This window comes from Escherichia albertii (assembly GCF_028622335.1).
GTDB lineage: Bacteria > Pseudomonadota > Gammaproteobacteria > Enterobacterales > Enterobacteriaceae > Escherichia > Escherichia albertii.
Genome location: NZ_CP117568.1, coordinates 749,730 through 1,211,102 on the forward strand (window position 1 = coordinate 749,730; position 461,373 = coordinate 1,211,102).

The window sequence follows — 461,373 nt, forward strand, 5'->3', positions numbered from 1 at the left end:
TGTAGTTGATCGTTCAAACCGGCAATGACAGTAATTGAGTCAGAAAGCCTGGCGTTTGGCGGTGGTGCCTTATGATGGCTACACCCTGCCAGAAACAGTGCTGTGATTAAAATAAGGCAGAAACGCATTCCGTACGATTCCTCTGTTTGTTTTTTTATTCTTGCACTAATTTAGCGTCGAAATTACCTGATTTTCAAGATGCTATTGATGTCAGGTCGTCGGAATCAGCATTCTATGACCTTCAATGTCCAGACGACGGAAGTTCATCCCATAAGCCAGGGCCAGATTCGATGGCGTCAGTACCTCATCCCGACGCCCGCTGACTAGCAGTTTTCCTTGTTTAAGTAGCCAGGCCCGGTGCGCATGGCGCAGCGTATGATTCAGGTCGTGGCTGCTCATCACAATAGCGAGTCCTTGCTGACAAAGCGCGCTCAATATCTTATCTAATGCGTTTTGTTGGGCAACATCAAGGCTATTCATCGGCTCATCCAGCAACAGCAATTGTCCCGAGGGATTTGCTTGCGGCATGATTTGTAACACCACCGCCGCAAGGCGTACCCGTTGCCACTCGCCACCGGAGAGTTGATTAGTACTACGTCCCAGCTTGTCGCCGAGGGCCAACGCCTCCGCTACATCATTTAACAAATCGGTACGCGCTTTATCATGCTGATGCAATGACAGATAGTGCCATACCGGCATAGCAAACGGAGGAATTTGCTGTTGTGAAAGATAAGCGCGATGCAGCGCAAGTTTCGTTGCGGGCCAGGTATCCAGAGGCTGACCAGCAAATTGAATACGCCCCTTACCACTGGTCATTCCGGCCATTCGCGCCAGTAACGTGCTTTTGCCCGCGCCGTTCGGCCCCACAAGATGTAGGATCTCCCCTGCCCGAACCTCGCCAGAAAGCGGCCCCAGACGGGTTGATTCCGCCACATCCTGTAACTGCATCACAATAGACATTATTTCGCCAACGCCAGTTTAATGCTTTCTATTACGATGGGATCTTCTGGTGTCATATCCGGGGAAAAACGCTGAATGACCTTCCCGTCTCTCCCCACCAGAAATTTTTCAAAATTCCACAAAATATCACCAGGATACAACGGCGCACGGCCTTTGCTAACCATTCGTGCGTAGAACCCGCTCTCTTTCGGCGCAACGGCCGTCGGCGCAGCGGCAATCAGTTTTTGGTACAGCGGATGCCGCCTTTCACCATTGACTTCAATCTTACTGAACATCGGGAATGTCACTCCCCAGGTTGCGGTGCAGTAAGTTTTTATCTCTTCATCACTGCCAGGTTCTTGTTCAAGAAACTGGTTGCATGGAAATCCCAACACGACAAACCCGCGATCACTCCAGGTTTTCTGGATATTCTCTAACTGTTCATATTGCGGCGTCAGACCACACTTCGAAGCAACATTGACGATCAGCAACACATTACCAGCATACTTCTCCAGCGTGGTTGCTTCGCCGTTAATTGTCTTCACTACGGTTGTCAGAATTGAATCTTGCATCATGTCTCCTGGATGAGAACAATAAAAATCTTAGTTTTTAATCATAGCCCGTCTTTTGGCGGCTAACGTCCCGCTTTTAGCAACAACCAGATAAACACTGGCGCTCCCAACGTTGCGGTAACTACGCCAATAGGTAGCTCTGCAGAAGCCAGCACCAGACGAGCGGCAATATCAGCCAGCAGCAACGCTGTAGCCCCAGCCAGCGCACAACCAGGAAGTAATACGCGATGATCGGTTAACCCGCATAAGCGCAGAATATGGGGGATAACCAAACCAATAAATCCAATAGCGCCCGCCAGCGCCACGCTAACACCCACCATCCAGCCCGTTGCAGCCACCAACACATTGCGCCAGAACCACAGAGGCAAGCCGAGTTGTCGTGCTGAAATCTCGCCAAGCGATAACATATTCATTGGTCTGGATTGACAACAGATCCACAATAGTACAGGAACAAGCCCTACCATCAACCAACTTTGCCGCCAGTCAACGCCGCCAAAGCCGCCCATCATCCAGTACATCAACTGACGTAAGTCAACAGACGTGGAAAAGTAGATAGCCCAGGTCATTAATGCGCTACAGATAATCCCTAACGCAACGCCTGCCAGCAGTAACCGACTGGTCGAAAGATGCCTGCGGGCGAAACGCAGAAGAATCAGGGTAATGAGGAGTGCGCCGGCAATAGCGCAAAGTCCCAGTGCCCAGTTAGGTAATTGTCCTTGTCCCAGCAATACGGCGGCAATAAGTCCAACACCTGCGCCATTAGAGACGCCGAGCAGCCCCGGCTCAGCCAGAGGGTTTTCAAACAGCGCCTGCATAACTGCGCCAGACAACGCCAGGGCTGCGCCGACCAGGAGTACCGCCAGCGTGCGGGGTAAACGAATTTGCCAGACGAAGAGCTCGCCGTGCGGAGTAAACCAGTCAGTGGGGGAAATCCATTGTTCACCTGCACAAAGGCTCAGGAGAAGTGTCAGCAGCATCAGAACTGACAGGCTAAATAACCAGCGTACGTTTTGTCGCTGTTGTTGGCGGGCGAGAGTCAGCATAGTATCCGTTCAGCTGCAAAGTCATTATGTTGATTTTACGGTGACTATCCTGGAGTGAAAAGAAAAAAGGCCGCGAAGCGGCCTTTTTAATTAGATCAGATTACTCGTCTTTAGGCGAGGCGTTTTCGACCCGGCTTTTTAATTTCTGCCCTGGTCTGAAAGTCACCACGCGTCGTGCTGTAATGGGAATATCTTCGCCCGTTTTCGGGTTACGTCCCGGGCGTTGATTCTTATCACGCAGATCGAAGTTACCAAAACCAGAGAGTTTTACCTGCTCGCCGTTTTCCAGAGCGCGACGGATCTCTTCGAAAAACAGTTCAACCAGTTCTTTGGCATCCCGCTTGCTAAGCCCAAGCTTATCAAACAGATATTCTGACATTTCAGCTTTTGTAAGCGCCATAGGTTCAATCCCTCAATGATGCCTGGAATCGCTCTTTTAATGCCTCTACACATTTGGCGACGGTAGCGGCAATCTCCTCTTCTTCGAGTGTACGGCTGGTATCTTGCAGGATCAGGCTTATGGCGAGGCTCTTATACCCCTCCGCAACACCCTTACCACGGTACACGTCAAATAAGTTTACGCCAACTACCTGATTTACGCCAACTTTCTTACATTCGGATAAAATATCCGCTGCGGGAACGTTTTCTGCGACCACCACCGCGATGTCACGACGGTTCGCCGGGAAGCGTGAAATCTCGCGCGCCTGAGGCACCACGCGGTCTGCGAGCTTGTTCCACTCCAGTTCAAAGACCAGAGTGCGACCGTTAAGATCCAGTTTACGTTCCAGTTCAGGGTGAACAACCCCAATAAAACCAATACGTTCACCTTTCAGATAAATCGCCGCAGATTGTCCCGGATGCAGTGCCGGGTTTGCTTCTACACGGAACTCAACATCGGCCAGTTTACCGGTCAGGTCGAGAACGGATTCAAGATCGCCTTTCAAATCATAGAAATCAACGGTCTCTTTTGCCAGGTTCCAGTGTTCCTCGTAACGGTTACCGCAAATCACACCGGCTAACATCAGATCCTGACGAATGCCCAACGGTGCCTGAGTGTCTGGAACGAAGCGCAGACCGCTTTCGAAAATGCGTACACGGTTTTGTTGGCGATTCTGGTTATACACCACAGTTGCCAGCAAACCAGTCCACAAAGAAAGACGCATTGCCGACATTTCAACCGAGATCGGACTTGGCAGCAACAACGCTTCTACGCCCGGATGAATCATCTGCTGAACTTTCGGATCAACAAAACTATAGGTGATCACTTCCTGATAGCCTTTGTCGTTGAGCAGCGTTTTCACGCGCTTGAGCGACAGGTCAGCTTCGCGATGAGTGCCCATAATCAGGCTTGCCTGTACCGGCTCATCCGGGATGTTGTTGTAGCCGTAGACTCGCGCCACTTCTTCGACCAGATCTTCTTCAATCTCCATATCGAAACGCCAGCTCGGCGCAACAGCCTGCCACTCATCCTTGCCTTCAGTCACTTCACAGCCGAGACGACGCAGAATGCCAGTCACCTGTTCATCGGCAATATGATGGCCGATCAGACGATCCAGTTTGCTACGACGCAGAGTAATGGTCGCACGCTTCGGCAACATGGCTTCATTGGTGATATCGATAACCGGGCCCGCTTCACCGCCGCAGATGTCAATCAGCAGACGAGTCGCACGCTCCATTGCTTTGTGCTGCAACGCCGGATCAACACCACGCTCGTAACGATGAGACGCATCGGTATGCAGGCCATGACGACGAGCACGACCGGTGATAGACAGCGGACTGAAGAAAGCACATTCCAGCAGAACGTTTTGCGTTTCGTCATTTACGCCAGAGTGTTCGCCACCGAAGATACCGCCCATCGCCAGCGCCTTGTTGTGGTCGGCAATGACCAGAGTGTCAGCATTCAGCTTCGCTTCAGTACCGTCAAGCAGCACCAGCGTTTCACCCTCTTTCGCCATTCGCACCACAATGCCGCCTTCAATGCGATCTTTGTCGAACGCGTGCATCGGCTGGCCCAGTTCGAGCAGCACATAGTTGGTTACGTCAACCACTGCATCGACAGAACGAATACCGCAGCGACGCAGTTTTTCTTTCATCCACAGCGGAGTTGGCGCTTTAACGTTAATGCCTTTTACCACACGACCGAGATAGCGTGGGCAGGCTTCCTGCGCTTCTACCGTAATTGGCAGCGTATCGTCGATGGTTGCGCCAACCGGAACAATTTCCGGTTCAACCAACGGCAACTGGTTCAGCACAGCAACGTCACGCGCAACACCAATGATGCCTAAGCAGTCAGCACGGTTTGGCGTTACGCTGATTTCGATGGTGTTGTCATCAAGTTTCAGGTATTCACGGATGTCAGTGCCGATCGGCGCATCCGCAGGCAATTCAATAATGCCGTTGTGATCATCAGAAATGCCCAGCTCGGAGAAAGAGCACAGCATCCCTTCAGATGGCTCACCACGCAATTTTGCCGCTTTAATTTTAAAATCGCCCGGCAGCACCGCACCAATGGTCGCTACCGCCACACGCAGGCCCTGACGGCAGTTTGGCGCGCCGCAGACGATATCGAGCAGACGCTCGCCGCCAACGTTAACTTTCGTCACACGCAGTTTGTCAGCGTTCGGATGTTGCGCACACTCAACTACCTCACCAACAACCACACCGTGGAAGCTACCGGCAACCGGTTCTACACCGTCAACTTCCAGACCCGCCATAGTGATTTGATTTGCCAGCGCGTCGCTATCAATCGCCGGGTTCACCCATTCGCGTAACCACAGTTCACTGAATTTCATAATCTATTCCTGCCTTATTTAAACTGTTTGAGGAAACGCAGATCGTTTTCGAAGAATGAACGCAGGTCGGTGACGCCGTAACGCAACATGGTCAGACGCTCCATCCCCATCCCGAAGGCGAAACCAGAGTACACTTCTGGATCGATACCAACGTTACGCAACACGTTCGGATGCACCATCCCGCAGCCCAGCACTTCCAGCCATTTACCGTTTTTACCCATGACGTCCACTTCTGCAGACGGTTCAGTGAATGGGAAGTAAGACGGACGGAAGCGAATCTGCAAGTCTTCTTCAAAGAAGTTACGCAGGAAGTCGTGCAGCGTGCCTTTCAGGTTGGTAAAGCTGATGTTGGTATCAACAATCAGACCTTCCATCTGATGGAACATCGGCGTGTGAGTCTGGTCGTAGTCGTTACGATAAACGCGGCCAGGCGCAATAATACGAATCGGTGGCTGCTGGGCTTTCATGGTGCGGATCTGTACGCCAGAGGTCTGGGTACGCAGCAGACGGGTAGCATCAAACCAGAAAGTGTCGTGGTCAGCACGCGCCGGATGGTGACCAGGAATATTCAGCGCATCGAAGTTATGATAATCATCTTCGATTTCCGGCCCGGTCGCCACTGTAAAGCCAAGCTCACCGAAGAAACTTTCGATACGGTCGATGGTACGGGTCACTGGATGCAGGCCACCGTTCTCAATACGACGTCCCGGCAAGGAAACATCAATGGTTTCCGCCGCCAGACGCGCATTTAGCGCTGCGCTTTCCAGTTCGGCCTTACGCGCATTCAGCGCTTGCTGAACTTGTTCTTTCGCTTCGTTGATAACCGCACCAGCTGCCGGACGCTCTTCTGGCGGCAACTCACGCAGAGTCGTCATCTGAATGGTTAAGTGCCCTTTTTTACCCAAATATTCGACGCGCACATTGTCTAACGCGGCAACATCTGACGCCTGGCTAATGGCCGCCTTCGCACTGGCAACCAGTTCTGCGAGATGTGACATGGTTTTCCTCATTGTGTCGGTGGTGACACTGGTTCGTTGGACTTAGAGCCCATCCCATCAGGCTATTTTACTTGCCATTTTGGTCCCGGGCAGTGCTTGAAAACCTCACGTACTTAAATACGCTCCAGTTTCTCCACGCTGGCCGTGTCCAGTCTGGTTACGACAATTACGCCAGATGAGACAGGCTTTTTATTTTTCAAAACACGCATACAAAAAAAGCCTCCACTGGGAGGCTTTCAGGCGCTGTTTTCCGTTTCTCTTCTCACGCGCTAGCCTCCTGAAGTCAGGTGCTAAAGTAAAAAAAGAAGCGGAAAATAGCAGCATTCATTGCTTGCGTTACCTTTTGGTACTCTTCAAAAGACCTTTATTGAAAAGGCTATGGCGATAAAAGTCAATGTTCTGATGGTGTTGAAACGAAAAGAGGGAGACGGGCTCCCTCTTTCAACTGGCTTATGCCAGAGCTGCTTTCGCTTTTTCAACCAGAGCGGTGAACGCTACTTTGTCAAATACAGCGATATCAGCCAGGATCTTACGGTCGATTTCAACAGAGGCTTTTTTCAGGCCATTGATGAATTTGCTGTAAGAAATGCCGTTCTGACGTGCTGCTGCGTTAATACGCGCAATCCACAGTTGACGGAACTGACGCTTACGTTGACGACGGTCACGATAAGCGTACTGACCAGCCTTGATAACAGCCTGGAAGGCAACACGATATACGCGAGAACGCGCACCGTAGTAACCTTTGGCTTGTTTCATGATTTTCTTGTGACGTGCGCGTGCAATTACACCACGTTTTACGCGAGCCATATGTGCTCTCCTGTATCTATATTCTAATTAAAAAGTTAAAAACGTTAACGGCTTATGCGTACGGCAGGCACGCGATTACCAGACCCAGATCGCCTTTGGAAACCATGGCTTTCGGACGCAGGTGACGTTTACGTTTAGTCGCTTTTTTGGTCAGAATGTGACGCAGGTTAGCGTGCTTGTGCTTAAAACCACCTTTACCGGTTTTTTTGAAGCGCTTAGCAGCACCGCGTACGGTCTTAATTTTTGGCATTTTAATAACTTCCACTTCGCATTGTTAATAAACGAAACAAAGGCGAACAAAATCTGTGAAGCCCAAAGGCTCCACAGACAGTGCTACTTGAAGGCCTTACTGTTTCTTCTTAGGAGCGAGCACCATAATCATCTGACGGCCTTCGATCTTCGTTGGGAAGGATTCGACCACTGCCAGTTCTTGCAAATCGTCTTTCACGCGGTTAAGCACTTCCATACCGATTTGCTGGTGGGCCATCTCACGACCACGGAAACGCAGTGTGATTTTGGCCTTATCGCCATCTTCCAGAAAACGAATCAGGCTGCGGAGTTTTACCTGATAGTCGCCTTCATCTGTACCAGGACGGAATTTAATTTCCTTAACCTGGATAACTTTTTGCTTTTTCTTCTGTTCCTTAGAAGACTTGCTTTTTTCATAGAGGAATTTGCCGTAATCCATGATACGGCAAACCGGCGGCTCGGCGTTAGGGCTGATCTCGACTAAGTCTACTCCGGCTTCTTCAGCTTTCTCCAGAGCTTCTCTCAGACTCACAATACCAAGCTGCTCGCCTTCCAGACCTGTTAAGCGAACTTCCTGGGCGCGAATTTCGCCATTAATACGGTTAGGGCGCGCCGTTTGAACTCGTTTTCCGCCTTTAATACCTTATTCCTCCAATTGTTTAAGACTGCGGCTGCGAATCTCTTGTTGCAGCTTCTCGATCACTTCATTGACGTCCATGCTTCCCAGGTCCTTACCACGGCGGGTGCGAACGGCAACTTTGCCTGATTCCACCTCTTTATCACCACAGACCAGCATATATGGGACACGACGCAAAGTGTGCTCGCGGATTTTAAAGCCAATCTTCTCATTTCTCAAGTCTGCTTTAACACGAATACCTGCATTTGATAGTTTTTGCGTCAATTCGTTAACGTATTCAGACTGAGAATCAGTAATGTTCATGATAACCACCTGAACCGGCGCAAGCCAGGTCGGGAAGAAACCAGCGAACTCTTCGGTCAGGATGCCGATGAAACGTTCCATCGACCCAAGAATTGCGCGGTGAATCATTACTGGCACCTTACGCTCGTTGTCTTCGCCTACATAGGAAGCGCTCAGACGAGACGGCAAGGAGAAGTCCAGCTGTACCGTACCGCACTGCCATGCACGATCGAGGCAGTCATACAGTGTAAATTCAATTTTCGGACCATAGAAAGCGCCTTCACCCAATTGATACTCAAACGGGATGTTGTTTTCTTCCAGCGCAACTGCCAGGTCCGCCTCAGCACGATCCCACATTTCGTCGCTGCCAATTCGTTTTTCAGGACGAGTGGAAAGTTTGACCACGATCTTCTCGAAGCCAAAAGTGCTGTACATATCATAGACTAAACGGATGCATCCGTTAACTTCATCGCGAATTTGTTCTTCAGTACAGAAGATATGCGCGTCATCCTGGGTGAAACCACGTACGCGCATCAGGCCATGCAGAGAGCCTGACGGCTCATTACGATGGCAGCTACCAAACTCAGCCATACGCAGCGGCAGATCGCGATAAGACTTCAGCCCCTGGTTGAAAATTTGTACGTGCCCCGGGCAGTTCATCGGCTTAATGCAGTATTCACGGTTCTCTGAAGAGGTGGTGAACATCGCATCTTTATAGTTGTCCCAGTGACCGGTTTTTTCCCACAGGACGCGGTCCATCATGAAGGGACCTTTAACTTCCTGATACTGGTACTCTTTCAGTTTAGAACGAACGAACACTTCCAGTTCACGGAAGATTGTCCAGCCGTCGTTGTGCCAGAACACCATACCCGGCGCTTCTTCCTGCATATGGTACAGATCAAGCTGTTTACCGATTTTACGGTGGTCGCGCTTAGCGGCTTCTTCCAGGCGTTGCAGGTAAGCGTTGAGAGCTTTTTTATCCGCCCACGCAGTCCCGTAAATACGCTGCAACATTTTATTGTTGCTGTCGCCGCGCCAATAGGCCCCTGCCGTTTTCATCAGTTTGAAATGGTGGCAGAAACGCATGTTCGGTACATGCGGACCGCGGCACATATCGACATATTCTTCGTGGAAATAGAGGCCTGGCTGGTCATCATGGGCGATGTTTTCGTCCAGGATAGAAACTTTATAGCTCTCGCCGCGTTTAACAAAAGTTTCACGCGCTTCGTGCCAGCTGACTTTCTTCTTAATGACGTCGTAGTTTTTCTCAGCAAGCTCATGCATCCGCTTCTCGAGTGCTTCGACATCTTCCTGGGTTAACGTGCGGTCAAGATCAACGTCGTAGTAGAAACCGTTGTCAATAACCGGGCCGATTGCCATTTTGGTATGCGGCCAAAGTTGTTTAATCGCGTGCCCTAACAAGTGCGCGCAGGAGTGACGAATGATCTCCAGACCTTCTTCGTCTTTTGCGGTAATGATCGACAGTTGTGCATCGTTTTCAATCAGATCGCAAGCATCAACCAGTTCGCCATTTACACGCCCTGCAATACAGGCTTTTGCCAGACCTGGACCAATGTCCAGCGCAACATCCATGGGGCTTACAGCGTGGTCGTAATGGCGTTGACTGCCATCAGGAAGAGTTATAACGGGCATTTTATATCCTTATTTGCAGTGGTGACCCACACGAAAGATCACATACAAAGAAAAAATTTGTTTATTTACAATTCATTGCGAAACCATCTAGCCAACAAATGCTAAATTGGTGCGCAATCAGGTACACAAATGAAAGACATTAACCTCTCACCTTCCACCCGGGCAACTGATGTTAACACTAAAAAAAGGGGGATTACACCATTCAGTTTCACATTGATACATTCGTAATTCGTTTGCCGCGGGAACCTTATCAAAATATTTAACGAATACCTGACAACAACACAACAGCGCATCCGGGATTTTACTGCTTCGATGTCAATTTATTGTGCGCATTTCAACTTATTTAAAGAACATACTGGACTACATCGAGAAAGAACAAATTGATACTGAAGCATATATCCCCAAAAAACATCATCAAAAAAACAGAAAAACACAGTCTCTCCATTAAAGAGAAACGGCAAAATCAAACTAACGAAACACTACTCAACAATTGAGGCTATACAGCAACACGTATCCTTTCATCGAGATACGGAGTTCAGGGAGTTACTTCAATATCCACCGAAAGGAAGTTGTATTATCTTACTTAGCAAAAGTTGTTCCTCTTGCTAAAGGCTATTCTTTTAGTCAGCACCAATTATTCACACCACTGGCTGCGAAGAATTACGACGGTATACCAAGTATACATATTGCCATTCACCATAGTCACCATCATATTTTATGTCTACGCAAATACAATTTATCAAATAAGTTAAGCATACCCCAGATGAATTCCAGCATATCTGCAATTAATTACTATTAATTTTTTGTGGCAGTTATCATTTACACCGCCATCTTTATTAATTTCATTAAATAGCGCTGTAAGTCAGAAGCCCCACTCTTCAACGTTTGCCATCTAAACAAAAATCCCTTTATGTCAACGCCTTTTGTTACACTTCGTTATCAAGTGTAAACGAAAAACGGAACAACGATATGCCGACAAAACGCTTTGACAAAAAACACTGGAAAATGGTGGTAGTCCTGCTGGTTATTTGCGGCGCAATGCTGTTACTGCGTTGGGCGGCAATGATCTGGGGTTGAATGGTGGCGAGTGAATGCAGCCAGACCGCATTACACGGCCCGGCAGATACTATTACATGCTGTAGCCCAACGATAGCGTCGTCCGACGATCGGTATGCTCCGGCGCGGATTCCGGCGGTTCAGAATTCCATGTGACGTTGTACGCGACTTTCAGACCAAAATGCTCATTAATGGCGACATTCAACGCACTTTCCGAGTTCAGCGTTGTGTCTTCCGCACCAAAGACGGAAACCCCCTGGGTAAATTTAGTGTTGTCCGTTAATTGCCATGCATAGGCCCCGGAAGCATAACCCAGTGGCTGAGTCTCACTGGCATTGTCAGTATATTTGTCGTAACGCACGCCCGGGCCGAATTCAAAGCGAAAGCTGTGTACCGGACCATTCAAAAACTGACGACCGTAACCAGCAGTCAACACATCGCGCTCGCGATAACCGTTATAGCGGTCTGTCAACCAGCTCGCCTGGCCAAAAAGATAGTCGTAGTCAGTTAAATTAAAACGGCTACGTCCACCCGCCGCATATTTTTCTGAAGAACGTTCATCGTTAGATGAGGTATTGCTGGCATTTCCCCATAGCGACCAGGCAGTAGAATGTCCATACCAGGTCATGGTGGTGTCAGCCGTTAATGAAGAACTTTTCGTGTTGCCTGATTGTGCAAGATATCCTGCATTCAGATTACCTTCGAACGGTTTTTTGGCACTGGCAGGATCGTCCATGACAGTAAAAACGGAATCATCGGCAGTTGCATTCAATGACGCAAACATGCCCCCCGCCAACATAACGATAGCAGGAACTGTCTTCAAAAGCTTCATTTATCAAGGGTCCGTACAACAAAAAAAGAGACCATCGAGGTCCCGGAATCTTTCTTAAGGATCAAAGAGTAGCGTCCCTGGAAAGGTAACAAATTATAAAAAGGCGCGAATAACTTAGCAATGAATTCTTATTTCATTTTTTGAATAAGCACGTTGTGAAAACAGATATTTATTTATATATCTTTTCATCATTGATTTTAAATAAACATCTAATAAATCATATTGTTAATTTCTTCACTTTCTACAGATTCGGTGCCAGACTGAAATCAGCTTACAGGAGGAAATGATGGTACGTATCTATACGTTGACACTTGCGCCTTCTCTCGATAGCGCAACAATTACCCCGCAAATTTATCCCGAAGGAAAATTGCGCTGTACTGCGCCAGTGTTTGAACCTGGCGGTGGTGGCATTAACGTCGCCCGCGCTATTGCTCATCTCGGCGCAAGCGCTACAGCAATCTTCCCGGCTGGCGGCGCAACCGGAGAACATCTGGTCTCGCTGCTGACCGACGAACACGTCCCTGTTGCCACTGTGGCAGCCAAAGACTGGACTCGCCAGAATCTACATGTACATGTGGAGTCAACAGGCGAGCAGTACCGGTTTGTCATGCCCGGCGCGACATTAAGTGAAGATGAATTTCGCCAACTCGAAGAACAAGTTCTGGAAATTGAATCGGGAGCCATTCTGGTTATTAGTGGAAGTTTACCCCCCGGCGTGAAACTGGAAAAATTAACCCAGTTGCTCTCCGCTGCACAAAAACAAGGGATTCGTTGCATTGTTGACAGCTCCGGCGAAGCGCTAAGCGCGGCACTGTCGATTGGTAATATTGAATTAGTTAAACCTAACCAGAAAGAGCTCAGTGCGCTGGTTAATCGCGAACTCACCCAACCGGATGATGTACGCAAAGCTGCGCAAGAAATTGTTAATGATGGCAAAGCCAAACGGGTCGTCGTTTCCCTTGGTCCTCAGGGGGCGCTGGGGGTTGATAGTGAAAGCTGCATTCAGGTCGTACCGCCACCGGTGAAAAGCCAAAGTACCGTTGGTGCCGGTGACAGCATGGTAGGAGCCATGACGCTGAAGTTAGCAGAAAATGCCTCTCTGGAAGAAATGGTCCGCTTTGGGGTAGCTGCAGGCAGCGCCGCCACGCTCAATCAGGGAACACGCCTGTGCTCTCATGACGATACACAAAAAATTTACGCTTATCTTTGCCACTAATAGAGACATTCCCCCACGGTGGGGGAATCGCCACAAACCTGTCGGCAACGTCTTTCTCCGACTATGCTCAAAAGTTATGGGATAACAAAGGGGTGAATTATGTCCAGTGGAGATCTTGTCCGTTATGTCATCACCGTTATGCTGCATGAGGAGACATTGATTGACATTAACGAATTAAATAATTATCTGACCCGCAATGGTTTTCTGCTCACCATGACAGATGATGAAGGCAAGATTCATGAGCTGGGAACGAATACCTTTGGGCTTGTCAGTCCCCAAAGTGAAGAGCAAATAAGAGAACTGGTTTCGGGGCTCAGCCAAAGTGCAACAGGCAAAACACCTGAAATCACGATCGCCACCTGGGAGGCGTGGAATAGCGACAGAAAATAAATGGTTTTTGAGCAATAATCAGTCTGTGGTGTGCGTTAGCTCGTGTTTTTACACCGCGTTTTTGCGCTAACCTTATGATCTGGCAGACAACATGGGAGAGACATCATGTGGCAGGCAATCAGTCGTCTTTTGAGCGAGCAGTTAGGTGAAGGCGAAATCGAACTGCGTAATGAACTGCCTGGCGGAGAAGTCCATGCCGCATGGCATTTGCGTTATGCGGGGCGTGATTTTTTCGTCAAATGTGATGAAAGGGAACTGCTTCCCGGCTTCACCGCTGAAGCCGATCAACTGGAATTACTGTCTCGCAGTAAAACCGTCACGGTGCCAAAAGTCTGGGCTGTTGGCGCTGACCGCGACTACAGTTTTCTGGTGATGGACTATCTCCCACCTCGCCCGCTGGATGCACATAACGCATTTATTTTAGGGCAGCAAATTGCACATCTACATCAATGGAGCGACCAACCACAATTCGGCCTCGACTTCGATAATGCCCTTTCTACAACGCCACAGCCCAACACCTGGCAACGTCGCTGGTCAACATTTTTTGCTGAACAGCGAATTGGCTGGCAGCTAGAGCTGGCGGCAGAAAAAGGGATCGCCTTTGGCAATATCGACGCCATTGTCGAACATATTCAGCAGCGCCTGGCCTCGCATCAACCACAGCCTTCCTTGCTACACGGCGATTTGTGGTCCGGGAACTGCGCGCTGGGTCCAGATGGTCCGTACATTTTCGACCCCGCCTGCTACTGGGGTGACAGAGAGTGTGATTTAGCGATGCTGCCGCTGCATACCGAACAGCCGCCACAAATTTACGACGGCTATCAGTCAGTTTCACCGCTACCGTCAGATTTCCTCGAACGTCAACCGATTTATCAACTCTACACTTTGCTAAATCGGGCAAGATTGTTCGGCGGGCAACATTTGGTTATTGCTCAGCAATCGTTAGATCGCTTGTTAGCGGCATGAGAGGGTGACTCACACAGAAGAGTACCGTTTTTTCGGTACTCTTCCCGACGGACATCTAAATATCGCCTTTATTGCAACGTATCCTGGTCAGGTAAATGAATTCCACTTTGTGCCAGTAAGCCCATTTGGCAGTACATTGCACAGGCAGCATCAATAATTGACATCGCCAGTGCAGCGCCGCTACCTTCGCCAAGACGCATATCGAGATGAAGAAAAGGCCGCAACTCAAGATAATCCAGTGCCAGCCTCGCCCCCTTCTCTGCTGAGAAATGAGAAGGAATACAGTAATTTTTGACCTCTGGCGCTATCTGGCAAGCAGCTATTGCCGCAGCATATGAAAGAAAGCCATCTAACACCACCGGCAATCCACATGCGCCAGCCCCCAGGATAACACCTGTCATGCCAACCAGATCATAACCACCCACTTTAGCCAGAACATCGATAGCATCCCGTGCATCGGGTTTGTTGATATGTATCGCCTGGCGAACTATCGACTCTTTATGGCCAACGCGATTCTGTGGCAAATTAGCACCAATCCCAACAACATCATGTGGATCGCTACCTGTCAAAACAGCAATAACCGCCGAGGCTGATGTCGTATTCGCTATTCCCAGTTCCCCTACGCCAAAAACCGAAATGCCTTCCTTCGCGCGTTTTTTTACAAGTCTGGCACTAGTCAGTAGAAGATGTTCAGCGTCCTGACGCGACATCGCCGGCCCCGTGGCTATATTGCCGCTGCCCTTTGCAAGTTTGATATTAAGCATGTTATCAATGGGCTCACAATCAATGCCGATATCGACTGGCAGCACCGATGTCTGGTTAGTTCGCGCCAGTACGCAAACACCGGTAATTCCTTTTAACATGTTGAGCGCCTGAAGCCTGGTCACTTCTTTCGGCGATACCGCAACACCTTCATCAAATACGCCATGGTCAGCACACATAACAATAATTTCTTTTTGTAAATTATTGAGTTGCTTAATCCCCCACATCCCCGATATTTGTATAGCCAGGCTCTCAAGACGTCCAAGGCTGTTTGTCGGCTTGACTAACCCATCAATATGTTGGGCTGCTACCTGCATTTTTTGTTTATTCAGCGGTCTGATCAATGCAATCAGATCCTTTACTGTTTCCATCCTTGTCATCCTTATTTGTCGGTTTGCAACATGCTTATACGTCAACTGCCTTTGATCTTGACGCCAATGCCAGAGACCACCAGCCACACCTCCTGTGCCGCTTGTGCAAGTTTTTGATTTGCCCTGCCGGAAATATCGACAAAATGACGGGCCAGCCGATTTTCTGGCGTAATACTCATCCCCAGTTCATTGGTCACAACAAATATCGGAGCCGATGACTGCTGGCATGCCGTAATAAGCTCGTCCACCTGCTGTTGTAGTACAGCCTCCAGAGCGGTGAAATCCAGAGTGTCAGGTGAAGCGCCACCACTCGCCTCATAAAGCAAATTGGCCAGCATTGTCGTGATGCACTCCAGCACAACACCTTCGCCAGGCTGTACATGGTGGCGAATCACGTCGCCGATATCGCGATACCCCTCCCAGGTGCGCCAGTGTGCAGGACGCTGTGCCCGATGTTTTTTAACGCGTTGCGCCATTTCATCGTCTGTGATCACGGACGTGGCAATGTAAAGAACGCGTTCGCACTGTGACAGGGCCAACTGTTCAACGTGGGCGCTTTTACCGCTACGCGCCCCTCCTGTGACCAGGATCATGTTGGGATCTCCAGGTGCTTATGATAAATATCATTAATATCGACACGCTCTCTCATAACGCTCGCTAATACATTAAAATCAGTAGAAGATACAACATGATAAGAGAGCGCTGCTTCGACATTTTCCCGCTATGGCTCGCTCATTTTTATCGTCCATTCAGGAGAAATGCAGAATAACATCGTTCTGTCTGAAAGAGTTCTGCGAAATGGAATCGTCAAAGAAAACAATGAACGCTGGTGTAATCACCAGCGTCCTGACAGCCCGGCGCTACGTTAAATAAAACCAAGCAGAGAAAAGAATACATATCCCGCAACAATGCAAATTACTGGCAGGATATAGAGTGAGAAAAACTGCAGGAAGATAGTATGATGCGGCACTACAATGCGCGATTCAATTTGTTCACGCGTTAATCCCTCATCCCCTTTGGCTTTCTCCAGAATGAGCTGGTCCTCCACCCCTTCACGCAAAAAACGCGCCTGGCGGCTCATTCGGGCGCCGGAGTCTTGTAACGCCAGTCCGATAAAAATCAGAATAAAAATCACCCAGAACATAACGTTCACGCCACCATTAAAATTAGGCGTTGGCGAGTTGAACCAGAACAGATTCAGAAAAGGCGTATTCGCCTGCATCATATCGATCATGACATGGGCAAAATCGAGCATTACCGCATTAATGCCTTCCTGGGTTTCTTGCCGACTATTCATAAACTTCAGCAAAGAAATCAATGTAGAGATCAGTGCGGGTATAAAAATCACCCAACCGAAAATCCTTTTCAAAATAGCAATGCGTCCAGCTTGTTGATACGTCATGAGTTCTCCTTGATTAAGACGCGTCGTTTCACTTAGTTTACCTGTAGATATCTATTTTCGCCCATTCTTTAAAGGCGATATGATAGGCGCTTAATCATAAGCACTGCTTAATACCTTACACATAATGCTCTAAAGGAGAGGTTGTAATGTCAACCCCGCGTCAGATTCTTGCTGCAATTTTTGATATGGATGGATTACTTATCGACTCCGAACCTTTATGGGATCGGGCCGAACTGGATGTGATGGCAAGCCTGGGGGTGGATATCTCCCGTCGCAATGAGCTGCCGGACACGTTAGGCCTGCGCATCGATATGGTGGTAGATCTCTGGTATGCCCAGCAACCGTGGAATGGGCCGAGCCGCCAGGAAGTTGTAGAGCGGGTTATTTCACGAGCTATTTCACTGGTTGAAGAGACCCGTCCATTGCTACCCGGCGTGCGTGAAGCGGTTGCTTTATGCAAAAAGCAAGGTTTATTAGTCGGTCTGGCTTCAGCATCACCGCTACATATGCTGGAAAAAGTGCTGACGATGTTTGACTTACGTGACAGCTTCGATGCCCTCGCCTCTGCCGAAAAATTGCCTTACAGCAAACCGCATCCGCAAGTGTATCTCGACTGCGCAGAAAAACTGGGCGTGGACCCACTTTCCTGCGTAGCGCTGGAGGATTCTGTAAACGGAATGATCGCTTCTAAAGCGGCACGAATGCGTTCCATCGTTGTTCCGGCGCCGGAAGCGCAAAATGATCCGCGTTTCGTACTGGCGAACGTTAAACTTTCATCACTCACTGAGCTGACCGCTGCAGATCTGCTGGGCTGATATCTTTGGGCGGTGGTAACACCGCCCCTCGATTTTTACCTGATTTCGCGTTCAACAGGCGGATTTATCGCCATTTTGTGATAAAGAGTTACACCGTCACCACTTCCGCACACTGTATAAAAATCCTATACTGTACGTATCGACAGTTTAGCGAGTTTTATCATGACGGCGGAAGGCCACCTTCTCTTTTCTATTGCTTGTGCGGTATTTGCCAAAAATGCCGAGCTTACGCCTGTGCTGGCGCAGGGTGACTGGTGGCATATTGTCCCTTCCGCAATATTAACGTGTCTGTTGCCAGACATCGATCATCCGAAGTCGTTTCTTGGGCAGCGATTAAAGTGGATATCAAAACCCATCGCCCGCGCTTTTGGGCACCGTGGTTTTACACACAGTTTACTGGCTGTGTTTGCCCTGCTGACGACTTTCTACCTGAAGGTTCCAGAAAGCTGGTTTATTCCTGCTGATGCTTTGCAAGGTATGGTGCTGGGTTATTTGAGCCACATTCTTGCCGATATGCTGACCCCCGCAGGCGTTCCTCTACTCTGGCCATGCCGCTGGCGTTTCCGCCTGCCGATTCTGGTACCGCAAAAGGGCAATCAACTGGAACGTTTTCTGTGCATGGCGCTCTTTGTCTGGTCGGTATGGATGCCCCATTCACTGCCCGAAAATGGTGCGATTCGTTGGTCATCGCAAATGATTAATACATTGCAGATCCAGTTTCATCGCCTTATTAAGCATCAGGTTGAATACTAAAAAGACAAAATTTATCTTTCTGGAATAAGCAATTCCATTTGAATATAAGAGGCCGCTCACAGTTCTGTTAATCTTGCGCCAACACTATGACTGCTGCGCAGTGATAGAAATAATAAGATTAGGAGAACGGGGATGAACTTTCCATTAATTGCGAACATCGTGGTGTTCGTTGTGCTGCTGTTTGCATTGGCCCAAACCCGCCACAAACAGTGGAGTCTGGCGAAAAAAGTACTGGTAGGTCTGGTGATGGGCGTGGTTTTTGGCCTCGCCCTGCATACCCTTTATGGCTCTGACAGTCAGGTGCTTAAAGATTCCGTACAGTGGTTTAACATCGTCGGTAACGGCTATGTTCAGTTATTGCAAATGATCGTTATGCCACTGGTCTTTGCCTCCATTCTGAGTGCAGTTGCTCGTCTGCATAACGCCTCTCAGTTAGGTAAAATCAGTTTTCTGACTATTGGTACATTACTGTTTACCACACTGATTGCAGCTCTGGTCGGTGTACTGGTAACCAATCTGTTCGGTCTGAGCGCAGAAGGTCTGGTTCAGGGCGGCGCAGAAACGGCACGTCTGAATGCTATCGAAAGTAACTATGTCGGTAAAGTCGCTGACTTAAGCGTGCCACAACTTATTCTGTCCTTTATTCCGAAAAACCCGTTTGCCGATCTGACCGGAGCAAATCCGACGTCAATTATCAGCGTGGTAATTTTCGCTGCATTCCTTGGTGTCGCTGCGCTAAAACTACTGAAAGATGACGCGCCGAAAGGCGAACGCGTCTTAATGGCTATCGACACGCTGCAAAGCTGGGTAATGAAACTGGTTCGCCTGGTCATGCAACTAACCCCTTACGGCGTTCTGGCGCTGATGACCAAGGTGGTTGCGGGGTCTAACCTACAGGACATTATCAAACTGGGGAGTTTCGTTGTCGCGTCCTACCTCGGTCTGATCATCATGTTTGCGGTCCATGGCCTTCTGTTGGGCATTAACGGAATTAGTCCGCTGAAATACTTCCGCAAGGTATGGCCTGTACTGACTTTCGCTTTTACCAGCCGTTCCAGCGCAGCATCCATTCCGTTGAATGTCGAAGCGCAAACGCGCCGCCTGGGCGTACCCGAATCCATCGCCAGTTTCGCCGCTTCTTTTGGTGCGACCATTGGTCAAAATGGCTGTGCCGGGTTATATCCGGCAATGCTGGCAGTGATGGTTGCGCCAACAGTTGGCATTAACCCACTGGATCCAATGTGGATTGCGACACTGGTCGGTATTGTCACCGTAAGTTCTGCTGGCGTTGCGGGTGTTGGCGGTGGTGCGACTTTCGCTGCACTGATTGTTCTCCCAGCAATGGGATTGCCGGTAACTCTGGTTGCGCTGTTAATATCCGTTGAGCCGCTTATCGATATGGGGCGTACTGCGCTGAACGTTAGCGGTTCTATGACAGCCGGTACGCTGACCAGCCAGTGGCTGAAGCAGACCGACAAATCGATTCTGAATAGTGAAGACGATGCGGAACTGGCTCATCGTTGATTTAATATAAACGCGACGGCTCGTTTCCCCGGGCCGTTGCCCTGCTTCTTATTTTATCCAATTGAGAGTCTATGAGCTTCCGACTATCGTCAAAGACCTTATCACTAAGCAGTGTCGTTAATCTGTCAATACATCCCTGAGAGTGTCTTTCAAATTCTACAAAAAATTTTAAACACTCAAATCCAGGACACTTTTTTATATGTGGGTCAACGATTTCGCTAATATCACTAAAATCAAAGCAATTAAAGAAAAAATTAACATTAAATAATAAAGGTGGAGAAGGAAAAATTAACACAGGGTTGCCCGCCTTCATTTTATGCAACGGTGTTCCAACCGGATACATGCGATGGCTATCATATTTCATTTGCTTTAAATTTAAAATAACCAACTTATTTCTCACACTCATTAAGCTAACCATTTTTTCAACACAAAAAGTTGTTTCGAAATCAATTGCATTCATCTTCTCATTAAATACACTGATACGGAACTCACCGCCACACAAAGCAGAAATTGACACTTTAATTTTATTATCATTTTCAAGACTGGCATGAAAACTAAATTTAGGGCCATCATAATCATAGGAAATATGATGTATAGAAGCAATCATATAATTAAAACACGAAGTGCTCAAACCATCCTCTGGATATAGCCCAGTTGATATAAATTCACTGAGTGACGACATAGAGCTTTGCAAATTCATTTTATATTGTTCTGACAACTCATATGATGACCTCATGGTAATCGCTCTATGTTGCAATGAAATATTGGGTATCATATATATCCTTAATAATTATATTCTTCAGCACTGTGGCGCATTACATTAATATTAAGTGTATAAACATAAGTGCAGAGTAAACTATCAAAAATAGCTCATCCTGTATTATATGAAGAGAAAAGATTCGTTGAACCCCTCTGTAGAAAGAGGGATTCATGATAATTATTCAGCGACTTCCCCTTCCTGCCGTATCTGGTTCGCCCAGCGCTGGGCGGACTCCGGCACGCTAAATGCCGGTGAGCGCAAGAATGACTCCCCCATCAGGACAAACGCCACATATTTCCCACGTAGTATCCATACATCACGAAACGTATCCATTTTCATCGCATGTTCCGGCGGCGCAGGTTCCGTGCGTGGAACATAGCTAATAATCGGGCGGTTTTGCTGACGTAGTGGTTTCTTCATTACTGGCTTCACTAAACGCATACTAAAAATTAGAAAAACGGTAGTTTAGCCGATTTAGCCCCCCGACGTCCTGCTTCGCGTGCGCTATCACTGATGAGCGTCGCCTGTAAAGATAAAGTGACCACCAGAAGAAGGGGAAGAGGTGAAGGGAATATTAAAGGCGGCGCAAATTCAATATATTGCAGGAAAAAACAGGCCTGATAAGCGTAGCGTATCAGGCGATACTGTGTATCATCAGTCTCAGGCGGCGCAACTGCGCCGCCTTTTATCTCTGGACGTCAAGGTAACTGCCTAACCGATAACCACGCTCGGCAATTGCATATTTTAACGACGCTGACGTCAGCACCTCCAACTCAATGAGCCGTGGAAAGCAATACGCACTCTGGCGAATCGTATTATCAATAAACGCCGGATGGCACATGACCTCCAGCGAAGTCTCATCTCGCTGACTGGAATCATCAAGTACTTGCAGGAACAGTGACTCACTGATCTCTTCGCCATAAAAAGCACTACTGAATCCCTGTGAACTGCGCAAATTAGCAGGTAAATCGCTCTCGTTAAAAGCCGATTGACGGTCAATGCGTAGCGCAATGCCCTGCTCCGCCGCAAACTTCGCCACAAGAGGGAAAATCTGCGGGAACATATGCACATGATGATGGCTATCAATGTGCGTAGGTTTGCGGCCAAACAGTTCAACGAAACGCTGATACTGACTTACCAGCTCCTGAGCAATTTCTTCCAGCGGTAAGGCATCTTCTTCTGCCAACTGCCAGATCCATTTCCCCAACACGCCTTCCCGAGTCAGCCCCGGCATCGCGGTCAACGGTTTGCCCATGGTAAGGACAAAATGCATCCCCACCGCCAGAGTCGGTTCATCACGACTTAACTGCGCCGCATGATAAATGGCTTCACCATTCACCAGCGCCGTCGTGGAAGTGACAACACCGTTACGACAAGCCTCGATAATGCCGTAGTTCTGACCTTTACTTAAGCCAAAATCATCGGCATTAACAATCAGTAAGCGTTCCATATTTAGCCCCGGTTAATGTGCTTTTTTGAGATCAGCAATGCAATCAGCGAAGTTCGGCAACCACTTTTCATGCGCCAGAATCATCTCACGGGCCAACACCTCTGCATCACGATCTGAATGCACCAGAGGGCTAAGATTCAGCGCCAGCAATACATCGTTAAACTCACCGCTAAGTGCGGCATTACTGGCGGCAATCTCAAAGCCTTTGATGGTGTGAATCAGGCCCATCACTTTATCATCAAAATGCGTAATACGCGGATGTGGCGTCGCACCATTGCGCCCCAGCGTACAGGTCATTTCAACTGCCCAGTCAGCCGGAATATTATCAATATGGCCATGATGAGGAATATTAATGTAGTGTTCCGTTTGCTTGTCGTTGTAGATAGCATTAATCACTTCGCACGCCGCGTCGGAGTAATAAGCCCCGCCGCGCTGCTCCAGCTCTTTAGGCTTAACTTTCAGATCTGGATTTTTATACAGCTCAAAAAGTTGCTTCTCAACTTTTTGAACCACCTGTGCACGCGCACCGCCCTTGTAGTATTCGCCCATTTCAATCGCCAGCATCTCTTTTTGCTTGAAGTAGTACAGCAGATAAGAACACGGCAACAGATTCAGCGATCGAATTAAGCCTTCGCTAAACGGCAGATCGAAAATATTTTTTACGGAAGAGGCTTTTAACTGCCCTGACGCCACGCCATCGAGCAATTCGGCAAAACGTGATTCGCCGTTTACTAACACATCTTTAATAAACACCAGGTGGTTCAGGCCGAACAGATCGATAGACAGATCATCATCTTCTTTCAGCGCCAGCACATCGTTGATAAACATTTTCATGCCCACCGGAATATTACAAACGCCGATAAAACGTTTAAATCCAGTATGACGATATACTGCTTCAGTAACCATTCCTGCGGGGTTCGTGAAGTTAATAACCCACGCATTCGGACACAATTCTTCAACATCTTTCACGATATCGAAAATAACAGGAATAGTGCGCAAACCTTTAAACAGGCCGCCAGCACCGTTAGTTTCCTGCCCAAGATAACCATGACTTAATGGAATACGTTCATCCAGTTCACGGGCGGGCAACTGACCTACACGCAGTTGAGTGGTGACAAAATCCGCCCCTTTCAGCGCTTCGCGACGATCCAGTGTTTTATAAAGCTTCATCGGTACGCCAGCGTTATCTATCATCCGCTGACAGAGATCAAAAATAATATCCAGCTTCGTTTTACCACCTTCAACATCCACCAGCCATAATTCACTAACCGGCAGTTCATGATAACGCTTAATAAAGCCTTCCAGTAATTCTGGGGTATAGCTACTCCCGCCACCGATCGTGACAACTTTTAATTTCTGGCTCATAATTTCTCCCTTCATCAGGAAATACGGATATTTGACATACCTGCCTCACGAGTCAGAAATAACCCAAAACACCAAAGGCAGGTATATATATCTGATAAATATTTTACTGATTAAACTCAGTTAATTTCTTACGATAGCTATTAGGCGTAAATGACGTTAACTTCTTAAACGTTTTAATAAACAGACTTGGGCTGCTATAACCAGCCTCAAACGCAATATCTGTTACAGAGTAGTTAGTCATCTCCAGTTGTTTTTTAGCAAAGTTAATGCGGATCTCGTTAATAATCTGCATCGGTGTTTTGCCATAATAACGCTGGGTTGCACGCGTCAGATATTCCTGCGATTTAGCCGATAACGCCACCATATTTTCCAGTGCGTTCTCACTAAACTGCTCTTTGTCATGCATCTTTTCTACCGTATTTTTTAACCACTGTGGTACATCATCAATAACCTGTTCTTCGCGGTAATGGCGCAACCGGTTGATGACATAAAAAGTGACTATCTCTACAAACTCTTCTAACCCGGTTTCCCGGAAATTTAATGAAGAAATAACCGTTTCTACATAGGTAAGAAAAGCATTATTGGTCCGGTATACCTGTGACGCAACGAAGCAATAGGGCAATAATGGCAAATAGTGCTGCTCAAAAAAGCGTTTACTGATCCCTACATTCAAAATACGCGTGGCGCCAAACTCATAAAAACTTTGATGGTGCGATCCCAACGGGATAAAAACAAAATCGCCCCGCTCCAGCAACACGCGCTTGCCGTTTATTTCCTGGAAATAACGTCCGGTTAAAACCAGGGTGAATTCATAATAGTCATGCTGATGCAGTCCGCTGATACTTTCAGTTTTATTGTAGATAAACACATGGAAATTCTTGCCATTAAACAGTTGCTGTTCACGAGCAATAGCAATTTCCGGCGCGTTAATCACTGGCTGCATCATCGACTCCTTATGCCTTCAATTTTTCGTGAAGCTCAATTAATTCTGTAATCAGTTCACGCGCGAGCATTGAGGTCATTAAATGATCCTGTGCGTGAACCAGTACCAGGCTGACTTTCATCTTTCCTTCGCCTGCGTCGCCTTCAATCAGTTTAGTCTGCACTAAATGTGCTTCATTCAAAGCCATTCGCGATTGATCCATCATCGTCCTCGCGGCGGCAAAATCTCCCTGTTTGGCCTGTTTTAACGCGGCATACGCCAGGCTGCGGGCTTGTCCTGAGTTGATAATAAGCCCCATCACCACTTCTTCCAGTTCTTCGGCTTCGGTTTGGGTGTCCGGGATATTGTCGAGATCCATCATAATCAATTCCTCACTTTCTTTACCCGGCACAGATTTCCCTGTGCCGATATCAATTAAAATTTCAGAGCACTCGCAATATCTTCTTCGCTCTCTTCCTTATCAATCACGTTTTGTGCTTTGTTAGCCACCACCACAAACGGTAGATAAATCAACGTCGCGATCCCAAGGTTAAAGAGAGCAACCAACAACGCTGCAACGCTACCGTTGGTGTTAAAGAAAGCTCCGAGCCCCGTAGGCATCGTCCACGGTGCAATGTTAGTTACCGGAGGGATAATGCCCATGTAATACGCCGCCAGAGTGATTGCAGCCAGAATCGGTTGCACCAGAACGAACGGGATAAACATTACCGGGTTCATGATAATCGGCAGACCAAACAGAATCGGTTCGTTAATCTGGAAAATACCGGATGGCAACGCCAGTTTCGCCACCTGGCGATAATCAGCACGGCGAGAAGCAATAAAGATTGCCAGAATCAAGCCTAAGGTCGCGCCACTGCCGCCAAGGAAAATAAAGGAATCCAGCATCGGCTTAGCCCAGATATGGAAGGTCTTGCCTGCTGCCAGCGCCGCTTCAACGGAACCATATTGCTGATAGGTCGCGATATTTTCCAGCGCCCACGGCGTCATGATGCCGTTGTCCAGCGCAGTCAGCGCCAGCGCGCCATGAATACCGAAGAACCAGAGCAAAGGGACAAAAATCACATAAGCCCAGCCGACGACGCTACCCAACGATGCCAGCGGCGTCGAAATGGTATCCATAATGATCTGATGGAAGTTTGTTCCCCAGGTGGTCAGCGCCCAGGAGATAATCCCCATCACCGAAAGAATAATAAAACCAGGAATTAATGCCGAGAAGGAGCGCGAAACCGATGTCGGTACACTGTCGGGTAATTTAATCACCCAGTTACGATGAACAATAAAGGTAAACATTTCTGCCACCACCAGGCCGATAATAATCCCGGAGATGATATTTGCACCGCCTAACCAGTTTGCGCCGACTGCATAAGCCTCACCAACACTATATGGCGTAACGGTCATGAATGCTGCGACGGATAATAACCCCGCTGCCAGCGCATCGACCTTTCGTTCTTCTGCCAGCGCCATGCCGATAAAGAACGGAGCCATTAAAGACATAATCCCTAATGTTCCGTTATAAACGTTTCCGCCAATCCCTTTCAGACTATTGAGCGTTTCAATGGTCGAAGCATCAAGGCGAATACCTAAGGAATAAAAAAACGACCCCTCCCCAAAACTAAGAAAAACATTATTAATTAATACAAACATAGCCCCTGCGAGGGTTAACGGCATTAAGCGAATAAAACCGTTTTTGATTGCATTAACGTGTGGTTGCTTTCCTATTTTAACTGCAAAAGGGAGGAGTACCTTTTCAAGCGATGCAATAACATTACTCATAGAAAAATACCCTTAAAAACCGCAACTTAAATATTGCGGTATAGATTTATGAAATAACTCTTTGACGGAAAATTTAAAAAATTAATTTGCTGCGGCTTTTTTAATTGCTGCTACCGCAGCCTTAAGCACGCCTAAACCATCGACTTTGCCATATAACAGCGAGTCAATGACTTCAACAGGTTTGTTAGGTAACAAACGCTGAATTTCAGGCAACATATAAGCGATCTGCGGCCCTAATAACACAACATCGGCATTCTGACCTTTCTCACCGGCCAGTGTTTCTGGAAATGCTTCAATAATAACCGGCACTTCATATTTTTCAGCCTGCGCACGCATCTTTGATACCAGTAAGGAAGTTGACATGCCCGCAGAACAAAACAGATAAATGTGTTTCTTTTCCATAAAACGCCCCTCATCGACGATTATCTGTCAGCCAGACACTCCGCAAGCCTTCACCTGCTTCCATGCACTGGGTAACTTGCGAAACCAACATGACTTTTTTTTGTGGCTGAAAGGAGTATACGGTATTGACCTGAGTAATAGTATTTCTTTGACCATACAAATTGTCTCTCATTGACCTGAGGTTATGACCCTCTTCACATTTCAGGCAAATAATTCGCAGCAATAAATAAGAAAACAACCACAAAAAAACCGGCACGATGGCCGGTTTCCTTTGTTACTCAAGCTTTCAGACGAAGCGATTACTTCGTTGCCTGCGGATCGGTGTCATATTCGGCACAGGTCTGATAACCGGTGTTGATCACATGTCCTGTATCATCTAACGCGACAAAATAGGTTTCTGCTTTACCATCACGTTGACCCAGGATGTAAGTCTGGCACGTACCACGAGCGTGGATCATGCTCACTTCAGACGAGGGTTTCCCCGCAATTTGTGCAACCTGCGCCCGGCTCATGCCTTTTTTGACGTCTTTCACCACAGGCTGTACAAACTGGTCTTTGGCACGATCATACGCAGTACATCCCGCCAGCATCGTTAATACCGCCGCTGCCCCCAGAATTCCTGCCATATTCTTGTTCATATTCCATCCTCTTGTTTATCAGCGTATTAGATAAGCTTGGAATATATCGGGCGCTTTTTCAAGCCTGTGAACAAAACGGCCTCCTTTCAGAGGATTCCTCTATGGCGTTTTAACCGCCATTCAACCCGCTGTTGCTTGTCGTTTCTGTAGCAACGGGTTAGCTTTAAGGAAGTTTTATTTTCATTCTGGAGGGGTTCAATGACATTACAGCAACAAATAATAAAGGCGCTGGGCGCAAAACCACAGATTAATGCTGAAGAAGAAATTCGCCGCAGCGTCGATTTTCTAAAAAGCTATCTGCAAACTTACCCGTTCATTAAATCACTGGTTCTTGGTATTAGCGGCGGTCAGGACTCCACCCTTGCTGGAAAACTGTGCCAGATGGCGATTAATGAACTGCGTCAGGAGAGCGGCAACGAATCACTGCAATTTATTGCCGTACGCCTCCCTTACGGTGTTCAGGCCGATGAGCAAGATTGCCAGGATGCGATTGCCTTTATTCAACCAGATCGTGTGTTAACCGTTAATATCAAAGGTGCGGTATTGGCCAGCGAACAGGCGCTACGCGAAGCTGGCATTGAATTAAGTGATTTTGTTCGCGGCAACGAAAAAGCGCGCGAGCGGATGAAAGCACAATACAGCATTGCAGGCATGACCAATGGCGTCGTGGTCGGCACCGATCATGCAGCAGAAGCCATTACCGGATTCTTCACTAAATATGGCGATGGCGGTACGGACATTAATCCGCTGTATCGTCTGAACAAACGTCAGGGTAAACAACTGCTGGCAGCATTAGGTTGCCCGGAACATCTCTATAAGAAAGCACCGACGGCAGATCTCGAAGATGACCGCCCGTCACTGCCGGATGAAGTCGCGCTTGGCGTGACCTATGAAAATATCGATGACTACCTGGAAGGGAAAAGCGTACCGGAACAGGTCGCCAGAACGATTGAAAACTGGTATCTGAAAACCGAACACAAACGCCGCCCGCCGATTACGGTTTTTGATAATTTCTGGAAGAAATAACGCCCCATAGCTGTGTCTGATAATGCCAATATTATCGGACACAGCATCCCCTTTTATCTTTTAGGAAAAAATTACTGAACGGACTCCGGCGAATGACCAGGACGCCAGCTAATTTCACTGAACAGCAATTGACCTTGCGATTGCAAAAGCCGCAGGGTGTGCTTGCCATCGTACCAGCACGCACCCTGGTCGGAGGTCAACAGTTTATCACCCAGTTGCCACGCCCCGCTGATCACAAACACCACTCCGCCGCGCGAGCCAAACGTGGTAAACGTGCGATCGGCAATTCTGACTTTCGCCTTACAGATATCAAGGCGTGTCATGACGTTGAAATCCATCGACATCAGCCCTTCCGTCAGTTTTGCCTTCACGACTTGATCTGCCGAAAAAGCAAAAGGTTGTAGTGGCTTTAAGGTGTGGCTAAAACGGTCTGTGCTTTCAAGACATATCTCACCGCCTTCCAGCAGCGTCACGCTCCTTTCCATTCCCGGAAACAGCGAAAACTCACCATTGGTCGCGATAGAAGCGATACTGGCACGCCAGTAAAAATCACGTTTTGCCGGAGGAAAACGACAGATTTCGCGAGTTTCACCAGCCGCGTTTCGCCACAGATCTACCGACATTTTACGCATATCAAAGTATTCCATACTCGCTCCCGGCATGCTCTTTTCATTGTTATCGTTCAGGCAACCGTGGATTGTTATCGGCAACTCGGGTGATTTCCCTTAGCGCTATTCAGGAATTTTTGGCAAAAATGACCGGTACAGGCACAAAAAAGAAAACCGCCGATCCTGTCCACCGCATTACTGCAAGGTAGTGGACAAGACCGGCGGTCTTAAGCCTTTACGCTGAGAGATTATTCAGCGGTTTCAGGCATTTTACCTTTTGCTGCCGGGCGTTCTGTCAGACGCTTCTCAAAATTCGCATTAAATTGCTTTTTCTGTTCCGGTGTCAAAATGTTGTAAATCTTGTTTTGGGTTTCCAGGTGCGCCAGCATGTTCGCTTTGCGCTGTTCTTCCATTTTCGCGATCTGTGCTTCCGCTTTTGCCTTATCGAAGGTATCGCTGGCAATAATGTCATGCATTGCGCGGCGTTCTTCCAGCGGCGGACGTTTCATCTGGTCGCGCTGACCTTTCATGATTTCGCGAATTTGCTGTTTCTGCGCGTCGGTCAGGTTCAGGTCTTTAAACATCATATCCTGATGCGGACCAAACTTACCTTTATGATGCATCATCGGCTTCGCATCAGCCGGTGCTGCGGTAGTCGTATCTGCGGCGTGAGCCAGATTAGCCGCGCCAAGAGCCAGGGTAGAGGCAACAAACAGAGCAGTTAATTTACGCATATTCGATATCCTTCATTTCAGTTATTTTGTACGGCTTTCTTAAGTAACGTGCCGTGTTGACGAGATAAACTTTACTAAGTTTAGCGTCAATTAATCAGAGCAACGGTAAAACAATGAAAGTGTAAAAAACATTTTTCCGCCAATTATGGAGAAAAAAAGAAAATTTGATGGAGAGCAATGAAGGAATATTTCAACCAACTGATTTTGCAGAGATTATGAAGAACTATATCTGATAACTGGTGACAAATAAAGCAAATAACCAGGATTAATCTGTATTATTTCATAAGAAAATAATTAGACACCCGCAGAATGATTTCTGCGGGCAAATATTAGGTTAATTTTTCCAGCATTAATCCCGCACGCAATCCTATTGCAACCAATGGATTAGGAAACAGAACATATTCAACATCATGGGTCACCGTAAAACATTCCTCTCCATCCTGAGCCAGCAATATTCCCTTTTTAAACGGCGTAAAGTTCAGCGTTTCACCTGCCATATGTAATTCGAAAGACGGTGAATGGCGGGTAATTTGTGAAACGACCCGATAGCGTAGCGGTGATTGCCTCTCAATACTGACATTTTCACCCGATAGCAGCGCCGCAATCGCACTGGCGGTTGGCGCAAACTGATGGCGATCGTTTTGCCCAAACGGCAACGCTTTTCCAAGTTCCAGCGTACAGGCCAGGGCACCAAAATGTTCAGCGCTGAAGTGAGTAAACGTCCCGCCCGGCGCCTGATGAAACACCAGCGCCTCCAGTCCCGCCGCCCCCAACCATGTCAGGAAATTTTCATCCCAGGGAATATCCCGTTGCGGTAAAACACCAAACTGCGGATGGTACGAACCGCGAATAGCCGTATGTAAATCGAGGTGCCAGCGAACGGGCTCTTTGCTCTGATCATAAAAATCCTCCAGACACTGCTCCAGTTCGCGAGCGCGGCAGGTTTCACCGCTTTCAGCAAATAACTGCCAGCGCCCGCCAAACATTCGATTCATATCGCTATGGCAATAACGCTTCCCTTGTTTTAACGCCGGAGGATTGCCGAGGATCGCCAACAACCGCCAGCGCAGTGGCATTTCTCCGTGATATATCGCGCTAAGCAACGCGTCCAGCATTTCCACTGGCGCCGTTTCATTGCCGTGGATCCCTGCCGAAAGCACCATCGCGCCTTGCGGTGGTGTTAACGGCGTCAGTTCGAGTAATCCATCGCCCAGCCAGCGCCAGCGAATACCGTTGCTTTCCCTCTCGGTGATGGCGGGCTTTTTCCCTGTCAGAGTCAGGGAGAGAAAATTATCCATTTCCCCCTCCCTCGCGCTGGAACGGATAAACCGAACCGAGATCCAGCAAACGAGTTAGCATATCCAGCGCTTCTCGCCCTTCACGCAGCAACTGCGGGTCGGCCAGATCGGCGGTAGTAAGACGATCGCGATAGTAATGGTCTATCCAGTTATTGAGCGCATTAAACAGCGTATCGTTCATCATCACCGCCGGATTGACTGCCCGACATTCTTCTACCGTCAATACTACGCGCAAACGCAGGCACGCCGGGCCGCCGCCGTTCGCCATACTCTCACGTAAATCAAAAACTTTCAGTTCACTGATCGGATTATCGGCGGCAAGCAACCCATTGAGATAACGCCACACTCCGGCGTGCTCCCGGCACTCCTGCGGCAGCACTAACATCATTGAACTATCATCACGGCTTACTAACTGGCTGTTAAACAGATAGGTAGAAACCGCATCCGCTACGGACACCTGCGCCGCAGGAACTTCAATTGCCATAAAACCATTAACCCGCGAACGCAGGCTTGCCAGTAATTGCGCCTGGTGAGCAAATGCCTGTTGATGGCAAAACAACACCTGGCGATTGCTCACAGCAATTACATCATTATGAAAAACGCCCTGGTCAATAACGTCCGGGTTTTGCTGGGCGAAAATCACCTGCTGTGGATTAACCTGATTTAGCCTGGCGACTGCCTCACTGGCTTCGCGGGTCTGCCGCGCCGGATAGCGGGAAGGCCGCGAACCGTTACCCTCTTCTCGCCCGTAAACAAAAATCTGCATACCGGGTTCGCCGTAATGACCGCCGAGTCGATTGTGGTTTGCCGCCCCCTCGTCACCGAGCAAGGCCACCTGTGGCAACGCTGAGTGAACGACGAATTTCTCGTCATCGTTAAAAATCGCTTTTAACAATGATTCGGTGATTGGCGCTTCCAGCGAACGGTGAAATTTATTGTTCAGGTTGGCGACCGTGAAATGCACTTTACCATCCAGCGTATCGGCAGACGGCGCGACCGTGGCAGCATTCGCCACCCACATTGGCGACGCGGAACTAACGCTGGAAAGCCAGTGTGGAGCCTGACGGGCAACGTTCTCCAGCACCTGTTCATCGCTGCCTCTGAACCCTAACTGGCGCAAAACCGGAATACACGGGCGCTCATGTGGCGGGATCACCGCCTGGGGAAATCCCGCATCGGCAAGGGCTTTCATTTTCAGTAAGCCCTGTTTTGCCGCCAGTCGCGGGTTAGAGACCTGAAAACGGTGGCAAGTGGAGGCTTCATTACCAAACGACAGACCAGCGTAATGATGTGTCAGCCCCACCAGCCCATCGAAATTGACTTCGCAAGCATTCATCGCGCCACCTCATCAGAAAAATCCAGCCCTGGGTTAAGTACGGCGGGCAACGTTAATGAAGATGACTCCAGAGTTGCCATTGGCCAGGCGCAATAATCCGCCGCATACCAGGCGCTGGGGCGATGGTTGCCGGAAGCGCCAACACCGCCGAATGGCGCGGTGCTGGCGGCGCCGGTAAGCGGTTTGTTCCAGTTAACAATCCCCGCCCGCGCTTCCAGCAACAGTTGATCGAATGTTTCCCGCTCGGGAGAAATCAGACCACAAGAGAGGCCAAAACGCGTGTTATTCGCCATTTTTATCGCTTCATCGAAGGTATCGTAACGCCAGACGCGCAATAGCGGTCCAAATACCTCTTCATCCGGCACGCCAGTAACGCCTGTCATTTCAACGATCCCCGGCGTTAGCAGCGATGTTCCCGCTTGTAACAAACGTGGCGCAAGCAACGTTTGCCCACCCAATGCTTCCAGTTCCTGCCAGGCAGTAACAACCTGCTGTGCGGCCTGTTCAGAAATCAGCCCACCAATAAACGGCTGCGGTTCATCGTCCCAGTTGCCCGGCGTTAAACGCTGGCTGACGGCAACCAGGCGGGCAAGAAATGCATCGCCCTGCGCCCCATTTTTCAGCAATAAACGGCGGGCGCAGGTACAGCGTTGCCCGGCAGTGACAAATGCCGACTGAATGGTCAGATGGACTGCGGCATCGATATCCGCCACCTTATCGATAATCAGCGGATTATTGCCGCCCATTTCGAGGGCGAGAATCTTTTCCGGCTGACCGGAAAGCTGGCGGTGCAACTGGTAGCCGGTATTAGCGCTACCGGTAAACAGCAAACCGTCAAGATCTTCCAGAGCGCTGAGTACCTGACCGGTTTCGCGCCCGCCCTGGACCAGGTTCAGCACCCCCGGCGGCAATCCAGCCTGCTGCCACAAACGCATAACCACTTCTCCGCTCCACGGTGTCAGCTCGCTGGGCTTGAAGATGATTGTGTTGCCTGCCAGCAGCGCCGGAACAATATGTCCATTAGGCAGATGACAGGGGAAATTGTACGGACCAAACACTGCCAGTACACCGTGCGGACGATGGCGCAAGCTCGCCGCGCCGTCCGGCATTTCGCTGCGCTGCTCGCCGGTACGAACATGATATGCCTTAATTGATATCGCGATTTTATTGATCATCGCTGTCACTTCGGTTGCCGCTTCCCAGCGCGGCTTACCCGTTTCTCTGGCAATAATCGCGGTTAATTCGGCTTTATTGCTTTCCAGCAGTCCGGCAAAACGTTCAACTCTTACCTGGCGATCGCTAAAGGAGAATCGCGCCCAACGCGGAAACGCCGCACGGGCGGCCCGACAAGCCTGCTCGACCTGAGTGGCATTGGCATCATTGCCCTGCCATAACACCTCGCCCGATACAGGATTTCGCTTCACGCGCAGCGCCCCCTGGCCCGTTACCCAGTCACCGTTGATCCATAAAGTCATGCTGTTTTCTCCTCTGCGCACAAACGCACCAGACGAACACAATCCCCGGCGTGACACTTCAGTGCATCAAGTTGCGTGGCGGTTAAAATCAAACGCTCGGTAGCCGGATCGGCACGCACCAGCACCACACGAAAATGGTGATAATTTTCATTGGCGACCAGGCAGGCCGGGAAATCGCTTTGCGCTGGCTGCCCTTCAGCCACCTCCACCAGCCGGCTTTTGCGGATGGCGCGAACACGGTCGATATCGCACTCCAGCGTCGGCCCACCGTCGAAGATGTCGATATAGTGACGATAGCGGAAACCTTCTTTTTCCAGCACCGCGCGGGCAGGTGCGGTTTGTGGATGCACTTGTCCGATGACGTCCTGCGCCTCCTGGGATAAAAAGTGAGTATAGATTGGGTGTTTTGGCATCAGTTCAGCGATAAACGCTTTTTGACCGGTACCGCAGAGAAAATCGGCGCGGCTAAAATCCATCGAAAAGAAACGCTTGCCGAGGCTTTGCCAGAACGGCGAATAGCCGTGTTCATCGATCACCCCGCGCATTTCAGCGACCACTTTGTCGTTAAACTTGTCGCGAAAAGCCGCCATAAACATAAAGCGCGATTTCGATAACAAATAGCCGTTGCCCTCTTTGCGCCAGTCCGGGTCGAGAAACAGCGTACACAGTTCGCTGCTGCCGGTGTGATCATTACTGAGAAACAGCGTCGGTAACGCATTGTAAACATTCAGCTCTTTTGACGCGTGAACCAGCGTGCCGACGCGATAGTTATACCAGGGATCGTTCAGCCCAACCGCCACCTCAATAGCGCAAATACCCGCTACAGTGCCTGTCTCGCTCTCTTCCAGCACAAACACATAACCTTGTTCACTTTTGGGCAGTTCGCCCTGCCAGGTTTTTATGGCCCTTTCGATACGCGCCGAAAGTGTAGCTTCATTGGCGGGTAACGACGTCAGGCCGCCCCCCGTTTTACTGGCAAGCTGCATCAACGCCGCAACATCCGTGCGTTCAACAGGACGGATGACCATCATGATGAACCTCCGCTCACAAAACGTTCGCAGGCTGCTGCAAAGCGATCCAGACCCGTCGTCACTTCTTCTTCGCTGACATTCAGCGCCGGAGCAAAACGCACCACGTTACCTCCGGCAATCAGCACCAACACGCCAGCTTTTGCCGCTTCTTGCGAAATTTGTTTCGCTTGCCCGGCGTAATCGGCATTCAAAACACAACCAATTAGCAGACCTAATCCGCGGATTTCACTGAACAAACCACAACGGTGATTAATGGTATTAAGACGCTCAACAAACCCGTCGTGGCGCTGTTTAACCCCGTTAAGCATTTTCGGCGTGTTAATAAGATCAAGCACTTTACCTGCCACCGCCGAGGCCAGCGGATTGCCGCCATAGGTCGTGCCGTGGCTACCAACGGTCATCACGCGGCCGCATTTTTCGGTTGCCAGCAGCGCGCCAACCGGGAAACCGCCACCCAAAGCTTTGGCGGTAGTTAACAAATCGGGCGTTACGCCATAGTGCATATAGGCATACAGTTCCCCTGTGCGCCCGACGCCCGTTTGTACCTCATCAAAAATCAGCAAAGCATTGTGGCGGTCACACCGTTCACGCAGACCTTGTAAAAATGCGTTGCTGGCAGGCACCACGCCGCCTTCGCCCTGGATGGGCTCGACAATCACCGCACAGGTAGAGTCGTCGATCAGCGCGCTGGCAGAGTTAATATCGTTATACGCAGCATGACGAATATCCGGCGGCAGTGGCGCAAAATCTTGTGAATAGGCAGGCTGTCCGCCCGTGCTGACGGTAAACAGCGTGCGCCCGTGAAAGGCATTTTTAAACGCCACAATACCGCTCTTATGGCTGCCGTAGCGGTCGTGAGCGAATTTACGCGCCAGTTTCAGCGCCGCTTCGTTGGCCTCCGCGCCGGAGTTACAAAAGAACACGCGATCGGCAAAAGTCGCGTCGATAAGTTTTTTCGCCAGCCGTAATGCCGGTTCGTTGGTATAGCCATTACCGGTATGCCAGAACTTACCTGCCTGTTCGTTCAGCGCCTCGCGCAGTTCGGGATGCGCATGGCCCAGCGCGTTTACCGCAATGCCCCCCGCGAAGTCGATATACTCTTTCCCCTGCTGATCCCACAAGCGTGAACCTTCGCCACGTAGCGGAATGAACGGTGCCGGTGCGTAAACAGGTATCATCCATTCATCAAAGTTTTCACGCGTAATTGGCTGAGACATAGCGACCTCTACAGTAAATAAATAGTTGCTTATATGTTAATAATTGGTGTGTTTGCGCTGTAAATGTAGATTGCAGGGTTTGTGCCAGCCAGTGACAAAAGTGCATAAACGAGAGCAGCCATCTGGAAATCAACAAGTTATAACCTGATGATATGCATTTAACGTGCATATAAAGTGAATACGTTCGGGATACAGTTGAATAAAAAGGATAAAAAACGAAATGTTATGCAGAAGTGAAATATAATTCTAAAATTGTGATCGTTAACGAAATTTACTGGAAATTAGTGCGCCATTTCGACGCTGCCTGCACCAAAAGCGAGCATTTTTTGATCCATCGTTGTCAGCATTAACAACCATCGATCAAATCACTTAACAACAAGCGGTAAGCCAGACGAATTTCTGCTAACATCCCCCCACTCTTTATTTGCAAAAATGGCAGCGACTATGAAATTTGTCTCTTTTAATATCAACGGCCTGCGCGCCAGACCTCACCAGCTTGAAGCCATCGTCGAGAAGCATCAACCGGATGTCATTGGCCTGCAGGAGACAAAAGTTCATGACGATATGTTTCCACTCGAAGAAGTGGCAAAACTCGGCTACAACGTGTTTTATCACGGACAGAAAGGCCATTATGGCGTGGCGCTGCTGACCAAAGAGACGCCGATTACCGTACGTCGCGGCTTCCCGGGCGATGGAGAAGACGCTCAGCGGCGGATTATTATGGCGGAAATTCCCTCGCCGCTGGGCAATGTCACCGTGATCAACGGTTACTTCCCGCAGGGTGAAAGCCGTGACCATCCCACTAAATTCCCGGCGAAAGCACAGTTTTACCAGAACCTGCAAAACTATCTGGAAACCGAACTCAAACGCGAGAATCCGGTGCTGATTATGGGTGATATGAATATCAGCCCCACCGATCTGGATATCGGCATTGGCGAAGAGAACCGCAAACGCTGGCTGCGTACCGGAAAATGTTCCTTCCTGCCGGAAGAACGCGAGTGGATGGAGCGTCTGCTCAGTTGGGGGTTGGTAGATACCTTCCGCCACGCTAATCCAGAAACGGCGGACCGTTTCTCGTGGTTTGATTACCGCTCAAAAGGTTTTGATGATAACCGTGGCCTGCGTATCGATCTGCTGCTTGCCAGCCAGCCGCTGGCGGAATGCTGCGTAGAAACCGGCATTGATTATGAAATCCGCAGTATGGAAAAACCGTCAGATCACGCTCCTGTGTGGGCAACTTTCCGCCGCTAATATCTTCATTCTCCTGACTCATTGTAAGTCAGGAGAATGAACCTTGAGAAAAATCAACAAACTGTCAGTAATGATTTGTTCCCCGCCCACCTTTGTTATACCGTCACTGCGTTTTTAGTTGTCTGACCACTTCTCTATTATCAAGTTTTGATATAGGAAACCCCACGATGAAAGCAGAGCATAAATTACTTCTTATCTGTCTTATTTTTGTGCCGTCTATTTATGCTATCCACGCTTTCAATTTATTCGATCTGGTCACTGATTTACCTCACCTGCAAACACTCATTCGCCAGAGTGGATTTCTCGGCTATAGCCTCTATATTCTGTTATTTATCGTCGCCACCCTCTTTCTATTACCGGGAAGCGTACTGGTAATCGCAGGCGGAATTGCCTTTGGCCCGCTATTGGGTACTCTGCTTTCGTTGATTGCCGCTACGCTGGCATCAGCGTGTTCATTCTTACTGGCGCGCTGGCTGGGACGTGATTTGCTACTGAAATACGTCGGCCATACTCATACTTTTCAAGCCATTGAAAAAGGAATTTCACGTAGCGGCATTGATTTTCTTATTCTGACCCGCTTAATCCCGCTATTTCCTTACAATATTCAAAATTACGCTTACGGATTAACCGCGATAGGCTTTTGGCCTTATACCCTTATTTCAGCATTAACCACTCTACCGGGGATCGTTATTTATACCGTGATGGCCAGCGACCTCGCCAGTGAAGGCGTTACGCTGCTCTTTACATTAAAACTCTGTCTGGCTGGCCTGATGCTGTTTATTCTCATTCAGCTCGCCAGACTCTATGCCCGACACAAACAGGTGGATCTGCCTGCTTCTCGCCGCAGCCCACTTACTCACCCTAAAAACGAAGGATAGAACGATGTTGCAACATTATTCAGTGTCATGGAAAAAAGGACTGGCTGCGCTGTGTTTACTGGCAGCCGCGGGGCTTGGTGGCTGCGATCAAAAAGAGAATACGACGGCAAAAGTAGAGTACGACGGGCTTTCGACCAGCCAGCCGCTACGCGTCGATGCCAGTAACCATACGGTCACCATGCTGGTGCAAATTAATGGGCGTTTCCTCACCGACGATACTCGCCACGGCATTGTATTTAAAGAGGGCTCCAACGGGCATAAATCGCTGTTTATGGGGTATGCCACACCAAAAGCATTTTATGAAGCCCTGAAACAGGCAGGCGCTACGCCGGGCGAAAACATGACAATGGATAATAAAGAAGCCACACATGTCGCTGGCAGCAAACTGGATATTTCAGTGAACTGGCAAGGCGCGACAAAAACTTATTCCTTTGATGAGGTAATTGTCGATAGTAATAGCAAAAAACTGGATATGCGCTTTGGTGGTAATTTAGCAGCGGCGGAAGAGAAAAAAACAGGCTGTCTGGTATGTCTTGATAGCTGCCCGGTCGGTATTGTCAGCAATGCGACGTACACTTATGGTGCGGTAGAAAAACGCGGCGAAGTGAAATTCAAAGGCAATGCGTCAGTATTACCGCCAGATAACACGCTGGCAACGGTTACTTTTAAAGTTGTCGAATAAACCCCAGGATAAAGGATGATGAAGATACAACCGCGTAAAATCTGGTATTACCGTGCCGCCATCATCATCCTGTTGTTCGCCACGCTGCTCGCATGGGCGCTGCTTCCCGGTGTCCATGATTTTATCAATCACAGCGTTGCGGCATTTGCCGCCGTGGACCAACAGGGTATTGAGCACTTTATTCAGTCTTATGGCGCGCAAGCGGCAGTGGTCTCATTCTTTTTGATGATTTTACAGGCCATCGCCGCGCCGCTACCGGCATTCTTAATTACCTTTGCCAATGCCTCGCTGTTCGGCGCATTCTGGGGTGGCCTTCTGTCGTGGACCAGTTCGATGGCTGGCGCGGCACTGTGCTTTTTTATTGCCAGAGTGATGGGCCGCGAAGTGGTAGAAAAGTTAACGGGTAAAACCGTGCTCGACAGCATGGACGGTTTTTTTACCCGCTACGGCAAACATACTATCCTGGTATGCCGGTTATTGCCTTTTGTCCCTTTCGATCCAATCAGCTATGCTGCCGGTTTGACTTCAATACGTTTTCGCTCGTTTTTTATCGCCACCGGGCTCGGTCAGTTACCGGCGACCATTGTTTATTCCTGGGCGGGCAGCATGTTAACAGGCGGCACATTCTGGTTTGTCACCGGACTGTTTATTCTGTTTGCTCTGACCGTGGTGATTTTTATGGCGAAAAAAATATGGCTTGAACGCCAAAAGAGGAATGCCTGATGGGGTTACCGCCGCTGAGCAAAATTCCTTTCATTTTACGTCCGCAGGCGTGGCTACATCGTCGTCATTATGGCGAGGTGCTAAGTCCTGTTCGCTGGTGGGGGCGGATCCCGTTTATTTTTTATCTGGTGTCGATGTTTGTCGGCTGGCTGGAACGCAAACGCTCACCGCTGGATCCGGTGGTGCGATCGCTTGTCAGCGCGCGCATTGCGCAAATGTGTCTGTGTGAGTTTTGCGTGGATATCACCAGTATGAAAGTCGCTGAGCGCACCGGCAGCACTGACAAACTGCTGGCGGTGTCTGACTGGCGACAAAGCCCATTGTTCAGCGACGAGGAGCGACTGGCGCTGGAGTACGCAGAAGCCGCCAGCGTCACGCCGCCTACGGTGGACGATGCCCTGCGCGCCCGACTAACTGCCCATTTTGATGCGCAGGCACTCACCGAGTTAACAGCATTAATCGGCCTGCAAAATCTGTCGGCTCGTTTTAATTCTGCTATGGACATTCCCGCCCAGGGACTCTGCCGACTTCCTGAAAAACGTTCTTAAGGAGAGATGATGCGCCATTGTGTATGGTTGCTGGGATTGTTATCGCTGTTTTCTTTGGCAACCCATGCCAGTGACTGGCAGGAAATTAAAAATGAGGCCAAAGGGCAAACCGTCTGGTTTAACGCCTGGGGCGGCGACACCGCGATTAACCGCTATCTCGACTGGGTTAGCGGCGAGATGAAAACCCATTACGCTATAAACCTGAAGATTGTTCGTCTGGCGGATGCCGCAGACGCGGTGAAGCGCATTCAGACCGAAGCTGCTGCCGGACGTAAAACGGGCGGCTCGGTGGATCTGCTCTGGGTGAACGGCGAAAACTTCCGCACCTTAAAAGAGGCCAATTTACTGCAAACCGACTGGGCAGAAACGCTTCCCAACTGGCGTTACGTCGATACACAACTGCCGGTACGGGAAGATTTTTCTGTGCCAACCGAAGGGGCTGAATCGCCCTGGGGCGGCGCACAACTGACCTTTATTGCCAGACGCGACCTCACGCCACAACCACCACAAACGCCGCAAGCGTTGCTGGAATTTGCCAAAGCCAATCCTGGTACGGTCACTTATCCGCGCCCACCGGACTTTACCGGCACCGCGTTTCTTGAACAGTTGCTGATCATGCTGACGCCAGAGCCCGGCGCATTAAAAGAAGCGCCGAACGATGCAACTTTTGCCCGCGTTACTGCGCCGCTATGGCAATATCTCAATGCGCTGCATCCGTATTTGTGGCGTGAGAGCAAGGATTTCCCGCCCTCTCCCGCACGAATGGATACCCTGTTGAAAGCGGGCTCGTTGCGCCTGTCGTTGACCTTTAACCCTGCTCACGCGCAACAAAAAATAGCCAGTGGCGATTTGCCTGCCAGCAGTTACAGCTTTGGCTTTCGCGAGGGAATGATTGGCAACGTACATTTCGTCACTATCCCCGCCAACGCTAATGCCAGCGCGGCGGCAAAAGTCGTCGCTAATTTCCTGCTCTCTCCTGATGCACAACTGCGTAAGGCAGACTCGGCTGTCTGGGGTGATCCATCCGTTCTCGATCCGCAGAAACTGCCTGACGGACAACGCAAAACATTACAAGCACGAATGCCGCAAGGTCTGCCGCCGGTACTGGCAGAACCGCACGCAGGTTGGGTAAATGCGCTGGAACAAGAATGGCTACGCCGTTACGGTACGCATTAATCTTTCTGCTATGGGGTGTGATGGCGGCGATCTACGCGCCGCTGATCCTGGCTGTTTTCACACTGGCAACGCCGGCTATGTCACTGACAAACTGGCAGGTATTATTTGCCGATCCACAGTTACCACAGGCGCTACTTGCGACGCTGGTTTCAACGTCTATTGCGGCAGTGGGCGCCTTGCTTATTGCCCTGCTGGTAATTGTGGCGCTATGGCCTGGCGCAAAATGGCTGCGCTTGTGCGCTCGTCTGCCGTGGCTACTTGCCATCCCACACGTCGCATTTGCCGCCAGCGTCCTGCTACTGTTTGCAGAAGGCGGTCTGGTGTATGACTATTTCCCTTTTCTCACCCCGTTGATGGACCGCTACGGCATCGGTCTTGGTATTGCCCTGGCGGTAAAAGAAAGCGCCTTTCTGTTGTGGATCTTGTCTGCGGTACTCAGCGAAAAACGTCTGTTGCAACAAGTGATTGTACTGGATTCTCTGGGCTACAACCGCTGGCAATGTCTGAACTGGCTGTTGCTGCCCTCCGTCGCTCCCGCACTGGCTATGGCGATGCTGGCGGTTGTGGCATGGTCGCTGTCGGTTGTGGATGTGGCGATTATCCTCGGCCCGGGCAATCCACCGACGCTGGCGGTAATAAGCTGGCAGTGGTTAACCCAGGGCGATACCGACCAACAGACGAAAGGCGCGCTTGCCTGCCTGCTGCTCATGCTGTTACTCGCCGCCTGCGTTTTGCCTGGCTATTTACTGTGGCGCGCCTGGCGGCGCACTATTCCCCGGGAAGATGGCATTCGCCAGCGTACTACTCCCTTACTTCCCGGCAAAGCTCTGGCACAGTTCTTACCGCTTACTGGCGTACTCTGTTTATTGTTACTGGCGATCCTCGCGGATCGGTCGACGATCAACAACGAAGCCTTGTTTAATAGTCTGGAGATGGGGCTGGTCGCGACATTCATCGCTGTAATCATATTGTTGCTGTGGCTGGAATGGGGGCCGCAACGTCGGCAGTTCTGGATCTGGCTGCCTATATTATTACCGGCGCTGCCGCTGGTCGCAGGTCAGTACACATTGACGCTGTGGCTGTATCTGGATGGTAGCGAGTCGGCCATAGTCTGGGGGCACCTGCTGTGGGTGATGCCATGGATGCTGTTTATTCTACAACCTGCCTGGCAGCGCATCGACTCGCGGTTAATTCTGATTGCGCAAACGCTGGGCTGGTCACGTGGTAAAATATTCTTTTATGTAAAATGCCCGTTAATGCTACGCCCTGCGCTTATCGCATTCGCTGTCGGTTTTTCAGTGAGTATTGCGCAATATATGCCGACGTTATGGTTGGGCGCGGGACGCTTCCCGACGTTGACTACCGAAGCCGTAGCGTTAAGCAGCGGCGGCAGCAACAGTATTCTTGCCACCCAGGCGCTATGGCAACTGCTGTTGCCGCTATTGGTTTTTGCCCTCACCGCTTTAATGTCAAAATGGGCCGGTTACGCCAGACAAGGACTCCGCTAATGCTTCGCGTAAAAAATGTTTCACTGCGTTTGTCTGAAACCCCTTTGCTGGCAAACGTCAACTTTACGGTAGATAACGGTGACATTGTCACGTTAATGGGCCCATCAGGCTGCGGCAAATCAACCCTGTTTTCGTGGATGATCGGTGCGCTTGCCGGGGAGTTTTCCTGTAGAGGCGAGTTATGGCTTAATGAGCAACGCATCGACGCTCTGCCCACTGCCCAACGCCAGATTGGCATTCTTTTCCAGGATGCGCTGTTATTTGACCAGTTCAGCGTCGGGCAAAATTTGTTGCTGGCGCTACCGTCGACGCTCAAGGGGACAGCGCGGCGCAATGCCGTGAATGATGCGCTTGAGCGTGCGGGGCTAAGTGGAACTTTCCATCAGGATCCCGCAACTCTGTCTGGCGGGCAACGCGCACGCGTTGCCTTGCTACGCGCCCTTCTCGCCCAACCCAAAGCATTACTACTTGATGAACCGTTCAGCCGTCTTGACGTAACTCTGCGTGATAATTTTCGTCAGTGGGTATTTAATGAAGTTCGCAAACTGGCGATCCCCGTCGTTCAGGTAACCCACGATCTTCAGGATGTTCCCGCCGATAGTCCCGTTCTGGATATGACGCAATGGTCAGAAAATTACAACAAGCTGCGATAACGCAAAGTTTTTCCTGATACGTCAGTTCAGAATGACGCACTCAAAACTACAATGTCGGGATTTTCGATGAAACGTGTTTCTCAAATGACCGCGCTGGCAATGGCTTTAGGGCTGGCTTGCGCTTCTTCGTGGGCCGCTGAACTGGCGAAGCCTCTTACACTTGACCAGCTTCAACAACAAAATGGCAAAGCGATAGATACTCGCCCCAGCGCGTTTTATAACGGCTGGCCCCAAACCTTAAATGGCCCTTCCGGTCATGAACCTGCCGCCTTAAATCTTTCTGCGAGCTGGCTCGACAAAATGAGCGCCGGACAACTCAATGAATGGATCAAGCAACATAACCTGAAAACCGATGCGCCGGTAGCGTTGTACGGAAATGACAAAGATGTCAAAGCCGTCAAATCACGCCTTCAGAAAGCAGGCTTCACAAAAATCTCCACCTTAAGCGACGCCCTTAGCAATCCTTCCCGATTGCAAAAACTACCGCACTTTGAGCAGCTGGTTTACCCGCAATGGCTGCACAATTTGCAACAAGGGAAAGAAGTTACGGCGAAACCTGCTGGCGACTGGAAAGTCATTGAAGCGGCCTGGGGCGCACCGAAACTTTATCTCATCAGCCATATTCCCGGCGCCGATTACATCGATACCAATGAAGTGGAAAGTGAACCGCTGTGGAATAAAGTCTCTGATGAGCAACTGAAAGCGATGCTGGCAAAACACGGCATTCGTCATGACACCACTGTTATTCTTTATGGTCGCGACGTTTATGCAGCAGCGCGCGTGGCGCAGATTATGCTCTACGCAGGAGTGAAAGATGTACGCCTGCTGGACGGCGGCTGGCAAACCTGGTCCGACGCGGGTCTGCCCGTTGAGCGCGGTACGCCACCAAAAGTGAACGCGGAACCGGATTTCGGCGTGAAGATCCCGGCACAACCGCAACTGATGCTGGATATGGAGCAAGCGCGTGGCCTGCTGCATCGCCAGGATGCATCGCTGGTCAGCATTCGCTCCTGGCCGGAATTTATCGGCACTACCAGTGGCTACAGCTATATCAAACCAAAAGGTGAAATTCCGGGCGCACGCTGGGGACACGCAGGCAGCGACTCAACCCATATGGAAGATTTCCATAATCCAGACGGTACGATGCGCAGCGCCGATGATATTACCGCTATGTGGCAAGCATGGAATATCAAACCGGATCAGCAAGTCTCGTTCTACTGCGGCACCGGCTGGCGTGCGTCAGAAACCTTTATGTACGCACGGGCAATGGGCTGGAATAACGTCTCCGTGTATGACGGCGGCTGGTACGAATGGAGCAGCGATCCGAAAAACCCGGTAGCAACGGGCGATCGTAAACCGGAATAGCGAAAGTGCCTCTGTCGGGTAACGGCGTTACCCGACATGACCTGGAGAGTTCTCCCGATTGTGCAGGCTATTTTTCACTGCCACCGGAGTATCCCGGCAACTCATGGATTAAGGATAATCAATACATGATAAGTGAACAACGGCTTAATGACATCGCAACTCTCGCACTGGTATTGCTGGTGATCCTGCCAATCATCGCTGGTATCAGCGTGGCACTAAATAGTTGGCAGAAACATAATGCCGGGCCGGACTATGTAGGTAAGCACTGGCGCGTTTGGCGTGATGCGATTCTGGCGATTGTTATCAGTGCCGGCGTTGGCTTTCTGCTTTTCATCGCATGGCTGACAAGTTAACCCCTTCTAAATTTAGCTGTTTATCTTTTTTCCTGTTAGCTGGAATAAAGGGCCCGACATGTATGTTTCAATTCCCTTCTTTCACGCCTTTATTGGCTATGTCGTGATATTTCCTCTACTGGCAAGCCTCATCGTCGCTATTTTGGTATGGCGAAGAATCAAAGCCGCTGAGGAGAGTTCCAGCAAAACGCGCTGGATTATCTGGACCATTTTGCTCATCTCAGGGCTCACGCTCGTGGTCTGTGTTTTTCTGGGTTTAGCTTTTTTGATCATAACGACCCGATAATCGCATTTATTGCCCTCTATCGCTTTTTTGTCGTTCCTCATATCCTCTCAGCGTCAGATAACCACTCCACACTCGCGTAAATGTCGTCATCCAGCAGAGCGCGCCAAAAATCCACGCAAACCACGGAAAATGTGTCGGAAAGAGACAGCTCAGCACAAACAGCAAAATCGTCTCGCTGCCTTCTGTTAGTCCGCCCAGATAGTAAAACGATTTATGTGCATAGCCCGGATTATCAATCGGGTGCTTCGCCGCCAGCGCCGCAAAGGCAAGAAAACTGCTGCCTGTGCCAATAAATGCGAACAGCAGCCAGCCGCCCGCCAGCGCGTTTTGTTCCGGTGCAGCGAGAATAAACCCGAACGGCACCAGCGCATAAAAGAGAAAATCCAGCGAGATATCCAGAAAACCTCCCGCGTCGGTTAACCCTCTGCGCCGGGCCAGCGCACCATCCAGACCATCAAGAAATCGGTTCAGCAAAATGGCCATCAGCGCTGGCAGATACCAGCCAAGTGCCAGAAACGGTAACGCCAGCACGCCGATGGCAAACCCCGTCAACGTTAAACCATCAGGGGTAATTGCAGGTTTATCCAGTAGTCGTACACATTGGTGCAACAACGGTTTTATTCGCGGATGAAGATGGCGGTCTAGCACAGGTACTCCTTACATATAAAGCCCTTCTGATTGGGCAACTCTGCGGATATTATGGCATTTTTCACTTATCTGCCCGTGTGTAATTTATGAAAATGATTGATGTTGTTGCCGCCATCATCGAACGTGATGGCAAAATTTTACTCGCGCAACGCTCCTCCCAAAGCGATCAGGCGGGATTATGGGAATTTGCCGGAGGGAAAGTGGAAGCAGGAGAAAGCCAACCACAAGCGTTGATACGCGAGTTACGCGAAGAGCTGGGTATCGACGCGACCATTGGTGAATATATTGCCAGCCATCAGCGGGAAGTTTCGGGTCGGATGATTCATCTCCATGCCTGGCACGTACCGGCGTTTTTCGGTACGTTACGGGCGCACGAACATCAGGCACTGATCTGGTGTCTGCCAGAAGAGGCATTGCAACATCCACTAGCCCCTGCTGATATTCCGCTACTTCAGGCGTTTATGGCTTTACGCGCCGCCAGACCAATGGATTCGTACTAAGGGTTTTGTCATCCCGCTGGCATTGCAACAAAACGCCTTCCGCCTTAATTACTGCTCCTTCAGAATAATTTTGATCCTGATAAACGCAGCACTGATTACAGGGCTGCGCAGACTGTCCAACTGAACTAAACACCTCCGCCGGCACATTAACTTCTACGTCCGAACGATTATACGGGTTAGCCAGCGCCAGGAGCGGAAATGCCAACACGACAGCGAACAATGCTCGACTCACAGGAAACTCCTTAGTTTTTGTTATCTCTGCTACTGATAACGGTAGCCTGGCGGCAAAACTTTAGCGTCTGAGTCATTGCATTTGGTGATGAGATTCATCTCGTTATTAATTTGCTTTCCGGTGTCATTTTTTTCTTGCTTAACGTCACATTCTTGATGATATAGTCGAAAACTGCAAAAGCGCTTTACGCACACAACACAAACACAATCGTATTAATATATAAGGGTTTTATATCTATGGATCAGACAAATTCTCTGGAGTCATTCCTCAACCATGTCCAAAAGCGCGACCCGAATCAAACCGAGTTCGCGCAAGCCGTTCGTGAAGTAATGACCACTCTCTGGCCTTTTCTTGAACAAAATCCCAAATATCGCCAGATGTCGTTACTGGAGCGTCTGGTTGAACCAGAGCGCGTGATCCAGTTTCGCGTGGTATGGGTTGACGACCGTAATCAAGTACAGGTCAACCGCGCATGGCGTGTCCAGTTCAGCTCCGCCATCGGCCCGTACAAAGGCGGTATGCGCTTCCACCCATCAGTAAATCTCTCCATTCTCAAATTCCTCGGTTTCGAACAAACCTTCAAAAATGCTCTGACTACCCTGCCGATGGGCGGAGGTAAAGGCGGTAGCGATTTCGATCCAAAAGGAAAAAGTGAAGGCGAAGTGATGCGTTTCTGTCAGGCGTTAATGACCGAGCTGTATCGTCACCTGGGTGCAGATACCGACGTTCCGGCGGGCGATATCGGCGTTGGTGGCCGTGAAGTCGGCTTTATGGCAGGGATGATGAAAAAGCTCTCCAACAACACCGCCTGCGTCTTTACCGGTAAGGGGCTTTCTTTTGGCGGCAGCTTGATTCGCCCGGAAGCCACCGGTTACGGTCTGGTTTATTTCACAGAAGCGATGCTGAAACGCCACGGTATGGGTTTTGAAGGGATGCGCGTTTCCGTTTCAGGTTCCGGCAACGTCGCTCAGTACGCTATCGAAAAAGCGATGGAATTTGGCGCACGCGTAATTACCGCATCAGACTCCAGCGGCACCGTGGTTGATGAAAGCGGATTTACCAAAGAGAAACTGGCACGTCTTATTGAAATCAAGGCCAGCCGTGACGGTCGCGTAGCAGATTACGCCAAAGAATTTGGTCTGGTCTATCTTGAAGGCAAACAGCCGTGGTCCGTGCCGGTTGATATCGCCTTGCCATGTGCGACCCAGAACGAGCTGGACGTTGACGCCGCACATCAGCTTATCGCCAATGGCGTTAAGGCGGTCGCCGAAGGGGCAAACATGCCTACCACCATCGAAGCGACCGAGCTATTCCAGCAGGCAGGCGTACTATTTGCACCAGGTAAAGCGGCTAACGCTGGCGGCGTAGCAACATCGGGGCTGGAAATGGCGCAAAACGCTGCGCGTCTGGGCTGGAAAGCCGAGAAAGTTGATGCGCGTTTGCATCACATCATGCTAGATATCCACCATGCTTGTGTTGAACACGGCGGCGAAGGAAAGCAAACCAACTACGTACAAGGCGCGAACATTGCCGGCTTTGTGAAGGTTGCCGATGCTATGCTGGCGCAAGGGGTGATTTAAGTCATCAGACAACTTTGCCGGATGAGGCGTGAAAGCCTTGTCTGGCCTACGAAAATCTTCTGAATCTGAGAACAGATATCTGTAGGCCTGATAAGACGCGCAAGCGTCGCATCAGGCATTTGTGCCGGATGCGGCGTGAATACCTTATCCGGCCTACGAAAACCTTCTGCATTAACGCATTATATTATCGCTCCATTACCGGCCTCTTCCGATGGCGGGCTTTTTTTCGACGTTCGCTTGCGCGGTGAAGCCTTTTTCTTCTCTTCACCACTGCCCGGGGCCACTATGCCACGAAACTGCCGTACCGGTGTACGTTTTGCCTGATCAATCAACTGATACAACGTTCCCACCAGCGGCTGCATAAAGTCCTGGTAGCGACACTGTTTTTCGCTGATTTGTGTCAGTACCGATTCCCAGTGCGCGGTCATATCCGGTCGCGTGGCCATTTCAGGCAACGAATGGAATAACGCTTTTCCGGCGTCAGTGGAGTGGATATAGCGCCCTTTTTTGGTCAGGAAGCCACGCTTGAACAGCAGTTCAATAATCCCGGCGCGAGTCGCTTCTGTCCCCAGCCCATCGGTGGCACGAAGGATCTTTTTCAGATCTTTGTCCTGCACAAAGCGCGCGATCCCGGTCATTGCCGAAAGCAGCGTCGCGTCTGTGAAATGACGTGGCGGCTGGGTTTGCCGCTCCACCACTTCACCTTTCTCGCACAGCAGCTCATCGCCCTTCGCTACTACAGGCAGCGGCGTACCGTCGTTTTCTTCATCGCGCTCTTTGCTACCTAACAGCGTACGCCAACCTGCTTCAGCAAGAAAACGGGCTTTCGCAACAAATTTGCCTTTGGCGATTTCCAGTTCGATAACACATTTACGGAACACGGCATCCGGGCAGAATTGCATCAGATACTGACGGGCAATCAGGCTATAGATCTTCGACTCGTTCTCCGTCAGGTTGATGGCAGAACTGCGAGCGGTCGGGATGATAGCGTGGTGCGCATCCACCTTTTTGTCATCCCAGCAGCGATTACGTATATCCGGGTCAACTACTGGCTGTGGCAGAAGATCCGGCGCATGAACGCCGATGGCATTCATCACCGCATGACGTCCGGCGAAATGTTCTTCCGGCAAATAACGACAATCGGAACGCGGATAAGTAATCAGCTTGTGGGTTTCGTACAATTTCTGACAGATATCAAGCACGTTCTGCGCACTCAGCCCAAAACGCTTTGCCGCTTCAATCTGTAATGTCGAAAGCGAAAACGGCAGCGGTGCTGATTCTGATTCCCGTTTATCGTTATAGCTGGTGACAATCGCTGGCTGACCACTGATGCGGTTAACCACATGCTCCGCCAATGGACGATGCAACAAGCGCCCTTCTTCATCCTGGTACGGCTCACACGCTTCGCTCGGCTGCCAGATAGCGGTAAACCGCTCATCGGCAGGCGTCACAATATGCGCTTTGACTTCAAAGAAATCTTTCGCCACAAAGTGTTCAATTTCTTCGTCGCGGCGCACCACCAGCCCAAGCACTGGCGTCTGTACGCGCCCAACGGAAAGCACGCCCTGATAACCCGCATTACGTCCCAGAATGGTGTACGCACGAGTCATATTGATGCCGTACAACCAGTCGGCACGCGCCCGCGCCAGCGCAGACACGCACAACGGTACAAACTCGCTGTTGGAACGAAGACGCTCAATCGCCCGTTCAACGGCCTGCGGGTTCAGGTCGTTAATTAAACAACGCTGAACTTGCTGGCGCTTTTCCGGCGCCAGTTGCAGATAATCCAGCACTTCATCTACCAGCAATTGCCCTTCACGATCCGGGTCTCCGGCATGAATGACTTCGCTGGCTTCGTGCAAAAGGCGTTTGATGACGTTAAGTTGTTTAGTCACGGAAGGCCGCGGCTGCAACTGCCACTTTTCCGGGACAATCGGCAGATCCGCCAGATTCCAGCGCGCATAGCGGCTGTCGTAGACATCTGGCTGCGCCTGCTCAAGCAGGTGACCAATACACCAGGTCACCACTTGACCATTGCCGCATTCGATAAAGCCATCGCCTTTACGGTGCGGTTTCGGCAAGACATCGGCAATAGCGCGCGCCAGACTCGGTTTTTCGGCAATAAACAACCGCATTGAATTAACGGATCTCAACCATGGCACGACCACCACGCGCAGGCACCAGCTCGCCAATCGCCGTCAGTTCAATACCAAATTCGGCTGCGGTAGCTTTAACCTCGTTTTCTGCTTCTGGCATAACAGCCAGCAACAAACCGCCGGAAGTTTGCGGATCGCACAGCAGATCACGCACTTCACGCGGCATTTCGCCCATCAGATGACCGTAGCTGGCGAAGTTGCGTTCGGTGCCGCCAGGCACTGCGCCCAGCTTAATGTACTCTTCTACGCCCGGCAGTTTCGGAATTGCTTCGTAGTTCACGCGCGCCTGGACGCCTGCACCCTGACACATTTCACTCAAATGCCCCAGCAGACCAAATCCCGTGACGTCGGTCATCGCTTTTACGCCTTCAATGTTGGCAAAGGAGGCGCCTGCGATGTTCATTCGGCACATGACTTCCGTCGCCAGGCCCTGATGTTCCGGCTTCAGCAGTGATTTCTTCTCGGCAGTGGTGAGAACGCCAATTCCCAGCGGTTTAGTGAGGAACAATTTGCATCCGGCCTGTGCGGTACTGTTTTTCTTCACTCGTTCAGTTGGGACGATCCCCGTCACTGCCAGACCGAAAATCGGTTCCGGGGCATCAATGGAGTGACCGCCTGCCAGCGCAATCCCCGCCTGACGGCATGCATAACGACCACCTTCGGTCACTTCACGAGCAATTTCCGGGGAAAGTTTACTAATCGGCCAGCCGAGGATCGCAATCGCCATAATCGGTTTACCCCCCATCGCGAAGATATCGCTGATGGCGTTAGTCGCAGCAATACGACCAAAATCGAAAGGATTATCAACGATCGGCATAAAGAAGTCGGTGGTGCTGATAACGCTGGTGCCATTGCCCAGATCGTACACCGCCGCATCGTCGCGGGTTTCATTACCCACAAGCAAATTCGGATCAACAAACTTCGCCTGCTCGCTGTGCAGGATGGTTTCCAGCACTTTTGGGGAAATTTTACAGCCACAGCCAGCGCCGTGGCTGTATTGGGTCAAACGAATCGAGTTCTCGCTCATGGACATCTCCTGTCAATGCAATCCGGGTATGGTAACCCTCATTCCGTGACGTGATAAGTGAGAGTGTCTGAATTCCTGCGCCTTTGCTCACAATCCAGACAGTTTCGCGGTTATTATCAGAAATAAGTCACAAACGGCGTTGGGTCCGGGACGTTTATCGACGAGGACGCTTTCAGTTGCGGCGTACCGAGGTAGAGGAATCCAACAATTTTATCCTGCTTCCGACAACCGAATGCTTCGCGCACTACCGGGCTTTCAGTTAACGCACCACTGCGCCAGATGCCGCCAAACCCCTGGGCGATCGCCGCCATTTGCATTGCCATCACCGCGCATCCGGCAGACATTTCCTGTTCCCAGCGCGGGACTTTATGATTTTCTTCACATTTCGCCACCACCGTTATGATGAGCGGTGCACGGAACGGCGCATTACGGGCTTTGTCGATAGCTTTGCCATCGCTACCGGCAGCAATCGCTCCCTGCTCCAGAACAGCGCTGAAACGCTCGCGCCCTTCCCCTTCAATCACAAAAAAATGCCACGGTTGCATGGACTTATGATCTGGTGCTCGCATCCCGGCGCGCAGGATGTTTTGCAGTTGCTCACCCGTCGGAGCGGGTTCTGCCAGGCGGGAAGCGCTACGGCGATTGATCAATAGTTCGAGTGCATCCATTTGATTAACTCCTGTCGTGATGTTTATTCACAAAATTAACACGAGAGCGGATTTTGTTACAGCACAGTCCGCGATTCCTGCTGACAAGTGCCGATTGGGTCATTACGATAACCACATCTAGCGCGCCTGCGACAGGTGTAATGTTTAGTCTGGGAGAATACATGCGAACCCTTTGGCGATTTATTGCCGGATTTTTTAAATGGACATGGCGTCTGCTGAACTTTGTCCGTGAGATGGTACTCAATCTGTTCTTTATTTTTCTCGTGCTGGTTGGCGTGGGGATCTGGATGCAGGTGAGTAATAGTGATACTAAAGAAACTGCTGGCCGCGGCGCATTGCTGCTTGATATTTCCGGCGTTATCGTCGATAAGCCTGACAGTTCACAACGCTTTAGCAGATTAAGCCGCCAGTTGCTTGGCGCCAGTTCCGATCGTCGACAGGAAAACTCGCTGTTTGACATCGTTAACACCATTCGCCAGGCAAAAGATGACCGTAACATCACCGGCATCGTAATGGATCTGAAAAACTTTGCGGGTGGCGATCAACCTTCAATGCAATACATTGGCAAAGCCCTGAAAGAGTTTCGTGACAGCGGTAAACCGGTTTATGCCATTGGCGAGAATTACAGTCAGGGTCAATATTATCTCGCCAGTTTCGCCAACAAAATTTGGCTGTCTCCGCAAGGTGTGGTCGATCTGCACGGCTTTGCCACCAACGGTTTGTACTACAAGTCGTTGCTGGATAAGTTAAAAGTTTCCACCCATGTGTTCCGCGTCGGTACGTATAAATCTGCCGTAGAACCGTTTATTCGTGATGATATGTCCCCTGCGGCCCGTGAAGCTGATAGTCGCTGGATTGGTGAACTGTGGCAAAACTATCTCAACACCGTTGCCGCTAACCGCCAGATCCCTGCTCAGCAGGTATTCCCTGGCGCGCAAGGTTTGCTTGATGGTTTAACCAAAACCGGCGGCGATACTGCGAAGTACGCGCTGGATAACAAACTGGTCGATGCGCTGGCATCAAGTGCCGAAATCGAAAAAGCGCTGACCAAAGAGTTCGGCTGGAGTAAGGCAGATAAAAATTATCGCGCCATCAGTTATTACGATTATGCACTGAAAACGCCGGCTGATACCGGCGACAGCATTGGAGTGGTATTTGCCAATGGCGCAATTATGGATGGCGAAGAAACTCAGGGGAATGTTGGCGGCGATACCACTGCGGCGCAAATCCGCGACGCTCGTCTGGACCCGAAAGTAAAAGCGATTGTTCTGCGCGTAAATAGTCCTGGCGGCAGCGTTACAGCTTCTGAGGTGATTCGCTCTGAACTGGCGGCAGCCAGAGCCGCAGGCAAACCAGTGGTTGTGTCAATGGGCGGCATGGCGGCTTCCGGTGGTTACTGGATCTCGACGCCTGCCAATTACATCGTGGCAAACCCAAGCACCCTGACAGGTTCCATCGGTATCTTCGGCGTAATCACCACCGTAGAAAACAGTCTGAATTCGATTGGTGTGCATACTGATGGCGTCTCTACGTCCCCACTCGCGGATGTTTCCATTACCAAAGCTCTGCCGCCGGAGGCGCAGCAGATGATGCAGTTGAGCATCGAGAACGGTTATAAGCGCTTTATCACGCTGGTTGCCGATGCGCGTAAGTCAACGCCGGAGCAGATTGATAAAATAGCCCAGGGCCACGTCTGGACTGGTCAGGATGCGAAGGCCAACGGTCTGGTTGATAGCCTCGGTGATTTTGATGATGCGGTTGCCAAAGCGGCGGAGCTGGCCAAACTGAAGCAGTGGCATCTGGAATATTACGTTGATGAACCCACCTTCTTTGACAAAGTGATGGACAACATGTCAGGTTCAGTTCGGGCGATGTTGCCAGAAACGTTCCAGGCCATGCTGCCTGCACCGCTGGCCTCAGTGGCTTCGACCGTGAAAAGCGAAAGCGACAAACTGGCGGCCTTTAACGATCCACAAAACCGTTACGCATTTTGTCTCACCTGCGCCAACGTGCGTTAGGTCCTGCAATTACGTGGCCGATATGCTGTCGGCCACGCTCCTGATTCGGACTATTTTTCAATAACAGCCTCAACTACATTCATTGCCTCATTCATTTTGCATCTGATAAGGAATCATCAGTGAATAAGGCACCTTCATTAATTGCCGCTATTGTCCTTGGACTGGGGATCAGCGCCTGTGGTTATTTCGTCGGCGATGGTGTTAAACATTTAAAAACCAATAACCGTTATGTCAACGTACGGGGGCTTTCGGAAAAAGAAGTATTAGCCGATACCGCAGAATTAAACATTGCCATTACACAAAAAGGCAATGTTCCGACAGAGCTTTTTCCTAAACTGGAAGACGCGCAGAATAAAATTGTTGCAGAGTTCAAAGCGCTGGGCATTAGTGACAAAGAGTTAAGTCTGGGTCAATGGACCATCAAACGGACGGATTCCTTTTATCTCAAAGATGATCCAACGTTGCCTCGCTATAATGCTGACGGCTCGATCGCAATAAAAACCCATAACATTGCAGCGATGAAAAAAGTGGTCGCTACACTTAACGAATTACAGATCTCGACGGATGGCGCTATTGCTGATAGTAAAATTGCCTATCGTTTTAATGGTATCGGCGCACTTCGTGCAGAGATGATTGCCGCCGCAACAAAAGACGCGCGAAATGCAGCGCTACAATTTGCGACAGATTCAGGTAGTCAGGTTGGTTCAATTAGCGACGCATCACAAGGTGTCTTTCAGATCCTCGCCAGCGGCAGTGACGAGGACGATCCCGCCGCAATGAATAAAACGGTCCGGGTAGTGACAACTGTGACCTATGAGCTGGTGGATTAATCAGAACCGCTTCAACGGAACGTCATTCCAGGCGTTCCGTCGCGCTTTCCTTCTCTCTGCATAGTATCCAGGTGCGCTTACCGTCCCTCGCGTATATACTTTCGCTCTTTCGATATCATTCATATCAATATCATGCAAAAGAAATCAATTTATGTTGCCTACACGGGCGGAACCATCGGAATGCAACGTTCCGAGCAGGGATATATTCCGGTGTCGGGCCATCTGCAACGCCAGTTGGCGCTGATGCCAGAATTCCATCGCCCGGAGATGCCAGATTTCACCATTCATGAATATACGCCGCTGATGGACTCTTCTGATATGACGCCAGAAGACTGGCAACATATCGCTGAAGATATTAAAGCGCATTATGACAACTACGATGGTTTTGTCATTTTGCACGGCACCGATACTATGGCGTACACCGCGTCTGCGCTCTCGTTCATGCTGGAAAATCTTGGTAAGCCCGTCATAGTGACCGGGTCACAGATCCCGCTGGCAGAACTGCGCTCCGATGGACAAATTAATTTGCTGAATGCGTTATATATTGCCGCTAACTATCCGATTAATGAAGTAACGCTTTTTTTCAATAATCGTCTGTATCGCGGCAACCGCACCACCAAAGCTCATGCTGATGGTTTTGATGCTTTCGCCTCACCAAATCTCCCTCCGTTACTGGAAGCGGGTATCCATATTCGTCGTTTGAATACACCACCTGCCCCGCACAGCGAGGGGCCATTGATCGTTCATCCGATTACCCCACAACCAATCGGCGTGGTAACAATTTATCCAGGGATTTCTGCTGACGTCGTGCGTAATTTCCTCCGTCAACCAGTGAAAGCGTTGATACTGCGCTCTTACGGCGTGGGCAATGCGCCGCAAAACAAAGCTTTCCTGCAAGAATTACAAGAAGCCAGCGATCGTGGGATTGTAGTGGTTAACCTGACACAATGTATGTCCGGTAAAGTCAATATGGGAGGGTACGCCACCGGCAACGCGCTTGCCCATGCTGGAGTTATTGGCGGCGCGGATATGACAGTAGAAGCCACGCTAACCAAACTACACTATCTGCTTAGCCAGGAACTGGATACCGAAACTATTCGCAAGGCCATGAGCCAAAACCTGCGCGGCGAACTGACGCCAGATGATTAAGGAGACTGTAATGACCCATCGCGCCCTGTTACTGGTCGATATACAAAATGATTTCTGTGCTGGTGGCGCGCTTGCTGTTCCAGAAGGCGACAGCACTGTAGATGTCGCCAATCGCCTGATGGACTGGTGTCAGTCACGCGGAGAACCGGTTATCGCCAGTCTGGACTGGCACCCGGCTAATCACGGCAGCTTTGCCAGCCAGCACGGTGTAGAGAGTTATACTCAGGGCCAACTTGACGGCTTGCCGCAAACTTTCTGGCCAGATCACTGTGTGCAAAACAGTGAAGGCGCGCAATTGCATCCGTTACTGAAGCAAACAGCGATCGCAGCAGTGTTCCATAAAGGTGAAAACCCTTTAGTCGACAGTTACAGCGCCTTTTTTGACAATGGTCGTCGGCAGAAAACCGCACTCGATGACTGGTTACATAACCATGAAATCAATGAATTGATCGTTATGGGTCTGGCTACTGATTACTGCGTAAAGTTCACTGTACTGGACGCGTTGCAACTAGGTTATAGCGTAAATGTCATCACCGATGGTTGTCGCGGCGTGAATATCCAGCCACAGGACAGTGCGAACGCGTTTATGGAGATGTCAGTTGCAGGTGCAACGTTGTATACGCTGGCGGACTGGGAAGAGACGCAGTGATAATTTTTTAGGATAAATAAGATCTCCTGGATTGAATGCAGACTTAATTTAGCACCGGATATAAATTAAGTCTGTTTTTTTAGAACACAATGCCTACTATTATCTGAAAATAATAAAAAACACCCCGAGCCACAATAATTAAGGCAAGAATTTTCCATAATATCAAGCCGTTATATTTTATAGCACTACAAAACACTGCACAAAGAGAAAGCGGGGTATAAATGATATATAAAAGCATTACCAATAAAGATAAATATCCAGCGATATCTATATCAATGGTGGCGTGTAACATTTGATAATTAAGGGTATAAAAAAATAACCCCATCATCATCGATGGCAAAATTGCCGTTATCCAGTAAGTAAAACTAAGAGGATAATCCCCCTTCAACCAACGAATGAATACTTTTAGACAATGCATCTAAGTTACTCCAGATTCACCACTTATAGCCCATATCATTATTTTCAAGTACAGCGATACTTTCTTTAAATCTGATTATTTCTCCTGCATCTGACTTATAATACAGGGCAAGATTACGAAAGCCCGCTCCCCGCAAGGACTGATGCGAGGTAGTTTCTGTCCATGGCTGCTTTTCGCATCTTACATCTTAACCCAGCCTTGAATACCTTATCTTTCGTCAAAATATTAATTACAATATGTCTTATCTCTGAAAATAATTCTGCTGCGTTTCCTCTTCTTATTTTGCAGTCGTCTTCATTCATTAGCACGTCCAGACGCCAGTGCAGCTTATTCTCCACGTGCCAATGATTTTGGATCGCTGTGGCGAACTTCTCTGCGGTTAAATCAGCAGAACTGATATAATATCTGACCATCATTTCTGGCTCTTTCTTTTGTTCTGCTATTATTGACCGAAAAGAGACTGCCACGCATAATTTCTTCAGTCCTTTCCATTCAAACGTGAAATCAATAAGTTCATCAAGGACATCGCAAACAATATGAAGACGGGTTTCTTCTCTGCCGTGACTTTTTCACTCATTGCGTAACTGTCATGATCTGGATTATTTAATTCTTTCAGCGGGAATCTTTCCTCAAAGGCTTTATTAAGTCGACCTTGATTTCCTTTTACAGCGAATAAATAATCACCTCCCTGTTTTTGTCTCTTCTCTGCAATATCTTTCTGGCAACCCATCGCATCAGTTGTGATAATTTTTCCTTTAATATCCAGCATGTTAAGAAGTTCAGGGATAGCTGTAATCTCACTGGATTTCTCATCCGTCTTGATCTGTCCGATGAGCAGACTGTGTATTGTTGAGAACGCACTAATGACATGAATCGCTCCCCTGCGACGACTCTTGTCATAAGAGTGTCGAAGTGTTTTTTCATCAATTGCAATGATGTCTTTATCATCTGAAGAATGACATTCACGTATCCAGTTAATAAAGCACTCGTGAAATTTTGCAGGACTGATACAGGATACAACTCTGGCAATGGTATCGTGAACAGGAATACCATTTTCAAAATCACCATATTGCTTCAAAAAATCAAGATGTGTTTCCCCGAAATCCTCTATATCTTCCCAACCTTCTGCACCAGAAATAACGGCGCAAATAGTCAATAGTAGAATATCTGACAATTTATATTCCACTTTCCAGACTCGTCTGGAATCGGGAATAATAGAAATATGTTCCATCAATTTTTTAAGTTCCATTTTGTTTTCCTTAATTATGCAAGGAGTATTTGATCATGTATAAGCAATAAAAAACAGCTTTAGGTAATGAGGAACATCTCAATTTTTAAACATTTAATGCGAATTATTTAGTACAAAAAAAGCAGCGTTACGTGATCTTTCCCTGAGGAACTACTATAATTCATTAGAAGTGGCGTTATATCATAATCTTTTAAAGGGATTGTTATGATCTAGCCCCAACATTATATATATGATTTTTATTCTTTTATATAGCGGTCAAAACCTTTACAAACAAAAGAACCATCAGGACGTAATATCTCCATTCCTAAAATAGAACTAAATTTAATTTCACCATTTATTTTTATAAAACCGAAAAAATATCCCGCAGCGCCATCATCATCACACATTTTTCTTATCTTCTCAGGTGTTAAAAAAGTGACTTTCCAAACGCAACCATTGTTAGGGAAATTATTTATATTGGGATAATTATCTATAAACTGTTTAGATGACTCATAATCACCAGGATTTCCCCGATTGAAAATAATCTGCGTGGCGTGTTTCATAATATTATTTATCTGATTATTTTCTTCATAATATGGAAGTTTATCTTTTAGCTTTTCCGTAGCCATTTTTTTTACATAACCAAAGTTATCTGAAGAAGAAAAAAAACCAGTAACAAGCGAATCAATCTCCCCACGTTTGAAACAATTAGTTTCATCGGCAAATGCACATGATGAACATAAGAAAATAAAAAATAAAATAGCTTTCATACATCTCCAAAATCATTAGCGTGTATTAGCATTACCAGATGTTAATTCAGGGATAGCAGTAATCTCACTGGATTTCTCATCAGTCCTGATCTGTCCGATGACCAGACTGTGCATTGTTGAGAACGCACTAATGACATGAATTGCTCCCCAGCGACGACTCTTGTCATAAGAGTGCCGGAGTGTTTTTCCATCAATTGCAATGACGTCTTTATCATTTGATGAGTGGCAGTCACGCATCCAGTTAATAAAGCACTCGTGAAATTTTGCAGGACTGATACAGGATACAACTCTGGCAATGGTATCGTGAACAGGAATACCATTTCCAAAATCACCATAGTGCTTCAAAAAATCGAGATGCGTCTCACCGAAATCCTCTATATCTTCCCAACCTTCTGCACCAGAAATGACGGCACAAATAGTCAGAAACATAATATCTGACAATTTATGTTCCACTTTCCAGGCTTGTCTGGAATCGGGAATAATAGAAATATGTTCCATCAATTTTTTAAGTTCCATTTTGTTTTCCTTAATTATGCAAGGAGTATTTGATCATGTATAAGCAATAAAAAACAGCTTTAGGTAATGAGGAACATCTCAATTTTTAAACATTTAATGCGAATTATTTAGTACAAAAAGCGTACTTCTGATGATCTTTCCCTGGCCTACGGCACACGGTGATCTTTCCCTGGTAAAAGACCACCTCCTGAGGAGGTGGCTTTTCAGAATGCCCCCTATAAGGGGGGCGAATGTCATATTCCGTTTTCTACTCTGGCAACTCCATCTGCTGTTCATGTGTTTGTTCCTTCTTTTCCTGATGCCTCACATATCGTCTGATAATTTCTTCGTTCACGCCTACTGTATCGACAAAGTAACCCCGCGACCAAAAATGGTTTCCCCATAACTTCTTCCTGATATGCGGGAATCGATTGTAGAGCCTGATTGCACTGCGACCTTTCAGGTGCCCCATCAGAGTAGATATTGAGATTTTTGGCGGCACTATTACGACAAGATGCACATGATCTGGCTGTACATTTAACTCCAGAACCTCGCAATCTTTTATTCCGCAAAGAATATAGATGGTTCTGTACAGCTCCTTGCCCAATTTATCCCTCAGGATCCTAAAGCGGTACTTTGGCGTCCAGACTATGTGATATTTGCAACGCCAATATACATGTGATGAACTTCTGTAAAGCCCCATGTCAGTTTGTTTCCTTTTACTTGTGGTGAGTAAGCAGAGATATTCCGACATGGGCATTCTTCAGGCTATAGCCTTACAGGATCAATCACCACCTCCCCAGGAGGTGGTTTAGGGATAACAATAAAATGCGGTTCAGATAATTATCGGGCATTTAATGGATAGATATCATAACCCGCAATATCAGGAAGCGAATCCGTAGCCCAGGGGGCATTCCTTCGACTATCGTAGAGAATGTATTTCCCCTGCCACTCTCCTATTCTCTCGACGTTCCTGATGACCAGTAATGTATTATTTTTGCCAAACCAGACTGCCTCCGGTGCATTCTTTTCCGCAAAGCAAAAACCTTGTGGCACCTTTTTTTGTTCGTCAGTTTCTTTTACTCCAGTCACCAGACAACCGCTGATATACGGTGGGCCATAACTAAGAGCAAAAATAAGCGCATAATTGACACATTTCGCCAGCACCAATTCTCCTGATTTAATACTACCATCCAGAAATGCAGGAGTAATAATGTTATCGAAAGCCAGGTAAGGCGTATCGCCATCAATAGTTTTTAGTGACAACAAGGTTACTTCTTTTTCTTCGGTAATGGCGCAGTTCTGGAGATTATTGATTGTTGCTGACAGACAACGTGTGGAGATAAAAATTGATAAAAATAATACTTTTGAAATATATGTTTTTTTCATTTTGACTCACCACTTGTAATCCGCATATGGTTTGCATATAAAGGTGAATACATTTCTGGCGAAAAATCATTAACAAATAACAATATATCTGCCAGTACTCTGTATGGTAAGTTGTACTCTCTTTAGCATAGAATAGACTCACAGTCAGTAAATAGCTACTGATAAAATATTTTCAGTCTTCAATATGAATTGTGAACGTTTTATCAATTTTTATACCCGGGGATGATGTTCCATACGTACTTCCCTCAAGTCTAACGGTAATATTTTGCTTGCTATTAATCTTTCCTTTTATTTCGATTGTTTCACACATATGACTCCAGTCATCCGTCTCTCCGGCACACTTTACGCTTATACCGTCGTTTTTAACGGTGAATGTATCCTCTTTCCGCGGATAAGGTAATAATATGTATTTCTCAGTGTCATATATTCCTGCCGATGAAGGTTGTATTGTATAAGCCAGTATAAAAATCAATCCTCCTGATATATTAACTTTTTCGTCATACATAGTACCAAATTTAGCTGACGGCAGTTCATTGGGAATATAATGCATACTTCCTGAACAAGAAACCATCAATGGTAAAGCCGCAATCAACAAATAATCTAACTGTAATTTCATCATATTGTTAGTGTTTCTATTAACACCACTCCCTGAGCCCACCTCTGTGTGTGCTATACCTATACTCTCCAGCCACACTACCGTCATACCCTGAAGTGTGATTAACGCGTTCTGCACCGTTGCATTCTAACGAGTCGTTCTATCCTGTTACACGCTATCAATGGCGACAACTGTACAATTCGGAATTCATAAAGATAACGTCCTGTTGCAGGATACGTTTTACCGCTCCTCTCATCCTCTGGTATCACCGAGTACTAAAAAACCTTTACCCGCAAAAACGCTTTTATGATTACCTCCTGAAATAGAGCCCTTCAATAAGGATATGCGAAAAAGAAAAATTCAGGAGTAATCCATGCTTAACGAAAAATGAGTTTCAGAGGACTTAAAGGCTATCGGAAATATTTAAGAAGACAAACAAAATCAGCGATCAGTCGGGTAATAAGTATCAGGCGATCCCCTTTATCAATTATCGATACAGGGGACAATTCACTCACTTAAACATGGCAATCGGCTTCGCCGAGATACCAAAATCCTCTTTCAATTGCTGTTTGCTTTTCATGACCATCTGACCGTTTGTGTCGATTGTCATATGCTGTGCTTCGGTATTATTGCGGGCTTGCCACAGCATCACCAGTTGTAGACAGTTCTCTTTTTGTTCTTCGGTCAGCGCAACACCATCGGGCCATTTTCCCAGTTCAACGGCGGTCGATAAACGCAGATAAATCTCTGGCGTCATGCTGTTGATAATATCATCAAGATTCATAATTTTCCCGCTCCTGTGGAATAAGTTGCTGAATCGTTTTTTCAACCGTTAATTTCTTCGCCGTTTTCGCCATCGGTAAAGCGCAACGATGCCGAGTTAACACAATACCGTTCACCTGTTGGCTGTGGCCCATCGGGGAAGACGTGGCCCAAATGAGCATCACAGTTACCGCAACGAATCTCAATACGCTGCATACCGTGTGACAAGTCTTTGATATAACGAATAGATTTCTCACTCACTGGCTCGTAGAAACTCGGCCAGCCGCAGCCAGAATCATATTTAGACTGGGAGTGAAACAGAGGAGCATCGCAGACCAAACAGTGGTAAACGCCGTCACGCTTGTTATGCAATAAACGACCAGTAAATGGCGGCTCCGTCCCGTGATTCTGCGTCACGTAAAACTGCATCTCGGACAAATTTTTTTTCAGTTCTTCTGCAGAAGGTTTGTTAGCCATTTGCTCACATCTCTCTTTAGTCACGCTCACATTACGTGACCAATACTAACAAAACATTAACACTATCTGGCAAAATTTTGTTCTAAACTTGATCTCAGCGAAATGGCTGTGCCTGAATTGTGATAAAAATCACATTTTTATCACAACTGCCCTTTAAAATTCGGGGCGCCGCCCCCATGTGGTCTCAAGCCCAAAGGAAGAGTGAGGCGAGTCAGTCGCATAATGCTTAGGCACAGGATTGATTTGTCGCAATGATTGACACGATTCCGCTTGACGCTGCGTAAGGTTTTTGTAATTTTACAGGCAACCTTTTATTCACTAACAAATAGCTGGTGGAATATATGACTATCAAAGTAGGTATCAACGGTTTTGGCCGTATCGGTCGCATTGTTTTCCGTGCTGCTCAGAAACGTTCTGACATCGAGATCGTTGCAATCAACGACCTGTTAGACGCTGATTACATGGCATACATGCTGAAATATGACTCCACTCACGGTCGTTTCGACGGTACCGTTGAAGTGAAAGACGGTCATCTGATCGTTAACGGTAAAAAAATCCGTGTTACCGCTGAACGTGATCCGGCTAACCTGAAATGGGACGAAGTTGGTGTTGACGTTGTCGCTGAAGCAACTGGTCTGTTCCTGACCGACGAAACCGCACGTAAGCACATCACTGCTGGTGCGAAAAAAGTGGTTATGACTGGTCCGTCTAAAGACAACACTCCGATGTTCGTTAAAGGCGCTAACTTCGACAAATATGCTGGCCAGGACATCGTTTCCAACGCTTCCTGCACCACCAACTGCCTGGCTCCGCTGGCTAAAGTTATCAACGATAACTTCGGCATCATCGAAGGTCTGATGACCACCGTTCACGCGACTACCGCTACTCAGAAAACCGTTGACGGCCCGTCTCACAAAGACTGGCGCGGCGGCCGTGGCGCTTCCCAGAACATCATTCCGTCCTCTACCGGTGCGGCTAAAGCTGTAGGTAAAGTACTGCCGGAACTGAACGGCAAACTGACTGGTATGGCGTTCCGCGTTCCGACTCCGAACGTATCCGTTGTTGACCTGACCGTTCGTCTGGAAAAAGCGGCAACTTACGAGCAGATCAAAGCTGCCGTTAAAGCCGCTGCTGAAGGCGAAATGAAAGGCGTTCTGGGCTACACCGAAGATGACGTAGTATCTACCGATTTCAACGGCGAAGTTTGCACTTCCGTGTTCGATGCTAAAGCGGGTATTGCTCTGAACGACAACTTCGTGAAACTGGTATCCTGGTACGACAACGAAACCGGTTACTCCAACAAAGTTCTGGACCTGATTGCTCACATCTCCAAATAAGTTGAGATGACACTGTGATCTAAAAAGAGCGACTTCGGTCGCTCTTTTTTTTAGCTGATGAAATGAAGTTAAAGGACTGCGTCATGATTAAGAAAATTTTTGCCCTTCCGGTCATCGAACAAATCTCCCCTGTCCTCTCCCGTCGTAAACTGGATGAACTGGACCTTATTGTGGTCGATCATCCCCAGGTAAAAGCCTCTTTTGCATTACAGGGCGCACATCTTCTCTCGTGGAAACCTGCGGGTGAGGAAGACGTTCTGTGGTTGAGCAACAATACCCCGTTTAAAAATGGTGTCGCCATTCGCGGCGGCGTGCCGGTTTGCTGGCCGTGGTTTGGCCCGGCGGCACAGCAAGGCCTGCCTGCACACGGTTTTGCCCGTAACCTGCCGTGGACGCTGAAATCGCATAATGAAGATACCAATGGTGTGGCACTGACTTTTGAACTGACACAAAGTGAAGAGACGAAAAAATATTGGCCGCACGACTTTACGCTGTTAGCACATTTCCGCGTGGGTAAAGTCTGTGAAATCGATCTTGAAGCACATGGCGAATTTGAAACTACCTCAGCCCTGCATACCTATTTTAACGTGGGTGATATTGCTAAGGTCAGCGTCAGCGGCCTGGGCGATCGTTTCATTGATAAAGTAAATAATGCGGAGGAAGGCTCGCTGGCTGATGGTATTCAGACATTCCCGGATCGTACCGACCGCGTATATCTGAATCCGCAAGATTGCAGTGTGATTAATGACGAAGCGTTGAATCGTATTATTGCCGTAGGCCATCAGCATCATCTGAACGTCGTTGGCTGGAACCCTGGCCCGGCGCTTTCTGTCAGCATGAGCGATATGCCGGATGATGGCTACAAAACTTTCGTCTGCGTAGAAACGGCTTATGCCTCAGAAACTCAAAAAGTCACCAAAGAGAGACCTTCCCACCTGGCCCAATCGATTCGCGTTGCCAAACGTTAAGTTACGCATCACCGTAATGCAAAACAGGGCGTGACGCCCTGTTTTTGTGCATAAAATGCCCTGAAAAGAGGCACTATCAGAATTTGTAGGTGATCCCGGTAGAAATCAGACCCGTCCAGGATTTATCCACCATCGGGCTGTCGGTAATTTCATCAGACAGACGGGTGTAACGCGCGGTGCCGTAAACACTCCAGTTGTTGAGGAAATTGTAGCTGGCGCTCAGCTCCAGATATGGGTTCCAGCTATCATTCGGGTTATAGCCACGCAGCCCACTGCGCGCGGACTCTTTGCGTGATACACCGTAATAGTATTCGTTCTGGTTTTCGCTGTTCCACTGCACACCGATACCCGGTGTCACGGTCAGACCGCCATTGGTGTAACGGTACAACCAGGCCATATCCCAGATCATACCGTTGCTGTTATCCAGCGTATCGCCAGCCAGAGTGGTACGCAGGTAGCCGTACTGGGTAAAGTGAGCGTAAGACAGACCCGCCATCATAGTGCTCTTGCGATCATCCAGATGACGTAGCTGGTAATTGTCGCTGTCTTTCGCTTTGAAGTAGAGCGGCGACCAATAAGCGGTAATTGATAGTTTATCCGTTGCATCATTCCACAGGTAGTATCCCCCACCCAGGCCACGGAACCAGAAGTTATCGCCTTCATAGTTGATTACTGGTACCGGATAAACATCGGTGTCGTAATCCTTATAAGGGTGTTCAACGACACCGACACCTGCGCCCAGAGAGAAATTACTTTCCGCATGTACTGCGCCTGCAGACGTCGCGATAAGTACTCCAAGTGCCAGAAGTTTGAGCTTGCTCACAATTAATCATTCCTTAAACAAATGTTTAGCGGGCGACAAAGTTTACCCGTCAATACATCGAAACCCAACCCTTTTGCGTATTAATTTCACAATGTAACTGTTTAATTTTCCTGACGCCGATGACATCGGGCTTACACCTGAATAAATATTGCATTACCGACGACAATATTCTTTACATTAGTTATGCAATTTTTATGGATGAGTTGTTGATATGCCATTGAAAACCAGAAAGCCGCGCAGGCAAGTTTCGTAATTGCCATCTACGCTTAATTTTGAAGGTGTATCACCGGGCACGTTGTTCTCACGATGGCATGAGAGTTGCTGTGTTTTAGCAAGAGACGTCGTTCAGTTTACCTCTTCCGGGAGCCTCTACTATTCATATGAACGGCTCTTAACCAGTGCTAAAAAACGAAAGGACGGCATACCATGAATATATTCGATCACTATCGCCAGCGATATGAAGCTGCCAAGGACGAAGAGTTCACACTGCAGGAGTTTCTTACCACTTGTCGGCAAGATCGCAGTGCTTATGCCAATGCGGCTGAGCGGCTATTGATGGCTATTGGTGAGCCTGTCATGGTCGATACGGCCCAGGAACCCAGACTTTCTCGGCTCTTCTCTAATCGGGTTATTGCTCGCTATCCGGCGTTTGAAGAGTTTTACGGCATGGAAGACGCGATTGAACAGATTGTCTCATATCTGAAACACGCGGCTCAGGGGCTGGAAGAGAAGAAACAAATCCTGTACTTGCTGGGGCCTGTGGGTGGGGGTAAATCATCGCTTGCTGAGCGACTGAAATCATTAATGCAGCTCGTGCCTATTTACGTATTAAGCGCCAACGGTGAGCGCAGTCCGGTCAACGATCATCCGTTCTGTCTGTTCAATCCGCAGGAAGATGCCCAGATTCTGGAAAAAGAGTACGGTATCCCTCGGCGCTATCTCGGCACGATCATGTCACCGTGGGCCGCGAAACGCCTGCATGAATTTGGCGGCGATATTACTAAATTCCGTGTAGTGAAAGTCTGGCCGTCTATTCTGCAGCAAATAGCTATCGCCAAAACCGAACCGGGCGATGAGAACAACCAGGATATCTCAGCACTGGTAGGGAAAGTCGATATTCGTAAACTCGAACACTACGCCCAGAACGATCCAGACGCCTACGGCTATTCCGGTGCTCTGTGCCGCGCCAACCAGGGGATCATGGAGTTCGTCGAGATGTTTAAAGCACCAATTAAAGTGCTGCATCCGCTACTGACCGCGACCCAGGAAGGCAACTACAACGGGACGGAAGGTATTTCCGCCCTGCCGTTTAACGGAATTATTCTCGCCCACTCGAACGAATCTGAATGGGTGACTTTCCGTAATAATAAAAACAACGAAGCCTTTCTCGACCGTGTTTATATCGTGAAGGTTCCATATTGCTTACGCATTTCCGAAGAGATCAAAATCTACGAGAAATTGCTTAATCACAGTGAACTGACCCACGCGCCATGCGCGCCGGGCACGCTGGAAACACTGGCGCGTTTCTCGATTCTTTCCCGTCTGAAAGAGCCGGAAAACTCGAGCATTTATTCAAAGATGCGCGTTTATGATGGTGAAAGCCTGAAAGACACCGACCCGAAAGCCAAATCGTATCAGGAATATCGTGATTACGCCGGCGTCGATGAAGGGATGAACGGCCTGTCCACGCGTTTCGCATTTAAGATCCTCTCTCGCGTGTTCAACTTCGATCACGTGGAAGTAGCGGCTAACCCGGTCCATCTGTTCTACGTTCTTGAGCAACAAATTGAGCGCGAGCAATTCCCGCAAGAGCAGGCAGAACGTTATCTGGAGTTTCTGAAAGGTTACTTGATCCCGAAATATGCCGAGTTTATCGGCAAAGAGATCCAGACGGCTTATCTTGAATCCTATTCCGAGTATGGACAGAACATTTTCGACCGTTATGTTACCTATGCGGATTTCTGGATTCAGGATCAGGAGTATCGCGACCCGGATACCGGTCAGTTATTTGACCGCGAGTCGCTGAATGCTGAACTGGAAAAAATCGAAAAACCCGCGGGGATCAGTAATCCGAAGGATTTTCGTAATGAGATCGTCAACTTTGTGCTGCGCGCCAGAGCGAATAATAGCGGGCGCAATCCGAACTGGACCAGCTACGAAAAACTACGCACGGTTATTGAGAAGAAAATGTTCTCCAATACCGAAGAGTTGCTACCGGTCATTTCATTTAATGCCAAAACATCGACTGATGAGCAGAAGAAACACGACGATTTTGTCGATCGTATGATGGAAAAAGGCTACACCCGTAAACAGGTGCGTTTACTGTGCGAATGGTATTTGCGCGTACGTAAATCGTCTTAATGACAATGGCCCGGTGGCGTTGCTGCCGGGCCGACAACGACAGCGAACCGTGGGCCATATGAGCGGCGACACAGGCGTAGCATACAGTTGGCAAATGCAGTACGGGGGGCATATGACCTGGTTTATTGACCGGCGTCTGAACGGTAAAAATAAAAGCATGGTGAATCGCCAGCGTTTTTTACGCCGTTATAAAGCGCAAATTAAACAGTCGATCTCCGAAGCCATTAATAAGCGCTCGGTGACTGACGTCGACAGCGGTGAATCCGTATCCATTCCAACGGAAGATATTAGTGAACCGATGTTTCATCAGGGACGCGGCGGCCTGCGCCATCGCGTTCATCCGGGTAACGATCATTTTGTTCAGAATGACCGAATTGAGCGCCCCCAGGGGGGCGGCGGCGGTTCTGGCAGCGGTCAGGGACAAGCCAGCCAGGATGGTGAAGGTCAGGATGAGTTTGTTTTCCAAATCTCCAAAGATGAATATCTCGACCTGCTGTTTGAAGATTTAGCCTTACCGAATCTAAAACAGAACCAACAACGCCAATTGACAGAATATAAAACGCATCGCGCGGGTTATACTGCGAACGGCGTTCCCGCTAATATTAGCGTGGTGCGTTCATTGCAAAATTCACTGGCGCGACGCACGGCGATGACGGCGGGTAAGCGCCGGGAACTCCATGCACTGGAAGAAAATTTAGCCATAATCAGTCACAGTGAACCTGTGCAATTGCTGGAGGAAGAACGACTGCGCAAAGAAATTGCCGAATTGCGTGCAAAGATTGAACGGGTCCCCTTTATCGACACCTTCGATTTACGCTACAAGAATTACGAAAAACGCCCCGATCCCTCCAGCCAGGCAGTAATGTTTTGTCTGATGGACGTTTCCGGCTCGATGGATCAATCCACCAAAGATATGGCTAAACGTTTTTATATTCTGTTGTATCTGTTCCTGAGCAGAACATACAAAAATGTGGAAGTGGTTTATATTCGCCACCATACTCAGGCGAAAGAAGTCGATGAACATGAATTTTTCTACTCGCAGGAAACCGGCGGCACTATCGTTTCCAGCGCCCTGAAATTGATGGATGAAGTGGTAAAAGAGCGTTATAACCCGGCGCAGTGGAATATCTATGCCGCACAAGCATCAGATGGCGACAACTGGGCCGATGACTCTCCGCTTTGTCATGAAATCCTGGCGAAAAAATTACTCCCCGTTGTTCGTTATTACAGCTATATCGAAATCACCCGCCGTGCTCATCAAACATTGTGGCGGGAATATGAACACCTACAATCCACCTTCGAAAACTTTGCTATGCAACATATTCGCGATCAGGACGATATTTATCCAGTGTTCCGCGAGCTGTTCCATAAACAAAATACCACCAGTAAAGAATAAAAAAATCAGTCAGGGGATTATCTCCTGACTGATTTTTAGTTCACTGTAAATATATCGCATTATAATATACGATAATTTACGTTTACCTCGAACATTACGCCTTTGGTTTACAAAAAATAATTTCACACAAAACTATTTGCAAATGTTATTTTATGAGTTCTGTATTTTCTCTTGATACATTGTTTAATAGTTCTTTACTGATGGTTATATTTGATCCTGGTCAAAATTATTTTTCTTCACATCAATAGAATTCTTTTCTCATACTGCTCTCCTTCATAGTGGTTTCTATGGGTACACAACAATTAAAAGCGAAAAGCTTTTTTATTTTCAGCTTACTATTGACGTTGATTTTATTTTGTATCACCACGTTATATAACGAAAACACCAATGTAAAACTCATTCCGCAGATGAATTATCTGATGGTTGTTGTGGCTTTATTTTTCCTCAACTCCGTCATATTCCTCTTCATGTTAATGAGATATTACATTAATAAAAATATTTTACCAACACTGATCCTAAGCCTTGCATTTTTAAGTGGTCTCTTTTATTTAATTGAGACCATTGTCATTATTCATAAACCTATTAATGATAGTACGCTGATCCAGACCAAATCAAATGACATTTCTATCTTCTATCTGTTCCGCCAACTGAGTTTTATCTTCTTAACTGCACTGGCACTCTGCTGCTATAGCAGTAACAGCATTTTGACGAATAATAAGAAAAAAATATGTATTCTGTTGCTGGCACTGATACCTTTTATGTTTTTCCCTTTTCTGGCACATAATTTAAGCAGTTATAATCCCAACTATTCATTATATATTGCTGATTACTCCCCGGAGGATAATACAGCAGCCTGGGGAATTAATTACACCAAACTTCTGGTTTATCTATGGGCATTTTTGCTGTTTTTTATTATTATGCGAACACGTTTAACAAGCGAACTTTGGCCATCAATTGCGTTGTTATGCCTGGCCTCACTCTGCTGCAATTTGTTACTACTGGCTCTGGATGAATATAATTACAGCATCTGGTATATTAGCCGAGGAATTGAAGTTTCCAGTAAGTTGTTTGTTGTTTCATTCCTGATTTATAGCATTTTTCAGGAAATTCAACTCTCCAGCAAACTGGCGAACCATGATGTGCTAACCAATATTTATAATCGTCGCTACTTTTTCAACAGTGTTGAATCATTATTATCTCGCCCTGTCGTTAAAGATTTTTGTATCATGCTGGTAGATATTAACCAGTTCAGGCGCATCAATGCTCAATGGGGGCATCATGTGGGCGATAAAGTTCTGGTTTCAATTGTCGATATTATCCAGCAAAGTATCCGACCTGACGACATCTTCGCGCGTCTGGAAGGTAACGTCTTTGGCTTGCTATTTACCGAACTCAATACTGCCCAGGCCAAAATCATTGCCGAGCGCGTACGTAAAAATGTCGAACTCCTGACCAGTTTTAGTAACAGATATGATGTTCCTGAACAAATGAGCATCAGCATTGGCAGTGTTTTTTCCACTGGCGACAAACGTAATATCTCACTGCTTATGACTGAAGCAGACAAGGCGTTGCGTGAGGCAAAGCATAACAGTGGCAACAAGGTGATTATTCATCAAATTTGAGTGCAATTTTATTCAGGCCATGCATTTTGCATGGCTTTGATATACAATTTATTACCAATACCACTAAATTTCCCCTCCCCAGCGGCGTAGAGATGAGTATAATTAGCGGCCCAGCGCCAGGCCGCAATCGAACTTTATCTGGTTTTCTCATTTCACTAACCGAAGGAGTGCCATTTATCATGAAATTGCACCATAGAATGCTCCGGCATTTTATCGCCGCAAGTGTCATTGTGCTGACATCTTCCTTCCTTATTTTTGAACTTGTCGCCAGCGACAGAGCGATGAGCTCCTATCTGCGCTATATCGTCCAGAAAGCGGACTCTTCCTTTCTCTATGACAAGTATCAAAATCAAAGTATTGCCGCACACATGATGCGTGCGCTCGCTGCCGGACAGTCGGAGATGTCGCCGGAACAGCGACGCGCCATCTGCGAGGCTTTTGAATCAGCCAATAATACCCACGGACTAAACCTGACCGCTCATAGCTATCAGGCATTGCACGGAACATTACAAACTGCCGCATCAGACTGTGAAGCCATAGTAGAAGCTGCAACGCTATTACCCGCATTTGATCAAGCGGTGGAAGGTAATCGTCATCAGGATGATTACGGTATCGGCTTAGGGATGGCAGAGGAAAAGTTTCATTATTACCTCGATCTGAATGACCGCTATGTCTATTTCTATGAGCCGGTCAATGTTGAATATTTTGCCATGAATAACTGGTCGTTTTTGCAATCAGGAAGTATTGGCATTGACCGTAAAGACATTGAAAAGGTATTTACTGGGCGCACCGTGCTGTCGAGTATTTATCAGGATCAGCGCACCAAACAGAACGTAATGAGTTTGCTCACCCCGGTTTATGTATCAGGGGATCTAAAAGGCATTGTTCTGCTGGATATAAGTAAGAACAATCTGCGGAATATTTTTTACACTCACGATCGCCCGCTTCTCTGGCGTTTTCTCAATGTTACTCTGACAGATCTGGACTCGGGCCGGGATATTATCATCAATCAAAGTGAAGATAATCTGTTCCAGTACGTAGATTATGTCCATGATTTGCCGGGCGGTATTCGCGTCACGTTATCCATTGACATTCTTTATTTTGTTACATCATCGTGGAAAAGCGTCGCATTCTGGCTGTTAACAGCATTGATATTACTCAATATGGTACGCATGCACTTCCGGCTGTACCAAAACGTAAAACGTGAAAATATCAGTGACGCAATGACCGGGCTGTATAACCGTAAGATATTGACGCCAGAACTGGAGCAGCGCTTACAGCGTCTGGTGCAGGCGGGCTCTGCAGTAATGTTTATTGCCATTGACATGGACAAGTTAAAGCAAATTAATGACACCCTTGGCCATCAGGAAGGGGATTTAGCGATTACTTTGTTAGCACAGGCAATCAAACAGTCTATTCGTAAAAGTGATTATGCCATCCGCCTGGGCGGTGATGAATTTTGCATCATTCTGGTCGATTCAACGCCGCACACAGCAGCACAATTGCCTGAACGTATCGAAAAACGGTTGCAGCACATTGCCCCACAGAAAGAGATCGGTTTCTCTTCGGGTATTTACGCGATGAAAGAAAACGATACGTTACATGATGCATATAAAGCTTCTGATGAACGTTTGTATGTCAATAAGCAAAACAAAAACAGTCGTTCATGATAATCTTCCGGGGTTGTTTGGTAATAATCTCAGGAGCGTGAAATGACTGAAATGGCTAAAGGAAGCGCGACGCATCAGCGATTAATCGCTTTATTATCACAAGAAGGCGCTAACTTCCGCGTTATTACTCACGAAGCGGTGGGCAAATGTGAAGCGGTGTCCGAGATTCGTGGTACCGCTCTGGGCCAGGGCGCCAAAGCCCTGGTATGTAAAGTAAAAGGTAATGGCGTGAATCAACATGTTCTGGCGATTCTCGCTGCCGATCAGCAAGCCGACCTTAGCCAGCTCGCCAGCCATATTGGCGGGTTACGCGCTTCGCTGGCCAGTCCAGCGGAGGTCGATGAACTGACAGGCTGCGTCTTCGGTGCTATTCCACCTTTTAGTTTCCATCCAAAACTCAAACTTGTGGCTGACCCACTGCTCTTCGAGCGATTCGATGAAATCGCCTTCAATGCCGGCATGCTGAATAAATCCATCATACTGAACACTGCGGATTATTTACGCATTGCGCAACCAGAACTGGTCAACTTCCGTCGTACTGCATAATTAACGGGTCCGTTCAAGAAGCAGAACGGACATCACCAGCACGACTGCAATAGTCAGAAACGATGACGTGATAATCAGTGTCTCAACGAACATTTGATCGTTCATGGTATTACCCCCGGAGATAACTGTTTTCACGTTATTGTTAACTTGCGCAAATGGCAATTTAATGACAATTCGCCTGATTTTTATGCAAAATACGTAAATATTTTCTACTACCTTTCTACAGCAAGCGTAAAGTAAGCAGGCTTATTATTTTTTGGCAAGGAAACCACGATGTTTGATGTCACTTTGCTGATCCTGCTCGGATTAGCTGCGCTAGGCTTTATCAGCCATAACACGACTGTCGCCGTTTCAATTCTGGTATTAATCATTGTCCGCGTCACACCATTGAGTACCTTTTTCCCGTGGATTGAAAAACAAGGGTTGAGCATCGGGATAATTATTCTGACCATCGGCGTTATGGCCCCAATAGCCAGCGGAACGCTGCCCCCGTCCACGCTTATTCACTCGTTTCTGAACTGGAAATCAGTTGTCGCTATTGCCGTGGGGGTAATGGTTTCCTGGCTTGGCGGGCGCGGCGTGACCTTAATGGGTAACCAACCGCAACTGGTCGCCGGATTGTTGGTGGGCACGGTTTTAGGCGTGGCGCTTTTTCGCGGTGTGCCAGTCGGTCCGCTTATTGCCGCCGGTCTGGTATCTCTGATTGTCGGGAAACAGTAGACTGTTTTCGGACTCAGTACCCAGAGCAACGAAAACGCGGCTAACACAAAGTGCTATAGTATCTGGCACATCATGCGTGAAAGGGAGAACAAACACGATGAGTATTCAGTGTAAACGCGTCTATGATCCGGCTGAACCGAGCGATGGCTATCGCGTACTGGTCGATCGTCTCTGGCCACGCGGTATTAAGAAAACAGATCTGGCACTTGATGAGTGGAACAAAACCATCACTCCATCAACTGAACTGCGCAAAGCTTTTCATGGCGAAGTGATCGATTTTAATGCCTTTCGCGAACAGTATATTGCAGAACTGGCGCAACACGAGCAAGAAGGGAAACGGCTGGCGGCCATCGCCAACAAACAGCCGCTGACCCTACTCTACTCGGCAAAAAACACCACGCAGAACCATGCGCTGGTGCTGGCCGACTGGCTACGTAACTTGTGATTTTAGTCCGGCATCCGGCGGTTATTTTTCACCAGCCGGATGATCCCGCCGCCACAATGCCCATTCATCAATCGTTTCACCGTCCGGTAATTTACAATTGTTGCTGACTCCTTGCGGTGTCTGCACGGGAATAAGCGTACCGCCCTTTTGCTGGCAATAAACTGAAGCAGGATTTGCCATGCCGACATACGGCGGTTTTGGCGCATCAGGCTGAGAAGACGTTGAACAACCCGACAGGATTAGCAAGCACGGAAAAGCAAAACTGATAATTTTCATAGTTGATCTCATACGTTTATCTGCACCTAAGAGTATCCCGGTATCGTTTTGTTTTGCAGAACTATTTCTCTTGCATTCAGTTAAAATATATTTTGTTTGGTTTCATCTTTTATGGTGATGATTTATCATACCTGTAAAGATTAAATTTTCAGCACAATACCTGCCATTCTGGAGTTCTTTCGTGTCAGATCAGATCATTGCCCGCGTCTCGCAGTCACTCGCTAAAGAACAGTCTCTGGAAAGTCTGGTTCGGCAACTTCTGGAAATGCTGGAAATGGTCACGGATATGGAGTCGACGTATCTCACCAAAGTGGACATCGAAGCACGTCTGCAACACATTATGTTTGCCCGTAACAGCCAGAAAATGCACATCCCGGAGAATTTTTCCGTCTGCTGGGATTATTCTTTGTGCAAACGCGCTATCGACGAAAATTGCTTTTTTAGTGATGACGTTCCCGACCGTTGGGGAGATTGCATCGCCGCGCGCAATCTGGGGATCACCACTTTTCTAAGCACGCCGGTTCATTTACCTGACGGCTCATTTTATGGCACGCTTTGTGCGGCCAGCAGTGAAAAACGCCCGTGGAGCGAACGGGCAGAGCAAGTTTTGCAGCTATTCGCCGGACTGATTGCGCAATACATTCAAAAAGAGGCGCTGGTTGAGCAGTTGCGTGAAGCCAATGCCGCTCTGATTGCACAATCTTATACCGACGCTTTGACGGGCCTACCGAATCGACGGGCGATTTTTGATAATCTGACGACGCTGTTTTCTCTCGCCCGCCACCTGAAATGTAAGGCGATTGTTGCTTTTATTGATCTGGATAACTTTAAATTAATCAATGATCGTTTCGGTCATAATGCTGGCGATCTGTTTCTTATTCAGGTTGGCGAACGTCTTAATACGCTGCATCAGAATGGCGAAATTATCGGTCGTCTCGGCGGGGATGAATTTCTGGTCGTTTCTCTGGCTGATGAAAATGCCAATATCCCGTCATTGCGGGGACGTATTGAACAGCAAATACGTGGCGAGTACCGCTTAGGCGATATTAACCTGTTTTACCCTGGCGCCAGTCTTGGCATAGTTGAAGTGGATCCTGAAACAACCGATGCCGACAGCGCCTTACATGCAGCCGATGTTGCGATGTATCAGGAGAAAAAACACAAAGAGAAAACACCTTTTGTCGCGCATTCAGCTTTGCATTCCTGAAGCGTATTCACATCCTTTTCTTTGGTGATAACATGCGAATCGGTATTATTTTTCCTGTCGTGATCTTTATTACGGCAGTCACATTTTTAGCGTGGTTTTTTATTGGCGGCTATGCTGCCCCTGGAGCATAAAGATGAAAAAAACAACAATTATAATGATGGGTGTGGCAATTATTGTCGTCCTCGGTACTGAACTGGGATGGTGGTAATACCGCATCTGTAAAAGCAAAGGCTGCCCGCAAGCAGCCTTTGTTCAATAATTACCAACCACAAACATCATGTTCGTTTTCCGTGTCATAAGAGCGCACGGTATTCACCAGATCTTTTATCACTTCAGCCGCCACTTCTGGCACCAGCAATGTCATCGGCGTCTCAGTTTCATAATCGACAGAGACGCCATTACTGTTATTGGTGACGGTTACGGTATATGTTGCTTTACTCATACAATTCATTTCCCGCTACGAATGACTTTCCGTTGTTTTGCGCCTTCCATCAGGACTTCGGGAGCAACGAAGAAGTCAATGTTGAAATAAGTATCGTCAGTCATGGCTTCAATGTTGTGCCACTTTTCTGGCGGAAACACCGCAAACTGCCCTGCTTCAATGAGAATCACCTGATCGGGCTCTGCGCTGTGCTCATCGGCATAACCGAGATATTTGACCGCCCCATGCATAACGGATAGCCGCGGATAAACTCCTGGACGCGTTCCTTTATCAAGATGACGTTCGAATATTCCGGCTGGCGCCGTTTGTTTATTCCAGAAAGGTGTCGAGCGCGTATGAATATAATTTTGTGGGATTTGCAGCATTCTTTTCCCTCCTTAGGTAAATGCGCTGAAAACGGTTCATTCCAGCCATTTCAGGGTACGCCTGATAATTTGCATTTTAAATACCATTTATTGGTTATTTTTTAGCACCATATCAACAATAAATTGAGGTGGATTTCAGACGGGAAGCCCGCGAAATCGCGGGCGGGGAGAATTAAGATTGTAGTGTTGCCAGCCGTGCAGCAAAACCGACAAACATCAGACCGATCAGCGAGTTGCCTACTTTTGCCAGTTTCTTTTTAGTACGAATGTATTGCGTGACGAATGCGCCGGAAATAATCAGGAAACTCAAATAACAGAAGCTTACCAGCTCCAGTGTCGTCGCCAGGATAAAGAATGAAATCCCGGTATGCGGCGCATTAACGTCGATAAACTGCACGAAAAACGACACATAAAACAAAATGGCTTTCGGATTGGTCAGGCTCAAAATTAACGCACGCTTGAAGATGGCCCCGTATTGTGGCTCATCGGATTTAGCCTCGCTATTTTTCCCCTTCAGGGTCGCGTAGAGAATTTTGCTCCCCAGATAGAGCAAATAAAATGCACCGAGATAACGTACAATATTAAATAATATCGGTGTGGTCTTAATTAATGTTGCAACGCCTGCCCATGCGAGAAACATCAATACCGCATCGCCAATAAATACGCCACAGGCAGCAAGATAACCGCCTTTTATCCCACTGCTGACGCTATTTTTCAGCACAAACAGCGTATTTGGCCCAGGCACCAACACGATAAAAATGGCTCCCGCCAGATAGGTCCAGTAATTCAGCACCCCGTATTCAGCGAACACATCAACCTCTTTTATTATCTGTGAATCACGCGCGAGTAAAGACGAATATGCTAACCAATCCGCAACGGGTAAGAAAGGAGAAAATCAGGTTTAAACCTGACAATAACCAGACAATTGAATTATTAATCACCCCTGACCCAGTGAAAAATTCGGATGGTGGCGGGCAAAATACTGGCGCAAAAATTCAACCGTAATCCGCACCTTCGCTGACGTAGCCAGTCGCGAAACATATACCGCCCAGACATTTGCGGGTTGGTAATACTCTGGCAATACCTGCAACAAATGGCCGCTGGCGATATTTTCGCTAACATCCCACCAGGATCGCAGAGCAATCCCCTGACCATCGAGACACCACTGATGCACAATTTCACCATGATTGGACGACAGCGGGCCGGTGACTTTAATCGCATGATGACCGTCTTTATTATGCAATTGCCAGACGCCAAACGGATGATCGCGCTCTTTAATGACCAGACACGGTAATGCAGAAAGATCCGTTAAATGCTTCGGCAAGCCATGTTGCGCAATAAACTCCGGTGACGCGCAGAGAATACGGTAATTTGTCGCCAGTTTACGGGCGATTAAATTGGGGGCGATATCATCGCCAATACGAATATCCAGATCGACGCCTTCATTGACCAAATCGACCAGGCGGTCTTCGACATCAAAACGTAACTCCAGTTGAGGATATGCTTTCGCCAGCGCCGACAGCGCCGGGGCGACGACCTGCCGTCCAAAGCCAAAGCTACTGATAATCCGCAACATTCCCTGTGGTACCTGGCGAACATCAGAAAGCTCATCCATCATCTGCCCGACATCCTGCAATATGCGCTGTGCCCATTCATAAATCCGCTCACCTTCTTCAGTGATAGTGACGCGTCGGGTAGTACGATGTAATAGCACCACATTCAACGTTTGTTCCAGCAAGGCGATGCGCTTGCTGACGAAAGCAGGAGAAACGCCCAGCTCTTCAGCAACGGCGGCAAAACCAGCCCGACGAGCGACCAGCATAAAGACGCGCAAATCGTTCAGCAGCGGTAAATTATTCATGATTCGTGTTTTATGTTTCACCAGTTGCGGGGATTAATTCCTGAACAGTCAATTATAGGATGGTGACATTGTCAATTTTGATGGTCAGGAAGTGAGAACCCAATGATGAAAACATTTCGTATCGCTGCAATCCCCGGAGATGGGATCGGTAAAGAAGTCCTTCCTGAAGGGATTCGTGTTTTACAGGCTGCCGCTAAACGCTGGGGCTTCGCCTTAAGCTTTGAGCAAATGGAATGGGCAAGCTGCGAGTATTACCGCCATCACGGCAAAATGATGCCGGACGACTGGCATGAGCAACTCAGCGAGTTCGACGCTATCTACTTCGGCGCCGTCGGCTGGCCGGATACGGTTCCTGACCATATTTCGTTGTGGGGATCGCTGCTAAAATTTCGTCGTGAGTTTGACCAGTACGTCAACCTGCGCCCGGTTCGCCTTTTTCCTGGCGTCCCCTGCCCACTGGCCGGTAAACAGCCTGGCGACATCGATTTTTACGTTGTACGCGAGAACACGGAAGGTGAGTACTCATCGCTGGGAGGCCGCCTGAACGAAGGCACAGAGCATGAAGTTGTTATTCAGGAATCCGTATTTACCCGCCGTGGCGTCGACCGTATTTTGCGTTATGCCTTCGAATTAGCGCAAAGCCGCCCGCGCAAGACTCTCACTTCCGCCACGAAATCCAACGGTTTGGCCATCAGCATGCCTTACTGGGATGAGCGTGTTGCAGCAATGGCAGAAAATTACCCGGAGATCCGCTGGGATAAACAGCATATCGATATTCTTTGTGCACGTTTTGTGATGCAACCGGAACGCTTTGATGTCGTGGTAGCGTCTAATTTATTTGGCGACATTCTTTCCGACCTTGGTCCGGCCTGTACCGGCACAATCGGCATTGCCCCTTCCGCCAACCTGAATCCAGAACGAAACTTCCCGTCGCTTTTCGAGCCGGTTCACGGTTCTGCGCCCGATATTTACGGTAAAAATATTGCCAACCCTATCGCGACTATTTGGGCCGGTGCAATGATGCTGGATTTCCTCGGTAATGGCGATGAACGATTCCAGCAAGCACATAATGGTATTCTGGCGGCAATTGAAGAAGTCATTGCTCACGGGCCGAAAACACCGGACATGAAAGGTAATGCCACCACACCACAAGTTGCTGACGCAATTTGCGAAGTTATTTTCCGTTAAGATCAGGTCAAACCAGTTTATTTGAACCGCGTCACTGACGCGGTTTTTTTATTCACTCTTTACAGTAAATAACCTGCGCGATTTCACCTTTTATTGTTTCCGTTTCGTGTTTTATGGCTTTCCATATTCTTAATTGTTTAATTTATGTAACATACAAATAATCAATTTGTTAAACACAACAGACGATTCATTACCCTGCACATAATTACAACTGGCAAAAGCCAGCGACGGGCTTTTATGCCTAGGAGATGACTCATAATGAGCAACGTTAAGAAAAAAGATTTGCCGCTGATTGCCATCAGCCTGGTGGCTATTCTTTTCATCGCAGCGACATTAAGCCTTTTCCCACAACAGTCCGCAGATGCGGCAAACACAATATTTAGTTTTGTCACCCGTATGTTAGGTTCTGCCGTTCAGGTATTAGTTTTACTGGCTATGGGGTTAGTGATTTATTTAGCCACCAGCAAATACGGCAATATTCGTCTTGGCGAGGGTAAGCCGGAATACAGCACGCTCTCCTGGCTGTTTATGTTTATTTGCGCCGGATTGGGCTCCTCCACTCTTTATTGGGGGGGCGCGGAGTGGGCCTATTATTACCAAACACCGGGTTTGAACATTACACCGCGTTCGCAACAGGCGCTCGAATTTAGCGTTCCCTACTCCTTCTTCCACTGGGGTATCAGCGCCTGGGCTACCTATACGCTGGCCTCTTTAATCATGGCCTATCACTTTCATGTACGGAAAAATAAAGGCCTGAGCCTTTCAGGCATTATTGCTGCTATTACGGGCGTTAGTCCGCAAGGGCCGTGGGGAAGACTGGTTGATTTGATGTTCCTGATCGCCACTGTCGGCGCGTTGACTATTTCTCTGGTGGTGACGGCGGCAACCTTTACTCGCGGACTTTCCGCGCTAACCGGTCTACCAGATAACTTCACCGTACAGGCCTTTGTGATCCTGCTTTCCGGCGGCATTTTTTGCCTTAGCTCGTGGATTGGTATCAACAACGGTTTGCAGCGTCTGAGCAAAATGGTGGGCTGGGGTGCGTTCCTGCTGCCATTGTTGGTTCTGATTATTGGCCCAACAGAATTTATTACCAACAGCATCATCAATGCCATCGGTCTGACCACACAAAACTTCCTGCAAATGAGTTTGTTTACCGATCCGCTCGGCGATGGTTCGTTCACCCGCAACTGGACCGTTTTTTACTGGCTCTGGTGGATCTCTTACACGCCCGGCGTAGCAATGTTCGTCACCCGTGTTTCGCGCGGTCGTAAGATTAAAGAAGTTATCTGGGGACTTATCCTTGGGAGCACCGTCGGTTGCTGGTTCTTCTTCGGCGTGATGGAAAGCTATGCCATTCACCAGTTCGTTAAAGGCGTGATCAACGTCCCGCAAGTGCTGGAAACGCTGGGCGGTGAAACTGCTGTGCAACAAGTTCTGATGTCATTACTCGCCGGTAAATTGTTCCTCGCCGCCTATCTGGGCGTGATGATTATTTTCCTCGCCTCCCATATGGACGCGGTGGCCTATACCATGGCAGCCACCAGCACGCGCAATCTTCAGGAAGGCGACGATCCCGATCGTGGACTGCGTCTTTTCTGGTGCGTAGTGATTACCCTGATCCCACTTTCGATCTTATTTACTGGCGCCTCACTGGAAACGATGAAAACCACCGTGGTGCTCACCGCCCTTCCCTTCCTCGCTATTTTATTGGTGAAAGTAGGCGGATTAATTCGCTGGTTAAAACAGGATTATGCCGATATTCCTGCCCATCAAATTGAAAATTATCTCCCGCAAACACCGGTCATCACGTCAGAAAAGACACCGGCTATCCCGGCAGAAACCGTATTCAAAGGCGACAACTGAGCGCCATCATCCTAACGATAAAGGTATCCCTATGAGCAATCTGAGCCCTGACTTAGTTCTACCAGAAAATTTTTGCGCCAATCCTCAGGATGCGTGGACCATTCCGGCCCGTTTCTATACTGACCAGAACGCCTTTGAGCACGAAAAAGAAAACGTCTTCGCAAAAAGCTGGATTTGCGTCGCCCACAGTAGCGAACTGGCGAATGCCAATGATTATGTAACACGCGAAATCATTGGAGAAAGTATCGTACTGGTGCGCGGACGCGATAAAGTTCTGCGCGCGTTCTACAACGTTTGCCCACACCGTGGCCACCAGTTATTGAGCGGTGAAGGGAAAGCGAAAAATGTGATTACTTGTCCATATCACGCCTGGGCATTCAAACTTGATGGTAACCTGGCTCATGCGCGTAACTGTGAAAACGTCGCTAATTTCGATAGTGAAAAAGCACAACTGGTCCCGGTGCGCCTGGAAGAGTATGCCGGATTCGTCTTCATCAACATGAACCCCAATGCGACCAGCGTAGAAGATCAACTACCGGGACTGGCGGCAAAAGTCATTGAAGCCTGCCCGGAAGTGCACGACCTGAAACTGGCAGCCCGCTTCACCACTCGCACCCCCGCCAACTGGAAGAACATTGTCGATAACTATCTCGAGTGCTATCACTGTGGTCCGGCGCACCCTGGATTCTCCGACTCCGTTCAGGTTGACCGCTACTGGCACACGATGCACGGCAACTGGACGCTGCAATACGGCTTCGCCAAACCGTCCGAACAGTCTTTTAAATTTGAAGAAGGTACGGACGCGGCATTCCATGGTTTCTGGCTGTGGCCGTGCACCATGTTAAACGTCACGCCGATCAAAGGAATGATGACTGTGATTTATGAATTTCCTGTTGATTCGGAAACCACCCTGCAAAATTACGATATTTACTTCACCAATGAAGAGCTCACTGATGAACAAAAATCGCTGATTGAATGGTATCGCGATGTTTTCCGTCCAGAAGATTTGCGACTGGTGGAAAGCGTGCAGAAGGGGCTGAAGTCTCGCGGATATCGCGGGCAAGGTCGCATCATGGCCGACAGCAGCGGTAGCGGGATTTCTGAACATGGCATCGCTCATTTTCACAACCTACTGGCACAGGTGTTTAAAGACTAATGACATCGGCGGCGGTTATTCTCGCCGCCGGGCTGATTTTTGATGGAGTACAGCAATGTCAGAATATCGAATGTTTGAAGTTCAGGTGAGCAAGATTGAGCAACTTACCAACGAGGTTAAACGTTTCACCCTGGTTTCTCCCGATGGCAAACTGCTGCCTGCGTTCAGCGGTGGAAGTCATATCATTGTGCAGATGGGGGATGAAGATAACCAGTACAGCAATGCGTATTCATTGTTAAGTTCGCCGCACGACACTTCTTGTTATCAGATTGCCGTTCGACTGGAAGAAAATTCACGCGGCGGTTCGCGCTTCTTGCATCATCAGGTTAAATCAGGCGATCGGTTGACTATTTCGACGCCGAATAATCTGTTTGCACTGGCCCCTTCGGCACATAAACATCTGTTTATCGCCGGCGGCATTGGCATCACCCCTTTCCTGTCGCATCTTGGCGAGTTACAACAAAGCAACATCGACTGGCGGTTACATTACTGTTCGCGGAGCCCGGAGAGTTGTGCATTCCGTGATGAATTAAACCGACATCCACAGGCAGATAAAATTCATTTGCATCACTCATCAGACGGTACACGCCTGGAGTTAGCACGTTTGTTAGCGGATATTGCGCCGGGCACGCATATCTACACCTGTGGTCCAACAGCGTTAAATGATGCCGTGAAAAATGAAGCTGCTCGTCTGGGGATCGCCGCTGATACGCTGCATTTTGAGCAGTTTGCAATTGAAGACAAAACTGGCGATGCATTTACACTGGTACTTGCCCGCTCTGGAAAAGAGTTTGTGGTGCCGAAAGAGATGACCATTTTGCAGGTCATAGAGAGTAATAAAGCGGCAAAAGTAGAATGTTTATGTCGTGAAGGAGTATGTGGTACTTGTGAAACGGCAATTCTGGAAGGCGAGGCTGACCACCGGGACCAGTATTTCAGTAATGAGGAGCGCGCCAGCCAGCAGAGTATGTTGATCTGCTGCTCGCGCGCTAAGAGTAAACGACTGGTGCTGGATTTGTAATTATTTACCCGAAGCCGGATGCGAAGCTAGTTGCGCCCAGTCCGGCTTACAAATATTTTACTGCGGATATTCCTGCAATAAGTTGTGTAATGCTTCCGCCATCAGTTCACCACGCCAGCCGGAAATCAGCTCCGGCAAATTATTCTGCGGTTTTAACTTCCAGTGCCAGTTCAGCAACTGATTTATCTGTCGGCGCGATGCCAGCAATTCAGCGCTAATCTTGTGCGTTTCGCTCACATCAGTAATCAACGATTTAATCGCCTTAAACACCTTACGATAACCAGGCATATCCATCAGATTAAGCATCGGCTGCGGTAATGCGTCTTCAGGCAATGCCTGTGCTTTCTCCACCAGCGCCAGCAGCGTTTTACCGTGGAAACGGATTTCGCTACCGGATAAGCCCAGACTATCCAGTTCGCCCAAACTGCCCGGCATATAGCGCGCTACCGACCACAGATGTTCTTCGCGAACGACAAAATTTACCGCCAGATCGCGCTCCCGCGCCTTGCGCAGACGCCAGTCCGCTAACAATTGCAGACACGCCAGTTGGCGCGTACGCAACTGCCAGGCATTCGTGATATCACGCCATGCCTCTTCCGGCGCCAGCACTTCCTGACGACGGATTTGCATCAGGCGGCATTCATCCAGCGCGGCAGGGAGCCAGCCAGAGGCTTCGGTTTCAGCCATCAGCTTTGTGGTGATCGGTAATAAATACCGGACGTCCGCCGCCGCATATTCACACTGACGTTCCGTCAATGGTCTGGCCAGCCAGTCGGTGCGCGATTCGCTCTTATCCAGCGTAACGCCGGAATACTCTTCCACCATGGAAGCAAAGCCCCATGACATCGGACGACCGCAGAAAGCCGCGAGGATTTGGGTATCAATAAGAGGTTGAGGTAACTCACCAAAAACGTTAAGGAAGACCTCCAGATCCTCACTGCCCGCATGGAGGAATTTGGTGATGGACGGATCACGCAGTATCGCCTTCAGCGGCGACCAGTCAGTGATCCCAAGCGGATCGATCAGCGCGAGATGTTCGCCATCAAAAAGTTGAATCAAACCCAATTGAGGGTAATAAGTGCGCGTACGAACAAATTCAGTATCCAGGGCTATCGCCGGAAAGGCACGGACAGCTTCACACAAAGAAGCCAGCGCATCGTCCGTGGTAATCATTTGGTAATTCAAATTGTATTCTCTTTAGTGGGCGCCAAAAAAAACGCCGGATTAACCGGCGTCTGACGACTGACTTAACGCTCAGGCTTTATTGTCCACTTTGCCGCGTGCTTCGTCACGTAATTCTCGTCGCAAAATTTTTCCGACGTTTGATTTCGGTAACTCATCACGAAATTCAACCAGCTTTGGCACCTTATAACCCGTAAGCTGGCGACGGCAAAAGGTCACCAGCGACTCGTCAGTGAGCGATGGATCTTTCTTCACCACAAAGATTTTCACGGCTTCGCCGCTGGAACCGGAAGGCACGCCAACGGCAGCCACCTCCTGTACGCCAGGATGCTGCATAACAACATCTTCAATCTCATTGGGATAGACGTTAAAACCGGAAACCAGAATCATGTCTTTTTTACGATCGACAATGCGCAGGAAACCCTCTTCGTCCATCACCGCGATATCGCCAGTATGAAGCCAACCATTTTTGATGATTTCATCGGTGGCATCCGGGCGCTGCCAGTAACCCAGCATCACCTGTGGACCTTTGACACAAAGTTCCCCCGGCTGCCCCGGCGGTACTTCATTGTCGTCATCATCCACCAGTCGGGCTTCCGTCGATGGCACAGGTAAGCCGATGCTGCCGCTGTGATAATCAATGTCGTACGGATTAACGCTTACCAGCGGCGCACATTCGGTTAAACCATAACCTTCCAGCAGATACTGTCCGGTCAGTTTCACCCAACGTTCAGCCACCACCTGTTGAACGGGCATACCGCCGCCAGCAGAAAGATGCAGACTGGAGAAATCCAGTTGTTGAAACTCTTTATTGTTCAGCAAGGCGTTAAACAATGTGTTGACGCCGGTAATAGCGGTAAACGGGTATTTCGCTAACTCTTTGACCAGCCCCGGAATATCACGCGGGTTAGTGATAAGCAGGTTCTGCCCGCCCAGTTCAATAAACAGCAGACAGTTAATGGTTAAAGCGAAAATGTGATACAGCGGTAATGCGGTCACCACCAGCTCTTTACCCGGATGCAACAACGGCCCATAAGTTGCGTGTACCTGCTCCAGATTCGCCAGCATATTGCGGTGAGTCAGCATCGCTCCTTTCGCCACCCCCGTGGTGCCGCCAGTATATTGCAGGAAGGCTAAATCTTCCGGCACCAGTTCGGGTTTGACATATTGCATCCGATAACCGTTATACAGGGCGCTGCGAAACGAAATAGCATCTGGCAGATGATATTTGGGGACCAGACGCTTGATGTATTTAACCACGAAGTTAACCAGCGTGCCTTTTGCGGTGGAGAGCTGATCACCCATGCGCGTCAAAATAACGTGCTGGACGGCTGTTTTATCAACCACTTTCTCCAGTGTGTGAGCAAAGTTAGACACGATAACAATCGCCGATGCGCCGCTGTCGTTAAGCTGATGCTCAAGTTCGCGCGGGGTGTATAACGGGTTAACGTTTACAACGATCATTCCGGCACGGAGAATACCGAACAGAGCCACCGGATACTGCAATAAGTTAGGCATCATTAACGCAACGCGATCGCCCTTTTTAAGCCCCAGCCCTTGTTGCAAATAGGCGGCAAACGCACGGCTGCGTTCTTCCAGCTTGCGGAAGGTCATCACCTCCCCCATATTCACAAACGCAGGTTGATCGGCGTAGCGTGCGACCGATTGCTCAAACATATCTACCAGAGATTGATAACGGTCAGGGTTGATCTCCGTCGGAACATCCGCTGGATAACGGTTAAGCCAAACCTTCTTCAATTCTTCACCTCTAAAATGCGTGTTCGTCGTCATCGCACCCCCAAGCGGCATACATATTGTTAACATAATATTAACTCATCATACCAGCTTGATAATTCCCCAACGAAAAGGTTGCGAAGCGCGTCACTATTTATTTTTATCTTTACCGTAATAATGCAGAAACAGCGGACCAGCCGCTGTTTCTTTTTCTTTAAAAACAAGAAATTACTCAGTTACAACAGTTTCTACTCTCGCGGGCCCAGGATTATACCAGCCCCATCCACCATAGCCATAGGACCAGCCGCGTCCGCCATAAAACCACGGATCAATCGGCTGCGGCGGCATAATCACCTGCTGGGTCAAATGCCAACGTTTATAACCCGTTGCCTGCATAACCATAAATTTGTACGGCGTATTGCCAATTTTGCCGTCTACTGTACCGGTGATTGGCCCGACAACCGTCACCAGTTGCCCACGGAAATCGACCGGGTCAAGAAAACCATTCACATCGGCATAAATGCGCCCGCGCGACGGTTCTCCAGGTGTTGGTCTGGCGCCACTATCAAGCGGTACGGTGGCAATTTCCAGACGGGTTTTCCCTTGTTGGTTTTGCACCGCGACCACTTTGCCGCCAAAGCGCGCCTCCTGACCAACGTACAGTTGCGGCGCGCTCATCACCCGAACTAAATCTTGTTGCGGCGTTGGACTACTGCCTTTAATAGCATCCGGCACGGTGACACAGCCGCTCAGCATTAGCGCAAACGTACTCGCCAGTATGCCTTTGATTACATTTTTTTGAACCGCCATGATGCGACTCCTTTTTCTCAGGGCATACTCTTAAGATTCATTCTTTGCCCGGAAGTTTCTTCCACGCGACGTTGTTACGTAAATAAACCGGTTCGGCGTGTTCCACTGCCACCGTTTTACCCTCAGCCAACATCTGACAGGCAATCGGCAGCATATCTTCTGCGGCGGGCAGTAACACTTCACCATCGCGCAAAACCAGCCCGCTCTCTTTGCCGAGATCCGGCCAGGCTTGCCAGCCTGTCCCCACGGTCACCCATTCGCCGGAAAGCTGTTGCATCCGCTCATGGACTAATTCAGGTTTCAGCACTGCTTCTGTTTCTTCACCGTGCCAGACGCCATTTTCATCGCGCTGATACTCGGCCCAGTAAACTTCGCCCATTCGCGCGTCAATAGCAGCCAGCACGCGGGTCGCACCGTTTTTACGCCATGCTCCTTGCGCCATCGTCATTAGCGTGGAAACGCCAATCATCGGCAATTCAGCGCCAAGCGCCAGCCCTTGCGCAATGCCAATGCCTATACGTACGCCGGTAAAACTACCGGGACCACGCCCGTAGGCTAATGCATTTATGTCAGTCAGGGAGGTTCCGCTGGTGGTCAGGATATCCTGCACCATAGGTAAGATTCGTTGAGTATGTTCGCGTGGACAAAGCTCGAAATGAGCGTTGACAGTACCGTCATTCCACAATGCGACAGAGCAGGCCTCTGTCGCGGTATCGATAGCCAGAATTCGCATGGGTCTTCGTGCTTAGATCAATAAAAAGGCGCGCATCATACCATACTCCGTAACAAATTACCTGGAGGATGGTATTGCGAGAAAACGAACTGCACGGGCAATATCTCTGGTACGCGGTGCGGGTGGCAGACTGGCGAGAAAAGTCGCGCCATAGGGACGCATCACCAGCCGATTGTCACAAATCACCAACACACCGCGATCGTCGGCGTCACGAATCAAACGCCCTACGCCCTGCTTGAGAGTGATCACCGCATCCGGCAGTTGTACTTCATCGAACGGGTCGCCGCCACGCAGGCGGCAGTCTTCCATTCGCGCTTTTAGTAAGGGATCGTCCGGCGAGGTAAACGGCAACTTATCGATAATCACCAGCGACAGCGTATCGCCGCGTACATCAACCCCTTCCCAGAAACTACTGGTCGCGACCAGTAGTGCGTTACCCGCACTGACGAATTGCTGCAACAGTTGCCCCTTACTGGTTTCTCCTTGTAACAGTACGGGAAGCGTCATGGTGGCGCGGAACTGCTCAGCCAGATCGCGCATCATGGCGTGTGAGGTACACAGCATAAAGCAGCGACCATTGTTAGCTTCGATGATCGGACGCAACATTGCCGCTAACTGACGAGCAGAACCCGGTTGATTGGTTTGCGGCAGATTACGCGGTACACACAGCAACGCCTGACGGCTGTAATCAAACGGGCTTGGCAACAGCAACGACTCGGCATGTTCAATACCAAGCCGCGAGGTGAAATGATGCAAATCGTCATTCACCGACAACGTGGCCGAAGTAAAGATCCAGCTACCAGGCTTTTGTTCCATTAATTCTTTGAATTTATCCGCCACGCTTAGCGGTGTCAGCGCCAGAGTGAAGTGACGTGATGTACATTCGTACCAATAGCTGTAACCCGGCTGATTGATCTCTTTTAATCGCTTCAACCGTGTGCGATACAGCGTGGCACGCTCAAATGCCGCATCCAGCAAGGCGGAACGCCCCAACGACAATTTCGCGACGTCGTAACAAAGCTCAAGAGTGTCATCAAGCAATAAAAATGCCCGCTGAATTTGCGGATTCGCTAACAGTTCACGCAGATTACCGCGATACCCCGGTTCGCCGAGTTGCAGACGAAAATCCTGCGCGCTCTGGGCAAGACGATCGGCACATTTTTGCAACTGCTGGGTGTCTTTTAATTCAGTGCGATAGGCGATGGTGATGTCTTTTGCCAGGTCAAGCAACTGTCGGCTGGAGAGCGACTGACCAAAGTACTGGCTGGCAATATCCGGCAATTGGTGGGCTTCGTCGAAGATCATGACGTCAGCTTCTGGGATCAACTCGCCAAATCCGCTCTCTTTAACCACCATATCCGCCAGAAACAGATGATGGTTCACCACCACCACATCGGCATCCATCGCTTTTTTGCGCGCTTTAACCACAAAGCAATCTTTATACATCGGGCAGTCGCTGCCAAGGCAGTTATCGTTTGTACTGGTTACCAGCGGCCACGCCTGTGAATCTTCCGTCACGCTGACGCAGGTGCTGATATCACCATCCACTGTTTGATTAGACCAGGAGCGCAGGAGGATCACATCGCTTAACGTTTGTACCGGCAGATCGCCGCCCGCCAGCGCCTGCTGCTCGAGACGTTCGAGGCAGAGATAGTTTGATCGCCCTTTCAGTAACGCCACATTGCCCGTGTATTTCAGCGCCTTTGCCACCGTCGGCAAATCACGGCTGTAGAGCTGATCCTGTAACGCTTTTGAGCCCGTCGAGATAATGACTTTCTTTTTCGCCCGCAACGCAGGGGCGAGGTAAGCGTAGGTTTTGCCCGTACCGGTTCCCGCTTCAACGACCAGCGGTTGACCTTTTTCTATCGCCTGGGTGACGGCAACCGCCATCTGCCGTTGTGGCTCACGCGGTTTAAAGCCTGGTATCGCTTTCGCCAGTTGACCGTCTGGTGCAAAATCGTCCGTCACACTACCCCCTGTTGATTTGAACAGGGATTATGTCAGGCCAGACTGATTTTCGCCAGTTGAAGTGGTGACGACGACCTCACGTTGTGGCAGTCTTTGCAGCACATAAATGGGATGATAATGAGGATAAAATGATGACAATCGTTCGTATTGACGCCGAAGCCCGCTGGTCTGATGTGGTGATCCACAACAATACGCTCTACTACACTGGCGTACCGGAAAACCTTGACGCCGATGCGTTTGAGCAAACCGCGAATACGCTGGCGCAAATTGATGCGGTGCTGGAAAAACAAGGCAGTAATAAGTCGCGCATTCTGGATGTCACGATTTTCCTGGCCGATAAAAATGATTTTGCAGCAATGAATAAAGCGTGGGATGCCTGGGTTGTCGCGGGTCATGCGCCGGTGCGCTGCACAGTGCAAGCGGGTCTGATGAATCCGCAGTATAAGGTTGAAATTAAGATTATCGCGGCGGTTTAATTACCTAAAATTTTATACCCAGACAAAATCACACAATAATTTATCGAAAATACTGGTCGATTTTGAACAATCGACCAGTACCTCTATAATTTACTTTTGATAAAATATGAAATCTTTCAGGAGTCTTATTTTCGACAAATAATTAATTGTACACTTCGATGATTTTCACTCTATTTATACAAAAAAATATTAATCACAGTAAATTACTACAACAACTTAATATCTCAGTTAATGTGTTCTGATTTACTTTACGATACATCCGCGCTCCGAAAGGGATCTGCCAGAAGCCCGGAGAAGCGCACTTAATTTGCCGCACATCTGCACGTAACTCGTCATGTTCTGCTACCTTTAAAATGCCTGAATGTCAACAGGATAACTCATGATATATGGTTATAATCCCTTTGATATTGGATGCAATTTAAGGTCATATATAGCCTTATCGATCACATGGTTAATTTAAGGACAAGAATATGCCTGCAGTAATTGATAAAGCACTGGATTTCATTAGTGCCATGGATATATCAGCATCAATACCCAGCTCCATGAATGAAAGCACAGCGAAGGGAATATTTAAGTATTTGAAAGAACTGGGCGTCCCCGCAACCACCAGCGATATTACTACGCGAGCGAGTCAGGAAGACTGGAATCCAGGATTCACGGAAAAAATGGTTGGCTGGGCAAAAAAGATGGAGTCTGGCGAACGCGTTGTGATTAAAAATCCTGAATATTTTTCGACATATATGCAGGAAGAACTCAAGGCGCTTGTGTGAGTTAAAACGCGATCACGAAAAATCGACCAGGACGCTTTCATTGACCTCAAAAAGCGTCCATTTTTACCATTATGTATAACCCGTATCCCTCTTTTACTGATGACGTATGAAGAGGCGTTACTCGTCCTCATCCTCAAAACGCGCCACAATTCGTTCGCCAGAATGATTGGCGCGCAGTTCTTCCGCTACCAGCGCAATCGCCTGGCCACTGCTCATCCCCTGCGCCATGAGTTCCTGTATACGCTCAACGGCTTTTTGCTGCTGTTCATGGGTGAGTGAAGGTAAACCTGCAAACATTGTTAACTCCTGCTAAATTGTTGGCGCTAATTATTTCATGCTACCCGGCACATAGCCAGTAGAGTCAGGACTGATGAAGACGTTATCTCCCGCTGTGATTACTTTACCCTGGCGTCAGGACGCCGCTGAATACTATTTTGCCCGCTTAAGCCACCTGCCGTGGGCGATGCTGTTGCACTCCGGCTATGCCAGTCATGCGCATAATCGCTTTGATATTGTGGTGGCAGACCCCGTTTGTACCTTAACCACTCATGGTGATGAAACCGTCGTTTGGCAAGGTGAAAACCGAACAACGACCACTGACGATCCGCTAAGGATACTTCAGCAAGCGCTGGACCGTGCACATATCCAGCCCACGTATAATAACGATTTGCCATTTCAGGGCGGTGCGCTGGGTTTATTTGGCTACGATCTGGGTCGTCGTTTTGAAATTCTGCCCAAAATTGCCCAGCAGGACATCGACTTGCCGGATATGGCTGTGGGTATTTATGACTGGGCGCTAATTGTTGACCATCAAAAACAGATGGTTTCTCTGCTTAGCCACCGTGACGTAAATGCGCGTCTGGTATGGCTGGAAAACCAGCAAATCGCGCCACCGCAAGAGTTCCAGCTGACGTCTGCCTGGCAATCCAATATGACCCGCGAGCAGTATGGCGAGAAGTTTCGCCAGGTTCAGGAATACCTGCACAGTGGCGACTGTTATCAGGTCAATCTCGCCCAGCGTTTTCAGGCTACCTATTCTGGCGATGAATGGCAGGCGTTCGTAAAACTCAATCAGGCTAACCGTGCGCCATTTAGTGCTTTCCTGCGTCTTGAACAGGGGGCGATTTTAAGTCTTTCGCCAGAACGGTTTATTCTTTGTGATGGTGGCGAGATCCAGACCCGCCCGATTAAAGGCACGCTCCCACGTCTCCCCTCCCCTCAGGAAGATAGTAAACAAGCAGAAAAACTGGCGAACTCACCAAAAGATCGCGCTGAAAACCTGATGATTGTCGATTTAATGCGTAATGATATTGGCCGTGTTGCCGTGCCAGGTTCGGTGAAAGTACCAGAACTGTTCGTAGTGGAACCTTTCCCTGCCGTACATCATCTGGTCAGTACTATTACAGCACGGTTACCAGAGCAATTACATGCCAGCGATCTGCTGCGCGCGGCTTTCCCGGGGGGCTCAATCACCGGAGCGCCGAAAGTGCGGGCAATGGAAATTATTGATGAGCTGGAACCCCAGCGACGCAACGCCTGGTGCGGTAGCATTGGCTATTTGAGCTTTTGCGGCAATATGGATACCAGCATTACCATCCGCACTCTGACCGCAGTTAACGGAAAAATTTACTGTTCCGCGGGCGGCGGTATAGTCGCTGATAGCCTGGAAGAAGCGGAATATCAGGAAACTTTTGATAAAGTTAATAAGATATTACGCCAACTGGAGAACTAACACGTGGAATACCGTAGCCTGACGCTTGATGATTTTTTATCGCGTTTTCAACTTTTGCGCCCACAAATCAACCGTGAAACCTTAAATCATCGTCAGGCTGCCGTGTTAATTCCCATCGTCCGCCGACCACAGCCTGGGCTGTTGCTCACTCAGCGTTCCGTTCATTTGCGTAAACATGCCGGACAAGTGGCATTTCCCGGTGGCGCGGTTGATGCCACTGATGCTTCAATCATTGCTGCTGCACTGCGTGAAGCTGAAGAAGAGGTCGCCATTCCGCCTTCCGTTGTTGACGTGATTGGCGTGCTACCGCCTGTCGATAGCGTAACGGGTTATCAGGTAACACCAGTGGTTGGCATCATCCCCCCAAATTTACCGTACCGCGCCAGCGAAGATGAAGTCTCTGCAGTGTTTGAAATGCCACTCTCCCAGGCACTACATTTGGGACGCTACCACCCACTGGATATCTATCGTCGAGGCGATTCTCATCGGGTGTGGCTTTCCTGGTACGAACAGTATTTTGTATGGGGAATGACCGCAGGCATAATTCGTGAACTGGCGCTGCAAATCGGTGTGAACCCCTGACTATACTTATCTTTACATCGACAAAACACTACTTGAGACAATCATCGCAATATTAGTTAAATCGCGGTTTTTGATTAGTTTAATTCATGTGAATAGTTAAGCCGATCGCCGCATTCCCTCTTACACTATGCGCTGTTATTCGTTTGTTACTGGAAGTCCAGTCACCTTGTCAGGAGTATTATTGTGATTAGTCTATTCGACATGTTTAAGGTGGGGATTGGCCCCTCATCTTCCCATACTGTAGGGCCTATGAAGGCAGGTAAACAGTTCGTCGATGATCTGGTCGAAAAAGGCTTACTGGATAGCGTTACCCGCGTCGCCGTGGATGTTTATGGCTCACTGTCGCTGACGGGTAAAGGCCACCATACCGATATTGCCATTATTATGGGTCTTGCAGGTAACGAACCTGCCACCGTAGATATTGACAGCATCCCTGGTTTTATTCGCGATGTTGAAGAACGCGAACGTCTGCTGTTAGCTGAGGGCCGACACGAAGTTGATTTTCCCCGTGACAACGGGATGCGTTTTCACAATGGCAACCTGCCGCTGCATGAAAACGGCATGCAGATCCACGCGTATAACGGCGATGAAGTCATCTACAGCAAAACCTATTATTCCATCGGCGGCGGTTTTATCGTCGATGAAGAACATTTCGGTCAGGATGGCGCAAACGAAGTTAGCGTGCCATATCCGTTTAAATCAGCCACCGAACTGCTGGCTTACTGCAACGAAACCGGCTATTCCCTTTCTGGCCTGGCGATGCAGAACGAACTGGCACTGCACAGCAAAAAAGAGATTGATGAGTATTTCGCCCATGTCTGGCAGACCATGCAAGCATGTATCGATCGCGGGATGAATACTGAAGGCGTGCTGCCTGGTCCGTTGCGTGTGCCGCGTCGTGCGTCCGCGCTTCGCCGGATGTTGGTTTCCAGTGATAAACTCTCTAACGATCCGATGAATATTATCGACTGGGTAAACATGTTTGCGCTGGCGGTTAACGAAGAAAACGCGGCTGGCGGACGCGTAGTTACTGCACCAACAAACGGTGCCTGTGGCATCGTTCCGGCTGTGCTGGCGTATTACGACCACTTTATTGAATCGGTAAGCCCCGATATCTATACCCGCTACTTTATGGCGGCCGGGGCGATTGGCGCGTTGTACAAAATGAACGCCTCAATTTCCGGGGCGGAAGTCGGTTGTCAGGGTGAAGTCGGTGTGGCTTGTTCAATGGCGGCGGCTGGTCTTGCAGAACTACTGGGCGGTAGTCCAGAACAAGTTTGTGTGGCAGCGGAAATTGGTATGGAGCACAATCTCGGCCTGACCTGTGACCCCGTTGCCGGTCAGGTTCAGGTACCGTGCATTGAGCGTAACGCGATTGCTTCGGTGAAAGCGATTAATGCCGCACGTATGGCTTTACGCCGCACCAGCGCGCCACGCGTCTCACTGGATAAAGTCATTGAGACAATGTACGAAACCGGTAAGGACATGAATGCCAAGTACCGTGAAACCTCTCGTGGCGGTCTGGCAATTAAAGTCCAGTGTGACTAATACTTTTCTTACGCCCATCTGCAACGGATGGGCGAATTTCTCCCGCTTTCTCGTCTACTGTAATTTTCCCCACTACACTTCCACTGTTGCGTCAGGCGTTTGTCGCCATACGCTTACAGGGTGGCCCGCATGCAAAAAGCACAACGGATCATTAAAACCTATCGCCGTAATCGAATGATTGTTTGTACGATTTGCGCACTTTTTACGCTTATCTCGACACTAAGCGTGCGATTTATTTCACAGCGTAACTTAAATCAGCAACAGGTGGTGCTCTTTGCCAACCATGCCGTTGAAGAATTAGATAAGGAACTGCTGCCTCTACAGGCAGGTAGCAAGGTTTTACTCCCGTTGATTGGACTGCCGTGTTCAGTCGCTCATCTGCCATTACGCAAGCAAGCGGCGAAGCTACAAACGGTGCGCTCAATTGGTCTGGTGCAAAACGGCACGCTTTATTGCTCCAGTATTTTCGGTTATCGCAATGTACCTGTTGTGGATATTCAGGCTGATTTACCCGCATCACAGCCACTTTTACGTCTGGCGACCGATAGTGTATTGATTAAAGGCAGCCCGGTTTTAATCCAGTGGACGCCCGCGCCGGACAGTGACAGCGATGGGGTCATGGAGATGATTAACATCGACCTGTTGACGGAGATGCTTCTGGAGCCTCAGTTACCGCAAATTAGTAGCGCCAGCCTGACCGTGGCCGATCGCCATCTGCTCTATGCCGACGGTCTGGTTGATACTCTTCCACCACGTAATAACGATGAAAACTATCAGCTTTCTTCACGGCACTTTCCTTTTACTATCAACGTTAACGGGCCGGGCGCTACCGCGCTGGCGTGGCACTATCTGCCAACACAATTACCGCTGGCGGTCCTGCTAAGTTTGCTGGTGGGCTATATCGCCTGGCTGGCGACCGCTTACCGCATGAGTTTCTCCCGCGAAATAAACATGGGGCTGGCGCAACATGAGTTCGAGCTATTCTGTCAGCCTTTACTCAATGCGCGTAGCCAGCAATGTATTGGCGTAGAGATTTTGCTGCGTTGGAATAACCCACGTCAGGGCTGGATCTCGCCGGATGTTTTTATCCCTATTGCGGAAGAGCATCATCTGATTGTGCCGTTGACGCGTTATGTGATGGCAGAGACGATTCGTCAGCGCCATGTTTTCCCCATGAATAGCCAGTTTCACATTGGCATTAACGTCGCACCCAGCCATTTTCGCCGTGGCGTGCTGCTAAAAGATCTCAATCAATACTGGTTTAGTGCTCATCCGATTCAGCAATTAATCCTCGAAATCACCGAGCGTGATGCGCTTCTGGATGTCGATTATCGGATTGCCCGTGAGTTACATCGCCAAAAAGTCAAATTAGCGATAGATGATTTTGGCACTGGCAATAGCTCGTTTTCCTGGCTGGAAACACTACGCCCGGATGTGCTGAAAATTGACAAATCATTCACCGCAGCAATTGGTTCAGACGCCGTTAACTCGACCGTAACCGATATCATCATTGCGCTGGGACAGAGACTGAATATTGAGCTGGTGGCTGAAGGCGTGGAAACCCAGGAACAGGCGAAATATTTGCGCCGCCATGGGGTGCATATTTTGCAAGGGTATTTATATGCGCAACCAATGCCGCTGCGCGATTTTCCAAAATGGCTGGCGGGCAGCCAACCGCCGCCCGCCCGGCATAATGGACATATCACGCCCATTATGCCGTTACGTTAACGCTTACTCGTCGTCATCATGCGACGGTTGTTCTTTAATAATACGAACCAAATCAACACGATAGTCGTTAGCTTCTACTATGGTGATATGTAATGGACCGACATCAATGACATCGCCAGCACGAGGAATATGACCATTCGCGGAAATCACCAGGCCAGCAACCGTTGCAATATCATCGTCATCTGTCAAATGCTCAACATCAAGCGCCTGCTGCAAAGCATGTAAATCCGTACCACCTTTTACCAGCCAGCCGTCGCCGTCAGCAATGATTTCCGGCGTTTCATCAGCATCCGGGAACTCCCCGGCAATGGCTTCCAGTACGTCCAGCGGCGTGACCAGACCTTGCACTACGCCAAACTCGTTGGTGACAATAACGAAACTCCCGCGAGCACGACGCAACACCCCTAACAAATTGATCGGGTCAAGAGTTTCCGGCACGATAATCGCGGGAGAAGCCGAGGCAATCGCCGCGACATCAACACCATCTTCCAGCGCCACCAGCAGTTCTTTGGCACGCACGATACCGATGATTTCATCCAGTTCGCCACGACATACCGGGAACAGGCTATGTGGCGAAGAAAGCAACTGTTCACGAATTTCATCGACACCGAGATTAGCGTCTACCCAACTGATTTCACCGCGCGGCGTCATAATCCCGCGCAGAGAACGCGATGCCAGGGTCAGCACACCGTTAATCATATAACGTTCTTCCTCCGCAAACGCCCCTTCTGGCACAGGGATCGGTATCGGGTTATCGGCATCGTGTTGAACATTCGGCTGATGTTTTCCCCCCATCAAACGCAGAATGGCGTCGGCAGTACGGGCACGCAGAGGCAGCATCGACTGGTGACGAATAAAGTTGCGGCGCGCAATCTGGTTAAACACTTCGATGATGATCGAGAAGCCAATTGCGGCATACAGGTAACCTTTTGGAATGTGGAAACCGAAACCTTCGGCCACCAGACTCAGACCAATCATTAGCAGGAAGCTCAGACAGAGCACCACCACCGTTGGATGTTGGTTAACGAATCGCGTCAACGGTTTAGACGCCAGCAACATGACGGCCATCGCAATCACTACCGCAGCCATCATTACCGGCAGATGGTTGACCATTCCGACCGCGGTAATCACCGCATCCAGCGAGAAGACGGCATCAAGGATGACAATTTGTGTTACTACCACCCAGAAACTGGCATAGCCTTTGCCGTGACCAGAATCATGATTGCGGTTTTCCAGCCTTTCATGAAGCTCAGTCGTCGCTTTGAACAGTAAGAACACTCCCCCCAGCAGCATTATCAGGTCGCGCCCCGAGAAGGTGAAATCCATCACGCCGAACAATGGTTTGGTCAATGTAACCATCCACGAAATCAGCGATAACAGCCCCAGACGCATAACCAGCGCCAGTGACAATCCCAACAGGCGCGCTTTATCACGTTGTTTTGGCGGCAGTTTGTCGGCAAGAATAGCGATGAAGACCAGGTTATCGATACCCAGCACAATTTCAAGAACAACAAGCGTGAGTAGCCCCGCCCAAATCGAGGGGTCCATTAAGAATTCCATGACAGGCTCCTGCTTAAGGAATAGCTATTCGGCGCCAGAAATAATGCAGGCGTAACGACTAAATGCAAACAAAAGGTACGGCATAAAATGCCAGAAAGGCAGGCGTCAGAAGGCCTGTAACTGAAATGACGTCGGTGACGATCCATACTGCGGGCTGTTGCCCTATACTCCATAGTTGTTAAACGGGGGTTAAACATAACAGAGAGACGCCTGATTTTGCAAAGATTTACCTTCCTTTGCAAACGAATGTGACGAGGATATTTTACCTTTCGAAATTTCTGCTAAGCGAAAGTTAAATTACGGATCTTCATCACATAAAATATTTTTTTCGATATCTAAAATAAATCGCGAAATACAGGGGGTTTTTGGTTGTAGCCCTTATCTGAATCGATTCGATTGTGGACGACGATTCAAAAATACATCTGGCACGTTGAGGTGTTAACGATAATAAAGGAGGTAGCAAGTGACCATTGCTATTGTTATAGGCACACATGGTTGGGCTGCAGAACAGTTGCTTAAAACAGCAGAGATGCTGTTAGGCGAGCAGGAAAATGTCGGCTGGATCGATTTCGTTCCAGGTGAAAATGCCGAAACGTTGATCGAAAAATACAACGCTCAGTTGGCAAAACTCGACACCACTAAAGGCGTGCTGTTTCTCGTTGATACATGGGGAGGCAGTCCGTTCAATGCTGCCAGCCGCATCGTCGTCGACAAAGAGCATTATGAAGTGATCGCAGGCGTTAACATTCCAATGTTAGTGGAAACGCTAATGGCCCGTGACGATGATCCAGGCTTTGATGAACTGGTGGCTCTGGCAGTCGAAACAGGCCGTGAAGGCGTGAAAGCCCTGAAAGCCAAACCGGTTGAAAAAGCGGCGCCAGCACCCGCTGCCGCGGCATCAAAAGCGGCGCCAACGCCGACAAAACCCATGGGACCAAACGACTACATGGTTATTGGCCTTGCGCGTATCGACGACCGTCTGATTCACGGCCAGGTGGCCACCCGCTGGACCAAAGAAACCAATGTCTCCCGTATCATCGTTGTTAGTGACGAAGTGGCTGCGGATACTGTTCGTAAGACACTGCTCACCCAGGTTGCACCTCCGGGCGTAACAGCACACGTGGTTGATGTTGCCAAAATGATTCGCGTCTACAACAACCCGAAATATGCTGGCGAACGCGTAATGCTGTTATTTACCAACCCGACTGATGTTGAGCGTCTCGTTGAAGGCGGCGTGAAAATCACCTCTGTTAACGTCGGTGGTATGGCATTCCGTCAGGGCAAAACCCAGGTGAATAACGCGGTTTCGGTTGATGAAAAAGATATCGAAGCGTTCAAGAAACTTAATGAGCGTGGTATTGAGCTGGAAGTCCGTAAAGTTTCCACCGATCCGAAACTGAAAATGATGGATCTGATCAGCAAAATCGATAAGTAACGTATTGTGTTGATTATCAGTCAATTTTCACACTTAAGTCTTACGTAAACAGGAGAAGTACAATGGAGATTACCGCTCTTCAAATTGTGCTGGTATTTATCGTAGCCTGTATCGCAGGTATGGGATCAATCCTCGATGAATTTCAGTTTCACCGTCCGCTCGTGGCGTGTACCCTGGTGGGTATCGTTCTTGGGGATATGAAAACCGGTATTATTATCGGTGGTACCCTGGAAATGATTGCTCTGGGCTGGATGAACATTGGCGCCGCAGTTGCGCCTGACGCCGCCCTGGCCTCCATCATTTCTACCATTCTGGTTATCGCAGGCCATCAGAGCATCGGCGCTGGTATCGCGCTGGCGATTCCGCTGGCTGCGGCAGGTCAGGTGTTGACCATTATCGTTCGTACTATCACCGTTGCTTTCCAGCACGCTGCGGATAAGGCGGCTGACAACGGCAACCTGACGGCAATCTCGTGGATCCACGTTTCTTCTCTGTTCTTGCAGGCAATGCGTGTGGCTATCCCGGCCGTTATCGTCGCACTGTCTGTCGGCACCAGCGAAGTGCAGAACATGCTGAGCGCAATTCCAGAAGTGGTGACCAATGGTCTGAACATCGCCGGTGGCATGATCGTAGTCGTTGGTTATGCAATGGTTATCAACATGATGCGTGCTGGCTATCTGATGCCGTTCTTCTACCTCGGCTTCGTGACTGCAGCATTCACCAACTTTAACCTGGTTGCCCTGGGTGTGATTGGTACTGTAATGGCAGTGCTCTACATTCAACTTAGCCCGAAATATAACCGCGTAGCCGGTGCGCCTGCTCAGGCTGCTGGTAACAACGATCTCGATAACGAACTGGACTAACAGGTGAGCGAAATGGTTGATACAACTCAAACTACCACCGAGAAAAAACTCACTCAAAGTGATATTCGTGGCGTCTTCCTGCGTTCTAACCTCTTTCAGGGTTCATGGAACTTCGAACGTATGCAGGCGCTGGGTTTTTGCTTCTCTATGGTTCCGGCGATTCGCCGTCTCTACCCGGAGAATAATGAAGCCCGTAAACAAGCAATCCGTCGTCACCTGGAGTTCTTTAACACTCAGCCGTTTGTGGCTGCACCAATTCTGGGCGTAACCCTGGCGCTGGAAGAACAGCGTGCTAATGGTGCGGAGATCGATGATGGCGCCATCAACGGTATCAAAGTCGGTCTGATGGGACCGCTGGCTGGCGTGGGCGACCCGATCTTCTGGGGAACCGTACGTCCGGTATTTGCCGCACTGGGTGCCGGTATTGCAATGAGCGGCAGCCTGTTAGGACCGTTGCTGTTCTTCATCCTGTTTAACCTGGTGCGTTTGGCAACCCGTTATTACGGCGTAGCATATGGTTACTCTAAAGGTATTGATATCGTTAAAGATATGGGTGGCGGCTTCCTGCAAAAACTGACGGAAGGGGCGTCTATTCTCGGCCTGTTTGTCATGGGGGCATTGGTTAATAAGTGGACGCATGTCAACATTCCGTTGGTGGTTTCAACCATCACAGGTCAGGATGGGCAGACGCGTGTCACCACTGTACAAACCATTCTGGACCAGTTGATGCCTGGTCTGGTACCACTGCTGCTGACCTTTGCCTGTATGTGGCTGTTGCGCAAAAAAGTTAACCCGCTGTGGATCATCGTTGGCTTCTTCGTCATCGGTATCGCTGGTTACGCTTGCGGCCTGTTGGGACTGTAAGACTGTTGTACACTACCGGGGCCTTTTGGCCCCGTTTTTTTATCTGGAGGATTAATGACAATCACGGAACTGGTACTGATTCTTTTTATCGCCGCGCTACTTGCTTTCGCGATTTACGATCAGTTCATCATGCCCCGCCGTAACGGCCCTACTCTGCTGGCCATTCCTTTACTACGGCGTGGTCGTATCGACAGCGTTATCTTTGTCGGGCTGATTGTCATTCTTATTTATAACAATGTGACTAATCATGGTGCGCAAATAACCACCTGGTTATTAAGTGCACTGGCGCTAATGGGATTCTATATTTTCTGGATCCGTGTTCCAAAAATCATCTTCAAACAAAAAGGGTTTTTCTTCGCCAATGTCTGGATTGAATATAACCGGATTAAAGCGATGAACCTATCGGAAGATGGCGTGCTGGTCATGCAATTAGAACAGCGCCGTTTATTAATCCGCGTACGAAATATCGACGATCTGGAAAAAATTTATAAGCTTCTCGTTTCTACTCAATAAGTTATGAATTTAGCCAAAGCTATGTTTAGTGTATTTTAAATAACCAGACATAGCTCAGGCTATATTATTCCTTCCCTTATTTGTTATTTATTTTAACGTTTCATTGATACATAAATCTAAATGAAAATCGTTATCAACAAATAAACAGGTAATATATATCCCTACAGTTGTTTTATATTCTCAAAATATGTTAAGGTTGCGCCCTCATTTGGGGAGTAGCCAATTTCCAGACTCAGGAAATGTACGTGTCAACATACTCGTTGCAAAACGTGGCGCGTACGGACTGAATACTTTCAGTCAGGCGAGACCATATGCACATCAATCGCTATGCTTGCGCGAACACTTTTGTCGTTCGTGTATGCATGTTTGCTGGGGGCGATGGTGTGTTTTATGGATACCCCGGTCAGGACCTTATCATGAATATCACTGCTACTGTTCTTCTTGCTTTTGGTATGTCGATGGATGCCTTTGCCGCATCAATCGGTAAAGGTGCCACTCTCCATAAACCGAAATTTACTGAAGCCCTGCGAACCGGTCTTATTTTTGGCGCAGTCGAAACGCTGACGCCGTTAGTCGGCTGGGGGATGGGCATGTTAGCCAGTCGCTTTGTCCTCGAGTGGAACCACTGGATTGCGTTTGTCTTGCTGATATTTCTCGGCGGCCGAATGATTATTGAAGGGTTTCGTGGCGGAGATGATGAAGATGAAAAGCCACGTAGTCGTCATGGTTTTTGGTTGCTGGTCACCACAGCCATCGCAACCAGTCTTGATGCCATGGCAGTTGGCGTAGGTCTGGCCTTCCTGCAAGTCAACATTATTGCTACTGCACTGGCCATTGGCTGCGCAACACTGGTTATGTCAACGTTAGGGATGATGATCGGTCGTTTTATCGGCCCGATGCTCGGAAAAAAAGCAGAAATTCTCGGCGGGCTGGTGCTTATCGGTATTGGCGCCCAGATCCTCTGGACGCACTACCACGGTTAATCTACGCGCTGCCAGAGGTGAATATTAAAATCCGTCTGGCAGTCAAACACCTCTTTCGCCGCCAACATTTGCCAGACTTCTGCTCTTGCACGCCAGGCAAACGGCGTCATCTGTAACAACGCGATGGCTTCATCTCCGCGAAGCCGCATCGGGTAACATAGCTCATCACTTTGTTGTAACGTAAACCCCGCCAATTGTTCAGCATGAGGCGCATGAAGATGCACTTCATCGTAGATTAGCCCCTTCAGTTCCATCAAATGTCGCGGTCCCGGTGTGGCGGTAATAACCCATCCCCCCGGTTTTACCACACGCGTGAGTTCTTCCGCTTTACACGGCGCGTAGATACGAATAATGGCGTCCATACTTACATCAGCAAATGGCAAACGATGACTGGAAGCGACACAAAAGGTGACCTGCTGATAGCGTTTCGCTGCGGCTTTGATCGCGACCTTAGAAACATCCAGACCAAAGGTCGTTACTTCGGGCAAGGCATCGGCAAACGCGTGCGTGTAATACCCTTCTCCACAACCGATATCCAATATCGCTCTTGCTTTTTCATCAAGTCGTTCCCGCAGCTGGGCGATGATTGCATCGCGCAGAGGCTTATAATGTCCGGCATCTAAAAATGCACGTCGCGCTTGCATCATTTCTGCGCTGTCGCCCGGATCGCGGGAGCGTTTATGCTGAACAGGCAGCAAATTAACATATCCTTCTTTCGCCATATCAAACTGATGCCGTTGAGGACAGATATAGCTGTTTTTTTCACGCGAAAGAAGCTGATGGCAAAGTGGACAGGAAAACGACATGGCAACTCCGGCAGGATACTAAAGGCCGCAAGTGTAACGCGAATCACGCAGTGGGCAAATATCTGAACACCGGGAACTGAGATAAAACAAAATAAAAAGCCTCACATTCGGCGAGGCTTGATAGCGAGATTGAAGCGCATTCACGCTTCAGATCAGTGGATTCGATCAGATAGCTGTTACGTTAACAGCAGCCGGACCTTTCTGGCCGTCCTGAATTTCGAACTCAACGTTCTGGCCTTCGGCCAGAGTTTTGAAGCCATTACCCTGGATAGCGGAGAAGTGTACAAACACATCTTTGCTGCCATCAGCCGGAGTAATGAAACCAAAACCTTTAGACTCGTTGAACCACTTAACCTGACCTTTAATCTTTGCCATTTGAAAAATTCCTTAGATTGTTTTCTTCGCCCGCAGGCATAACGTAGATAAAACTGAGACATTACTGCATGAGGCACTAATATAAGGCTCGGCAGAGAAGCGGTATTCAACGACAACGTGTTTACTCAGGACTTCTTTACTGAAAATGCCACACATAAACAGAACTGTACCTCGTTTAACCCGAAAACTGTTATCACATACAACGTTAATTATGGCAAGCCATTTTTAAACATGTCTCGATCAGCCGCACAAATCTCGATACGTCTTCCACTTTTTTTGCACATTTATGCAACGGAATGCATATCAATATATCGCTGTACTTAAGTCTATCTGTACAAGCAGATACTTGAGCTAATGCATTTTCAAACATAGTTCAATAAGTTCAGTTCTTCCAGAGTCAGCAAAAGAACTTATTACGAAATGAGCGTGATATCACTTTTGATGCTATGTAATGAATAAATATTATATCATTTTTTCTCATAAAACAGTCAGTTAACAGGCGGTGGCGGCATACTACAGATACCAAACTTAGAGTGTATTATTAATTAAAAATAAGAAATATTGCCGAATGACTAAAAAACAAAGAGAGAAACGTTTCGCTAAAAATAATACCGCGGTTGATCACAATTCCGATGTAAACATCCTAATAGCGTAGTGCAATAAATATCTTTTTCTGATGTCAGTATGATGACATAAATAAAATGATAAATACCAGAAGTCAGACCAGAGGATTAATTTGAATCAATTGCACCACTATAGTGCAAATAAAGACAGAAAGCTGAGTTCCCCTTACATTACAGAGTTACTCAGCTTTAAGGAAAGATTACCGTTCGGCGACCAGCCGAATGATATCTTCATCTTCAACCGATTTTCGATTCTCCGCGATCTTTTCATCCGCTTTTTCGGGCTCGTTAGCCTCGCACAAACGACGTAACAATGCATTCTGACGTTTTTGCTGATCCAGCAATGCCTCGAGCAGTTCAATCTGTTCGTTAGTCCGTGAGCTTGCACGGTTGATGAAAAACCACAAGATAAGACCGATAAGGAGAACCACCACCGATACAACCAAAGACGCAATGTTCATCACGCCTGAATTTACAACTTCGTTCATTTCACCACCTCTAAGTAGAGGTGCCATTCTACCACTGCTGGAGAGGAAGGAAATCTACTGATAAAAAAATGATATCACCACGGGATAAGCTGGTTGATGGCACAAATTCCGCTGAAAAATGGCACATCCTGATCGCACATCATGCTGAATACCTGCATCCAGAGCAGCAAGCAAGCCAACACAGCAACAGCCAGGACGACCCATCGAAACTTTTTCACTCCAATCTCCGTTAAACCTACCTTATGCGAATAAATTAACATGCGTTAGTTAAACAGCGCCTAACTATGTCGATATTCGTGCTTTTTCAGAATATGGCGCTTGCTTCAGCACATATTGCCGCTACGATTAAGCGAACAAAAAAAGAGAAGAGGTCATAATGCGATTCATTATTCGCACAGTTATGTTGATAGCACTAGTATGGACAGGATTATTACTCAGCGGATATGGCGTTCTTATTGGAAGCAAGGAGAATGCAGCAGGGTTAGGTTTGCAATGCACATATCTGACCGCCAGAGGCACCAGCACGGTGCAGTATCTGCACACAAAAAGTGGATTTTTCGGGATAACAGATTGCCCGCTGTTACGTAAAAGCAGTGTTGTGGTTGATAACGGTTAATTCTTGATAGATAAAGATATAAATATCACGTTTAACATTGAATGAATAAAAAACATACTTATCTTCGACGCGAGTTAAATAGTGTTAGGGGTGACTTTATTTAACCCGCGCTAATGGCAGAACCTGTCTGGTAAATAGACAGGTTCCGACTTTCTTATTTAGAATGGATAATCGTGATAACCCATTTGTGAAGAGATTTTACGCGCCGCAATATGTAACATAGCAACATACTCCTGCAAACGCTGTTCAGAGAAACGGAGTGTCGGGAAAGAGATACTCAGACCAGCAATAACGACGCCAAAGCGGTCAAATACCGGAACCGCGATGCAACGCAATCCTTCTTCCTGTTCTTCGTTATCTTCGCCATAGCCCTGCTCGCGTACCTCGTCCAACACCGGCAATAACTCTTCAGTGCTGGTAATGGTACGAGCGGTACTGCGTTTATACTCCACGTTTTCAAGGATTTGCTTCACTTCATCGCGATCACGCCACGCCAGTAATACTTTACCGATGGCCGTGCTGTAGAGCGGATTACGACGTCCAATCCGTGAATACATACGCAAATTGTACATTGAGTCAATTTTGTGAATGTAAACAATACTGTCTTCGTCTAATGCGCCAAGATGGATAGTTTCTTTAGTGAGGCGCGAGATTTCACGCATCTGGATATCTGCACTACGGATGAGATCAACGTTTTGTAACGCACGAGCCCCCAGTTCAAATAATTTCAGGGTCAGCGAATATTTTTCTGACTCCCCTTCCTGCGCCACATAGCCCAGAGTTTTCATCGTCTGTAAAAAGCGATAAACGGTGCTTTTTGACATCATAACGCGCTGTGATAACTCGGTTATTCCTATTTCACGCTCTTCACCCAGCGCCTGTAAAATGCCAAAAACCTTCAGTACAGAAGAGACAGAATCAGGCTGTTTATCCAGATCTGCGTTAGCCATTTATCACCTCATAGCGAGTGTTTTATAAAAATCAGAACTATTTTTTATTATAATTTCGCCCCTGGGGGGCCGCAATCCATCTTTTGCAGGTTAGTTACAATTCTGCGACATTCGCTGTGAATATCAGTGCTAGAATCATAACCCTGTTGATTATTCTCAATAAGATATAAAATTCCTATGCCAAAAGTTCAGGCCGATGGCCTGCCGTTGCCTCAGCGATACGGTGCGATTTTAACCATTGTTATTGGTATCTCGATGGCCGTCCTTGATGGCGCCATCGCCAACGTCGCCTTGCCAACAATCGCCACCGATCTTCGCGCCACACCTGCCAGTTCCATTTGGGTGGTCAATGCCTACCAAATTGCCATTGTCGTTTCCCTACTGTCGTTCTCTTTTTTAGGCGATATGTTTGGCTACCGACGTATCTATAAATGTGGTCTGGTCGTTTTTTTGCTCTCTTCGCTGTTCTGCGCCCTTTCTGATTCGCTGCAAATGCTCACCCTGGCGCGAGTAATCCAGGGATTCGGTGGCGCAGCGTTGATGAGCGTCAATACCGCACTCATTCGTCTTATCTACCCACAACGTTTTCTGGGACGGGGAATGGGGATAAACTCATTTATTGTTGCTGTATCCTCTGCAGCCGGACCGACGATCGCCGCTGCTATCCTTTCTATCGCGTCCTGGAAGTGGTTATTTTTAATTAACGTACCGTTAGGCATTATCGCCCTTCTGCTGGCGATACGTTTTCTGCCGCCAAATGGCTCTCGCTCCAGTAAACCACGTTTTGACCTGCCCAGCGCCGTGATGAATGCGCTAACATTCGGCTTGCTTATTACCGCGTTGAGTGGTTTTGCCCAAGGGCAATCTCTGATGTTGATCGGTGCGGAGCTGGCAGTCATGGTTGCCGTTGGGATTTTCTTTATTCGCCGCCAGCTTTCGCTTTCTGTACCGCTGTTGCCCGTAGATTTGCTACGTATTCCGCTGTTTTCTCTCTCTATTTGCACATCTATTTGCTCTTTCTGCGCACAAATGCTGGCAATGGTTTCTCTGCCGTTTTATCTGCAAACAGTGCTTGGGCGTAGTGAAGTTGAAACCGGTTTGCTCCTGACACCGTGGCCGTTGGCAACAATGGTAATGGCTCCGCTGGCAGGTTATTTGATAGAGCGCGTCCATGCAGGATTGCTGGGTGCTTTAGGGCTGTTCATCATGGCGGCGGGGCTTTTTTCACTGGTTTTGTTGCCAGCTTCACCTGCCGATATCAATATCATCTGGCCGATGATCTTATGCGGCGCTGGCTTTGGCTTATTCCAGTCACCCAATAACCATACCATTATTACCTCTGCACCTCGTGAGCGTAGCGGTGGCGCCAGTGGCATGTTAGGCACTGCTCGTCTGCTTGGTCAAAGCAGCGGCGCCGCATTAGTGGCGCTGATGCTGAACCAGTTTGGCGATAACGGTACGCACGTCTCGCTAATGACTGCGGCTATTCTGGCCGTGATCGCCGCCTGTATCAGTGGATTACGAATTACTCAGCCACGAAACCAGGCATAAAAAAGCGCGTCAACCAGGACGCGCTTTTTAGCATTTACTTCATCTTACTTCAGATATTCACCCGTACGCAGAGCTTCAATACGTTTGTCCAGCGGCGGGTGAGTCATGAACAACTCACTGAGCGATTTCGACTTACCGTTGATGCAAAATGCCATCATGCTGGTTGCTTCTTGCGGCTCATAGCTGGTTTTCAGGCGCTGTAGTGCAGCAATCATTTTCTCGCGACCAACCAGTTTTGCCGAACCGGCATCGGCGTGGAATTCACGGTGACGCGAGAACCACATGGTGATAATACTCGCCAGAATACCAAACACCAGCTCAAGCACCGTCGCAACAGCAAAGTAGATCAGCGGGTTGCCGTTGCTCTCTTCGCCTTCATCGCGATTGCCGCCCATGAAACCAGCAGCCAACTGCGCCAGAATGCGCGAGATAAAGATAACAAAGGTGTTCACCACGCCCTGAATCAACGTCATGGTGACCATGTCACCGTTAGCAATATGGCTGATTTCATGAGCAATTACCGCCTCGGCTTCGTCCGGGCTCATGTTTTGCAGCAACCCCGTACTGACAGCGACCAGAGAGGCATCACGACGTGCACCGGTTGCGAAAGCGTTGATATCCGGCGCATGGTAGATTGCCACTTGCGGCATAGCAATCCCCGCCTGACGTGCCTGGGTTGCGACAGTATTGACCAGCCAGCGTTCCCTTTCGTTACGCGGTTGTTCGATCACTTCCCCGCCAACAGATCGTAATGCCATCCATTTGGACATCAGAAGCGAAACGAAGGAACCACCAAAACCGAACAGCAAGGCCATAATCATCAGCCCCTGAACGCTGCTCGACTGTATCCCTGTCAGGCTCAGTACCAGCCCGAAAACGACCATCACGGCCAGGTTCGTTAGCAGGAAGAGCGCGATTCGCATCATAATTTTCTTTTTACCTCAGTTTAACAAAACGCATTATGCGATACCCACATCGTATGGGTTACACGACTATTTTCAAGTCTGGATAGTGCGTAAGTCACCAGAAAGACACAACTTTACATTTTGTAGCATCTGATTTACGGCGTCTTGCCGCTGTTAAAAAATCAGGCACAATTTCTTGTGCCTGATTGACGTTACTTGATGGGTGCGGGCTGTTCCGCGGGTCTGGCTTTTTCCAGTCGCGCCAGATCGAGCGCGATATTTACCGTTTCATCCAGGTACGGATCCGGCTCCTGATAATCTTTCGGTAGATCATCCAGTTTCTTCAGTTCCGGTTTACCCTCGCGTTTAAAACGATCGTTCAAACGCGCCAGACGTGTCGCATCGTCTTCGTTATTCTCTTTTTCACGCACGGCGTAGTTCAGAGAGACGATATTGCGCTTGTCCTTCATGGCGTTGAAACGTGCGATATCCTTCATGATGTTCTGGAATTCAGGATCTTTCGCGATACGCGCATTATGTTCTTTCAGTAACTCCGGCTCAAACACCGTTAAGTCTCCTGATTTCACATAGGTTGCCGCGTTAATGCTATCCCACGGCAGCGCATTATCTTCAAATTTCTCACCCGTTTCCGTCTCTTCATTACCCGTCGGCATGATGATATCTGGCGTTACGCCTTTGCGTTGCGTACTGCCGCCGTTAACGCGATAGAACTTCTGGATCGTGTACTGTACAGAACCCAGCGCTGGCCATTCCGGGCGTAACATCTGATCGTAGATACGATTCAGAGAACGATACTGCTGTACGGTCCCCTTACCGAATGTCGGCTCACCCACAATCAGTGCACGACCATAATCCTGCATTGCTGCAGCAAAGATTTCCGAAGCCGAGGCACTGAAACGGTCAACCAGCACCACCAGTGGGCCTTTATAGAAGACCTGACCATCGGTATCGCTATCTTCACGGACTTTGCCGTTATTATCGCGAACCTGCACAATCGGGCCAGATGGGATAAACAGGCCAGAAAGCGACACTGCTTCCGTCAGCGCTCCGCCACCATTGCTCCGCAGATCGATAATGATGCTGCTGACATTCTGTTTTTCCAGTTTCTGTAACTGAACTTTGACATCATCTGTCAAGCCAACGTAGAAACCAGGAATATCCAGCACGCCGACTTTTTCTTTACCGACGGTTTTCACAGACATTTTAACCGCGCGGTCTTCAAGACGAATACGTTCCCGCGTCAACGTCACCGTGCGGGTCTTAGTGCCTTTACCAGCGGGCAGAATTTCTAAACGAACTTTACTGCCTTTCGGCCCTTTGATTAAGGCAACGACATCATCAAGACGCCAGCCAATCACATCAACCATCGGCTTGCCCGTTTGACCAACGCCGACAATTCTGTCGCCCACGCTGATAGCTTTACTCTTCGCTGCCGGACCACCTGCCACCATCGAATTGATCACGGTGTAGTCATCATCCATTTGCAGCACTGCGCCAATCCCTTCCAGCGACAGACTCATTTCAGTATTGAACTGTTCGGTATTGCGCGGGGAAAGGTAATTGGTATGCGGATCGATTTCGCGAGCAAACGCCGTCATTGCCAGCGAGAAAACATCTTCGCTGTTGGTCTGCGCCAGGCGACGAATGGCGAATTTATAACGACGCGTCAGGGTCTCGCGGATTTCTTTATCCGTTTTTCCCGCCAGCTTCAGGCTTAACTCGTCGAATTTAACCTTACTGTCCCACAGCGCATTCAACTCAGCTTCGCTTTTCGGCCAGGGGGCTTTACTGCGATCCAGGTTATAGGTGTCGTTGCCGGTGAAATCCATCGGCTTTTCCAGTACTGACAACGCGTACTGGTAACGTTCAAAACGGCGCTTTTGCGCCAGGTTATAAAGATCGTAGAAAACGTCAAGTTTGCCGGAACGCAGTTCGTCACCCAGCTCAGTTTTCTTTTTGGCAAACTGTTCAACATCGCTCGCCAGCAGCACATTGTGGCTGTAATCAAGCAGATTCAGGTAACGGTCAAAGATTTTGGCCGAAAATGCCTGATCGAGATCGAACTGACGATAATGGGAACGGGTAAAGCGCGACGTTACGCGCTCACTCACCGTCGCATGCTGCGTCTCTTCCTTTAATACAGGAATTTGATCAGCTCGCGTAATATCTTCTACTGCGAAGGTCTGGCCTGCTATTGCAAACAGGCCAGCTAACGCGGTAAGCCTAAAAAACATGTTCATGCCTGGCCCGGCCTCCGTTTCAGAACACCAGGTGTTCTGCGCGCACAATCAAAGACATACCCGAATTCAGTTGGACGCGGACGCCGTCTTTGGTGATTTCTAATACGGTTGCATCCATCGCGTTTTGACCCGCTTTCACCTTCAGAGCCTGTCCAACAGTCAGAGCTGAAATGTCAGAAACTGGGGTGTGCTGTTCTTCGCGAGGTGCTTTTACTGTTTTTGGCGCTTTCTCTGCCGGCTTTTGCGCACGTGGTTTACGCTCAGCGCCTTCTTTGCGGCGTGGCGTAGTCGGACGTGGCTTGCGTTCGCGGCGTGGTGCGTCTTCTTTCTCTCCAGCAGCTATGGCAGCTTCGCGTTTTTTCGCTTGCTGTTCAGCACGTTGAGCCTGAACGCGCGCTTTCGCTTCTTCAAGCTGCTTGCGAGCATGTTCTACGTGTTGCTCGTCCAGCTCACCGCATGGGTTGCCGTCAAGATCGACACGCGTCGCGCCTGGTTTTACGCCATACAGGTAGCGCCAGCTCGAAGTATAGAGACGTAAAGCGGATCGCAGTTGCGTTTTGCTCAGGTTCATTTCCCCGGCAACGCGATCGACCAAATCCTGAAAAATACCGATTTTCAGCGGACGCGCTTCACCTTCCGCACTGAAACAGTGGGGAAAACGTTCGGCCAGAAACGCGATTACTTCTTTACTGCTATTCAACTTAGGTTGATTTTCCATGAAATTTCCTGATTACAACGGACGTAGCCAACAAGCGCAGGCATGAACAGGCGTCATTATAATGACGTCATCAGTAAATGCTACGTTATCCGTTGATTATCCTGCGACGCTCGCAAAGAATTTTTTGTAATCCGTCGTTGCAAGCACCTTTTCAAGCTGTGCCACAAGCTGACGTAAGCCTTGCTCGTCCTCGTCTGTAAAGCGACTGAAGACCGTACTGTCGATATCGAGAACACCAATAATCTGATTTTTCACCGCCAATGGCAGGACAATTTCAGAATTACTCGCCGCATCGCAGGCAATATGCCCGTCGAAGGCGTGAACATCCTCGATTCGCTGTACTTCATTACAGGCAACTGCAGTGCCGCATACACCACGCCCGACAGGGATCCGCACGCAGGCAATTTTGCCCTGAAACGGTCCAAGTACCAACGTATCATCTTCAAGCAGGTAAAATCCCGCCCAGTTTACGTCGGCAAGACGCTCGTATAGTAACGCGCTGGTATTCGCCAGTGTTGCCAGAAAGCTGGTTTCTCCTGTCATCAACGCATTAAAGTCACGGTTTAAATCCGCGTAGAATTCTGTTTTGTTCATTATACAATCACTTGGTTGTCTTACCTGGAACTGCCAGCCTATTAAAATAAGCATTAAATGCGTTAATGCTCAAGATCATTCCCATCATGGGTTAAGATTAATGCTAATTCTTATTGCAACTGGCTCTTCATGGCACTTAACACCCCACAAATTACGCCAACAAAAAAGATAACAGTGAGGTCAATCGGCGAGGAACTGGCGCGTGGTGATTATCAACGGTGTCCGCAATGTGACATGTTGTTCAACCTCCCCACGATAAATTCATACCAAAGTGCCTATTGCCCGCGCTGTCAGGCGAAAATTCGTGATGGTCGCGACTGGTCGCTAACCCGACTGGCGGCAATGGCTTTTACTATGATATTGCTGATGCCGTTTGCCTGGGGCGAACCGCTATTGCATATCTGGCTATTAGGTATTCGTATCGACGCCAATGTAATGCAAGGTATCTGGCAAATGACCAGACAGGGCGATGCGATAACGGGCGCAATGGTATTTTTTTGTGTGATCGGTGCGCCGTTAGTCCTGGTTTCCTCCATCGCTTATTTATGGTTCGGCAACCGGTTGGGCATGAATCTGCGCCCGGTACTACTGATGTTGGAACGCCTGAAAGAGTGGGTAATGCTGGATATCTATCTGGTTGGCATTGCCGTCGCGTCTATAAAGGTACAGGATTATGCCCATATTCAGACAGGTACCGGTCTGTTCTCTTTTATCGCATTAGTAATTTTAACGACCGTGACATTGTCACATCTTAATGTTGAGCAGCTTTGGGAGCGCTTTTACCCACAACAATCAGCCTCTCACTGTGACAAAAAATTACGCGTTTGCCTTGGTTGTCACTTTACGGGTTATCCTGATCCACGTGGTCGCTGCCCACGTTGCCACATCCCGTTACGCTTACGTCGCCATCACAGTGTGCAAAAATGCTGGGCCGCACTGCTGGCCTCCGTCATTTTGTTATTACCGGCCAATCTACTGCCTATCTCCATTATTTATCTTAACGGCGGACGACAGGAGGACACGATTCTTTCAGGGATTATGTCGCTGGCGAACAGCAATATTGCGGTAGCCGGGATTGTGTTTATTGCCAGCATCCTGGTGCCGTTTACCAAAGTGATTGTTATGTTCACTTTATTGTTAAGCCTTCATTTCAAGTGTCAGCAAGGACTGCGTACAAGAATGTTATTACTCCGACTGGTGACCTGGATTGGCCGCTGGTCAATGCTCGATCTATTTGTTATTTCATTAACCATGTCGCTGATTAATCGCGATCAGATCCTCGCTTTTACTATGGGACCGGCTGCGTTTTATTTCGGCGCAGCGGTTATTTTGACTATTCTTGCAGTGGAATGGCTGGACAGCCGCTTATTTTGGGATGCACATGAGTCAGGAAACGCCCGCTTCGACGACTGAAGCGCAGATTAAAACTAAACGCCGTATCTCACCTTTCTGGCTGCTGCCATTCATCGCGCTAATGATTGCCGGTTGGCTGATTTGGAGCAGTTATCAGGACCGGGGTAATACCGTCACCATCGACTTTATGTCAGCGGACGGTATTGTCCCAGGCCGCACGCCTGTTCGTTATCAGGGGGTTGAGGTTGGAACAGTGCAGGATGTCCGCCTCAGCGGCGATCTACGTAAGATTGAAGTAAAAGTTAGCATCAAGTCCGATATGAAAGATGCGCTACGCGAAGAGACACAATTCTGGCTGGTGACGCCGAAGGCCTCGCTGGCAGGTGTTTCCGGGCTGGACGCGCTGGTCGGCGGTAACTACATAGGCATGATGCCAGGTAGAGGTAAAGAGCAGGATCACTTTGTCGCACTCGATACCCAACCGAAATATCGGTTGGATAATGGCGACCTGATGATCCATCTGCAAGCCCCCGATCTTGGTTCGCTGAATAGCGGTTCGTTAGTCTATTTCCGTAAAATCCCGGTCGGACGCGTGTATGACTACACCATCAATCCCAATAAACAAGGGGTGGTAATCGATGTCCTGATTGAACGACGATTCACCGATCTGGTGAAAAAAGGCAGCCGTTTCTGGAACGTTTCCGGCGTTGATGCCAATGTCAGTCTGAGTGGCGCTAAAGTGAAACTGGAAAGCCTGGCAGCACTGGTTAACGGCGCGATCGCTTTCGATTCACCAGATGACTCAAAACCTGCGGCGCCAGATGATACTTTTGGTTTGTATAAAGATTTAGCCCACAGTCAACGTGGCGTAATTATTAAACTGGATCTGCCAGGCGGCACAGGATTGAGCGTCGATACCACGCCGTTAATGTATCAGGGACTGGAAATCGGGAAACTCACCAAACTGGATTTAAATCCCGGCGGCAAAGTAACGGGTGAAATGACCGTTGATCCCGGCGTCGTGGCGCTATTACGTGAAAATACCCGCATAGAATTACGTAATCCGAAATTATCCCTCAGCGATGCCAATATTAGCGCCCTTCTGACCGGAAAAACGTTCGAACTGGTGCCCGGTGATGGTGAACCACGTAAAGAGTTTGTCGTTATTCCTGGCGAAAAAGCATTGTTGCATGAACAGAATGCTCTGACGCTTACCCTGACGGCCTCCGAAAGTTATGGCATTGACGCGGGCCAACCATTGATTCTACATGGCGTGCAGGTAGGCCAGGTTATTGATCGTAAACTCACCGACAAAGGCGTCACCTTTATCGTTGCCATTGAACCACAGCATCGCGAACTGGTAAAAGGCGATAGCAAATTTGTCGTCAACAGCCGTGTCGACGTAAAAGTGGGACTGGATGGCGTGGAGTTTCTCGGTGCCAGCGCTTCGGAATGGATCAATGGCGGTATCCGCATTTTGCCGGGCAAAAAAGGTGAGATGAAAGCCATCTACCCGCTGTATGCCAATCTGGAAAAAGCCCTGGAAAACAGCCTTAGCGATTTACCCACCACGACGGTCAGTTTAAGCGCAGAAACTCTACCAGACGTACAGGCGGGATCTGTCGTGCTGTACCGTAAGTTTGAAGTCGGAGAAGTGATCGCCGTACGTCCACGGGCCAATGCGTTTGATATCGATCTGCATATCAAACCTGAATACCGAAATCTCCTGACCAACAATAGTGTGTTCTGGGCTGAAGGCGGGGCGAAAATTCAGCTTAACGGCAGTGGCCTGACCGTTCAGGCGTCTCCTCTCTCCAGAGCATTAAAGGGCGCAATCAGCTTCGATAACCTTAGCGGCGCGAGTGCCAGTCAACGCAAAGGCGATAAGCGTGTTCTGTACGCTTCGGAAACCGCCGCTCGCGCAGTCGGCGGACAGATCACTCTCCATGCTTTTGATGCCGGGAAACTGGCGGTCGGCATGCCAATTCGCTATCTCGGTATTGATATCGGGCAAATCCAGACGCTGGATCTGATCACCGAACGCAATGAAGTACAGGCGAAAGCGGTACTTTACCCGGAATATGTCCAGACCTTCGCCCGTGGTGGTACACACTTTTCGGTAGTCACACCGCAAATTTCGGCGGCAGGCGTTGAGCATCTCGATACCCTCCTCCAGCCGTATATCAATGTCGAACCAGGGCGTGGTAATCCTCGTCGTGATTTTGAATTACAAGAGACCACCATTACCGATTCTCGTTACCTCGATGGCTTAAGTATTATTGTCGAAGCGCCGGAGGCCGGTTCGTTAGGCATTGGGACGCCCGTATTGTTCCGTGGTCTGGAAGTGGGCACAGTCACCGGAATGACACTGGGGACACTGTCAGACCGTGTAATGATCGCGATGCGCATCAGTAAACGCTACCAACACCTGGTGCGTAACAATTCCGTCTTCTGGTTGGCATCGGGTTACAGTCTGGACTTTGGTCTGACGGGCGGCGTGGTGAAAACAGGCACCTTTAACCAGTTTATCCGTGGCGGCATTGCTTTCGCGACTCCGCCCGGCACGCCGCTGGCGCCGAAAGCCCAGGAAGGCAAACACTTCCTGTTACTGGAAAGCGAACCGAAAGAGTGGCGTGAGTGGGGAACGGCACTACCACGATAATGCGTACAGCTCCGGCGTGCCTGCGCCGGAGTGTTTATGCTAAACTGCGCGCCTGTTTTTTTGCCGGTGGTATATGCTTGTGGCCCAACACGCCGTTTATTTCCCAGACGCCTTTCTGACGCAAATGCGCGAAGTGCTGCCTTCGACGCTCTCTTTTGATGATTTTCTTGCTGCCTGTCAGCGCCCGTTGCGTCGTAGCATTCGCGTTAATACGCTGAAAATTTCCGTGGCTGATTTCCTGCAATTAACAGCGCCTTATGGCTGGACGTTAACGCCGATTCCGTGGTGTGAAGAAGGTTTCTGGATTGAACGTAGCGATGACGATGCATTGCCGCTGGGTAGCACCGCTGAACATTTAAGCGGCCTGTTTTATATTCAGGAAGCCAGTTCAATGTTGCCTGTTGCTGCGCTGTTTGCCGACGATAATTCTCCGCAACGGGTGATGGATGTCGCTGCCGCGCCCGGTTCAAAAACCACGCAAATTGCCGCCCGGATGAATAACGAAGGGGCGATCCTTGCCAATGAGTTTTCTGCCAGTCGGGTAAAAGTGTTGCACGCCAATATCAGTCGTTGTGGCATTAGTAACGTTGCGTTAACGCATTTTGATGGCCGCGTGTTTGGTGCGGCACTGCCAGAAATGTTCGATGCTATTTTGCTGGACGCCCCCTGTTCCGGTGAAGGCGTGGTACGTAAAGATCCCGATGCGCTGAAAAACTGGTCGCCGGAAAGCAACCTGGAAATCGCCGCGACCCAGCGGGAACTGATCGATAGTGCATTTCATGCGCTACGCCCTGGCGGTACGCTGGTTTACTCAACCTGCACATTAAACCGGGAAGAAAACGAAGCCGTTTGTCTGTGGCTGAAAGAGACTTACCCCGATGCAGTAGAATTTTTACCGCTTGGCGATCTTTTCTCTGGTGCGGACAAGGCGCTGACCGAAGAAGGCTTTTTGCACGTTTTTCCACAAATTTACGACTGCGAAGGCTTTTTCGTTGCCCGGCTGCGTAAAACCCAGGCGATTCCGGCTTTACCCACGCCGAAATATAAAGTCGGAAATTTTCCATTTAGCCCATTAAAGACACGCGAAGCTTCTCAAATCAGCCAGGCAGCAGAGAGCGTTGGCTTACAGTGGGGTAACAATCTGCGCCTTTGGCAACGAGATAAAGAAGTCTGGTTATTCCCGGTTGGCATCGAAGTGTTAATCGGTAAAGTTCGGTTTTCCCGTCCGGGAATAAAACTTGCCGAGGTGCATAACAAAGGGTATCGCTGGCAGCATGAAGCGGTCATTGCGCTGGCATCGCCCGACAACGCTAACGCGTTCGAGCTGACAGCACAGGAAGCGGAAGAATGGTATCGCGGACGAGATGTTTACCCGCAAGCCGCACCAACATCAGATGATGTGTTAGTCACTTTTCAACATCAACCGCTCGGCTTAGCTAAACGCATTGGCTCGCGCTTGAAGAACAGTTACCCGCGTGAACTGGTGCGTGACGGAAAACTGTTTACCGGCACCCCCTGACAACGCACAAAAAAAGCGCACGTTTTGACTGGCGAATCTGACTGCCTTGACTACGCTGAAAAATGGTGCGACCGAACTGGTCGTACCACAATCGGCACTTAAATGGAGAGCACGAAGATGAAAACCAGTGTGCGCATAGGCGCTTATGAAATCGACGACGGTGAGTTGCACGGCGAATCGCCAGGCACTCGAACGTTAACTATTCCCTGTAAATCTGACCCCGACTTATGTATGCAACTGGATGCCTGGGATGCCGAAACCAGCATCCCGGCTCTGCTAAACGGCGAACACTCTGTCCTGTACCGTACCCACTACGATCAAAAATCTGATGCCTGGATTATGCGTCTTGCCTGATCCAAAAAGAACCCGTCGGCATGACGGGTTATTTATCCTGATTATTTTCCCGTAGTAAAATCCTCTCCTAAACTTAACGGTACGGCACCACACTTCGGGGATGAAATGTTCGCGCTGGTACTTTTTGTTTGTTATCTGGACGCTGGTTGTGAAGACATTGTTGTGGATGTCTACAACACTGAGCAGCAGTGCCTTTACTCAATGGACGATCAACGAATCCGCCACGGCGGTTGTTTTCCCATTGAAGATTTTATTGATGGATTCTGGCGACCGGCCCAAAAGCACAGTGATTTTTAATTACTGGAGCTGTTCCAGCGTGAGCGTCCCACCGAAGACAGCGCCAGTATCGATATAATGCAAGTTACCGATATCTACACGATGGCGTAATGGCGTATGACCGAACCAGAAATGATCAGCGCCCGTAATCCCCTGCCCCTTTTGACCTTCAATCAACCGTAAACGGCTCCACAACACTTGATGTAGATCGACTTCCTTTTGCCATTCATAAATATCGCTGGGGTAATCAGCATGAGCAATCACGTGTTTGCCCGTGCTACTGTTCAGTTCAATAATCCACGGCAGACGCTGGCAGTTTACCAGCATCATTTTCACTTGTTCCCGTTGCTTATCAGTCAGTCCGATAAACCAGTTGCCGCCATTCATGAACCATAATGACATCTGTTGTGATGCCAGCGCATCCATCGCCATCTGCTCATGATTACCTCTTACCGCTCTAACCCAACGTTGCTCCAGTAGTTGCAGGCAACGCAAACTCTCCAGGCCACGGTCAATGACATCACCTACCGAGATCAGTAAGTCTTGCCATGGATCAAAACGGTAGTTCCATAATTTCGTACGCAGTTGCGTCAGACAGCCATGAATATCCCCCACCAGCCAAATATGTCGCCACTGACTGCCATCAATTCTCTGATAGACTCGCTCTCTCTGTTTCATCAACTTTTCACTCCCGTGCAGAAAGTTATTTCATTTCAATGAAAATGCTAAAAAATTGAAATTAGACAGTGAGTGCGTGTTAAAGATTATAGACTATCCAAATTGCATTGAACCTTTGTTGTAAGTAAGGTCGGGCACCTGAACAGGCTCACCAGGAGCATAATCGTCGCTTCGTCCTTCAACCAGACATTTGAGTGCTTTTAGATCACCAGCGAATTCTGTCGTGTGATGAGGATTCAACAGGTCATCCACTTTACATGGCGCCAATCCTTTTTCTGCCCTCACATCATCCATTCCTGTTTTCAATGTATACAGGAATAACAACCCCTGGACGTAATCATCTCGATCCTCAGGCGTCTTTCCCTCACAAAGAGCACCTTTAACGTTATCGGTACCTTCATTTTGTACTTCAAATACCTCCGCTCTTTTCGTCATTAAAGCATCAACCAAATCTTTTATGGGAGGATAAAGATCTTCACGCTCACGAGTACTTGTTGCACAGGAACAATGAGCGGTAAGACAGCCCATGAGTAAACCTTAAAAGAGGACCACACAAACCTAATTTCACTATTTATAGGCATAATTAAAGATCACATATTACAGTTTAATAAACCATAGTCTCCCCATATAAATACTCGACCGATAATTATAAATATGCTAAAAATAGGGTATACTTATCATAGCTGAACGCTATCTTAGGAATTTTATTAATATGGAAAGTGGAGTTTTACTATGCCGGGTATCAGAAATTGTTTATCATCAATTGCCAATACATTAAATATCAGAAACGCATCATATTCCCTGATAAAAATAGAACAAAACGGAAAACTATCAAACAGAAAAATTTCTCTAATCGATAGTCCAGCAAAATTATTATCATACAGAAACGCTGTTCTAATTAAGGAAACTTATGTTACAGAAAAAGTATTATCGAAATTCAAGATAAAAAGTGATTTCATTGCTGTAAGAATACAAAGCAATCAATTTACCGATCTAAAAAATAAAACAATTCAAGGACATAAAGAAACAGTTGCACAGGTTATGGATTGGTATAATCTAACTATTAATCCTTATTCTCATTTACCTATAGGTACATTAAAAAGATCCTCAGACATAGCAAAGGAAGAATCCAGAAATGCCCTTAATTTCATGATAATGGAAAAAAAACACATTTAATGAAAACGTACTAAATGACAACACTAACTTGCAAAGAAAATACTGCGACACTAAAAACAGTAGCTGGGTCGTGACCTCTGTTGCTGAGCTTCTAGATAAAGGAGCAAAAGTGTATCCAGATATATCATGTTCTTTAAGGTTAGGAGAACCATTTATCGTTACCATTCCAGAAACAACCAAGTTGAATGTCGAGATATACCCATTAAAAAAATAAATTTAATCTTATAAGAAAAGATTTTCATCTCACATTTTACTAAAAAAATAACACTTACACTCAACCAAAACAAAAAAATTTATTATTGTTTTTTTGATTCACAATATTTTAGCAATCAATAATTATACTGATATTACATTAAAAATAATTAGACAATAGTTATAAATGCAATTCTGCTTGCGTGGATGATTTTCATACTTTAGTTTATGTTGTTATAGCCATAGATAATATATCTACCGTTATGTATTTAGGAGTTAGTAGTGCTGGTTGTTTCTGTTCTTCGTTGTAGCAGGGATTTCACTCCCAGACATGCCCAGTGGCTACACCGTCAAATCAGGGGTATTCGTTCAGTATGTTTAACAGATGCAGATCACATTGAAGGAGTAGAAACTGCTCCACTTCTCTATAATTGGCCGGGATGGTGGGCAAAAATGGAATTATTTAATCCGAATCATCCTGTTATTGGTAAAGAAGATCTATTTTATATAGATATAGATACTGTTATTACTGGTGATCTGCATGAATTCACAAATACGCAGAATATGACAATGCTTACCGACTTCTCGTGTACAGGTAAAGAAAATGCCCCTGCGGCTTCAGGTATTATGTTTATTCCAGCAAAGGAAAAATATCGTGCGTGGGATGCCTTTAAAGATAACGCTGAACAAATAATGTCCAGAAAAAGATTACCTCCTTATCACGGTGACCAGGGATTCATCAATGAAATATACCCTGACGCAGAACGCTGGCAGGACGTTCTACCTGGTTTTATTGTAAGCTACAAAGCAAATATAGCCACCTCTAAAATGATTGGTTTCAATCCAGAACTACATGATGGCGTAGCTAATGGAGCCGTACCTGAAAACACCAGGATAGTATGCTTTCATGGTTCGCCTCGCCCCTGGCAAACAGCTTTAGAATGGGTGCCAACGTACTCTCTGAAAAACACCCTAAAAGCAAAAATTAAGCAATTCAAACTATCCATACGTAATTAAGTGACGCAGGCGAGCAGCCTGCTTTTTTCTGCACTGAATTCCTTAGTCGCCGGATATCTGGCACCATTAATATATCAATTCGGTTCAGGAATACCCAATATCTCATCCATCGTTGCCACATCTATATCGATGGTGGCCACCATTTAGAGAACAGCACCATAATATGGTGTTGACAGTTTTAATAGCTATCTGTCAGAACAATCGCCGAAAATATATGACTATTCTGTCGGCACTACCCTGCTCCTGGCAGAACACTATATATCTTTCAGAACACATTATTTTTAATATTTTTAAGAAACATAAAATAATTTATTAAGGAGATAACAATTGATTCCTGATTCTATATCAAACAAGGGTTACGTATGTGTTGACATTTCATGTTCTCCTGACGACGAACATACAACAATACTTGCGACTAACCGACGCATTAAAGTAGTAGAACCTGAAAATAAAAATTTGATCGCAAGAAACCACTCTGTGCTAACCCTGAATGACTTTCTTGACAAAAGTTCTGATATTTCATCTCCTGTTCATGTCAGAGACTTTGGATCTCAACTGACGTTAAATGACTTCCTTGACAGCACAAAAACAAATGATGTCAGCGGCAGATGTAATTCTGACGTTGTAATTGATATTGAACCTTTTCAGTCCCCAACAATAAGTGCTCAAGAAAGAGGCTTATTACTCTCCAGAGAAAGTAATTCTGTATGTATTGAAATTGATGAGAGAATCACAAAAATTCTCGAATGCGAACATAAATATCAACTGGATAGTATCATTGGCGATATTATTCCTAAAGAACATGAAAGCATAGAAACTGTTCGTCATCTTATAGGGGTTTTGAACGAACAATACCATAACGTATATAATAAGTCAGGATGTTTTTATAAAGCCTACATGGCATTACATAATCAAATAGAAAAAATACTTCCCTATGCATTCAGAGCAGGAGGCGGCATTAGTATTCATCTGTTAATACAAGCATTGTTTTTTAATGGAAAATATAATAAACCACATCTACAACATCAAGACCTCAGCTTATACACATCGATACCTCCCACAATAAAAACAGAAGCATTTTTAAATAATGTGTTATCTCTGGATATATCTCAGGTAAGAATGATTGGAGATTTACTGGCAGCCACACTATTCCATACGCCAACAATATTTTATCAATATCCTAAACTGATAGATGAAATCAAACAATGTCTGGAAAAAAGGACAATAACAGGTTCTGTTATAGCTAGATTTACTCTATGCTTAACAAGTTCGTTAATGACTATATCACCACTGATAATGCTGGGAGGAGCCTATTAAAGTGGGCAATATCGTCAGAACCATAGGTAGAGGCGTGAGCTATTGTGATATTCCTTTAGCTTTAGCCATATTAGGCGATTCATGGTATAAAGCGTATAAATATGGTTCTTCAGACAACCCCAATTCTGCACAACGATTTATATCACAGGAGTCGGCATTTAAAACTACTCAGCGAGTTTTCTCTCAAGGATTGAGTTTAATGTCCTCTTTATCCGGGGCCATACTACGTCACCTTGAGAAAGGAACGCCACCACAAATGATGTCTTTATTTATTGTTAACATATTAAATCTATTCTTTCATCAAAATCCATATGAAGACACATCTGCAAGCGTTTAGGCCCTAAAAAGGCAAACTTATTCTCATAACCCTGACACACTAAATATTCAAACTATTGCTCTTTGCGTTGACCTCCAAAGTATAAATAAAATTACCGCACCACTTTTTAATACAAAGGATAGATTAACTTACGCATTTAATGGACCAAGAACAAATATGGAAGGTCAAAAACATATATTAAAAGAGATTATAACTGCCTGTTCTCATGGGGAAAGAGCTATTTTGAGTAAATCTCAAGCAGCAATATGTCGACATGAAATTGATAATATTTACGACAAAAAATTCTCTGAAAGCGACCTCAGTTCACTACCAAAAGAAATGGCATGTTTTTTGAAATATTTAAACGAAGTTCATGAAAAAGATACGTCCTGCCTAAGTCTTGGTAATGGAGTTAATGAACAAATAATCGCTGTTATAGTAAAAGTATTAGCATTCAGAGAAGCAGTTTTGTGCTAAGTAGTTAATATCCTATCAATATAATTATTAAGTGAATGTACAAAACCGTATGCGGCCACATTGCCAATACGCCGCATACGTACAGAAAAGCCAAATATCAAATGTATCAATCACAACCTGATCTGGCCCAGCAACATTACCTTCAGATTCATCCAGAATAAATAAAATATCTTTGTCAATTTCCGTAATCAGATGAATTTTTTTGTATTCTTCGATCCACCTTTACGCAGCTTGCACAATTCTTTGTATTATTGCAGCGCTTCACTGGAGAGCTGCAATAATACAGAAAAGCAATACATAATTATTGGCACGCGCTATATCAAGAGCGCCAGAAAAAGCCAGAAAACAATATAATGACAGGGTAAATTTCAAGACGTCCTAAAATCATGGCAATACACATTAAGTATTTTGCAATATCATTAAGGACTCCAAATGATGATGCTGTAGCCCCGAAACCTAACCCCATATTATTAATACATGCCGCTACTGTCGCAAAAGATGTCAGGAAATCATATCCCATACCATTTAATATAAGTATAAAAAACACCGTAAATAAAGTATAAAGAAAGAAGAAACTCCATACGGAACGCATTACACGCTCTGTGACGATTTTCCCTCCCACACTGACACTCAACAATGCTCTGGGATGAGAGAGTTGATTTAATTCGTGTTTACTTTGTTTAAACAGTATTAGAAATCTCAGTGACTTAATCCCACCACACGTTGACCCAATACATCCGCCAAAAAAACTAGATAAAAGCAGAAGTACTATCGTATGTGCCGGCCAGCTTGAGTAATCTTGCGTGGCCAATCCATTATCCGTTAGCATAGAGCTAGCCAGAAAAAATGAATGGATCACACTTTCAGATAAATCATACTTACCTATATGCCAGACCTGGAATGCTGTAATGGCAATTATTCCTGTCGCAACTAATAAAAAGAAATGGAGTTCAACATCCCTGATTAAGGGCCTTAGCGTTTTCCGGCTTATAACAACATACCATAGAGTAAAGTTAAAAGCTGATAACAGAGAGAAAGAGCCAGCCACCAGTTCAATCAGATGATTATTAAAATAACCAATACTCTCGCTGTGTGTTGAAAAGCCGCCCAGAGAGACCGTTGATAGCCCATGACAGACAGCATCAAACAAAGGCATTCCTGCCAGCCGATAAGAGATAATACAAACAACACCTAATAACGAATATGTTATCCAAAGTGTGCGCGATGTATCAGCCAGACGAGGTGTCAATTTGTCATCTTTGAATGGTCCCGGCATTTCTGACTGATAAAGCTTTGCACCACCAATACCTAATAATGGCAAAACTGCAACCGCCAGAACAATAACTCCCAGACCACCTATAAAATTTAACTGCGCGCGATAGTATAGATATGCTCGTGGCAAAGAACTAACATCATCAATAACAGTTGCACCAGTTGTAGTTATCCCGGAAACACCTTCAAACAAGGCATCAACAAACGTTAAATTTAGTTCAGAATCAATCCACAATGGGAATGCACTAATAATAGAGAATAAAATCCAGAACATTACAATTACAATAAACCCATCACGGGTACGTAATTGAATGCCCGATTTTTTAGTTGTATACCACGCACCACCACCAATACAAAAAAATATAACGAATGTTATAAAAAAAACGAACAGGCTTTTTTCTTTATAAAACAATGCTACAAGCATCGGTGGCAGCATCGAAAGGCTATAGAGCCAGACCAAAAAACCACACATATGAGTTACAACTCTTACATGAGATGTATTCATATCTAAACGCTCTTCCAATTATAACCCACCTTGCTGCAATGCTATGATTATACTGTATAAATTTTGACTGTTCTAAGATCTTACTTCACCAGCCCTTATGAAACAATCCGCAAAATGAACCATACGATAGCTAACCTTTTTTGCTTCAACCACTACTTGATTATGTATCACTAACACCATCACCTCACACAACGCATCCACAGATACACTGTCGTAGTCGGTTTTTGCTGCAATCAAGGAGACAGTACACCGCCCGTAGCATCGTGACCACAAATAAAGCTTCGGCAAATGTACCACACACTATCCTGAAATCCGTTCTGATGAACAGCCCGAATGCTGTCGCTCCACCTGACGCTACAGCCGAACCAGAACCGGATAAGAATCTGGACATGCTGTTCTCCTGTAAATGGTAAAAAAACCGTCAGCGCCTGTGCTATCAAAGGTCCCTGTAGATGCCTTTGGAATAGCGTTGTTCGATTTGATATACACGGAATTCGGCTCGGAGAAATAAGACTTACCCAAAATTCAGATTAATTTTTTTATTCAAAAAAGAAAAACAAATTTATATACTTCCTGCACTTCCCGAGCGGGGGAGGAAAGGAAATTCGTGATATTTCACGGACTTTGTCCCGCGGCTTAAATCTTACAGCCGCGCTCTTTTTTTATCTCGTCTTTATTGCCAATGCTCAGAAGCGTGTCCCACAGACATGCTTAATGCCCGTATGACTTTACTAAATCTCAGAAAAAAACCGCCGGTCAAGGCGGTGGTCAAAAAGGCGCTAAAGCCCGGATTATTTTATTGGAATGTATTAGAGGTGTCGGGTGCCTCCCGAAGTATCAGACAAGACATCAGATACTGTGGTCTCCCGCTAAACAATTATTTAAACCACCCTCGCACTGAGGAACACCTCTGTAGTGTTGCTTACAACACCAGAATGGTGCATCACCGGTTCCTGCCAGGAAATACGAAATTCCCACCGATAATGCACCATTCTACTGTTGTAAAAAATGACACTGGAACCATAACCAATACCACTGATTACATAGCAGAATGCATTGCAAGTTAGTGACTCTACCAACCGAACTAAGCCGGCGTTAGTTCCCTGAGGGGACAGTATTATTGGTGATAAGCTTCCCCAGAATCATTGTTTATCATACAGTTAAATGACTTAATCGCAATAAATTGCAATGTCATAGTTTGTAAATGTATATATATTTTCTTATTTTACACCAATGTACGCATCAGCATATAAATAAATTTATTTTGTCCGTGATTATAAAGAGGATAAGCTTTTAATCATGATGCAAAAACAACAAAAGTTGCTCAGTACAGAAGGTATCAGTACAAGCATGTGTTATGACCACTTATTATTAAAAGTGATTAGATAAATTAAATTTTAATGTTATGAAAGTTTGTCGCTTTGCTATAGCATTTTGTTAGAAAAATTCCGACAGGAATAACGACACTAATAGCCATTAATTATTTTAAGGTAGTAAAATATGGAAAATAATAAATCTGCACACTATGCACCTTTTTTATCGATAATTCTTTTTGTTTGTTGTTTTATTTGGGCATTATTTTTATAAAAATAAATTTCAAAAAACAATCCACTGAAAAAACTCCAGTAATGAGTGGATGAAAAACAGGCATAGTGTTTTGTGATCGACTACTTTGTATAACCAATTTAATCGGCACATCTCTATGCCTGCGCGCCGGGTATATCAAAATATCTCTCGTAATGTGTTAAATCACTTCGCAAATACCACCAAAATACTTTACTAAATGCCAGCATTGCGCTCATTAATGATACGTCGCTGATACTAATATGTATCGGAAGTTAACAAAAATGCAGTTCAGCGGTAATCCTTCAACTTTTCGCGAAATCCGAAGCCTTGTCGGGCGACTGTATAGAAATACTTATGGCGAGGAATTTGCTCAGCAACTCTCTGAGGGTACATAGAAGAAGACGACGAGAATGTATCCTGATGAGAGAAAAACGTACGTGCAGATCTGATTTTTACGTAAATGGATTGTTAAATATATTTTGGTTGTGATATAACCAAAAAAGACCGAATACAGAAATTCGAGTAAATTTCGGGGAGATGCCCGTAACACATTGATTTTTAATATTAATAAAAAGAGACCGAAAACGATTCCTGTTTTCGGTCCAGGGAAATGGCTCTTGGGAGAGAGCCGTGCGCTAAAAGTTGGCATTAATGCAGGCTTAGTTGCCTTGCTCTTTAAGAATAGATGACGACGCCAGGTTTTCCAGTTTGCGTACAAAATGGTCAGTAAAAAGCGCGTCGGCCATCGTCTTAAATGTTAAAAACCGCCCGTTCTGGTGAAAGAACTGTGGCGGTTTTTTATTGGAAATCAAAAGACTATTTTAGGCAATTAACAGAGTTTTTTAGCTCGTTCAATAAATGGTTCCAGGTTCATTTTTTCGCCTGGTTTGTTGGGATCTTCTATCTGTATCACCGAGATGGGCTGGGCGTTAGTTTTGCCACTGTCCACCTCCTTTTGTGCGGCATCATTCAAAGGATACTGTACCAGAGTGCTGGGGTTAATGACGTACAGAGCATTGCCCGGTCGGCATGTCAGCATCACCTCTTCGCGATTAAACGCCCATTTGTCCTTGCCGATTTCAAAACGACTGACGGTAATCACCTGAGGTGCCGCCAACGCCGCGCTGGAGCTTGTAAGCAACAAAAACGCCAGAATACTTTTTTTCATCATTTTCGTAATCCATCAAAAAGGTTCGAGAGTTGCGAGCAGACTGATAATTACCAACACCACTGCACCTATCGCCCATTCGAGTTTAGTCATCCACACAAACCAGATAGCCGCACGGTATTCGTCTTGCCCCATGCGCGGCACCAGAACATAACGATTTGCCAGCGCGATGCCCACCATAATTATCACCAGTACGACTTTAAGCAGTAAAAGTTGCCCCCAGTAAGTCGCAAGCGTTGGCGAAAATCCAGTGATGAACAGGGCATTTAACACGCCACTCACCAACACGCCAATCACAGCAAAATGCCCGCACCAGGAAAAACGCATCAGAGCGTGAATGGCCTGATGTCGCCAACGCCCTTTAACTATTCGCATACACCAGATTACAGGCAACAATCCCCCAAACCATGCCGCCGCGCAGATCAAATGTACAGCATGATTAGTCTGATGAACTTTCGCAATTAGTCCTTCATTTAACGTCGCATGCCCTACTCCCGCCATCAGGACAAATTGCGCGGTAGTCAGCATAAACAACAAACGCGACATATTCCCCGGTTGCATGAACGCAACGGTTAGCGTAACGAGGGCAAGAACAATCTGCCAAAGCCAGACTCCGCCAAACTGCGTTTGCAACAAGGCCTGCCAGATGTCTGGCGAAATAACATCCGCCCATCCAGTTCCCATCATTCCGCCCTGAACAGCGAATATTGCAGTGGTACTGCTCAAACTCCAGACTGCAGCATATTGTTGTAAGCAGAGAAAACGTTTCGTCAGCAATCGACGAATCGTCACCGGCGCCAGCCATGCGCCATACATTGCGAAACCAAAGACCAGCATCAGAGAGATGAAATGGATAAATCGCAGCGCAATCCAGGTAAACGCCAACATGTGTTATTTCACGCTAAAGGTGTATTGCCCTTTGGTCTTATGCCCGTCTACCGAAACGACATGCCAGTTAACGGTATATGTGCCGGGTTTTAGAGGGTCAGCAAGCGGAATAATTAGTTGGTTTTTATCCTGCTCATTCCGTTTCGCAGGTCGTGTATTGATGCTTTCATTCTGAGAACCGGTGATTTTGGCGCCGCTGAATCCAGATTCAATGCCTTCAGAAAAGTTTAAGCTGATTGCCTGCGGGGCGGCAGTAACTTCCGCATTCGCCGCAGGGTATTGATGTGTCAAATGCGCATGCGCCCAGGCGGAAGGAGTAATGGTCAGCGAAGCGACAAGAAATGCCAACGAGTAGCCCAGAGAATGTGCAGTTGCAGCCATATTATCTATTCCTTTTTGTAATAACTTTTTTACAGAGCATAACCTTGTCTAATGTCTGAGTCGAGGATCATCAATTCTGACTTGCCATCCTGGCTGACTGTTAGTAACTTTTGCCCGCAATTGATGAGGAGACATAGAATGTTGAAGAATCTGGCTAAACTGGATCAAACTGAAATGGATAAAGTTAATGTCGATCTGGCTGCTGCCGGGGTGGCATTTAAAGAGCGTTACAATATGCCGGTGATAGCCGAAGCGGTTGAACGCGAGCAACCTGAACACTTGCGCGGCTGGTTTCGCGAACGGCTCATTGCGCATCGTCTCGCCTCTGTGAATCTGTCACGTTTACCTTACGAACCCAAACTTAAATAAACCTTATTTTGAGTTACACTTTTTTTACATAATAGCTGCTAGATTATAAGCATTTTCTAAACCGCCCCCATAATTTGCTGGCACCATGAAAAGGAAGTCATCATGTCGTACTGGAAGGTTGCAGCCGCACAATATGAGCCTTGTAAAGCCTCATTGGCTGAACATTTAGGCGAACCCGATCTTCTGGCTTCCACCCGTCGCTTAGAATTTTTCTCACATCAATTCTCCATCGCTGTTCTGATGGCTAATGCCCGCGGTAACAGCGCATTATGGGACGAACATGGCCGACTCATCGTCCGCGCCGATCGTGGTTCGCTATTGTTAGTGGGTCAGCGCACACAGCAGGGTTGGCAAGGCGATATCATTCCATTACGCTAAGCGTTTCGGCCCGGAGTTTTGCCATGTTGCGTATTATCGATACAGAAACCTGCGGTTTACAGGGGGGGATCGTGGAGATTGCCTCCGTTGATGTTGTTGACGGGAAAATCGTTAATCCGATGAGTCACCTGGTTCGCCCTGACCGCCCTATTACTCCGCAAGCGATGGCAATTCATCGTATTACTGAATCCATGGTCGCCGACAAACCGTGGATTGAGGACGTGATCCCACACTATTACGGTAGTGAATGGTATGTCGCGCACAACGCCAGCTTTGACCGCCGTGTACTACCTGAAATGCCTGGCGAATGGATCTGCACCATGAAACTGGCCCGTCGTTTGTGGCCAGGAATTAAATACAGCAACATGGCGCTGTATAAAACGCGCAAGCTGAATGTGCAGACGCCGCCGGGGCTGCATCACCACCGCGCGCTGTATGACTGTTACATCACAGCAGCCTTGCTTATCGATATTATGAACACATCCGGCTGGACGGCAGAACAAATGGCTGATATCACCGGGCGTCCGTCTCTGTTAACAACGTTCACATTTGGCAAGTATCGCGGTAAGGCGGTTTCTGAAGTTGCAGAGCGCGATCCGGGCTATCTGCGATGGTTGTTTAACAACCTTGATAGCATGAGCCCGGAACTGCGTTTAACATTAAAACATTATCTGGAGAATGCTTAGGCAGGTTTGCCCGGCAATGTCCCCTGCGCCAGGGCTATCAGGAAAGCATATTCCATCGCCACGCCTTCGTAAGATTTAAAGCGTCCTGATTTACCGCCATGCCCTGAATCCATGTCGGTACATAACAACAACAGATGGTCGTCCGTTTTTAGCTCGCGCAACTTAGCCACCCATTTGGCGGGTTCCCAATATTGCACCTGTGAATCATGTAAACCGGTAGTCACCAGCAAGTGCGGATAAGCCTGCGCCGTGACATTGTCATACGGACTATAGCTTTTCATATACTCATAATACTGAGGATCCTGCGGATTTCCCCACTCTTCAAACTCACCAGTCGTAAGAGGGATCGACTCATCAAGCATCGTTGTCACAACATCAACAAATGGCACCTGAGCGATCACACCGTGGAATAGCTCAGGACGTTCATTAATCGCAACGCCCATCAACATCCCGCCTGCACTACCGCCCATCGCATAACAGAGTGAAGGAGAGCCATATCCCAGCTTTAACAATGCGTCGCAGGCATCAAGATAATCATTGAAGGTATTTTTCTTTTTCAGAAATTTACCGTCTTCATACCACTGTTGCCCCAGCTCACCGCCACCACGAACATGCACAATGGCGTAGACAAAACCACGATCCAATAAACTTAAGCGGCTGTAACTAAAATCAGCATCAATGCTTGCACCGTAAGATCCATAACCGTACACCAACAGTGGATTATGTCCTTTCTGGAAATGCTTGCGATGATAAACCAGCGAAACCGGAACTTCGACGCCATCACGAGAAGTGATCCACAGATGTTCACTACGGTAATTCGCCGCTTCGAAACCGGGGACTTCCATTTGTTTCAGCACCCGGCGTTCCCCCGTATCCATATCCAGTTCAAACAAAGTATCTGGCGTGGTCATTGACGAATAACCGTAACGCAATCGCGAGGTCTCTGGTTCCGGGTTATATGCTATCCAGGTCACATAGGCCGGATCGTCAAAAGCAATGCCGATAACTTCCCGCGTTTTGCGATTGATCTGTCGCAGACTGGTCAAGCCACGCTGGCGTTCTTCAACAACCAGCCAGTCCGTAAACAGCGTAAAGCCCTCCAGCATGATGTTATCGCGCGGTGGAATTAACTCTTCCCACTCCAGCTCATCACGCATTCGAGTACGGTATAAACCAAAATTTTTACCATTGCGGTTGGAACGCAAATAAAACCGATGTTGATAGTGATCGAGACTGTACTCATGGCCTTTGCGCCGCGGTAAAAAGACAAATGGCTCGGCATCAGCCAGTTCTGCATCTAACAGACGAACTTCGCTGGTGGTGGCGCTGGCGAGATGAATGACCACATAGTGCTTCGAAGTCGTTTTATGCAGGCTGACATAAAAGGTCTCGTCTTTTTCTTCGTAAATCAATTTATCTTGAGATGTTGGTGTGCCTATGGAATGGCGCCAGACCTGATAAGGCAGCAGCGTCACCGGATGTTTGCGCACATAGTAAAAAGTCCAGGAATCATTCGCCCAGACAAAGCTGGGTTCAACATTATCAAGAAGTTCGGGATACCAATTACCTGTTTCAAGATTGCGAAAACGGATGCCGTACTGGCGTCGGGAGAGGAAATCTTCCGCCAGCGCCATAATGGTGTTATCGGGCGTAACCGACATTCCCCCCATGGAATAAAATTCGCTGTGCGCCGCCCGCTTGTTTGCATCAAGCAAAGTCTCCCATTCGTCCCATTCTTCACTAAACGCCGACTGACGCTGATAGATGGCATATTCACAGCCTGGTTCATAAATATGCCGATAGCGATAGCCATTTTTAATGTAAGGCGCAGAAATTTCTTTTTGCGGTATACGATCGATGATCTCTTTTAATATTCTATCCTGCAAAGCCTGCTGTGAAGCCATCACCTGGTGACCATAGCTATTTTCTTGTTGCAGATAATCCAACACTTCCGGCTGCGAGCGCGTGTCATCCCGCAGCCAATAGTAATTGTCGATGCGTGTGTCGCCATGAAGTGTCATGACGTGAGGAATTTGGGTCGCTTTTGGTGGCATGTGATTGTTCTTTCAGATTGAAACATCTTATAAGGGTGGCAAAACTCACCAGGGATGCAAGCGAAACAGGATAGTCATTGCATCGATATTGACACGTTATGGCATGAAAATAGAAATAGTGCAGGTTGACATCATCCGCCTGCTCAGGTGTTTACGTTGGTTTGTTTAATACAATAACGTTAGTGGCAGCATAACTCAGAAAATAGATTTCCAGCGCCTCTTCTTTATTACGGACACTTTTCACCAGCGTTGCGATTCGAACAGTTGTCCGTTCAATAAGTATTGCGACCCTGCTCACCAGGGTCGACGGTGATTAACGGTGCTGATATTCCGCCATTCCCGCTTTACAGTCCACATTCACCAGATAATGAATATCGGCACTTTTACCGCGCACGGTCAACGGCACTGACCATTTGCCCTCTTTGCCCTGAATATCCTGCAAACTGACCCAAGCCACTGGGTCGACCTGGCCAACGATTTTTTGATCGTCTACCCAGCGCGCCACGCGGTTTTGTTGGTAGTCACGTTTCACACTCGCCGCAATTCCGGCAGCATCCAGACCTTCACATTTGGGAAAAGTAACCGACTTGCTGGTTTCGTTATTGGCAGCGAAAACTGATGCACAGGCGGAAGCCAACAACAGCCCCAACAACGCTCCTCTTTTTTTCATGTTTTTCTCCATAGCACAATGATTCAGGAGAAAGCATGGTACAAATTGTCAGGAGCGCAAGTTACTTCAAGCTGCGTGAGTTTCATCTTCCACATCGGGGCCCGTATCGACCACCTGCGGAGACGGCAATTTGCCAGTTTTCAGGATTGTGCTCAACACATCTTTCTGTTCAGCCAACCATAGTGCAAGGGCTTCTCGTTGCTCGTCTTCCATTTTCACCGGGGAATTTGTCAGCCAGGTGTCGAGAAGATCTGCTGTATCGAGCATTTTGTCATAAGCATCGGCTTCCTTTTTGCTGGTAAACGACATCTTCTCTTCGCCCTCACGAATGACCACGTATTTAACTTCAACCGCCATTTGCAGCCTCTCACAATAACTGTAATTTTATACAGCATATTTCTTTTTGACCGGAAAATCAACATTAGCAATAAAGACATGCGCAAACGTTTTCGTTTATACTGCGCGCGGAATTAATCAGGGGATATTCGTTATGACGTTATTAGGCACTGCGCTGCGTCCGGCAGCAACTCGCGTGATGTTATTAGGCTCCGGTGAATTGGGTAAAGAAGTGGCAATCGAGTGTCAGCGTCTTGGCATAGAGGTAATTGCTGTCGATCGCTATGCTGACGCACCAGCCATGCATGTCGCACATCGTTCCCATGTCATTAATATGTTGGATGGTGATGCATTGCGCCGCGTGGTTGAACTGGAAAAGCCGCATTATATCGTGCCGGAGATCGAAGCTATTGCCACCGATATGCTGCTCCAGCTTGAAGAGGAAGGACTGAATATTGTCCCCTGCGCTCGCGCAACGAAATTAACGATGAATCGCGAGGGGATCCGTCGCCTGGCGGCAGAAGAGCTGCAATTGCCCACTTCAACTTATCGTTTTGCCGATAGCGAAAGTCTTTTCCGCGAGGCGGTTGCCGACATCGGCTATCCCTGCATTGTTAAACCGGTGATGAGTTCCTCTGGCAAGGGGCAGACATTTATTCGCTCTGCCGAACAGCTTAGCCAGGCATGGGAATACGCCCAGCAAGGCGGTCGCGCCGGAGCAGGTCGCGTGATTGTTGAAGGCGTGGTTAAGTTTGACTTCGAAATTACATTACTGACCGTCAGTGCCGCGGATGGAGTCCATTTCTGTGCCCCCGTAGGCCATCGCCAGGAAGATGGCGACTACCGGGAATCATGGCAACCACAGCAAATGAGTCCGCTGGCCCTGGAACGCGCGCAGGAAATTGCCCGCAAAGTGGTACTGGCGCTGGGCGGTTATGGTCTGTTTGGCGTCGAGTTGTTTGTTTGTGGTGATGAGGTGATTTTCAGCGAAGTCTCCCCTCGCCCGCATGATACCGGGATGGTGACGTTAATTTCCCAGGATCTTTCGGAGTTTGCCCTGCACGTACGCGCTTTTCTCGGTCTTCCGGTTGGCGCTATTCGCCAGTATGGTCCGGCCGCTTCAGCCGTTATCCTGCCGCAACTGACCAGCCAGAACATCACGTTTGATAATGTGCAGAATGCCGTTGGCGCAGGTTTGCAGATTCGTTTATTTGGTAAGCCGGAAATTGATGGCAGCCGTCGTCTGGGGGTAGCGCTGGCGACCGCTGAGAGTGTTGATGAGGCCATTGAACGTGCGAAGCTCGCCGCCGGACAGGTGAAAGTACAAGGTTAAACCCGGCAAAAAACGCGACAAAAATGCCCGATTAACAATCGGGCATTTTGATTCTTACAGCTTCGCGCCTTCTACAGCTTCGCGCGCCAGCTTAGTAATACGGTCGTAATCGCCCGCTTCCAGCGCATCTGCCGGAACCAGCCAGGAACCACCGATGCACAGTACGCTTTTCAGCGCCAGGTAATCACGGTAGTTAGCCGGGGAAATACCACCCGTCGGGCAGAAACGAACCTGGGAGAACGGACCTGCAATCGCCTGCAGGGCTTTCACGCCGCCGTTAGCTTCAGCCGGGAAGAATTTAAACTCTTTCAGGCCGTAGTCCATACCCAGCATCAATTCAGACACCGTGCTGATGCCCGGAATCAGAGGAATAGTGCCTTCGGTCGCCGCTTTCAGCAGTGGCTCGGTCAGACCCGGGCTAATGGCGAACTGCGCACCCGCTTCGGTCACTTCCGCCAGTTGCTGCGGATTCAGCACCGTACCGGCACCAACAATCGCTTCCGGCACTTCTTTGGCGATAGCACGGATAGCGTCAACGGCACACTCGGTACGCAGGGTCACTTCCAGAACGCGCACCCCACCAGCAACCAACGCTTTTGCCATTGGCACCGCGTGTTCCAGTTTTTTTACCACGATAACCGGTACAACCGGGCCGGTGGTCAGGATTGATTCTGCACTTGTTTTCCAGTTTTTCATCAGAGTTTTTCTCTCGCCTGATTACAAATTTTGTCGTCTTAAAAAGTGATACAGGTTGCGCCCTGTTCGGCACCGGACAGTTTTTCGCGCAAGGCACTGAATAACTCACGTCCTGTTCCCACGCGTGACGCGCTCAGGTCAGGGATGTGCGGTTCACGAGCGGCCAGTTCCGCTTCGTCTACCAACAGCGTCAGTTCGCCTGTCTGTCCATTCACACGAATGATGTCCCCATCGCGTACTTTCGCCAGCAGCCCGCCATCGTAGGCTTCTGGTGTTACATGGATAGCTGACGGTACTTTACCTGATGCCCCGGAGAGGCGTCCATCGGTAACTAACGCAATTTTGAAACACCGGTCCAATAATACACCAAGTGGCGGCATGAGTTTATGTAATTCTGGCATTCCGTTCGCTTTTGGTCCCTGATGACGGACAACAACGACACAATCACGGTCCAGCATCCCCGCTTCAAAAGCAGGCATAACATCATGCTGGCTTTCAAAAACGACAGCAGGCGCCTCAATAATCTGATTTTCTAACGGCACGGCAGAGGTTTTCATAACAGCACGCCCCAGATTGCCGCTTAAAACTTTTGTCCCGCCATGATGCGAAAACGGCTGTTCGAAAGAGGCAATCACATTGCTATCAAGCGATTTTTCTGCGCCTTCGCGCCAGTCCAGTTTGCCATTATTCAGCCACGGTTCGAGGGTGTAACGCGAGAGACCAAAGCCCGCAACCGTGTTGACATCTTCATGCAACAGACCCGCCTTAAGCAGTTCACGCACCAGCACCGGCACACCACCCGCAGCCTGGAAGTGGTTTATATCGGCTGGACCGTTTGGATACAGACGCGCCATCAGCGGAACGACATCAGAAAGATCGGAGAAATCATCCCAGTTAATCTGGATACCCGCAGCACGCGCCATCGCCACCAGATGCATCGTGTGGTTAGTGGAGCCACCTGTTGCCAGCAGCGCAACAATACCGTTCACCACCACTTTCTCATCGATCATCTTACCGATTGGCATCCATTCGTTGCCATTACCGGTCATACGCGTTACCTGGCGCGCGGCGGCGGCAGTTAATGCATCACGCAATGGAGAGTCAGGATGAACAAATGAAGAGCCAGGCAACTGCATCCCCATAAATTCAACCACCATTTGGTTGGTATTGGCGGTGCCGTAGAAAGTACAGGTTCCCGGAGCATGGTAAGACGCCGCTTCTGACTCCAGCAGCGCCATACGATCCACTTTCCCTTCTGCATAAAGCTGACGAATACGAACTTTTTCTTTATTTGGCAGACCGCTTGCCATTGGCCCTGATGGCACAAATACCGCAGGTAAATGACCGAACGACAGTGCCGCCATCGTCAACCCGGGAACTATCTTATCGCATACGCCGAGGAACAGCGCGCCATCAAACATATTATGAGACAGCCCCACAGCCGCAGACATCGCAATCACTTCGCGGCTTAACAGGGATAGTTCCATTCCGTCCTGCCCCTGAGTTACACCATCGCACATCGCTGGTACGCCACCAGCGACCTGACCGACTGCGTTAGCTTCATGCAGTGCTTTACGAATAATCTCAGGATAATGTTCATAAGGCTGATGAGCAGAGAGCATGTCGTTATAGGAGGTGATGATGGCGATATTGTTACGCAACATGCTTTTCAGGGAGGCTTTGTCTTCTGGCTGGCAAGCGGCGAAACCGTGGGCCAGGTTACCGCATGCCAACTGCGAACGATGAACGGTCGAGGTTTTCGCTTGTTCTATCCGGGCGAGGTAAGCAGAGCGAGTCTCGCGCGAACGTTCAATAATTCGATTTGTTACGCGTAACAATTGTGGATTCATAAAGGCTCCTGAAATTGAGTTGTCAGAGCAGGATGATTCACAACGCGTTTCAGTCAGTGAATTTATGAAAGAAACGCCTGTAACCGGAGCTCATAGGGCAGAAACGTTTCAGTCAGTGTAATAAAAAAAGCCTCGCGGGTGAATCCACACGAGGCTTAAAAGTGTAAAAATTGCTCTACAATCTGTGCAAGATCATGTTACCGGTAAAATAACCATTAAGGATGAGTCGAGATATTACTCAAACTCATTCCAGGAACGGCCATCACGGGTAATCATCGCCACCGAAGCAACCGGTCCCCAGGTCCCGGCCTGGTATGGTTTCGGCGCATCGTTGTCCATCGCCCACGCTTCAGTAATAGAGTCCACCCATTTCCACGCTTCTTCCACTTCGTCGCGACGTACAAACAGCGCCTGAATGCCGCGCATCGTTTCCAGCAGCAACCGTTCATAAGCATCGGCGAGATGTGTCTGATTGAAGGTCTCCGAATAGCTCAGATCCAGCTTGGTCGTTTGTAGATTGTGCTTATGGTCGAGGCCAGGAACCTTATTCAGTACCTGGATATCCACACCTTCATCAGGTTGCAGGCGGATAGTCAGTTTATTCTGCGGCAGATCCTGCCAGGACTCTTTAAACAGATTCAGCTCAGGTGATTTGAAATAGACCACCACCTCGGAGCATTTGGTCGGCAGACGTTTACCGGTACGCAGGTAGAATGGTACGCCAGCCCAACGCCAGTTATCGATGTCAACGCGGATTGCCACGAAAGTTTCGGTGCAACTGCTTTTGTTCGCGCCCTCTTCTTCCAGATAACCCGGAACTTTCTTGCCCTGAGCGAAACCTGCGGTGTATTGTCCGCGAACCGTTTTTTCGCGCACATTGGAGCGGTCAATTCGGCGCAGCGACTTCAGCACTTTCACTTTTTCATCGCGGATATTATCGGCGCTCAGATCAGACGGCGGAGACATTGCAATCATGCAGAGAATTTGCAGCAGATGGTTCTGGACCATATCGCGCATTTGACCCGCTTTATCAAAATAGCCCCAGCGCCCTTCAATCCCGACTTCTTCTGCCACCGTGATCTCAACATGATCAATGGTGCGATTGTCCCAGTTGTTCACAAACAGGGAGTTAGCAAAACGCAGTGCCAACAGGTTGAGTACCGTCTCTTTCCCCAGATAGTGGTCGATACGGTAAACCTGACACTCTTCGAAGTATTCACCCACCTGATCGTTGATTTCACGGGAAGTTGCCAGCGATGTCCCCAGCGGTTTTTCCATCACCACACGCGCCGGTTTGGCGTTAAGTTTTGCCTCGCCCAATCCTTTGCAGATCGCGCCAAAAGTACTCGGCGGCATGGCAAAATAGTTAATCGTAATACGATTTTTTTGATCCAGCAGCGCGCCAAGGCGGCTGAATGCGGCAGTATCATTGACATCAAGATTACAAAAATCCAGACGCGCACTCAGGGTATCCCATAAACCTTCATCAATGGTTTCTTTCATGAAAGTTTCGAGCGCCTCGCGGACAACTTTTGTGTATGCCGCTTTGTCCCAGTCAGCACGACCTACGCCGATAATCCGGGTTTCCGGATTGAGCTGACCGGCTTTTTCCAGTTGATACAGGGAAGGCAGCAATTTACGACGCGCAAGGTCGCCTTTCGCGCCGAAAATGACCAGGTCACAGGCCTGGGCTGTTTGCGTTACCGCCATGTCATTCTCCTTAAATTAACTAACCCGGTACTTAAGCCTGGGTATACTTGTAATTTTCTTACAATGCACTGTACTGCTTTTACGAGCTTGCGAAAACTGTAAACGCTTATCCACCCGTGCGATTACCGTAAAAGCCCCTGAAGCGCGATAAAACTGATAAAAAAATCATCGTTTTTGTCATTTTCTCATTCAATAAAAATCTGACATCGATCATGTAATGAAAAAAAATAACAACTTTTTTATCCGCTTTTGCCATTAAAGCAACACACAGGCGTAATATCAGACAAAATTGCATTTCGATTTCTTTCAGTGCGGAAATCATCATTACCCGTGAGTCTCTTTACATCATGAATATGCTGGAAAAAATCCAGTCTCAACTGGAACATTTGAGCAAATCAGAACGCAAAGTCGCTGAGGTCATTCTTGCTTCGCCAGACAATGCGATCCATTCGAGTATTGCTGCTCTGGCGCTGGAAGCCAACGTCAGCGAACCGACGGTGAACCGATTCTGTCGCAGCATGGACACCCGCGGTTTTCCTGATTTTAAATTGCATCTGGCACAAAGTCTGGCTAATGGCACTCCCTATGTTAATCGCAACGTCAATGAAGATGACAGCGTTGAATCATACACGGGGAAAATATTTGAGTCGGCAATGGCGACACTCGATCACGTTCGCCACTCGCTGGACAAATCCGCCGTCAACCGTGCTGTCGATCTCCTCACTCAGGCAAAGAAAATAGCCTTTTTCGGGTTGGGTTCTTCTGCCGCCGTCGCCCACGATGCGATGAATAAGTTTTTTCGCTTCAATGTTCCAGTAATCTACTCTGACGATATCGTGCTGCAACGAATGAGTTGTATGAATTGTAGCGACGGAGACGTCGTTGTGCTGATTTCTCACACCGGAAGAACTAAAAATCTTGTTGAACTGGCGCAGCTGGCGCGAGAAAACGATGCTATGGTAATCGCCCTCACCTCCACGGGAACACCTCTCGCCCAGGAAGCGACACTGGCAATTACACTCGACGTACCGGAAGATACTGACATTTATATGCCCATGGTCTCTCGACTTGCGCAGTTGACCGTGATAGATGTGCTGGCAACAGGATTTACTTTGCGACGCGGTGCAAAATTCAGAGATAACTTGAAGCGGGTCAAGGAAGCTCTTAAAGAATCGCGTTTTGATAAGCAGTTACTTAATCTCGGTGACGATCGCTAAATCGATTATCACTGCTCTATTCTTATACGACATTCGCATGTGTCTAATTCACAACCATTATGGTTTTAATTTATGCGAATTTCATGTTCAAGCAACACCTGGGTGTTTCAGTCAACGGAGTATTACATGTCCAGAAGGCTTCGCAGAACCAAAATCGTTACCACGTTAGGCCCGGCTACCGATCGCGATAACAACCTTGAGAAGGTTATCGCCGCGGGTGCAAACGTCGTACGAATGAATTTTTCTCATGGCTCGCCTGAAGACCACAAAATGCGCGCGGATAAAGTTCGTGAAATTGCCGCAAAACTGGGGCGTCATGTGGCTATTCTCGGTGACCTTCAGGGGCCCAAGATTCGTGTATCAACCTTTAAAGAAGGTAAAGTTTTCCTCAATATTGGGGATAAATTCCTGCTGGACGCCAACCTGGGTAAAGGTGAAGGCGATAAAGAAAAAGTCGGTATCGACTATAAAGGTCTCCCTGCTGACGTTGTACCTGGCGATATTCTGCTGCTGGACGATGGTCGCGTGCAGTTGAAAGTGCTGGAAGTTAAGGGCATGCAAGTGTTCACTGAAGTTACTGTCGGCGGCCCGCTCTCCAACAATAAAGGAATCAACAAACTTGGCGGCGGCCTGTCGGCTGAAGCCCTGACCGAAAAAGACAAAGCAGACATTAAGACTGCCGCTCTGATTGGCGTAGATTATCTGGCCGTCTCCTTCCCGCGCTGCGGCGAAGATCTGAACTATGCCCGCCGTCTGGCTCGCGAGGCGGGTTGCGACGCGAAAATTGTCGCCAAAGTTGAACGTGCGGAAGCCGTTTGCAGTCAGGATGCGATGGACGATATTATCCTCGCCTCTGACGTGGTGATGGTAGCGCGTGGCGACCTCGGTGTTGAAATTGGCGACCCGGAACTGGTGGGCATTCAGAAAGCGTTGATCCGTCGCGCTCGTCAGCTGAACCGTGCGGTAATTACGGCAACTCAGATGATGGAGTCGATGATCACCAACCCGATGCCGACCCGTGCAGAAGTCATGGACGTGGCAAACGCCGTACTGGATGGTACCGATGCTGTGATGTTGTCTGCAGAAACCGCCGCCGGTCAGTATCCGTCAGAAACGGTTGCCGCAATGGCGCGTGTTTGCCTGGGGGCCGAAAAGATCCCGAGCATCAACGTTTCAAAACACCGTCTGGACGTTCAGTTCGACAATGTGGAAGAAGCTATCGCGATGTCGGCAATGTACGCGGCTAACCATCTGAAAGGCGTTACCGCAATCATTACCATGACCGAATCCGGCCGTACCGCGCTGATGACCTCTCGTATCAGCTCTGGCCTACCTATTTTCGCAATGTCTCGTCATGAGCGCACCCTGAACCTGACCGCGCTGTATCGTGGCGTTACCCCGGTTTACTTTGATAGCGCCAATGAAGGCGTCGCGGCTGCCAACGAGGCAGTTAATGTGCTGCGCGATAAAGGTTACCTGATGTCGGGTGACCTGGTCATTGTCACCCAGGGCGACGTAATGAGCACGGTGGGCTCTACCAACACTACGCGTATTTTAACGGTAGAGTAAGTATGTTGCCGAATGTGGCATGAACGCCTTGTCCGGCCTACAATATTGTGATAATTCAAAAAATTACAATTAATTTGTAGGCCAGATAAGCATGCGCATCGGGCCCGTCATCAGACTAAAGCCTCTCCTCGTGAGAGGCTTTCTATTTTTTGATGGGATAGAGATCTTTGCGTTTATATGGCTGGATTTCGCCCGGCTTGCGAGTCTTGAGCAATTTTAAAATCCAGGTGTATTGCTCTGGATGCGGTCCCACAAAAATCTCGACTTCTTCATTCATTCGCCGCGCAATTGTATGATCATCCGCGTCTAACAGATCATCCATCGGTGGGCGAACCTGAATCGTCAGGCGATGCGTTTTCCCATCATAGATTGGAAATAAGGGGACAACACGCGCACGACACACTTTCATCAAACGACCAATCGCAGGCAGCGTTGCTTTGTAAGTAGCGAAGAAATCAACAAACTCACTATGTTCCGGGCCATGATCCTGATCCGGTAAATAATAGCCCCAGTATCCCTGACGAACCGACTGGATGAACGGTTTAATACCATCATTTCGCGCGTGCAAACGACCACCAAAACGACGTCGTACCGTGTTCCAGACATAATCAAAAACCGGGTTACCCTGGTTGTGGAACATCGCCGCCATTTTCTGCCCTTGCGAAGCCATCAGCATGGCGGGGATATCAACTGCCCAACCGTGCGGAACAAGAAAGATCACTTTCTCGTCGTTGCGTCGCATCTCTTCAATGATCTCCAGCCCCTGCCAGTCTACCCGTGGCTGAATTTTCCCTGGCCCGCGTAGCGCCAACTCCGCCATCATCACCATTGCCTGCGGCGCGGTGGCAAACATCTCATCAACAATAGCTTCGCGTTCAGCTTCGCTACGTTCTGGAAAACAAAGCGACAAATTAATCAACGCACGACGGCGCGAGCTTTTACCTAATCGTCCAGCAAAACGGCCCAGTCGCGCCAGAATGGGATCGCGGAATTTCGGCGGTGTTAAGGCAATACCAGCCATCGCCGCCACGCCCAGCCAGGCGCCCCAGTAACGCGGATGGCGAAAGGATTTATCAAACTCAGGAATGTATTCGCTATTATTTTTTTTCGTTTCCATGCTTTTCCAGTTTCGGATAAGGCAAAATCAATCTGCTGATAGTGTAGCGGCGCAGCTTGCCCCGCACCAAATAAAAAAGCCGGTACTGACTGCGTACCGGCTGCGAATGGATGTTAATTAATCAAACCGTAGCTGTGGCACAATCTCTTTGGCCTGTGCAAGGAATTCGCGGCGATCGGAGCCGGTCAGGCCTTCAGTACGCGGCAGTTTCGCCGTCAGTGGGTTCACAGCCTGCTGGTTAATCCATACTTCATAATGTAAATGCGGCCCGGTTGAACGCCCGGTATTGCCCGAAAGCGCAATACGATCGCCACGTTTCACCTTCTGCCCCTGTTTCACCAGAATTTTACGCAGGTGCATATAACGCGTGGTATAGCTGCGACCATGACGAATTGCAACATAATAACCTGCAGCTCCACTGCGCTTAGCGACAACGACTTCACCGTCACCAACCGACAGCACTGGCGTCCCTTGCGGCATGGCAAAATCGACACCTCTGTGCGGCGCGACGCGCCCCGTTACCGGGTTCTGGCGGCGAGGGTTAAAATTAGACGAGATGCGGAACTGTTTCGCCGTCGGGAATCGCAAGAATCCCTTCGCCAGACCAGTACCGTTACGATCATAGAATTTGCCATCTTCGGCGCGAATAGCGTAGTAATCTTTACCTTCGGAGCGCAAACGCACGCCCAGCAACTGACTTTGTTCGCGTTTGCCATCCAGCATTTCGCGTGACATTAATACCGCAAATTCATCGCCTTTTTTAAGTTTGCGGAAGTCCATCTGCCACTGCATCGCTTTAATCACCGCGCTCACTTCAGCGCTGGTTAGCCCGGCGTTTTTGGCGCTGGCGACAAAACTCGCCCCAACGGTGCCTTTCAGTAGATTGTTAACCCACTCCCCTTGCTGCATTTCGCTGGTCATCTTAAAACCGTTAGCGGCAGTACGCTCATAGGTGCGAGTTTCGCGGCGAGAGACTTCCCACGTCAGACGTTGTAAATCGCCCTCAGCGGTTAATGTCCAGGAAAGTTGTTGACCAATTTTCAAGTTACGCAAATCTTTATCAGCAGCAGCTAACTGGGTGATATCCCCCATATCAATACCATATTGATTGAGAATGCTGCTTAGTGTATCGCCTGTGGAAACGACATATTCATGAACACCCGCTTCACCGGCGATTTTATCGTCCAGTTCATCCTGAGGAATGGCTTCATCTTCTTGTGCGGCCTGATCAATCGGCTCACTGGCCTCAGGTAAAAGTGAACGGATTTCGTTCTGTTCCAGCTCAATCGTTTTGACAATTGGTGAGACATCGCGGTGATAAACGTAAGGCCGCCAGACAGCGACGGCCAAAGTAAGAACGGTAAGCGACCCCAACATCACGCGGTGTGGTCGCGGTAAATTATTAAACGCCAGGGCGACAGAGCGGGCTATCTGTTGCACGTAATCACTTCCTCATTAATCTCCTTTCAGGCAGCTCGCATACTGGTTGGCTAATTGGTTCAGGAATTCTGAATAGCTCGTTTTTCCCAGTTTGATATTCGTCCCAAGGGGATCCAACGTTCCCATACGAACGGATGTCCCTCGTGCGACGCTTTCAACGACAGCGGGCCTGAACTGTGGCTCAGCAAAAACGCAGGTTGCTTTTTGCTCAACCAACTGTGTTCTTATTTCATGTAAACGCTGCGCGCCCGGTTGAATCTCAGGGTTAACGGTAAAATGACCAAGTGGTGTCAGTCCGAACTGTTTTTCGAAGTAGCCGTAAGCATCGTGAAAAACGAAATACCCCTTTCCCTTAAGCGGCGCGAGCTCGTTACCAACCTGTTTTTCGGTTGAGGTTAATTGTGCCTCAAAATCCTTCAGGTTGGCGTCAAGTTTGGCTCGACTTTGCGGCATAAGTTCTACTAATTTTCCATGGATTGCAACCGCTGTAGCCCGCGCTATCTCTGGGGAAAGCCAGAGATGCATATTGAAATCGCCGTGATGGTGATCTTCGTCACTTTTTTCTCCATGATCGTGATCATCATCATCGTCGTGAATACTTTTCATCAGTAGCGGTTTTACATTCTCCAGCTGCGCAATCGTTACCTGTTTCGCCTCGGGTAATTTACTCACTGGTTTTTGCATGAACGCCTCCATCTCTGGGCCAACCCAGACTACTAAGTCCGCGTTCTGTAAGCGTTTTACATCTGATGGACGTAGTGAATAGTCATGTTCGGAAGCGCCATCGGGGAGCAATACTTCGGTTTCTGTAACCCCATTGGCAATAGCAGAAGCGATGAAACCAATGGGCTTAAGCGAAGCGACAACGGCGGCATCTGCGGCCTGTGTTGTGCCGCCCCAGAGAGCGGCGGATAATGCAGCGAAAAGAAGCGTTTTTTTATGTAACATAATGCGACCAATCATCGTAATGAATATGAGAAATGTGATATTATAACATTTCATGACTACTGCAAGACTAAAATTAACATGACAAGTCTGGTTTCCCTGGAAAACGTCTCGGTCTCATTTGGCCAACGCCGCGTCCTCTCTGATGTGTCGCTGGAATTAAAACCTGGAAAAATTTTGACCTTACTTGGGCCGAACGGCGCAGGTAAGTCTACGCTGGTGCGGGTCGTACTCGGACTGGTGACACCTGATGAAGGTGTTATCAAGCGCTACGGAAAACTACGCATCGGCTATGTGCCGCAAAAACTGTATCTCGACACCACGTTGCCACTGACTGTAAACCGTTTTTTACGCTTACGCCCTGATACGCATAAAGAAGATATCCTTCCTGCACTGAAACGGGTACAGGCCGGGCATCTGATTGATGCGCCAATGCAAAAACTCTCAGGCGGTGAAACACAGCGCGTACTGCTGGCTCGCGCATTGTTAAATAAACCGCAGTTATTGGTGCTGGATGAACCCACGCAGGGCGTGGACGTAAACGGTCAGGTCGCGTTATATGATCTTATAGACCAGTTGCGCCGTGAGCTGAATTGTGGCGTTTTAATGGTTTCCCACGATCTGCATCTGGTGATGGCAAAAACCGATGAAGTACTTTGCCTGAATCATCACATCTGCTGTTCTGGCACCCCGGAAGTGGTTTCTCTGCATCCAGAATTTATTTCAATGTTTGGCCCTCGCGGTGCGGAGCAACTGGGAATTTACCGCCATCATCATAATCACCGCCACGATTTACAGGGTCGGATTATTCTACGTCGGGGAAATGATCGCTCATGATTGAATTATTATTTCCCGGTTGGTTAGCCGGGATCATGCTGGCCTGTGCCGCAGGTCCACTGGGTTCATTTGTTGTCTGGCGTCGTATGTCATATTTTGGCGATACGCTGGCTCACGCGTCGTTACTTGGCGTCGCGTTTGGTTTATTGCTGAATGTTAATCCATTCTATGCGGTGATTGCTGTTACGCTACTGCTGGCGGGCGGCCTGGTGTGGCTGGAAAAGCGTCCACAACTCGCGATTGATACCCTACTGGGCATTATGGCGCACAGCGCATTGTCGCTGGGTCTGGTGGTCGTCAGTCTGATGTCTAACATCCGCGTTGATTTGATGGCATATCTGTTCGGTGATTTGTTAGCTGTAACACCGGAAGATCTTATATCCATCGCAATTGGCGTTGTTATTGTCGTGGCAATTCTGTTCTGGCAATGGCGTAATTTACTGTCGATGACCATTAGTCCTGACCTGGCGTTTGTCGATGGCGTGAAATTACAGCGTGTTAAGTTATTGTTGATGCTGGTAACGGCGTTGACAATTGGTGTAGCGATGAAGTTTGTCGGCGCGTTGATTATTACTTCACTGCTGATTATTCCAGCCGCCACAGCACGTCGCTTCGCCCGCACGCCAGAACAGATGGCTGGCACCGCCGTTATAGTGGGAATGGTAGCCGTAACAGGCGGTTTAACTTTTTCCGCGTTTTATGATACGCCAGCAGGTCCGTCAGTGGTGCTGTGCGCCGCGCTGCTGTTTATCATCAGCATGATGAAAAAACAGGCCAGTTAATTTGTACCTGAATACAATTGTCGGATGCGGCGTAAACGCCTTATCCGACCTACGGGTTTGCTACTTCTGGCAAGCCTGACAGGACGCGAACAGCGTCGCATCAGGCTCATTGCCAATGTCGGATGCGGCGCAAGCGCCTTATCCGACCTACGGCATTTCTGGCGGCGTGATGCCGAAATGGTTCCACGCTCGCGCTGTTGCCATACGCCCACGCGGCGTACGTTGCAAAAAGCCCTGCTGAATTAAATAAGGTTCCAGCACATCCTCAATGGTTTCGCGCTCTTCGCCAATGGCTGCCGCCAGGTTATCCAGTCCTACCGGACCGCCGAAAAACTTATCGATCACCGCCAGCAATAATTTACGATCCATATAATCGAAACCTTCGGCATCGACATTCAGCATGTCCAGCGCCTGGGCAGCGATGTCTGCTGAAATGGTGCCATCGTGTTTCACTTCGGCAAAATCGCGCACGCGACGCAACAGGCGGTTGGCGATACGTGGCGTACCACGCGCCCGACGCGCCACTTCCAGCGCGCCATCGTCACTCATCTCAAGCCCCATAAAACGCGCGCTACGACTAACGATATATTGCAAATCGGGAACCTGGTAAAACTCAAGACGCTGCACAATACCGAAACGATCGCGCAATGGCGACGTCAACGAACCAGCACGAGTGGTCGCGCCAATAAGGGTAAACGGTGGAAGATCGATTTTAATCGAACGCGCCGCGGGCCCTTCACCGATCATGATATCCAGTTGGTAGTCTTCCATTGCCGGATACAACACCTCTTCCACGACCGGCGAAAGACGGTGAATTTCATCGATAAACAGCACATCGTGCGGTTCAAGATTAGTGAGCATTGCCGCCAGATCGCCCGCTTTTTCTAAAACCGGGCCAGACGTTGTGCGCAAATTAACACCCATTTCATTAGCGACAATGTTGGCAAGCGTGGTTTTCCCCAACCCTGGCGGACCAAATATCAACAGATGATCGAGGGCATCCCCGCGCAGTTTAGCCGCTTTGATGAAAATCTCCATCTGCGAGCGGACCTGCGGCTGACCAACATACTCTTCAAGTAATTTGGGGCGAATGGCGCGATCTGCCACATCTTCCGGCAAAGTCGTACCGGCAGAAATCAGACGGTCTGCTTCAATCATCCTTTACCTCATAACGCGGCGCGCAGGGCTTCGCGAATTAATGTTTCACTGCTGGCATCAGGCCGAGCGATTTTGCTCACCATGCGGCTGGCTTCTTGTGGTTTATAGCCCAGCGCCACCAGCGCAGCAACCGCTTCCTGTTCGGCATCTTCAGTTGCCGGACTTGCCGGGGATGTCAGTACCAGATCTGTCGCAGGTGTAAACAGATCGCCATGCAAGCCTTTAAAGCGATCTTTCATTTCAACAATCAGGCGTTCGGCGGTTTTCTTACCTATACCAGGCAACTTCACCAGCGCCGCAGGTTCTTCACGCTCAACGGCATTTACAAATTGCTGTGCTGACATGCCAGACAGAATCGCCAGAGCAAGTTTTGGGCCAACGCCGTTAGTTTTGATCAACTCTTTAAACAGCGTGCGCTCTTGTTTATTGTTAAAACCGTACAGCAGTTGCGCGTCTTCACGTACCACAAAGTGAGTGAAAACAATCGCTTCTTGCCCCGCTTCCGGGAGTTCGTAAAAACAGGTCATCGGCATATGAACTTCATAGCCTACGCCGCCCACTTCAAGTAACACCAGCGGGGGTTGTTTTTCCAGAATAATGCCTCTGAGTCTGCCTATCACATGACGCTCCAGGATAACGAATTAAAGATAGTGTTGTATGATAAAAAAATGCTGGATAGATATCCAGCGAGATATTGATGATAAACCCAAATTATTCACCGCGATTCGCATATTATTTCACCAGTCCGGCCAACGGGAAGTAACGTGTTTCCACATAGCATGTACTGGGCTGATTTATCATTCTGTCCTGCAACATTCACCAGAGGAGTACCATTGACATAGTCAAACCAGACATTGACATATTCTTCGCCAGTAAATAAATCATTGCTGTATTCGCTGGTATCACAACGCCTTTGCTCAATATCACGAAAACAATGGTTACTGGCGCCACACCCTCCAGCTTTATTAACAATACAAATATTGACCTGATAAAACTGCCTTTCGAGCCAGACTTGCCGTAGTACACCTGCTATACAGAGCGCAGCCAGCAGCAAAGATGACAGCACCAGCCTCTTTTTATATCTTTCACTGGCATAAGCCATACATCCGATGAATAAGGCTAATTGCGCGACAAGAACCAGTTCTTTATTACCATCTACCAGATGCCAGTAATTAAACGTAACGGTAAGTGCCACTGATGCAATCGCTGCACATATCCGATATAGCCCACGTAGATTTTCAAATGGCAACAAAAAAAAGAGTAATGAAATGGTTCCAGGAGCCAGTAACAAGGCGGCGGTATTCGCCTCTGTGAGATCGATAAAACAGGAGGAGAAACCAGCGATAATAAACTGGATAAAAAGAAAAAACAGAATAATATAAATTTGCCAAAGCCATTTCATCGCCGTATCGTCCGTAATATCATTCAGTAATACCAGACAGCTTTAAGATAATACTCATTATCTTGTTGATAAATCGCCGACAGCCAACCATAAGAATCCCTTCAGCACATTTCACAATTCTATTTTCATTCTGTTCTCACTTAACATTATGGTCAACAGAATTGGCCATTTCATTCACATGAAAAATAAAAATATAAAATATATTAATTCAGCAAATATAAAATACGCCTTGTTAATCTTTATCCCTGATGTTACTTTCCCCCGGGATAAATCCCCCCTAAACCACCCATTAATAATGGATTGACACAGTGAATATCAATTATCCTGCTGAATATGAAATTGGCGATATTGTCTTTACATGTATAGGTGCTGCATTATTTGGCCAAATTTCTGCTGCATCAAATTGCTGGAGCAATCACGTTGGTATCATTATCGGTCATAATGGAGAAGATTTTCTCGTTGCCGAAAGTCGCGTACCGCTCTCCACTATTACCACTCTGTCCCGTTTTATTAAACGTTCCTCTAATCAACGTTATGCTGTAAAGCGATTAGGCGTTGGGCTAACAGAACAGCAAAAACAACGTCTTGTTGAACAGGTCCCCTCCCGGCTGCGAAAACTGTACCATACTGGATTTAAGTACGAATCATCACGCCAGTTCTGCTCTAAATTTGTGTTTGATATTTATAAAGAAGCGTTGTGTATTCCGGTGGGCGAAATAGAGACGTTTGGAGAACTGTTAAACAGCAATCCGAATGCAAAACTCACCTTCTGGAAGTTCTGGTTTTTAGGCTCAATTCCGTGGGAACGTAAAACGGTTACGCCCGCGAGCTTGTGGCATCATCCCGCTCTGACGTTGATTTATATGGAAGGGGTAGAAACGCCTCGGCCAAAGCTGACCGAGGCGGTATAATTTAACGCAGTCGCCCTCTGGCCAGATTCAGCCGCGATTCGCTCATCTGCATCGCATTCTGGCTGACATGGCAGTGGGTGATAGCAATCGCCAGCGCATCGGCGGCGTCCGCCTGCGGGTTAGCAGGAAGTTTCAGCAAGGTGCGCACCATATGTTGCACCTGACTTTTTTCAGCACTACCAATACCCACCACCGTTTGCTTCACCTGGCGAGCAGCATATTCAAATACCGGCAATTCCTGATTCACCGCCGCAACAATCGCCACGCCGCGCGCCTGTCCTAATTTCAGGGCAGAGTCAGCGTTCTTCGCCATAAAGACCTGTTCGATTGCGAAATAATCGGGCTGAAACTGAGTGATGATTTCCGTCACGCCCGCATAAATAAGTTTCAGACGAGACGGTAAATCATCCACTTTGGTGCGTATGCATCCGCTACCCAGGTAGGACAGTTGCCTGCCTACCTGGCGGATCACGCCATAGCCGGTAACGCGCGAACCCGGATCAATGCCGAGAATTATAGCCATCACGCGTCTCCGTTGTGCTGTTTAGCTGGCCTCATTAGAGGGTCGCTGCAACCTCATCAGAGATTTCACCGTTATGGTAAACTTCCTGAACATCGTCGCAATCTTCCAGCATGTCGATCAGACGCATCAGTTTCGGTGCGGTTTCTGCATCCATATCCGCTTTGGTCGACGGGATCATGGAAACTTCTGCACTGTCTGCTTTCAGGCCTGCAGCTTCCAGAGCATCGCGGACTTTACCCATCTCTTCCCATGCAGTGTAGACGTCGATTGCGCCGTCATCATAGGTCACAACGTCTTCCGCCCCAGCTTCCAGCGCTGCTTCCATGATGGTGTCTTCATCGCCTTTCTCGAAGGAGATCACACCTTTTTTGCTGAACAGATAGGCTACGGAACCGTCAGTACCGAGGTTACCGCCACATTTGCTGAATGCGTGACGCACTTCAGCAACAGTACGATTACGGTTATCAGACAGACATTCAACCATGATTGCCGTGCCGCCAGGACCGTAACCTTCGTAGATGATGGTTTCCATGTCCGCACCATCATCACCACCTACACCACGTGCGATAGCGCGGTTCAGGGTGTCACGGGTCATGTTGTTAGACAACGCTTTATCAATTGCTGCACGCAGACGCGGGTTAGCATCTGGATCGCCACCGCCCAGCTTAGCGGCCGTCACCAGCTCACGAATGATTTTAGTGAAGATTTTACCGCGCTTAGCATCCTGCGCAGCTTTACGATGTCTGGTGTTGGCCCATTTACTATGACCTGCCATAAAAATATCTCCAAAATAGCTCTGCCTGTTCAGGCAGCGTTAATTACAAACTGTTCAATCGCCTGCCGGTTGCTCCAGGACTTGGTGAGTGCCGCCGCAGAGGGAGCATCAAGCCATTGGTATGCCAGATGCTCGGTAAATACGACCTGACGCTCGTGCGGTAGCGCAATACAGAACCATGATTCCGTATTACGCGTCACGCCCGGCGCATAGCGATGACGTAAATGTGAAAAGATCTCAAACTCTACCGTACGCTGGCAGTCAATTAAGGTCAGTTGTTCAGCGACAACATCAATGGTGACCTCTTCCTTTACTTCGCGCATGGCAGCCTGCGGCGCGGTCTCTCCCTCTTCCACACTGCCGGTTACCGACTGCCAGAAGCTGGGGTCATCACGCCGCTGTAGCATCAGCACTCGTTTCGTATCCTGGGCATAGATAACCACTAAGACCGAAACGGGGCGCTTATACACTTTATCCTCCACGTCGCCTCTTCGCTGGCAATCTTCGCTCATCCCATTCACATAGTTGTCTATGCTCATAGGAATTCACTCAGTTGCCGCCTTGATACAACGCGAATGATTTCGTGTACTTTAGCCATATCAGTTATTCTCAGCCTTCTTCACAACCTGAATGCCCAGTTCAGCCAGTGCAGTCGGGTTAGCAAAGCTCGGTGCTTCAGTCATCAGACACGCTGCAGCCGTAGTTTTCGGGAAGGCGATAACATCACGGATGTTGTCGGTGCCGGTCAGCAGCATAGTCAGACGGTCAAGACCGAATGCCAGACCCGCGTGTGGCGGCGTACCGTATTTCAGGGCGTCCAGCAGGAAGCCGAATTTCTCACGCTGTTCTTGCTCGTTGATACCCAGAATGCCAAATACCGTCTGCTGCATGTCGCCATTATGGATACGTACAGAACCACCGCCCACTTCGTAACCATTGATGACCATATCGTAAGCATTCGCCACCGCATTTTCTGGTGCAGCTTTCAGCTCTGCCGCCGTCATGTCTTTCGGTGAAGTGAACGGATGGTGCATTGCCGTCAGACCGCCTTCGCCGTCGTCTTCAAACATTGGGAAGTCGATAACCCACAGCGGCGCCCACTTGCTTTCGTCAGTCAGACCAAGGTCTTTACCCACTTTCAGACGCAGCGCGCCCATTGCATCGGCAACAATTTTCTTGTTGTCTGCGCCGAAGAAAATCATATCGCCATCTTGTGCGGCGGTGCGATCCAGAATGGCGTCGATGATTTCAGCATTAAGGAATTTAGCCACCGGACTGTTGATACCTTCCAGACCTTTCGCGCGTTCGTTGACTTTGATGTAAGCCAAACCTTTCGCGCCATAGATCTTAACGAAGTTACCGTATTCGTCGATCTGCTTACGGGTCAGCGACGCGCCGCCCGGAACACGCAGAGCGGCAACACGGCCTTTCGGATCGTTCGCCGGACCTGCAAATACTGCAAACTCAACAGATTTCAGCAGATCGGCAACGTCAGTCAGTTCCATCGGGTTGCGCAGGTCCGGTTTATCGGAGCCGTAGCGACGTTCAGCTTCCGCAAAGGTCATTACCGGGAAATCACCCAGATCCACGCCCTTCACTTCCAGCCACAGATGACGCACCAGTGCCTCCATCACTTCACGCACTTGCGGCGCGGTCATGAAAGAGGTTTCCACATCGATCTGAGTAAATTCAGGCTGACGGTCGGCACGCAGGTCTTCGTCGCGGAAGCATTTAACGATCTGATAGTAACGGTCAAAACCAGACATCATCAGCAGCTGTTTGAACAGCTGCGGGGATTGCGGCAGCGCGTAGAATTTACCTTTGTGCACACGAGAAGGCACCAGGTAGTCACGCGCGCCTTCCGGCGTAGCTTTGGTCAGCATCGGAGTTTCGATGTCGAGGAAGCCGTGGTCGTCCATAAAACGGCGCACCAGGCTGGTGATTTTAGCGCGGGTTTTCAGACGCTGAGCCATTTCCGGGCGACGCAGGTCGAGATAGCGGTATTTCAGACGCGCTTCTTCGGTGTTGACGTGGTTAGAGTCAAGCGGCAGAACGTCTGCGCGGTTGATGATGGTCAACGAGGAGGCCAGCACTTCGATTTCGCCGGTCGCCATATCGCGGTTGATATTTTTTTCGTCACGCGCACGTACGGTGCCCGTCACCTGGATGCAGAACTCATTACGCAGTTCAGAGGCCAGCTTTAACGCGTCCGCACGATCCGGATCGAAAAATACCTGCACGATACCTTCGCGGTCGCGCATGTCGATGAAGATCAGGCTACCAAGATCACGACGACGGTTGACCCAACCACACAGAGTCACCTGCTGCCCCACGTGGGACAAACGAAGCTGTCCACAATATTCTGTACGCATGAGATATCCCTTAACTTAGCTGCCGGCGGATGTCCCCTGCTGCGCAGGTGACCTAAGTCGCAGCGTTAGCTGTATGTCACAACTGAATGAAAAAAGGCGGCTATTATACTGGAAATTCTGCCGCACCGTAAGAGTCTGGCCCTCTCTGGAACGACTCGTTACCACTTTATATCAGGGTCGGAATCAGACTCTACCCCTGTTTGCTATAAAGGTGTTGCCCGAACTCATAAAAATTAACAAAATTTGTCACTCAGCCATCGGCTAATCGCATTAAGGTGAGAGGCTCGATTTTGTTTTATCTGGAGACATCATGCTGGAACTTAATGCCAAAACCACCGCATTAGTGGTAATCGATTTACAGGAAGGCATCCTTCCTTTTGCTGGTGGTCCACATACTGCCGAGGAAGTGGTGAGTCGAGCTGGAAAACTGGCGGCTAAATTTCGGGCTAACGGGCAACCCGTGTTTCTGGTGCGCGTCGGCTGGTCTGGCGATTACGCCGAAGCATTAAAACAGCCCGTCGATGCGCCCTCGCCTGCCAGAGCGTTGCCGGAAAACTGGTGGCGGCATCCCGCGGCATTGGGCGCGACTGACAGCGATATCGAAATAATAAAACGCCAATGGGGAGCGTTTTACGGTACGGATCTGGAGTTGCAATTACGCCGCCGCGGTATTGACACCCTCGTCTTATGCGGCATATCCACCAATATCGGCGTCGAGTCCACTGCCCGCAACGCCTGGGAGTTAGGTTTTAATCTGGTGATAGCCGAAGATGCCTGTAGCGCAGCCAGCGCCGAACAGCACAATAACAGCATCAAGCATATCTATCCGCGCATTGCCCGTGTGCGTAGTGTGGAAGAGATCCTCAACGCGTTATGATTTACATCGGTCTGCCGCAATGGTCGCATCCTAAATGGGGACGTCTGGGGATCACCAGTCTGGAAGAGTACGCCCGCCACTTTAACTGCGTAGAGGGCAACACTACTCTGTATGCACTGCCGAAAGCGGAAGTTGTGCTGCGCTGGCGTGAGCAAACCAGCGACGATTTCCGTTTTTGTTTTAAGTTCCCCGCAACTATTTCGCATCAGGCTGCATTACGTCATTGCGACGATTTAGTGACAGAGTTTTTCACCCGTATGTCGCCGCTGGCACCACGCATTGGGCAATTTTGGCTGCAATTACCCGCTACCTTCGGTCCACGGGATCTGCCTGCGCTTTGGCATTTTCTCGATACTCTGCCTGGCGAGTTTACCTACGGTGTGGAAGTTCGCCATCCGCTATTTTTTGCCAAAGGGGAAGAAGAACAAACGCTTAATCGCGGCTTGCATCAACGTGGCATTAATAGGGTAATACTGGACAGCCGCCCGGTTCATGCCGCACGCCCACATAATGAAGCCATTCGCGACGCCCAACGTAAAAAACCAAAGGTTCCGGTGCATGCGGTCCTGACGGCAACAAACCCGCTGATCCGTTTTATTGGCAGCGATGATATGACACAAAGCCGGGAGTTATTTCAGGTCTGGTTACAGAAATTAGCCCAGTGGCATCAGAGCACAACACCGTATCTTTTTCTGCATACGCCGGATATCGCCCAGGCGCCAGAGCTGGTACATACCCTGTGGGAAGACTTGCGCGCCATACTTCCAGTGATCGGAGCAGTCCCGGCAATCCCACAGCAATCTTCTCTTTTCTGAATTTGCCACCTATCATAGACAGGTGCCATTGGCCGTTTTAAAGGGAGTTTGTATGGTAAGCGCGCTGTATGCCGTTTTAGGTGCGTTGTTATTAATGAAGTTCTCTTTTGATGTTGTTCGCCTGCGAATGCAATATCGCGTTGCCTATGGCGACGGCGGTTTTAGCGAACTGCAAAGCGCCATTCGCATTCACGGCAACGCGGTAGAATATATTCCTATCGCGATTGTGTTGATGCTGTTTATGGAAATGAATGGCGCCGAAACCTGGATGGTGCATATTTGCGGCATTATTTTGCTTGCTGGTCGTCTGATGCACTATTACGGTTTTCATCATCGTCTGTTTCGCTGGCGGCGTTCCGGCATGAGCGCCACCTGGTGTGCGCTGTTGCTGATGGTGCTGGCAAATCTTTGGTACATGCCCTGGGAGTTGGTTTTCTCCCTGCGTTAGCGCACAATACGCCACTTTCTTTTTCCCGGATTTTTACGTTATGTCTCACCGCGACACGCTATTTTCTGTCCCTATCGCCAGCCTGGGCGACTGGACCTTTGATGAACGGGTAGCCGAAGTCTTCCCGGATATGATTCAGCGCTCCGTCCCCGGCTACTCCAATATTATTTCAATGATTGGCATGCTGGCTGAACGTTTCGTTCAACCTGGTACGCAGGTTTACGATTTAGGGTGTTCTTTGGGCGCGGCGACGCTCTCGGTGCGTCGCAACATTCACCATGATAATTGCAAGATTATCGCCATCGACAATTCCCCGGCGATGATTGAACGTTGCCGTCGTCATATTGACGCTTACAAAGCGCCAACGCCAGTTGACGTGATTGAAGGTGATATTCGCGATATCGCCATTGAAAACGCGTCGATGGTGGTACTGAATTTTACCCTGCAATTCCTGGCACCTTCCGAGCGCCAGGCATTACTGGATAAAATTTATCAAGGGCTGAATCCTGGCGGAGCCCTGGTGCTTTCAGAAAAATTCAGTTTTGAAGATGTCAAAGTCGGTGAATTATTGTTCAACATGCATCATGACTTTAAACGTGCCAATGGTTATAGCGAACTGGAAATCAGCCAGAAACGCAGTATGTTAGAAAACGTGATGCTGACCGATTCCGTTGAAACGCATAAAGCGCGTTTGCATAAAGCCGGATTTGAACATAGCGAGCTATGGTTCCAGTGCTTTAACTTTGGTTCACTGGTGGCATTAAAAGCAGAGGACGCTGCATGATCGACTTTGGTAACTTTTATTCTCTGATTGCCAAAAATCATCTTTCACACTGGCTGGAAACCCTGCCCGCGCAGATTGCCAGCTGGCAGCGTGAACAGCAGCACGGCCTGTTTAAACAGTGGTCCAATGCGGTGGAATTTCTGCCTGAAATCAAACCGTATCGTCTCGATTTACTGCATAGCGTGACGGCTGAAAGCGAAGAGCCGCTGAGCGCCGGGCAGATTAAGCGCATTGAAACCCTGATGCGTAATCTGATGCCGTGGCGTAAAGGGCCGTTCTCGCTGTATGGCGTCAACATTGACACCGAATGGCGTTCTGACTGGAAATGGGATCGTGTTCTGCCGCACCTTTCTGATTTAACCGGGCGCACCATTCTGGATGTTGGCTGCGGCAGCGGTTACCACATGTGGCGTATGATTGGCGCCGGAGCGCATCTGGCGGTAGGTATTGATCCTACGCAACTGTTCCTCTGCCAGTTCGAAGCGGTACGCAAACTGCTGGGTAATGATCAACGCGCGCATTTATTACCGTTGGGGATTGAGCAGCTTCCAGCGCTGAAAGCCTTTGATACCGTATTTTCGATGGGCGTGCTTTATCATCGTCGTTCACCGCTGGAACACCTTTGGCAGTTGAAAGATCAACTGGTGAATGAAGGTGAACTGGTACTGGAAACGCTGGTTATTGATGGTGATGAGAACACCGTACTGGTGCCAGGCGATCGTTATGCACAGATGCGTAATGTCTATTTTATTCCGTCAGCGCTGGCGCTAAAGAACTGGCTGAAGAAGTGCGGTTTTGTTGATATCCGCATTGCGGATGTGAGCGTTACCACTACGGAAGAGCAGCGACGCACCGAATGGATGGTAACAGAATCACTGGCCGATTTTCTCGATCCGCATGATCCGGGCAAAACGGTGGAAGGTTATCCTGCGCCTAAACGCGCGGTGTTAATTGCGCGTAAGCCGTAAAGGTCAGGTATTACTGCCAAATGCGACATGAATGCCTTATCCGGCCTACGAATTCCCGCAAATTCAATATATTGCAGAAGTTATGTAGGCCTGATAAGCATAACGCATCTGGCAGTTTTGCGTTTGCATAACCTCAGCGCCCTTTCCGGGCGCTATTCACTTCTTATGCCTGGATGGCAGGCTGATCAAATGCCGTTAACTTCGGCACACTGCCCGTATATTTTTCGATATACACCAGCGAGGTATTGCCGGCACACGCGTTCGCCAGTTGTGAGCTGGGAATATCCGCCGTTAATACGTTCGCACAACCATTTTTGCACAAACCATTTTCCAGATCAGGCCATGCGCCTTCATGTACGCACACCACGCCTTTTTTGATACCGTCTGTCACCACGGCCCCTGCCAAAATCTGCCCGCGTTTGTTCCAGACACGCACCAGATCGCCACTTGCAATACCGAATCGCGCGGCATCTTCAGTGTGAATAGTGACGGGTTCACGATCGGCAACGGCATATTTTTTACGCAACTCAGCATAGTTAAGCTGGCTGTGTAAACGGTGAGCCGGATGAGCAGTCAGAAGCTGCAATTGCTTCTCGTCAGCGGTGCCTTTCCATTCATCTGGAGCCAGCCAGGTTGGATGTGCCGGGCAATCCTTATAGCCAAATTTTTCCAACGTTTTTGAATAGATTTCAATTTTGCCGCTTGGCGTACCCAGCGCATTTTTCACTGGATCGGCACGGAAATCACCGTAGCGAACATATTGCTCGTTCTTCTCGCTGCGGCGCATTTCAAGCAGTTTATTTTGCTGCCAGAAGGTCCCAAACACCGGCATACTGACACGCTGCGCACGGGCGCCTTTCTGGGCAGCATCATAAAAGAATTTCAGCCACGCCATTTCATCTTTACCTTCGGTATAAATCTCTTTACCACCGGGTTTCAGCAATTCCGCAAGGTCGGCAAACACATCAAAATCATTGCGAGCTTCAAATTGTGGAGGCACTGCCTGCTTCATCGGCACAATATGCTGGTTACTGTAATCGCCGGTCATCGTCAGGTCATTGCGCTCAAACGATGTGGTGATCGGTAATACGATATCTGCATGTTTGGCGGCTGCCGTCCAGTAACACTCAGAAACGACGATCATTTCCGGTTTCTGCCAGGCTTTAATCAGGCGATTAGTATCCTGGTGATGGGTGAAATTACCGCCGCCGGCCCACCAGATCATTTTAATATCCGGGTAGGTTTGCTCTTTACCGTTGTGTTGGTATTTGCCACCTGGATTTTCCAGTGCAGCGACAATGCGGGCAACAGGAATTGCCATCATGCCGCCATCATCAGCTTCTTCACTCGCCTGTCCGGCAATTGCCGCAGACATTTCCGGCAGCACGCCGCCAACACGCGTCGGGTTACCACCGTTGGAATAATGGTATGAGAAACCAAAACCGCCGCCCGGCGTACCAATCTGCCCAAGCATTGCCGCCAGCGTCACCAGCATCCAGTGTTTCTGTTCTCCGTATTGCTGGCGTTGGATCCCCCAGCCTGCCATCAGCATCGTGCGATTCGCCGCCATCAGTTCAGCCAGTTTGACAATCTGCGCTTCCGGGACACCCGTAATTTCTGCCGCCCAGGCCGCACTCTTCGGCGTATTATCATTCTTGCCTGTCAGATATTCTTCAAATTGCGGGTAGCCGGTGGTGTATTTTTCAAGGAAGGCTTTATCGTGCTTGCTTTGTGTCACCAGGGTATGCGCGATGCCTAACATCAGCGCTACGTCGGTCCCCATATTCGGCGCGATCCAGGTCGCGTTATCGCCGAAGAACTCTATTGTTTCGGAACGGATAGGGTCGATGGCAATCACCGGTTTGCCCGATTTCTTCAGCTGATGGAAGTATTCCAGCCCTTGTTCATCGGTACTGCTCCAGGCAATTTTTAAGGTATTAAGCGGGTTCATTCCCCACAACACCACCACCTGGCTATTTTCCAGAATTAATGGCCAGGACGTTTGCTGTTCGTAAACCTCCACGGAACCCACCACGTGCGGCATGATGACCTGAGCGGCCCCGGTAGAGTAATCACCACTATGCCCGGAATAACCACCTGCCAGATTCATATAACGCTGCATCAGCGTTTGTGCTTTATGCAGTACACCTGAAGAACGCCAGCCGTAGGAACCGGCAAAAATAGCCGATGGACCGTTGGCTTTGCGAATACGATCGTGCTGCTCATGAATCAGCTTTAACGCTTGTTCCCAGGTCACCTGAACATAGCTATCTTCGCCACGCCCTTTGGCCGGTTTCAGCGGGTTTTCAAGGTAGCTTTTTCTGACCATCGGATGCTGGATACGCGCCGTGGTGTGCACCTGATCCGCCGCAGTAGACTGCAAAGAGTTCGGTATGGTTTTTGCCAGCGCACCGGTGGAAGACACAATTTTTCCGTCCTTCACCTCTACGTTCATCGCCCCCCAGCGCCCCGCTGTCAGAATTTTACCGCCGTTTTCATCTGCCCATGCGGGTAGCGGCGTAGCAGAGGTCACTACCAGCGCCCCCGCAGCAATACCGCTATGCTTAATAAATTCGCGTCGTGTTAATGTCATAAATTCCTCCCTGATCAACCAGGATCACTTTTTCTCAGTTATATCTTTGGCGTTGTACTGGAAGTACCTCGTCAAAATGTCCAGTTCGTTGTCGCTCATGCTGGTACGAGCCCCCATTCCTTTGGCGATGGAGGGCCAGGCATTAACGGTGTAATGATCTGCGGCAATAGGTGCATGGCACCCGGCGCAGTAGGTATCATCAAGTTTTCCTGCGTATTGCCACAACGGTTTACGGTCCGCTAACGCGGGATCAAGAAGCTCACCCTGCAATGACGCCGCACGCCATTGATTACCGTATTCATCAGCCTGCCATTCGCTGATGACAGTAAGAGCCTTGATACCTGCATCACTTAACGTAGCTATTGCCAGCCGCTGACCACGTGCAACATAGAGCGTGTTTTCGCTGCCCTGCATTTGATAACCCTGCAACTGGACAATTGGCTGTTTGCCGCTGGCATCAACAACCGTGAGATCCGTACCTGGATTCGCGGTAGCCAGCTCGCCTATACGAGAGGGTTTGAAAGGATAAATATGTGCGCCATTGGTGACAGATGTAGCAGCCTGAACTTCCAGTTCATGCACCGCGTTGTCATCCATTTTTATTTCCGGCGGAAAGTGGGCAATTCCTTTATGGCAATCAATACATGTTTCGCCATCTTTTTGTGCTTTGGTATGCATTTTCTGGGCCGATTCACTTTGTGATGCAATATCCATAGCATTGAACGTATGACAACTGCGGCAGGTCGCTGAATCTGTTTCTCTTAATTGTTTCCAGACCGTTTCCGCCATTTCCTGGCGATGGGCTTCGAATTTATCGTCGCTGTCTATTTTTCCACTAACAAATTCATGATAAATATCTTTAGATGCTTTTAATTTAGCAAATAAATAATCCACGCCTGACTTTGGAATATGGCAATCGGCGCACTCGGCGCGAATCCCTTTCTGATTAGAAAAGTGGACAGTTCCCTGATACTCCTCAAACGGTTTACTCATCGAGTGGCACGACAGGCAAAAAGCAGTTTCTGATGTTTTATGCAAAACGTGTTGTGACAACAACAAACCACCGACACCAACGAGCACACCAACTACCAGCATAATTAAACCAATGCGTTTTTTCCTTCGCATATATCCCTCGAATTAAAGTCCAACATCCACTTGCTGTATAAATAAATATATAACGTATTTTTGATTAAATAAGAGCAATACAACACTGCCTGAAATAAAAGGTAAAGAATATGATTTATTGCAATTTAACTATCAATAACCAGGAAAGATTCTGTACATTATTTTTAATATATATTTGGCAGTTTTAATAAATTAAACCACATAATTAAAATGAATGTATGTAACCTTTTTAATGCTATTTTTTGTACAACGCAGATTTACAATCCCGTCGATGCAATACAGGTTTTGTTTGTTTTTCATACAGATCAGGGACAAAAAAAGACCCCTGTTGAATGGGCAGGGGCCTGGTACGAGCAAGCATCATATTGGGCGACATGATGCAACGGTAAAAATCATTTGGCCTGATGGCGCATGATGACTCCTTTCATTTCAGCAACCGCCGCCCCGTCTACAACATAACGCGAATACTCGTCCGCGTGTGTATCTGATGACATGGACAATCCTTGATTACGATAACGCATCGGTGAGGCTTGCCACGCTCCTGCAGAGCTATGGACTTCCAGCACTCCGGCATCGAGGAAGTGGTGCAGATTTTCTGCACGGACTCCTGCTCCGGCCATGATGATTGGAGCGTCACTATGAGCAATAAGTTCCATAATTTTTGATAAACCTTGCAGTGCGTCAGATTTTTGCCCGGAAGTCAGCACCCTGGCAACGCCCAGTTCAGCAAGATTATTGAGTGCATTTAGCGGGTTAGCGCACATATCGAAGGCGCGATGAAAAGTCACTACCAGCGGCCCGGCGGCAGCCATTATTTTTTCCATTCGCCGCATATCGACATTGCCATCAACATCCAGAACGCCCGTCACCAGCCCCGGAAAACCTAATTCGCGAACTGTGCGGATATCGTCAAGAATGGCGGCAAACTCAGCGTCGCTATAGCAAAAATCGCCACCGCGCGGGCGGATAATAGGATGCACAGGAATCGTAATCTGCTGACGCACAGATTTCAGCACGCCCAGCGACGGCGTCAACCCTCCTTCTTTTGGGGCTGCGCATAATTCAATTCTGTCTGCGCCGTTTTGTTGCGCGGTCAGCGCGCACTCCATGCTGTAACAGCAAATTTCCAGTAATGCCATTTTGACTCCTTAATTACGCCGACTGTTCGCTGGCAACAATCTCTTCAATGGACCACGGATGAAACTTAATGGTTGTTCTGCCATCAGTGACCGCCAGCGTCGGATTCGGTAATCGCTCGTGTTCGCCTTTTGGAGAACGGGTCTTCACCGAAATCCCCGGCTGGCTAAGTCCTTCATCAGAAAGCAGCGCCAGCGCGCGCGCATTCAGCGTTTCTGGCTCGCCCGGCAGAACAATTTCGATATGTTCCCAACCTTCGTGCGGGTAACGTTTTTCTCCCGGCCACGGTAACTCAACAATGGAAAATTGCCAGTGAGCAACCTGTACCGGTTCGTGCAATTTAAACAGACAAATGGGTCTGCCATTGATCATATTTTCTGACAGGAGTTCGCCGCACTGTTCAAACCCGCGACGCCAGCGTTCAGCGGTGGCGTTTTGATGGCAACGCAAGGATATGTGATCGGCAGCCAGCGGGGTGATATCCAGCCCCAGACGACGGGAAAGTTCGTCTAATGCATGGATAAATCGCGGTAAATCTGTTGCAATATCCTGCAACTCGTCGATAGATTGCCAGTTCGCCATAATCACTCTTCGTCTTTCAGTAAAAGCGCTAATTTACCCTGTTGCCCTTCCCCAACCAACCGCTGATTTCATGCAGTACCCGATGCAATAGTAAAAACGGCAGTGCGCCGCGCGCACGTTGCTGACGAAAACAGCCATTTGCAGTATACTCCCGCCCTAATTTCTTTAACTGGCGCGAGCAATTTTCGCTCGCTTCATCAATGTAAGGTATTCCGGTGAATATTCAGGCTCTTCTCTCAGAAAAAGTCCGTCAGGCCATGATTGCGGCAGGCGCGCCTGCAGATTGCGAACCGCAGGTTCGTCAGTCAGCAAAAGTTCAGTTCGGCGACTATCAGGCTAACGGCATGATGGCAGTTGCTAAAAAACTGGGTATGGCACCGCGACAATTAGCAGAGCAGGTGCTGACTCATCTGGATCTTAACGGTATCGCCAGCAAAGTTGAGATCGCGGGTCCGGGCTTTATCAACATTTTCCTCGATCCTGCATTCCTGGCTGAACATGTTCAGCAGGCGCTGGCGTCCGACCGTCTCGGTATTGCTACACCAGAAAAACAGACTATTGTCGTTGACTATTCCGCGCCGAACGTGGCGAAAGAGATGCACGTCGGTCATCTGCGTTCCACTATTATTGGCGACGCAGCAGTACGTACCCTTGAGTTCCTCGGCCACAACGTAATTCGCGCGAACCACGTCGGCGACTGGGGAACCCAGTTCGGTATGCTGATTGCGTGGCTGGAAAAACAGCAGCAGGAAAATGCCGGTGACATGGAACTGGCGGATCTTGAAGGTTTCTACCGCGACGCGAAAAAACACTACGACGAAGATGAAGAGTTCGCCGAGCGTGCACGTAACTACGTGGTAAAACTGCAAAGCGGTGACGAATATTTCCGCGAGATGTGGCGCAAACTGGTCGACATCACCATGACGCAGAACCAGATCACCTACGATCGTCTGAACGTGACGCTGACTCGCGATGACGTCATGGGTGAAAGCCTGTACAACCCGATGCTGCCGGGCATCGTGGCAGATCTCAAAGCCAAAGGTCTGGCAGTAGAAAGCGAAGGCGCGACCGTCGTATTCCTTGATGAGTTCAAAAATAAGGAAGGCGAACCGATGGGCGTCATCATTCAGAAGAAAGATGGCGGCTATCTCTACACCACCACGGATATCGCCTGTGCGAAATACCGTTATGAAACACTGCATGCCGATCGCGTGTTGTATTACATCGACTCCCGTCAGCATCAGCACCTGATGCAAGCGTGGGCAATCGTCCGTAAAGCGGGCTACGTGCCGGAATCCGTGCCGCTGGAACACCACATGTTCGGCATGATGTTGGGTAAAGACGGCAAACCGTTCAAAACCCGCGCAGGTGGCACGGTGAAACTTGCAGACCTGCTGGATGAGGCGCTGGAACGTGCACGTCGTCTGGTAGCAGAGAAGAACCCGGATATGCCAGCCGACGAGCTGGAAAAACTGACCAACGCGGTGGGTATTGGTGCGGTGAAATACGCGGATCTCTCCAAAAACCGGACTACCGACTACATCTTCGACTGGGACAACATGCTGGCATTTGAGGGTAACACCGCGCCGTACATGCAGTATGCATACACCCGTGTATTGTCCGTGTTCCGTAAAGCGGAAATTAGCGAAGAGCAACTGGCTGCAGCACCAGTGATCATCCGTGAGGATCGTGAAGCGCAACTGGCTGCTCGCCTGTTGCAGTTTGAAGAAACCCTCACCGTGGTCGCCCGTGAAGGCACGCCGCACGTGATGTGTGCTTATCTGTACGATCTGGCCGGTCTGTTCTCAGGCTTCTACGAGCACTGCCCGATCCTCAGCGCAGAAAACGAAGAAGTACGTAACAGCCGTCTGAAACTGGCACAACTGACCGCGAAAACGCTGAAACTGGGTCTGGATACGCTGGGTATTGAGACTGTAGAGCGTATGTAATCACGTTATGCTGCAAAAGCCGATGTCGCTGTTACGGACATCGGCTTTTTTATCACTGCCGATAATTCACAATCACTTCATTACGTTGCACCTTCAGCGGCGGAATTAACCGTCCTCCGCCAGGCACTTCCCATATATATCGCAAAGTTTCTGTCGCCGGTACGCCGGAAAAGGCCACAGTGGTTCCACTCTGCCCCTCTAATTCGACGCAACGAGATTGCGAACACAAGCGCACGCGCAGTCCCACTGGCGTCGGGCCGATAAGCTGATAACGCCATGCCACCTGTGTTATTAATCCTGGAGCAGGTTGTCGTGGGGAAAGAGGCGCTGACGACATCAACTCACCGCGATGATTTAGCGTAATTCCTACGCTGCTTGCCTGCCACATCCCCTCCCCGGCAGCTTGCACCAGCATCGGAAACAATAACGTTGCTAATAAGATTCTCATCATTTACCGCCAATCGTCGCCGTCATACGAATATGCCGGTTATCAGAAAGCTCCAGATTCGACAACACCACTAACTGCGGCAGACTGCGGCGCAGAAAGCGAGACAATAACGGTCGCAGTGCGTGGTTCACCAACAGCACTGGCGGCGCGCCCAACATCTCCTGACGAGATAATGCTTCCTGAGTTTGCGCCAGCAAGCGGTCCGCCAGCCCCGGTTCAAGGCCACCACCGCCCTGTAACGCCTGTAACAACAAACGTTCAAGCGGTGTGTCCAGCCCAATAACGTGGACCTCATCTTTGCCAGGAAACCACTGCTGAGTAATCGCCCGCCCCAGTGCCACACGTACGACGGCGGTTAATTCATGTGGATCGATCTGGACAGGCGCATGTTCCGCCAACGTTTCGAGAATGGTGCGCATATCACGAATTGGTACTTTTTCATCAAGAAGGTTTTGCAGCACCTTATGCAGCGTGGTGAGCGTGACGACGCCAGGAACAAGATCTTCCGTCAGTTTTGGCATCTCCTGGCCGACGCGCTCCAGTAGCTGTTGCGCCTCCTGACGACCAAACAACTCTGCGGCATGTTGGCTAATAAGATGGTTAAGGTGCGTTGCCACCACCGTACTGGCTTCAACCACCGTATACCCCTGAATCTGCGCCTGTTCTTTTAGCGCGCTTTCGATCCAGATGGCACTCAAACCAAATGCCGGATCGACAGTCGCTTCGCCAGGTAATGTTCCGGCGGCAGTCCCTGGATTGATCGCCAACCAGCGCCCCGGATAAGCATCACCACTGCCTATCTCGACGCCTTTCATCAAAATGCGATAGCGGGCAGGTTGTAGATCCATATTGTCGCGAATGTGCACCACCGGCGGCAGAAAGCCCATCTCCTGGGCAAATTTCTTGCGAATACTGCGAATACGCCCCAGCAATTCGCCATCCTGTTGAAAATCAACCATCGGGATCAGTCGATAACCCACTTCCATACCCAATGAATCTTCCAGTTGCACATCGTTCCAGGTCGCTTCGACAACAGCATTGTTCTCAGCCATTTTTACTGGCTTCGGTTCTGCTGGCATTTTTTGTTCGCGTCCGCGGATCCACCAGGCCAGCCCCAGCAATCCGGCAGTGAACAGCAAAAATACCAGGTTCGGCATTCCCGGTACCAAACCGAGTAACCCTAAAACGGCAGCACTTAACAGCATCACGCTGGGGTTACTAAAAAGCTGATTCACCATCTGCTCGCCGACATCCTGATCGGTGCTGACACGCGTAACAATAACCCCCGCGGCGGTAGAAATAACCAACGCCGGAATTTGCGCCACCAGCCCATCACCGATAGTCAGCAGCGTATAACTTTCCGCCGCGTGCCCCATGCTCATGCCATGTTGCAGCACACCGACCAGCAATCCGCCAACAACGTTAATGACCATGATGAGGATCCCGGCGATGGCATCGCCGCGAACAAACTTACTTGCCCCGTCCATTGAGCCGTAAAAATCAGCCTCCTGAGTCACTTCACTGCGGCGTTTTTTCGCCTCATCCTCACCTATCAATCCGGCGTTAAGGTCGGCATCAATCGCCATCTGTTTACCCGGCATACCATCCAGAACAAAGCGCGCGCCCACTTCCGCAATACGTCCGGCACCTTTGGTAATCACCATAAAGTTGATGATCACAAGGATAACGAACACCACAATACCGATAGCGAAATTGCCACCCACAAGGAAGTGACCAAACGCTTCGACCACCTTCCCTGCCGCCGCCGCACCGGTATGCCCTTCCATCAAAATGATACGAGTTGAAGCCACGTTAAGAGCCAGACGCAGCAGCGTGGTAAACAGCAGAATGGTCGGAAACGCGGCAAACTCGAGCGTACGCTGGGTAAACATCGCCACCAGCAACACCATAATCGACAGAGCAATATTGAACGTGAACAACAAGTCGAGAATGAATGCGGGCAGTGGCAACACCATCATCGACAAAATAAGCAGGATCAAAATCGGTCCGGCAAGGATCTGCCATTGTGTCGATTTCAGGTTTGTGGGCAGGCGCAGCATCGCGGCCAGATTACTCATGGGTCGGTTTCTCGTTGATAAAATCCAGAGCTTCCGGCACCGGAAGATGAGTAGGTTGTTCAGGGCGTTGTCCACCTGCCAGACGCCAGCGTTTCAGTTGCCAGACCCAGGCCAGCACTTCCGCCACGGCGGCATAGAGTTGGCCGGGTATTTGTTGACCGATTTCGGCATGTCGATACAGCGCACGTGCCAGCGGCGGCGCTTCGAGGGTCGGGACGTTATTTTCAGCAGCTATTTCACGAATGCGTAATGCCACCAACCCCGCCCCCCTGGCGACGACTTTTGGCGCACTCATTTTGTTTTCGTCGTACTGCAATGCCACGGAGTAGTGAGTTGGGTTATTAACGATAACGTCCGCTTTCGGCACATCGGCCATCATCCGACGCCGCGCGGCAGCTCGCTGCATCTGACGAATTCGCCCTTTGACATGGGGATCGCCTTCGCTTTGTTTGAACTCATCACGAATATCCTGCCGTGACATGCGCAGCTTTTTAAGGTGGCTGAAAATTTGGAAAAAGACGTCAAATCCCACCATTGGAATAACGCCAGGCACGATCAGCAGCGCGCATAATCCCACAAAATCCATCGCATTAGTCATGGCAGAAATGGGGGACTCCGCCATTAAGCGCATCATCTGCGGCCAGTGGTACCAGAGATAAAAACCGGTGACACTCCCCACCAGAATAGATTTCAGGATTGCCTTTAACAGTTCAGCCCCAGTTTGGGCCGAGAAGATGCGTTTAATACCCGGCAATGGGTTAAGTCTGGAAAACTTCGGCTGCAATGATTTACCGCTGAATACCAGACCTCCCAGCATGACCGGCGAAATGAGCGCCACCAGCACAACGCCGCTAATCAGCGGCAGCAGTGCCAGCATAGCTTCTCTGATCAGCAAAATAATCTGCCCGAGGATCATGTTTGGATCATTGATGATACGGTGATCGAAATTCAGCCCAACGGAGAGCATCCCTGACAATCGACGGGCCAGCGACGCACCACCAAACCAGATAACACTAATCCCCACCAGCAAAATCAGCAGTGAGGTCAGTTCACGGGAACGCGGGATCTGCCCCTCCTCCCGCGCTTTTTCAAGTCGATGAGGTGTAGGGTCTTCTGTTTTGTCGTCGCTCTCGTCAGACACGTCGCCAATCCTGGAAATAAAAATAAGCGTGAATAATGCCAGAGCAACAAGAGTTCAATGGTTTGAGTAAGGGGCAAAGTTGGCGGGATTTAGGGCTTTTGCCGCAGCACACCGGGATTGAATTTCTTAATCAAATCTCGCGCAACCAACGGATCGGGAGCGGTCGCCACCATTTCCATATCACTATGACTGTTAATGATTTCCGTCATTATCTGGCGCATCAGCGCAGAATCATCAACAGACAACACACTGATCTTGCTCATGGTTGCTCCTTACTTAACGCATACACCGTCTGTCTGCGCAACGTGAAGTTACGCTCAAGGTGGCTGAAGTTTTCAGAGTAACCCACAAACAACAATCCATCGGGTTTCAGCAACGGGGTAAAAGTTCCCGCCCCACCTTTAATTGAGTGGGTTGCACGAAAGATGGTATTCAAATTACCCGGCATCCGGCGTTTCTGGCTGTAAATTCAGCAGACGTTGCTCCATATCGGCCAACAATTCGTCCGCTTCACCAAAAAATGTCTGATAAAAATCGCTTATATCCGTGATCACGCTGTCACCTCGGTTCGGCTGATGACATTGTGGAAACACTGACCTGTGGTACTCCCCCGGTTTTTTCCAGGACGCTTACAGGCACATTCTGGCTTTCAGCGTTTTCATGCAAAATGGTCTGTTCGGCTTGTTTATTCAGAACCAACAGGCTGATTCGGCGGTTAATGGCGTCGTCAGGTCCACGATCGCTAAGTCGCATGGTGGCCGCCATACCAACCACCCGTAGCACTTTGCCGTCATCCAGCCCGCCAGCCGCCAACTCGCGGCGCGACGCATTGGCGCGTTCAGTGGAAAGCTCCCAGTTGCTATAACCTTTCTCGCCATTCGCATAGGGGAAGTCATCGGTATGTCCTGAGAGGCTGATACGGTTGGGGATCCCATTCAGCACTGGTGCAATAGCCCGCAGAATATCGCGCATATAGGGCTCAACATCGGCACTGCCGATTTTAAACATCGGGCGATTCTGGCTATCGATTATCTGAATACGTAAACCTTCCTGCAGCAGATCGATTTTGAGATGCGGACGCAACGCCCGGAGTTTCGGATCTGACTCAATGAGCTGATCAAGATCGCCGCGCAATTTACGCAACCGGCTTTGTTCCATGCGTTTTTTCAGCTCTTCAATGTTCGGTTGTTTATTCACTTCTCCCCGTCGTTGAGTGTAATCGTCGCCGCCGCCCGGTATCGGACTTTCACTGTTGGAGATACGATTACCGCCGGTTACGGCTGTCGCCAGCGGCGTACGAAAATATTCCGCGATCTGAATAAGTTCCTTTGGGCTGGAGATGGAGATCAGCCACATGACCAAAAAGAAAGCCATCATAGCGGTCATAAAGTCAGCATACGCAATCTTCCACGATCCATGTGCTGCACCGTGGCTTTTCGCTTTACGTCGTTTGACGACAATGATCGGATGCGTTTGATTCTTCATGCTTCCTCAGTCGCCGTCTGCTGTTGCGGATTCTTCACCGCCCGGACATGCTCTTCCAGTTCAATAAACGATGGGCGTTCGCTGGAGTAGAGCGTTTTGCGGCCAAATTCAACGGCAATCGGCGGAGCATAGCCGTTAAGATTCGAAAGCAGTGTGACTTTTACGCACTGCATCATTTTGCTGGTTTCTGCGCTTTTCTGGCGTAATACGGTAGCCAACGGTGAAATAAATCCATACGCCAGTAAGATCCCGAGGAAAGTGCCCACCATAGCGTGAGCAATCAGCATGCCCAGTTCGGCGGCTGGACGGTCAGCCGATCCCAGCGCGTGGACCACGCCCATCACCGCCGCGACAATACCAAATGCCGGAAGTGAATCTCCCACCAGCGCCAGGCTATTCGCCGGAACTTCCGCTTCGCTTTCGTGAGTCTCAATCTCTTCATCCATCAACGCTTCGATTTCGAAGGTGTTCATATGACCACTGATAATCAGGCGCAGATAATCGACGATAAAATCAAGCATGACGCTATCTGCGAGGATGCGCGGGTAGCTGGCGAAGATCTCGCTCTCACGGGGATTTTCAATATCGCGCTCCAGCGAAAACATCCCCATCTGCCGCGATTTCGTCATCAGCCGATACAACAGCGCCAGGAGATCCATATACATCGCTTTGGTGTATTTGGAGCGACGAAACAGCAACGGCAACGCCTTCAGCGTGCCCTTGATCGCTTTTCCGTTATTGCCAACGATAAATGACCCAATGCCTGCACCGGCAATAATCACCAGTTCTGCGGGTTGATAGAGTGCTCCAAGACTTCCGCCAGTCATCAAATAACCGCCGAAAACAGTACCGAGTACGACCAGGTAACCTAATAAGATAAGCACGACATCATCCTTCCACTGTTGACCATGACAGGATGTTCAGTTGCCAGTTGTTAACCCACGGTCAGGGCAAAAAAAGCAGCGATAATGGCTTACCGCTGCTGGAATATTTAGCCACACCATTTCCGTTAAACAGCCTGTACTCTCTGTTCATCCAGCAGTTGTGGGATAATATCGGCAGGATTCTGGGAAAGTTTACGTCTTTTTACCGCACGGGATGGCGGTTGGCATAAGCTGCAGGCAAAACTGCCGGCAGGTTGGTGAGCATGGGTAATAAAATTACCGCCGCAGCAGTTGCAACCGGACAATTGCAACAAATCGCTTTCGACAAACCGCACCAATGTCCAGGCGCGGGTTAACGCCAGCAACGGTCCTTCTTCTGCTTGCGGGCATTGCTCAAGATATAATCGATAAGCTTTAATTACCGCATCCACCCCGCTGCATAAACCAGTTTTCAAGAGAAACTGCCACGCATTACAAAACATCGACGCATGGACATTTTGTTCCCAGGTCATAAACCAGTCCGTGGAGAACGGCAGCATACCTTTTGGCGGGGGACTGCCGCGCAGCTCTTTATATAGCTTGATCAGGCGGCCACGACTTAACTGTGTTTCGCTTTCCAGCATCTGCAAACGAGCGCCGAGGGTAATCAACTCCATTGCCAACTGGATATCACGCGCTTCCTGAACAATGCTTTTCTCGCTCATCATCAAGCCCTTTTTTTACGTAGCGCTTCTTCGGCCTGATTCACATCGCTTAACAAGCGCGTTGAGAGCATGATCCCGGTATGAATTTGCTGGAGATCATCAACACGAGAATCCTGCGTCAGACGGGTAATAGTCTGGTGGCTGTCAAAGCGGAAGTGGCAAACCAGTTGATTGGTTTCTGCCAATTTAACCATTTGCGGAAGAGTCAGAGCCGATAATGTCGAGGCCATATCTTCATTAATACCGAGACGAAACATAGCGGACGCTTTGTCCTGAACGATCAGACGTTGTGCAAGAAGTAAATATGACAAGTTGATGTCATAAATGTGTTTCAGCAACTCGGAGGTATGCATTATTCCCATCCAGAATAACTAACTTTATTTTATGCGGTACGCCCGCACCCTGTGATGTCGCCGGGAAATCCCGGTAAAAATAAAAACAATGGAATAGTTATGATCAACGGAAAAAAGCATGACAGCATACGCGAGGACGGAACGAGCCCTTACAAAGTGTGATGTTTTTTTACACTTATCTAAGATTTTTCCTAATTCGACGCAACTCTACTCGCCACTACTTATACATACAACGGAGGGGAGCTGCGATTTCAACGTTGTGTGATATAGATCACACAAAACACCCAATTACTTAACATTAATGTATAAGTCACACTTTTGTTTTGGACATATTTCAATCCATTACATTTTTTTTCACTAAGCCTGTTGTCAAAAATAAAACCAGAATAAGAAAAAGGGGATATTGCGCACAGTTAAAATAACTCACCGTAAATAACCATATATTTTGTAGAAAAGAAGCCAGGCTACCCCTCATAACACTTTTTTAAACATAGAGTTAGCCCACTTTAAGTGCTTCAAGTGAAAATAAAATTGATAAAAACGTCATGTGTTGCACAAATGCTTCATATATATTAACCATTTGTTTTGCACGGAGAACCGCTATATCCACTTCATATAGCCACATAGTAAAATCATATGATCACCATTCGTTATTGATTAATGGTTTTTACTAATAAACAGACTAATATTTACGTCTTTGACGGAGTTGTTATTGCACCATTACCCCGTTCGGAGTAAAGCTGTCATATCACCTGAAGTTCGCAGAATAAGGAGCAGGTTATGAGCTATACACATATTCTTGTTGCGGTTGCTATCACACCGGAAAGCCAGCAATTGTTAGCAAAAGCGGTATCTATCGCCCAGCCGGTAAAAGGACGTATAAGTTTGGTCACCCTCGCTGCCGATCCTGAAATGTACAATCATTTAGCCGCCCCAATGCTGGAAGATTTACGTAACGTCATGCAGGAAGAAACACAAAACTTTCTTGATAAATTAATCCAGGATGTGGGATATCCCGTGGAGAAGACATTTATTGCGTATGGCGAATTAAGCGAACATATTCTGGAAATTTGCCAACAGCATAAATTTGATTTGGTGATTTGCGGTAATCATAACCACAGCTTCTTTTCGCGAGCCTCCTGCTCGGCGAAAAAAGTGATTGCCTCCAGCAAGGTCGATGTATTGCTGGTTCCTCTTGCGGGAGATTAGCCGCACTACGCCAGTTTTGAAAAGGCAGCGACGTTATCGCGCAGTTGGCTTTCCGCACTGCGCGGCGTTATCTGCTTTAGGTCGTGAATAAAACTCGCCTGCCAGTGGTTTATATCGTTTTTCACAATAATGTCCCGCATTTCTGTATGGCGAGAAATTCGTTCCGCCAGCGACATGGTCAGTGCCCGATGAAGCGCCGCCGCCACTTCATCACGATCGTAAGGGTTGACGATTAACGCCGACGTTAGCTCATGAGCGGCCCCGGCAAATTGCGAGAGCACCAGTACGCCCGGATTGGCAGGGTCCTGCGCGGCGACAAATTCTTTCGCCACCAGATTCATTCCATCACGCAATGGCGTCACTAATCCTACATCAGAATAACGGAAGATTTTCATCAGCAATTTACGTTCAAAATGCTGGTTCAGATAATAAAGCGGCGTCCAGCCTAATTGGCCATATTTACCATTAATTCTTCCTGCTTCATTTTCCAGTTGATGGCGAATATCCTGATACGCTTGAACATCGCCACGCGAGGTTGGTGCTATCTGGGTATAACGAATTTTACCATGATGTTGAGGATATTTTTCCAGCAACGCTTCATAAGCGAGAAAACGTTCTGGCAAGCCTTTTGAGTAATCCAGGCGCTCCACAGAAAAGATATTCTGTACGCTTTTCAGCTCCGCTTTTAATTGTGCCAGTTTCGGTGGCAGCGGTCCGGCAGCCTGTTTAGCAATATCATCCGGTTCGATGCCAATCGGATAAACTTCAGTGCGGAACCCATTGCCCCAGGCCGTATGATGGTGCGGACTATGCGTCGTCACGCGCGTCAGATTAGAAAGGCAGTCCAGAAATGCCAGCCGATCGTTTTCTGTCTGGAACCCCAGCAAGTCATAATCACAAAGTTGTTCAAGCAAAGTGTCATACGTCGGCAGCGCGTTGAAGATTTCCGGCGTCGGAAAAGGAATGTGCAGGAAAAAGCCAATGCGATGATTTACACCGCATTTACGTAATTCATGCGCGAATGGTAACAGGTGGTAATCGTGTACCCAGATAATGTCATCATCTTCCAGCAACGGCAGTAATTTATCTGCCAGCAGTGCATTCACACGTAAATAACCTTCCCAGGCTGAACGCTGAAATTGCACCAGATCGAGTCGATAATGAAATGCGGGCCAGAGCACGGCATTGGAGAATTGGCTGTAGTATTCGTCGAGATCCTTTTCGCTGAGGTTAAAAGAGGCCCAGGTAATATTTCCTTTTTTCACCTTTTTTAGCGGTTGATCCTCATCTCCTGTTTCACCGCTCCAGCCAAACCACAATCCGCCTGCGGTTTTCAGCGCCCCCAATATACCGACAGCAAGGCCGCCAGCACTGGCGGCGTGCTCATCAGGCGGAGCGATCCGGTTAGATACTACGACTAAACGGTTCATCGTTATCACTCCTGTCATTTGCTCTTTTTTGTAATGCATGGGTTATCATTTCAAGCCAGCGCCAGACGTCCGGCACCCCTGCCATCCGCCATGATGCCTGCGTTGCGCCGGTACCAATTTTCACTGATATTCCGCCCAGCCGGTTAACGACCGCGAAACCGGACTCATCGGTTAAATCATCGCCCAAAAACACAGGTTTTCGACCAATGAAGGGAGTTTCCTGCATAAACGCGACAATAGCCCCCCCTTTACTGGTGCCTCCTGGCTTAATCTCGACGACACACTTTCCCTGCTGTAAGACCATTTGCGGCCAGGTCTGTGTAATGTGTCGCGCTAACGTCAGTAAGGCATCTTCATACTGCGGTACCTGACGGTAATGTAGTGCGAACGCCATGCCTTTCTCTTCCAGCTCTGCACCGGGAAATTGGGCGATAGCCATATGCAGCTGCACACAAATATCACGGGCCATCGCCTTCGGCAGATGAACGATATGCGTTTTACCATTGATGTCACGGCGCTCCGCCCCATGCACACCCGCTAACGGGAAGCGATAAGGATTCACCAGCGCATCAAGCTCGACCATTGAGCGCCCTGATATCAATGCCAATGCACCATGACTTATGGTTGCCAGTCGCTGAAGTCCTTGCAAAATTTTGTCAGGTACGGCGACCTGATCGGGATGCGGTTTGATTTCCGCCAGCGTGCCATCGAGATCAAAAAACCAGGCATATTTTGCGGAGAGTTCAGGGAGGGCGGTTAACGGCTCTGTCACCCGGGATTCCTCCTTCTCTTTCTTTTTGTGTTGCGCAGAACGCGCTTTACAGATATGTAAGTATAGACAGTGGAACGGGGCTCGCCATTTGCAAAAGAACAGCCAACCGTTGCCGCGGTTGGCTGTAGAGGAATATCACACTACGTTATTGCAGGTAAAATCATCAGACCGTGCGTTTCGCTTTTTGTTTATAACGGTCGAAGATCACCGCTGCCAGCAGGATTAAACCACGAACCACGTACTGAGCAAACGGAGAAATGTTAAGCAGGTTCATGGCGTTTTCCACCGTTCCCAAAATTAAAATCCCCGCCACTACATATGAGATTTTTCCGATGCCGCCTTTCAGAGAAACGCCACCTAACACGCAGGCCGAGATAACAATCAGCTCATAGCCAATCGAAGTCATTGGCTGTCCGCTGGTCATACGTGAAGCCAGTACAATCCCGGCGATTGCCGATACCAGACCAGAAAGAACAAAGATAATGATTTTAGTGCGGACAACCGGAACCCCGGCCAGACGTGCAGCCTCTTCGTTACCGCCAATCGCCAGCGTATTTCGACCAAAAGTAGTTTTGTTCAACAGCAGACCAAAGATTATCAGACAAGCTACGGTAAGCCAGATTGGCGCAGGTAAGCCGAACCAGTTGGCATAACCGAGCGCAAAGAAACTCTCATCCTCGATGCCAACCGCTTTACCATCAGAGATGATATACGCCAGGCCGCGCACAATCTGCATCGTCGCCAGAGTTGTGATCAAGGCGTTAATTTTTAGTTTGGCAATAACAAACCCATTCACCAGACCGCAGAGTACGCCCAGTAATAAACCTGCCGCCACGCCAATCCACAAGCTTTCAGTCAGGTTGATAACCACCGCCGTCGTTACGCCCGCGCAGGCAATAACTGAAGCGACCGAAAGGTCAAAGTCACCAGAAGCGAGGCAGAACAACATGCCGCACGCCACCATCCCCGACATAGAAATTGCCAGGCCCAGCCCTTTCATATTAATGAAGGTGGCAAAGTTAGGCACAAAAATGGAACAGGCAATAAACAGTACCGCAAAGACCACCAGCATGCCGTATTGATCCCAGATACGCCCCATACTGAATGACGACTTAGGTGCGCCAGATCCCGATGTAGAAACAGAAGACATCATACTCTCCTTACTCAGGCAACGGCCTGGCTGACTTTAGGCATTGCAAGGCTTAAGGCCTGGCGCTCATCTGCCTGCTCATGTAGCAATTCACCGGCAATCTCCCCTTCTCGCATAACCACAATCCGGTCGGCTACGCCGAGGACTTCGGGCAAGTCGCTGGAGGCAAACAACACCGCCACGCCCTGCGCCGCCAGTGCATAAATCACGTTGTAAATTTCATGTTTGGCGCCAACATCAATACCGCGCGTAGGTTCATCGAGCAAAATGACTTTCATCTCTTCCGATAACCAGCGCCCCAGAATGGCTTTTTGCTGATTTCCCCCGGAGAGATTCATGATCAACTGCTCAGCGCCCGGCGTTTTGATGTTCAGAGAGCGAATGTGCTGATCAGCGTTGCTCTCTTCCCAGCCGTTATTGATAAGGCAACCGCCGAGTACATGTTTGCGCCGGGCGCTGATGTTGATGTTGTCGCGAACGGAGTGCACAGGAATAATGCCTTCTGCTTTGCGATCTTCCGGGCAGAGCATCATGCCAGCGGCAATGGCATGGCCCGGTTTATGGATATTAATGGCTTTTCGATCGATATAAACCTGCCCCGCAGTAATTTGCGTGCCGCCAAACATCCCCTTCATTAATTCACTACGCCCTGCCCCTACCAGACCAAACAGGCCGACAATTTCTCCACTGCGAACCGTCAGACTAACTGGCGTACGCACGCCGGGCGCTTTTACTGCATCCAGTCGCAGACGCTCTTCACCATAAGCTCGTGGTTGCCAGCCATAGATATCGCCGATATCGCGACCAACCATCGCCTGTACCAGCGCGTCGTGGTTAACCTGCTGCATATCGCTAAAGGTTTTGACATAACGCCCGTCTTTAAAGACGGTGATGGCATCGCTGAGGGCAAAAATTTCTTCCATACGGTGAGAAACATACAGGATGATTCTCCCCTCTTTTCGCAGTCCTCGAATGACACGAAAAAGGTTGTCGATTTCACGCGCCGACAGGGAACTGGTTGGCTCATCAAAGGCGATAATTTTGGCGTTACGCGCCAGGGCTTTAGCAATTTCAACCATCTGCCACTGACCGATGGAGAGATATTTCAGCGGCGTATCCGGGTCAATATCCATTCCCAGATGTTTAAGTTGTAATCCAGCTTCGTAGTTCAGCAGCGAGCGATTCACAATACCGCCTTTATGGGGAAGCTGGCCGAGATAGATATTTTCCGCGACGGTCATTTCCGGCACGAGATGCAGTTCCTGATAAATAATCGCCACACCCGCGTTAAGTGCCGCAGTGGTGTCGGAAAAGGACATCTCCTGCCCATTAATCACCACAGAACCCGTGGTTGGCGCATAATTACCGCTCAGAATTTTTAAGAGCGTTGATTTCCCGGCGCCATTTTCACCCATCAACGCATGAACCTGACCGGCATAGCAGTCAAAACTGATATCCGTCAGCGCCTTAACGCCCGGAAAGGTTTTACCGATGCCGCGAAATGAGAGATACGGGGTAGACTGTTGCATAACGTCTCCGTGAATCACTGGTCGTTCATACCCCCTCTGCACACGGCAGAGGGGAGTTTTTACCGACGATTACTTACCGCCTAACCCTTTTTTCTCCAGTTCTTCTTTGAAGTTGTCACGCGTGATCAGCACAACGTCAGTAACTTCAGTGAATTTAGGCGGTTCAACATCTTTCGCTACCCAGTTGTAAAGCATTTCGCTGGATTTATAACCGTGGACATCCGGGCTTGGCAGTAGTGAACCATAGAAGCCGGTTGCCTGTGCTTTTGACAGCTCACTCACCGCATCCACGCCATTGATACCGATACCAATGATATCCGCCGCTTTAAAGCCCTGGCCTTCTGTCGCGCGTACACCGCCCAGTACGGTACTGTCGTTCATACCAACAATCAGCCAGTGTTTAACTTCAGGATGCTGAACCAGCATGGAGTTGGCTGCGTCAAACGCCCCGGGGATATCGTTAGATTTAGTAGGGACCTGATAAATTTGTTTTTCCGGGAATCCAGCCGCTTTCAGCGCATCCATAGAACCGGTAGTACGACGGCGAGCGGTATCCAGTTCGTTGGCGGTAATAGCCATCACAGCACTTTCTTTCACGTCCCAACCGCGTTTTTGCATCTCTTTATACAATTCCTGGCCCTGGCGTTCGCCAATCTTAGTCGCCGCCATCATCACCAGCGGAACAGTATCCATTGGCTTGCCTTTGGCGTTGACGAACTGGTCATCGACAGCAATAACTTTCATATCGTAGCCACGGGCTTTAGCCACGATTGCAGCCCCCAGTTTCGGGTCCGGCGTACAAATGACGAAACCTTTCGCGCCGCTGGCAGCAAGGCTATCAATGGCATTCAGTGTTTTTTCTCCGTCAGGTACGGCAATTTTAATCACGTCAAAACCTAAATCTTTCCCGGCTTTATCGGCAAACTTCCATTCGGTCTGGAACCACGGTTCTTCCGGTTGCTTCACCAGGAAACCGAGCTTCAGATTTTCCGCCATAGCGGATTGTGACATAACGGCAGCCAGACCGATGGCGGCAAGAGCTTTAGTAAATTTGTGCATGGTTATCTCCAGCTTTAGCGTCATTTTGTGTAGGGCAAAAACGAACAACTTTCGTTAATTTAATCGGAAAACAAAGCATTACCTTTTAGCAAAAGATAAGTGACCGTGTTGGCATAGTTTTAGCGGGAAATTAATTCTCCATAGGAGAGCAACATCACATCGCAGAATTACAGTCAGAACGTGCATAAATTCAGCGAGAAAAGACATACAACGCGCGGTAATTGTCGGACAATAAAAAGATGCTTAGCAGATTAATCCATAAGATTAGCCTGGAAATCCTTGTAGCCTGCTGTGTTCGATATTGATGGGCTGTTTTTTACGAAAAGCGTCCAGCATTAATTTTTTGCTATGAAGGTGATTAACTGTTCTATTACTCATGTTAGCCAGACATATCTCCTCGTAACGTAAATCATTTTTACTGTTTATTATCACCGTGCTAACCAAAATAATAACCTGTATATAATGAGAACTATGTCACACTGCAATAAATTTATCGTCAAATATCAAAACATCATCATGATGTTTAACAATGCTGAATTATCAATGAGTTAAAGAAACCACAACATTAAAAATCATTGCTATTCAATTGATTTAACCAATGAAATGTAAAAAAATATAAACCCGATGATTTAGGGATTTTCTTATTGGCATTCAGACGTTATGCTTATTTCAGATCATCGTCAGAATTGACTCCACGATCACATTTCGGACCCGCAGAAAGGAATTATTCTGCAAACAGTAATTATGGTGTTTTGATTTATCTTGCACCTCTCCACTTCTGGATATAAGGATATTAGGTATGGCAACCGCTGGAATGCTTCTCAAACTCAACACGCAAATGAACCTCGAGTTTTATGCATCCAATCTCTACCTCCACCTGAGCAACTGGTGTTCTGAGCAAAGTCTGAATGGCACCGCGACTTTCCTTCGCGCCCAGGCACAAAGTAATGTGACTCAGATGATGCGCATGTTTAATTTTATAAAAAGTGTTGGAGCAACCCCCATCGTGAAGGCCATTGACGTTCCTGGCGAGAAATTAAACTCTTTGGAAGAGTTATTCCAAAAAACGATGGAAGAGTATGAACAGCGTTCAAGCACACTGTCACAATTAGCCGTTGAAGCAAAAGCCTTGAATGATGAGTCTACCGTTGATTTCCTGCGCGATCTGGAAAAAGAACAGCAGTACGACGGTCTGTTGTTGCAAACTATTCTTGATGAAGTCCGTAGCGCTAAACTGGCGGGTATGTGCCCTGTACAGACCGACCAGCATGTACTGAATGTTGTGTCGCATCAACTGCATTGATAATGACCGGCGCTCATGTATTGCGCCGGAACAAAATAAATTTCTGAAGGCCGCTGCTTCATATCACTGAAGCAGCGGTTTTTTAATGGGATTCGCCTTGTGGAGTAAATTTCAGATCAATCAGCGCGATGGCTTTTTGAATAGCCCGCATGGTGACAGGATCAGCAGCGGCAGGATGGTTGGTAAAGTCGATATTCTTTAACTGGCTGGACATTTTTTCGCGAATCTCTACGGGCGCGATAACATCGAGTACGTCGAGAATTTGTTTGATAACCAACTGGCAAGCGACAACATCAGAGACCAGTTCCTGATCGGCATTTAGCGGCTGGGGCATCGTAAACTCCTGATAGCATTTTCAAAACCGTTATAGTAACGGCTTCGCTTCCGCAGTGATAGCCACATCCCACGCTATCAGGATACAAAAAAACCTGCCGGAGCAGGTTTCTTGTTTATCTGAACATATTGCCTGGCGGTACGTCTTTGAACGTCTTGCAATAGTTATCAAACATGCTTTTCAGGATCTTGCTCAGTTTCATTGCGACACTCCGACCATTTGTTATATATCTGTTATTGTCTTCGTGCTTATAATATGACATCCATCACAAAAATCAACCTTAATGTGATGCGAATCACATAAATACCCCTTTTATGTTATAAAAATGATAACCATAAAAACGCAGCAAAAGGTCTGATGATGACAAGAAATAGCACCTGCCTGCCGTCTTTTCCGTCCATTGCAGCTGCGCAGCAACGCGTAAAATGCGTCTTTCTTTTACTCTTCTGGCTGCACCATGAAATCTCTGATTCTGACTCTTTCAGTAATAACACTGACGGGATGTACCATTACTCGTCAGGCTCATGTGGGCAATGTTGATGCGGCAGCGGGCATTGTCCGGCTGGTTTATGATCAGGCATTTTTACAACATGCCCGCTCTGATCGTTATCTGAACCACGGAATCGCCGATCGCGCGTGTCAGCAAGAGGGATATACTCACGCCATCCCCTTTGGTCAGCCAGTGGGAAACTGTAGCGTCTTTGCCGGTTCTTTATGTCTGAATACTGAATTCACTTTGTCATATCGGTGCCAGCATTCCGCCTTCTCTGTCTTTCAATAAAACACTTAATCAGCGAGAGATATTTCGCTGATTAATTCACACATAAATAGTGTTAATGCGTTTTATTCCCATTCGTATTTTTAATAATTGACGCTTATATTTTACCTTTTGCAAATAATAAAATAACAAATTATAGTGGCGGCACAGCAACAAAAATAATCTTTATGGAGCACGACTATCATGCTGAAACCAGAAATGATTGAAAAACTTAATGAGCAGATGAACCTGGAACTGTATTCTTCACTGCTTTATCAGCAAATGAGCGCCTGGTGCAGCTATCACACCTTCGAAGGCGCTGCTGCGTTCCTGCGCCGCCATGCTCAGGAAGAAATGACGCATATGCAGCGCCTGTTTGACTATCTGACCGATACCGGAAACTTACCGCGTATAAATACTGTTGAATCCCCGTTTGCGGAATATTCTTCACTTGATGAATTATTCCAGGAAACCTACAAACACGAGCAGTTAATTACCCAGAAAATTAACGAACTGGCTCATGCAGCCATGACCAATCAGGATTATCCGACATTCAATTTCCTGCAGTGGTATGTCTCTGAACAGCATGAAGAAGAGAAATTGTTCAAGTCTATTATTGATAAATTAAGCCTGGCAGGTAAGAGCGGCGAAGGTCTTTATTTTATCGATAAAGAACTCTCTACCCTCGACACACAAAACTAATCCTCTCCGGCGGCAGAATCTCTGCCGCCGTTTCATATCAGTGACGACAAATCTTACCTGGATCAGTTGAGAATCCATCTCCACTGGGAATAAATTTACCTTTTGCCGCCAGAAACGCCACCAGCTCTCCCGCCGTCATCCCTTCTGCCGAACAGGTATGAAAACGCGCTTGTTCACCAAAACGCGCTTTAATCGCCGCTTCCAGGCTGGCGTGAGTATATTGCTCGCCAGATTCAATCATCATATTTAACACTTCATGACCGTGAATGGATTCCATCGTTCCTCCTCAAAAAAGACATAGCGTAACGGCAGGCGCTCATCAAAGCTTTGCGCCAACGCAGTTCTGAATGCATTTTACTGTACACATTAATTTACACAATATGTAACGCTGATTTGACGAAATATACAGAATGCCTTAACCTGCGCCACAGATATCACTCATAAAGATCGTCAGGACAGAAGAAAGCGTGAAAAACAGAACTCTGGGAAGTGTTTTTATCGTGGCAGGAACCACAATTGGCGCAGGTATGCTGGCAATGCCGTTGGCAGCGGCTGGCGTCGGCTTTAGCGTCACGTTGACATTGTTAATTGGGCTGTGGGCCCTGATGTGTTACACCGCGCTATTACTGCTGGAAGTATATCAACATGTCCCCGCAGACACGGGGTTAGGCACGCTGGCAAAACGCTATCTGGGGCGTTACGGGCAGTGGCTGACTGGCTTCAGTATGATGTTTCTAATGTATGCCCTGACGGCAGCGTACATCAGCGGCGCTGGTGAATTGTTGGCCTCCAGCATCAGCGACTGGACAGGCATTTCCATGACTGCAAGCACTGGCGTGCTGTTGTTCACTTTTGTTGCCGGTGGTGTGGTTTGTGTGGGGACATCGCTGGTCGATTTATTTAATCGTTTTCTGTTCAGCGCCAAAATTATTTTTCTGGTGGTGATGCTGGTATTACTGTTACCGCATATTCATAAAGTGAATTTGTTAACCCTACCGCTGCAACAGGGGCTGGCGCTATCCGCGATCCCGGTCATTTTTACGTCGTTTGGTTTTCACGGCAGCGTGCCAAGCATCGTCAGCTATATGGACGGCAATATCCGTAAACTGCGCTGGGTATTTATTACCGGTAGTGCGATCCCTCTGATAGCGTACATTTTCTGGCAACTGGCGACGCTGGGCAGCATTGATTCGACAACCTTTATGGGGTTACTGGCTAATCATGCTGGTTTAAACGGTCTGTTGCAGGCATTACGCGAAGTTGTTGTTTCTCCGCACGTGGAGTTAGCGGTGCATTTATTTGCTGACTTAGCCCTCGCAACGTCTTTCCTTGGTGTGGCGTTAGGTTTGTTTGATTATCTGGCGGATCTGTTTCAGCGCTCAAACAGCATTGGCGGACGTCTGCAAACGGGGGCGATTACCTTTCTGCCACCGCTGGCGTTTGCACTGTTTTACCCACGTGGCTTCGTGATGGCGCTGGGATATGCAGGCGTAGCGCTGGCTGTTCTGGCGTTGATTATCCCTTCCCTGCTGACCTGGCAAAGCAGAAAGCATAATCCGCAGGCAGGTTATCGCGTGAAAGGTGGTCGTCCGGCGCTGGTGTTGGTGTTTCTCTGTGGTATTGGTGTGATTACTGTGCAATTTTTGATTGCAGCTGGATTATTACCCCAGGTGGGATGATTACTCTACCTGATGTGTCTGTGGACGCAGGACTAATCTTCTGTCCACAGACTTATCAGGTCAATAGCATGCCGGGGCCAGAATTAACTCCTGTCCCCAACATTTCCTCTTAGTGCAGGCAGCACTGCTTAAATTTCTTACCACTCCCGCATGGGCAAGGATCGTTACGACCAGGTTTCTCTTCTACCTTAATTGGTTGCTGGACAGGCTTTTCCTGCGGATGCGCCATCCAGTAGGCATGTAAATCAAGCGCCGCCAGTCGAATAGCATCCACGCTCTCATCAAATGCTTCCGGCGACAGCTTCTCCACCCGCTCGAAGTTTTCTTCTGTACCGTGCAGCGCAATGGCTTCCAGTGCCGGTTTTAACGAATCTGGCAATGCAGACCAATCAGAGAGTGCCACGCCACGCATATAACCAAAGCACCACTCCTCAACAATCGTCAGTTCACTACCGTCAACTTCTCGCAGGCCAAATAGCGGCTCAAACTGTTCGGGGAATTCGTTCAGGCGCTCTGCGGTATCAGCCATATGCTGAAAAGCCAGGTTCATAAAGCGCATCATCTCTTTCTCTGACGCCCAGCGCGGTACATAGTCCGCCCCACCCCACACGGCAACCAGCCATTGTTCCGGTTCAATCTCCTGCGGAGAACTCAACACCGCCGTCAATAAACCGTCCAGTTCCGCCACATCAAGAATGGCGTGGTCAGTGTTGTATTTAGTCAGAATATCATCCAGCCATTCCAACTCACTTTCGTTTAACGGTCCCGTTTTCATACGCTTTTCCTTGTGGATCTCAACTCGCCAACGCCTATCTTACATGTCGGCCTGGACCAGAGATACTTTTTGAATGGATAACTCAGTGATAAAAATTTGGTGAGAGTGTAATGACAAATCACAGATACAAAAAAACCACCCGAAGGTGGTTTCACGACACTGCTTATTGCTTTGATTTTATTCTTATCTTTCCCATGGTACCCGGAGCGGGACTTGAACCCGCACAGCGCGAACGCCGAGGGATTTTAAATCCCTTGTGTCTACCGATTCCACCATCCGGGCTCGGGAAAAATTGGAGGCGCGTTCCGGAGTCGAACCGGACTAGACGGATTTGCAATCCGCTACATAACCGCTTTGTTAACGCGCCAAATTCTTCAGGCTTTTCAGCCAGACACCCGCCTGAGCCGATGTCTTTTAAACTGGAGCGGGAAACGAGACTCGAACTCGCGACCCCGACCTTGGCAAGGTCGTGCTCTACCAACTGAGCTATTCCCGCATTCATCAAGCAATCAGTTAATCACTTGATTTTATTATCGTCTGGCAATCAGTACCGCCGTTCGATGCGTTGCATTCTACTTACCTGGCGCGATGAGTCAACGATATTTTTCACCACTTTTGATCGTTTGCTGAAATTTGCGTCGAAACGATCACTGATCAAGCAAATCCGCTCGTGCAGCGCTCAAATATTGCAACATTGACCATAGGGTCAGTACTGCAGCCACGAAGAAAAGTGCAATCCCCGCGTACTCAACCCAAATGTTTGGACGCCACAACAGCCAGGCCAACGCCACCATTTGCGCCGTGGTTTTCACTTTACCAATCCAGGAGACAGCCACGCTACTGCGTTTACCCAGCTCCGCCATCCACTCGCGCAGTGCAGAAATGATAATTTCACGGGCAATCATCGTTGCCGCCGGTAAAGTCACCCACCAGCTATGGTAATGCTCAGTTACCAACACCATCGCAATGGCGACCAGCACTTTATCCGCTACCGGATCAAGGAAAGCGCCAAAACGGGTACTCTGGTTCCAGCGCCGGGCCAGAAAACCATCAAACCAGTCAGTCACCGCCGCGACGCAAAAAATGAGTGCGGCGGCAAACGGCGACCAGGTGACAGGCAGATAAAAGACCAATACAAAGAATGGGATAAGGATGACACGGAACAGTGTGAGCAACGTAGGGATATTAAATTGCATAATGACGGGTAACTATCTGTTGTCAGTAAGATTACCCCTATGTTGCTACAGAGACATCAATGTTTCAACGACCAGAAGATCTTTTCTGCCAGAGCTTGCGAAATACCCGGCACTTTTGCAATTTCTTCGACGCTGGCGTTACGTAAACCTTGCAAACCGCCCATATATTTCAACAACATTTGCCGACGTTTTGGACCGACGCCTTCAATGGTTTCCAGAGTGCTGGTATTTTTGACCTTCGCTCGTTTTTTGCGGTGTCCGCCAATTGCATGATCGTGCGATTCATCGCGTATATGCTGAATAACATGCAGCGCCGGCGAATCTGGCGGCAGACTAAATCCCTCACCTTCCGGTTCGAAGAACAGCGTTTCCAGCCCGGCCTTACGATCGGCCCCTTTGGCAACACCAAGTAACAGAGGATGTTTTTTATCCCATGATACATCCAGTTCGGCAAAAACGTTTTTCGCCTGCGCCAACTGACCTTTACCGCCGTCGATAAGGATCACGTCCGGGATCTTACTGTCGTCAATAGCTTTACCATAACGCCGACGTAGCACCTGATTCATCGCCGCATAATCATCGCCCGGCGTAATGCCGGTAATGTTATAACGCCGATACTCAGCACGCAGTGGGCCATTGGCATCGAACACCACACACGACGCGACGGTTTGTTCGCCCATAGTATGGCTAATGTCAAAACACTCCATCCGCTTCACGGCGGGCAATTTCAACACGCTGGCAAGTGCGGTTAGTCGCTGGTGAACGGTAGATTGCTGCGAAAGTTTGCTGGTCAATGCGGTCGCCGCATTGGTACGCGCCAACTTAAGGTAACGCGCCCGATCGCCGCGCGGTTTAGTCTGGACGTTAATTCTGCGTCCTGCCAGTTCTGAAAGGGAATCGGCGAGCAACGTTTTATCGCTGAGATGAAAATCAAGCAGGATCTCTCCTGGCAAGGTGCGCATCTGACTGCCCTGTAAATAGAACTGGCCGACAAAAGTTTCCACCACTTCCCCCAGTTCCGTCCCGCCGGGTACTTTCGGAAAATAGCTACGGCTACCGAGCACTTTGCCCTGACGAATAAACAGTACATGAACACATGCCATTCCTGCCTCAAACGCCACGCCAATCACGTCAAGATCATCGCCAGTATTAGAGACGAACTGTTTCTCGGTAACGCGACGTACTGCCTGAATCTGGTCACGAATGCGTGCGGCCTCTTCAAACTCCAGATTCTGACTGGCCTTTTCCATGCGAGAAATCAATTGGGTAATGACCTGATCGTCCTTACCCGATAAAAACAGGCGCACATATTCAACTTGTTGAGCGTACTCATCTTCACCTACCAGCCCTTCGACGCACGGCCCCAGGCAGCGCCCGATCTGATATTGCAGGCACGGGCGCGAGCGGTTGCGATAGACGCTATTTTCGCACTGGCGAATAGGAAAAATCTTTTGTAGCAGCGCCAGCGTTTCACGTACGGCATAACCATTCGGAAACGGGCCGAAATATTCACCTTTAGCATGCTTCGCACCGCGATGCATAGCCAGGCGCGGATGAGTATCGCCACTCAGAAAGATAAAGGGATAAGACTTATCATCGCGCAACAGAACGTTGTAACGCGGTTGATAAAGTTTAATGTAGTTATGTTCCAGCAATAACGCTTCTGTTTCGGTGTGGGTAACCGTTACGTCAATTTGCTGGATCTGCGCCACCAACGCTTCGGTTTTGCGCGAAGCGAGATTGCTTCGGAAATAGCTGGAAAGCCGTTTTTTCAGGTCTTTCGCTTTGCCGACATAGATAACCGTACCACCAGCATCATACATGCGATAAACGCCCGGCTGGCTGGTTACGGTTTTTAAAAACGCTTTTGCGTCAAACTGAACACTCACTGACTTGTTAATGTCTCCGCATTACACAGACCATGGCGAATTGCCAGGTGAGTCAGCTCGACATCGCCATGAATGTTTAATTTACTGAACATACGGTAGCGATAGCTGTTCACCGTTTTCGGGCTGAGATTTAGTTGTTCTGAGATCTCATTGACCTTCTGACCTTTAGTAATCATCAGCATAATCTGCAATTCACGTTCAGACAAACTGGCAAATGGGCTTTCCGTCTTCTCTGGTTCGATCTGGCTTAACGCCATTTGTTGGGCGATATCGGAAGCAATATACCGTTGCCCTGAATAAACAGAGCGAATCGCGCTTACGACTTCCTGCGGTGCCGCGCCTTTGCTGAGGTAGCCTGCGGCGCCGGCCTGCATAACTTTCGCAGGTAAAGGGTTTTCAGTATGGACCGTAAGCATGATGATTTTGACATCCGCGGTCGAGCGCGCGATTTTACGCGTCGCCTCAAGTCCACCAATGCCTGGCATACTCATGTCCATTAGCACCACGTCAACGGTGTTTGCCCGGCACCACTTAACGGCGTCTTCACCGCAGGATGCCTCACCGACGACTTTAATACCCTTTATATCTTCCAGAATGCGTCGTATCCCTGCGCGCACCAGTTCGTGGTCATCAACAAGTAGAACGTTGATCAAAGGAATATCTCCAGAAATAGGGATAACGCTACTGATAGTTAGTCATTCGTATATTAGCGGGTTTTATTGCAACTTTGAAACGTTAAAAATGGTGGGTATTCGATTTTTCTCTCGTTTTCGTAAATTCGATTGTCCACAGTTATGATCACGCCCGTCACCAAAGATTTGTTGGTTCATTCTATGGTAAAACCAACGACGAAATGTGACAAAAATTGACTTTATTCAGCAAAAATGAGAATCAGCAGCATGAATGTGTAACATTAATTAACTCAAACAATACGGACCAAAAACATTCATGATAGAAATATTAATTGGCCACTATATTAGCCAGTTTAATATCATTGACGACAAGGCGCACAAAAAACAACCACTGCTATTTTTAACGGAGCTTATGGTATACTCCGCCGCCTTAACATTTTTCACTGCAAATTTTCATTGCAATATGACGAGGAAAATAAATGAGTACGCCTGATTTTTCTACTGCCGAGAATAATCAAGAACTGGCAAACGAAGTCTCCTGCCTGAAAGCGATGCTGACGCTGATGCTGCAGGCGATGGGACAAGCTGACGCGGGCCGCGTGATGTTAAAGATGGAAAAACAGCTTGCGCTGATCGAAGACGAAACCCAGGCTGCGGTATTTTCCAAAACGGTTAAGCAAATTAAACAAGCTTACCGTCAGTAATATAAAACCGGCTGAAGGCACGCCTTTCAGCCGGTTTTACATCTGGTACACAAAATGTAAAAGAGGTCATATTAAGCCAGTTGCGGCAGCATAACAGGCAACCTGCGTTTTATTTGGCGCATTGATTTTTTTCTGCATATTTTTCTGATGAAAATTGACTGTATTCTCGGAGATTGACAGGATCATCGCAATCTCTGCCGATGTCTTTCCTTCGGCAGTCCATTTCAAAATTTCCTTTTCCCGCTTGCTGAAATGCATTTCCGGCGTCATCACCATTTCATCATTTAAACGCATCAACGCCATCAGACTTTCACGCACCAGCAACTGCATTTTTAATTGCAGTTCATCACCAGGAACAGGAATTTCACGCGTACTGCTACGGGAGAAAGACAAAAAACCCAACGCCCGATTCGGCAACATAAAATAGTGCGTGACGCCGCGACGTAAACCATGCGCACGGGCAGCTTCCCACAACGGTTGTGCTTCGCGGTATAAGTCGTCATTCCACAGTAAATGCCCCTGACGGAAGTTTTCAGGGTTAAGAGCCGGATCGATAGCGAGAAAGTTTTTCTCCTGATAATAACGAACCCACGCCTCGGGATAATTAGTGTAGAAAGCCACTTTCGGTCGCGTAAATGGCACCGGATGACGCACACATAATGAATAGAAATCATACTCGAGTTGGTGAGCCTGATGCTCTATTTCATGGTAAACCTCTTCCGCAACCTCCATCCTCTGAAAACGCAATAGCATCGTGCGACGCCAGCTGAAAAAATCCGTATCCTGCATAGTAAACCGCAATGCCCCTGAAAGTGAGTACCATTTATATTGATATCTCAAACTATCACATAAATAAGATTTATATATAATCAATATTATTCAGACAATGAATTACTTTTGCAAGACATAACATTCTCTTATGTTATTAATGAGTTATGCTGTTTTGTTAACCAATTTATGGCGATACGGAATCACATTCCCCCCCGACAAAACATCTGCCGGGGCTGAGTTTTTCTTATTATTTCAGCAGAAATTTCTCGAGAAACTGGCGAGTACGGGGCTGCTGTGGATTAGCAAATAATGCTTTTGCTGATCCTTGCTCCACTATTCTCCCTTGATCCATAAAGATTGCGCGATCGGCAACGTCTCGGGCAAAGCTCATTTCGTGCGTCACAATCACCATAGTACGTCTCTCCTGCGCCAGTTGCCGAATGGTATTCAGAACCTCCCCTACCAGCTCCGGGTCCAGCGCCGACGTTGGCTCATCAAATAAAATAACTTCAGGACGCATTGCCAGCGCACGCGCAATCGCCACGCGTTGCTGTTGGCCACCGGACAAACGACGTGGATAGCGGGTTTCTTTGCCCGCCAGTCCGACTTTCGCCAGCAGTTCACGTGCGCGTGTCGTGGCTTCTTCTTTTAGTTCGCCTTTGACGATCACCGGCCCTTCAATAATATTTTCCAGCACCGTGCGATGCGGAAACAAATTAAAGTTCTGGAAGACAAAACCGACATGCTGACGCAACTGTCGAATCAGCAATTTTTGCTGACCTAATGAACGCGCAGTATCAATCATGATATCGCCCACTTTAATCGTCCCAGCCTCCGGTTGTTCCAGCAGATTTATGCTGCGTAACAACGTGGTTTTACCGGAGCCGCTCGGGCCGATAATCGCCACGACTTCGCCAGTTTTGACCTCCAGATCGATACCATGCAATACCGTCTGACCGTGGAATTTCTTCACCAGATTTTTAACTTCAATGGCGCTCATTTTGGCTCTCTCTCCTGGCGATTAAGTTGATTCTCAAAATGGTTCTGCAGCGTCGATAACACTGTCGCCATAATCCAGTAAATGAGCGAAGCCGCGAGATACATTGTGAAAACTTCCAGCGTGCGCGAAGTAATCAACTGCGCCTGACGGAACAGCTCCGGCACCTGAATCGTCGCCGCCAGCGAAGTATCTTTCACCAGGCTGATAAAGCTGTTCGACAGCGGCGGCAGCGCCACCCGCGCCGCCTGCGGTAAAATCGCCCGCCGCATGGTTTGCCACGGCGTCATCCCGATACTGGCGGCTGCTTCCCATTGACCTTTATCAATAGAAGAAATAGCCGCACGCAGCGTTTCAGCAGCATAAGCAGCGGTATTCAGTGACAGGCCAATCATCGCTGACGGGATCGGGTCCAGCTCAATACCAAACTGCGGCAGACCGTAATAGATCATAAACAGCTGCGCGATGAGCGGCGTACCGCGAAAGATAGAGATATAAAAACGCGCCAGCCAGCGCACAGGCCAGACAGGCGACAGACGCATCAGCGCGAGAATAAATCCCAACAGTAAGCCAAAAAACATGCCGCCGATACTGAGTTGCAGCGTATACCCTGCCCCTTTCAGCAGGAACGGCAAGGAATCAATAACCAGTTGTATACTTTCTTGCATAAGCATTTCCGGGACTAGACGTGGGGATGATAGGCAAACAGCGCAGGCGCGCCGCCGGTATGAATAAACAGAATCGGACCTTCATCTTTGAAGCGTTTCTGACTAATACCATCAATCAGCCCCGCCATCGCTTTTCCGGTATACACAGGATCAAGCAGAATACCTTCCAGGCGCGCCAGCAGTTTCACCGCTTCCATGCCCTCATCATTTGGCACACCATAGCCAGGCGCAAAATAATCATCCCAGAGTAAAATGTCCGCTGCAGCAGTCAGCTCCAGCTCTTTGGCAATAGCCTGTTGTAGATTAACCACTTTCGGCAACTGTTCAGCAACAGAACGCGACACGGTCACGCCAATCAGTTCAGTATCTGGCAGCAATTGTTCCAGTCCAACCGCCAGCCCGGCGTGTGTTCCGGCACTGCCCGATGCTACCACCACAGACGAAATATTAACCGCCCCTTCACACTGTTGCGCAATTTCCAGCGCACTCTCCACATACCCCAGCGCGCCTAAAGCATTAGAACCGCCAACCGGAATGACATACGGGCGGAAACCTTGTGCTTCGACTCGCGTCGCCAGCTCTTCCAGTTGGGCGTTGGGATCGCTCAATGCATCGCACATTTCAATCTGGGTATTGAACAGATCCAGCAACAAACGGTTGCCATTGCTTAAATAGTTCTCTGCGGTAGTACCAATAGGGTTTTCCAGCAGCGCTACGCAGTGCAGACCCAGTTTTGCAGCTACGGCAGCTGTCTGGCGCACGTGGTTAGACTGAATCGCCCCCGCGGTAAGCAGAGTGTCGGCACCTTCGCGCAGAGCATCAGCCGCGAGAAATTCCAGTTTACGTAATTTATTGCCGCCCATTGCCATAGGAGTAACGTCATCCCGTTTAATAAAAATTTCTCGTCCGAGATAATCAGAAAAACGCGGCAGATATTCGAGTGGTGTTGGCGCGCCGATAAATTCCAGCCGTGGGAAACGCGTTAAATTATGTAGTGGCATAAAAACCTCCGATGTGTGTTGTTGTGATATTGTTATTATGCACGCTGAAAACGCTTAAATAAAAAAGGCGCTAATGAAAGCGCCCTTTTTGTCATCACGCTGATTATTTGGTCACATCAGCACCAAACCATTTTTCGGAAAGGGCTTGTAAGGTGCCGTCTTTTTGCATTTCCGCAATGGCACCGTTAACCGCTTTCAGCAGATCTTCGTTTCCTTTACGCAGTGCCACGCCAGACTCCTGACGAGAGAACGCTTCACCGGTTACTGCCAACGTATCGTTGGTTTTTTTCACCAGATCCAGCGCCGCCAGACGGTCAACCAGAATCGCATCAATACGTCCCACGCGAAGATCCTGATATTTGGTTGGGTCATCATCATAGGTACGCACATCGACGCCCTGAACATTCTGACGCAACCACTCTTCATAGTTGGTTCCCAGACCGACACCGACTTTTTTACCTTTCAGGTCGTCAGCCGTTTTAATGGTGCCTTCATGACCTTTCTTCACCAGCGCCTGAATGCCGGAAATGGTGTATGGGGTAGAGAAATCGTATTTTTTCTTGCGCTCGTCAGAGATGGTGACCTGATTAATCACCACATCAATACGTTTAGAATCCAGCGACGCTAACATGCCGTCCCATTTGGTCGGTTTTAATGCAGCTTCTACGCCAAGATGTTTTGCCAGTTGTTGAGCAAACTCCACTTCAAAGCCGGTTAATTTACCGTCATCTCCCTGAAAGCTGAATGGCGGATAAGTGCCTTCCAGGCCCACCAGCAGCGTGCCGCGCTCTTTCACTTTATTGAGCAAGCCCTCATCGGCAAAACTCTTGACGCTCATGCCCGCGACCAGCGCCACGGCCATGACACCCATCAACGCCTGACGTCCAAGATGTGCTAATTTCATATTCACCCCGAATGTTGTTATGTCTGTTTGCAGTGTAGGGCCATTGTTTGTAAACACAAAAACAACTCCGTTACATCTTATTCTTATTTAATATATATCAGATACCGACAGACTGGCGGATTTCTGCGCAAGGCCAGCGCTCGTTTGACGCTGGTAATGCTGATACTTACGTAACGCAATGCGGTAATTGTTGGTGCTGGTGGCAGGCAGCCACGGGGCAAAGGTTTCATCAAGAAAGCCTTCCTGCAGCAGATCGTGGGAAATATTTTGTTGACGTAAATGATGTCCCAGACGGCGCAGACGGACGACATATTCACGCACGGTACCGGGGCTCATTTCGGTATGTTCAAGGAGAAACTGCTTAAAGCCGATAATATCGAAAAAATCACTTTGCGATTTGCAATGTAAATCGCCGCAAAAACGGCACAATGCCACCCATGATTTTTGTTCCACCTGCCAGCTATTTTCATCTAATAATATGTCGAGGCGTGAGATCTCGATTTTATTCACTAATTTACCGTCGCGAACCAGGGTAATGCGATCGAGTAATTTACGGCAATGCGCGCAATGAGTCTGGCTGTGTTTAAAATCTTTAAGATAGCGGCTTAATGGCCGTCTTTTCAGGTGCTGCACCATTATTAAGAACTCCTGCTATTCAAAATTAAAGTGCGGCATTTACATGCGTTATAACTTACCCAGTTTAGTGCGTAACCGTTTAATCGCCTGGCTATGTAACTGACTGACTCGCGATTCACCGACTTCCAGCACTGCGCCAATCTCTTTGAGATTCAGCTCTTCCTGGTAATAGAGGGTTAATACCCGTTGTTCGCGTTCCGGCAACATTTCAATGGCAGCCATCACCCGCTGACGCAGATTATTGTCCAGTAACTGTTGTAGCGGATTTTCCCGCTGATGATCGTCAGTCACCAGTTCAATGCTGTCGCCGTGCTCTTCGCGCCACTCGTCATAGGAGAAGAGCTGGCTGTTATTAGTGTCGAGCAACATTTGGCGATAGCCGGCGATGTCGATCCCTAAACGTTCCGCTACCTCAGTTTCTATGGCATTGCGACCAAGTTCCTGCTCCAGTTGCCCTATCGCCTGTGCCACTTCACGCGCGTTGCGCCGCACGCTGCGCGGCACCCAGTCACGACTGCGAAGTTCATCCAGCATAGCGCCACGGATACGCTGCACTGCGTAAGTTGTAAATGCCGTTCCTTGTAGGGCGTCATAGCGTTCAACGGCATTAAGTAACCCAATGCCGCCTGCCTGTAGCAGATCGTCAAGTTCCACGCTCGCGGGCAATCGAACCTGCAGGCGCAATGCTTCGTGACGCACCAGCGGGACATAACGCTGCCACAGCGAGTGTTTATCCATTACACCTTCAGCGGTATAGAGTGAATTCACGATAAACAGCCCTGCGTTATATGAGTTATCGGCATGATTATCCGTTTCTGCAGGATTTTTAATCGGACGATTAGTGAGTGAAATAAGGGGTTATTTGGAGGTTACCGGTAAATCCCCGCTGCAACGGGGATCAGGTTGCTGACAAGTTACACCGCATGTTGCCGGATGCGGCGTAAACGCCTTATCCGGCCTACAAAATTTGCAAATTCAATAAATTGCAATTCACATTGTAGGCCTGATAAGCGTAGCGCATCAGGCAATTTGGCGTCTGTCGTCAATCTCAGTGAGTCAGATTAAGGCGATTAGCCCTGTAGCAGAGACAGAACCTGCTGCGGCACCTGGTTAGCTTTGGACAGCACAGAGTTCCCCGCCTGCTGGATGATCTGCGCTTTCGACATGTTGGACACTTCGGTCGCATAGTCGGCGTCCTGAATACGGGACTGCGCTTCAGACAAGTTGGTGGTAGTGTTGTTCAGGTTGGTTACCGCAGAATCCAGACGGTTCTGGACAGCACCCAGGGAAGAACGGAATTTATCGACGGATGCGATAGCTTTGTCCAGCAGAGCCAGCGGATCATTAGTTGCTGTGCCAGTAAACTCTTTGGTTGCAGTCGTTGGCAGAGTAGCAGCCGCATCATCGCTCAGTTGCAAAGTGGTAGCTACAGACGTCGTAGCATTAGTCCCACCGTTAACAATCGCATCTGTACCGGTACCATTTGTACCAGCAAGATAGTTTTTACCTTGAACGGTGACATAGCCTACCGCAGCACCAGAACTATTAGTTGTAACTTTAATGGCCTGAGCTGATTGCGTCGCAGGGCTGCCGGTCACAATGCCGTTAACTGGATCGGTATATTTTACATCAGTCGTGTTAAGCGTTACGACACCAGTCGCTTTATCTACAGAAGCAGAGTAGTAATCGTTACCAGATTGGACAACGTAAGTTCCAGTTGCGGTACCATCAGCTTTCTGTACGTTGTGCAATGAAAGACCAGAGGTATCACTTACGCCCAATGTTTTAGCGATTGTCGCCGCCGCAGCATCATCGACACCAAATTTAACGGCAATCGGAGCATCACCTGCCGCAGCACCTGGAACACTCGTAATAGCATCACTAACTTTCAGCGCATTACCCGATACAGAGAACCCTTTCAGTCCCAAAGCAGAAGAGTCAATCTTTTGTAGATCAATGGAAACAGTCTGCCCATCATTCGCGCCAACCTGAATTTTCATCGAACCATCTTTAGCCAGCACGTTCACGCCGTTGAACTGAGTCTGACCAGAGACACGGTCAATTTCATCCAGACGAGATTTGATTTCGTCCTGAATAGAAGACAGGTCAGAATCAGAGTTAGTCCCCGTCGTCGCCTGAACAGTCAACTCACGCACACGCTGCAAGTTGTTGTTGATTTCAGACAGTGCGCCTTCAGTGGTCTGCGCCAGAGAGATACCGTCGTTGGCGTTACGCGCGGCCTGAGTCAGACCTTTAATGTTAGAAGTAAAACGGTTAGCAATCGCCTGACCTGCGGCGTCATCCTTCGCACTGTTAATACGCAAACCAGAAGACAGACGCTCGATAGAACTCGACAGCGCAGACTGGTTCTTGTTGATATTATTTTGAGTGATCAGCGAGAGGCTGTTGGTATTAATGACTTGTGCCATGATTCGTTATCCTATATTGCAAGTCGTTGATTACGTATTGGGCTTCCACCCGTCGGCTCAATCGCCGTCAACTCTGTTATCGTCTGTCGTAAAACAACCTTTAGAATTTTTTTACAAACAACCACTTTTTGTTAGCCGCCGAAATACTCTTTTCTCACCTCCTTATTCCCGTCATTAAAAAAAGCAATTAAACATAAACTTTGCCCGATTCAGGCCGATAACTCCGGTATTCGTTTTACGTGTCGAAAGATAAAAGGAAATCGCATGGCAAGTATTTCATCGCTGGGCGTCGGGTCAGGCCTGGATTTAAGTTCCATTCTCGATAGCCTCACTGCTGCGCAAAAAGCGACGCTAACCCCTATTTCAAATCAGCAATCGTCGTTTACCGCTAAACTTAGCGCTTATGGCACGCTGAAAAGCGCGTTGACGACTTTCCAGACCGCCAATACGGCATTGTCTAAAGCCGATCTGTTTTCCTCCACCAGCACGACCAGCAGTACCACCGCCTTTAGCGCAACCACCGCGGGCAACGCCATCGCCGGGAAATACACTATCAGCGTCACTCATCTGGCACAGGCGCAAACCCTGACCACAAGCACCACCAGAGACGATACGAAAACGGCTATCGCTGCCAGCGACAGCAAACTCACCATTCAACAAGGCGGCAATAAAGATCCGATAACCATTGATATCAGCGCGGCTAACTCGTCTTTAAGCGCGATTCGTGATGCCATCAACAACGCAAAAGCGGGCGTAAGCGCGAGCATCATTAACGTGGGTAACAGTGAATATCGCCTGTCAGTCACATCAAATGACACCGGCCTCGACAATGCGATGACGCTCTCGGTCAGCGGTGATGATGCACTGCAAAGCTTTATGAGCTATGGCGCCAGTGGCAACGGTATGGAGGTCTCGGTCGTCGCCCAGAATGCGCAGTTGACGGTCAACAACGTCGCCATTGAAAACAGCAGCAACACCATCAGCGACGCGCTGGAAAACATCACGCTGAACCTGAACGATGTCACCACGGGCAACCAGACGTTGACCATTACCCAGGACACCGCCAAAGCGCAAAGTGCGATTAAAGACTGGGTGAATGCCTATAACTCGCTGATCGACAACTTCAGCAGTCTGACCAAATACACTGCCGTAGATGCGGGTTCTGATAGCCAGAGTTCAGACAACGGCGCACTGCCTGGCGACTCCACGCTGCGGACTATCCAGACGCAGTTGAAATCGATGCTGAGCAATACCGTCAGTTCCTCCAACTATAAAACGCTGGCGCAGATGGGTATCACGACCGATCCCAGCAACGGCAAACTGGAACTGGATGCCGACAAACTCACCGCCGCATTGAAAAAAGATGCCAGCGGCGTAGGCGCTCTGATTGTCGGCGACGGAAAAAAAACCGGCATCACCACCACCATTGGCGTTAACCTGACCAGTTGGCTTTCGACGACGGGCATCATTAAAGCCGCTACCGATGGCGTCAGCAAAACCCTGAACAAGCTGACCAAAGACTACAACGCCGCCAGCGATCGCATTGATGCGCAGGTCGCGCGCTACAAAGAACAATTTACCCAACTGGACGTTTTAATGACCTCGTTAAACAGCACCAGCAGCTACTTAACACAGCAGTTCGAAAATAACAGCAGTTCCAGGTAATTATTATTAATCGGGAGAAACATCATGTACGCGGCAAAAGGCACGCAGGCCTATGCGCAAATTGGCGTCGAAAGCGCGGTGATGAGCGCCAGCCAACAACAACTGGTCACCATGTTATTTGACGGCGTTTTAAGTGCGCTGGTAAGAGCACGCCTGTTTATGCAAGACAACAACCCGCAAGGCAAAGGCGCCTCTTTGTCAAAAGCGATCAATATTATTGAGAACGGACTGCGAGTGAGTCTTGATGAAGAAAGCCAGGACGAATTAACCCAAAACTTGATTGCGCTTTATAGCTATATGGTCAGGCGTTTGCTGCAAGCCAATTTACGCAACGATGTCTCCGCCGTCGAAGAAGTGGAATCATTAATGCGCAATATTGCCGACGCCTGGAAAGAGTCTTTACTCTCCCCTTCTTTGATTCAGGAGCCACTCTGATGAACCATGCACCGCACTTGTATTTTGCCTGGCAACAGCTCGTCGAAAAAGGCCGGCTTATGCTACATCTGGCGAGCGAAGAATTATGGGATGAACTCATCGCCAGCGAAATGGAATATGTGAATGCGGTGCAACAAATCGCACATTTAACGGAAGAAATAGCCCCCACTGTCATGATGCAAGAACAACTCAAACCAATGCTACGCCTCGTTCTTGTAAACGAAAGCAAAATCAAACAGTTATTACAAATTCGGATGGACGAGCTGGCGAAACGGGTCGGTCAGTCATCAATGCAAAAATCCGTATTAAGCGCCTATGGTGATCAAGGCGGCTATGTCCTGGCGCCGCAGGAACATCATCTGAAATCAGGCAAAGCATAAAAGGATACTCCCTTTCGAATAATCCGATTACGACTACGCTTTTTATGTTCCCCTTCAGTGGAGTCGAAGAATGCGCAATCCCACGCTGTTACAATGTTTTCACTGGTATTACCCGGAAGGCGGCAAACTCTGGCCTGAACTGGCCGAGCGCGCCGACGGTTTAAACGATATTGGCATCAATATGGTCTGGCTACCGCCCGCTTATAAAGGCGCATCTGGCGGATATTCCGTCGGTTACGATTCCTACGATTTATTTGATTTAGGCGAGTTTGAGCAAAAAGGCAGCGTCCCTACAAAATATGGCGATAAAGCACAGTTGCTGGCGGCCATCGACGCCCTCAAACGCAACGATATTGCCGTTCTGCTGGACGTGGTGGTCAATCACAAAATGGGCGCAGATGAAAAAGAAGCCATTCGCGTACAGCGTGTTAACGCTGACGATCGCACGCAAATCGATGATGAAATTATTGAGTGTGAAGGCTGGACCCGCTACACCTTCCCTGCCCGCGCGGGGAAATACTCGCAGTTCATCTGGGATTTCAAATGCTTCAGCGGTATCGACCATATCGAAAACCCAAATGAAGACGGCATCTTTAAAATCGTCAACGACTACACCGGTGAAGGCTGGAACGACCAGGTTGATGACGAACTCGGTAATTTTGACTATCTGATGGGCGAAAATATCGACTTTCGCAATCATGCTGTGACGGAAGAGCTCAAATACTGGGCGCGCTGGGTAATAGAGCAAACGCAGTGCGGCGGTTTTCGTCTCGACGCGGTCAAACATATTCCGGCCTGGTTTTATAAAGAGTGGATCGAACACGTACAAGAAGTCGCTCCCAAACCGCTGTTCATCGTGGCGGAATACTGGTCGCACGAAGTCGATAAACTGCAAACATATATTGATCAGGTGGAAGGCCAAACCATGCTGTTTGACGCGCCGTTGCAGATGAAATTCCACGAAGCGTCGCGCATGGGCCGCGAGTACGATATGAGTCAGATTTTCAGCGGTACGCTGGTCGAAGCCGATCCCTTCCATGCCGTCACGCTGGTCGCCAACCACGACACTCAACCGTTACAGGCACTGGAAGCCCCGGTAGAACCGTGGTTTAAACCGCTGGCTTATGCCCTTATTTTACTGCGAGAAAACGGTGTACCTTCGGTATTTTACCCCGATCTGTACGGCGCTCATTACGAAGATATCGGCGGTGACGGACAAACTTATGCTATCGATATGCCAGTCATAGAACAGCTTGATGAGTTAATTCTTGCCCGTCAGCGTTTCGCTCACGGTATACAAACGCTTTTTTTCGATCATCCAAACTGTATTGCCTTTAGCCGCAGTGGAACCGCCGAATATCCTGGCTGTGTAGTCGTTATGTCAAACGGTGACGATGGCGAAAAAATTATTCGTCTGGGGGAAAATTACGCGAATAAGAACTGGCGCGATTTTCTGGGAAATCGGCAGGAGAGCGTGGTGAGCGATGAAAACGGCGAGGCGACGTTCTTTTGCAATGGCGGCAGCGTCAGCGTGTGGGTGATTGAGGACGTGATTTAAAACCGATTGCTGATAAGGCGCCCATCATTATTACTGACCGCAGCGTGAACACTCAGGCCATTGCCGTTGTAGGCCCGATAAGCTTGCGCATCGGGCGCTTTTTTGTCTGACATAAGAGCCCCCGACTGCGGGGGATTTCATCACGGCAGCGGCGTCGGTAACGGCGTTTTTTTCAGCACTGCGGCACACTCCGGCGTTGGGCGATCCACTCGTTCCATCGTCATGCCATCATATTCAATGGTGTTACCGTCACGTTCAATCTCGTACAGTTCACGTTTTACTGTAACGTTAGTGAGATCATCGGACATCAACGTCAGTTTACCCGGCAGAGCAATCACCCGTTGCCACTGGCGGCAATCCAGAGTGTCGCCGTCTTTAGTGACAATCAGACTACCAATCGCTTCCGGGCTGACCAGACTGCTTTGCGGTCCTTTGGTCTGCCAGTACCCTGCCAGCCAGTCTGGCGCGGGAGTTTTCACGACATTGTTATAGTTTTGAACTTCGGCACAGCCAGCCAGCAACATGAGTGCGCCTGCAATTGCAAGTTTTTTCATCATTCGTCCTGCATGAGAAGAAAAGAGAATTGTGGCATTAAAGCCCTGCTGCTGTCAGCCTTTCCAGGCACAGGCAAAAATTTGATCTGACCATTAATTCCGTGAATTATTGCCGCACAAATAAATTTGTCTGGTGTATGATTCGCAACTCTTGTTTCAAACCTTCTGAGTTCAGAGGCTATATACATGTCATGGCAGCAATTCAAACAAGCCTGGTTGATTAAATTCTGGGCGCCCATCCCTGCGGTCATCGCGGCGGGAATTCTCTCCACTTACTATTTTGGTATCACCGGCACCTTTTGGGCCGTTACCGGCGAATTTACCCGCTGGGGCGGTCAGCTCCTGCAACTGTTTGGCGTCCATGCTGAAGAGTGGGGTTACTTTAAAATTATCCATCTGGAAGGTTCGCCATTAACCCGCATCGACGGGATGATGATCCTCGGAATGTTCGGCGGTTGCTTTGCTGCCGCATTATGGGCAAACAACGTCAAACTACGAATGCCGCGCAGCCGTATCCGCATTATACAGGCCATTATTGGCGGCATTATCGCCGGTTTCGGCGCGCGTCTGGCGATGGGCTGTAACCTGGCCGCATTCTTTACTGGCATTCCCCAGTTCTCGCTACATGCCTGGTTCTTTGCTATCGCAACCGCCATCGGTTCGTGGTTTGGCGCGCGCTTTACTCTGCTGCCTGTTTTCCGTATCCCCGTGAAAATGCAGAAAGTGTCTACTGCATCGCCACTGACACAAAAACCGGATCAGGCGCGACGTCGTTTCCGTCTCGGGATGCTGGTCTTTTTCGGCATGTTGGGTTGGGCGCTGCTGACTGCAATGAACCAACCGAAGCTGGGGCTGGCAATGTTGTTTGGCGTAGGCTTTGGCCTGCTGATTGAACGCGCACAAATCTGCTTTACCTCGGCATTTCGCGACATGTGGATCACCGGTCGAACCCATATGGCGAAAGCGATCATCATCGGTATGGCGGTAAGCGCCATCGGTATTTTCAGTTATGTGCAGTTAGGTGTGGAGCCGAAAATCATGTGGGCAGGCCCGAATGCCGTGATCGGCGGGTTGCTGTTTGGTTTTGGCATCGTTCTGGCGGGAGGTTGTGAAACTGGCTGGATGTACCGCGCAGTGGAAGGCCAGGTGCACTACTGGTGGGTCGGTCTGGGCAACGTTATCGGCTCGACGATTCTGGCTTACTACTGGGATGATTTCGCCCCGGCACTGGCTACCGACTGGGATAAAATCAACCTGCTGAAAACCTTTGGCCCAATGGGCGGCTTGCTGGTGACTTATCTGATGCTCTTTGCCGCGCTGATGTTGATTATCGGCTGGGAAAAACGCTTCTTCCGCCGTGCCGGGCTACAAACAGCTAAGGAGAACGCATGAAAAATATCGTTCCTGATTACCGTCTTGATATGGTTGGCGAACCCTGCCCTTATCCGGCAGTCGCTACCCTTGAGGCTATGCCTCAGCTAAAAAAAGGCGAGATCCTCGAAGTAGTGAGCGACTGCCCACAATCAATTAACAATATTCCACTGGATGCGCATAACCACGGTTATACCGTGCTGGATATCCAGCAAGACGGGCCAACCATTCGTTATTTGATTCAGAAGTAATTTTTAATTCCCGCTGTTATCAGCAGCGGGAATATCACAACAGTCTTGTTCCTTTACCTTTATCATTATTGCAACGATAGTGAATGTTCTGGTTGATAATTGTTGCCAGCGATTCATAACCGAAAATAGTGTAAAAACAAACAAGCTGGTACGCAAATGAGCGATTTTTGCAAACTTATACTCTCCCCGTCGTTTATCATTAGTCTGGTTATTGAACAATAAAATAAAAGAAAATTCACATGCCCGGCTTGAAAGTTCTTTCAGACTTAATAAACATGTTGTTACCCAATAATGAAACAAGTCCACACAGAAAGGGACTATAAAATATATTGATAAAGTAGATTTTGTCAAAGAGTTAGCGCTAACATCTATTACATTGGGTTCCGAAAACTATCTCGGTGTAGAGTCTCAATCTATTTTCCATCTCAGAATGTTCGGGGCGGCATTACTTGATTATACTCTAAAAATAAATGAGGCAGACATGACAGAATACCGTAAAATACATAGCAGGATTAGCAACAAGTTAGACCTAAAAACATAAAAAGCGACGACCAACGTCGCTTTTGGTTACAACGGTGAAAATAACGTGCTCAATTAATTTTAGTGTTTTTTGGCAGGATGTATTTTATCCCCCTTGCCCTTTATAACGTCGGAACACCCGTCGCTCTTCAAAACCCATCCCCAATTCAGAATGCAACTTGTTTACCGCTTGTTTTATTTCTGTCAGATTCACCGGCGAAACTGGAGTTCGGCGCGCCTTACGCAAACACTCTGCTCGTTTTTGCGCCGCTATTTTCCTTTTCTGGTCATCACTTAGCTGTACCATCACTTTTGCCCATCGTTCAGCCGCTCTCCGATACAATCCTTTCTTCTCCAGACATTCTGCCTGGTGATCATGTATCATAAATGACCTCCAATTATCTACTGACATCAATTGACAAACTTAACTTCCCTTAACAAGATAATAATTAAAAAAAATGACACAAAACTGTGACATAGTTCAATTAATATAAGCACGTTAAGAAATAATAACTAACGTAGTGAAATTGTTTTTTTAGTAAATTAAAATATCTTTATCAGCCCCCAATAATAAAAAGGTTCGTCGTCCTCCAGACGTTCCTGTTTTGCACGCAATTGAGTTTTTTTCGCTCTTCTCCAGCGTTTGAGATAGCGACCTGACATGCTGACTACTTTATGTACTACAGTATTACAACATTGCGTTCTGCTGCGTAACTTTCGTTGTACTTACGAAATTCTGCTGACATCCAGCTAAAGGCATTGATACGGGCTTCTTTAACCCCTCAAGCTTTTGCTCTGTTAAATCCTATACCCCGCATAATGAAGCCGCTAAAATCCATACGGTAGTAAATATGCCTCTTATAAAATGCTCATAATATGTTGACAACATCTATTGCTGTCTGTCAAAAATGCGTGGCTACCTATAAGTATCATGTGAAGTATATCTACCCTTTTAGCCAGACCCTCATCTGTGATCCCCGGAGCTGGCTATTTTTTTATCCTTAATAAAGGATATCTGTGGCTGAAAAAAATCCCTCGTAAATAATATATTGACAGATATCATTGCTATCTGTGAAAAATTGTCCGCCACAAGCATATTAAGGCCTTTAGCCAGCGTCTTTCAGATCGGGCGCTGGCTCTTTTTATATATAAAAAAAAGCTGCGCCATGCGCAGCCAAAAAATTACAGGAATAAACGATAAGATAGAAGAACGTTAGTGATGTACACATGGCGTCTCCCGGTGAGTTCTGTAATGATCAAACTGAACCCGCTACATGTTCTGAAAACTCGATCATTTAGTCACTCCGCACTGGGGGGATTCACCATGCGGAGGTATTTTTAATAAACATCCCACAAAAAAATCAAGCCTTAGTCGGCGGATTTTCTTTTCATCGCCGATCAAAGTAAATCACAATCCCGAATACCAGCACATCATCCGCTTCACGCGTGTCGCGTTTCACATATTCAGGCATCCATTTTAAACTCAGAAATTGAGTGGTTTTGCCCCATCCATGCCCCGGCTGTGGGATAGGATGTCATTAAACAAGCATAGTCAACACGTTACACAACCTACACTTGCATAGACATCACTTCCTGATACGCCGCCACCAGCTTATTACGTACCTGAATCCCCATTTGCATAGAAACAGAGGCTTTTTGCATATCGGTCATCACATCATTTAGCGCCACACCCGGCTCACCGAGAGTAAATTTTTCAGCCTGCACGCGGGCGGCGTTTTGCGTATCGCTGATGCGATCGAGCGCAGCATGAAGCTGCCCGGCAAAACTGATAGTCGGTTGCGACAGTGACGCCTGCACACGGGCGCTCATCGCCGTCGCCTGTAACTGGCTGATAACGCTTTGAATACCCTGTATGGCTGCCATATTCATCTCCCGGATAATTTCTGTTAGCAAAGCCTACCAGCAAGTCAATAAGACAAAGGCGCTAATTAACGATAAAAAATCGGGTTTATTGGCGGATAGAAAAAAAAGAAAGTCCAAATAATGAGACCGTCAATTTTCGAGTTTGCTGACCCGGGAGTGAGTCTTGTTCCACTTTGCCAATAACGCCGTCCATCATTTACCGCGAGGTGCGCAATGAATGCGACTGCAGCCCAGACGAAATCTCTTGAGTGGCTTAATCGCCTGCGTGCGAACCCGAAAATTCCATTGATTGTAGCCGGTTCCGCAGCAGTGGCGGTCATGGTCGCGTTGGTTTTATGGGCAAAAGCCCCTGATTACCGCACGTTATTCAGCAACCTTTCCGATCAGGATGGCGGCGCAATCGTCAGCCAACTGACGCAGATGAATATACCTTACCGTGTCAGTGAAACCAGCGGCGCCATTGAAGTTCCGGCAGATAAAGTTCATGAATTGCGCTTGCGTCTGGCACAGCAAGGTTTGCCGAAAGGCGGCGCGGTTGGTTTTGAGCTTCTCGATCAGGAAAAATTTGGCATCAGCCAGTTTAGCGAACAGGTGAATTACCAACGGGCGCTGGAAGGCGAACTTTCTCGTACCATCGAAACGATCGGTCCGGTAAAAGGGGCGCGCGTGCATCTGGCATTGCCGAAACCTTCTTTATTTGTCCGCGAGCAAAAATCGCCTTCTGCATCGGTGACGGTAAATCTGTTACCAGGCCGCGCTCTCGATGAAGGGCAAATTAGCGCCATTGTGCATCTGGTTTCCAGCGCGGTTGCTGGATTGCCGACTGGCAATGTCACACTGGTGGATCAGGGGGGGCATCTGTTAACCCAGTCAAACAGCAGTGGACGCGACCTCAATGATATCCAGTTAAAATATGCCAGCGATGTTGAAAGCCGTATCCAGCAACGTATTGAGGCGATCCTCACGCCGATTGTCGGCAATGGCAATATTCACGCTCAGGTGACGGCACAACTGGATTTCGCCAGTAAAGAGCAAACGGAAGAGCAGTATCGCCCCAATGGCAATGAATCCCAGACCGCGCTCCGTTCCCGCCAGTTGAATGAGAGCGAACAAAGCGGTTCCGGTTATCCCGGCGGCGTGCCGGGGGCGTTGTCGAATCAACCCGCGCCTGCGAATAACGCGCCAATCAGTACGCCTCCGACAACTCAAAATAATCGCCAGCAACAGACCAGCGCCACCAGCAATAGTGGGCCACGTAGCACACAGCGTAATGAAACCAGCAACTACGAAGTCGATCGCACTATTCGCCATACCAAAATGAACGTGGGCGATGTGCAGCGTCTGTCTGTTGCGGTGGTGGTGAATGACAAAACGCTACCCGATGGCAAACCATTGCCATTAAGCACCGAACAGATGAAACAGATTGAAGATCTGACCCGCGAGGCGATGGGCTTTTCTGGAAAACGCGGTGACTCACTCAATGTCGTCAACTCACCGTTCAATAGCAGTAACGAAAGCAGTGGAGAACTGCCGTTCTGGCAACAACAGGCGTTTATCGATCAGTTACTGAGCGCCGGACGCTGGTTGCTGGTACTGCTGGTGGCGTGGCTACTGTGGCGAAAAGCGGTACGTCCGCAGTTAACACGTCACGCCGAGGCGGTAAAAACCGTACAGCAACAGGCACAAGCCCGCCAGGAAGTGGAAGATGCGGTGGAAGTGCGCCTGAGCAAAGATGAACAACTTCAGCAGCGTCGCGCTAACCAGCGGATGAGCGCAGAGGTGATGAGCCAACGTATCCGTGAAATGTCTGATAACGATCCGCGCGTGGTGGCGCTGGTCATTCGCCAGTGGATAAATAACGATCATGAGTAACCTGACAGGCACCGAAAAGAGCGTCATCCTGCTGATGACCATCGGCGAAGACCGGGCGGCAGAGGTGTTCAGGCACCTCTCCCCGCGCGAGATACAAACCCTGAGCGCAGCAATGGCTAACGTCGCGCAGATCTCCAACAAGCAACTCACCGAAGTTCTGGTAGAGTTTGAGCAAGAGGCTGAACAATTTGCCGCACTGAATATCAACGCCAACGATTATCTGCGCACGGTATTGGTGAAAGCGCTTGGCGAAGAGCGAGCCGCCAGCCTGCTGGAAGATATTCTCGAAATCCGCAATACCGCCAGCGGTATTGAAACGCTCAACTTTATGGAACCGCAGAGCGCCGCAGATCTGATTCGTGATGAGCATCCGCAGATTATCGCTACCATCCTGGTGCATCTGAAACGCGCTCAGGCCGCTGATATTCTGGCATTGTTCGATGAGCGTCTGCGCCACGATGTGATGCTACGAATCGCCACCTTTGGCGGCGTGCAGCCTGCCGCACTGGCGGAGCTGACTGAAGTGCTCAATGGCCTGCTCGACGGACAAAACCTCAAACGCAGCAAAATGGGTGGCGTGAGAACGGCGGCTGAAATTATCAACCTGATGAAAACTCAGCAGGAAGAAGCGGTTATTACCGCGGTACGCGAATTCGACGGCGAACTGGCGCAAAAAATTATCGACGAAATGTTCCTGTTCGAAAATCTGGTGGATGTCGACGATCGCAGTATCCAGCGTCTGTTGCAGGAAGTGGATTCTGAACCACTGCTGATCGCCCTGAAAGGCGCCGGGCAGCCACTACGTGAGAAATTCCTGCGCAATATGTCGCAACGTGCCGCCGATATTCTGCGCGATGACCTCGCCAACCGTGGTCCGGTGCGTCTGTCGCAAGTCGAAAACGAGCAGAAAGCGATTCTGCTGATTGTGCGCCGCCTTGCCGAAACCGGCGAGATGGTGATTGGCAGCGGCGAGGATACTTATGTCTGATAATCTGCTGTGGAAAACCTGGATGCCGGACGATCTCGCGCCGCCACAGACAGAATTTGTACCGCTAATGGCGCCGGAAGAAACCGTCACTGAAGAGGTCGGCCCCAGCCTTGAGCAGCAACTGGCGCAACTGCAAATGCAGGCCCATGAGCAAGGTTATCAGGCAGGAATTGCCGAAGGTCGCCAGCAAGGTCACGAACAAGGCTATCAGGACGGTCTGGCCCAGGGGCTGGAACAGGGTCTGGCAGAGGCGAAATCTCAACAAGCACCGATTCATGCCCGGATGCAGCAACTGGTCAGTGAGTTTCAGACCACTCTCGATGCGCTTGATAGCGTGATTACCTCGCGCCTGATGCAAATGGCGCTGGAGGCGGCACGTCAGGTGATCGGTCAGACGCCAACGGTGGACAACCCGGCACTGATCAAACAGATCCAACAGTTATTACAGCAAGAACCGTTATTCAGCGGAAAACCTCAACTGCGTGTGCACCCGGATGATCTGCAATGCGTCGAGGAGATACTTGGGGCAACCTTAGGTTTGCATGGCTGGCGCCTGCGTGGCGATCCGACACTCCATCCCGGCGGCTGTAAAGTTTCCGCCGATGAAGGCGATCTCGACGCCAGCGTTGCCACCCGCTGGCAAGAACTCTGCCGTCTGGCAGCACCAGGGGTGGTGTAATGACCACGCGCCTGACACGTTGGCTAACCTCGCTGGATAATTTTGAAGCAAAAATGGCGCAACTGCCTGCGGTGCGCCGCTACGGACGATTAATCCGCGCCACCGGGCTGGTGCTGGAAGCGACAGGATTACAACTGCCGCTCGGCGCAACCTGCGTCATTGAGCGCCAGAACGGCACTGAAACGCGCGAAGTAGAAAGCGAAGTAGTTGGTTTTAACGGTCAACGGCTGTTTTTGATGCCGCTGGAGGAAGTGGACGGCGTACTGCCCGGCGCGCGTGTTTACGCCAAAAATATTTCGGCTGAAGGACTGCAAAGCGGCAAACAGTTACCGCTCGGTCCGGCACTGTTAGGTCGCGTTCTGGACGGTAGCGGTAAACCGCTTGATGGTCTGCCCTCCCCCGATACGGCTGAAACCGGCGCGCTGATCACCCCACCGTTCAACCCGTTACAACGAACGCCGATTGAGCATGTGCTGGACACGGGCGTGCGCCCAATTAATGCCCTGCTTACCGTCGGGCGCGGGCAGCGTATGGGGCTGTTTGCCGGTTCAGGCGTCGGTAAAAGTGTGCTGCTGGGAATGATGGCGCGTTACACCCGTGCCGATGTCATTGTTGTGGGGTTGATTGGTGAACGTGGTCGCGAAGTAAAGGATTTTATTGAGAATATCCTCGGTGCCGAAGGGCGAGCACGCTCAGTAGTAATTGCCGCTCCGGCGGATGTTTCTCCACTCCTGCGAATGCAAGGCGCCGCCTATGCCACGCGCATTGCCGAAGATTTCCGCGATCGTGGCCAGCATGTATTGCTGATTATGGATTCCCTCACCCGCTATGCGATGGCCCAGCGTGAGATTGCGCTGGCGATTGGCGAACCACCTGCCACCAAAGGTTATCCACCATCGGTGTTCGCCAAATTACCGGCGCTGGTCGAGCGTGCCGGAAACGGCATCAGCGGCGGCGGTTCGATTACCGCGTTTTATACCGTGCTCACCGAAGGCGATGACCAGCAGGATCCGATTGCCGACTCTGCGCGGGCGATCCTCGACGGTCACATTGTGCTTTCCCGTCGTCTGGCGGAAGCCGGACACTATCCGGCGATTGATATTGAAGCGTCGATCAGCCGGGCGATGACGGCGCTGATTAGTGAGCAACATTATGCGCGGGTTCGCACATTCAAGCAGTTGCTGTCGAGTTTTCAGCGTAACCGCGATCTGGTCAACGTCGGTGCTTATGCCAAAGGCAGTGATCCGATGCTCGATAAGGCCATTGTCTTATGGCCGCAGCTTGAGGGTTATTTGCAACAAGGCATTTTTGAACGTGCGGACTGGGAAGCGTCTCTCCAGGGGCTGGAGCGTATTTTCCCGACAGTGTCATAACCCAGGAGATAACGGCAGATGGCGGAACATGGTGCGCTGGCGACCCTGAAAGATCTGGCAGAAAAAGAGGTAGAGGATGCCGCTCGCCTGCTGGGTGAAATGCGTCGCGGATGTCAGCAGGCGGAAGAACAACTCAAAATGTTGATCGATTATCAGAACGAATATCGCAACAACCTCAACAGCGACATGAGTGCCGGAATAACCAGTCATCGCTGGATCAACTATCAACAGTTCATTCAGACGCTGGAAAAAGCCATTACTCAGCATCGCCAGCAGCTTCATCAGTGGACGCAGAAAGTGGATATTGCTCTGAACGGTTGGCGAGAAAAGAAACAACGTTTGCAAGTCTGGCAGACACTGCAGAAACGGCAATCCACGGCGGCGCTGCTTGCAGAAAACCGCCTCGATCAGAAAAAGATGGATGAGTTCGCCCAGCGCGCCGCCATGAGGAAACCAGAATGATTCGCTTAGCGCCATTAATAACCGCTGACGTTGACGCCACCATGCTGCCCGGCGGTAAAACCACCAACACAGCGCAGGATTTTCTCGCTTTGCTGGGCGGAGCATTATCAGGCGATACCGCGGCTGACAAAACTGCTCTCCAGCTTCCGGTAACGACAGATAACGCTCCGATAAAAGGCGAATCGCTGGTCAGCGATATACTCGCCGAAGACAAACAACCGGATTTACTGCCCCCTGTGGATGAAATACACCCCGTCATCAACAACGAACAATCTATAACACCATTAACCACCGCTCAGGCGATTACGCCAACTGCGGCGCCAGACAAAAACACGGCAAAAAAAACGGATGACCTTAATGAAGACGTCGCCGCGAGTCTGAACGCTCTTTTTGCGATGCTGCCGGGTTTTGACAATACACCAAAGGTAACAGCGACACCGCCGAGGGCATTACCGGAGATGAAGCAAAGTCTCACCACGCAAATCCACTTCGCACAATCTGATGATGCCAACGACAGCGCTCTTTCCACGTCAGCGAAATCTTTAACATCGCTGGTTGCAAAAGCCCGAACAAACGCGGAGGTTATCAGTACGCCTTCGCCTGCTGTCACTATCGTCAGTCCGCTAATTTCATCGCATCAGACACAACCGCACCTTACCGCTTCTGCCCCCGTTTTAAGCGCGCCGCTGGGCTCTCACGAATGGCAACAGACATTAAGCCAGCATATTTCGCTGTTTACCCGCCAGGGGCAACAACATGCTGAGTTGCGTTTGCATCCGCAAACGTTGGGCGAGGTGCAAATATCCCTAAAAGTGGATGATAACCAGGCGCAAATTCAGATGGTTTCACCGCATCAGCACGTACGCGCCGCACTGGAAGCGGCCCTGCCAGTACTGCGCACGCAACTGGCAGAAAGCGGCATTCAGTTGGGGCAAAGCGATATCAGCGGCGAGAGTTTTAGCAACCAGCAACAGGCGACCTCCCAACAACAGCAAAGTCCACACACAGCAAGCCATGAGCGCCAGGCTGGCGAAGATGACGATGTGCTGTCGATTCCGGCTTCTTTACAGGGGCGTGTATCAGGAAACAGCGGCGTTGATATTTTCGCCTAACGCCAGAGGTAGCACCTTAATCCGCGTCTTTTCCACGCTTTGTTACGCTCATGACACAGGATAATCAGCCGATAAGCCGTAGCGACACAGGAAGGGCGCAACACATGACTGATTACGCGATAAGTAAGAAGAGCAAGCATTCGCTTTGGCTCCCGATTCTGGTATTCATTACTCTCGCGGCCTGCGCCAGCGCAGGTTACAGCTACTGGCATTCGCATCAGGCTGTCGCTGACGACAAGGCACAGCAACGTGCCGCCCCCTCACCGGTCTTCTATGCACTGGACACCTTCACAGTGAACCTCGGCGATGCGGATCGCGTTTTGTACATCGGTATTACCCTGCGTCTGAAGGATGAAGCCACTCGTTCACGCCTGAGTGAATATTTACCGGAAGTTCGTAGTCGCTTGTTGTTGCTGTTTTCGCGTCAGGATGCCGCCGTACTGGCAACTGAACCAGGCAAACAGCAACTGATTGCCACAATTAAAACCACGCTTTCCACCCCGCTTGTTGCCGGGCAACCAAAACAGGATGTCACCGACGTGCTGTATACCGCTTTTATTCTGCGATAACGACATGGGCGATAGCATTCTTTCTCAAGCAGAAATTGACGCACTGCTGAATAACGACAATGAGGTCAAAGACGAACCAACTGTCGCTTTTTCCACCGAAAGTGATATTCGTCCGTACGATCCCAATACGCAACAGCGGGTTGTACGCGAGCGTTTGCAAGCGCTGGAGATTATCAATGAGCGTTTTGCCCGTCATTTCCGCATGGGGTTGTTTAACCTGTTACGTCGTAGCCCGGATATTACTGTCGGGGCGATCCGTATTCAGCCATATCATGAGTTTGCCCGTAGCCTGCCGGTGCCGACCAACCTGAACCTTATCCACCTGAAGCCGCTGCGCGGCACAGGCCTGGTGGTGTTCTCGCCGAGTCTGGTATTTATCGCCGTAGATAACTTGTTTGGCGGTGACGGTCGCTTCCCGACCAAAGTAGAAGGCCGCGAGTTTACCGATACCGAACAACGCGTCATCAACCGTATGTTGAAGCTGGCGCTCGAAGGCTACAGCGATGCGTGGAAGGCGATTAATCCACTGGATGTGGAGTACGTACGTTCGGAAATGCAGGTGAAATTTACCAATATCACCACCTCTCCGAACGATATCGTGGTTAACACGCCTTTCCATGTCGAAATTGGCAATCTGACCGGCGAATTTAATATTTGCCTGCCATTCAGCATGATCGAACCATTACGGGAATTGTTGGTGAATCCGCCGCAGGAAAACTCACGTAATGAAGATCAAAACTGGCGCGATAACCTGGTGCGTCAGGTGCAGCATTCACAACTGGAGCTGGTCGCCAACTTTGCCGATATCTCACTGCGTCTGTCACAGATTTTAAAACTGAAACCCGGCGACGTCCTGCCGATAGAAAAACCCGACCGCATCATCGCCCACGTCGATGGCGTTCCGGTGCTGACCAGCCAGTACGGCACCCTCAACGGCCAATATGCGTTACGGATAGAACATTTGATTAACCCAATCTTGAATTCTCTGAACGAGGAACAGCCCAAATGAGTGACTTGAATAATCCGGCCGATGACAACAACGGCGCAATGGACGATCTGTGGGCTGAGGCGTTGAGTGAACAAAAATCAACAAACAATAAAAGCGCGGCTGAGGCGATGTTCCAGCAGTTTGGTGGCGGCGACGTCAGCGGGACGTTGCAGGATATCGACCTGATTATGGATATTCCGGTTAAGCTGACCGTCGAACTGGGCCGCACACGGATGACCATCAAAGAGTTGTTGCGCCTGACGCAAGGTTCAGTAGTGGCACTGGAGGATCTGGCAGGCGAACCGCTGGATATTCTGATCAACGGTTATTTAATCGCTCAGGGCGAAGTGGTGGTCGTTGCCGATAAATATGGCGTGCGAATTACCGATATTATTACGCCTTCCGAGCGGATGCGCCGCCTGAGCCGTTAGTGATGAATAACCACGCTACTGTGCAACCTTCTGCCCCGGTTTCCGCCACGCCGCTCCTACAGGTAAGCGGCGCGCTTATTGCCATTATTGTCCTGATTCTGACCGCCGCCTGGCTGGTAAAACGGCTGGGCTTCACCCCCAAACACGCCAGCGTCAACGGGCTGAAGGTCAGCGCCAGCGTCTCACTGGGCGCACGCGAACGAGTGGTCGTGGTTAATGTGGAGGATGCACGTCTGGTGCTCGGCGTTACCGCAGGGCAAATCAATCTGTTGCACAAACTTCCCCCAGCAACGCCGACGGAAGAGGTATCACAGTCCGATTTTCAGTCGGTAGTGAAAAATTTACTCAAACGTAGCGGGAGCGCCTGATGCGTCGTCTGTTGTGGGTCACTCCTGTCCTTTTCTGGCTGGTCACTCCCCTCACCTTTGCACAACTACCTGGCATCACCAGTCAACCGCTGCCTGGTGGCGGACAAAGCTGGTCGCTCCCGGTACAGACTCTGGTGTTCATCACCTCGCTGACTTTCATTCCGGCGATTTTACTGATGATGACCAGCTTCACCCGCATCATCATCGTTTTTGGCTTATTACGTAATGCGCTGGGAACGCCCTCCGCACCGCCTAACCAGGTATTGCTGGGACTGGCGCTGTTTTTGACCTTTTTTATTATGTCGCCAGTTATCGACAAAATTTATGTCGATGCCTACCAACCGTTCAGCGAAGAGAAAATCTCGATGCAGGAAGCGCTGGAAAAAGGGGCGCAACCATTGCGTGAATTTATGTTGCGCCAGACCCGCGAAGCTGATTTGGCCTTGTTTGCCCGACTGGCGAACTCCGGGCCATTGCAGGGACCGGAAGCCGTGCCGATGCGTATTTTGCTACCCGCCTATGTCACCAGCGAGCTGAAAACCGCGTTCCAGATTGGTTTCACGATTTTTATTCCTTTCCTGATTATCGACCTGGTAATCGCCAGTGTGTTGATGGCGCTGGGGATGATGATGGTGCCGCCCGCCACCATCGCGCTGCCGTTTAAACTGATGCTGTTTGTGCTGGTGGATGGCTGGCAATTGCTGGTCGGTTCACTGGCGCAAAGCTTCTACAGTTAGGGGGAAAAATGACGCCGGAATCGGTCATGATGATGGGAACAGAAGCGATGAACGTCGCGCTGGCGCTGGCTGCGCCATTGCTGCTGGTAGCGCTGGTGACCGGTCTTATCATCAGTATTTTGCAGGCTGCCACGCAGATTAACGAAATGACGTTGTCGTTTATTCCGAAAATCATCGCCGTCTTTATCGCCATTATTATTGCCGGACCGTGGATGCTCAACCTGTTGCTGGATTACGTTCGCACTTTGTTCACTAACCTGCCGTATATCATCGGGTAATCGATACAATGTTGCAGGTCACAAGCGAGCAATGGCTTTCCTGGCTAAATCTGTATTTCTGGCCGTTATTGCGCGTGCTGGCGCTCATTTCCACCGCGCCCATTTTGAGCGAACGCAGCGTGCCGAAACGGGTAAAACTGGGCCTCGCAATAATGATCACCTTCGCTATTACTCCAGCAATACCCGCCAACGATGTTCCCATTTTTTCGTTCTATGCTTTGTGGTTAGCAGTACAGCAAATCCTGATTGGCATAGCACTTGGCTTTACCATGCAATTTGCCTTTGCCGCTGTGCGAACCGCCGGCGAAATTATCGGTCTGCAAATGGGACTGTCATTTGCGATGTTTGTCGATCCGGGCAGCCATCTCAATATGCCCGTTTTAGCGCGTATTATGGATATGCTGGCGCTACTGTTGTTCCTGACATTTAATGGCCATTTATGGCTGATTTCGCTGCTGGTCGATACTTTTCACACATTACCCATTAGCGGTGAACCGCTGAACAGCAATGCATTTCTGGCTATCACCAAAACGGGAGGCCTGATCTTCCTTAACGGTTTGATGCTGGCGCTACCGCTCATTACCCTCCTGTTAACGCTGAATCTGGCATTAAGTTTACTGAATCGTATGGCCCCGCAATTATCCATTTTCGTTATTGGTTTTCCATTAACCCTGACCGTCGGCATTTCATTAATGGCAGCATTAATGCCGTTAATCGCGCCTTTTTGCGAACATTTATTCAGCGAAATATTTAACCTTCTGCGTGATATTATTAGTGAATTACCTGTCAGGGAATTTTGACTGGCGGCACTCCACCAGCCAGGCTGACTGAAACTACTCGGCTTTCTCCACAAAGATACCGTCCTGATGCCCTGCTTCATTAAAGAACCAGATGCCGAGCGGGTAGTCTTCCAGCGAAACCAGGTACATTGTGCCTTCACTAAATTCCTCAACTGCCAGTACCACGCCAGGACGACGTGGACCGCCATCCGTTTTGACTGTTACCCGATCATTCACCTTCATCGTTTTCCTCCTGTGGCTTTGGAGCCAGTGTAGAACAATTTCGTTTTTCTGGCAGCGCCGGGCACACCCGAGTGCTGATTTTCTCGACGGTCTATACTTAAGAAATGCCTGGCCGACATAACGGCTGGCGACAACACATGAGTAACGATTGCGAGGAAAGATGATGAAAACCGCAAAACGTGAGGTCAACGTCGATGTCGATGCCCTGCTGGCGGCAATCAATGAAATTAGCGAAAGCGAAGTTCATCGCAGTCAGCGCGATTCGGAACACGTCAGCGTTGATGGTCGTGAATACCATACATGGCGTGAATTAGCCGATGCCTTTGAACTGGATGTTCATGACTTTAGCGTCTCTGAAGTCAATCGCTAAACGCGGTATAAAAAAAATCCCGACCCTTGTACGGGTCGGGATGAAACTTGCTTAAGCAAGAAGCACTTAAAAAATTCGTTACACCAGGAAATCTGATGTGTTCATCACCTTATCCGCAATTTTTTTCGCTGACAAGGAAATATTCTTTATATGAATGATTAACGTCATTAATGAATGGAATTGTGACTTTCGTCACCCCTTACGGGCCCTGCTGCGAGCGGGATCGCTCCCGAAAAATGCTCAGATACAAATCGTGCTGTTTTAGGAAACATCCTGGTAGAGGGCGCTGCGCAACCATGCTTTCAATTCATCAACCGCTACTGATTTTCACTGACCTCGATGGCACCCTGTTGGACATTCACAGTTACGACTGGCAGCCAGCCGCCCCGTGGTTGAATCGATTACGGGAAGCTGGCGTTCCCGTGATTCTCTGTAGCAGTAAAACATCGGCTGAAATGCGATACCTGCAAAAAACGTTGGGGTTGCATGGGTTGCCGCTGATTGCCGAAAATGGCGCGGTGATCCAGCTTGCTGAACAATGGCAAAATCTGGATGATTTTCCGCACATCATTTCTGGCATTACCCATGGTGAAATCAACCTGGTGTTAAATTCACTGCGCGAGAAAGAGCATTTCAAATTCACGACCTTTGATGATGTCGATGACGCGACTATTGCCGAATGGACAGGATTAAGCCGCAGCCAGGCTGCGCTGACGCAGCGACATGAAGCGTCGGAAACACTCATCTGGCGCGACAGTGATGAGCGAATGACGCAATTTACCGCACGCCTGAACGAGCAGGAGTTGCAGTTTGTTCAGGGCGCCCGTTTCTGGCATGTGCTTGACGCTTCTGTCGGGAAAGCTCAGGCGGCAAACTGGATTATCGCGACATATCAACAACTCAGCGGCAAACGCCCGACAACGCTCGGATTAGGTGACGGGCCTAATGATGCGCCGTTACTGGAAGTGATGGATTACGCTGTAGTTGTAAAAGGGCTGAACCGTGAAGGCGTACATCTGCAAAACGAAGACCCGCTCCGTGTCTGGCGTACACAGCGAGAAGGCCCCGAAGGCTGGCACGAAGGGTTAGATCATTTTTTCTCTGAGCGTTAAGGGTTATCGCTCGCACAGACCCGATTGCGCCCGGCTTGTTTTGCAAGATACAGCCGACGGTCGGCCAGCGACTGTAATTGTTCAAAATCATAATCACCGGTTTCCTCGCTGCTACTGACTCCCAGCGAGGCACTGATACGTATTGTCGTGCTCTTGGCAATCAACATCTCTTTCTCATTCAGCTTCAGGCGAATACGTTCGGCGACGTCTTTTGCCTGCGCCAGATTAGTCCCTGGCAGAACTACGCAAAATTCTTCGCCGCCAACTCGTCCGGCGACATCCTGGGCACGCAATGAATGACTGATTAACCCGGCGGCATGTGACAACACGCGATCGCCAGCCTGATGACCAAAGCGGTCGTTAATCGCTTTAAAATGGTCAAGGTCGACCTGAATAATAGAAAAGGGATGTTTGTGTGTCTGACACAGTTTGGCAAGCGGGCGTGCTTTTTCAAACAGTGCGCCACGGTTATACAACCGGGTTAAGGTATCGTGCCAGGCCTGCCATTGCAGTGAACTTTGCAGAACAAACATATTGCTCACCATCCGCCGAATAACATACCAGGAGATAAGTAACATGGTGGTGAAGAGCGCCCACAGCAGAGTTAAGGCAATGCTGATACTGCCAAAATCTCCGCGTACGCCTTCGCTAAGCGTGTGAATTCGCACCAAAACACCATCGAAATGATCCAGCCGTTCCCAGCTGACATAGCGACTGTCCATCCGAATGCCGCCACGCGTATCGTGTTCCATCGCCTGCGCCAGCGATGCCAGTTCTCGAGGCTCAAAGAGATCTGCAGCCGATTGCTCCGGGTTAGATGAGGTCAGCAATTTCAGTTTACTGTCATAGAGTTGATATTCGCCATCGAGGTTTTTATCAATGGCGTTTTTTAAAAATTGCTGCATTGAACGCACGGGAATACTCATCCCCAATACACCATACCAGTAGTTATCGCTGTCGACCGGAACACTAACGGTAACCTGTGGCTCAGTGTGGCTGGATAGCACTGGCTGTGAGGTAAACCAACGTACTGCGCGCTGGCGATTTTCCCGCTGCGAGTGCCCGATAAACCAGGGTTGGGTGACAAACTCGTAGTAACGCGTAGGCACATCACGCATAAACAGTGTCGGCTGCGTCGAAACGTAAAATCCAGCACGTGAAACATACATCGCCTGTTCGACCATCGACGAGGAGTTGTGCGCCAGACGCAGTAAGTAGCCAACTTCCAGCGCAGCGGTAATTTCGTTATCAAGAGAGTTATTCTCGCGGGAGAGCAGACTTCCCTGACTAACCAGAGCATCCGAGATGCCGTTAACCGGCAAAGTGCGTCGTCTGTTGAGTTCGATCTGCCAGGCATGTTCGTCGCGCCGTTGTTCGAACTCGGTAACAGCATTGCGCAAAGAGGTAAAATCGAGCGGCGCAACGAGGGCTTCGCGCATCCCGTTACGCAGAAACATCAGTTTATCAACGTTATATTGCAGTTGTTTATCCAACGCGCTGGCGACGTTCTCCAGATGATTACGCTGGCTGGAAATATAAGCATCTTCAAGCACCACAACTTCACGCCAGGTGAGCAAGGTGGAAAAGAGTAACACGACGATAAAACAGAGATTAACGACATGACCTGGTCCCAGACGGCGTGCGAGCTTCTTCAACCAGCTCTGTTTTTCTGTTTTTATCTCGTGCAACACCCTGACGACTCCCAACCTGCTTTTCTATGATTCTGGCATAACATGGCGATAGCGTCGCCAAACGACGATATTTTCACAACGCAGGCATAATAAGACGCGCCAGCGCCGCATCAGGCATTCAATGCAAACGCCAGCACAATAGCCGGATACGGCGCGAACGCCCCATCCGGCTATTTTTGATTAATTATACGCTTTTAAACTTCGTCCGGTGAACGGTATTCCTCTCCCGGAACAAGTTCGGTTTCATGAAAAGCTTCCCGTTTGACGCCGTAACCGTCATACCAGCGACACTCAACCATGCCGCTGGAATACCCGGTAACAATCATCCGCGGGCCGCCCTCTTTTACCGTCACTTCCTCGCTAACCATAAAACTCATACTCGCCTCCTTTTTTCGAGTGAAACTTGTTCACCTTAGTCGAGGATGACGAATTTTGCATAATAGTCAGAAGCGATTATTAATGAGCCTGACCGCGTAGTTTTGCTACAGCTTTCACTCCCAGCACCACGATACCACCGATAATAAAACCAAGAATCAGATTTAAAACAGTCGGTAATATCATCGCCATCAGGGCGCTCTGCTGCCCGGCGAACTGCTCTATAGCATGATGTAACGGCGCGATGCCATGCACCACAATGCCGCCGCCCACCAGAAACATTGCCAGCGTCCCGACAATGGATAATGCTTTCATCAACCAGGGAGCGATAATGAGTAACCCTTTCCCCATCGCCTGCATTAGCGTACTGGACTTTTCTGCCAGCCAGTACCCCAAATCATCTATCTTAACGATAATGCCTACCAGCCCGTACACGCCTATCGTTACCACCAGTGCAATCCCTGAAAGCACCAGTACCTGATTGAGCAACGGCGCTTCTGCCACAATCCCCAGCGTGATAGCGACGATTTCCGCAGACAAAATAAAATCAGTGCGAATCGCCCCTTTTATTTTGTCTTTTTCAAACTTCATCGGGTCTTGTGCAGCCAGTTTCTCCAGGCGCTGCTGACTCTGTGCCGGATCGCCTTTATGCTTACGCGCCTCCAGCATATGCAGCACTTTCTCTGCGCCTTCAAAGCAGAGAAACGCGCCGCCAACCATCAACAATGGCGTAATCGCCCACGGGATAAAAGCGCTGATGATCAGCGCCAGCGGCACCAGAATCACTTTATTGATCAGCGATCCTTTCGCCACGCCCCAGACCACGGGTAATTCCCGGTTGGCGCGTACGCCTGAAACTTGTTGCGCATTGAGCGACAAGTCATCCCCTAATACACCAGCGGTTTTCTTCGCCGCCAGCTTGCCCATCACGGAAATATCGTCCAGCAAAGTGGCGATATCATCGAGTAACGTCAGTAAACTACTCCCGGCCAAAAGCATTCCCTCTCATTTTTATCATTGACGCGCTAAGTATGAAGCAAAATCGGCTTGCCTGATACTGGCTTCGCGGGGTCAACATTTTTTTAACAATCAAACGTAATTATATCTCTCGCCTGTAGAATGATTTTAACGTTTACTATGAACCACCTTTTTATTTCTACCGTGAGGGATTATGCGTTTCCGCCAGTTGTTACCGCTTTTGGGCTCGCTGTTTGCGTTGTATATCATTTGGGGCTCGACTTATTTTGTCATTCGGATTGGGGTGGAAAGCTGGCCGCCGTTAATGATGGCGGGCGTGCGATTTCTGGCTGCGGGCATTTTATTGATGGCCTTTTTATTATTGCGTGGACATAAATTGCCGCCACTGCGCCCACTGCTCAACGCCGCGCTGATTGGCTTATTGTTGCTGGCTGTCGGCAACGGTATGGTAACGGTGGCTGAACATCAAAATGTTCCTTCAGGTATTGCTGCGGTGGTCGTCGCCACCGTTCCGCTCTTTACCCTCTGCTTCAGCCGTTTATTTGGCATTAAAACGCGTAAACTGGAATGGCTCGGCATCGCCATTGGGCTTGCCGGGATCGTCATGCTTAACAGCGGTGGTAACTTAAGCGGTAACCCATGGGGCGCTATTCTGATTTTAATCGGTTCTGTAAGTTGGGCGTTCGGTTCAGTTTATGGCTCGCGCATTACCCTGCCAGTGGGGATGATGGCGGGCGCAATTGAAATGCTGGCGGCAGGCGTGGCGCTCATGCTCGCCTCAATGATTGCAGGTGAGAAACTGACGGTGGTTCCTTCTGTTTCTGGTTTCCTGGCTGTCGGTTATCTGGCGCTGTTTGGCTCAATCATCGCGATCAACGCTTATATGTATTTAATCCGTAATGTCAGTCCTGCACTGGCTACCAGCTATGCTTACGTTAACCCCATTGTCGCGGTATTACTGGGAACGGGACTGGGTGGCGAAACGCTGTCGAAGATTGAATGGCTGGCGCTGGGCGTGATTGTCTTCGCGGTGGTGCTGGTCACATTGGGGAAATATCTCTTCCCTGCGAAACCTGTCGTCGCGCCAGTTATACAAGACGCATCACGCGAGTAAATGAATTCCCAAAGAGTCGATCTGCGCGCTGGCTCCCTCGCCGCAGATCCACTCTTCCAGACGCTCGGTAAGCGCCGCATCCGTCAACTTCTCGCGCCCACGTAATGCACACTCCCAGATAATCAATACACGCCAGCCGAGTTCCTGCAATCGGCTGATATCACGACGATCGCGCTCAACGTTTTTACCGATCTTCTCCAGCCAGAATTCGGTTCGTGTGGCAGGAACTTTAAACAGATAGCAGTGATGATGATGCCAGAAGCAACCGTGGGTAAATATCACACAGCGATATTCATCAAGGACAAAATCTGGTCGTCCGGGCAGAGCGGCATCCTGAACGCGAAACGCCAGCCCTTGCTCAGTTAACAGGCTGGCAAGACGCTTCTCAATAGCCGTATCGCGCGTGGCGATCGCGCGCATATTTTTACTACGTGTGGCCTTATCGTGAACGTCGGCCATGTTGTGCCTCTTGTTGACGCAACGCTACCGCCTGTTTGATTTTTGGCTCAAGCAGTTTTGCCACCGCGGCAAACACCGGGACAACCACCGAGTTACCGAACTGGCGATAAGCCTGGGTATCAGAAACCGGAATGCGGAATTTCGCTTCATGCGGCGCTTCAAAACCCATCAAACGTGCGCATTCGCGAGGGGTTAGCCGACGTGGACGATGTTGCTGATTCTGCGGATCGTCAAAATCTCTCTCGCCCGTTGCCATATCCCAGCCGCGATCGATTAAAATTTCCGCGCCATCTTTGTAATACCGTGCAGAAAGCGTACGAGTAACGCTTTGCGGGTTATTCGGATAAACCATTCCGTAACCAAAGCCATTACCACGCGCCTGATGTTTTTTCGCATAGCGATAAAGATACTTCCACAGCACCGGCGTCAGGATATATTTCGCTTCGACCACCGGGTCCAGCAACTGTGCTAATGTCACTCGCTGCGTTGAAAAACACTGGTTGATATCACGCAGAGTAAAACCGGCTTTCAAATTAAGATCGCGACGGAAGCCTACCAGCACAATGCGTTCACGGTGCTGTGGCAAAAAATGTTTACCGTCGATGATTTTCGGATCGTCCGGGCCGTTATCTTCTGCATCGGCGACGTCATAGCCCAGTTCGTCCAGCGTCTGCATGATGATGCGAAATGTTTTGCCCTGGTCATGACTTTTCAGGTTTTTGACGTTTTCGAGCACAAAAATCGCCGGACGACGAGCATCAATGATGCGCGCCACATCAAAGAACAATGTCCCCTGGGTATCGCAGGCAAAACCGTGCGCACGACCAAGTGAGTTCTTTTTCGATACGCCAGCCAGAGAAAATGGCTGGCAAGGAAAACCGGCCAGTAAAACATCGTGTTCAGGTATGTGCTGGCGGATATGCTCCGCCGCGGCAGCATCACTCACGCCCTCTTTATGGCTCAGGGTGATGTCGCGGATGTCTTCATTAAAGTGATGTGTCGCCGGATCGCAATAATAGTTAGCTTTATAGGTGCGCACCGCATGTTTGTTCCATTCGCTGGTAAATACGCACTGACCCCCTATCGACTCAAACCCGCGCCGAATGCCGCCAATTCCGGCAAACAGATCGATAAAGCGAAACGCATAGTGTGGATGATGCGCTGGCGGTTTAGGTAACAGCGTTTGCAGATGAGTAAACTCTCTTTCACTTAAACGGTGCCATGCCGAATCATTCGCCAGAGCTCGTTTTAAAATCGCTGCGCTCCAGTGGTTCTCACCTACACTATTAAGTTGCGCCACCAGCGTTTTAACATCATAAATTTGCAGCAGCTTCTCCAGCATTGCCTGTACGGCATTCCCGGTGCTGTATGAATCGGTTACTGAAATATTTTCCTGCATAGATTTAACCGGCCATATGAGATGGCCGACAGGTTAACATATTTACATCGGTTTAGGGGCCACGGGTCAGTCTGCCGGAGAAAACGCACGAATCACGTCGTGGTCTATCTTCTCATATTCACCTGACAACTCCGCGCTTAACCTGGCCATAAACTCAACCAGAAAACGGGCGTTATGCTGCGCCAGCATTTTGCCTTTTGCCGTTTGCATCGTCAGCGGTAATTTCAACAGCTTGGTCTGGAAATGATCCAGCGCATAGCGTTTATCGTCGAGCGAACGATGCTGCGCAAATGGATCTTCGCCATCAAACAGTTCCACGCCCAACGAACCAGAAACCGCAAACACCCGCGCCAGACCTATTGCGCCTAAGGCTTCCAGCCTGTCCGCATCCTGGACAATTTTGGCTTCCGCCGTTAAAGGTGCGATTTGTGCGCTGAAACTGTGCGCAGCAATAGCATGGCAAACGGCATCTATTTTCTCTGGCGGAAAATCGGCAAACTCATCACGCAGGATGCGACGCGTCTCCTCTGACGCCAGTATTGAGGAACGTTGCCGCTGCGGATGATTTTTCGCCAGACTGACGATGTCATGAAAATAACACGCCGTTAAAATCACCAGCATATCTACAACTTCATCAGACGCCAGTTTCTGTGCCGTTGCCCAGACGCGGCGAAAATGATACAGATCGTGGGCGGCATCCTGGTGTTGATGATGGCGTTTCAACCAGGTTTCAAATTGTGTCTGCCAGTGATGTAAGTCCATATGCGCCCCGTTACAAATGAATCGCAACCTTAGCAGTTTTTATTCATAGCGTCTGCTACGTACAGGCCGCGGGCGGGTATACCAGGCAATGCCGCCTAATAACGCCCCAACCAGGGCCATAAATAAAAAGCCCACTAACGCACCTAACAACTTCCCCGCAGTAGAGCCTAAATCACTTTCAAACCCCGAAACGGGTGCATCCGGGATTCGGCTCATCACCCAAACGTAACGTGCCATTGCCCAGACGAAATAGCCGCACCATGTATAGAAAGCCCATAAAGCCAGTTTGCCCCCAGGGCTACGAGAGAGTCTCTCTTCCATCGTTGTCGAAACGCGCTCCATTTGAGATACCCAAAATCACTCTTAGCTATTTTATGTGACAAATGTCACATTTTTCCATATCGGATGAGTCAGTCAAGTCTTACTCATTTTTTGAACAAATATATTATTCTTACCCGGGAGCAATAATTGCTGAAAAAACAAATGCGAGAGCATTTTCTTCATGGCTGAGATAAATTAATTTATTCTTCTATTGAATATATTCGCATTGAATACGATTATCTCTTTTTTGTTTTCTGTGTCATGATACTTACGTTATTAGCCTTTTATCGTCTTATTTCATTTTTTGGCCGGCATGATGCCGGCTTTTTTTATGCTTTTATTAATGTGCGCCAGATCACATCAGGTCTTCATTGCAAATAACATTGACATGGCCTATCAATTCAAGAAAACAATAACACACTGATATAATTATATAATTACGCTGAATAATTGTATCTATAACCTATATGCGTGAATTATATTAAATAAAATAGAAACATTTTGAAATCTTTTAAATACATTTGTTACATGTAATCTTTAAAATAAAATGAACTTCATAGAATAGTATCCAAATGTGCTTTTTATTGGATAACGGCACTTATTGATATATTCATGAAGATTATAATCACAAGGGAATACATAATGAAAAGAAAAGTTCTGGCAATGCTGGTCCCGGCGTTATTAGTTGCTGGCGCAGCAAATGCGGCTGAAGTCTATAATAAAGATGGTAATAAACTGGATTTGTACGGAAAAGTAGATGGTCTGCACTACTTCTCTGATGATTCTAGTAGCGATGGCGACATGTCATATGCTCGTATTGGTTTCAAAGGCGAAACCCAAATCGCTGACCAGTTCACGGGTTACGGTCAGTGGGAATTCAACATTGGTGCAAACGGCCCTGAAAGTGATAAGGGCAATACTGCTACTCGTCTCGCATTTGCGGGTTTAGGTTTTGGTCAGAACGGTACCTTCGACTATGGTCGTAACTACGGTGTCGTTTATGACGTTGAAGCCTGGACCGATATGCTGCCAGAATTTGGTGGTGATACCTACGCTGGCGCCGACAATTTCATGAATGGTCGTGCTAACAACGTTGCTACCTATCGTAACAATGGTTTCTTTGGTCAGGTTGATGGTCTGAACTTCGCTCTGCAATATCAGGGTAACAATGAAAGCAGTGGTCCATTCGGCCAGGAAGGTTCTGGTAATGGTAAAGGACGTGGCATTACCAAAGAAAATGGCGACGGCTTCGGTATGTCCACTTCCTACGACTTTGACTTCGGTTTAAGTCTGGGTGCAGCTTATTCTAACTCAGACCGTACCGATAGGCAGGTCCATAAAGGTACCCATAATACTCGTGATGGCGACCGCTTCGATGCAACTGCTGGCGGTGAAACGGCTGAAGCATGGACCGTTGGTGCTAAATACGACGCTAATAACGTTTACTTAGCAACCATGTATGCTGAAACTCGTAACATGACTGGTTACGGTGATGCTGATGCTATTGCTAACAAAACTCAGAACTTTGAAGTTGTTGCACAGTACCAGTTCGACTTTGGTCTGCGCCCGTCCATCGCTTACCTGCAATCTAAAGGTAAGGATTTAGGCGGTGTAAGTAGTGATAACTACGATAGCAAGGGTAATCATCATTACGCCAACAAAAGTCTGGTTAAATACGTTGATATTGGCGCTACCTACTACTTCAACAAAAATATGTCCACCTATGTTGATTACAAAATCAACCTGCTGGACAACGACGATAATTTCTACAAAGAAAACGGCATCGCTACCGATGATATCGTAGCTGTAGGTTTAGTTTACCAGTTCTAATCAGCTAACGCGTTGCTAAACACGTTAATGAAAATTGTAATATGGCCTGGGTTCGTTTCTCATCGAACTCAGGCTTTTTATCATCTCCAAATACCCAGCAATAGCAGCATTATTTTCTTAACGTACAATATCCACCACAACCGGAGAAATTATGAACTTAACGGGTTTCATACCCAAAGAAAACGTGTGCCATGATTCTCCCCATTTTTCCCCTTCTACTGCACCTCAATGCATCACATATCACAATTGAAGATTGCGCCACCGAAGGGTCAATCTCATCTTTTCTGAAAAATGAACTAAAATAAGCTGATGCTACCTGAGATTATTTAACTCGATAAGGAAAAATCAGTGTGTTCAATATTCATCATCAGTGCAACATCATCATTACATATTCACTGCCCTTACCTACCGCTTTCGATATATTGACTCCATTTTCCTTTCTGGTTAAAGATAGCGACCAGCTCAGTCGCGAATATAGTGACGAACTTACCAAAGTAACAATAAGGAATACACTATGACTGTTCAAACAAGTAAAAATCCACAGGTTGACATTGCCGAAGATAATGCATTCTTTCCTTCAGAATATTCGCTCAGCCAATATACCAGCCCAGTTTCTGATCTCGATGGCGTTGACTATCCAAAACCGTATAGCGGTAAGCACAAAATTCTGGTGATCGCCGCTGATGAACGCTATTTGCCGACTGATAACGGCAAACTCTTCTCAACGGGCAATCATCCGATTGAAACGTTGCTGCCATTATATCATCTACATGCGGCGGGTTTCGAATTCGAAGTTGCGACCATTTCCGGCCTGATGACGAAGTTTGAATATTGGGCTATGCCGCACAAAGATGAAAAAGTGATGCCATTTTTTGAGCAACACAAATCTTTGTTCCGCAATCCGAAGAAATTAGCGGATGTTGTCGCCAGCCTGAACGCAGACAGCGAATATGCAGCGATCTTTGTTCCCGGTGGTCATGGTGCACTCATCGGTTTGCCAGAAAGTGAAGACGTAGCCGCCGCTCTGCAGTGGGCTATCGAAAATGATCGTTTTGTTATCTCCCTTTGCCATGGTCCGGCAGCTTTTCTGGCGCTTCGCCAGGGCGATAACCCACTGAACGGTTATTCCATTTGTGCATTCCCGGACGCTGCAGACAAACAAACGCCAGAAATTGGCTATATGCCAGGCCATCTGACCTGGTACTTCGGTGAAGAACTGAAGAAAATGGGAATGAACATCGTCAATGATGATATCACCGGACGGGTTCATAAAGACCGTAAACTTCTGACTGGCGACAGTCCTTTCGCAGCGAATGCGTTAGGTAAACTGGCTGCCCAGGAAATGTTGGCGGTTTACGCGGACTAATGCCCGTTACGTGTTAATTTAAGCGAATAATTAACCGCAGCACGTTAACGTTCAGAGCGTGACTGCGGTTTCATTTTAACTTCATATTTAGATATGAATAATGCTTGCCATAAGTTAGTTTCTTTGCGGTAAAATAATTCGGAACACATTGTTGTTATTTATATAATGGTACGTAGCACTTCCACCATGCAATTCAGCAATCGCTTTGACTAAAGATAGCCCAAGTCCATGACCTACGGAATGGCGCGAATTATCACCTCGCCAGAATCTGCGGAAGAGTTTTTCTGGTTCATTAATTCTGGCTCCATGGCTGGCGATATCAATATTGAGATAGCTATTTTCATCAAGAAAGCTTGCTATATAAATAAGTGATTTTTCTGGTGAATATCGAATAGCATTAACAATAAGATTCGATAACATTCGTTGTAGCAAAATTTTATCAGCATATATTTGCCGATCACAGTCAATCTTAAAATGAATATCTTTCTCGTCAGAAAGATACTCAAGATAATCGATTAGATTTTCAACTTCTCTTTTAAGAGAAAGTAATTCAAAATTAATCAAGACATTACTTTTCTGTGCCCTTGCCAGAAATAATATATTCTCTGTTAATCTGGAGATGTTTTCTAATTCCTCAATATTTCCGGCAATTGTTTTTTGGTATTCAGAAAGACTTCTCGTTTGACTGAGCGTTACCTGATTCTGACCAAGTAATGCATTAATTGGCGTTCTAAGTTCATGAGCAAGATCGTCAGCAAATTGGCTAAGTCGTTCAAAATCTTTTACTAACGCCTGATGCATCTTATTCAGCGCTTGCCCAAGAGGCTTAAGTTCACCAGGTAATGAACTGGTCTCAACAGGTTCACTGATATCGTTATAATTCATGTTTTCAGTTACACCGCACAACTTTTTTATGTCCCGCAATCCCGTTTTAATTAAAATCGGACTCAACACCGAACACAAGATAATGGTGACAACACAAATTATAATGCTGTTAATTTTATATTGTTCAAGCATGTTATGTCGTGCTGAGGCCAATTTAGCCACAGTAACCGTTAATGATGGCGTAACCTCATCAATATTAATTCGTAATGCATCTATCTCTGTATCGTTGATAATACTTCGATAAATACCAGCAATACTTATCGTCTCAGAAGCAGGTATGTTATTTAACATATCATTGTTAACATTTGTACGGTTAACTATTTTATTGATACCAGTACCATGGATGATCAATATATCCTGGCTAACATCCATCATCCGGTTAAAGTACACGGGCAATGTATCAGGATTTACGCCATCAATTAACAATTGCTTGATCTGCGCTGTCCGGTTAATCAATGTAGTATCGTCTCTCCATTTCAACTCACTCGCCAGACCGCTATAGAGGGTCCATACGATCCCAGAGCCAGCAACAGATAGCAATAATATAAAAAGCAAAGTTAAGCGGACTGTTATAGATAATCTTTTCATTATTTTTTTACCGCAACTAATGAATATCCCATCCCTCTGATCGTTGCAATTAACTTTTCATTAAAAGGATCATCAACCTTCGCGCGAAGCCTGCGAATGGCAACATCTACCGTATTGGTATCACTATCGAAATTAATCCCCCAGACTTCACTCGCAATAACTGTTCTGGGTATAATTTCGCCTGCTCTGGATGCCAATAGCCAAAGCAACTGAAACTCCTTACGCGTCAGAGTGATATTTACATTATCCCTGCTCACATTTTGACTTACTGAGTCCATTTTCAATCCACTGATTTCTAATGTTGAATTCAGAGCGTGATGTTGTCTCAATTGCGCCCTGACTCTTGCCAGTAACTCAGAAAATGAAAAAGGTTTCACCAGATAATCATTTGCCCCACTATCCAGTCCTCTGACTCTGTCATCAACAGAATCTCTTGCCGTCAGGCAAATAACAGGGGTTTTCTTTGCCGTTCGTAAAGTTTGTAAGATCTGCCAGCCGTCCATTCCCGGGAGCATAATATCAAGAATGATCAGCGCATAATCATCCTTCAGCGCAAGATATAACCCGTCCCGACCATCGGAAACAGCGTCAATGACATATCCCGCTTCCGATAGCCCTTGTGTTACCCATTCCTGGGTTCTTTGATTATCTTCAATAAGTAGAATTTTCATGAAAATAATATGCCATAAGTCATATGTTATAGAAACCACCTACATCATTACAAAATTGTAATGTTTCTGTAAGGTAACTCCAGAACTTTTTCGTTATCTTCAAAGCTCTTTCACATGACAAGGATATAAAAATGCTAAAACGTTATTTTCTACTATCAGTGGCAACTGCTGCATTTTCATTACCTTCTTTAACCTATGCCGCACAACAGAACATCCTTAGCGTGCATATTTTGAACCAGCAGACAGGAAAACCTGCTGCTGATGTGACTGTCACTCTTGAAAAGAAATCTGAAAATGGCTGGTTACAACTCAATTCAGCCAAAACGGATAACGATGGGCGAATTAAAGCGCTGTGGCCTGAACAGACTGCGGCGACGGGAGATTACCGTGTTGTATTTAAAACAGGAGAATATTTCAAGAAACAAAATCTTGAAAGTTTCTTCCCCGAAATCCCCGTTGAATTTCATATTAATAAAGTTAACGAACATTATCACGTGCCTTTGTTACTCAGCCAATATGGATATTCAACCTATCGTGGAAGTTAATACATAAATATAGAGATGCGGATTTCTGCTACTGTTAGGGAGAGCTCTCCCTGACAGATTAACAGAGAAGAGATCCTGCTGGTAAACGACAAAACATTGTGATGGCTTATGAAAAATAATAAATTTCTAAAAGAATCTGATGTTACAGCCGAGTCGGTTTTCTTTATGCAACGTCGGCAAGTATTAAAAGCACTGGGCATCAGCGCAGCAGCTCTTTCTTTGCCTGCGACAACTCACGCCGATCTGCTTAGCTGGTTTAAAGGGAATGATCGCCCGCCCGCTCCCGCCGGAAAGCCACTGAAGTTCAGTAAACCCGCCACCTGGCAAGTCAGTTTGCCACTAACACCGGAAGATAAAGTTTCCGGCTATAACAACTTCTATGAATTCGGGCTGGATAAAGCCGATCCCGCGGCCAATGCCGGCAGCCTGAAAACCGATCCGTGGACGCTGAAAATTAGCGGCGAAGTAGCCAAACCGTTAACCCTCGACCACGATGATTTAACCCGTCGTTTCCCGCTGGAAGAGCGAATTTACCGTATGCGCTGCGTGGAAGCATGGTCGATGGTAGTGCCGTGGATTGGTTTTCCACTGCACAAATTGCTGGAACTGGCAGAACCCACCAGCAATGCGAAGTATGTCGCCTTCGAAACGATTTATGCGCCGGAACAGATGCCAGGCCAGCAGGACCGATTTATTGGCGGCGGTTTGAAATATCCTTATATAGAAGGATTGCGTCTCGACGAAGCGATGCATCCGCTCACACTGATGACCGTAGGTGTCTATGGCAAGGCGCTGCCGCCACAAAATGGAGCGCCAGTGCGATTGATCGTACCGTGGAAATACGGCTTTAAAGGAATTAAATCAATCGTCAGTATCAAACTCACTCGTGAACGTCCGCCAACCACCTGGAATCTGGCTGCACCTAATGAATACGGTTTTTATGCCAACGTTAATCCACATGTCGACCATCCTCGCTGGTCACAGGCTACCGAACGGTTTATTGGTTCCGGCGGCATCCTCGATGTACAGCGCCAGCCTACACTACTATTTAATGGTTACGCTGATCAGGTGGCATCACTATATCGTGGTCTGAATTTGCGGGAGAATTTCTAAATGCGTCTGACTGCCAAACAGATTACATGGTTAAAAATTTGCCTACATGCCGCCGGATTTTTGCCGATTGTCTGGCTGATATGGGCAGTCAATCATGGTGGATTAAGTGCCGATCCAGTAAAAGATATTCAGCATTTTACCGGTCTGACTGCACTGAAATTCTTACTTGCGACTTTATTGATCACACCATTGGCGCGCTACGCAAAGCAGCCGTTATTGATACGCACCCGCCGCCTGTTAGGCTTATGGTGCTTTGCCTGGGCGACACTGCACTTAACCAGTTACGCATTACTGGAGCTGGGCGTGGATAATCTGGCATTGTTCGGTCAGGAATTAATCACTCGCCCTTATTTAATGTTGGGGATTGTCTGTTGGCTGATTTTGCTCGCTTTAGCGCTCACTTCGCCCCAGGTGATGCAGCGAAAACTGGGCAAACACTGGCAACAGTTGCATAACTTCGTCTATCTTGTCGCGATCCTGGCTCCCATACATTATCTGTGGTCAGTAAAGATTATTTCACCGCAACCGCTCATCTACGCCGGGCTGGCTTTTCTACTTTTAGCCTTACGTTATAGGAGATTATTTTCTCTATTCAACAAGTTACGGAAGATGTTTTACAACAAAGCTGCTATATAATTTATTTTATATCAATAAGATAAATTATATGCCTGAGTAATCTAACCACCGTTTTCTTAAGAGTTGTTGCATTTTGTTTTATGTTACAATATAACATAACAAACCCAACAACTCAGGAGAAAACTGTTTTGGCGACTCGTCTTCATAAACTTGCTATTGCTTTAGGCGTATTTATTGTCAGCAGCCCTGTCTTTTCGCATGACCATCATTCACACGGAACCCCTTTAACAGAGGTCGAGCAAAAAGCGGCTGAAGGTGTTTTTGATGACGCCAATGTGAAAAACAGAACGCTCAGTGACTGGGATGGTGTCTGGCAATCTGTTTATCCTTTATTGCAAAGTGGCAAACTTGACCCCGTCTTTCAGAAGAAAGCTGATGCAGATAAAAGCAAAACGGTTGCTGAAATAAAAGATTACTATCATAAAGGCTATGCGACAGACATCGAGATGATTGGTATTGAGGACGGTATTATTGAATTTCATAAAAATAATAAAACGACTTCCTGTAAATATGATTACAATGGATACAAAATACTCACCTATAAATCAGGCAAGAAAGGCGTTCGCTACTTATTTGAATGTAAAGATCCTGAAAGCAAGGCTCCTAAGTACGTTCAATTTAGTGATCATATAATTGCACCGCGCAAATCATCTCATTTTCATATTTTCATGGGTAACGATTCACAACAATTTTTATTGAATGAAATGGAAAACTGGCCAACGTATTACCCATATCAGCTGAGTACTGATGAAGTGGTCCATGAAATGATATCTCATTGATTCATATTAACGCTGAGCCCAGATATTAAACAGATCTGGCTCAAAGTATTTTCACGATAATTTCCTCTCAAAATAAAACAGAAGCAAGTGCAGGCACATTCATATTTGTGACGTGCCTGCGTTTTATTATGCAAACAACGTCAAGCCAAGAAATAAGATGGATATCAGGTACATAAAATCTGCGATGGCGGCGGAACAGCGCAAAAGCTGTCAGGAACAAGTAATCTGGTATGGTCAGATTTATCAAAAGTACAGGCTAATTTAGAGTATTTAAACCTTTTGTTTAATTCATAGCCTGCTTCCCACAGTATCACAAGCCTCCCACCAGAGGCCTTCCCTACCGGAATCACAGAAGCAATATTTAAAGCAATAACTGGCAGAGAAAACGGCTACGCAACTGCAAGGTTATGCTCGCCCCTTCTGCACAATCCACCAGCTAATCAAGTGCTGGATATCACAGTATCGAACAGAAAACCGTGACGCTCTAAGCCTACAAGAATATTCTACGAGTGTTCTATTAAGGACAAACAAGACAGGAAGCAATGAGGTAAATCGTTGATAAATTGGCGGAGAGAGAGGGATTTGAACCCTCGGTAGAGTTGCCCCTACTCCGGTTTTCGAGACCGGTCCGTTCAGCCGCTCCGGCATCTCTCCGTCCAGATGGTTGCCATGATGCCAGGAAATTTGGCATTTTAACAGCCCCTGTCCGTGCAATTTTGTTCAAGTGACGAGTTTGCGAGCAAAACGATGATTAAGTGGCCCTGGAAAGTACAAGAAACAGCACATCAAGACGCACGTATCTGGGATGAAGCCCTGGCTATTCCCCTTTTGACGTCTCTGTCTGAGCAGGAGCAAAGCAAATTAGTCCTCCTTGCTGAACGTTTTTTGCAACAAAAACGACTGGTACCTTTACAAGGATTCGAACTTGATACCTTAAAAAGCCATCGGATCGCGCTGCTTTTCTGTCTGCCTATTCTGGAACTGGGTTTTGAGTGGCTTGATGGATTTCACGAAGTTTTAATTTATCCCGCGCCATTTGTAGTCGATGATGAGTGGGAAGATGATATAGGGCTTGTACATAGTCAGCGTATCGTTCAGTCGGGGCAAAGCTGGCAGCAAGGTCCAATTGTTCTGAACTGGCTTGATATACAAGACTCTTTCGATGCATCCGGGTTTAACCTGATTATTCATGAAGTTGCTCATAAGCTAGATATTCGAAATGGTGACCGTGCCAGCGGCGTACCATTTATCCCTTTACGTGAAGTGGCTGGTTGGGAACATGATCTTCATGCTGCGATGGATAATATCCAGGAAGAAATTGATTTAGTTGGAGAAAACGCCTCCAGTATTGACGCCTATGCCGCCAGCGATCCGGCTGAGTGTTTTGCGGTGCTTTCCGAGTACTTCTTTAGCGCCCCGGAATTATTTGCCCCGCGCTTCCCGTTGTTGTGGCAGCGTTTTTGCCAATTTTATCATCAGAATCCTTTGCAAAGGCTGCGCGATGCGAAAGAACGCGACCAACATTCAACATCAAATGTTCATTAATTATCACTTTTGCAGGTTATTTAACCACTTGAAATGGCATACGAAATTTAGTGTTGACAGTCACTGTGACACTAAGTAATATGCGCCTCGTTCACACGATTCCTCTGTAGTTCAGTCGGTAGAACGGCGGACTGTTAATCCGTATGTCACTGGTTCGAGTCCAGTCAGAGGAGCCAAATTCTAAAAAACCTGCTTTTATAGCAGGTTTTTTTGCTTTATATCTGGTAATCAAATTCTATTTCATTACTTTCCATAACCTGTCGCTTAATATCCTCTATTGAAAGTCCAGTGTTACACAGCTCCAGAAAGCACCAGACATAGTTGCGTTGAAGTTGTCCTCGTTTCAGGCCCAGCCAGACTGTGTTGGCATCAAAAAGATGCCGGGTATCAAGTCTGATAAGTGTTCGTTCTTCATGTTCACCGCTGGATTGTTCAGCCACCAGGCCGATCCCTAATCCCAGCGCAACGTAAGTTTTGATAATATCTGAATCTTGTGCACTCAAAACAATATCGGGCAGTAAACCTTTCCTCATAAATGCTTCATCAATACGAGAACGCCCCGTAACTCCCTGCCGATATGTGATTAGCGGCCACTTCGCTATCTCCACCAGTGTTAACGGCACGACATAAGCTAAAGGGTGCTGTGGAGGTACAAGCAAATTATGGTGCCAACAAAACCAGGGAAATGCGGCCAGTTGTGGATCATTGCTCAAACGTTCACTGGCTATTCCAATATCAGCACCGCCATTTTGTAATAATGCTACAATTTCTTGTGGTGTCCCCTGAATCAATTCCAACCGCACTTCGGGGAATAATTCACGAAAAGCTTTAATAACATCCGGCAAACTATAGCGTGCCAAGGTATGTGTGGTAGCAATCGTCAGTACGCCAGCCGTATCATCGGTAAAAAGATCGGCAAGTCGACGGATATTAGTGGCTTCGCTTAATATTCGTTCTGCAATAACTAATAATGCCTTCCCCGGCGCAGTCATACCGAGAAATCGTTTCCCCCGACGAATGAATATTTCAATGCCCAGCTCATCTTCCAGTTCCCGAATATGTCGACTTACCCCTGACTGTGAAGTGTAGAGTATATTGGCAACTTCTGTCAGATTGTAATCCTGACGGGCAGCCTCGCAAATGATTTTTAATTGCTGGAAATTCACAGTTTACTCCGGGCATGTAAGACATTCTGCTATTGTTAAAGTCTGTACCCCGGTAAAACAAATAATAAAAACCAGCATCTTATTCCTTACAGATATAACGTGTAGCCGATAAGTTGCTACAGCCATATCAAGCTGGCCATCAAGGAGTTTCTCATTGAGCACTACGCGACTATTTTCATGTAAATAACGACATCTGGAAACTCAGCGCGTACGGACTGGTAATAAAGATATACTGATTAGTGAAGCCGCTGTTCCTGGAGCAAGGTCAATCGATACCTAACCGCTTAACGTCTGACCAGCATTATTTACCGCCAACCGTGCCAGTTCACACTGCCGTAAAATTGTCCGGGCGTGAGTGTAGAGAATTTTCCCCGCTTCAGTTGGCGTTACGCCGCGTTTGGTGCGAATAAACAGTTGTTGATCCAGTTCACCTTCCAGCGTCGCAATCTGCTGACTAAGTGCAGGCTGCGCAATATGCAATACTTCGGCGGCCTGGGTGAGGCTACCAATATCCACGATTCTCACAAAGTATTTCAAGCGTCTGAAGTTCATCTTGCCTCCGGTTTCTACTATCGACTCCTGTGTCGACCTTATGTAAAACCAGTCTGCAAGATACTTGCCAGTTTAAACCCTATGCTGATAGAAGCCGTAATCATATGTTAAATAAGAGATTATGATTGTTTATACGTTTAGGCTTCTTATTAAGCAAAATGCCTGATGCCCCAACAAGGGACGCCCTGCACCAGAATGAAACATCTGGAAGAATGATCAAAACCCCATCAGCTTGATGAATTTGCCAGCAAACGAACAAACAAATGCATTTCCCCCTTTGACAACGCCGATTAGCGCCGTTAATATGCGCCCCGTTCACACGATTCCTCTGTAGTTCAGTCGGTAGAACGGCGGACTGTTAATCCGTATGTCACTGGTTCGAGTCCAGTCAGAGGAGCCAAATTCAAGTTTTCATGCTTCTTTATATGTCTCTTTCTGATTAAGATTCAGTAAGTTAGCGTGAAAAACCATCCCGGTGTGTATCTGGTTTTCTCTCCGCATCGGGATAATTTGGTGGTCAGATCTGGGGTCAGTTTGGTTCGATTATGGAGTGCCCCCCCAAATATATTTAAACAATTCTAAAATCCGCAAATTAAAACCTTCTTCCCGTCCGGTAAAACTCCCCGACTCTCACGGTCTGTATCTGCTCGTCAATCCGGACGGTTCGCATATCTGGTATCTCAAATATCGCTTTAACGGCAAAGAATCCCGTGCCAGCCTCAGCACTTATCCTGCGGCGCCTGATTTTGCAGGCGCGGCGCAACAATACAATGATCGGTAATTTGCAGCGAGAGATTTTAAGGAAAGCAAAAACACAGGGAAACATAATCATCAAACGGATATTTAGAATGAATATATTTATATTAAAGATATATTGAACAATGTGTAGTCAGTTATTTAATAAATATCCTGCCAGTTAATTCATTCCGTTGATATCAGTCAAAAAAATAATACAAAAAGAGAGTATTTCGTTTCATGCAGTAACGTTATTTATCATTTCATCCGGTAGCGTCAGCATCAGGACAGATGGGCCATAAAAAAGGATATCAGCGATGAGCGGAAAACCAGCGGCACGCCAGGGAGACATGACCCAGTACGGCGGTCCGATAGTCCAGGGGTCGGCAGGTGTGAGAATTGGCGCGCCGACTGGCGTGGCCAGCTCGGTGTGCCCCGGCGGAGTCACTTCCGGCAACCCGGTGAATCCGCTGCTCGGTGCAAAGGTGCTGCCCGGAGAAACCGATTTCGCACTGCCCGGCCCGTTACCGTTCATCCTCTCCCGCACCTACAGTAGCTACCGGACGAAGACGCCTTCCCCCGTTGGTATTTTCGGCCCCGGCTGGAAAATGCCCGCCGATTTACGCCTCCAGATACGCGACAACGAACTGATACTCAATGATAACGGCGGCAGAAGCATTCATTTTGAGCACCTGTTTCCCGGTGAGGATGGCTTCAGCCGCAGCGAATTATTCTGGCTGGTGCGCGGCGGCGTGGCAAAACTGAATGAAAGTCACCGTCTTGCCCCCCTCTGGCAGGCACTGCCGGAAGAACTCCGCTTAAGCCCGCATATTTATCTGGCAACGAACAGTCCGCAGGGACCGTGGTGGATACTCGGCTGGAGTGAGCGGGTACCGGGTATGGATGAGGTGCTGCCTGCCCCATTGCCGCCGAACCGGGTGCTGACCGGCCTGGTGGACCGCTTCGGGCGCACGCTGACCTTCCGGCGTGAGGCCGCAGGCGAATTTACCGGGGAAATCACCGGCGTGACCGATGGCGCAGGCCGTCAGTTCCACCTGGTGCTGACCACGCAGGCACAACGGGCAGAAAATGCCCGGCAGCAGGCCATAGCCGCAGGAACGAAAGGACCGGATATCCCGGATTCACTGCCGGACTATACGGAGTATGGCCGGGATAACGGTATCCGCCTGTCAGCGGTGTGGCTGACGCACGACCCGGAATACCCGGAGAATCTGCCCGGTGCGCCGCTGGCGAGTTACACCTGGACGCCACGCGGTGAGCTGGCGTCGGTATATGACCGCAGCGGCACGCAGATGCGCAGTTTTACTTACGATGATAAACACCGGGGCCGGATGGTGGCGCACCGTTACGCGGGAAGGCCGGAGATGCGTTACCGTTACGACGGCATCGGGCGCGTGACGGAACAACTTAATCCGGCAGGCTTAAGCTACACCTATCAGTATGAGAAAAACCGCATCACCATCACTGACAGTCTGAACCGGCGCGAAGTGCTGCATACAGAGGGCGAAGCCGGGCTGAAACGGGTGGTGAAAAAAGAGCACGCTGACAGCAGCGTCACGCAGAGTCAGTTTGATTATATGGGCCGGCTTCAGTCACAGACGGATGCGGCAGGCCGGACCACAGAATACCATCCGAATGTAGTGACGGGTCTCGTCACGCGCATCACCACGCCGGATGGCAGGGAATCGGAGTTTTACTATAACGACCGGAACCAGTTAACCTCAGCCTCCGGGCCTGACGGGCTGGAAATGCGCCGGAAATATGATGAGTACGGGCGTCTGATGCAGGAAACCGCACGCAACGGCGATGTCACCCGTTACAGTTATGATAATCCACACAGCGAATTACCCTCTGTAACTGAAGATGCGACGGGTAGCCGCAAGCAGATGACGTGGAGCCGCTACGGGCAGTTGTTGACCTTCACCGACTGCTCCGGCTATGAAACGCATTACGAATACGACCGCTTTGGTCAGGTGACGGCGGTCCACCATGAGGAAGGAGCCAGTCTTTACCGCAACTACGACAACCGTGGTCAGTTAATCTCGGTGAAAGATACGCAGGGCCGTGAAACGCGTTATGAATACAACGCCGCAGGCGACCTGACCGCCGTCATTGCCCCGGATGGCAACCGGAGTGAGACACAGTACGATGCGTGGGGAAAAGCGGTCAGCACCACCCAGGGCGGGCTGACACGCAGCATGGAATACGACGCGGCAGGGCGTGTCATCACGCTGACCAATGAAAACAGGAGCCACAGTGACTTTAGTTACGATACGCTGGACCGCCTGGTACAGCAGCGCGGCTTTGACGGGCGGACGCAGCGTTACCGTTATGACCTGACCGGGAAACTCACGCAGAGCGAGGATGAGGGGCTTATCACCCTCTGGCACTACGACGAATCGGACCGTATCACACACCGCACGGTGAACAGCGAACCGGCTGAGCAGTGGCAGTATAACGACCACGGCTGGCTGAAAGAAATCAGCCATATCAGCGAAGGCCACCGGGTGGCGGTGCATTACGGTTACGACCGTAAGGGTCGTCTCACTGGCGAGCGCCAGACGGTGCATAACCCGGAGACGGGGGAACTGCTCTGGCAGCATGAAACAAAACACGCATACAACAAACAGGGGCAGGCAAACCGTTTTCAGGCAGACAGCCTGCCGCCGGTGGAGTGGCTGACCTACGGCAGCGGTTACCTGGCGGGCATGAAGCTGGGCGACACGCCCCTGGTGGAGTACACGCGGGACAAACTGCACCGGGAAACGGTGCGCAGCTTCGGCAATAACGCATATGAACTGACCAGCACATACACTCCCGCAGGCCAGCCACAGAGCCAGCATCTGAACAGCCTGGTGTATGACCGCGACTACGACTGGAATGACAACGGCGAACTGGTACGCATCAGCGGCCCGCGACAGACGCGGGAGTACGGCTACAGCGCCACGGGAAGGCTGGAGAGTGTGCGCACCACCGCCGCGAACCTGGATATCCGTATCCCGTATGCCACCGACCCGGCAGGAAACCGGCTGCCGGACCCGGAACTGCACCCGGACAGCACACTCACGGCGTGGCCGGACAACCGCATCACCGAAGACGCGCATTACCTGTACCGCTATGACAGGTACGGCAGGCTGACGGAGAAGACGGACCGCATCCCAGCGGGTGTGATACGGACGGACGACGAGCGCACGCACTACTACCACTACGACAGCCAGCACCGACTGGTGTTCTACACGCGGATACAGCATGAGGAGGCACTGGTCGAGAGCCGCTACTTTTACGACCCTCTGGGCCGCCGGACGGGAAAACAGGTATGGCGGCGAGAGCGTGACCTGACGGGGGGGATGTCTCTGTCGCGTAAACCGGAGGTGACATGGTACGGGTGGGACGGCGACAGGCTGACGACGATACAGACCCAACAGAGCCGAATCCAGACGGTATACCAGCCGGGGAGCTTCATACCGCTCATCCGCATCGAAACAGAGAATGGTGTGTTGGACAAAACGCCGCGCCGCAGCCTGGCAGAGAAGTTACAGCTGGAAGGGAGTGAGGACGGCCACGGTGTGGTGTTCCCTGCTGAACTGGTGCGGCGGCTGGACAGGCTGGAGGGAGAAATCCGGGCAGACCGTGTGAGTGATGAAAGCCGGACGTGGCTTGCACAGTGCGGGTTGGCGGTGGAGCAACTGGCAAAACAAGTAGAGCCGGAATACACGCCGGAGCGCAGGCTGCATCTGTACCACTGTGACCATCGCGGACTGCCGCTGGCGCTCATCAGCAACGAAGGAGCAACGGAATGGCGCGGGGAATATGATGAATGGGGCAACCAGTTAAATGAGGAGAACCTGCAGCAGTTGTACCAGCCGTACCGTCTGCCGGGACAGCAGTACGATGATGAATCGGGATTGTGCTATAACCGTCACCGATACTATGATCCGTTACAGGGACGGTATATCACCCAGGACCCGATAGGGCTGGATGGTGGATTAAATCCATACCCGTATTCCCTAAACCCTATTGAATATATTGATCCTCTTGGGCTAGAGCAATTACTTTTGCCCTCTCCTGGACAAAAAGCAGCAGGGCAATCATGTGTGATTGATCCCTTAACTAAACAGCCAATAGGAAGTTTTGCTGTTGATTCCAAAGGAAATGCGATGGCGGTCCCTATTGGTGGGAAGGTTATTGGATATCCGCCTAATAAGATTAATCCCCCTGGTATACATACAACTTACGCTAACGGTTCAAATATGTATCGTTTAGATCCTTTGGGACATCCTCCTGTCAATACAAAGCCTCACGCGCATGCTCATTTGCCAGGAACTGGACCACATAATACCGGTCAAGGGGCATCCCTTGATATTAACGGAGAAATTGTTCCTGCAAATAGTAAGGCTGCCCATTTTTACAACGTAAAAATGATGGGGATGTTCTCATTTATTAGTTCTATAGTTCATATGTATACATTTGGAAGCTGTAAAAATGGAACTACTGGTCAGTGCTTTTGTGCTATGACTAAAGAGATGGAATACAATGTAAGTCAGGAAGATGCCGATGCCATGTGTGGCTATATTGATCCAATTTAAGATGAGGTAAATATGAACCGTGAAGTATACTTGGGTGATCGGGGAATATTGGGGATTGAAATAAACAGTTGGACATCAGAGGTAAGAGTAAAAATAGATGTTATTTCATTCTTGTTCTCGGAGGGTGATACAAACGGTGATTGGGATGAATCTGAAAATATTGAAGAGGGGTATCTTGTTTTTGCTGATATCCAATATTTTGAATTATCCCCAATAGGTATGATGCCTGGAGATTATATAATAGAATATGATTTTAAAGAAGAGGGTGAAATGATTGTTTTTACTATCCATTCAATAGGTAGACCATATTGTGACAAACTAAGTACAATGAAAATAAAGAGTAAAAATAGCTGGGTTGAAGATAAGTTTAAGCAAAAAGTTATCTGACATGAGTAGTAACTTGTGCAAGTGTTTTGTCCGCCGACAGACGCGTATGATCTGCGCAGCAAAAATAGATCAGTTCAAACGTCGGTTGAATACACCTTAGAACACAACAAATGGCGTATCCCTTAGGCTATATATACAATAAATCTGAACCCAGTGTCGTTCAAACAAAAGGTGGTCAGTTCGATGGTCTCGACAAACTCAATTTTTAGGTTTAGCTTACCAATCAGCCTGTTAATGGCTACGGCGATCCCAGTCAGAGGAGCCAAATTTAAAAAAGACCGTTTTTATAGCACAATGTCGATCAGTTAAGGATCGGTTGACCGATCCGGCTTCCACAACAGAGAGCCGCTTTCTTATGCCACTTCTCAACGATCTGCTCGATTTCAGGCAACTCGTCCCCAGAATAACCTTCGTTTGGTGAAGTAAATTCACAGGTAGTATTTTTCATCTTGTCCACGTCAAAGGCACAAAAACATTTTCATAAACTCTCTGTCGCTGTAGTCTCATAAAGGTCATTTATAGATCGGCTGCAATGTGAGTGACCTTTTTCCAATACTAATAACAAAAAAGACAGTACAAACAGGATAACTATGGATTCCACACTCATCTCCACGCGTCCTGATGAAGCGACTGCTTCATTAAGCCGCGCTCGACGCTCAGCATTGGGCAGTTTTGCTGGCGCCGTCGTCGACTGGTACGACTTTTTACTCTATGGCATCACCGCTGCGCTGGTGTTTAACCGCGAATTTTTCCCACAGGTTAGTCCCGCGATGGGAACACTCGCGGCATTTGCGACATTCGGCGTTGGTTTCCTCTTCCGTCCACTCGGCGGTGTTATATTCGGTCACTTTGGTGATCTTTTAGGGCGAAAACGTATGCTGATGCTCACCGTCTGGATGATGGGAATTGCCACAGCACTCATTGGCGTTCTCCCTTCATTCTCAACTATTGGTTGGTGGGCACCGATGTTGCTGGTCATTTTGCGTGCTATTCAAGGTTTCGCGGTCGGCGGTGAATGGGGGGGAGCGGCATTATTATCGGTAGAAAACGCGCCAAAAAGGAAGAAAGCTTTTTACAGTAGCGGTGTACAAGTCGGATATGGTGTCGGGTTGCTGCTTTCCACCGGGTTGGTTTCACTAATCAGCATACTAACCACCGACGAACAATTCCTGAGTTGGGGCTGGCGTATTCCTTTCTTGTTCAGCATCGTATTGGTACTTGGCGCATTGTGGATCCGCAATGGGATGGAAGAGTCTGCAGAATTCGAGCAACAGCAACAAACGCCGCAGGTTAAACAACGCCTGCCGGTAATGGAAGCCTTGCTGCGTCATCCCAGCGCTTTCCTGAAGATTATCGCTTTACGTCTGTGCGAATTACTGACCATGTATATCGTCACCGCCTTCGCACTTAACTACTCGACGCAAAATCTCGGACTGCCCCGTGAACTCTTTCTCAACATTGGCCTGTTGGTCGGCGGCGTGAGCTGCCTGACTATTCCCTTCTTCGCCTGGCTCGCCGATCGCTTTGGCCGACGCCGCGTCTACATTACTGGCGCATTAACCGGCACGATTAGCGCCTTCCCGTTCTTTATGGCGCTGGAAGCGCAATCCCTTTTCTGGATAGTGTTCTTCGCCATCATGCTGGCTAACGTCGCACATGACATGGTGGTCTGCGTACAGCAACCCATGTTTACGGAAATGTTTGGCGCAACCTATCGTTACAGCGGAGCCGGCGTGGGCTATCAAGTGGCCAGTGTGGTTGGCGGTGGATTCACACCATTTATCGCTGCAGCGCTGGTCACCTTCTCGAACGGTAACTGGCACACTGTGGCTATTTATTTGCTGGCAGGTTGTTTGATATCCGCCGCCACTGCTCTGCTAATGAAAGAGGGTCAACACTCCTGACTCTTCGGCGAAGATCAACCGATCTTCGCCTTCCACTTTTGTTTCACATTTCTGTGACATACTATCGAACAAGCGGTGATTGTATGGAACAGGAGATACGTATGAATAATAAGGGCCCCAGCCTGACCCCCGCTCAGGCACTGGAAAGACTTGATGCGTTGTATGAACAATCGGTGACAGCTTTACGCAGCGCCATTGGCAAGTATATTGAAAGTGGTGAACTGCCAGATGAAAACGCCCGAAAACAAGGCCTTTTTGTTTATCCATCATTAACTGTCACCTGGAATGGTTGCGCGACAAACCCACCCAAAACACGTGCTTATGGTCGTTTTACTCACCCAGGCAACTACACAACTACCATCACCCGCCCTTCTCTCTTTCGCCCTTATCTTGATGAGCAGCTCACTCTACTGTATCAGGATTATGGCGCGAGCATCTCCGTCCAACTGTCACAACATGAAATTCCATACCCTTATGTGATTGATGGATCAGAGCTTACGCTTGATCGTTCAATGAGTGCCGGTTTAACGCGTTATTTTCCGACGACAGAACTGGCCCAAATAGGCGATGAAACAGCAGACGGTATTTATCATCCTGCCGAGTTTTCACCTTTATCGCATTTTGACGCACGACGTGTAGATTTTTCGCTGGCACGCCTACGTCACTATACCGGTACGCCAGTTGAACACTTCCAGCCTTTCGTTTTGTTCACCAACTACACGCGATACGTCGATGAATTTGTTCGCTGGGGATGCAGCCAGATCCTTAATCCCGATAGCCCTTATGTCGCACTCTCCTGCGCCGGTGGGATCTGGATCACCGCTGAAACAGAAGCACCGGAAGAAGCGATTTCCGATCTGGCATGGAAAAAACATCAGATGCCAGCATGGCATTTAATTACTGCAGACGGACAAGGAATTACGCTGGTAAATATTGGTGTTGGTCCGTCAAATGCCAAAACCATCTGCGATCATCTGGCAGTTCTGCGCCCGGATGTCTGGCTAATGATTGGACACTGCGGCGGGTTACGTGAGAGTCAGTCCATTGGAGATTATGTCCTGGCACATGCCTATTTGCGTGATGATCATGTTCTTGACGCCGTCCTTCCACCGGATATTCCCATCCCCAGTATTGCCGAAGTACAACGTGCGCTCTATGACGCAACTAAGCTGGTGAGTGGCAGACCTGGTGAGGAAGTGAAGCAACGATTACGTACGGGTACCGTGGTAACCACCGATGACAGGAACTGGGAGTTGCGCTACTCAGCTTCTGCATTACGTTTCAATTTAAGTCGTGCAGTGGCAATTGATATGGAAAGCGCGACAATCGCAGCACAAGGTTATCGCTTCCGTGTACCCTACGGAACATTACTGTGTGTATCTGATAAGCCCTTACATGGCGAGATAAAACTACCCGGTCAAGCTAACCGCTTTTATGAAGGCGCCATCTCCGAGCATCTGCAAATTGGCATCCGGGCGATAGATTTATTACGAGCTGAGGGGGATCGGTTACACTCTCGTAAACTGCGAACATTCAATGAACCCCCGTTCCGGTGAGTTTTCAAGTCATTGGACTGATCGCTACATAGCAAAAAGCCCGCTATAAAAGCGGGCTTTTCAAAATTTGGCTCCTCTGACTGGACTCGAACCAGTGACATACGGATTAACAGTCCGCCGTTCTACCGACTGAACTACAGAGGAATCGTGTGAACGGGGCGCATAGTAACGATGCTAATCGGCAATGTCAAAGCTTGTTTTTTCATTCTGAAATCGTTTGCTGAAATATTCCTCATTTTGTCGCTTATTCCGACACGGTCGGTTCTTTTTCATACTTTTCGTGCTCTGGACGAGGATATTTCCACAGCCAGCGGCCTGTGATCATTCGCCAGTAAAAAAGCATTGCGCGAACGGCCCAGTCGGCAAACATCCCCATCCAGACACCGACGACTCCCCAGCCAAGCACAATGCCCAGAATATAACCGACCACTACTCGGCATCCCCACATACTCAACATCGATACCCACATGGCATAGCGGGCATCACGAGCACCTTTAAAACCAGCCGGTAGAACCCATGAGGCAGACCAGATAGGCATAAATAATGCGTTTAGCCAAATAAGAATCACAACAACATCTTTAACTTGCTGATCATGGGTATAAAACGATGCCATAACCCCGGCAAAGGGGGCCGTCAACCAGGCGATCGCTGTTAAGCCTAGCGTAGAAAGCCAGAAGACATGGCGTAACTGAATTTCGGCTTGTGCTACTTGCCCTAATCCCAGTCTTCGCCCCGTAATGATTGTAGAGGCAGAACCAAGCGCATTCCCCGGTAGATTGATAAGAGCTGCTATCGAAAAAGCGATAAAATTCCCAGCAATAACACTGGTTCCCATCCCGGCGACGAACATTTGTGTTAACAATCTGCCGCTGGTAAACAAAACCGACTCCACACTTGCTGGAATGCCAATTCCCATAACTTCCCAGATAATGGCGAAATTAAGCGGTTTAAAATAGCTCTTCAAGGAAATTCGCAACGCCGGATTAACACCACTCTTCAAAACCCAAAGGATCGCAATAGCGCCAATATAACGAGAGAGGGTTAATCCCAATCCAGCCCCCATAAAACCTAAACCTGTCCAGGAAAAGACACCGTAAATCAGGCTGGCGCTTATAACGATATTCAGGATATTCATGCCGCCGTTAATCAGGAGCGGGATTTTCGTATTTCCTGCTCCACGTAACGCCCCACTACCAATCAGGGCGATAGCTGCAGCTGGATAACTAATGACACTTAGTTCGAGGTAAGTTAGCGCCAGAGCTTTCACTTCTGGCGTTGCATCTCCTGCAACAAAATTAATAATCTGCTCACCGAAATGATGGATAAGAGCAGCGAGCAATACGGCAAAAAGTGTCATGATGACCAGTGATTGCCTCGTTGCTACTCTGGCTCTGCGGCGGTCACGCTTGCCAAGGCTAAATGCTACTACCACGGTGGTTCCAAGATCGATAGCGGCAAAAAAAGCCATGACAACTATATTAAAACTGTCTGCCAGACCCACGCCGGCCATCGCATCTTTGCCTAACCAACTAACCAGAAAAGTACTTAACACGCCCATAAGCAGGACGCAGGCATTTTCCATGAAAATAGGGACAGCAAGTGGGGTGATCTCTCGCCAGAACAGTACCTTATAACTCTTGCGTTTGGCATGCCAATGTGAGCGATGGACTGCATGGCGTAAAGCAGCAGAGATATTCAAAGCAAACCTTTTGCAGAAAGTTGAAATCACATTTCAAATAATGAGGGAGTTTTTGCACTGCTGCAAAGGTTTTCCCCATTAAATTGTCTGCAAATGCAACAAACTGATCAGAGAAGCGGCAAACGAACGAGGAATTAAAAATTCGGATTTGACAAAAGTTTTTTCGCCGCTAAGATGTGCCTCAACAGCGATTCCTCTGTAGTTCAGTCGGTAGAACGGCGGACTGTTAATCCGTATGTCACTGGTTCGAGTCCAGTCAGAGGAGCCAATTTAAAGAAAGCAGACGTTCACTGACGTCTGCTTTCTGCATTTATATCAACTGGTTATCCCCTTCTTCAGGTTCACCCCCGTTCGTTAAAAACCGCTCGAATCCACACTACTTTGCTGGTAAAAATGCTGGTAAAGCTGGTTCGATTTGCGTTTTACCAGCACGCGGAGGGAACCGTCATGTCACTTACTGATACTAAAGTAAAAAATGCCAGACCAGCGGAAAAGGCCGTCAAGCTCACTGATGGATTTGGTCTCTACCTTCTTGTGCATCCCAATGGTTCAAAATACTGGCAGTTAGGCTATCGCTTCGATGGTAAACAGAAAGTGTTTTCCATTGGGGTTTACCCTGCGGTTTCTCTTGCTGATGCCAGACAACGACGTGATGAAGCAAAAAAGCTGCTTGCTCAGGGAATCGATCCTAACGCTAAAAAACAGGCTGATGAAAAAGCGCTGCAGGAAAAGCGGGATAAAACCCGTTCGTTCCGGGTCGTTGCCAGAAGCTGGTTTGCCACCAAAACAAAATGGTCAGAAGATTACGCCGATACGGTATGGAAGCGCCTTGAGACCTATGTATTCCCGGACATTGGTGACAGCAACGTTTCAGATCTGGATACGGGTGATCTGCTTGTTCCTGTTAAAAAAGCAGAAACGCTCGGCTATCTTGAAATTGCCATGCGGATCAAGCAATACGTCACCGCCATCCTGCGTCACGCCGTCCAGCAAAAACTTATGCGCCATAATCCTGCTTATGATATGGAAGGTGCTGTGCAGAAACCAGAGACTGAACACCGGCCTGCACTGGAGCTGGAAGAGATCCCCCTGCTACTTGAACGTATTGATGCCTACAAAGGCCGTGGACTTACCACACTGGCGATTAAACTCAATTTGTTGATTTTCATTCGTTCCAGTGAACTCCGCTATGCACGATGGTCAGAAATCGACTTCAACAGTAAGTTATGGGTGATACCAGAAAAGCGAGAAGCGATTGAGCGCGTCAAATATTCCACGCGTGGCGCAAAAATGAAACGCCAGCACTTTGTTCCCCTCTGCAGGCAGGCTCTTAAGATACTGAAAGAGATCCGCCAGCTTACCTATGAAGAAGGTAACGAAGCCGGATTAATTTTCACTGGCTGTTATGACTCATTCAAACCCATGAGTGAAAACACCATCAATAAAGCGCTGCGTAAGATGGGCTATGACACCACGCAGGACATCTGCGGTCATGGTTTCCGCACGCTGGCCTGTAGTGCCTTAATTGAGTCAGGTTTGTGGTCTGAAGATGCGGTAGAACTCCAGATGAGCCACAAGGAAAGCAACAGCGTTCGTGCTGCTTATACCCACAAGGCCAAGCATCTTGAGCAGCGAAGGTTGATGCTACAGTGGTGGGCAGATTATCTTGATGCAAACCGGGATGGGATGGTCAGGCCGTTTGAGTTTGCTCAATCAAAGCTTCATTAACTCAAGACACAAGGATGTGTCTTGATGGTATCCTACGAGGCTGTAAGTTATTATATAACTTCTTGTTGAGGGATCTATGAGCATTAGTATTTTTTTAAGTCATAATCACAATGATAAGCCATTTGTCAGAAAGTTAGCGAGAGACCTTGAAAATCACGGTGTCCGTTATTGGCTTGATGAAGCAGAAATGAAAATTGGCGACTCTCTGATTCAAAAAATCAGGGAAGGAATTGATAGTGTTGATTACTTTGCTGTTGTTCTATCGCCTGACTCAATAAATGCACCTTGGGTAGTCAATGAACTTGATGTGGCAATGAATCATCAGATAAATGGTAAAAAAATAAAAGTATTACCTATTATGCTAAAAGAATGTGATCCTCCGGGATTTCTGGTAGGTAAACTGTATGCAGATTTTAGAGATGAAGATAACTATGTTGAAGCGTTTAAAAGATTAATTCAAAGCGTAGGGGTAGTCTTTAATAAAAATGTTCTGAGAGATGAAAAAACATTTAATAACCTTGGTACGGCATTAGACAAAGCATCTTATGCAAATATACCTATAATGTGTAAACCGTTTCACAGACCATTTCAGTATATGGGAATGCAAGTTTCGCAGGCAGAAAAAATCTTTGAGTGTAAAGGTAATGAAGTTGGAAGCATTATTATTGAAGACGAAGATTGTCGGATGTATCTTGAAGCAGAAGGTAATTTCATTAGTTATATAGAAGTTGATTTCAAGAAAACCGCACCACATTATCAAAATCAAGAGTTTGATTCTGAACTTTTTCTTGGTGCATTGAGCATAGGTTTATCAGAACTGGATCTGGTTGGCAAGAAAACGCATAGCCACGTATATTATGATCATCGACGAAAACTAAAAATAACTGTAAGTTGCTTATATGATGAAGCGCCAATAACCGTATCGTTTAGCTCTAAGTATTACGGGATGTAATATTTTACATGTAGGCATTCAATTTTGTAATTGGATGCCATTATATTTATACACAAGCTTTCAATTTCTTATGCCTTGTGACCTATACTGCATACAATGTATTATTAAATATAATTTATTCAACACATTAACGATGAGGTATATTAAATGAGTATTACGGTTAGAGGTGAAGACGCGACATGTTTATTAGATATATTATCTGAACATACTACCATTTGTATAGAAGGACATACTTGCTCTGGAAAGACAGCAGCAGGTAAAAAAATAGCGGAGACGTTTGGAGCTAAATTTTTCGATACAGATGATTATATAATAAAAGTTCAAAATCCAACTATTGAAGAATATGAAGGCTTGATAAATATTAATAAACTATCAAAAGAACTAAATGAGGAAAAAGGCAAAAAGGTCATAGTTGGAATATGTCTTCGCAATATATTAAGATTGGCTGGGTTAGATGAAGAATCAATATTTATTTATATTAAATGCATATCAAGAACAACATTTCAATGGATAGAGAAAAATACATTAGATGATCTGAGGGAGGGAAACATTGATATAAATAGCATCCCAGAACCTCATGCAAGCGATTATCGATATATTTTAGAAAGGAGTCCTCAAAATAAGGCAGATATTATTTTCGAACGATTGGAAGAAAATATCTAACCGCATATAATACATACTCATGCGTGAGTGATATGGGGAATATATATTCCCCTACTCACTATTATTAAAAGATTGATTTAATAGTGTATCCACATGCACGAAGTTCTTTTGAAACACTCATTTTCCAAGCACCATGAGGATCTAATGGAACATAAACAACCCCACTAATATCATTAGGTGTTTCAATGTTATCCTTAACTAAAGCACAAACATTTTCTCTACCTAACTTAGCCATTAAATATCCATGTTCAAAAACTACATTTTGCCGAGCACGGTTATGAGGAGGGTTAGGTTCATCAATAGAACGACCTAAATCACAAGCAGTATACAAAACCAATGCGAAGTCAGCATCATTTGAATATCGTTCTATTTTTTCTATTATTGTCATACCTGAACTTGCTTGTTCATGCAGAATAATTGGTTCAAGTCCCAAGTCTGTAATAAAGCGACTAACCTCTTGCTTAATCTCATTATTTCTACCATGAACAATAAAAACTTTCCTTTTATTTCTCATTACTGTGTTAGCCGTTCCATTAGTAATTGTATCACTCTGTTTTGACGTAGTGCCTTGTTGAGATGGTTCACCAAATTCTAGGTAGTCCAAAAGAGGTGTGAATTGCTCTGAAATAAAGGATCTTCGTTCTGCATATGTGCCAAATTTAGGTTGAATAAATGACCAAAAAGAATCTAAGCTTCTATTTTGTCGAACAAAAGATGGAATATATTGTAATATTGTTGGATTTTGTAAGAGTTGACTTCGTAAAATAGTATACTCATTATTATCTGGCGAACCACCAGTAGCTCTGGTCGTTAACAAGTTGACCAGATAGTTCACGCGGTCGAAATCATTTATTAAATAGTCAAGATTAGACATCCTATCTATTTCCTTGTAATTTTGATATAATTCTTTTATGATTATACATCATGCCTAATCAATACGACAAGAAAATTTGCATCACTACGCTGCGTGATAATTTTGTCACTGATATATTTCATGACAAATATACTCATACTTAAAATTTATTAAATACTTAACACTACAAAAACATAATTATCGACATGCATATAACCTTCTTAAATTACTATAACAGTGATCATTCTTACCACCACTACAACGCTCATCATTATATTCTGCAATAAGGGTTCCAGATATATAACCAAACTGAGGAGTATACGTTGACCCCGGACAGGCACATGTCCCTGTATCACTATTCGGTATGACACACTTATATCCAGATACTTGATCGGTTATTGTTATAAAAATACCTTTCAGGCCATCACCGCTTGCTGTCTGCCATTTACCATTAACACACGATAACACTCTACCTGTACTGTCTCGCCCAACCAAACCATTAGGCGTACATTTCGCATTTAATGTTGCCTGACCATTCAGGTGGAGATATTCACCTGCTTTGATTCTTCCAACTGATTCAATGGTGCCATTGGATTTTATCGTTCCGGCGGTAAGATTACCTGACGCATAAATATTACCCGCATTGTTCATGTAAGCTTTAACTGTTTTACCGGTTCCAACACCAACAGTCCCTGATGCATACAAATCATAGGTGCGAACACCGCCAGCCCAGCCAGCAGGCAGATCGTTTGGATTAAGTCCATTCGTCGCAATACGGCTACCAAACTTCGCCAGACCTGTTGTTGAAAGCGTGTTCAGATAGGTATCGGATTTTACCTTCAGGTTGTTGTTGATATTTACAGGACCATTAAGGGTAGATGTTCCCCCCACACTCAGATCTGATGCAACAGACGCATTACCCGTGGTTTTCAGTGCTCCGGTTGTTGTTGTCCCTGATGCCGTCATATCTTTGATGTTTTTGATGCTCTTACCACCAAGATTCAGATCACCCGTCATCGGCAACGTTCCATCACGACGCAAATAAACAGAATACATAGAAGAGTTATAGCCCACGCGGTAAGCCAGCAATCCACCACCCGTGATATTGCTGTAGTTGTTAGAGTTCTCACTCCACTGACCACCATAGCCGGAAGCTATCTTGGTGTTTCTGCTCATCCCACCATCAACACCTGCCGCCTGAACCGCTTTACCTAACAGGTCATAACGAATACGACCACCTTCTTCCCAAGGGCTGGCAGTTGTTACAAGACCATTGATGACGTAATCCGGTGCTGTTCCTGAACGCTTTAACACAATCTTATAGGATGCTTTTTGCGCGTTAGTTCCTGTATAGCCTACAGGCAACAGACCTTCATTAATTAATGTCTGGTAAGTGATTTCACATCCAGCAGCCGAACAGGTTCTTGGCCCCGGATCGCTGCTTTGATTATTGGAAGATGACAGTGTGGATATCTTGTCATAGCGAATACTGATATAGCGGTTAACCGCTTCTCCAAGCTGTTTAATCTGTGTTCCGACATTATCAGCCAATACTGCTTCCTGATCGTTTCTCATATCCTGAAACTTCATAAAAGCGATAAGCGTTCCAATACCTAAAACAATAGTCACTTCCAGTAAGGTAAATCCTTTTTTCTTTATCATAATTATCTCCCTGTTTTAGCAATAAGAAAGAAAAGGGCCTGCACCCTCTTCATTAAATAGACGTGAAAACTAATGTATTACTTGTGGCATTCGTACATGCTGCTGCCGTAGCTGCCACATCGAGTGTTCCATCCGAAGCCTTCACAACTTTTGAACCCACTTTAGCGGTATAAAAGTTGCCTGCCGCCGCAGTGGTTATTTTCACACATTCCGCTGCTGGCACATTATCGTATGTAATAGTGAAAGAAGAGCCCGCCGCTGATGACGGCCCAGTTGCTGCCGCAGCCAGCGTCACATTACCTTTAAAGGCATTGATGGGTTTAGCAGCCGTTCCTGACCCACTTAACATATTGTCAGGGAAGATTTTTGCCTGAACAGCCACAGTATTTGTCAGGCCAGTAAAGCTTGAAGCCGATGTATATAACGCTTTAACACCTGCCTGTATGGTGGCAATGTTATTGGATTCTGCCTGCGCTCTTTGTGAAGCCTGAACCTTGGGATAAACGATAAAAGCCGCTACCACTAATGCAGCAATGATGCCTAAAACAAGTAATAATTCGAGTAGTGAGAAACCTTTCTTGCTTTTTCTTTTGTTATTTAATAAAACCATTATTATCTCCTTTTTTGTTTTAATGATAACTCCTGTTATAACGCTTCTCTGATATCTGGCAATAGAAAGAGCAAGATATATTTAACTCTGTCTGACAGACGGATGAATTAAAAAAGGCAAAGATTTCTCTTTGCCTTCCGGGAGATTTAAAAACAACATTTGTTATCACTACTACTGTCATTACTACTTCCTCATGGGATATTTATCATATCTGATAAAAAAGTAATAATGACGTTCACTACATAAAGATAAAAATTAACAGATTACTGGTCGAACAGAACGCTTGATTGAAAAGGAAAAAATATTAATAAAGGATGATCCTGCGTTCTGTTCTTTTATATAGATAACAGATAATAATTAGATATCAATACCTGAATCAAAATAAATTTAAAGATTTTTATTTTTGTCTTCTATCCATTTGCGCCAGAAACTTCCTGCCTGCTTTTATATACGTTATTTTTTCAATATCATTCAGGTCAGGAACTGAAAGCAAAATCCCCATAACGAGTTCTTTATCCACCTGTTCGATATCGCAATGCATAGCCTTAGCTACTTCCGCACCAAGAATAATCTTTAGCCTTGTTTCAACTTTCTTACGTTCTGATTTCTCCAGAGACTTAAGACGATTAAGTTCTAGTTGAGCAAAAGCAACCTTTTGCTTTAATGTTTTTTCTGTTCTTGTTTTTTTACTTTCATTATCCATAGTTATCACCTCTTGCTGTTTATACGTATTTAATTATCACAAAGAGAAATAACGTCAAATTTACACCATTTTGTAAGAGAGAATGATTCTGATACATTTCTTTATAAATATGTGCAACGCATATGATAGTAATTACTAACTTAAAATACCCCGCACTCTCCGCGTTACTTATTTTTGCGCATTCGTGCTTTTATTTTTACCTGTCATTTTCAAACTCTATTTCCCAATCTCAACCTGTGAATTGTGCAACACATAACACTGTCTGTTTTATTCGTTTTTTTCATCAAATTTAGCGCCCCCGCCTTACGGCGGGAATAATTAATACTTCTTTTGCCCTTACGGGCCTTTCTTTACTCTGTTTGTCCTTCAGACGTGAAACCTACACCTTTAATCCAGTTTGCGCCGCTTAACCCGGCGTATTATTTTACAACCATACATATATTTCGTATTAATTAATAAGAGGGGCATTTTACATTGGCTTATTTTATTAAAGACAATGCCCACCTATACACTGCTACGCAGTGTGTGGGGTCTACCGACGGTTGCCTGCCGCAGGCTAAAAGCAAAACCAAGGTCAACGTCAACACCAAAGTTTTTCTTACGAAAAACTAACAGCATTACTTTTATTTGAGGTTATATTTTTAATGGCGATTTTTCATCTGGATTTTAAAATTGTGAAACGAAGCGAAGGCATGACTTCCGTTGCGAAAGCTGCCTACCATGCCCGTACACGTATTACAGATGATCGCATTGGCGAAACATTTGATTTCAGCCACAGAACAGATCTTCATGGTCATATTATATTAGCGCCCGTTTCCGCACCTGCTCATATTGTTGAATGCTCCTCAGCACTCTGGAATGAAGTTGAAAGAGTGGAACGCCAGAACAACGGTCAAACAGCCCGTTATTTTGATGTCGCTATCCCCGTAGAACTCAGTAATGATGACAAGAAAAAATTGGTTGCTGAATACTGCCAGAAGAACTTTGTTGATAAAGGAATGATTGCTGATGTCGCATTCCACGATTTAGATGGTAAGAATCCCCATGCTCACGTCATGTTAACCCTGAAAACTATCGGTCCCGAAGGCTTCGGTAAAAAAGACAGAAGCTGGAATGATAAGAAGATGGTTGTTCAGTGGCGTGAGTCATGGGCCACGATGTCAAACAGCTACCTTGAGGCTGCAGGCAGTGAAGAACGTATCGATCACCGTTCTCTCAGGACGCAATGTGCTGATGCCCTTGCTCAGGCAGAAGAAGCATTCAGCGCTGAAGAGAAAGCATTCTGGCTTGCCAAAGCGACAGAAACTAACCGCCCGGCAATGCAGCGCGTTCATCGTGCCAAGTGGAATGACACCGAGTCACAGGAACAACGAGCCACTGAACAAGCTCAACGCGCTCATCAAATTGAGGAAGCAAAGAAGGTCTACACCACATTCAGTGAGCTACCACTGGAGATCGTGGTTGATGTCAGAAGCTTTACGATTACACATCTTCCTGAACCCGAAGAAATCGTTATCCCTGACTACCCGGCAACAGAAGAGCAGCAACCTGTTCTTACAACATCTGAACCACACAGAAGACCAGCCGTAAAATCTTACCGTGACCCCAGTAAGGTCAGTAAAGTAAATGTATCAGGGAAGAAAACCCCTGTTCTGGTTGTTCCTGAACCAAATGCATCCACTAAACTGAAAACCCCATCTCTTCAAAACACCAGAGCGATGAACCGTGCTCCTGTGAGGAGTAGGAAACAGACCAAGCCCCGCCAGAGCGGTTTGTTTAAACGTTTCACACTACTGATAGTAGGATATATAAGAGAGAAATTTATCTGGGCCAAAAGGAAAGCAGATACCACTGATGCTGACCATGATAAGCGTATCGCAGAGAACTATGTCTATGATGAAGTGCTGGATGTCAATGTTCCACGTTCGGAGTTTGAAAGACGCGCTAAGTTTAACAATAACCAAACATCGCAAGAAGCAGGAGTCTATGGTAACAAATCAGATATTAACAAGACTGTTCGTTTCCCAAATCGTTTTGAGCAAGAACAAACGGAGGTCAACAAACACATGGAATTTATACTGTCTATTAGAGGAAAACCTTCTATGTCAAAGTTAAAACCAACTAACAGAAAATCTAACATCAAATAGCAATGTTCTCCCCACTATTAATTTTTAATCAAATGCATGTTACATAGGCTCAAAATGTGATAACATATGAAAACATAGAATTTTTATATACTTGGTGAATGTTTTGGACAACAATATATATAATATCCTTTTCTTCATCTTTCTTTCAATAGCAATTCCATTCCTTTTATTCCTCGCATGGAAACAGCACTTAAAAACCAAAGAGATTCGTTCATATCTATTGAAAGAGGGATATAATATTATTTTCAACGGAGAAGGTAACTCATATCTCGCGTTTAATATTAGTAATGCGACATTTCGTGCAGGTGATTTAACTTCCAATGATTATTTTCAAGCATCAATTTCTTATATCCACGATTATAGATGGGAGTGGAAAGAGGTTGAGGCAAAGAAAATAAATAATATATTTATTATTTACATTTCGAATATTGATTTCCCTTCCCAAAAACTATTTTATCGCAATAATAAATCTTTAGCAGAAATAGACTGGGCAAAATTACAAGCAATTTTTCATCAACCATATGAAATACAGAATGACGTCATGCAAGATAACAATAATACGCACTATGATTTTTTCATATCCCATGCAAAAGAGGATAAAGATACTTTTGTCAGACCACTGGTAGACGAGTTAAATAGACTTGGTGTAATTATTTGGTATGATGAACAGACACTTGAAGTCGGCGATAGCTTAAGGAGAAATATTGATTTAGGCCTAAGAAAAGCAAATTATGGCATAGTCATACTTTCTCATAACTTTCTAAACAAGAAATGGACACAATACGAATTAGATAGTTTAATTAATCGTGCAGTGTATGATGATAATAAGATTATATTGCCAATCTGGCATAATATCAATGCTCAAGAGGTATCTAAATACAGCCATTATTTGGCGGATAAAATGGCCCTGCAAACTTCTTTATATAGCGTTAAGGAAATAGCAAGAGAGTTGGCTGAGATAGCATACAGGAGAAGATAAAACAATAAATCATAAGTGTTTAATATCTTCGATGCATAAAATTAATTGTATTAACACATCTAAATAGTATGTTTGTTATGGAATGAGTGTTTCGTGCTCATTCCACATATTGTTTAGTATACGTTGAAATATTACAGACCTAACTTAGTATAAACAGATGTAGGGTATAGATAACTACCACTATTTGAACTTGAGTAATAGTTAACACAGTAATTATCTAATGCGTATTTAATAATTTTAGGTTGGAAGGATACAGATACTGTATAATGCTCTGAATCTAAAAGTGGTTTAGGAATGAAGTTCTTATCGACTGTTCTATCTCCGTCTAAATTAGCTATTACAACAGGAAGATTAAATTCTACGATAAGATCTATTTCATGGGCAAGAAACGATACTCCATCGCTACCTTTTCTCTTAGTATTAGCACTTCCCAACAGTACTACTTGTTTAGCATTTTTCATCCTTTCGCGGAGGTTTCGCTTTATGGTTTCGGGCTTACTTGTATCTCTTGAAATAAAGAGATCATGAGCATCAAAAAAGTTAAAGTCTATGTTTTCATTTGCTTTCCATGCCTCCATTAGACGATAAAACTTTATATCTTCGCTTGCAAAAGCCACATATGTCTTATTACGATAACTCATATAGTCCCCATGAAGCAGTCAACATTAGTATCAACATGTTGAAAATACCTTATATATCAGATAGTGTAAACATCATTTATAATAAACTACTTTCAACACACTTGAATTACATATAATTAACAAGGTTGATACAAAAATGGCGAAAGTTAACTTTTTCGATAAGCGTATACTTAAAAAATTTTCAGACTACACATCAACTATAAGTACCATATTTTCACTTTTTTTGATTTTTATAGACATTCCAACAGAAAACAAACTAACACTTGGTATTATATTTTTAATTATTTTATTCTTACTATATTTCGGCATATGGTTTAAATCAAATAATCTTTCGGAAGTTAATTTAGATGTTGAGGGCAGCATTGTTACTGTAAAAGCAGGTGATTTATTCAGACAAGATGGATTCAAGGTCATTGCTTTTAATGAATATTTTGACACGCAAGTTGATGATGTTATCATTTCTCATAATTCCCTTAATGGATTATATATTGATAACTATTTAGTGGGATCCGTATCTGATTTGGACCATCGTATTTCAAATCATCAGTTTGAAGAAGATGAACTGCTTGATGTCAACCATAAAAGAAAAGTGGGTAAAACACAAAAATATTCGCTAGGAACTATCTTCGTTAATAATGATTATCTATTAACTGCGTTTTCAAAATTTGACGATAAAAATAGAGCTTTTCTTACAATGCCAGATTATCTAGCATTTTTAATAAATTTTTGGGACAAAGTCAATCGTATATATGCTCAAAAAAGTGTCTCTGTTCCTATCTTTGGATCTGGAATCACTAGAATAAAGGAACATAAAAATATTAGCGATGAGGATTTACTTAAAATAATGTTGTGGACTTTTAGAATAAGTGAAATGAGGTTTAAATTTCCGGCAAAGCTTACTATCGTTATCCACAAAGATAAGATAGATAAAATAAACTTATTGGATATAAAATCAGCGAGAAATGGTCTTTAGTTATATTTATATATGGGCGAACCATGAAACGTCGCCCATATATAATTGTTTTCGCTTTTTATATCTTTCGCCTAAACACTACATTATCAGCAAAAATAATTTTGCCAGCAACAAACCCAATAGCTGCAATGATTGGTAGGCTGATAGTAGCCCCCGCCATGCCTGTTGGCATACCGATCAACGCCGATAAACCAAAAGCCAACAACAAAACAACAGCAGCATACCACTTCGGGTAGGCACCATATAACACCGTCGCTAAACAGCCTGTACAGACGTGAACCCCACGCTGGCTCTCTTTGAAACAGAACGGGCATTTGATGATATTGTTTTCCATAGTGGTTTCCTTAATTGGCTCTCCAGCCATTACTGGTTTTAACGAGATTCATTGCACCATCAGCAGGTTCATTCATCCCTTTAACGCTGGCGAAGGCTTTTTTGTCAATCCAGCCCGGAACGTCAACCAGCTTCCATGTATAAGTCACGCGAACTACTTTCTGATTACCGTTTCCCGGCTCCGTCCATTCCTTAATCTCGTCAACAGCACGACGACCAACACAGGCACCGTCTGTTGTGCTCCAGACTTTGGCTTTTTTGCCTTCCTCTGTTATCCCTAATACATTCGAGTCATAGCCCTGTTCAAAAACCATCAGGCCCTGCTCAATAAAACCGTCGAGGATCACTGAATTGGTCCCTGTGCCAGTCGAATCAAGTCGTGGCTTGGCAAGACGGATGGGGAAGCTGGTGTTATTGTTATCCAGCGAGAAGCAGTATTTGTCCTGCCCAATCTTGGTATTAATCGCTTTCTCAAAATCACCTTTCTCACCACATCCCGCCAGTGCCAGAGCTGCGCCAGCAACGAGTAAAATCTTCTTCATCTGCTTATCCATCCTGATAATCAAAGTGCCTAAATTTTTGACCTAATCCGGTCAGGGCTAGAGTTGTTGCGGGATCCGGCTGATATCACATGGCAAAACCACCGCTTAACCAATTGATAGGATTCAATTCTTTTAACGTCTCGTCATATCGTTTAAAACGATCAAAAACGGCCACATGATAGTTTTCAACTATCATAAATAGATATTCGATCGGTATTAACAATTAATCACCGAACGATATCGTGCTTTCAATCGCTATAATCTATCGATAACTCATTATCGATCTTTTATATCGATTATAATTTCAAGTTCTGATAGCCTTGCAACGCCGAGACCGACGCCATGAGTTTGGTGCTGTAGGACGTATAAAACGAAGCAAAGCTCTGTGAGCGGGTTCAGTCTATTTAACTCATTTACATGGAGGAAGTAAGAGTGGAAGCAACAGGTATCGTATTTTTAGTGGTGCTCTTCGTCATTATCATGACCGTAGCAGATATACAGAAGAAAAAGCACTACAACAGCTTTACGGAAGTTCTGGACGGCGACATTCTTTCGTATGAATGCCAACAGACAGGTATTGTTATTGATACACAAAAACATACTGTCCGTATTTTCAATAAAGATAAAGACAGCACATATACTTTTGATGAAATCCGGGAAATAAATTATACGCTTTCAGACGGTGGTAAGTTTTACGGCAATGGAACATTACGAGGTATGAATAATGCGGCTATTGCTAACTGGAGAGAACAACTTTCAGCTAATAAACGGTCTGGCCTAAATATTTTAACCGATGATATTAAAAACCCCATGTGGAAAGTTAATGTTCCCCTGAAAAATAAAAGCACCTCAAATCACGAACTTTGCGAGCGGTGGATGCTGGTATTTAAAAAGTATGTTTTCTGAGTCTCACCTTTCATCTATTTATGGAACAAAAATGAAAAAATTATTATTTGCTATTTTTAGCATACTTCCGCTTGGTGGCTGTACCGTTCATGGTAATAAATCCCTAACTGATGAAAATCATCAGACGGTTAAATTAAAAATCGTCAAGGGTAAAACTACCCAACGAGAAATTCTTGCTGCCTTTGGAGAGCCTCAGACACGCGCTACGAATGATGGACAGGAGATGTGGAACTACTCAAGAAAGCCAACTATCTAACTACATACCGGGCCTTGCTCTGTTGACCAATAGCAGCACGGCACACATTAAATCACTGGATATCTGGTTTAAGGGTGATGTTGTGGAACGTTATGATTTTCGTCAGACTGCAAGTAAGACTTCTCGCGGTTTGATGGATTAAAAGTACTATTACCATCATAACGTATTATGCGTTAATTATATATTCAGGAGTTAGACACTAACTCCTGCATTAAGTAATCCTATTTTAATTTCCTGTTATTATTTTACTTAGAATTTCGTCAATATATTCGGTTGTAACTATAAACGCATTTTTACCAATCTCACTTCGAAATATTTGGCATTCATCACTATGAAATTTACTAATGAAAAAATCAAATGAACACTGTGCTATAGCCTTATTAATACCATCCACGTTTGGTTTATCTTCTGGATTTGGCGTTGCATAAAGTAGCGAATATGAATCTAATGGAATATATATACATTTTAAATCATCATTACTTTCATAGAATGGCTTAAACTTTCGTTCCCCAGACACTTCAAAGATTACAATACTATCTCCTAAAATCAAAGATTGATTTGTTTTCAATACTTTGTAATGCATATTCTTATAAATATTACTTTTCTTATCCTCAGATGAAACCAAAACATCTAACTGAACCTTTTTTACTATTTCAGGTATTTTTGATATTATTTCTTGCTCAAACTTCGGAACTAATGTTGATAGCATCTTTTCTGCAGCATTTGGTAGCCATAATTGAACGTTATCAAAAAACATGGAGTTATATTGCTCATGTAGACTTGCTGGTATTGGTAGTTTATTTAACTCATTTTGAAGTAATTCTTTGATTGTTTTTGGATTTCTTTGGAAATAATCAATAAGAGTTTCCTTGTCTAGCAATCTGTTTTTTAATTGCTCACCAAAATATGCCCATGAATCTATCATGTTTTCTCTTAAGTTTTTTGTTCTAATCTCCATATGATAAATAAACTCGGCTAAATCTTTCCTGTTGTCTAGGTTGTAAGTCCCATCGACTAAACTATTAAGTATGCGTGAATAACTGTATGTTTCGTTTTCTGTTATTTTTTTATCAACGCTTGAATCGCCATAGTGAGAATAAAACTTGTTTTCCAAACCAATATTCTCTACTATCATGTTTTCCTTGAAACAATCTTTTCTATACCAGTTAGTAAAATACTTCCCATTTTTTTCGTTAGAAAAACCTCTTTGTAAAAAACGTGGGATAAAATGTTGCCTATTCCCTGCCATTATCTTCTCCTCATAGCAAATAAATATGGACAATATATTACCAACATTCTAACTATCATCAATGATTAAAACAGAGGAACAAAAGGATTCTCTCTCAGCGAATGGGAACAATGGAACAGCAGCGGTTTCTTCGTAATTGGACTGAAACCGTAGTATTGCATCGGAACAAAAAATTAACTTACCTTCCATCGCTCATCCTCCTCCTGTAGTTATCAGACTAAATATTTTACCAGAACATAGGTTGTTATCGCATTTTGATTTTTACTGATTCATATTCGTTGATGTGATCCTTAAAAGTGCTTATTGCTTTTAGCAATGACCTGTTAAGTAAACCATTAATCTCCTGTGATGTTTTCCCGTTTCTGACGACCACTATATATCCAAGAGTCAGATCTTGTCTTATCATTGGATTCAATGGCTCTATACCTATGCTAATCCCCGTGTTTTTGTATTTAGCAACCGGATACCCAACTGAACTATGGATAACAATATTGCCGCTATCTGCAAGCCTTGATAACATTCTGTCGCTGTATATCGCTTTTCTTAAATCCTGTAAAACAGGGATATAGTGTTTATCCATATTTTCTGTCAAAGCTGTAGGCAAGTAGATTTTTGTTTTTATTTTTCGCATGATATTTTTCCTGTTATTGTTTTTATTTAATACCATGCAACTAATAATAATATCAAAAATATTTATTATATTTTATAGGTGTTTTATAACATCTGTGATTTTATAGTTTCTTCACTCATCTGTGTAAGTTCTGAGACCAAGCGAATATAAATATTTTTCAACCTGTCTTTATCGCAACGACTTGCAGACTCTGATAACAGATAATGGTCATAGTTATTGACACAAATGCTGTTGCCGTTTTCAAGAGTTAATTTCAATCCAAGTTCTGTATCTTCTACTTTGTTTACAATACAGATCATAAATGGTGTTTTGTCATGTGGATGGAAGAGTGTGATCATTTTGATATTGTTCATTGTATTTTCCTTTTATTATTTTATTACTGTTTAATACTCCATCGTAAGCGTAAAAATCAAATATATCTGTGTTTTCTTCATGCTTTTACTTATTATTTTTAAACTACTTTTTGAAAAAATATTTATCTCTGTGCTGACGCACGGCTACGCCCTAACATTGACATTTTGTATTTGATTATACTACTATGAGGTAATAAACAAGTGTATTCGGTCATAGCCAGATCTATTTTCCTTTTAACTTTTAATTCGGATCCTATGTTTAAACATAGCATTCCCCATCTGACATATAGCATTTGCTCTTAAACGTATAGGAAAACTATATCTTGAGTAGCAGCACTTCGTGATTGTTGCCAACAATCACTCTGCTGTGAGGAGCTTGTCTCCGATAATGATGGATTTATCCAAAAAAAGATCGCGTCGTAGACGCTAATAAAACAAAAGAAATCTTAATTAAGCTCTCACAATAAAAGCAGCGGTTCGTGATTGTTCGAAACAATCACTTCGCTGATAGCAGTTATTAAGGAATACAATAGCCCCTGTAAAACCACTAAAACATAACGCAAAAGTAAAACTGGACTCTCTTAACTTCTTACTAATTATTTAATTATAAGCATAGTCCCGGACCAGTAAAATCGCGGCTTCACAACTTTTTTTCCTATGTTTAAACATAGCTTTTTTAACATATAACATTGTCATAATAATATACTTCCTATTTTATTTATAGTTCTACTATTGACTTTCACTTTTTTGCATAGTATTAAAATACATATAACAAAAATAATAAGAGAGAATAATATGAATACAAACGATGCTGACCTATTACACTTATTTGAATCATTAACTACAGAACAAAAGATTGATATCGCAAGACGCTTGCTACAAAACAAAGAAATAAAATCAACGACAGTTATTTCTTCTGAGGAAGATAAAGCTATTTCGTTTTCACAACCTTATGTGTTTGCTTTTACTTCCAACTTTCGAGTCTTCTCTGATCTTGACATATCCAAGAATGAATTCCGTGTATTAACCTATATCTTGGAGTATATGGAGTTTGGAAATCTGATCAATCTTTCGCAATCATCGCTGTGTAAAGCACTGAACATCGCTTCCGGTAATATGTCTAACATTTTTAAAAAACTCAGACAGAAAGGAATACTTGTAGAGCATCATGGTCATCTCTATATCAACTCTAACATTTTCGCAAAAGGGATGAGTCATCAACTGGATCAGAAACGAAAAGAACAGTTGAGCAACGCTCGCAATCTTTGCGCAGAGATAGAGCAGTATCCAGAAAACTATACGAAACATTCACAGGGAGAAAGAAGAAAACTGACCTTAGAAACAGAGGTTAAAGAAATTTATACTGACGCGTTTATTTTCAGTAAGAAGAAAAAGAATAACGCTGTTCCTAATCCCAATAACAGCATACATATTGATAAACCACGAAACGTATATAAAAGAACAAAGGAAAACGAGGAAGCAAGGAGGAACTCTGTTGACATAGAGTCTCATATGCAGAAAGTATCCAGATAAAATAACAACAACAAGGAAATAATAATGAAAAAACTACCCGGTTCGCTTGAGATTAAGCTCCACGAAAAGCTATCCAAGAGTGATATACTAAATATATTGGCTGAGCAGATGACCATGCTTGAGGAAACATTTGGCATTCAGGAGTTTAAGATTTTCTCTTACCTTGAATGCTACATAGGAGAAAAGAAACAAGCATTATATTATAGAAGTCGCAACAGTGCCGTAGCCACATTCAAATTAAAGGGTCTGGAATCCCCGGTAAACACGGCTAAGCTCATATCAAAAGAAAACGGACAACGCATTGTTTCCTTTGATAAAGAACTGGATATAGACAGAATATCTGCTACAGTCCGAAATATACAAAACAATAATCCTTATCAGGGGTGGTCTGAAGGTATCAGTGTTGTTCCTGCCTCAATCATTAGTAAAATAATCCAAGAGGATATAATACGAGCGCAGGAAGAACAAGGCAGACTTTACCGTATTGAAGAACAGCACAAGAAAGAAGAACAAATACGCAAAGCGAAAGAAAGAGAGGAATATGAACGACCTTTAAAAGCTTTTATTTCTTCAAAAATAAAAGAAAGCGGTTTATATGAGAAGGATTTCAGAAAACAGGTTTGTTCAAGCTGCGACTATCTGAAAGATCGCGCCACAAAATCAAGATACTTTAGTGAACGACCTGACTTGTTAGAAAAATATCATAATGAAAGATTAATTCGTTTCTCGATAAAAGGCACTGATGGTAAAGTAGGTAAAATAGAAATTTATACAGAGACAGGTGAACTTATTTTTGAACAGTATAAATCAAAGTAATATTTTTATACCTACGCCAATTTGACACTTACACCATATCTCGTAATATAAATATATCTATTATTTTATCTACGAGGTATTTCTTATGAGAAAAGTAAAAACAGACAACAGTGATTTAATCGAATACGTAAATACAGTCAAAGAACTAAAAAATCACATTCCAATAGAAGAATACAGAAATGAATATCGTAAACTACGTTCCGATGATATTCCATTGGTTAAAGCTCAGAAATTTAAGTCTGCCCATACCGAACTTCGCAGGCTGGAAAAAAAGAGAGAATCTCTTATTGAATACTTTATAGACGAGTTAAATCCCATCAGCAGTTCAAAAGCTAACACATCAGCCAAATCATCAGGTAATCTCGATTTATTTAACGAACGCGTGTTATACCGTAAGGCCATTTCAGATAAGAGTGATGAAGAAATAATAGCCTTGGTCATAAAACAACGCACAGAAGCCGCTGTTGAGTTCCAACGTTCAATTGAACATAGTCTTGAGCAACTATCTCGTATCTCGTCAGAGTTCGAACCATCAAACCAAAAGCGCAGGAAAATGTCTCTTTAAAACGACTCTATGCTATTCGTGTGAAATGTGATGTATTAGATTGCTTATGCAATAATGTTTACTATATTATTTACTGACTGTTTTTTTTGATTTTTCCAACAGCACCGTAAGCATTATTTTTATTAATCGCCTATTTTAAAACACCGGATGACATACTATGAGTGAAGCTCTTAAGGCACTGAACAATATTCGTACACTTCGCGCACAGGCTCGTGAAACAGATCTGGCAACTCTGGAAGAGATGCTGGAAAAACTCACCACAATCGTTGAAGATCGCCGTGAGGAAGAAAATTCAGCCCGTAAAGAACAAGAAGAACGTCAGGCTAAACTTGAAGCCTTCCGCCAGAAACTGTTAGAAGACGGTATCGATCCTACAGAACTACTCGCTTCCGTTGGTTCATCCCAGCCTAAAACCAAATCAACTCGTGCTCCTCGTCCTGCTAAATACAAATATACAGATGAGAACGGTAATGAGCAGACTTGGACGGGTCAGGGCCGTACTCCTAAAGCAATCGCCGCTGCTATCGAAGCTGGTAAAACGCTGGAAGACTTTGCGATCTAATCACAATAAAACCGTCAATCTAATTTGGCGGTTTTACTTTCGCTCCATCAGTAATTAACCTGCAACAATAGAGGCGACTACGAACAGGACGTTGAAATTAATCCATCTCCCCAAATGACTACAAAATAATGATGATTCATTCCCGAATATTAGAATTATCTCATCTCCTGTTGCTAGCCAATTATTGTTTGCTTACTGCATCCACACACGCGAACTATTTTTCAAGTATTTATTAAAGTATTCATGTCCATCTTTATTACTGGCAACATGCAACCTTTCACCATTTGTAATATCACGATAGTCAAATCCGATTAAAAAGAAACCTTCTCGGATTTTATAGGGATTAATGTTTATGCGTATAGAATTTTTTTCGGTCCAGTCAATCCACGTATTATCATTACCTTGATGCCAAATCTGAATGCTATGATTATAGAAAGTATTATTAAACGTGGAAAAGTAATGTCGAAATAACTCTTTTTTATCCTTAAATAGGCATTCAATTGCTTTGCGATCTGATTTGATATCAATTAAACTAATATTTTTACCATAATCAACCAAGCCATCTCGAATTACTTTATTTTTAATTATTGATTCCTTTATTTCATGTGATATATGATATGAGAAATCAATAATCTCGTTGCTAAATTTGTTAAACTCGTTATCAGAATAATGACCTGTTGCAATACTAATTGCAGCAGCAATATCCATAGTGGAAAAATGATAGTCACCGGGTTGGAAAAGCGAATTAATCATCCCTCTGAATTCTCTGGCATTCATCAAATCACATGGACTATACCATCCGCGCAGTTTATTTTCATTAACTCTACCGAGAATTTCAATAATATTTTTCTGATATAAATAATGTGAAAGTTTTCTCTTGAATATATAGTGAAATGGGGATGTGATTGTTTCAGATATTTTAAAAATGTCATTTATAATCATTTTAGTTCCCTAGCATCATTCTTAATTATTAGTGCATCAGATAGAATCTGGCTAAACAACACTTAAAAAAGATTTTTTTACTTTTGAAATTAACCTTCCCCATAAGGATGTTTTTTTATCCGTCGGTGATGAATTCGCCCATGAAGGATTCATAAGGTCACTTGGTAGCGAATATTTATGGTCATCCTCATCAACGACTACAGCATGTAGCTTCTCAGCTATCTGCAACATTTTACAGTAAAGGGCTTCGTCAGGATGTTTTGTTGAAATCCTTCCATCATTCCAATCAAGCCAAGGTTCATCGAGTTCACAATGCCCACTCCATGTAGCAAAAAAATCACCGTTCTTGTTATCTATAGATAGTTCTTTATCATCATTAACAAGCTGGAGCCATTCTTCACTACTGATTGGAGCACTTGCGCTATCGAACCAATGTTCCGTTCTTACAATGTGAAGCTCCCAGCCCATAACCACCTCCATGTTTTTAATATAGATACGTTATTATACAGAACACTTATCAGTCAATGAGATCTTCTGGCGAGACTCGGTCACACGCCATCTTCTCAAGCATTCTTTGTAATCTTTTCATTTTCAACTTACGCGCTTTTTTCTCACCAATCTCCTGATAGTATTCTTCACGACGTTCGTTAACCACGCTCCTGAACTTTTTCAAAAGCTGTTCAAGTGTTTTGATGTCAGTGGTTGCGGCTTCCGCTTGGATTTTTTTATACATATACATCACATGAAATTCATCAATCATTTTTTGCTCCTTGGATAGACAAATAAGATTTTTTATCAGCCCCATGAAGGGGCCGATATACGTCAGAACATATCAACATATTGATTCCGCCAGAACCGTATAATGCATTTTGGCTAATGCCTGCTTAACCCCTTTAAAATCCACCTCAGACAGTTTTTCAGCAGCGTTCTTTTTCCATGCTTTTTTCAGAAGATGTTTCTCAGCATTTCTCATCGCCAGATCGATTAGCCTACAGACAAACTCATGATCCATTACATGCGTTATAATCATATTGCTAGTCGTTTTATCCTTTGAGTTAAAAAGCTCCGCGTAGATATGCAAGGACACAATATAAAAGATTTCAGTGTTTTTATTTTTAAATGTATTCATTGGATTTTCCTTTTGGTTAATATTAAAAATGAAATGCTGTAGTATTAGCGGTATACACACTTATAGATAATCCAAAGCTGACGAAGGTGTTTCTTTACCTTACTGTGGCTTACTTCTCCATAAATCCGATTCCTTTTACCTTCTTCGGTGTCATCATAAAAATGATATCTCGTTTTTTAATGATACTTTCCATAATGTCATTCATATTATATTTATTGTTGATAAAATAATAAAAATCATCTGGTGCATTCCTATGCAATCCGTCCATATAGTTCCTGAAATAATATTCGGCTTGTTCAATAAAATGTTTTGTCGTAATAAGTTCTATCTTCATATTCTTCTCCATTATTGTTTAGGATAATAAGATGCCCTGTGCGAACAGTTATCTGTTCGACACGAGATCTTGTTTCTGTTTTTATGCAGCGTTCTGGCGTGAGTTTCGAATAGTCGCGTCAATCCATTCATCAATCTCACTTTCAATGAATGCCACCGCTCTTATCCCTGTTTTCACCTGCGATGGAAACCGTCCGGCCTTAATCAGTTCGTAAATCCACGTTTTACCAAATCCGGTGCGTTTTATTACTTCTGGTAAACGGATAAACGTTGTCTTTGCTTTTATTTCTCTTTTAACCATATTTATCTCCTGTGTTATTTGATGGAGATAATTGTAGGGAGATCGCTTGTGGAAAACTAGGTTGGTTCACCAGCCCTGAACCAGAGGGATGTTCAGGACCAGTGAATTCAGGGGATGTTTATAAGAAATGAATACAGGGGAAGTTCAGTGTTAGTGGATGTCCCTTGTTTTCTTTTTTGTTTCTGGTTTGTCATTCATTGCGATGACATCAAGAATAGGTGAGTTTTTCACCAGATTGTTTTTTATGAAAAAATCATTCAGTGACTTGAAATAATTGTCATTGCTTAAAAAACCGTGGGCAAGCGGATAATCAGTGTCTTTGATTTGCTCGCTACCTCTGGCATAACGCATATCGGGGTGTAGGATACCAGCCAATACAGGGTATTTGATTTTCTGGTTGTTGAGCTGTTCCCAAGCGATGAGGTCCATCAGTGGGATAATCTTGTAATCAAGTATCTTCTGGAATGTTTTATGACCAAACCGGAAATCTTTTTCCGGTGGTTTAGGCACTTTCAGGTGCTTTTGCCACTGACTGATAAGCACTTTCAGGTGTTCAGCCAGATCGTCACTGCTGGCTTCTTCCAAGTCAATTTCAATCAGCATCTTGTTCGCAGGATTCAGCCCTCCCTGTTTCAGGTATTCAGAGATGTAATCCGAACTCACTGAAACATTTTCTTCTTGAGGCGTATTCTCCAGCCGATACATTGCCCGTCCATAGTTAAACAGTGAGTTCCTTGTCATTGGCCTGACAGCATAGCTATGAGACAGCATGTGGCTTTCAGAGATCCATTTATCCTCCAGCAAGACCCTACCAGAGTGGATCATCGCATCATGGTGAATAACGGCATTACGATGCTTATCGTCCAGTGTTTCCCATTGCTGTCTGGCTTTATAGACAAACATGCGCCTTTCCAGCTCTGCATAAATTTGTTCCAGAGTGAGGTCTTTCAACGCATCATAGCGGCTAACATCAAACCATTTGCTTAATGCTTCCACTATCTCCGCGACAGGTATTCTTTTTGTCATTCTTTTCCCTAAAAATGTTGATGTTCATTACATTGACGTTAACGCATCCAGCAGCATAGAGAAAGGGAATAATGATAGCTGGCGCTCTCAGCATTGGTCATATAGTGTTCTTCTGTCTTTCGTTATCTTTCCGGGGGTAAACATATCGGGTAATAGCAGTAATCTGTTGAATCAGTGATTGAAGATTTGTAGCAGAAGAGGGAGATCGTTCAGTGAGGTTCAGTGAAGCGTATTGTCATAACTAATTGATAGTAATTGACTTTATGGTGATATGGCATTAAAAATGCTGGTAAATATGATGGTAAAAACAAACGCCATTTTTTGAAAGCCACTAACAGCAGGAGATACAGATGAAGTTCGAGTCCAGTCAGAGGAGCCAAATTTAAAAAAGCCTGCTTTCAAGCAGGCTTTTTGCTTTTTACTCGACTGTCATTTTAAAGCATCTTCCCTGATTCGGAATTAATTTGTACTGGCATACCTGAGCGACGTTGTAACGTGGCATTTGCGCGATTCGCATCAACGCCTTGTTCGTTGATAAACGTCCGCAAAGAAGGCGTTATCGGCAAAGGAACTTTTCTGTCTGACTCATACTCCGCACGATTGCGCGACAACGGTTCATGAACCTCCAGCCATTTCGAACCGTCTGGCTCCGTCGTATATTTTATCGGTTGATCAATAATCTGTACGCGTGTACCTACAGGCACGTTATCGAACAGGTATTTGATATCATCATTACGCAGGCGTATACACCCCTGACTTACCCGCAGTCCGATACCAAAATTTGCGTTGGTTCCGTGGATTGCATAAAGCCTACCGATGTAAATAGCATATAGCCCCATGGGATTATCGGGGCCAGCAGGAACAAACGCAGGCAAACTCTCGCCACGTTTAGCATATTCGCGGCGGGTATTGGGTGTCGGCGTCCAGGTTGGCGCTTCTTGTTTACGCTCCACGGTTGTCACCCAGTTACGCGGCGTTTCACGCCCTGCCTCGCCAATGCCTACAGGAAACACTTCCACAGTATTGCTGTCTGGCGGGTAATAATAAAGACGCATCTCAGCGACGTTAACGACAATCCCCTTCCGGGCAGTAGCAGGCAAAATAAGCTGCTGCGGTATGATCAATTGTGAACCCGACTTTGGTAAGAAAACGTCTACTCCCGGATTTGCTTCCAGCATATTACTCAGACCTTGCCCGTGTTGTGCGGCAAAGGTTTCCAAAGGCCGGGTATTATGCTCAGGAACAGTTATCGTAATGGGCTGCCCCACCAAACGACTGCCCTCAGGAGGTAATGGATAAGTTACCGCCAGGCTATTATGACTGACAAAAAGTAGAACCAATGAACAAAAAATATTTACACGACGCATCATTTCCCTTTCCTAAGTCGCGAAAGCAATTCAATTATTATAGCTTTTCCCAGACTTTTCGTTTCTAACAGTGAATTTCAAACGGTTTTTATGCCAGGTGTCCCCCCCCCCGTTACTTTATTCGTACCCCTTATAATGGGGTGTTAGCCAGCCAGACCCGGCATGATTACTGCCCCCAGTCGTCCATGATCCGGGGGGTGATGTCACCGGGTCTGGTGGGGCGCTGGTAACCGCTAATAGGGGTCAGGTCAGGCACTTTTGCCGGGACCGTCTGTAACGTGGATGCCGGTACCTGCTCCCCGTGGTTATCTGGTTAACCCATATACAAGGGAGACAGAATGACCGAATCCAGCGATTACGAATCCGTCCAGGTCTTTATCGGCGTTGATGTCGGTAAAGATACGCATCACGCTGTAGCCATTAATCGTTCAGGTAAACGCCTGTTCGATAAAGCATTACCCAACGACGAAAACAAACTCAGGTCGCTAATATCTGACCTGAAACAACATGGTCAGATACTGCTGGTTGTTGATCAGCCAGCTACCATCGGTGCGTTACCTGTCGCCGTTGCCCGCTCAGAAGGAGTCCTTGTCGGATACCTCCCTGGACTGGCCATGCGCCGCATAGCCGACTTACACGCCGGTGAAGCTAAAACTGATGCTCGTGACGCTGCCATCATTGCCGAAGCTGCCCGTACCCTGCCTCACGCGCTACGCACGCTGAAACTGGCTGACGAGCAAATCGCCGAACTCTCCATGCTCTGCGGCTTCGATGATGATCTTGCCGCACAGACAACGCAGGCCAGCAACCGTATCCGCGGCCTTCTGACCCAGATACATCCGGCACTGGAGCGCGTTCTCGGTCCGAGACTTGATCACCCGGCGGTACTCGATCTTCTCCAGCGATATCCCTCACCAGAAAAACTCGCTTCGCTGGGTGAGAAGAAGCTGGCAGCCCAGCTCTGCAAACTTGCGCCTCGTCTGGGTAAACGCCTTGCAGCAGACATAGCTCAGGCACTGGCCGAACAAACCGTCGTCGTTCCCGGCACGAATGCCACTGCCGTAGTACTGCCACGTCTGGCACTCCAGCTCATCACGCTGCGTAAGCAAAGAGACGAGGTGGCGCTTGAGGTAGAACAGCGAGTTCTTGCTCACCCTCTTTACCCGGTCCTGACCAGTATGCCCGGAGTCGGTGTCAGGACCGCAGCCAGACTCCTCACCGAGGTCGCCTGCCGCGCCTTCGCCTCTGCCGCACATCTCGCTGCTTATGCTGGCCTTGCGCCGGTAACTCGGCGATCCGGCTCGTCAATACGCGGTGAGCATCCCTCGCGACGGGGTAATAAAGCTCTCAAACGGGCGTTGTTCCTGTCGGCCTTCGCCGCGCTCAGGGATCCGCTCTCCAGGGCTTACTACACCCGCAAAATGAGTCAGGGAAAACGACACAATCAGGCGCTTATCGCCCTGGCGAGACGACGCTGCGACGTTCTGTTCGCCATGATGCGCGACGGGACTTTTTATACCCCGCAGGCGTCATAACATGCTTGACAACTTAATAGGGGCACCCCCCTTGATTCAATGTTGAGACAGAACTCAATCTCTGCCGGGATAACATGGCTTCCCTTAAGCTATCGGCCTTACAATAGCGCCAGCAAGAAAACCAGTTCCCCCAGTTCAATAGCCGCCCCCAACGTATCGCCAGTTTGCCCTCCCAGAGTACGTTTAAGTAGCTGACCAAGTATGAAAATCGCCGCCATCGTAACCACCATAGCAGCCACACCCTGTATACCTGGCAATAATATTGCGGAAAAAATAACCGCCAACCCAATGGTGACACAGGTTTGCTGTCCCTCTATCTTACCGATGAAAACATTACCAAGCCCCTCCTCCCGAGCATAACGATGACGATACATCAGCAATACGGCGCTACCACGACTTACAGCACAAGCCGCCGCCAACGATGCAAGCATCGGCTCACCGCGCAAGGCCAGCTCACTCAACACCAAAATTTTTGCCAGCAGGACAAAAATCAGCGCCAGACCACCATGGGTTCCTAAACGGCTATCGCGCATAATTTCCAGCATGCGATCGCGACTACGTGCCGAAAAAACACCATCGCAAGTATCCGCAAGACCGTCCAGATGAAACCCGCCCGTCATCAAAGCCAAAGCCAGTACACTAAACAGCGCAGCCAATGGGATACCACACCATGCCTGTAACGCGATAAATACCAGACCACTAATTGCGCCCAGTAATAATCCAATTAAAGGAAAGGTAATAATACCGCGAGAATAATGTTCAAAATCCAACTCCTGGGACCAGCGTCGAGGAACAGGCAGACGTGTAATAAAAGAGAGCATCGCCCAAAATAATTTACTCATTTAAATTTTACTCCAATACCTGGATCGACCAACCATACTTCATCTTCCACAACAGCTAACCATTGATTTCCTCATCTGGCAATATCACGAAGATATCGCGCCAGACGATTTTCCAACACAATGTTCATCACCACCTCATTGGTCACTAATACGACCGTTGCAGGACAAGGTTGACACGTGTAATCAACGACGGAATCTCGCCATCGTATCGCGGCTATATTCAAACAACAGATTAGTCACCATTGTCATAATACATTCCAGCAACACAGCATTCTGCGAATTAATGTCTACGTCAATTAACCCATTACGTTGTTGCCAGCATTCCACGTGCGCCGGGCGACTTTGCCGATGATGCTCTATCCGTGCCGACTCTTCTCGTCACAAAAATCATCAGACTGACTCCTGGTTCAATTATGTGATGATATTTTTTAATCAGAACAATGGATACTCCATCGTTGCTGACCGTAATAACATTACCGCGACGAATACTGCGCGCAATAAAAACTTATTTTTATCAACATATTATGAATTAAAACCGCATTGTGGAATAGCTCGATTTTCTCTTGTTAACGCCCGACAAAGTGCGTCACTGACGGCGGTTCTCCGACGTTGACACGCCTCATCCAGATAATGGATTAATGCTGTTGCACCACCAGCCGGACCAGCCAGCAAGCGGGCATTGTGCTCTGCTATTAAGATGACCGTCACTCCATCAGAGTGAGGGAGATTTTCTGGTATGAATGCCCCGCTTTCAGCAATCAATAACAACACTGAATAATCACGAAACGCATCTGATAACGATTGTAATAGCCCACCGTTGCAAGACCGGAAGCCTTGCTGCCAATCCTCACCGACAAAACAGGTTATTGGCAACATGCCAGCCAGATATTTCGCCAGTTCAACATCGCCAGATGAGAGACAAAAAAGACCTATTGATTCTGGCTTTATCGTTTTCATACCTCCCGTCTCCCACTTGATTTACGGCCATGACGGTCAGAACGATATGCCATGAAAAAAGATTGCTGCGCTTTAACTGCACTCCTGATGCCTGTCGGTTTTACGATGAATGAACTTAATAATGTCGCCATACCCTGATCCTTTCAGGGTGGTAGGGGTATAAAGACGCGCCAGTACCCAACAGGGCTCTTCTGGACAACCCACTTCCCACCGAAGTTGTTGGTATTAACTGACAGGCAGGTCTTCTGGCTTAGCATCATCCTCACCCGACCTTCCCGATCTCACGATCAGTGGCATTTTCGGGGTTGTCAGCATTACAGCAGCGGGGGCTGCGAGGGATTTCCACCCTCTTCCCAGGCACAAATGTGCCAAACCTGTCAGCGTATGTTATGAGCTGATTTCACTTTTCCCATAACACGTCAATGAATTATTACTGCCAGAGTCTATTTAATTATCCCTCATTTTTTACATTGAATTTATGCCGTTTCCGCAGCCGTATTTTCGCTAATTTGTTGACGATATACCTGCGGCGTTACCTGATAAGTCTGTCTAAAAACTTTGCAAAAATAACTGGTTTGTGAGAAGCCTAAATTACGCGCAATGCTGGCGATGCTCCAGTCACTATGACACAGCAACTCACGGGCGCTGGCCATCCGTTGTTGGTTTACCCACGCATTAAAACCAATTCCGTGATATTTCTTAAACAACTTACTGAAATAATAAGGGCTTAGATAAACATGCGAGGCAACATCTTCCAAACGCAAATCGTCTGATAAATGCGCATCTATATAACGTAATGCTTTTTTCATTTTATTATCGTGGGGATTAGGCGTACGAGTCTGGCGCACCGAATCCGAATGAGATTTATTCTCTTTAATAACGACAAAATTGAGTTGCTTCTTGAGACAATTTTCCACAATCAACTTCAACAAATCGGCAGAGGCCATAACTCTCGAGTAATCCATCTCCGGTACTTTGCGAAATTCATTAAGTAGTTCGGGGTCTGCCTGCCAACAATCATCAACATTCAGAATATCAACCAAATCGACATCATCATTACGCAGGCGAACTTGTCCACACAACACAAAGCCAACTAAATGCCCGGAGATCACCAGAGGAATTGAGAAATCGGTTAATCCTGCGTGACAGCGATAAATACACGGTTGATCGGATTTAGAAGATTCCAGGCCCCCACAACGATCGCTCATACGGCAGCGAGTACTAAGCTGAGGATGCTGCCGCATCATCTGACAAAATGGAGTGAAGTTAAACAGTTCTGAGATTTCATCACCGTGGATATTGACCACGACAACCGCAAGGCTGGTCGCCTGCGCAAAATCCTGCGCGATTTTATTAATGAGTTCTGAATTAAGTGTCGCCGCAGAAATCATGATAAAACCTCCCAGTTAATTTGTTGTTATAGTAAAAACAATTGCTTTACATTTAAACTTCACATCATCCCTGATGTTTAACTGACGCGAAGTATACTGGACAATAACAAAAGCCTCCGTAGCGTGGGAGACTTTTTAATAAGTTCGGAAAGCAGATCACAAACAGTAAAAAAATAAACGATTATAACCGCCAGATTATTTCACTATTCGCTGATACCTTTAGGCGTAACACTATTGACAGGTAAATTCTGCGCAATGAGAAAGCGATAAATTGCCGCACCAATACATGCACCAATAACCGGAGCAATAATGGGTACAACGAAATAAGGAATATTGCGTCCGCCAGTCATCGCAATTTCCCCCCACCCCGCAAGCCAGGTGAAAATTTTTGGCCCAAAATCACGCGCTGGATTCATGGCAAAACCGGTTAATGGTCCGGTAGAAGCACCAATAACAGCGACCAGAATACCAATCAGTAAAGGCGCAAGAGGGCCTTTTGGCACGCCATTACCATCATCGGTCAATGCCATAATCACCCCCATTAACATAGACGTGATGACTACTTCAACCAACGCCGCCTGCCATATATTTAACGCCGCTGCAGGATAAGTACTAAAGATACTGGCAAGTTGTAAACTTTCTGCACTACCACGAACCATATTGTGGGCAGATTCAAAATCGATGAACAAATTGCTGTATAAAAAATACGCCAGAACCGCACCACCAAAGGCTCCCGCTAATTGCGCCACACAAAATGGCAGCACTTTACGACCAGGAAAAGCGGCAAACAACCATAGAGCAATCGTAACCGCGGGATTGAGATGAGCGCCGGAAATTCCTGCCGTAAGGTAAACAGCAAGCGAAATACCTAATCCCCAAATGATACAAATTTCCCACAGACCCAGACTTGCCCCGGCAAGTTTGAGCGCACACAAACAACCAATGCCAAAAAAGAGGAACAGTCCGGTGCCTAAAAACTCGGCAACGCATTGCGCCTTGAGTGAATCATTCATAGTGACACCTTCTTTGCGGAATTTATTTCTTCATCAGCCAATAGTGCGCTGATTGTTGTGTATATCGAGCGCAACTATAAAAATTGCTCTGGGGAAAATATTGCCAACATGCATGATTGACTCGTGGAAAAGTCGTGTTGATATAGCAAATTATTGTTATCGCTAAAACCTCAACACAGCAATAATCACGGTTTAAGCAGCAAACACCACCAAATTTCCACAATAAAAAATTGTCATCCTTACATAATAAAACTTAAACAAGTATCACAATTCACGCCAACGCACTAAACTCAACAGAGCACTATTTAAAATAAAATCCTCGGTAGCAATGCCATTAATTCACATCAAACACCGCAGAAAATAATCAACAAATTAATGACCTATGACCAATGAAAGCAATTTTATAATATTTATTCTCTATTAATTTTCCTCATAGACCGATTAAGTCAGCCATTCTTTTTCTTCGCTTTTTTTTATAGTCATATCGTCAAAAAAACCAGGCGAGGTCTTTATGCAACAAGAAGCGTTAGGAATGGTAGAAACCAAAGGCTTAACTGCCGCCATAGAGGCCGCAGACGCCATGGTGAAGTCGGCAAATGTATTACTGGTCGGCTACGAAAAAATAGGCTCCGGGCTGGTGACCGTCATCGTTCGTGGTGATGTCGGGGCTGTAAAAGCGGCAACAGACGCAGGTGCCGCCGCCGCGCGTAACGTCGGTGAAGTAAAAGCAGTACACGTTATTCCCCGCCCACATACCGATGTCGAAAAAATCTTACCAAAGGGAATTAACCCATGAGCAGCAATGAACTGGTCGAACAAATCATGGCACAGGTCATCGCCCGCGTAGCGACGCCAACGCATGAGGTTCTCCCAAAAACCACTCATCAAACACGAGAGACGGCTATGGCAGAAAAAAGCTGCACGTTAACGGAATTTGTTGGCACCGCTATTGGCGACACTGTAGGTCTGGTCATTGCGAACGTTGATAGCGCCCTGTTGGACGCGATGAAACTCGAAAAACGCTATCGCTCCATTGGCATTCTGGGTGCGCGTATTGGCGCAGGTCCACACATTATGGCCGCTGATGAAGCGGTAAAAGCCACAAACACTGAAGTTATTAGCATTGAACTTCCGCGCGATACCAAAGGCGGTGCCGGACACGGCTCGTTAATCCTCTTAGGCGGCAACGATGTTTCCGACGTGAAACGCGGTATTGAAGTTGCCCTGAAAGAACTCGACCGGACCTTTGGTGATGTCTATGCCAACGAAGCCGGGCATCTTGAACTGCAATACACCGCCCGCGCCAGCTATGCACTGGAAAAAGCGTTTGGCGCACCTCTGGGTCGCGCTTGCGGCGTTATTGTCGGCGCTCCAGCCGCTGTTGGTGTTCTGATGGCCGATACCGCGCTGAAGTCCGCCAATGTGGATGTAGTGGCATACAGCTCACCAGCTCAAGGCACCAGCTACAGCAATGAAGTCATTCTGATTATCTCGGGTGACTCCGGCGCAGTCCGTCAGGCGGTCATCTCCGCACGCGAAATCGGTAAAACCGTACTTTCGACTCTCGGCGATACACCGAAAAACGATCGCCCTTCCTACATCTGAATTCCCTGAGGCAGATTCATGAGATCGAAAAGATTTGAAGCACTGGCCAAACGTCCGGTCAACCAGGACGGTTTCGTTAAAGAGTGGATTGAAGAAGGCTTCATTGCGATGGAAAGCCCGAACGATCCAAAACCGTCAATAAAAATTGTTAACGGCGCCATCACCGAACTGGATGGAAAACCTGCCAGCCAGTTTGACCTGATCGACCACTTTATCGCCCGCTACGGCATCAATCTCGCGCGTGCCGAAGAAGTCATCGCGATGGACTCGGTCAAACTTGCCAATATGTTGTGCGATCCCAATGTCAAACGTAGCGATATCGTTCCCCTTACCACTGCAATGACGCCCGCTAAAATCGTCGAAGTAGTTTCGCAAATGAATGTGGTAGAGATGATGATGGCGATGCAAAAAATGCGCGCCCGTCGGACACCATCACAACAGGCTCACGTCACAAACGTTAAAGATAATCCAGTACAAATTGCTGCCGACGCGGCTGAAGGTGCATGGCGAGGGTTTGACGAACAGGAAACCACCGTCGCCGTTGCTCGCTATGCGCCGTTCAACGCCATCGCTCTGCTGGTGGGTTCGCAGGTTGGGCGCCCGGGCGTTTTGACCCAATGTTCACTGGAAGAAGCCACCGAACTGAAACTCGGTATGCTAGGCCATACCTGTTATGCCGAAACGATTTCTGTCTACGGCACAGAACCCGTTTTCACCGATGGCGATGATACCCCGTGGTCAAAAGGATTTCTCGCGTCGTCTTATGCTTCTCGCGGCTTGAAAATGCGCTTTACTTCCGGCTCCGGCTCTGAAGTGCAGATGGGCTACGCGGAAGGGAAATCAATGCTTTATCTCGAAGCTCGCTGCATTTATATCACCAAAGCTGCAGGTGTTCAGGGGTTGCAAAATGGTTCGGTAAGTTGCATTGGCGTTCCATCGGCGGTGCCGTCAGGCATCCGTGCAGTGCTGGCGGAAAATTTAATTTGTTCATCGCTTGATCTGGAATGCGCCTCCAGTAACGACCAGACCTTTACCCACTCAGATATGCGCCGTACCGCGCGTTTCCTGATGCAGTTTCTGCCGGGCACTGACTTTATCTCTTCCGGTTTTTCCGCTGTGCCGAACTACGACAACATGTTTGCCGGTTCAAACGAAGACGCCGAAGACTTCGATGACTACAACGTCATTCAGCGTGACCTGAAGGTTGATGGCGGTCTGCGACCGGTGCGCGAAGAAGATGTTGTCGCCATCCGCAATAAGGCTGCACGCGCTTTACAGGCTGTCTTTGCCGGTATGGGATTACCCCTGATTACCGATGAAGAGGTCGAAGCAGCGACCTATGCCCACGGCTCGAAAGATATGCCGGAACGCAACATCGTAGAAGACATTAAGTTCGCCCAGGAAATTATCAATAAAAACCGTAACAGCCTGGAAGTAGTGAAAGCCCTGGCGCAAGGTGGTTTTACCGATGTCGCCCAGGACATGCTCAACATGCAAAAAGCGAAACTGACCGGCGATTATCTTCATACCTCAGCCATTATCGTCGATGACGGACAAGTGCTCTCTGCGGTCAATGACGTCAATGATTACGCCGGACCGGCTACGGGTTATCGCCTGCAAGGAGAACGCTGGGAAGAAATCAAAAATATCCCCGGCGCACTTGATCCCAACGAAATTGACTAAGGGTGAGAAATGGAAATTAACGAAAAATTACTACGTCAGGTAATCGAAGACGTGTTGGCAGAAATGCAAACCAGCGACAAGTCCGTGTCATTTCGCACACCTGTCGCCGCTACTGCCACTTCCACACCGGATGCCGGGAGTTTTTTGACCGAAACTGGCGAAGCCCAACAAGGTACTCAACAGGATGAAGTCATTATTGCTGTAGGCCCGGCATTTGGCCTGGCGCAGACCGTCAATATTATCGGCATTCCGCATAAAAACATCTTGCGCGAAGTGATTGCCGGCATCGAAGAAGAAGGCATTAAAGCCCGTGTGATTCGCTGCTTTAAATCGTCTGATGTCGCATTCGTGGCGGTCGAAGGCGATCGCCTTAGTGGTTCCGGCATTGCTATTGGTATTCAGTCAAAAGGCACCACGGTTATCCACCAGCAGGGGCTTCCCCCTTTGTCTAACCTGGAACTTTTCCCGCAAGCGCCTTTGTTGACGCTGGAAACTTACCGCCAGATTGGCAAAAACGCTGCGCGTTATGCGAAGCGTGAATCTCCACAACCAGTTCCGACCCTCAACGATCAAATGGCGCGGCCTAAATACCAGGCCAAATCAGCCATTTTGCATATCAAAGAGACGAAGTACGTGGTAACTGGCAAAAAACCGCAAGAACTGCGCGTGACGTTTTAACAAAGGAAACCTTCATGAATACCGATGCAATTGAGTCGATGGTCAGGGACGTGTTGAACCGCATGAACAGTCTACAGGGTGCAACCCCTGTTTCTGCGACCCCCAACTCGTCAATACAGAGCGCCAAAGTGACTGATTACCCGCTGGCAAATAAACATCCAGAATGGGTCAAAACGGCGACCAATAAAACGCTCGACGATTTCACGCTGGAAAATGTACTCAGCGATAAAGTCACCGCTCAGGATATGCGCATAACCTCTGAAACATTGCGTATTCAGGCCGCGATTGCCAGAGATGCTGGTCGTGATCGCCTGGCGATGAATTTTGAACGTGCCGCCGAGCTTACATCCGTGCCAGACGATCGCATCCTTGAAATCTACAATGCGTTACGCCCTTATCGTTCAACTAAACAAGAACTCATTGCCATTGCTGACGATCTTGAACGTCATTATCAGGCCAAAATTTGCGCTGCATTTGTCCGCGAAGCCGCAGAACTGTATGCCGCGCGTAAAAAACTGAAAGGCGACGATTAAGGACGAACTATGCGATATATAGCAGGCATTGATATTGGCAATTCATCCACAGAAGTTGCCCTGGCGACGCTCAGTACGTCTGGAGAATTGTTATTCGTGAGCAGCGCCCTTGCGGAAACCACCGGAATCAAAGGTACGTTGCGTAACGTGCAGGGTATTCAGGAGGCTCTCGTACAGGCAACGAAAAAAGTCGGCATCAATGTCAGCGATATTTCACTTATTCGTATCAACGAAGCAACTCCTGTCATTGGCGATGTGGCGATGGAAACCATTACGGAAACCATCATCACCGAATCAACCATGATTGGCCACAACCCGAAAACTCCGGGCGGAGTGGGACTGGGCGTGGGGCTCACTATCACTCCACAAGAGTTGTTAACACGCCCGGCGAATGCCCCGTACATTCTGGTCGTGTCATCGGCATTTGATTTTGCCGATATCGCGACCATGATAAACGCCTCCATGCGTGCCGGGTATCAACTGACTGGCGTTATTCTGCAACGCGATGATGGCGTGCTGGTCAGTAACCGACTGGAAATTCCTTTACCCATTGTTGATGAAGTCCTCTATATCGATCGTATTCCGCTCGGTATGTTGGCCGCTATTGAAGTCGCCGTTCCCGGGAAGGTTATCGAAACCCTGTCTAACCCGTATGGGATTGCTACTGTTTTCACCCTCAATGCCGAAGAGACTAAAAATATCGTTCCTGTTGCACGAGCGCTAATAGGCAACCGTTCTGCAGTCGTGGTGAAAACACCGTCTGGAGACGTTAAAACCCGTTCGATACCCGCTGGAAACATCGAGCTGCTTTCTGCCGGGCGTACAATACGAGTTGATGTTGCAGCAGGTGCCGACGCCATTATGAAAGCAGTCGGCGAGTGCTCAAAACTGGAAAACGTAACAGGCGAATCCGGTACCAATATCGGCGGTATGCTGGAGCATGTTCGCCAGACTATGGCGGAGCTGACCAATAAACCCAGCCACGAAATTTTTATTCAGGATTTACTGGCGATAGATACCTCTGTTCCCGTCAGCGTAACCGGTGGTCTGGCGGGTGAATTTTCACTGGAACAGGCTGTAGGTATCGCTTCAATGGTGAAATCCGACCGTCTGCAAATGGCGATGATCGCCAGTGAAATTAAGCGAAAACTGCATGTTGATGTGCAGGTCGGAGGCGCAGAAGCAGAAGCCGCAATTCAGGGAGCCTTAACTACCCCTGGAACCACACGCCCTCTGGCAATTCTGGACTTAGGCGCAGGCTCTACCGATGCCTCCATCATCAATCAAAAAGGGGAAATGATAGCCACTCACCTTGCGGGAGCGGGCGACATGGTGACGATGATTATTGCCCGGGAACTGGGCTTAAATGATCGTTATCTGGCAGAAGAAATCAAAAAGTACCCGTTGGCAAAAGTAGAAAGCCTGTTCCATTTACGCCATGAAGACGGCAGCGTTCAGTTCTTCCCTACTCCATTATCCCCTCATGTATTTGCCCGCGTTTGTGTGGTGAAACCCGACGAACTGGTGCCCATTCCCGGCGATTTAACGCTGGAAAAAGTACGCGCTGTTCGTCGCAGTGCAAAAGAGCGCGTCTTCGTAACCAATGCCCTGCGCGCGCTACGTCAGGTAAGTCCTGGCGGAAATATTCGCGATATTCCATTCGTCGTTCTGGTAGGCGGTTCTTCGCTGGATTTCGAGATACCGCAGTTAGTTACCGATGCGTTGGCGCATTATCGCCTGGTCGCCGGGCGCGGGAATATCCGTGGAAGCGAAGGTCCGCGCAATGCAGTAGCTACCGGGCTACTCATTTCCTGGCACAAGGAGTCGGCTTATGGAAAGTAAAGATCATGCGCCAGTCATTGTCGTCACGGAAATCGGTAACTGTATCGATACATGGAATGAGGTGCTTCTTGGCATTGAAGAGGAAGGTATTCCCTTTCACATTCAACAGATCCCGTCAGGTGAAGTTATCGATAGCGCCTGGCAGGCTGCTCGTCAGTCCCCCCTGCTGGTTGGCATAGCCTGCGACCGGGAAAAACTGATTGTGCATTACAAAAACTTACCGACATCAGCGCCACTGTTTACGCTGATGTATCAACAAGATAACCATGCCCGGCGCAGCATCGGCAATAACGCTGCCCGCCTGGTAAAAGGCATTCCTTTCCGGGAAGGCCACTCATAATCCACAGGAGAAACGCCGTATGAACAACGCACTAGGACTGGTTGAAACAAAAGGGTTAGTTGGCGCAATTGAAGCTGCAGATGCCATGGTTAAATCTGCCAACGTACAGCTGGTTGGCTATGAAAAAATTGGTTCGGGTCTGATTACGGTGATGGTCCGCGGTGATGTTGGCGCAGTAAAAGCCGCCGTTGATGCCGGGAGCGCTGCGGCAAGCGCCGTTGGCGAGGTGAAATCCTGCCATGTCATCCCGCGCCCACACAGTGATGTTGAGGCTATTTTGCCTAAATCTGCATAACCCCATTTGCTAAGGAGCACAGCGTGAAACAATCACTGGGATTACTTGAAATCAGTGGCCTGGCCCTCGCCATCAGTTGTGCAGACGCGATGGCAAAAGCCGCGTCCATCACGCTGGTTGGCCTTGAGAAGACCAATGGTTCAGGCTGGACGCTCATCAAAATCATCGGTGATGTCGCCTCGGTTAATGCGGCAATCGCGACGGGTGCCAGTTTCGCCGGACAGCGAAATGGCCTTGTCGCGCACAAAGTGATTGCCCGCCCGGGAGAGGGCATTCTGCCCCACATACCAGAAGCCTTGAATGTGGCGGTTGAAACAAGTGAAACTCCAGCACCAACAGTCGCCTCAGAGGTTATCAGTTGTAATTTGTGTCTTGATCCGGCGTGTCAACGGCAAAAAGGTGAGCCCCGCTCTCTTTGCCTGCACTCCGCTAAGTGAGGGGAGTAACAATGGATAAACAAACCTTGCAGGAGACTGTTAACCTGGTCCTGAATGAGATGCGCAAGCGCCCTATCCCTCTGGGTGTTTCCAGTCGTCATATTCATCTTTCAACGGCGGATTATGTGCACCTTTTTCCTGAACAACCGATCAGCGAGAAAAAGTTGTTATTGCAACCAGGTCAATTCGCTGCTGAACAGGTTGTTACGCTGGTGGGACCAAAAGGGAAATTACACAACGTTCGCTTGTTGGGACCGCTACGTAACTCAAGTCAGGTGGAAATTTCCCGGACCGACGCCAGAACGTTAGGGATCACCGCCCCGCTACGCATGTCAGGCGATCTCAGCGGTACTCCTGGGATTCGTTTGATAAGCCCATTTGCGGAGCTGGAAATCGCCTCTGGCGTTATTGTCGCGCAACGGCATATCCATATGTCTCCGCTTGATACCCTGATTTATGGCGTTACGCATGGCGATAAAGTGGCGGTTGCCATTGAAGGTAATGAGCGACGACTGATATTTGATAACGTTGCTGTTCGCGTCTCACCGGATATGCGCCTTGAAATGCATATTGATACCGACGAGGCCAACGCCGCAGGCGCTGATAACCCTGACGTTTTTGCCACACTGGTGTCGCTGCCATGAATAACATGCTGATGCAACGTATTGTTGACGAAGTGATTCTTCGCCTGAAGCAACGTGCGAAAAAGACACTCACGCTGACTGTTTCGCAACTGCGAGAAGCCAGCGTTCACGAGATAGTTCATCAGTATGCATCGTTACAAATTCGATACGTCGATCTGCTGTTGTTGCGACAACTAACGGACAACGAAACGTCAGATCACGCGGCGCTCCACATTCACGAGGCGTTAGGCTGGGGAATGCACATTCAATTGTCGTTACAGAGTCATTTCCTGAACGCCATCAAATTACAGGCTCTTACCCGTCTACCGCTAACCTGGTGCGATGAACAAGGGCAACCGATCTACCTTCATCATAACCGACTTTTAAGTTATGCCGACATAGCGCAGCGATGCGCGGGAATAGTGGTGCTGCAACGAAAATGTTGTGTGACCGCACTTGCGCGTGAAGCAGCAATTACCCGAAACATTCAGTTAATCAGGCAGGAATAACCTATGCATCTGGCTCGAGTCACTGGCGCGGTGGTATCCACGCAAAAATCACCTTCTCTGGTCGGGAAAAAACTGCTGCTGGTTCGCCGGGTCAGTGCTGATGGCGAACTGCCTCTCACGCCATTAACCGGCGACGAAGTTGCCGTTGATTCAGTCGGCGCTGGCGTCGGTGAGCTGGTACTCCTCAGCAGCGGCTCCAGCGCCAGACATGTTTTTAGCGGCCCCAACGAAGCCATCGACCTGGCCGTGGTCGGCATTGTAGATACGCTTTCGCGCTAAGGAGTTAAAAGATGGCGATTTATACCCGCACTGGTGATTCAGGAAGTACGTCTCTATTTACCGGACAACGCGTCAGTAAAGCTCATCTACGCGTCGAAACCTACGGCACGCTGGATGAACTGAACGCGGCACTCAGTCTGTGTTATTGCGCCACCGCCATCGAAAACCATCGCATATTACTGGAAGCCATTCAGCAACAGATATTTTGGTTTAGCGCCGAACTCGCCAGTGAAAGCGAACAGCCATCAGCGCAGCAGCGGTATATCAGTACAGAAGAAATCGCCGCGCTGGAAAAAGCGATCGATAACGCAATGAACGCTGTTCCTCCGGTTCACAGCTTCATTCTGCCAGGACGTTGTGAAGCTGCGAGCCGCATGCATTTCGCCCGTACGGTGGCCCGACGGGCTGAAAGGCGCCTGGTTGAACTAACAGCGGAAGCCAGCGTCCGCCATGTTTTACTGCACTATATCAACCGACTTTCCGATTGCCTGTATGCCCTCGCCCGCGTGGAAGACAACGTTGCTCATCAGAACCTGATGATTCAGGAAATTACAAAACGTTATCACGAGGCCAACCACACTTCAGCATTGAAGGAACGCACGATGTCGCTCACTTTTCAGGATCTTCACCAGCTCATTCGTAGCGCGGCAATGCGTGCGAATGAACTGCATATTCCCGTTGTTATCAGCATTGTCGATACCAACGGAACAGAAAGTGTTACCTGGCGGATGCCTGATGCACTGCTGGTTAGCAGTGAACTGGCGCCGAAAAAAGCCTGGACCGCCGTGGCAATAAAAACGGCAACACACAAGCTTGCTGATACCGTGCAACCGGGTGCGCCGCTTTACGGGCTCGAAAGTCATATGCAAGGCAAAGTTGTTACTTTTGGTGGCGGCTTCCCCCTCTGGCGCGACGGAATATTGCTTGGCGGGCTTGGCATTAGTGGTGGCAGTGTTGAGCAAGACATGGATATTGCCCAAAGCGCAATGAAGGCAATTAATGTGGGAGCAAATCAATGAATAACGTTGAATTAGAAACACTGATCCGCAATATTCTGCGCGAGCAGCTTGTCCCCACGACATCGCAAACGCCAAAAAACAGTATTTTCCAGACTGTCGATGAAGCGGTCTGCGCTGCATACCAGGCCTTTTTACGTTTTCAACAGTGTCCGCTTAAAACCCGCAGCGCCATTATCAGCGCTATTCGCGAAGAATTAACTCCCCGCCTTACAGAACTGGCGGAAGAGAGCGCTAACGAAACGGGAATGGGAAATAAAGAAGATAAGTACTTAAAAAACAAAGCGGCACTCGATAACACGCCAGGCCTTGAAGATTTAACCACCACGGCACTGACCGGTGATGGTGGCATGGTTTTATTTGAATATTCCCCGTTTGGGGTTATTGGCTCGGTCACGCCAAGTACCAACCCCACGGAAACCATCATTAACAACAGTATCAGCATGCTGGCAGCAGGCAATAGCGTCTACTTCAGTCCACATCCGGGAGCCAAAAACGTATCGCTGAAATTGATCGCCATAATTGAAGACATCGCGTTTCGCTGTAGTGGCATTCATAACCTGATCGTTACGGTATCTGAACCGACCTTTGCTGCCACCGAACAGATGATGGCGCACCCTAAAATCGGCGCTCTGGCAATTACCGGCGGTCCGGGTATCGTTGCAATGGGAATGAAAAGCGGCAAGAAAGTGATTGGTGCCGGTGCGGGTAACCCGCCGTGTATCGTCGATGAAACGGCGGATATTGTGAAAGCCGCCGAGGACATCATCAACGGCGCCTCATTTGATTACAACCTGCCGTGTATCGCTGAAAAAAGCCTGATCGTCGTGGCGCCAGTGGCAGATTATTTAATTCAACAGATGCAAAGTTTTGGCGCCCTTCTTCTTAACCATGAACAAACTGAAAAATTGCGTGCTGTTTGCCTGCCAGACGGTGTCGCCAACAAAAAACTGGTTGGTAAAAGCCCATCAACCTTGCTGGAAGCCGCTGGACTCCCTTTGCCAGTAAAAGCGCCTCGCTTACTGATTGCCGTTGTTGACGCCGATGATAGTTGGGTTACCTGTGAACAACTGATGCCAATGCTGCCCATTGTGAAGGTCAACGATTTTGACAGCGCTCTCACCCTGGCGCTGAAAGTGGAAGACGGCTTGCACCACACGGCAATTATGCACTCGCAGAACGTCTCACGGCTCAACCTTGCCGCGCGCGTTATGCAAACCTCAATCTTTGTCAAAAATGGCCCTTCCTGGGCTGGTATTGGCGTCGGCAGCGAAGGCTTTACGACCTTCACCATTGCGACACCAACCGGAGAAGGGACAACGTCAGCACGGACTTTTGCCCGCTCACGACGCTGTGTATTAACCAGCGGCTTTTCCATTCGCTAGAGAAACGGAAATGAATACTTTTTCATTGCAGACGTGTTTATACAGCGGACCAGGAAGTCTCAAAGTACTTAGCCGTTTCACGAATAAACACATCTGGATTATTTGCGACGCTTTTCTGGCACGATCGCCATTGATTGATACGTTGCGCCTGGCGCTGCCTGACAGCAATCGCCTCAATATTTTTAGCGAAATAACGCCCGACCCAACCATCCAGACCGTAGTAAAAGGCATCACTCAGATGCAAACTTTACGCCCGGATGTGGTTATCGGTTTTGGCGGAGGCTCCGCGCTGGACGCCGCAAAAGCGATTGTCTGGTTTAGTCGCCAGTGTGCTATAGAGATTGAAACCTGCGTCGCCATTCCCACCACCAGCGGCACCGGCTCAGAAGTGACCAGCGCTTGTGTCATTAGCGATCCTGAAAAAGGGATTAAATATCCCCTTTTCGATAATACGCTTTACCCGGATATCGCAATTCTCGATCCCTCGCTGGTCATCAGCGTGCCGCCCGCGATAACTGCCAATACCGGAATAGATGTTTTAACCCATGCGCTTGAAGCTTATGTATCTCCTCATGCCAGTGACTTCACGGACGAGCTGGTCGAAAAAGCAGCTCAAATTGTCTTTCAATACTTGCCCACAGCAGTGAAGAAAGGCGATTGCCTCATCACCCGCAGCAAAATGCATAATGCCTCGACGCTTGCCGGAATGGCCTTTAGCCAGGCTGGTCTGGGGGTAAACCATGCTATTGCCCATCAACTCGGCGGGCAATTTCATCTGCCACATGGCCTTGCGAATGCACTACTACTCACGGCAGTTATCCGCTTTAATGCTGGCGATCCTCGCGCCGCCAAACGCTACGTCCGGCTGGCAAAAACGTGTCGTTTATGCCCTGACGACGCCAATGACTCCGCAAGCCTGAATGCACTTATTCAACATATTGAACAGCTCAAAAAAGCGTGTTCAATACCAACTCTCGCCAATGCTCTGAAAGAAAAAAAAGCAGAATGGTCATCGCACATTCCAGAGATGGTTCAGGCGGCGCTGGCGGATGCTACATTGCGTACCAACCCACGTGCGGCTGATGCCAATGCAATTACAGAACTGCTTGAGGAGTTGCTATGAACGTCGAGTTAACGTCCTGCAACGGTCAGACAATCCGCGAGCGAGTTCAGACAGCAGGGGTCGTGGGTGCTGGCGGCGCAGGATTTCCAACACATATCAAGCTGCAGGCGTGTGTTGATACTTTTCTGGTGAATGCGGCGGAATGCGAACCCATGTTGAAAGTGGACCAGCAGTTAATGGCACAGCAAGCCAGCCGCCTGCTCCGCGGTGTTCACTATGCAATGAAAGCCACCGGGGCCAGTAACGGAATTATCGCGCTGAAAGAGAAGTATCAACCCGCAATAAGCACACTCACCCCATTGCTTCCGCCAAATATCCGCCTGCATATTTTGCCCGACGTTTATCCCGCAGGAGACGAAGTGCTGACCATCTGGATGGCAACAGGTCGCCGCGTCCCACCTGGCGCATTACCCGTTAGCGTCGGCGTAGTTGTCAATAACGTCCAGACCGTGCTGAATATTGCCAGAGCCGTCGAGCAAGAGTATCCCGTGACGCGCCGCACACTCACCGTTAATGGTGCGGTTGCTAAACCAATAACGGTTAGCGTCCCCATTGGGATGTCTTTACGCGAAGTACTGGCGCTGGCGGGCGGTGTAACGGTGGATAAACCCGGTTTTATCAATGGTGGGCCGATGATGGGAAGTTTGCTCACATCGCTCGACACGCCAGTCAGCAAAATCACCAGTGGCTTGCTGGTATTACCCTACACGCATTCACTGATCCAACGTCGAATGCAGGATGATCGCAGTGTACTTACCGTCGCGAAAACCGTTTGTGAACAATGCCGCTTGTGTACCGATCTCTGCCCACGTCATTTAATCGGTCACGAACTATCACCACATTTGTTAGTTCGTGAGGTTAACTACCCACAGCTCGCTACTCCGCAACTGTTGCTGACGGCGCTCACCTGTTCGGAGTGCAACGTCTGCGCCAGCGTCGCCTGCCCGGTAGGTATTTCACCGATGCGCATAAACCGCCTGCTTAAGCAGGAATTACGCGCCAAAAATCTCCGCTATGAAGGTGCCTTAAACCCTGCGGATGTCATGACAAATTATCGCCTGATTCCAGTAAAACGGCTGGTGGCCAGGCTGGGCTTAACCCCGTGGTATCAGGATGCGCCATTGTCTGAACACGAGCCTCAGCCCGAAAGAGTGACATTATTACTACGCCAGCACATCGGCACCAGCGCAATTGCGTGTGTACAAAAAGGCGATCGTGTTGTTCGTGGGCAATGCGTTGGTCGCATTCCACACGGCACATTAGGAGCCCCCATTCATGCAAGTATTGATGGCACGATCAGTGATGTGACAGAAAACGCTATTACAGTTGTGAGAGGTTAACCATGTCGAAAGCGGTAGGTATTTTAGAACTTAGCAGTATCGCGAAAGGGATGGAAACCGGCGATGCCATGCTGAAAAGCGCCAGTGTTGAATTACTGGTCAGCAAAACGCTATGCCCCGGTAAATTTCTGTTGATGCTTGGTGGCGATGTGGGTGCTGTGCAACAGGCCATCAATAGCGGCATTTCCCTTGCAGCTGAAATGCGGGTCGACAGTCTGGTCCTGCCGAATATTCATCCCAGTATCCTGCCCGCAATCAGCGGCCTGAACCATGTTGAACAGCGCCGGGCTGTAGGAGTTGTCGAAACCTGGAGCGTAGCAGCCTGTATTGACGCGGCCGATCGTGCTGTTAAAGCGGCAAATGTGGTCCTCGTTCGCGTGCATATGGCCTTCGGCATTGGTGGTAAATGCTACATGGTGGTTGCAGGCGATATTTCTGATGTTAATAACGCAGTCTCTGTCGCCAGCGAGTGTGCGGGAGAAAAAGGTTTGTTGATCTATCACTCGGTGGTTGCCCGTCCGCATGAAGCCATGTGGCGTCAGATGGTGGAGGGATAATGACAACTCAGCACACCACTGAACGGATGATTCAGGAATATGTCCCCGGTAAACAGGTCACACTGGCACATGTCATTGCTAATCCGGGAAAGGATCTGTTTAAGAAATTGGGTTTACCAGACACCGTTTCCGCTATTGGTATTCTGACAATCACACCGAGCGAGGCATCTATCATCGCATGCGATATCGCCACAAAGTCGGGCGCTGTAGAGATCGGCTTTCTTGATCGTTTTACGGGTGCGGTAGTACTGACGGGCGATGTTTCTGCTATCGAATATGCACTTAGCCAGGTTACCCGCACGCTGGGTGAAATGATGCACTTTACCGCCTGCCCCATTACACGGACCTGATATTATGCAACGCATGATGCTCATCGGCCCCAGCCAGTGCGGAAAGACGTCACTCACACAATGCCTGTGCGGAGAGAATATTCATTATCAGAAAACGCAGGCTATCGTCTGGTCCCCGGCGGCTATTGATACACCTGGGGAATACTTAGAAAACCGTAGCCTTTACAACGCGTTGCAGGTCAGCGCCTGCGAAGCGGATATTATCGCACTGGTGCTTAATGCGGACGCGCCGTGGTCACCTTTTTCGCCAGGTTTTACGACGCCAATGAATCGCCCGGTTATTGGAGTAGTAACCAAAGCAGATTTAGCCAGCGTGGAACAAATATCGTTGGTGAAATACTGGCTATGGGAAGCGGGAGCACGCGATGTGTTAGTGACCAGTGCAGTAAGTAACATCGGAGTTGCAGAGCTTCTTGCCTTGTTGCATAGCGAATAAGGCTGTCGTTAATTTCGACATTTCAGTATGTTAGCAGACGGGAATAATGATTTGTAACGCAGAGAGAAGAGTTAATGATCAGTGAGGATTGTCTGGCAACCCCCACTGAATAAAACAGGAATTACTTCGCTTCGCCGTTTTTCATTTCGCCCAGCGCTTTCAGCTTTTTGGAGATATCACGGCGTTCTTTGGAGAGTTCAGCATTTTTGATGATGTAATCGTCAACGCGATCTTCATAGTCGCCTTTCATGCTGGCAATAATGCCCTGGATTGCTTCGACGCTCATACCAGGTTTGATGTAATCGCTCAGGTTTTCCAGCAGCAGAACACGCTTCTGGTTGTCACGGATCTTTTTCTCAACGTCCTGGATTTCACGTTGCAGTTTGTTCTTACGGCGGAACAGACGAACAAATTCCAGTACATCCTGGAATGAAGGCTTGGTAGTTTCCATTTGTATACCCCTGATAATGTGAGAGTCGGATTCGTTTAAGCAACCGCTATTCGTTAGGGCCAACATTACTCATAGCTGCCGCAGATGACAATGCTTTTATCCCTTTTCACTATCATACCCTTTATCCTTGCTGAATCGAAGCAGCAGAAAAATGGTTCTGAAGGCCGGGATTTATCTGCGCAAGGCCCGACAAATCAGATTTGACAGCAACTCTAACTGGTGTGCTGTTTCCATGTTCAGCCAGACATAGCCATATATGGGCGTCTCAGCAATCTTCAGCTCATGGTGGTTATCGAGCAACTGGCGCAGCTCTTCCACAGCATCGTTCAATTTTTCCGTATTGGCAAAAACCGGTTGCGGATTGCCTTCATACAGCGCATGAACAAGCGACAACAATATTTGCTGCATCATTTGCTGCGTATCACGCAGTTTTTGCGCGTTCAGTAACACGAAATGGCTGGGGCGTGTGGCCCAGTAAGCATTGATTTGCAACTCCAGCATACAAATCAGATTGCGATTAATGGTCTGGATAGCTTCATAAATCGATTTTGGAATACGGGTTTCTTTGCTGGCAGGTGCAATCAGCCCACGCATTTTCACGGCGTCTGTCAAAAGCTTCTGCAGATGCGTTTCCAGATGTGGCCGTTCAAGTAAATTCGGTGAAAATGCTGACTGATAGATTCGATTATATTCAGTCAGGCTTTTCGCCAGTTGAATGCGCCAGTGGATGAAAGCTCGTTGCGGCCAGATGCCAGTAAACAACATAGCCAACAGGGAACCGAGAATAACATCGCCACTTCGCCATAATGCGGTGTCTATTTCGCCGGTTGGCGAACCAACAACAATCGCCAGCGTCACGCCAATCAATAGCCCCTGATAAGGCTTTTTACCCAGCGCCAGCCAACCGCAAAGGAACATGGCTGCCGCGCACCAGACCAACATCAGAGGTAACGAGATTAACTCCAGTTGCAGAGCGATAAGCCCTAAAATCGAGCCGAATACCGTACCACCAATACGTTCAAATGCACGAGGAACGACGTTCCCCCAAAACGAGATTGGCCCCATGATCACCACCATAGTCACCAGCGGCCAGGTACTTTCCGGGATGGTAAACAGGCGAATGATGAGAAAGGTAAGCAGAAACGCCAGCGCGACTCGCGTACCATGCACAATACGGTAATGGCGGTACACTCGAATTTCAAACGGGCTTAGGGATTTATCAGCACGCACGCAGGAACTCCGTCAATGAAGAATAAAAGCAGTCATAACGCATCTGGTGGTCGGAGGTCGCTAGCGTAACTCATCCGGCCGACAAACCGGGAACAGTGCGATTCCCGGCTGAATTGTCAGACAATTAAAAATACATCTTACTCTTTTCCCCAATGAAAACAGAGTGGTTATCGCGTTAACAGGCAGCCCCACAGCCATACGCTAGCGATGTTTTGGCTGCACTGCTACATACATTTCGATATCCCAATACCCCTCTTCTGCGCCATTGTTCAGATAAACTTCAAAACACGGTTTCGATGCTATTTCGTAAGCGCCGTCCTGCAAGAGACTATTAAAAAACTGATACCAGGGTTTGGCAAAATCATCACCGGTTACGCGAGCTACCGCCACAGCATACTGACCCGCTGAAATTTCCGTCACAATGACGCCTTCACTGTTTTCGGGAAGCGTGAAGTTATCCGCTACCGACACGACTGTATCACAGCGTAACTTTTCGGCAGGCGTCTCATCTGGATTATCGTAATAAACGGCGAGCCACTCTCTGGCTATAATATTTTTGTTTTGCACCCACATCATCAACTGCTCAAAACCTTGCTTTACCGTTTGTTCCCACGGGCCAACGAGATGAAAACCTGCAACGGTACGTTTATCTTCCTGCTTAATCTCGTAGTTCATGATGCCTCCATTGATACTGGTTTTTTATACAGCATAATGTGCGATATAAAAACCACAAGGAATGAGTGTTGATTATGCGAGCAGACTCGCACTCCTGCCAATCTGCTGCAAAAGAAAGGTCAGGCTTTATGATGGAAATAGTCACTCAAACGGGAAAACATACCGCCTTCACCGACCGATTCCAGCGTGACCAGCGGCCAGTGCGCCACCTGTTTATCGCGGTCATAAAGTTCGATTTCCCCTACTCGCTGGTGAGCGGCGATTGGCGCAGTCAGTTCTTTACCATCAAGAGTATATTTGGCTTTAATGTTGGGGATCTCAGTTTTAGGCAGCACCATCCAGAAGCCCTGTTCCGTCCCAAGGGCAATGTTTTCTTTATCGCCATACCAGATACGTTCCGTGCCAACCTTTTTCCCACGGTGCAAAATTTGCACCGTAGTAAAGTTTTGCTGCCCCCAGCGCAAAAGTTTCCTTGCCTCTTCTTCACGACCTTTTGCGCTGTCCGCGCCCATGACCACTGCAATAAGTCGGCGCTGACCATCCACAGCCGAAGCAATTAAATTAAACCCGGCGCCGGAAGTATGGCCCGTTTTCAGGCCGTCAACATTCATGGTTTTGTCCCACAATAAACCGTTACGGTTTTGTTGGGTAATGCCGTTCCAGGTGAGGCTTTTCTCGCTATACATATGATAAAAATCAGGTTCGCCATGAATGATAGCGCGAGAAAGCACAGCCAAATCATATGCTGAGCTATGCTGCCCCGGCGCATCCAGACCATGCACCGTTTCAAAATGGGTATCCTGTAAATGCAGTTTCTCGGCGTAATTGTTCATCATGTCGACGAACTGGCGCTGACCACCGGCAATATAATCTGCCAACGCAACGCAGGCGTCATTCCCGGAATCAACAATTAGCCCACGGCTTAAATCGCGTACAGATACACGATCGCCTTCTTTCAGAAACATCAGGGAGGAACCAACAAACACCGGGTTATCTTTCGCCCATGCATCACGTCCCACTGTCACAATATCGTCAGGCGTAATACGATGGCTATCGATAGCACGATCGACAACATAGCCTGTCATCAGCTTGGTCAGACTGGCGGGATTACGTTGTTGATGTTCATTCCCCGCCGTAAGAATTTGCCCTGTTGTATAATCCATCAACACCCATGCCCCTGCATGAATCGCTGGAGGTTGGGGAGAAAAAGGGATATTTTCCGCTGCCTGGCTGGAAGATAAGTTAAAAACGAACAAAGAAGCGGCAATAAAAAGACGGCGTTTCAACAGCATGTCCTCAGGAATTTCAATTAGCGGTTCTTTTTACGGAAATCCTGATGAAGGTTCTGGAATAAATTGCAAGTAAATGTGACGGTCATCTCATTTTCATCCTACCATTATCTGTTCTAACGCCCCCCCAAATTGTCGCTCTGAAGCTGAATAGCATTGTGATATTTGATACTCTGGCGTACAGCAGAAATAACGGATTTAACCTAATGATGAATAACGGCAAACATCAACCTACTTTTTTGTTCCACGATTACGAAACTTTTGGCACGCATCCGGCGCTGGATCGCCCTGCGCAGTTTGCCGCTATTCGCACCGATAGTGAATTTAACGTAATAGGCGAACCGGAAATTTTTTACTGCAAACCGGCAGATGACTACTTACCCCAGCCAGGCGCGGTATTGATTACAGGAATTACACCACAAGAAGCGCGGGCGAAAGGTGAAAATGAAGCCGCCTTTGCTACGCGGATCCACTCACTTTTTACCGTGCCGAATACCTGTATCCTGGGTTACAACAATGTGCGTTTCGACGACGAAGTCACACGTAACATCTTTTACCGTAATTTCTATGATCCTTATGCCTGGAGCTGGCAGCATGATAACTCTCGCTGGGATCTGCTGGATGTCATGCGCGCCTGTTATGCTCTGCGCCCGGAGGGAATAAACTGGCCAGAAAATGAAGAGGGTTTGCCGAGTTTCCGCCTTGAACATTTAACCAAAGCCAACGGCATTGAACATAGTAATGCCCACGATGCGATGGCTGACGTGTACGCCACTATTGCCATGGCGAAGCTGGTAAAAACACGTCAGCCACGTCTGTTTGATTATCTCTACACCCATCGTAATAAGCACAAACTGATGGCGCTGATTGATGTTCCGCAGATGAAACCTCTGGTGCACGTTTCTGGTATGTTTGGCGCATGGCGCGGTAATACCAGTTGGGTGGCGCCGCTGGCGTGGCACCCGGAAAATCGTAATGCGGTGATTATGGTTGATCTGGCAGGCGATATTTCGCCGTTACTGGAGCTGGACAGCGACACCTTGCGCGAACGCCTGTATACCGCCAAAGCCGATCTGGGCGATAACGCCGCCGTTCCGGTGAAACTGGTGCATATCAATAAATGTCCGGTACTGGCGCAAGCGAATACACTACGCCCGGAAGATGCCGATCGACTGGGAATTAATCGCCAGCATTGCCTCGATAACCTGAAAATTTTGCGTGAAAATCCGCAAGTGCGCGAAAAAGTAGTGGCGATATTCGCTGAAGCAGAACCGTTTACACCTTCAGAGAATGTTGATGCCCAGCTTTATAATGGCTTTTTCAGCGATGCCGATCGCGCGGCGATGAAAATTGTGCTGGAAACTGAGCCACGTAATTTACCGGCGCTGGATATCACCTTTGTCGACAAACGAATTGAAAAGCTGCTGTTTAACTATCGGGCGCGCAACTTCCCGGGGACGCTGGATTACGCCGAACAGCAACGCTGGCTGGAACATCGTCGCCAGGTATTCACTCCCGAGTTTTTGCAAAGTTATGCTGATGAACTGCAGATGCTGGCGCAGCAATACGCCGACGATAAAGAAAAAGTAGCGCTGTTAAAGGCGCTTTGGCAGTACGCGGAAGAGATTGTCTGATACGAAAAAGCCGGAGCAGTCCAATACGCTCCGGCTTTTAATGATTCACCGGATGATTATCTCATCCGGCTTTATAAGATTATGCTACGTCTTCGTACTGCGGAACCGGGTTGCGGAAGCTTTTAGTCACACAAGCCAGGTAAATCAGACCGATAGCCGCCCAGATCAGACCCAGAACCATCGAGCTTTCTTCCAGGTTAACCCACAGCGCACCAACGGTCAGCGCACCACACATCGGCAGGAACAGATACTGGAAGTGATCTTTCAGCGTCTTGTTACGCTTCTCACGGATCCAGAACTGCGAGATAACCGACAGGTTAACGAAGGTGAACGCCACCAGCGCACCAAAGTTAATCAGCGCCGTTGCCATTACCAGGTCAAAGTTGATTGCCAGCAGGGCAATCGCACCAACCAGGATGATGTTCATCGCCGGAGTACGCCATTTCGGGTGTACATAACCGAAGAAACTTTTCGGGAACACGCCGTCACGACCCATTACGTACATCAGACGCGCTACGCCTGCGTGCGCCGCCATACCGGACGCCAGTACGGTGATGGTGGAGAAAACCAGCGCGCCAACCTGGAACGCTTTACCCGCAACGTACAGCATGATTTCAGGCTGTGATGCTTCTGGATCTTTAAAGCGAGAGATATCCGGGAAGTACAGCTGCAGGAAGTAAGTCGCAAAGATGAAGATCATACCGCCGATCAGCGCGGTCAGGAAAATCGCACGCGGGATCACGCGCTCTGCGTCTTTAGTCTCTTCCGACAGGTTGCTGATGCCGTCAAAGCCGGTAAAGGAGAAACACAGGATTGTCGCACCGGTAATCATCGGGATGACATGTGCATCGCCAGACCAGAACGGACGAGTGCTCGCCAGCGTACCTGCGCCTTCACCTTCAAATACGCCATAAACCACCATGCCCAGAATTATCGCGATCAGCACAACCTGCAGCACCACGATTACGGTGTTGAAGTTCGCTACGGATTTCAGGCTACGCAGGTTAAAGGCGGTCATAAAAGCCACCAGCGCCACCACAAACATCCACGATGGGATAGAAGGCACCAGAGCTTCAAAATAGATTTTCGCCAGCAGAATGTTGATCATCGGCGCGAACAGATAGTCGAGCAGAGAAGACCAACCCACCATAAAGCCAACCGTCGGGCTAATGGATTTCTGGGCGTAAGTGTATGCAGAGCCAGCAGAAGGATAGCGGCGAACCAGCTTCCCGTAGCTCAGCGCCGTAAACAGGATTGCAATCAATGCGAATGCATAGGCTGTCGGCACATGACCATCCGTGAGGCCCGAAACGATACCAAATGTATCAAACAGCGTCATCGGCTGCATATAGGCAAGACCCATCATTACAACCGGAACTAACGTAAGCGTTTTACGCAATTCCACGCGAGAGGTGTTTGGAGTAACGTTATGCGACATGGTCATTCTCCTTTACGGTGATAACCGTCGCGTAAGCAAAAAATTGCCCCATTTTTTTTGATTCCTCAGCGACAACAACTGTCGATTTTTAGTAAATATCTATCCGGTACGAAGCCCGGCCTCTTGGATGAATGATTGGTTTGAAGCAAAAAATAACCGACGCTGATGAAACGTCGGTTTTTAGTCATTTTTTGACAGCGGCGCATTGTGCCTAAATGGGGGGTAAATGACAAGAGAATGAGAGGCTTGTCATAAAAATATTTCCTTAACTGGCTGATTTTCCGTCATCATATTTTGCATAAACACCGGCGATCGCACTATTTGCTAAAATCTCATCTCGCCACCATGCACTGGCGAGCCCTGCGGTCTGTTCATTCCAGCCAATCCACACCGATTCGAAGAGGATTTGTGCGACCACTTTTTTCTCGATAAGCGCGCCACTGTCCAGAAAACGTTGCGCCAGATAGCGAGGCAAATAGCCGCAACCAAGGCCGCTGATTTGCAGCTCCAGCTTGGTTTTAAAGTCGAATACGGTAATGGCTTCTTGTTCGTCAAGCAATTGTGGAACCGCAGTCGCGCCAGTGTAGGTTGTATCGCCCACCACAATCGCCCGGTAGCGTTTAATCACGCGTCGGTTAAGCGGTTCTTCTTCCTGCGCCAGCGGATGATGGGGGGCGACAGCGAAGACTTGTTCCAGCTCCCCCAGACGAGAAAAACCAAATTCGCTGGAAGATGGCGGCTCGCGCATCGCGCCAACAATGATGTCCGCTCTCCCCTGAGTCAGGGCCTCCCAAGATCCACCAAGCACGCCATTGATAAATTTCAATCGCGTCACGCTGTGATGTTGATAAAAAGCTTCAATGAGTGGCGCAAGCAGTGAAAAAGGAAAGGTATCATCGACGCCTATCACCAGCTCATTCTCCCAACCCTCATGAAGTTTGATTGCCTGCTTTTCCAGCTCGTGTACAGAATGGAGAATCTCTCGCCCTTTCTCTAACAACATTCTACCGGTACGGGTAAATTTGGCGCGATGACCACTACGATCAAGCAATTGAATATTAAGGTCGCTTTCCAGCTTGTGAACGGTATAACTGAGGGCAGATGGCGTCTTATACAGTTTGGCTGACGCCGCGGCAAAACTGCCCTCTTTTTCTAAGGCATCAAGGATCATCAACACATCCAGCAGTGGTTTCATACACGCCCCCTTGCGGCGTATGCGGCATCCTGCTGGCGTGATGCTTTACTCCAGCGGCATTACCAGTGGATCGGGATACTGGTATTCAAATCCCAATTCATTACAGATCCGGCTGCCATCAATAATTTTACCTTTGCCGCTGTCCAGACTGTTTCTGAACTGCGGAGGTTCCAGCCCCAATAGACGGGCCATTTGCGGGTAGAAAACATTGCGCGCAGGATGAGCTGGCGCACATATATTATAGATGTGTCCGCCTTTAGGTGCCTGTAGTAACAAGGTGATTGCGCCAATAACATCTTCCAGATGAACCAAATTAACGCCATGTTCGCCATCTGGCGCTGTTTTGCCCGCAAAGAAGCGACCGGGATGACGCTCCGGCCCGACCAGACCCGCAAGACGTAAAATATCGACCGAAGTGCCAGGTAAGTTGTGCAGCCAGTCTTCGAGTTCTTTTAATACTCGTCCACTATTGGTTACCGGATTACGCGGGGTGGTTTCTTTTACCGTGCCTTGCGCATCGCCATAAACAGACGTTGAGCTGGTAAAAATAATGCGGGGAATATGGTGAGCCAGTGCGCTATCCACTAACTCTTGTACCGCTTGTAAATAGAACTCATCGCCGGGACCGCTACGACGTGCCGGAAGCGTGATGACCAGCGCATCAGCATCCATCAGGGCATCCAGATCGTCAGAATCGCAAACTAACTCAGGTTCCATACGAAGCAAATAGCTATCAATCCCGCTCATTCTGGCCGCTTCGACGCCATCTTGTGTGGTTTTACTCCCGGTGACCTGCCAGCCCCGCGCTGAAAGTGACATCGCCAGCGGCATGCCTAACCACCCTAACCCGACAATTGCGACCTTTTTCATCCGTTTTCTCCTGATACACCTTAGATCTATAAGGCTACGCTAGCGCATCAAAACTGACAATTCATTCTATGAATGAATCGAAACTGTTAGCAGATATACAATTATACAATTGCCTGATGCGCTTCGCTTATCAGGTCGACAAAAACATCAATATATTGAATTTAGGCAACATCTGTAGGCTGGATAAGGCGTTCACGCCGCACCCGGCATGAACAAAGCGCGTTTTAGTTGCAAAACACAATGTTCTTAAGGGTTTTAAAGACGTATTTTCACGATGACTTTTTTAACGTACTCACTCTTAGCGCTCTCCATTCCCCGCTCATTCATTAAACAAATCCATCGCCATAAAATATATAAAAAAGCCCTTGCTTTCTCACGTGAAAGTGGTTTAGGTTAAATGACATCAGTTGAATAAACATTCACAGAGAATTTTATGACACGCGTTCAATTTAAACACCACCATCATCACCATCATCCTGACTAGTCTTTCAGGCGATGTGTGCTGGAAGACATTCAGATCTTCCAGTGGTGCATGAACGCATGAGAAAGCCCCCGGAAGATCACCTTCCGGGGGCTTTTTTATTGCGCGGTTGATAACGGTTCAGACAGGTTTAAAGAGGAAGAAGAAAATGACAGACAACACTCGTTTACGCATAGCTATGCAGAAATCCGGCCGTTTAAGTGATGATTCACGCGAATTACTGGCGCGCTGTGGCATTAAAATTAATCTTCACACTCAGCGCCTGATCGCAATGGCTGAAAACATGCCGATTGATATTCTGCGCGTGCGTGACGACGACATTCCCGGTCTGGTAATGGACGGCGTGGTTGACCTTGGGATTATCGGCGAAAACGTGCTGGAAGAAGAGTTGCTTAACCGCCGTGCCCAGGGTGAAGATCCGCGTTACTTTACCCTGCGTCGTCTGGATTTCGGCGGTTGTCGCCTGTCGCTGGCAACACCGGTTGATGAAGCCTGGGACGGCCCGCTGTCCTTAAACGGCAAACGTATCGCCACCTCTTATCCTCACCTGCTCAAGCGTTATCTCGACCAGAAAGGTATCTCTTTTAAATCCTGCTTACTGAACGGTTCTGTTGAAGTGGCCCCGCGCGCCGGGCTGGCGGATGCGATTTGCGATCTGGTTTCCACCGGCGCCACGCTGGAAGCTAACGGTCTGCGCGAAGTCGAAGTTATTTATCGCTCGAAAGCCTGTCTGATCCAACGCGACGGCGAAATGGAAGAATCCAAACAGCAACTGATCGACAAACTACTGACCCGAATTCAGGGCGTGATCCAGGCGCGCGAATCAAAATACATCATGATGCACGCACCGACCGAACGTCTGGATGACGTCATCGCCCTGCTGCCAGGTGCCGAACGCCCAACCATTCTGCCACTGGCGGGTGACCAACAACGCGTAGCGATGCACATGGTCAGCAGCGAAACCCTGTTCTGGGAAACGATGGAAAAACTGAAAGCGCTGGGTGCCAGTTCAATCCTGGTGCTGCCGATTGAGAAGATGATGGAGTGATCGCCATGAGCTTTAACACAATCATTGACTGGAATAGCTGTACTGCGGAGCAACAACGCCAGCTGTTAATGCGCCCGGCGATCTCCGCTTCTGAAAGCATTACCCGCACTGTTAACGATATTCTCGATAACGTAAAAATCCGCGGTGATGATGCCCTGCGGGAATACAGCACGAAGTTTGATAAAACCACCGTTACTACGCTTAAAGTATCTGCTGAAGAAATTACCGCCGCCAGCGAACGTCTGAGCGACGACCTGAAACAGGCAATGGCGGTTGCGGTAAAAAATATTGAAGCCTTCCACACTGCGCAAAAACTATCGCCGGTAGATGTCGAAACCCAGCCAGGCGTACGTTGCCAGCAAGTCACTCGCCCGGTGGCTTCGGTGGGTTTGTATATTCCTGGCGGCTCCGCCCCGCTCTTCTCAACGGTATTAATGCTGGCGACTCCGGCGCGTATTGCCGGCTGTAATAAAGTGGTGCTGTGCTCACCGCCGCCGATTGCCGATGAAATTCTTTACGCAGCGCAACTGTGTGGCGTGCAGGACGTGTTTAACGTCGGTGGCGCACAGGCCATTGCCGCGCTGGCGTTTGGTACAGAATCCGTGCCGAAAGTGGACAAAATCTTCGGACCAGGTAACGCCTTTGTCACCGAGGCAAAACGTCAGGTAAGTCAGCGTCTGGACGGTGCGGCGATCGATATGCCCGCAGGCCCATCAGAAGTATTGGTGATTGCCGACAACGGCGCTACGCCGGATTTCGTGGCTTCTGATTTGCTCTCCCAGGCTGAACACGGCCCGGATTCGCAGGTAATTTTACTGACGCCCGATGCTGAGATGGCGCGTCGCGTTGCCGAAGCTGTCGAACGCCAGCTGGCAGAACTGCCGCGTGCTGAAACCGCCCGCCAGGCACTGAGCGCCAGCCGCCTGATTGTGACTAAAGATTTAGCGCAATGCGTAGAGATCTCCAACCTCTACGGCCCGGAGCACCTGATCATTCAGACCCGCAACGCTCGCGAACTGGTCGATGGCATCACCAGCGCCGGTTCGGTATTTCTTGGTGACTGGTCACCGGAATCGGCGGGCGACTATGCCTCCGGCACCAACCACGTGCTGCCGACTTACGGTTACACCGCCACCTGTTCCAGCCTCGGGCTGGCAGATTTTCAGAAGCGCATGACCGTACAGGAACTGTCGAAAGAAGGGTTCTCCACGCTGGCGTCGACTATTGAAACACTGGCCGCTGCCGAGCGCCTGACCGCCCACAAAAATGCCGTTACTTTGCGTGTTAACGCCCTTAAGGAGCAAGCATGAGCACCGTGACTATTACCGATTTAGCGCGTGAAAATGTCCGCAACCTGACGCCGTATCAGTCGGCGCGTCGTCTGGGCGGTAACGGCGACGTCTGGCTGAATGCCAACGAATACCCCACAGCCGTGGAGTTTCAGCTTACTCAGCAAACGCTCAACCGCTACCCGGAATGCCAGCCGAAAGCGGTGATTGAAAATTACGCGCAGTATGCAGGCGTAAAACCGGAGCAGGTGCTGGTCAGCCGTGGCGCGGACGAAGGTATTGAACTGCTGATTCGTGCTTTTTGCGAACCGGGTAAAGACGCCATTCTCTATTGCCCGCCAACGTACGGTATGTACAGCGTCAGTGCGGAAACCATTGGTGTCGAATGCCGTACGGTGCCGACGCTGGAAAACTGGCAACTGGACTTGCAGGGCATTTCCGACAAGCTGGATGACGTGAAAGTGGTCTATGTTTGCAGCCCCAACAACCCGACCGGGCAACTGATCAACCCGCAGGATTTTCGCACATTGCTGGAGTTAACCCGCGGCAAGGCAATTGTGGTCGCCGATGAAGCCTATATTGAGTTTTGCCCACAGGCCTCGCTGGCTGGCTGGCTGGCGGAATATCCGCATCTGGCTATTTTGCGTACCCTTTCGAAAGCTTTTGCTCTGGCAGGGCTTCGTTGCGGATTTACGCTGGCAAACGAAGAAGTCATCAACCTGCTGATGAAAGTGATCGCCCCCTACCCGCTCTCGACGCCGGTTGCCGACATTGCGACCCAGGCGTTAAGCCCGCAGGGAATCGTCGCCATGCGCGAACGAGTAGCGACAATCATTGCAGAACGCGAATACCTGATTGCCGCACTGAAAGAGATCCCCTGCGTGGAGCAGGTTTTCGACTCGGAAACCAACTACATTCTGGCGCGCTTTAAAGCCTCCAGCGCAGTGTTTAAATCTTTGTGGGATCAGGGCATTATCTTACGTGATCAGAATAAACACCCCTCTTTAAGCGGCTGCCTGCGAATTACCGTCGGAACCCGTGAAGAAAGCCAGCGCGTCATTGACGCCTTACGTGCGGAGCAAGTTTGATGAGTCAGAAGTATCTTTTTATCGATCGCGATGGAACCCTGATTAGCGAACCGCCGAGTGATTTTCAGGTGGACCGTTTTGACAAACTCGCCTTTGAACCAGGCGTGATCCCGGAACTGCTAAAGCTGCAAAAAGCGGGCTACAAGCTGGTGATGATCACCAATCAGGATGGTCTGGGAACACAAAGTTTCCCGCAGGCGGATTTCGATGGTCCGCACAATCTGATGATGCAGATCTTCACCTCGCAAGGCGTACAGTTTGATGAAGTGCTGATTTGCCCACACCTGCCCGCCGATGAATGCGACTGCCGTAAGCCGAAAGTAAAGCTGGTAGAGCGTTATCTCGCTGAACAAGCGATGGACCGTGCCAACAGTTATGTGATTGGCGATCGCGCGACCGACATTCAACTGGCTGAAAACATGGGTATTACTGGTTTACGCTACGACCGAGAAACCCTGAACTGGCCGATGATTGGCGAGCAACTCACCAGACGTGATCGTTACGCCCACGTAGTGCGCAACACCAAAGAGACGCAGATTGACGTTCAGGTGTGGCTGGATCGCGAAGGCGACAGCAAAATTAACACTGGCGTTGGCTTCTTTGATCATATGCTGGATCAGATCGCGACCCACGGCGGTTTCCGTATGGTAATCAACGTTAAAGGCGATCTCTATATCGACGATCACCACACCGTCGAAGATACCGGACTGGCGCTGGGCGAAGCGTTAAAAATTGCTCTTGGCGACAAACGTGGTATTTGCCGCTTTGGTTTTGTGCTGCCGATGGACGAATGCCTTGCCCGTTGCGCACTGGATATCTCTGGTCGCCCGCACCTGGAATATAAAGCGGAATTTACCTACCAGCGCGTGGGCGATCTCAGCACCGAAATGATCGAGCATTTCTTCCGTTCGCTCTCTTACACCATGGGCGTGACGCTGCACCTGAAAACCAAAGGTAAAAACGATCACCACCGTGTAGAGAGCCTGTTCAAAGCCTTTGGTCGGACCCTGCGCCAGGCCATCCGCGTGGAAGGCGACACCCTGCCCTCGTCGAAAGGAGTGCTGTAATGAACGTGGTGATCCTTGATACCGGTTGCGCCAATCTGAATTCGGTGAAGTCTGCCATTATGCGTCACGGTTATGAACCCAAAGTCAGCCGTGACCCGGACGTGGTGTTGCTGGCCGATAAACTGTTTTTACCCGGCGTCGGCACCGCACAAGCGGCAATGGACCAGGTGCGTGAGCGTGAGCTGTTTGATCTCATCAAAGCCTGTACCCAACCGGTGCTGGGCATCTGCCTGGGGATGCAACTGCTTGGACGGCGTAGCGAAGAGAGCAACGGCGTCGATTTGCTGGGCATCATCGACGAAGATGTGTCGAAAATGACCGACTTTGGTCTGCCGCTGCCGCATATGGGCTGGAACCGCGTTTATCCGCAGGCAGGCAACCGCCTGTTTCAGGGGATTGAAGATGGCGCGTATTTTTACTTTGTTCACAGCTATGCCATGTCGGTCAATCCGTGGACCATCGCCCAGTGCAACTACGGTGAACCGTTCAGCGCGGCGGTGCAAAAAGATAACTTCTACGGCGTGCAGTTCCACCCGGAGCGTTCTGGTGCCGCTGGCGCTAAGTTGCTGAAAAACTTCCTGGAGATGTGATGATTATTCCTGCATTAGATTTAATCGACGGCACCGTGGTGCGTCTCCATCAGGGCGATTACGGCAAACAGCGTGATTACGGTAACGACCCGCTGCCGCGCTTACAGGATTACGCCGCGCAGGGTGCCGAAGTGTTGCATCTGGTGGATCTGACCGGGGCAAAAGATCCGGCTAAACGTCAAATCCCGCTGATTAAAACCCTGGTGGCGGGCGTTAACGTTCCGGTGCAGGTTGGCGGCGGTGTGCGTAGCGAAGAAGACGTAGCGGCGTTACTGGAAGCAGGCGTTGCACGCGTGGTGGTTGGCTCCACCGCGGTGAAATCCCCAGAAATGGTGAAAGGTTGGTTTGAACGCTTCGGTGCCGATGCCTTAGTGCTGGCGCTGGATGTCCGTATTGACGAGCAAGGCAATAAACAGGTGGCAGTGAGCGGCTGGCAAGAGAACTCGGGCGTTTCGCTGGAACAACTGGTGGAAATCTATCTGCCCGTCGGCCTGAAACATGTGCTGTGTACCGATATCTCGCGCGACGGCACGCTGGCAGGTTCTAACGTCTCTTTATATGAAGAGGTGTGCGCCAGATATCCGCAGGTGGCATTTCAGTCCTCCGGCGGCATTGGCGACATTGATGATGTCGCTGCCCTGCGTGGTACTGGCGTGCGCGGCGTAATAGTTGGTCGCGCATTACTGGAAGGTAAATTCACCGTGAAGGAGGCCATCGCATGCTGGCAAAACGCATAATTCCGTGTCTCGACGTTCGTGATGGTCAGGTGGTGAAAGGCGTACAGTTTCGCAACCATGAAATCATTGGCGATATCGTGCCGCTGGCAAAACGCTACGCCGAAGAAGGTGCAGACGAACTGGTGTTCTACGATATCACCGCTTCCAGCGATGGACGTGTGGTAGATAAAAGCTGGGTATCTCGCGTGGCGGAGGTTATCGACATTCCGTTCTGCGTGGCGGGTGGGATTAAGTCGCTGGATGACGCCGCCAAAATTCTTTCTTTTGGCGCGGATAAAATTTCCATCAACTCTCCTGCGCTGGCAGACCCGACGTTAATTACCCGTCTGGCGGATCGCTTTGGTGTGCAATGTATTGTGGTCGGCATTGATACCTGGTACGACGCTGAAACCGATAAATATCATGTGAATCAATATACCGGCGATGAAAGTCGCACCCGCGTCACGCAATGGGAAACACTCGACTGGGTACAGGAAGTGCAAAAACGCGGTGCCGGAGAAATCGTCCTCAATATGATGAATCAGGACGGCGTGCGTAACGGTTACGATCTCGAGCAGCTGAAAAAAGTGCGTGAAGTTTGCCACGTCCCGCTGATCGCCTCCGGTGGCGCGGGCACCATGGAACACTTCCTCGAAGCCTTCCGCGATGCAGACGTTGACGGCGCGCTGGCAGCTTCCGTATTCCACAAACAAATAATCAATATTGGTGAATTAAAAGCGTACCTGGCAACACAGGGCGTGGAGATCAGGATATGTTAACAGAGCAACAACGCCGCGAACTGGACTGGGAAAAAACCGACGGACTGATGCCGGTGATTGTGCAACATGCGGTATCCGGCGAAGTGTTAATGCTGGGCTACATGAACCCGGAAGCCTTAGATAAAACCATCGAAAGCGGCAAAGTCACCTTCTTCTCGCGTACTAAACAGCGCTTGTGGACCAAAGGCGAAATCTCGGGCAATTTCCTCAACGTGGTGAGCATTGCGCCGGACTGCGACAACGACACCCTGCTGGTGCTGGCGAATCCTATCGGCCCAACCTGCCACAAAGGCACCAGCAGCTGCTTCGGCGACACCGCTCACCAGTGGCTGTTCCTGTATCAACTGGAGCAGTTGCTCGCCGAACGCAAATCTGCCGACCCGGAAACCTCCTACACAGCCAAACTGTATGCCAGCGGTACCAAGCGCATCGCGCAGAAAGTGGGCGAAGAAGGCGTGGAAACTGCACTGGCCGCGACGGTACATGACCGCTTTGAGCTGACCAACGAGGCGTCTGACCTGATGTATCACCTGCTGGTATTGTTGCAGGATCAGGATCTGGACTTAACGACGGTGATTGAGAACCTGCGCAAACGGCATCAGTGAGTTGCGGGGTAAGCGGATGCGATATGTTGTTGTCGCACCCGGAGCCATTGCCCGATGCGCAAGCTTATCGTGCCTACACATTATCTCAACACACGTAGGCCGGATAAGATGCGCCAGCATCGCATCCGGCAAAAAAACGGGCAAGGTGTCACCACCCTGCCCGTTTCCCTTAATGCACAATAATATTATTTCGCGTTGTAATTACGCAGTGCGTTACGCCCCAGCACAATCCCCGCGCCAGCCATACCGCCCAGCAGCACAGCCAGAATCAAGGTAATTGCCTTTTTCGGGCTATCGCGACGAATGGGTAACGTCGGTTTCATCACGTAACGGTAAGCGTGAATATCGAGATCATCAACGTTCAGATTTTCGATATCCAGCAAATTTTGACGAGTCTGATAATAGTTTGGAGAAAACACCAGCGGACGGGTCGCTTCATGCTTGATCATCGACTCCAGCGCTTCGCTACCCAACAGGAACAACGTGTCCTGAGTAATGTCATCCCCGGTCTGCTGAATCTGCGGCTTGATAACCTGCGCCTGATTCGCGTACTGCAACGCTTCCTGAATCTGGCGGATACGCAAATCTTTCTGCTCCTGCGCTACCACTTCCTGCGTTTTCAGAGAATCCTGTAAGGATTTCATACGCAATGCAATGTTGTCCTGTAAATCCTTGTGCAATTCCACGTTCACTTTATCGTCAACTTGCTGAATATAAGCAGCAAGTTGCTTCTGAGCATCTTCCGCAGTCGGCCCGACATAAGAGACAACTAACGGCAATGGCTGATTTTTAACAGAAGGCTCGATAGTCAGCTTTTCAGGTTCTTCCTGATTATCCAGCGCTTCGGCTAAAGCAGAAAACGCAGTGCTGTAACGACCAATCAACGTGGTCTGAAGCTCAGATACTTTCGGTGCGGCCTGACCGTAGATAGCATTCATGGCATCGGTATAGCCAGCGATTTGCCCCACATCGGGTTGAGTGATGATAGCAGTGGAAGTCCATTTTTCTTTGGCAACAGCCAGATAGCCTATTGCGAGGGCTATCGCCACAATGACAGAGATGATGATTGTCATCTTGCCACGCCACAACTGCATTAATAAGTCAATTAAATCAATTTGTTCCGGATCATAGTTTTGCCCGGATACATTATTATTTTCTACTCTCATCATTACCCTAACAGGCGAAAATTTCAGGTCGCCATAGTTTAGCGATAATCCGCATGAATGCTATAGGATAAATAATAAAATTAATGAATAATCATACAATCGGTGAGCCACAATCAGGGCGATAATCGCCCTGATTACAGTAGGTTAATCACTACCAAAGAGATCGCGGGTGTAGACCTTATCAGCGACATCTTTAAGCTCTTCTGCCATACGGTTGGAGATAATGATATCGGCTTGTTGTTTGAAGGTGGCGAGATCGCGCTCCAGACGCGAGTTGAAGAATGAGTCTTCTTTCATTACTGGTTCATAGATGATTACTTCTACGCCTTTCGCCTTGATACGCTTCATAATTCCCTGAATAGAAGACGCCCGGAAGTTATCTGAACCACTCTTCATAATAAGGCGATAGATCCCCACCACTTGCGGCTTACGTGACAAAATGGCATCCGCAATAAAGTCTTTACGCGTACGGTTAGCATCGACAATTGCCGAGATCAGGTTATTCGGCACAGACTGATAATTCGCCAGTAGTTGCTTAGTATCTTTCGGCAAGCAGTAGCCACCATAGCCAAACGACGGATTGTTGTAATGGTTGCCAATACGCGGGTCAAGGCAAACACCTTCGATAATCTGACGCGTATTGAGACCTAAACTTTCTGCATAGCTATCCAGTTCGTTAAAGTACGCTACGCGCATTGCCAGATAGGTGTTGGCAAACAGTTTAATCGCTTCTGCTTCAGTGGAGTCGGTAAACAGGGTCGGGATATTTTGCTTAATGGCCCCTTCCTGTAATAACGCAGCAAAACGCTCTGCACGTTCAGAACGCTCACCAATAACAATGCGGGATGGATGAAGGTTATCGTAAAGGGCTTTGCCTTCGCGGAGGAATTCTGGGGAAAAGATAATGTTCTCAATATGATATTTCGTCTGCATTGCCGCGGTAAAACCAACCGGGACAGTAGACTTGATAACCATAACCGCAAATGGGTTTATTTCAATAACATCCTGAATGACAGATTCCACACTAGACGTATTGAAATAATTTGTTTTTGGATCGTAGTCTGTAGGCGTTGCGATGATTACGTAATCTGCATTCCGATAGGCTTCTTTTTTATCTAACGTGGCGTTAAATCGAATTTCATCTGACTGCAAAAAATTTTGAATCTCTTTGTCAACGACAGGAGATATCCGATCATTCAGCATTGCAACACGTGAAGGCAAAATATCTAATGCAACAACCTCATGGTTTTGTGCGATTAGAAGCCCATTCGACAGGCCCACATAGCCGGTACCGGAAATGGTAATTTTCATTTCATGCTCTCAGAATTAACTTAACTGTGAATCATGATGTTTTAGCATCCTGATAGAAGTTAAAATTTTTAGCGCTACGCTGATCCCAGCATCAGCGTAGCAATAAAATCAGACTTTACTTATAAGAGTAGCTGATATTTATTAAGTTAATATTAAGCAATGAAATTTAATCTATAGGATTATAGGCAAAAAAAAACCCGGCAATATATGCCGGGCCTCAATTTATTGCTGATTAAATCAGATTAAACCAACCATTCGGTATGGAACACACCTTCTTTATCAATGCGTTTATAAGTATGCGCACCGAAATAGTCGCGTTGTGCCTGGATCAGGTTCGCAGGCAGCACCGCGGCACGGTAGCTATCGTAATAGGCAACCGCAGCGGCGAAGGTTGGAACCGGAATACCGTTTTGCACTGCATAAGCGACGACATCACGCAGTGCCTGTTGGTAGTCATCGGCGATTTTCTTGAAATACGGAGCCAACAGCAGGTTAGCGATTTTTGGATTTTCGGCATACGCATCGGTGATTTTCTGCAAGAACTGCGCGCGAATAATGCAGCCAGCACGGAAAATCTTCGCGATTTCACCGTAGTTCAGATCCCAGTTGTACTCTTCAGACGCGGCACGCAGTTGAGAGAAGCCCTGAGCATAAGAAACGATTTTGCCAAGATACAGCGCACGGCGAACTTTCTCGATAAACTCCACTTTGTCGCCTGCTGGCTGTGTCTGAGGACCAGACAGAACTTTAGACGCGGCAACACGCTGCTCTTTCAGAGAAGAGATATAACGAGCAAACACAGACTCGGTAATCAACGACAGCGGCTCGCCGAGATCCAGCGCACTCTGACTGGTCCATTTACCGGTGCCTTTGTTAGCCGCTTCATCCAGGATCACATCAACCAGGTAGTTACCATCTTCATCTTTTTTAGTGAAGATATCTTTGGTGATGTCGATCAGGTAGCTACTCAGTTCACCGTTATTCCACTCTGTGAAAGTCTGTGCCAGCTCTTCGTTGGAGAGATTCAGACCACCTTTCAGCAGTGAATAAGCTTCGGCAATCAACTGCATATCACCGTATTCAATACCGTTGTGAACCATCTTCACATAGTGACCTGCGCCGTCTGCGCCAATATAGGTAACGCACGGTTCGCCATCTTCAGCTACGGCGGCGATTTTGGTCAGGATCGGCGCAACCAGTTCATAGGCTTCTTTCTGACCGCCAGGCATGATGGAAGGACCTTTCAGCGCGCCTTCTTCACCACCGGAAACTCCGGTACCGATGAAGTTAAAGCCTTCTGCAGAAAGCTCACGGTTACGACGAATGGTGTCCTGGAAGAAGGTGTTACCACCATCAATGATGATGTCACCTTTGTCGAGGTATGGCTTGAGGGAATCAATAGCAGCATCCGTGCCTGCACCTGCTTTCACCATTAACAGGATGCGACGAGGCGTTTCCAGAGATTCAACAAATTCTTTCACCGTATAGTAAGGAACCAGTTTCTTGCCTGGATTTTCAGCAATCACTTCTTCCGTCTTCTCACGGGAACGGTTGAAAATAGAGACGGTATAACCACGGCTTTCGATGTTGAGCGCAAGGTTGCGCCCCATCACTGCCATACCGACGACGCCGATCTGTTGCTTTGACATTATTTACTCCTGTCAGGGGGAATCACCGCGGGATGTACGCTGCTTAGATGATTGAATATGCTAACTCAGAAAATTTTTATTCAACAGTCTCCATCGACCAAAGTACAACAAACTCGATCCGGTGACAGTGAGCTGCGGAAAAAATTCTGCCCAACATAAAATCATCTAGCAAACACTTATTAACACGAAGAGAACAACTCGTAGAATAACTTACCATTCTTATCTTTTTCAGATAGTTTTGGGTTTTCAATTCGCCAGTTGATACCTAAAGAAGGATCGTTCCAGAGTAAGCATACTTCTGAATTAGGATCGTAGTAATTGGTGCATTTGTATTCAAAATCCGCAATAACAGATAGCACAACAAAACCATGAGCCAGCCCTGGTGGAATCCAAAACTGGCGCTTATTTTCTTCACTAAGAATTACTCCTTCCCACTGTCCGAAAGTTGGAGAATCTTTGCGAATATCAACAGCAACATCAAACACCTCGCCTCTCACAACGCGAACAAGTTTCCCTTGGGGGTTTTTAGTTTGGAAATGCAAACCACGTAAAACTCCCTGAGATGAACGCGAATGATTATCCTGCACAAAATCAAGATCAATATTTAGCATTTCCTTATAACGATCCTTCTGGAAAGTTTCGAGGAAGAAACCACGCTCATCACCAAATACTTTTGGTTCAATTATTTTTACATCGTGGATTTTTGTATCAATAATATTCATTTTTATTCACCAATTAATAGGCACCATCACGTCTAAGAACAACGCTAATAGTTTTAAATAAGATGGCAATATCGTTCCATAATGACCAGTTTTTCACATACCATGCATCGAAGTAGACACGAGTTTCGTAATTAATATCATTACGACCACTTACTTGCCATAAACCAGTCATACCCGGTTTGGCCATTAGATAATAGTCTACATCATCACTATACTTTATTAACTCATCATGAACTATCGGTCTCGGACCAACCAAACTCATCTCACCTTTAAGTACGTTAAATAACTGAGGCAACTCATCCAAACTTGATTTACGGATGAAATGGCCAATTTTTGTTATACGTGGATCATTTTTGAGCTTGAAATCCTTTTCCCACTCCTGCCTAGCACTTTCATTATTCGCAAGTAACTCTGCTAAAACTTCCTGAGAATTAAGGATCATTGATCTGAATTTCAGGCATTTAAAGCGTTTACCATTCCTGCCGATGCGCTCATGTCCATAAAAAGCTGGCCCTCCATCTTTTTTTACCTGAAAATAGAGATATGCCAGTAGTGGTGAGGAAACTAAAATGATTATTAAGGCACCCAAGAGATCAAACACTCTCTTCGCAAATCTTGATGTCCATTTAGCAAGATTGTTATTTACTCTTAAAATCATCACCTCATGACTAAATATAAATGCCATATCCGTACCATACAGTGGCAATCCGCGGATTGTAGGAATAACTGAGACATGTCGAAATTTATATTTCGATAATTCTTTTATCCAATTATTTCTTTCTTCAATTTGCTCAGACTCAACTGCGATAATAATTTGAGTGGATTTATTCGTGATTCTCTTAATCACATTAATATCCGCATCAATAACAGGTCGTCCATATATTTTATCTTCATGTTCCAACTTGCCGATAAAGCAGCTAACTTTAAACCCTAAATTCTTTTCACTATTTATAGCTAGATAGGCATCTCGAGCATTTTTACCACATCCTATGATAATCGTATCACGCTGCCACAGGCCAATTTTATCCAAAACTCGGCGAACGAATGAACGACCTAAAGGTAGAAATATAAATGTAAGGACCCAAGTGAACCCCCACAAGTAACGGGAAAAATGCCACTTTGAAAAAGCGTTAATTGCAAGTTCAATAACAGCGAATATTACTAAGGTACGAAGTATTTCCTTTAGTTCGAACCAGAAAGGCTTACGGTAAGAATAATGTCTTAATCGTATCCAAAACCAACCAACACAGATTATACTAAGAACAATGTGAGCAATTATTTTATCATCAAATTCATTCTGTGGAATAAATGCAGGGAGATTATTAAATAGATATTCAACTAAATAAATTGACACCCAAAAGGAAATTAGTAAAATTATAAAATCGCTTATCGCACTCGTTATTTTTTCGATAATTAACATCAAATTACCATTCATATAAACCTCGCCACAGCATTTATTCCCAGAAATTTTTATGCATACTACACTTCTTGGTTATAGTGGAAGATAGCAGTTTATATCTTTTTCCTAATTGATATCCAAGAAACTTGGCGGCATTATTTAAGAGTGCGGAAAAGAAAAAAACAGGAGCTGCTTTCATAATATATTGAAATTCAGATATAAGAAACTTTTTCCCTTCCCCTCCTGCCCCACCAAACTCCTTACGGATCCAACTTTGCTCTGAATGAAATACACCAATATCGAAATATCTGGCAAATTCCTCTTTACATGTATAGTTATGAGAATGCTTTACGGTAGCATTAGCCGCATAACCCACATGATAATTATGCAATAAGGCAGTCGCTGCATAAAGCATATCTTCGCATAAGATGGTATTCATAGCGAAGCCACCCAATTCAAGAAAGGCTGATACTCTATATGCAGAAAAAGAGTTTGACATGAATACAGCTTTCAGGCCTAGTTCTTTAGCGCTATCCTTCGAGACTACATAGCTGTTATCTGAATAATTAAATTTGCGTGCATGCTGGGCAATAACGTTTGCATTATCGTGTGGAAGTTGCTTTCCATATATTGCAGCCAATTTTTCATTTGCAATAAACATGTCAACTATATTATTAATAGAATGCTCACTTGTTAATATAGCATCTTGCGTCATAAAAAACACGAGGTCGCTGCTTGATGATAAGTGATTCACCCCAAGATTTCTTGTACCACCATGATTGAAATCGCTTGAATTTATTTCAATCAATTCAAACCCATGATCTTTAGCAATCCCGACAGATAAGTCTTTAGAACCAGAATCAATAACTAAAACTTTCCCATTAAAATATTTACTTATACTTTCCGCTGAACGTTCCCAAAGAGCACCTCCATTATAGGTTGGCACAACCATTGAAATGCGTAGATTACTCATATTTGCGTTTAACCTGCTTCACTTGCTCCAAAAATGAAGTACCATTTTGTAGATCAGGTTCTAAATGGCATCCTTCAGCCCATTCATTCCAAGCATTAATAAAAACTATTGTTTCTGTAAGACCATTATTCGCGGCAAATTCACTTGCCTCATCGAGCCAATAACCGAAAATGTCCGCCTCATTATTTTGTATTATAGTTGGAGTTACCCTCCTGGCAGAATTATCCCAGCTAGGAAATATTGCAGGTATAACTTTGCTAGGTTTGGTTGCATAACTATGAACAATATTCTCTACCATATGTTTATAAGAAATTTTGTTTACAGCGGAAATATTTCGTTTAAGATACTGAAAAAATGTATTCGGCAATAATTTCCTGGCAATATCAACGAAAAATTGCTCTTTAGTCTTAATAGTTGGGAAATCAGTTCTGTTAGGCTGAAAATCCACAACAGCATCGAAGTAGTGAGAAAAAATTTCATCATAAGATGCTGTGACAAATCCATTTCTCACGCATATAAAATAAAGACCATTTAAACCGTTATCAATCGCCATTTTATTCCAAGTTTGGATAAAGTTATCAATATCTGGAATATTGTCATATCGATAAAGTAAGAAAACGGGTCTATTGTCAATCTTAATATATCTATTATCCTTTAAGAAGGGTAATAAATAATTAAAATGTTCAAGAGAATCTTCTTCGGTGTAATCCTGCTTTATCAGAACCTCTCGTTCCATACCGTCCCAAGCGCGAGTCCAGTTTTCATTAGCCCAACAAATACAAAACGGAAATTCTGGCTTCTTATCATGAAGTACAGCTTCTAAAGGCTTCTCCAGTAATAAATGTCCATTAAACCAATAGTGGTAATAACAGAATCCATCGATACCATATTCCAGAGCGAGTTGAGCTTGTTTTTCTCTCGTCTCAGGCACTCTTAAATCATAGAATCCCATTGTTGTAGGAATGTGAGGTTGATAATGGCCCTTGAATCGCGGTTTCGATTTGGCTACATTAAACCATTCAGTAAACCCTTCGCCCCACCACTCATTATTTTCTTTTATTGGATGATATTGAGGCAAATAAAATGCGATATATTTCATCTGTACGTCCATTAATAATAAATTATCATGATATTTATAAACAAGTAAATTTCAAATGCGTTTTGTTAGAAAGGAATATAAAAGCGATATGTTATCCATGATTGATTGTCTATATATTTTCCTTGATATTAAAAGTCTAACAAAACATAAAAGATCTCTATTCAATAAGACCTGATGAAGCTGTTCTAGAATATCCTTATTATCTTTAGTTAATTTATCTACATATAGTCGATAATATTCATCCAACTGAACAGAAAGTGACGGGTATTTATTTTTTTCTGTAGATATAAATTTGTTAATAATCTTGGAAAAACTCTTTTTCATACCTTCGATATTATTGCCATGTTGTCGGTATTTTATAAAAGATCTATCATCGAAAAATATAGTCCCTTCATTAATTAAAACAAGATAGAACCACCAATCATGCATTACAATCCTCTTGCTTTCGGGAATTCGCTCAACAATTCTTTGAAAAGCAAGACGATTCAGGACACATGTACATCCTGTGATTATATTTTCAACCAAAGCATTTGAAAAACTCAATCCCTTCTGTGGGAAGGGTGAGAGAAATTTAAAATTTAGAAATTCGTCAACAACTTTCAACCTCGAACAATATAATACGGGCCCACTAGTGTTTTTTATACAACTAATTGCTCGACTAACTTTATCGTGTTCCCAGAAATCATCCTGATCACAGAAGGCAAAATAATCATATTTATAAAAATCAACGGCCTTCATCAATTCAAAAAAACTAGCAACAACACCAACGTTGCTCCCCTTAAGCAGCATTATATTATCAAACTTTGATTGATAATATTTAATTATATTTATCGTTTCGTCACTAGAACCATCATCTCGAATAAAAATATCTGATTTATCATCCAAGGACATTAAACTATCAAGCTGTTCCCTGAGATACTTCTCACCATTATATGTTGACATCAATATTACAACTTTCATTTTTCTCTCACCCAATTTTACCATTCTTTTTAAATTTGCACCAACTAAACACCAAAGGGTATAAGAGTATTAATGATAGTGATGCATAAACCAACATATTGGTAAAGCAGCACAATACTAATAAGATTGTACATACAGAAAACTGCACGTAGTATATGGAATCTTTAGGACATAATGCTAAGAATAGTAATGGAGTCATACACATGAAGAACAATAGTATCAGTGGTCCCAGCCAACCGATAAACACAAATGAGTCGGAGAAAATAGTGCCTACCGTTAAAAAATCAATTATACGATTTAATGGTGAATATTCTTCATCAAGCCCGAATAATATAGCGATTCTTTTACCTATAACATCAGGTAAGACCTCATAAACAACGAATTTTTCAATACCATTATTATCACTGTATCTAGCATAATAATTAATAGTACTCTGAAAATTTGCCATCGGTGAACTTGCGTATAAATAAGCCCAATAAAGAGGTGACAACACTTGCTGTTTGGCAAATATTGTGTCCGCATCCGTCGCGCGTATGATGTTGCTGACAGTAAAACTTTGGTCTCCTATTTGGGCTTGAGTTCTTAAATCCCCGGCCAGTCCAAAAAAATACATGATAGCCAAAGCAATACCTGTTAATTTAAATATTTTTTTTATGCTTATTCTTTTATACAAAATAAACATAAAAATAAAATTAAGAACACAAAAAACGATATAACTTCTATACATCAAGAGTATAAAAATCCATATACATACAAGAGATGACAGCAGTGATTTTTTAGAACCAAAACATAAGTAATCAAAAAATGATTTAATACAATAAAATGTAGTCAGCGAAGTAAAAAAGACATGTATCCCAGGGAATGTAAAATCACGATAATCATATTGATGACCAAGAAGCATCTCAATTAATGGTATTTTTCTATTATATGCAACTTCAACGCAGAAAAATACAACAACACTAACTAATGGTTTTATACTATATTTAAAAGTCTTATATTCATTCAGTATGTTACTATTTGAAGAGTTAAACCATCCGCGAATAACTGGATTTAAAACTGCCCCGATAAAGAACAAAAATAAGCAACTACCGATAATGAATATACTTAATGACTCAGAAACCTCTGGGTAAATACCCGACCATTTTATTGCAAACAGAACAAAGCTTAATAAAAAAGAAACACTTACTGTAAAATAGCAGTTACATAATATTCTCATAAAGACTCTCTATTATATAACTCAATAAAATCAATGGGCTTTAAGGCCATGCGTTTTAAAAACTCATTATCTATGTGAGATAAACTTATATTTAAACTATTATCTAAAAGAGCGATAAACTTTTTATTATCATAGTTTAACAAATCAATATTCTGTGAAAGAAGATTTGAATACCTGCAGCACTCTTTCATTTTATTTTCATAAGCCAGACTGATAACTTTAGTTTTATTTTTTACTGCGAGGACAACACCATGGTAACGCATACTAACGACTAACTCAGAATTAGCAACTTTTTCGTCATATTTAAAGAAGGTATTAACATCACTATCAATATGAGCATCACCTCCATACAGCTGAATACTATCTTTGATCATTTCCAAGAACCCAGACTCAGCCTCCGAAGCATATAAGTGAGGCAATATTCTTATGATATAATTATTTTTTGCCGCAAACTCAGATAGAGAAGGTAGTATCTCCTCTTTTAAGATATTTCCCTCGTTTTTACCTCTAAAATCAACATGCCAGTTGCTAAGCTGAGTTGGTATAAATGTTATTATCTTTTTGCCGCTATCAGGTGCCTTTTCATGAGGAGGAAGCAAAAATGCAGTATCGACACCCAATGATACGTTTATTTTTTTTGACCTCAAAAAATCAAACGATCTTTTTTCTCTGACAAACAAAATGCATTTCTTCAATACATTTAAAGATATAAAATTGAAAAGTCTGCTATTACTTTCTCCTATTGTATTCAGATGAAATATAACATTTTTATTTGCCATACGTGCAACTATTACATTAGCTAAATATGCCCAATCCTTGTAAATACCAATATTGGCTCCTCCCGGTGAGACTAAAACAGAGTCGTATTCTTGAGCTAATTTTTTTAGTTTCTTTAAGTAGCCATCTTTCCCTAATATAAATAGCACCGCTTCCTTCATCAACGTGTTTCTTGAGATGCTCAATTTATCAAAGTGGATAACATTCTCATGTTCAAACGGTATTTTAGTACCAGCCTTATTCCAAATATATGAAATTGCGACCTTGTGTCCCCGACTCACCAGCTCTGATACAAGTGCATACCCTGCAGCATCATCACCAAAATTATTCGTATGTTGATTAATAATCAAAATTTTCATCACAATGTCTCACCCAATTTTTTATTGTTAAAATATGATATCGAAATTAACATAGTTGGAATACGCAAAAACCAGACTAAAAAGCCGAGCTCAATAAACTCAACCTTAATTAATAAAAAAGACGCTAATGAAAATAAAGGAAGTGTGGCCATTTGTATTGTTAATATTTTTTTATGATTGCCCACAGCTTGCCCAATCGTCATGATAATCATGGTTAAACAGTTTAATACTGTAAAAAATGAAACTATATAAAAAATCCTCTTTAAATGAGTGTCAATTTCGACATGAAAAAGAATTGAAAATATTTTTTCATTAAAGCAATACAGTGTAAAGACAAATAAAGTTGACACCAAAATGCTACAAGAAACATAATTCTTTACATTAAGATATTTCATCAAATCGGTGCGCCTACTATTATGTGCCCCAGAACTAAAGAACTGAAATAGCACACCGGCTAAGATGCTTGGTATTGCATAACTCTTAATAATAATTTCTGAATATACCACATATTGGATCAGAATACTACCAGAGAAGCAGTTGAGTGCAAGAAAACGATCCCAATATAAAAAAGCGATACCTAACAGGCTTGCCATACCAACCGAGAGACAAAAGCTATAGAACTCCCTCGCATCTAAAGTTATAGATCGTTCTTGTTTTTCAAGATATTTAGTAAGCCTATTTTTTTTAATTGTATAATATAATAACTGAGCCAGAAGCATAAACCTCGACAATAAAACAGAAAAACATAAAACATATTCAATACGAATATGATATGATGCTAATATTACTGGCATACCATATGTAATCATATTGCATATATTTTTAGCAATTGAACTTTCTTTAAACCCCCCAACGCCTTCTATATAACCAGATAATGGAAAAGTGATAAATGATATAAAAATGATGACCAACCCAAGAAATTGTATATCGACTGGAATAATCCCCAGATACTGATTATTATAGCTGATGTTAAGTAAAAAATAAAAGAGTATCAATAATATAAGCACAACTGCCAAGTAAGAGTACCCATATAATAATATTGACTTAATATTATAGTTATTACTTGTAAATTTGCTCACACCGCGGCTGACACCACAATCAGAAAGATTTACAATACCAACAATAGTCCATAAAAATAAAAAGTACGACATTTCTGTCGCTGAGTAATTTTTTAATATCAATGGCACTGAAACGATTGAAATGGCAATACCACTTAATGTCCCGAATCCCACCCATGATACATTCTTCAAAAAAATCATCTGATATCGCTCAGAAAGTATTTATTAGTTAGGAATAAAAAAATAAAAGTTATGCTGACGATCTTTAGCCAAGAAAAACATCAGCATAAACTCCTAGTCGAACTATCAGAGTTACAAACGAGTACCTAGATCAAATAAGTCCCAATAAATATTGACCATACTGGTTTTTTGATAATGGCTGAGCTAACTTTTTAAGTCGCTCAGCATCAATAAATCCTTTACGGTAAGCAATCTCTTCCGGGCAGGAAACTTTCAGCCCCTGACGCTCTTCGATCGTTGCGATGAAGTTACTTGCTTCAATAAGACTTTGGTGTGTACCTGTGTCTAACCATGCATAACCACGTCCCATCATAGCAACAGACAATCTGCCCTGTTCCATATAGATACGGTTAATATCGGTAATCTCCAGTTCACCACGAGCAGAAGGCTTAAGGTTTTTCGCTATTTCTACAACGTCGTTGTCATAGAAATAAAGTCCTGTTACAGCAAAGTTGCTTTTTGGTTGTAATGGTTTTTCTTCCAGGCTAATTGCCGTTCCGTTTTTATCAAACTCCACGACACCATAGCGCTCAGGATCATTAACGTGATAAGCAAATACCGTTGCGCCGCTTTCTTTATTAACAGCTGCGTCCATTAACTTCGGCAGGTCATGACCGTAGAAAATGTTATCACCCAAAACCAAAGCACAATCATCACAGCCAATAAACTCTTCACCGATGATAAATGCCTGCGCAAGGCCATCTGGGCTCGGTTGCACTTTGTACTGAAGATTCAGGCCCCACTGACTTCCATCACCCAGCAGTTGTTGAAAACGAGGAGTATCCTGTGGCGTACTGATAATCAGAATATCGCGAATACCCGCCAACATCAGAGTAGAAAGCGGGTAATAAATCATCGGTTTATCATAAATCGGTAACAACTGCTTACTGACAGCCATAGTCACAGGATAAAGACGAGTTCCAGAACCACCCGCTAAAATAATACCTTTACGCGTTTTCATTTCATCATTCCTTTTAATTCATCTTGCTCCACCATCATGAGCAAAATGCAAAAATTATTAAATTACTGTTGTTGTAAATAGTTCATTGAGCATTCGTTTCGCCCCCACCTGCCAATCTGGCAAGACCAGTTCAAAGTTCTGCTGAAACTTTTCTGTGTTAAGGCGAGAATTGAGAGGACGGCGAGCTGGTGTGGGATAGGCTGTTGTTGACACAGCATTGAGTTTGTTAAGAGCAAGGTTAATCCCGGCTTTACGCGCCTCTTCAAAAACCAATGCGGCATAGTCGTACCAGGTTGTGGTGCCGCTGGCAACCAGATGGTACAAACCAGCAACCTCGGGCTTGTTCTGCGCCACGCGAATGGTGTGTGCAGTGCAGTCAGCCAGCAACTCAGCACCAGTTGGTGCGCCAAACTGATCGTTAATAACCGCTAATTCTTCACGCTCTTTTGCCAGACGCAACATCGTTTTGGCGAAGTTATTTCCTTTACCTGCATAAACCCAACTGGTACGGAAAATAAGGTGCTTCGCGCAATGTTCCTGTAATGCCTTTTCTCCGGCTAACTTGGTTTCACCGTAAACATTCAGAGGCGCTGTTGCATCCGTTTCCAGCCATGGCGTATCGCCATTTCCAGGGAAGACGTAATCAGTGGAGTAATGAATAACCCAGGCTCCAACTTTATTTGCCGCTTTTGCAATCGCTTCGACACTTGTCGCGTTAAGCAATTGTGCAAACTCTGGTTCTGACTCAGCTTTATCTACTGCGGTATGGGCTGCTGCATTAACAATAACATCAGGCCGAATTTTTCTGACGGTTTCGGCCACACCTTCGGGATTGCTGAAATCACCGCAATACTCTGTGGAGTGAATATCAAGAGCAATCAAGTTCCCCAGAGGGGCCAGGGAGCGCTGTAGCTCCCAGCCTACCTGCCCTGTTTTACCAAAAAGAAGGATATTCATTACTGGCGGCCCTCATAATTCTGTTTAATCCATGACTGATAGGCACCACTTTTCACATTTTCCACCCATTTTGTATTGGTCAGGTACCATTCCACCGTTTTACGAATCCCGCTTTCAAATGTTTCCTGCGGTTTCCAGCCTAATTCGCGGCTAATTTTATCAGCATCAATAGCATAACGACGGTCATGCCCCGGACGATCGGCAACATAGGTAATTTGCTCACGATAAGATTTCTCTTTCGGCATAATTTCATCCAGCAAATCACAAATAGTGAGAACTACATCGATGTTTTTCTTTTCGTTATGACCACCGATGTTATAGGTTTCACCGATTTTACCTTCGGTGACGACGGTGTATAGCGCACGTGCATGGTCTTCCACATACAGCCAGTCACGAATTTGATCTCCTTTGCCATAAATGGGTAATGCTTTACCCTCCAGAGCATTGAGAATGACCAGCGGAATTAATTTTTCCGGGAAATGGTAAGGACCATAGTTATTCGAGCAATTGGTAATAATAGTCGGAAGACCATAAGTACGTTTCCACGCACGAACTAAATGATCGCTGGATGCTTTTGATGCGGAATAAGGACTGCTTGGCGCATAGGCTGTCGTCTCAGTAAATAGCGGTAATTCTTCATCACTATTTACTTCATCTGGATGAGGTAAGTCGCCATACACTTCGTCAGTAGAAATATGGTGAAAGCGGAAGCGGCTTTTCTTTTCATCATCCAATACAGACCAGTAATTACGAGCGGCTTCTAAAAGAATATAGGTACCCACAATATTGGTTTCAATAAATGCAGCCGGGCCAGTTATTGAACGATCAACGTGGCTCTCAGCCGCGAGGTGCATCACTGCATCTGGCTGATGCTGAACAAAAATACGAGTCATTGCGGCAGCATCGCAAATATCCGCATGTTCAAAAGTATAACGTTCAGAATCAGAAACATCAGCGAGTGATTCCAGGTTTCCGGCGTATGTTAATTTATCGACATTAACAACACTATCCTGCGTATTATTTATAATGTGACGAACCACAGCAGAACCAATAAATCCTGCACCACCAGTAACAAGTATCTTCACTTTTTTATTCCAAATTACGTTCAGAGCTCACTGTGGAATAAGCAGCTCTTCGTTTGATTAACAGAAGTATTAACGCACGCTACCGCCCCTGGCTTAACAGCTACCAGAGCACTGCATGCATACCGACGATGTGGCGAGCGTTACCCACTCGCGTTAACCTAAAAAATTCAAACGCTAATTGTCTTACCAATCCGCTCTGGAAACAAGGAAAATCCTGGAAAACTTTGACTAAAATCTTATTGCTAACTCATTGTTATTATAGTGTTTTATAAAGAAACAACGGCAGGAACATTCGTTGCAATTTACTTTCGCCACGAATCTTCACTGCCGTTATGATTTTCTTATTGACCGTTACACCCGGTAAGATTTTTTTATTCGCTTAACAGCTGCTCAATCCCTTTGCGGAACTTCGCTCCTTCTTTCAGGTTGCGTAAGCCATACTTCACAAATGCCTGCATGTAGCCCATTTTCTTACCGCAATCGTAGCTATCACCCGTCATTAACATTGCATCAACGGACTGTTTTTTCGCCAGTTCAGCAATTGCGTCAGTTAGCTGAATACGCCCCCATGCTCCGGGTTGAGTCCGCTCCAGTTCAGGCCAAATGTCCGCAGAAAGCACATAGCGACCAACCGCCATAATGTCTGAGTCCAGCGTCTGTGGCTGATCGGGTTTTTCGATAAATTCAACAATGCGACTGACTTTGCCTTCACGATCCAGCGGCTCTTTAGTCTGGATGACGGAGTATTCAGAAAGGTCACCCGGCATACGTTTTGCCAGAACCTGGCTACGACCCGTTTCGTTGAATCGCGCAATCATGGCGGCAAGGTTGTAACGCAGCGGATCGGCGCTGGCGTCATCAATAACGACATCAGGCAGTACCACGACAAACGGATTGTCGCCAATGGCGGGTCTGGCGCACAAAATGGAGTGGCCCAAACCTAAAGGTTCGCCCTGACGCACGTTCATAATGGTAACGCCCGGTGGGCAGATGGACTGAACCTCTGCCAGCAACTGGCGTTTTACGCGCAGTTCAAGGAGAGATTCTAGTTCATAAGAAGTGTCGAAGTGGTTTTCGACTGCGTTCTTGGACGCATGAGTCACCAGGAGGATTTCTTTGATCCCTGCAGCCACAATTTCGTCAACAATGTACTGAATCATGGGTTTGTCGACGATCGGTAGCATCTCTTTGGGTATCGCCTTAGTGGCAGGCAACATATGCATCCCAAGTCCCGCTACAGGAATAACTGCTTTTAAATTCGTCATTATTTCATCCACCTGTAAAATGGTTGCTGAATTATAGCTCGTTCGATTTTTTTCGCCAGCATCAATTATCCTGAACTGAATACTGATTTACTGCCGATGCTACGCCGTTTCGTTCAGAATTGCAGTTGCGATCTTTTTAAGTATGGTTCCATTTTTCCAGGAATGGTCGCAAATCTCCTCCCCTCTTCTGGCTGTCGAAAGTTAATCTTTTCCACATTAATAATACGGTGATTACCTCTGTCGATATCGACGGAGCTTTGTTCTTTTCATTCACAGCATGAACATTTTCCAGCAACGAGCGTGTTTCGGCCTTTGCCATAAACCAGTCACAGACGTCTTCGCGCAGGGCTAATCTCATGGTCAATACTGACGAGCGACGAATACAAATATATTATTGATATTTAATAAAAAACAAGTCAAAACCTGTCGTATTGTTCCAACAAAGCACACTTCATTTCAATGCGGGTCAGCACGATCAAAGAGGGATTTCCTGCGAAGATTTAGATTCTGCGTAATTCCCAGACACGGTTAGCATTATCAAGATGAATATTACCTGCTCCAAAGTTTTGCAGTATGGAGAGGTATTTGCTTTTAATCGCTCTGTAGCCGATTAACATCTCCACATTTTTCATCACATCAATATTATCAACCACGAAATTATCACCATTGCAAATACAAGCCTTTGTATTATCAATCCCCATTTTCCTACTGGGATCTGGCGTGATATTGCAAATGGTGGAATGCCAGTCATCCTCAACATGGAGTAGCGGTCAGCAGCCAGATTTGTGATATTCGTCACAACAACGTTTTATCCTGCCAGAATGTATCCCGTTATCCATTCCGCAAGAAACGCTGGGTGGTGATTAAGGTATTTGAATATTTACTCTCCCAGTAATGCAGGAGGCAGTGTTACAACTAATGGATTATCAGGTAAAATGATTAGCGATTTTCAGGAATTATATGAAGCGTATTTCACGACGCTTTTTAGTACATTCTTTAGGCTGCCGACTTTTAATACAACATCTCCCCACACGACATTTGTTAACCAGATTTATAATTTTCTCACGTACAACAAATGATGGATATTGTGCCGATAAGCTCCAGGATAATGTCGGATAAATGGTGCTGTAACATTGCATTTTGGCCCTGATTTATCCATGATCGAAGGGTGACATTTATCATTACTCATCATAATTCAAGTTGCAGGTGCTGCGGTTGTGTTCGTTTTCCCCGGTCACTGACTTCAATAAGCCTCAGGGAATTCACTCTCTTACCGCCTTCCTGCCACTCGAATTATTTAGAGTAACCAACGAATAGGTATTGTAATTACTATGGAATGGATTGCCGATCCGTCTATCTGGGCTGGGTTAATCACGCTGATTGTGCTCGAACTGGTCCTCGGCATTGATAACCTGGTTTTTATTGCCATCCTCGCAGAAAAACTCCCGCCGAAACAGCGCGACCGCGCACGAGTAACCGGGTTACTGCTGGCGATGTTAATGCGCCTGTTATTGCTGGCGTCAATTTCCTGGCTGGTCACCCTGACCCAGCCACTGTTTAGTTTCCGCTCGTTTACCTTTAGCGCCCGCGACTTGATTATGCTGTTCGGTGGTTTCTTCCTGCTGTTCAAAGCCACTATGGAACTAAACGAACGGCTGGAGGGAAAAGACAGCAATAACCCCACTCAGCGACGCGGTGCGAAATTCTGGGGGGTGGTAACGCAGATAGTGGTGCTGGACGCCATTTTCTCACTCGATTCGGTGATTACCGCTGTCGGAATGGTCGATCATTTATTGGTAATGATGGCTGCCGTTGTTATCGCCATCAGCCTGATGCTGATGGCAAGCAAACCGTTAACGCAATTTGTTAACAGCCATCCGACCATCGTTATTCTCTGCCTGAGCTTCCTGTTGATGATCGGCTTTAGCCTGGTGGCGGAAGGTTTCGGTTTCGTCATTCCAAAAGGTTATCTGTATGCCGCAATTGGTTTCTCGGTGATGATCGAAGCACTCAACCAGTTAGCTATCTTTAACCGACGCCGTTTTCTCTCTGCTAACCAGACCCTGCGCCAGCGAACCACTGAAGCGGTGATGCGTCTGTTAAGCGGGCAAAAAGAGGATGCGGAACTGGATGCCGAAACCGCCTCAATGCTGGTAGATCATGACAACCAGCAAATTTTTAATCCGCAGGAACGGCGGATGATCGAGCGCGTGCTCAATCTGAATCAGCGTACCGTCAGCAGCATTATGACGTCGCGCCACGATATTGAGCATATTGACCTCAAAGCGCCGGAAAAAGAGATCCGCGAGTTGCTGGAGCGGAACCAGCACACACGCCTGGTGGTTACAGACGGTGACGACGCGGAAGATCTGCTGGGTGTTGTTCACGTTATCGACCTGCTGCAACAGTCGCTGCGCGGCGAACCGCTCAACCTGCGGGTACTGATTCGCCAGCCGCTGGTGTTCCCGGAAACATTACCGTTATTGCCTGCCCTGGAGCAGTTCCGTAATGCCCGTACCCACTTTGCTTTTGTGGTGGATGAGTTTGGTTCGGTGGAGGGGATTGTGACACTCAGTGACGTCACCGAGACCATCGCCGGGAACTTACCGAACGAAGCAGAAGAAATTGACGCGCGGCATGATATTCAGAAAAACGCGGACGGTTCCTGGACCGTGAATGGTCATATGCCGCTGGAAGATCTGGTGCAATATGTACCGCTGCCGTTGGATGAAAAACGGGAATATCACACTATTGCCGGGCTATTGATGGAGTATTTACAGCGTATTCCGCAACCAGGCGAAGAAGTTCAGGTGGGGGATTATTTGCTCAAAACATTGCAGGTTGAAAGTCATCGCGTGCAGAAGGTGCAGATTATTCCGCTGCGCAAGGATGGCGAGATGGAGTACGAGGTGTGATGGTATCGGTCATATTACCCGATGCTGCGTAACGCCTTATAACTTCAGCAATGAAGCACTGTCTGTGGTAAACGGACATCACAGCGGGGTGTTGGTCCGGCTGTAAATCGCCGAATCGTTTCCTGTAGGTCGGGGCAGCCCACATGGATGTGGCTGAGGGCGCGTTTTACAGGGACGTTACCTCGCGCCCGTACCCAATAGCCGAAAGGAATAAGATGAGGGGACCGCGCCAGCGGCGATTTACCGCCGGGAGCCCGGGTTGCCAGGGTGGTGGCGATTGAGCCCCCCTGGCACGTTCACCGGCTTGAGCGTTCCATAGTAGCGAGGAACATAAAGTGAACGGAACAGCCTTCGATCTTACATATTCAAAATATAATGGTGCCGCCACGAACGCCTGATGCAACGCTTTTCGCGTCTTATCAGGCCTACAGGACAGGCCACCTGGAAACTTACAGCTTTTCCAGCAACTTCTTCACATCTTTGCCATTGCGCGAATCTTTATTCCGTTCAGCCCAATCATTCAGGCGGCGTTTGGCCTCATCCTGTAAGTGTTTGCGCAACAGCTGATCCACTTGCAGACTGTAGTTAAGTTGCTGCCATTTGCCGTATACCCGCAGTGGAACCGGCGTGGCTTTCAGGAAATCAATCAGCTTACTTTCGCCATTCCAGCCGCCAATGACGCGAATATCAAACTGGGTATCGCAAGTCTGCTCTGTCAGATTCAACGTTCCCGCCCCTGTCAGCGCCAGCATTGGCGATTGGCCCTGCATGTCGTTTAACGTCACAATGCCGTTATTAAGCGTCAGATCGGTAGTAAAACGCTCAAGGCGTGTCACGTTATCGAAGTTTTCAGCCGCTTTCACATCACCGCCGTTGCGTTCTACCGCCTGCTGGATCATCTGCTGGAAGTTCATCCCTTCCATGCGTGTATCGGCCATTTCAATATGCGCCTGCCCTTGCCACTTATGGCGGAACGCTTCGGCATCAATGTCTGCGCCAGAGAAATCACCCGCCAGCGACATTTTTCCGGTCAGCGGAATAGGATAGTTGAACGCCTTCAGGATAGTGCCAATCTCAACGTTTTCCAGTCGCGGCTGAAAGGTTATTTGCGGATTCGCAGACGTCGCATCCAGTGTTCCCGGCAACGAAACGAATCCACCGTTGAGTTTGCCTTGTAGTTGGGTAATTTCCAGCAAGCCCGATTTGTTGGTCATTTGCGTGGCGACATTGGCAAAATTCATCCCACGCCAACGCACGTTATCGGCCTGCAACAAAATATCTGCGCTAAACCCTTTTAACCCCTGATAAGGCGGTTCATGAATGCGCGAAGAAATGACCGGACGCGGCAACATTGACTGATTTTGCCCTTGCTGAACAGCGCCATTGTTATTGTTCGCAGTATCATTAAGCGCAATGAGGTTATCAAGATTCAACTGCGGAAATTGCAGTTTTAGCTGCCATTCCGGTTGCTCTGTCAGAGTCACCTGTGCTTGCCCACCAAACGTACTGTCGTTGGCGGTCAAATTAATCTGATTAAACGACAGGCGCTTAGAGGCTTCCAGCCATTGCGCCTGGAAACTTCCCTGCCCCTGAATGCCCTGTTTCGGTAAGTCCGCACCCTGCACTTGCCAGGTGATTTGCTCCACTACCGCCGTTAAATCATGCGGATAATCAGAAGCATCCACCGTACCTTTAAGCGACAGGCTAAGATCGCGCTGATCGCGATTAACGCGCCCGGAGAACTCAAACGAACCACGATGTTGTGGATCCTGCTCCATTTGCAGATGGATATTACGAATCGTAACCTGTTCGTCATCCTCATGCTGGAACACCAGTACGCTGTCGGCAACCTTCAGGCTGGAAATATCAAACGACCAACCGCGATCTTCAGACAGATCCGGCAAAGTATTGTCCCGCGGCGCAATGGGCGCGTTTTCATCGCGCACCTCTTTCGTCTGCGGCGTCAGTTGGATCACCGCCCCTTTCAGCATGACCTGCTGAACGTTCAGTTGATGACTCAGCAGCGGCATAAGCGCCACATCAAGGCGCATATTATCAGCACGAACCAGCGGCTGGCTGGCGCCAGGGGCAGTGAGGGACATTCGCCCAGAGAGGATACTCAGTTGCGGCCAGACGTGCCAACGCAGCGGCCCGTCCAACTGCAATTGATAACCGCTACGTGCAGCGACCTGCTTCACCATATAGTCGCGGAAATCATTCGGATTCACCAGCAACACCAGCGCAGATAACCCGGCAACCAGTACGACCAGGAGTATCATCAGCGTCGTCAGAAATCGTCTCATGGTATCCTCAGTGGACCTGAATTAGTCTTTGTCGATTCGGCTGGCGACCGCGCCCTGCTGGTTGCGATATTTCGCATCTTCACGGCGGTTGTAAGGACGCGCAGCCGGGCCGGAAAGCGGCTCAAAGCTCAGCGCGCCAATTAACATGCCAGGGCGTAGCGCCAGCGGCAATTTACCGGAGTTATAAAACTCCAGCACAATGCAGCCAGACCAGCCGGGATCGATACGGTGCGCTGTCACGTGAACCATTAGTCCCAGACGCGCCAGTGAAGAACGCCCGTCCAGCCAGCCAACCAGATCGGCTGGCAATGTTACCGACTCCAGCGTAACCGCCAATGCCAGTTCACCTGGATGCAGGAAAAATGCCTCATCCTCATTAAGCACGATTTCATCGCTCATCACGCGATCAAGCGCAGCGCTCACTTCGTCCTTTGGACCGCTCAGATCAATAAATGCCGCCGTATGGCCACGGAAGGTACGAAATTTATTGCCCAACCGGACATCCACCGTTGCGCCATTAATACGCTCCACAGGTGGACGTGGGTTGATCGACAAACGGCCTTCATCAAGCCAGGCTTCAATATCTCGGTCACACAGACGCATGGCATTTTCTCCTTTCGCGCATCACGCCCTCAACGCCAGTTACGTCAAGGGCGTACCAGGTTATCACTGAACGGTACATAATTCACAAAACTTATTCAAAGAACTGACTAATTTTCGCTTTCAATATATCGATGGCGATACGGTTTTTACCACCGCGCGGTACGATAATGTCCGCATATTGTTTGGAAGGTTCAATGAATTGCAGGAACATCGGACGCACGGTTTTTTGATATTGCGCCATTACGGAATCCATCGAACGACCGCGCTCGTTAACATCACGTTTAATACGACGCATCAGGCAGATATCCAGCGGCGTATCAACAAAAATTGAGAAGTTCAGTTCGTCACGCAAACGCGCATCCGTCAGCAACAAAATGCCTTCGAGAATAATGACTTTCTTCGGTTCAACCGTCACCGTTTCTTTCATACGCGTATGTTCAACGTAGCTGTAAACCGGCAAGTCAATAGCCGAGCCGCGTTTCAGCGCCTGCAAATGCTCAAGCAGCAGGCTGTGATCCATCGCGCTGGGATGGTCGTAGTTAGTCTTAACACGTTCTTCCATCGACAGATGGCTTTGATCTTTGTAATAACAGTCTTCGGGAATTACGCCGATGTGTTCATCGCCCACTTGTTCACGTAATTCACGATAAAGGGTACTGGCAATAAGACTCTTGCCGGAAGCCGATGCGCCAGCGATACCGATAATGACGCACTGATGAGACTGATCAGTCATATATTTAGCGACCTGATTAACCTGGATGTTAGGAAGGGGGCGCCTAAGCGCCAAACGCGGCAATTATAGGGATTTCATCCGCGTGATACCAGTCGAATAGCGCTGACGCCATTTTCCCCCAATTGCTGGCAATCCATTCCCTGACGCAAATTTAATTGTTTGTCTTTAACGCAAAGTAAAAAATGTTATGCAGTATTGCGCAAATTATCCGTCACACACTCACTTTATGAACAATTAACATATTAAATGTAAAACTTTTGTACTAGCATAAACTCAGAGAACAATACTGATGACCTGGCCATGCGGATAGAGCAGTAATGAGCAAACAATCACAGCATGTATTAATTGCCCTGCCCCATCCTCTGCTTCACCTCGTCAGTTTAGGTTTAGTCTCGTTTATTTTTACTCTCTTCTCGCTCGAACTGTCGCAGTTTGGTACGCAACTTGCGCCATTGTGGTTTCCCACGTCCATTATGATGGTGGCGTTTTATCGTCATGCCGGACGCATGTGGCCGGGGATCGCGCTGAGCTGCTCGCTGGGGAACATCGCCGCCTCCGTACTGCTTTTTTCCACCAGCTCACTGAACATGACCTGGACGGTAATCAACATTGTTGAAGCCGTGGTTGGCGCAATGCTGCTGCGGAAATTGTTACCGTGGCATAACCCATTGCAAAATCTGGCTGACTGGCTGCGTCTCGCATTGGGTAGCGCCGTTGTGCCGCCTGTATTAGGCGGTGTGCTGGTCGTTTTACTGACGCCTGGCGATGATCCGCTTAAAGCGTTTTTAATCTGGGTACTTTCAGAATCCATCGGCGCACTGGCGTTAGTGCCGCTGGGACTGCTGTTTAAACCACATTACCTGTTACGCCATCGCAATCCCCGGCTGTTGTTTGAAACGCTATTGACGCTAGCCATCACGCTGACATTAAGCGGGCTTTCGATGCTGTACCTGCCGTGGCCTTTTACTTTCATCATCGTCTTGCTGATGTGGAGCGCTGTGCGTTTGCCGCGGATGGAAGCTTTTTTGATATTCCTCACCACGGTGATGATGGTATCGCTGATGCTGGCTGCAGACCCTTTACTGCTCACCACGCCGCGCAACAACGTAATGAACAATATGCCATGGTTGCCATTTTTGCTGATCCTCTTACCCGCCAACATCATGACTATGGTGATGTACGCCTTTCGCGCTGAACGCAAACATATTTCAGAAAGCGAAACGCGTTTTCGCAACGCCATGGAATATTCCGCCATTGGCATGGCGTTAGTTGGCACCGAGGGTCAATGGCTGCAAGCTAATAAAGCGTTATGCCAGTTTCTCGGTTACAGCCAGGAAGAGCTACGCGCCCTCACTTTTCAGCAACTGACCTGGCCGGAAGATCTGAATAAAGATCTACAACATGTTGAAAAGTTGGTTAATGGTGAAATTAACACCTACTCGATGGAGAAACGCTATTACACCCGAAATGGCGACGTTGTCTGGGCGCTGCTTGCGGTCTCATTAGTGCGCCACGCCGATGGCACGCCACTCTACTTTATCGCCCAGATTGAAGATATTAACGATCTCAAACGCACCGAGCAGGTCAATAAACAACTCATGGAGCGCATCACGCTGGCTAACGAGGCGGGCGGAATTGGGATTTGGGAGTGGGAACTCAAGCCCAATATATTTAGTTGGGATAAACGGATGTTCGAACTGTATGAAATTCCGCCGCATATCAAACCAAACTGGCAGGTGTGGTACGACTGCGTGTTGCCGGAAGATCGCGAACACGCCGAAAAAGTGATTCGCGATTCATTGCAGGCGCGCTTGCCCTTTAAGCTGGAATTTCGCATCGCCGTGAAAGACGGTATTCGTCATATCCGCTCCCTCGCTAATCGGGTACTGAATAAAGAAGGCGAAGTTGAACGTCTGCTCGGCATTAATATGGATATGACCGAAGTTAAACAACTGAATGAAGCACTGTTCCAGGAAAAAGAGCGCCTACACATTACGCTGGATTCCATCGGTGAAGCAGTTGTCTGTATTGATCTGGCAATGAAGATCACCTTTATGAATCCGATCGCCGAGAAGATGAGTGGATGGGCGCAAGAAGAGGCGCTGGGGGTTTCGTTGCTGACAGTGTTACATATTACCTTTGGCGACAATGGTCCACTGATGGAGAATATCTACAGTGCAGATACCTCGCGTTCAGCAATTGAACAAGATGTCGTGCTTCACTGCCGTAATGGCGGCAGCTATGACGTGCATTACAGCATTACGCCGTTAAGCACTCTTGATGGCAGCAATATTGGTTCGGTACTGGTGATTCAGGATGTGACCGAATCACGCAAAATGCTGCGCCAGCTGAGTTATAGCGCCTCCCATGATGCTCTGACTCACCTGGCTAACCGCACCAGTTTCGAGAAACAACTGCGAACGTTGCTGCAAACGGTAAACAGTACTCATCAGCGGCACGCACTGGTGTTTATCGACCTTGATCACTTTAAAGCGGTGAATGACAGCGCCGGGCACGCGGCAGGCGATGCCCTGCTGCGCGAACTGGCATCGCTAATGTTAAGCATGCTGCGCTCCAGTGACTTACTGGCACGACTCGGCGGCGATGAATTTGGCTTACTGTTGCCAGACAGCAACATCGAAAGCGCCCGTTTTATCTCCACACGCATTATTGGTGCGGTAAATGACTACCACTTTATATGGGAAGGGCATGTACACCGGGTCGGCGCCAGTGCCGGAATTACGCTGATTGATGGCTGTAATCATCAGGCCGCAGAAGTGATGTCGCAGGCAGATATCGCCTGTTACGCCTCAAAAAATGGCGGCCGGGGTCGGGTAACCGTTTACGAGCCACAGCAAGCCACGGCACATAGCGAGCGGACAGTCATGCCGCCTGATGAACAATGGCTGATGATTAAAGAAAATCAGCTCATGATGTTCGCTCACGGCGTTGCTTCGCCACGGATCCCGGAAACATGTAGTTTGTGGCTGATTTCACTTAAGCTCCAGAACGACGAAGGCAATGTTATTGATGAACACGTTTTTCGTCACGGCTTCAGCGATCCGGCGCTCAGTCACGCCCTTGACCGCAGGATATTGCATGAATTTTTCCAGCAAACGGCAAAATCGGCTGCCGATAAAGGATTAAGCATCGCCCTCCCCTTTTCCGTTGCCGGCTTAAGCAGCGTTACATTGGTAGACGAATTGCTTGAGCAACTGGAAAAAAGCCCGCTACCGCCGCGGTTGTTGCATTTGATTATTCCTGCAGAAGCCATCATCGATCACGCACAGGCCATTCAAAAACTACGACTGGCGGACTGCCGTATTGTGCTCAGTCAGGTGGGACGTGATCTACAAATTTTCAATACGCTGAAAGCAAACATGGCGGATTATCTGTTACTCGACAGCGAGTTGTCCGCCAGCGTACAGGGGAATTTAATGGATGAAATGTTGATTTCGATTATTCAGGGCCACGCCCAGCGGTTGGGCGTAAAAACCATCGCTGGGCCTGTGGCGTTGCCGCTGGTGATGGATACACTTTCCGCTATTGGTGTCGATCTGATTTACGGCGATGTGATTGCCAACGTTCAACCGTTGGATTTACTGGTGGATAGCCGTTATTTTGCAATTAACTGAATATTGCCAATACTCATTGCCGGATGCGACGCTGCGCGTCTTATCCGGCCTACAAATTGCTCATTCCCCAGAACGGATAAGGCGCTCGCGCCGCATCCGGCGACCAGCGTCATGCTTCGTCTGGTTGCCAGCCCTCCGTATACCAGATATGCAATAGCGCATAAGAACGCCAGGGTCTCCAGCGTTCGGCATAACGGCGGATTTGTGCAGACGTCATTCCCGGAAATCGCTGTTTAATCAAATAATCATCTGGCAAAAAAACGTCTTTCGCCTGCCAGCCGCGTAAGGCGAAATAATTTGCCGTCCAGCGTCCGATACCTGGAAAAGTTTGTAACCTTTTCATCGCTTGCTCAATATCGTCAGGCGTCGTTATCGATAAGGCCCCCTCCAGCGCCGCACTGGCTAAATGAATCAGAGCTTCTGCCCGTTTCAACGGCATCCCTAGCGCTTTCAGCGCCAGCGGATCGGCTGCCGCCAGCCGTTGTGGTGTCGGAAAGCAGACATAATCAGGAAAATCATCCAGCCGTTCGCCATATAACTGCGCCACTTTGGCGGTCAGTTTTGCCGCCATCGCCACACTCACCAGTTGGCCTAAAATGGCGCGCACGCCCTGTTCAAAAGCATCAACGCTTCCGGGTAAACGCAAACCAGGTCGCGCCGCACCTAACGCGCCCAACGCGCCGTTAACCATCTGCGGATTACATTGCAAGTCAAACAAACGGCTGATTCTCGCCAGACACTCGGTTGCAACCGATTCTAATCCCGTACTCAAGTTCAATCGTAGTGAATGGCTGTCGATATCTGGCACAACCGTCACCACGCCTCGATGTTCTCCCACCGCCAAGCTGCGGGCATAATAATTGTCAGCAACCGTTTCCACACCACTCACTGCACGAGCAGCGAGAAATCCCAACATCCACGACCAGTCATAAGGCGGTTGCCAGTTCAGGGTATACATCGCATCTCCTTGTTCATCCGCTTTCAGCATAAACGTTATCCAGACGCTACGCTTTGCTTTCATATTCCGGTTGTCGCGGCAGCAACATTTCGCTAAAGTCACGCCCCTTCTTCACCGGCATGGGGATTATTTCGTGTTTATTGGTTTTGATTACGGTACAGCAAACTGTTCAGTGGCGGTAATGCGCGATGGCAAACCACAGTTGCTGAAAATGGAAAACGACAGCACGCTGCTGCCTTCAATGCTTTGTGCGCCAACACGTGAAGCGGTCAGCGAGTGGTTGTACCGCCATCATGAGGTTCCGGCAAACGACGATGAAACGCAGGCGCTCTTGCGTCGGGCGATTCGTTATAATCGCGAAGAAGATATCGATGTCACGGCGAAAAGCGTGCAGTTTGGTCTCGCTTCACTGGCGCAATATATTGATGATCCAGAAGAAGTATGGTTTGTAAAATCACCGAAATCATTCCTCGGAGCCAGCGGATTAAAACCACAGCAAGTGGCGCTATTTGAAGATTTAGTCTGCGCAATGATGTTGCATATTCGCCAGCAGGCGCAGTCGCAACTACCGGAAGCGATTACCCAGGCAGTAATTGGTCGTCCGATCAACTTCCAGGGACTGGGCGGCGATGAAGCAAACGCCCAGGCGCAGGGGATTCTGGAGCGTGCAGCAAAACGCGCCGGATTCCGCGACGTTGTTTTCCAGTATGAACCGGTGGCGGCTGGACTGGATTACGAAGCAACGTTGCAGGAAGAAAAACGCGTGCTGGTGGTGGATATCGGCGGTGGTACAACTGACTGTTCATTGCTGCTGATGGGGCCGCAGTGGCGTTCGCGTCTCGATCGTGAAGCCAGTCTGCTTGGGCACAGCGGTTGCCGTATTGGCGGTAACGATCTGGATATCGCGCTGGCATTTAAAAACCTGATGCCGCTGCTCGGCATGGGCGGCGAAACCGAGAAAGGCATCGCTCTGCCGATTCTGCCGTGGTGGAATGCGGTGGCGATTAACGATGTGCCCGCCCAGAGTGATTTCTACAGTAGTGCTAATGGTCGTCTACTTAACGATCTGGTGCGCGATGCCCGCGAGCCGGAAAAAGTCGCTCTGTTGCAAAAAGTCTGGCGCCAGCGGTTAAGTTATCGACTGGTGCGCAGCGCGGAAGAGTGCAAAATCGCCCTTTCCAGCGAAACAAAAACCTGTGCATCACTGCCATTTATCAGCGACGAACTGACAACACATATTAGCCAACAAGATCTGGATAACGCGCTCAACCAACCGCTGGCGCGCATTCTGGAACAGGTGCAACTGGCGCTGGATAACGCCCAGGAAAAACCGGATGTTATCTATCTGACCGGCGGTAGCGCCCGTTCGCCGCTGATAAAAAAAGCACTGGCAGAACAACTGCCGGGCATTCCGGTTGAAGGCGGCGACGATTTTGGCTCCGTTACTGCCGGTCTGGCGCGTTGGGCGGATGTGGTCTTTCGCTAAAGGAGACGTGGCTCAACAGCAGCTTAAATCTGACTGCACCTGGGCCGTTTTCTCGACCGACTGTCGTAACAGCGCCATCAACCATATCAATACAAAGACAGCGAGGCTCCGGGTTACTGGCAAAATCTCTGGTGGCAAACGAAGAAACTTTCAGAATTACCCCCCGCAGCATAGATAATTTTTCTATTCGCCTCGCAAGAACGAGGAATTGCAGATTGACAGTAAGGGGAGAGTGACATAATTTCAGGAGTGAGGGTTGAGCGGGGTTTCCCCCGCCCTGGTAGTCTTAGTAAGCCGGTAAGCTAATCACTAAGAGCACCACGATGATGAGTAGCTTCATCATGACCCTTTCCTTCTTCTGGCCCCTGCTCCGGTAGGGGCTTTCCCGTTTCAGCGTCCCGCTGAAATCGTCGGCTTACCTCCTGTCGCCATGTATGCAGTCTATCGCTGACTTGCGGATAAAATAGTTTCACCTGTGATTATTGCGTAACGACTCGCAAAGAATATTTGCTGGCAGGATCGCAGAGTGCAAAGCCTGCGGATTGACAACCTGTACGTGAAAGCATATTTTCAGGAGTGAGGGTAGAGCGGGGTTTCCCCCGCCCTGGTAGTCTTAGTAAGCTGGGTAGCTAACGACTAAGAGCACCACGATGATGAGTAGCTTCATCATGACCCTTTCCTTATTAAAGGATGACAAAATCATATAAATTATTTAAGAATCATATTGTTATACGTATTTGCGGTTAAATAACAGACTACAAAATGCGACAAAACACAACATACCCAGTCACTATGAATCAACTATTTAGATAGTATTAGTGACCTGAGACAGAGCATTAGCGCAAGGTGATTTTTTGTCCTCTTGCGCTAATTTTTTGTCATCAAACATACAGCCAATCAGAAGAGCATAAAGCTGCCAAGCATTATATGTCTTAGTTTTATGCTCATTTTCATTAAAAATATATATAATAAGACTAATATCAGTATAAAATATTTATAACACTTAGAGTAAAAATGTAATCAGCTTATACAATCAACAATAATTTAAACTATAAAAAAACAATAACAGAAACATTTATGATTTATTTTAAGTGTTCAAGCGATAAACTGGTAAATTTAACAACTTAATTTTGAGATCTAAGTCACATCAATCAAGCATTCAAACAGTTATATATTAAAGCTGTCCACATCGGATATGTGACACTAATAGTATCAATGGATTGATATTATTAATGGATATAAACATGTAATAAGGATTTATTATGAACATTCAACCAACCATACAATCTGGAATCACCTCACAAAACAATCAACATCATCAAACAGAACAAATACCCCCTACACAAATACCGCAATCCGAATTACCTCTAGGATGCCAAGCTGGATTTGTTGTTAATATTCCAGATGATATACAGCAACATGCACCGGAATGCGGTGAAACAACAGCTCTACTGAGCTTGATAAAAGATAAAGGTCTGCTCTCAGGGCTAGACGAATATATAGCTCCTCACCTTGAAGAAGGATCCATAGGAAAAAAACATTGGATATGTTTGGTTTATTCAATGTTACCCAAATGGCATTAGAGATACCTAGTTCCGTTTCAGGCATCTCTGGTAAATATGGTGTCCAGCTAAACATTGTAAAACCAGATATTCATCCTACATCAGGTAATTATTTTTTACAGATATTCCCTCTGCATGATGAAATAGGTTTTAATTTTAAAGACCTTCCTGGCCCGTTAAAAAATGCATTAAGCAACAGTAATATATCAACCACTGCAGTGTCGACTATTGCATCTGCTGCAACATCCGCTGCAACCACTGCAGTGTCGACTATTGCATCTGCTGCAACATCCGCTGCAACCACTGCAGTGTCGACTATTGCATCTGCTGCAACATCCACTGCAGTGTCGACTATTGCATCGACTGGAACATCAGCCACTACTTCGACGGTAACCACCGAGCCAAAAGACCCAATACCATGGTTTGGATTAACAGCTCAAGTGGTTCGTAATCATGGTGTAGAACTTCCTATAGTCAAAACTGAAAATGGATGGAAGCTTGTTGGAGAAACACCACTTACTCCTGATGGGCCGAAAGCAAATTACACGGAGGAGTGGGTTATCAGACCGGGAGAAGCAGATTTTAAATATGGTGCATCTCCATTACAGGCAACTCTAGGGCTGGAGTTTGGCGCACATTTCAAGTGGGATTTAGATAACCCTAATACTAAATATGCCGTTCTTACCAATGCTGCCGCAAATGCGCTTGGTGCTGTAGGGGGATTTGCAGTATCCAGATTTGCTGGTACAGATCCAATGTTAAGTCCTCATATCGGTGCAATGGTTGGGCAAGCAGCAGGACATGCCATACAGTATAATACCCCAGGATTAAAGCCAGACACTATTTTATGGTGGGCTGGTGCGACACTGGGGGCTGCCGATTTAAATAAAGCAGAGTATGATAAAGCACGGTTCACTGACTACCCTCGAATCTGGTGGCATGCAAGAGAAGGCGCAATTTTCCCCAATAAAGCAGATATTGAACATGCGACAGGGGCCGATATACGCGCAATGGAAGAAGGTGTACCCGTTGGGCACCGACATCCAAAACCGGAAGATGTGGCCATCAATGTCGAGGGCATTAATTCACAACATCATAATCCATTAAATCATGTTGATATCGTTGATATCATCCAAGAAACAAGAATCTAATTTTTAGTTTTTCTCATTGAAAAATAATAGCTGAAATGGATGACAGCTATTATTCATAAATATTATTACATTTTCATCATCTTCCTCCCTAAAATAGATACACTAAAAGCAAAGGTTATAGATAAGTTGAGATAACTGCTCATTAATCAAACACATAAATTTGATAATACCAGAAAACAACTCAATATTTATCCTACAAGGAACACACCAGATGGCCACAGTTATACTCTTACACATGGTATAACTGTGATTTGTTGACAGAATACCGATAGGCTAATTTTGTTTTGAGATTAACATTTTATGCTATTAACTTTCTTTTAAAATAAAGCTCTCTCTGTCTGGCACAAAATAACACTCATCTTTTCCTATAATCATGGATGCTGTTATAGTCTCTCTACTCAGAGGATGGGGAGCTTTCATATCAATAAGATTAATTAATGCTGTTTTATCATACAATGTGCATACATCTGAGCTCATAGAGTTTCTCATGAAAACCCCTTTTTCTGGTTCACATAATGTAATGGGACATGTTCGTGATATCACTGATCCTTCCAGCTTTTCATTTTCCACATTAAATGAGCATAACTCAATTTTACCCAACAGATTGTCTGACTGATGATTAGATAATAACGTCATATTTTCGAGCACCTCTATTTCTCGCAATACTTCAACCTCACGGCTTGACAAACCACCAACATTAAGAGTCCGTTCAATATTATCTATATACTGATGTCCAAGCCGAGTATCTCCCTCAGACAAAGCACTGTTATTAATACGCCCAATAAAATATCCATCTATTTGCATGGGACGTATTGATACCATCAAATTCCCCAACCTGATCAGAGACTCCCCACTAACACTCTGACTACGTATCTCAGACCAAGTTTCCTGAGGAATATTAGACATCAAATTACCCTGAGGCAAAATATAATGTGTTAAATCTACAGGCATTCCTCTCCATCCATTTTAATAATTTAATTTTGCTTTAGTAAAAAATAAAAAACACATAAACTATATTTATAGCATTAATTATCACTTACAACAAAAAGCTTCTCTTTTTGCATCAAAGTGACATTCGTCTTTTCTCATAATCATTGATTCTGTTATACGTTCTCGACTCAGAGGATGAGTTCCACCTGCTTTAATAAGTTGCAGCAACGCATCCTTATCATACAAACTACATATAGCAGAACTTCGGGAGTTTCTCATGAACACGCCAGTCTCAGGTGTGTCCAGCGTTATCGGACATGTCAAAAATGACTCCGGGCAAGAAAAGTGATTAGAGTCTGGATGAAATGAACAAGAATCTACTTTGCCTTGTAATACTGTATTACCTGTTTTCTCTTCCCTGTGCTCTGCTCTCACGCTCTGAAAATATCTATTAACGCTACTTAAAAAATCGATCCCTCTATTTAATTGCCTTTCCAGAGCCACTGCCCTTCCTTCCATTCGATACTCACGCCTCAATAACCTATTCAACAATCCTCCTCTCACAGGCTCAACCGAAAACCCATCCAGCATCTGAACATGGGAAATAGAATATTGCCCACGACCAGTGGATACTCTTATTTCGCCTTCGCTCCTGGCTGCATCCTGCAAAGCCTGTATTCCAGCAGGAGATAATTGAGATACACTGGGTATATTTAACGTGGTAACTGGCATAAAAACCTCATTCAGCAATTTATTTCATTCTGTCAATGATGCTTCATCATATGAAATATAAAAATAACAGCTAGATAAGTTAATTTTATTTTGAGATAAACATTCCATGCCATTAACTTTCTTTTAAAATGAAACTCTCCCTGCCTGGAGAAAAATAACACTCATCTTTTCCTATAATCATGGATGCTGTTATGCTCTCTCTACTCAGAGGATGGGGCGCATCCATGTCAATAAGATGAATTAATGCAGATTTATCATACAATGTGCAAACATCTGAACTATGTGAATTTTTCATAAAAACACCGGTCTCTGGTTCGCATAATGTAACTGGACATGTTCGTGAGTTTTCCGGGGCATTCAACTCTGCACTCTCCACATTAAATGCACATGCCTCAATCTTATCCAGCACGCTCCCTGACTGATTTTTAGAAAATAAAGAGATGTTATTATGTATTTCAATTCCACGAAATATTTCAACTTCACGGCTTGAAAACCCACCTCGATTTAACTCGCGCTCAAGATACTCTATATGATTGAAAGCAATCTGAAGAGAATTTTCATCCAAACCACTCTGGTTAATACTCCCAATAAAAAAACCATCTATAGACATAGGGCGTATTGACACCATCAGATCTCCCAGCCGAATTTGAGCTTCTCCAGAAGCACTCTGATTACGTATCTCTGACAAAGTTTCTTGAGGAATGCTGCGTAATACATTAAATTGTGGTAAAATATAAGGTGTTAAATCTACAGGCATAAAAACATTATCTCCGTTTAAACTTAAGGTGCATTCCATAATGCAATCAAAACATAAAAGTCAAATTACAGCAAAGGCATTTCTTTTTGAGTCAAAGTAACATTCATCTTTTCTCATAATCATTGATTCTGTTATCGATTCCCGACTGAGAGGGTGAACGCTCCCTTCACGAACCAGACGAGAAAAAGCAAACGAATCAAATAAAGTACAAATAGATGAATGCTTAGAATTCTTAACAAAAACACCGTTTACTGGTTGATCCAGTGTAATTGGACACTGAAGCATCTCAGCAGAACACTGAAACGACTCACAATCAACAATAAAGGAACATTCTGATATTCTTGCCTGCAATAATGGCAAGGAAGAGTTTTCTTGTTGTTGTGTTTCTCCGATTTCGGAAAGCACGCTTAACATTCTGCTTCTGAGTGCATCTACGCCATTATTAAGACCAAGATTCAATAATTCCGCATAAATCCTTCCCCTCCCGTCCCCCTCGGCCAAAAAACGGCCAGGTTCTGATTCATAGGAAACTCGAACTATGTGTTCGCCTATACGGATTTCTCCAATCTGCCCAGCCATTACCTGGTGGCGTAGTTCTGTTAACTCATTAGAGAATGAAGCCGATGATATATATGACACTAATCCAGGCATTACTATATTCCCTAGTATGGTTAAATATTTCCTCAATTCTTCTATAACAAACATCCTCCAGACATTGCAACACAAAAACCGGAGCCGGACTCCGGTTTTGTGAAGCTGTCGGGTTACTTCATCCCGCCAATATTTTCCCACTTCCCGTCAGCACGCAGAATTTGCAGCGGTCTTACCACGCACTGTATCTGCTTTTTATCCGCATCCAGTATCACCACCTGCGTGATTACCCTGGCCTGCTCCGGGATAATACCATTCTCATCTGACTCCAGGATGTCTGCCGGCCCCAGTCGCAGTTGTGCTGTAAGTGACTGCCCGTGTTCACGGCCATCATGCTTTCCGCAACCGCACAGACGCTGCATAAGTTTTTTTAGTATGTTCATGTCATTCTCCTGTTCTGCCTGTATCACTGCCCACTTCATCCAGCCCCTTAACATCCTGCCACGGCCCGTCACCAAATCTGACCTGCAAATGCTGAAACATCCCCTGAACCTGTGTGGCATCTTTGGGGTCAAGAAAGGTCAGTCCGGTGATGAGCGCACCATCTGTATCCGGGAACCAGCCATAGCTGTTTGTCTCAATAATGCTCATCGGCCCCAGACGAAAACGGATTTGTGTCTCGCCCGGGTCTCCCTTCGGCCCCTGAGGTCCGGTAGCCCCTACCGGACCTGCCGCTCCTGTTTCTCCTTTCGGTCCCTGTGGGCCTGCCGGGCCTGCTGCACCGATATCTCCCTTTGGCCCCTGTGGACCTGTACTTCCCGTCAGACCGGTCTCTCCCCGTTCTCCCCTGTCGCCTTTCGGCCCCTGCGGGCCTGCCGGACCTGTATCTCCTCTCGGTCCCCGTTCGCCGGTTGCCCCGACAGGGCCGGTGTCACCACGCTCTCCCTTATCACCCTTCGGCCCCTGAGGGCCAGCGGGCCCCTGTTCCCCCTTTGGCCCGGGAGGTCCCACCACGGTGGGGATTCGGTTTACGGCCTCTTCCGCCGCTATCCTGCTTTGTTCCGCTGACTGTGCGCTTTCTGCTGACTCCCGGGCTTTTTCTGCTGCGGTCGTTGCATCCCTGGATGCATTACCGGCTGCACTTTCTGCCGTCTTTCTTGACAATTCAGCTTCTGCTGCACTTTGTGATGACTCACTGGCTTTTTGAGCGGCCGCAGAAGCCGAGGACGAGGACGCATCCTCTGACTGCTTTGCTGAGGCTGCACTTTCCGTCGCCTGCCGGGCTGACTCCGATGCATCCCCTGCAGAAGTCTCAGCATTTACTGCACTCTTTTCCGCCTGGCCGGCTGATATACCCGCATTCCTCGCTGACGTCTCCGCCTCTCCGGCATTCTTCTTCGCCTCCTCAGCGTGACGCGCTGCCTCTTCCACCATCTGTTCAAAACGACGCAGTGCCTCCGGCCGGACATCATCCTCCGTCATGGCACCGAGAAAATCATTCAGCGTACCCGGCTGAGAATCTTCATACACTGTGATGGTCCCGGCATGTGACGGCGGAAATCCCTCCACCAACAGAATGACGCTGTACTGACCGTACTCAACGTCCATTGTGTAACTCCCGGCTTCATCCGGGTTTTCTGAGGCCACTGTGTTCACCACCACCGTGGTGCTGTTGCGCCTGGCCTTTAGCTGAATGGTGCAGTTTTGTATCGGCTTACCTGCACCATCTTTCAGTACACCTGAAATCCGTACTGCCATATTCCCCCCACAAAAAAGCCCGCCTGAACCGGCGGGCTGTCATAAAGCTGTGTTACTAATCAGAATTTATAACCGACACCCACGATGAAACCGTCAGTGCGCCAGTCTCCGCTGCCGGAGCCTTCATAAGCGACATCAACGGCCACGGATTCGGTCGGGTTAAACTGCACGCCAACTCCCCACGCCAGAGAGGTATTGCTGTGGCGAGCGTCATCACTTCCGGTCAGCACGTCGTGCGTTTTCCTCTTGTTGTCAGTTACGCGGAGATAATCCCCGGAGAAAGTCGACACACGGCTGTAAGCCACACCCGCCATCGCATACGTGCTGAACCATTCATTCACGCGCACAGATGGCCCCGCCATTACGCTGAACCAGCGGTTACGCACGGAATCTTCATGCCAGCGGGTATCGCTGTAACGGGTAAGCTGGCGATTCTTGTCTCCTGCATAGCTGAATGACGTCACCAGCCCCAGCGTGTCCGTAAACTCATAACGGTATTTCACGTTAATGCCCTTCAGGTCATCACTGCCTGGCATATCAGTATGGGTCTGAAGATACCCGGCGCTTAGTGTGGACTGATGCTCTGCTGCGCTCGCTGGCGTACCAGCGGCAACCAGCCAGACTACTGCGGACAGAATAACAGCACATAATTTACGCATAATTACCTCTCGCTTTTCTGCAATAAAAAAGGCGCCATTTCTGGCGCCCGTTATTAGGGTTATAAATATTTCAACGGATACTGATGCCGGAAGCCGCTTTTTTGGTCACAATCACCGTACAGTCGGTGATATTGCCTGCCCCCTGATTCCCTTTCTGGAAAATCTTAAACTCCAGAGTGACGCTTCCCCTGCCACTCGGCATATCAATAACCGCACTGTAACTACCGGGAATGGCCCCTTTAGTTTCTCTGGATGCGATTAATACGCCGTTTTTGCGAACTTCAAAACCATAACCCGTGTATCGCGTGCCTCCGGGGTTATTTCCGCTCCCCGGATCGGTATACGCTATACCGTTAAAAATAATGGGCGGAATAATGATTTGACGGTCAAAGTTATGATCATCGCTGATGGTGACTGTAACCGTACCGCCTGGTGTTTCCGTGTTACCCCACGTACCGACTTTTTTCGGGAAGGCTTTTGATACAGCTTTAACGAAATCCCCTCTGACCTGGGTCGCCTCCAGCATGCCCTTAATCGTACAGTTCTCACTTATCGTGACATTGTTGAGCGTTCCTGAGTTCGCATTCACGTTACCGCTGATATCAGCGTTTTTCGCCGTCAGCCGCCCGTCCGGTGTCAGAGAAAATGCCGGAGGATTGCCGCCGCTGGTGATGGTCGGGGCCGTCAGACGCTTCAGGAACACGTCGTTCATGAATATCTGATCGCCCTGACCAACAAACATTGGTCGTGTGTTGCCATTAGACGGATCAATAAACGCAATACGGTTAGCGGCGACCAGAAACTGGCTCAGCTTGCCTTCTTCCGTGTCCTCCATGCTGAGGCCAATACCCGCGACATAATGTTTGCCGTCTTTGGTCTGCTCAATTTTGACGCCCCACATGGCATTCCACTTATCGTTGGCGTCCTGCCACTCTTTCGAAAACTCCTCCAGTCTGCTGGCGTTATCCTCCGTCAGCTCGACTTTTTCCAGCAGCTCCTTGCCGAGATGGGATTCGGTTATCTGGCCTTTGAAAAAATCCAGGTAACCTTCCGCATCATCGCTCGCCTGACCGACATCCTCCACGAATACCGATTTGCCAACGGTGTTCACACTACGGATATAAAAGTAATAATCATGGCCCGGTTTGATATTGATACTAGCGGCTATCCAGTACATCCCCGTGCCAAGATAGCGCGCGCTGGTTTCAACCTGCCGGATATCGGCAATCCGCTTTTCCGAAAACCAGAACTCAAACTGTACCGTCGGGTCATAAACTGCAAGATGCGGAGTGGCGGTTATCTGAAAATAGCCCGGCGTCAGCTCAATCTGTGACGGCGCTGCCGGTGCGGCAATCCTGAACGATACCGACGCCGGGTCGCCCTGCTGTCCCCACGCATTTACCGCCCGGACTGTCAGCCTGTAGTTCCCCAGCGCCAGTTGCCTGAAACGATATTCGGTTTCCGTCGTCCGGGCCGTGCTGACCAGCCGCTCACTGCCGTCATCCGCTGCCACGGTCAGGCGAAGCATAAAGCTCACCCCCTTCACCACCTTCGGCGTGTCCCAGCGCGCCAGCACCTGATATTCCCCGCTGTCTGCCGAGACTTCGGCGGTCAGGTGCTGCACCGCTGGCGGCGTGACACCATTCACCGTGCCGCTCTGGTCGCCGTCAAAGTGCGCCCCGTTATCCACGATGGCTTCTTTTTCAGGCACATGCTGCACGGCAGTGATGGCATACGTGCCGTCGTCGTTCTCACGGATACTCACACAGCGGAACAGGCGCTGGCGCAGCGTCGGCAGCTTCAGCCCACACACACTGTATCCGGCAACGCCGTCAGGAACCCGGCTCACTTTCACCTGCACGCCGTCGGTGACGGACTGGACCTCCACGCTGACCGGACTCCCCGTCCCATCGACCAGGCTTATCAGTGTGGTGCCGGAGGCTGGCAGCGTGATTTCACGGTCGAGCGTCAGCGTCCGGGTCTGGCTGTTCACCGCCAGCACGCGACCACCGATGCTGATACCCGCATAGTCATCATCGCAGATTTCAATGACGTCTCCCGGCACATGGCGAAGCCCTTCTGCACCCACGCTGAAGTCCACGGTCTGCGTTTCCAGCAGTTCCGTTTTAATCAGCCACAGCCCGGCGCGGTGCGCCTGCCCCCGGCTGGTACAGCCAAAGGCATCCATCTTCGTGACGTTACGACCGTAACGGGCAATGGCCTGCGTGTCCTCCACAAGCTCTGTCGCCGTCTCCCAGCCGTTGTCCGGGTCAATCCAGTTCACCTCAACGGCGTTATGGCGGTCCTTCAGGGCGCTGAAGCTGTAGCGGAACGGCGCGCCATCATCCGGCATCACCACATTACTGCGGTTATAGGTCCACACCTTATCCGACGGTCGGTCCTGCACGAACGTCAGCGTCTGCCCGTTCCATACCGGCATACAGCGCATCGCCGAGCAGAAATCACTGAGCACATCCCACGCCCGGCGCTGCGTGGCCAGGTACGCATTACAGGTGATGCGCGGCTCCGTGCCGCCAGAGCCATTCGGTACCGACTGGTCGCAGTACCGACCGATGGCATACAACGCCCATTTGTCCACATCAGCTGCACCAAGACGTTTCCCCATGCCGTAGCGCGGGTGGGTCAGCATGTCCCACAGACACCAGGCCATGTTGTCGCTGTATGCCGGTTTAAACGTTCCGTCCCAGATACCGCTGTATTGCCGCGTCTGCGGGTTATAGTTCGACGGCACCTGCAGAATGCGCCCGCGCAGATGATAATTACGGCTCACCTGCTGGCTGCCAAACTGTTCCGAGTCCACCTGCACGCCGACCAGTGCCGTGTTCGGGTAGCACTGTTTCACATCGATAATTTCGGTGTATGACGACCAGAGCGTTTTGTTCTGCAGCTGGTCTGTGGTGCTGTCCGGCGTCATCCTGCGCAGCCGGATATTGAACGGGCGCGGCGGCAGGTTATCCACCACTACCGAGGCCAGATACTGCGAGGTGGTTTTGCCCTTAATGGTGATGTCTTTTTCCGTCACCCAGCCACCATTACGTTGTATCTGAACCAGCAGGCGAACTTCCGACGGATTCCGGTCCCCCTTTGAAGTGGTTTCCACCAGTGCCTGCACACCGAAGGTAAAGCGCAGACGGTCGATGTTTGCCGACGTGATGGTCCGGGTAATCGGCGTGTCGTACTTCACCTCCGTACCCAGCACCGTCTCGGAGCCGGAGGATTCAAATCCCTCCGGCGGTGTCTGCTCCTGCTCACCTGCCCGGAACACCACCGTGACACCGGAGATATTGGTATTCCCCTCACTGTCCAGCACTGGCGTACTGTTCAGCAGCACACTTTTTAATCCATCCACCGGACCTTCAATCGGCCCTTCACTGATGGCATCGATCACACTCAGCAACTGCGTGGATTTCAGGTTGTCCTTCGCTTCGCGCGGGGTATGCCCCTTACTGCCACCTTTACCCATAGATAATTCCCGAAACAGTAATCAATTTTATGCGAACCATATAACGACCGCTTGCAACAAAAATGCATCTGTTGTATTTCATTTGTTAAAACTTAAATCACCTTGATTAACAACACGAAATGACGGGGTATTTATGATAAAAAAAATACTTGCTGTAACTGCGCTACTTAGTGGAGCCGTAATGGCTGATACAATGACGATCCCTGTAAATCTCGTTTCCTCAGAAGGAGTAGGGAAAAATATAGGGGAAATAACTATTTCAGAAACCAGCTACGGATTGCTGTTCACTCCTCATCTGAAAGAACTGCCACCAGGGTTACATGGCTTTCATATCCATGAAAATGCCAGTTGTAATCCCGGTCTGATTAATGGAAAAAAAGTGCCAGCTCTTGCTGCCGGTGGGCATTATGATCCTGAACAAACAAATAAACATCTTGGGCCGTACAATCCGGAGGGCCATCTGGGTGATCTACCAGCACTCTATGTCAACTCAGAAGGAAATGCAGAAAACCCGGTTCTGAGTCCAAAAATAAAAAAAATAAGCCAGATAAAAGAACGGGCGATCATGATTCATGCCGGAGGGGATAATCATTCCGATTCACCTGCTCCTCTGGGGGGTGGGGGCGCAAGACTGGCATGCGGAATAATTAAATAACAAACAGCCTAAAGCAATCACCGTCATAGCTGGCGGTGATTATCAGCGACCAATAACCACAACCTGACCACCATCCCCCTCGTCTGCCGTGCTGATCTCCTGAGAGACCACACGTGACCCCACGCGCATTTCACCGTACAGAACAGGCAGAACATTGCCCTGGGCAACCATGTTGTCCAGTGACGAGAAATACGTGTTCTGCTTACCGTTATTCGTTGTCTGTGTTCGGGGAGTTTTGGGTCTGGGGGCCAGCATCTGTGCAACACCGCCAAGCGTCATACTGGCACCGAGAGAAAACAGCAGATTACTTGCCATAATTCCCACCCCAGGCATCCATATAGCAACCGCCATAACAGCTGCGCCCAGCACGGCCTGAAACACGCCGCCACTTTTGGCTCCCGCCAGGCGCGGCACAATATGGATCACGGCACCATTTGCCAGCGGTTCATTAAGACGGGCTGATAATTCAGTTTCACCTGTATCACGCCCGGCAATGCGTACCTGATACCAGCCGTCGCTCAGTTTCTGACGAAACGCCGGGAGCTGTGTGGCCAGCGCCCGGATGGCTTCGGCCCCCGTTTTCACACGAAGGTCGATGCGGCGGCCAAATCGTTGTAAATCCCCGTAAAGGCAGATTCGCGCCAGGCCCGGTGACGCCAGAGGGAGTGTGTGCGTCGCTGCCATTTGTCGGTATACCTCTCTCGTTTGCTCAGTTGTTCAGGAATATGGTGCAGCAGCTCGCCGTCACCACAGTAAATGGCGGCATGATTCGGCACCGATGAACCAAAACAGCACAGCAGCACATCGCCCGGCTGCGCCGCTGACAACGGCACCTGATACAGCCCCGTTGCCTCCAGATTATCCAGATAGAGATTCTGACCGTGACGCCACCAGTCATCCTCACGATGAAAATCCGGCATCTCAATCCCCGCCAGATGATAAGCATCCCGGAACAGCGTGTAACAGTCCGTCACCCCGTGCTCAAAGCGCCGCCCGGTGAGATGCGGCACACAGCGGAATTTATGAATCTCACCCCGGCAGACCAGCCACCACGGCAAATCACTCTGCACCTGCAGCCGCCGGTCGGCCTCACTCAGCCAGGGCAGACCACCGGGGTGGCTGTGGACCAGCGCCACAATCTCACCCTGCATCTCTGCCCGCAGCCAGTCCTCCGGCGACATCCGGAAATACTCCTCCGGCTCACCGGAGATATTCACGCAGGGGAAATATCTTTCCCCCTCCGGCGTTCTCACCACGAAGCCGCACGACTCCGCTGGCGCACATCGCCGGGCGTGCGCCAGAATCGCTGATTCTGTCTGTGTCATGAGATTTACTGCGAAAGTTTGTTGATGGACAGAAAACCGCCAAAGTTGGCGACGTTATTACGGAGCTTACAGCCGCTCAGGCATTTGCTGCATTTATCCTTCGTGATATCGGACGTCGGCTGGTCATATTCATCCGCGACCGCCGGACCGTGATAAACGCACTCGTCGCCGCGATAGGTCCAGGTGCAGGTGTTGGCCAGCATGATACGCCCCGGAAAAACAGCGCCATCCGTTTCCGTCGGCGTGGACAGTACAAAAGAGGCGCTCACCGCGCTCAGTTCGCTGCACTGCTCGATGCGCCATCGGCTGATCACCTCCTGCTCCGGATCGGCTTCGCTGTTTCCGTTGACGAAGTTCACCGCATCCAGAAAACGGGCGTAAACCTTACGCCGGACCACCGTTCCGCCGACCAGACTCTGCATATCTTCCACCATGCCGGTGACCATACCGTACAGGTTAGAAACCGTCAGCGTGGGGCGCGTACTGGTGCCTTTGCCATTCAGTTCAAAACCACTCCCCTGAATGGGATACGGCTGATACTGTCGCCCCTGCCAGGTGACCGGCTCACCTTTTTCGTTCTGCTCATTGCAGAAAAAATAACGTTCTCCACCGACCTCTGTCAGGTCGATTTCCCAGAGCACCACGCTGGCCGACTGCTCCGCACGGGTGCATTCATTCAGTGTTTCCTGCCGGATATCCTGCATCAGTTCACCACCTGTTCAAACTCTGCGCTGAACTCAACACGCAGCATACTGACCCGCGACGACCATTTTGCGCAGGTCACCTTTATCTGCCGCCACTCATAAGGCGGCGTCCACAGAAAGGCTTTCCAGCCCCCATGCTCAGCCAGAAACGACTCCAGCGCCGTGGCCTCCCAACGGGGAACAGAAAACGTCACGCTGTACGTTTTCAGGTTGGAATTCAGCCCGGCAGGCGCTCGCTGGGAATAGCCATCACCAAAGCGCACCTTTCTTACGGAAGGGGCCGAAGCCACATCCATACCGGGTTTCACTTTCCAGCGGAAGGTTTTCATCGTCCACCTCCGGAGAACAGGCCACCATCACGCATCTGTGTCTGAATTTCATCACGGGCACCCTTGCGGGCCATGTCATACACCGCCTTCAGAGCAGCCGGACCTATCTGCCCGTTCGTGCCGTCGTTGTTAATCACCACATGGTTATTCTGCTCAAACTTCCCGGACGCCTGCGACCGGCTGTCCGCCAGACTGCCCGGTGTACCGACATAACCACCGGTGGCATAGCCGCGCATCAGCCGGTAGAGATTTCCCACGCCAATCCGGCTGGTTGCCTCCTTCGTGAAGACAAATTCACCACGGTGAACAATCCCCGCTGGCTCATATTTGCCGCCGGTCCCCGTAAAACCTCCGGTCGCAAAATGGAATTTCGCCGCAGCAGCCTGAATGGCTGTACCGCCTGACGCTGATGCACCGCCACCAACAGCTCCGCCAATGGCGCTGCCGATACTCCCGACAATCCCCACCATTGCCTGCTTAAGCAGAATTTCTGTCAGCATGGACAGCACGGAACGGGTGAAGCTGCGCCAGTTCTGCTCACTGCCGGTCAGCATCGCCGCCATATTCTGCGCAATACCATCAAAGGTCTGCGTGGCAACACTTTTAACCTGCGACATACTGTCCGTGGCACTCTCTTTCCACTCGCTCCAGCCGGACTTCAGGCCAGCCATCCAGCTCCCGTTAAGCTGGTCTTCAGCCGCCCAGGTCTTTTTCTGCTCTGACAGGACGTTATTCAGCGCCAGCGTATTATCACCATACTGTTCCTTCAGGCGCTGTTCAGTGGCTTCCCGCGCTGCCTGCCGGTCTGTCATCCCGCGGTTTTTCGCATCAATGGCAGCCCGTTTTGCCCGTTGTTGCTGTGCGAATTTATCCGCCTGCTGCGCCAGTGTATTCAGGCGTTTCTGATGTTCGACCTTATCGCCTAGCTCCGCCAGTTGTCGTTTGTACTCCAGCGTCTCCTCTTTATGTACCAGCAGGGATTTCTCCTGTGCGGACAGCTGGCGACGTTGTGCCGCTTCCTCCAGTACAGCGAACTGACTCTCCGCCTTCCACAAATCCCGGCGCTGCTGGCTGATTTTCTCATTCGCTCCGGCATGCTTCTCCAGCGTCCGGAGCTCTGCCTGAAGCGTCAGCAGGGCAGCATGAGCACTGTCTTCCTGGCGATAGCCTGCAGACACTTTCACGCCGGACTGCTTTGGCTTTTTCAGCGTCGCTTCATAATCCTTTTTCGCTGCCGCCATCAGCGTGTTGTAATCTGCCTGCAGGATTTTTCCGTCTTTCAGTGCCTTGTTCAGTTCTTCCTGACGGGCGGTATATTTCTCCAGCGGAGTCTGCAGACGTTCGTAAGCCTTCTGCGCCTCTTCGGTATATTTCAGCCGTGATGCCTCAGACTCAGCACGATCTTTTGCTGCCATCTCACTGGCCTTTTCAAGATCTGCCTGCAATGTGGCGGCTGAAAGACCAAGTTGCGCATTCGCCCTGTCCTCCCATGCGCCACGGAGATTGGCAAGAAATGCTGAGGTTTTACCACGCCGGCGGCTCCGGCTCTGATACCACTGCCATTTCTTGTCCGCTTCATCAAAAGCCTTTTCTGCTTTCTCCAGCATTTCCCGGGCAGTGTCCGGGCGACCAATATCCAGCACCGAATCCCACATGGATTTAAATGCCCGTGCTGTCTTGTCTGCCCAGGTCTCCAGCGTGCCCATGTTATCTTTCAGGCGGCGGGTCTGGTCATCAAACCCTTTCGTTGCGGCCTCGTTCGCCGCCTGCAATGCCCCGGCTTCATCGCCGGAACGCTGCAACTGAGCAACATACGCAATCTGCTCCGCCGTCACGTTATGGAACTGGCGCGCCATCGCTGTCAGCCCCGACGTCGGGTCTGTGGTCAGCTTCCCGAAGGCTTCAGCGACCTTGTCCACCTCCACGCCGGATACGGAGGAAAAACGCGCCACACTCTGGCTGATCGCCTCAAACTGCTCACCACCACGCACACCGGCATTCACCAGCGCCGTCAGTGACTCGCTGGTCTGGTTAAACGTCAGCCCTGCCGCCTGCCCGGCTCTGGACAGGGCCAGCATACGATCTGCCGTCAGTCCTGCCTGATTACCGGAAAGGACCAGCGTTTTATTGAAACTGGACAGGGTTGAATCCCCCTGATACCAGGCATACGCCAGCGCTCCGGTGGCAACTGCCAGCGAAGTGAGCCCCACCATCGGCAGGGTGACTGCACCGGCAAGCCCCCTGAACATGGGGATCAACCCACCGAAGGAATCTTTTACCTGGCCGCCCTGTTGCAGCAGGATGAGAAACGGGTTCTGCCCCCCTGCAAGCTGCGTGGCCACGTCGGTGAACTGTGCAGGAAGCATACGCATGGCAGCTTTATACTGCCCTACAGAGATACCCGCTTTCTGTGCAGCCAGCGCCTGTCGGTTCATCGACTGCTCAACAACTGCCGCTGTTTTTTTCGCATCACTTTCCGTACCGGAAAAATGACGCCTGACTCTGGCCATCTGCTCGTCAAATCTGGCTGCATCCAGACTTAAATCAACGACCAGATCGCCTACCGGTTCAGCCATACCGGACTCCTCCTGCGATCCCTTCTGATACTGTCATCAGCATTGCGTCATCCTCCGTCATGTCCGGGGAAGCGGGGATAACTTCATTCCCGTCCGGACCAAAACGAACACCTCCGGCAAGCCCTGCCGCTTTCTGCATCAGCACATCATCTTCAGGCTCTTCGTCAGCCTCGCGCCGGTTCAGCAGACTGAAATCCAGCGGATGCATATCCGGATCGCTGAAAAACAGGCTGAGCACGGTGTACGTCAGCCCGGAAAAGTGCAGATCCAGCAGAACATCATGAAAATAATGGGTACTGTAAAAGCGGTGCCAGTCGGCATACTCCGTGGATGACATCCCGGCAAGCATGGCACGCCAGTCGGGTCGCCCCATCTCACGCGCCAGTTTCAGGGCAAAACTCAGCTCACCGTCGAACACTTTCCCGCAGAAACAGGCTCTGCAGGCCCGGCGTCCTCCGCCTGTTCAGGGGCATCATTCACCACAAACTCATACATACCGGACAGCCGGTACACCACGTTTTCAGCATGAGAAATCGCCTCTGTGGGCCAGGTGGTGAGCACTTCCTGCTCAATCTGTTTAACGGCTTCATTCATGGACGGCATCTGCGTCTTCTTCGGATGGTTATGCCACAGGGACATCGCCACCACAAAAGCGCCGGTTCTGATGACGTCTTCCACAGTAAACTTCCGGTTACTGTCTGACTCCGCCTGTTCTGCCTGCCGTTTCATCAGGGCGAGATGCTCAATGCGCTGCAGGGCTGACAGTTCAGAAAGCGTGACGGTCACGCCGTTATGTTCAAATGATTCGGTTTTCAGGAACATCGCTGACTCTCCGGATTAACTGGCGGTGACGTTGATTTCTGCAACCGCAGCAAACTCACCATTACCGGATACAACCGGAATGTTGACCTTACCTGCAGCAACGCCCTTCACGGTGATGGTCATACCACTGACCGACACGGTGGCTTTTGTTTTATCCGCAGACACCGCCCGGAAGCTCTTGTCGGTTGCACCTTCCGGCTGAAATGCCACGGTCAGCGTGGTGCTCTGCCCTTTCACTACGGAAGCACTGGCGGGTGTCACCGTCATGCCGGTTGCCGCCGTCACCGAGCTGCGATCTTCTGCCATTGACGGACGGCCCACATTGGTGACCTTCACCGTACGGGTGATCGCTTCCTTCGCCGTCACCGCCTTACCGATACTGCTGACCCAGCCACGGAACACATCGACCGTGCCGTTCGGGAAGCGGATTTTATAGGCCCGGACATCCCCTTCATTAAACCACGCCAGCAGCGCCTGCTGCCCCTGCTCTCCGGGCATCCACGCCAGCGTAAAGCTGGTATCTCCGGCTGACTTCTGCCCCTGTCCGGTCGCGGTCCAGTCAGCATCTTCATCATCGAGATAACTGTCGTCATAGGACTCAGCGGTCAGTTCGCCGGGCGTCAGGTCTTTAACTTTAGCCAGACGCGACCAGTCAACGTCTGAAAGCGGGTTCGCATAAGGGTCACCGTTCCCCTTATAAACCCACAGTGTGGTCCCGGCACCTTTCACCGGCATTACAGGATTTGGTACAGGCATATCGTCCTCACATTTCATAGGTAATGACATAAGTCAGATCGGCTGAACTCCACAGGCCCGCATCATCGTCACGCCGGTAGTCGTAGCCACTGGCCACCATACTGGTGATCAAATCTGACAGTGCCGGGATATCGCTCATCACCGGATAAATCCGGGACTCCATCCACGAATCAAGCTCTGAATCCGGCACCTGAGCAGGCAGGAAAACTTCGATATGCAGCTCTGCCTGCCAGGTATCGCTGTCCAGCTCTTCGCCCGTGTATTCAGCGCCGGTGAGATAAACGGCAACTGCCGGAAAATCCGCCTCATCAAAAACAGCGGGGCGACCATCAAAAAACGTCGCCCCGGAGTTATGCTTCTCCAGTGCATCCAGTACGGCTGCACGGATATCAGTATGTTTCATCGCTTTATCGCAATCCTCAGTTGTTGTTTCAGGGCGTATTCCAGTTCTTTCGGCAAACGTTCACGCCGTATCTGTTCAATATTCTGTTTAAACGCCGTGGTCAGCGGTGCCGCCATCGGGATTTTCACCACATCAATGGGGTAACGGTTTTTCCCGGCTACTCGCTGCATGACATGCCAGCGACCATTTTTTAATCGCTGGATAAATGCCCGCTGATAACGATGCCGACCGGCCCGTAGCGTACTGTTGGGACGACTTCCGGTGATCCGTATCCCCAGTTTGATGACAGGTAAATCACCGCGATTAACAATGATTTTTACGTGCGGATTTTTGACCGTGGCCTTTTTCAGTCTGGCCCTTTCCTTTACCAGTTTTCGCCGCACCTTTGTCTCACGGGCAACCTGTGACGCCGACTGATTCATTGCCGTTGTGGCCACGCGGTTAATGGCCATTGCGGAGGCACCGGGCACCGCCGTTTTGCTGATACGGCTGAGGTTTTCAACGGCCTGCTCAAGACCTTTTATAGCCATACATCCCCCTTTCAGCGGCGACGGTTAACGGCAGGCGGCACGCCACGCCCGAGCCAGAGATGACAGCTTCCGCCATCATCCGGCGAAATCCGGTCTATCCAGAAGTTTTCCTCACCGATGGTCAGCGTGTCGCCGCGTCGCAGCTGCCGCACATCATCAGTCCGGACAAACAGGGACGGGCTGGAGCCTTCAACGCGCACGCCCTGTCCGGCATAGCTGATATTTTCAGGGTCATCAAAAACACCACGTATCACAGCACCGGACTGCTCACCGGATGTAATGGTGGCTGACGTTCCCATGTACCCGCGTATCGTTTCATCGGCGCGGGCAATGGCAGCATCGAACAGGTTATCGAAATCAGCCACAGCGCCTCCCGTTATTGCATTCTGGCCAGGCCGCGCTCTGTCATTTCAGCTGCCACACCGGCAGAGACACGGAACGCCGTTCCCGGCAGCACAAATGCCACAGGCTCATCCCGCGTGGCGTGAAGTGCATCAGTATGCAGCGTCACCTGTGCCACGACCGTGACCAGAGCAGCCGTATCAGTCACGGTACCCGGCTGCGCTGATACCACCTCATTTTCATGCCCGGTCAGCACATTTTCCGGGCTGAGAGGGGTGTCCTGACCGGCAGTGTCATCCGTGTCATCAAGCTCTTCTTCCAGCTCTGCCACACGGAGCGCCAGTTCTTCTTTCGTCCCCGTCAGGCTGACATCACGATTCAGTTGCTCACCCAGCACCTGAAGACGGGCAATCAGTTCATCTTTCGTCATGGACTCCTCCACAGAGAGAAAAATGGCCCCGAAGGGCCATGATTACGCCAGTTGTACGGACACGAACGCATCAGGATCAGCCAGCAGCATCAGCGGTGCTGACTGAATCATGGTGAACTCACGCGCCGGATCGCCGGATGTCTTCCAGTTTTTCGGATAACGGGGAGACGCATTAATACCCTCACTCAATGCATCCGCATCCTGAATACAGCCATAGGTGCGCAGACCGCGTGCCTGAGTGTTCCCCAGCACCATCGTGTTGTCCGGCAGGAAGTTCTTTTTGACGTCGTTTTCCACGTACTGTCCGGAATACACGACGATCGCCGTATCGCCATACATCCCCTTATAGGACACTGCTTCGCCCAGGTCTTTTACCGCTGTCTCCAGCTCTGAATTAGAGCCGCGACGGGTATCCAGCTTCTCCCTGACGGCTTTGAAGGAACGGAACAGCGCCCAGCCTTTCGGATCAAACACGATGATATTCACCACACCGCTGGCGTTCAGCGCGTAGGCTTCGATATCGTCGGTCGGGTCATACGTGGACTTGTCACGCTTGCTCCACTCCGTGCCGCCTGACTGCGTGATGTTGTTCGCCGCACTGCGGCCCATATCCACCTCAACCGGATCGAAGGCTTCACCGGTCATGGTGTATTTGCCCCTGAGCACGGCAGAAACGGCCTGCATCTCTTCGACCTGAACAATGGCCAGCTCCTCGTCTCGCATGTTCTGCATGATGATGCGACGGCGGCGGTAAGCCGGATCCGCCAGATTCTGTGGATCTTCATCCGGCAGGCGACGCAGGGTCATCTGCGGATTCACCTCATGCTTCGGCTTGACATATCCCGGCGTAAATTCAGAGGTGGAGCCGCCACGGGAGCGGATAACCTTACCGGAAACAATCGGCGAAACGTACAGCGCCATGTTTACCAGCCCCGGAATTTGTGAGAGATAGACTTTCTCCGTGGTGAAGGAATAGCTCTCACGGAAAAAGAGACGCAGAAACAGCGGATCAAACTTAAATTTCTTCTCATTTGCCGCCAGCAGCTGGGCGGTTGTGTACATCGACATAAAAAAATCCCGTAAAAAAAGCCGCACAGGCGGCCTTTAGTGATGAAGGGTAGGGTTAAACGATGCTGATTGCCGTTCCGGCAAACGCGGTCCGTTTTTTCGTCTCGTCGCTGGCAGCCTCCGGCCAGAGCACATCCTCATAACGGAACGTGCCGGACTTGTAGAACGTCAGCGTGGTGCTGGTCTGGTCAGCAGCAACCGCCAGAATGCCAACGGCAGCGCCGTCGGTGGTGCCATCCCACGCAACCAGCTTACGGGTGGAGGTGTCCAGCATCAGCGGGGTCATTGCAGGCGCTTTCGCACTCAATCCGCCGGGCGCGGTTGCGGTATGAGCCGGGTCACTGTTGCCCAGCGGCTGGTAATGGGTAAAAGTTTCTTTGCTCGTCATAAACATCCCTTACACTGGTGTGTTCAGCAAATCGTTAACGGCATCAGATGCCGGGTTACCTGCAGCCAGCGGTGCCGGTGCACCCTGCATCAGACGATCCAGCGCAGTGTCACTGCGCGCCTGTGCACTCTGTGGTGCTGCGGCCAGAATGCGGCGGGCCGTTTCCACGGTCATACCGGGGGTTTCTGCCAGCACGCGTGCCTGTTCTTCACGTCCGTGAGCCTCCTCACAATTGAGGATCCCCATAATGCGGCTGTTTTCTGCCGCAACCGCTGCGGTGATCTGCGCGTTCACGTCCGGCTGCGCCGCGCTGGCGTTTTCGCCATCCGTCGCTGTCACCACACCAGTAACATCAGCCTGCGAAGCAGTGGCTGAAACAGTTGTTGATTGAGTCTCTTTGGTCATTCGCCCTCCTGAGAGACGGGGTTTACGTGCATCCAGTGCATCACGCATGACGGTGATCGCATCGGTGCTGTTAACAAGTTCATCAGCCAGTCCGGCATCAATGGCCTCATGACCGCTGTACACTGCAGCCTCGGTATCCAGCACGGCCTGCACGGACAGGCCGGTATATGCCGACACCTTCTGTGCAAACATCCGGCGGGTTGCATCCATCCGGGACTGCAGTGTTTCCCGGACGTCATCCGGAAGATGGCTGTAGGGGTTGCCATCCACCTTATGGCTGCCGCTGTAAATCAGAGTGATTTCCACGCCCTGTTTCTCCAGCGCAGCACCGTAATTACTGTGAGCCATCATGACGCCGATGGAGCCTGTCCGGGCAGTCTGCGTGACCAGACGCCGGGAGGCGGCACTGGCAAGCAGCTGACCTGCACTGCAGTTCATGTCGTTGGCCAGCGCCCATACCGGTTTTATGTCACGCACACGGGCGATGATGTCAGCGCAGTCAAATGCCCCCGCCACCATTCCGCCTGGCGTATCCATATCCAGCAGAATGCCGTCCACCATCGGATCGCTGGCAGCCTGTTGCAGACGGGCGATAATGCCGTTGTAACCGGTCATCCCCGAATACGGCTGCAGCGCCCGCGTCCGGCTGACCAGCGTGCCGGACACCGGCAGCACGGCGATGCCGTTCATGACCTGATAACTGCGGGCCTGTCGTGGTCCGTCATCATCAACGGATAACGCCAGTGTCGCGGGTGCCTCTCCGGCAGTCAGGCTGTCGCCGGACACCGCATCCGTCAGGCGGCTGATCCCAAGCTGGCCGGCAAGCGCACAAAAGAAAACCCGCGCATAGGCGGGTTCAAGCATCAGCGGCTCATTAAAGGCCATGCTGGCAATATGCGGGAGATTACGCAGCTCTGCTGTCACTCTTCTCCTCCTCTGTTGATTGTCGCAGCCCGGATTCAAATGCCGCAGCCGCCCAGGCGGGTGGTTTAAGACCGGCTGCACGGCGCTCCATCGTTTCACGGACCTGCTGGGCAAAAATTTCCTGATAGTCATCGCCGCGTTTTGCGCACTCTTTCTCGTAGGTGCTCAGCCCGGCTTCTATCAGCATCACCGCTTCCTGAACTTCTTTCAGACCATCGATGGCCATACGACCGGAGCCTATCCAGTCGCAGTTCCCCCAGGCACTGCGGGCTTCCTGAAAACTGAAGCGCGCTTTTGAAGGTAACGTAACCACGCGGCGGGCGATGGCCTCTTCCAGCCAGCACAGAAACATCTGGCTCGCCTGACGGGATGCGACGAATTTTCGCCGCCCCATAAAGTGCGCCCACGACTCGTTCGCGCTGGCCCGTGCCGTGGAGTAGCTCATCTGGGCATAATTCCGGGAAAGCTGCTCATACGAGACGCCCAGCCCGGCAGCGATATACCGCAACAGTGACTGCTCAAAAACGGAGTAACCGTTATCCGTGTCCTGAGCCGTCTGCAGGTTCAGTGAGTCACCCGGCATCAGGTGCGGCACTTTTGCGCCTCCCAGCCGGACCGGCGCGGCGGAGTAATACGCGGCAATTTCACCAATCCAGCCCGTCAGCCTTTCCCGCTGCTCCTGACTGTTCGCGCCCAGAATAAAATCCATAGCTGACTGCGTATCCAGCTCACTCTCAATAGTGGCGGCATACATCGCCTTCACAATGGCGCTCTGCAACTGCGTGTTCTGCAACGTGTCGAGCATCTTCATCTGCTCCATCACGCTGTAAAACACATTTGCACCGCGGGTCTGCCCGTCCTCCACGGGTTCAAAAACATGAATGAACGAGGCGCGCCCGCCGGGTAACTCACGGGGTATCCATGTCCATTTCTGCGGCATCCAGCCAGGATACCCGTCCTCGCTGACGTAATATCCCAGTGCCGCACCGCTGTCATTAATCTGCACACCTGCACGGCAGTTCCGGCTGTCGCCGGTATTGTTCGGGTTGCTGATGCGCTTCGGGCTGACCATCCGGAACTGTGTCCGGAAAAGCCGCGACGGACTGGTATCCCAGGTGGCCTGAACGAACAGTTCACCGTTAAAGGCGTGCATGGCCACACCTTCCCGAATCATCATGGTAAACGTGCGTTTTCGCTCAACGTCAATGCAGCAGCAGTCATCCTCGGCAAACTCTTTCCATGCCGCTTCAACCTCGCGGGAAAAGGCACGGGCTTCTTCCTCCCCGATGCCCAGATAGCGCCAGCTTGGGCGATGGCTGAGCCGGAAAAAAGACCCGACAATATGATCCTGATGCAGCTGGATGGCGTTGGCAGCATAGCCGTTATTGCGTACCAGATCGTCCGCGCGGGCATTGCCACGGGTAAAGTTGGGCAGCAGGGCGGCATCCACACTTTCACTCGGTGGATTCCACGCCCGCAACTGCCCACCAAATCCGCTGCCACCGCCGTGATAACCGGCATATTCACGCAGTGATGTCATGCCGTCCGGCCCCAGAAGGGTGGGAATGGTGGACGTTTTCATACATAAAATCCTGCAGGTCCCCTGCGTCGCTGTGTCATGCCGGCCTGCACTTCCAGCTCAGCAATGTATTTTTTCAGGTCAGACACGGAAGTGGTCGTAAACTCCACTCGCCGTCCGTCTTTCTGTACTGTTGCCACCCGTTTACCTGTCATCAGGTCATGCAGTGCCGCACGGGCAGCGGCAAGTTCTTCCTGTCGCGTCATTCATCCTCTCCGGATAAGGCTCTGGCGTAATCTGCCAGTGTTTTCTTGTTGGTTGCTGCACTATCCTCTTCCTGCAGGCTCGCCAGCAATGCACTGAGATCCAGTTGCCAGCGGGAAATACTGATGCGCAGCGCCGCCAGCGCATAAACGAAGCAGTCGAGTGCCTCATTGCGTCGCTTTTTGCTGTCCCACAGTATTTTTTTCCTGCCATCCACCCATTTTTCGACCTGCTCTTCAGCAGTCAGCTGCTGCGCTTCGGTCAGATCAAAAATATCCGGGTTATTCGGGAAGTGAACAGCACCGGGAAGCGGTTCATCCCCTTCCGGCATCAGTGTAAAGCGGTTATAAATCTGCTCTTTCGCGGTATCCGTACCAATTTCGGTAAGATAAACCCCGTTTTTGTTTCGCTTACGTGGCATGCTGGCCACCGGCTTTCCGTAGACGGATGCCCCTTTAATGGGGATCACCCGGAACAGCCCATGCTTTTTCGAGCGTTCATACACAATTGTCGGGTCAATACCACCAATATCCCAGCAGATACGGGATACCGACATTTCTGCACCATTCCGGCGGGTATAGGTTTTATTGATGGCCTCATCCACACGCAGCAGCGTCTGTTCATCATCGTGGCGACCCATAATAATCTGCCGGTCAATCAGCCAGCTTTCCTCACCCGGCCCCCATCCCCATACACGCATTTCGTAGCGGTCCAGCTGGGAGTCGATACCGGCGGTCAGGTAAGCCACACGGTCAGGAACGGGCGCTGAATAATGCTCTTTCCGCTCTGCCATCACTTCAGCATCCGGACGTTCGCCAATTTTCGCCTCCCACGTCTCACCGAGCGTGGTGTTTACGAAGGTTTTACGTTTTCCCGTATCCCCTTTCGTTTTCATCCAGTCTTTGACAATCTGCACCCAAGTGGTGAACGGGCTGTACGCTGTCCAGATGTGAAAGGTCACACTGTCAGGTGGCTCAATCTCTTCACCGGATGACGAAAACCAGAGAATGCCATCACGGGTCCAGATCCCGGTCTTTTCGCAGATATAACGGGCATCAGTAAAGTCCAGCTCCTGCTGGCGGATGACGCAGGCATTATGCTCGCAGAGATAAAACACGCTGGAGGGGTCATCCGGCGTCCATTTGAGGCCAAACGGCGTCTCTTTGTCGCCAAATTTAAGATACTGCTCCTCCCCGCAGTGCGGGCAGGCAACATGAAAACGCATAAAATGCGGGGATTCACTGGCTGCACGCTCAATCTGGCAGGTGCCTCTCACTTTGGGCGTGGAGCCACGGATGGACTTTGGCCAGACAGAGCCTTCAATACGCTTATCGCCCAGGAATGTCGGAGAGCCTTCCTGTTCAATATCCTCATCAAAGGCAGCAAGTTCATCATAACCCGCCACATCCACCGATTTTTCACGGTAGTTTTTTGCCGCTTTACCACCCAGGCACCAGAAGCCACGCCCATTGGTGAAACGCTTCATGGTGAGCGTGTTATCCCGATGCTTTTTGCCATACCACGGAGCCAGCGCCAGCAGCGACGGAATATCGCGGATGGTCGGCTCAACGTGGGTTTTCATAAAGTTCTCGGCATCACCATCCGTCGGCAACCAGATAAGGGTGTTGCGCTGCTTATGCTCTATGAAGTAGGCATAAACACCCAGCAGCATTTTGGAATAACCAACACGGGCAGACTTCACCACATTCACCTCACGGATGTAGTCGCTGCCCATCGCATTCATGATGGCCCGCTGAAAGGGCAGTGTTTCCCAGCGCCCTTCCTGGTATGCGGACTCTTTCGGAAGATAGTAATTGGCATCCGCCCATTCAACGGCGGTCTGTGGCTCCGGCCTGAACAGGGCACGAAGCCCGGCGCGGACAAAATGCCGCAGCCTGTCAACCTGACTGTTCGATATATTCACTCAGCAACCCCGGTATCAGTTCATCCAGCGCGGCTGCTTTGTTCATGGCTTTGATGATATCCCGTTTCAGGAAATCAATATGCCGGTTATCCAGCTCAGGAAAACGTCGCTGCACCGACAGAGGAATACCGTCGAGAATACTGGATATTTCCCTTGCTATACGCGACAGCACGAAAGTACAGAATGCGGTTTCCACCACTTCAGCCGATTCTTTGGCATTTTTCAGTTCCTGCGCCGTCGCCTGAGCACGAGTCAGGCGATGGCGCTCAAATTCAAGTGTTCCGGGGTGAAGATCTGCCTCGCTGGCCAGCCGCAGTTCTTCAACCTCCCGGCGCAGCTTTTCGTTCTCAATTTCAGCATCCCTTTCGGCATACCATTTTATGACGGCGGCAGAATCATAAAGCACCTCATTACCCTTGCCACCGCCTCGCAGAACGGGCATTCCCTGCTCCTGCCAGTTCTGAATGGTACGGATACTCGCACCGAAAATATCAGCCAGCTGCTTTTTGTTGACTTCCATTGTTCATTCCACGGACAAAAACAGAGAAAGGAAACGACAGAGGCCAAAAAGCCCGTTTTAAGCACCTGTCGTTTCCTTTCTTTTCAGGGGGTGTTTTAAATAAAAACATTAGGTTACGGCGAAGAAGAACGGAAACGCCTTAAACCGGAAAATTTTCATAAATAGCGAAAACCCGCGAGGTCGCCGCCCCGTAGCCTGCCGGATCGCTGGAAAGGACCCAGCTACTAGCGAATGCCAGTAGCCAAGGTGGGCTGCGGGCTTAATTTAAAGCGGTGTGATTTGCAACCATTCAGACGCACTAATCTCAAAGCGACGTCCGTTAGACAACTCGATAATCACGGGTAATTCACCTAGCTCCAGCCAGGCGTTTTTTTCCGTTGGAAAACTAACAGTAGAGATCTGGTAATCCAATACGCTTTCAGCCAGTCGGCAACTTTTAAACACATCACCAAGGGCGGACGCGAAGAATACATTTAGCTCATATTCAATCTGCTCTTTAGCAGCTGTCATGTTTCTGTCTCATCAACTTGAATAGGGTAATCAGGAATGGATGCGAACTACAGGTCGTCTGCACCATCTTTCAGATTAAAGCAGCGCCACATTTCGTCAGGGTCAGTATTAGCCGACATCTCGTGCACCTGATTAATGTTTGGCGATATTACAACAGGCGTTCAATGAATGCATATTGTAAGCCTCTCGCTCAGGAGAACAGAATCGTTCCATTATTGAATTAAATTTCTGCGACTCTTTCATCACAACCTCCTGACAAATATACCGTGCGACCGTGGTCGCACGCTCCTGAATACATGCCCTGTTTCTTCCACCCTCGCACAGGACTGGCGAGCATGAGGGACAAACCCGCGAATCATTAGCGCGGTAAAAACCCGGTGTGCATCGTTTTTGATTATTTCCGCACACTCGCGCAGAGGAGTTCCCCATCGGGCTACGGTCATGGTTAATGCGGGAATACAGCGACGATACAGCGCATGATGTGTCAGGCTTGAACACCTTTATCCGTTAAAAGGGATATCAGTTAAGTTATCCCGTGTAGGGTATAAGCCATTATCAAGCCCACCAGTAGATGGGCTTTGTAATGGAGAGCCGTTGTGAAAGTGGCTCTCAGACTGTCATTTTTTCCCTTTCTGTTTACCTGCCCACTGTTTTGCAATGTACAGGCAGTCATCGAAAATTCGGCCTTTTCTGCTGGCTTGTGAACAACGGCGGTAATGTTCCACCGCCATGTCAGCGCCAGTCATAGCCGCGTTTTGGTCGTATCCAAACTTTATTAACTCGGTTGTTACATTTTTATGTATGAAATCAATCGGAGTCATGCTGGTTTACCATCAGGGAAATCCCCCATGTCACATAGCTTGAACTGAATCAGATCCTTCACAAGCTGCTCAGCCTTTTTAATGGCCTTCTTCTCTTTCTTCCGACGAGTCATGAGAGCGCTACCTGCTTGACCGTGCATTTCAAATGAGAACTTCTCAGCAGCCGCGACACGGTTTTGCATTTCGCTGATTGCCATATCGGTCAGGCCAGAGAAATCGAGAAGGTTAATGTCCTTCCCCCTCTCAAGCTCAGTCATGTGGTCATACACCTGCGCCTGAAGCTCATAGCTGTAGCTCATTGCCATGAGGCAAGCTTCACGCTTGGGAAAATTGTAAATATCCCTCTCCACAACACCACCTGTTCCGTTGATATAGGTATCAGTTGCAAAAAATTTTGCAGCTGCATCCCCGAGGACCTTGGGTACTTTCTTCATGAAACTGCGGTGTTCGAGTTTGCGATATTTCTTACAGGGGAACGCAAGCCCCTCCGCCTCCGCTTTGGATTTCCGATCAGCATTAATGTAATCCACCATCTCAAGACTGCTCATGGTCGGGTATTCGCCAGAAGGAAGAACGGTTAATGATTTGTTCATGTCGGTATTTCCTTTAGAAAGTTGAGCCTGTTCGCACAGAAAAGCCGTCCCCGAGAGGTCCTCACCTATACGGCAGTTCTCAGGCTCAGCTTTCTGAAAGACTCGGGATTGTTACGCGCTGCGATACGCTGTGAAATTCAGATGTAAAAAAAGCCCCGCATCGCGAGGCTCATTAAATTGACTTTGTGATTTGCAAAAAAAATTATTTCAGGCATTGCGTCCTGATGTATTCCTGCAGGTAGTTAACCTGCGCGGTTATCCTGTCGATTCCACTTCGGAGACGGTAATAATTGAGTTCAGCATCTGCTGTAAGTCTTGGGCTTTCTCCATCGCCCATGCTGCTGGCTTCGGTCGTTGACTTTGCACAGGTGGCGGCGACTTGCAGGCGCTTACGACCAGCAGAAACATCAGCACGGAGACTTTCGATAGTCGCGTTAGCATCAGCAAGCTCCTTTGTGTATCTGGCGTCGAGTTCTGCTACATCACGTTGACGCCTCTGCATGTCAGCGATAATGGATGCGGCTTTATCGCGCTGCTCTTTGTAGGTCATGGCGTTATCACGGTAATGATTAACAGCCCATGACAGGCAGACGATGATGCAGATAACCAGAGCATAAATAATCGCGGCGACTCTGCTCACTGATCTATCCCCCAACAGGCTAATGCGCTTTCCTGGTCACGACGAATAACCTGTCCATAGCAGTTATTTGAACGTATGCGGCAATCGCGCCCACCATCTTTTATCCACCAGCGAATCGCCTCGCATGCACCTTTACGATCACCGGCATTCAGCCGCTTATAAAACGTCGACGGGAAACACTTACCGGGGCCAATGTTATAGGGACAAAATGACGCTATACCCGCTTTCTGTGGTTCGGTCAGTGGCACTTTAATATTGCGCTCCACCCATGCCAGCGCCTTATCCCGTTCAATGGCGTTAACCTGGTCGCATTTTTCCTTCGACAGTTTCATACCGGGAAAAACGGGTTTTCCATCCACCACCGTGGCACCCCGACAGATGGTCCAGATGCCGGAACCATCGCGGTATGCCGTTGTGTGGTTACCTTCTTTTTCATCCAGAAACTGGTCGAGAATATCAGGCGCAGGCGCACCGACGGCAATCAGTGCCAGAACGGCAGCCGACAGGCCGTATCTGATTTTTGCGTTCATGGATATTTATCAGGATTTATCGGTTTCTGAACCCTGGATATGTTTATCTGTCCCGGCCTGTTGAATCAGGCAAGGAATAGTTAAATACAATAGAGAGGATTGTTTATGGACAATAGCACCATTTCTCTACAGGAGTTGCTCGACTGCATTTCCAAGCTTCGGGATGATGTAAATGCCCTTACTGTCGCATTTTCATATCTGGCATTCTCAATTCCCAAGGAACAAATGCAACCAACACTGGCATCGCTCCAGCTTGAATCACTCAACCCCAAATGGTCCCAGCAACAACAAAATTCTTTCAAGTGGCTGGCGGTATTACTGGAAGAAAAATATGCTGGTGAAATTACCATTTCGGCGGAGTCTTCAGAGAACCAGTAATTCTTCCCGGTAGCTTTCCTTTGTAGGTTATCCACACATTCTGCGCCTCTAAAATTATGGGGCGCTTTTCCGGCGACAGCTCATCCCCTTCACATAACCCGGCAGCAACATCCAGGAAGACCTGTCTGATGCTCCTTCTGGCTGCTGCCTCATAAAACTCCAGCGCGGCACCTTCAACACGGTCCAGCGAGATGTCCAGGTCAAAAATTTCACCGTCAAAGCGTTTTTTGTCCCGTAACGCTAAAGTTACCGTAACTTTATTCTCAAAATTGCGGATCCCTTTCACAATCAGTTCATAGTTTTGAGTCATTGAATTACTCTCCCCGTGCAGCCTTACGCTTGTCTTCTTTAATCTTGTGCGTATTCCGCTCTATTCGATCACGGATTGGCATCGAAGTTCGATCAGCGATTCGCATCCATTCGATCAACCGGGAACTTAACTTTTTCTACCGCTTTTTAACTCGTTTTTTCGCTGCTTTCCACTGTCGGGGGATTTTTCCTCAGGGACTCTCCCTGAAGGACCACTCTGTGTGAGTTATGTACCAGTCTGTCCAGGATGGCATCTGCTGTTGTTGGGTTCTCCATCAGACCATGCCATTTATCTACCGGGAACTGGCTTACCACTATCGTGCTGCTTTGTCCGTAACGATCCTCTGTGATCTCCAGAAGGTCATTACACTGGGCGTTACTTAACTGTTCCAGCCCCAGATCGTCCAGGATTAGAACCTGTATTTTTTGCAACTGTTTCAGATATTTCAGCCAACTGCCATCAACACGTCCCTGAGCCAACTGTTCCAGTAATCGCCCGGTTCTACAGTACCGGACGCTGTATTTCTGTCGACATGCCTGTTCGCCCAGCGCATTGGCTATCCAGCTCTTACCGCATCCTGTCGGACCGGTTATCAGTAGGTTTTTCCTGTGGATTATGTAGTGGCCGTTCAGCAGTTCCCTCATCTGTTCAGCCCGCAGACCTCTTGAGGCCGGATAACGCAGCCCTTCCGGTGTTGCCTGATATTTCAGGCAGGCATTTTTTCTCAACCGTGCCACACGACTGTTTTCTCTGCTCAGAAGCTCGTCATCAACCAGCAGTGTCAGCCTTTCCTCGAACGACAGTTCGTCGTAAGTCTGAGGCGTTTCCCGTTGCCGTATCAGGCTCCCGGCCATCGCCGGGAGTTTCAGTTGGGTCAGTTTGTTTAACAGATTATCACTCATACGGTTGTTCCTTCTGTCAGTGGTAGTAGCCAGGACCACGCAGGTTTTCATGCTCTGAAGCATATGCCGGATGTTGTTCGCCCTGGCGGGATAACGGAAGCTCAACGTTATCCCGATGATGACGCAGCAGATTGTCGATAAAGCGTCTGTCCGGGGCGTTATAGTGCAGGGCAACGTAACAGGCCTTTTCCAGCCGTTCCGGGCCGTATTTTTTCTGAAGTGCCAGCAGACCCAGGACTGCACGGTAAGCCAGCTCCGGATGGGGTTTGGCTTTCAGCATGGATTCAACCACCCGGCCTGTGGACGGACCTGTACGGTTTCCCTGCTCGATAAGGCGTTCCGGTGTCCATGTCCCATGCCGCCGGTGGCGTTCTGGCATGTGAAGCGGATTGGTTGTGTGTTTATATTCATGTGTGCTGCGCGGATGTTGCGCCACACACTGCCCCTTGTGCCAGAGCTGTACCACCGACTGCCCCACCTTCAGTGACAGACGCTGACCGACCAGTTCGTGTGGAACGGAGTACCAGTGACGGGCATATTCAACGTGGTAGTCAGGGCCAACCTTCACGGCTTTGTATTCCGTGTATTCATAAGGCTCCAGAGGCAGCGGAGAGAGTGCTGGTGCATCCAGCATGCGGAAGCGTTCTGCGCGGGTTTGATTACCGTATCCCTTCATTGGTCGGTTATTCATGTCCGTCAGCAACTCCCGAAGGCGTGCATTCAGCGCCCTGAGCGTGTGGAAGGTTTCATTACGGATGCGGGCAAGAAGCCATCGCTCGACGATGAGGACGCCGTTTTCTGCTTTTGGTTTATCTTTAGGTTTGCGCGGGCGGGCCGGGATAATAACCGTGCCATAGTGCTCAGCCAGCGCCTGATAACTGTCGTTGATGACAGGCTCATAGCGATCGGCTTTTTTCACTGCGCTTCTGAGGTTATCGGGGATGAGCAGCTTCGGTACGCCGCCCAGGAAGGTCAGGCAACGGCTGTGGGCATTTAACCATGACATCATGTCCTGACCTTCGCACGCTTCAACATAGGTATAGTTGGACGCCCCCATTACAGCCACGAAGATTGCCACGCGGCGTATCTCTCTGGTGTCCGGATTAATAACAGGGACCGTAGGACCACAGAAGTCGATAAAGAGCTTTTCGCCAGCACGATGCTCCTGTCGCATGGAGAGGCGTCGCGTTTTTTTCCACTTCCGGTAGCAACGGCAGAAGTGTGAGTATCCCATCGCTTTGTCACCCGCCTGTGCCTTGTATTCCATCCACAACAGTTGGCGCGTCACGCCAGGTTTTCTCATTTCCGTATCGAAGTACAGCATGTCAGGCATAACAAGCTCTGACGCAGAGGTGTCTTTGGGCGGGAAAATGAGTTTCTCCAGCGTGTCATGGGATATATCCGCAGGTAATGGCCATGACAGAGAAGAGGCTTTGAAGCGGGCAAGAACCTCAAAAACGGTTGAGGCGCTGATGTGTAACGTCAGTCCGATACAACGGTTAGTCAGCTTCTTATCGAACTTGAGCTGAAGGATCTTAAAACAAGTTTCCATAGTGCTCCTGGATTTTCTCTTTTTGGACATTGACGTCTCCACTGGTTTAAACACGGCAATGGAGACTGTGGTGAAAAGAGTTAATTCCCGGAGTGACTGGCGAATTCCAATCAATGATCGGAAGTATGCCAAATCGTGATCGATTGTGATGCCAAACTGTGATCGGAGATGGATGCCAAATCATGATCGATTCGAATGCCAAACTGCGATCGATTCAGATGCCATTTTGCAATCTTGAAATAAAGATTTGTCAGGTACGTCAGCAGGCCAAAAACCAAGCTCCCTAGCACACCTATCGCCACCCACTGGGATGGAGAGACTTTGTCCAGCAGCTGCAGTAACCAGTATCCCGTCCCCACCGCTGACGTGGTGTATGACACACCTGTTGTGATTTTTTCCATCTGGTACATACCCCGTCTCCCGTTATCCGGAAGCTGACAACAATAAAAAAGCCACCAGTTAATTACTGATGGCTCTGATGCATAAACGTCATAATACCTGACCATTATGATTGACAATAATTATAATGTTTATATAGAAATATCCCCGATATGTGTTACATATCATTTCTCCACGGGGTATATCCCTACGCCAGCGTAATCTTCTCTTCTACTACGCTGGCGTTTTTTTATTATGATGCCGGTGCATTTATCTCCAGCATCAGACTTTCTATCTCAACGCCATACGCTGCATTTTTTGTAACATCCGTCAGCGTCAGCGCATTCAGTCCCAGAGTCAGACTGTCTTTTATAACCTGGAATGCCGGGCCAGCCACTCCATTCAGTTTCGGAGTAACCGTGGCACTGCCGGCGGTGAACACCAGCTCCAGCGTCTGCCAGTCGTTACTGTAGCCCCCAAATTCCCCCAGCTTCGTGTTTCCTGCTTTCCTGTGATGCATCAGATTCAGTCTACCGTCAGTGGTCTGAGTGAAGTACGACATCAGGAACGGATTACCGGTACCCGTCATCGCCACACCATCAGGAACGGGAGCGTCCGTATACAGATAAATCCCCAGCCCGAACTGATTATTAGTCAGAGCTCCAGACAGGCGGAACTTACAAGTCAGCCTGCCGCCCTGTGTCAGCAGGGTAATTGCGTCATCCACCGGATGCGCCAGGGACCAGGTTTTATTGCTCTGCTTGGTGATCTTAAATACACCATCTGCCAGCTGAATTCCGCCATCTTTAATAGTCCAGCCCTGCGTAGCAGCCTCTCCGTCTGCCGGCAGCAGGGAGACTGTGCGGACGGATGTTTCGCTATCAGACGGCCCCGATGGCGTATCGCCGCCGGGCGAGGGGTTGATTTCCGGTGCCTTACCACTGATGAAGGCTGAGGTGCGCCCGGCTGCGTTCAGAATAGCGGTTGCCAGGCGATCCGAAATAATGCTCCTGCGCGCCCATGAACTAAAATGTGTCGGGCGGTTTGATGATACCCAGTTTCCATTCGTTCTCGATGCCGCACCGTAATATCCTGATGCCGGAATATCTGGATCTTCTGCCGGCGCATTAGTGGCGGTATTGACGCCGTTACCGTCTGTCATGAACGGCACAAAATAAACGCCCTCACTCTCCCTGTTTTTGTACGCCCCGTAAATGGTGTTGTACTGCGTGCCGTAGGTGTTTTTCCAGTAATACGTCGTGTCACCACAAATCCACGGCACATTTACAGCACTGCCACCATGACACTGCGCGTTAAACACAGTGAGGTCAGCACGAAACTGCTTCAGCATGGCTGTAAACAGAGCAGGTTGCTGTGCGTAGGTGGCGGCGCTCATGTCAAACTCTCCCTGCATCCAGCACACCGCCAGCAACACATTTTTCTGGTTCTTCTGTAATGCAGCTTTGGTGCGCACAATCAGGTCCTGATATAACGGTTTACCCACACCCCAGCGCGCCGAATCCTGGCTGGCCCCCGTGTCCGCACTGAATGTCCCCTCCGCGCCCAGGGTAAATGCCGAACCACCACGACAGCATGGTACCAGCAGGATCCCCGCATTATTCGGGATATACGGGAGCAGTTTTTTGGCAATATGAAGTCCCTGCCCCACACAGCCATACTGACCTTTGCTTAGGTCAGCCCTCGGATGATTCAGCGTACTCATATCCTGCACATCATGCAGACAGTGGTCAGCCGGGATGATGTCGTTATACGTACAACTCTCTCCACCCGGAGTTACCGTGCTGCGGCGCGCCAGCTGTTTAATGCGCGGATCCGGAGCATCGTAAGAATCCGGCAACGGAAGCCCTTCACCGTAGGCCATGCCGTTGGACTGTCCGGCAAGCACAACCACGTAGAACCAGTCCGGCTCAGATGAAGGGCCGACCTGTGGATCTCCTTCAATAGCCACCGCCTGCATCAGTGTGTACGGCGTAATGGCAACCGGTCCGCCGTATGGCTGCCAGCCCTCTTTCAGCTTTTGTGTCAGTTTTTCCGCCAGATCTGACGGCGAGGCAGCCCTGACCAAATCATAACGTTTAATCGACATCAAATTTCTCTCATGCACAGGAATAAAGTAGGGAAAGGCCGGAGCAGGAACAGAAGAAAATCACAGGATGAACATCTGCCAATAGCAGGCCGTAAAAAAAGGCCGCGCCATGCGCAGCCAAAACTCACAAGGAAAATGATAACTGGAATAACAATTGTGATATACGCATGGTACCGGGAGCTTCCCGGTGAGTTCAGCCTGGTGCAACCGAACCCGCGTCAGCCGCCAATCGACAATTAATCGAAGTATTCGACATTCACCAGTCGCCCCCCATACAGGGGAATTCACCATGCAGAAATGTTTTTAATAAACAGCAAACAAAAAAATCAAGCATTATTCAGTCTGTTTTTTCATCATAGGCCACAGCAATACCATAATGCTGCAGACCAGAACGCCATCCGCCAGCACCGACATAATTCTGCTGGTGAAATCCATTATCACCATCACTAAAAGCAGGATCACAACAGCAAGCAGACACGGTTTACAAAACAATGTTCAGAAAACGCATTCTGCATGTCTAAGGTTCTATTCCTACGAATAGCCAACTTGCAACTTAAAATATTATTTATGCAGCCAATTAAATTCTGGTCCTTACAATATCAACCTGAAGATTCTTATCTTGTGCTGATTGATAAATGACAAACCTTTTACTACCTGCATTGAAAGAAGTAGACAAAACCAGACAATTATCATAACGAGCAAGAACATAATACCAACCATCATTATAATTAATCATTTCATATTCTTTCTTAAACTGTGGTTTGTAATATCCTGTCAGAAATGAAAAAAGCCAGAAATATGCCACAAAAGCAATCATCACAATCTCAAAAAAATGTTTTTTTATAAATGGCTTATCATAGAAGCATGATACCGATAAAAATCGCCCATAAGATCTTATCGAAATTGTAACCGCCAGCGCAATCGCTGCTGACAGTAGCAAAAGAGGTACCTGAATCTTCTGTCTCAATATAGAAAACTCAATAATTGCCGGCACAAACAATAATTCCACAGCAAAATAAAGGCGAAATACATTTAGCTCTTGCATAGAATGTTTTCTTTTCACTGCGAAAAAGAATACAACACCAATACCCCAACCGATAAGAAATATAGCAATGACGATAACTGCAAAAAATAAACTTCTGGCAACATCATCAACACCTGCACCTACAATCCACCATGGGAAGCCGTAGTAAAAAGAAGTACCCCATCCATAGAAATAAGCACTCCCCCATCCAAGGCATCCCATATAGGCAATAAAAAGTGAAGAACTCCTGAGCAGCGCACCATCCTTCATAACCACCCCAATACAAGATGATAACATTGGCTTACAACTCATAACAAAAGCAATTCAATGCCGTCAAGAGGTTACAGGCTAAAAAAACTCTATTACATTGCAGTCAGCATGTTTACTACACAAATACAATTCAGGGCATAAAAACTACTCGGTGGCAGGTTATTGAGATTCATCAATGGCAGGCAAAAAACACCCATTGTTGGCGTCAAATTTACCCAAAGTTATTCAAAAAGTCAATATTATGCCATTAATACGTTGCCATCCGTGGCAATCATGCTGCTAACGTGTGACCGTATTCAAAATGTTGTCTGCAATTGACTCTTCCTTGTGGCATTGCACCACCAGAGCGTCATACAGCGGCTTAACAGTGCGCGACCAGGTGGGTTGGGTAAGGTTTGGGATTAGCATCGTCACAGCGCGATATGCGGCGCTTGCTGGCATCCTTGAATAGCCGATGCCTTTGCATCTTCCGCACTCTTTCTCGACAACTCTCCCCCACTGCTCTGTTTTGGCTATATCAACCGCACGGCCTGTACCGTGGCAATCTCTGCATCTTGCGCCCGGCGTCGCGGCACTACGGCAATAATCCGCATAAGCGAATGTTGCGAGCACTTGCAGCACCTTTGCCTTAGTATTTCCTTCAAGCTTTGCCACACCACGGTATTTCCCCGATACCTTGTGTGCAAATTGCATCAGATAGTTGATGGCCTTTTGTTTGTCTTTCTGGCTGAGTTCGTGCTTACCGCAGAATGCAGCCATTCCGAATCCGGCTTGTGATTGCGCCATCCCCATAGCAGCCATCACATCAGTACCGGAAAGAGAGTCAGAAGCCGTAGCCCGTGGTGAGTCGCTCATCATCGGGCTTTTTGGCGAATGAAATTTAGCTACGCTTTCGAGTCTCATGCGCCTTCTCCCTGTACCTGAATCAATGTGAGGTTTCCGCAGAACACTGCGCCAGTATCGATATACATCTGGTTGGCAAACTTGAGTGGTTTCACTGCTGGCGTATGACCAAAGATGAACGTGTCCGCGCCTTTAATTTCTTTCACGATCCCGTCTTGTGAGTTGCTGATTCGTTCGCGGTTCCAGATTACCTGCTGATGATCAACTGGCTTTCCAAATTCGTATTCGTCACAAGGATAATCGGCGTGGCAGATGACATATTTTTTACCTTTGCTCACCAGTTCGATGATTAACGGAAGTTCTTCTGCTTTATGGGCAAGAGCTTTAGCCAGAATTTCTTTGTCGTAATCGAGATTAAAGAACCAGCCACCGCCATTAAGCAGCCAGTGATTGACGTTTCCACGCTCTGATAAGCCATCAATCATCATTTGCTCATGGTTTCCACGTACAACTCTGAACCAGGGGAATGTGATTAATTCCAGACATTCAACGTTCTCTGTACCGCGATCAACCAAATCGCCCACCGAGATAAGCAGGTCTTTTTTGTTATCGAATCCAATCGTATCCAGTTTGTTCATCAGGTTCGTGTAGCATCCGTGCAGGTCGCCAGCTACCCAAATATTTCGGTATTTGCTGCCATCAATTCTTTCGTAATAGCACATCTCTTTCACTCCATCCGCGATGAACCATGAGAACGTCGTTGACGATGGCGTGCATTTTCCCGTCTTTATCATCAACGTATTTTCTGACCGTACCGCGACTACATTTCAGTCTGCGTGCTACTTCTGTCTGGTTTCCGTATGCTTCAACGAGCATGTCTGGAATGGTTTTTACTGAGAACGTCATGCGGCCTCACTTCTGCTATTTCGCAGGTCTTTGAGTTTCTGTTGGTACTCTGCCTTGATCGCCTTGCACTCTTCGACAGTCCAGCGATGGCGGCTATGGTTTGATTCGATTTCGTCTACTGCTTCCTGCCCGATGCGGTTAATCAGTTCGACTCGATACGGAACGAGATTTCCGCTTTTGTGCTGGTTGCACACCACGCATTGCTTGTGAATATTGCGTTCATCAAATCGGAGTTGAGGTGCCGCAGCAGTTGTCCGGTAATGTCCGGCATCCCACTGAGCAGACGTGAGCGTTCCGCACGAGATACATGGTAAGTCGCGGTCTCTTTCTCTGATGAAGGCGTTTACGGCTTGTTGGGCTTGTTTAATCCAGTAACTGCGGGGCTTTAAGGCGAGTTTTCGAATCTTAAGTTTATCTTTCTGTTTCTGTTCATCTCGTCGTCGTTTCTTCTCTGCTGCTTTTTCCGCTTTTTCGCGTTCTTTACTTCGTCGTTCGAGTGCTAATTGAGTTCCGTGTTCCGGGCAGCACCACCACTGATTTGAGAATGCCGGGTGAAACCATTCCTTGCATATTTTGCATTTCCTTCGCGCTGGTTTAGCCATCGTCTTCTTCCTCGTGCATCGAGCTATTCGGAGCGCTCATCAGTTCTGCGCAGCAGTGCTCACACACGTGAACTTCCAGCACATGCAGCTTCTGACCGCAGTTAGCGCACGTTAAAGCTCGCTCGACGCTTTCTTGTTCGTAACTTCGATTTTGGTCAATCACCTTGTTTTCCTCGCACGATGTCTTAGCCACCGGATATCCCACAGGTGAGCCGTGTAGTTGAAGGTTTTTACGTCAGATTCTTTTGGGATTGGCTTGCGTTTATTTCTGGAGCGTTTCGTTGGAAGGTATTTGCAGTTTTCGCAGATTATGTCGGTGATACTTCGTCGCTGTCGCCTCATGCCGCCCTCCTGACGCCATGCCCGATTGCCATCAATGCCGCTTTGGATACGGTAGTAAACATCCGTCGAGGACTGATGAACGGTCGCCAAATCAGCAGCATGGAGCCTTTGCTGTTTCCCTTCTTCTCCAGCCCTGTCGATGGTTCGATAAAATTAATCCGTCCATCAGTGATAATGCGAACTTCGTCAACGCTCTCCAGAGCCTTGCTGAACCAGCCGACAGACATATCTTCTGGCACAAGCATCACTACCGCCTGTCGCTGTTGTATGCACTGCTCAGCGGCTTTTTCCACCCACGGTCTGATATTACTGTACGGTGGGTTATTCCAGATTGCACCGTGGCTTACCCACTCAGAATTGAGCGCGTCGTCAGCCTCAGTTAGCCAGTGAGCACACAGAGCATTTTTGTCGCTCGCTGCCGAATCCAGCCAGAATCCAAACTCAATATCCAGTGCATCAAAAAGCCAAAGCGGCGTTTGCCAGCAGTCCTTGTCGTGTGCTGGCGTATTTGATTTGATAGTCATGCAGCCCGATCTCCCCATCGCGCTTTCCATTCGAGAGCCAGTCGCGCTTCGTCTGACCACTTAACGCCACGCTCTGTACCGAATGCCTGTATAAGCTCTAATAGCTCCGCAAATTCGCTTACACGCATCCTGCTGGTTGACTGGCCTATTACCACAAAGCCATTCCCGGCAAGGTTAGGAACAACGTCCTGCTGCTTTAATGCTGCTGTAAAAACGCACTTCCAGCTTTCTGCATCCAGCCAGCGACCATGCCATTCAACCTGACGAGAGACGTCACCAAGGCAAGCCCAAAGCTTTCGATTCTGGTCTAAGCTGCGGTTGCGTTCCTGAATGGTTACTACGATTGGTTTGGTTGGGTCTGGAAGGATTTGCTGTACTGCGTGAATAGCGTTTTGCTGATGTGCCGGAGATCGAATTTCAAAGGTTAGTTTTTTCATGACTTCCCTCTCCCCCAAATAAAAAGGCCTGCGATTACCAGCAGGCCTGTTATTAGCTCAGTGATGTAGATGGTCATCTTTTAACTCCATATACCGCCAATACCCGTTTCATCGCTGCACTCTGGCGACACTCCTTAAAAATCAGGTTCGTGCTCATCTTTCCTTCCCGTTCTTCCCTGGTAGCAAACCGGTAATACACCGTTCGCCAGACCTTACCTTCGATAACCAGAAGACCTGCCCGTGCCATTTTAGCCGCGGCCTGATTTATGCTGGTTACTGTTGCGCCTGTTAACGCGGCAACGTCCGGCGCACAGAAGCTATTATGCGTCCCCAGGTAATGAATAATTGCCTCTTTGCCCGTCATACACTTGCTCCTTTCAGTCCGAACTTAGCTTTAATTTCTGCGATCTTCGCCAGCGCCTGAACACGATTTAGAGGTCTACCGCCCATGACAGGAAGTTGTTTTACTGGTTCAGGGATCGCCTCACCACGGTTAATTCTCGCAGTCATATGGACAAGCTCATCTGCGGCCTTACGGCGTAATTCCGCATCAGTAAGCGCATTGGCCCGCATGTTCTGATACAGGTTGGTAACCAGCCAGTAGTGCGCGTTTGATTTCCACGGATAAGACTCCGCATCCGGATACAGGCCTCGCTTCCGGCAATACTCGTAAACCATATCAACCAGCTCGCTGACGTTTGGCAGTCCGGCGATAACGGATGCTTCTTCCCGGCACCATGCAACAAACTGCCCGGGTGATGGCAGAAATGGTCGATTCTGCCGACGGGCTACGCGCATTCCTGCGTTAACCTGTTCCATTGTGGTGATCCCGTTTTCCCGGAAAGCCAGAACCCACTGGCGGCGGATTTCGTTCAGTTCGTTCTGGTCACGGTTAGCCAGGCTCGCCGGGAAAGTTGCCAGTAACTGGCTGAACACACCGTTGATGATCTGCGCTACCTGCTGTACCTGCGGCTTTTCGTCGTACTGTTCCGGCATGTTGTTGGCGATCCGACGCATCTGCTCACGGTCAAAATTAACCATCTGTGCGGCGATGTTTTTCATAGATCCACCCCGTAAATCCAGTCTGTGTTTGTCAGGTCGAGTTTTGGTTTGCTGGCTGTCACGACTGCCTGTTGCTTGTTACGGTTGATTTCGAGCTGGGTCCACTTGTCGCGGAGTTTGGCCGGGCTAAGCACGTTACCGGACCAGAAGTTGTCCTGGCATGCCCAGCGGAACAGCACGCACATGTCGCGGTGGTTACGTCCGTCACGTTCACGCATCAGGCGGATATCGTTAGCCCACCCTGCAAAATTCGGTTTTCTGGCTGATGGGGCGATGGTCTTCACCATATCAAACATCCACTCTGCGGCGGTCAGGTCTTCTGCTGTCCCCCACTTGCTGCCGCTCTGAATTGCAGCATCCGGTTTCACCACAGAAAGGTCGTTTTCTGGCTGGTCAGAGGATTCGCCAGAATTCTCTGACGAATAATCTTTTCTTTTTTCTTTTGTAATAGTGTCTTTTGTGTCCCCCTGTTTTGAGGGATAGCAATCCCCCAATTTGAGGGATGTTTTATCCCTCGTTTTAGGGGATTTTCCCTCGTTTTGAGGGATACACCATTCTGAGATGTTTTTATTTGGTCCAAACATGCCGCCTTGCTGCTTGATAATATTCATTCTGACGAGTTCTAACTTGGCTTCATTGCACCGTTTGACAGGTAACTTTGTAATCTCGCTAAGTTGAGAATCGGTGATTCTGTCCATTGGTTTATTCCACCCATAGGTTTTACGCAGAATGGCAAGCAGCACTTTAAACTGTCGCTTGGTCAGATCTGCGCCTGAATAGGCCTCAAGCAGCATATTTGATAGTCTGGCGTAACCATCATCGAGATCTGCCACATTACGCTCCTGTTCGGCAAAGTTACCTCTGCCGAAGTTGAGTATTTTTGCTGTATTTGTCATAATGACTCCTGTGGATTGATCCAGTAATTCCCTCAGAATTCCATCTGGATTTGTTCAGAACGCTCGGTCTTGCACACCGGGCGTTTTTTATTGGTGAGTCCATCAAGCGCATACTTAAAAGCTCTGCTAATCGGACTGATGTCTGATGCCATTCCGAAAGCACACAAGACCGAAGCAATAAATCTCCAGTCCGTTCTGCTTATCTTCGATTCATGACAGCCAATCATCTTTGCCAGACCGCGCTGGGTAAGCGTTGACAGGTTGATAAGTAAATCTGTTTCTGCGCGATCAACATCACGCTGTGATAGTTTGCTGTAACTTGTTTGTTCCATTTCTTAAGATTTCCAATAGTGAATAGCTAGTTGAAAGGTATGCGTGGAAACGCATATGGCCTTAGTTGGTCAGATATCTTGGAACTCGCTTTTCAGCGACGTAGGACGAATGTCCGTTGTTACAAAGAGCGGGGTTACTTATGCTGCTGATGCTCTACGCGATACGAACACCAGATTTTCCTTTTTCACAGGTTTATAACCCGTGAAATTACGAGTGGCTTCTTCGATTGCATTCGCTTTATCTGGGGAAGCTCTTCGAAACCCATATGCAATCTGATCAAGATAGCCAACTGAAGTATTCGCTAATGCGGCGAGTCGCTTCCATTCCTCACTAGAAGCCTCTTTTCGCCAGCGTAGTAGTTCATTACTCATTAGTGCCTCCGTTTATCACACAGAGCGACTTTACCATTTTGATAAATAAAACACAATGAAGATTTATCAAAATGCATATTTATCCATTTGCTAAATAGAGGGAGAATCGTGGGATGGAAAACAAAGATATTCGCAAATCGAATCTGGCGTTTTTGCTAGATGAGCATAAAAAAATCGCGGGTAACACTAATGCAAGCTTTGCCGATAAGCTTGGAGTTAGCCCTTCTCAACTCACGCAAGTCTCCGGTGAAAAAAGCACTCGAAACATAGGGGATAAACTAGCAAGAAAATTCGAAGCCGCACTTGGGTTACCTAATGGGTGGCTTGATTTGGTACATGATGTAACACCAATTGCATCATGCTCAGATTCTTTAACTTTTGTCGGTCAGGTAAGAAAAGGGTTAGTGCGCGTGGTTGGTGAGGCAATTCTTGGTGTTGATGGTGCCATCGAGATGACCGAAGAGCGCGATGGGTGGCTCAATATTTATAGCGATGATCCAGATGCCTTTGGTCTTCGTGTGAAAGGAGACAGCATGTGGCCCAGAATAAAATCAGGAGAATATGTACTCATTGAGCCTAACACCAAAGTATTCCCGGGGGATGAGGTGTTTGTCAGAACTGTTGAAGGACACAACATGATCAAAGTTCTTGGCTATGACAGAGATGGAGAATACCAATTTACAAGCATCAACCAGGACCACAGGCCAATAACGTTGCCTTATCATCAAGTAGCAAAGGTGGAGTATGTGGCTGGTATTCTGAAGCAATCTCGCCATCTGGATGACATCGAGGCAAGGGAGTGGCTGAAAAGTTCGTGACTTCATCGTCACATAGCTGGTAACCAGTGGCCTGAAGAGACGTTTGGGTGATGTGATAGAGATCATTATTCAATTCGATTGAGAAAAATCATCATAAGGTTTATATCCATTTATTAGATTTTATGTGTATAAATAGTTAAAAATGCACGATGTAGAGATATTTGTGCTTAACATCAATTAATCATTGCTAAATCGTGCTTATTGTTCAGAAATCGCCCAAGTCATATTGAAAATCTGTTGGCGAACACCTATATAAGGAGTATAGTTAGTGACCCAAAACGTATTGCCAATCAACAAGAGCTTGCATGACCGAGCTGTTGATGAATTTAATCGTCTGCATGGAACAATGATTGGCGAGATTAGTGCAATGCTGAAAACAGCTAAAGTAGCGCCATTGGTGGATCTTCGTAAGAAAGATCCTACCTTTTCGAACGTTGTCGCAGAATTACGGACATTCAGAGACGTATGTAATGCTCTGCTCCCATACTTTCGTGTAGATAAGACCAGCGAAATCGCTGTCATCGATAAGTTACTTATACTGGCTAATGACCTGGCTCAAGCCATCGATGCTGACGATCCTGACGCATTGTGCGCAGCAATAGCAGCCCTTGATGTTGAGCCTTACATTTAAACGAGGGGAAAAAAAATGACTAAAGCGTTTGACTATACTGCCGTTAGTAAGCTTTTGGCTGAAATGCGCGGATGTGTAGAGCGCGTTCAAAATCTACGCCGCGACTTTGAAGCTCACATCAATCATTCACAAAAAGCGGCTTGATACTTAAGTTAGATGACAGAACCCGGCCTCAGCGCCGGGTTTTCTTTGCCTCACGATCCCCACACCTAATAACACCTTAACCAATTGTATTTATTGAAAAATTGATAGATACAACTTTCTAAACCACGAAATTCTGATCCCCCTCAAGTCTCTTCATTCCTTCTGATAAATTCCCGCAATCAAATAAAAAACCATAATAATCAACATGATATTTGAAAACCCAAACAATTTATCATTTTGCTATTGTCATTAGTTTATCATTTCGATAAAGTCAACTCATCAGCAGGACGCTGTAAGCCAAACGGAGCAGACTGGCAGGCTCTTTAAACAACGTCGAACACTCGACTACGTGGCTGAAAAGCCAGATCACCCAACCACATAAGCTGTGGGATGCAATGCCGAAGTAACCGTCTCAGGAGGAGCTTCGAGATTGCATCGCCAAAGTTTATTCGGGAGGAATCTATGTCCAGAAAAACAGAATTTAAAGGCACCGCAGCTTCTCGCCGTAGAGCTCGTCGCGCAAACCTGCAAAGTCAGGAGGCGATTAGCTCCGACAAGCTACACAGGCCAACCCCTTCACGAGTGGTCTTGCAATGCAAGCGCAAACCAGCAATGAGAGCAGAAGTTATAACTCTGACAACGTTGACCAGAAAATATGAAGGTTCAACTTGTCTTCCGAACGTAGCTCTTTACGCGGCAGGCTACCGGAAATCAAAACAACTGACAGCGAGGTAACCTGCACTGTTCGCCAGAAAATGAAATTAGGCAGCAAACCACTTATTTGAGGTGATATATGGAAGAACAGGCAAATAAGATTCTCATAGAACTATTGCAAAAAGCCAGTAATGGAATAGACGCGGCTGTCTCATTTAGCCAGGCACAGATTCCTGATGTTGTTCATCAGTTACTGCTATGGAATATGGTTGACAGTCTGATTAAAACATTAATAGCCATTTTAACAATCCCGCTGGTTTTCTGGTTTATGAAGAAACAGTGCCAAAAAGTTGAAATTGGTAAGTTCGATGATGAAGGATGGTCATGGGATAAGGGGAAGACTAAATACAAACCGACTATGATTTGGGAAAGTAACGGTGAGATTAGTTTTCTAATCTTACCATTAGCTGCAGTTTTTGTTCTGTGGGTAAGTTTTATTATTGCTGTAGTAACCAATATGACTTGGTTAAAAATTTGGCTGGCCCCAAAGCTTTACCTTATCGAATATGCAGCATCATTGGTTAAGTAATTTTAGGCCGCATAGTCGGCCTTTATTTTTGGCATAAACAACAGAATAAACACTGCACTGTGCATTCATTCCAACGAGTGAATACACGGAGAAATGTCGCTCATAATTAAACAGGAGCCGACTTGTTCTGATTATTGGAAATCTTCTTTGCCCTCCGATGTGAGGGCAATTTTTTATCTATGAGGATATGAATAGATGTCAAACATCAAAAAATACATCATTGATTACGACTGGAAAGCATCAATAGAAATTGAAATCGACCATGACGTAATGACAGAGGAAAAACTTCACCAGATTAATAATTTCTGGTCAGACTCTGAATACCGACTCAATAAACACGGCTCTGTATTAAATGCTGTATTAATCATGCTGGCGCAACATGCTCTGCTTATAGCAATTTCAAGCGACTTAAATGCATATGGTGTTGTGTGTGAGTTCGACTGGAATGATGGAAATGGTCAGGAAGGATGGCCTCCAATGGATGGTAGCGAAGGAATAAGAATTACCGATATCGATACATCAGGAATATTTGATTCAGATGATATGACTATCAAAGCCGCCTGAGCGCTGCGTTACCGCATACCAATAACGCTTCACTCGAGGCGTTTTTCGTTATGTATAAATAAGGAGCACACCATGCAATATGCCATTGCAGGGTGGCCTGTTGCTGGCTGCCCTTCCGAATCTTTACTTGAACGAATCACCCGTAAATTACGTGACGGATGGAAACGCCTTATCGACATACTTAATCAGCCAGGAGTCCCAAAAAATGGATCAAACACTTATGGCTATCCAGACTAAATTCACTATCGCCACTTTTATTGGCGATGAAAAGATGTTTCGTGAGGCCGTCGACGCTTATAAAAAATGGATATTAATACTGAAACTGAGATCAAGCAAAAGCATTCACTAACCCCCTTCCCTGTTTTCCTAATCAGCCCGGCATTTCGCGGGCGATATTTTCACAGCTATTTCAGGAGTTCAGCCATGAACGCTTATTACATTCAGGATCGTCTTGAGGCTCAGAGCTGGACGCGTCACTACCAGCAGATCGCCCGTGAAGAGAAAGAGGCAGAACTGGCAGACGACATGGAAAAAGGCCTGCCCCAGCACCTGTTTGAATCGCTATGCATCGATCATTTGCAACGCCACGGGGCCAGCAAAAAAGCCATTACCCGTGCGTTTGATGACGATGTTGAGTTTCAGGAGCGCATGGCAGAACACATCCGGTACATGGTTGAAACCATTGCTCACCATCAGGTTGATATTGATTCAGAGGTATAAAACGGATGAGTACAGCACTCGCAACGCTGGCAGGGAAGCTGGCTGAACGTGTCGGCATGGATTCTGTCGACCCACAGGAACTGATCACCACTCTTCGCCAGACGGCATTTAAAGGTGATGCCAGCGATGCGCAGTTCATCGCATTGCTGATCGTCGCCAACCAGTACGGCCTTAATCCGTGGACGAAAGAAATTTACGCCTTCCCTGACAAGCAGAACGGCATCGTTCCGGTGGTGGGCGTTGATGGCTGGTCCCGCATCATCAATGAAAACCAGCAGTTTGATGGCATGGACTTTGAGCAGGACAATGAATCCTGTACATGCCGGATTTACCGCAAAGACCGTAATCATCCGATCTGCGTTACCGAATGGATGGATGAATGCCGCCGCGAACCATTCAAAACCCGCGAAGGCAGAGAAATCACCGGACCGTGGCAGTCGCATCCCAAACGGATGTTACGGCATAAAGCCATGATTCAGTGTGCCCGTCTGGCCTTCGGATTTGCTGGTATCTATGACAAGGATGAAGCCGAGCGCATTGTCGAAAATACCGCATACACTGCAGAACGTCAGCCGGAACGCGACATCACTCCGGTTAACGATGAAACCATGCAGGAGATTAACACTCTGCTGATTGCCCTGGACAAAACATGGGATGACGACTTATTGCCGCTCTGTTCCCAGATATTTCGCCGCGACATTCGCGCATCGTCAGAACTGACACAGGCCGAAGCAGTGAAAGCTCTTGGATTCCTGAAACAGAAAGCCTCTGAACAGAAGGTGGCTGCATGACACCGGACATTATCCTGCAGCGTACCGGGATCGACGTGAGAGCTGTCGAACAGGGGGATGATGCGTGGCACAAATTACGGCTCGGCGTCATTACAGCTTCAGAAGTTCACAACGTGATAGCAAAACCCCGATCCGGAAAGAAATGGCCTGACATGAAAATGTCCTACTTCCACACCCTGCTTGCTGAGGTTTGCACCGGTGTGGCTCCGGAAGTTAATGCTAAGGCGCTGGCCTGGGGAAAACAGTACGAGAACGACGCCAGAACCCTGTTTGAATTCACTTCCGGCGTGAATGTTACTGAATCCCCGATCATCTATCGCGACGAAAGTATGCGCACCGCCTGCTCTCCCGATGGTTTATGCAGTGACGGCAATGGCCTTGAGCTGAAATGCCCGTTTACCTCCCGGGATTTCATGAAGTTCCGGCTCGGTGGTTTCGAGGCCATAAAGTCGGCTTACATGGCCCAGGTGCAGTACAGCATGTGGGTGACGCGAAAAGATGCCTGGTACTTTGCCAACTATGACCCGCGAATGAAGCGTGAAGGCCTGCATTATGTCGTGGTTGAGCGGGATGAAAAGTACATAGCGAGTTTTGACGAGATGGTGCCGGAGTTCATCGAAAAAATGGACGAGGCACTGGCTGAAATTGGTTTTGTATTTGGGGAGCAATGGCGATGAAGCATCCTCACGATAATATCCGGGTAGGCGCGATAACTTTCGTCTACTCCGTTACAAAGCGAGGCTGGGTATTTCCCGGCCTTTCTGTTATCCGAAATCCACTGAAAGCACAGCGGCTGGCTGAAGAGATAAATAATAAACGAGGGACTGTATGCACAAAGCATCTCCTGTTGAATTAAGAACGAGTATCGGGATGGCACATAGCCTCGCTCAAATTGGAGTCAGGTTTGTGCCAATACCAGTAGAAACAGACGAAGAATTTCATACGTTAGCCACATCCCTTTCACAAAAGCTGGAAATGATGGCGGCGAAAGCAGAAGCAAACGAGAGAGACCCGGCATGACAACAACAGAATGCATTTTTCTGGCAGCAGGCTTCATATTCTGTGTGCTTATGCTTGCCGACATGGGACTTGTTCAATGACACCTCAGCAGGAAAACGCCCTTCGCAGCATTGCCCGTCAGGCTAATTCTGAAATCAAAAAAGCCAGACAGCAGTTTCCAGATAAAAACGTCGATGACATTTGCCGTAGCGTACTGAAGAAGCACCGCGAAACGGTAACGCTGATGGGATTCACACCGACTCATTTAAGTCTGGCGATCGGCATGTTAAACGGCGTCTTTAAGGAGCGATGAACATGAAAAGCAAAATCATCAGGGAGCTACAGGCTCCTTTTTTATTGTTCGCATTCACCCTCAAGCGTATTAACCAACAATTCAGGGATTAATGGAAGATGGCAGACATCATTGATTCAGCATCAGAAATTGAAGAATTACAGCGCAACACAGCAATAAAAATGCACCGCCTGAACCACCAGGCTATATCTGCCACTCATTGTTGTGAGTGTGGCGATCCGATAGATGAACTAAGACGTCTGGCCGTTCAGGGTTGTCGGACTTGTGCAAGTTGCCAGGAGGATCTGGAGCTTATCAGTAAACAGAGAGGTTCGAAGTGAGCGAAATTAACTCTCAGGCACTGCGTGAAGCGGCAGAGCAGGCAATGCATGACGACTGGGGATTTGATGCGGACCTTTTCCATGAGCTGGTAACACCATCGATTGTGCTGGCACTGCTGGATGAACGGGAAAGAAACCAGCAATACATCAAACGCCGCGACCAGGAGAACGAGGAAATTGCGCTAACGGTAGGGAAGCTGCGTGTTGAGCTTGAGGAAGCAAAATCAAAACTCAACGAGCAGCGTGAGTATTACGAAGGTGTTATCTCGGATGGGAGTAAACGTATTGCTGAACTGGAGAAAAGCGAAGAGCAACTCATTAACGAGCGTGACCATGCTGAGTCTGCTTTAGCTGATATGTACTTCGCAACAACCGGGGATAGGCCTGAGTGGAGTAACTGTTTCAGTTTTTCAGATGCTGTCGATGCCGTAGTTGACAGAATTGCTGATTTAGAAGCCAAACAGCCATCGCCAGTAGTACCGGAAGAAAAACCAATGCCTAACCCTCTTAGCATGTACACAGTTGATGCTGTTGCAGCTATTGCAGAGGTGAGAGGCTGGAACGCCTGCCGTGCAGCCATGCTTAAGGGAGATAAATCATGATTAATCGAACCAAACTGGAGCACATCCTCGAGTATGCCAGGCAGCAGAGGCGCTTTGGCCAGCTTTGTAAAATTCTGCCAGGAGATATGGTTGAAATCGTGGAGATTGCCATGCGTAAGACTGGCAACTCTCCGGTAAGTCCGGGTGGTTGGATAAGCTGTAGTGAGCGAATGCCCGCTCAAGATGATTGGATTTTAATTTATTCAAAGCACGGTGAGTATATGGCAGGACAGGTACAAGAGGAATACGTGGAGTTGAGCGACGGCACTTTATCGTGGTTAGGGAACGCCTTGTACTGGATGCTGCTACCAGAACCGCCGCAGGGAGTGAATGATGAATTGGCCTGAAGCATTCACCGCTGTAGGAGTTGCAATCGCGGTGGCATTTATTCTGTATTCGCTTTTCCGCTGGGGATAAAGGAATGTTCGCTCTGATTCAACGTGGTCAGATATACACCGATAGCGCCGGCTACCCGATAAAAATTCTTCGCTGCATAAACAACACTGTGTTGTACAGAAGAATGGATGGGCGAACACAGTCGGTAAAAATAAACGATTTTAATGAACTGTTTGAACGGATCGATCACCAGGAATACCGACAAATTCTGGCTGAAACAGAGCAGGAGAACCATCTGAAAAAATTACGCGCCATGCAAAGGAGATAAACCGGTAAAGGTGTTCGCGATAAAGGTGAATATCGGCAATGAATAACAATCCTCGCACTCGCGGGGATTTCTTTTATCTGAACTCGCTACGGCGGGTTTTGTTTTATGGAGACAAGAAATGTCAGATTTGGCTATGAAGGTTTTGAAATGGCAATCGACTGGCGATGTTGGCATCAGTAGCGCAACTCTTGCCTCAATCGCATGTGGACTGAAAAAGAATATCTATGGTCATCACTTCGGCGCTCCACATGACGCAGCAGACTTCCGGCGATGCGTTGCACTTGTTGAGCAGATTCCAGAAATCAGAGATTCATTCGACAAGGTTGCAAAGCGCGTTCCGGCATTCAAAGGCATCCTCAACGAATGGGATTCCCTCGTCGCTCTGTTGAAGTCTGAAATGAAGATACACGGAAACAAAGCACCAGAGACTTACAGAAGAATTAGCGAGCTACGCAAGGACTAACCACAGCCTCACACTCAATGAGGCCTGTTCATTTCTCAAGATATCCAGACCTACCATTGCCGCATCAATGCGGCTTTTCTTGCGTGTAATTGCGGAGACTTTGCGATGTACTTGACACTTCAGGAGTGGAACGCACGCCAGCGACGCCCAAGAAGCCTTGAAACAGTTCGTCGATGGGTACGCGAGTGCAGGATATTCCCTCCTCCGGTTAAGGATGGAAGAGAGTATCTGTTCCACGAATCAGCGGTAAAGGTTGACTTAAATCGACCAGTAACAGGTAGCCTTTTGAAGAGGATCAGAAATGGGAAGAAGGCGAAGTCATGAGCGCCGGGATTTACCCCCTAATCTTTATATAAGAAACAATGGATATTACTGCTACAGGGACCCAAGGACGGGTAAAGAGTTCGGATTAGGCCGAGACAGACGTATAGCAATCACTGAAGCTATACAGGCCAATATTGAGTTGCTATCCGGGAACAGGCGTGAGTCACTGATAGACAGAATTAAAGGCGCTGACGCAATCACTCTTCATGCGTGGCTTGACCGATATGAAACAATCCTCAGCGAGAGGGGTATCAGGCCGAAAACTCTACTCGACTACGCCAGCAAAATCAGGGCAATCCGAAGAAAATTGCCGGACAAACCGCTCGCAGACATATCAACGAAAGAGGTGGCAGCAATGCTAAACACCTACGTAGCAGAAGGTAAAGCGGCTTCCGCAAAATTAATCAGGTCAACCCTTGTTGACGTTTTTCGTGAGGCAATAGCCGAGGGGCATGTGGCTACGAATCCGGTAACAGCAACCCGCACAGCAAAGTCAGAAGTAAGGCGCTCAAGGCTGACAGCTAATGAGTATGTCGCAATTCACCATGCAGCCGAACCTCTCCCAATCTGGCTGAGGCTTGCGATGGATTTGGCCGTCGTTACAGGTCAGAGAGTCGGCGATTTGTGCAAAATGAAATGGTCAGACATAAACGACAACCATCTTCACATTGAACAGGGTAAAACAGGGGCTAAGCTCGCCATTCCGCTGACGCTAACGATTGACGCGCTCAATATTTCATTGGCTGATACACTACAGAAATGCAGGGAGGCCAGCGGCAGTGAAACAATAATTGCATCAACGCATCACGAACCGCTTTCCCCGAAAACAGTATCTAAGTATTTTACAAAGGCGAGAAATGCATCTGGACTCTCATTTGATGGAGACCCGCCAACATTCCATGAACTGCGTAGCCTGTCGGCGAGGCTATACCGGAATCAGATTGGCGATAAGTTTGCTCAACGTCTTCTCGGGCATAAATCAGATTCAATGGCGGCGCGGTATAGGGACAGCCGAGGGAGAGAATGGGACAAAATTGAAATCAACAAATGATTTTATTTTGATCAATAATGACCTGTACACTGTAATTTATTGATAATTAAAGAGATTTTAAATATGCAACTTACCTTATTTAAGGCCCCTTCCTCGGGAGGGGCTTTCCCGTTTCAGCGTCCCGCTGAAATCATCGGCTTACCTCCTGTCACCATGTATGCAGTCTACCGCTGACTTGCGGATAAAATAATTTCCTGTGTCATTTCTGGATACGTGCTCGCAAAGTGTGCCGCCATTCAGACGATTCCCGACAGTGTTTCATAATTCCTCCATTTTTCTCCCTTATTAGCTGGCTACACTAGTAACATTGCGCGAAACGTTCAGGAAGAGAAACTCTTAACGATGAAAGGCAGTTATAAATCCCGTTGGGTAATCGTAATCGTGGTGGTTATCGCCGCCATCGCCGCATTCTGGTTCTGGCAAGGCCGCAATGAACCCCAGAGTGCAGCGCCAGGTGCGGCAAAACAAGCACAGCAGCCACCCGCAGGTGGTCGTCGTGGGATGCGTTCCGGCCCATTAGCCCCGGTTCAGGCTGCAACTGCCGTTGAACAGGCAGTGCCGCGTTATCTCACCGGGCTTGGCACTATTACCGCCGCTAATACTGTTACGGTGCGCAGCCGCGTGGACGGTCAACTGATGGCGTTGCATTTCCAGGAAGGTCAGCAGGTCAAAGCAGGTGATTTACTGGCAGAAATTGACCCCAGCCAGTTCAAAGTTGCATTAGCTCAAGCCCAGGGCCAACTGGCAAAAGATAAAGCCACGCTTGCCAACGCCCGCCGTGACCTGGCGCGTTATCAACAACTGGTAAAAACCAATCTCGTATCTCGTCAGGAACTGGATGCCCAACAAGCGCTGGTCAGTGAAACCGAAGGCACCATTAAGGCTGATGAAGCAAGCGTCGCCAGCGCACAGCTGCAACTCGACTGGAGCCGCATCACCGCACCAGTCGATGGTCGCGTTGGTCTCAAGCAGGTTGATGTTGGTAACCAAATCTCCAGTGGTGATACCACCGGGATTGTGGTGATCACCCAGACGCATCCTATCGATTTAGTCTTTACCCTGCCGGAAAGCGATATCGCTACCGTTGTGCAGGCGCAAAAAACCGGAAAACCGCTGGTGGTAGAAGCCTGGGATCGCACCAACTCGAAGAAATTAAGTGAAGGCACGCTGTTAAGTCTCGATAACCAAATCGATGCCACTACCGGTACGATTAAAGTGAAAGCACGCTTTAATAATCAGGATGATGCGCTGTTTCCCAATCAGTTTGTTAACGCGCGTATGTTAGTCGACACCGAACAAAACGCCGTGGTGATCCCCACCGCCGCCCTGCAAATGGGCAATGAAGGCCATTTTGTCTGGGTGCTGAATAGCGAAAACAAGGTCAGCAAACATCTGGTGACGCCGGGCATTCAGGACAGTCAGAAAGTGGTGATCCGCGCAGGTATTTCTGCGGGCGATCGCGTAGTGACGGACGGCATTGATCGCCTGACTGAAGGAGCGAAAGTGGAAGTGGTGGAAGCTCAGAGCGCCACTGCACCGGAAGAGAAAGCCACCAGCCGCGAATACGCGAAAAAAGGAGCGCGTTCCTGATGCAGGTGTTACCCCCGAGCAGCACAGGTGGTCCGTCGCGCCTGTTTATTATGCGTCCTGTTGCCACCACGCTGCTGATGGTGGCGATCTTACTCGCCGGGATTATCGGATATCGCGCCCTTCCCGTTTCGGCGCTGCCGGAAGTGGACTATCCGACCATTCAGGTGGTCACGCTCTACCCTGGCGCCAGCCCGGATGTCATGACCTCCGCCGTTACTGCGCCGCTCGAACGCCAATTTGGGCAGATGTCTGGCCTGAAACAGATGTCATCGCAAAGTTCCGGCGGCGCGTCAGTTATCACCTTGCAATTCCAGCTAACATTACCGCTGGATGTCGCTGAGCAGGAAGTGCAGGCCGCGATTAACGCTGCGACCAACTTGTTGCCGAGCGATCTGCCTAACCCGCCGGTTTACAGCAAGGTAAACCCGGCAGATCCGCCGATCATGACGCTCGCTGTCACCTCAACCGCCATGCCGATGACTCAGGTGGAAGATATGGTGGAAACCCGCGTCGCGCAGAAAATCTCGCAGATTTCCGGCGTCGGGCTGGTGACACTTTCCGGCGGTCAGCGTCCGGCTGTTCGCGTCAAACTTAACGCCCAGGCGATTGCCGCCCTCGGGCTAACCAGCGAAACCGTGCGCACCGCCATTACCGGCGCGAACGTTAACTCAGCGAAAGGTAGCCTCGACGGCCCTTCCCGCGCGGTCACGCTTTCCGCTAACGACCAGATGCAATCCGCCGAAGAGTACCGCCAGCTAATCATCGCCTACCAGAACGGCGCGCCGATTCGTCTGGGCGATGTCGCCACTGTAGAGCAAGGGGCAGAAAATAGCTGGCTCGGCGCATGGGCTAACAAAGAACAGGCCATCGTGATGAATGTTCAGCGCCAACCAGGGGCTAACATTATCTCCACCGCCGACAGTATTCGCCAGATGCTGCCACAGCTTACCGAGAGTCTGCCGAAATCGGTGAAGGTGACGGTACTTTCTGACCGAACCACCAATATCCGCGCTTCAGTTGACGATACCCAGTTTGAACTGATGCTGGCTATCGCGCTGGTGGTAATGATTATCTACCTGTTTTTACGCAATATTCCGGCCACCATCATTCCTGGCGTTGCAGTGCCTTTGTCGTTAATCGGCACCTTCGCGGTCATGGTGTTTCTCGATTTTTCAATCAATAACCTGACGCTGATGGCACTAACCATCGCCACCGGATTTGTGGTCGATGACGCCATCGTGGTGATCGAGAATATTTCCCGCTATATCGAAAAAGGCGAAAAACCGCTGGCAGCGGCACTCAAGGGGGCAGGTGAAATCGGCTTTACCATTATCTCACTGACCTTCTCGCTGATTGCGGTACTGATCCCGCTGCTGTTTATGGGCGATATCGTCGGGCGACTGTTCCGCGAATTTGCCATTACTCTGGCGGTAGCGATTTTGATCTCAGCCGTAGTGTCACTCACCCTGACACCGATGATGTGTGCACGGATGCTCAGCCAGGAGTCATTGCGTAAACAAAACCGCTTCTCCCGCGCCTCGGAAAAAATGTTCGACAGGATTATCGCCGCCTATGGTCGCGGACTGGCAAAGGTGCTGAATCATCCGTGGCTGACCTTAAGCGTGGCGCTCAGCACGCTGCTGCTTAGCGTACTGTTATGGCTGTTCATTCCGAAGGGCTTCTTCCCGGTACAGGACAACGGCATTATTCAGGGTACGTTGCAGGCGCCGCAATCCAGTTCCTTTGCCAATATGGCCCAGCGTCAACGTCAGGTCGCGGACATAATATTGCAGGATCCAGCGGTACAAAGCCTGACCTCATTTGTGGGTGTTGATGGCACGAACCCATCGCTGAACAGTGCACGTTTGCAGATCAACCTCAAACCACTGGATGAACGTGATGATCGGGTACAAAAAGTGATTGCCCGGCTACAAACAGCGGTTGATAAAGTACCGGGCGTCGATCTCTTCTTGCAGCCGACGCAGGATCTGACTATTGATACTCAGGTCAGCCGCACGCAGTACCAGTTTACCTTGCAGGCTACGTCACTGGATGCGCTCAGCACCTGGGTGCCGCAACTCATGGAAAAACTCCAGCAACTGCCGCAACTCTCTGATGTTTCCAGCGACTGGCAGGACAAAGGTCTGGTGGCGTATGTCAATGTTGACAGAGACAGCGCCAGCCGTCTGGGGATCAGCATGGCGGACGTCGATAACGCTCTGTACAACGCATTTGGTCAGCGGCTGATTTCCACGATTTATACTCAGGCCAACCAGTATCGCGTGGTGCTGGAGCACAACACGGAAAATACGCCAGGGCTGGCGGCGCTGGATACCATTCGCCTGACCAGCAGCGACGGCGGCGTGGTGCCGCTAAGCTCAATAGCCAAAATTGAGCAGCGTTTTGCGCCGCTCTCCATCAACCATCTGGATCAGTTTCCGGTAACGACCATCTCCTTTAACGTGCCGGATAACTATTCACTGGGCGATGCTGTACAGGCAATTATTGACACTGAGAAAACGCTGAATCTACCGGTAGATATCACCACGCAGTTCCAGGGCAGTACCCTCGCCTTCCAGTCGGCGCTGGGCAGCACGGTCTGGCTGATTGTCGCAGCGGTGGTGGCGATGTATATCGTGCTGGGTATTCTGTACGAAAGCTTTATTCACCCGATCACCATTCTCTCAACGCTACCCACGGCAGGTGTCGGCGCACTGCTGGCGTTACTGATTGCCGGTAGCGAACTGGATGTGATCGCCATTATCGGCATTATTTTGCTGATCGGTATCGTGAAGAAAAACGCCATCATGATGATCGACTTCGCGCTGGCTGCCGAGCGTGAGCAAGGCATGTCGCCGCGTGATGCTATCTACCAGGCTTGTCTGCTCCGTTTTCGTCCAATCCTGATGACCACTCTGGCGGCACTGCTTGGCGCGTTGCCGCTGATGTTAAGTACCGGGGTCGGCGCAGAACTGCGTCGTCCGTTAGGCATTGGCATGGTCGGTGGTCTGGTTGTCAGCCAGGTGTTGACGCTGTTTACCACGCCGGTGATTTATCTGTTGTTCGACCGTCTGGCATTGTGGACCAAAAGCCGCTTTGCCCGTCATGAAGAGGAGGCGTAAGTGAAGTTTTTTGCCCTCTTCATTTACCGCCCGGTGGCGACGATTTTATTGTCGGTCGCCATTACCCTGTGCGGCATACTGGGTTTCCGTATGCTGCCTGTCGCCCCGCTGCCGCAGGTCGATTTTCCGGTGATTATGGTCAGCGCCTCGCTGCCCGGTGCATCGCCGGAGACAATGGCATCTTCCGTCGCCACACCGCTGGAACGCTCGCTGGGGCGCATTGCCGGGGTCAGTGAAATGACCTCCAGCAGTTCACTTGGCAGCACGCGTATTATTTTGCAGTTTGATTTTGACCGGGATATCAACGGTGCGGCGCGTGATGTGCAGGCGGCAATCAACGCCGCACAAAGTCTGTTGCCCAGCGGGATGCCCAGCCGTCCGACCTATCGCAAAGCAAACCCGTCGGATGCGCCGATTATGATCCTGACGCTGACGTCCGATACTTATTCACAGGGGGAGTTGTACGATTTCGCCTCAACACAACTGGCCCCGACGATTTCGCAAATCGACGGTGTCGGTGATGTCGATGTCGGCGGTAGCTCACTTCCTGCGGTGCGCGTCGGGCTGAACCCGCAGGCACTGTTTAATCAGGGCGTGTCGCTGGACGACGTACGCACTGCCATCAGTAATGCCAACGTGCGTAAGCCGCAGGGGGCGCTGGAAGATGGCACTCACCGCTGGCAAATCCAGACCAATGACGAACTGAAAACCGCCGCCGAATATCAGCCGCTGATTATTCACTACAACAACGGCGGCGCGGTTCGTCTTGGCGATGTGGCAACGGTGATCGACTCAGTGCAGGATGTGCGTAACGCCGGGATGACCAACGCCAAACCGGCCATTTTGCTGATGATCCGCAAACTGCCGGAAGCCAATATTATCCAGACGGTAGACAGCATCCGCGCCCGTCTGCCGGAATTACAGTCCACCATCCCGGCCGCAATTGATCTGCAAATTGCCCAGGATCGCTCCCCTACTATCCGCGCGTCGCTGGAAGAGGTTGAGCAAACGCTGATTATCTCGGTGGCGCTGGTGATTCTGGTGGTGTTTTTGTTCCTGCGTTCGGGTCGCGCCACCATTATTCCCGCCGTTGCAGTGCCCGTTTCGCTGATTGGTACATTTGCGGCGATGTACCTGTGCGGTTTCAGTCTCAATAACCTGTCGTTAATGGCGCTCACCATTGCCACCGGCTTTGTGGTGGATGATGCCATCGTGGTGCTGGAAAATATTGCCCGTCATCTGGAGGCGGGGATGAAACCGCTACAAGCCGCGCTACAGGGCACTCGTGAAGTCGGCTTTACAGTGCTGTCAATGAGCCTGTCGCTGGTTGCCGTGTTCCTGCCGTTACTGTTAATGGGCGGATTGCCGGGGCGCCTGTTACGCGAGTTTGCCGTGACACTTTCTGTCGCCATTGGTATTTCGTTGCTGGTTTCCCTGACGCTGACGCCGATGATGTGCGGCTGGATGCTGAAAGCCAGTAAACCGCGCGAACAAACGCGACTGCGTGGTTTTGGTCGGATGCTGGTTGCCCTGCAACAAGGCTACGGTAAGTCGCTGAAATGGGTGCTCAATCATACCCGTCTGGTGGGCGTGGTGCTGCTTGGCACCATTGCGCTGAATATCTGGCTGTATATCTCGATCCCGAAAACCTTTTTCCCGGAACAAGACACAGGGGTGCTGATGGGCGGGATACAGGCGGATCAGAGTATTTCGTTTCAGGCGATGCGCGGCAAGTTGCAGGACTTCATGAAAATTATCCGTGACGATCCGGCGGTGGATAATGTCACTGGCTTTACCGGCGGTTCGCGGGTGAACAGCGGGATGATGTTTATCACTCTTAAACCACGCGGCGAGCGGAGCGAAACGGCCCAACAGATTATCGACCGCTTGCGTAAAAAACTGGCGAAAGAACCAGGAGCGAATCTGTTCCTGATGGCAGTACAAGATATTCGCGTTGGCGGACGTCAGGCTAACGCCAGCTACCAGTACACATTATTGTCCGACGATCTGGCGGCGCTACGTGAATGGGAGCCGAAAATCCGCAAAAAACTGGCAACATTGCCAGAACTGGCTGATGTTAACTCCGATCAGGAAGATAATGGCGCGGAGATGAACCTTATTTACGATCGCGACACCATGGCGCGGCTAGGAATTGACGTGCAGGCCGCCAACAGCCTGTTAAATAACGCCTTCGGTCAGCGACAAATCTCGACCATTTACCAGCCGATGAACCAATATCAGGTGGTAATGGAAGTCGATCCACGCTATACCCAGGACATCAGTGCTCTGGAAAAGATGTTCGTTATCAATAAAGAAGGCAAAGCAATCCCCTTGTCGTATTTCGCTAAATGGCAACCGGCGAACGCCCCACTGTCGGTGAATCATCAGGGATTGTCGGCGGCCTCAACCATCTCGTTCAACTTGCCAACCGGAAAATCGCTTTCTGAGGCCAGCACAGCAATCGACCGTGCAATGACGCAACTTGGCGTACCTTCCAGCGTGCGCGGCAGTTTTGCCGGAACGGCGCAGGTGTTTCAGGAGACGATGAACTCACAGGTGATCCTGATTATCGCCGCCATCGCCACGGTATATATCGTACTGGGTATACTTTACGAGAGTTACGTGCATCCACTGACCATTCTCTCCACCCTGCCCTCGGCGGGCGTCGGGGCGTTGCTGGCGCTGGAACTGTTCAATGCCCCGTTCAGCCTAATCGCCCTGATAGGGATCATGCTATTAATCGGCATCGTGAAGAAAAATGCCATTATGATGGTCGATTTTGCGCTTGAAGCTCAACGACACGGGAATCTGACACCACAGGAAGCTATTTTCCAGGCCTGTCTGTTGCGTTTTCGCCCGATCATGATGACCACGCTGGCAGCACTGTTTGGCGCATTACCGCTGGTCTTGTCAGGTGGCGACGGCTCAGAACTGCGCCAACCGTTGGGGATCACCATTGTCGGCGGTCTGGTGATGAGCCAGCTCCTGACGCTGTATACCACGCCGGTGGTGTATCTCTTTTTCGACCGTCTGCGACTGCGTTTTTCGCGTAAACCTAAAGAAACGGTAACCGAGTAAATGACAGAACTTCCCGACAGCACCCGCTGGCAACTGTGGATTGTGGCTTTCGGCTTCTTTATGCAGTCGCTGGATACCACTATCGTTAACACCGCGCTTCCCTCAATGGCGCAAAGCCTGGGGGAAAGTCCGCTACATATGCACATGGTCATTGTCTCTTATGTGCTGACCGTGGCGGTGATGCTGCCTGCCAGCGGCTGGCTGGCAGACAAAGTTGGCGTGCGTAATATTTTCTTCACAGCCATTGTTCTGTTTACTCTCGGTTCGCTGTTTTGCGCGCTTTCCGGCACGCTGAACGAACTGTTGCTGGCGCGCGCGTTACAGGGCGTCGGCGGCGCGATGATGGTGCCGGTCGGCAGGTTAACGGTGATGAAAATTGTTCCGCGCGAACAATATATGGCGGCGATGACTTTTGTCACGCTGCCCGGTCAGATTGGTCCGCTGCTCGGCCCGGCACTCGGCGGCCTGCTGGTAGAATACGCATCGTGGCACTGGATCTTTTTGATCAACATTCCGGTAGGGATTATCGGCGCGATCGCTACACTGATGTTGATGCCGAACTACACCATGCAGACACGGCGCTTCGATCTCTCCGGCTTTCTGTTGCTGGCGGTCGGCATGGCGGTACTAACGCTGGCGCTGGATGGCAGTAAAGGCACCGGGCTGTCGCCGCTAGCCATCACCGTGCTGGTGGCTGTGGGCGTGCTAGCCATTGTGCTTTATCTGCTACATGCCAGAAACAATCACCGCGCGCTATTCAGTCTGAAACTGTTCCACACTCGTACCTTTTCGCTGGGCCTGGCGGGGAGCTTCGCCGGACGTGTCGGCAGCGGCATGCTACCTTTTATGACCCCCGTTTTCCTACAGATTGGCCTCGGCTTTTCGCCGTTTCACGCCGGATTGATGATGATCCCGATGGTGCTCGGCAGCATGGGGATGAAGCGAATTGTAGTACAGGTAGTGAATCGGTTTGGTTACCGTCGAGTGCTGGTGGCAACCACGCTGGGCCTGTCGCTGGTCACCCTACTGTTTATGACTACCGCTCTGCTCGGCTGGTACTACATTTTGCCGTTCGTCCTGTTTTTACAAGGGATGGTCAACTCGACCCGTTTCTCATCCATGAATACCCTGACGCTGAAGGATCTGCCGGACAGGCTGGCGAGCAGCGGCAACAGCCTGCTGTCGATGATTATGCAATTGTCGATGAGTATCGGCGTCACCATTGCCGGGCTTTTACTGGGATTTTTTGGTTCGCAGCATGCCAGCGGCGCCACACAAACCGTCTTTATGTACACCTGGCTTAGCATGGCGTTTATCATCGCCCTTCCGGCACTCGTCTTTGCCAGAGTTCCGAATGATACGCATCAAAATGTGGCTATTTCACGGCGAAAAAGGAGCGCGCAATGAAGTTCTGGCGGCCCGGTATTACCGGCAAACTGTTTCTGGCAATCTTCGCCACCTGCATTGTCTTGCTAATCACGATGCATTGGGCGGTGCGCATCAGTTTTGAGCGTGGTTTTATTGATTACATCAAGCATGGTAACGAACAACGGCTGCAAATGCTCGGCGACGCGCTGGGTGAGCAGTACGCTCAGCATGGTAACTGGCGTTTCCTGCGTAATAATGATCGCTTTGTGTTTCAGATCCTACGTTCGCTGGAGCACGATAACAACGAAGATAAACCCGGCCCCGGCATGCCGCCGCACGGTTGGCGCACGCAGTTCTGGGTGGTTGATCAAAACAATAAAGTGCTGGTTGGTCCGCGAGCGCCTGTTCCACCGGACGGCACGCGGCGACCGATTATGGTCAATGGTGTAGACGTTGGCGCGGTGATCGCCTCCCCTGTTGAACGACTGACCCGCAATACCGATATCAATTTCGATAGACAACAGCGGCAAACCAGTTGGCTGATTGTGGCTTTATCTACCTTACTGGCGGCGCTGGCGACATTCCCACTGGCGCGCGGTTTGCTGGCCCCGGTGAAACGACTGGTGGATGGTACGCACAAACTGGCGGCAGGCGATTTTACTACTCGCGTAACACCCACCAGCGAAGATGAACTGGGCAGGCTGGCGCAGGACTTCAACCAGCTCGCCAGCACACTGGAGAAAAACCAGCAAATGCGCCGCGATTTTATGGCCGATATTTCTCACGAACTGCGCACACCTTTAGCGGTACTGCGCGGTGAACTGGAAGCTATCCAGGATGGCGTGCGTAAATTCACGCCGGAGACGGTGGCGTCTTTACAGGCGGAGGTCGGTACACTGACCAAACTGGTTGACGATCTCCATCAGTTGTCGATGTCTGATGAAGGCGCTCTCGCCTATCAAAAAGCACCGGTAGATTTGATCCCTCTGCTGGAAGTCGTGGGCGGCGCGTTTCGCGAACGCTTCGCCAGTCGTGGCCTGAAACTGCAATTTTCGCTGCCAGACAGCATTACCGTATTTGGCGATCGCGACCGTTTAATGCAGTTATTCAATAACTTACTGGAAAACAGCCTGCGCTACACCGACAGCGGCGGCAGCCTGCAAATCTCCGCAGAACAGCACGATAAAACGGTGCGCCTGACCTTTGCCGACAGCGCGCCGGGCGTCAGTGACGATCAACTGCAAAAATTGTTTGAACGTTTTTATCGCACAGAAGGTTCCCGCAACCGTGCCAGCGGCGGTTCCGGGCTGGGGCTGGCAATTTGCCTGAATATTGTTGAAGCGCATAATGGCCGCATTGTTGCCGCCCATTCGCCTTTTGGCGGGGTAAGCATTACAGTAGAGCTACCGCTGGAACGAGATTTACAGGGAGAAGCATGACCGAGTTACCCATCGACGAAAACACGCCACGCATTTTAATCGTGGAAGATGAACCCAAGCTGGGGCAGTTGCTCATTGATTATCTGCGTGCCGCGAGCTACGCGCCAACACTTATCAGCCACGGCGATCAGGTATTGCCGTACATGCGCCAGACGCCGCCGGATCTGATCCTGTTGGATCTGATGCTGCCAGGCACCGATGGACTGACGCTATGCCGGGAAATTCGTCGTTTTTCCGATGTCCCAATCATAATGGTAACGGCAAAAATCGAAGAGATAGACCGCTTGCTGGGGCTGGAAATTGGTGCTGATGATTACATCTGTAAACCGTACAGTCCGCGGGAAGTGGTGGCGCGCGTTAAAACCATTTTGCGTCGCTGCAAACCGCAGCGCGAGTTGCAGCAACAAGATGCCGAAAGCCCGTTGATTATCGACGAAGGTCGGTTTCAGGCTTCATGGCGCGGCAAAATGCTTGACCTGACGCCTGCAGAATTTCGTCTGCTGAAAACGCTCTCTCATGAACCAGGAAAAGTGTTCTCCCGCGAGCAGTTGCTGAACCATCTTTATGACGACTACCGCGTGGTAACCGACCGTACCATCGACAGCCACATTAAAAACCTGCGCCGCAAGCTGGAATCTCTCGACGTCGAACAGTCATTTATTCGCGCCGTTTATGGCGTCGGCTACCGTTGGGAAGCCGACGCCTGCCGCATCGTTTAGTTTTTGCGTCATTAGCCTGTAAGCCGGAGAAGGTGTTCACGCCGCCTCCGGCATTAGTATTCGCACATTGCCAGCAACCTGACATTTTCTCCTTACTGGCAACCACCTGAAAATCACTCATACTTTAATCGGTAAACAGTACCTTTAGATGCTATTTTCGATACGCAATTTCAATCAAGGAGTCATTATGGCTGGTTGGTTTGAACTCAGTAAAAGCAGTGATAATCAGTTTCGGTTTGTACTAAAAGCAGGCAATGGCGAGATTATTCTCACCAGTGAGCTGTATACCTCAAAAGCCTCTGCGGAAAAGGGGATCGCTTCAGTACGCAGCAATAGCTCGCAGGACGAACGCTATGAGAAAAAAACGGCGAGCAACGGCAAGTTTTATTTCAATCTGAAAGCCGCCAATCATCAGATTATCGGCACCAGCCAGATGTACGCCACCGCGCAATCTCGTGAAACCGGAATTGCCTCTGTTAAAGCCAATGGCGCCAGCCAGACAGTGAAAGACAATACCTAATTGTTATGCCGGGCGTGGGTTGTTGGCGTCCGGCGCTTTACCAGATCCCCCCTACAGCGCTACAATGCCCGCCCTTAAAGTGGGGGCACTCCCCTAACCGCTTCATCAGGTGAAGCGGATCTGACCTGTCATCAGAACGAGAGAATTATGTTTAAACCGGAACTCCTTTCCCCGGCGGGAACGCTGAAAAATATGCGTTACGCTTTCGCTTATGGCGCAGATGCTGTTTATGCGGGCCAGCCGCGTTACTCCCTGCGCGTGCGCAATAATGAATTCAACCATGAAAATCTCCAGCTCGGCATCAATGAAGCACACGCTCTGGGGAAAAAGTTTTATGTCGTGGTCAATATTGCACCGCACAACGCCAAGCTGAAAACTTTTATCCGTGACCTGAAACCGGTGGTGGAAATGGGGCCGGATGCGCTGATTATGTCCGATCCGGGGCTGATTATGCTGGTGCGTGAGCACTTCCCTGAAATGCCGATCCACCTCTCAGTACAGGCTAACGCCGTGAACTGGGCAACGGTGAAATTCTGGCAGCAAATGGGCCTGACCCGCGTGATCCTCTCTCGCGAGCTGTCGCTGGAAGAGATTGAAGAGATCCGTAATCAGGTGCCGGATATGGAGCTTGAGATCTTCGTTCACGGCGCATTGTGCATGGCCTACTCCGGTCGCTGCCTGCTCTCTGGCTATATCAACAAACGCGACCCGAACCAGGGCACCTGCACTAACGCCTGCCGCTGGGAGTACAACGTACAGGAAGGCAAAGAAGATGAAGTCGGCAACATCGTACACAAGTACGAACCGATTCCGGTGCAAAACGTTGAACCGACGCTGGGGATCGGCGCGCCAACTGATAAAGTGTTTATGATCGAAGAAGCCCAGCGTCCGGGCGAATATATGACCGCGTTCGAAGATGAACACGGCACTTACATCATGAACTCGAAAGACCTGCGCGCCATCGCCCACGTTGAGCGCCTGACTAAAATGGGCGTACATTCGCTGAAAATCGAAGGTCGTACCAAATCTTTCTACTATTGTGCCCGTACCGCGCAGGTTTATCGTAAAGCGATTGATGATGCGGCGGCGGGCAAACCGTTCGATACCAGCCTGCTGGAAACACTGGAAGGTCTGGCGCATCGTGGTTACACCGAAGGATTCCTGCGTCGGCATACTCACGACGATTATCAGAACTATGAATACGGTTATTCGGTTTCTGATCGCCAACAGTTTGTTGGTGAGTTTACCGGTGAACGCAAAGGCAACTTTGCTGCTGTAGCAGTGAAAAATAAATTCTCCGTTGGCGACAGCCTTGAGCTGATGACGCCACAAGGCAACATTAACTTTACCCTTGAGCACATGGAAAACGCCAAAGGTGAAGCAATGCCGGTCGCACCTGGCGATGGTTATACTGTGTGGCTCCCAGTACCGCAGGATCTTGAGCTGAATTACGCGCTGTTGATGCGTAATTTCTCCGGGGAAACCACGCGTAATCCGCACGGTAAGTAATTAATTTCGATTATTTTTCCCGGATGGAAAATTCTTAGAAACCGATCACATACAGCTGCATTTATTATGGTTATCATCCGTTTCGCTGAAAAACATAACCCATAAAATGCTAGCTGTACCAGGAACCACCTCCTTAGCCTGTGTAATCTCCCTTACACGGGCTTATTTTTTACGCGTAATTCATGCAGCCAGACAATCATAGCAATAAATTCCGGGGTACTTAACACATAAAACACACAATAACAACAACACCATTAACAAATTACAACAAAGATCACATAAATAAAAATTGACAATTGACCTGTAGTTCATCATTTGTAAATTCATGATTTATATCAATCACGCTTTGAGTTCGCAGTAAGCTTATAAATTACAAAAACGATTAAATAAAAAACCACACAATAATATTAAATAAAAATACGGTATTGACTGCTTTTGTTTCAAAAGGAATTGCTATTAAAACTATATACTTTCATTTAGTTTTATCAATTAATGCATAACTTCAAATGTAACATCAAAAACAATACACCTCGAAACAATCACACAAAGCAACAAGGACACCCAAACAACTAAGGCACTAATAAAAAGGAGAGTCCCAATGTAATTCTTTTATTCTTCCATTAATTTCTACTATCTTTATCATAAATAGGACCATAATAATGGCTAACAAACGTACACCTATTTTTATAGCTGGAATCTTGATCCCCATTTTATTAAATGGTTGCTCATCAGGAAAAAATAAAGCTTATCTTGACCCCAAAGTTTTCCCTCCTCAAGTGGAAGGAGGACCAACCGTTCCTTCCCCCGATGAGCCCGGACTTCCATTGCCCGGGCCAGGACCGGCGCTGCCCACAAATGCGCCAATCCCTATCCCTGAACCAGGTACCGCACCCGCAGTATCTTTAATGAATATGGATGGCTCAGTTCTAACAATGTGGAGCCGCGGAGCTGGTTCATCGTTATGGGCGTATTATATCGGCGACTCCAATTCATTTGGGGAACTACGTAATTGGCAGATTATGCCCGGAACCAGGCCAAATACGATACAGTTTCGCAATGTAGACGTTGGTACCTGTATGACAAGTTTCCCAGGATTTAAAGGGGGAGTACAACTTTCTACAGCACCTTGCAAGTTTGGACCGGAACGTTTCGATTTCCAGCCAATGGCAACACGCAATGGTAATTACCAGTTAAAATCTTTATCTACAGGTTTATGCATCAGAGCGAATTTTTTAGGAAGAACACCATCATCTCCGTACGCAACGACATTAACAATGGAGCGTTGCCCATCAAGTGGAGAGAAAAACTTTGAATTCATGTGGTCCATAAGCGAACCATTAAGGCCGGCTCTGGCCACTATTGCCAAGCCAGAAATACGCCCATTTCCACCACAGCCAATAGAACCGGATGAGCATTCAACTGGAGGAGAACAATGAAAAAATATATTATATCTCTGATAGTGTTTTTATCATTTTACGCTCAAGCAGATTTAACTGATTTTCGCGTTGCGACCTGGAATCTTCAAGGTGCATCCGCTACAACTGAAAGTAAATGGAATATAAATGTCCGGCAATTAATTTCTGGTGAAAATGCTGTAGACATTTTAGCTGTACAAGAGGCAGGCTCTCCGCCGTCAACGGCTGTAGATACAGGTAGAGTTATTCCTTCCCCAGGAATTCCCGTCCGAGAGCTTATCTGGAACTTGTCGACAAATAGCAGGCCACAGCAAGTATATATATATTTTTCCGCTGTTGATGCCCTCGGTGGAAGAGTCAATCTTGCTCTGGTTAGCAATCGGCGGGCCGATGAAGTGTTTGTTCTTCGTCCTGTAAGACAAGGTGGACGACCATTGCTTGGCATACGAATTGGTAATGATGCATTTTTCACTGCACACGCCATAGCTACGCGAAACAATGACGCGCCTGAACTTGTTGAAGAAGTATATAGCTTCTTCCGCGACAGCAGAGACCCAGTACACCAGGCGCTTAACTGGATGATTCTTGGTGATTTCAACCGTGAACCTGCGGATTTAGAGATGAACCTTACTGTTCCCGTAAGAAGGGCATCAGAAATTATTTCACCAGCGGTGGCAACACAAACCAGCCAGCGAACATTAGATTATGCAGTAGCAGGAAACTCTGTGGCATTTAGACCATCTCCGCTACAAGCGGGAATTGTATATGGAGCCAGAAGGACTCAAATATCTTCAGATCATTTCCCTGTTGGCGTATCCAGACGATAAAAGAGGCTATCATAATGAAAAAATTAGCAATTGTTTTTACTATGCTGCTAATAGCTGGATGCTCTTCATCACAGGATTCAGCTAACAATCAGATAGATGAATTAGGAAAAGAAAACAATTCTCTATTCACATTCCGCAATATCCAAAGTGGCTTTACGATCCATAATGGATTAGATCAGCATGGCCGAGAGACTATTGGATGGGAAATAGTCCCTGTGAAAACACCTGAAGAAGCACTTGTTACCGATCAAAGCGGGTGGATAATGATTCGAACGCCAAACACAGACCAATGTTTAGGGACGCCTGATGGAAGGAACCTGCTAAAAATGACGTGTAATTCAACAGATAAGAAAACTTTGTTTTCTCTCATACCGTCAACAACAGGGGCAGTACAAATCAAAAGCGTTCTGTCTGGACTTTGTTTCTTAGATAGTAAAAATAGCGGATTAAGTTTTGAAACGGGAAAATGCATTGCTGACTTCAAAAAACCATTTGAAGTTGTACCACAGAGCCATTTGTGGATGTTGAACCCATTAAATACTGAATCGCCTATTATTTAATCCCATCATTGCCCGGCATTTTGCCGGGCACATAAAAAGCATTATCGTAATAAGTTAAACCTCTACTTTGCCTTATACTCTAAATAGTTGCGCCGAATAGTAGATCACTTAAAGAGAACTCAGCCCGGGGAATTGTTCCGATCTCATCAATTTGTAGTGGTCATTTATGTGTATTAGCTCAAACCCGCATTGTACCGTTGAAAGCCCCTACTGGTAGCGCCCTATATCCCCCTTACGCAGGCTTATTTTTTTGTACCGCGACTTTCATCCTGTTCTGACTCTGCCTTTTCTTTTCTGCTCTACACTTTCTTCAGACCAACGATTAAAGGCGAGCAACCATGACAGATTTCCCCGTCAGTTTACTGATTCTTAACGGCAAAAGCGCTGATAATGCAGCATTGCGCGAAGCTATCATGCTATTGCGTGAAGAAGGAATGACGATCCATGTGCGGGTCACCTGGGAGAAAGGCGATGCTGCACGATTTGTAGAAGAAGCCCGGAAACTGGGCGTCGCGACAGTGATTGCCGGTGGCGGCGATGGCACCATTAATGAAGTCTCCACAGCGTTGATTCAGTGTGAGAGGGATGACATACCCGCGCTGGGAATTTTGCCATTGGGAACAGCGAATGATTTTGCCACCAGCGTGGGGATTCCTGAGGCACTGGATAAGGCGCTGAAACTGGCAATTGCCGGTAATGCTGTTGCGATTGATGCGGCGCAGGTCAACCAGCAAACCTGCTTTATCAATATGGCGACGGGCGGATTTGGTACGCGCATCACCACGGAAACACCGGAGAAATTAAAAGCCGCACTGGGTGGCGTCTCTTACATCATTCACGGATTAATGCGTATGGATACACTGCAACCGGACCGTTGTGAAATCCGCGGCGAACATTTTCACTGGCAAGGAGATGCGCTGATTATTGGCATTGGTAATGGGCGTCAGGCGGGTGGCGGGCAGCAGTTATGCCCAAATGCGCTGATTAACGACGGCTTATTGCAACTACGCATTTTCACTGGTGACGACATTATCCCCGCCCTTGTTTCGACATTAAAGTCAGACGAAGAAAACCCGAATATTATCGAAGGCGCTTCGGCGTGGTTCGAAATAGAATCACCGCACGACATCACCTTTAATCTCGATGGCGAGCCATTGAATGGGCGAAAATTTCGTATTGAAATGCTTCCGGCGGCGTTGCATTGCCGATTACCACCAGATTGCCCATTATTGCGTTAATTAAAAGTTAATTCTCTCCAGAATAAGGGAGCATCAGTTTTGCCGGATGCGGCGTGAACGCCTTATCCGGCCTACGGGGTAGTGCTCGCATCAGGCGATAGTAATTTTGCTATCGAGATAAACGTCCTGCACGGCGTTAATCAATTTCACGCCGTCGGCCATCGATTTCTTGAACGCTTTACGTCCAAGAATCAGCCCCATGCCACCTGCGCGTTTGTTGATGACCGCAGTACGTACCGCATCGCTGAGGTCAGTTTCGCCACCTGCGGCTCCACCGGAGTTTATCAACCCTGCGCGGCCCATATAGCAGTTAGCTAACTGATAACGCACCAGATCAATCGGATTTTCGCTGGTCAGCTTGCTGTACACGCGATCGTCGGTGTAACCGTAGTTAATCGCTTTATAGCCGCCGTTATTCTCTGCCATTTTCTGTTTAACGATGTCGGCACCAATGGTCGCCGCCAGATGATTCGCCTGCCCGGTCAGGTCGGCGGATACATGGTAATCAACACCATCTTTCTTAAATGCAGAGTTACGCAGATACGCCCACAGCACGGTGACCATGCCCAGCTCATGCGCACGTTCAAAGGCCGCAGAAATTTCTTCAATCTGACGACGTGACTCTTCCGAGCCAAAATAAATGGTCGCGCCAACCGCCACCGCGCCCATATTGAACGCCTGTTCTACGCTGGCATACAGCGTTTGATCATAGGTATTCGGGTAGCTTAACGTTTCGTTGTGATTGAGTTTGACGAGGAAGGGAATACGGTGCGCGTAACGCCGCGATACTGATGCCAGCACGCCGTAGGTCGACGCCACACAGTTGCAGCCAGCTTCAATCGCCAGTTCAACAATATTCTTCGGGTCGAAATAGAGCGGATTAGCGGCAAATGAAGCCCCCGCAGAATGCTCAACCCCCTGGTCCACGGGCAGAATAGAAAGATATCCAGTTCCTGCCAGACGCCCGGTGTTGTACAGAGTTTGCATATTACGTAGCACTGCTGGCGGACGATTATTATCCATCATCACGCGGTCTACGTAGTCATGTCCAGGGAGATAAAGCTGGTCAGAAGGAATAGTCATACAACGATGCTGTAAAAGGTTGTCGGCGTCTTTGCCAAGCAACTGCGCAATATCTGTCATTACTATGCTCCCGTAAATTCCGATTAGATATCGGCTATGGATTGTCCTGGCCCGCTTTCCGCGGACAATCATAATCCTGGCTGCTATACGCGATTTTTTCCATCTTTCGGCTGTTTTTTCAGCGTTTACTATTGGCACTATTCATCAGAAAAGTGTTATAGCGGTCAAGTTTTCACCTTAAAGGTATTTAAAAGGTATTATTAAATGGTATTGTCATCGCGTACCTTACATTACCTGTCATGAAGGAATTAAAAGATGAAAACAACAGCAAAGCTGTCGTTCATGATGTTTGTTGAATGGTTTATCTGGGGCGCGTGGTTCGTACCATTGTGGCTGTGGTTAAGTAAAAGCGGTTTTAGTGCCGGAGAAATTGGTTGGTCGTATGCCTGTACCGCCATTGCGGCGATCCTGTCGCCGATTCTGGTTGGCTCTATCACCGACCGTTTTTTCTCGGCGCAGAAAGTGCTGGCAGTGTTGATGTTTGCTGGTGCCGTACTGATGTATTTCGCTGCACAACAGACAACGTTTGCCGGGTTCTTCCCGTTACTGCTGGCCTACTCGCTAACCTATATGCCGACCATTGCACTGACTAACAGTATCGCCTTTGCCAATGTGCCAGATGTTGAGCGTGATTTTCCGCGCATCCGCGTGATGGGTACCATCGGCTGGATTGCTTCTGGTCTGGCGTGTGGCTTCTTGCCGCAAATGCTGGGTTATGCCGATATCTCACCAACCAATATTCCGCTGCTGATCACCGCCGCAAGTTCGGCACTGCTGGGCGTTTTTGCGTTGTTCTTGCCAGATACGCCGCCAAAAAGCACCGGCAAAATGGATATAAAAGTTATGCTCGGCCTGGATGCGTTGATCCTGCTGCGTGATAAAAACTTCCTCGTCTTTTTCTTCTGTTCATTCCTGTTTGCAATGCCGCTGGCGTTCTACTACATCTTTGCCAACGGTTATCTGACCGAAGTCGGTATGAAAAACGCCACCGGCTGGATGACGCTCGGTCAGTTCTCTGAAATCTTCTTTATGCTGGCATTGCCGTTTTTCACCAAACGTTTTGGTATCAAAAAGGTATTATTGCTTGGTCTGGTCACCGCCGCGATCCGCTATGGATTCTTTATTTACGGCAGTGCGGATGAATATTTCACTTACGCGCTATTGTTCCTCGGCATTTTGCTGCACGGCGTAAGTTACGATTTTTACTACGTTACCGCCTACATCTATGTCGATAAAAAAGCACCGGTGCATATGCGAACCGCCGCACAGGGGCTGATTACGCTTTGCTGCCAGGGCTTCGGCAGTTTGCTCGGTTACCGTCTTGGCGGCGTAATGATGGAGAAAATGTTCGCGTATCAGGAACCGGTAAATGGACTGACTTTTAACTGGGCCGGGATGTGGACTTTCGGTGCGATGATGATTGCCATTATTGCCGTGCTGTTCATGGTTTTTTTCCGCGAATCCGACAACGAAATTACGGCTATCAAAGTCGATGATCGCGACATTGCGTTAACACAGGGGGAAGTTAAATGAAAACAGAACGTATTCTCGGTGCTCTTTACGGGCAGGCGTTAGGGGATGCGATGGGAATGCCCTCCGAGCTTTGGCCACGCTCCCGCGTCAAAGCGCATTTTGGCTGGATTGACCGTTTTCTGCCAGGACCAAAGGAGAATAACGCGGCCTGTTATTTTGACTGCGCCGAATTTACCGACGACACCTCAATGGCGCTCTGTCTGGCAGATGCGTTGCTGGAGCGCGAAGGCGAAATCGACCCGGATCTGATTGGGCGTAATATTCTCTGCTGGGCCGAACGCTTCGACGCGTTTAACAAAAACGTTCTTGGGCCGACGTCAAAAATAGCCCTCAATGCCATTCGTGAGGGTAAACCTGTTGCCAAACTCGAAAACAACGGCGTGACCAACGGCGCGGCAATGCGAGTGTCTCCGCTGGGATGTTTACTTCCGGCGCGCGATATTGATTCCTTTATTGATGATGTAGCGCTGGCGTCCAGCCCGACCCATAAATCCGATCTGGCGGTCGCGGGCGCGGTAGTCATTGCATGGGCGATTTCTCGTGCCATTGACGGAGAAAACTGGTCAACAATTGTCGACTCACTCCCCTCGATTGCGTTATATGCACAACAAAAACGTATCACCACGTTCAGCGCTTCTCTGGCGGCTCGTCTGGAAATTGCACTAAAAATTGTCCGCAACGCCGACGGTACAGAATCCGCCAGCGAACGGCTTTATCAGGTCGTTGGCGCAGGCACCAGCACCATTGAGTCCGTGCCGTGCGCCATTGCACTGGTTGAACTGGCACAAACCGACCCAAACCGTTGCGCCATCCTGTGCGCTAATCTTGGCGGCGATACCGACACCATCGGTGCTATGGCGACGGCGATTTGTGGCGCGTTGCATGGCGTTAACGCTATCGATCCTGCGTTAAAAGCAAAACTGGATGCGGTAAATCAGCTTGATTTCAACCGCTATGCCACGGCGCTGGCGAAATATCGGCAACAACGGGAGGCAGTATGAGCAGCGCTCAATTACACACGCTGCTGCCTGAATTAACGACGCGTCAGCCGGTTATGGTGATTGGCGCGGCGGTCATTGATGTGATCGCCGACGCTTACGCCCTGCCCTGGCGCGGGTGCGATATCGAGCTGAAGCAGCAAAGCGTAAACGTTGGCGGCTGCGCGCTGAATATTGCCATGGCGTTAAAACGCCTCGGCATCGAAGCAGACAACGCATTGCCGCTCGGTCAGGGAGTATGGGCGGAGATTATTCGCAACCGGATGGCGAAAGAGGGATTAATCAGCCTCATCGATAACGCCGAAGGCGATAACGGCTGGTGCCTGGCGCTGGTTGAGCCTGATGGCGAACGCACGTTTATGTCGTTCAGTGGGGTGGAAAATCAGTGGAATCGCGAATGGTTGGCACGATTAACCGTTGCGCCTGGCAGCCTGCTCTATTTTTCCGGCTATCAACTGGCCTCGCCCTGCGGCGAATTATTAGTGGAATGGCTGGAAGGGCTGAACGACGTGATGCCATTTATCGATTTTGGCCCGCGTATTGGCGATATCCCGGATGCATTACTTGAACGCATCATGACCTGTCGACCATTGGTGTCACTCAATCGCCAGGAAGCTGAAATTGCCGCCGAACGTTTTGCTTTATCCACCGATATAACGACGCTCGGCAAGCAATGGCAGGAAAAATTTGCCGCGCCATTGATCGTGCGTCTCGACAAAGAAGGCGCGTGGTATTTTAGTGCGCAATCTTCTGGTTGTATTCCGGCATTTCCGACGCAAGTCGTAGACACGATTGGTGCGGGTGATAGCCACGCAGGTGGCGTTCTGGCCGGGTTGGCCTCCGGCTTACCGCTGGCAGACGCGGTGCTGCTGGGTAATGCTGTCGCGTCATGGGTGGTCGGGCATCACGGCGGTGATTGTGCGCCAACGCGTGAGGAACTACTCCTCGCACACAAAAACGTATAGATCGCTGCGACAGTGGCTGATGCTGTACTCAACAGGCCGTTGCTGTTGGTCAAGCGCCACTTGCTTGATCACCAGCACCGGTATTTTGCTATCTAGCTGAATGTGTGACTGAAACTCAGCATCCGGCATCCGGGCGCTAACGCGGGAACGTGTACGTTGCGGGTAAATATGCTGACTGCGGAAGTAGTCATAGAGAGAGATACCGATGGCATCAACATCATGAATTAAATGCACCGGAACCCACGATTCTTCAATCGATACCGCTTCTTCATCGACATAACGAATACGCTTCAACAAAAAGACATCACTGCCCGCTTCGACCGCCAGTTGCTGCGCCACCTCTTCAGGGCATTTAACGACTCGCTTGTTAACCCATAGCGTATCGGGCTTTTTCCCGCGCAACACCACCTGCTGAGAAAAACCTCGCGCTTCTTTCAACGAGTATTCGAAGATGTTGTTGATTTGCGTGCCGTAACCACGCGAACGTGTCACCACGCCCTCTTCTTCCAGCGCCTGCATTGCTTTGCGTACCGTAATGCGCGAAACGCCGGTTAACTGGCTCAAATCACGCTCGCCGGGCAAAATATTGCCATGCTCCAGCACCCCGCTGCGCACGGCATTTTTCACCGTTTCAGCAAACTTAATATAAAGCGGCGTGTTGTCCGCCGCTAAAATACGTTCGTTCAGTTGGGCGATAAGCCGGGTATGCGCTTGTTCCATTTGTCTTTTTCCAGGCGATGGGTCTGGCGGAAGTATATCACGCGCCTATTGTCTTAGCAGTTTCTTCACCGCCAGCACATGCTTGCACGGTCCTCTTTCGCCCTGATATTTACTGAACCATTCACAGGTACAGCGTTCACCGTTGCCGTCGAGAATGACCGTATGTCGAACACCACTTCCCTCGACCCGCGCCTCGATTCTGGCTGGTTGCTGACTAATAATCTCAACTTTATTCTCTTGCAGCAATTTATCAGCCCCTTTCAGGCGCGGGTTCAGACTCATTATGCGGGAGAGTTTGAACGGCAACTGGCGATAAAAATAAGCATTATCGGTAAGGTCGTAACCCAGTAATCCCATTGCTGCCAGTTGCGCGGCTAATGTGTCGGTTTTTCCCAGCCACTGACTGCCACCGGAAGTGAAAAATGTCGGGCTAATGGCCTGGTTGGCCTGTGCCTGCTCATCAAAAACAGTCAGCCAGCTTTCGTCAATACCCTCATTTAGCGCATCCAGCGTCGCCCCTTCACCAGAAAATCCACGCCAGCAATCGCGTGATAAAGAAAGCGTGAAACGCAGATCGCCAAACCAGAGTTGCCAGGTGGTGGATTGCATATCTGGTTGTGCGAAGACCTGCAAGCAGTCAACAAAAGGTAACAAGGGTTCCAGTAAGCGCAGGCGATGCAGACCGCCGATACACACTGCATTGACTGATTTTACTGGCGAAAATTGTGGTGTCGTACCACGCACCTGCAAATAGTAATCAGTTTTCACCTGCCCTTTGGGTAATGAGCGAAACAGTTGCTGTGCCTGAACTTTATTAAACTGATGACCTTTTACCGACTGTGCAAGGTATACCTGCACGCTACTAAGACCTTTGATCCATTTCACTGGAAGTGGCACTTTGCGTTCAATAACCTGCTGACTCTCAAGATGTAGGCCAACCGATTTTTGCCCTACCGAAAGCGTAACCGCTTCGCTATTGCGCACTCCCGCCAGCGCCGACAGCATCGGTTGGTTGAAATCAACATTAGTCGTACCGCTTTGTAAAAACTCGCCATTTAAGCCATCGGGCAAAATATCGAGCCGCGCATAAACCCCGGCGCAATGGGAAAACCCTTCAAACCGCACCCGTTCATATCCTGCACTGACAATGGGATCTTTCAGTAGCGCTAGTTGCGCGGGCGAAAGGTTAAAGCTCGACTTCACCACGTTAGACAACGCAATTAAACAACGCGCCATCAAAAAAGGTTGCCTGACCTGACCGACAAAGAAACAGGGCGCATCGGATGCCTTTTGGATCTCGCTATATTTTGCCAGACGTAATTCATCCTGGCCGTTCGTTTTATGCAAAACGGATGGGATGTTGTAACAATAAGTGAGCGTATCTTCCATTTATAACTTCCTTGTGAGTTCGAGTTGCAGCTCATTGAGCTTTTTGTAATTGGTGATTTTTACTGTATTCAAATGGCTATCCATTGCAGTGACCATCTCCAGTAATGACTGATTATGGCGAGAACTGATATTGATAAGCGACTGCATAGCGAGATCGGTAAAACGTTTGAGTGGTGCCCAGTTTTCTTTTTCCAGACGCCCCAGGATGTCGCCGATATGGGTAGAATTCACGCCTTGTGGATAACGCAGTTTATCAATCCATAATTCGCCAGCAAGAGCACGGACCGTTTTGTCGGCATGAAGCATACAAAGCCCGGTAAGCAAGTGGCCCATGGGAGAAAGTGGCAAAGGGAGATCGTAAAGTGCCTGGAGGATTTCCAGATTCGATTTCGTTGATGAAATGTTTGGATCATGAAAATTCATTTCTATATAACGCATGAGTGTGGCATCACCCTGCCAGGGGAAAGCATACAGCGTTCGCCGCTTATACTCTCCGCCAAAGTAACTGTATTTAGAGCAAGGCATGAAACTGCCAGCATAGAACAAAGTCATCTCCAGATTTTGAACAGCCGTTGTAACGTCAAAATTGAATGTTCTTACTGGGGAGTTTTTTTTATCTCCCTTGATAAACCAGGGGAAAATATTACTTAATAATTCCATCGGTAACGCGTGTTTTTCCAGCAATGTATACCCGACATCAAAAGACGTTGTATCAGGATTCACCGCACTGCGGGTAATAATGGCCGCCAGTTTCCATTCTTCATGCGCGACTTGTGCTAATGCGTCTTGCGCGCCGGAAAACAAATATCGCACTAATGCAGCATATTCGGTGTTAAGTTGTGAAATATCAGGTTGACTGCCAATAAATACACACCGTTGAATCGCAAGTTGCATATCCTGACTGCAAGGTTCTACACCCGCATTTTGGTATTGCAAAAGGCGCAGGACAAACACCGCCGGGTCAATAAAGCAAGGCAGATGCGTGGGTGTTGAAAGCAAAGGCAGATTAACGTTATTTTTTAATAGCAACAGAATATTTTTGAAAAACGCAATCCATGAGCGACTTCTTTTTTTGTCTTCCTTATCATAGGAATGAAACCCCCAGTCTATCTTTTTCCATTCGTCAGTTGTATTTTTTAACTCCTGAAAATTTTCATATACTATTTTAATTTTTGCTGTCTGTAGTGGAAAACGTGAGATAAGTTCTGCCGCATATTCCATAAAGAAAAAGCCCAACATCCCGTCAAAAAAAGAAATATGTTCAGATGTCTCCAGCGCCTGCATAAATGCAGGTTCCAGTTGGTTCACATTCTCTTCATTAATTTCAGGAGCAAAACGTAACAATGCAGCTGGTAACAGGTCAAAGTAATACGACTCGACGTTATAAAATGCCTGCCCTGCCAGGAAGACAAAATCATCCCAGGTCTCAATTTCTGCAATACGGTTATCTTCACGAATCAGTGGTAAAAGTGCGGATAGTTCATCATATTCATTGTTCAATATTGGCTGAATACCAGGAAAGCCAGTCAACAATTCCCGAGCACCAGTAAGCATATTGTCTGCATAACTGTTTAATAGCAAGCTAAATCCGGGTTCCATGGGGTTACCATATTTAGCTATTAACTTAGCGGCTTTATTTTGCAGGCTAATATCTTTACTTAGAAATACAGCAGTAAGATGTTGACATATTTCTGGTCTTTTTTCTGATTGTTGTTTAGCTAATTTATCAGCAATTACTAATGCACTATCGACAATGCTTTTAGTGGTAGCAGAAAATAGCTGCGGAAGATAAGTGATAAACTCATTATAACGAAAATCTCTGTGATCGACGATCTTTTTGATTGCCTGTAATGCCGTCGCGACAGGTTTGCTCTGTGGACAACAAAACGTTGAAAATAACTCTTCCTGTAGTTGTAAGCACTCATCTATCGTCGGTTGCAGTAAAGTAAATAGCGTGGCGTACCAGCATGTTTGTTCACGATTAAAATTACGATTAACCGCGAGCAAACTCTCTTGTAATACTCTTATTCTGTTGATACGTTTTTCCGTGATATATTTTTTGAAGAAATATATCCATTTCCGTTCTCCGGCATCCTCAGGTTTACTTTCCTTTGGATACCACTGATCTGACCATGCAACACCGCATGGATAATTAAACACCATCCAGATATGCTCATCTAAAGAAAAGCGATATTTTTCAAGATTTGATGCAGAGGTGATTTTACTAACAATAACCTGCGGTGTAATATTGCCAACATATCCTTCGGCAATCCAGTCGCAGAGAGTGGCATAATCTATTGAAAAATGTCCACCTTTAATATCACCATTAATATAATCAGTAAGCCATTCCGGGCAGTGCCATTTGAGTGTCTGTTTAACTGCCTCATTAGAACTCAGCAAGTTACGTTCAATATTTTTACAGTCTTTTCGTACATAGCAACCGATGATCGCCAGGCTAAGCATCTCTAACTGATTTTTTGTACCATCTTGCTGGTAAGTTCCACCACGAAGACCGCCGATACTTACTTCATGCCATTGATACTCGCCTAATCGTTTCACGTCTTTCTTTATAAGCGGCACTAAATTTTTTCGCTGCTTATCATCCAGCGACTTCAGAAATGCTAATAACTGCGCTGAATTCCCTGATTCAATAATTTTGCTGTATTGCTCTTGGGTTGTATCCATTATTCTTCTCCCTGAATATCTATTTTTATACGTGCTAAATTAGTTTTTACAATGCTGCTTCAAGTTCCTGCCGTAGCTCAGCCAGCTTTTTATAATTAGTAATCTTGACTGCACTCAAATGGCTATCCATTGCAGTGACCATCTCCAGTAATGACTGATTATGGCGAGAACTGATATTGATAAGCGACTGCATAGCGAGATCGGTAAAACGTTTGAGTGGTGCCCAGTTTTCTTTTTCCAGACGCCCCAGGATGTCGCCGATATGGGTAGAATTCACACCTTGTGGATAACGCAGTTTATCAATCCATAATTCACCAGCAAGAGCACGGACCGTTTTGTCAGCGTGAAGCATACAAAAAGCGGTAAGTAGATGGCCCATCGGGGTTAATGGCAAAGGCAGTTCCAGCATCGCTTGCAACAAGTGAATAATATCACGAGACTCGTTATATTCTGTTTTAAAGTGGTATGCGATAAACTGTACTAAAAAGAGATCGTGAGCGACAGGAAAAGAAAACAACAATCGATGTTTATCTGTTGCCAAATCAGCCGATGCTTTCATAAAACTAAAAGCATAAAAAAGGCTGGTATTTTCTTGCAGCCAGTTACGAGGAATATCAACACTCAATTGCTTGTAAGAAAACTCCTCCTTTAAATAAGGTGCTGTCTGTATTTTTGTCTCAAGGCACCATGGAAAATCATTAGAGATGATCTTTGCGGGTAAATTGTTTTTATTTAGCAAAATCAAACCGTATTCGAATGACGCTAAATCATAGTGACTGGCATTACGTGTAATAATGGCTGACAATGCTAAATCATCATTTTCAACACATTTAAGTGACTTCACATCATCATAGAAGAAATAGTTTAATAGTGCAGTATCATTTTGGCTAAGTCCCGCTAAGTTAATTTCATTTTCTGGAGTCACACAACGCTGAATAGCAAGCTGAAAATCGAAATTATCAGGAACTTGAGTTGCCGCTTGATATTTTTTTAGCCTTTGTACAAGAGTATATGGATCAATGAAACACGGTAAATGTGTCGGAGTTGAAAGAAGTGGCAGCGGTTCTGTTTTTTGTAACGAATGCAGCACATTAATTAATATATCAATCCATGGCTGAAATTTTGCTTTAGTGGACTTCTGCCATTCATGAAAACCCCAGTTAAGTTTTAAATTCTTATTCTCATTATTAATGATGGCAAGATATTGATTATATTTTGTGCTTATATTTTTATTTGGCAATTCTCTTAGTAAATCGCCAGCAAACTCAAGAATAAATGTTGCAAGTATTTTATCAAATGCGCCAACTGATACAGAACCAGATTGCAATGTTTTTACCGCCAGTCCAAAAGCAGGCTCAAGTTGACTAATATTATCTTTATTAATCTGAGGAGCAAAACGTAACAACGCTGCGGGAAACAGGTCAAAATGGTACGATTCCAGGTTAAGACATGCTCTACCCGCGAGGAAAACAAAATCATCCCAGGTTTTAATTTCCAGGATACGATTGTCATTACGAATCAGCGGCATAACCGAGTGCAATTGTAGCGCGTCATCAGCAACCATAGGTTTGGCATCAAGAAAGTCTGTTAATACTTCTCGAGCGCCAGTTAGCAAACTATTGGTATAGCTATCTAACAATACACTTAATTCAGCATCTGCCGGATCACCATATTTAGCAATAATTTTTGCAGTTTTATCCTGAAGGCCAGGGTTTTTATTGATGAATACACCTGAGAGATGATAGCAAATAATCGTTCGTTTATCAGGGTATTGACTTGCCAGTTTATCTGCCAATATTAAAGTGCTATTTACTGTACCTTTGATTATTGAAGAAAAAAGGAGTGGTAGATGATTAATAAATTCATCGTTATCAAATCCAGGATTTAATATAAGGCTTTTAATAATATTTAATATTGTGGCAATTGGTTTATTATGTGGACAATGGAATACTGAAAATAGTTCTCTTTGTAAATGTAAACATTCATTTTCAGTAGGCTCCAGCGCCGTGAATAACGCCATATACCAGTTAGTTTGATCTTTATTGAAACCGCGATTGACAGCAAGGAGGCTTTCTTTCAAAACCCGCATTCTGTCTATCCTTTTGTCTTTAGAGAATTTTTTAAAATAATATATCCATTTTTGTTCATCGGCGTCATCTGGTTTCTCTTGTGCACGATCCCAGCGGTCAGTCCATGATATATTACAAGGGTAATTAAATATTTCCCACAGATGAACATCTAAAGTGAAAGAGTGCTTTTGTAGAGTTATACTATGTATAATGCTTTTCGCGATAAGCATTGGCGATACATTAGTTAGATAACCAGCAGCAACCCAGTCACTAATTTGTTCATAATTAAAAGGACAACCATCTTTATCCGCAAAAATATTGATATAATCTGTAAACCAATCAGGAGAAAATAGTTCCAGTGCTGCATCCAAATAATGGTTATTTCTAAACACAATAGATTTTATGTTATTACAATCTTTTTTATTGTAACAACATAATATTGCAACACCTAACATTCTGAACTGAATTTCACTACCAATAATCCTCCATCTACCCCGTGATATTTCCTTGTAACCGGTTAATCTTTTTATATCCTTCTTGATTAGTGGAGCTAAATCTTTTCGAGACTTTTCACTCAATCCTTTTAATAGAACTATTAACTGTTCAGAATTTCCATACTCAATAATATTACTGTATTGTTCTTTAATATCGTTCATCTTTCACATCCTTGTATAATAAATTCATTTAGATAAGCCATTAATTTTTTATAATTAGTAGGCAGATCTTTTTCACCAGCCAGTGTGATGCAATTCTCCAGAATTTGCTTTTGGAATCTTCGTATTGCTGGATCACCATTGTGGTTATCAAGATATTCAATAAATCTATTAACCGGCGCATACTTATACATGAGTAAGTAAGCAATACATTCAGACAGATAGTGACTGTCTACAAAGTTATGCTGGATAGCCAATTGTATATATTCAGCTGCCAAATCGCGGCTAATCTTTTTCTCAAAAAGTAAACAAACTGCAATATAGACCCAGCCTGCGTGATGAACACGAAGTTGGTTTTCAAGCAAATATTGTAGAGGATATAAACATTCTTCAAAGCCATCAACTTCGTTTCCCGATGCCGTAGCTGGAATAAAGAAATTTAACCAAGAATCTGGATAATTTGGCACCAAAGATAAATAATACAATACGTCCTTCCAGTGACAACACTCATCACGACAGAGACTCATATAATAATAATGACCAGGATAAGGGTGAAGACTCTTTCTCTCCCAGTAATAAGGCACACGGTTATTTAATGCCAGTTTATACCAGGTTTTATATTCATTCTTATCAATTAATATGCGATACGTACAGGTGAATGGTTGGGCTATACCCGGCCAACTCGCCTGCTCTTTGGCGATAGATTCATATTGTGGAAATACCCCGTTTGTATTTCGGGTGCGTGTAATCTGTGTCCAGAGTGGTAAAAACTCGTCATTTGTTGCCGATATATCATCAGTAATCCGCAACAAATATTGCACCGCCTGGGCGTATTTCCCGGTTAACATAAATGCCTGTTGCTTCACTTCTGCTGTTACCTCGCCTGGCAAAATACGATTACAGGCGATAATTAAATCATCAACATCAACCGGATAATTCTCGCGTTCGTGGGCCAACAATCGCTCCACCAGGATTCGCGGCGAAACATAGAACGGCGTGTGGCTTGGCGTTGCCAGTAAAGTTAAGTGGCAGTTATCACGCAGCCGCGAAAGCACCAGCTGGTTTTGGTTTTGTAAATGCGGGAGGCGGCGTTCATGTCGCTCCGGCGTTGATGCATATTCATCGTTTAACCACTGCTGAAAAAAATCTCTCAGACTATAGAGTATTGATGATCCGAGATACTTTTTATGTAATTTTTTATAGTACGGTTGTAATTGTTTTTTATAACCAGCAGGAAGTTCATTTTGCAGAGCAATAATCCCGGCATAAAAAAGTTCAATATCCAGGGCTTCTTTATTTTCCAACATTTTTCCAGTTTGAAACAACAACGCATCCCAGTTTTCAGGAACAATAACCTGCTCATGTTGTAGCATTGGAATAACATGACTTTCATCCAGCGGTGAATCACATTGTAACAGTGCCAGTACACTGTGCTTTAAGCCTCCCAACCATGGCTCAGTTAGCGCGGCAATGTCCTGTGCTGGCTGGTATTTCAACATTAATTCAGCCGTGCGTAGTTGTAATTTTTCGGTGCGCTGAATTAGGGTTCCTGACACGTTTTGCGCCAGTGTTGTACGATATTGGGGATAGCGTTCTGCCAATGTCTCGGCAATATCCAGTGCTATTAATAATGATTTATCGCATTTTTCTCGTCCGCTAATTACCGGAAAACACTGCATAAATGATGAATGGTCGAACTCAGGGTGAGTGTATAATGTTTGAATTGTCTGAATGACAAAATTGACGACTGAATTATTGCTGGCATTCAGCCCTGAAAATAATAACTGCTGATTATCAATCCATTCATCTTCTTGTGGGTTAAACATGTTTACCAGACGAATATGCCAGTCAAGACGGGCTTTCTTAAAATTATTTGTTAATGAAGCTAATAACTCCTTAATTAACTGGCGAGGTAGAAGGTTTTCAGCCATAAGTTGCTTAAACATTTCATCCCAAAATTCGGTCAAGATCCCACCGTAAGGTGAGTTATCCGCCTGATAAAAGTGACTACGCAACAGTACTGGAACCTCATATTGAGGGAACGGTATTATTAACTTTTCTATTACCTGTGGGTTTTCACGCAACCAGGCGATATCATCTCTGGGATTATGCATATACCTACCGGCATAAAATAATATATTGACAAATGATTCCTCATTGAATTTTATCCACCCATGTTGATAAAAACTCCATATAAGACGGAAATCTGGATAAGTATATGTAGCAAGCAATAAATCTTTAATTATACTATCGAGATAATCAGGAACAGTATGGCTAAAATAAGTGAGGAGTGCATGGTGTACTGAGCTATTGCTACTACCCAGCAATTCATGAAGTTTGGTTTGATTTTTGGGCCAGTGGATAGGGAATAATTTTTGCTCTGTATAGTTACGTGCGCATACCACTTTACTCAACGAGAACGCATCGTGCGCATCTTCCCCAGAGAACAGTGGATGATAATCAGTTTCTTGTAGAGCCTTAAGTACAGCCAGACGGTCTTTTTCTTTTAATGCCAGTGCCCAGTCAACAATGGCTGGATAATCTTTTTGGCGAATCAGTTCGACAGGTATCATTGGCTAGTCTCTTCCATGAAGTTTTCCCCATGATACCGGGTTGATCACCTGTTATATCAGCCCCCGAAATTCTGATTTTTGTGATTTACTGCTTAAGAGTACCTTCCACGAAAGCCTGTAATTCCTCCGCCGAGCCATTAAACACGTTAAAATCCACCGCGCCATTGATACCATCCACCTGACCGCGATCCGAATGCTGCCAGAAACGCCACAATCGTGATCCACTGTCTGGACGACGTTGATAATAGTGAGCAATCCACCAGGGATACTCATTAAAATATCCCGCCAGATTTTCCTGATAAAACACAGACCCGGAATAGATAATCGGTTTTTTGCCAGTGTTTTTTTCAACCATCTTTAACCACTGAATTACCCGTTTGCGTAATTCTTTTGCTGATAATTTTCCTCGTTCTTCTACATCCAACACAGCGGGAAAATCGCCAGGACTAAAATCTACCGTTTGCAGAAATAATCGCGCCTGAACTGGAGCCGCTACCGATGGGGAAAAATAGTGATATGCCCCACGTAGCAGACCATTTTTACGACTTTGCAGCCAGTTACGTGAGAAATACGGATCGACCAGTTTCTCGCCTTCCGTCGCTTTAATAAAAGCAAACTGTAGGCGGATACCGTTGTCGCGCATTTTTGCCACACGCTGCCAGTCTATCCGCTCCTGCCAGCGTGAAACATCTATGCCATGAATGGTGTAACTGGCAGGAATGCGAATAGCAAAAGATTTGACCGGACGATAACCATAAAAGTGAATGTAGTCTTTAATCTGAACTGCCGTGGAATAGAAAAAATTCACCGTCTGGCGGGGATAAATCGCAACGATGGAAATTAGCCCCAGAGCGCATAACAAGACGGTGAATTTTTTGCGACTGACGATTTTTAGCTGCATTGGTTTCATCCCTGAATTTCAGCGCAAAAAGGCTGACAATAACCAAAGCAGCTATAGTACGGCGGTCACCACCAGGCGTGGAAGTGGTGAACCGGACCAATCCCATGACCGACTTCCAGCGTGTCGGCCTGAGCTAACGCCGCTGACAGCCAGCTTTTGGCTTCCTGAACAGTATCGGCCCAGTTTTTATGCCGCGGACGTAGCGCCGTCAACGCCGCCGAGAGCGTACAACCTGTGCCATGCGTGTTTTTAGTCATAATGCGCGGCGCGGTAAAACGTTGTTCGCCGTCGCGGGTAAACAGCCAGTCCGGGCTTTGTTCATCATCCAGATGCCCACCTTTCATCAGCACCGCACCGCACCCCATCGCCAATAAGGCGCGCCCCTGCTCCAGCATTTCCTGTTCATTACGAGCGTGTGGAGCATCAAGCAAGGCCGCTGCTTCCGGCAGGTTTGGAGTTATCAATGAAACTTGCGGCAATAATCGACTGCGAAGAGTGGCAACCGCCGAAGGTGAAAGTAGCGGATCGCCGCTTTTTGCCAGCATGACAGTATCCAGTACTACGTTTTCGATCTGATAACGTTGCAGCCGTTCCGCCACGGCTTCAACAATATCAGCTTCAGCCAGCATGCCGATTTTAGTGGTATCAATACGAACATCGCTGAGCACGGAATCGAGTTGGGCGGCAACAAAATCAGGTTCTATACGATACACCGACTGTACGCCGCGGGTATTTTGCGCCACCAGCGCGGTCATCACCGAACAACCGTATGCACCAAGCGCGGAGAAGGTTTTTAGATCGGCCTGAACTCCCGCGCCGCCGCTCGGGTCGGTGCCTGCAATCGTCAGAGCGTTAATCCGTTTCATGCCTTCACCTCCGGTGTCAGCTGCCAGAGCGCATCAAGAAAATGAGCAATAAAACTGCCCGGCCCTTCACTTCTGGCAACAGCGCGTTCTCCGGCTTGTTTCATCCAGTGACAGGCAGATGCGACGTTTTCCAGTGTATCGCCCGGTAATGCACAACTGGCAGCGACCACTGCCGATAATGCGCAACCAGTTCCGACCACTTTGGTCATTAGCGGACTGCCACCGTGAATGCCAACAGTACGGCAGCCATCAGTAACATAATCCACCTCGCCTGTGACCGCGACTACTGCACCAGATTCTTGCGCCAGGGATTGTGCGGCAGGCAACGCGTCTGCTGCGGCGTCAGTAGTATCCACACCGCGTCCACCTCGTGAAGCTCCCGCTAATGCAATGATTTCCGACGCATTTCCTCGTATTGCAGCAGGTTTTAACGATAAAAGTTCACGACAAAAACGGCGGCGATAGTCGAGCGCGCCAACCGCAACGGGATCAAGCGTCCAGGGTGTTTGTGCGATATGCGCCTGTTCGACGGCGGCACGCATCGCTTTCGCACGTGGCTGTGTCAACGTGCCGACGTTAATCAACAAGGCATTGGCAATGGACGCAAATTGACTGGCCTCTTCCGTTTCAATCACCATGGCTGGCGATGCGCCCAACGCCAGCAATGTATTGGCGGTGAAGGTTTGCACCACATCATTGGTCATGCAGTGTACAAGGGGGGAATGTTGTTGAAACAGGTGTAAAGCGTGCGCAGATTGCGTCGGACTTAGCAGGTCGATTTGCATAGTTTGCTCCTGCCATAACGTGAAGAAGCAATGACCTGGCGGTCCGTGACTTCCCTACGCTGGCATTATCCAGATCAGGTGATACGGGTATTTCTCAGCCTTCACGCAGAAGGGCACCCCGAGTCGTTTGGTTACGATAATAAATCGCAGTAGAGGATGGTAATGTCCAGCGCACATGTTGTAAACGAGGAAAACCGCCAGTCTTACAACAGCGTTGTGACATTATTTGATATAAGAATCCAGCACCTTCAGAACAACGTCCAGATCTTCTTCCCGCTTTAGTTCATCGCTCTGATGCACAATGTGTTCTGTCAGATGACCTTTAATCACTTCCCGCATCAAACCATTTACCGCGCCACGAATGGCGGCGATTTGTTGCAGGACGGCGGCGCACTCATGCGGTTCGTCGAGCATTTTCTTGAGCGCAACGACCTGCCCCTGAATCTTACTGGCGCGCGCTTTCAGTTTTTGTTTATCCCGGATGGTATGAGACATGAGCAGACCTTCTTAACAAGATAGAGAAAAATCATAGCACTATTAATCTACTGGGGGGTAGTATTATGTACTGGGGGGGAGTAGAATCTCTACGCCAATTTAATATTAAGAATTATTATCATGACCAACTTTACAACACTTCTTCAGCAAGGAAACGCCTGGTTCTTCATCCCCAGCGCCATCTTACTCGGTGCGCTTCATGGCCTGGAACCGGGGCACTCAAAAACGATGATGGCAGCATTTATCATCGCTATTAAAGGCACCATTAAACAGGCAGTGATGCTTGGACTGGCAGCGACCATTTCGCACACCGCGGTGGTTTGGCTGATAGCCTTTGGCGGAATGACGATCAGCAAACGCTTTACTGCGCAATCGGCTGAACCATGGCTGCAATTAATTTCCGCGGCGATCATTCTTGGTACCGCTTTCTGGATGTTCTGGCGTACCTGGCGCGGCGAGCGAAACTGGCTTGAGAATATGCATGATCATGAGCATCATCACGATCACGAACATCACCACGACCACGAACATCATCACCATCACGAGCATGGCGAATATCAGGATGCCCACGCGCGAGCACATGCCAATGACATTAAACGGCGCTTTGATGGCAGAGAGGTGACTAACTGGCAAATACTGTTGTTTGGCTTAACGGGCGGACTGATTCCCTGCCCTGCGGCGATTACCGTTCTGCTGATTTGTATTCAACTAAAAGCCCTGACGCTGGGGGCAACTCTGGTCGTCAGTTTTAGTATCGGCCTGGCATTAACGCTGGTCACAGTGGGCGTTGGCGCGGCAATCAGTGTTCAACAGGTCGCTAAACGCTGGAATGGATTTAACACTCTTGCTAAAAGAGCCCCCTACTTTTCCAGCTTGTTGATTGGTTTAGTTGGGTTGTATATGGGCGTGCATGGTTTCATCGGTATTATGAGATAAAACAATTCTCAGGGCCTCGGTACTGCTGTGACCCAGGATGATTCTTAAATCAGCTATTTCCGCTTACTTCCCGCGCAATGAGGATGCTTTTACGGCATCCTTTCATTTACACTTTTTACGAAATCACGGGATCACTAACAAAATATCGCTTGTCAGTTATATTGTATGGCGGGAAAGATATTCAGCTGATTTTACTGATCCCCAAAGTGGAGAGTATATGACCATAAGAAATAAGATGTTGCTGGGAGCGCTTTTGCTGGTCACCAGCGCAGCCTGGGCCGCACCAGCCACCGCGGGTTCGACTAATACCTCGGGAATTTCAAAGTATGAGTTAAGCAGTTTCATTGCTGACTTCAAGCATTTCAAACCCGGCGATACTGTACCAGAGATGTACCGCACCGATGAGTACAACATTAAGCAGTGGCAGTTGCGTAACCTGCCTGCGCCCGATGTGGGAACGCACTGGACCTATATGGGCGGTGCATATGTGCTGATCAACGATAGCGACGGAAAAATCATTAAAGCCTACGACGGTGAGATTTTTTATCACCGCTAAAAAAACCCCCTCGGAGAGAGGGGGGAAATGCAGACACCTTATTATTTTTTATTATTAGCCACTTGCCCGTCTTACTTGTTATTAGTCGTATTTCACGTTGATCAGGGCGGTAGCCTCAATTGCACCTGATTTAACTTTATTTTTATCATAGACATAGTAACTGGCAGTCACCGGAATTGAGATCGTAGCATCCGTAATTTTCGACTTCGCCGCAATTTCTTTTAAATTAGTGTATCCTTTGCTGCTATCACTGATATTTAAAAGAGTCACAGGTGAACCATTACTTTCCAGGATAAATCCGACACCATTATCATCTGAGCCTTTCAGGATCGTATTACTGCCGGGCAACAGCTCAGAGCTTGATAGATATACTTGCATTTTTCTTGATGTTTGATTCTGTTGACCTAATAAATTTTTACATCGCAGAATAATATCTCCAGTATTGCTGTTAAGCGTTGTTTTATTACCCGCTGCAGGCAATTGTGAAACAGGAATACTCTTTAAAGTAATTAATAAATCATCGGGTTTACACGTCGTTGTTATCGGGTTGTATGACAATGCCAGGTTAAATGAATAGACACCTGCATTTTGCGCCAATGCATTTCTATAGCTATTCACACATGTATCCCACGACTTTCCGCCCAACAAACACAGTAAAAATTGCATTGCAGCACTTCCACGCGTTGTTGATGAAGCGCTGGATAATGTCGCAACACCATTGATCATCACTGAACCACCACCGCCTGCGGAAATATTCACCTTCGCGTTACTGGCCGCGGATGTTACCGTTACTGAATAACCACTGGTGAAACTGGTCTGGTTATTTGACAATGTAATGTTGTTTTTATTGGTCCATTCAAAATGTAAATTTAATTTAACGGTATCATTATACAGCCCAACAACAATATCCGACGGGCTCATCGGAGTGATAGTATTCGTACTCACGCATGATGAATCATTAAAGTTATGTTCATATGTCGCTGTTTGCGTTTGAGTAAGAGCAAAATCTCCCTGAACAACCAGATTATGCTGCGCTGATAACTCTCCATAACATGCCGCATAGCTCCCAGGGATAACCATCATTGTGAATATCAATAGCACTATATGAATTTTCATAGAATCACCTGACTATTACTGGCAAATATAATTTCTACTTTCATCAATCTCTTTACCGAAGGTGATTGTGCATGAAAGCCCTTGTTGCTTATCAATTGCCACATTAACCGATGGAGGGACTTCATTGGTGCGAATAAACAGCTGACTTCCCTGACCGACGACGCCAATATTATGTCCGTGATTATCATTCACTTCATAGCCGAATGTTAACGGTTGCCCATCAGCTCTCAACGCTTTTATATACCAGGGTTTACGCTGATCGGTATCAAAGCCAACCAAAACGATCGCGCCACGATAAGGTGCGGCAATTTTACGGTTACCGCGTAATTCAGTTTCGCTATCGTTTTGGGACACATCCAGCACTAAATGATTTTCCCGATAAGACGTCATACCGTCATAAACCACCACACCATTACGATTCGTTGTACGATATTTTTGACCATTAACATAAGCGTCTTTAATTCCTGGCGCATGCATCACAGCAAAAGTTTCCGAAAGACGGTTTGCCAAATTAATACCACCAGACCAGGCGACCACGCCCCCTGAAATGCTGGCACCTGCCTGCTGATAGGTATTCGACTGACTATAACTGCCATTCACTGTCGCGACCGGCGCGTTCCAGGTTAAATTCGCCCCTGCTGTCGTTTCATTCTCCTGACGTTGATGGCTCAGGTTTACACCATAATTAAATTGATCGCGGCTCCCAACGGTCCCCGATAATCCGGCATTGTTCGAGGCTAATCCCTGATCATTAAAAGTTGTTGAGTTAGATATATATATTTGTCGCCCTGTTGTCGTAACCTCATTGCCCCAGTCAAAGGGGATCGATATAAAGATATTAAAGCGCTTTTCTTCCCGATGATCCTCGTCATATGTCTGGTTTGCTGCAAGGGTATAGCTTATTCGCCGCCAGTTATTGGAGTAACTCAACTGATAATCTTTACTACTGCCGCTGCGCCCCCAGTAATCCCGCCATAAAGTACTTAATGACACAGTTCCCCAGTTTTCTGGTAATGACTGACTCATATTAGCGGATAAGCTATTTTTACGACCAAAATCATTCTGGTAATAATCGGCAATATCATAGACATCGTTTTTATCCCGGCGGTAGCTATCTTTATTATTTGCCCAGACATAATCGTTAAATGTTCGGTAATCACGCGATGAATAACGCCAGGCTGCCAGGCCAAAACGTGTCGACGTTTGACTCAAAAATTTGTTATACGCAATCTGATAACTTTGTCCATCAAACACATCACCATTATCTTGCTTACTGTGCGATTTAGTAGCGTCAACTGAAATGGCACCAATGCGCGTGTTCCAGCCAGTTCCCAGGGTAAACGCATAATAATTATTGGCAACCATCGTGCCACCATACAGCGTCAATAAATTATTAAAACCATACTGATAACCCACCTGGACAAAATCACTTTGCTTGCTCGCTCCTTCAATATGGCTACGGCCCACCGCAAAATCATATTTCGATACGCCAGGTTGCAACATATTAGGTACTGCCGCATAAGGCACCAGATAAGTCGTTACAGAACCATCGGCTTCCTTGACACTGACATCAAGATCCGCACCGCCTCCCGCCAATTGCAAATCAGTAATCGAAAATGGACCCGGTGGAACTTCTTTCTGATAAACAACAAAACCATTCTGTTCAATTGTTACCAGCGCGTTACTCTGGGCGATTCCCTGCACGCGGGGAGTAAAATTTTGCTTAGAGTTAGGCAACATCTGCATATCACGAAACAGTCGTACCCCGCGAAAGCGAACAGAATCAAAGATATCGGCTGACGTATACATATCACCAATGCGCAGAGTACCGAGAATTTGAGCAAATCCACGTTCCAGATACAGCGTGTTACTTTTCCACTCCCCAGGATTGTTATCTGTTTTGCTAAAACTGGCATCAGAATGCAGTTGCCACCCCACTAAATTTAACCCACTGTTGAAACGAACATAGGTGCTCTTACTATTGCCTGAGGCTTTATAATCGCTGTAATACTGACTTACGTAATAAGATGTATAAAAAGCATTAATTCCCCGTTCCCAATTTTCTGGTGGAACATAACCACTTTCCAGTTCATCGACCCAGGCTTGCGGGACGGTAAGATCCAAACGAAAAATACCGATGTCCCAGGCATAGCTCCCGCCCTGAACAAGTTGTTTAAATGTTAAACACTCCTGGTCATTGGCAAAATTGTCGGTATTTATGCCTAATCGTTTTACTATTTCACGCGATAAACACGTTTCATCCTGATTGTCTTTCACGATAATTTCATACTTTCCGCGCCATTGTTTATTAACATAAATATCGATATCGTACTGGCCGGGTAAAGGTTGATTATCATCCAGACGTAATATTGTTGCCTGCTCGCCTTTCATATTACCCATCATAAAATGAGTATCAAAAGTTTCTTCAGTTGCATGCGCTTCAATGCCGAGTAATAACACGACTATTGCTGATGCAAGTGGGGTCATTCTCAACATAAGCAGATCCTGAAGTTAAAGTTTTTCGCTGATATAGTTGCCGTGATCATCAATAATGGTCAGTTGCCAACTATTCGCATTATGATTTTTTACATCGACTCTCTGACTTTCCTGTGGTGCAATCATAATTGTTTCATAATTCACTTTGACGCTGTTAGCTTTTACATCAGAAATTGTTACCCAGTTTGCTGAGCCATTTTTTATAACCAAACCATTGCTGCTATTATTCACCCGTAATTTTTTAAAAGTTTCCTTATTTACCGAAGCAACACCAACTGGTCGATAAAACAATTTGATTCTGTTTTGCATGGCAAATTTTAATGCATTTTTCCCTTCATCTTCTGGACTGTTAGGCGGAATATCCAGGATGTTCAGATAAAAAATACTTTCCTTATTCGTGGGTAATCTATTAGGCATAATTCTAATTTTTATTTGCTGCCCGGAGTTAGCCCCGACTTTCGCCACTGGCGGTGTTAACATAAAAGGAACCTGAATTTTTTCAGGTGGTAAAGAAGTGTCACCATCATCAATCCACGCCTGCACCAACGAAGAACGATTTCCCTGATTCATCAACTGTACCATGACTTCTTTATTTTCTGCCGGATAAATAATACGCGTCCCGTAGATAACAATTCCAGCATGTGCAGGAAGAATCATAGAAGAGATGAGTAAAGGTAATAATCCTTTCATCTTAATGCCTCTTGTATTCATATTGACCGCCAGGAATATGGCGGTCAATTTTATTTCTGGAGAAAAACGCATGATAGTTATTGTAAAGATTTAATCCTGAGCAACACGCATAACCAGTGAAGAGTTAACAGTACCAGATGCAACACTGCTGTCGGTCAGTTTCAGATATTTAGCTTTAAACGGTATGGCATATTGCCCGTCGGTAGTTTTATAACTTTCAATATTAAATGGTGCAGAAATATCCAGTACGTCATTGCTATCACCCAGATAGAGATAGTATCCTACGGTGTCATTACTACTGGATATTGCCTTATCATTACCGATAATTTTATCGTTGGTGATCAACGAAAGTTTTACACCATCAATATTTTTCGGACATGTAATTTTCAACATACTGCTGGTAACACCGACTGCATCATCATAAGTTGAGTATTTCGCTTTTCCATCAAATACAGTAGTTGGTACAGTCGGCATATTAATACTGACTGAATCGCCGCCAGCTACAAATGTACACGGGGACTCGGTTATATTACCTTTAATGGTTAAAGTCCCAGTATCGACTTCGGCAGCAAATGCACCAACACTCATAAATACAGAGGACAAGATCGCGACAGCAATAATTGAACGTTTCATAATATGTTCCTTAATAAGTTTATTTTGTTTTGTTAAGAGTCTGTATCTCTTGGAAACAAATTTCTCACATCAAAAAAGTTGCCGCAATGTAAATGCATTGTTTTATTGACCTATGACAATTTAACCTGTGCAATATAAATGCAGCATATGATTCATTGATAGAAACATTTTTGAAACTTATCAATTACCGTAAATTGTTGTAAATAACATTTGTAGAATAAATAAAAAAACCGGAATCATTCATGAAAATGAATCCGGCTTGCTAAATACGGTTACAGCAGTGTTGCAAAATCAATCGTAGCGATTTAACACGATTTGCCGCGTGTTATCGTTTCCCGCTTTAACCAGTTCTGTCGTAACGCCTTTCGCTGGAGAGGAAACGCGATAGCGAGTATCGACGTTTTGTGATGCCTGACCGCAACGTTGCTGAGGATGGTTATTAACAATATCCATACTGCACGTTGGAGGGCTAATTCTGCCATTAATGGTTAAAGTTGCGGTGTCAGAAGAGAACGCGGGTAATGCTAATCCATAGGCGAGAAAAATAATTCCTGACAGCCAATACTTATTCATTGAACGTTATCCCTGTAGCAAAGGTTATGCCGGGTAGATTGAGTGCATAACAAACTATAGCTGTACATCCGCTACACAGCCACGAAGGATAATAAAGAGGCATAGCCTGCGCGATCAATCGACTTTGCGCAGTTTCGGACGAAAGTCCGCAGAATATTCGCAGCACTAAATAAGTGGTTATTAAAACTGCAAAATAGATTCACCGCATCAATTTAGCATCGCTGCGGTGAATCAAGAACGACCCGCAAGGTCAGTACGCGTCAGACCGCACGGAAGGAGATCTCGCCAGGAATGACTTCCCCTTGCCAGTAAAGCTGTGCTGCCACACGGTCAGCCAACTGACGGTAGATAGCGGTAAACTCGCTTTCCGGGCGGCTGATAACCGTCGGCGTGCCTTTATCGAGATCTTCACGCAAACTGATATGTAACGGCATTTGCCCCAGCAGTTGCGTATGGTATTTCTCCGCAAGTTTCTCTGCGCCGCCAGTACCAAAAATGGGTTCGTGATGACCGCAGTGACTGCAAATATGCACGCTCATGTTCTCAACAATACCGAGCACCGGGACTTCGACCTTCTCGAACATCACAATGCCTTTTTTCGCATCAATCAGCGCGATGTCCTGCGGCGTAGTTACCACCACTGCACCAGTTACTGGAATGTTTTGCGCCAGCGTTAATTGAATGTCGCCGGTGCCTGGCGGCATATCGAGCACCAGATAGTCCAAATCCGGCCACAACGTTTCTTGTAACATTTGCATCAGCGCCTTGCTGGCCATCGGACCACGCCACACCATCGCGTTGTCGTCAGTCACCAGATAACCAATTGAATTGGTTGCCAGACCGTGCGACATAATCGGCGCCATGTGGGTGCCATCTGGCGAGGTTGGTCGCTGATTTTCTGCGCCCAGCATAGTTGGGATCGACGGACCATAGATGTCTGCGTCCAGAATGCCGACTTTCGCCCCTTCCGCCGCCAACGCCAGCGCCAGATTTACCGCCGTGGAGGATTTACCTACACCGCCTTTACCGGAACTGACCGCAATAATGTTCTTCACGCCATTAATACCAGGCTGGTTTTTCACCCGCTTCAGGGTGGCGATGTTATGCGACAGTTTCCAGTCGATAGCTTTCGCTCCAGTAATGCGCAGTAAGTCAGGGCTACATTGCTCTTTTAACTCTTCAAACGCGCTATGCCAGACAAATGGCATAACCAGTTCCACATGCAGTGTGTCGTCCATCCAGGCGACATGATGCAACGCTTTCAGCGTGGTGAGGTTATGCTTCAGGGTTGGGTGCTGAAAATTGGCCAGTATCCCGGCGACCATTGCGCTCAGGGCTTCTGGTGATTTGGCCTGGGATTGTTCGTTCATCCCGACTCCTTTTTTATATAGATAAACCATCAACAGATAGTTTACCTGAAGAAAATGGATAAGTACTTACTTAACATTTTCCCATTTGGTACTATCTAACCCCTTTTCACTACAAAGAAGTAATGCCTACTATGACTCAAGTCGCGAAGAAAATTCTGGTAACGTGCGCACTACCGTACGCCAACGGCTCAATCCACCTCGGCCATATGCTGGAGCACATCCAGGCTGATGTCTGGGTCCGTTACCAGCGAATGCGCGGCCACGAGGTCAACTTCATCTGTGCCGACGATGCCCACGGTACGCCGATCATGTTGAAAGCGCAGCAACTCGGTATCACCCCGGAGCAGATGATTGGCGAAATGAGTCAGGAACATCAGACTGATTTTGCAGGCTTTAATATCAGCTATGACAACTATCACTCAACGCACAGCGAAGAGAACCGCCAGTTGTCGGAGCTTATTTATACTCGCCTGAAAGAGAATGGTTTTATTAAAAACCGCACCATCTCTCAGTTGTACGACCCGGAAAAAGGCATGTTTCTGCCGGATCGTTTTGTGAAAGGCACCTGTCCAAAATGTAAAGCACCGGATCAATACGGCGATAACTGTGAAGTCTGTGGCGCGACTTACAGCCCGACGGAACTGATCGAGCCGAAATCAGTGGTTTCTGGCGCTACACCGGTAATGCGTGATTCCGAACACTTCTTCTTTGATCTGCCCTCTTTCAGCGAAATGTTGCAGGCATGGACCCGCAGCGGCGCATTGCAGGAGCAGGTGGCAAACAAAATGCAGGAGTGGTTTGAATCCGGCCTGCAGCAGTGGGACATTTCCCGCGACGCGCCTTACTTCGGTTTTGAAATTCCGAACGCGCCGGGCAAATATTTCTACGTCTGGCTGGACGCGCCGATTGGCTATATGGGTTCCTTCAAGAATCTGTGCGACAAGCGCGGCGATACCACCAGTTTCGATGAATACTGGAAGAAAGATTCCACCGCCGAGCTGTATCACTTCATCGGCAAAGATATCGTTTACTTCCACAGCCTGTTCTGGCCTGCCATGCTGGAAGGCAGCAACTTCCGCAAACCGACCAACTTGTTTGTTCACGGCTATGTGACGGTGAACGGCGCGAAGATGTCCAAGTCTCGCGGCACCTTTATTAAAGCCAGCACCTGGCTGAATCACTTTGACGCTGACAGCTTGCGCTACTACTACACCGCGAAACTCTCTTCGCGTATCGATGATATCGACCTGAATCTGGAAGATTTCGTTCAGCGCGTGAATGCCGATATCGTTAACAAAGTGGTGAACCTGGCGTCACGCTGTGCTGGTTTTATCAACAAGCGTTTTGATGGCGTGCTGGCAGGCGAACTGGCTGACCCACAACTGTACAAAACCTTCACTGATGCTGCCGAAGTGATTGGCGAAGCGTGGGAAAGCCGCGAATTTGGTAAAGCGATCCGTGAAATCATGGCGCTGGCCGACCTGGCTAACCGCTATGTCGACGAGCAGGCTCCGTGGATTGTGGCGAAACAGGAAGGCCGCGATGCCGACCTGCAGGCGATTTGCTCAATGGGCATTAACCTGTTCCGCGTACTGATGACTTATCTGAAGCCGGTGCTGCCAAACCTGACTGAGCGCGCGGAAGCATTCCTCAATACGGAACTGACCTGGGATGGTATCCAGCAACCGCTGCTGGGCCACAAAGTGAATCCGTTCAAAGCGCTGTATAACCGCATCGATATGAAGCAGGTTGAAGCACTGGTGGAAGCGTCTAAAGAAGAAGTCAAAGCCGCTGCCGCACCGGTAACTGGCCCGCTGGCAGACGATCCGATTCAGGAAACCATCACCTTTGACGACTTCGCCAAAGTTGACCTGCGTGTGGCGCTGATTGAAAACGCGGAGTTTGTTGAAGGTTCTGACAAACTTCTGCGTCTGACGCTGGATCTCGGCGGCGAAAAACGTAATGTCTTCTCCGGCATTCGTTCCGCTTACCCGGATCCACAGGCACTGATTGGTCGCCACACCATTATGGTGGCTAACCTGGCACCGCGTAAGATGCGCTTTGGTATCTCCGAAGGCATGGTGATGGCTGCTGGCCCAGGCGGGAAAGATATCTTCCTGCTAAGCCCGGATGCCGGAGCTAAACCAGGCCATCAGGTAAAATAATCTCCCTTCAAGGCGCTGCATCGACAGCGCCTTTTCTTTATAAATTCCTAAAGTTGTTTTCCTGCATTTTCTGCGCTCTTTATTTACGTCATTAGCTGCTAGCATCCCCTGAAAACTGGATAAAAACACAGGGAGTGCAAATGAAGCGTTTTATTTACCAGGACGAAAAATCACATAAATTCTGGGCGGTGAAGCAGCAAGGCAACGAATTGCATATTAGTTGGGGTAAAGTCGGTACCAACGGGCAAAGCCAGGTAAAAAGCTTTGCAGATGCTGCGGCAGCGGAAAAAGCGGAACTGAAGCTGATTGCAGAGAAAGTGAAGAAGGGATATGTGGATGATGATTCGGCACATGTGACTCTCACGCCACTCATAAAAGAAAGTCTCCCTTCTGAAGTCAAAACGTCTGTTGTAAATAAAAACAAACGCCCCTGGCTGGCGGATGATGCGGTCATTCCAGTCACTGACGATATTAATCAATTTGCTTTTCCTCATCGCCGCAGACCAAGAGAAATTAATTATCTGCGCAAAGAGGGCGAAATATGGAAGCGTATTGCCAATAACACTAAAGCGTATACCCCCAACAATAATTACAATTCTTATCCTGAAAACTGGCAGCCGGCGTTTGCCGAGTTACAAAGGCGAATTCTGGGTAATCAACAGACAGGAAGCGTGCAATCTGATGCTGCATTGCTCTGGAGTTTCTGGAACTCTTACTCTGCGGATGAACTGGTCGATGACTTAGTCATTCGCTGTGGACTGGAAACCACCATTGAAATCGCCCTCCTCGCTCTTCACCTTAAATTTAAAACCGTGAAAGCGACCGTCACGACAGAAATACCTCCCAATCGGGAAGCAGAATCGCTACCGGACTGGCATCAGCGTTTATGCCACCATCTCTCACTCGCACCACAAGAAGAGTGGCAGCACTGCGTAGATAAAGTGCTCGCTGCCATTCCCACATTGTCCCCGGCGCGGCAACCTTTTGCGGTACTGCTTATTCCTGAACGCTCGGATGTCGCGAATACCATGGCGCTACGTTACGCAGATGAAAACATCCCGGCGATGACCTGGTTAAGACTGGTGGTAACGGATAACGCTGCCCTGGCGGCACTGGAAAAATATAACTTTCCGCCATTACACCGTGATTTTCGCGCTTATCTGGCAACGTTGCTGGCAAATCATGGAGTGTGCGGTATAAGCCGGATACTTCTTGAGTTAACGGAAGACCATCCTGACAATCCCACATATCTTTTGGGTCGCATCAGCGAGACCGAACATCTAGTCAAATGGCTCTGGAAAACGAATCACCCGAACGCAATTCAAATTCTAATCCTCGGTATAAATGGCAAGAAAAAGCATCTGGAATACTTAAGCAAATCCTGTCAAAAACATCCCGCTGCGGCTATTGCGGCTTACGCTATATTACTGGCAACTCATGAAAACGCAGAGTGGCGTAGGGCGCTGGTTAAATTGATTATCGTCACACCAGAATTAGTAAATAATGTTATTCCGTGGGTTAACGTCAAAGCAGCGGCTATCTTAGCTGAATGCCGTCCGCAAACAGTGACAGAAGAATGTGAATATGCAACCGCGAATATGTTGCCGCAACTACTCGTCGCTCCTCCGTGGATACTCAATAAGAAAAAGACTGCAATACCAATATTTGATTTACCTGTAATTCCTGTAGCGGCTATTTCCGATATCACCCCGGAGATAACAAAAACAATGACCCGCACTTACCTTGTCACCCGTTTCCAGCAAATAGCTCAACAGCAGGCATCAGAGCAGACATTGTTTAGCGACCTGCCGCCGATGGAAAAAGCCAGTTGGGAAGTTTGTTTAGTACCACTTACGCCAGAACAGCAAATTTTATGGTATCTCGGTTTCGAAAAATGGCGGGAGAGCGGAGAAAAAACATACGAAAAAGTCCCGGCTCCCCAACGCGCTGTAGATGCCCTGTTACGCTTTGACTTTCCTGCACTGAATGCTGAATTTACGCAATTCCATGACAATACCTACAAAAGCTGGAATCTAATTGCACTCTGTTACCTGCCTGGTCAACAAGCTATTTCTTTTCTCAACCAGATAATCAATAAAGATAACTACACCGGTGAGAAATATATTCTGGCAATTTTTGGCAACGCCGCCATTCCTGCATTTATGACCTGCCTGCAACGTGAACCACAACGACTGTGGTTTTTCACCTTTTTCCTTGGTATCAGTGAACTGGCCTTACCAATGGCGCAACGGTTGCAGAAAAAAATGTCTTTTGAAGATGCCCAAAACTGGCTGACTGACTACCCACGCCATACCGCCGCCGGGCTACTGCCTGTAGCGTTAGGCAAACCAGGTAAAAATCGTGATTGCGCCCGCCAGGCGCTCCGTCTGTTAGTGAATTTAAACCTGCGGACGACAATAGAGGAAATCGCCCGGGAATATAATCAACCAGATGTGTTATCCGCACTGGCAACATTATTCGATAGCGATCCGCTGGCAGAATACCCGTCTAAAATCGCCCCACTCCCCGGTTTTTATCAGTTCACCTTATGGCGCAGACCACGGCTTAAAAGTAACAACCTGCCTCTGCCAGATGACGCGATGCGCCACCTCGGCACAATGTTAGGCTTTCCACGTGACATAACGCTCTACGCTGGCCTGGATATTATAAAAGAGACCTTCACCCGCGAATCACTGGCTGAATTTGGCTGGGATCTGTATACCGCCTGGGAGGAAGCAGGAGCCCCCGCAAAAGAAAACTGGGCATTTACCTCACTGGGGATTTTAGGCAATGACGACACCGCGCGTAAATTAACCCCGCTTATCCGCGCCTGGCCTGGCGAATCACAGCATAAACGGGCCGTTGCCGGGCTGGACGTGCTAGCCAGTATCGGTAGCGATATTGCACTGATGTTACTGAATGGCATCGCGCAAAAAATTAAATTCAAAGCATTACAGGAACATGCCGGCGACAAAATCAACACAGTTGCAGAAAATCGCGGGCTAACGATGGCTGAACTGGAAGACCGACTGGCCCCCGATTTAGGGCTTAATGACAGCGGTTCGCTGACTCTTGATTTCGGCCCGCGTAAATTTACCGTTGGTTTTGACGAAACCTTAAAACCCATCGTGCGCGACGAAAACGGCAAAGTCCTGAAAGATTTGCCCAAACCAAACCTGAGCGATGATAAAACGCTGGCAACTGACGCCGTTAACCTCTTTAAACAATTGAAGAAAGATGTGCGCGCCATTGCCACCCAGCAAATCGCCCGACTGGAACAGGCCATGTGCCAGCGCAGACGTTGGACTAATGAACAGTTTCGCCTGTTTCTGGTAGAACACCCGCTGGTACGTCACTTAACCCGAAGACTGTTATGGGGAATATATACCGACGAAAACACGCTGGCTGGCTGCTTCCGGGTGGCAGAAGACAGCTCTTTCAGCGACGCGCAGGATGAACTATTCACGCTGCCAACAGGAAACATCGGTATTCCGCATGTACTGGAAATCCCCCCTGAATCCGCCGCTGCATTCAGGCAAATTTACATAGATTACGAACTGCTTCCCCCCTTCCAACAGCTCGATCGTGGTAGTTACCACCTTACTGACAATGAGAGAAACACCCATGAATTGACGCGTTGGAACGCAAAGCAATGCCAGGCCGGGCGCATTGTCGGGCTGGAACACAGAGGCTGGCAACGTCTTGAAGAAAGCGGCAGCGTTTATGCGATGCGTAAATCAACCCCTTATGGCGATATCGAACTTGAAACTGAACCTTTCTCATTGATTTATGGTGAAACGGGGTATAGCGATTTGCTGCCTGTTGAAGGCGTAAAAATCATTTCACTTGACGATCGCTACGATAAACAACCTTCACTCACTTTCTCCGTGCTCGACGACATCACCGCCAGCGAGCTGATTAACGACATTGAATCACTGTTTGATTAAAAGGATTTAGCAATGAAAATCTATATTTATCAGGACGAAAAATCACATAAATTCTGGGCGGTGGAGCAGCAAGGCAACGAATTGCATATTAGTTGGGGTAAAGTCGGTACCAACGGGCAAAGCCAGGTAAAAAGCTTTGCAGATGCTGCGGCAGCGGAAAAAGCGGAGCTGAAGCTGATTGCGGAGAAAGTGAAGAAGGGGTATGAGGAAGAGCAGGAAACAACTGCGGCCTCCGAGATATCACCAGCCGAAATTCCACTGGTTACAGAAGCAAGATCAGCACTCAACGCCGTAACGATACTCCCGGTCACCAATGCGGCAGCACCGTGGCTGGCAGACAATGCGCCGATTATTTTACCAAAACACATTGCTCGCTATGCCCTTAGTCATCGCCGTTGGCCGGGAGAACCTATCGCCCTTCCCACCCAACCCGAGAAGAAAAATTTAATATCCCGGATGGCAAACAGCGTTAGTGGTTTTTGTAAAAATTTAACTTTTGATTATAGCTCATGCCCCTTTGAGTGGAGTGAAGCCATCGCCCAGGCATTTAGTTTTATCAATACACCGAAACCGGTTATATCAGCACGCACCATGGCCGTACTCGCCAGAATAGGAATTTCTTTTGGCCAACAATGGAACAACGATACATCATCAGAATTATTAGACGAAATAGTACAAACCTACGGACTGGAATATGCCACAGAGGTTGTCATCTATCGCTGGCAGCTTGCTCTCGACTTTGACTATCGGAATAAGCATATTACCTTTTTTCTAAATGATGCGATGACCAATCGCCGTTCTCTCTTCCATAAATTCGATATCCGGCTACGCAAACACCTATCGCTGGCTGAAGAAACCGTTTGGCAAAGTTGCATCGCAAAATTGCTTATTGCATTACCTGATATATCACACCAATACCAGCCATTAGTTGCTTGCTTAATCCCGGAGCTACCTGACATTGCTCACGAAATTGCACAACGATTGTCTGCAAAAGCCAATATTCCAGAGTTGGCGGAATTAAAAATGGTGGCAACAGATCCGCAGGTACTAGAAATAATTATGCAGTATCAGACCCCAACAGCATTTGGGGGCTACCTGTGGTGTGTCACGGTGGTGCGCGAGCAAGGTATCGCAGCATTGGCACGGCTGATACCTCATGCCGACGAAGATCAATGTGGTAATTTACTAATCTATATCAACCATCCGCTGGCAGTTACCGCACTTATCCAGGCTGCAGATACCAATAAACGCTGTTATGAACGACTGATAAAGATAGTCGAAAGTTTTCCTGCGGCTTCACTGGTAGCATTGACCGAGGCACTGGCGCAAAAAGAGGATAAGCGTAAACACACGTTACTGGCTTCATTACTCAATGCTCATCCAAACCTGGGTGAGCAGATCATCGCGAGGTTATCGCCACAGGCAGCGATCATACTGGAACAATGCCAGCAACAACTGAAACAGGGTAAGACTATCGACTGTGCCAGTAGTGATGAATTGCCATCTGTGTTGGTTTCACCACCATGGCTAACAAAACCACAAAAATCGACCATTCCGGTACTGAATTTAACCACCTTATCGCTAGCAGCCTTTGCACTCCCTATGCCGGATTTATCGACTGCTAAAACATTTCTTTTGAGCCGGGGAATTCAAATAGCGTTACTGGATGCCAACGAACAATTGCCCAGGACAACATCTGAAATTTTGCAACATCTTGGATTTTCCTCATCGCGTTCAGCTATTTCCGATGGAGCCATCACAGCATATGAACAAAGTGACTATGCGCAGCTTATTACCGAATGGAGAATGAATCATTCCCCAAATACCGATATCTGGAAATTACGTATCCTTGCCAGATTGCAGCAGAATAAGGCTATCGAACTGTGGAATGTCTTATCGATGGAATCGCATACGAACATCGAAGAGGTGATGAAAGCATTTGGTCTCGATGCACTTCCTGGTTTTATTAATAGTCTCGCCCGAGAGACGCAGGAAGCGATGCCTGTAGCACAATACTTCGCGGCTGTCGAATTAGCGCCACCTGTTGCCCATGCCTTCAACGAACTCAAAACCCTGCGTTCCGAAGCTCGGACCTGGCTACTGAAATACCCAGAACACGCAATCACTGGTCTGTTGCCTGCCGCGCTTGGCAAAGTGGGTGAAGCACAGGATAACGCCCGCGCAGCCCTACGTCTGCTGGTGGAGAATGGGCATCAACCGTTACTCAAACAGGTCGCTCAGCGTTATAACCAGCCGGAAGTCATGGACGCTGTAAGCGTCTTACTCTCACTCGATCCGCTGGATAACCACCCGACTAAAATTCCGACGCTGCCCATCTTTTACCAGCCTGTACTATGGAGACACCCGACGCTTATCAACGGCAAGATGCTGCCCGATACGGCGCTCAATCACCTCGGTGAAATGCTCCGCTTCCCCCAGGAAGAAGCACTGTATCCGGGGTTATTACAGGTGAAAGATGCCTGCACTTCCGACTCACTGGCAGAATTTGCCTGGGATCTGTTTACTGCCTGGCAAACTGCTGGTGCACCATCGAAAGAGAGCTGGGCGTTCACGGCATCAGGCGTGCTCGGCAACGATGATACCGCCCGCAAACTGACGCCATTAATCCGCGCCTGGCCTGGCGAATCTCAGCATAAACGCGCTACTGTCGGCCTGGATATCCTCGCCGCCATTGGCAGCGATATCGCCCTGATGCAGCTTAATGGCATCGCACAAAAGCTAAAATTTAAAGCGTTGCAGGAACGAGCAAAAGAAAAAATTGCCGACATTGCCAAAAGCCGCGAGCTCACGGTGGCTGAACTTGAAGACCGCTTAGCCCCGGATTTGGGTCTGGATGATAACGGTTCGCTACTACTGGATTTCGGCCCACGCCAGTTCACCGTCAGCTTTGATGAAACCTTAAAACCGTTCGTGCGCGATGCCTCCGGCAGCCGCCTGAAAGACTTACCTAAACCGAACAAAAGTGATGATGAATCACAGGCGAACGACGCAGTTAACCGCTACAAGCTGCTGAAAAAAGACGCGCGTACCATTGCTGCCCAGCAGGTGGCAAGGCTTGAATCCGCCATGTGCCTGCGTCGCCGCTGGTCGCCGGAAAACTTCCTGCTCTTCCTGGTCGAACATCCGTTGATACGCTACTTAACTCGCCGTCTGATTTGGGGCGTTTATAGCGCCGACAATCAGTTACAAACCTGTTTCCGTGTTGCGGAAGATAACAGTTACAGCACCGCCGATGACGATCTCTTTACCCTGCCAGAAGGCGACATGTCTATTGGTATTCCTCACATCCTGGAAATATCGCCGATTGACGCTGCCGCCTTTGGCCAGCTTTTTGCCGACTATGAACTGTTGCCGCCGTTCCGTCAGCTTGGTCGCAACAGTTATCACCTGACAGAGGCCGAACACAATGCCAGCGAACTGACCCGCTGGGCAGGCAGAAAATGCCCGAGTGGCCGGGTAATGGGGCTGGCAAATAAAGGCTGGATACGTGGCGAACCACAGGATGGAGGCTGGATCGGCTGGATGATCAAACCACTGGGGCGCTGGTCGTTAATCATGGAAATCGATGAAGGTTTTGCGGTGGGGATGTCACCAGCCGAGCTAAGTGCTGAACAACTCCTGAGTAAAATATGGCTCTGGGATGGTAAAGCAGAAAACTATGGCTGGGGCAGTAATACCTCGCAAGAAATGCAGTTCTCCGCGCTCGACGACATCACCGCCAGCGAGCTGATTAACGACATTGAATCACTGTTTGATTAAGGAAAGAACATGCACAAGGAATTACCGTGGCTGGCAGATAACGCGCAACTGGAACTGAAATATAAAAAAGGCAAAACACCACTCAGCCATCGCAATTGGCCGGGGGAACCGGTGCCTGTTATCACTGAAAGCCTCATCCAGACGTTGGGGGATGAAATTCTTCAACGTGAAGGCAGCAAAGAAAATATTAGCTGGCAATATGAGCAATGTTCAGCAGAGTGGCATGAAGACATTATTCGGGCTATCAGTCTGATCGGCGAGCACAAACCCTCCGTCTCTGCACGTACGATGGCTGTGCTAACTTGTATCGCGAACAATAACAGTGAGCAATTGTTGGACGAAATCGTCCAACAAGAGGGACTGGAGTATGCGACCGAGGTGGTGATTGCACGTCAGTTTATTGCACGACGTTATGAGAGTGATCCACAGGTTGTCACCTTGCAACACCAGGACGAAAACTATGGCTACGGTTATCGCTCAGAAACCTATAACGAATTCGATCTGCGACTGCGTAAGCATCTCTCGCTGGCAGAGGAAAGTTGCTGGCAACGTTGCGCGGATAAACTCATTGCCGCACTGCCGGTAATCCCCATCGTTCGCCGTCCTTTTATTGCGCTGCTCCTCCCGGAAAAACCAGAAATTGCCAATGAGTTGGTAGGCCTTGAATGCCCGAGGACGCATTTTCATTCTAAGGAGTGGCTAAAAGTTGTTGCTACTGACCCCAGGGCAGTGAGAATACTCGAACACTACTGGAGCCAGGATATATTTAGCGATCGCGAAGCCAGCTACATGTCGCATGAAAACCACTTCGGTTACGCCGCCTGCGCCGCTCTTTTGCGCGAACAAGGGCTGGCAGCGATTCCTCGCCTTGCGATATATGCACATAAAGAGGATTGCGGAAGCCTGCTGGTACAAATTAACCATCCGCTGGTCATCCGTACCTTGCTGTTAGTAGCCGATAAAAACAAACCCAGCCTGCAGCGTGTGGCTAAATATAGTAAAAATTTCCCCCATGCAACGCTCGCAGCTCTGGCAGAGCTCCTTGCGTTAAAAGCCCCGCCTGCGCGCCCGGGTTATCCAATCCTCGAAGACAAAAAGCTGCCTGCACAGCAAAAAACACGCGATGAATACTGGCGTATGTCACTGCAAACGCTGATAACCGTTCAACCACAACTGGCAGAAGACGTGAGGCCATGGTTAAGCGCAGAAGCACAAACCGTGCTGGATAGTTATGTATCCGTACCGCCGAAAGCAGTTATTGACAGTAGCGATAACAGTAAGTTACCTGCAATCCTCGTTTCACCACCGTGGCGTAAAGGTAAGAAAAAAGCGTCCGCATCTTACTTTTCATTACCTGAAATCACTCTTGCACCACAAGCATACTGGTCGCCTCATGAACGCTGGACGCAGAAACAACAAACTGCAATCAACCATTTTAGCGCCATACCGTTTAACGAACGTCTTGCATGCAGGGGGATGGATACCTTCTTGCGTGAGTTAGGTTTTGAATTACCTCGCTGGAAATTTTACGAATTTATTATCACTGGTCAGTTAGATGCTCTGAATATCCAGCAACTGCAGGCGTACACCGCTATAGGGCAATTGAACTATTATCAGGCACAACAGGCAGAATACAGACACTACCGGGAAGATGCCGCCAGCGCATTACTGGCTGAAGACAGCACGGCGTTAATACAAGGATGGCGAACTTTTCAACGTAAATTTAACTATAGTGATGAAAAACGCTGGAGTGCGTGGAACCTGTACCTTATCGCGCAAATGCCACGCGAAATGGCAGTGTCGTGCTGGCAACAAATTGTCGAGGCTGATTTTTATTATACCGGGGTGGAATATCTGTTAAGTGTGCTGGGCACTGATGCTCTGCCCGGTTTAAATATAGCCTATGCGCGGCATCCAAAAGAGATATTTCCCCTGCTAATGAATTATGGCGCAACCGAACTGGCGCTGCCCGTCGCCCGCGTCTGGCGGCGTTTTGCAGCTCAGCGTAATCTGGCGCGCCAGTGGATATTGCAATGGCCAGAACATACGGCCACCGCGTTAATTCCGTTGATCTTTGCCAAATCCGGCGATAACCGCGAAGCGGCGTTAAGTGCGCTACTGCTACTGTATAAGGAAGGGCATGGCGAATTATTGCAAACCGTAGCAAATCGCTGGGAAATACCTGCGCTGTGGCCTGCTCTGGAACAGCTTCTGACACAAAATCCTCTGGATAATTATCCGACGCGCATCGCGAAAGCCCCAGGTTTCTGGCAACCGACGCTATGGCGCAGACCACGGCTCATAAGCAATGATCAACCACTTACTGATAATGCACTGGAGATAATCGGTGAAATGCTGAGTTTTACCCAGGGCGGTCATTTTTACTGCGGGCTTGAACAATTAAAGACATTCTGCCAACCGCAAACGCTGGCCGCTTTTGTCTGGGATCTCTTTACTGCGTGGCAACAAGCTGGCGCGCCAGCAAAAGACAACTGGGCATTTCTGGCGTTGAGCATATTTGGCGACGAAAGCACGGTACGGGACCTGATGCCACTCATTCTCGCCTGGCCGCAGGAAGGAAAATCCGCCCGTGCCGTCAGTGGGTTGAACATCCTCACACAAATTGGCAATGATATGGCGCTGATGCAACTACATCATATTTCGCAACGTGCAAAATCCCGCCCCCTGCGCGACAGTGCGATGGAATACCTCCAGACGGTTGCGGACAATCGTGGGCTTAGCCAGGAAGAACTTGAAGATCGGTTAGTGCCAACACTTGGTCTGGATAATCCACAAGCATTAATTTTTGATTTTGGCCCACGGCAGTTTAGCGTTCGCTTTGATGAAAATCTCAATCCGGTTATCTATGATCAGCAAAACGTTCGCCAGAAAAGCGTTCCACGCTTGCGCGCTGATGACGATCAACTTAAAGCGCCTGAGGCACTGACCCAACTAAAAGGACTAAAAAAAGATGCCACTCAGGTGAGTAAAAACCTGCTCCCGCGCCTTGAAACAGCACTACGCACTACCCGACGGTGGTCGCTGGCAGATTTTCATTCTTTGTTCGTTAATCATCCCTTTACCCGGCTGGTTACTCAGCGACTGATATGGGGCATTTATCCGGCGAATGAACCACGTCTTTTACTCAACGCTTTTCGTGTGGCTGCTGAAGGTGAATTCTGCAATGTACAAGACGAACCCATTATTTTGCCTCCAGATGCGCTGATTGGCATTGCACACCCATTAGAAATGTCAGCAGAAATGCGCAGTGAATTTGCACAACTTTTTGCCGATTACGAGATTATGCCGCCAGTTCGTCAACTGACACGGCGCACGGTGCTTCTCACGCCTGACGAGGCCGTCAGTAGCAGTCTGAATCGCTGGGAGGGTAAATCAGCCACTGTAGGGCAACTGATGGGAATGCGATACAAAGGCTGGGAGCCTGGATACGAAGACGCATTTTTCTATAAATTGGGCGAGTACCGACTGGTACTTAAATTTTCGCCCGGTTTTCATCACTACAATGCAGATAGCAAAGCGCTGATGAGCTTCAGTTCGCTTCGAGTATATCGTGACAATAAATCCGTCACTTTTGCTGAAATCGATGCGTTTGATCTCAGTGAAGCCTTAAGCACACCAGACGTCATTTTCCATTAACACACCGCGGGCAGTGATACGACTGCCCGTTATCTGCACACTCACCACTGAGAAAAACCATGATCGTACAACAAGAGCTTGTCGCCGTTTACGACTATCAAGTCCCTGTACCTGAAGACCCATTTTCCTTCCGGCTTGAGATCCATAAATGTGACGAATTATTCACGGGAGCCGTCTACCGACAGGAGCGATTCAGGCTACACCCAACATTCCATCAGCCTGCGAAAAATGATGCGCTTCTACCGATAAACGATGCGTTGATATATATAAGAGATGAATTTATAGATGAAAGAAAATTGTTTGGTGAATCAGTAGAAGCTGTAAAAACAAAATTTCAATGTGAATGACAGAATATATTCAACAGAAAAATATAAAGGCTGTTTTATTAAAGGGGGAAACGGTATTCCCCCTTAGATGCGTTTCAATTTGCCCGTTACTTCAACAAATCAATCAACCGCAACAGAGCCACTAATAGCTCCAGTACGGTAATGAGCACGGTTAACCTTTGTGTCAGCGTGTCCATTCGCTCTCCTGATTAAGGAGCGCAACACCAGTATCTTACCCTTACACTGCCTGTCGATACTGGTTTACGTTTGTTGGAACGAAACGTTGCACTCTGGATCAGAGCACTACCTGCAGCACCACCTGTCTGGTAGCCAGGACTTGAAATTGGTTCGACCCGGCGCAACCGTCCAACGGGCAGGATTATAAATATCACTTGCTGAATTGCAATGGGGGGTGGATATGGTTATAATTTATTCGTTGGGACGAAATGTTGCACAATCAGCAAGTTAACGTCAAAGTAACAAATAAAAGAACCTGCCTCACCAGCAGGTTTTTTTATTTGTTGTGATCTTCTTTCCAGATATTTCTCGCCCGTCTTTTCAATCAAACAAATAATGCGCAGAACATTTATAGCGCGTAGAATGAACTTTATTTTCTTATTTCAGGGATGAATATATGTCACCACAGAGAAATCATCTGCAGCGTCCGCCTGCTGCTGTGTTATATGCCAATGAACTGGCACAATTAAAAAAAAATGATCGCTCACCATGTCCTCCCGGCTGGCAGTTAAGTTTGCCTGCGGCCCGTAGCTTTATTCTTGGCGACGAGTCGCAAAATATCAGCCGTAAAGTCGTAATTAGCCCTTCAGCGGTCGAACGCATGTTAGTGACGCTTGCTACCGGGCGCGGCTTGATGTTAGTGGGAGAACCTGGAACGGCAAAGTCTCTCCTTTCTGAATTGCTCGCCACCGCTATTAGCGGCAATGCCGAATTAACCATCCAGGGTGGCGCATCTACCACCGAAGATCAAATCAAGTACGGCTGGAACTACGCTCTGCTTATTAATCACGGCCCATCAACGGATGCGCTGGTCCCTGCCCCGCTTTACCAGGGAATGCGCGACGGCAAAATCGTCCGCTTCGAAGAGATTACCCGCACTCCGCTGGAGGTGCAGGACTGCCTGTTAGGTATGCTTTCTGATCGGGTAATGACCGTACCGGAACTCACTGGTGAAGCCAGCCAGCTCTACGCGCAGGAAGGTTTTAATATTATTGCCACTGCCAATACCCGCGATCGCGGCGTCAATGAAATGAGCGCCGCGCTAAAACGTCGTTTCGACTTTGAAACCGTCTTTCCAATCATAGATTTCGCCCAGGAGCTGGAACTGGTCGCCAGCGCTTCAGCGCGCCAGTTAGCCCATAGTGGCATTCCACATAAAGTACCAGATGCGGTACTGGAGCTTCTGGTCTGTACTTTCCGTGATCTACGCGCCAGTGGCGAAAAGAAAACGTCGATGGATACCCTGACGGCGATGATGTCCACCGCTGAAGCCGTCAACGTGGCCCACGCTGTCGGTGTTCGAGCCTGGTTTTTAGCGAATCGCGCAGGTGAGCCTGCCGACCTGGTGGACTGTATTGCCGGAACCATCGTAAAAGATAACGAGGAAGACCGCGCTCGTCTGCGCCGTTACTTTGAACAGCGCGTTGCCACACATAAAGAAGCTCACTGGCAGGCTTATTATCACGCTCGCCACCGCCTGCCGTGAGGAAATAGCATGAGCGAGCCGTTAATTGTCGGCATCCGGCATCATAGCCCGGCCTGCGCCAGGCTGGTGAAATCGCTAATCGAAAGCCAGCGACCGAGATACGTGTTGATTGAAGGCCCGGCCGATTTTAATGACCGGGTTGATGAGCTATTTTTGGCCCACCAGCTTCCTGTGGCTATCTACAGTTATTGTCAGTATCAGGACAGTGTTGCCCCCGGGCGTGGCGCCTGGACGCCATTTGCCGAATTTTCGCCGGAGTGGCAGGCGCTACAAGCCGCACGTCGCATTCAGGCGCAAACGTACTTTATCGATCTTCCCTACTGGGCGCAGAGCGAAGAAGATGACGATAAATCGACAACAGAGGATGACAACCAGGCCTTACTGTTACGCGCTGTCAGTATGGATAACAGCGACGCACTATGGGATCACTTGTTCGAAGATGAAAGCCAACAAACTGCATTACCCTCTGCACTGGCACACTATTTTGCACAACTGCGAGGCGACGCCTCCGGCGATGCACTCAATCGCCAGCGCGAAGCCTTTATGGCCCGCTGGATTGCATGGGCGATGCAGCAAAACAATGGCAACGTGTTAGTTGTCTGCGGCGGCTGGCACGCTCCGGCACTGACAGAATTGTGGCATAAATCCCCTCAGGAGAATCAAAAGCCAGAATTGCCATCGCTATCAGATGCCGTTACCGGATGTTATCTGACGCCTTACAGTGAAAAACGCCTTGATGTACTGGCAGGATATCTTTCAGGAATGCCTGCCCCAGTCTGGCAAAACTGGTGCTGGCAATTGGGTTTGCAGCAGGCTGGGGAGCAGCTACTGAAAACGGTTCTTACCCGTTTACGTCAGCGCCACTTACCCGCGTCCACCGCTGATATGGCTGCCGCGCATCTGCATGCGATGGCGCTGGCGCAATTGCGCGGTCATGCATTGCCGTTACGCAGCGACTGGCTGGATGCCCTGGCAGGCTCATTGATTAAAGAAGCCCTGAACGCGCCATTGCCGTGGAGCTACCGAGGAGTCATTCATCCCGATACCGATCCGATTCTGTTAACGCTGATTGATGCATTGGCGGGTGACGGATTCGGTAAACTTGCCCCTTCCACGCCACAACCACCTTTACCAAAAGATGTCACTTGTGAACTGGAACGTACCTCAATCTCCCTTCCGACGGAGCTCGCCTTAAATCGCTTTACCCCCGATGGGCTGGCGCAAAGCCAGGTGTTGCATCGACTGGCTATACTGGAGATCCCAGGCATTGTGCGCCAGCACGGAAGTACACTGACGCTGGCCGGCAACGGTGAAGAACAGTGGAAATTAACCCAGTCGATTAGCCAACATGCGGCATTGATTGAGGCCGCTTGCTTTGGCGCTACGCTCCAGGAAGCCGCACGCAATAAATTAGAAGTCGATATGCTGGATGCGGATGGAATCAGCAGCATCACTGCATGTCTTAGCCAGGCGGCGTTAGCGGGTCTGGCGTCCTTCAGTCAGCAATTACTGGGGCAACTCACATTATTAATCGCCCAGGAAAATCAGTTTTCCGAAATGGGCCAGGCGCTGGAAGTGCTTTATGCCTTATGGCGGTTAGATGAAATCAGCGGTATGCAAGGCGCGCAGATATTGCAAACGACGTTATGTGCGGCTATCGATCGCACGCTCTGGCTGTGTGAATCCAACGGCAGGCCGGGTGAAAATGAGTTTCACGCTCATCTGCATAGCTGGCAAGCGTTGTGTCATATCCTGCGCGATCTACATAGCGGCGTTAATTTACCCGGCGTTTCTCTTTCTGCGGCGGTAGTCTTACTGGTGCGCCGCAGTCAGACGATGCATGCCACCGCACTGGATCGCGGTGCGGCTCTTGGCGCGCTAATGCGTCTGGAACATCCCAACGCCAGTGCCGAAGCGGCGCTGACGATGCTGGCGCAGTTATCCCCGACCCAATCCGGCGAGGCTCTGCACGGTTTGTTGGCGCTGGCCCGTCATCAACTGACCTGTCAGCCTGCATTTATCGCCGGTTTTAGCCGTCTTTTGAATCAACTTAATGACGCAGATTTTATCAATGCTCTTCCCGATATGCGCGCGGCGATGGCCTGGCTGCCGCCGCGAGAACGCGGAGCGCTGGCGCATCAGGTGCTTGAGCATTACCAGCTCGCTCACCTCCCTGCTTCGACGTTGCAAATGCCGTTGCATTGTCCACCGCAAACCATTGCTCATCACCAACAACTGGAACAGCAGGCACTGGCAGCACTGCAACACTGGGGAGTTTTCCATGTCTGAACTGAACAATCTCCTTACAACCCGTGAACTGCAACGCTGGCGATTGATTCTTGGCGAGGCGGCAGAAACCACACTTTGTGGTCTTGATAGTAATGCCCGGCAAATAGACCACGCGCTGGAGTGGCTGTATGGGCGCGATCCTGAGCGAATCCAGCGAGGTGAACGGTCTGGCGGATTAGGTGGCTCAAACCTCACTACGCCAGAATGGATCAACAATATTCATACGCTTTTTCCACAACAGGTAATCGAACGGCTGGAAAGCGATGCCGTGCTGCGCTACGGCATTGAAGATGTGGTGACAAATCTCGACGTGCTGGAACGTATGCAGCCTTCTGAAAGCCTGCTGCGCGCAGTGTTACACACCAAACATCTGATGAATCCCGACGTGCTGGCGGCAGCACGCAGGCTGGTGCGCCAGGTGGTAGAAGAAATTATGGCGCGATTAGCGAAGGAGGTCCGTCAGGCTTTTTCTGGTGTCCGCGATCGCCGTCGCCGTTCACATATTCCACTGGCGCGCAATTTTGATTTCAAAAGTACCCTGCGCGCCAACCTGCAACACTGGCATCCGCAACACGGCAAGTTGTATATCGAATCTCCCCGCTTTAACAGCCGCATTAAACGCCACTGTGAACAATGGCAACTGGTCTTATTAGTTGATCAAAGCGGATCGATGGTCGACTCAGTGATCCACTCAGCGGTGATGGCGGCCTGTTTATGGCAGTTACCCGGTATTCGTACCCATCTGGTGGCGTTTGACACAAGCGTAGTTGATCTCACGGCAGACGTTGCCGATCCGGTAGAGCTATTAATGAAAGTCCAGTTGGGCGGCGGCACCAATATTGCCAAAGCTGTGGAATATGGGCGACAGCTCATTGAGCAACCGGGTAAAAGCGTAATTATTCTGGTGAGCGATTTTTATGAAGGCGGAACATCATCATTGCTGATTCATCAGATAAAACAGTGTGTACAGAGTGGCATCAAAGTATTGGGGCTGGCAGCGCTCGACAGTAATGCAACGCCCTGTTATGACCACGATATAGCTCAGGCGCTGGTTAATGTCGGCGCGCAAATAGCCGCGATGACGCCGGGCGAACTGGCTTCCTGGCTGGCGGAGAATTTGCAGTCATGAATTCATTACGCCCGGAATTACTGGAGCTGACACCACAAGCGCTCACCGCATTAAGCAATGTGGGTTTTGTTAAGCGCAGCCTTAAGGAACTGGAAGTTGGCAATGTTCCTGAAATCAGCCATGAGAACGGCACCTTAATCGCCACTTTCAGCGACGGTATTCGTACGCAACTGTCAAGCGGTCAGGCGCTGAAAGAAGCCCGGTGTACCTGTGGGGCCAGCGGCATGTGCCGTCATCGCGTAATGCTGGTGTTAAGTTATCAGCGACTTTGTGCCGCCGCCACTCAACCTACGAAAAAAGAAGAGGAATGGGATCCGACAATCTGGCTGGAAGAACTGGCTACCCTCCCCGATGCCACCCGCAAACGCGCGCAAGCTCTGGTCGCCAGGGGAATCGCCATTGAGTTGTTCTGTGCGCCAGGGGAAATTCCCTCTGCCCGGTTGCCGATGAGTGACGTGCGCTTTTATTCCCACAACAGCATTCGCTTCGCACGCTGCGACTGCATTACCGGAACGCTTTGCGAACACGTAGTGTTGGCGGTACAAGCGTTCGCCGAGGCCAAAGCGCAACAGGCAGAGTTTACTCACCTGATTTGGCAAATGCGCAGCGAAAGAATGACGGCAAACGATGATCCTTTTGCCAACGAAAGGGGAAATGCCTGTCGCCATGATGTCCAGCAGTTAAGCCAGGCATTATGGCTGGGCGGGATCAGTCAGCCGTTAATCCATTACGAGGCGGCATTTAGCCGTGCGCAACAGGCGGCAGACACCTGTAACTGGCGCTGGGTGAGTGAGTCGCTACGGCAACTACGAGCCAGTGCTGGCGCTTTCCACGCACGGGCCAGTTACTATCATGCCGGAGAATGTCTGCATCAGCTTGCGGCCTTAAATCGCCGATTGACCTGTGTGCAAGAGATGGTGCGACGAGACGGCGGCGGTGAAATCCCTCCCATTCCATGGCGCACCATTGTCGGCGCGGGAATTACCGGAGAAGCAAAGCTTGATCATCTGCGGCTGGTGTCGTTAGGTATGCGCTGTTGGCAGGATAATCAACAGTATGGTTTACGGATCTGGTTTAGCGATCCCGATACTGGCAGCATTTTGCATCTGTCACGGAGCTGGCCGCGAAGTGAACAACAAAACTCACCAGCAGCAACGCGTCGGCTATTTAGTTTTCAGGCGGGGGCCCTGGCAGGTGGACAAATTGTTTCACAAGCTGCACGTCGCAGTGCCGAAGGCGAACTGTTGTTAGGTACGCGCAACCGTTTAAGCAGCCTTGTGCCATTGTCGCCCGATGCCTGGCAAATGTTGAGTGCGCCGTTGCGCCAGCCAGGTATTTCAGCGTTGCGGGAATATTTACGTTCACGCGCTCCCGCGTGCATACGGCCTCTTAATCAGGTTGATAACTTATTTATTCTCCCGGTGTCGGAGTGTCTTTCCCTGGGCTGGGATAGTACACGGCAAACGCTGGATGCGCAGATGATTAGCGGAAAGGGTGAAAGCAATACGCTGACATTATCCCTCCCCGCTTCTGCCTGCGCCCCCTTTGCCGTTGAACGCATGGCGGCGTTGTTAAAACAAACCGACGACCCCGTTTGTCTGATTTCCGGGTTTGTCAGTTTTGTCGAAGGGCGATTAACGCTGGAGCCGCAGGTAATGATGACAAAAACCCGCGCCTGGGCGCTGGACGCAGAAACTGCGCCTGTTGCATCACTGCCTTCTGCCAGCGTTCTTCCTGCGCCGTCCTCCGCCCATCGGTTGCTGATGCGCTGCCAGGCGTTGCTCATTCAACTGCTGCATAACGGCTGGCGTTACCAGGAACAAAGCATCATTAATCAGGCAGAGATACTGGCTGGCGAGTTGACCGCTGTAGGTTTTTATCGGCTGGCGCATTTGTTGAATCAGTTACGTCATTCCGAAGGCGAGACACTGAGTGAGATATTGAATAACTGCGTTTTACTCTGTGAACAGTTATTACTGATGCTGGAAAAATAAAGGGGTACGCATGTTTTTTATTAAGAGTTCTACTCCATTTTCGGACTGCTCAAGTCGTAGTATTAAGCATATTCTATAGCGCCCTGGTGAGCGTCACCAGTTTTGTGATTTTGATAAAATGGAGTTTTACATGAAGGCTTTCAATAAGCTGTTTTCACTCGTTGTTGCATCTGTTCTGGTGTTCTCTCTCGCAGGTTGTGGTGACAAAGAAGAATCGAAAAAATTTAGCGCTAATCTGAATGGTACTGAAATTGCCATTACTTATGTCTACAAAGGCGACAAGGTAATTAAACAATCTTCTGAAACCAAAATTCAGTTTGCCGCCATTGGTGCGACAACCAAAGAAGATGCGGCTAAAACACTTGAGCCGTTAAGCGCAAAATACAAAAACATCCCAGGTGTAGACGAAAAATTAACCTACACCGATACTTACGCTCAGGAAAACGTCAATATTGATATGGAAAAAGTAGATCTGAAAGCCCTGCAAGGTATTTCCGGTATTAAAATGAGCGATGAAGATACCAGCAAAGGTGTCAGCATGAAGCAAATCGAACTGGTCATGGCTGCCGCTGGTTTTAAAGAAGTAAAATAATCTGTCTGCGGCCATGTTTTTGGCATGGCCGCCATACCCGTCTTAGCTTTTCGTCACATGCTGGCGCGCTGCCAGCCCACGCAGAAAATAACGTAAGAATTGATCGCCGCATTCACGGAAATTTTTATGCTCCGGTGCGCGCATCATTGCGGTAATTTCCGGCATTGAGACGCGGAACTGCTGTTCTGTGAGTATTGCCAGAATATCATCAGTTTTCAGAGAAAATGCGATACGTAACTTTTTCAGCACAATATTGTTATTGATCCGACGTTCCGGCTCCAGCGCAGGTGCGGACTCATCCCTGCCCCGTTTCTCGTAAATCAGACCATTAAGGAATGAAGACAAAATAATGTCCGGGCAGCGCTGAAAACCTTCTTCGTCTTCTTTACGCAACCAGACGGCAATCTGTTCGGCGGTAGCTTCAGCATTTCCCAGCGCCAGAATCCGCACCAGGTCATTATTATTGGCTTTCAAAATGTAGCGCACGCTGCGCAGAATATCGTTACTTAGCATGGGGCCTTCAGGTGTTAATGAGGCAAAAAGCTATTTTAGCAGCCTTTTACAGGCCAATCGCCTCTTTTAAACTTTTCAGATAGCGGCGACTGACCGGCACAGTTAAACCATTACGTAAAACCAGCTCAGCCTGACCGTTATCTTCCAGGCGAATTTCCTGCAAATACGCAAGGTTAACCAGATATTGTCGATGACAACGCAGTAATGGCGTACGGCTCTCCAGCGTGCGCAAGGTCAGTTCGGTAAATCCCTCTTTTCCTTCGTGACTGGTGACGTAAACACCGCTCATCCGGCTGCTGACAAACGCCACATCTTTCATTTGCAACAAATAAATCCGACTGTGTCCGGTACAAGGGATAAATTTCAGCCCTTGTTGATTTTCCGGTAACAGCGAAACATCTTGCTTACTGCGCTCCTGACGCAGACGGACCAGCGTTTTCTCCAGTCGCGCTTCATCAATTGGTTTTAGCAGATAATCAAAAGCATGTTCTTCAAATGCTTTAACTGCATACTCGTCAAATGCGGTCAGAAAAACGATATATGGGCGATGCTCGGGGTCGAGCATACCGACCATTTCCAGACCGCTGATGCGTGGCATCTGAATATCGAGAAACAGCACATCCGGGCGCAATTTATGCACTGCGCCAATTCCTTCGATGGCATTTGAGCATTCACCGACGATTTCAATATCGCTTTGCTCCTGCAAAAATACGCGCAGGTTTTCCCGTGCTAACGGTTCATCATCAACAATCAGCACTTTAATCATGCCTCGTCCCTCCATGGCAGTCGTAAAGTTATTCGGGTGTAACTATCAGCCTCACAGGCAACGCTGATTCCATAGTCGTCGCCAAACCGTTCACGTAAACGCTTATCCACCAGGTTCATCCCCAG

466 protein-coding genes, 8 tRNA genes, 17 pseudogenes, 2 riboswitches and 2 other annotated features (2 of these 495 running past the window's edge) are annotated in these 461,373 nt (G+C 48.1%); of the genes and pseudogenes, 217 read left to right on the forward strand and 274 right to left on the reverse strand.

Annotated elements, in window-relative coordinates; all coding sequences use genetic code 11:
* The 12 genes from PS053_RS03580 to thrS all read right to left on the reverse strand — a co-directional run.
* A protein-coding gene (locus tag PS053_RS03580; RefSeq protein ID WP_001209772.1) for a C40 family peptidase crosses the window boundary here: on the reverse strand, positions 1–128 show its 5' portion. 337 nt of this gene lie to the left of the window's left edge; 128 of the gene's 465 nt are visible here — the first part of the coding sequence; it begins with the start codon at positions 126–128; its stop codon lies beyond the left edge, outside the window.
* Between the two features lie 82 nt (positions 129–210).
* Positions 211–960 carry a vitamin B12 ABC transporter ATP-binding protein BtuD gene (btuD, locus tag PS053_RS03585; RefSeq protein ID WP_000029449.1) on the reverse strand — a complete coding sequence of 250 codons (750 nt, stop codon included), beginning with the start codon at positions 958–960 and terminating at the stop codon, positions 211–213.
* Positions 960–1,511, reverse strand: a complete 552-nt coding sequence (locus PS053_RS03590; protein ID WP_059238080.1) for a glutathione peroxidase — start codon at positions 1,509–1,511, stop codon at positions 960–962. The genes btuD and PS053_RS03590 overlap by 1 nt, the downstream gene beginning before the upstream one ends.
* Before the next feature lie 62 nt (positions 1,512–1,573).
* Entirely contained in the window at positions 1,574–2,554 is a 981-nt protein-coding gene (gene btuC, locus PS053_RS03595; RefSeq protein WP_000956545.1) for a vitamin B12 ABC transporter permease BtuC, read from the reverse strand.
* Between the two features lie 100 nt (positions 2,555–2,654).
* Positions 2,655–2,954 (reverse strand): integration host factor subunit alpha, encoded by a 300-nt coding sequence (ihfA, locus tag PS053_RS03600; RefSeq protein WP_001229265.1) that lies wholly within the window; start codon positions 2,952–2,954, stop codon positions 2,655–2,657.
* Between the two features lie 4 nt (positions 2,955–2,958).
* Positions 2,959–5,346: a phenylalanine--tRNA ligase subunit beta gene (gene pheT / locus PS053_RS03605; protein WP_054410923.1), complete on the reverse strand. Its 2,388-nt coding sequence runs from the start codon at positions 5,344–5,346 to the stop codon at positions 2,959–2,961.
* Between the two features lie 14 nt (positions 5,347–5,360).
* The gene (gene pheS, locus PS053_RS03610) at positions 5,361–6,344 is read right to left on the reverse strand and encodes a phenylalanine--tRNA ligase subunit alpha (protein ID WP_256878953.1); all 984 of its coding nucleotides are present in this window, start codon (positions 6,342–6,344) and stop codon (positions 5,361–5,363) included.
* A 209-nt stretch (positions 6,345–6,553) separates the two neighbouring features.
* Positions 6,554–6,678: a sequence feature (Phe leader region), on the reverse strand.
* Positions 6,628–6,672, reverse strand: a complete 45-nt coding sequence (gene pheM, locus PS053_RS03615) for a pheST operon leader peptide PheM (protein WP_001386830.1) — start codon at positions 6,670–6,672, stop codon at positions 6,628–6,630. Its footprint overlaps the feature before it by 45 nt.
* A gap of 116 nt (positions 6,679–6,794) precedes the next feature.
* A complete protein-coding gene (gene rplT, locus PS053_RS03620; RefSeq protein ID WP_000124856.1) occupies positions 6,795–7,151 on the reverse strand; it encodes a 50S ribosomal protein L20 in 357 nt (118 codons plus the stop codon).
* A gap of 52 nt (positions 7,152–7,203) precedes the next feature.
* Positions 7,204–7,401 carry a 50S ribosomal protein L35 gene (gene rpmI, locus PS053_RS03625; RefSeq protein ID WP_001124225.1) on the reverse strand — a complete coding sequence of 66 codons (198 nt, stop codon included), beginning with the start codon at positions 7,399–7,401 and terminating at the stop codon, positions 7,204–7,206.
* 96 nt (positions 7,402–7,497) lie between these two features.
* The gene (infC, locus tag PS053_RS03630) at positions 7,498–8,040 is read right to left on the reverse strand and encodes a translation initiation factor IF-3 (RefSeq protein ID WP_032274990.1); all 543 of its coding nucleotides are present in this window, start codon (positions 8,038–8,040) and stop codon (positions 7,498–7,500) included.
* 3 nt (positions 8,041–8,043) lie between these two features.
* Complete coding sequence (thrS, locus tag PS053_RS03635; protein ID WP_001144207.1) at positions 8,044–9,972, reverse strand: threonine--tRNA ligase; 1,929 nt, start codon at positions 9,970–9,972, stop codon at positions 8,044–8,046.
* Between the two features lie 969 nt (positions 9,973–10,941).
* Between thrS and yniD the strand changes: the two genes are divergently transcribed.
* On the forward strand, positions 10,942–11,049 hold the full coding sequence (gene yniD, locus PS053_RS03640; protein ID WP_001142446.1) for a small membrane protein YniD: 108 nt from the start codon (positions 10,942–10,944) through the stop codon (positions 11,047–11,049).
* A 52-nt stretch (positions 11,050–11,101) separates the two neighbouring features.
* On the opposite strand, the gene PS053_RS03645 is transcribed toward yniD, so the two are convergent.
* On the reverse strand, positions 11,102–11,860 hold the full coding sequence (locus PS053_RS03645) for a DUF481 domain-containing protein (protein WP_000771405.1): 759 nt from the start codon (positions 11,858–11,860) through the stop codon (positions 11,102–11,104).
* Positions 11,861–12,146: 286 nt separating this feature from the next.
* On the opposite strand from PS053_RS03645, the gene pfkB reads away from it, so the two are divergent.
* The 3 genes from pfkB to PS053_RS03660 all read left to right on the forward strand — a co-directional run bounded on the left by pfkB (position 12,147) and on the right by PS053_RS03660 (position 14,432).
* A complete protein-coding gene (pfkB, locus tag PS053_RS03650) occupies positions 12,147–13,076 on the forward strand; it encodes a 6-phosphofructokinase II (RefSeq protein WP_059241644.1) in 930 nt (309 codons plus the stop codon).
* Between the two features lie 99 nt (positions 13,077–13,175).
* On the forward strand, positions 13,176–13,466 hold the full coding sequence (ghoS, locus tag PS053_RS03655) for a type V toxin-antitoxin system endoribonuclease antitoxin GhoS (protein WP_000094309.1): 291 nt from the start codon (positions 13,176–13,178) through the stop codon (positions 13,464–13,466).
* A 105-nt stretch (positions 13,467–13,571) separates the two neighbouring features.
* A complete protein-coding gene (locus PS053_RS03660; protein ID WP_000267667.1) occupies positions 13,572–14,432 on the forward strand; it encodes a fructosamine kinase family protein in 861 nt (286 codons plus the stop codon).
* Positions 14,433–14,500: 68 nt separating this feature from the next.
* Here the strand turns inward: PS053_RS03660 and cobT are convergent, their stop codons facing one another.
* The 3 genes from cobT to PS053_RS03675 all read right to left on the reverse strand — a co-directional run bounded on the left by cobT (position 14,501) and on the right by PS053_RS03675 (position 16,967).
* A complete protein-coding gene (gene cobT / locus PS053_RS03665) occupies positions 14,501–15,565 on the reverse strand; it encodes a nicotinate-nucleotide--dimethylbenzimidazole phosphoribosyltransferase (RefSeq protein WP_000450791.1) in 1,065 nt (354 codons plus the stop codon).
* Between the two features lie 41 nt (positions 15,566–15,606).
* Positions 15,607–16,158 (reverse strand): bifunctional adenosylcobinamide kinase/adenosylcobinamide-phosphate guanylyltransferase, encoded by a 552-nt coding sequence (cobU, locus tag PS053_RS03670; protein ID WP_000604783.1) that lies wholly within the window; start codon positions 16,156–16,158, stop codon positions 15,607–15,609.
* A gap of 272 nt (positions 16,159–16,430) precedes the next feature.
* Positions 16,431–16,967, reverse strand: coding sequence for a YniB family protein (locus PS053_RS03675; protein ID WP_000222152.1), 537 nt, complete (start codon positions 16,965–16,967; stop codon positions 16,431–16,433).
* A 146-nt stretch (positions 16,968–17,113) separates the two neighbouring features.
* Here PS053_RS03675 and hxpB point away from each other — a divergent pair, with 146 nt between their 5' ends.
* From hxpB to tcyP, 3 genes are all read left to right on the forward strand, one after another.
* Positions 17,114–17,782, forward strand: coding sequence for a hexitol phosphatase HxpB (gene hxpB / locus PS053_RS03680; RefSeq protein ID WP_000106815.1), 669 nt, complete (start codon positions 17,114–17,116; stop codon positions 17,780–17,782).
* A 162-nt stretch (positions 17,783–17,944) separates the two neighbouring features.
* Entirely contained in the window at positions 17,945–18,535 is a 591-nt protein-coding gene (locus PS053_RS03685) for a metal-dependent hydrolase (protein WP_000123136.1), read from the forward strand.
* A 132-nt stretch (positions 18,536–18,667) separates the two neighbouring features.
* Entirely contained in the window at positions 18,668–20,059 is a 1,392-nt protein-coding gene (gene tcyP / locus PS053_RS03690) for a cystine/sulfocysteine:cation symporter (protein ID WP_103053589.1), read from the forward strand.
* A 1-nt stretch (position 20,060) separates the two neighbouring features.
* Here tcyP and PS053_RS03695 read toward each other — a convergent pair whose 3' ends face one another.
* From PS053_RS03695 to osmE, 9 genes are all read right to left on the reverse strand, one after another.
* The gene (locus PS053_RS03695; RefSeq protein WP_256878952.1) at positions 20,061–20,834 is read right to left on the reverse strand and encodes a hypothetical protein; all 774 of its coding nucleotides are present in this window, start codon (positions 20,832–20,834) and stop codon (positions 20,061–20,063) included.
* 162 nt (positions 20,835–20,996) lie between these two features.
* Complete coding sequence (gene cedA / locus PS053_RS03700; protein WP_001241548.1) at positions 20,997–21,260, reverse strand: cell division activator CedA; 264 nt, start codon at positions 21,258–21,260, stop codon at positions 20,997–20,999.
* Positions 21,261–21,504: 244 nt separating this feature from the next.
* Positions 21,505–22,269: a chitin disaccharide deacetylase gene (gene chbG / locus PS053_RS03705; protein WP_054410928.1), complete on the reverse strand. Its 765-nt coding sequence runs from the start codon at positions 22,267–22,269 to the stop codon at positions 21,505–21,507.
* A 12-nt stretch (positions 22,270–22,281) separates the two neighbouring features.
* Positions 22,282–23,634 carry a 6-phospho-beta-glucosidase gene (celF, locus tag PS053_RS03710; RefSeq protein WP_054410930.1) on the reverse strand — a complete coding sequence of 451 codons (1,353 nt, stop codon included), beginning with the start codon at positions 23,632–23,634 and terminating at the stop codon, positions 22,282–22,284.
* A 103-nt stretch (positions 23,635–23,737) separates the two neighbouring features.
* Complete coding sequence (chbR, locus tag PS053_RS03715; RefSeq protein WP_000983635.1) at positions 23,738–24,580, reverse strand: transcriptional regulator ChbR; 843 nt, start codon at positions 24,578–24,580, stop codon at positions 23,738–23,740.
* Positions 24,581–24,587: 7 nt separating this feature from the next.
* Positions 24,588–24,938, reverse strand: a complete 351-nt coding sequence (gene chbA / locus PS053_RS03720) for a PTS N,N'-diacetylchitobiose transporter subunit IIA (RefSeq protein WP_024164878.1) — start codon at positions 24,936–24,938, stop codon at positions 24,588–24,590.
* Positions 24,939–24,991: 53 nt separating this feature from the next.
* Positions 24,992–26,350, reverse strand: coding sequence for a PTS N,N'-diacetylchitobiose transporter subunit IIC (chbC, locus tag PS053_RS03725; protein WP_000073054.1), 1,359 nt, complete (start codon positions 26,348–26,350; stop codon positions 24,992–24,994).
* 81 nt (positions 26,351–26,431) lie between these two features.
* Complete coding sequence (chbB, locus tag PS053_RS03730) at positions 26,432–26,752, reverse strand: PTS N,N'-diacetylchitobiose transporter subunit IIB (protein ID WP_000412169.1); 321 nt, start codon at positions 26,750–26,752, stop codon at positions 26,432–26,434.
* Positions 26,753–27,051: 299 nt separating this feature from the next.
* Positions 27,052–27,390, reverse strand: coding sequence for an osmotically-inducible lipoprotein OsmE (gene osmE / locus PS053_RS03735; protein WP_001039036.1), 339 nt, complete (start codon positions 27,388–27,390; stop codon positions 27,052–27,054).
* 198 nt (positions 27,391–27,588) lie between these two features.
* On the opposite strand from osmE, the gene nadE reads away from it, so the two are divergent.
* Complete coding sequence (nadE, locus tag PS053_RS03740; RefSeq protein ID WP_025238921.1) at positions 27,589–28,416, forward strand: ammonia-dependent NAD(+) synthetase; 828 nt, start codon at positions 27,589–27,591, stop codon at positions 28,414–28,416.
* A gap of 71 nt (positions 28,417–28,487) precedes the next feature.
* On the opposite strand, the gene ves is transcribed toward nadE, so the two are convergent.
* The 7 genes from ves to astC form a co-directional block, all read right to left on the reverse strand.
* On the reverse strand, positions 28,488–29,063 hold the full coding sequence (gene ves / locus PS053_RS03745; RefSeq protein WP_059227337.1) for an environmental stress-induced protein Ves: 576 nt from the start codon (positions 29,061–29,063) through the stop codon (positions 28,488–28,490).
* Positions 29,064–29,272: 209 nt separating this feature from the next.
* Positions 29,273–29,758 (reverse strand): ATP-independent periplasmic protein-refolding chaperone Spy, encoded by a 486-nt coding sequence (gene spy, locus PS053_RS03750; protein ID WP_001228979.1) that lies wholly within the window; start codon positions 29,756–29,758, stop codon positions 29,273–29,275.
* Between the two features lie 329 nt (positions 29,759–30,087).
* The gene (gene astE, locus PS053_RS03755) at positions 30,088–31,056 is read right to left on the reverse strand and encodes a succinylglutamate desuccinylase (RefSeq protein WP_000368540.1); all 969 of its coding nucleotides are present in this window, start codon (positions 31,054–31,056) and stop codon (positions 30,088–30,090) included.
* On the reverse strand, positions 31,049–32,392 hold the full coding sequence (gene astB, locus PS053_RS03760; protein ID WP_256878951.1) for an N-succinylarginine dihydrolase: 1,344 nt from the start codon (positions 32,390–32,392) through the stop codon (positions 31,049–31,051). The genes astE and astB overlap by 8 nt, the downstream gene beginning before the upstream one ends.
* On the reverse strand, positions 32,389–33,867 hold the full coding sequence (gene astD / locus PS053_RS03765) for a succinylglutamate-semialdehyde dehydrogenase (protein ID WP_256878950.1): 1,479 nt from the start codon (positions 33,865–33,867) through the stop codon (positions 32,389–32,391). The genes astB and astD overlap by 4 nt, the downstream gene beginning before the upstream one ends.
* Complete coding sequence (astA, locus tag PS053_RS03770) at positions 33,864–34,898, reverse strand: arginine N-succinyltransferase (RefSeq protein WP_256878949.1); 1,035 nt, start codon at positions 34,896–34,898, stop codon at positions 33,864–33,866. The genes astD and astA overlap by 4 nt, the downstream gene beginning before the upstream one ends.
* A complete protein-coding gene (gene astC, locus PS053_RS03775) occupies positions 34,895–36,115 on the reverse strand; it encodes a succinylornithine/acetylornithine transaminase (protein ID WP_256878948.1) in 1,221 nt (406 codons plus the stop codon). The genes astA and astC overlap by 4 nt, the downstream gene beginning before the upstream one ends.
* Before the next feature lie 444 nt (positions 36,116–36,559).
* Between astC and xthA the strand changes: the two genes are divergently transcribed.
* The 10 genes from xthA (at position 36,560) to PS053_RS03825 (ending at position 45,252) form a co-directional block, all read left to right on the forward strand.
* Positions 36,560–37,366, forward strand: coding sequence for an exodeoxyribonuclease III (gene xthA / locus PS053_RS03780; protein ID WP_025238915.1), 807 nt, complete (start codon positions 36,560–36,562; stop codon positions 37,364–37,366).
* 167 nt (positions 37,367–37,533) lie between these two features.
* Positions 37,534–38,244, forward strand: coding sequence for a TVP38/TMEM64 family protein (locus PS053_RS03785; RefSeq protein WP_256878947.1), 711 nt, complete (start codon positions 37,534–37,536; stop codon positions 38,242–38,244).
* 4 nt (positions 38,245–38,248) lie between these two features.
* Positions 38,249–38,926, forward strand: coding sequence for a lipoprotein YdjY (gene ydjY, locus PS053_RS03790; protein WP_059267621.1), 678 nt, complete (start codon positions 38,249–38,251; stop codon positions 38,924–38,926).
* Positions 38,927–38,941: 15 nt separating this feature from the next.
* A complete protein-coding gene (locus PS053_RS03795) occupies positions 38,942–39,649 on the forward strand; it encodes a TVP38/TMEM64 family protein (protein ID WP_000975800.1) in 708 nt (235 codons plus the stop codon).
* Entirely contained in the window at positions 39,649–40,197 is a 549-nt protein-coding gene (locus tag PS053_RS03800; protein ID WP_000524091.1) for a carboxymuconolactone decarboxylase family protein, read from the forward strand. Before PS053_RS03795 ends, PS053_RS03800 begins: the two co-directional genes overlap by 1 nt.
* Before the next feature lie 9 nt (positions 40,198–40,206).
* A complete protein-coding gene (locus tag PS053_RS03805; protein ID WP_256878987.1) occupies positions 40,207–41,373 on the forward strand; it encodes an ABC transporter substrate-binding protein in 1,167 nt (388 codons plus the stop codon).
* The gene (locus PS053_RS03810) at positions 41,346–42,881 is read left to right on the forward strand and encodes an ABC transporter permease family protein (protein WP_256878946.1); all 1,536 of its coding nucleotides are present in this window, start codon (positions 41,346–41,348) and stop codon (positions 42,879–42,881) included. The genes PS053_RS03805 and PS053_RS03810 overlap by 28 nt, the downstream gene beginning before the upstream one ends.
* A complete protein-coding gene (locus PS053_RS03815; protein WP_000946667.1) occupies positions 42,881–43,534 on the forward strand; it encodes an ATP-binding cassette domain-containing protein in 654 nt (217 codons plus the stop codon). Before PS053_RS03810 ends, PS053_RS03815 begins: the two co-directional genes overlap by 1 nt.
* 66 nt (positions 43,535–43,600) lie before the next feature.
* Positions 43,601–44,899, forward strand: a complete 1,299-nt coding sequence (gene ynjE / locus PS053_RS03820; RefSeq protein WP_059216352.1) for a thiosulfate sulfurtransferase YnjE — start codon at positions 43,601–43,603, stop codon at positions 44,897–44,899.
* Between the two features lie 5 nt (positions 44,900–44,904).
* On the forward strand, positions 44,905–45,252 hold the full coding sequence (locus tag PS053_RS03825) for a hypothetical protein (RefSeq protein ID WP_223274210.1): 348 nt from the start codon (positions 44,905–44,907) through the stop codon (positions 45,250–45,252).
* A 292-nt stretch (positions 45,253–45,544) separates the two neighbouring features.
* Here the strand turns inward: PS053_RS03825 and PS053_RS03830 are convergent, their stop codons facing one another.
* Positions 45,545–46,186, reverse strand: a complete 642-nt coding sequence (locus tag PS053_RS03830; protein ID WP_000886989.1) for a CDP-alcohol phosphatidyltransferase family protein — start codon at positions 46,184–46,186, stop codon at positions 45,545–45,547.
* A gap of 86 nt (positions 46,187–46,272) precedes the next feature.
* Here PS053_RS03830 and PS053_RS03835 point away from each other — a divergent pair, with 86 nt between their 5' ends.
* The gene (locus PS053_RS03835; protein ID WP_000781856.1) at positions 46,273–46,686 is read left to right on the forward strand and encodes a pyrimidine (deoxy)nucleoside triphosphate diphosphatase; all 414 of its coding nucleotides are present in this window, start codon (positions 46,273–46,275) and stop codon (positions 46,684–46,686) included.
* Here the strand turns inward: PS053_RS03835 and PS053_RS03840 are convergent.
* Entirely contained in the window at positions 46,646–46,918 is a 273-nt protein-coding gene (locus tag PS053_RS03840; protein WP_059225257.1) for a YnjH family protein, read from the reverse strand. The genes PS053_RS03835 and PS053_RS03840 overlap by 41 nt on opposite strands.
* A gap of 236 nt (positions 46,919–47,154) precedes the next feature.
* Between PS053_RS03840 and gdhA the strand changes: the two genes are divergently transcribed.
* Positions 47,155–48,498 carry an NADP-specific glutamate dehydrogenase gene (gdhA, locus tag PS053_RS03845; RefSeq protein ID WP_000373001.1) on the forward strand — a complete coding sequence of 448 codons (1,344 nt, stop codon included), beginning with the start codon at positions 47,155–47,157 and terminating at the stop codon, positions 48,496–48,498.
* 179 nt (positions 48,499–48,677) lie between these two features.
* Here gdhA and topB read toward each other — a convergent pair whose 3' ends face one another.
* The 3 genes from topB to PS053_RS03860 all read right to left on the reverse strand — a co-directional run bounded on the left by topB (position 48,678) and on the right by PS053_RS03860 (position 52,349).
* Entirely contained in the window at positions 48,678–50,633 is a 1,956-nt protein-coding gene (gene topB / locus PS053_RS03850; protein ID WP_054410946.1) for a DNA topoisomerase III, read from the reverse strand.
* A gap of 4 nt (positions 50,634–50,637) precedes the next feature.
* Positions 50,638–51,681 carry a selenide, water dikinase SelD gene (gene selD, locus PS053_RS03855; RefSeq protein WP_002462270.1) on the reverse strand — a complete coding sequence of 348 codons (1,044 nt, stop codon included), beginning with the start codon at positions 51,679–51,681 and terminating at the stop codon, positions 50,638–50,640.
* 116 nt (positions 51,682–51,797) lie between these two features.
* Positions 51,798–52,349, reverse strand: coding sequence for an NAD(P)H nitroreductase (locus PS053_RS03860; protein ID WP_256878945.1), 552 nt, complete (start codon positions 52,347–52,349; stop codon positions 51,798–51,800).
* A 161-nt stretch (positions 52,350–52,510) separates the two neighbouring features.
* Between PS053_RS03860 and sppA the strand changes: the two genes are divergently transcribed.
* The 4 genes from sppA to pncA all read left to right on the forward strand — a co-directional run bounded on the left by sppA (position 52,511) and on the right by pncA (position 56,995).
* On the forward strand, positions 52,511–54,367 hold the full coding sequence (gene sppA, locus PS053_RS03865) for a signal peptide peptidase SppA (protein ID WP_025238904.1): 1,857 nt from the start codon (positions 52,511–52,513) through the stop codon (positions 54,365–54,367).
* A 119-nt stretch (positions 54,368–54,486) separates the two neighbouring features.
* Positions 54,487–55,197 (forward strand): SIMPL domain-containing protein, encoded by a 711-nt coding sequence (locus PS053_RS03870; protein ID WP_025238903.1) that lies wholly within the window; start codon positions 54,487–54,489, stop codon positions 55,195–55,197.
* Between the two features lie 132 nt (positions 55,198–55,329).
* The gene (ansA, locus tag PS053_RS03875; RefSeq protein ID WP_059216358.1) at positions 55,330–56,346 is read left to right on the forward strand and encodes an asparaginase; all 1,017 of its coding nucleotides are present in this window, start codon (positions 55,330–55,332) and stop codon (positions 56,344–56,346) included.
* Between the two features lie 10 nt (positions 56,347–56,356).
* The gene (gene pncA, locus PS053_RS03880) at positions 56,357–56,995 is read left to right on the forward strand and encodes a bifunctional nicotinamidase/pyrazinamidase (protein WP_125059297.1); all 639 of its coding nucleotides are present in this window, start codon (positions 56,357–56,359) and stop codon (positions 56,993–56,995) included.
* A gap of 531 nt (positions 56,996–57,526) precedes the next feature.
* Here pncA and PS053_RS03885 read toward each other — a convergent pair.
* From PS053_RS03885 to msrB, 8 genes and pseudogenes are all read right to left on the reverse strand, one after another.
* Positions 57,527–58,662: pseudogene (locus tag PS053_RS03885) on the reverse strand (ISAs1 family transposase).
* 236 nt (positions 58,663–58,898) lie between these two features.
* The gene (locus PS053_RS03890) at positions 58,899–59,411 is read right to left on the reverse strand and encodes a hypothetical protein (protein WP_059238049.1); all 513 of its coding nucleotides are present in this window, start codon (positions 59,409–59,411) and stop codon (positions 58,899–58,901) included.
* A gap of 42 nt (positions 59,412–59,453) precedes the next feature.
* Positions 59,454–59,927, reverse strand: a pseudogene (locus tag PS053_RS03895) (ISAs1 family transposase); the annotation flags it as partial.
* Positions 59,928–60,174: 247 nt separating this feature from the next.
* Positions 60,175–60,609 carry an IS200/IS605 family transposase gene (gene tnpA, locus PS053_RS03900; RefSeq protein WP_256878986.1) on the reverse strand — a complete coding sequence of 145 codons (435 nt, stop codon included), beginning with the start codon at positions 60,607–60,609 and terminating at the stop codon, positions 60,175–60,177.
* Between the two features lie 140 nt (positions 60,610–60,749).
* Positions 60,750–61,295, reverse strand: a complete 546-nt coding sequence (locus tag PS053_RS03905) for a hypothetical protein (protein WP_256878944.1) — start codon at positions 61,293–61,295, stop codon at positions 60,750–60,752.
* Between the two features lie 172 nt (positions 61,296–61,467).
* Positions 61,468–61,914, reverse strand: a complete 447-nt coding sequence (locus PS053_RS03910) for a hypothetical protein (protein WP_235588449.1) — start codon at positions 61,912–61,914, stop codon at positions 61,468–61,470.
* Between the two features lie 487 nt (positions 61,915–62,401).
* Positions 62,402–62,674, reverse strand: a complete 273-nt coding sequence (locus PS053_RS03915; protein WP_002462272.1) for a YeaC family protein — start codon at positions 62,672–62,674, stop codon at positions 62,402–62,404.
* A 41-nt stretch (positions 62,675–62,715) separates the two neighbouring features.
* Complete coding sequence (gene msrB, locus PS053_RS03920) at positions 62,716–63,129, reverse strand: peptide-methionine (R)-S-oxide reductase MsrB (RefSeq protein ID WP_001284621.1); 414 nt, start codon at positions 63,127–63,129, stop codon at positions 62,716–62,718.
* A gap of 341 nt (positions 63,130–63,470) precedes the next feature.
* Between msrB and gapA the strand changes: the two genes are divergently transcribed.
* Positions 63,471–64,466, forward strand: a complete 996-nt coding sequence (gene gapA, locus PS053_RS03925) for a glyceraldehyde-3-phosphate dehydrogenase (RefSeq protein ID WP_000153502.1) — start codon at positions 63,471–63,473, stop codon at positions 64,464–64,466.
* Positions 64,467–64,549: 83 nt separating this feature from the next.
* Positions 64,550–65,434 (forward strand): D-hexose-6-phosphate mutarotase, encoded by an 885-nt coding sequence (locus PS053_RS03930; RefSeq protein ID WP_059234843.1) that lies wholly within the window; start codon positions 64,550–64,552, stop codon positions 65,432–65,434.
* A 76-nt stretch (positions 65,435–65,510) separates the two neighbouring features.
* Here the strand turns inward: PS053_RS03930 and PS053_RS03935 are convergent, their stop codons facing one another.
* Complete coding sequence (locus tag PS053_RS03935; RefSeq protein ID WP_000040215.1) at positions 65,511–66,257, reverse strand: MipA/OmpV family protein; 747 nt, start codon at positions 66,255–66,257, stop codon at positions 65,511–65,513.
* Positions 66,258–66,683: 426 nt separating this feature from the next.
* Between PS053_RS03935 and yeaG the strand changes: the two genes are divergently transcribed.
* From yeaG to yeaK, 5 genes are all read left to right on the forward strand, one after another.
* The gene (gene yeaG / locus PS053_RS03940) at positions 66,684–68,618 is read left to right on the forward strand and encodes a protein kinase YeaG (RefSeq protein WP_044708701.1); all 1,935 of its coding nucleotides are present in this window, start codon (positions 66,684–66,686) and stop codon (positions 68,616–68,618) included.
* A gap of 112 nt (positions 68,619–68,730) precedes the next feature.
* A complete protein-coding gene (locus PS053_RS03945) occupies positions 68,731–70,014 on the forward strand; it encodes a YeaH/YhbH family protein (protein WP_000219677.1) in 1,284 nt (427 codons plus the stop codon).
* 278 nt (positions 70,015–70,292) lie between these two features.
* Entirely contained in the window at positions 70,293–71,636 is a 1,344-nt protein-coding gene (locus PS053_RS03950) for a sensor domain-containing diguanylate cyclase (protein WP_256878943.1), read from the forward strand.
* A gap of 179 nt (positions 71,637–71,815) precedes the next feature.
* Complete coding sequence (gene dgcJ / locus PS053_RS03955) at positions 71,816–73,306, forward strand: diguanylate cyclase DgcJ (protein ID WP_000766138.1); 1,491 nt, start codon at positions 71,816–71,818, stop codon at positions 73,304–73,306.
* Positions 73,307–73,348: 42 nt separating this feature from the next.
* Positions 73,349–73,852 carry a mischarged aminoacyl-tRNA deacylase gene (gene yeaK, locus PS053_RS03960; RefSeq protein WP_000138035.1) on the forward strand — a complete coding sequence of 168 codons (504 nt, stop codon included), beginning with the start codon at positions 73,349–73,351 and terminating at the stop codon, positions 73,850–73,852.
* On the opposite strand, the gene yoaI is transcribed toward yeaK, so the two are convergent.
* A complete protein-coding gene (gene yoaI, locus PS053_RS03965; protein ID WP_044708574.1) occupies positions 73,853–73,957 on the reverse strand; it encodes a small membrane protein YoaI in 105 nt (34 codons plus the stop codon).
* Between the two features lie 168 nt (positions 73,958–74,125).
* On the opposite strand from yoaI, the gene PS053_RS03970 reads away from it, so the two are divergent.
* Positions 74,126–74,572, forward strand: a complete 447-nt coding sequence (locus tag PS053_RS03970) for a DUF441 domain-containing protein (RefSeq protein ID WP_000460712.1) — start codon at positions 74,126–74,128, stop codon at positions 74,570–74,572.
* A 97-nt stretch (positions 74,573–74,669) separates the two neighbouring features.
* Positions 74,670–75,017, forward strand: a complete 348-nt coding sequence (locus tag PS053_RS03975; RefSeq protein ID WP_002462278.1) for a DUF488 domain-containing protein — start codon at positions 74,670–74,672, stop codon at positions 75,015–75,017.
* Between the two features lie 21 nt (positions 75,018–75,038).
* Here the strand turns inward: PS053_RS03975 and PS053_RS03980 are convergent, their stop codons facing one another.
* The gene (locus tag PS053_RS03980) at positions 75,039–75,293 is read right to left on the reverse strand and encodes a putative hemolysin (RefSeq protein WP_000691900.1); all 255 of its coding nucleotides are present in this window, start codon (positions 75,291–75,293) and stop codon (positions 75,039–75,041) included.
* A gap of 181 nt (positions 75,294–75,474) precedes the next feature.
* On the opposite strand from PS053_RS03980, the gene PS053_RS03985 reads away from it, so the two are divergent.
* The 3 genes from PS053_RS03985 to yoaJ are packed head-to-tail and all read left to right on the forward strand — an operon-like array spanning position 75,475 to position 76,708.
* A complete protein-coding gene (locus PS053_RS03985; RefSeq protein ID WP_010337366.1) occupies positions 75,475–76,500 on the forward strand; it encodes a sensor domain-containing diguanylate cyclase in 1,026 nt (341 codons plus the stop codon).
* Positions 76,501–76,532: 32 nt separating this feature from the next.
* On the forward strand, positions 76,533–76,631 hold the full coding sequence (locus tag PS053_RS03990; RefSeq protein ID WP_025238893.1) for a YoaK family small membrane protein: 99 nt from the start codon (positions 76,533–76,535) through the stop codon (positions 76,629–76,631).
* 2 nt (positions 76,632–76,633) lie between these two features.
* Positions 76,634–76,708: a protein YoaJ gene (gene yoaJ / locus PS053_RS03995; protein WP_001386836.1), complete on the forward strand. Its 75-nt coding sequence runs from the start codon at positions 76,634–76,636 to the stop codon at positions 76,706–76,708.
* Positions 76,709–76,759: 51 nt separating this feature from the next.
* On the opposite strand, the gene PS053_RS04000 is transcribed toward yoaJ, so the two are convergent.
* The 4 genes from PS053_RS04000 to dmlR form a co-directional block, all read right to left on the reverse strand.
* The gene (locus PS053_RS04000) at positions 76,760–76,942 is read right to left on the reverse strand and encodes a DUF1869 domain-containing protein (protein WP_002462282.1); all 183 of its coding nucleotides are present in this window, start codon (positions 76,940–76,942) and stop codon (positions 76,760–76,762) included.
* A 5-nt stretch (positions 76,943–76,947) separates the two neighbouring features.
* Positions 76,948–77,307, reverse strand: a complete 360-nt coding sequence (gene yeaR, locus PS053_RS04005) for a DUF1971 domain-containing protein YeaR (protein ID WP_000939315.1) — start codon at positions 77,305–77,307, stop codon at positions 76,948–76,950.
* A 172-nt stretch (positions 77,308–77,479) separates the two neighbouring features.
* A complete protein-coding gene (gene leuE / locus PS053_RS04010; RefSeq protein ID WP_000457182.1) occupies positions 77,480–78,118 on the reverse strand; it encodes a leucine efflux protein LeuE in 639 nt (212 codons plus the stop codon).
* Positions 78,119–78,244: 126 nt separating this feature from the next.
* Positions 78,245–79,168 carry a DNA-binding transcriptional regulator DmlR gene (dmlR, locus tag PS053_RS04015; RefSeq protein WP_002462286.1) on the reverse strand — a complete coding sequence of 308 codons (924 nt, stop codon included), beginning with the start codon at positions 79,166–79,168 and terminating at the stop codon, positions 78,245–78,247.
* Between the two features lie 102 nt (positions 79,169–79,270).
* On the opposite strand from dmlR, the gene dmlA reads away from it, so the two are divergent.
* From dmlA to yeaX, 4 genes are all read left to right on the forward strand, one after another.
* On the forward strand, positions 79,271–80,356 hold the full coding sequence (dmlA, locus tag PS053_RS04020; protein ID WP_025238891.1) for a multifunctional D-malate/3-isopropylmalate/tartarate dehydrogenase: 1,086 nt from the start codon (positions 79,271–79,273) through the stop codon (positions 80,354–80,356).
* Positions 80,357–80,611: 255 nt separating this feature from the next.
* Complete coding sequence (yeaV, locus tag PS053_RS04025) at positions 80,612–82,222, forward strand: BCCT family transporter YeaV (RefSeq protein WP_273774912.1); 1,611 nt, start codon at positions 80,612–80,614, stop codon at positions 82,220–82,222.
* 31 nt (positions 82,223–82,253) lie between these two features.
* Positions 82,254–83,378 (forward strand): carnitine monooxygenase, oxygenase subunit YeaW, encoded by a 1,125-nt coding sequence (gene yeaW, locus PS053_RS04030; protein WP_000067842.1) that lies wholly within the window; start codon positions 82,254–82,256, stop codon positions 83,376–83,378.
* A gap of 55 nt (positions 83,379–83,433) precedes the next feature.
* On the forward strand, positions 83,434–84,399 hold the full coding sequence (yeaX, locus tag PS053_RS04035) for a carnitine monooxygenase reductase subunit YeaX (protein ID WP_137649814.1): 966 nt from the start codon (positions 83,434–83,436) through the stop codon (positions 84,397–84,399).
* A 57-nt stretch (positions 84,400–84,456) separates the two neighbouring features.
* Here yeaX and rnd read toward each other — a convergent pair whose 3' ends face one another.
* From rnd to PS053_RS04060, 5 genes are all read right to left on the reverse strand, one after another.
* A complete protein-coding gene (gene rnd, locus PS053_RS04040) occupies positions 84,457–85,572 on the reverse strand; it encodes a ribonuclease D (RefSeq protein ID WP_024164812.1) in 1,116 nt (371 codons plus the stop codon).
* Positions 85,573–85,653: 81 nt separating this feature from the next.
* Positions 85,654–87,339 (reverse strand): long-chain-fatty-acid--CoA ligase FadD, encoded by a 1,686-nt coding sequence (gene fadD / locus PS053_RS04045; protein WP_256878942.1) that lies wholly within the window; start codon positions 87,337–87,339, stop codon positions 85,654–85,656.
* Positions 87,340–87,543: 204 nt separating this feature from the next.
* Entirely contained in the window at positions 87,544–88,125 is a 582-nt protein-coding gene (gene yeaY, locus PS053_RS04050; protein WP_256878941.1) for a Slp family lipoprotein YeaY, read from the reverse strand.
* A gap of 37 nt (positions 88,126–88,162) precedes the next feature.
* Positions 88,163–88,858: a tRNA (adenosine(37)-N6)-threonylcarbamoyltransferase complex dimerization subunit type 1 TsaB gene (gene tsaB, locus PS053_RS04055; RefSeq protein ID WP_001220992.1), complete on the reverse strand. Its 696-nt coding sequence runs from the start codon at positions 88,856–88,858 to the stop codon at positions 88,163–88,165.
* A 57-nt stretch (positions 88,859–88,915) separates the two neighbouring features.
* Positions 88,916–90,826, reverse strand: a complete 1,911-nt coding sequence (locus tag PS053_RS04060; RefSeq protein ID WP_000128831.1) for a DNA repair helicase YoaA — start codon at positions 90,824–90,826, stop codon at positions 88,916–88,918.
* Positions 90,827–90,957: 131 nt separating this feature from the next.
* On the opposite strand from PS053_RS04060, the gene PS053_RS04065 reads away from it, so the two are divergent.
* Both PS053_RS04065 and PS053_RS04070 read left to right on the forward strand, forming a co-directional pair.
* On the forward strand, positions 90,958–91,302 hold the full coding sequence (locus tag PS053_RS04065) for a RidA family protein (protein WP_002462294.1): 345 nt from the start codon (positions 90,958–90,960) through the stop codon (positions 91,300–91,302).
* A 470-nt stretch (positions 91,303–91,772) separates the two neighbouring features.
* The gene (locus PS053_RS04070; protein WP_001112002.1) at positions 91,773–92,072 is read left to right on the forward strand and encodes a DUF1889 family protein; all 300 of its coding nucleotides are present in this window, start codon (positions 91,773–91,775) and stop codon (positions 92,070–92,072) included.
* Between the two features lie 117 nt (positions 92,073–92,189).
* On the opposite strand, the gene PS053_RS04075 is transcribed toward PS053_RS04070, so the two are convergent.
* Complete coding sequence (locus PS053_RS04075) at positions 92,190–92,369, reverse strand: YoaH family protein (RefSeq protein ID WP_000457334.1); 180 nt, start codon at positions 92,367–92,369, stop codon at positions 92,190–92,192.
* Between the two features lie 73 nt (positions 92,370–92,442).
* Here PS053_RS04075 and pabB point away from each other — a divergent pair, with 73 nt between their 5' ends.
* From pabB to PS053_RS04095, 4 genes are all read left to right on the forward strand, one after another.
* On the forward strand, positions 92,443–93,804 hold the full coding sequence (gene pabB / locus PS053_RS04080) for an aminodeoxychorismate synthase component 1 (protein WP_059253334.1): 1,362 nt from the start codon (positions 92,443–92,445) through the stop codon (positions 93,802–93,804).
* Between the two features lie 3 nt (positions 93,805–93,807).
* Positions 93,808–94,386, forward strand: a complete 579-nt coding sequence (locus PS053_RS04085; RefSeq protein ID WP_000456737.1) for a CoA pyrophosphatase — start codon at positions 93,808–93,810, stop codon at positions 94,384–94,386.
* 183 nt (positions 94,387–94,569) lie between these two features.
* Complete coding sequence (gene sdaA, locus PS053_RS04090; RefSeq protein ID WP_054410998.1) at positions 94,570–95,934, forward strand: L-serine ammonia-lyase; 1,365 nt, start codon at positions 94,570–94,572, stop codon at positions 95,932–95,934.
* A gap of 129 nt (positions 95,935–96,063) precedes the next feature.
* Entirely contained in the window at positions 96,064–97,662 is a 1,599-nt protein-coding gene (locus PS053_RS04095; protein WP_025238881.1) for an EAL domain-containing protein, read from the forward strand.
* Positions 97,663–97,665: 3 nt separating this feature from the next.
* On the opposite strand, the gene yoaE is transcribed toward PS053_RS04095, so the two are convergent.
* Both yoaE and PS053_RS04105 read right to left on the reverse strand, forming a co-directional pair.
* A complete protein-coding gene (yoaE, locus tag PS053_RS04100) occupies positions 97,666–99,222 on the reverse strand; it encodes a CNNM family cation transport protein YoaE (RefSeq protein WP_256878940.1) in 1,557 nt (518 codons plus the stop codon).
* A complete protein-coding gene (locus tag PS053_RS04105) occupies positions 99,210–99,368 on the reverse strand; it encodes a protein YoaL (protein ID WP_269446631.1) in 159 nt (52 codons plus the stop codon). The genes yoaE and PS053_RS04105 overlap by 13 nt, the downstream gene beginning before the upstream one ends.
* A 317-nt stretch (positions 99,369–99,685) precedes the next feature.
* Here PS053_RS04105 and manX point away from each other — a divergent pair, with 317 nt between their 5' ends.
* The 5 genes from manX (at position 99,686) to mntP (ending at position 103,880) form a co-directional block, all read left to right on the forward strand.
* The gene (manX, locus tag PS053_RS04110; RefSeq protein ID WP_054411002.1) at positions 99,686–100,657 is read left to right on the forward strand and encodes a PTS mannose transporter subunit IIAB; all 972 of its coding nucleotides are present in this window, start codon (positions 99,686–99,688) and stop codon (positions 100,655–100,657) included.
* Between the two features lie 62 nt (positions 100,658–100,719).
* The gene (gene manY, locus PS053_RS04115; protein WP_000406456.1) at positions 100,720–101,520 is read left to right on the forward strand and encodes a PTS mannose transporter subunit IIC; all 801 of its coding nucleotides are present in this window, start codon (positions 100,720–100,722) and stop codon (positions 101,518–101,520) included.
* Positions 101,521–101,532: 12 nt separating this feature from the next.
* Positions 101,533–102,384, forward strand: a complete 852-nt coding sequence (gene manZ, locus PS053_RS04120) for a PTS mannose transporter subunit IID (protein WP_001331209.1) — start codon at positions 101,533–101,535, stop codon at positions 102,382–102,384.
* A 54-nt stretch (positions 102,385–102,438) separates the two neighbouring features.
* Complete coding sequence (locus tag PS053_RS04125; RefSeq protein WP_000156308.1) at positions 102,439–102,897, forward strand: DUF986 family protein; 459 nt, start codon at positions 102,439–102,441, stop codon at positions 102,895–102,897.
* 416 nt (positions 102,898–103,313) lie between these two features.
* The gene (gene mntP / locus PS053_RS04130; protein ID WP_002462302.1) at positions 103,314–103,880 is read left to right on the forward strand and encodes a manganese efflux pump MntP; all 567 of its coding nucleotides are present in this window, start codon (positions 103,314–103,316) and stop codon (positions 103,878–103,880) included.
* On the opposite strand, the gene rlmA is transcribed toward mntP, so the two are convergent.
* The 5 genes from rlmA to mgrB form a co-directional block, all read right to left on the reverse strand.
* Entirely contained in the window at positions 103,877–104,686 is an 810-nt protein-coding gene (gene rlmA, locus PS053_RS04135; RefSeq protein ID WP_059276691.1) for a 23S rRNA (guanine(745)-N(1))-methyltransferase, read from the reverse strand. The two genes, mntP and rlmA, sit on opposite strands and share 4 nt — an antisense overlap.
* A 165-nt stretch (positions 104,687–104,851) precedes the next feature.
* Positions 104,852–105,061, reverse strand: coding sequence for a transcription antiterminator/RNA stability regulator CspE (cspE, locus tag PS053_RS04140; protein WP_001062678.1), 210 nt, complete (start codon positions 105,059–105,061; stop codon positions 104,852–104,854).
* 12 nt (positions 105,062–105,073) lie between these two features.
* The gene (locus PS053_RS04145; protein WP_002462303.1) at positions 105,074–105,217 is read right to left on the reverse strand and encodes a DUF2627 domain-containing protein; all 144 of its coding nucleotides are present in this window, start codon (positions 105,215–105,217) and stop codon (positions 105,074–105,076) included.
* A gap of 667 nt (positions 105,218–105,884) precedes the next feature.
* Positions 105,885–106,172 carry a YebO family protein gene (locus PS053_RS04150; protein ID WP_001006859.1) on the reverse strand — a complete coding sequence of 96 codons (288 nt, stop codon included), beginning with the start codon at positions 106,170–106,172 and terminating at the stop codon, positions 105,885–105,887.
* A gap of 74 nt (positions 106,173–106,246) precedes the next feature.
* Positions 106,247–106,390 (reverse strand): PhoP/PhoQ regulatory lipoprotein MgrB, encoded by a 144-nt coding sequence (mgrB, locus tag PS053_RS04155; RefSeq protein ID WP_000714546.1) that lies wholly within the window; start codon positions 106,388–106,390, stop codon positions 106,247–106,249.
* Positions 106,391–106,548: 158 nt separating this feature from the next.
* On the opposite strand from mgrB, the gene PS053_RS04160 reads away from it, so the two are divergent.
* Positions 106,549–106,788 carry a YobH family protein gene (locus PS053_RS04160; protein ID WP_001211015.1) on the forward strand — a complete coding sequence of 80 codons (240 nt, stop codon included), beginning with the start codon at positions 106,549–106,551 and terminating at the stop codon, positions 106,786–106,788.
* 158 nt (positions 106,789–106,946) lie between these two features.
* On the opposite strand, the gene kdgR is transcribed toward PS053_RS04160, so the two are convergent.
* Positions 106,947–107,738 carry a DNA-binding transcriptional regulator KdgR gene (gene kdgR / locus PS053_RS04165; RefSeq protein WP_001262184.1) on the reverse strand — a complete coding sequence of 264 codons (792 nt, stop codon included), beginning with the start codon at positions 107,736–107,738 and terminating at the stop codon, positions 106,947–106,949.
* 177 nt (positions 107,739–107,915) lie between these two features.
* Between kdgR and PS053_RS04170 the strand changes: the two genes are divergently transcribed.
* Positions 107,916–109,289, forward strand: a complete 1,374-nt coding sequence (locus PS053_RS04170) for an MFS transporter (protein WP_059220018.1) — start codon at positions 107,916–107,918, stop codon at positions 109,287–109,289.
* Positions 109,290–109,333: 44 nt separating this feature from the next.
* Here the strand turns inward: PS053_RS04170 and htpX are convergent, their stop codons facing one another.
* The 4 genes from htpX to msrC form a co-directional block, all read right to left on the reverse strand.
* Positions 109,334–110,215: a protease HtpX gene (htpX, locus tag PS053_RS04175; RefSeq protein WP_000984517.1), complete on the reverse strand. Its 882-nt coding sequence runs from the start codon at positions 110,213–110,215 to the stop codon at positions 109,334–109,336.
* 191 nt (positions 110,216–110,406) lie between these two features.
* A complete protein-coding gene (gene prc, locus PS053_RS04180; RefSeq protein ID WP_059271753.1) occupies positions 110,407–112,455 on the reverse strand; it encodes a carboxy terminal-processing peptidase in 2,049 nt (682 codons plus the stop codon).
* A 19-nt stretch (positions 112,456–112,474) separates the two neighbouring features.
* Positions 112,475–113,173, reverse strand: coding sequence for an RNA chaperone ProQ (gene proQ / locus PS053_RS04185; protein WP_000431383.1), 699 nt, complete (start codon positions 113,171–113,173; stop codon positions 112,475–112,477).
* Positions 113,174–113,269: 96 nt separating this feature from the next.
* Positions 113,270–113,767 (reverse strand): L-methionine (R)-S-oxide reductase, encoded by a 498-nt coding sequence (msrC, locus tag PS053_RS04190; protein ID WP_059271755.1) that lies wholly within the window; start codon positions 113,765–113,767, stop codon positions 113,270–113,272.
* A gap of 129 nt (positions 113,768–113,896) precedes the next feature.
* Between msrC and yebS the strand changes: the two genes are divergently transcribed.
* The 5 genes from yebS (at position 113,897) to PS053_RS04215 (ending at position 119,952) form a co-directional block, all read left to right on the forward strand.
* Positions 113,897–115,180 (forward strand): membrane integrity lipid transport subunit YebS, encoded by a 1,284-nt coding sequence (gene yebS / locus PS053_RS04195; protein ID WP_001207285.1) that lies wholly within the window; start codon positions 113,897–113,899, stop codon positions 115,178–115,180.
* Positions 115,149–117,782 (forward strand): lipid-binding membrane homeostasis protein YebT, encoded by a 2,634-nt coding sequence (yebT, locus tag PS053_RS04200; RefSeq protein ID WP_098401092.1) that lies wholly within the window; start codon positions 115,149–115,151, stop codon positions 117,780–117,782. Before yebS ends, yebT begins: the two co-directional genes overlap by 32 nt.
* A 79-nt stretch (positions 117,783–117,861) precedes the next feature.
* Complete coding sequence (gene rsmF / locus PS053_RS04205) at positions 117,862–119,301, forward strand: 16S rRNA (cytosine(1407)-C(5))-methyltransferase RsmF (protein ID WP_059234944.1); 1,440 nt, start codon at positions 117,862–117,864, stop codon at positions 119,299–119,301.
* A 117-nt stretch (positions 119,302–119,418) separates the two neighbouring features.
* Positions 119,419–119,655, forward strand: coding sequence for a DUF1480 family protein (locus tag PS053_RS04210; protein ID WP_059223937.1), 237 nt, complete (start codon positions 119,419–119,421; stop codon positions 119,653–119,655).
* A gap of 105 nt (positions 119,656–119,760) precedes the next feature.
* Positions 119,761–119,952, forward strand: a complete 192-nt coding sequence (locus PS053_RS04215; RefSeq protein ID WP_025238870.1) for a YdfD/YebW family protein — start codon at positions 119,761–119,763, stop codon at positions 119,950–119,952.
* Here the strand turns inward: PS053_RS04215 and pphA are convergent, their stop codons facing one another.
* Both pphA and PS053_RS04225 read right to left on the reverse strand, forming a co-directional pair.
* On the reverse strand, positions 119,953–120,609 hold the full coding sequence (gene pphA, locus PS053_RS04220) for a protein-serine/threonine phosphatase (protein WP_025238869.1): 657 nt from the start codon (positions 120,607–120,609) through the stop codon (positions 119,953–119,955). It lies immediately after the preceding gene.
* A 93-nt stretch (positions 120,610–120,702) separates the two neighbouring features.
* Positions 120,703–121,137, reverse strand: a complete 435-nt coding sequence (locus PS053_RS04225; RefSeq protein WP_059257526.1) for an NleF caspase inhibitor — start codon at positions 121,135–121,137, stop codon at positions 120,703–120,705.
* Positions 121,138–121,341: 204 nt separating this feature from the next.
* Between PS053_RS04225 and PS053_RS04230 the strand changes: the two are divergent.
* The 3 genes and pseudogenes from PS053_RS04230 (at position 121,342) to PS053_RS23060 (ending at position 125,104) form a co-directional block, all read left to right on the forward strand.
* A pseudogene (locus PS053_RS04230) lies at positions 121,342–121,999 on the forward strand (EspJ family T3SS effector ADP-ribosyltransferase).
* Between the two features lie 260 nt (positions 122,000–122,259).
* On the forward strand, positions 122,260–122,994 hold the full coding sequence (locus PS053_RS04235; RefSeq protein ID WP_000962058.1) for a hypothetical protein: 735 nt from the start codon (positions 122,260–122,262) through the stop codon (positions 122,992–122,994).
* A 327-nt stretch (positions 122,995–123,321) separates the two neighbouring features.
* Positions 123,322–125,104, forward strand: a pseudogene (locus tag PS053_RS23060) (hypothetical protein).
* A 319-nt stretch (positions 125,105–125,423) separates the two neighbouring features.
* Here the strand turns inward: PS053_RS23060 and trkG are convergent.
* The 4 genes from trkG to yobA form a co-directional block, all read right to left on the reverse strand.
* A complete protein-coding gene (trkG, locus tag PS053_RS04255; RefSeq protein WP_024165002.1) occupies positions 125,424–126,881 on the reverse strand; it encodes a Trk system potassium transporter TrkG in 1,458 nt (485 codons plus the stop codon).
* A 2,395-nt stretch (positions 126,882–129,276) separates the two neighbouring features.
* A complete protein-coding gene (locus PS053_RS04260; protein WP_000976487.1) occupies positions 129,277–129,618 on the reverse strand; it encodes a YebY family protein in 342 nt (113 codons plus the stop codon).
* A gap of 12 nt (positions 129,619–129,630) precedes the next feature.
* Positions 129,631–130,503: a copper homeostasis membrane protein CopD gene (copD, locus tag PS053_RS04265; protein ID WP_151401035.1), complete on the reverse strand. Its 873-nt coding sequence runs from the start codon at positions 130,501–130,503 to the stop codon at positions 129,631–129,633.
* Between the two features lie 3 nt (positions 130,504–130,506).
* Positions 130,507–130,884 (reverse strand): CopC domain-containing protein YobA, encoded by a 378-nt coding sequence (yobA, locus tag PS053_RS04270; RefSeq protein WP_000741562.1) that lies wholly within the window; start codon positions 130,882–130,884, stop codon positions 130,507–130,509.
* Positions 130,885–131,022: 138 nt separating this feature from the next.
* Here yobA and holE point away from each other — a divergent pair, with 138 nt between their 5' ends.
* The 3 genes and pseudogenes from holE to exoX all read left to right on the forward strand — a co-directional run bounded on the left by holE (position 131,023) and on the right by exoX (position 132,317).
* Complete coding sequence (holE, locus tag PS053_RS04275) at positions 131,023–131,253, forward strand: DNA polymerase III subunit theta (RefSeq protein ID WP_000916758.1); 231 nt, start codon at positions 131,023–131,025, stop codon at positions 131,251–131,253.
* Between the two features lie 165 nt (positions 131,254–131,418).
* Positions 131,419–131,631 (forward strand): annotated as a pseudogene (yobB, locus tag PS053_RS04280) (carbon-nitrogen hydrolase family protein YobB); the annotation flags it as partial.
* Positions 131,632–131,654: 23 nt separating this feature from the next.
* The gene (gene exoX, locus PS053_RS04285) at positions 131,655–132,317 is read left to right on the forward strand and encodes an exodeoxyribonuclease X (protein WP_000944295.1); all 663 of its coding nucleotides are present in this window, start codon (positions 131,655–131,657) and stop codon (positions 132,315–132,317) included.
* On the opposite strand, the gene ptrB is transcribed toward exoX, so the two are convergent.
* The 3 genes from ptrB to yebG all read right to left on the reverse strand — a co-directional run bounded on the left by ptrB (position 132,314) and on the right by yebG (position 135,398).
* Entirely contained in the window at positions 132,314–134,371 is a 2,058-nt protein-coding gene (gene ptrB / locus PS053_RS04290) for an oligopeptidase B (RefSeq protein ID WP_059220006.1), read from the reverse strand. The two genes, exoX and ptrB, sit on opposite strands and share 4 nt — an antisense overlap.
* A gap of 313 nt (positions 134,372–134,684) precedes the next feature.
* Positions 134,685–135,041, reverse strand: a complete 357-nt coding sequence (yebF, locus tag PS053_RS04295; RefSeq protein WP_044708625.1) for a protein YebF — start codon at positions 135,039–135,041, stop codon at positions 134,685–134,687.
* Positions 135,042–135,107: 66 nt separating this feature from the next.
* Positions 135,108–135,398, reverse strand: a complete 291-nt coding sequence (gene yebG / locus PS053_RS04300; RefSeq protein WP_000257733.1) for a DNA damage-inducible protein YebG — start codon at positions 135,396–135,398, stop codon at positions 135,108–135,110.
* A 133-nt stretch (positions 135,399–135,531) separates the two neighbouring features.
* On the opposite strand from yebG, the gene purT reads away from it, so the two are divergent.
* Positions 135,532–136,710 carry a formate-dependent phosphoribosylglycinamide formyltransferase gene (purT, locus tag PS053_RS04305; protein WP_059227257.1) on the forward strand — a complete coding sequence of 393 codons (1,179 nt, stop codon included), beginning with the start codon at positions 135,532–135,534 and terminating at the stop codon, positions 136,708–136,710.
* A 54-nt stretch (positions 136,711–136,764) separates the two neighbouring features.
* Here purT and kdgA read toward each other — a convergent pair whose 3' ends face one another.
* The 4 genes from kdgA to PS053_RS04325 form a co-directional block, all read right to left on the reverse strand.
* On the reverse strand, positions 136,765–137,406 hold the full coding sequence (gene kdgA / locus PS053_RS04310) for a bifunctional 4-hydroxy-2-oxoglutarate aldolase/2-dehydro-3-deoxy-phosphogluconate aldolase (RefSeq protein ID WP_000800512.1): 642 nt from the start codon (positions 137,404–137,406) through the stop codon (positions 136,765–136,767).
* A 38-nt stretch (positions 137,407–137,444) separates the two neighbouring features.
* Complete coding sequence (edd, locus tag PS053_RS04315) at positions 137,445–139,256, reverse strand: phosphogluconate dehydratase (protein WP_001069473.1); 1,812 nt, start codon at positions 139,254–139,256, stop codon at positions 137,445–137,447.
* Between the two features lie 234 nt (positions 139,257–139,490).
* Entirely contained in the window at positions 139,491–140,966 is a 1,476-nt protein-coding gene (zwf, locus tag PS053_RS04320; protein ID WP_000301734.1) for a glucose-6-phosphate dehydrogenase, read from the reverse strand.
* Between the two features lie 106 nt (positions 140,967–141,072).
* Positions 141,073–141,291 (reverse strand): hypothetical protein, encoded by a 219-nt coding sequence (locus tag PS053_RS04325; RefSeq protein WP_044709413.1) that lies wholly within the window; start codon positions 141,289–141,291, stop codon positions 141,073–141,075.
* 22 nt (positions 141,292–141,313) lie between these two features.
* On the opposite strand from PS053_RS04325, the gene hexR reads away from it, so the two are divergent.
* Together hexR and pyk are read left to right on the forward strand one after the other, a co-directional pair.
* The gene (gene hexR, locus PS053_RS04330) at positions 141,314–142,183 is read left to right on the forward strand and encodes a DNA-binding transcriptional regulator HexR (protein WP_001056700.1); all 870 of its coding nucleotides are present in this window, start codon (positions 141,314–141,316) and stop codon (positions 142,181–142,183) included.
* A gap of 126 nt (positions 142,184–142,309) precedes the next feature.
* Positions 142,310–143,752: a pyruvate kinase gene (pyk, locus tag PS053_RS04335; RefSeq protein WP_000091143.1), complete on the forward strand. Its 1,443-nt coding sequence runs from the start codon at positions 142,310–142,312 to the stop codon at positions 143,750–143,752.
* A 142-nt stretch (positions 143,753–143,894) separates the two neighbouring features.
* On the opposite strand, the gene lpxM is transcribed toward pyk, so the two are convergent.
* From lpxM to znuA, 3 genes are all read right to left on the reverse strand, one after another.
* On the reverse strand, positions 143,895–144,869 hold the full coding sequence (lpxM, locus tag PS053_RS04340) for a lauroyl-Kdo(2)-lipid IV(A) myristoyltransferase (protein ID WP_002462315.1): 975 nt from the start codon (positions 144,867–144,869) through the stop codon (positions 143,895–143,897).
* 117 nt (positions 144,870–144,986) lie between these two features.
* Positions 144,987–146,309, reverse strand: a complete 1,323-nt coding sequence (mepM, locus tag PS053_RS04345) for a murein DD-endopeptidase MepM (RefSeq protein ID WP_001184056.1) — start codon at positions 146,307–146,309, stop codon at positions 144,987–144,989.
* 15 nt (positions 146,310–146,324) lie between these two features.
* Positions 146,325–147,257 (reverse strand): zinc ABC transporter substrate-binding protein ZnuA, encoded by a 933-nt coding sequence (gene znuA, locus PS053_RS04350; protein ID WP_256878937.1) that lies wholly within the window; start codon positions 147,255–147,257, stop codon positions 146,325–146,327.
* 78 nt (positions 147,258–147,335) lie between these two features.
* Here znuA and znuC point away from each other — a divergent pair, with 78 nt between their 5' ends.
* Together znuC and znuB are read left to right on the forward strand one after the other, a co-directional pair.
* Positions 147,336–148,091, forward strand: a complete 756-nt coding sequence (gene znuC, locus PS053_RS04355) for a zinc ABC transporter ATP-binding protein ZnuC (RefSeq protein WP_000203005.1) — start codon at positions 147,336–147,338, stop codon at positions 148,089–148,091.
* A complete protein-coding gene (gene znuB, locus PS053_RS04360) occupies positions 148,088–148,873 on the forward strand; it encodes a zinc ABC transporter permease subunit ZnuB (RefSeq protein ID WP_059215729.1) in 786 nt (261 codons plus the stop codon). The genes znuC and znuB overlap by 4 nt, the downstream gene beginning before the upstream one ends.
* Positions 148,874–149,020: 147 nt before the next feature.
* On the opposite strand, the gene ruvB is transcribed toward znuB, so the two are convergent.
* From ruvB to PS053_RS04375, 3 genes are all read right to left on the reverse strand, one after another.
* Positions 149,021–150,031: a Holliday junction branch migration DNA helicase RuvB gene (gene ruvB / locus PS053_RS04365; protein WP_000568517.1), complete on the reverse strand. Its 1,011-nt coding sequence runs from the start codon at positions 150,029–150,031 to the stop codon at positions 149,021–149,023.
* An 8-nt stretch (positions 150,032–150,039) separates the two neighbouring features.
* The gene (gene ruvA, locus PS053_RS04370; RefSeq protein ID WP_000580343.1) at positions 150,040–150,651 is read right to left on the reverse strand and encodes a Holliday junction branch migration protein RuvA; all 612 of its coding nucleotides are present in this window, start codon (positions 150,649–150,651) and stop codon (positions 150,040–150,042) included.
* Between the two features lie 95 nt (positions 150,652–150,746).
* Positions 150,747–151,433: a hypothetical protein gene (locus PS053_RS04375; RefSeq protein ID WP_054411264.1), complete on the reverse strand. Its 687-nt coding sequence runs from the start codon at positions 151,431–151,433 to the stop codon at positions 150,747–150,749.
* A 308-nt stretch (positions 151,434–151,741) separates the two neighbouring features.
* Here PS053_RS04375 and PS053_RS04380 point away from each other — a divergent pair, with 308 nt between their 5' ends.
* Complete coding sequence (locus PS053_RS04380; RefSeq protein WP_256878936.1) at positions 151,742–152,344, forward strand: YebB family permuted papain-like enzyme; 603 nt, start codon at positions 151,742–151,744, stop codon at positions 152,342–152,344.
* A 1-nt stretch (position 152,345) separates the two neighbouring features.
* On the opposite strand, the gene ruvC is transcribed toward PS053_RS04380, so the two are convergent.
* From ruvC to aspS, 4 genes are all read right to left on the reverse strand, one after another.
* Positions 152,346–152,867, reverse strand: a complete 522-nt coding sequence (gene ruvC / locus PS053_RS04385) for a crossover junction endodeoxyribonuclease RuvC (RefSeq protein ID WP_001295503.1) — start codon at positions 152,865–152,867, stop codon at positions 152,346–152,348.
* 34 nt (positions 152,868–152,901) lie between these two features.
* The gene (locus PS053_RS04390) at positions 152,902–153,642 is read right to left on the reverse strand and encodes a YebC/PmpR family DNA-binding transcriptional regulator (protein WP_000907237.1); all 741 of its coding nucleotides are present in this window, start codon (positions 153,640–153,642) and stop codon (positions 152,902–152,904) included.
* Between the two features lie 29 nt (positions 153,643–153,671).
* The gene (nudB, locus tag PS053_RS04395; protein WP_010338146.1) at positions 153,672–154,124 is read right to left on the reverse strand and encodes a dihydroneopterin triphosphate diphosphatase; all 453 of its coding nucleotides are present in this window, start codon (positions 154,122–154,124) and stop codon (positions 153,672–153,674) included.
* A gap of 117 nt (positions 154,125–154,241) precedes the next feature.
* On the reverse strand, positions 154,242–156,014 hold the full coding sequence (gene aspS, locus PS053_RS04400) for an aspartate--tRNA ligase (protein ID WP_044708890.1): 1,773 nt from the start codon (positions 156,012–156,014) through the stop codon (positions 154,242–154,244).
* Positions 156,015–156,324: 310 nt separating this feature from the next.
* Between aspS and PS053_RS04405 the strand changes: the two genes are divergently transcribed.
* Genes PS053_RS04405 through cmoB form a run of 5 tightly spaced genes read left to right on the forward strand, consistent with a single transcriptional unit; the run spans position 156,325 to position 159,906 of the window.
* Positions 156,325–156,891, forward strand: a complete 567-nt coding sequence (locus PS053_RS04405) for a hydrolase (RefSeq protein WP_000891645.1) — start codon at positions 156,325–156,327, stop codon at positions 156,889–156,891.
* Positions 156,888–157,706 carry a DUF72 domain-containing protein gene (locus PS053_RS04410; protein ID WP_000639245.1) on the forward strand — a complete coding sequence of 273 codons (819 nt, stop codon included), beginning with the start codon at positions 156,888–156,890 and terminating at the stop codon, positions 157,704–157,706. Before PS053_RS04405 ends, PS053_RS04410 begins: the two co-directional genes overlap by 4 nt.
* A 52-nt stretch (positions 157,707–157,758) precedes the next feature.
* On the forward strand, positions 157,759–158,154 hold the full coding sequence (locus PS053_RS04415) for an MAPEG family protein (protein ID WP_002462319.1): 396 nt from the start codon (positions 157,759–157,761) through the stop codon (positions 158,152–158,154).
* A gap of 40 nt (positions 158,155–158,194) precedes the next feature.
* On the forward strand, positions 158,195–158,938 hold the full coding sequence (gene cmoA, locus PS053_RS04420; protein WP_256878935.1) for a carboxy-S-adenosyl-L-methionine synthase CmoA: 744 nt from the start codon (positions 158,195–158,197) through the stop codon (positions 158,936–158,938).
* A complete protein-coding gene (cmoB, locus tag PS053_RS04425) occupies positions 158,935–159,906 on the forward strand; it encodes a tRNA 5-methoxyuridine(34)/uridine 5-oxyacetic acid(34) synthase CmoB (protein WP_000564757.1) in 972 nt (323 codons plus the stop codon). Before cmoA ends, cmoB begins: the two co-directional genes overlap by 4 nt.
* Before the next feature lie 163 nt (positions 159,907–160,069).
* Here the strand turns inward: cmoB and torZ are convergent, their stop codons facing one another.
* From torZ to PS053_RS04445, 4 genes are all read right to left on the reverse strand, one after another.
* A complete protein-coding gene (torZ, locus tag PS053_RS04430; RefSeq protein ID WP_000176859.1) occupies positions 160,070–162,499 on the reverse strand; it encodes a trimethylamine N-oxide reductase TorZ in 2,430 nt (809 codons plus the stop codon).
* A 24-nt stretch (positions 162,500–162,523) separates the two neighbouring features.
* Positions 162,524–163,624, reverse strand: coding sequence for a NapC/NirT family cytochrome c (locus PS053_RS04435; RefSeq protein ID WP_001253146.1), 1,101 nt, complete (start codon positions 163,622–163,624; stop codon positions 162,524–162,526).
* Between the two features lie 392 nt (positions 163,625–164,016).
* A complete protein-coding gene (gene cutC, locus PS053_RS04440; RefSeq protein ID WP_054411268.1) occupies positions 164,017–164,763 on the reverse strand; it encodes a copper homeostasis protein CutC in 747 nt (248 codons plus the stop codon).
* Positions 164,764–164,776: 13 nt separating this feature from the next.
* On the reverse strand, positions 164,777–165,343 hold the full coding sequence (locus PS053_RS04445) for a VOC family protein (RefSeq protein WP_010338136.1): 567 nt from the start codon (positions 165,341–165,343) through the stop codon (positions 164,777–164,779).
* A gap of 215 nt (positions 165,344–165,558) precedes the next feature.
* Between PS053_RS04445 and argS the strand changes: the two genes are divergently transcribed.
* The gene (argS, locus tag PS053_RS04450) at positions 165,559–167,292 is read left to right on the forward strand and encodes an arginine--tRNA ligase (protein WP_256878934.1); all 1,734 of its coding nucleotides are present in this window, start codon (positions 165,559–165,561) and stop codon (positions 167,290–167,292) included.
* 52 nt (positions 167,293–167,344) lie between these two features.
* Here the strand turns inward: argS and flhE are convergent, their stop codons facing one another.
* The 10 genes and pseudogenes from flhE to flhD form a co-directional block, all read right to left on the reverse strand.
* Positions 167,345–167,740, reverse strand: a complete 396-nt coding sequence (flhE, locus tag PS053_RS04455) for a flagellar protein FlhE (protein WP_059215722.1) — start codon at positions 167,738–167,740, stop codon at positions 167,345–167,347.
* Positions 167,740–169,818 (reverse strand): flagellar biosynthesis protein FlhA, encoded by a 2,079-nt coding sequence (gene flhA / locus PS053_RS04460; protein WP_000067019.1) that lies wholly within the window; start codon positions 169,816–169,818, stop codon positions 167,740–167,742. The genes flhE and flhA overlap by 1 nt, the downstream gene beginning before the upstream one ends.
* Positions 169,811–170,959, reverse strand: coding sequence for a flagellar biosynthesis protein FlhB (gene flhB, locus PS053_RS04465; RefSeq protein WP_044709392.1), 1,149 nt, complete (start codon positions 170,957–170,959; stop codon positions 169,811–169,813). The genes flhA and flhB overlap by 8 nt, the downstream gene beginning before the upstream one ends.
* 104 nt (positions 170,960–171,063) lie before the next feature.
* Positions 171,064–171,222 (reverse strand): annotated as a pseudogene (locus tag PS053_RS04470) (chemotaxis response regulator protein-glutamate methylesterase); the annotation flags it as partial.
* Positions 171,219–171,344, reverse strand: a pseudogene (locus PS053_RS04475) (hypothetical protein); the annotation flags it as partial. The pseudogenes PS053_RS04475 and PS053_RS04470, both read right to left, overlap by 4 nt.
* Positions 171,342–171,513, reverse strand: a pseudogene (locus PS053_RS04480) (Hpt domain-containing protein); the annotation flags it as partial. The pseudogenes PS053_RS04480 and PS053_RS04475, both read right to left, overlap by 3 nt.
* Positions 171,514–171,517: 4 nt before the next feature.
* On the reverse strand, positions 171,518–172,444 hold the full coding sequence (motB, locus tag PS053_RS04485) for a flagellar motor protein MotB (protein ID WP_000795953.1): 927 nt from the start codon (positions 172,442–172,444) through the stop codon (positions 171,518–171,520).
* Positions 172,441–173,328 (reverse strand): flagellar motor stator protein MotA, encoded by an 888-nt coding sequence (gene motA / locus PS053_RS04490; RefSeq protein WP_000906351.1) that lies wholly within the window; start codon positions 173,326–173,328, stop codon positions 172,441–172,443. Before motA ends, motB begins: the two co-directional genes overlap by 4 nt.
* Positions 173,329–173,453: 125 nt before the next feature.
* On the reverse strand, positions 173,454–174,032 hold the full coding sequence (gene flhC / locus PS053_RS04495) for a flagellar transcriptional regulator FlhC (RefSeq protein WP_024164816.1): 579 nt from the start codon (positions 174,030–174,032) through the stop codon (positions 173,454–173,456).
* A gap of 2 nt (positions 174,033–174,034) precedes the next feature.
* Positions 174,035–174,385 (reverse strand): flagellar transcriptional regulator FlhD, encoded by a 351-nt coding sequence (flhD, locus tag PS053_RS04500; protein ID WP_002462327.1) that lies wholly within the window; start codon positions 174,383–174,385, stop codon positions 174,035–174,037.
* Positions 174,386–175,165: 780 nt separating this feature from the next.
* On the opposite strand from flhD, the gene uspC reads away from it, so the two are divergent.
* Positions 175,166–175,594, forward strand: a complete 429-nt coding sequence (uspC, locus tag PS053_RS04505) for a universal stress protein UspC (RefSeq protein WP_000122600.1) — start codon at positions 175,166–175,168, stop codon at positions 175,592–175,594.
* A gap of 5 nt (positions 175,595–175,599) precedes the next feature.
* Here the strand turns inward: uspC and otsA are convergent, their stop codons facing one another.
* From otsA to araF, 5 genes are all read right to left on the reverse strand, one after another.
* Positions 175,600–177,024, reverse strand: a complete 1,425-nt coding sequence (gene otsA / locus PS053_RS04510; protein WP_149452153.1) for an alpha,alpha-trehalose-phosphate synthase — start codon at positions 177,022–177,024, stop codon at positions 175,600–175,602.
* The gene (gene otsB, locus PS053_RS04515; RefSeq protein ID WP_000138758.1) at positions 176,999–177,796 is read right to left on the reverse strand and encodes a trehalose-phosphatase; all 798 of its coding nucleotides are present in this window, start codon (positions 177,794–177,796) and stop codon (positions 176,999–177,001) included. The genes otsA and otsB overlap by 26 nt, the downstream gene beginning before the upstream one ends.
* A 163-nt stretch (positions 177,797–177,959) precedes the next feature.
* Entirely contained in the window at positions 177,960–178,946 is a 987-nt protein-coding gene (gene araH / locus PS053_RS04520; RefSeq protein ID WP_010341624.1) for an arabinose ABC transporter permease AraH, read from the reverse strand.
* Between the two features lie 14 nt (positions 178,947–178,960).
* A complete protein-coding gene (gene araG, locus PS053_RS04525) occupies positions 178,961–180,475 on the reverse strand; it encodes an arabinose ABC transporter ATP-binding protein AraG (protein ID WP_059227240.1) in 1,515 nt (504 codons plus the stop codon).
* A 69-nt stretch (positions 180,476–180,544) separates the two neighbouring features.
* Positions 180,545–181,534, reverse strand: coding sequence for an arabinose ABC transporter substrate-binding protein AraF (gene araF, locus PS053_RS04530; protein ID WP_000548666.1), 990 nt, complete (start codon positions 181,532–181,534; stop codon positions 180,545–180,547).
* A 799-nt stretch (positions 181,535–182,333) separates the two neighbouring features.
* Here araF and PS053_RS04535 point away from each other — a divergent pair.
* Positions 182,334–182,837 (forward strand): non-heme ferritin-like protein, encoded by a 504-nt coding sequence (locus tag PS053_RS04535; protein ID WP_000179473.1) that lies wholly within the window; start codon positions 182,334–182,336, stop codon positions 182,835–182,837.
* Positions 182,838–182,919: 82 nt separating this feature from the next.
* Here PS053_RS04535 and yecJ read toward each other — a convergent pair whose 3' ends face one another.
* Both yecJ and azuC read right to left on the reverse strand, forming a co-directional pair.
* The gene (gene yecJ, locus PS053_RS04540; protein WP_001136129.1) at positions 182,920–183,171 is read right to left on the reverse strand and encodes a DUF2766 family protein YecJ; all 252 of its coding nucleotides are present in this window, start codon (positions 183,169–183,171) and stop codon (positions 182,920–182,922) included.
* Positions 183,172–183,286: 115 nt separating this feature from the next.
* Positions 183,287–183,373 (reverse strand): stress response protein AzuC, encoded by an 87-nt coding sequence (gene azuC / locus PS053_RS04545; RefSeq protein ID WP_072179045.1) that lies wholly within the window; start codon positions 183,371–183,373, stop codon positions 183,287–183,289.
* A 255-nt stretch (positions 183,374–183,628) separates the two neighbouring features.
* Between azuC and PS053_RS04550 the strand changes: the two genes are divergently transcribed.
* A complete protein-coding gene (locus PS053_RS04550) occupies positions 183,629–183,952 on the forward strand; it encodes a YecR-like family lipoprotein (protein ID WP_000838530.1) in 324 nt (107 codons plus the stop codon).
* Positions 183,953–184,132: 180 nt separating this feature from the next.
* Positions 184,133–184,630 (forward strand): non-heme ferritin, encoded by a 498-nt coding sequence (gene ftnA, locus PS053_RS04555; protein ID WP_000917208.1) that lies wholly within the window; start codon positions 184,133–184,135, stop codon positions 184,628–184,630.
* 37 nt (positions 184,631–184,667) lie between these two features.
* Here the strand turns inward: ftnA and PS053_RS04560 are convergent, their stop codons facing one another.
* Positions 184,668–184,907: a YecH family metal-binding protein gene (locus PS053_RS04560; RefSeq protein WP_000443799.1), complete on the reverse strand. Its 240-nt coding sequence runs from the start codon at positions 184,905–184,907 to the stop codon at positions 184,668–184,670.
* 190 nt (positions 184,908–185,097) lie between these two features.
* Between PS053_RS04560 and tyrP the strand changes: the two genes are divergently transcribed.
* A complete protein-coding gene (gene tyrP, locus PS053_RS04565) occupies positions 185,098–186,309 on the forward strand; it encodes a tyrosine transporter TyrP (RefSeq protein WP_000797586.1) in 1,212 nt (403 codons plus the stop codon).
* Between the two features lie 109 nt (positions 186,310–186,418).
* Here tyrP and yecA read toward each other — a convergent pair whose 3' ends face one another.
* From yecA to uvrY, 7 genes are all read right to left on the reverse strand, one after another.
* Positions 186,419–187,084, reverse strand: a complete 666-nt coding sequence (gene yecA, locus PS053_RS04570) for a UPF0149 family protein YecA (protein ID WP_000847892.1) — start codon at positions 187,082–187,084, stop codon at positions 186,419–186,421.
* 195 nt (positions 187,085–187,279) lie between these two features.
* Positions 187,280–187,366: transfer RNA gene (locus tag PS053_RS04575), tRNA-Leu, on the reverse strand.
* A gap of 11 nt (positions 187,367–187,377) precedes the next feature.
* Positions 187,378–187,451: transfer RNA gene (locus tag PS053_RS04580), tRNA-Cys, on the reverse strand.
* Positions 187,452–187,504: 53 nt separating this feature from the next.
* A tRNA-Gly gene (locus PS053_RS04585) sits at positions 187,505–187,580 on the reverse strand.
* A gap of 151 nt (positions 187,581–187,731) precedes the next feature.
* On the reverse strand, positions 187,732–188,280 hold the full coding sequence (gene pgsA, locus PS053_RS04590) for a CDP-diacylglycerol--glycerol-3-phosphate 3-phosphatidyltransferase (protein WP_001160187.1): 549 nt from the start codon (positions 188,278–188,280) through the stop codon (positions 187,732–187,734).
* 56 nt (positions 188,281–188,336) lie between these two features.
* Positions 188,337–190,169 (reverse strand): excinuclease ABC subunit UvrC, encoded by a 1,833-nt coding sequence (uvrC, locus tag PS053_RS04595; protein WP_000116017.1) that lies wholly within the window; start codon positions 190,167–190,169, stop codon positions 188,337–188,339.
* Positions 190,166–190,822, reverse strand: coding sequence for a UvrY/SirA/GacA family response regulator transcription factor (gene uvrY / locus PS053_RS04600; protein WP_000611331.1), 657 nt, complete (start codon positions 190,820–190,822; stop codon positions 190,166–190,168). Before uvrY ends, uvrC begins: the two co-directional genes overlap by 4 nt.
* A 295-nt stretch (positions 190,823–191,117) precedes the next feature.
* Here uvrY and PS053_RS04605 point away from each other — a divergent pair, with 295 nt between their 5' ends.
* A complete protein-coding gene (locus tag PS053_RS04605; RefSeq protein WP_044708919.1) occupies positions 191,118–191,294 on the forward strand; it encodes a hypothetical protein in 177 nt (58 codons plus the stop codon).
* Positions 191,281–191,505: a DUF2594 family protein YecF gene (gene yecF, locus PS053_RS04610; protein ID WP_000106474.1), complete on the forward strand. Its 225-nt coding sequence runs from the start codon at positions 191,281–191,283 to the stop codon at positions 191,503–191,505. Before PS053_RS04605 ends, yecF begins: the two co-directional genes overlap by 14 nt.
* A gap of 66 nt (positions 191,506–191,571) precedes the next feature.
* On the opposite strand, the gene sdiA is transcribed toward yecF, so the two are convergent.
* The 8 genes from sdiA to PS053_RS04650 form a co-directional block, all read right to left on the reverse strand.
* On the reverse strand, positions 191,572–192,294 hold the full coding sequence (sdiA, locus tag PS053_RS04615; RefSeq protein ID WP_001154290.1) for a quorum-sensing transcriptional regulator SdiA: 723 nt from the start codon (positions 192,292–192,294) through the stop codon (positions 191,572–191,574).
* Positions 192,295–192,523: 229 nt separating this feature from the next.
* Positions 192,524–193,276, reverse strand: coding sequence for an L-cystine ABC transporter ATP-binding protein TcyN (gene tcyN / locus PS053_RS04620; RefSeq protein ID WP_044710218.1), 753 nt, complete (start codon positions 193,274–193,276; stop codon positions 192,524–192,526).
* Complete coding sequence (gene tcyL, locus PS053_RS04625) at positions 193,273–193,941, reverse strand: cystine ABC transporter permease (protein WP_001158230.1); 669 nt, start codon at positions 193,939–193,941, stop codon at positions 193,273–193,275. Before tcyL ends, tcyN begins: the two co-directional genes overlap by 4 nt.
* A gap of 14 nt (positions 193,942–193,955) precedes the next feature.
* The gene (dcyD, locus tag PS053_RS04630) at positions 193,956–194,942 is read right to left on the reverse strand and encodes a D-cysteine desulfhydrase (RefSeq protein WP_001128245.1); all 987 of its coding nucleotides are present in this window, start codon (positions 194,940–194,942) and stop codon (positions 193,956–193,958) included.
* 103 nt (positions 194,943–195,045) lie between these two features.
* Positions 195,046–195,846 (reverse strand): cystine ABC transporter substrate-binding protein, encoded by an 801-nt coding sequence (gene tcyJ, locus PS053_RS04635; RefSeq protein WP_010335132.1) that lies wholly within the window; start codon positions 195,844–195,846, stop codon positions 195,046–195,048.
* Between the two features lie 87 nt (positions 195,847–195,933).
* Positions 195,934–196,485, reverse strand: coding sequence for a flagella biosynthesis regulatory protein FliZ (gene fliZ / locus PS053_RS04640; protein WP_059219974.1), 552 nt, complete (start codon positions 196,483–196,485; stop codon positions 195,934–195,936).
* A 45-nt stretch (positions 196,486–196,530) separates the two neighbouring features.
* Complete coding sequence (gene fliA, locus PS053_RS04645; protein WP_001087461.1) at positions 196,531–197,250, reverse strand: RNA polymerase sigma factor FliA; 720 nt, start codon at positions 197,248–197,250, stop codon at positions 196,531–196,533.
* A gap of 302 nt (positions 197,251–197,552) precedes the next feature.
* Positions 197,553–198,911 carry a FliC/FljB family flagellin gene (locus PS053_RS04650; RefSeq protein WP_000079681.1) on the reverse strand — a complete coding sequence of 453 codons (1,359 nt, stop codon included), beginning with the start codon at positions 198,909–198,911 and terminating at the stop codon, positions 197,553–197,555.
* A 264-nt stretch (positions 198,912–199,175) separates the two neighbouring features.
* Between PS053_RS04650 and fliD the strand changes: the two genes are divergently transcribed.
* From fliD to amyA, 4 genes are all read left to right on the forward strand, one after another.
* On the forward strand, positions 199,176–200,576 hold the full coding sequence (gene fliD, locus PS053_RS04655; protein WP_059218657.1) for a flagellar filament capping protein FliD: 1,401 nt from the start codon (positions 199,176–199,178) through the stop codon (positions 200,574–200,576).
* A gap of 24 nt (positions 200,577–200,600) precedes the next feature.
* Entirely contained in the window at positions 200,601–201,011 is a 411-nt protein-coding gene (fliS, locus tag PS053_RS04660) for a flagellar export chaperone FliS (RefSeq protein WP_000270657.1), read from the forward strand.
* Positions 201,011–201,391 carry a flagella biosynthesis regulatory protein FliT gene (gene fliT / locus PS053_RS04665; protein WP_256878931.1) on the forward strand — a complete coding sequence of 127 codons (381 nt, stop codon included), beginning with the start codon at positions 201,011–201,013 and terminating at the stop codon, positions 201,389–201,391. Before fliS ends, fliT begins: the two co-directional genes overlap by 1 nt.
* Positions 201,392–201,461: 70 nt before the next feature.
* On the forward strand, positions 201,462–202,949 hold the full coding sequence (gene amyA / locus PS053_RS04670) for an alpha-amylase (protein ID WP_256878930.1): 1,488 nt from the start codon (positions 201,462–201,464) through the stop codon (positions 202,947–202,949).
* Positions 202,950–203,089: 140 nt separating this feature from the next.
* Here amyA and yedD read toward each other — a convergent pair whose 3' ends face one another.
* Positions 203,090–203,503 (reverse strand): lipoprotein YedD, encoded by a 414-nt coding sequence (yedD, locus tag PS053_RS04675; RefSeq protein ID WP_010338336.1) that lies wholly within the window; start codon positions 203,501–203,503, stop codon positions 203,090–203,092.
* 186 nt (positions 203,504–203,689) lie between these two features.
* Here yedD and yedE point away from each other — a divergent pair, with 186 nt between their 5' ends.
* The gene (yedE, locus tag PS053_RS04680) at positions 203,690–204,895 is read left to right on the forward strand and encodes a selenium metabolism membrane protein YedE/FdhT (RefSeq protein WP_000118925.1); all 1,206 of its coding nucleotides are present in this window, start codon (positions 203,690–203,692) and stop codon (positions 204,893–204,895) included.
* Positions 204,892–205,125, forward strand: a complete 234-nt coding sequence (yedF, locus tag PS053_RS04685; protein ID WP_000790499.1) for a sulfurtransferase-like selenium metabolism protein YedF — start codon at positions 204,892–204,894, stop codon at positions 205,123–205,125. The genes yedE and yedF overlap by 4 nt, the downstream gene beginning before the upstream one ends.
* Positions 205,126–205,750: 625 nt before the next feature.
* Here yedF and PS053_RS04690 read toward each other — a convergent pair.
* The 3 genes and pseudogenes from PS053_RS04690 to fliE all read right to left on the reverse strand — a co-directional run bounded on the left by PS053_RS04690 (position 205,751) and on the right by fliE (position 207,528).
* A complete protein-coding gene (locus tag PS053_RS04690) occupies positions 205,751–206,029 on the reverse strand; it encodes a PerC family transcriptional regulator (protein WP_024164817.1) in 279 nt (92 codons plus the stop codon).
* A 150-nt stretch (positions 206,030–206,179) separates the two neighbouring features.
* Positions 206,180–206,510: pseudogene (locus PS053_RS04695) on the reverse strand (Rha family transcriptional regulator); the annotation flags it as partial.
* Positions 206,511–207,213: 703 nt separating this feature from the next.
* Positions 207,214–207,528 carry a flagellar hook-basal body complex protein FliE gene (fliE, locus tag PS053_RS04700; protein WP_024165341.1) on the reverse strand — a complete coding sequence of 105 codons (315 nt, stop codon included), beginning with the start codon at positions 207,526–207,528 and terminating at the stop codon, positions 207,214–207,216.
* A gap of 213 nt (positions 207,529–207,741) precedes the next feature.
* Here fliE and fliF point away from each other — a divergent pair, with 213 nt between their 5' ends.
* The 13 genes from fliF to fliR all read left to right on the forward strand — a co-directional run bounded on the left by fliF (position 207,742) and on the right by fliR (position 218,185).
* A complete protein-coding gene (gene fliF / locus PS053_RS04705; RefSeq protein ID WP_256878929.1) occupies positions 207,742–209,400 on the forward strand; it encodes a flagellar basal-body MS-ring/collar protein FliF in 1,659 nt (552 codons plus the stop codon).
* Positions 209,393–210,388, forward strand: a complete 996-nt coding sequence (gene fliG, locus PS053_RS04710; RefSeq protein WP_256878928.1) for a flagellar motor switch protein FliG — start codon at positions 209,393–209,395, stop codon at positions 210,386–210,388. Before fliF ends, fliG begins: the two co-directional genes overlap by 8 nt.
* Positions 210,381–211,067: a flagellar assembly protein FliH gene (gene fliH, locus PS053_RS04715; protein ID WP_059227228.1), complete on the forward strand. Its 687-nt coding sequence runs from the start codon at positions 210,381–210,383 to the stop codon at positions 211,065–211,067. Before fliG ends, fliH begins: the two co-directional genes overlap by 8 nt.
* Positions 211,067–212,440, forward strand: a complete 1,374-nt coding sequence (fliI, locus tag PS053_RS04720) for a flagellar protein export ATPase FliI (protein ID WP_204629348.1) — start codon at positions 211,067–211,069, stop codon at positions 212,438–212,440. Before fliH ends, fliI begins: the two co-directional genes overlap by 1 nt.
* A gap of 18 nt (positions 212,441–212,458) precedes the next feature.
* Positions 212,459–212,902 carry a flagellar export protein FliJ gene (gene fliJ / locus PS053_RS04725; RefSeq protein WP_149477578.1) on the forward strand — a complete coding sequence of 148 codons (444 nt, stop codon included), beginning with the start codon at positions 212,459–212,461 and terminating at the stop codon, positions 212,900–212,902.
* On the forward strand, positions 212,899–214,014 hold the full coding sequence (locus tag PS053_RS04730; RefSeq protein WP_149477577.1) for a flagellar hook-length control protein FliK: 1,116 nt from the start codon (positions 212,899–212,901) through the stop codon (positions 214,012–214,014). Before fliJ ends, PS053_RS04730 begins: the two co-directional genes overlap by 4 nt.
* Before the next feature lie 104 nt (positions 214,015–214,118).
* Positions 214,119–214,583 carry a flagellar basal body-associated protein FliL gene (gene fliL, locus PS053_RS04735; protein WP_059218649.1) on the forward strand — a complete coding sequence of 155 codons (465 nt, stop codon included), beginning with the start codon at positions 214,119–214,121 and terminating at the stop codon, positions 214,581–214,583.
* Positions 214,584–214,587: 4 nt separating this feature from the next.
* A complete protein-coding gene (fliM, locus tag PS053_RS04740; RefSeq protein WP_059234911.1) occupies positions 214,588–215,592 on the forward strand; it encodes a flagellar motor switch protein FliM in 1,005 nt (334 codons plus the stop codon).
* Entirely contained in the window at positions 215,589–216,002 is a 414-nt protein-coding gene (gene fliN, locus PS053_RS04745; RefSeq protein ID WP_059216408.1) for a flagellar motor switch protein FliN, read from the forward strand. Before fliM ends, fliN begins: the two co-directional genes overlap by 4 nt.
* 2 nt (positions 216,003–216,004) lie before the next feature.
* The gene (gene fliO / locus PS053_RS04750; protein ID WP_059238785.1) at positions 216,005–216,370 is read left to right on the forward strand and encodes a flagellar biosynthetic protein FliO; all 366 of its coding nucleotides are present in this window, start codon (positions 216,005–216,007) and stop codon (positions 216,368–216,370) included.
* On the forward strand, positions 216,370–217,107 hold the full coding sequence (gene fliP, locus PS053_RS04755) for a flagellar type III secretion system pore protein FliP (protein WP_001253463.1): 738 nt from the start codon (positions 216,370–216,372) through the stop codon (positions 217,105–217,107). The genes fliO and fliP overlap by 1 nt, the downstream gene beginning before the upstream one ends.
* Before the next feature lie 8 nt (positions 217,108–217,115).
* Complete coding sequence (fliQ, locus tag PS053_RS04760) at positions 217,116–217,385, forward strand: flagellar biosynthesis protein FliQ (protein WP_000187366.1); 270 nt, start codon at positions 217,116–217,118, stop codon at positions 217,383–217,385.
* Between the two features lie 8 nt (positions 217,386–217,393).
* Entirely contained in the window at positions 217,394–218,185 is a 792-nt protein-coding gene (gene fliR, locus PS053_RS04765; protein ID WP_256878927.1) for a flagellar biosynthetic protein FliR, read from the forward strand.
* Positions 218,186–218,218: 33 nt separating this feature from the next.
* Here fliR and dsrB read toward each other — a convergent pair whose 3' ends face one another.
* A complete protein-coding gene (gene dsrB, locus PS053_RS04770; protein ID WP_000867217.1) occupies positions 218,219–218,407 on the reverse strand; it encodes a protein DsrB in 189 nt (62 codons plus the stop codon).
* Between the two features lie 160 nt (positions 218,408–218,567).
* Here dsrB and PS053_RS04775 point away from each other — a divergent pair, with 160 nt between their 5' ends.
* The gene (locus tag PS053_RS04775; protein WP_085949842.1) at positions 218,568–218,777 is read left to right on the forward strand and encodes a DUF2525 domain-containing protein; all 210 of its coding nucleotides are present in this window, start codon (positions 218,568–218,570) and stop codon (positions 218,775–218,777) included.
* 296 nt (positions 218,778–219,073) lie between these two features.
* On the forward strand, positions 219,074–219,889 hold the full coding sequence (locus PS053_RS04780) for a mannosyl-3-phosphoglycerate phosphatase-related protein (protein ID WP_059217807.1): 816 nt from the start codon (positions 219,074–219,076) through the stop codon (positions 219,887–219,889).
* Here PS053_RS04780 and dgcQ read toward each other — a convergent pair.
* The 3 genes from dgcQ to PS053_RS04795 all read right to left on the reverse strand — a co-directional run bounded on the left by dgcQ (position 219,886) and on the right by PS053_RS04795 (position 222,954).
* The gene (gene dgcQ, locus PS053_RS04785) at positions 219,886–221,580 is read right to left on the reverse strand and encodes a cellulose biosynthesis regulator diguanylate cyclase DgcQ (protein ID WP_059234925.1); all 1,695 of its coding nucleotides are present in this window, start codon (positions 221,578–221,580) and stop codon (positions 219,886–219,888) included. The two genes, PS053_RS04780 and dgcQ, sit on opposite strands and share 4 nt — an antisense overlap.
* Before the next feature lie 194 nt (positions 221,581–221,774).
* Complete coding sequence (locus tag PS053_RS04790) at positions 221,775–221,957, reverse strand: YodC family protein (RefSeq protein ID WP_000009304.1); 183 nt, start codon at positions 221,955–221,957, stop codon at positions 221,775–221,777.
* Positions 221,958–222,036: 79 nt separating this feature from the next.
* Entirely contained in the window at positions 222,037–222,954 is a 918-nt protein-coding gene (locus PS053_RS04795; RefSeq protein ID WP_000922698.1) for a DUF808 domain-containing protein, read from the reverse strand.
* A gap of 172 nt (positions 222,955–223,126) precedes the next feature.
* Here PS053_RS04795 and yedA point away from each other — a divergent pair, with 172 nt between their 5' ends.
* Entirely contained in the window at positions 223,127–224,047 is a 921-nt protein-coding gene (gene yedA, locus PS053_RS04800) for a drug/metabolite exporter YedA (protein ID WP_256878925.1), read from the forward strand.
* Here yedA and vsr read toward each other — a convergent pair.
* From vsr to drpB, 4 genes are all read right to left on the reverse strand, one after another.
* Entirely contained in the window at positions 224,036–224,506 is a 471-nt protein-coding gene (vsr, locus tag PS053_RS04805) for a VSPR family DNA mismatch endonuclease (protein WP_000785986.1), read from the reverse strand. The genes yedA and vsr overlap by 12 nt on opposite strands.
* Positions 224,487–225,905 (reverse strand): DNA-cytosine methyltransferase, encoded by a 1,419-nt coding sequence (gene dcm / locus PS053_RS04810; protein ID WP_256878924.1) that lies wholly within the window; start codon positions 225,903–225,905, stop codon positions 224,487–224,489. The genes vsr and dcm overlap by 20 nt, the downstream gene beginning before the upstream one ends.
* 66 nt (positions 225,906–225,971) lie before the next feature.
* On the reverse strand, positions 225,972–226,667 hold the full coding sequence (locus tag PS053_RS04815) for a phosphohydrolase (RefSeq protein ID WP_256878923.1): 696 nt from the start codon (positions 226,665–226,667) through the stop codon (positions 225,972–225,974).
* Positions 226,668–226,706: 39 nt separating this feature from the next.
* On the reverse strand, positions 226,707–226,988 hold the full coding sequence (gene drpB / locus PS053_RS04820; protein WP_010342205.1) for a cell division protein DrpB: 282 nt from the start codon (positions 226,986–226,988) through the stop codon (positions 226,707–226,709).
* A gap of 642 nt (positions 226,989–227,630) precedes the next feature.
* Here drpB and ompC point away from each other — a divergent pair.
* Entirely contained in the window at positions 227,631–228,818 is a 1,188-nt protein-coding gene (ompC, locus tag PS053_RS04825) for a porin OmpC (protein WP_059227206.1), read from the forward strand.
* 514 nt (positions 228,819–229,332) lie between these two features.
* Positions 229,333–230,184 (forward strand): glyoxalase III HchA, encoded by an 852-nt coding sequence (gene hchA / locus PS053_RS04830; protein ID WP_000218231.1) that lies wholly within the window; start codon positions 229,333–229,335, stop codon positions 230,182–230,184.
* A 114-nt stretch (positions 230,185–230,298) separates the two neighbouring features.
* Here the strand turns inward: hchA and PS053_RS04835 are convergent, their stop codons facing one another.
* Both PS053_RS04835 and hprR read right to left on the reverse strand, forming a co-directional pair.
* Complete coding sequence (locus tag PS053_RS04835; RefSeq protein WP_000826804.1) at positions 230,299–231,657, reverse strand: heavy metal sensor histidine kinase; 1,359 nt, start codon at positions 231,655–231,657, stop codon at positions 230,299–230,301.
* A complete protein-coding gene (gene hprR / locus PS053_RS04840; RefSeq protein ID WP_000698220.1) occupies positions 231,657–232,328 on the reverse strand; it encodes a response regulator transcription factor HprR in 672 nt (223 codons plus the stop codon). Before hprR ends, PS053_RS04835 begins: the two co-directional genes overlap by 1 nt.
* A gap of 131 nt (positions 232,329–232,459) precedes the next feature.
* On the opposite strand from hprR, the gene hiuH reads away from it, so the two are divergent.
* The 4 genes from hiuH to zinT all read left to right on the forward strand — a co-directional run bounded on the left by hiuH (position 232,460) and on the right by zinT (position 235,401).
* Positions 232,460–232,873, forward strand: a complete 414-nt coding sequence (gene hiuH / locus PS053_RS04845; protein WP_000920114.1) for a hydroxyisourate hydrolase — start codon at positions 232,460–232,462, stop codon at positions 232,871–232,873.
* A 108-nt stretch (positions 232,874–232,981) separates the two neighbouring features.
* Positions 232,982–233,986 carry a protein-methionine-sulfoxide reductase catalytic subunit MsrP gene (msrP, locus tag PS053_RS04850; RefSeq protein ID WP_000794431.1) on the forward strand — a complete coding sequence of 335 codons (1,005 nt, stop codon included), beginning with the start codon at positions 232,982–232,984 and terminating at the stop codon, positions 233,984–233,986.
* A complete protein-coding gene (gene msrQ / locus PS053_RS04855; protein WP_149450019.1) occupies positions 233,987–234,622 on the forward strand; it encodes a protein-methionine-sulfoxide reductase heme-binding subunit MsrQ in 636 nt (211 codons plus the stop codon).
* 128 nt (positions 234,623–234,750) lie between these two features.
* On the forward strand, positions 234,751–235,401 hold the full coding sequence (gene zinT, locus PS053_RS04860) for a metal-binding protein ZinT (RefSeq protein ID WP_256878922.1): 651 nt from the start codon (positions 234,751–234,753) through the stop codon (positions 235,399–235,401).
* 564 nt (positions 235,402–235,965) lie between these two features.
* Here zinT and PS053_RS04865 read toward each other — a convergent pair.
* Positions 235,966–236,055, reverse strand: a tRNA-Ser gene (locus PS053_RS04865).
* A 93-nt stretch (positions 236,056–236,148) separates the two neighbouring features.
* Between PS053_RS04865 and mtfA the strand changes: the two genes are divergently transcribed.
* The gene (gene mtfA, locus PS053_RS04870) at positions 236,149–236,946 is read left to right on the forward strand and encodes a DgsA anti-repressor MtfA (RefSeq protein WP_024164886.1); all 798 of its coding nucleotides are present in this window, start codon (positions 236,149–236,151) and stop codon (positions 236,944–236,946) included.
* A 100-nt stretch (positions 236,947–237,046) separates the two neighbouring features.
* Positions 237,047–237,122, forward strand: a tRNA-Asn gene (locus PS053_RS04875).
* A 39-nt stretch (positions 237,123–237,161) separates the two neighbouring features.
* Here the strand turns inward: PS053_RS04875 and cbl are convergent.
* Both cbl and PS053_RS04885 read right to left on the reverse strand, forming a co-directional pair.
* Positions 237,162–238,112 carry an HTH-type transcriptional regulator Cbl gene (cbl, locus tag PS053_RS04880; RefSeq protein WP_256878921.1) on the reverse strand — a complete coding sequence of 317 codons (951 nt, stop codon included), beginning with the start codon at positions 238,110–238,112 and terminating at the stop codon, positions 237,162–237,164.
* 69 nt (positions 238,113–238,181) lie between these two features.
* A pseudogene (locus PS053_RS04885) lies at positions 238,182–238,664 on the reverse strand (LysR family transcriptional regulator); the annotation flags it as partial.
* A 324-nt stretch (positions 238,665–238,988) separates the two neighbouring features.
* Here PS053_RS04885 and PS053_RS04890 point away from each other — a divergent pair.
* The 6 genes and pseudogenes from PS053_RS04890 (at position 238,989) to PS053_RS04915 (ending at position 247,853) form a co-directional block, all read left to right on the forward strand.
* Positions 238,989–239,064: transfer RNA gene (locus tag PS053_RS04890), tRNA-Asn, on the forward strand.
* 162 nt (positions 239,065–239,226) lie between these two features.
* A pseudogene (locus PS053_RS04895) lies at positions 239,227–239,430 on the forward strand (Arm DNA-binding domain-containing protein); the annotation flags it as partial.
* Between the two features lie 286 nt (positions 239,431–239,716).
* A complete protein-coding gene (locus PS053_RS04900) occupies positions 239,717–244,006 on the forward strand; it encodes an RHS element core protein (RefSeq protein ID WP_273774683.1) in 4,290 nt (1,429 codons plus the stop codon).
* A 12-nt stretch (positions 244,007–244,018) separates the two neighbouring features.
* The gene (locus tag PS053_RS04905) at positions 244,019–244,393 is read left to right on the forward strand and encodes a DUF6258 family protein (protein WP_001078567.1); all 375 of its coding nucleotides are present in this window, start codon (positions 244,019–244,021) and stop codon (positions 244,391–244,393) included.
* Positions 244,394–244,983: 590 nt separating this feature from the next.
* Positions 244,984–246,297 carry a shikimate transporter gene (shiA, locus tag PS053_RS04910; protein WP_000378539.1) on the forward strand — a complete coding sequence of 438 codons (1,314 nt, stop codon included), beginning with the start codon at positions 244,984–244,986 and terminating at the stop codon, positions 246,295–246,297.
* Positions 246,298–246,398: 101 nt separating this feature from the next.
* Positions 246,399–247,853, forward strand: a complete 1,455-nt coding sequence (locus PS053_RS04915; protein WP_256878919.1) for an AMP nucleosidase — start codon at positions 246,399–246,401, stop codon at positions 247,851–247,853.
* Positions 247,854–247,921: 68 nt separating this feature from the next.
* Here PS053_RS04915 and PS053_RS04920 read toward each other — a convergent pair.
* From PS053_RS04920 to PS053_RS23135, 3 genes are all read right to left on the reverse strand, one after another.
* A tRNA-Asn gene (locus tag PS053_RS04920) sits at positions 247,922–247,997 on the reverse strand.
* 100 nt (positions 247,998–248,097) lie between these two features.
* Entirely contained in the window at positions 248,098–249,552 is a 1,455-nt protein-coding gene (locus tag PS053_RS04925; RefSeq protein ID WP_059217398.1) for an EmmdR/YeeO family multidrug/toxin efflux MATE transporter, read from the reverse strand.
* A 78-nt stretch (positions 249,553–249,630) separates the two neighbouring features.
* Positions 249,631–249,789, reverse strand: coding sequence for a DUF5951 family protein (locus tag PS053_RS23135; RefSeq protein ID WP_219907254.1), 159 nt, complete (start codon positions 249,787–249,789; stop codon positions 249,631–249,633).
* Between PS053_RS23135 and PS053_RS04930 the strand changes: the two genes are divergently transcribed.
* The 4 genes from PS053_RS04930 (at position 249,745) to PS053_RS04945 (ending at position 252,895) form a co-directional block, all read left to right on the forward strand.
* A tRNA-Asn gene (locus tag PS053_RS04930) sits at positions 249,745–249,820 on the forward strand. The two genes, PS053_RS23135 and PS053_RS04930, sit on opposite strands and share 45 nt — an antisense overlap.
* 179 nt (positions 249,821–249,999) lie before the next feature.
* Entirely contained in the window at positions 250,000–251,280 is a 1,281-nt protein-coding gene (locus PS053_RS04935; protein WP_256878984.1) for a tyrosine-type recombinase/integrase, read from the forward strand.
* Between the two features lie 76 nt (positions 251,281–251,356).
* Positions 251,357–252,232 (forward strand): toll/interleukin-1 receptor domain-containing protein, encoded by an 876-nt coding sequence (locus PS053_RS04940; protein WP_256878918.1) that lies wholly within the window; start codon positions 251,357–251,359, stop codon positions 252,230–252,232.
* A gap of 147 nt (positions 252,233–252,379) precedes the next feature.
* The gene (locus PS053_RS04945; RefSeq protein ID WP_256878917.1) at positions 252,380–252,895 is read left to right on the forward strand and encodes a shikimate kinase; all 516 of its coding nucleotides are present in this window, start codon (positions 252,380–252,382) and stop codon (positions 252,893–252,895) included.
* A 64-nt stretch (positions 252,896–252,959) separates the two neighbouring features.
* Here PS053_RS04945 and PS053_RS04950 read toward each other — a convergent pair whose 3' ends face one another.
* The 4 genes from PS053_RS04950 to PS053_RS04965 all read right to left on the reverse strand — a co-directional run bounded on the left by PS053_RS04950 (position 252,960) and on the right by PS053_RS04965 (position 256,723).
* Positions 252,960–253,769, reverse strand: a complete 810-nt coding sequence (locus PS053_RS04950; protein ID WP_180562623.1) for a TIR domain-containing protein — start codon at positions 253,767–253,769, stop codon at positions 252,960–252,962.
* A gap of 177 nt (positions 253,770–253,946) precedes the next feature.
* Positions 253,947–255,410: a shufflon system plasmid conjugative transfer pilus tip adhesin PilV gene (pilV, locus tag PS053_RS04955; protein ID WP_256878916.1), complete on the reverse strand. Its 1,464-nt coding sequence runs from the start codon at positions 255,408–255,410 to the stop codon at positions 253,947–253,949.
* A gap of 52 nt (positions 255,411–255,462) precedes the next feature.
* Positions 255,463–256,020: a type IV pilus major subunit protein BfpA gene (gene bfpA, locus PS053_RS04960; protein ID WP_032181092.1), complete on the reverse strand. Its 558-nt coding sequence runs from the start codon at positions 256,018–256,020 to the stop codon at positions 255,463–255,465.
* Between the two features lie 397 nt (positions 256,021–256,417).
* Positions 256,418–256,723, reverse strand: a complete 306-nt coding sequence (locus PS053_RS04965; RefSeq protein ID WP_032181094.1) for a conjugal transfer protein TraD — start codon at positions 256,721–256,723, stop codon at positions 256,418–256,420.
* A 644-nt stretch (positions 256,724–257,367) separates the two neighbouring features.
* Here PS053_RS04965 and mobQ point away from each other — a divergent pair.
* Both mobQ and tcpC read left to right on the forward strand, forming a co-directional pair.
* Positions 257,368–258,870 (forward strand): MobQ family relaxase, encoded by a 1,503-nt coding sequence (gene mobQ, locus PS053_RS04970; RefSeq protein ID WP_256921767.1) that lies wholly within the window; start codon positions 257,368–257,370, stop codon positions 258,868–258,870.
* Positions 258,871–258,926: 56 nt separating this feature from the next.
* Positions 258,927–259,849, forward strand: a pseudogene (tcpC, locus tag PS053_RS04975) (NAD(+) hydrolase TcpC).
* Between the two features lie 131 nt (positions 259,850–259,980).
* On the opposite strand, the gene PS053_RS04980 reads toward tcpC, so the two are convergent.
* The gene (locus PS053_RS04980) at positions 259,981–260,490 is read right to left on the reverse strand and encodes a TIR domain-containing protein (RefSeq protein WP_042003857.1); all 510 of its coding nucleotides are present in this window, start codon (positions 260,488–260,490) and stop codon (positions 259,981–259,983) included.
* A 136-nt stretch (positions 260,491–260,626) separates the two neighbouring features.
* Here PS053_RS04980 and PS053_RS04985 point away from each other — a divergent pair, with 136 nt between their 5' ends.
* Positions 260,627–261,463, forward strand: a complete 837-nt coding sequence (locus tag PS053_RS04985) for a macro domain-containing protein (RefSeq protein ID WP_032283318.1) — start codon at positions 260,627–260,629, stop codon at positions 261,461–261,463.
* A 58-nt stretch (positions 261,464–261,521) separates the two neighbouring features.
* On the opposite strand, the gene PS053_RS04990 is transcribed toward PS053_RS04985, so the two are convergent.
* Both PS053_RS04990 and PS053_RS04995 read right to left on the reverse strand, forming a co-directional pair.
* The gene (locus tag PS053_RS04990) at positions 261,522–261,797 is read right to left on the reverse strand and encodes a hypothetical protein (RefSeq protein WP_032283317.1); all 276 of its coding nucleotides are present in this window, start codon (positions 261,795–261,797) and stop codon (positions 261,522–261,524) included.
* 10 nt (positions 261,798–261,807) lie between these two features.
* A complete protein-coding gene (locus PS053_RS04995; protein ID WP_256878914.1) occupies positions 261,808–262,338 on the reverse strand; it encodes a lipoprotein in 531 nt (176 codons plus the stop codon).
* A 432-nt stretch (positions 262,339–262,770) separates the two neighbouring features.
* On the opposite strand from PS053_RS04995, the gene PS053_RS05000 reads away from it, so the two are divergent.
* The gene (locus PS053_RS05000; protein ID WP_021580836.1) at positions 262,771–263,244 is read left to right on the forward strand and encodes a DUF4755 domain-containing protein; all 474 of its coding nucleotides are present in this window, start codon (positions 262,771–262,773) and stop codon (positions 263,242–263,244) included.
* Between the two features lie 31 nt (positions 263,245–263,275).
* Positions 263,276–263,642 (forward strand): annotated as a pseudogene (locus PS053_RS23070) (hypothetical protein).
* Between the two features lie 84 nt (positions 263,643–263,726).
* On the opposite strand, the gene PS053_RS05010 reads toward PS053_RS23070, so the two are convergent.
* The 3 genes from PS053_RS05010 to PS053_RS05020 all read right to left on the reverse strand — a co-directional run bounded on the left by PS053_RS05010 (position 263,727) and on the right by PS053_RS05020 (position 265,733).
* The gene (locus tag PS053_RS05010) at positions 263,727–264,749 is read right to left on the reverse strand and encodes a DUF4238 domain-containing protein (RefSeq protein ID WP_000918422.1); all 1,023 of its coding nucleotides are present in this window, start codon (positions 264,747–264,749) and stop codon (positions 263,727–263,729) included.
* 244 nt (positions 264,750–264,993) lie between these two features.
* Complete coding sequence (locus tag PS053_RS05015) at positions 264,994–265,380, reverse strand: hypothetical protein (RefSeq protein WP_032181097.1); 387 nt, start codon at positions 265,378–265,380, stop codon at positions 264,994–264,996.
* An 83-nt stretch (positions 265,381–265,463) separates the two neighbouring features.
* Complete coding sequence (locus PS053_RS05020; RefSeq protein WP_001524918.1) at positions 265,464–265,733, reverse strand: hypothetical protein; 270 nt, start codon at positions 265,731–265,733, stop codon at positions 265,464–265,466.
* 795 nt (positions 265,734–266,528) lie between these two features.
* Here PS053_RS05020 and PS053_RS05025 point away from each other — a divergent pair.
* The 4 genes from PS053_RS05025 to PS053_RS05040 all read left to right on the forward strand — a co-directional run bounded on the left by PS053_RS05025 (position 266,529) and on the right by PS053_RS05040 (position 269,209).
* Positions 266,529–267,266 (forward strand): replication/maintenance protein RepL, encoded by a 738-nt coding sequence (locus PS053_RS05025; RefSeq protein ID WP_097316588.1) that lies wholly within the window; start codon positions 266,529–266,531, stop codon positions 267,264–267,266.
* Between the two features lie 24 nt (positions 267,267–267,290).
* Entirely contained in the window at positions 267,291–268,082 is a 792-nt protein-coding gene (locus PS053_RS05030) for a hypothetical protein (RefSeq protein WP_256878912.1), read from the forward strand.
* A gap of 85 nt (positions 268,083–268,167) precedes the next feature.
* Positions 268,168–268,647 carry a DUF4756 family protein gene (locus tag PS053_RS05035; protein ID WP_032181104.1) on the forward strand — a complete coding sequence of 160 codons (480 nt, stop codon included), beginning with the start codon at positions 268,168–268,170 and terminating at the stop codon, positions 268,645–268,647.
* A 157-nt stretch (positions 268,648–268,804) separates the two neighbouring features.
* Entirely contained in the window at positions 268,805–269,209 is a 405-nt protein-coding gene (locus PS053_RS05040) for an H-NS family histone-like protein (RefSeq protein WP_001287374.1), read from the forward strand.
* A gap of 192 nt (positions 269,210–269,401) precedes the next feature.
* Here the strand turns inward: PS053_RS05040 and PS053_RS05045 are convergent, their stop codons facing one another.
* The 8 genes and pseudogenes from PS053_RS05045 to ldtA all read right to left on the reverse strand — a co-directional run bounded on the left by PS053_RS05045 (position 269,402) and on the right by ldtA (position 274,310).
* A complete protein-coding gene (locus PS053_RS05045; protein ID WP_256878911.1) occupies positions 269,402–270,151 on the reverse strand; it encodes a hypothetical protein in 750 nt (249 codons plus the stop codon).
* A gap of 51 nt (positions 270,152–270,202) precedes the next feature.
* Positions 270,203–270,619 carry a thioredoxin gene (locus tag PS053_RS05050; RefSeq protein ID WP_256878910.1) on the reverse strand — a complete coding sequence of 139 codons (417 nt, stop codon included), beginning with the start codon at positions 270,617–270,619 and terminating at the stop codon, positions 270,203–270,205.
* Positions 270,620–270,668: 49 nt separating this feature from the next.
* Complete coding sequence (locus PS053_RS05055; RefSeq protein WP_001773974.1) at positions 270,669–270,911, reverse strand: H-NS family histone-like protein; 243 nt, start codon at positions 270,909–270,911, stop codon at positions 270,669–270,671.
* A gap of 72 nt (positions 270,912–270,983) precedes the next feature.
* Entirely contained in the window at positions 270,984–271,280 is a 297-nt protein-coding gene (locus tag PS053_RS05060; protein ID WP_256878909.1) for a hypothetical protein, read from the reverse strand.
* Positions 271,281–271,324: 44 nt separating this feature from the next.
* A pseudogene (locus PS053_RS05065) lies at positions 271,325–271,614 on the reverse strand (hypothetical protein).
* Positions 271,615–271,695: 81 nt separating this feature from the next.
* On the reverse strand, positions 271,696–271,914 hold the full coding sequence (locus PS053_RS05070; protein WP_023155944.1) for a helix-turn-helix transcriptional regulator: 219 nt from the start codon (positions 271,912–271,914) through the stop codon (positions 271,696–271,698).
* A 150-nt stretch (positions 271,915–272,064) separates the two neighbouring features.
* Positions 272,065–272,940 carry a DUF6387 family protein gene (locus tag PS053_RS05075; protein ID WP_032217205.1) on the reverse strand — a complete coding sequence of 292 codons (876 nt, stop codon included), beginning with the start codon at positions 272,938–272,940 and terminating at the stop codon, positions 272,065–272,067.
* Between the two features lie 434 nt (positions 272,941–273,374).
* A complete protein-coding gene (ldtA, locus tag PS053_RS05080; protein WP_123057932.1) occupies positions 273,375–274,310 on the reverse strand; it encodes a L,D-transpeptidase in 936 nt (311 codons plus the stop codon).
* Between the two features lie 335 nt (positions 274,311–274,645).
* On the opposite strand from ldtA, the gene PS053_RS05085 reads away from it, so the two are divergent.
* The gene (locus PS053_RS05085; protein ID WP_256878908.1) at positions 274,646–275,842 is read left to right on the forward strand and encodes an IS110-like element ISEc20 family transposase; all 1,197 of its coding nucleotides are present in this window, start codon (positions 274,646–274,648) and stop codon (positions 275,840–275,842) included.
* 98 nt (positions 275,843–275,940) lie between these two features.
* Here the strand turns inward: PS053_RS05085 and cobS are convergent, their stop codons facing one another.
* The 5 genes and pseudogenes from cobS to pduF form a co-directional block, all read right to left on the reverse strand.
* Positions 275,941–276,684, reverse strand: a complete 744-nt coding sequence (gene cobS, locus PS053_RS05090) for an adenosylcobinamide-GDP ribazoletransferase (RefSeq protein WP_256878907.1) — start codon at positions 276,682–276,684, stop codon at positions 275,941–275,943.
* Positions 276,681–277,059 (reverse strand): annotated as a pseudogene (locus PS053_RS05095) (bifunctional adenosylcobinamide kinase/adenosylcobinamide-phosphate guanylyltransferase); the annotation flags it as partial. The pseudogene PS053_RS05095 and the gene cobS, both read right to left, overlap by 4 nt.
* Before the next feature lie 147 nt (positions 277,060–277,206).
* Positions 277,207–277,641, reverse strand: coding sequence for a hypothetical protein (locus tag PS053_RS05100; protein WP_002461881.1), 435 nt, complete (start codon positions 277,639–277,641; stop codon positions 277,207–277,209).
* A gap of 218 nt (positions 277,642–277,859) precedes the next feature.
* A riboswitch (cobalamin riboswitch) is annotated at positions 277,860–278,034 on the reverse strand.
* Positions 278,035–278,117: 83 nt separating this feature from the next.
* Positions 278,118–279,032: a transcriptional regulator PocR gene (gene pocR / locus PS053_RS05105; RefSeq protein ID WP_000622051.1), complete on the reverse strand. Its 915-nt coding sequence runs from the start codon at positions 279,030–279,032 to the stop codon at positions 278,118–278,120.
* A 203-nt stretch (positions 279,033–279,235) separates the two neighbouring features.
* A complete protein-coding gene (pduF, locus tag PS053_RS05110) occupies positions 279,236–280,045 on the reverse strand; it encodes a propanediol diffusion facilitator PduF (RefSeq protein WP_105228382.1) in 810 nt (269 codons plus the stop codon).
* 511 nt (positions 280,046–280,556) lie between these two features.
* Here pduF and pduA point away from each other — a divergent pair.
* From pduA to PS053_RS05205, 19 genes are read left to right on the forward strand one after another with little or no spacing between them, the layout of a single operon-like run.
* On the forward strand, positions 280,557–280,841 hold the full coding sequence (gene pduA, locus PS053_RS05115; RefSeq protein ID WP_001183614.1) for a propanediol utilization microcompartment protein PduA: 285 nt from the start codon (positions 280,557–280,559) through the stop codon (positions 280,839–280,841).
* Positions 280,838–281,650 (forward strand): propanediol utilization microcompartment protein PduB, encoded by an 813-nt coding sequence (pduB, locus tag PS053_RS05120; RefSeq protein WP_256878905.1) that lies wholly within the window; start codon positions 280,838–280,840, stop codon positions 281,648–281,650. Before pduA ends, pduB begins: the two co-directional genes overlap by 4 nt.
* Before the next feature lie 18 nt (positions 281,651–281,668).
* Positions 281,669–283,333, forward strand: a complete 1,665-nt coding sequence (gene pduC, locus PS053_RS05125; protein ID WP_044710462.1) for a propanediol dehydratase large subunit PduC — start codon at positions 281,669–281,671, stop codon at positions 283,331–283,333.
* Between the two features lie 9 nt (positions 283,334–283,342).
* Positions 283,343–284,011, forward strand: a complete 669-nt coding sequence (locus PS053_RS05130) for a propanediol/glycerol family dehydratase medium subunit (protein WP_000405061.1) — start codon at positions 283,343–283,345, stop codon at positions 284,009–284,011.
* A gap of 14 nt (positions 284,012–284,025) precedes the next feature.
* On the forward strand, positions 284,026–284,544 hold the full coding sequence (gene pduE / locus PS053_RS05135; protein ID WP_025238814.1) for a propanediol dehydratase small subunit PduE: 519 nt from the start codon (positions 284,026–284,028) through the stop codon (positions 284,542–284,544).
* A 9-nt stretch (positions 284,545–284,553) separates the two neighbouring features.
* Positions 284,554–286,386: a diol dehydratase reactivase subunit alpha gene (locus PS053_RS05140; RefSeq protein ID WP_113622676.1), complete on the forward strand. Its 1,833-nt coding sequence runs from the start codon at positions 284,554–284,556 to the stop codon at positions 286,384–286,386.
* Positions 286,376–286,726 (forward strand): glycerol dehydratase reactivase beta/small subunit family protein, encoded by a 351-nt coding sequence (locus PS053_RS05145; protein ID WP_044711190.1) that lies wholly within the window; start codon positions 286,376–286,378, stop codon positions 286,724–286,726. The genes PS053_RS05140 and PS053_RS05145 overlap by 11 nt, the downstream gene beginning before the upstream one ends.
* A 19-nt stretch (positions 286,727–286,745) precedes the next feature.
* Positions 286,746–287,021, forward strand: coding sequence for a propanediol utilization microcompartment protein PduJ (pduJ, locus tag PS053_RS05150; RefSeq protein WP_001057752.1), 276 nt, complete (start codon positions 286,746–286,748; stop codon positions 287,019–287,021).
* Positions 287,022–287,044: 23 nt separating this feature from the next.
* Positions 287,045–287,458, forward strand: coding sequence for a BMC domain-containing protein (locus tag PS053_RS05155; RefSeq protein ID WP_000814155.1), 414 nt, complete (start codon positions 287,045–287,047; stop codon positions 287,456–287,458).
* An 11-nt stretch (positions 287,459–287,469) separates the two neighbouring features.
* Positions 287,470–288,102, forward strand: a complete 633-nt coding sequence (locus PS053_RS05160; protein WP_059218629.1) for a phosphate propanoyltransferase — start codon at positions 287,470–287,472, stop codon at positions 288,100–288,102.
* A complete protein-coding gene (gene pduM / locus PS053_RS05165; RefSeq protein WP_059218628.1) occupies positions 288,099–288,590 on the forward strand; it encodes a microcompartment protein PduM in 492 nt (163 codons plus the stop codon). The genes PS053_RS05160 and pduM overlap by 4 nt, the downstream gene beginning before the upstream one ends.
* A 3-nt stretch (positions 288,591–288,593) precedes the next feature.
* Positions 288,594–288,869: a EutN/CcmL family microcompartment protein gene (locus PS053_RS05170; protein ID WP_000549830.1), complete on the forward strand. Its 276-nt coding sequence runs from the start codon at positions 288,594–288,596 to the stop codon at positions 288,867–288,869.
* Between the two features lie 11 nt (positions 288,870–288,880).
* On the forward strand, positions 288,881–289,888 hold the full coding sequence (gene pduO / locus PS053_RS05175; protein WP_256878904.1) for a two-domain cob(I)yrinic acid a,c-diamide adenosyltransferase PduO: 1,008 nt from the start codon (positions 288,881–288,883) through the stop codon (positions 289,886–289,888).
* Positions 289,885–291,270 carry a CoA-acylating propionaldehyde dehydrogenase PduP gene (gene pduP / locus PS053_RS05180; RefSeq protein WP_059273967.1) on the forward strand — a complete coding sequence of 462 codons (1,386 nt, stop codon included), beginning with the start codon at positions 289,885–289,887 and terminating at the stop codon, positions 291,268–291,270. Before pduO ends, pduP begins: the two co-directional genes overlap by 4 nt.
* 10 nt (positions 291,271–291,280) lie before the next feature.
* Positions 291,281–292,393: a 1-propanol dehydrogenase PduQ gene (locus PS053_RS05185; RefSeq protein WP_256878903.1), complete on the forward strand. Its 1,113-nt coding sequence runs from the start codon at positions 291,281–291,283 to the stop codon at positions 292,391–292,393.
* Positions 292,390–293,733, forward strand: coding sequence for a 4Fe-4S dicluster domain-containing protein (locus PS053_RS05190; protein WP_256878902.1), 1,344 nt, complete (start codon positions 292,390–292,392; stop codon positions 293,731–293,733). Before PS053_RS05185 ends, PS053_RS05190 begins: the two co-directional genes overlap by 4 nt.
* Positions 293,734–293,735: 2 nt before the next feature.
* On the forward strand, positions 293,736–294,290 hold the full coding sequence (gene pduT / locus PS053_RS05195; RefSeq protein WP_256878901.1) for a propanediol utilization microcompartment protein PduT: 555 nt from the start codon (positions 293,736–293,738) through the stop codon (positions 294,288–294,290).
* The gene (gene pduU, locus PS053_RS05200; protein WP_000211396.1) at positions 294,290–294,640 is read left to right on the forward strand and encodes a propanediol utilization microcompartment protein PduU; all 351 of its coding nucleotides are present in this window, start codon (positions 294,290–294,292) and stop codon (positions 294,638–294,640) included. Before pduT ends, pduU begins: the two co-directional genes overlap by 1 nt.
* Positions 294,641–294,644: 4 nt before the next feature.
* Positions 294,645–295,076, forward strand: coding sequence for a EutP/PduV family microcompartment system protein (locus PS053_RS05205; protein ID WP_256878900.1), 432 nt, complete (start codon positions 294,645–294,647; stop codon positions 295,074–295,076).
* A gap of 121 nt (positions 295,077–295,197) precedes the next feature.
* On the opposite strand, the gene PS053_RS05210 is transcribed toward PS053_RS05205, so the two are convergent.
* The 4 genes from PS053_RS05210 to dacD all read right to left on the reverse strand — a co-directional run bounded on the left by PS053_RS05210 (position 295,198) and on the right by dacD (position 298,718).
* The gene (locus tag PS053_RS05210; protein WP_002461872.1) at positions 295,198–295,527 is read right to left on the reverse strand and encodes a DUF496 family protein; all 330 of its coding nucleotides are present in this window, start codon (positions 295,525–295,527) and stop codon (positions 295,198–295,200) included.
* 171 nt (positions 295,528–295,698) lie between these two features.
* Positions 295,699–296,757 (reverse strand): FUSC family protein, encoded by a 1,059-nt coding sequence (locus PS053_RS05215; RefSeq protein ID WP_001200873.1) that lies wholly within the window; start codon positions 296,755–296,757, stop codon positions 295,699–295,701.
* Between the two features lie 201 nt (positions 296,758–296,958).
* Positions 296,959–297,432 carry a DNA gyrase inhibitor SbmC gene (sbmC, locus tag PS053_RS05220; protein ID WP_025238807.1) on the reverse strand — a complete coding sequence of 158 codons (474 nt, stop codon included), beginning with the start codon at positions 297,430–297,432 and terminating at the stop codon, positions 296,959–296,961.
* 119 nt (positions 297,433–297,551) lie between these two features.
* Complete coding sequence (gene dacD / locus PS053_RS05225) at positions 297,552–298,718, reverse strand: serine-type D-Ala-D-Ala carboxypeptidase DacD (RefSeq protein WP_054412537.1); 1,167 nt, start codon at positions 298,716–298,718, stop codon at positions 297,552–297,554.
* Positions 298,719–298,927: 209 nt separating this feature from the next.
* On the opposite strand from dacD, the gene sbcB reads away from it, so the two are divergent.
* Positions 298,928–300,355 carry an exodeoxyribonuclease I gene (gene sbcB / locus PS053_RS05230; protein ID WP_072243852.1) on the forward strand — a complete coding sequence of 476 codons (1,428 nt, stop codon included), beginning with the start codon at positions 298,928–298,930 and terminating at the stop codon, positions 300,353–300,355.
* 79 nt (positions 300,356–300,434) lie between these two features.
* Here sbcB and plaP read toward each other — a convergent pair whose 3' ends face one another.
* The 4 genes from plaP to PS053_RS05250 all read right to left on the reverse strand — a co-directional run bounded on the left by plaP (position 300,435) and on the right by PS053_RS05250 (position 303,858).
* Positions 300,435–301,793, reverse strand: a complete 1,359-nt coding sequence (gene plaP / locus PS053_RS05235; RefSeq protein ID WP_059236235.1) for a putrescine/proton symporter PlaP — start codon at positions 301,791–301,793, stop codon at positions 300,435–300,437.
* On the reverse strand, positions 301,783–301,845 hold the full coding sequence (gene yoeI / locus PS053_RS05240) for a membrane protein YoeI (protein ID WP_010723108.1): 63 nt from the start codon (positions 301,843–301,845) through the stop codon (positions 301,783–301,785). Before yoeI ends, plaP begins: the two co-directional genes overlap by 11 nt.
* Positions 301,846–302,058: 213 nt before the next feature.
* Positions 302,059–302,988, reverse strand: a complete 930-nt coding sequence (locus PS053_RS05245; protein WP_025238804.1) for a LysR substrate-binding domain-containing protein — start codon at positions 302,986–302,988, stop codon at positions 302,059–302,061.
* A gap of 45 nt (positions 302,989–303,033) precedes the next feature.
* Entirely contained in the window at positions 303,034–303,858 is an 825-nt protein-coding gene (locus tag PS053_RS05250; RefSeq protein ID WP_000754726.1) for an SDR family oxidoreductase, read from the reverse strand.
* A gap of 433 nt (positions 303,859–304,291) precedes the next feature.
* Here PS053_RS05250 and hisL point away from each other — a divergent pair, with 433 nt between their 5' ends.
* The 9 genes from hisL to hisIE all read left to right on the forward strand — a co-directional run bounded on the left by hisL (position 304,292) and on the right by hisIE (position 311,521).
* Positions 304,292–304,342 (forward strand): his operon leader peptide, encoded by a 51-nt coding sequence (gene hisL / locus PS053_RS05255; protein ID WP_001364200.1) that lies wholly within the window; start codon positions 304,292–304,294, stop codon positions 304,340–304,342.
* Positions 304,318–304,441 (forward strand) — a sequence feature (His leader region). (Overlaps the previous gene by 25 nt.)
* Positions 304,442–304,487: 46 nt before the next feature.
* Positions 304,488–305,387: an ATP phosphoribosyltransferase gene (hisG, locus tag PS053_RS05260; protein ID WP_000131780.1), complete on the forward strand. Its 900-nt coding sequence runs from the start codon at positions 304,488–304,490 to the stop codon at positions 305,385–305,387.
* Between the two features lie 5 nt (positions 305,388–305,392).
* The gene (gene hisD / locus PS053_RS05265; RefSeq protein WP_256878899.1) at positions 305,393–306,697 is read left to right on the forward strand and encodes a histidinol dehydrogenase; all 1,305 of its coding nucleotides are present in this window, start codon (positions 305,393–305,395) and stop codon (positions 306,695–306,697) included.
* The gene (hisC, locus tag PS053_RS05270) at positions 306,694–307,764 is read left to right on the forward strand and encodes a histidinol-phosphate transaminase (RefSeq protein WP_256878898.1); all 1,071 of its coding nucleotides are present in this window, start codon (positions 306,694–306,696) and stop codon (positions 307,762–307,764) included. The genes hisD and hisC overlap by 4 nt, the downstream gene beginning before the upstream one ends.
* Positions 307,764–308,831: a bifunctional histidinol-phosphatase/imidazoleglycerol-phosphate dehydratase HisB gene (hisB, locus tag PS053_RS05275; protein ID WP_000080104.1), complete on the forward strand. Its 1,068-nt coding sequence runs from the start codon at positions 307,764–307,766 to the stop codon at positions 308,829–308,831. Before hisC ends, hisB begins: the two co-directional genes overlap by 1 nt.
* Positions 308,831–309,421, forward strand: a complete 591-nt coding sequence (gene hisH, locus PS053_RS05280) for an imidazole glycerol phosphate synthase subunit HisH (protein ID WP_256878897.1) — start codon at positions 308,831–308,833, stop codon at positions 309,419–309,421. The genes hisB and hisH overlap by 1 nt, the downstream gene beginning before the upstream one ends.
* On the forward strand, positions 309,421–310,158 hold the full coding sequence (hisA, locus tag PS053_RS05285) for a 1-(5-phosphoribosyl)-5-[(5-phosphoribosylamino)methylideneamino]imidazole-4-carboxamide isomerase (protein WP_032236641.1): 738 nt from the start codon (positions 309,421–309,423) through the stop codon (positions 310,156–310,158). Before hisH ends, hisA begins: the two co-directional genes overlap by 1 nt.
* Positions 310,140–310,916, forward strand: a complete 777-nt coding sequence (gene hisF / locus PS053_RS05290) for an imidazole glycerol phosphate synthase subunit HisF (RefSeq protein WP_181588648.1) — start codon at positions 310,140–310,142, stop codon at positions 310,914–310,916. The genes hisA and hisF overlap by 19 nt, the downstream gene beginning before the upstream one ends.
* Positions 310,910–311,521, forward strand: coding sequence for a bifunctional phosphoribosyl-AMP cyclohydrolase/phosphoribosyl-ATP diphosphatase HisIE (gene hisIE, locus PS053_RS05295; protein WP_059236248.1), 612 nt, complete (start codon positions 310,910–310,912; stop codon positions 311,519–311,521). Before hisF ends, hisIE begins: the two co-directional genes overlap by 7 nt.
* 185 nt (positions 311,522–311,706) lie before the next feature.
* On the opposite strand, the gene wzzB is transcribed toward hisIE, so the two are convergent.
* The 16 genes from wzzB to PS053_RS05375 form a co-directional block, all read right to left on the reverse strand.
* Entirely contained in the window at positions 311,707–312,687 is a 981-nt protein-coding gene (gene wzzB, locus PS053_RS05300) for an LPS O-antigen chain length determinant protein WzzB (protein ID WP_256878983.1), read from the reverse strand.
* 144 nt (positions 312,688–312,831) lie between these two features.
* Positions 312,832–313,998, reverse strand: coding sequence for a UDP-glucose 6-dehydrogenase (gene ugd / locus PS053_RS05305; protein ID WP_137646355.1), 1,167 nt, complete (start codon positions 313,996–313,998; stop codon positions 312,832–312,834).
* 242 nt (positions 313,999–314,240) lie between these two features.
* A complete protein-coding gene (gene gndA, locus PS053_RS05310) occupies positions 314,241–315,647 on the reverse strand; it encodes an NADP-dependent phosphogluconate dehydrogenase (protein ID WP_256879437.1) in 1,407 nt (468 codons plus the stop codon).
* Positions 315,648–315,826: 179 nt separating this feature from the next.
* Positions 315,827–316,369: a dTDP-4-dehydrorhamnose 3,5-epimerase gene (gene rfbC / locus PS053_RS05315; protein WP_256879438.1), complete on the reverse strand. Its 543-nt coding sequence runs from the start codon at positions 316,367–316,369 to the stop codon at positions 315,827–315,829.
* Between the two features lie 13 nt (positions 316,370–316,382).
* Positions 316,383–317,789, reverse strand: a complete 1,407-nt coding sequence (wbaP, locus tag PS053_RS05320; RefSeq protein WP_256907738.1) for an undecaprenyl-phosphate galactose phosphotransferase WbaP — start codon at positions 317,787–317,789, stop codon at positions 316,383–316,385.
* Positions 317,790–317,823: 34 nt separating this feature from the next.
* Entirely contained in the window at positions 317,824–318,741 is a 918-nt protein-coding gene (locus tag PS053_RS05325; RefSeq protein ID WP_256879440.1) for a glycosyltransferase family 2 protein, read from the reverse strand.
* Positions 318,734–319,840, reverse strand: coding sequence for a glycosyltransferase WbsX family protein (locus PS053_RS05330; protein ID WP_256879441.1), 1,107 nt, complete (start codon positions 319,838–319,840; stop codon positions 318,734–318,736). Before PS053_RS05330 ends, PS053_RS05325 begins: the two co-directional genes overlap by 8 nt.
* Before the next feature lie 51 nt (positions 319,841–319,891).
* Positions 319,892–320,800: a glycosyltransferase family 2 protein gene (locus tag PS053_RS05335; RefSeq protein ID WP_256879442.1), complete on the reverse strand. Its 909-nt coding sequence runs from the start codon at positions 320,798–320,800 to the stop codon at positions 319,892–319,894.
* A 7-nt stretch (positions 320,801–320,807) separates the two neighbouring features.
* On the reverse strand, positions 320,808–322,016 hold the full coding sequence (locus tag PS053_RS05340; protein ID WP_256879443.1) for an O-antigen polymerase: 1,209 nt from the start codon (positions 322,014–322,016) through the stop codon (positions 320,808–320,810).
* Positions 322,013–323,152 (reverse strand): polysaccharide pyruvyl transferase family protein, encoded by a 1,140-nt coding sequence (locus PS053_RS05345; protein ID WP_256879444.1) that lies wholly within the window; start codon positions 323,150–323,152, stop codon positions 322,013–322,015. The genes PS053_RS05340 and PS053_RS05345 overlap by 4 nt, the downstream gene beginning before the upstream one ends.
* A complete protein-coding gene (locus tag PS053_RS05350; RefSeq protein WP_256879445.1) occupies positions 323,152–324,402 on the reverse strand; it encodes a polysaccharide biosynthesis protein in 1,251 nt (416 codons plus the stop codon). Before PS053_RS05350 ends, PS053_RS05345 begins: the two co-directional genes overlap by 1 nt.
* Before the next feature lie 139 nt (positions 324,403–324,541).
* On the reverse strand, positions 324,542–325,411 hold the full coding sequence (gene rfbA / locus PS053_RS05355) for a glucose-1-phosphate thymidylyltransferase RfbA (RefSeq protein WP_256879446.1): 870 nt from the start codon (positions 325,409–325,411) through the stop codon (positions 324,542–324,544).
* Positions 325,412–325,468: 57 nt separating this feature from the next.
* On the reverse strand, positions 325,469–326,368 hold the full coding sequence (rfbD, locus tag PS053_RS05360) for a dTDP-4-dehydrorhamnose reductase (protein WP_256879447.1): 900 nt from the start codon (positions 326,366–326,368) through the stop codon (positions 325,469–325,471).
* The gene (gene rfbB, locus PS053_RS05365) at positions 326,368–327,453 is read right to left on the reverse strand and encodes a dTDP-glucose 4,6-dehydratase (protein ID WP_256879448.1); all 1,086 of its coding nucleotides are present in this window, start codon (positions 327,451–327,453) and stop codon (positions 326,368–326,370) included. Before rfbB ends, rfbD begins: the two co-directional genes overlap by 1 nt.
* Positions 327,454–327,824: 371 nt before the next feature.
* On the reverse strand, positions 327,825–328,718 hold the full coding sequence (gene galF / locus PS053_RS05370; RefSeq protein ID WP_149534751.1) for a UTP--glucose-1-phosphate uridylyltransferase GalF: 894 nt from the start codon (positions 328,716–328,718) through the stop codon (positions 327,825–327,827).
* A 500-nt stretch (positions 328,719–329,218) separates the two neighbouring features.
* Positions 329,219–329,419, reverse strand: coding sequence for a hypothetical protein (locus tag PS053_RS05375; protein WP_059242139.1), 201 nt, complete (start codon positions 329,417–329,419; stop codon positions 329,219–329,221).
* A gap of 630 nt (positions 329,420–330,049) precedes the next feature.
* Between PS053_RS05375 and PS053_RS05380 the strand changes: the two genes are divergently transcribed.
* Positions 330,050–331,633 (forward strand): TerC family protein, encoded by a 1,584-nt coding sequence (locus PS053_RS05380; RefSeq protein ID WP_059239626.1) that lies wholly within the window; start codon positions 330,050–330,052, stop codon positions 331,631–331,633.
* 449 nt (positions 331,634–332,082) lie between these two features.
* On the opposite strand, the gene asmA is transcribed toward PS053_RS05380, so the two are convergent.
* The 3 genes from asmA to udk form a co-directional block, all read right to left on the reverse strand.
* A complete protein-coding gene (asmA, locus tag PS053_RS05385) occupies positions 332,083–333,936 on the reverse strand; it encodes an outer membrane assembly protein AsmA (protein ID WP_256879449.1) in 1,854 nt (617 codons plus the stop codon).
* 21 nt (positions 333,937–333,957) lie between these two features.
* Positions 333,958–334,539, reverse strand: a complete 582-nt coding sequence (gene dcd / locus PS053_RS05390) for a dCTP deaminase (protein ID WP_001234780.1) — start codon at positions 334,537–334,539, stop codon at positions 333,958–333,960.
* A 91-nt stretch (positions 334,540–334,630) separates the two neighbouring features.
* Positions 334,631–335,272, reverse strand: a complete 642-nt coding sequence (udk, locus tag PS053_RS05395) for a uridine kinase (RefSeq protein WP_001295424.1) — start codon at positions 335,270–335,272, stop codon at positions 334,631–334,633.
* A gap of 317 nt (positions 335,273–335,589) precedes the next feature.
* On the opposite strand from udk, the gene PS053_RS05400 reads away from it, so the two are divergent.
* The gene (locus PS053_RS05400; protein WP_256879450.1) at positions 335,590–338,907 is read left to right on the forward strand and encodes a diguanylate cyclase; all 3,318 of its coding nucleotides are present in this window, start codon (positions 335,590–335,592) and stop codon (positions 338,905–338,907) included.
* A gap of 109 nt (positions 338,908–339,016) precedes the next feature.
* Here the strand turns inward: PS053_RS05400 and alkA are convergent, their stop codons facing one another.
* Positions 339,017–339,865 carry a DNA-3-methyladenine glycosylase 2 gene (gene alkA, locus PS053_RS05405; RefSeq protein WP_256879458.1) on the reverse strand — a complete coding sequence of 283 codons (849 nt, stop codon included), beginning with the start codon at positions 339,863–339,865 and terminating at the stop codon, positions 339,017–339,019.
* Between the two features lie 133 nt (positions 339,866–339,998).
* Between alkA and yegD the strand changes: the two genes are divergently transcribed.
* Positions 339,999–341,351, forward strand: coding sequence for a molecular chaperone (gene yegD / locus PS053_RS05410; protein ID WP_059217434.1), 1,353 nt, complete (start codon positions 339,999–340,001; stop codon positions 341,349–341,351).
* A gap of 286 nt (positions 341,352–341,637) precedes the next feature.
* On the opposite strand, the gene PS053_RS05415 is transcribed toward yegD, so the two are convergent.
* Positions 341,638–341,694 carry a type I toxin-antitoxin system Ibs family toxin gene (locus PS053_RS05415; protein ID WP_103054298.1) on the reverse strand — a complete coding sequence of 19 codons (57 nt, stop codon included), beginning with the start codon at positions 341,692–341,694 and terminating at the stop codon, positions 341,638–341,640.
* 270 nt (positions 341,695–341,964) lie between these two features.
* Complete coding sequence (locus PS053_RS05420) at positions 341,965–342,021, reverse strand: type I toxin-antitoxin system Ibs family toxin (protein ID WP_102204210.1); 57 nt, start codon at positions 342,019–342,021, stop codon at positions 341,965–341,967.
* Between the two features lie 592 nt (positions 342,022–342,613).
* Between PS053_RS05420 and nleA the strand changes: the two are divergent.
* Positions 342,614–344,064, forward strand: a pseudogene (nleA, locus tag PS053_RS05425) (type III secretion system effector NleA).
* A gap of 306 nt (positions 344,065–344,370) precedes the next feature.
* Here nleA and PS053_RS05430 read toward each other — a convergent pair.
* From PS053_RS05430 to gpJ, 8 genes are all read right to left on the reverse strand, one after another.
* Entirely contained in the window at positions 344,371–345,015 is a 645-nt protein-coding gene (locus PS053_RS05430; RefSeq protein WP_064763529.1) for a T3SS effector NleG family protein, read from the reverse strand.
* Between the two features lie 81 nt (positions 345,016–345,096).
* Entirely contained in the window at positions 345,097–345,726 is a 630-nt protein-coding gene (locus PS053_RS05435) for a DUF1076 domain-containing protein (protein WP_273774719.1), read from the reverse strand.
* A 112-nt stretch (positions 345,727–345,838) separates the two neighbouring features.
* Positions 345,839–346,483 (reverse strand): T3SS effector NleG family protein, encoded by a 645-nt coding sequence (locus tag PS053_RS05440; RefSeq protein ID WP_161538623.1) that lies wholly within the window; start codon positions 346,481–346,483, stop codon positions 345,839–345,841.
* A gap of 60 nt (positions 346,484–346,543) precedes the next feature.
* Positions 346,544–347,134: a T3SS effector NleG family protein gene (locus PS053_RS05445; RefSeq protein ID WP_059221821.1), complete on the reverse strand. Its 591-nt coding sequence runs from the start codon at positions 347,132–347,134 to the stop codon at positions 346,544–346,546.
* 113 nt (positions 347,135–347,247) lie between these two features.
* Positions 347,248–347,517, reverse strand: a complete 270-nt coding sequence (locus tag PS053_RS05450) for a phage tail fiber C-terminal domain-containing protein (RefSeq protein WP_095575662.1) — start codon at positions 347,515–347,517, stop codon at positions 347,248–347,250.
* A gap of 1 nt (position 347,518) precedes the next feature.
* A complete protein-coding gene (locus PS053_RS05455) occupies positions 347,519–348,832 on the reverse strand; it encodes a prophage tail fiber N-terminal domain-containing protein (RefSeq protein ID WP_273774720.1) in 1,314 nt (437 codons plus the stop codon).
* A gap of 59 nt (positions 348,833–348,891) precedes the next feature.
* The gene (locus PS053_RS05460) at positions 348,892–349,491 is read right to left on the reverse strand and encodes an Ail/Lom family outer membrane beta-barrel protein (protein ID WP_262933649.1); all 600 of its coding nucleotides are present in this window, start codon (positions 349,489–349,491) and stop codon (positions 348,892–348,894) included.
* A gap of 70 nt (positions 349,492–349,561) precedes the next feature.
* Positions 349,562–352,975, reverse strand: coding sequence for a phage attachment tail tip protein J (gpJ, locus tag PS053_RS05465; RefSeq protein ID WP_262933650.1), 3,414 nt, complete (start codon positions 352,973–352,975; stop codon positions 349,562–349,564).
* Between the two features lie 133 nt (positions 352,976–353,108).
* Between gpJ and sodC the strand changes: the two genes are divergently transcribed.
* Positions 353,109–353,630 carry a superoxide dismutase family protein gene (gene sodC, locus PS053_RS05470; protein ID WP_059257279.1) on the forward strand — a complete coding sequence of 174 codons (522 nt, stop codon included), beginning with the start codon at positions 353,109–353,111 and terminating at the stop codon, positions 353,628–353,630.
* 42 nt (positions 353,631–353,672) lie between these two features.
* On the opposite strand, the gene PS053_RS05475 is transcribed toward sodC, so the two are convergent.
* From PS053_RS05475 to PS053_RS05590, 24 genes are all read right to left on the reverse strand, one after another.
* Positions 353,673–354,215, reverse strand: a complete 543-nt coding sequence (locus tag PS053_RS05475; protein ID WP_240431810.1) for a tail assembly protein — start codon at positions 354,213–354,215, stop codon at positions 353,673–353,675.
* Entirely contained in the window at positions 354,212–354,955 is a 744-nt protein-coding gene (locus tag PS053_RS05480; RefSeq protein ID WP_161537892.1) for a C40 family peptidase, read from the reverse strand. The genes PS053_RS05475 and PS053_RS05480 overlap by 4 nt, the downstream gene beginning before the upstream one ends.
* A gap of 5 nt (positions 354,956–354,960) precedes the next feature.
* Entirely contained in the window at positions 354,961–355,659 is a 699-nt protein-coding gene (locus PS053_RS05485; RefSeq protein WP_105175642.1) for a phage minor tail protein L, read from the reverse strand.
* Positions 355,659–355,988, reverse strand: a complete 330-nt coding sequence (locus tag PS053_RS05490; protein WP_000847354.1) for a phage tail protein — start codon at positions 355,986–355,988, stop codon at positions 355,659–355,661. Before PS053_RS05490 ends, PS053_RS05485 begins: the two co-directional genes overlap by 1 nt.
* Entirely contained in the window at positions 355,985–358,564 is a 2,580-nt protein-coding gene (locus tag PS053_RS05495) for a phage tail tape measure protein (protein ID WP_060877380.1), read from the reverse strand. The genes PS053_RS05490 and PS053_RS05495 overlap by 4 nt, the downstream gene beginning before the upstream one ends.
* Positions 358,557–358,982 (reverse strand): phage tail assembly protein T, encoded by a 426-nt coding sequence (locus PS053_RS05500; RefSeq protein ID WP_059236887.1) that lies wholly within the window; start codon positions 358,980–358,982, stop codon positions 358,557–358,559. The genes PS053_RS05495 and PS053_RS05500 overlap by 8 nt, the downstream gene beginning before the upstream one ends.
* A complete protein-coding gene (gene gpG, locus PS053_RS05505; RefSeq protein WP_032329098.1) occupies positions 358,964–359,386 on the reverse strand; it encodes a phage tail assembly chaperone G in 423 nt (140 codons plus the stop codon). The genes PS053_RS05500 and gpG overlap by 19 nt, the downstream gene beginning before the upstream one ends.
* 15 nt (positions 359,387–359,401) lie before the next feature.
* Entirely contained in the window at positions 359,402–360,142 is a 741-nt protein-coding gene (locus PS053_RS05510) for a phage tail protein (protein WP_032330267.1), read from the reverse strand.
* Between the two features lie 7 nt (positions 360,143–360,149).
* A complete protein-coding gene (locus tag PS053_RS05515; protein WP_273774729.1) occupies positions 360,150–360,545 on the reverse strand; it encodes a phage minor tail U family protein in 396 nt (131 codons plus the stop codon).
* Complete coding sequence (locus PS053_RS05520) at positions 360,542–361,075, reverse strand: phage tail protein (protein ID WP_273774731.1); 534 nt, start codon at positions 361,073–361,075, stop codon at positions 360,542–360,544. Before PS053_RS05520 ends, PS053_RS05515 begins: the two co-directional genes overlap by 4 nt.
* Before the next feature lie 11 nt (positions 361,076–361,086).
* Entirely contained in the window at positions 361,087–361,440 is a 354-nt protein-coding gene (locus PS053_RS05525) for a head-tail joining protein (protein ID WP_032151592.1), read from the reverse strand.
* 11 nt (positions 361,441–361,451) lie between these two features.
* Positions 361,452–361,847 carry a DNA-packaging protein FI gene (locus PS053_RS05530; protein WP_273774735.1) on the reverse strand — a complete coding sequence of 132 codons (396 nt, stop codon included), beginning with the start codon at positions 361,845–361,847 and terminating at the stop codon, positions 361,452–361,454.
* A 42-nt stretch (positions 361,848–361,889) separates the two neighbouring features.
* Complete coding sequence (locus PS053_RS05535) at positions 361,890–362,915, reverse strand: major capsid protein (protein ID WP_161538483.1); 1,026 nt, start codon at positions 362,913–362,915, stop codon at positions 361,890–361,892.
* A 55-nt stretch (positions 362,916–362,970) separates the two neighbouring features.
* Positions 362,971–363,303 (reverse strand): head decoration protein, encoded by a 333-nt coding sequence (locus tag PS053_RS05540; protein WP_001299443.1) that lies wholly within the window; start codon positions 363,301–363,303, stop codon positions 362,971–362,973.
* Between the two features lie 9 nt (positions 363,304–363,312).
* Complete coding sequence (locus tag PS053_RS05545) at positions 363,313–364,632, reverse strand: S49 family peptidase (protein ID WP_151402187.1); 1,320 nt, start codon at positions 364,630–364,632, stop codon at positions 363,313–363,315.
* Positions 364,613–366,214, reverse strand: coding sequence for a phage portal protein (locus PS053_RS05550; RefSeq protein ID WP_059217885.1), 1,602 nt, complete (start codon positions 366,212–366,214; stop codon positions 364,613–364,615). Before PS053_RS05550 ends, PS053_RS05545 begins: the two co-directional genes overlap by 20 nt.
* The gene (locus PS053_RS05555) at positions 366,211–366,417 is read right to left on the reverse strand and encodes a phage head-tail joining protein (RefSeq protein WP_000198152.1); all 207 of its coding nucleotides are present in this window, start codon (positions 366,415–366,417) and stop codon (positions 366,211–366,213) included. The genes PS053_RS05550 and PS053_RS05555 overlap by 4 nt, the downstream gene beginning before the upstream one ends.
* On the reverse strand, positions 366,414–368,339 hold the full coding sequence (locus PS053_RS05560; RefSeq protein WP_149540987.1) for a phage terminase large subunit family protein: 1,926 nt from the start codon (positions 368,337–368,339) through the stop codon (positions 366,414–366,416). The genes PS053_RS05555 and PS053_RS05560 overlap by 4 nt, the downstream gene beginning before the upstream one ends.
* Positions 368,314–368,859: a terminase small subunit gene (locus tag PS053_RS05565; RefSeq protein ID WP_000453567.1), complete on the reverse strand. Its 546-nt coding sequence runs from the start codon at positions 368,857–368,859 to the stop codon at positions 368,314–368,316. Before PS053_RS05565 ends, PS053_RS05560 begins: the two co-directional genes overlap by 26 nt.
* Positions 368,860–369,123: 264 nt before the next feature.
* Entirely contained in the window at positions 369,124–369,369 is a 246-nt protein-coding gene (locus PS053_RS05570) for a hypothetical protein (RefSeq protein ID WP_000122987.1), read from the reverse strand.
* Positions 369,370–369,986: 617 nt separating this feature from the next.
* Positions 369,987–370,190: a hypothetical protein gene (locus tag PS053_RS05575; protein ID WP_054413177.1), complete on the reverse strand. Its 204-nt coding sequence runs from the start codon at positions 370,188–370,190 to the stop codon at positions 369,987–369,989.
* Positions 370,187–370,783, reverse strand: coding sequence for a Rha family transcriptional regulator (locus PS053_RS05580; protein WP_262933659.1), 597 nt, complete (start codon positions 370,781–370,783; stop codon positions 370,187–370,189). Before PS053_RS05580 ends, PS053_RS05575 begins: the two co-directional genes overlap by 4 nt.
* Positions 370,784–370,985: 202 nt before the next feature.
* Positions 370,986–371,423 carry a lysis protein gene (locus PS053_RS05585; protein ID WP_059257242.1) on the reverse strand — a complete coding sequence of 146 codons (438 nt, stop codon included), beginning with the start codon at positions 371,421–371,423 and terminating at the stop codon, positions 370,986–370,988.
* Positions 371,420–371,953 (reverse strand): lysozyme, encoded by a 534-nt coding sequence (locus tag PS053_RS05590; protein ID WP_000992106.1) that lies wholly within the window; start codon positions 371,951–371,953, stop codon positions 371,420–371,422. The genes PS053_RS05585 and PS053_RS05590 overlap by 4 nt, the downstream gene beginning before the upstream one ends.
* Positions 371,954–372,058: 105 nt before the next feature.
* Between PS053_RS05590 and PS053_RS05595 the strand changes: the two genes are divergently transcribed.
* Complete coding sequence (locus PS053_RS05595) at positions 372,059–372,331, forward strand: hypothetical protein (protein ID WP_000370545.1); 273 nt, start codon at positions 372,059–372,061, stop codon at positions 372,329–372,331.
* Here PS053_RS05595 and PS053_RS05600 read toward each other — a convergent pair.
* The 20 genes from PS053_RS05600 to PS053_RS05695 all read right to left on the reverse strand — a co-directional run bounded on the left by PS053_RS05600 (position 372,297) and on the right by PS053_RS05695 (position 385,190).
* Positions 372,297–372,641, reverse strand: coding sequence for a YdfR family protein (locus PS053_RS05600; RefSeq protein WP_001468348.1), 345 nt, complete (start codon positions 372,639–372,641; stop codon positions 372,297–372,299). The genes PS053_RS05595 and PS053_RS05600 overlap by 35 nt on opposite strands.
* A 146-nt stretch (positions 372,642–372,787) precedes the next feature.
* Positions 372,788–373,543, reverse strand: coding sequence for an IS21-like element ISSso4 family helper ATPase IstB (gene istB, locus PS053_RS05605; protein ID WP_001282649.1), 756 nt, complete (start codon positions 373,541–373,543; stop codon positions 372,788–372,790).
* 16 nt (positions 373,544–373,559) lie between these two features.
* Complete coding sequence (istA, locus tag PS053_RS05610; RefSeq protein WP_256878094.1) at positions 373,560–375,095, reverse strand: IS21-like element ISSso4 family transposase; 1,536 nt, start codon at positions 375,093–375,095, stop codon at positions 373,560–373,562.
* A gap of 110 nt (positions 375,096–375,205) precedes the next feature.
* Positions 375,206–375,505, reverse strand: a complete 300-nt coding sequence (locus tag PS053_RS05615; protein ID WP_273774773.1) for a class II holin family protein — start codon at positions 375,503–375,505, stop codon at positions 375,206–375,208.
* A gap of 221 nt (positions 375,506–375,726) precedes the next feature.
* Positions 375,727–377,580, reverse strand: coding sequence for an SASA family carbohydrate esterase (locus PS053_RS05620; protein ID WP_059225691.1), 1,854 nt, complete (start codon positions 377,578–377,580; stop codon positions 375,727–375,729).
* A 333-nt stretch (positions 377,581–377,913) separates the two neighbouring features.
* On the reverse strand, positions 377,914–378,072 hold the full coding sequence (locus PS053_RS05625) for a DUF3927 family protein (protein ID WP_064763535.1): 159 nt from the start codon (positions 378,070–378,072) through the stop codon (positions 377,914–377,916).
* Positions 378,073–378,157: 85 nt separating this feature from the next.
* Positions 378,158–378,901 carry a hypothetical protein gene (locus PS053_RS05630; protein ID WP_001302581.1) on the reverse strand — a complete coding sequence of 248 codons (744 nt, stop codon included), beginning with the start codon at positions 378,899–378,901 and terminating at the stop codon, positions 378,158–378,160.
* A 252-nt stretch (positions 378,902–379,153) separates the two neighbouring features.
* Complete coding sequence (locus PS053_RS05635) at positions 379,154–379,777, reverse strand: antitermination protein (RefSeq protein WP_054413075.1); 624 nt, start codon at positions 379,775–379,777, stop codon at positions 379,154–379,156.
* On the reverse strand, positions 379,774–380,439 hold the full coding sequence (locus PS053_RS05640) for a serine/threonine protein phosphatase (protein ID WP_054413073.1): 666 nt from the start codon (positions 380,437–380,439) through the stop codon (positions 379,774–379,776). The genes PS053_RS05635 and PS053_RS05640 overlap by 4 nt, the downstream gene beginning before the upstream one ends.
* A complete protein-coding gene (locus PS053_RS05645; protein ID WP_059217943.1) occupies positions 380,417–380,623 on the reverse strand; it encodes a phage NinH family protein in 207 nt (68 codons plus the stop codon). The genes PS053_RS05640 and PS053_RS05645 overlap by 23 nt, the downstream gene beginning before the upstream one ends.
* Positions 380,620–381,225 (reverse strand): recombination protein NinG, encoded by a 606-nt coding sequence (locus PS053_RS05650; RefSeq protein WP_059257244.1) that lies wholly within the window; start codon positions 381,223–381,225, stop codon positions 380,620–380,622. The genes PS053_RS05645 and PS053_RS05650 overlap by 4 nt, the downstream gene beginning before the upstream one ends.
* On the reverse strand, positions 381,218–381,388 hold the full coding sequence (locus tag PS053_RS05655; protein WP_059257245.1) for a protein NinF: 171 nt from the start codon (positions 381,386–381,388) through the stop codon (positions 381,218–381,220). Before PS053_RS05655 ends, PS053_RS05650 begins: the two co-directional genes overlap by 8 nt.
* Positions 381,385–381,567: a NinE family protein gene (locus tag PS053_RS05660; RefSeq protein WP_001254256.1), complete on the reverse strand. Its 183-nt coding sequence runs from the start codon at positions 381,565–381,567 to the stop codon at positions 381,385–381,387. Before PS053_RS05660 ends, PS053_RS05655 begins: the two co-directional genes overlap by 4 nt.
* Positions 381,564–382,091, reverse strand: a complete 528-nt coding sequence (locus PS053_RS05665) for a phage N-6-adenine-methyltransferase (RefSeq protein ID WP_059217994.1) — start codon at positions 382,089–382,091, stop codon at positions 381,564–381,566. Before PS053_RS05665 ends, PS053_RS05660 begins: the two co-directional genes overlap by 4 nt.
* Positions 382,088–382,528: a recombination protein NinB gene (locus PS053_RS05670; RefSeq protein ID WP_000736913.1), complete on the reverse strand. Its 441-nt coding sequence runs from the start codon at positions 382,526–382,528 to the stop codon at positions 382,088–382,090. The genes PS053_RS05665 and PS053_RS05670 overlap by 4 nt, the downstream gene beginning before the upstream one ends.
* A 73-nt stretch (positions 382,529–382,601) precedes the next feature.
* A complete protein-coding gene (locus PS053_RS05675; protein ID WP_000145931.1) occupies positions 382,602–382,892 on the reverse strand; it encodes a protein ren in 291 nt (96 codons plus the stop codon).
* Positions 382,889–383,590: a replication protein P gene (locus PS053_RS05680; RefSeq protein ID WP_053896188.1), complete on the reverse strand. Its 702-nt coding sequence runs from the start codon at positions 383,588–383,590 to the stop codon at positions 382,889–382,891. The genes PS053_RS05675 and PS053_RS05680 overlap by 4 nt, the downstream gene beginning before the upstream one ends.
* Positions 383,587–384,486 carry a replication protein gene (locus PS053_RS05685; protein ID WP_089584188.1) on the reverse strand — a complete coding sequence of 300 codons (900 nt, stop codon included), beginning with the start codon at positions 384,484–384,486 and terminating at the stop codon, positions 383,587–383,589. Before PS053_RS05685 ends, PS053_RS05680 begins: the two co-directional genes overlap by 4 nt.
* Before the next feature lie 32 nt (positions 384,487–384,518).
* Positions 384,519–384,818 carry a CII family transcriptional regulator gene (locus PS053_RS05690; RefSeq protein WP_000438538.1) on the reverse strand — a complete coding sequence of 100 codons (300 nt, stop codon included), beginning with the start codon at positions 384,816–384,818 and terminating at the stop codon, positions 384,519–384,521.
* Positions 384,819–384,956: 138 nt separating this feature from the next.
* Positions 384,957–385,190, reverse strand: a complete 234-nt coding sequence (locus PS053_RS05695; RefSeq protein ID WP_000064149.1) for a hypothetical protein — start codon at positions 385,188–385,190, stop codon at positions 384,957–384,959.
* A gap of 113 nt (positions 385,191–385,303) precedes the next feature.
* Here PS053_RS05695 and PS053_RS05700 point away from each other — a divergent pair, with 113 nt between their 5' ends.
* The 34 genes and pseudogenes from PS053_RS05700 (at position 385,304) to yegS (ending at position 412,222) form a co-directional block, all read left to right on the forward strand.
* Positions 385,304–386,008 (forward strand): LexA family transcriptional regulator, encoded by a 705-nt coding sequence (locus tag PS053_RS05700; protein WP_000428099.1) that lies wholly within the window; start codon positions 385,304–385,306, stop codon positions 386,006–386,008.
* A 268-nt stretch (positions 386,009–386,276) separates the two neighbouring features.
* Positions 386,277–386,639 (forward strand): hypothetical protein, encoded by a 363-nt coding sequence (locus PS053_RS05705; RefSeq protein ID WP_000193240.1) that lies wholly within the window; start codon positions 386,277–386,279, stop codon positions 386,637–386,639.
* 15 nt (positions 386,640–386,654) lie between these two features.
* Positions 386,655–386,783: a hypothetical protein gene (locus PS053_RS05710; RefSeq protein WP_000158654.1), complete on the forward strand. Its 129-nt coding sequence runs from the start codon at positions 386,655–386,657 to the stop codon at positions 386,781–386,783.
* A gap of 265 nt (positions 386,784–387,048) precedes the next feature.
* A pseudogene (locus tag PS053_RS05715) lies at positions 387,049–387,268 on the forward strand (hypothetical protein).
* The gene (locus tag PS053_RS05720) at positions 387,246–387,518 is read left to right on the forward strand and encodes a transcriptional antitermination N peptide (protein WP_000088203.1); all 273 of its coding nucleotides are present in this window, start codon (positions 387,246–387,248) and stop codon (positions 387,516–387,518) included. The pseudogene PS053_RS05715 and the gene PS053_RS05720 overlap by 23 nt, the downstream one beginning before the upstream one ends.
* 58 nt (positions 387,519–387,576) lie before the next feature.
* A complete protein-coding gene (locus tag PS053_RS05725) occupies positions 387,577–388,026 on the forward strand; it encodes a hypothetical protein (protein ID WP_053901473.1) in 450 nt (149 codons plus the stop codon).
* A 195-nt stretch (positions 388,027–388,221) separates the two neighbouring features.
* Positions 388,222–388,590: a DUF2528 family protein gene (locus PS053_RS05730; RefSeq protein ID WP_000065374.1), complete on the forward strand. Its 369-nt coding sequence runs from the start codon at positions 388,222–388,224 to the stop codon at positions 388,588–388,590.
* Between the two features lie 72 nt (positions 388,591–388,662).
* The gene (locus PS053_RS05735) at positions 388,663–388,827 is read left to right on the forward strand and encodes a protease FtsH-inhibitory lysogeny factor CIII (RefSeq protein WP_001198861.1); all 165 of its coding nucleotides are present in this window, start codon (positions 388,663–388,665) and stop codon (positions 388,825–388,827) included.
* Positions 388,796–388,939, forward strand: coding sequence for a host cell division inhibitory peptide Kil (gene kil / locus PS053_RS05740; protein WP_000372937.1), 144 nt, complete (start codon positions 388,796–388,798; stop codon positions 388,937–388,939). Before PS053_RS05735 ends, kil begins: the two co-directional genes overlap by 32 nt.
* Positions 388,940–389,013: 74 nt before the next feature.
* On the forward strand, positions 389,014–389,310 hold the full coding sequence (locus PS053_RS05745; protein ID WP_000995467.1) for a host-nuclease inhibitor Gam family protein: 297 nt from the start codon (positions 389,014–389,016) through the stop codon (positions 389,308–389,310).
* Positions 389,311–389,315: 5 nt separating this feature from the next.
* On the forward strand, positions 389,316–390,101 hold the full coding sequence (gene bet, locus PS053_RS05750; protein WP_000100845.1) for a phage recombination protein Bet: 786 nt from the start codon (positions 389,316–389,318) through the stop codon (positions 390,099–390,101).
* On the forward strand, positions 390,098–390,778 hold the full coding sequence (locus tag PS053_RS05755; protein WP_000186837.1) for a lambda exonuclease family protein: 681 nt from the start codon (positions 390,098–390,100) through the stop codon (positions 390,776–390,778). Before bet ends, PS053_RS05755 begins: the two co-directional genes overlap by 4 nt.
* A complete protein-coding gene (locus tag PS053_RS05760) occupies positions 390,775–390,957 on the forward strand; it encodes a DUF1317 domain-containing protein (RefSeq protein ID WP_049029061.1) in 183 nt (60 codons plus the stop codon). The genes PS053_RS05755 and PS053_RS05760 overlap by 4 nt, the downstream gene beginning before the upstream one ends.
* Positions 390,930–391,121 (forward strand): DUF1382 family protein, encoded by a 192-nt coding sequence (locus PS053_RS05765; RefSeq protein ID WP_000548547.1) that lies wholly within the window; start codon positions 390,930–390,932, stop codon positions 391,119–391,121. Before PS053_RS05760 ends, PS053_RS05765 begins: the two co-directional genes overlap by 28 nt.
* 76 nt (positions 391,122–391,197) lie before the next feature.
* On the forward strand, positions 391,198–391,413 hold the full coding sequence (locus tag PS053_RS05770) for a hypothetical protein (protein WP_000188870.1): 216 nt from the start codon (positions 391,198–391,200) through the stop codon (positions 391,411–391,413).
* A gap of 98 nt (positions 391,414–391,511) precedes the next feature.
* Positions 391,512–391,733, forward strand: a complete 222-nt coding sequence (locus PS053_RS05775) for a TraR/DksA family transcriptional regulator (RefSeq protein ID WP_000763358.1) — start codon at positions 391,512–391,514, stop codon at positions 391,731–391,733.
* A 44-nt stretch (positions 391,734–391,777) separates the two neighbouring features.
* Entirely contained in the window at positions 391,778–392,335 is a 558-nt protein-coding gene (locus tag PS053_RS23140) for an ead/Ea22-like family protein (protein ID WP_012817803.1), read from the forward strand.
* A complete protein-coding gene (locus tag PS053_RS05785) occupies positions 392,332–392,682 on the forward strand; it encodes a DUF551 domain-containing protein (RefSeq protein ID WP_001345188.1) in 351 nt (116 codons plus the stop codon). Before PS053_RS23140 ends, PS053_RS05785 begins: the two co-directional genes overlap by 4 nt.
* Before the next feature lie 74 nt (positions 392,683–392,756).
* Positions 392,757–392,999: a DUF4222 domain-containing protein gene (locus tag PS053_RS05790; RefSeq protein WP_000457736.1), complete on the forward strand. Its 243-nt coding sequence runs from the start codon at positions 392,757–392,759 to the stop codon at positions 392,997–392,999.
* A 118-nt stretch (positions 393,000–393,117) separates the two neighbouring features.
* Entirely contained in the window at positions 393,118–393,462 is a 345-nt protein-coding gene (locus PS053_RS05795; protein ID WP_001281192.1) for a hypothetical protein, read from the forward strand.
* A gap of 105 nt (positions 393,463–393,567) precedes the next feature.
* A complete protein-coding gene (locus PS053_RS05800; RefSeq protein WP_001303849.1) occupies positions 393,568–393,786 on the forward strand; it encodes an excisionase in 219 nt (72 codons plus the stop codon).
* Positions 393,764–394,837, forward strand: coding sequence for a tyrosine-type recombinase/integrase (locus PS053_RS05805; RefSeq protein WP_054412160.1), 1,074 nt, complete (start codon positions 393,764–393,766; stop codon positions 394,835–394,837). The genes PS053_RS05800 and PS053_RS05805 overlap by 23 nt, the downstream gene beginning before the upstream one ends.
* Positions 394,838–395,179: 342 nt before the next feature.
* Complete coding sequence (gene mdtA / locus PS053_RS05810; RefSeq protein ID WP_256879352.1) at positions 395,180–396,427, forward strand: multidrug efflux RND transporter subunit MdtA; 1,248 nt, start codon at positions 395,180–395,182, stop codon at positions 396,425–396,427.
* Positions 396,427–399,549 carry a multidrug efflux RND transporter permease subunit MdtB gene (gene mdtB / locus PS053_RS05815; protein WP_256879353.1) on the forward strand — a complete coding sequence of 1,041 codons (3,123 nt, stop codon included), beginning with the start codon at positions 396,427–396,429 and terminating at the stop codon, positions 399,547–399,549. Before mdtA ends, mdtB begins: the two co-directional genes overlap by 1 nt.
* Positions 399,550–402,627 carry a multidrug efflux RND transporter permease subunit MdtC gene (gene mdtC / locus PS053_RS05820; RefSeq protein WP_059238936.1) on the forward strand — a complete coding sequence of 1,026 codons (3,078 nt, stop codon included), beginning with the start codon at positions 399,550–399,552 and terminating at the stop codon, positions 402,625–402,627. It begins immediately after the preceding gene.
* A complete protein-coding gene (gene mdtD / locus PS053_RS05825; RefSeq protein WP_000137837.1) occupies positions 402,628–404,034 on the forward strand; it encodes an MFS transporter in 1,407 nt (468 codons plus the stop codon).
* Positions 404,031–405,434 (forward strand): envelope stress sensor histidine kinase BaeS, encoded by a 1,404-nt coding sequence (baeS, locus tag PS053_RS05830; RefSeq protein WP_256879354.1) that lies wholly within the window; start codon positions 404,031–404,033, stop codon positions 405,432–405,434. Before mdtD ends, baeS begins: the two co-directional genes overlap by 4 nt.
* Positions 405,431–406,153, forward strand: coding sequence for an envelope stress response regulator BaeR (gene baeR, locus PS053_RS05835; protein WP_025238760.1), 723 nt, complete (start codon positions 405,431–405,433; stop codon positions 406,151–406,153). The genes baeS and baeR overlap by 4 nt, the downstream gene beginning before the upstream one ends.
* A gap of 187 nt (positions 406,154–406,340) precedes the next feature.
* Positions 406,341–406,673, forward strand: a complete 333-nt coding sequence (locus PS053_RS05840; protein WP_025238759.1) for a YegP family protein — start codon at positions 406,341–406,343, stop codon at positions 406,671–406,673.
* 147 nt (positions 406,674–406,820) lie between these two features.
* Positions 406,821–408,182 carry a prephenate-dependent tRNA uridine(34) hydroxylase TrhP gene (gene trhP / locus PS053_RS05845; protein ID WP_256879355.1) on the forward strand — a complete coding sequence of 454 codons (1,362 nt, stop codon included), beginning with the start codon at positions 406,821–406,823 and terminating at the stop codon, positions 408,180–408,182.
* 659 nt (positions 408,183–408,841) lie between these two features.
* Positions 408,842–409,618, forward strand: a complete 777-nt coding sequence (gene cdtA, locus PS053_RS05850) for a cytolethal distending toxin type II subunit CdtA (RefSeq protein WP_072179090.1) — start codon at positions 408,842–408,844, stop codon at positions 409,616–409,618.
* A complete protein-coding gene (gene cdtB, locus PS053_RS05855; RefSeq protein ID WP_105175874.1) occupies positions 409,615–410,424 on the forward strand; it encodes a cytolethal distending toxin type II nuclease subunit CdtB in 810 nt (269 codons plus the stop codon). The genes cdtA and cdtB overlap by 4 nt, the downstream gene beginning before the upstream one ends.
* A gap of 14 nt (positions 410,425–410,438) precedes the next feature.
* A complete protein-coding gene (gene cdtC, locus PS053_RS05860; RefSeq protein ID WP_000731773.1) occupies positions 410,439–410,984 on the forward strand; it encodes a cytolethal distending toxin type II subunit CdtC in 546 nt (181 codons plus the stop codon).
* Between the two features lie 338 nt (positions 410,985–411,322).
* Positions 411,323–412,222 carry a lipid kinase YegS gene (gene yegS, locus PS053_RS05865; protein WP_059215942.1) on the forward strand — a complete coding sequence of 300 codons (900 nt, stop codon included), beginning with the start codon at positions 411,323–411,325 and terminating at the stop codon, positions 412,220–412,222.
* Between the two features lie 90 nt (positions 412,223–412,312).
* On the opposite strand, the gene fbaB is transcribed toward yegS, so the two are convergent.
* A complete protein-coding gene (gene fbaB / locus PS053_RS05870) occupies positions 412,313–413,365 on the reverse strand; it encodes a class I fructose-bisphosphate aldolase (protein ID WP_000129582.1) in 1,053 nt (350 codons plus the stop codon).
* Between the two features lie 255 nt (positions 413,366–413,620).
* Between fbaB and PS053_RS05875 the strand changes: the two genes are divergently transcribed.
* From PS053_RS05875 to PS053_RS05885, 3 genes are read left to right on the forward strand one after another with little or no spacing between them, the layout of a single operon-like run.
* Positions 413,621–414,898 carry a nucleoside permease gene (locus PS053_RS05875; protein WP_137649275.1) on the forward strand — a complete coding sequence of 426 codons (1,278 nt, stop codon included), beginning with the start codon at positions 413,621–413,623 and terminating at the stop codon, positions 414,896–414,898.
* Positions 414,895–415,899 carry an ADP-ribosylglycohydrolase family protein gene (locus tag PS053_RS05880; RefSeq protein ID WP_256879356.1) on the forward strand — a complete coding sequence of 335 codons (1,005 nt, stop codon included), beginning with the start codon at positions 414,895–414,897 and terminating at the stop codon, positions 415,897–415,899. Before PS053_RS05875 ends, PS053_RS05880 begins: the two co-directional genes overlap by 4 nt.
* Positions 415,896–416,861, forward strand: coding sequence for a carbohydrate kinase family protein (locus PS053_RS05885; protein ID WP_000092991.1), 966 nt, complete (start codon positions 415,896–415,898; stop codon positions 416,859–416,861). The genes PS053_RS05880 and PS053_RS05885 overlap by 4 nt, the downstream gene beginning before the upstream one ends.
* On the opposite strand, the gene PS053_RS05890 is transcribed toward PS053_RS05885, so the two are convergent.
* The 9 genes from PS053_RS05890 to rcnR form a co-directional block, all read right to left on the reverse strand.
* Positions 416,835–417,581 carry a GntR family transcriptional regulator gene (locus tag PS053_RS05890; protein WP_000434054.1) on the reverse strand — a complete coding sequence of 249 codons (747 nt, stop codon included), beginning with the start codon at positions 417,579–417,581 and terminating at the stop codon, positions 416,835–416,837. The genes PS053_RS05885 and PS053_RS05890 overlap by 27 nt on opposite strands.
* Before the next feature lie 45 nt (positions 417,582–417,626).
* Complete coding sequence (locus PS053_RS05895) at positions 417,627–418,970, reverse strand: SWIM zinc finger family protein (RefSeq protein WP_059227991.1); 1,344 nt, start codon at positions 418,968–418,970, stop codon at positions 417,627–417,629.
* Positions 418,971–421,655 (reverse strand): DUF6493 family protein, encoded by a 2,685-nt coding sequence (locus tag PS053_RS05900; RefSeq protein WP_273774805.1) that lies wholly within the window; start codon positions 421,653–421,655, stop codon positions 418,971–418,973.
* Between the two features lie 46 nt (positions 421,656–421,701).
* The gene (locus tag PS053_RS05905) at positions 421,702–424,380 is read right to left on the reverse strand and encodes a DUF6493 family protein (protein WP_256879358.1); all 2,679 of its coding nucleotides are present in this window, start codon (positions 424,378–424,380) and stop codon (positions 421,702–421,704) included.
* A complete protein-coding gene (locus PS053_RS05910; protein ID WP_256879359.1) occupies positions 424,377–426,950 on the reverse strand; it encodes a DUF6493 family protein in 2,574 nt (857 codons plus the stop codon). The genes PS053_RS05905 and PS053_RS05910 overlap by 4 nt, the downstream gene beginning before the upstream one ends.
* A gap of 85 nt (positions 426,951–427,035) precedes the next feature.
* Positions 427,036–427,851 (reverse strand): glycoside hydrolase family 25 protein, encoded by an 816-nt coding sequence (locus tag PS053_RS05915; RefSeq protein ID WP_059225380.1) that lies wholly within the window; start codon positions 427,849–427,851, stop codon positions 427,036–427,038.
* A 65-nt stretch (positions 427,852–427,916) separates the two neighbouring features.
* Positions 427,917–428,717, reverse strand: a complete 801-nt coding sequence (thiD, locus tag PS053_RS05920) for a bifunctional hydroxymethylpyrimidine kinase/phosphomethylpyrimidine kinase (protein WP_137646379.1) — start codon at positions 428,715–428,717, stop codon at positions 427,917–427,919.
* Entirely contained in the window at positions 428,714–429,502 is a 789-nt protein-coding gene (gene thiM, locus PS053_RS05925) for a hydroxyethylthiazole kinase (RefSeq protein WP_001165318.1), read from the reverse strand. Before thiM ends, thiD begins: the two co-directional genes overlap by 4 nt.
* Positions 429,503–429,536: 34 nt before the next feature.
* A riboswitch (TPP riboswitch) is annotated at positions 429,537–429,633 on the reverse strand.
* 91 nt (positions 429,634–429,724) lie between these two features.
* A complete protein-coding gene (gene rcnR / locus PS053_RS05930; protein WP_000019947.1) occupies positions 429,725–429,997 on the reverse strand; it encodes a Ni(II)/Co(II)-binding transcriptional repressor RcnR in 273 nt (90 codons plus the stop codon).
* Positions 429,998–430,117: 120 nt separating this feature from the next.
* Here rcnR and rcnA point away from each other — a divergent pair, with 120 nt between their 5' ends.
* On the forward strand, positions 430,118–430,933 hold the full coding sequence (gene rcnA, locus PS053_RS05935; protein WP_256879360.1) for a nickel/cobalt efflux protein RcnA: 816 nt from the start codon (positions 430,118–430,120) through the stop codon (positions 430,931–430,933).
* Between the two features lie 217 nt (positions 430,934–431,150).
* Positions 431,151–431,489, forward strand: coding sequence for a Ni(II)/Co(II) efflux transporter accessory subunit RcnB (rcnB, locus tag PS053_RS05940; RefSeq protein WP_024164927.1), 339 nt, complete (start codon positions 431,151–431,153; stop codon positions 431,487–431,489).
* A gap of 81 nt (positions 431,490–431,570) precedes the next feature.
* On the opposite strand, the gene PS053_RS05945 is transcribed toward rcnB, so the two are convergent.
* The 6 genes from PS053_RS05945 to apbC form a co-directional block, all read right to left on the reverse strand.
* Positions 431,571–432,605 carry a putative fimbrial-like adhesin protein gene (locus tag PS053_RS05945; RefSeq protein WP_044713838.1) on the reverse strand — a complete coding sequence of 345 codons (1,035 nt, stop codon included), beginning with the start codon at positions 432,603–432,605 and terminating at the stop codon, positions 431,571–431,573.
* Between the two features lie 15 nt (positions 432,606–432,620).
* Entirely contained in the window at positions 432,621–435,101 is a 2,481-nt protein-coding gene (locus PS053_RS05950) for a fimbrial biogenesis outer membrane usher protein (protein ID WP_256879361.1), read from the reverse strand.
* A gap of 15 nt (positions 435,102–435,116) precedes the next feature.
* A complete protein-coding gene (locus tag PS053_RS05955) occupies positions 435,117–435,791 on the reverse strand; it encodes a fimbria/pilus periplasmic chaperone (RefSeq protein ID WP_025238742.1) in 675 nt (224 codons plus the stop codon).
* A 90-nt stretch (positions 435,792–435,881) separates the two neighbouring features.
* Positions 435,882–436,424: a fimbrial protein gene (locus PS053_RS05960; RefSeq protein WP_256879362.1), complete on the reverse strand. Its 543-nt coding sequence runs from the start codon at positions 436,422–436,424 to the stop codon at positions 435,882–435,884.
* A gap of 291 nt (positions 436,425–436,715) precedes the next feature.
* A complete protein-coding gene (locus PS053_RS05965) occupies positions 436,716–436,997 on the reverse strand; it encodes a DUF2574 family protein (protein WP_001046485.1) in 282 nt (93 codons plus the stop codon).
* Positions 436,998–437,257: 260 nt separating this feature from the next.
* Positions 437,258–438,367, reverse strand: a complete 1,110-nt coding sequence (apbC, locus tag PS053_RS05970; RefSeq protein ID WP_001005464.1) for an iron-sulfur cluster carrier protein ApbC — start codon at positions 438,365–438,367, stop codon at positions 437,258–437,260.
* A gap of 131 nt (positions 438,368–438,498) precedes the next feature.
* Here apbC and metG point away from each other — a divergent pair, with 131 nt between their 5' ends.
* The 10 genes from metG to PS053_RS06020 all read left to right on the forward strand — a co-directional run bounded on the left by metG (position 438,499) and on the right by PS053_RS06020 (position 459,969).
* A complete protein-coding gene (metG, locus tag PS053_RS05975; protein ID WP_059251825.1) occupies positions 438,499–440,532 on the forward strand; it encodes a methionine--tRNA ligase in 2,034 nt (677 codons plus the stop codon).
* 140 nt (positions 440,533–440,672) lie between these two features.
* Positions 440,673–444,479 (forward strand): DUF4132 domain-containing protein, encoded by a 3,807-nt coding sequence (locus PS053_RS05980; RefSeq protein ID WP_256879364.1) that lies wholly within the window; start codon positions 440,673–440,675, stop codon positions 444,477–444,479.
* 12 nt (positions 444,480–444,491) lie between these two features.
* Positions 444,492–448,259 (forward strand): DUF4132 domain-containing protein, encoded by a 3,768-nt coding sequence (locus PS053_RS05985; protein WP_256879365.1) that lies wholly within the window; start codon positions 444,492–444,494, stop codon positions 448,257–448,259.
* A gap of 9 nt (positions 448,260–448,268) precedes the next feature.
* Positions 448,269–451,916, forward strand: coding sequence for a DUF4132 domain-containing protein (locus PS053_RS05990; protein WP_256879366.1), 3,648 nt, complete (start codon positions 448,269–448,271; stop codon positions 451,914–451,916).
* Positions 451,917–451,975: 59 nt separating this feature from the next.
* On the forward strand, positions 451,976–452,263 hold the full coding sequence (locus PS053_RS05995) for a hypothetical protein (RefSeq protein ID WP_149542188.1): 288 nt from the start codon (positions 451,976–451,978) through the stop codon (positions 452,261–452,263).
* A 613-nt stretch (positions 452,264–452,876) separates the two neighbouring features.
* The gene (locus PS053_RS06000) at positions 452,877–453,965 is read left to right on the forward strand and encodes an ATP-binding protein (protein ID WP_256879367.1); all 1,089 of its coding nucleotides are present in this window, start codon (positions 452,877–452,879) and stop codon (positions 453,963–453,965) included.
* Positions 453,966–453,974: 9 nt separating this feature from the next.
* Entirely contained in the window at positions 453,975–456,254 is a 2,280-nt protein-coding gene (locus tag PS053_RS06005; protein WP_256879368.1) for a DUF5682 family protein, read from the forward strand.
* Positions 456,247–457,383 carry a VWA domain-containing protein gene (locus tag PS053_RS06010; RefSeq protein ID WP_001292877.1) on the forward strand — a complete coding sequence of 379 codons (1,137 nt, stop codon included), beginning with the start codon at positions 456,247–456,249 and terminating at the stop codon, positions 457,381–457,383. Before PS053_RS06005 ends, PS053_RS06010 begins: the two co-directional genes overlap by 8 nt.
* Entirely contained in the window at positions 457,380–459,377 is a 1,998-nt protein-coding gene (locus tag PS053_RS06015; RefSeq protein WP_256879369.1) for an SWIM zinc finger family protein, read from the forward strand. The genes PS053_RS06010 and PS053_RS06015 overlap by 4 nt, the downstream gene beginning before the upstream one ends.
* 130 nt (positions 459,378–459,507) lie before the next feature.
* Positions 459,508–459,969, forward strand: coding sequence for a YehR family lipoprotein (locus PS053_RS06020; RefSeq protein ID WP_000643193.1), 462 nt, complete (start codon positions 459,508–459,510; stop codon positions 459,967–459,969).
* A gap of 42 nt (positions 459,970–460,011) precedes the next feature.
* On the opposite strand, the gene PS053_RS06025 is transcribed toward PS053_RS06020, so the two are convergent.
* The 3 genes in view from PS053_RS06025 to btsS are tightly spaced (at most 46 nt apart) and all read right to left on the reverse strand, a layout consistent with a single transcriptional unit that may run on beyond the window.
* A complete protein-coding gene (locus PS053_RS06025) occupies positions 460,012–460,482 on the reverse strand; it encodes a YehS family protein (protein WP_000950403.1) in 471 nt (156 codons plus the stop codon).
* A 46-nt stretch (positions 460,483–460,528) separates the two neighbouring features.
* Complete coding sequence (gene btsR / locus PS053_RS06030) at positions 460,529–461,248, reverse strand: two-component system response regulator BtsR (RefSeq protein ID WP_002461811.1); 720 nt, start codon at positions 461,246–461,248, stop codon at positions 460,529–460,531.
* Positions 461,245–461,373, reverse strand: the 3' end of a protein-coding gene (btsS, locus tag PS053_RS06035) for a two-component regulatory system sensor histidine kinase BtsS (protein WP_002461809.1). Its footprint extends 1,557 nt past the window's final position; 129 of the gene's 1,686 nt are visible here — the last part of the coding sequence; its start codon lies off the right edge, out of view — the gene reads right to left on this strand; it ends in the stop codon at positions 461,245–461,247. The genes btsR and btsS overlap by 4 nt, the downstream gene beginning before the upstream one ends.

Coding starts and splice junctions, on each gene's coding strand:
- rcnR (WP_000019947.1), bottom strand. CDS start 429,997: ATGTCTCATACCATCCGGGATAAACAAAAACTGAAAGCGCGCGCCAGT.
- otsA (WP_149452153.1), bottom strand. CDS start 177,024: ATGAACCGTTTAGTCGTAGTATCTAACCGGATCGCTCCGCCTGATGAG.
- fliG (WP_256878928.1), top strand. CDS start 209,393: ATGAGTAACCTGACAGGCACCGAAAAGAGCGTCATCCTGCTGATGACC.
- znuC (WP_000203005.1), top strand. CDS start 147,336: ATGACAAGTCTGGTTTCCCTGGAAAACGTCTCGGTCTCATTTGGCCAA.
- ptrB (WP_059220006.1), bottom strand. CDS start 134,371: ATGCCACCAAAAGCGACCCAAATTCCTCACGTCATGACACTTCATGGC.
- pduP (WP_059273967.1), top strand. CDS start 289,885: ATGAATAACGTTGAATTAGAAACACTGATCCGCAATATTCTGCGCGAG.
- PS053_RS04945 (WP_256878917.1), top strand. CDS start 252,380: ATGAGTATTACGGTTAGAGGTGAAGACGCGACATGTTTATTAGATATA.
- fliQ (WP_000187366.1), top strand. CDS start 217,116: ATGACGCCGGAATCGGTCATGATGATGGGAACAGAAGCGATGAACGTC.
- yebS (WP_001207285.1), top strand. CDS start 113,897: ATGGCACTTAACACCCCACAAATTACGCCAACAAAAAAGATAACAGTG.
- PS053_RS05210 (WP_002461872.1), bottom strand. CDS start 295,527: ATGGAAACTACCAAGCCTTCATTCCAGGATGTACTGGAATTTGTTCGT.
- pduM (WP_059218628.1), top strand. CDS start 288,099: ATGAATAACATGCTGATGCAACGTATTGTTGACGAAGTGATTCTTCGC.
- PS053_RS05985 (WP_256879365.1), top strand. CDS start 444,492: ATGAAAATCTATATTTATCAGGACGAAAAATCACATAAATTCTGGGCG.
- hchA (WP_000218231.1), top strand. CDS start 229,333: ATGACTGTTCAAACAAGTAAAAATCCACAGGTTGACATTGCCGAAGAT.
- pncA (WP_125059297.1), top strand. CDS start 56,357: ATGACCCATCGCGCCCTGTTACTGGTCGATATACAAAATGATTTCTGT.
- ves (WP_059227337.1), bottom strand. CDS start 29,063: ATGGAATACTTTGATATGCGTAAAATGTCGGTAGATCTGTGGCGAAAC.
- rfbC (WP_256879438.1), bottom strand. CDS start 316,369: ATGAATATTATTGATACAAAAATCCACGATGTAAAAATAATTGAACCA.
- PS053_RS05590 (WP_000992106.1), bottom strand. CDS start 371,953: ATGAACGCAAAAATCAGATACGGCCTGTCGGCTGCCGTTCTGGCACTG.
- PS053_RS05530 (WP_273774735.1), bottom strand. CDS start 361,847: ATGACGAAAGATGAACTGATTGCCCGTCTTCAGGTGCTGGGTGAGCAA.
- sbmC (WP_025238807.1), bottom strand. CDS start 297,432: ATGAACTACGAGATTAAGCAGGAAGATAAACGTACCGTTGCAGGTTTT.
- PS053_RS03805 (WP_256878987.1), top strand. CDS start 40,207: ATGCGCCATTGTGTATGGTTGCTGGGATTGTTATCGCTGTTTTCTTTG.
- PS053_RS05440 (WP_161538623.1), bottom strand. CDS start 346,483: ATGCCTGTAGATTTAACACCTTATATTTTACCACAATTTAATGTATTA.
- torZ (WP_000176859.1), bottom strand. CDS start 162,499: ATGACATTAACACGACGCGAATTTATTAAGCATAGCGGTATTGCTGCG.
- PS053_RS06000 (WP_256879367.1), top strand. CDS start 452,877: ATGTCACCACAGAGAAATCATCTGCAGCGTCCGCCTGCTGCTGTGTTA.
- fliI (WP_204629348.1), top strand. CDS start 211,067: ATGACCACGCGCCTGACACGTTGGCTAACCTCGCTGGATAATTTTGAA.
- hisIE (WP_059236248.1), top strand. CDS start 310,910: ATGTTAACAGAGCAACAACGCCGCGAACTGGACTGGGAAAAAACCGAC.
- gdhA (WP_000373001.1), top strand. CDS start 47,155: ATGGATCAGACAAATTCTCTGGAGTCATTCCTCAACCATGTCCAAAAG.
- PS053_RS04965 (WP_032181094.1), bottom strand. CDS start 256,723: ATGGATAATGAAAGTAAAAAAACAAGAACAGAAAAAACATTAAAGCAA.
- dcm (WP_256878924.1), bottom strand. CDS start 225,905: ATGCAGGAAAATATTTCAGTAACCGATTCATACAGCACCGGGAATGCC.
- PS053_RS04915 (WP_256878919.1), top strand. CDS start 246,399: ATGAATAATAAGGGCCCCAGCCTGACCCCCGCTCAGGCACTGGAAAGA.
- pphA (WP_025238869.1), bottom strand. CDS start 120,609: ATGAAACAGAGAGAGCGAGTCTATCAGAGAATTGATGGCAGTCAGTGG.
- yeaX (WP_137649814.1), top strand. CDS start 83,434: ATGTCAGAATATCGAATGTTTGAAGTTCAGGTGAGCAAGATTGAGCAA.
- msrB (WP_001284621.1), bottom strand. CDS start 63,129: ATGGCTAACAAACCTTCTGCAGAAGAACTGAAAAAAAATTTGTCCGAG.
- pocR (WP_000622051.1), bottom strand. CDS start 279,032: ATGATTTCTGCGGCGACACTTAATTCAGAACTCATTAATAAAATCGCG.
- fbaB (WP_000129582.1), bottom strand. CDS start 413,365: ATGACAGATATTGCGCAGTTGCTTGGCAAAGACGCCGACAACCTTTTA.
- rnd (WP_024164812.1), bottom strand. CDS start 85,572: ATGATTACCACGGACGATGCGCTGGCTTCTTTGTGTGAAGCTGTCCGT.
- PS053_RS05620 (WP_059225691.1), bottom strand. CDS start 377,580: ATGTCGATTAAACGTTATGATTTGGTCAGGGCTGCCTCGCCGTCAGAT.
- pabB (WP_059253334.1), top strand. CDS start 92,443: ATGAAGACGTTATCTCCCGCTGTGATTACTTTACCCTGGCGTCAGGAC.
- celF (WP_054410930.1), bottom strand. CDS start 23,634: ATGAGCCAGAAATTAAAAGTTGTCACGATCGGTGGCGGGAGTAGCTAT.
- chbB (WP_000412169.1), bottom strand. CDS start 26,752: ATGGAAAAGAAACACATTTATCTGTTTTGTTCTGCGGGCATGTCAACT.
- PS053_RS05535 (WP_161538483.1), bottom strand. CDS start 362,915: ATGTCGATGTACACAACCGCCCAGCTGCTGGCGGCAAATGAGAAGAAA.
- chbA (WP_024164878.1), bottom strand. CDS start 24,938: ATGATGGATCTCGACAATATCCCGGACACCCAAACCGAAGCCGAAGAA.
- flhD (WP_002462327.1), bottom strand. CDS start 174,385: ATGCATACCTCCGAGTTGCTGAAACACATTTATGACATCAACTTGTCA.
- PS053_RS05460 (WP_262933649.1), bottom strand. CDS start 349,491: ATGCGTAAATTATGTGCTGTTATTCTGTCCGCAGTAGTCTGGCTGGTT.
- dgcJ (WP_000766138.1), top strand. CDS start 71,816: ATGAAATTGCACCATAGAATGCTCCGGCATTTTATCGCCGCAAGTGTC.
- yeaK (WP_000138035.1), top strand. CDS start 73,349: ATGACTGAAATGGCTAAAGGAAGCGCGACGCATCAGCGATTAATCGCT.
- PS053_RS05490 (WP_000847354.1), bottom strand. CDS start 355,988: ATGAAAACCTTCCGCTGGAAAGTGAAACCCGGTATGGATGTGGCTTCG.
- fliF (WP_256878929.1), top strand. CDS start 207,742: ATGAATGCGACTGCAGCCCAGACGAAATCTCTTGAGTGGCTTAATCGC.
- PS053_RS05760 (WP_049029061.1), top strand. CDS start 390,775: ATGAAGCATCCTCACGATAATATCCGGGTAGGCGCGATAACTTTCGTC.
- PS053_RS05915 (WP_059225380.1), bottom strand. CDS start 427,851: ATGCAGCTAAAAATCGTCAGTCGCAAAAAATTCACCGTCTTGTTATGC.
- PS053_RS03685 (WP_000123136.1), top strand. CDS start 17,945: ATGACGGCGGAAGGCCACCTTCTCTTTTCTATTGCTTGTGCGGTATTT.
- gpJ (WP_262933650.1), bottom strand. CDS start 352,975: ATGGGTAAAGGTGGCAGTAAGGGGCATACCCCGCGCGAAGCGAAGGAC.
- btuC (WP_000956545.1), bottom strand. CDS start 2,554: ATGCTGACTCTCGCCCGCCAACAACAGCGACAAAACGTACGCTGGTTA.
- cdtC (WP_000731773.1), top strand. CDS start 410,439: ATGAAAAAATTAGCAATTGTTTTTACTATGCTGCTAATAGCTGGATGC.
- pduU (WP_000211396.1), top strand. CDS start 294,290: ATGACAACTCAGCACACCACTGAACGGATGATTCAGGAATATGTCCCC.
- pfkB (WP_059241644.1), top strand. CDS start 12,147: ATGGTACGTATCTATACGTTGACACTTGCGCCTTCTCTCGATAGCGCA.
- prc (WP_059271753.1), bottom strand. CDS start 112,455: ATGAACATGTTTTTTAGGCTTACCGCGTTAGCTGGCCTGTTTGCAATA.
- thrS (WP_001144207.1), bottom strand. CDS start 9,972: ATGCCCGTTATAACTCTTCCTGATGGCAGTCAACGCCATTACGACCAC.
- asmA (WP_256879449.1), bottom strand. CDS start 333,936: ATGAGACGATTTCTGACGACGCTGATGATACTCCTGGTCGTACTGGTT.
- pduT (WP_256878901.1), top strand. CDS start 293,736: ATGTCGAAAGCGGTAGGTATTTTAGAACTTAGCAGTATCGCGAAAGGG.
- mobQ (WP_256921767.1), top strand. CDS start 257,368: ATGGCGATTTTTCATCTGGATTTTAAAATTGTGAAACGAAGCGAAGGC.
- chbG (WP_054410928.1), bottom strand. CDS start 22,269: ATGGAACGCTTACTGATTGTTAATGCCGATGATTTTGGCTTAAGTAAA.
- rcnB (WP_024164927.1), top strand. CDS start 431,151: ATGACCATAAGAAATAAGATGTTGCTGGGAGCGCTTTTGCTGGTCACC.
- PS053_RS05085 (WP_256878908.1), top strand. CDS start 274,646: ATGACCGAATCCAGCGATTACGAATCCGTCCAGGTCTTTATCGGCGTT.
- mntP (WP_002462302.1), top strand. CDS start 103,314: ATGAATATCACTGCTACTGTTCTTCTTGCTTTTGGTATGTCGATGGAT.
- PS053_RS05160 (WP_059218629.1), top strand. CDS start 287,470: ATGGATAAACAAACCTTGCAGGAGACTGTTAACCTGGTCCTGAATGAG.
- PS053_RS03645 (WP_000771405.1), bottom strand. CDS start 11,860: ATGAAGCTTTTGAAGACAGTTCCTGCTATCGTTATGTTGGCGGGGGGC.
- PS053_RS05955 (WP_025238742.1), bottom strand. CDS start 435,791: ATGAAAGGATTATTACCTTTACTCATCTCTTCTATGATTCTTCCTGCA.
- PS053_RS05670 (WP_000736913.1), bottom strand. CDS start 382,528: ATGAAAAAACTAACCTTTGAAATTCGATCTCCGGCACATCAGCAAAAC.
- astC (WP_256878948.1), bottom strand. CDS start 36,115: ATGTCTCAGCCAATTACGCGTGAAAACTTTGATGAATGGATGATACCT.
- PS053_RS05250 (WP_000754726.1), bottom strand. CDS start 303,858: ATGAAAAAGGTCGCAATTGTCGGGTTAGGGTGGTTAGGCATGCCGCTG.
- PS053_RS05885 (WP_000092991.1), top strand. CDS start 415,896: ATGAGCAGCGCTCAATTACACACGCTGCTGCCTGAATTAACGACGCGT.
- fliD (WP_059218657.1), top strand. CDS start 199,176: ATGGCAAGTATTTCATCGCTGGGCGTCGGGTCAGGCCTGGATTTAAGT.
- PS053_RS05650 (WP_059257244.1), bottom strand. CDS start 381,225: ATGGCTAAACCAGCGCGAAGGAAATGCAAAATATGCAAGGAATGGTTT.
- PS053_RS05910 (WP_256879359.1), bottom strand. CDS start 426,950: ATGATACCTGTCGAACTGATTCGCCAAAAAGATTATCCAGCCATTGTT.
- PS053_RS04980 (WP_042003857.1), bottom strand. CDS start 260,490: ATGAGTTATCGTAATAAGACATATGTGGCTTTTGCAAGCGAAGATATA.
- pduA (WP_001183614.1), top strand. CDS start 280,557: ATGCAACAAGAAGCGTTAGGAATGGTAGAAACCAAAGGCTTAACTGCC.
- ghoS (WP_000094309.1), top strand. CDS start 13,176: ATGTCCAGTGGAGATCTTGTCCGTTATGTCATCACCGTTATGCTGCAT.
- ldtA (WP_123057932.1), bottom strand. CDS start 274,310: ATGATGCGTCGTGTAAATATTTTTTGTTCATTGGTTCTACTTTTTGTC.
- kdgA (WP_000800512.1), bottom strand. CDS start 137,406: ATGAAAAACTGGAAAACAAGTGCAGAATCAATCCTGACCACCGGCCCG.
- PS053_RS06015 (WP_256879369.1), top strand. CDS start 457,380: ATGAATTCATTACGCCCGGAATTACTGGAGCTGACACCACAAGCGCTC.
- PS053_RS04445 (WP_010338136.1), bottom strand. CDS start 165,343: ATGGCGAACTGGCAATCTATCGACGAGTTGCAGGATATTGCAACAGAT.
- PS053_RS04605 (WP_044708919.1), top strand. CDS start 191,118: ATGATAGAAATATTAATTGGCCACTATATTAGCCAGTTTAATATCATT.
- amyA (WP_256878930.1), top strand. CDS start 201,462: ATGCGCAATCCCACGCTGTTACAATGTTTTCACTGGTATTACCCGGAA.
- PS053_RS05555 (WP_000198152.1), bottom strand. CDS start 366,417: ATGACGCGACAGGAAGAACTTGCCGCTGCCCGTGCGGCACTGCATGAC.
- lpxM (WP_002462315.1), bottom strand. CDS start 144,869: ATGGAAACGAAAAAAAATAATAGCGAATACATTCCTGAGTTTGATAAA.
- PS053_RS05775 (WP_000763358.1), top strand. CDS start 391,512: ATGGCAGACATCATTGATTCAGCATCAGAAATTGAAGAATTACAGCGC.
- PS053_RS03915 (WP_002462272.1), bottom strand. CDS start 62,674: ATGAATCTTGATGATATTATCAACAGCATGACGCCAGAGATTTATCTG.
- astB (WP_256878951.1), bottom strand. CDS start 32,392: ATGAATGCTTGCGAAGTCAATTTCGATGGGCTGGTGGGGCTGACACAT.
- astE (WP_000368540.1), bottom strand. CDS start 31,056: ATGGATAATTTTCTCTCCCTGACTCTGACAGGGAAAAAGCCCGCCATC.
- hisH (WP_256878897.1), top strand. CDS start 308,831: ATGAACGTGGTGATCCTTGATACCGGTTGCGCCAATCTGAATTCGGTG.
- yeaW (WP_000067842.1), top strand. CDS start 82,254: ATGAGCAATCTGAGCCCTGACTTAGTTCTACCAGAAAATTTTTGCGCC.
- PS053_RS05755 (WP_000186837.1), top strand. CDS start 390,098: ATGACACCGGACATTATCCTGCAGCGTACCGGGATCGACGTGAGAGCT.
- rplT (WP_000124856.1), bottom strand. CDS start 7,151: ATGGCTCGCGTAAAACGTGGTGTAATTGCACGCGCACGTCACAAGAAA.
- aspS (WP_044708890.1), bottom strand. CDS start 156,014: ATGCGTACAGAATATTGTGGACAGCTTCGTTTGTCCCACGTGGGGCAG.
- PS053_RS04990 (WP_032283317.1), bottom strand. CDS start 261,797: ATGGAAAACAATATCATCAAATGCCCGTTCTGTTTCAAAGAGAGCCAG.
- yedD (WP_010338336.1), bottom strand. CDS start 203,503: ATGAAAAAACTTGCAATTGCAGGCGCACTCATGTTGCTGGCTGGCTGT.
- yeaY (WP_256878941.1), bottom strand. CDS start 88,125: ATGGCGGTTCAAAAAAATGTAATCAAAGGCATACTGGCGAGTACGTTT.
- PS053_RS05335 (WP_256879442.1), bottom strand. CDS start 320,800: ATGAAAGTTGTAATATTGATGTCAACATATAATGGTGAGAAGTATCTC.
- cobT (WP_000450791.1), bottom strand. CDS start 15,565: ATGGAAACAGTAAAGGATCTGATTGCATTGATCAGACCGCTGAATAAA.
- gapA (WP_000153502.1), top strand. CDS start 63,471: ATGACTATCAAAGTAGGTATCAACGGTTTTGGCCGTATCGGTCGCATT.
- motB (WP_000795953.1), bottom strand. CDS start 172,444: ATGAAGAATCAAACGCATCCGATCATTGTCGTCAAACGACGTAAAGCG.
- PS053_RS05730 (WP_000065374.1), top strand. CDS start 388,222: ATGTCAAACATCAAAAAATACATCATTGATTACGACTGGAAAGCATCA.
- PS053_RS05435 (WP_273774719.1), bottom strand. CDS start 345,726: ATGCCAGTTACCACGTTAAATATACCCAGTGTATCTCAATTATCTCCT.
- wzzB (WP_256878983.1), bottom strand. CDS start 312,687: ATGAGAGTAGAAAATAATAATGTATCCGGGCAAAACTATGATCCGGAA.
- PS053_RS05675 (WP_000145931.1), bottom strand. CDS start 382,892: ATGACGGGCAAAGAGGCAATTATTCATTACCTGGGGACGCATAATAGC.
- ruvB (WP_000568517.1), bottom strand. CDS start 150,031: ATGATTGAAGCAGACCGTCTGATTTCTGCCGGTACGACTTTGCCGGAA.
- tnpA (WP_256878986.1), bottom strand. CDS start 60,609: ATGGGGCTTTACAGAAGTTCATCACATGTATATTGGCGTTGCAAATAT.
- PS053_RS05840 (WP_025238759.1), top strand. CDS start 406,341: ATGGCTGGTTGGTTTGAACTCAGTAAAAGCAGTGATAATCAGTTTCGG.
- dmlR (WP_002462286.1), bottom strand. CDS start 79,168: ATGAATAATTTACCGCTGCTGAACGATTTGCGCGTCTTTATGCTGGTC.
- hexR (WP_001056700.1), top strand. CDS start 141,314: ATGAATATGCTGGAAAAAATCCAGTCTCAACTGGAACATTTGAGCAAA.
- PS053_RS03890 (WP_059238049.1), bottom strand. CDS start 59,411: ATGAAAGCTATTTTATTTTTTATTTTCTTATGTTCATCATGTGCATTT.
- PS053_RS05745 (WP_000995467.1), top strand. CDS start 389,014: ATGAACGCTTATTACATTCAGGATCGTCTTGAGGCTCAGAGCTGGACG.
- yniD (WP_001142446.1), top strand. CDS start 10,942: ATGCCGACAAAACGCTTTGACAAAAAACACTGGAAAATGGTGGTAGTC.
- PS053_RS03905 (WP_256878944.1), bottom strand. CDS start 61,295: ATGAAAAAAACATATATTTCAAAAGTATTATTTTTATCAATTTTTATC.
- PS053_RS05725 (WP_053901473.1), top strand. CDS start 387,577: ATGGAAGAACAGGCAAATAAGATTCTCATAGAACTATTGCAAAAAGCC.
- fliJ (WP_149477578.1), top strand. CDS start 212,459: ATGGCGGAACATGGTGCGCTGGCGACCCTGAAAGATCTGGCAGAAAAA.
- hisD (WP_256878899.1), top strand. CDS start 305,393: ATGAGCTTTAACACAATCATTGACTGGAATAGCTGTACTGCGGAGCAA.
- kil (WP_000372937.1), top strand. CDS start 388,796: ATGGATCAAACACTTATGGCTATCCAGACTAAATTCACTATCGCCACT.
- tcyJ (WP_010335132.1), bottom strand. CDS start 195,846: ATGAAATTAGCACATCTTGGACGTCAGGCGTTGATGGGTGTCATGGCC.
- exoX (WP_000944295.1), top strand. CDS start 131,655: ATGTTGCGTATTATCGATACAGAAACCTGCGGTTTACAGGGGGGGATC.
- PS053_RS04905 (WP_001078567.1), top strand. CDS start 244,019: ATGAACCGTGAAGTATACTTGGGTGATCGGGGAATATTGGGGATTGAA.
- PS053_RS05805 (WP_054412160.1), top strand. CDS start 393,764: ATGGGAAGAAGGCGAAGTCATGAGCGCCGGGATTTACCCCCTAATCTT.
- pyk (WP_000091143.1), top strand. CDS start 142,310: ATGTCCAGAAGGCTTCGCAGAACCAAAATCGTTACCACGTTAGGCCCG.
- PS053_RS05880 (WP_256879356.1), top strand. CDS start 414,895: ATGAAAACAGAACGTATTCTCGGTGCTCTTTACGGGCAGGCGTTAGGG.
- PS053_RS04435 (WP_001253146.1), bottom strand. CDS start 163,624: ATGCGAAGGAAAAAACGCATTGGTTTAATTATGCTGGTAGTTGGTGTG.
- alkA (WP_256879458.1), bottom strand. CDS start 339,865: ATGTATACCCTGAACTGGCAACCGCCTTATGACTGGTCGTGGATGTTG.
- fliP (WP_001253463.1), top strand. CDS start 216,370: ATGCGTCGTCTGTTGTGGGTCACTCCTGTCCTTTTCTGGCTGGTCACT.
- uspC (WP_000122600.1), top strand. CDS start 175,166: ATGAGCTATACACATATTCTTGTTGCGGTTGCTATCACACCGGAAAGC.
- ydjY (WP_059267621.1), top strand. CDS start 38,249: ATGTTGCAACATTATTCAGTGTCATGGAAAAAAGGACTGGCTGCGCTG.
- PS053_RS05550 (WP_059217885.1), bottom strand. CDS start 366,214: ATGAAAACGTCCACCATTCCCACCCTTCTGGGGCCGGACGGCATGACA.
- PS053_RS05050 (WP_256878910.1), bottom strand. CDS start 270,619: ATGGGCTGGGAGCTTCACATTGTAAGAACGGAACATTGGTTCGATAGC.
- znuA (WP_256878937.1), bottom strand. CDS start 147,257: ATGTTACATAAAAAAACGCTTCTTTTCGCTGCATTATCCGCCGCTCTC.
- PS053_RS05485 (WP_105175642.1), bottom strand. CDS start 355,659: ATGCAGGATATCCGGCAGGAAACACTGAATGAATGCACCCGTGCGGAG.
- pduJ (WP_001057752.1), top strand. CDS start 286,746: ATGAACAACGCACTAGGACTGGTTGAAACAAAAGGGTTAGTTGGCGCA.
- PS053_RS05190 (WP_256878902.1), top strand. CDS start 292,390: ATGAACGTCGAGTTAACGTCCTGCAACGGTCAGACAATCCGCGAGCGA.
- fliM (WP_059234911.1), top strand. CDS start 214,588: ATGGGCGATAGCATTCTTTCTCAAGCAGAAATTGACGCACTGCTGAAT.
- mdtA (WP_256879352.1), top strand. CDS start 395,180: ATGAAAGGCAGTTATAAATCCCGTTGGGTAATCGTAATCGTGGTGGTT.
- hisB (WP_000080104.1), top strand. CDS start 307,764: ATGAGTCAGAAGTATCTTTTTATCGATCGCGATGGAACCCTGATTAGC.
- PS053_RS05900 (WP_273774805.1), bottom strand. CDS start 421,655: ATGGATACAACCCAAGAGCAATACAGCAAAATTATTGAATCAGGGAAT.
- tcyL (WP_001158230.1), bottom strand. CDS start 193,941: ATGCAAGAAAGTATACAACTGGTTATTGATTCCTTGCCGTTCCTGCTG.
- PS053_RS05025 (WP_097316588.1), top strand. CDS start 266,529: ATGAATACAAACGATGCTGACCTATTACACTTATTTGAATCATTAACT.
- yeaR (WP_000939315.1), bottom strand. CDS start 77,307: ATGCTGCAAATCCCACAAAATTATATTCATACGCGCTCGACACCTTTC.
- istA (WP_256878094.1), bottom strand. CDS start 375,095: ATGGAAACTTGTTTTAAGATCCTTCAGCTCAAGTTCGATAAGAAGCTG.
- PS053_RS05665 (WP_059217994.1), bottom strand. CDS start 382,091: ATGACTATCAAATCAAATACGCCAGCACACGACAAGGACTGCTGGCAA.
- pduB (WP_256878905.1), top strand. CDS start 280,838: ATGAGCAGCAATGAACTGGTCGAACAAATCATGGCACAGGTCATCGCC.
- PS053_RS06020 (WP_000643193.1), top strand. CDS start 459,508: ATGAAGGCTTTCAATAAGCTGTTTTCACTCGTTGTTGCATCTGTTCTG.
- PS053_RS04730 (WP_149477577.1), top strand. CDS start 212,899: ATGATTCGCTTAGCGCCATTAATAACCGCTGACGTTGACGCCACCATG.
- PS053_RS05340 (WP_256879443.1), bottom strand. CDS start 322,016: ATGAGAATATTATGTAACTGCTATTTTACAGTAAGTGTTTCTTTTTTA.
- PS053_RS05570 (WP_000122987.1), bottom strand. CDS start 369,369: ATGACAGCTGCTAAAGAGCAGATTGAATATGAGCTAAATGTATTCTTC.
- PS053_RS03785 (WP_256878947.1), top strand. CDS start 37,534: ATGAAAGCAGAGCATAAATTACTTCTTATCTGTCTTATTTTTGTGCCG.
- PS053_RS04835 (WP_000826804.1), bottom strand. CDS start 231,657: ATGAAAAGATTATCTATAACAGTCCGCTTAACTTTGCTTTTTATATTA.
- ompC (WP_059227206.1), top strand. CDS start 227,631: ATGAAAAGAAAAGTTCTGGCAATGCTGGTCCCGGCGTTATTAGTTGCT.
- sdiA (WP_001154290.1), bottom strand. CDS start 192,294: ATGCAGGATACGGATTTTTTCAGCTGGCGTCGCACGATGCTATTGCGT.
- tcyN (WP_044710218.1), bottom strand. CDS start 193,276: ATGAGCGCCATTGAAGTTAAAAATCTGGTGAAGAAATTCCACGGTCAG.
- istB (WP_001282649.1), bottom strand. CDS start 373,543: ATGAGTGATAATCTGTTAAACAAACTGACCCAACTGAAACTCCCGGCG.
- yegS (WP_059215942.1), top strand. CDS start 411,323: ATGACAGATTTCCCCGTCAGTTTACTGATTCTTAACGGCAAAAGCGCT.
- PS053_RS05575 (WP_054413177.1), bottom strand. CDS start 370,190: ATGACTCCGATTGATTTCATACATAAAAATGTAACAACCGAGTTAATA.
- PS053_RS05510 (WP_032330267.1), bottom strand. CDS start 360,142: ATGCCTGTACCAAATCCTGTAATGCCGGTGAAAGGTGCCGGGACCACA.
- pheT (WP_054410923.1), bottom strand. CDS start 5,346: ATGAAATTCAGTGAACTGTGGTTACGCGAATGGGTGAACCCGGCGATT.
- PS053_RS05495 (WP_060877380.1), bottom strand. CDS start 358,564: ATGGCTGAACCGGTAGGCGATCTGGTCGTTGATTTAAGTCTGGATGCA.
- hxpB (WP_000106815.1), top strand. CDS start 17,114: ATGTCAACCCCGCGTCAGATTCTTGCTGCAATTTTTGATATGGATGGA.
- wbaP (WP_256907738.1), bottom strand. CDS start 317,789: ATGTTAATTATCGAAAAAATAACGAGTGCGATAAGCGATTTTATAATT.
- PS053_RS05015 (WP_032181097.1), bottom strand. CDS start 265,380: ATGCGAAAAATAAAAACAAAAATCTACTTGCCTACAGCTTTGACAGAA.
- ruvC (WP_001295503.1), bottom strand. CDS start 152,867: ATGGCTATAATTCTCGGCATTGATCCGGGTTCGCGCGTTACCGGCTAT.
- PS053_RS05595 (WP_000370545.1), top strand. CDS start 372,059: ATGGACAATAGCACCATTTCTCTACAGGAGTTGCTCGACTGCATTTCC.
- PS053_RS05375 (WP_059242139.1), bottom strand. CDS start 329,419: ATGGGGATTGATAATACAAAGGCTTGTATTTGCAATGGTGATAATTTC.
- PS053_RS05765 (WP_000548547.1), top strand. CDS start 390,930: ATGCACAAAGCATCTCCTGTTGAATTAAGAACGAGTATCGGGATGGCA.
- PS053_RS04995 (WP_256878914.1), bottom strand. CDS start 262,338: ATGAAGAAGATTTTACTCGTTGCTGGCGCAGCTCTGGCACTGGCGGGA.
- PS053_RS05445 (WP_059221821.1), bottom strand. CDS start 347,134: ATGCCTGGATTAGTGTCATATATATCATCGGCTTCATTCTCTAATGAG.
- yobA (WP_000741562.1), bottom strand. CDS start 130,884: ATGGCTGCAACTGCACATTCTCTGGGCTACTCGTTGGCATTTCTTGTC.
- PS053_RS05010 (WP_000918422.1), bottom strand. CDS start 264,749: ATGGCAGGGAATAGGCAACATTTTATCCCACGTTTTTTACAAAGAGGT.
- msrQ (WP_149450019.1), top strand. CDS start 233,987: ATGCGTCTGACTGCCAAACAGATTACATGGTTAAAAATTTGCCTACAT.
- cmoA (WP_256878935.1), top strand. CDS start 158,195: ATGTCTCACCGCGACACGCTATTTTCTGTCCCTATCGCCAGCCTGGGC.
- msrP (WP_000794431.1), top strand. CDS start 232,982: ATGAAAAATAATAAATTTCTAAAAGAATCTGATGTTACAGCCGAGTCG.
- PS053_RS04095 (WP_025238881.1), top strand. CDS start 96,064: ATGCAAAAAGCACAACGGATCATTAAAACCTATCGCCGTAATCGAATG.
- pduO (WP_256878904.1), top strand. CDS start 288,881: ATGGCGATTTATACCCGCACTGGTGATTCAGGAAGTACGTCTCTATTT.
- fliO (WP_059238785.1), top strand. CDS start 216,005: ATGAATAACCACGCTACTGTGCAACCTTCTGCCCCGGTTTCCGCCACG.
- ftnA (WP_000917208.1), top strand. CDS start 184,133: ATGCTGAAACCAGAAATGATTGAAAAACTTAATGAGCAGATGAACCTG.
- PS053_RS05580 (WP_262933659.1), bottom strand. CDS start 370,783: ATGAACAAATCATTAACCGTTCTTCCTTCTGGCGAATACCCGACCATG.
- PS053_RS05640 (WP_054413073.1), bottom strand. CDS start 380,439: ATGTGCTATTACGAAAGAATTGATGGCAGCAAATACCGAAATATTTGG.
- manZ (WP_001331209.1), top strand. CDS start 101,533: ATGGTTGATACAACTCAAACTACCACCGAGAAAAAACTCACTCAAAGT.
- holE (WP_000916758.1), top strand. CDS start 131,023: ATGTTGAAGAATCTGGCTAAACTGGATCAAACTGAAATGGATAAAGTT.
- shiA (WP_000378539.1), top strand. CDS start 244,984: ATGGATTCCACACTCATCTCCACGCGTCCTGATGAAGCGACTGCTTCA.
- metG (WP_059251825.1), top strand. CDS start 438,499: ATGACTCAAGTCGCGAAGAAAATTCTGGTAACGTGCGCACTACCGTAC.
- PS053_RS03675 (WP_000222152.1), bottom strand. CDS start 16,967: ATGACGTATCAACAAGCTGGACGCATTGCTATTTTGAAAAGGATTTTC.
- ugd (WP_137646355.1), bottom strand. CDS start 313,998: ATGAAAATTACCATTTCCGGTACCGGCTATGTGGGCCTGTCGAATGGG.
- chbC (WP_000073054.1), bottom strand. CDS start 26,350: ATGAGTAATGTTATTGCATCGCTTGAAAAGGTACTCCTCCCTTTTGCA.
- PS053_RS05895 (WP_059227991.1), bottom strand. CDS start 418,970: ATGGAAGATACGCTCACTTATTGTTACAACATCCCATCCGTTTTGCAT.
- PS053_RS05795 (WP_001281192.1), top strand. CDS start 393,118: ATGTCAGATTTGGCTATGAAGGTTTTGAAATGGCAATCGACTGGCGAT.
- araH (WP_010341624.1), bottom strand. CDS start 178,946: ATGTCTTCTGTTTCTACATCGGGATCTGGCGCACCTAAGTCGTCATTC.
- thiM (WP_001165318.1), bottom strand. CDS start 429,502: ATGCAAATCGACCTGCTAAGTCCGACGCAATCTGCGCACGCTTTACAC.
- PS053_RS04160 (WP_001211015.1), top strand. CDS start 106,549: ATGCGATTCATTATTCGCACAGTTATGTTGATAGCACTAGTATGGACA.
- PS053_RS05540 (WP_001299443.1), bottom strand. CDS start 363,303: ATGACGAGCAAAGAAACTTTTACCCATTACCAGCCGCTGGGCAACAGT.
- PS053_RS04560 (WP_000443799.1), bottom strand. CDS start 184,907: ATGGAATCCATTCACGGTCATGAAGTGTTAAATATGATGATTGAATCT.
- rpmI (WP_001124225.1), bottom strand. CDS start 7,401: ATGCCAAAAATTAAGACCGTACGCGGTGCTGCTAAGCGCTTCAAAAAA.
- cutC (WP_054411268.1), bottom strand. CDS start 164,763: ATGGCATTACTGGAAATTTGCTGTTACAGCATGGAGTGCGCGCTGACC.
- PS053_RS05130 (WP_000405061.1), top strand. CDS start 283,343: ATGGAAATTAACGAAAAATTACTACGTCAGGTAATCGAAGACGTGTTG.
- rcnA (WP_256879360.1), top strand. CDS start 430,118: ATGACCAACTTTACAACACTTCTTCAGCAAGGAAACGCCTGGTTCTTC.
- dsrB (WP_000867217.1), bottom strand. CDS start 218,407: ATGAAGGTGAATGATCGGGTAACAGTCAAAACGGATGGCGGTCCACGT.
- PS053_RS04900 (WP_273774683.1), top strand. CDS start 239,717: ATGAGCGGAAAACCAGCGGCACGCCAGGGAGACATGACCCAGTACGGC.
- PS053_RS04790 (WP_000009304.1), bottom strand. CDS start 221,957: ATGAGTTTTATGGTTAGCGAGGAAGTGACGGTAAAAGAGGGCGGCCCG.
- PS053_RS04070 (WP_001112002.1), top strand. CDS start 91,773: ATGCCTGCAGTAATTGATAAAGCACTGGATTTCATTAGTGCCATGGAT.
- copD (WP_151401035.1), bottom strand. CDS start 130,503: ATGTTGGCGTTTACCTGGATTGCGCTGCGATTTATCCATTTCATCTCT.
- PS053_RS05075 (WP_032217205.1), bottom strand. CDS start 272,940: ATGACAAAAAGAATACCTGTCGCGGAGATAGTGGAAGCATTAAGCAAA.
- yoaE (WP_256878940.1), bottom strand. CDS start 99,222: ATGGAATTCTTAATGGACCCCTCGATTTGGGCGGGGCTACTCACGCTT.
- PS053_RS04690 (WP_024164817.1), bottom strand. CDS start 206,029: ATGATACATGATCACCAGGCAGAATGTCTGGAGAAGAAAGGATTGTAT.
- fliS (WP_000270657.1), top strand. CDS start 200,601: ATGTACGCGGCAAAAGGCACGCAGGCCTATGCGCAAATTGGCGTCGAA.
- osmE (WP_001039036.1), bottom strand. CDS start 27,390: ATGAACAAGAATATGGCAGGAATTCTGGGGGCAGCGGCGGTATTAACG.
- PS053_RS05680 (WP_053896188.1), bottom strand. CDS start 383,590: ATGAAAAACATCGCCGCACAGATGGTTAATTTTGACCGTGAGCAGATG.
- fliL (WP_059218649.1), top strand. CDS start 214,119: ATGACTGATTACGCGATAAGTAAGAAGAGCAAGCATTCGCTTTGGCTC.
- PS053_RS05020 (WP_001524918.1), bottom strand. CDS start 265,733: ATGAACAATATCAAAATGATCACACTCTTCCATCCACATGACAAAACA.
- PS053_RS04375 (WP_054411264.1), bottom strand. CDS start 151,433: ATGAAATGGCTTTGGCAAATTTATATTATTCTGTTTTTTCTTTTTATC.
- PS053_RS05070 (WP_023155944.1), bottom strand. CDS start 271,914: ATGGTTAAAAGAGAAATAAAAGCAAAGACAACGTTTATCCGTTTACCA.
- PS053_RS04225 (WP_059257526.1), bottom strand. CDS start 121,137: ATGGGCTGTCTTACCGCTCATTGTTCCTGTGCAACAAGTACTCGTGAG.
- PS053_RS04215 (WP_025238870.1), top strand. CDS start 119,761: ATGTTCGCGCTGGTACTTTTTGTTTGTTATCTGGACGCTGGTTGTGAA.
- PS053_RS05100 (WP_002461881.1), bottom strand. CDS start 277,641: ATGAAAACGATAAAGCCAGAATCAATAGGTCTTTTTTGTCTCTCATCT.
- nadE (WP_025238921.1), top strand. CDS start 27,589: ATGACATTACAGCAACAAATAATAAAGGCGCTGGGCGCAAAACCACAG.
- pduC (WP_044710462.1), top strand. CDS start 281,669: ATGAGATCGAAAAGATTTGAAGCACTGGCCAAACGTCCGGTCAACCAG.
- PS053_RS04985 (WP_032283318.1), top strand. CDS start 260,627: ATGGCGAAAGTTAACTTTTTCGATAAGCGTATACTTAAAAAATTTTCA.
- mdtB (WP_256879353.1), top strand. CDS start 396,427: ATGCAGGTGTTACCCCCGAGCAGCACAGGTGGTCCGTCGCGCCTGTTT.
- PS053_RS05040 (WP_001287374.1), top strand. CDS start 268,805: ATGAGTGAAGCTCTTAAGGCACTGAACAATATTCGTACACTTCGCGCA.
- PS053_RS05875 (WP_137649275.1), top strand. CDS start 413,621: ATGAAAACAACAGCAAAGCTGTCGTTCATGATGTTTGTTGAATGGTTT.
- PS053_RS05685 (WP_089584188.1), bottom strand. CDS start 384,486: ATGACAAATACAGCAAAAATACTCAACTTCGGCAGAGGTAACTTTGCC.
- cmoB (WP_000564757.1), top strand. CDS start 158,935: ATGATCGACTTTGGTAACTTTTATTCTCTGATTGCCAAAAATCATCTT.
- PS053_RS05450 (WP_095575662.1), bottom strand. CDS start 347,517: ATGAACATACTAAAAAAACTTATGCAGCGTCTGTGCGGTTGCGGAAAG.
- cspE (WP_001062678.1), bottom strand. CDS start 105,061: ATGGCAAAGATTAAAGGTCAGGTTAAGTGGTTCAACGAGTCTAAAGGT.
- sbcB (WP_072243852.1), top strand. CDS start 298,928: ATGATGAATAACGGCAAACATCAACCTACTTTTTTGTTCCACGATTAC.
- PS053_RS05945 (WP_044713838.1), bottom strand. CDS start 432,605: ATGAAAATTCATATAGTGCTATTGATATTCACAATGATGGTTATCCCT.
- PS053_RS03990 (WP_025238893.1), top strand. CDS start 76,533: ATGCGAATCGGTATTATTTTTCCTGTCGTGATCTTTATTACGGCAGTC.
- PS053_RS05140 (WP_113622676.1), top strand. CDS start 284,554: ATGCGATATATAGCAGGCATTGATATTGGCAATTCATCCACAGAAGTT.
- PS053_RS05520 (WP_273774731.1), bottom strand. CDS start 361,075: ATGGCTATAAAAGGTCTTGAGCAGGCCGTTGAAAACCTCAGCCGTATC.
- PS053_RS05045 (WP_256878911.1), bottom strand. CDS start 270,151: ATGATTATAAATGACATTTTTAAAATATCTGAAACAATCACATCCCCA.
- PS053_RS03800 (WP_000524091.1), top strand. CDS start 39,649: ATGGGGTTACCGCCGCTGAGCAAAATTCCTTTCATTTTACGTCCGCAG.
- fliT (WP_256878931.1), top strand. CDS start 201,011: ATGAACCATGCACCGCACTTGTATTTTGCCTGGCAACAGCTCGTCGAA.
- astA (WP_256878949.1), bottom strand. CDS start 34,898: ATGATGGTCATCCGTCCTGTTGAACGCACGGATGTTGCGGCGTTGATG.
- PS053_RS05205 (WP_256878900.1), top strand. CDS start 294,645: ATGCAACGCATGATGCTCATCGGCCCCAGCCAGTGCGGAAAGACGTCA.
- PS053_RS05245 (WP_025238804.1), bottom strand. CDS start 302,988: ATGAAACCACTGCTGGATGTGTTGATGATCCTTGATGCCTTAGAAAAA.
- PS053_RS06025 (WP_000950403.1), bottom strand. CDS start 460,482: ATGCTAAGTAACGATATTCTGCGCAGCGTGCGCTACATTTTGAAAGCC.
- btsR (WP_002461811.1), bottom strand. CDS start 461,248: ATGATTAAAGTGCTGATTGTTGATGATGAACCGTTAGCACGGGAAAAC.
- cdtB (WP_105175874.1), top strand. CDS start 409,615: ATGAAAAAATATATTATATCTCTGATAGTGTTTTTATCATTTTACGCT.
- PS053_RS04210 (WP_059223937.1), top strand. CDS start 119,419: ATGAAAACCAGTGTGCGCATAGGCGCTTATGAAATCGACGACGGTGAG.
- azuC (WP_072179045.1), bottom strand. CDS start 183,373: ATGAAACTGAGCAAGATCCTGAAAAGCATGTTTGATAACTATTGCAAG.
- PS053_RS04415 (WP_002462319.1), top strand. CDS start 157,759: ATGGTAAGCGCGCTGTATGCCGTTTTAGGTGCGTTGTTATTAATGAAG.
- zwf (WP_000301734.1), bottom strand. CDS start 140,966: ATGGCGGTAACGCAAACAGCCCAGGCCTGTGACCTGGTCATTTTCGGC.
- plaP (WP_059236235.1), bottom strand. CDS start 301,793: ATGTCGCATAACGTTACTCCAAACACCTCTCGCGTGGAATTGCGTAAA.
- gpG (WP_032329098.1), bottom strand. CDS start 359,386: ATGTTCCTGAAAACCGAATCATTTGAACATAACGGCGTGACCGTCACG.
- PS053_RS03835 (WP_000781856.1), top strand. CDS start 46,273: ATGAAAATGATTGATGTTGTTGCCGCCATCATCGAACGTGATGGCAAA.
- yedE (WP_000118925.1), top strand. CDS start 203,690: ATGTCATGGCAGCAATTCAAACAAGCCTGGTTGATTAAATTCTGGGCG.
- PS053_RS05735 (WP_001198861.1), top strand. CDS start 388,663: ATGCAATATGCCATTGCAGGGTGGCCTGTTGCTGGCTGCCCTTCCGAA.
- PS053_RS04075 (WP_000457334.1), bottom strand. CDS start 92,369: ATGTTTGCAGGTTTACCTTCACTCACCCATGAACAGCAGCAAAAAGCC.
- hisC (WP_256878898.1), top strand. CDS start 306,694: ATGAGCACCGTGACTATTACCGATTTAGCGCGTGAAAATGTCCGCAAC.
- astD (WP_256878950.1), bottom strand. CDS start 33,867: ATGACTTTATGGATCAACGGTGACTGGGTAACGGGCCAGGGGGCGCTG.
- chbR (WP_000983635.1), bottom strand. CDS start 24,580: ATGATGCAGCCAGTGATTAACGCGCCGGAAATTGCTATTGCTCGTGAA.
- PS053_RS04535 (WP_000179473.1), top strand. CDS start 182,334: ATGGCAACCGCTGGAATGCTTCTCAAACTCAACACGCAAATGAACCTC.
- yebT (WP_098401092.1), top strand. CDS start 115,149: ATGAGTCAGGAAACGCCCGCTTCGACGACTGAAGCGCAGATTAAAACT.
- PS053_RS04780 (WP_059217807.1), top strand. CDS start 219,074: ATGCTTTCAATTCATCAACCGCTACTGATTTTCACTGACCTCGATGGC.
- yedA (WP_256878925.1), top strand. CDS start 223,127: ATGCGTTTCCGCCAGTTGTTACCGCTTTTGGGCTCGCTGTTTGCGTTG.
- baeR (WP_025238760.1), top strand. CDS start 405,431: ATGACCGAGTTACCCATCGACGAAAACACGCCACGCATTTTAATCGTG.
- fliN (WP_059216408.1), top strand. CDS start 215,589: ATGAGTGACTTGAATAATCCGGCCGATGACAACAACGGCGCAATGGAC.
- cobS (WP_256878907.1), bottom strand. CDS start 276,684: ATGAGTAAATTATTTTGGGCGATGCTCTCTTTTATTACACGTCTGCCT.
- PS053_RS05480 (WP_161537892.1), bottom strand. CDS start 354,955: ATGACACAGACAGAATCAGCGATTCTGGCGCACGCCCGGCGATGTGCG.
- dcd (WP_001234780.1), bottom strand. CDS start 334,539: ATGCGTCTGTGTGACCGAGATATTGAAGCCTGGCTTGATGAAGGCCGT.
- htpX (WP_000984517.1), bottom strand. CDS start 110,215: ATGATGCGAATCGCGCTCTTCCTGCTAACGAACCTGGCCGTGATGGTC.
- pilV (WP_256878916.1), bottom strand. CDS start 255,410: ATGATAAAGAAAAAAGGATTTACCTTACTGGAAGTGACTATTGTTTTA.
- PS053_RS04000 (WP_002462282.1), bottom strand. CDS start 76,942: ATGAGTAAAGCAACATATACCGTAACCGTCACCAATAACAGTAATGGC.
- PS053_RS04405 (WP_000891645.1), top strand. CDS start 156,325: ATGCTGGAACTTAATGCCAAAACCACCGCATTAGTGGTAATCGATTTA.
- PS053_RS05905 (WP_256879358.1), bottom strand. CDS start 424,380: ATGAACGATATTAAAGAACAATACAGTAATATTATTGAGTATGGAAAT.
- PS053_RS06005 (WP_256879368.1), top strand. CDS start 453,975: ATGAGCGAGCCGTTAATTGTCGGCATCCGGCATCATAGCCCGGCCTGC.
- PS053_RS05565 (WP_000453567.1), bottom strand. CDS start 368,859: ATGGAAGTCAACAAAAAGCAGCTGGCTGATATTTTCGGTGCGAGTATC.
- PS053_RS05800 (WP_001303849.1), top strand. CDS start 393,568: ATGTACTTGACACTTCAGGAGTGGAACGCACGCCAGCGACGCCCAAGA.
- PS053_RS05330 (WP_256879441.1), bottom strand. CDS start 319,840: ATGAAATATATCGCATTTTATTTGCCTCAATATCATCCAATAAAAGAA.
- hisF (WP_181588648.1), top strand. CDS start 310,140: ATGCTGGCAAAACGCATAATTCCGTGTCTCGACGTTCGTGATGGTCAG.
- PS053_RS04105 (WP_269446631.1), bottom strand. CDS start 99,368: ATGGATCGTCACCGACGTCATTTCAGTTACAGGCCTTCTGACGCCTGC.
- tcyP (WP_103053589.1), top strand. CDS start 18,668: ATGAACTTTCCATTAATTGCGAACATCGTGGTGTTCGTTGTGCTGCTG.
- purT (WP_059227257.1), top strand. CDS start 135,532: ATGACGTTATTAGGCACTGCGCTGCGTCCGGCAGCAACTCGCGTGATG.
- PS053_RS04410 (WP_000639245.1), top strand. CDS start 156,888: ATGATTTACATCGGTCTGCCGCAATGGTCGCATCCTAAATGGGGACGT.
- PS053_RS03695 (WP_256878952.1), bottom strand. CDS start 20,834: ATGATACCCAATATTTCATTGCAACATAGAGCGATTACCATGAGGTCA.
- PS053_RS03930 (WP_059234843.1), top strand. CDS start 64,550: ATGATTAAGAAAATTTTTGCCCTTCCGGTCATCGAACAAATCTCCCCT.
- edd (WP_001069473.1), bottom strand. CDS start 139,256: ATGAATCCACAATTGTTACGCGTAACAAATCGAATTATTGAACGTTCG.
- flhE (WP_059215722.1), bottom strand. CDS start 167,740: ATGAGAATCTTATTAGCAACGTTATTGTTTCCGATGCTGGTGCAAGCT.
- yebF (WP_044708625.1), bottom strand. CDS start 135,041: ATGAAAAAAAGAGGAGCGTTGTTGGGGCTGTTGTTGGCTTCCGCCTGT.
- PS053_RS05635 (WP_054413075.1), bottom strand. CDS start 379,777: ATGAGACTCGAAAGCGTAGCTAAATTTCATTCGCCAAAAAGCCCGATG.
- manY (WP_000406456.1), top strand. CDS start 100,720: ATGGAGATTACCGCTCTTCAAATTGTGCTGGTATTTATCGTAGCCTGT.
- PS053_RS05995 (WP_149542188.1), top strand. CDS start 451,976: ATGATCGTACAACAAGAGCTTGTCGCCGTTTACGACTATCAAGTCCCT.
- PS053_RS23140 (WP_012817803.1), top strand. CDS start 391,778: ATGCATGACGACTGGGGATTTGATGCGGACCTTTTCCATGAGCTGGTA.
- tsaB (WP_001220992.1), bottom strand. CDS start 88,858: ATGCGAATTCTGGCTATCGATACCGCGACAGAGGCCTGCTCTGTCGCA.
- galF (WP_149534751.1), bottom strand. CDS start 328,718: ATGACGAATTTAAAAGCAGTTATTCCTGTAGCGGGACTTGGGATGCAT.
- znuB (WP_059215729.1), top strand. CDS start 148,088: ATGATTGAATTATTATTTCCCGGTTGGTTAGCCGGGATCATGCTGGCC.
- PS053_RS05400 (WP_256879450.1), top strand. CDS start 335,590: ATGAGCAAACAATCACAGCATGTATTAATTGCCCTGCCCCATCCTCTG.
- msrC (WP_059271755.1), bottom strand. CDS start 113,767: ATGAACAAAACAGAATTCTACGCGGATTTAAACCGTGACTTTAATGCG.
- PS053_RS06010 (WP_001292877.1), top strand. CDS start 456,247: ATGTCTGAACTGAACAATCTCCTTACAACCCGTGAACTGCAACGCTGG.
- PS053_RS05455 (WP_273774720.1), bottom strand. CDS start 348,832: ATGGCAGTACGGATTTCAGGTGTACTGAAAGATGGTGCAGGTAAGCCG.
- PS053_RS05185 (WP_256878903.1), top strand. CDS start 291,281: ATGAATACTTTTTCATTGCAGACGTGTTTATACAGCGGACCAGGAAGT.
- PS053_RS05890 (WP_000434054.1), bottom strand. CDS start 417,581: ATGGAACAAGCGCATACCCGGCTTATCGCCCAACTGAACGAACGTATT.
- PS053_RS04950 (WP_180562623.1), bottom strand. CDS start 253,769: ATGTCTAATCTTGACTATTTAATAAATGATTTCGACCGCGTGAACTAT.
- apbC (WP_001005464.1), bottom strand. CDS start 438,367: ATGAACGAACAATCCCAGGCCAAATCACCAGAAGCCCTGAGCGCAATG.
- PS053_RS04170 (WP_059220018.1), top strand. CDS start 107,916: ATGCCAAAAGTTCAGGCCGATGGCCTGCCGTTGCCTCAGCGATACGGT.
- pduE (WP_025238814.1), top strand. CDS start 284,026: ATGAATACCGATGCAATTGAGTCGATGGTCAGGGACGTGTTGAACCGC.
- PS053_RS05515 (WP_273774729.1), bottom strand. CDS start 360,545: ATGAAACATACTGATATCCGTGCAGCCGTACTGGATGCACTGGAGAAG.
- PS053_RS05960 (WP_256879362.1), bottom strand. CDS start 436,424: ATGAAACGTTCAATTATTGCTGTCGCGATCTTGTCCTCTGTATTTATG.
- PS053_RS05030 (WP_256878912.1), top strand. CDS start 267,291: ATGAAAAAACTACCCGGTTCGCTTGAGATTAAGCTCCACGAAAAGCTA.
- udk (WP_001295424.1), bottom strand. CDS start 335,272: ATGACTGATCAGTCTCATCAGTGCGTCATTATCGGTATCGCTGGCGCA.
- PS053_RS05690 (WP_000438538.1), bottom strand. CDS start 384,818: ATGGAACAAACAAGTTACAGCAAACTATCACAGCGTGATGTTGATCGC.
- PS053_RS05700 (WP_000428099.1), top strand. CDS start 385,304: ATGGAAAACAAAGATATTCGCAAATCGAATCTGGCGTTTTTGCTAGAT.
- PS053_RS03590 (WP_059238080.1), bottom strand. CDS start 1,511: ATGCAAGATTCAATTCTGACAACCGTAGTGAAGACAATTAACGGCGAA.
- baeS (WP_256879354.1), top strand. CDS start 404,031: ATGAAGTTCTGGCGGCCCGGTATTACCGGCAAACTGTTTCTGGCAATC.
- trhP (WP_256879355.1), top strand. CDS start 406,821: ATGTTTAAACCGGAACTCCTTTCCCCGGCGGGAACGCTGAAAAATATG.
- yeaG (WP_044708701.1), top strand. CDS start 66,684: ATGAATATATTCGATCACTATCGCCAGCGATATGAAGCTGCCAAGGAC.
- PS053_RS04390 (WP_000907237.1), bottom strand. CDS start 153,642: ATGGCAGGTCATAGTAAATGGGCCAACACCAGACATCGTAAAGCTGCG.
- PS053_RS03810 (WP_256878946.1), top strand. CDS start 41,346: ATGGCTACGCCGTTACGGTACGCATTAATCTTTCTGCTATGGGGTGTG.
- fliR (WP_256878927.1), top strand. CDS start 217,394: ATGTTGCAGGTCACAAGCGAGCAATGGCTTTCCTGGCTAAATCTGTAT.
- mdtD (WP_000137837.1), top strand. CDS start 402,628: ATGACAGAACTTCCCGACAGCACCCGCTGGCAACTGTGGATTGTGGCT.
- PS053_RS05710 (WP_000158654.1), top strand. CDS start 386,655: ATGACTAAAGCGTTTGACTATACTGCCGTTAGTAAGCTTTTGGCTGAA.
- PS053_RS05055 (WP_001773974.1), bottom strand. CDS start 270,911: ATGATTGATGAATTTCATGTGATGTATATGTATAAAAAAATCCAAGCG.
- cobU (WP_000604783.1), bottom strand. CDS start 16,158: ATGATCCTGGTCACAGGAGGGGCGCGTAGCGGTAAAAGCGCCCACGTT.
- yedF (WP_000790499.1), top strand. CDS start 204,892: ATGAAAAATATCGTTCCTGATTACCGTCTTGATATGGTTGGCGAACCC.
- pduF (WP_105228382.1), bottom strand. CDS start 280,045: ATGAATGATTCACTCAAGGCGCAATGCGTTGCCGAGTTTTTAGGCACC.
- PS053_RS05990 (WP_256879366.1), top strand. CDS start 448,269: ATGCACAAGGAATTACCGTGGCTGGCAGATAACGCGCAACTGGAACTG.
- rfbA (WP_256879446.1), bottom strand. CDS start 325,411: ATGAAAACGCGTAAAGGTATTATTTTAGCGGGTGGTTCTGGAACTCGT.
- flhA (WP_000067019.1), bottom strand. CDS start 169,818: ATGAGTAATCTGGCCGCGATGCTGCGCCTGCCCACAAACCTGAAATCG.
- PS053_RS04065 (WP_002462294.1), top strand. CDS start 90,958: ATGACAATCGTTCGTATTGACGCCGAAGCCCGCTGGTCTGATGTGGTG.
- ynjE (WP_059216352.1), top strand. CDS start 43,601: ATGAAACGTGTTTCTCAAATGACCGCGCTGGCAATGGCTTTAGGGCTG.
- PS053_RS05660 (WP_001254256.1), bottom strand. CDS start 381,567: ATGAGGCGACAGCGACGAAGTATCACCGACATAATCTGCGAAAACTGC.
- hisA (WP_032236641.1), top strand. CDS start 309,421: ATGATTATTCCTGCATTAGATTTAATCGACGGCACCGTGGTGCGTCTC.
- trkG (WP_024165002.1), bottom strand. CDS start 126,881: ATGAATACATCTCATGTAAGAGTTGTAACTCATATGTGTGGTTTTTTG.
- PS053_RS05950 (WP_256879361.1), bottom strand. CDS start 435,101: ATGTTGAGAATGACCCCACTTGCATCAGCAATAGTCGTGTTATTACTC.
- PS053_RS04145 (WP_002462303.1), bottom strand. CDS start 105,217: ATGTGTGGCATTTTCAGTAAAGAAGTCCTGAGTAAACACGTTGTCGTT.
- PS053_RS03660 (WP_000267667.1), top strand. CDS start 13,572: ATGTGGCAGGCAATCAGTCGTCTTTTGAGCGAGCAGTTAGGTGAAGGC.
- PS053_RS03860 (WP_256878945.1), bottom strand. CDS start 52,349: ATGGATGCACTCGAACTATTGATCAATCGCCGTAGCGCTTCCCGCCTG.
- xthA (WP_025238915.1), top strand. CDS start 36,560: ATGAAATTTGTCTCTTTTAATATCAACGGCCTGCGCGCCAGACCTCAC.
- PS053_RS03970 (WP_000460712.1), top strand. CDS start 74,126: ATGTTTGATGTCACTTTGCTGATCCTGCTCGGATTAGCTGCGCTAGGC.
- rfbD (WP_256879447.1), bottom strand. CDS start 326,368: ATGAATATCCTTCTTTTTGGTAAAACAGGGCAGGTAGGCTGGGAGCTA.
- PS053_RS04325 (WP_044709413.1), bottom strand. CDS start 141,291: ATGATGATTTCCGCACTGAAAGAAATCGAAATGCAATTTTGTCTGATA.
- spy (WP_001228979.1), bottom strand. CDS start 29,758: ATGCGTAAATTAACTGCTCTGTTTGTTGCCTCTACCCTGGCTCTTGGC.
- PS053_RS05060 (WP_256878909.1), bottom strand. CDS start 271,280: ATGAATACATTTAAAAATAAAAACACTGAAATCTTTTATATTGTGTCC.
- ansA (WP_059216358.1), top strand. CDS start 55,330: ATGCAAAAGAAATCAATTTATGTTGCCTACACGGGCGGAACCATCGGA.
- PS053_RS05345 (WP_256879444.1), bottom strand. CDS start 323,152: ATGAAAATTTTGATTATTAATCAACATACGAATAATTTTGGTGATGAT.
- PS053_RS04815 (WP_256878923.1), bottom strand. CDS start 226,667: ATGGACTTACATCACTGGCAGACACAATTTGAAACCTGGTTGAAACGC.
- PS053_RS05630 (WP_001302581.1), bottom strand. CDS start 378,901: ATGTTATCATCTTGTATTGGGGTGGTTATGAAGGATGGTGCGCTGCTC.
- PS053_RS03945 (WP_000219677.1), top strand. CDS start 68,731: ATGACCTGGTTTATTGACCGGCGTCTGAACGGTAAAAATAAAAGCATG.
- PS053_RS04935 (WP_256878984.1), top strand. CDS start 250,000: ATGTCACTTACTGATACTAAAGTAAAAAATGCCAGACCAGCGGAAAAG.
- PS053_RS03980 (WP_000691900.1), bottom strand. CDS start 75,293: ATGAAAATTATCAGTTTTGCTTTTCCGTGCTTGCTAATCCTGTCGGGT.
- araF (WP_000548666.1), bottom strand. CDS start 181,534: ATGCACAAATTTACTAAAGCTCTTGCCGCCATCGGTCTGGCTGCCGTT.
- fliH (WP_059227228.1), top strand. CDS start 210,381: ATGTCTGATAATCTGCTGTGGAAAACCTGGATGCCGGACGATCTCGCG.
- PS053_RS04260 (WP_000976487.1), bottom strand. CDS start 129,618: ATGATGAAAAAAAGTATTCTGGCGTTTTTGTTGCTTACAAGCTCCAGC.
- cedA (WP_001241548.1), bottom strand. CDS start 21,260: ATGCGTTTAGTGAAGCCAGTAATGAAGAAACCACTACGTCAGCAAAAC.
- topB (WP_054410946.1), bottom strand. CDS start 50,633: ATGCGGTTGTTTATTGCCGAAAAACCGAGTCTGGCGCGCGCTATTGCC.
- yecA (WP_000847892.1), bottom strand. CDS start 187,084: ATGAAAACGGGACCGTTAAACGAAAGTGAGTTGGAATGGCTGGATGAT.
- btuD (WP_000029449.1), bottom strand. CDS start 960: ATGTCTATTGTGATGCAGTTACAGGATGTGGCGGAATCAACCCGTCTG.
- PS053_RS05035 (WP_032181104.1), top strand. CDS start 268,168: ATGAGAAAAGTAAAAACAGACAACAGTGATTTAATCGAATACGTAAAT.
- PS053_RS05980 (WP_256879364.1), top strand. CDS start 440,673: ATGAAGCGTTTTATTTACCAGGACGAAAAATCACATAAATTCTGGGCG.
- hisG (WP_000131780.1), top strand. CDS start 304,488: ATGACAGACAACACTCGTTTACGCATAGCTATGCAGAAATCCGGCCGT.
- PS053_RS04775 (WP_085949842.1), top strand. CDS start 218,568: ATGATGAAAACCGCAAAACGTGAGGTCAACGTCGATGTCGATGCCCTG.
- PS053_RS05145 (WP_044711190.1), top strand. CDS start 286,376: ATGGAAAGTAAAGATCATGCGCCAGTCATTGTCGTCACGGAAATCGGT.
- dcyD (WP_001128245.1), bottom strand. CDS start 194,942: ATGCCACTACATAATTTAACGCGTTTCCCACGGCTGGAATTTATCGGC.
- mtfA (WP_024164886.1), top strand. CDS start 236,149: ATGATTAAGTGGCCCTGGAAAGTACAAGAAACAGCACATCAAGACGCA.
- yecJ (WP_001136129.1), bottom strand. CDS start 183,171: ATGCCCCAGCCGCTAAATGCCGATCAGGAACTGGTCTCTGATGTTGTC.
- fliE (WP_024165341.1), bottom strand. CDS start 207,528: ATGGCAGCCATACAGGGTATTCAAAGCGTTATCAGCCAGTTACAGGCG.
- yoaI (WP_044708574.1), bottom strand. CDS start 73,957: ATGAACGATCAAATGTTCGTTGAGACACTGATTATCACGTCATCGTTT.
- PS053_RS05645 (WP_059217943.1), bottom strand. CDS start 380,623: ATGACGTTCTCAGTAAAAACCATTCCAGACATGCTCGTTGAAGCATAC.
- PS053_RS04550 (WP_000838530.1), top strand. CDS start 183,629: ATGAAATCTCTGATTCTGACTCTTTCAGTAATAACACTGACGGGATGT.
- PS053_RS04650 (WP_000079681.1), bottom strand. CDS start 198,911: ATGGCACAAGTCATTAATACCAACAGCCTCTCGCTGATCACTCAAAAT.
- PS053_RS03975 (WP_002462278.1), top strand. CDS start 74,670: ATGAGTATTCAGTGTAAACGCGTCTATGATCCGGCTGAACCGAGCGAT.
- selD (WP_002462270.1), bottom strand. CDS start 51,681: ATGAGCGAGAACTCGATTCGTTTGACCCAATACAGCCACGGCGCTGGC.
- PS053_RS04940 (WP_256878918.1), top strand. CDS start 251,357: ATGAGCATTAGTATTTTTTTAAGTCATAATCACAATGATAAGCCATTT.
- drpB (WP_010342205.1), bottom strand. CDS start 226,988: ATGGAAGAGAGACTCTCTCGTAGCCCTGGGGGCAAACTGGCTTTATGG.
- PS053_RS05325 (WP_256879440.1), bottom strand. CDS start 318,741: ATGAGTAATCTACGCATTTCAATGGTTGTGCCAACCTATAATGGAGGT.
- pheS (WP_256878953.1), bottom strand. CDS start 6,344: ATGTCACATCTCGCAGAACTGGTTGCCAGTGCGAAGGCGGCCATTAGC.
- PS053_RS05965 (WP_001046485.1), bottom strand. CDS start 436,997: ATGAATAAGTATTGGCTGTCAGGAATTATTTTTCTCGCCTATGGATTA.
- PS053_RS04795 (WP_000922698.1), bottom strand. CDS start 222,954: ATGCTTTTGGCCGGGAGTAGTTTACTGACGTTACTCGATGATATCGCC.
- bfpA (WP_032181092.1), bottom strand. CDS start 256,020: ATGGTTTTATTAAATAACAAAAGAAAAAGCAAGAAAGGTTTCTCACTA.
- PS053_RS05785 (WP_001345188.1), top strand. CDS start 392,332: ATGATTAATCGAACCAAACTGGAGCACATCCTCGAGTATGCCAGGCAG.
- ihfA (WP_001229265.1), bottom strand. CDS start 2,954: ATGGCGCTTACAAAAGCTGAAATGTCAGAATATCTGTTTGATAAGCTT.
- PS053_RS05720 (WP_000088203.1), top strand. CDS start 387,246: ATGTCCAGAAAAACAGAATTTAAAGGCACCGCAGCTTCTCGCCGTAGA.
- hprR (WP_000698220.1), bottom strand. CDS start 232,328: ATGAAAATTCTACTTATTGAAGATAATCAAAGAACCCAGGAATGGGTA.
- PS053_RS05615 (WP_273774773.1), bottom strand. CDS start 375,505: ATGTACCAGATGGAAAAAATCACAACAGGTGTGTCATACACCACGTCA.
- PS053_RS05380 (WP_059239626.1), top strand. CDS start 330,050: ATGGAATGGATTGCCGATCCGTCTATCTGGGCTGGGTTAATCACGCTG.
- PS053_RS03815 (WP_000946667.1), top strand. CDS start 42,881: ATGCTTCGCGTAAAAAATGTTTCACTGCGTTTGTCTGAAACCCCTTTG.
- dmlA (WP_025238891.1), top strand. CDS start 79,271: ATGATGAAAACATTTCGTATCGCTGCAATCCCCGGAGATGGGATCGGT.
- PS053_RS05770 (WP_000188870.1), top strand. CDS start 391,198: ATGACACCTCAGCAGGAAAACGCCCTTCGCAGCATTGCCCGTCAGGCT.
- kdgR (WP_001262184.1), bottom strand. CDS start 107,738: ATGGCTAACGCAGATCTGGATAAACAGCCTGATTCTGTCTCTTCTGTA.
- pgsA (WP_001160187.1), bottom strand. CDS start 188,280: ATGCAATTTAATATCCCTACGTTGCTCACACTGTTCCGTGTCATCCTT.
- yecF (WP_000106474.1), top strand. CDS start 191,281: ATGAGTACGCCTGATTTTTCTACTGCCGAGAATAATCAAGAACTGGCA.
- rlmA (WP_059276691.1), bottom strand. CDS start 104,686: ATGTCGTTTTCCTGTCCACTTTGCCATCAGCTTCTTTCGCGTGAAAAA.
- proQ (WP_000431383.1), bottom strand. CDS start 113,173: ATGGAAAATCAACCTAAGTTGAATAGCAGTAAAGAAGTAATCGCGTTT.
- PS053_RS05695 (WP_000064149.1), bottom strand. CDS start 385,190: ATGAGTAATGAACTACTACGCTGGCGAAAAGAGGCTTCTAGTGAGGAA.
- araG (WP_059227240.1), bottom strand. CDS start 180,475: ATGCAACAGTCTACCCCGTATCTCTCATTTCGCGGCATCGGTAAAACC.
- PS053_RS03795 (WP_000975800.1), top strand. CDS start 38,942: ATGATGAAGATACAACCGCGTAAAATCTGGTATTACCGTGCCGCCATC.
- hiuH (WP_000920114.1), top strand. CDS start 232,460: ATGCTAAAACGTTATTTTCTACTATCAGTGGCAACTGCTGCATTTTCA.
- yebG (WP_000257733.1), bottom strand. CDS start 135,398: ATGGCGGTTGAAGTTAAATACGTGGTCATTCGTGAGGGCGAAGAGAAG.
- PS053_RS05790 (WP_000457736.1), top strand. CDS start 392,757: ATGTTCGCTCTGATTCAACGTGGTCAGATATACACCGATAGCGCCGGC.
- PS053_RS05170 (WP_000549830.1), top strand. CDS start 288,594: ATGCATCTGGCTCGAGTCACTGGCGCGGTGGTATCCACGCAAAAATCA.
- PS053_RS05430 (WP_064763529.1), bottom strand. CDS start 345,015: ATGCCTGTAGATTTAACACATTATATTTTGCCTCAGGGTAATTTGATG.
- vsr (WP_000785986.1), bottom strand. CDS start 224,506: ATGGCCGACGTTCACGATAAGGCCACACGTAGTAAAAATATGCGCGCG.
- PS053_RS03910 (WP_235588449.1), bottom strand. CDS start 61,914: ATGATGAAATTACAGTTAGATTATTTGTTGATTGCGGCTTTACCATTG.
- thiD (WP_137646379.1), bottom strand. CDS start 428,717: ATGAAACGGATTAACGCTCTGACGATTGCAGGCACCGACCCGAGCGGC.
- PS053_RS04150 (WP_001006859.1), bottom strand. CDS start 106,172: ATGAACGAAGTTGTAAATTCAGGCGTGATGAACATTGCGTCTTTGGTT.
- PS053_RS05600 (WP_001468348.1), bottom strand. CDS start 372,641: ATGACTCAAAACTATGAACTGATTGTGAAAGGGATCCGCAATTTTGAG.
- flhC (WP_024164816.1), bottom strand. CDS start 174,032: ATGAGCGAGAAAAGCATTGTTCAGGAAGCGCGTGATATCCAGTTGGCA.
- sodC (WP_059257279.1), top strand. CDS start 353,109: ATGATAAAAAAAATACTTGCTGTAACTGCGCTACTTAGTGGAGCCGTA.
- gndA (WP_256879437.1), bottom strand. CDS start 315,647: ATGTCAAAGCAACAGATCGGCGTCGTCGGTATGGCAGTGATGGGGCGC.
- sppA (WP_025238904.1), top strand. CDS start 52,511: ATGCGAACCCTTTGGCGATTTATTGCCGGATTTTTTAAATGGACATGG.
- bet (WP_000100845.1), top strand. CDS start 389,316: ATGAGTACAGCACTCGCAACGCTGGCAGGGAAGCTGGCTGAACGTGTC.
- cdtA (WP_072179090.1), top strand. CDS start 408,842: ATGGCTAACAAACGTACACCTATTTTTATAGCTGGAATCTTGATCCCC.
- PS053_RS04125 (WP_000156308.1), top strand. CDS start 102,439: ATGACAATCACGGAACTGGTACTGATTCTTTTTATCGCCGCGCTACTT.